Source organism: Streptomyces graminofaciens, from assembly GCF_030294945.1.
Taxonomy (GTDB): Bacteria; Actinomycetota; Actinomycetes; order Streptomycetales; family Streptomycetaceae; genus Streptomyces; species Streptomyces graminofaciens.
This window is the reverse complement of the sequence record NZ_AP018448.1, coordinates 6,034,115-6,485,441: the sequence shown is the minus strand read 5'-3', so window position 1 is coordinate 6,485,441 and position 451,327 is coordinate 6,034,115. Positions and strand designations below refer to the sequence as shown.

Annotated in this window: 402 protein-coding genes, 2 tRNA genes, 2 rRNA genes, 22 pseudogenes and 1 riboswitch (2 of these 429 cut by a window edge); of the genes and pseudogenes, 209 read left to right on the top strand and 219 right to left on the bottom strand. The window is 70.1% G+C overall.

Translation table 11 applies throughout. The features are described 5' to 3' along the window. From SGFS_RS27960 to SGFS_RS27950, 3 genes are all read left to right on the top strand, one after another. Nucleotides 1–366, top strand: a 23S ribosomal RNA gene (locus tag SGFS_RS27960) (it extends 2,757 nt beyond the left edge of the window). Nucleotides 367–455: 89 nt separating this feature from the next. Further along, nucleotides 456–572, top strand: a 5S ribosomal RNA gene (gene rrf / locus SGFS_RS27955). Between the two features lie 70 nt (nt 573–642). Next, nucleotides 643–1,209: a GNAT family N-acetyltransferase gene (locus SGFS_RS27950; RefSeq protein WP_286254364.1), complete on the top strand. Its 567-nt coding sequence runs from the start codon at nt 643–645 to the stop codon at nt 1,207–1,209. Nucleotides 1,210–1,237: 28 nt separating this feature from the next. Here SGFS_RS27950 and SGFS_RS27945 read toward each other — a convergent pair whose 3' ends face one another. From SGFS_RS27945 to SGFS_RS27910, 8 genes are all read right to left on the bottom strand, one after another. Then, a complete protein-coding gene (locus tag SGFS_RS27945) occupies nt 1,238–2,695 on the bottom strand; it encodes a type IV secretory system conjugative DNA transfer family protein (protein WP_286254361.1) in 1,458 nt (485 codons plus the stop codon). A 50-nt stretch (nt 2,696–2,745) separates the two neighbouring features. Continuing rightward, a complete protein-coding gene (locus SGFS_RS27940) occupies nt 2,746–4,188 on the bottom strand; it encodes an ATP-binding protein (RefSeq protein ID WP_286254360.1) in 1,443 nt (480 codons plus the stop codon). Nucleotides 4,189–4,198: 10 nt separating this feature from the next. Beyond that, nucleotides 4,199–5,758: an SCO6880 family protein gene (locus SGFS_RS27935; RefSeq protein WP_286254357.1), complete on the bottom strand. Its 1,560-nt coding sequence runs from the start codon at nt 5,756–5,758 to the stop codon at nt 4,199–4,201. Continuing rightward, on the bottom strand, nt 5,755–7,071 hold the full coding sequence (locus SGFS_RS27930; RefSeq protein ID WP_286254355.1) for a hypothetical protein: 1,317 nt from the start codon (nt 7,069–7,071) through the stop codon (nt 5,755–5,757). The genes SGFS_RS27935 and SGFS_RS27930 overlap by 4 nt, the downstream gene beginning before the upstream one ends. Beyond that, nucleotides 7,061–7,930 carry a hypothetical protein gene (locus SGFS_RS27925; RefSeq protein WP_286254353.1) on the bottom strand — a complete coding sequence of 290 codons (870 nt, stop codon included), beginning with the start codon at nt 7,928–7,930 and terminating at the stop codon, nt 7,061–7,063. The genes SGFS_RS27930 and SGFS_RS27925 overlap by 11 nt, the downstream gene beginning before the upstream one ends. Before the next feature lie 203 nt (nt 7,931–8,133). Beyond that, the gene (locus SGFS_RS27920; RefSeq protein WP_286260093.1) at nt 8,134–8,442 is read right to left on the bottom strand and encodes a hypothetical protein; all 309 of its coding nucleotides are present in this window, start codon (nt 8,440–8,442) and stop codon (nt 8,134–8,136) included. 411 nt (nt 8,443–8,853) lie between these two features. After that, the gene (locus tag SGFS_RS27915; protein ID WP_350284018.1) at nt 8,854–9,978 is read right to left on the bottom strand and encodes a tetratricopeptide repeat protein; all 1,125 of its coding nucleotides are present in this window, start codon (nt 9,976–9,978) and stop codon (nt 8,854–8,856) included. Between the two features lie 4 nt (nt 9,979–9,982). Beyond that, nucleotides 9,983–11,239, bottom strand: coding sequence for an ATP-binding protein (locus SGFS_RS27910; RefSeq protein ID WP_286254351.1), 1,257 nt, complete (start codon nt 11,237–11,239; stop codon nt 9,983–9,985). Nucleotides 11,240–11,351: 112 nt separating this feature from the next. Here SGFS_RS27910 and SGFS_RS27905 point away from each other — a divergent pair, with 112 nt between their 5' ends. Continuing rightward, nucleotides 11,352–11,693 (top strand): hypothetical protein, encoded by a 342-nt coding sequence (locus SGFS_RS27905; protein ID WP_286254349.1) that lies wholly within the window; start codon nt 11,352–11,354, stop codon nt 11,691–11,693. Nucleotides 11,694–11,864: 171 nt separating this feature from the next. Here the strand turns inward: SGFS_RS27905 and SGFS_RS27900 are convergent, their stop codons facing one another. Continuing rightward, on the bottom strand, nt 11,865–13,178 hold the full coding sequence (locus tag SGFS_RS27900; RefSeq protein ID WP_286254347.1) for a S53 family peptidase: 1,314 nt from the start codon (nt 13,176–13,178) through the stop codon (nt 11,865–11,867). Nucleotides 13,179–13,406: 228 nt separating this feature from the next. Here SGFS_RS27900 and SGFS_RS27895 point away from each other — a divergent pair, with 228 nt between their 5' ends. Further along, entirely contained in the window at nt 13,407–14,057 is a 651-nt protein-coding gene (locus SGFS_RS27895; protein ID WP_286254345.1) for an SRPBCC family protein, read from the top strand. A 112-nt stretch (nt 14,058–14,169) separates the two neighbouring features. Then, nucleotides 14,170–14,868 carry a S1 RNA-binding domain-containing protein gene (locus SGFS_RS27890; protein ID WP_286254343.1) on the top strand — a complete coding sequence of 233 codons (699 nt, stop codon included), beginning with the start codon at nt 14,170–14,172 and terminating at the stop codon, nt 14,866–14,868. On the opposite strand, the gene SGFS_RS27885 is transcribed toward SGFS_RS27890, so the two are convergent. Genes SGFS_RS27885 through SGFS_RS27875 form a run of 3 tightly spaced genes read right to left on the bottom strand, consistent with a single transcriptional unit; the run spans nt 14,849 to nt 16,221 of the window. Beyond that, nucleotides 14,849–15,121: a DUF397 domain-containing protein gene (locus SGFS_RS27885; protein ID WP_286254342.1), complete on the bottom strand. Its 273-nt coding sequence runs from the start codon at nt 15,119–15,121 to the stop codon at nt 14,849–14,851. The genes SGFS_RS27890 and SGFS_RS27885 overlap by 20 nt on opposite strands. Then, a complete protein-coding gene (locus SGFS_RS27880; RefSeq protein WP_286254341.1) occupies nt 15,114–15,365 on the bottom strand; it encodes a DUF397 domain-containing protein in 252 nt (83 codons plus the stop codon). The genes SGFS_RS27885 and SGFS_RS27880 overlap by 8 nt, the downstream gene beginning before the upstream one ends. Before the next feature lie 10 nt (nt 15,366–15,375). After that, nucleotides 15,376–16,221 (bottom strand): helix-turn-helix domain-containing protein, encoded by an 846-nt coding sequence (locus SGFS_RS27875; protein WP_286254340.1) that lies wholly within the window; start codon nt 16,219–16,221, stop codon nt 15,376–15,378. A 150-nt stretch (nt 16,222–16,371) separates the two neighbouring features. On the opposite strand from SGFS_RS27875, the gene SGFS_RS27870 reads away from it, so the two are divergent. The 3 genes from SGFS_RS27870 to SGFS_RS27860 all read left to right on the top strand — a co-directional run bounded on the left by SGFS_RS27870 (nt 16,372) and on the right by SGFS_RS27860 (nt 18,822). Beyond that, nucleotides 16,372–16,794: an ATP-binding protein gene (locus tag SGFS_RS27870; protein WP_286254339.1), complete on the top strand. Its 423-nt coding sequence runs from the start codon at nt 16,372–16,374 to the stop codon at nt 16,792–16,794. Between the two features lie 66 nt (nt 16,795–16,860). Then, on the top strand, nt 16,861–17,868 hold the full coding sequence (locus SGFS_RS27865; protein ID WP_286254338.1) for a C40 family peptidase: 1,008 nt from the start codon (nt 16,861–16,863) through the stop codon (nt 17,866–17,868). A 231-nt stretch (nt 17,869–18,099) separates the two neighbouring features. Then, entirely contained in the window at nt 18,100–18,822 is a 723-nt protein-coding gene (locus tag SGFS_RS27860) for a phosphatase PAP2 family protein (RefSeq protein ID WP_286254336.1), read from the top strand. Between the two features lie 235 nt (nt 18,823–19,057). Here SGFS_RS27860 and SGFS_RS27855 read toward each other — a convergent pair whose 3' ends face one another. Next, a complete protein-coding gene (locus SGFS_RS27855) occupies nt 19,058–20,629 on the bottom strand; it encodes an FAD-binding oxidoreductase (RefSeq protein ID WP_286254334.1) in 1,572 nt (523 codons plus the stop codon). 552 nt (nt 20,630–21,181) lie between these two features. Between SGFS_RS27855 and pstS the strand changes: the two genes are divergently transcribed. The 4 genes from pstS (at nt 21,182) to pstB (ending at nt 25,376) form a co-directional block, all read left to right on the top strand. Further along, nucleotides 21,182–22,315: a phosphate ABC transporter substrate-binding protein PstS gene (gene pstS / locus SGFS_RS27850; RefSeq protein ID WP_286254331.1), complete on the top strand. Its 1,134-nt coding sequence runs from the start codon at nt 21,182–21,184 to the stop codon at nt 22,313–22,315. 137 nt (nt 22,316–22,452) lie between these two features. After that, nucleotides 22,453–23,460, top strand: a complete 1,008-nt coding sequence (gene pstC / locus SGFS_RS27845) for a phosphate ABC transporter permease subunit PstC (RefSeq protein WP_286254329.1) — start codon at nt 22,453–22,455, stop codon at nt 23,458–23,460. Then, on the top strand, nt 23,457–24,530 hold the full coding sequence (gene pstA / locus SGFS_RS27840; protein ID WP_286254327.1) for a phosphate ABC transporter permease PstA: 1,074 nt from the start codon (nt 23,457–23,459) through the stop codon (nt 24,528–24,530). Before pstC ends, pstA begins: the two co-directional genes overlap by 4 nt. Nucleotides 24,531–24,599: 69 nt before the next feature. After that, entirely contained in the window at nt 24,600–25,376 is a 777-nt protein-coding gene (gene pstB, locus SGFS_RS27835) for a phosphate ABC transporter ATP-binding protein PstB (protein WP_286254326.1), read from the top strand. Nucleotides 25,377–25,539: 163 nt separating this feature from the next. Here the strand turns inward: pstB and SGFS_RS27830 are convergent, their stop codons facing one another. Beyond that, nucleotides 25,540–26,538 carry an inorganic phosphate transporter gene (locus SGFS_RS27830; protein WP_286254325.1) on the bottom strand — a complete coding sequence of 333 codons (999 nt, stop codon included), beginning with the start codon at nt 26,536–26,538 and terminating at the stop codon, nt 25,540–25,542. Between the two features lie 7 nt (nt 26,539–26,545). After that, the gene (locus tag SGFS_RS27825) at nt 26,546–27,166 is read right to left on the bottom strand and encodes a DUF47 domain-containing protein (protein WP_286254323.1); all 621 of its coding nucleotides are present in this window, start codon (nt 27,164–27,166) and stop codon (nt 26,546–26,548) included. 212 nt (nt 27,167–27,378) lie between these two features. Here SGFS_RS27825 and SGFS_RS27820 point away from each other — a divergent pair, with 212 nt between their 5' ends. Next, entirely contained in the window at nt 27,379–27,729 is a 351-nt protein-coding gene (locus tag SGFS_RS27820) for a metal-sensitive transcriptional regulator (RefSeq protein ID WP_286254321.1), read from the top strand. A gap of 98 nt (nt 27,730–27,827) precedes the next feature. Here the strand turns inward: SGFS_RS27820 and SGFS_RS27815 are convergent, their stop codons facing one another. The 13 genes and pseudogenes from SGFS_RS27815 to mshD form a co-directional block, all read right to left on the bottom strand. After that, nucleotides 27,828–28,007 carry a hypothetical protein gene (locus tag SGFS_RS27815; protein ID WP_286254319.1) on the bottom strand — a complete coding sequence of 60 codons (180 nt, stop codon included), beginning with the start codon at nt 28,005–28,007 and terminating at the stop codon, nt 27,828–27,830. A gap of 156 nt (nt 28,008–28,163) precedes the next feature. After that, a complete protein-coding gene (locus SGFS_RS27810; RefSeq protein WP_286254318.1) occupies nt 28,164–28,997 on the bottom strand; it encodes an SCO4651 family lipoprotein in 834 nt (277 codons plus the stop codon). Between the two features lie 327 nt (nt 28,998–29,324). Next, nucleotides 29,325–30,395, bottom strand: coding sequence for a M14 family metallopeptidase (locus SGFS_RS27805; protein WP_286254317.1), 1,071 nt, complete (start codon nt 30,393–30,395; stop codon nt 29,325–29,327). 61 nt (nt 30,396–30,456) lie between these two features. Then, nucleotides 30,457–30,813: a hypothetical protein gene (locus SGFS_RS27800; RefSeq protein ID WP_286254316.1), complete on the bottom strand. Its 357-nt coding sequence runs from the start codon at nt 30,811–30,813 to the stop codon at nt 30,457–30,459. A gap of 18 nt (nt 30,814–30,831) precedes the next feature. Next, on the bottom strand, nt 30,832–32,370 hold the full coding sequence (locus tag SGFS_RS27795) for a S8 family serine peptidase (protein ID WP_286254315.1): 1,539 nt from the start codon (nt 32,368–32,370) through the stop codon (nt 30,832–30,834). 278 nt (nt 32,371–32,648) lie between these two features. Beyond that, nucleotides 32,649–33,089 carry an NUDIX hydrolase gene (locus SGFS_RS27790; protein WP_286254313.1) on the bottom strand — a complete coding sequence of 147 codons (441 nt, stop codon included), beginning with the start codon at nt 33,087–33,089 and terminating at the stop codon, nt 32,649–32,651. Next, nucleotides 33,086–34,261 carry a CHAD domain-containing protein gene (locus tag SGFS_RS27785; RefSeq protein WP_286254311.1) on the bottom strand — a complete coding sequence of 392 codons (1,176 nt, stop codon included), beginning with the start codon at nt 34,259–34,261 and terminating at the stop codon, nt 33,086–33,088. Before SGFS_RS27785 ends, SGFS_RS27790 begins: the two co-directional genes overlap by 4 nt. After that, nucleotides 34,242–36,476 carry an RNA degradosome polyphosphate kinase gene (locus SGFS_RS27780; protein WP_286260091.1) on the bottom strand — a complete coding sequence of 745 codons (2,235 nt, stop codon included), beginning with the start codon at nt 36,474–36,476 and terminating at the stop codon, nt 34,242–34,244. The genes SGFS_RS27785 and SGFS_RS27780 overlap by 20 nt, the downstream gene beginning before the upstream one ends. A 399-nt stretch (nt 36,477–36,875) precedes the next feature. Next, the gene (locus SGFS_RS27775; protein WP_286254309.1) at nt 36,876–37,667 is read right to left on the bottom strand and encodes an ABC transporter permease; all 792 of its coding nucleotides are present in this window, start codon (nt 37,665–37,667) and stop codon (nt 36,876–36,878) included. Beyond that, complete coding sequence (locus SGFS_RS27770) at nt 37,664–38,650, bottom strand: ABC transporter permease (RefSeq protein WP_286254307.1); 987 nt, start codon at nt 38,648–38,650, stop codon at nt 37,664–37,666. The genes SGFS_RS27775 and SGFS_RS27770 overlap by 4 nt, the downstream gene beginning before the upstream one ends. Next, a complete protein-coding gene (locus SGFS_RS27765; RefSeq protein ID WP_286254304.1) occupies nt 38,647–39,588 on the bottom strand; it encodes an ABC transporter ATP-binding protein in 942 nt (313 codons plus the stop codon). The genes SGFS_RS27770 and SGFS_RS27765 overlap by 4 nt, the downstream gene beginning before the upstream one ends. A gap of 116 nt (nt 39,589–39,704) precedes the next feature. Then, nucleotides 39,705–40,082 (bottom strand): annotated as a pseudogene (locus SGFS_RS27760) (GntR family transcriptional regulator); the annotation flags it as partial. Between the two features lie 111 nt (nt 40,083–40,193). Next, on the bottom strand, nt 40,194–41,162 hold the full coding sequence (mshD, locus tag SGFS_RS27755; RefSeq protein ID WP_286254303.1) for a mycothiol synthase: 969 nt from the start codon (nt 41,160–41,162) through the stop codon (nt 40,194–40,196). 277 nt (nt 41,163–41,439) lie between these two features. Here mshD and SGFS_RS27750 point away from each other — a divergent pair, with 277 nt between their 5' ends. Then, nucleotides 41,440–43,248, top strand: a complete 1,809-nt coding sequence (locus tag SGFS_RS27750) for a bifunctional metallophosphatase/5'-nucleotidase (RefSeq protein ID WP_286254302.1) — start codon at nt 41,440–41,442, stop codon at nt 43,246–43,248. Nucleotides 43,249–43,527: 279 nt separating this feature from the next. Further along, entirely contained in the window at nt 43,528–43,995 is a 468-nt protein-coding gene (locus SGFS_RS27745; RefSeq protein WP_286254300.1) for a hypothetical protein, read from the top strand. A gap of 11 nt (nt 43,996–44,006) precedes the next feature. Here SGFS_RS27745 and SGFS_RS27740 read toward each other — a convergent pair whose 3' ends face one another. Both SGFS_RS27740 and SGFS_RS27735 read right to left on the bottom strand, forming a co-directional pair. Then, nucleotides 44,007–44,315: a hypothetical protein gene (locus SGFS_RS27740; protein ID WP_434028215.1), complete on the bottom strand. Its 309-nt coding sequence runs from the start codon at nt 44,313–44,315 to the stop codon at nt 44,007–44,009. Nucleotides 44,316–44,329: 14 nt separating this feature from the next. After that, the gene (locus SGFS_RS27735) at nt 44,330–44,584 is read right to left on the bottom strand and encodes a hypothetical protein (protein WP_286254297.1); all 255 of its coding nucleotides are present in this window, start codon (nt 44,582–44,584) and stop codon (nt 44,330–44,332) included. A gap of 134 nt (nt 44,585–44,718) precedes the next feature. Here SGFS_RS27735 and SGFS_RS27730 point away from each other — a divergent pair, with 134 nt between their 5' ends. Both SGFS_RS27730 and SGFS_RS27725 read left to right on the top strand, forming a co-directional pair. After that, on the top strand, nt 44,719–45,552 hold the full coding sequence (locus SGFS_RS27730; RefSeq protein ID WP_286254296.1) for a helix-turn-helix domain-containing protein: 834 nt from the start codon (nt 44,719–44,721) through the stop codon (nt 45,550–45,552). Beyond that, nucleotides 45,549–45,746 (top strand): DUF397 domain-containing protein, encoded by a 198-nt coding sequence (locus SGFS_RS27725; protein WP_286254294.1) that lies wholly within the window; start codon nt 45,549–45,551, stop codon nt 45,744–45,746. Before SGFS_RS27730 ends, SGFS_RS27725 begins: the two co-directional genes overlap by 4 nt. A gap of 17 nt (nt 45,747–45,763) precedes the next feature. On the opposite strand, the gene SGFS_RS27720 is transcribed toward SGFS_RS27725, so the two are convergent. The 6 genes from SGFS_RS27720 to SGFS_RS27695 form a co-directional block, all read right to left on the bottom strand. Beyond that, nucleotides 45,764–47,218, bottom strand: coding sequence for a HAMP domain-containing sensor histidine kinase (locus SGFS_RS27720; protein WP_286254292.1), 1,455 nt, complete (start codon nt 47,216–47,218; stop codon nt 45,764–45,766). Beyond that, nucleotides 47,215–47,949, bottom strand: a complete 735-nt coding sequence (locus tag SGFS_RS27715; RefSeq protein ID WP_286254290.1) for a response regulator transcription factor — start codon at nt 47,947–47,949, stop codon at nt 47,215–47,217. The genes SGFS_RS27720 and SGFS_RS27715 overlap by 4 nt, the downstream gene beginning before the upstream one ends. Before the next feature lie 129 nt (nt 47,950–48,078). Then, the gene (locus SGFS_RS27710) at nt 48,079–48,294 is read right to left on the bottom strand and encodes a hypothetical protein (RefSeq protein WP_286254289.1); all 216 of its coding nucleotides are present in this window, start codon (nt 48,292–48,294) and stop codon (nt 48,079–48,081) included. A 67-nt stretch (nt 48,295–48,361) separates the two neighbouring features. Continuing rightward, nucleotides 48,362–49,465 (bottom strand): S1C family serine protease, encoded by a 1,104-nt coding sequence (locus SGFS_RS27705; protein ID WP_286254288.1) that lies wholly within the window; start codon nt 49,463–49,465, stop codon nt 48,362–48,364. A gap of 139 nt (nt 49,466–49,604) precedes the next feature. Then, nucleotides 49,605–50,627: a LacI family DNA-binding transcriptional regulator gene (locus tag SGFS_RS27700; RefSeq protein WP_286254287.1), complete on the bottom strand. Its 1,023-nt coding sequence runs from the start codon at nt 50,625–50,627 to the stop codon at nt 49,605–49,607. 95 nt (nt 50,628–50,722) lie between these two features. Beyond that, nucleotides 50,723–51,502 (bottom strand): response regulator transcription factor, encoded by a 780-nt coding sequence (locus SGFS_RS27695; protein WP_286254286.1) that lies wholly within the window; start codon nt 51,500–51,502, stop codon nt 50,723–50,725. Between the two features lie 176 nt (nt 51,503–51,678). Between SGFS_RS27695 and SGFS_RS27690 the strand changes: the two genes are divergently transcribed. The 7 genes from SGFS_RS27690 to SGFS_RS27660 all read left to right on the top strand — a co-directional run bounded on the left by SGFS_RS27690 (nt 51,679) and on the right by SGFS_RS27660 (nt 56,996). Further along, nucleotides 51,679–52,569: an alpha/beta hydrolase family protein gene (locus tag SGFS_RS27690; RefSeq protein WP_286254285.1), complete on the top strand. Its 891-nt coding sequence runs from the start codon at nt 51,679–51,681 to the stop codon at nt 52,567–52,569. 47 nt (nt 52,570–52,616) lie between these two features. Further along, nucleotides 52,617–52,871, top strand: a complete 255-nt coding sequence (locus SGFS_RS27685; protein WP_286254284.1) for a MoaD/ThiS family protein — start codon at nt 52,617–52,619, stop codon at nt 52,869–52,871. A 10-nt stretch (nt 52,872–52,881) separates the two neighbouring features. Beyond that, nucleotides 52,882–54,012 carry a hypothetical protein gene (locus tag SGFS_RS27680; RefSeq protein ID WP_286254282.1) on the top strand — a complete coding sequence of 377 codons (1,131 nt, stop codon included), beginning with the start codon at nt 52,882–52,884 and terminating at the stop codon, nt 54,010–54,012. 226 nt (nt 54,013–54,238) lie between these two features. Continuing rightward, nucleotides 54,239–54,982, top strand: a complete 744-nt coding sequence (locus SGFS_RS27675; RefSeq protein WP_286254279.1) for an LmeA family phospholipid-binding protein — start codon at nt 54,239–54,241, stop codon at nt 54,980–54,982. Nucleotides 54,983–55,427: 445 nt separating this feature from the next. Continuing rightward, nucleotides 55,428–56,267 (top strand): sulfurtransferase, encoded by an 840-nt coding sequence (locus SGFS_RS27670; protein WP_286254277.1) that lies wholly within the window; start codon nt 55,428–55,430, stop codon nt 56,265–56,267. Nucleotides 56,268–56,368: 101 nt separating this feature from the next. Further along, complete coding sequence (locus tag SGFS_RS27665) at nt 56,369–56,656, top strand: DUF1416 domain-containing protein (RefSeq protein WP_286254276.1); 288 nt, start codon at nt 56,369–56,371, stop codon at nt 56,654–56,656. A 76-nt stretch (nt 56,657–56,732) separates the two neighbouring features. Beyond that, on the top strand, nt 56,733–56,996 hold the full coding sequence (locus tag SGFS_RS27660) for a DUF3099 domain-containing protein (protein WP_286254275.1): 264 nt from the start codon (nt 56,733–56,735) through the stop codon (nt 56,994–56,996). 175 nt (nt 56,997–57,171) lie between these two features. On the opposite strand, the gene SGFS_RS27655 is transcribed toward SGFS_RS27660, so the two are convergent. Continuing rightward, a complete protein-coding gene (locus SGFS_RS27655; RefSeq protein WP_286254274.1) occupies nt 57,172–57,534 on the bottom strand; it encodes a DsrE family protein in 363 nt (120 codons plus the stop codon). A 270-nt stretch (nt 57,535–57,804) separates the two neighbouring features. Between SGFS_RS27655 and SGFS_RS27650 the strand changes: the two genes are divergently transcribed. The 3 genes from SGFS_RS27650 to ygfZ are packed head-to-tail and all read left to right on the top strand — an operon-like array spanning nt 57,805 to nt 59,852. Then, nucleotides 57,805–58,380 carry a heme-binding beta-barrel domain-containing protein gene (locus SGFS_RS27650; protein ID WP_286254273.1) on the top strand — a complete coding sequence of 192 codons (576 nt, stop codon included), beginning with the start codon at nt 57,805–57,807 and terminating at the stop codon, nt 58,378–58,380. A gap of 46 nt (nt 58,381–58,426) precedes the next feature. Then, nucleotides 58,427–58,876, top strand: a complete 450-nt coding sequence (locus SGFS_RS27645; protein ID WP_286254272.1) for a Fur family transcriptional regulator — start codon at nt 58,427–58,429, stop codon at nt 58,874–58,876. Between the two features lie 10 nt (nt 58,877–58,886). Further along, on the top strand, nt 58,887–59,852 hold the full coding sequence (gene ygfZ / locus SGFS_RS27640; protein ID WP_286254271.1) for a CAF17-like 4Fe-4S cluster assembly/insertion protein YgfZ: 966 nt from the start codon (nt 58,887–58,889) through the stop codon (nt 59,850–59,852). Here ygfZ and SGFS_RS27635 read toward each other — a convergent pair. Both SGFS_RS27635 and dtd read right to left on the bottom strand, forming a co-directional pair. Then, the gene (locus SGFS_RS27635; RefSeq protein WP_286254270.1) at nt 59,828–60,631 is read right to left on the bottom strand and encodes a hypothetical protein; all 804 of its coding nucleotides are present in this window, start codon (nt 60,629–60,631) and stop codon (nt 59,828–59,830) included. The genes ygfZ and SGFS_RS27635 overlap by 25 nt on opposite strands. Nucleotides 60,632–60,636: 5 nt before the next feature. Beyond that, nucleotides 60,637–61,062 (bottom strand): D-aminoacyl-tRNA deacylase, encoded by a 426-nt coding sequence (gene dtd / locus SGFS_RS27630; RefSeq protein ID WP_286254269.1) that lies wholly within the window; start codon nt 61,060–61,062, stop codon nt 60,637–60,639. Between the two features lie 215 nt (nt 61,063–61,277). Here dtd and SGFS_RS27625 point away from each other — a divergent pair, with 215 nt between their 5' ends. Then, a complete protein-coding gene (locus tag SGFS_RS27625) occupies nt 61,278–61,958 on the top strand; it encodes an RsiG family protein (RefSeq protein WP_286254268.1) in 681 nt (226 codons plus the stop codon). A 360-nt stretch (nt 61,959–62,318) separates the two neighbouring features. Beyond that, nucleotides 62,319–63,245 carry a FadR/GntR family transcriptional regulator gene (locus SGFS_RS27620; RefSeq protein WP_286254267.1) on the top strand — a complete coding sequence of 309 codons (927 nt, stop codon included), beginning with the start codon at nt 62,319–62,321 and terminating at the stop codon, nt 63,243–63,245. An 18-nt stretch (nt 63,246–63,263) separates the two neighbouring features. Here the strand turns inward: SGFS_RS27620 and SGFS_RS27615 are convergent, their stop codons facing one another. Next, nucleotides 63,264–63,452 (bottom strand): hypothetical protein, encoded by a 189-nt coding sequence (locus tag SGFS_RS27615; protein ID WP_286254265.1) that lies wholly within the window; start codon nt 63,450–63,452, stop codon nt 63,264–63,266. Between the two features lie 202 nt (nt 63,453–63,654). On the opposite strand from SGFS_RS27615, the gene SGFS_RS27610 reads away from it, so the two are divergent. The 5 genes from SGFS_RS27610 (at nt 63,655) to SGFS_RS27590 (ending at nt 70,729) form a co-directional block, all read left to right on the top strand. Beyond that, a complete protein-coding gene (locus SGFS_RS27610) occupies nt 63,655–64,551 on the top strand; it encodes a GntR family transcriptional regulator (protein ID WP_286254263.1) in 897 nt (298 codons plus the stop codon). A gap of 29 nt (nt 64,552–64,580) precedes the next feature. Then, a complete protein-coding gene (locus tag SGFS_RS27605; RefSeq protein ID WP_286254261.1) occupies nt 64,581–65,306 on the top strand; it encodes an HAD family hydrolase in 726 nt (241 codons plus the stop codon). Between the two features lie 142 nt (nt 65,307–65,448). Next, nucleotides 65,449–67,716 carry a phosphotransferase gene (locus SGFS_RS27600; RefSeq protein WP_434028079.1) on the top strand — a complete coding sequence of 756 codons (2,268 nt, stop codon included), beginning with the start codon at nt 65,449–65,451 and terminating at the stop codon, nt 67,714–67,716. 118 nt (nt 67,717–67,834) lie between these two features. Then, on the top strand, nt 67,835–68,473 hold the full coding sequence (locus SGFS_RS27595; RefSeq protein WP_286254259.1) for a TetR/AcrR family transcriptional regulator: 639 nt from the start codon (nt 67,835–67,837) through the stop codon (nt 68,471–68,473). Between the two features lie 51 nt (nt 68,474–68,524). Continuing rightward, nucleotides 68,525–70,729: a HelD family protein gene (locus SGFS_RS27590; RefSeq protein ID WP_286254258.1), complete on the top strand. Its 2,205-nt coding sequence runs from the start codon at nt 68,525–68,527 to the stop codon at nt 70,727–70,729. Between the two features lie 188 nt (nt 70,730–70,917). Here the strand turns inward: SGFS_RS27590 and SGFS_RS27585 are convergent, their stop codons facing one another. Then, entirely contained in the window at nt 70,918–71,511 is a 594-nt protein-coding gene (locus tag SGFS_RS27585) for a DinB family protein (RefSeq protein WP_286254256.1), read from the bottom strand. Nucleotides 71,512–71,937: 426 nt separating this feature from the next. On the opposite strand from SGFS_RS27585, the gene SGFS_RS27580 reads away from it, so the two are divergent. The 3 genes from SGFS_RS27580 to SGFS_RS27570 all read left to right on the top strand — a co-directional run bounded on the left by SGFS_RS27580 (nt 71,938) and on the right by SGFS_RS27570 (nt 73,591). Then, entirely contained in the window at nt 71,938–72,399 is a 462-nt protein-coding gene (locus SGFS_RS27580) for a helix-turn-helix domain-containing protein (protein ID WP_286254254.1), read from the top strand. A gap of 89 nt (nt 72,400–72,488) precedes the next feature. Beyond that, entirely contained in the window at nt 72,489–73,079 is a 591-nt protein-coding gene (locus tag SGFS_RS27575) for a hypothetical protein (RefSeq protein ID WP_286254252.1), read from the top strand. A 167-nt stretch (nt 73,080–73,246) separates the two neighbouring features. Next, complete coding sequence (locus SGFS_RS27570) at nt 73,247–73,591, top strand: DUF2516 family protein (RefSeq protein ID WP_286260087.1); 345 nt, start codon at nt 73,247–73,249, stop codon at nt 73,589–73,591. A 109-nt stretch (nt 73,592–73,700) separates the two neighbouring features. Here SGFS_RS27570 and SGFS_RS27565 read toward each other — a convergent pair whose 3' ends face one another. The 4 genes from SGFS_RS27565 to SGFS_RS27550 all read right to left on the bottom strand — a co-directional run bounded on the left by SGFS_RS27565 (nt 73,701) and on the right by SGFS_RS27550 (nt 79,466). Continuing rightward, complete coding sequence (locus SGFS_RS27565) at nt 73,701–75,224, bottom strand: PP2C family protein-serine/threonine phosphatase (protein WP_286254251.1); 1,524 nt, start codon at nt 75,222–75,224, stop codon at nt 73,701–73,703. Between the two features lie 347 nt (nt 75,225–75,571). After that, entirely contained in the window at nt 75,572–76,693 is a 1,122-nt protein-coding gene (locus SGFS_RS27560; protein WP_286254249.1) for a C40 family peptidase, read from the bottom strand. A 312-nt stretch (nt 76,694–77,005) separates the two neighbouring features. After that, entirely contained in the window at nt 77,006–78,205 is a 1,200-nt protein-coding gene (locus tag SGFS_RS27555) for an IS110 family RNA-guided transposase (protein WP_020133560.1), read from the bottom strand. Between the two features lie 301 nt (nt 78,206–78,506). Next, entirely contained in the window at nt 78,507–79,466 is a 960-nt protein-coding gene (locus tag SGFS_RS27550) for a class I SAM-dependent methyltransferase (protein ID WP_286254246.1), read from the bottom strand. Between the two features lie 260 nt (nt 79,467–79,726). Here SGFS_RS27550 and mshA point away from each other — a divergent pair, with 260 nt between their 5' ends. Further along, on the top strand, nt 79,727–81,067 hold the full coding sequence (gene mshA / locus SGFS_RS27545; RefSeq protein WP_286254243.1) for a D-inositol-3-phosphate glycosyltransferase: 1,341 nt from the start codon (nt 79,727–79,729) through the stop codon (nt 81,065–81,067). A gap of 29 nt (nt 81,068–81,096) precedes the next feature. Next, nucleotides 81,097–81,579, top strand: coding sequence for a type III secretion system chaperone family protein (locus SGFS_RS27540; RefSeq protein WP_286254241.1), 483 nt, complete (start codon nt 81,097–81,099; stop codon nt 81,577–81,579). 123 nt (nt 81,580–81,702) lie between these two features. On the opposite strand, the gene SGFS_RS27535 is transcribed toward SGFS_RS27540, so the two are convergent. Beyond that, nucleotides 81,703–82,374 carry a DUF4232 domain-containing protein gene (locus tag SGFS_RS27535; RefSeq protein ID WP_286254240.1) on the bottom strand — a complete coding sequence of 224 codons (672 nt, stop codon included), beginning with the start codon at nt 82,372–82,374 and terminating at the stop codon, nt 81,703–81,705. A gap of 832 nt (nt 82,375–83,206) precedes the next feature. Between SGFS_RS27535 and SGFS_RS27530 the strand changes: the two genes are divergently transcribed. From SGFS_RS27530 to SGFS_RS27505, 6 genes and pseudogenes are all read left to right on the top strand, one after another. Beyond that, entirely contained in the window at nt 83,207–84,331 is a 1,125-nt protein-coding gene (locus tag SGFS_RS27530; RefSeq protein WP_286254239.1) for a collagen-like triple helix repeat-containing protein, read from the top strand. Between the two features lie 27 nt (nt 84,332–84,358). Continuing rightward, complete coding sequence (locus SGFS_RS27525; protein ID WP_286254237.1) at nt 84,359–84,610, top strand: hypothetical protein; 252 nt, start codon at nt 84,359–84,361, stop codon at nt 84,608–84,610. 262 nt (nt 84,611–84,872) lie between these two features. Then, nucleotides 84,873–85,400, top strand: a complete 528-nt coding sequence (locus SGFS_RS27520) for an SMI1/KNR4 family protein (RefSeq protein WP_286254236.1) — start codon at nt 84,873–84,875, stop codon at nt 85,398–85,400. A gap of 3 nt (nt 85,401–85,403) precedes the next feature. Further along, nucleotides 85,404–85,733, top strand: a pseudogene (locus SGFS_RS27515) (site-specific integrase); the annotation flags it as partial. A 442-nt stretch (nt 85,734–86,175) separates the two neighbouring features. Continuing rightward, entirely contained in the window at nt 86,176–86,592 is a 417-nt protein-coding gene (locus SGFS_RS27510; RefSeq protein WP_286254235.1) for a hypothetical protein, read from the top strand. A gap of 1,307 nt (nt 86,593–87,899) precedes the next feature. Beyond that, nucleotides 87,900–88,322, top strand: coding sequence for a hypothetical protein (locus SGFS_RS27505; RefSeq protein WP_286254234.1), 423 nt, complete (start codon nt 87,900–87,902; stop codon nt 88,320–88,322). A gap of 193 nt (nt 88,323–88,515) precedes the next feature. On the opposite strand, the gene SGFS_RS27500 is transcribed toward SGFS_RS27505, so the two are convergent. From SGFS_RS27500 to SGFS_RS27490, 3 genes and pseudogenes are all read right to left on the bottom strand, one after another. Then, entirely contained in the window at nt 88,516–88,707 is a 192-nt protein-coding gene (locus tag SGFS_RS27500) for a hypothetical protein (RefSeq protein WP_286254232.1), read from the bottom strand. A gap of 28 nt (nt 88,708–88,735) precedes the next feature. Further along, on the bottom strand, nt 88,736–89,086 hold the full coding sequence (locus SGFS_RS27495) for a P-loop nucleotide/nucleoside kinase family protein (RefSeq protein ID WP_286254231.1): 351 nt from the start codon (nt 89,084–89,086) through the stop codon (nt 88,736–88,738). Beyond that, nucleotides 89,083–89,700, bottom strand: a pseudogene (locus SGFS_RS27490) (UTRA domain-containing protein); the annotation flags it as partial. The gene SGFS_RS27495 and the pseudogene SGFS_RS27490, both read right to left, overlap by 4 nt. A gap of 492 nt (nt 89,701–90,192) precedes the next feature. Between SGFS_RS27490 and SGFS_RS27485 the strand changes: the two are divergent. Beyond that, a pseudogene (locus tag SGFS_RS27485) lies at nt 90,193–91,427 on the top strand (tyrosine-type recombinase/integrase). Nucleotides 91,428–91,505: 78 nt separating this feature from the next. Here the strand turns inward: SGFS_RS27485 and SGFS_RS27480 are convergent. Then, the gene (locus tag SGFS_RS27480; RefSeq protein ID WP_286254229.1) at nt 91,506–92,267 is read right to left on the bottom strand and encodes a phosphoglyceromutase; all 762 of its coding nucleotides are present in this window, start codon (nt 92,265–92,267) and stop codon (nt 91,506–91,508) included. A 209-nt stretch (nt 92,268–92,476) separates the two neighbouring features. Here SGFS_RS27480 and SGFS_RS27475 point away from each other — a divergent pair, with 209 nt between their 5' ends. Further along, nucleotides 92,477–93,829, top strand: coding sequence for an MDR family MFS transporter (locus SGFS_RS27475; protein ID WP_286260085.1), 1,353 nt, complete (start codon nt 92,477–92,479; stop codon nt 93,827–93,829). 48 nt (nt 93,830–93,877) lie between these two features. On the opposite strand, the gene SGFS_RS27470 is transcribed toward SGFS_RS27475, so the two are convergent. Next, nucleotides 93,878–94,405 carry a hypothetical protein gene (locus SGFS_RS27470; RefSeq protein ID WP_286254227.1) on the bottom strand — a complete coding sequence of 176 codons (528 nt, stop codon included), beginning with the start codon at nt 94,403–94,405 and terminating at the stop codon, nt 93,878–93,880. Nucleotides 94,406–94,865: 460 nt separating this feature from the next. Between SGFS_RS27470 and SGFS_RS27465 the strand changes: the two genes are divergently transcribed. Next, a complete protein-coding gene (locus SGFS_RS27465; RefSeq protein WP_286254225.1) occupies nt 94,866–95,747 on the top strand; it encodes a hypothetical protein in 882 nt (293 codons plus the stop codon). Nucleotides 95,748–95,813: 66 nt separating this feature from the next. On the opposite strand, the gene SGFS_RS27460 is transcribed toward SGFS_RS27465, so the two are convergent. Next, entirely contained in the window at nt 95,814–96,062 is a 249-nt protein-coding gene (locus SGFS_RS27460) for an SCO4226 family nickel-binding protein (RefSeq protein ID WP_286254223.1), read from the bottom strand. A 181-nt stretch (nt 96,063–96,243) separates the two neighbouring features. Here SGFS_RS27460 and SGFS_RS27455 point away from each other — a divergent pair, with 181 nt between their 5' ends. Continuing rightward, entirely contained in the window at nt 96,244–96,708 is a 465-nt protein-coding gene (locus SGFS_RS27455; protein WP_286254222.1) for a hypothetical protein, read from the top strand. 559 nt (nt 96,709–97,267) lie between these two features. Here SGFS_RS27455 and phoU read toward each other — a convergent pair. Beyond that, nucleotides 97,268–97,957, bottom strand: coding sequence for a phosphate signaling complex protein PhoU (phoU, locus tag SGFS_RS27450; RefSeq protein WP_286254220.1), 690 nt, complete (start codon nt 97,955–97,957; stop codon nt 97,268–97,270). A gap of 183 nt (nt 97,958–98,140) precedes the next feature. On the opposite strand from phoU, the gene SGFS_RS27445 reads away from it, so the two are divergent. Together SGFS_RS27445 and SGFS_RS27440 are read left to right on the top strand one after the other, a co-directional pair. Then, a complete protein-coding gene (locus tag SGFS_RS27445; RefSeq protein WP_286254219.1) occupies nt 98,141–99,415 on the top strand; it encodes a sensor histidine kinase in 1,275 nt (424 codons plus the stop codon). After that, nucleotides 99,412–100,092 (top strand): response regulator transcription factor, encoded by a 681-nt coding sequence (locus SGFS_RS27440; RefSeq protein WP_009340348.1) that lies wholly within the window; start codon nt 99,412–99,414, stop codon nt 100,090–100,092. Before SGFS_RS27445 ends, SGFS_RS27440 begins: the two co-directional genes overlap by 4 nt. Before the next feature lie 184 nt (nt 100,093–100,276). Here the strand turns inward: SGFS_RS27440 and SGFS_RS27435 are convergent, their stop codons facing one another. Then, the gene (locus SGFS_RS27435; protein ID WP_286254216.1) at nt 100,277–100,960 is read right to left on the bottom strand and encodes a copper chaperone PCu(A)C; all 684 of its coding nucleotides are present in this window, start codon (nt 100,958–100,960) and stop codon (nt 100,277–100,279) included. A gap of 683 nt (nt 100,961–101,643) precedes the next feature. Between SGFS_RS27435 and SGFS_RS27430 the strand changes: the two genes are divergently transcribed. The 6 genes from SGFS_RS27430 (at nt 101,644) to SGFS_RS27405 (ending at nt 108,243) form a co-directional block, all read left to right on the top strand. After that, nucleotides 101,644–102,126: a CarD family transcriptional regulator gene (locus tag SGFS_RS27430; RefSeq protein WP_003953493.1), complete on the top strand. Its 483-nt coding sequence runs from the start codon at nt 101,644–101,646 to the stop codon at nt 102,124–102,126. Nucleotides 102,127–102,521: 395 nt separating this feature from the next. Then, nucleotides 102,522–103,298 carry a 2-C-methyl-D-erythritol 4-phosphate cytidylyltransferase gene (ispD, locus tag SGFS_RS27425; RefSeq protein ID WP_286254215.1) on the top strand — a complete coding sequence of 259 codons (777 nt, stop codon included), beginning with the start codon at nt 102,522–102,524 and terminating at the stop codon, nt 103,296–103,298. Then, entirely contained in the window at nt 103,288–103,797 is a 510-nt protein-coding gene (gene ispF, locus SGFS_RS27420; RefSeq protein ID WP_286254214.1) for a 2-C-methyl-D-erythritol 2,4-cyclodiphosphate synthase, read from the top strand. The genes ispD and ispF overlap by 11 nt, the downstream gene beginning before the upstream one ends. Nucleotides 103,798–103,931: 134 nt before the next feature. Next, the gene (cysS, locus tag SGFS_RS27415) at nt 103,932–105,332 is read left to right on the top strand and encodes a cysteine--tRNA ligase (protein WP_286254213.1); all 1,401 of its coding nucleotides are present in this window, start codon (nt 103,932–103,934) and stop codon (nt 105,330–105,332) included. Between the two features lie 134 nt (nt 105,333–105,466). Continuing rightward, a complete protein-coding gene (gene rlmB / locus SGFS_RS27410) occupies nt 105,467–106,408 on the top strand; it encodes a 23S rRNA (guanosine(2251)-2'-O)-methyltransferase RlmB (protein ID WP_286254212.1) in 942 nt (313 codons plus the stop codon). 161 nt (nt 106,409–106,569) lie between these two features. Continuing rightward, nucleotides 106,570–108,243: a DoxX family protein gene (locus SGFS_RS27405; RefSeq protein ID WP_286254211.1), complete on the top strand. Its 1,674-nt coding sequence runs from the start codon at nt 106,570–106,572 to the stop codon at nt 108,241–108,243. A 354-nt stretch (nt 108,244–108,597) separates the two neighbouring features. Here the strand turns inward: SGFS_RS27405 and SGFS_RS27400 are convergent, their stop codons facing one another. The 3 genes from SGFS_RS27400 to SGFS_RS27390 form a co-directional block, all read right to left on the bottom strand. Continuing rightward, entirely contained in the window at nt 108,598–109,329 is a 732-nt protein-coding gene (locus tag SGFS_RS27400; protein ID WP_286254210.1) for a nucleotidyltransferase family protein, read from the bottom strand. 204 nt (nt 109,330–109,533) lie between these two features. Further along, complete coding sequence (locus tag SGFS_RS27395) at nt 109,534–109,998, bottom strand: hypothetical protein (RefSeq protein WP_286254208.1); 465 nt, start codon at nt 109,996–109,998, stop codon at nt 109,534–109,536. Between the two features lie 284 nt (nt 109,999–110,282). After that, nucleotides 110,283–111,419, bottom strand: a complete 1,137-nt coding sequence (locus SGFS_RS27390) for an ABC transporter ATP-binding protein (RefSeq protein ID WP_286254206.1) — start codon at nt 111,417–111,419, stop codon at nt 110,283–110,285. A gap of 218 nt (nt 111,420–111,637) precedes the next feature. Between SGFS_RS27390 and SGFS_RS27385 the strand changes: the two genes are divergently transcribed. Then, nucleotides 111,638–111,711 (top strand) — tRNA-Thr (locus SGFS_RS27385). 46 nt (nt 111,712–111,757) lie between these two features. Here the strand turns inward: SGFS_RS27385 and SGFS_RS27380 are convergent. Beyond that, nucleotides 111,758–112,189 (bottom strand): annotated as a pseudogene (locus SGFS_RS27380) (tyrosine-type recombinase/integrase); the annotation flags it as partial. On the opposite strand from SGFS_RS27380, the pseudogene SGFS_RS27375 reads away from it, so the two are divergent. After that, nucleotides 112,168–112,743: pseudogene (locus SGFS_RS27375) on the top strand (YdcF family protein); the annotation flags it as partial. The pseudogenes SGFS_RS27380 and SGFS_RS27375 overlap by 22 nt on opposite strands. Before the next feature lie 1,006 nt (nt 112,744–113,749). Continuing rightward, the gene (locus SGFS_RS27370; protein WP_286254205.1) at nt 113,750–114,163 is read left to right on the top strand and encodes an RICIN domain-containing protein; all 414 of its coding nucleotides are present in this window, start codon (nt 113,750–113,752) and stop codon (nt 114,161–114,163) included. 466 nt (nt 114,164–114,629) lie between these two features. On the opposite strand, the gene SGFS_RS27365 is transcribed toward SGFS_RS27370, so the two are convergent. Further along, nucleotides 114,630–114,779 carry a hypothetical protein gene (locus tag SGFS_RS27365; RefSeq protein WP_229879345.1) on the bottom strand — a complete coding sequence of 50 codons (150 nt, stop codon included), beginning with the start codon at nt 114,777–114,779 and terminating at the stop codon, nt 114,630–114,632. Nucleotides 114,780–115,067: 288 nt separating this feature from the next. Here SGFS_RS27365 and SGFS_RS27360 point away from each other — a divergent pair. Beyond that, nucleotides 115,068–116,071 (top strand): annotated as a pseudogene (locus SGFS_RS27360) (IS5 family transposase). 234 nt (nt 116,072–116,305) lie between these two features. On the opposite strand, the gene SGFS_RS27355 reads toward SGFS_RS27360, so the two are convergent. Beyond that, a complete protein-coding gene (locus tag SGFS_RS27355; RefSeq protein ID WP_286254200.1) occupies nt 116,306–118,114 on the bottom strand; it encodes a CocE/NonD family hydrolase in 1,809 nt (602 codons plus the stop codon). Between the two features lie 244 nt (nt 118,115–118,358). Here SGFS_RS27355 and SGFS_RS27350 point away from each other — a divergent pair, with 244 nt between their 5' ends. Both SGFS_RS27350 and SGFS_RS51485 read left to right on the top strand, forming a co-directional pair. Then, on the top strand, nt 118,359–119,183 hold the full coding sequence (locus tag SGFS_RS27350; RefSeq protein ID WP_286254199.1) for a PaaX family transcriptional regulator: 825 nt from the start codon (nt 118,359–118,361) through the stop codon (nt 119,181–119,183). Nucleotides 119,184–119,533: 350 nt separating this feature from the next. After that, a pseudogene (locus SGFS_RS51485) lies at nt 119,534–119,590 on the top strand (hypothetical protein); the annotation flags it as partial. A gap of 143 nt (nt 119,591–119,733) precedes the next feature. Here SGFS_RS51485 and SGFS_RS27340 read toward each other — a convergent pair. Together SGFS_RS27340 and SGFS_RS27335 are read right to left on the bottom strand one after the other, a co-directional pair. Then, a pseudogene (locus SGFS_RS27340) lies at nt 119,734–120,080 on the bottom strand (helix-hairpin-helix domain-containing protein); the annotation flags it as partial. Between the two features lie 125 nt (nt 120,081–120,205). After that, entirely contained in the window at nt 120,206–121,090 is an 885-nt protein-coding gene (locus SGFS_RS27335; protein WP_286254195.1) for an alpha/beta hydrolase, read from the bottom strand. A 162-nt stretch (nt 121,091–121,252) separates the two neighbouring features. Here SGFS_RS27335 and SGFS_RS27330 point away from each other — a divergent pair, with 162 nt between their 5' ends. Continuing rightward, the gene (locus tag SGFS_RS27330) at nt 121,253–122,140 is read left to right on the top strand and encodes a LysR family transcriptional regulator (RefSeq protein ID WP_286254194.1); all 888 of its coding nucleotides are present in this window, start codon (nt 121,253–121,255) and stop codon (nt 122,138–122,140) included. A 129-nt stretch (nt 122,141–122,269) separates the two neighbouring features. Here the strand turns inward: SGFS_RS27330 and SGFS_RS27325 are convergent, their stop codons facing one another. After that, nucleotides 122,270–122,449: a hypothetical protein gene (locus SGFS_RS27325; RefSeq protein WP_286254193.1), complete on the bottom strand. Its 180-nt coding sequence runs from the start codon at nt 122,447–122,449 to the stop codon at nt 122,270–122,272. A 521-nt stretch (nt 122,450–122,970) separates the two neighbouring features. Between SGFS_RS27325 and SGFS_RS27320 the strand changes: the two are divergent. After that, nucleotides 122,971–123,920, top strand: a pseudogene (locus tag SGFS_RS27320) (IS5 family transposase). 533 nt (nt 123,921–124,453) lie between these two features. Here the strand turns inward: SGFS_RS27320 and SGFS_RS27315 are convergent. Further along, nucleotides 124,454–125,338 (bottom strand): aminoglycoside phosphotransferase family protein, encoded by an 885-nt coding sequence (locus SGFS_RS27315; RefSeq protein ID WP_286254192.1) that lies wholly within the window; start codon nt 125,336–125,338, stop codon nt 124,454–124,456. Between the two features lie 119 nt (nt 125,339–125,457). Here SGFS_RS27315 and SGFS_RS27310 point away from each other — a divergent pair, with 119 nt between their 5' ends. After that, nucleotides 125,458–126,861: an NAD(P)/FAD-dependent oxidoreductase gene (locus tag SGFS_RS27310; protein WP_286254190.1), complete on the top strand. Its 1,404-nt coding sequence runs from the start codon at nt 125,458–125,460 to the stop codon at nt 126,859–126,861. 243 nt (nt 126,862–127,104) lie between these two features. On the opposite strand, the gene SGFS_RS27305 is transcribed toward SGFS_RS27310, so the two are convergent. Continuing rightward, nucleotides 127,105–128,076: a zinc-binding dehydrogenase gene (locus SGFS_RS27305; protein ID WP_286254188.1), complete on the bottom strand. Its 972-nt coding sequence runs from the start codon at nt 128,074–128,076 to the stop codon at nt 127,105–127,107. 174 nt (nt 128,077–128,250) lie between these two features. Further along, a complete protein-coding gene (locus tag SGFS_RS27300) occupies nt 128,251–129,516 on the bottom strand; it encodes an NAD(P)-binding protein (RefSeq protein ID WP_286254187.1) in 1,266 nt (421 codons plus the stop codon). A 208-nt stretch (nt 129,517–129,724) separates the two neighbouring features. Here SGFS_RS27300 and SGFS_RS27295 point away from each other — a divergent pair, with 208 nt between their 5' ends. After that, complete coding sequence (locus SGFS_RS27295; RefSeq protein WP_286254185.1) at nt 129,725–130,429, top strand: pentapeptide repeat-containing protein; 705 nt, start codon at nt 129,725–129,727, stop codon at nt 130,427–130,429. A gap of 237 nt (nt 130,430–130,666) precedes the next feature. Here SGFS_RS27295 and SGFS_RS27290 read toward each other — a convergent pair whose 3' ends face one another. Continuing rightward, entirely contained in the window at nt 130,667–131,167 is a 501-nt protein-coding gene (locus SGFS_RS27290; protein ID WP_286254184.1) for a hypothetical protein, read from the bottom strand. Between the two features lie 252 nt (nt 131,168–131,419). Between SGFS_RS27290 and SGFS_RS27285 the strand changes: the two genes are divergently transcribed. After that, nucleotides 131,420–132,883 carry a M1 family metallopeptidase gene (locus SGFS_RS27285; protein WP_286254183.1) on the top strand — a complete coding sequence of 488 codons (1,464 nt, stop codon included), beginning with the start codon at nt 131,420–131,422 and terminating at the stop codon, nt 132,881–132,883. Nucleotides 132,884–132,889: 6 nt separating this feature from the next. On the opposite strand, the gene SGFS_RS27280 is transcribed toward SGFS_RS27285, so the two are convergent. Together SGFS_RS27280 and SGFS_RS27275 are read right to left on the bottom strand one after the other, a co-directional pair. Further along, nucleotides 132,890–133,402, bottom strand: a complete 513-nt coding sequence (locus SGFS_RS27280; RefSeq protein ID WP_286254181.1) for a GNAT family N-acetyltransferase — start codon at nt 133,400–133,402, stop codon at nt 132,890–132,892. A 10-nt stretch (nt 133,403–133,412) separates the two neighbouring features. Continuing rightward, nucleotides 133,413–133,601 carry a hypothetical protein gene (locus SGFS_RS27275; protein WP_286254180.1) on the bottom strand — a complete coding sequence of 63 codons (189 nt, stop codon included), beginning with the start codon at nt 133,599–133,601 and terminating at the stop codon, nt 133,413–133,415. Between the two features lie 343 nt (nt 133,602–133,944). Here SGFS_RS27275 and SGFS_RS27270 point away from each other — a divergent pair, with 343 nt between their 5' ends. After that, a complete protein-coding gene (locus SGFS_RS27270) occupies nt 133,945–134,340 on the top strand; it encodes a hypothetical protein (RefSeq protein WP_286254179.1) in 396 nt (131 codons plus the stop codon). 96 nt (nt 134,341–134,436) lie between these two features. On the opposite strand, the pseudogene SGFS_RS51480 reads toward SGFS_RS27270, so the two are convergent. Together SGFS_RS51480 and SGFS_RS51475 are read right to left on the bottom strand one after the other, a co-directional pair. Beyond that, nucleotides 134,437–135,228, bottom strand: a pseudogene (locus SGFS_RS51480) (AAA family ATPase); the annotation flags it as partial. A 103-nt stretch (nt 135,229–135,331) separates the two neighbouring features. Continuing rightward, nucleotides 135,332–135,967: pseudogene (locus SGFS_RS51475) on the bottom strand (AfsR/SARP family transcriptional regulator); the annotation flags it as partial. Between the two features lie 136 nt (nt 135,968–136,103). On the opposite strand from SGFS_RS51475, the gene SGFS_RS27250 reads away from it, so the two are divergent. Then, complete coding sequence (locus SGFS_RS27250) at nt 136,104–136,658, top strand: RICIN domain-containing protein (RefSeq protein WP_286254173.1); 555 nt, start codon at nt 136,104–136,106, stop codon at nt 136,656–136,658. Here SGFS_RS27250 and SGFS_RS27245 read toward each other — a convergent pair. Further along, nucleotides 136,648–136,782 carry a hypothetical protein gene (locus SGFS_RS27245; protein WP_286254172.1) on the bottom strand — a complete coding sequence of 45 codons (135 nt, stop codon included), beginning with the start codon at nt 136,780–136,782 and terminating at the stop codon, nt 136,648–136,650. The genes SGFS_RS27250 and SGFS_RS27245 overlap by 11 nt on opposite strands. An 85-nt stretch (nt 136,783–136,867) precedes the next feature. Next, nucleotides 136,868–137,443 (bottom strand): TerD family protein, encoded by a 576-nt coding sequence (locus tag SGFS_RS27240; RefSeq protein WP_286254171.1) that lies wholly within the window; start codon nt 137,441–137,443, stop codon nt 136,868–136,870. A gap of 168 nt (nt 137,444–137,611) precedes the next feature. On the opposite strand from SGFS_RS27240, the gene arfB reads away from it, so the two are divergent. After that, the gene (arfB, locus tag SGFS_RS27235; RefSeq protein ID WP_286254169.1) at nt 137,612–138,049 is read left to right on the top strand and encodes an alternative ribosome rescue aminoacyl-tRNA hydrolase ArfB; all 438 of its coding nucleotides are present in this window, start codon (nt 137,612–137,614) and stop codon (nt 138,047–138,049) included. A gap of 57 nt (nt 138,050–138,106) precedes the next feature. Here the strand turns inward: arfB and SGFS_RS27230 are convergent, their stop codons facing one another. Continuing rightward, complete coding sequence (locus SGFS_RS27230) at nt 138,107–138,745, bottom strand: flavin reductase family protein (RefSeq protein WP_434028214.1); 639 nt, start codon at nt 138,743–138,745, stop codon at nt 138,107–138,109. Between the two features lie 503 nt (nt 138,746–139,248). Between SGFS_RS27230 and cdgB the strand changes: the two genes are divergently transcribed. Beyond that, nucleotides 139,249–141,039, top strand: a complete 1,791-nt coding sequence (gene cdgB / locus SGFS_RS27225; RefSeq protein WP_286254168.1) for a diguanylate cyclase CdgB — start codon at nt 139,249–139,251, stop codon at nt 141,037–141,039. A 213-nt stretch (nt 141,040–141,252) separates the two neighbouring features. Continuing rightward, complete coding sequence (locus SGFS_RS27220) at nt 141,253–142,221, top strand: carbohydrate-binding protein (protein ID WP_286254167.1); 969 nt, start codon at nt 141,253–141,255, stop codon at nt 142,219–142,221. A gap of 24 nt (nt 142,222–142,245) precedes the next feature. Here SGFS_RS27220 and SGFS_RS27215 read toward each other — a convergent pair whose 3' ends face one another. Continuing rightward, nucleotides 142,246–143,172 (bottom strand): 1-phosphofructokinase, encoded by a 927-nt coding sequence (locus SGFS_RS27215; protein WP_286254166.1) that lies wholly within the window; start codon nt 143,170–143,172, stop codon nt 142,246–142,248. Between the two features lie 146 nt (nt 143,173–143,318). On the opposite strand from SGFS_RS27215, the gene SGFS_RS27210 reads away from it, so the two are divergent. Further along, on the top strand, nt 143,319–145,424 hold the full coding sequence (locus SGFS_RS27210) for a zinc ribbon domain-containing protein (protein WP_286254165.1): 2,106 nt from the start codon (nt 143,319–143,321) through the stop codon (nt 145,422–145,424). A 109-nt stretch (nt 145,425–145,533) separates the two neighbouring features. On the opposite strand, the gene nagA is transcribed toward SGFS_RS27210, so the two are convergent. Further along, nucleotides 145,534–146,793 (bottom strand): N-acetylglucosamine-6-phosphate deacetylase, encoded by a 1,260-nt coding sequence (nagA, locus tag SGFS_RS27205; RefSeq protein ID WP_286254164.1) that lies wholly within the window; start codon nt 146,791–146,793, stop codon nt 145,534–145,536. Continuing rightward, nucleotides 146,793–147,740 carry an ROK family protein gene (locus SGFS_RS27200; RefSeq protein ID WP_286254163.1) on the bottom strand — a complete coding sequence of 316 codons (948 nt, stop codon included), beginning with the start codon at nt 147,738–147,740 and terminating at the stop codon, nt 146,793–146,795. Before SGFS_RS27200 ends, nagA begins: the two co-directional genes overlap by 1 nt. A 184-nt stretch (nt 147,741–147,924) precedes the next feature. Between SGFS_RS27200 and SGFS_RS27195 the strand changes: the two genes are divergently transcribed. The 3 genes from SGFS_RS27195 (at nt 147,925) to otsB (ending at nt 150,502) form a co-directional block, all read left to right on the top strand. Beyond that, nucleotides 147,925–149,166: an extracellular solute-binding protein gene (locus SGFS_RS27195; RefSeq protein WP_286254162.1), complete on the top strand. Its 1,242-nt coding sequence runs from the start codon at nt 147,925–147,927 to the stop codon at nt 149,164–149,166. 84 nt (nt 149,167–149,250) lie between these two features. Next, nucleotides 149,251–149,499 carry a DUF3263 domain-containing protein gene (locus tag SGFS_RS27190; protein ID WP_286254161.1) on the top strand — a complete coding sequence of 83 codons (249 nt, stop codon included), beginning with the start codon at nt 149,251–149,253 and terminating at the stop codon, nt 149,497–149,499. 94 nt (nt 149,500–149,593) lie between these two features. Beyond that, nucleotides 149,594–150,502, top strand: coding sequence for a trehalose-phosphatase (otsB, locus tag SGFS_RS27185; RefSeq protein ID WP_286254159.1), 909 nt, complete (start codon nt 149,594–149,596; stop codon nt 150,500–150,502). A gap of 139 nt (nt 150,503–150,641) precedes the next feature. Here the strand turns inward: otsB and SGFS_RS27180 are convergent, their stop codons facing one another. Together SGFS_RS27180 and SGFS_RS27175 are read right to left on the bottom strand one after the other, a co-directional pair. Continuing rightward, nucleotides 150,642–152,033 (bottom strand): alpha,alpha-trehalose-phosphate synthase (UDP-forming), encoded by a 1,392-nt coding sequence (locus SGFS_RS27180; RefSeq protein ID WP_286254158.1) that lies wholly within the window; start codon nt 152,031–152,033, stop codon nt 150,642–150,644. A gap of 169 nt (nt 152,034–152,202) precedes the next feature. Further along, on the bottom strand, nt 152,203–153,147 hold the full coding sequence (locus SGFS_RS27175; protein WP_286254156.1) for a glucosyl-3-phosphoglycerate synthase: 945 nt from the start codon (nt 153,145–153,147) through the stop codon (nt 152,203–152,205). A 131-nt stretch (nt 153,148–153,278) separates the two neighbouring features. Further along, a riboswitch (SAM riboswitch) is annotated at nt 153,279–153,436 on the top strand. A 17-nt stretch (nt 153,437–153,453) separates the two neighbouring features. Between SGFS_RS27175 and thrC the strand changes: the two genes are divergently transcribed. The 6 genes from thrC to SGFS_RS27145 all read left to right on the top strand — a co-directional run bounded on the left by thrC (nt 153,454) and on the right by SGFS_RS27145 (nt 160,063). Next, complete coding sequence (gene thrC / locus SGFS_RS27170; RefSeq protein WP_286254155.1) at nt 153,454–154,740, top strand: threonine synthase; 1,287 nt, start codon at nt 153,454–153,456, stop codon at nt 154,738–154,740. A gap of 139 nt (nt 154,741–154,879) precedes the next feature. After that, complete coding sequence (locus tag SGFS_RS27165; protein ID WP_286254153.1) at nt 154,880–155,155, top strand: MoaD/ThiS family protein; 276 nt, start codon at nt 154,880–154,882, stop codon at nt 155,153–155,155. Between the two features lie 462 nt (nt 155,156–155,617). Then, a complete protein-coding gene (locus tag SGFS_RS27160; RefSeq protein ID WP_019057200.1) occupies nt 155,618–155,824 on the top strand; it encodes a cold-shock protein in 207 nt (68 codons plus the stop codon). 414 nt (nt 155,825–156,238) lie between these two features. Next, nucleotides 156,239–157,861 carry a chaperonin GroEL gene (gene groL / locus SGFS_RS27155; RefSeq protein WP_286254149.1) on the top strand — a complete coding sequence of 541 codons (1,623 nt, stop codon included), beginning with the start codon at nt 156,239–156,241 and terminating at the stop codon, nt 157,859–157,861. A 231-nt stretch (nt 157,862–158,092) separates the two neighbouring features. After that, entirely contained in the window at nt 158,093–159,226 is a 1,134-nt protein-coding gene (locus SGFS_RS27150; RefSeq protein WP_286254147.1) for an NADH:flavin oxidoreductase, read from the top strand. Between the two features lie 201 nt (nt 159,227–159,427). Continuing rightward, complete coding sequence (locus SGFS_RS27145; RefSeq protein WP_286254145.1) at nt 159,428–160,063, top strand: superoxide dismutase family protein; 636 nt, start codon at nt 159,428–159,430, stop codon at nt 160,061–160,063. A gap of 202 nt (nt 160,064–160,265) precedes the next feature. Here SGFS_RS27145 and SGFS_RS27140 read toward each other — a convergent pair whose 3' ends face one another. Beyond that, nucleotides 160,266–161,198, bottom strand: a complete 933-nt coding sequence (locus SGFS_RS27140) for a hypothetical protein (protein WP_434028078.1) — start codon at nt 161,196–161,198, stop codon at nt 160,266–160,268. Between the two features lie 414 nt (nt 161,199–161,612). On the opposite strand from SGFS_RS27140, the gene SGFS_RS27135 reads away from it, so the two are divergent. Further along, on the top strand, nt 161,613–162,209 hold the full coding sequence (locus SGFS_RS27135; RefSeq protein ID WP_286254144.1) for a hypothetical protein: 597 nt from the start codon (nt 161,613–161,615) through the stop codon (nt 162,207–162,209). Nucleotides 162,210–162,329: 120 nt separating this feature from the next. Beyond that, complete coding sequence (locus SGFS_RS27130; protein WP_286254142.1) at nt 162,330–163,427, top strand: PLL family lectin; 1,098 nt, start codon at nt 162,330–162,332, stop codon at nt 163,425–163,427. Here SGFS_RS27130 and SGFS_RS27125 read toward each other — a convergent pair. Continuing rightward, nucleotides 163,424–163,627 (bottom strand): DUF397 domain-containing protein, encoded by a 204-nt coding sequence (locus tag SGFS_RS27125; protein ID WP_286254141.1) that lies wholly within the window; start codon nt 163,625–163,627, stop codon nt 163,424–163,426. The two genes, SGFS_RS27130 and SGFS_RS27125, sit on opposite strands and share 4 nt — an antisense overlap. After that, entirely contained in the window at nt 163,611–164,450 is an 840-nt protein-coding gene (locus tag SGFS_RS27120; protein WP_286254139.1) for a helix-turn-helix domain-containing protein, read from the bottom strand. Before SGFS_RS27120 ends, SGFS_RS27125 begins: the two co-directional genes overlap by 17 nt. 129 nt (nt 164,451–164,579) lie before the next feature. Here SGFS_RS27120 and SGFS_RS27115 point away from each other — a divergent pair, with 129 nt between their 5' ends. Further along, the gene (locus tag SGFS_RS27115) at nt 164,580–164,843 is read left to right on the top strand and encodes a hypothetical protein (protein ID WP_350284017.1); all 264 of its coding nucleotides are present in this window, start codon (nt 164,580–164,582) and stop codon (nt 164,841–164,843) included. Continuing rightward, nucleotides 164,840–165,043, top strand: a complete 204-nt coding sequence (locus SGFS_RS27110) for a hypothetical protein (protein WP_286260463.1) — start codon at nt 164,840–164,842, stop codon at nt 165,041–165,043. The genes SGFS_RS27115 and SGFS_RS27110 overlap by 4 nt, the downstream gene beginning before the upstream one ends. On the opposite strand, the gene SGFS_RS27105 is transcribed toward SGFS_RS27110, so the two are convergent. Then, nucleotides 165,040–166,260: a glycosyltransferase gene (locus SGFS_RS27105; RefSeq protein WP_286254138.1), complete on the bottom strand. Its 1,221-nt coding sequence runs from the start codon at nt 166,258–166,260 to the stop codon at nt 165,040–165,042. The genes SGFS_RS27110 and SGFS_RS27105 overlap by 4 nt on opposite strands. Before the next feature lie 177 nt (nt 166,261–166,437). Between SGFS_RS27105 and SGFS_RS27100 the strand changes: the two genes are divergently transcribed. Continuing rightward, entirely contained in the window at nt 166,438–167,262 is an 825-nt protein-coding gene (locus SGFS_RS27100; RefSeq protein WP_286254137.1) for a SecDF P1 head subdomain-containing protein, read from the top strand. Nucleotides 167,263–167,339: 77 nt separating this feature from the next. On the opposite strand, the gene SGFS_RS27095 is transcribed toward SGFS_RS27100, so the two are convergent. From SGFS_RS27095 to SGFS_RS27085, 3 genes are all read right to left on the bottom strand, one after another. Beyond that, nucleotides 167,340–167,918, bottom strand: coding sequence for a hypothetical protein (locus SGFS_RS27095; RefSeq protein WP_286254136.1), 579 nt, complete (start codon nt 167,916–167,918; stop codon nt 167,340–167,342). Between the two features lie 119 nt (nt 167,919–168,037). Further along, the gene (gene murQ / locus SGFS_RS27090; protein WP_286254135.1) at nt 168,038–168,994 is read right to left on the bottom strand and encodes an N-acetylmuramic acid 6-phosphate etherase; all 957 of its coding nucleotides are present in this window, start codon (nt 168,992–168,994) and stop codon (nt 168,038–168,040) included. 155 nt (nt 168,995–169,149) lie between these two features. Next, nucleotides 169,150–170,091, bottom strand: coding sequence for a MurR/RpiR family transcriptional regulator (locus SGFS_RS27085; RefSeq protein ID WP_286254133.1), 942 nt, complete (start codon nt 170,089–170,091; stop codon nt 169,150–169,152). 56 nt (nt 170,092–170,147) lie between these two features. On the opposite strand from SGFS_RS27085, the gene SGFS_RS27080 reads away from it, so the two are divergent. Together SGFS_RS27080 and SGFS_RS27075 are read left to right on the top strand one after the other, a co-directional pair. Next, nucleotides 170,148–170,582 carry a hypothetical protein gene (locus tag SGFS_RS27080; RefSeq protein ID WP_286254132.1) on the top strand — a complete coding sequence of 145 codons (435 nt, stop codon included), beginning with the start codon at nt 170,148–170,150 and terminating at the stop codon, nt 170,580–170,582. Continuing rightward, nucleotides 170,579–170,857 (top strand): DUF4031 domain-containing protein, encoded by a 279-nt coding sequence (locus tag SGFS_RS27075; protein WP_286254131.1) that lies wholly within the window; start codon nt 170,579–170,581, stop codon nt 170,855–170,857. Before SGFS_RS27080 ends, SGFS_RS27075 begins: the two co-directional genes overlap by 4 nt. Here the strand turns inward: SGFS_RS27075 and SGFS_RS27070 are convergent. The 7 genes from SGFS_RS27070 to SGFS_RS27040 form a co-directional block, all read right to left on the bottom strand. Next, the gene (locus tag SGFS_RS27070; protein ID WP_286254129.1) at nt 170,847–171,599 is read right to left on the bottom strand and encodes a hypothetical protein; all 753 of its coding nucleotides are present in this window, start codon (nt 171,597–171,599) and stop codon (nt 170,847–170,849) included. The two genes, SGFS_RS27075 and SGFS_RS27070, sit on opposite strands and share 11 nt — an antisense overlap. Before the next feature lie 129 nt (nt 171,600–171,728). Then, nucleotides 171,729–172,838 carry a GNAT family N-acetyltransferase gene (locus tag SGFS_RS27065; RefSeq protein WP_286260080.1) on the bottom strand — a complete coding sequence of 370 codons (1,110 nt, stop codon included), beginning with the start codon at nt 172,836–172,838 and terminating at the stop codon, nt 171,729–171,731. A 29-nt stretch (nt 172,839–172,867) separates the two neighbouring features. After that, nucleotides 172,868–174,079, bottom strand: a complete 1,212-nt coding sequence (locus SGFS_RS27060; RefSeq protein ID WP_286260079.1) for a Cmx/CmrA family chloramphenicol efflux MFS transporter — start codon at nt 174,077–174,079, stop codon at nt 172,868–172,870. A 162-nt stretch (nt 174,080–174,241) separates the two neighbouring features. Beyond that, nucleotides 174,242–174,892 (bottom strand): HD domain-containing protein, encoded by a 651-nt coding sequence (locus SGFS_RS27055; protein ID WP_286254127.1) that lies wholly within the window; start codon nt 174,890–174,892, stop codon nt 174,242–174,244. A gap of 76 nt (nt 174,893–174,968) precedes the next feature. Further along, a complete protein-coding gene (locus tag SGFS_RS27050) occupies nt 174,969–175,853 on the bottom strand; it encodes a transporter substrate-binding domain-containing protein (RefSeq protein WP_286254126.1) in 885 nt (294 codons plus the stop codon). 37 nt (nt 175,854–175,890) lie between these two features. Beyond that, entirely contained in the window at nt 175,891–176,721 is an 831-nt protein-coding gene (locus SGFS_RS27045) for a hypothetical protein (protein WP_286254125.1), read from the bottom strand. A gap of 171 nt (nt 176,722–176,892) precedes the next feature. Further along, nucleotides 176,893–177,699: an SGNH/GDSL hydrolase family protein gene (locus SGFS_RS27040; RefSeq protein WP_286254124.1), complete on the bottom strand. Its 807-nt coding sequence runs from the start codon at nt 177,697–177,699 to the stop codon at nt 176,893–176,895. 259 nt (nt 177,700–177,958) lie between these two features. Between SGFS_RS27040 and SGFS_RS27035 the strand changes: the two genes are divergently transcribed. Beyond that, nucleotides 177,959–178,336: a beta/gamma crystallin domain-containing protein gene (locus SGFS_RS27035; protein ID WP_286254123.1), complete on the top strand. Its 378-nt coding sequence runs from the start codon at nt 177,959–177,961 to the stop codon at nt 178,334–178,336. Between the two features lie 19 nt (nt 178,337–178,355). Here the strand turns inward: SGFS_RS27035 and SGFS_RS27030 are convergent, their stop codons facing one another. Beyond that, nucleotides 178,356–178,556 carry a DUF397 domain-containing protein gene (locus SGFS_RS27030; protein ID WP_286254122.1) on the bottom strand — a complete coding sequence of 67 codons (201 nt, stop codon included), beginning with the start codon at nt 178,554–178,556 and terminating at the stop codon, nt 178,356–178,358. Next, nucleotides 178,516–179,379 carry a helix-turn-helix domain-containing protein gene (locus SGFS_RS27025; RefSeq protein ID WP_286254121.1) on the bottom strand — a complete coding sequence of 288 codons (864 nt, stop codon included), beginning with the start codon at nt 179,377–179,379 and terminating at the stop codon, nt 178,516–178,518. The genes SGFS_RS27030 and SGFS_RS27025 overlap by 41 nt, the downstream gene beginning before the upstream one ends. Before the next feature lie 160 nt (nt 179,380–179,539). Here SGFS_RS27025 and SGFS_RS27020 point away from each other — a divergent pair, with 160 nt between their 5' ends. Continuing rightward, on the top strand, nt 179,540–180,238 hold the full coding sequence (locus SGFS_RS27020) for a copper homeostasis protein CutC (protein ID WP_286254119.1): 699 nt from the start codon (nt 179,540–179,542) through the stop codon (nt 180,236–180,238). Between the two features lie 3 nt (nt 180,239–180,241). Here SGFS_RS27020 and SGFS_RS27015 read toward each other — a convergent pair whose 3' ends face one another. Further along, nucleotides 180,242–181,012 (bottom strand): NPP1 family protein, encoded by a 771-nt coding sequence (locus SGFS_RS27015; RefSeq protein ID WP_286260078.1) that lies wholly within the window; start codon nt 181,010–181,012, stop codon nt 180,242–180,244. 342 nt (nt 181,013–181,354) lie between these two features. Between SGFS_RS27015 and SGFS_RS27010 the strand changes: the two genes are divergently transcribed. After that, nucleotides 181,355–182,650: a trypsin-like serine peptidase gene (locus SGFS_RS27010; protein ID WP_286254117.1), complete on the top strand. Its 1,296-nt coding sequence runs from the start codon at nt 181,355–181,357 to the stop codon at nt 182,648–182,650. A gap of 64 nt (nt 182,651–182,714) precedes the next feature. On the opposite strand, the gene SGFS_RS27005 is transcribed toward SGFS_RS27010, so the two are convergent. Further along, nucleotides 182,715–184,685, bottom strand: a complete 1,971-nt coding sequence (locus SGFS_RS27005; RefSeq protein WP_286260077.1) for a HelD family protein — start codon at nt 184,683–184,685, stop codon at nt 182,715–182,717. Between the two features lie 391 nt (nt 184,686–185,076). Between SGFS_RS27005 and SGFS_RS27000 the strand changes: the two genes are divergently transcribed. After that, complete coding sequence (locus SGFS_RS27000) at nt 185,077–185,274, top strand: hypothetical protein (RefSeq protein WP_286254116.1); 198 nt, start codon at nt 185,077–185,079, stop codon at nt 185,272–185,274. A gap of 42 nt (nt 185,275–185,316) precedes the next feature. Here SGFS_RS27000 and SGFS_RS26995 read toward each other — a convergent pair whose 3' ends face one another. Next, nucleotides 185,317–186,960, bottom strand: a complete 1,644-nt coding sequence (locus tag SGFS_RS26995; protein WP_286254114.1) for a DNA repair helicase XPB — start codon at nt 186,958–186,960, stop codon at nt 185,317–185,319. A gap of 156 nt (nt 186,961–187,116) precedes the next feature. On the opposite strand from SGFS_RS26995, the gene istB reads away from it, so the two are divergent. Then, entirely contained in the window at nt 187,117–188,622 is a 1,506-nt protein-coding gene (gene istB, locus SGFS_RS26990) for an IS21-like element helper ATPase IstB (protein ID WP_434028077.1), read from the top strand. Between the two features lie 4 nt (nt 188,623–188,626). Here istB and SGFS_RS26985 read toward each other — a convergent pair whose 3' ends face one another. Both SGFS_RS26985 and SGFS_RS26980 read right to left on the bottom strand, forming a co-directional pair. After that, a complete protein-coding gene (locus SGFS_RS26985; protein WP_286254110.1) occupies nt 188,627–188,803 on the bottom strand; it encodes a hypothetical protein in 177 nt (58 codons plus the stop codon). 210 nt (nt 188,804–189,013) lie between these two features. Beyond that, entirely contained in the window at nt 189,014–191,572 is a 2,559-nt protein-coding gene (locus SGFS_RS26980; RefSeq protein ID WP_286254109.1) for a helicase C-terminal domain-containing protein, read from the bottom strand. Between the two features lie 151 nt (nt 191,573–191,723). Between SGFS_RS26980 and SGFS_RS26975 the strand changes: the two genes are divergently transcribed. Both SGFS_RS26975 and SGFS_RS26970 read left to right on the top strand, forming a co-directional pair. Continuing rightward, entirely contained in the window at nt 191,724–192,803 is a 1,080-nt protein-coding gene (locus tag SGFS_RS26975; RefSeq protein WP_286254107.1) for a hypothetical protein, read from the top strand. A 121-nt stretch (nt 192,804–192,924) separates the two neighbouring features. Further along, nucleotides 192,925–193,566, top strand: a complete 642-nt coding sequence (locus tag SGFS_RS26970) for an HAD family hydrolase (RefSeq protein ID WP_286254105.1) — start codon at nt 192,925–192,927, stop codon at nt 193,564–193,566. On the opposite strand, the gene SGFS_RS26965 is transcribed toward SGFS_RS26970, so the two are convergent. Beyond that, entirely contained in the window at nt 193,563–193,814 is a 252-nt protein-coding gene (locus SGFS_RS26965; protein WP_286254103.1) for a hypothetical protein, read from the bottom strand. The genes SGFS_RS26970 and SGFS_RS26965 overlap by 4 nt on opposite strands. A 204-nt stretch (nt 193,815–194,018) precedes the next feature. Between SGFS_RS26965 and SGFS_RS26960 the strand changes: the two genes are divergently transcribed. Next, nucleotides 194,019–194,402 (top strand): cold-shock protein, encoded by a 384-nt coding sequence (locus tag SGFS_RS26960; RefSeq protein WP_286254101.1) that lies wholly within the window; start codon nt 194,019–194,021, stop codon nt 194,400–194,402. A gap of 199 nt (nt 194,403–194,601) precedes the next feature. Here the strand turns inward: SGFS_RS26960 and SGFS_RS26955 are convergent, their stop codons facing one another. From SGFS_RS26955 to SGFS_RS26940, 4 genes are all read right to left on the bottom strand, one after another. Then, nucleotides 194,602–195,456, bottom strand: a complete 855-nt coding sequence (locus SGFS_RS26955) for a 1,4-dihydroxy-6-naphthoate synthase (RefSeq protein WP_286254099.1) — start codon at nt 195,454–195,456, stop codon at nt 194,602–194,604. Beyond that, nucleotides 195,446–196,222, bottom strand: a complete 777-nt coding sequence (locus tag SGFS_RS26950; protein ID WP_286254098.1) for a futalosine hydrolase — start codon at nt 196,220–196,222, stop codon at nt 195,446–195,448. Before SGFS_RS26950 ends, SGFS_RS26955 begins: the two co-directional genes overlap by 11 nt. Then, nucleotides 196,186–196,680, bottom strand: coding sequence for a DUF2771 domain-containing protein (locus SGFS_RS26945; protein ID WP_286254096.1), 495 nt, complete (start codon nt 196,678–196,680; stop codon nt 196,186–196,188). Before SGFS_RS26945 ends, SGFS_RS26950 begins: the two co-directional genes overlap by 37 nt. 96 nt (nt 196,681–196,776) lie before the next feature. Further along, nucleotides 196,777–198,177 carry an MFS transporter gene (locus tag SGFS_RS26940; protein ID WP_286254095.1) on the bottom strand — a complete coding sequence of 467 codons (1,401 nt, stop codon included), beginning with the start codon at nt 198,175–198,177 and terminating at the stop codon, nt 196,777–196,779. Nucleotides 198,178–198,566: 389 nt separating this feature from the next. On the opposite strand from SGFS_RS26940, the gene SGFS_RS26935 reads away from it, so the two are divergent. From SGFS_RS26935 to SGFS_RS26920, 4 genes are all read left to right on the top strand, one after another. After that, nucleotides 198,567–199,493, top strand: a complete 927-nt coding sequence (locus tag SGFS_RS26935; protein ID WP_286254094.1) for a DUF3027 domain-containing protein — start codon at nt 198,567–198,569, stop codon at nt 199,491–199,493. A 300-nt stretch (nt 199,494–199,793) separates the two neighbouring features. Continuing rightward, on the top strand, nt 199,794–202,922 hold the full coding sequence (locus SGFS_RS26930) for a sacsin N-terminal ATP-binding-like domain-containing protein (protein ID WP_286254093.1): 3,129 nt from the start codon (nt 199,794–199,796) through the stop codon (nt 202,920–202,922). Between the two features lie 219 nt (nt 202,923–203,141). Further along, nucleotides 203,142–203,912, top strand: a complete 771-nt coding sequence (locus SGFS_RS26925; RefSeq protein WP_434028076.1) for a calcium-binding protein — start codon at nt 203,142–203,144, stop codon at nt 203,910–203,912. Nucleotides 203,913–204,197: 285 nt separating this feature from the next. Beyond that, nucleotides 204,198–205,049, top strand: coding sequence for a hypothetical protein (locus tag SGFS_RS26920; protein ID WP_286254091.1), 852 nt, complete (start codon nt 204,198–204,200; stop codon nt 205,047–205,049). A 30-nt stretch (nt 205,050–205,079) separates the two neighbouring features. Here the strand turns inward: SGFS_RS26920 and SGFS_RS26915 are convergent, their stop codons facing one another. The 3 genes from SGFS_RS26915 to SGFS_RS26905 form a co-directional block, all read right to left on the bottom strand. Continuing rightward, complete coding sequence (locus tag SGFS_RS26915) at nt 205,080–205,628, bottom strand: DinB family protein (RefSeq protein ID WP_286254090.1); 549 nt, start codon at nt 205,626–205,628, stop codon at nt 205,080–205,082. Nucleotides 205,629–205,703: 75 nt separating this feature from the next. Next, on the bottom strand, nt 205,704–208,103 hold the full coding sequence (locus tag SGFS_RS26910; protein WP_286254088.1) for a cation-translocating P-type ATPase: 2,400 nt from the start codon (nt 208,101–208,103) through the stop codon (nt 205,704–205,706). 161 nt (nt 208,104–208,264) lie between these two features. Continuing rightward, nucleotides 208,265–208,549 (bottom strand): DUF2530 domain-containing protein, encoded by a 285-nt coding sequence (locus SGFS_RS26905; RefSeq protein WP_286254087.1) that lies wholly within the window; start codon nt 208,547–208,549, stop codon nt 208,265–208,267. 151 nt (nt 208,550–208,700) lie between these two features. Here SGFS_RS26905 and SGFS_RS26900 point away from each other — a divergent pair, with 151 nt between their 5' ends. Further along, a complete protein-coding gene (locus tag SGFS_RS26900) occupies nt 208,701–210,119 on the top strand; it encodes an NCS2 family permease (protein WP_286254086.1) in 1,419 nt (472 codons plus the stop codon). A 34-nt stretch (nt 210,120–210,153) separates the two neighbouring features. Here SGFS_RS26900 and SGFS_RS26895 read toward each other — a convergent pair whose 3' ends face one another. Further along, nucleotides 210,154–210,336 (bottom strand): ribbon-helix-helix protein, CopG family, encoded by a 183-nt coding sequence (locus SGFS_RS26895; protein WP_286254084.1) that lies wholly within the window; start codon nt 210,334–210,336, stop codon nt 210,154–210,156. Between the two features lie 164 nt (nt 210,337–210,500). Here SGFS_RS26895 and SGFS_RS26890 point away from each other — a divergent pair, with 164 nt between their 5' ends. The 3 genes from SGFS_RS26890 to thpR all read left to right on the top strand — a co-directional run bounded on the left by SGFS_RS26890 (nt 210,501) and on the right by thpR (nt 213,464). Then, complete coding sequence (locus tag SGFS_RS26890; protein WP_286254082.1) at nt 210,501–210,938, top strand: MarR family winged helix-turn-helix transcriptional regulator; 438 nt, start codon at nt 210,501–210,503, stop codon at nt 210,936–210,938. A gap of 171 nt (nt 210,939–211,109) precedes the next feature. Beyond that, nucleotides 211,110–212,543 carry an MFS transporter gene (locus SGFS_RS26885; protein ID WP_286254080.1) on the top strand — a complete coding sequence of 478 codons (1,434 nt, stop codon included), beginning with the start codon at nt 211,110–211,112 and terminating at the stop codon, nt 212,541–212,543. Nucleotides 212,544–212,891: 348 nt separating this feature from the next. Further along, nucleotides 212,892–213,464, top strand: a complete 573-nt coding sequence (gene thpR, locus SGFS_RS26880; RefSeq protein ID WP_286254079.1) for an RNA 2',3'-cyclic phosphodiesterase — start codon at nt 212,892–212,894, stop codon at nt 213,462–213,464. Nucleotides 213,465–213,659: 195 nt separating this feature from the next. Here thpR and SGFS_RS26875 read toward each other — a convergent pair whose 3' ends face one another. After that, nucleotides 213,660–214,652 carry an aldo/keto reductase gene (locus SGFS_RS26875; RefSeq protein ID WP_286254077.1) on the bottom strand — a complete coding sequence of 331 codons (993 nt, stop codon included), beginning with the start codon at nt 214,650–214,652 and terminating at the stop codon, nt 213,660–213,662. A gap of 167 nt (nt 214,653–214,819) precedes the next feature. Between SGFS_RS26875 and SGFS_RS26870 the strand changes: the two genes are divergently transcribed. Beyond that, nucleotides 214,820–215,758, top strand: a complete 939-nt coding sequence (locus tag SGFS_RS26870; RefSeq protein ID WP_286254075.1) for a nuclear transport factor 2 family protein — start codon at nt 214,820–214,822, stop codon at nt 215,756–215,758. Nucleotides 215,759–215,765: 7 nt separating this feature from the next. On the opposite strand, the gene SGFS_RS26865 is transcribed toward SGFS_RS26870, so the two are convergent. From SGFS_RS26865 to SGFS_RS26855, 3 genes are all read right to left on the bottom strand, one after another. Continuing rightward, entirely contained in the window at nt 215,766–217,205 is a 1,440-nt protein-coding gene (locus SGFS_RS26865) for an MFS transporter (protein ID WP_286254074.1), read from the bottom strand. Nucleotides 217,206–217,293: 88 nt separating this feature from the next. After that, on the bottom strand, nt 217,294–217,884 hold the full coding sequence (locus tag SGFS_RS26860) for a Uma2 family endonuclease (RefSeq protein WP_286254073.1): 591 nt from the start codon (nt 217,882–217,884) through the stop codon (nt 217,294–217,296). A gap of 327 nt (nt 217,885–218,211) precedes the next feature. Then, nucleotides 218,212–218,895: a GDSL-type esterase/lipase family protein gene (locus SGFS_RS26855; RefSeq protein WP_286254071.1), complete on the bottom strand. Its 684-nt coding sequence runs from the start codon at nt 218,893–218,895 to the stop codon at nt 218,212–218,214. Between the two features lie 280 nt (nt 218,896–219,175). On the opposite strand from SGFS_RS26855, the gene SGFS_RS26850 reads away from it, so the two are divergent. The 5 genes and pseudogenes from SGFS_RS26850 to SGFS_RS26830 all read left to right on the top strand — a co-directional run. Then, on the top strand, nt 219,176–220,165 hold the full coding sequence (locus tag SGFS_RS26850) for a WD40 repeat domain-containing protein (protein ID WP_286254070.1): 990 nt from the start codon (nt 219,176–219,178) through the stop codon (nt 220,163–220,165). Nucleotides 220,166–220,469: 304 nt separating this feature from the next. Further along, nucleotides 220,470–220,703, top strand: coding sequence for a hypothetical protein (locus tag SGFS_RS26845; RefSeq protein WP_286254069.1), 234 nt, complete (start codon nt 220,470–220,472; stop codon nt 220,701–220,703). Nucleotides 220,704–220,808: 105 nt separating this feature from the next. After that, nucleotides 220,809–222,323, top strand: a complete 1,515-nt coding sequence (locus tag SGFS_RS26840) for a cellulase family glycosylhydrolase (protein WP_286254068.1) — start codon at nt 220,809–220,811, stop codon at nt 222,321–222,323. A gap of 202 nt (nt 222,324–222,525) precedes the next feature. Continuing rightward, on the top strand, nt 222,526–223,407 hold the full coding sequence (locus tag SGFS_RS26835) for an AraC family transcriptional regulator (protein ID WP_286254066.1): 882 nt from the start codon (nt 222,526–222,528) through the stop codon (nt 223,405–223,407). 238 nt (nt 223,408–223,645) lie between these two features. Further along, nucleotides 223,646–225,739, top strand: a pseudogene (locus SGFS_RS26830) (sensor histidine kinase); the annotation flags it as partial. Nucleotides 225,740–225,961: 222 nt separating this feature from the next. Here SGFS_RS26830 and serC read toward each other — a convergent pair. The 7 genes from serC to SGFS_RS26795 form a co-directional block, all read right to left on the bottom strand. Further along, a complete protein-coding gene (gene serC, locus SGFS_RS26825) occupies nt 225,962–227,080 on the bottom strand; it encodes a phosphoserine transaminase (RefSeq protein WP_286254064.1) in 1,119 nt (372 codons plus the stop codon). Nucleotides 227,081–227,358: 278 nt separating this feature from the next. Beyond that, nucleotides 227,359–231,030, bottom strand: coding sequence for an NACHT domain-containing protein (locus SGFS_RS26820; protein WP_286254062.1), 3,672 nt, complete (start codon nt 231,028–231,030; stop codon nt 227,359–227,361). Between the two features lie 46 nt (nt 231,031–231,076). Then, nucleotides 231,077–232,315: a cytochrome P450 gene (locus SGFS_RS26815; protein ID WP_286254060.1), complete on the bottom strand. Its 1,239-nt coding sequence runs from the start codon at nt 232,313–232,315 to the stop codon at nt 231,077–231,079. 70 nt (nt 232,316–232,385) lie between these two features. Beyond that, nucleotides 232,386–232,733 (bottom strand): DUF742 domain-containing protein, encoded by a 348-nt coding sequence (locus SGFS_RS26810; protein ID WP_286254058.1) that lies wholly within the window; start codon nt 232,731–232,733, stop codon nt 232,386–232,388. Beyond that, on the bottom strand, nt 232,730–233,143 hold the full coding sequence (locus SGFS_RS26805) for a roadblock/LC7 domain-containing protein (protein WP_286254056.1): 414 nt from the start codon (nt 233,141–233,143) through the stop codon (nt 232,730–232,732). Before SGFS_RS26805 ends, SGFS_RS26810 begins: the two co-directional genes overlap by 4 nt. Then, nucleotides 233,140–235,302: a sensor histidine kinase gene (locus tag SGFS_RS26800; protein WP_350284016.1), complete on the bottom strand. Its 2,163-nt coding sequence runs from the start codon at nt 235,300–235,302 to the stop codon at nt 233,140–233,142. The genes SGFS_RS26805 and SGFS_RS26800 overlap by 4 nt, the downstream gene beginning before the upstream one ends. A 311-nt stretch (nt 235,303–235,613) precedes the next feature. Then, nucleotides 235,614–239,510, bottom strand: a complete 3,897-nt coding sequence (locus SGFS_RS26795; protein WP_286254054.1) for an NACHT domain-containing protein — start codon at nt 239,508–239,510, stop codon at nt 235,614–235,616. Between the two features lie 376 nt (nt 239,511–239,886). On the opposite strand from SGFS_RS26795, the gene SGFS_RS26790 reads away from it, so the two are divergent. Next, on the top strand, nt 239,887–240,489 hold the full coding sequence (locus tag SGFS_RS26790; RefSeq protein ID WP_286254052.1) for a GntR family transcriptional regulator: 603 nt from the start codon (nt 239,887–239,889) through the stop codon (nt 240,487–240,489). A gap of 151 nt (nt 240,490–240,640) precedes the next feature. Beyond that, a complete protein-coding gene (locus tag SGFS_RS26785) occupies nt 240,641–241,231 on the top strand; it encodes a hypothetical protein (RefSeq protein WP_286254051.1) in 591 nt (196 codons plus the stop codon). Between the two features lie 75 nt (nt 241,232–241,306). On the opposite strand, the gene SGFS_RS26780 is transcribed toward SGFS_RS26785, so the two are convergent. Then, nucleotides 241,307–242,164: an alpha/beta fold hydrolase gene (locus SGFS_RS26780; RefSeq protein ID WP_286254050.1), complete on the bottom strand. Its 858-nt coding sequence runs from the start codon at nt 242,162–242,164 to the stop codon at nt 241,307–241,309. Between the two features lie 109 nt (nt 242,165–242,273). After that, a complete protein-coding gene (locus SGFS_RS26775) occupies nt 242,274–243,272 on the bottom strand; it encodes an EamA family transporter (protein WP_286254049.1) in 999 nt (332 codons plus the stop codon). Between the two features lie 257 nt (nt 243,273–243,529). Here SGFS_RS26775 and SGFS_RS26770 point away from each other — a divergent pair, with 257 nt between their 5' ends. The 7 genes from SGFS_RS26770 to SGFS_RS26740 are packed head-to-tail and all read left to right on the top strand — an operon-like array spanning nt 243,530 to nt 252,041. Further along, complete coding sequence (locus SGFS_RS26770) at nt 243,530–244,324, top strand: TIGR03084 family metal-binding protein (protein WP_286254048.1); 795 nt, start codon at nt 243,530–243,532, stop codon at nt 244,322–244,324. Continuing rightward, entirely contained in the window at nt 244,321–246,018 is a 1,698-nt protein-coding gene (locus SGFS_RS26765) for an acyclic terpene utilization AtuA family protein (protein WP_286254047.1), read from the top strand. The genes SGFS_RS26770 and SGFS_RS26765 overlap by 4 nt, the downstream gene beginning before the upstream one ends. Next, nucleotides 246,015–247,613, top strand: a complete 1,599-nt coding sequence (locus tag SGFS_RS26760) for an acyl-CoA carboxylase subunit beta (protein WP_286254046.1) — start codon at nt 246,015–246,017, stop codon at nt 247,611–247,613. Before SGFS_RS26765 ends, SGFS_RS26760 begins: the two co-directional genes overlap by 4 nt. A gap of 8 nt (nt 247,614–247,621) precedes the next feature. Beyond that, nucleotides 247,622–249,469 (top strand): acetyl/propionyl/methylcrotonyl-CoA carboxylase subunit alpha, encoded by a 1,848-nt coding sequence (locus SGFS_RS26755; protein WP_286254045.1) that lies wholly within the window; start codon nt 247,622–247,624, stop codon nt 249,467–249,469. Between the two features lie 55 nt (nt 249,470–249,524). After that, nucleotides 249,525–250,661, top strand: coding sequence for an acyl-CoA dehydrogenase family protein (locus tag SGFS_RS26750; protein ID WP_286254044.1), 1,137 nt, complete (start codon nt 249,525–249,527; stop codon nt 250,659–250,661). 25 nt (nt 250,662–250,686) lie between these two features. Next, a complete protein-coding gene (locus SGFS_RS26745; protein ID WP_286254043.1) occupies nt 250,687–251,433 on the top strand; it encodes an enoyl-CoA hydratase family protein in 747 nt (248 codons plus the stop codon). After that, the gene (locus tag SGFS_RS26740) at nt 251,421–252,041 is read left to right on the top strand and encodes a TetR/AcrR family transcriptional regulator (protein ID WP_286254042.1); all 621 of its coding nucleotides are present in this window, start codon (nt 251,421–251,423) and stop codon (nt 252,039–252,041) included. The genes SGFS_RS26745 and SGFS_RS26740 overlap by 13 nt, the downstream gene beginning before the upstream one ends. On the opposite strand, the gene pdxH is transcribed toward SGFS_RS26740, so the two are convergent. Next, on the bottom strand, nt 252,031–252,696 hold the full coding sequence (gene pdxH / locus SGFS_RS26735; RefSeq protein WP_286254041.1) for a pyridoxamine 5'-phosphate oxidase: 666 nt from the start codon (nt 252,694–252,696) through the stop codon (nt 252,031–252,033). The genes SGFS_RS26740 and pdxH overlap by 11 nt on opposite strands. Before the next feature lie 209 nt (nt 252,697–252,905). Between pdxH and SGFS_RS26730 the strand changes: the two genes are divergently transcribed. Then, a complete protein-coding gene (locus tag SGFS_RS26730) occupies nt 252,906–254,006 on the top strand; it encodes a citrate synthase 2 (RefSeq protein WP_286254039.1) in 1,101 nt (366 codons plus the stop codon). A gap of 16 nt (nt 254,007–254,022) precedes the next feature. On the opposite strand, the gene SGFS_RS26725 is transcribed toward SGFS_RS26730, so the two are convergent. From SGFS_RS26725 to SGFS_RS26710, 4 genes are all read right to left on the bottom strand, one after another. Beyond that, nucleotides 254,023–255,033: an isopenicillin N synthase family dioxygenase gene (locus SGFS_RS26725; protein ID WP_286254037.1), complete on the bottom strand. Its 1,011-nt coding sequence runs from the start codon at nt 255,031–255,033 to the stop codon at nt 254,023–254,025. A gap of 651 nt (nt 255,034–255,684) precedes the next feature. Further along, a complete protein-coding gene (locus tag SGFS_RS26720) occupies nt 255,685–256,344 on the bottom strand; it encodes a maltokinase N-terminal cap-like domain-containing protein (protein WP_286254036.1) in 660 nt (219 codons plus the stop codon). A gap of 71 nt (nt 256,345–256,415) precedes the next feature. After that, nucleotides 256,416–257,888 carry a PAS domain-containing protein gene (locus SGFS_RS26715; RefSeq protein ID WP_286254034.1) on the bottom strand — a complete coding sequence of 491 codons (1,473 nt, stop codon included), beginning with the start codon at nt 257,886–257,888 and terminating at the stop codon, nt 256,416–256,418. A gap of 182 nt (nt 257,889–258,070) precedes the next feature. Next, nucleotides 258,071–258,829, bottom strand: coding sequence for an SIS domain-containing protein (locus SGFS_RS26710; RefSeq protein WP_286254032.1), 759 nt, complete (start codon nt 258,827–258,829; stop codon nt 258,071–258,073). A 369-nt stretch (nt 258,830–259,198) separates the two neighbouring features. Here SGFS_RS26710 and SGFS_RS26705 point away from each other — a divergent pair, with 369 nt between their 5' ends. Together SGFS_RS26705 and SGFS_RS26700 are read left to right on the top strand one after the other, a co-directional pair. Beyond that, the gene (locus SGFS_RS26705) at nt 259,199–259,891 is read left to right on the top strand and encodes a metal-dependent transcriptional regulator (RefSeq protein ID WP_286254031.1); all 693 of its coding nucleotides are present in this window, start codon (nt 259,199–259,201) and stop codon (nt 259,889–259,891) included. Between the two features lie 793 nt (nt 259,892–260,684). Continuing rightward, on the top strand, nt 260,685–261,590 hold the full coding sequence (locus SGFS_RS26700) for an alpha/beta fold hydrolase (protein ID WP_286260076.1): 906 nt from the start codon (nt 260,685–260,687) through the stop codon (nt 261,588–261,590). Between the two features lie 192 nt (nt 261,591–261,782). Here the strand turns inward: SGFS_RS26700 and SGFS_RS26695 are convergent, their stop codons facing one another. After that, on the bottom strand, nt 261,783–262,466 hold the full coding sequence (locus SGFS_RS26695) for a bifunctional DNA primase/polymerase (protein WP_286254030.1): 684 nt from the start codon (nt 262,464–262,466) through the stop codon (nt 261,783–261,785). A gap of 305 nt (nt 262,467–262,771) precedes the next feature. On the opposite strand from SGFS_RS26695, the gene SGFS_RS26690 reads away from it, so the two are divergent. Both SGFS_RS26690 and SGFS_RS26685 read left to right on the top strand, forming a co-directional pair. Further along, nucleotides 262,772–264,154 (top strand): transcriptional regulator, encoded by a 1,383-nt coding sequence (locus SGFS_RS26690; protein WP_286254028.1) that lies wholly within the window; start codon nt 262,772–262,774, stop codon nt 264,152–264,154. Nucleotides 264,155–264,371: 217 nt separating this feature from the next. Beyond that, the gene (locus tag SGFS_RS26685) at nt 264,372–265,970 is read left to right on the top strand and encodes a hypothetical protein (protein ID WP_286254026.1); all 1,599 of its coding nucleotides are present in this window, start codon (nt 264,372–264,374) and stop codon (nt 265,968–265,970) included. Nucleotides 265,971–265,986: 16 nt separating this feature from the next. Here the strand turns inward: SGFS_RS26685 and SGFS_RS26680 are convergent, their stop codons facing one another. Continuing rightward, complete coding sequence (locus tag SGFS_RS26680) at nt 265,987–267,276, bottom strand: ABC transporter substrate-binding protein (RefSeq protein WP_286254025.1); 1,290 nt, start codon at nt 267,274–267,276, stop codon at nt 265,987–265,989. Between the two features lie 128 nt (nt 267,277–267,404). Between SGFS_RS26680 and SGFS_RS26675 the strand changes: the two genes are divergently transcribed. Together SGFS_RS26675 and purU are read left to right on the top strand one after the other, a co-directional pair. Beyond that, nucleotides 267,405–267,905: an SCO4402 family protein gene (locus tag SGFS_RS26675; RefSeq protein ID WP_286254024.1), complete on the top strand. Its 501-nt coding sequence runs from the start codon at nt 267,405–267,407 to the stop codon at nt 267,903–267,905. Nucleotides 267,906–267,951: 46 nt separating this feature from the next. Beyond that, nucleotides 267,952–268,833 carry a formyltetrahydrofolate deformylase gene (gene purU / locus SGFS_RS26670; RefSeq protein ID WP_286254022.1) on the top strand — a complete coding sequence of 294 codons (882 nt, stop codon included), beginning with the start codon at nt 267,952–267,954 and terminating at the stop codon, nt 268,831–268,833. Nucleotides 268,834–268,980: 147 nt separating this feature from the next. Here purU and SGFS_RS26665 read toward each other — a convergent pair whose 3' ends face one another. Continuing rightward, a complete protein-coding gene (locus SGFS_RS26665) occupies nt 268,981–270,504 on the bottom strand; it encodes a zf-HC2 domain-containing protein (RefSeq protein WP_286254020.1) in 1,524 nt (507 codons plus the stop codon). Beyond that, nucleotides 270,501–271,082 (bottom strand): sigma-70 family RNA polymerase sigma factor, encoded by a 582-nt coding sequence (locus SGFS_RS26660; RefSeq protein WP_286254018.1) that lies wholly within the window; start codon nt 271,080–271,082, stop codon nt 270,501–270,503. Before SGFS_RS26660 ends, SGFS_RS26665 begins: the two co-directional genes overlap by 4 nt. Before the next feature lie 424 nt (nt 271,083–271,506). Here SGFS_RS26660 and SGFS_RS26655 point away from each other — a divergent pair, with 424 nt between their 5' ends. Together SGFS_RS26655 and SGFS_RS26650 are read left to right on the top strand one after the other, a co-directional pair. Further along, nucleotides 271,507–271,899 (top strand): STAS domain-containing protein, encoded by a 393-nt coding sequence (locus tag SGFS_RS26655; protein WP_286260075.1) that lies wholly within the window; start codon nt 271,507–271,509, stop codon nt 271,897–271,899. Between the two features lie 177 nt (nt 271,900–272,076). Beyond that, nucleotides 272,077–272,589 carry an EF-hand domain-containing protein gene (locus SGFS_RS26650; RefSeq protein WP_286254017.1) on the top strand — a complete coding sequence of 171 codons (513 nt, stop codon included), beginning with the start codon at nt 272,077–272,079 and terminating at the stop codon, nt 272,587–272,589. Between the two features lie 16 nt (nt 272,590–272,605). Here SGFS_RS26650 and SGFS_RS26645 read toward each other — a convergent pair whose 3' ends face one another. Continuing rightward, entirely contained in the window at nt 272,606–274,105 is a 1,500-nt protein-coding gene (locus tag SGFS_RS26645; protein ID WP_286254015.1) for a class I adenylate-forming enzyme family protein, read from the bottom strand. Between the two features lie 85 nt (nt 274,106–274,190). On the opposite strand from SGFS_RS26645, the gene SGFS_RS26640 reads away from it, so the two are divergent. The 4 genes from SGFS_RS26640 (at nt 274,191) to SGFS_RS26625 (ending at nt 278,432) form a co-directional block, all read left to right on the top strand. Beyond that, the gene (locus SGFS_RS26640) at nt 274,191–275,387 is read left to right on the top strand and encodes an amidohydrolase family protein (RefSeq protein ID WP_286254014.1); all 1,197 of its coding nucleotides are present in this window, start codon (nt 274,191–274,193) and stop codon (nt 275,385–275,387) included. Beyond that, nucleotides 275,387–276,520: an acyl-CoA dehydrogenase family protein gene (locus SGFS_RS26635; RefSeq protein ID WP_286254013.1), complete on the top strand. Its 1,134-nt coding sequence runs from the start codon at nt 275,387–275,389 to the stop codon at nt 276,518–276,520. Before SGFS_RS26640 ends, SGFS_RS26635 begins: the two co-directional genes overlap by 1 nt. Before the next feature lie 8 nt (nt 276,521–276,528). Continuing rightward, nucleotides 276,529–277,401 carry an acyl-CoA dehydrogenase family protein gene (locus SGFS_RS26630; protein ID WP_286254012.1) on the top strand — a complete coding sequence of 291 codons (873 nt, stop codon included), beginning with the start codon at nt 276,529–276,531 and terminating at the stop codon, nt 277,399–277,401. 503 nt (nt 277,402–277,904) lie between these two features. Next, a complete protein-coding gene (locus tag SGFS_RS26625; protein WP_286254011.1) occupies nt 277,905–278,432 on the top strand; it encodes an ATP-binding protein in 528 nt (175 codons plus the stop codon). Between the two features lie 579 nt (nt 278,433–279,011). Here SGFS_RS26625 and SGFS_RS26620 read toward each other — a convergent pair. Continuing rightward, nucleotides 279,012–279,956 carry a cyclase family protein gene (locus tag SGFS_RS26620; RefSeq protein ID WP_286254009.1) on the bottom strand — a complete coding sequence of 315 codons (945 nt, stop codon included), beginning with the start codon at nt 279,954–279,956 and terminating at the stop codon, nt 279,012–279,014. Between the two features lie 103 nt (nt 279,957–280,059). On the opposite strand from SGFS_RS26620, the gene SGFS_RS26615 reads away from it, so the two are divergent. The 4 genes from SGFS_RS26615 (at nt 280,060) to SGFS_RS26600 (ending at nt 284,844) form a co-directional block, all read left to right on the top strand. After that, the gene (locus tag SGFS_RS26615) at nt 280,060–280,977 is read left to right on the top strand and encodes an SDR family NAD(P)-dependent oxidoreductase (RefSeq protein WP_286254008.1); all 918 of its coding nucleotides are present in this window, start codon (nt 280,060–280,062) and stop codon (nt 280,975–280,977) included. Between the two features lie 155 nt (nt 280,978–281,132). Next, nucleotides 281,133–282,287 carry an acyl-CoA dehydrogenase family protein gene (locus tag SGFS_RS26610; protein WP_286254007.1) on the top strand — a complete coding sequence of 385 codons (1,155 nt, stop codon included), beginning with the start codon at nt 281,133–281,135 and terminating at the stop codon, nt 282,285–282,287. Next, entirely contained in the window at nt 282,287–283,336 is a 1,050-nt protein-coding gene (locus SGFS_RS26605; protein WP_286254005.1) for a Zn-dependent alcohol dehydrogenase, read from the top strand. The genes SGFS_RS26610 and SGFS_RS26605 overlap by 1 nt, the downstream gene beginning before the upstream one ends. A gap of 80 nt (nt 283,337–283,416) precedes the next feature. After that, nucleotides 283,417–284,844 carry an MFS transporter gene (locus SGFS_RS26600; RefSeq protein ID WP_434028075.1) on the top strand — a complete coding sequence of 476 codons (1,428 nt, stop codon included), beginning with the start codon at nt 283,417–283,419 and terminating at the stop codon, nt 284,842–284,844. On the opposite strand, the pseudogene SGFS_RS26595 reads toward SGFS_RS26600, so the two are convergent. Further along, nucleotides 284,785–285,789: pseudogene (locus tag SGFS_RS26595) on the bottom strand (GlxA family transcriptional regulator); the annotation flags it as partial. The gene SGFS_RS26600 and the pseudogene SGFS_RS26595 sit on opposite strands and share 60 nt — an antisense overlap. A 70-nt stretch (nt 285,790–285,859) precedes the next feature. Here SGFS_RS26595 and SGFS_RS26590 point away from each other — a divergent pair. After that, complete coding sequence (locus SGFS_RS26590; protein ID WP_286254004.1) at nt 285,860–287,239, top strand: MFS transporter; 1,380 nt, start codon at nt 285,860–285,862, stop codon at nt 287,237–287,239. A gap of 291 nt (nt 287,240–287,530) precedes the next feature. Here the strand turns inward: SGFS_RS26590 and SGFS_RS26585 are convergent, their stop codons facing one another. From SGFS_RS26585 to SGFS_RS26575, 3 genes are all read right to left on the bottom strand, one after another. Next, nucleotides 287,531–288,151, bottom strand: a complete 621-nt coding sequence (locus tag SGFS_RS26585) for a flavin reductase family protein (protein ID WP_286254002.1) — start codon at nt 288,149–288,151, stop codon at nt 287,531–287,533. A gap of 93 nt (nt 288,152–288,244) precedes the next feature. Beyond that, nucleotides 288,245–289,072 (bottom strand): enoyl-CoA hydratase/isomerase family protein, encoded by an 828-nt coding sequence (locus SGFS_RS26580; protein WP_286254000.1) that lies wholly within the window; start codon nt 289,070–289,072, stop codon nt 288,245–288,247. Between the two features lie 58 nt (nt 289,073–289,130). Next, nucleotides 289,131–291,383, bottom strand: coding sequence for an acetate--CoA ligase family protein (locus tag SGFS_RS26575; RefSeq protein ID WP_286253999.1), 2,253 nt, complete (start codon nt 291,381–291,383; stop codon nt 289,131–289,133). Between the two features lie 290 nt (nt 291,384–291,673). On the opposite strand from SGFS_RS26575, the gene SGFS_RS26570 reads away from it, so the two are divergent. Next, nucleotides 291,674–293,005 (top strand): COG1361 family protein, encoded by a 1,332-nt coding sequence (locus tag SGFS_RS26570; protein ID WP_286253997.1) that lies wholly within the window; start codon nt 291,674–291,676, stop codon nt 293,003–293,005. A gap of 124 nt (nt 293,006–293,129) precedes the next feature. On the opposite strand, the gene SGFS_RS26565 is transcribed toward SGFS_RS26570, so the two are convergent. Next, on the bottom strand, nt 293,130–294,353 hold the full coding sequence (locus tag SGFS_RS26565) for a flavin-containing monooxygenase (protein ID WP_286253995.1): 1,224 nt from the start codon (nt 294,351–294,353) through the stop codon (nt 293,130–293,132). A gap of 325 nt (nt 294,354–294,678) precedes the next feature. Here SGFS_RS26565 and SGFS_RS26560 point away from each other — a divergent pair, with 325 nt between their 5' ends. The 5 genes and pseudogenes from SGFS_RS26560 to SGFS_RS26540 form a co-directional block, all read left to right on the top strand. Continuing rightward, nucleotides 294,679–295,128, top strand: coding sequence for a DoxX family membrane protein (locus tag SGFS_RS26560; protein ID WP_286253993.1), 450 nt, complete (start codon nt 294,679–294,681; stop codon nt 295,126–295,128). Further along, nucleotides 295,125–295,550, top strand: a complete 426-nt coding sequence (locus SGFS_RS26555) for a Zn-ribbon domain-containing OB-fold protein (protein ID WP_286253992.1) — start codon at nt 295,125–295,127, stop codon at nt 295,548–295,550. The genes SGFS_RS26560 and SGFS_RS26555 overlap by 4 nt, the downstream gene beginning before the upstream one ends. 80 nt (nt 295,551–295,630) lie before the next feature. Next, nucleotides 295,631–296,104: a GNAT family N-acetyltransferase gene (locus SGFS_RS26550; RefSeq protein WP_350284015.1), complete on the top strand. Its 474-nt coding sequence runs from the start codon at nt 295,631–295,633 to the stop codon at nt 296,102–296,104. A gap of 156 nt (nt 296,105–296,260) precedes the next feature. Continuing rightward, nucleotides 296,261–297,892, top strand: a complete 1,632-nt coding sequence (locus SGFS_RS26545; RefSeq protein ID WP_286253990.1) for a transposase — start codon at nt 296,261–296,263, stop codon at nt 297,890–297,892. 5 nt (nt 297,893–297,897) lie between these two features. Next, nucleotides 297,898–298,140 (top strand): annotated as a pseudogene (locus tag SGFS_RS26540) (GNAT family N-acetyltransferase); the annotation flags it as partial. Nucleotides 298,141–298,172: 32 nt separating this feature from the next. On the opposite strand, the gene SGFS_RS26535 reads toward SGFS_RS26540, so the two are convergent. The 5 genes from SGFS_RS26535 to SGFS_RS26515 form a co-directional block, all read right to left on the bottom strand. Beyond that, complete coding sequence (locus SGFS_RS26535) at nt 298,173–299,096, bottom strand: IS5 family transposase (RefSeq protein WP_286253989.1); 924 nt, start codon at nt 299,094–299,096, stop codon at nt 298,173–298,175. A gap of 135 nt (nt 299,097–299,231) precedes the next feature. Further along, a complete protein-coding gene (locus SGFS_RS26530; protein ID WP_286253987.1) occupies nt 299,232–299,747 on the bottom strand; it encodes a hypothetical protein in 516 nt (171 codons plus the stop codon). A gap of 299 nt (nt 299,748–300,046) precedes the next feature. Further along, nucleotides 300,047–300,496, bottom strand: a complete 450-nt coding sequence (locus SGFS_RS26525) for a hypothetical protein (protein ID WP_286253986.1) — start codon at nt 300,494–300,496, stop codon at nt 300,047–300,049. Nucleotides 300,497–300,822: 326 nt separating this feature from the next. Beyond that, nucleotides 300,823–301,488, bottom strand: a complete 666-nt coding sequence (locus SGFS_RS26520; protein ID WP_286253985.1) for a hypothetical protein — start codon at nt 301,486–301,488, stop codon at nt 300,823–300,825. A 157-nt stretch (nt 301,489–301,645) separates the two neighbouring features. Next, the gene (locus SGFS_RS26515; RefSeq protein WP_286253984.1) at nt 301,646–301,972 is read right to left on the bottom strand and encodes a cation:dicarboxylate symporter family transporter; all 327 of its coding nucleotides are present in this window, start codon (nt 301,970–301,972) and stop codon (nt 301,646–301,648) included. A 189-nt stretch (nt 301,973–302,161) separates the two neighbouring features. On the opposite strand from SGFS_RS26515, the gene SGFS_RS26510 reads away from it, so the two are divergent. Then, complete coding sequence (locus SGFS_RS26510) at nt 302,162–303,013, top strand: class I SAM-dependent DNA methyltransferase (RefSeq protein ID WP_286253983.1); 852 nt, start codon at nt 302,162–302,164, stop codon at nt 303,011–303,013. A gap of 109 nt (nt 303,014–303,122) precedes the next feature. Next, nucleotides 303,123–304,520 carry a DUF3500 domain-containing protein gene (locus SGFS_RS26505; protein ID WP_286253982.1) on the top strand — a complete coding sequence of 466 codons (1,398 nt, stop codon included), beginning with the start codon at nt 303,123–303,125 and terminating at the stop codon, nt 304,518–304,520. Between the two features lie 18 nt (nt 304,521–304,538). On the opposite strand, the gene SGFS_RS26500 is transcribed toward SGFS_RS26505, so the two are convergent. Continuing rightward, nucleotides 304,539–305,219, bottom strand: a complete 681-nt coding sequence (locus SGFS_RS26500; RefSeq protein WP_286253981.1) for a pyridoxine/pyridoxamine 5'-phosphate oxidase — start codon at nt 305,217–305,219, stop codon at nt 304,539–304,541. Between the two features lie 213 nt (nt 305,220–305,432). Here SGFS_RS26500 and SGFS_RS26495 point away from each other — a divergent pair, with 213 nt between their 5' ends. The 3 genes from SGFS_RS26495 to SGFS_RS26485 all read left to right on the top strand — a co-directional run bounded on the left by SGFS_RS26495 (nt 305,433) and on the right by SGFS_RS26485 (nt 308,033). Next, entirely contained in the window at nt 305,433–306,404 is a 972-nt protein-coding gene (locus SGFS_RS26495; protein ID WP_286260073.1) for a permease, read from the top strand. Beyond that, nucleotides 306,401–307,153, top strand: coding sequence for a TIGR03943 family putative permease subunit (locus SGFS_RS26490; RefSeq protein WP_286253980.1), 753 nt, complete (start codon nt 306,401–306,403; stop codon nt 307,151–307,153). The genes SGFS_RS26495 and SGFS_RS26490 overlap by 4 nt, the downstream gene beginning before the upstream one ends. A 151-nt stretch (nt 307,154–307,304) precedes the next feature. Then, on the top strand, nt 307,305–308,033 hold the full coding sequence (locus SGFS_RS26485; protein WP_286253979.1) for a hypothetical protein: 729 nt from the start codon (nt 307,305–307,307) through the stop codon (nt 308,031–308,033). Between the two features lie 74 nt (nt 308,034–308,107). Here SGFS_RS26485 and SGFS_RS26480 read toward each other — a convergent pair whose 3' ends face one another. Further along, the gene (locus SGFS_RS26480; protein ID WP_286253977.1) at nt 308,108–309,313 is read right to left on the bottom strand and encodes a thiolase C-terminal domain-containing protein; all 1,206 of its coding nucleotides are present in this window, start codon (nt 309,311–309,313) and stop codon (nt 308,108–308,110) included. A gap of 112 nt (nt 309,314–309,425) precedes the next feature. Here SGFS_RS26480 and SGFS_RS26475 point away from each other — a divergent pair, with 112 nt between their 5' ends. Further along, nucleotides 309,426–310,661: an acyl-CoA dehydrogenase family protein gene (locus tag SGFS_RS26475; RefSeq protein WP_286253976.1), complete on the top strand. Its 1,236-nt coding sequence runs from the start codon at nt 309,426–309,428 to the stop codon at nt 310,659–310,661. After that, nucleotides 310,661–311,143: a nitroreductase family deazaflavin-dependent oxidoreductase gene (locus SGFS_RS26470; protein WP_286253975.1), complete on the top strand. Its 483-nt coding sequence runs from the start codon at nt 310,661–310,663 to the stop codon at nt 311,141–311,143. Before SGFS_RS26475 ends, SGFS_RS26470 begins: the two co-directional genes overlap by 1 nt. Nucleotides 311,144–311,244: 101 nt before the next feature. On the opposite strand, the gene SGFS_RS26465 is transcribed toward SGFS_RS26470, so the two are convergent. Next, nucleotides 311,245–311,892 carry a TetR family transcriptional regulator gene (locus SGFS_RS26465; RefSeq protein ID WP_286253973.1) on the bottom strand — a complete coding sequence of 216 codons (648 nt, stop codon included), beginning with the start codon at nt 311,890–311,892 and terminating at the stop codon, nt 311,245–311,247. A 289-nt stretch (nt 311,893–312,181) separates the two neighbouring features. On the opposite strand from SGFS_RS26465, the gene SGFS_RS26460 reads away from it, so the two are divergent. After that, nucleotides 312,182–312,979, top strand: coding sequence for a VOC family protein (locus SGFS_RS26460; protein WP_286253972.1), 798 nt, complete (start codon nt 312,182–312,184; stop codon nt 312,977–312,979). Between the two features lie 301 nt (nt 312,980–313,280). Then, nucleotides 313,281–315,617, top strand: coding sequence for an outer membrane protein assembly factor BamB family protein (locus SGFS_RS26455; RefSeq protein ID WP_286253970.1), 2,337 nt, complete (start codon nt 313,281–313,283; stop codon nt 315,615–315,617). A gap of 113 nt (nt 315,618–315,730) precedes the next feature. Here SGFS_RS26455 and SGFS_RS26450 read toward each other — a convergent pair whose 3' ends face one another. From SGFS_RS26450 to iolC, 11 genes are all read right to left on the bottom strand, one after another. Next, the gene (locus tag SGFS_RS26450; RefSeq protein ID WP_286253969.1) at nt 315,731–316,633 is read right to left on the bottom strand and encodes an ATP-binding cassette domain-containing protein; all 903 of its coding nucleotides are present in this window, start codon (nt 316,631–316,633) and stop codon (nt 315,731–315,733) included. A gap of 8 nt (nt 316,634–316,641) precedes the next feature. Then, nucleotides 316,642–317,718 (bottom strand): ABC transporter permease, encoded by a 1,077-nt coding sequence (locus SGFS_RS26445; protein WP_286253968.1) that lies wholly within the window; start codon nt 317,716–317,718, stop codon nt 316,642–316,644. Nucleotides 317,719–317,725: 7 nt separating this feature from the next. After that, nucleotides 317,726–318,730: a sugar ABC transporter substrate-binding protein gene (locus SGFS_RS26440; protein ID WP_286253966.1), complete on the bottom strand. Its 1,005-nt coding sequence runs from the start codon at nt 318,728–318,730 to the stop codon at nt 317,726–317,728. Between the two features lie 505 nt (nt 318,731–319,235). Continuing rightward, a complete protein-coding gene (locus tag SGFS_RS26435) occupies nt 319,236–320,105 on the bottom strand; it encodes a sugar phosphate isomerase/epimerase family protein (protein WP_286253964.1) in 870 nt (289 codons plus the stop codon). Next, nucleotides 320,102–321,118, bottom strand: coding sequence for a Gfo/Idh/MocA family protein (locus SGFS_RS26430; protein ID WP_286253963.1), 1,017 nt, complete (start codon nt 321,116–321,118; stop codon nt 320,102–320,104). The genes SGFS_RS26435 and SGFS_RS26430 overlap by 4 nt, the downstream gene beginning before the upstream one ends. A 9-nt stretch (nt 321,119–321,127) precedes the next feature. Further along, entirely contained in the window at nt 321,128–322,093 is a 966-nt protein-coding gene (locus SGFS_RS26425; RefSeq protein WP_286253962.1) for a TIM barrel protein, read from the bottom strand. 47 nt (nt 322,094–322,140) lie between these two features. After that, the gene (locus tag SGFS_RS26420) at nt 322,141–323,631 is read right to left on the bottom strand and encodes a CoA-acylating methylmalonate-semialdehyde dehydrogenase (protein WP_286253961.1); all 1,491 of its coding nucleotides are present in this window, start codon (nt 323,629–323,631) and stop codon (nt 322,141–322,143) included. A gap of 12 nt (nt 323,632–323,643) precedes the next feature. Beyond that, nucleotides 323,644–325,527 carry a 3D-(3,5/4)-trihydroxycyclohexane-1,2-dione acylhydrolase (decyclizing) gene (gene iolD, locus SGFS_RS26415; RefSeq protein ID WP_286253960.1) on the bottom strand — a complete coding sequence of 628 codons (1,884 nt, stop codon included), beginning with the start codon at nt 325,525–325,527 and terminating at the stop codon, nt 323,644–323,646. After that, nucleotides 325,524–326,420: a 5-deoxy-glucuronate isomerase gene (gene iolB / locus SGFS_RS26410; RefSeq protein WP_286253959.1), complete on the bottom strand. Its 897-nt coding sequence runs from the start codon at nt 326,418–326,420 to the stop codon at nt 325,524–325,526. The genes iolD and iolB overlap by 4 nt, the downstream gene beginning before the upstream one ends. Next, nucleotides 326,417–327,289 carry a Cgl0159 family (beta/alpha)8-fold protein gene (locus SGFS_RS26405; RefSeq protein ID WP_286253958.1) on the bottom strand — a complete coding sequence of 291 codons (873 nt, stop codon included), beginning with the start codon at nt 327,287–327,289 and terminating at the stop codon, nt 326,417–326,419. Before SGFS_RS26405 ends, iolB begins: the two co-directional genes overlap by 4 nt. Before the next feature lie 4 nt (nt 327,290–327,293). Next, nucleotides 327,294–328,286 (bottom strand): 5-dehydro-2-deoxygluconokinase, encoded by a 993-nt coding sequence (gene iolC / locus SGFS_RS26400; RefSeq protein ID WP_286253957.1) that lies wholly within the window; start codon nt 328,284–328,286, stop codon nt 327,294–327,296. 327 nt (nt 328,287–328,613) lie between these two features. Between iolC and SGFS_RS26395 the strand changes: the two genes are divergently transcribed. Continuing rightward, nucleotides 328,614–329,195: a hypothetical protein gene (locus SGFS_RS26395; protein WP_350284014.1), complete on the top strand. Its 582-nt coding sequence runs from the start codon at nt 328,614–328,616 to the stop codon at nt 329,193–329,195. 159 nt (nt 329,196–329,354) lie between these two features. Beyond that, on the top strand, nt 329,355–329,921 hold the full coding sequence (locus SGFS_RS26390; protein WP_286253956.1) for a hypothetical protein: 567 nt from the start codon (nt 329,355–329,357) through the stop codon (nt 329,919–329,921). A 22-nt stretch (nt 329,922–329,943) separates the two neighbouring features. On the opposite strand, the gene SGFS_RS26385 is transcribed toward SGFS_RS26390, so the two are convergent. Genes SGFS_RS26385 through SGFS_RS26375 form a run of 3 tightly spaced genes read right to left on the bottom strand, consistent with a single transcriptional unit; the run spans nt 329,944 to nt 332,290 of the window. Then, a complete protein-coding gene (locus SGFS_RS26385; RefSeq protein WP_286253955.1) occupies nt 329,944–330,714 on the bottom strand; it encodes an enoyl-CoA hydratase/isomerase family protein in 771 nt (256 codons plus the stop codon). Then, complete coding sequence (locus SGFS_RS26380; RefSeq protein ID WP_286253953.1) at nt 330,711–331,127, bottom strand: Zn-ribbon domain-containing OB-fold protein; 417 nt, start codon at nt 331,125–331,127, stop codon at nt 330,711–330,713. The genes SGFS_RS26385 and SGFS_RS26380 overlap by 4 nt, the downstream gene beginning before the upstream one ends. Nucleotides 331,128–331,141: 14 nt before the next feature. Next, nucleotides 331,142–332,290, bottom strand: coding sequence for a lipid-transfer protein (locus SGFS_RS26375; protein WP_286253952.1), 1,149 nt, complete (start codon nt 332,288–332,290; stop codon nt 331,142–331,144). A gap of 125 nt (nt 332,291–332,415) precedes the next feature. On the opposite strand from SGFS_RS26375, the gene SGFS_RS26370 reads away from it, so the two are divergent. Further along, a complete protein-coding gene (locus SGFS_RS26370) occupies nt 332,416–334,068 on the top strand; it encodes a fatty acid--CoA ligase family protein (RefSeq protein ID WP_286260071.1) in 1,653 nt (550 codons plus the stop codon). Here the strand turns inward: SGFS_RS26370 and SGFS_RS26365 are convergent. The 3 genes from SGFS_RS26365 to SGFS_RS26355 form a co-directional block, all read right to left on the bottom strand. Further along, nucleotides 334,049–334,426 (bottom strand): hypothetical protein, encoded by a 378-nt coding sequence (locus tag SGFS_RS26365; protein ID WP_286253950.1) that lies wholly within the window; start codon nt 334,424–334,426, stop codon nt 334,049–334,051. The two genes, SGFS_RS26370 and SGFS_RS26365, sit on opposite strands and share 20 nt — an antisense overlap. 99 nt (nt 334,427–334,525) lie before the next feature. Next, nucleotides 334,526–334,759, bottom strand: coding sequence for a hypothetical protein (locus tag SGFS_RS26360; protein WP_286253949.1), 234 nt, complete (start codon nt 334,757–334,759; stop codon nt 334,526–334,528). A gap of 191 nt (nt 334,760–334,950) precedes the next feature. Beyond that, nucleotides 334,951–337,959 (bottom strand): AfsR/SARP family transcriptional regulator, encoded by a 3,009-nt coding sequence (locus tag SGFS_RS26355; protein WP_434028074.1) that lies wholly within the window; start codon nt 337,957–337,959, stop codon nt 334,951–334,953. Nucleotides 337,960–338,185: 226 nt separating this feature from the next. Between SGFS_RS26355 and SGFS_RS26350 the strand changes: the two genes are divergently transcribed. Further along, nucleotides 338,186–339,439, top strand: a complete 1,254-nt coding sequence (locus tag SGFS_RS26350; protein WP_286253947.1) for an amidohydrolase family protein — start codon at nt 338,186–338,188, stop codon at nt 339,437–339,439. A gap of 7 nt (nt 339,440–339,446) precedes the next feature. On the opposite strand, the gene SGFS_RS26345 is transcribed toward SGFS_RS26350, so the two are convergent. Beyond that, nucleotides 339,447–341,693 carry a serine/threonine-protein kinase gene (locus SGFS_RS26345; protein ID WP_286253946.1) on the bottom strand — a complete coding sequence of 749 codons (2,247 nt, stop codon included), beginning with the start codon at nt 341,691–341,693 and terminating at the stop codon, nt 339,447–339,449. A 174-nt stretch (nt 341,694–341,867) separates the two neighbouring features. Here SGFS_RS26345 and SGFS_RS26340 point away from each other — a divergent pair, with 174 nt between their 5' ends. Further along, nucleotides 341,868–342,782 (top strand): TIGR03619 family F420-dependent LLM class oxidoreductase, encoded by a 915-nt coding sequence (locus tag SGFS_RS26340; RefSeq protein WP_286253945.1) that lies wholly within the window; start codon nt 341,868–341,870, stop codon nt 342,780–342,782. Nucleotides 342,783–342,808: 26 nt separating this feature from the next. On the opposite strand, the gene SGFS_RS26335 is transcribed toward SGFS_RS26340, so the two are convergent. Further along, nucleotides 342,809–343,699 carry an amidohydrolase family protein gene (locus tag SGFS_RS26335; RefSeq protein ID WP_286253944.1) on the bottom strand — a complete coding sequence of 297 codons (891 nt, stop codon included), beginning with the start codon at nt 343,697–343,699 and terminating at the stop codon, nt 342,809–342,811. Between the two features lie 205 nt (nt 343,700–343,904). On the opposite strand from SGFS_RS26335, the gene SGFS_RS26330 reads away from it, so the two are divergent. Continuing rightward, nucleotides 343,905–344,306 carry a hypothetical protein gene (locus SGFS_RS26330; protein ID WP_286253942.1) on the top strand — a complete coding sequence of 134 codons (402 nt, stop codon included), beginning with the start codon at nt 343,905–343,907 and terminating at the stop codon, nt 344,304–344,306. A gap of 88 nt (nt 344,307–344,394) precedes the next feature. On the opposite strand, the gene SGFS_RS26325 is transcribed toward SGFS_RS26330, so the two are convergent. Beyond that, nucleotides 344,395–345,042, bottom strand: a complete 648-nt coding sequence (locus SGFS_RS26325; protein ID WP_286253941.1) for a hypothetical protein — start codon at nt 345,040–345,042, stop codon at nt 344,395–344,397. Nucleotides 345,043–345,319: 277 nt separating this feature from the next. On the opposite strand from SGFS_RS26325, the gene SGFS_RS26320 reads away from it, so the two are divergent. After that, nucleotides 345,320–346,120 (top strand): response regulator transcription factor, encoded by an 801-nt coding sequence (locus SGFS_RS26320; protein WP_434028073.1) that lies wholly within the window; start codon nt 345,320–345,322, stop codon nt 346,118–346,120. A 115-nt stretch (nt 346,121–346,235) separates the two neighbouring features. Here the strand turns inward: SGFS_RS26320 and SGFS_RS26315 are convergent, their stop codons facing one another. Continuing rightward, nucleotides 346,236–347,027, bottom strand: a complete 792-nt coding sequence (locus SGFS_RS26315) for a hypothetical protein (RefSeq protein ID WP_286253938.1) — start codon at nt 347,025–347,027, stop codon at nt 346,236–346,238. 130 nt (nt 347,028–347,157) lie between these two features. Next, a pseudogene (locus tag SGFS_RS26310) lies at nt 347,158–347,897 on the bottom strand (hypothetical protein). Nucleotides 347,898–348,093: 196 nt separating this feature from the next. On the opposite strand from SGFS_RS26310, the gene SGFS_RS26305 reads away from it, so the two are divergent. From SGFS_RS26305 to SGFS_RS26280, 6 genes are all read left to right on the top strand, one after another. Next, complete coding sequence (locus tag SGFS_RS26305; RefSeq protein WP_286253937.1) at nt 348,094–348,849, top strand: SDR family NAD(P)-dependent oxidoreductase; 756 nt, start codon at nt 348,094–348,096, stop codon at nt 348,847–348,849. A 128-nt stretch (nt 348,850–348,977) separates the two neighbouring features. Next, nucleotides 348,978–350,105 (top strand): LLM class flavin-dependent oxidoreductase, encoded by a 1,128-nt coding sequence (locus SGFS_RS26300; RefSeq protein ID WP_350284013.1) that lies wholly within the window; start codon nt 348,978–348,980, stop codon nt 350,103–350,105. Nucleotides 350,106–350,220: 115 nt separating this feature from the next. After that, on the top strand, nt 350,221–351,954 hold the full coding sequence (locus SGFS_RS26295; RefSeq protein ID WP_286253936.1) for an N-acyl-D-amino-acid deacylase family protein: 1,734 nt from the start codon (nt 350,221–350,223) through the stop codon (nt 351,952–351,954). Then, nucleotides 351,951–353,426 carry an aldehyde dehydrogenase family protein gene (locus SGFS_RS26290; RefSeq protein ID WP_286253934.1) on the top strand — a complete coding sequence of 492 codons (1,476 nt, stop codon included), beginning with the start codon at nt 351,951–351,953 and terminating at the stop codon, nt 353,424–353,426. Before SGFS_RS26295 ends, SGFS_RS26290 begins: the two co-directional genes overlap by 4 nt. A 172-nt stretch (nt 353,427–353,598) precedes the next feature. Continuing rightward, nucleotides 353,599–354,591 carry a phosphotransferase enzyme family protein gene (locus tag SGFS_RS26285; RefSeq protein ID WP_286253933.1) on the top strand — a complete coding sequence of 331 codons (993 nt, stop codon included), beginning with the start codon at nt 353,599–353,601 and terminating at the stop codon, nt 354,589–354,591. Nucleotides 354,592–354,676: 85 nt separating this feature from the next. Further along, on the top strand, nt 354,677–355,234 hold the full coding sequence (locus SGFS_RS26280; RefSeq protein ID WP_286253932.1) for a hypothetical protein: 558 nt from the start codon (nt 354,677–354,679) through the stop codon (nt 355,232–355,234). Between the two features lie 23 nt (nt 355,235–355,257). Here SGFS_RS26280 and SGFS_RS26275 read toward each other — a convergent pair whose 3' ends face one another. Beyond that, nucleotides 355,258–355,815, bottom strand: a complete 558-nt coding sequence (locus tag SGFS_RS26275; RefSeq protein ID WP_286260067.1) for an isochorismatase family protein — start codon at nt 355,813–355,815, stop codon at nt 355,258–355,260. A gap of 103 nt (nt 355,816–355,918) precedes the next feature. Here SGFS_RS26275 and SGFS_RS26270 point away from each other — a divergent pair, with 103 nt between their 5' ends. After that, nucleotides 355,919–356,443: a nucleoside/nucleotide kinase family protein gene (locus SGFS_RS26270; RefSeq protein ID WP_286253931.1), complete on the top strand. Its 525-nt coding sequence runs from the start codon at nt 355,919–355,921 to the stop codon at nt 356,441–356,443. A gap of 131 nt (nt 356,444–356,574) precedes the next feature. On the opposite strand, the gene SGFS_RS26265 is transcribed toward SGFS_RS26270, so the two are convergent. Continuing rightward, nucleotides 356,575–357,339, bottom strand: coding sequence for a calcium-binding protein (locus tag SGFS_RS26265; RefSeq protein WP_286253930.1), 765 nt, complete (start codon nt 357,337–357,339; stop codon nt 356,575–356,577). 177 nt (nt 357,340–357,516) lie between these two features. Here SGFS_RS26265 and SGFS_RS26260 point away from each other — a divergent pair, with 177 nt between their 5' ends. Next, nucleotides 357,517–358,320 (top strand): alpha/beta fold hydrolase, encoded by an 804-nt coding sequence (locus SGFS_RS26260; protein WP_286253929.1) that lies wholly within the window; start codon nt 357,517–357,519, stop codon nt 358,318–358,320. 31 nt (nt 358,321–358,351) lie between these two features. Here SGFS_RS26260 and SGFS_RS26255 read toward each other — a convergent pair whose 3' ends face one another. From SGFS_RS26255 to SGFS_RS26240, 4 genes are all read right to left on the bottom strand, one after another. Then, a complete protein-coding gene (locus SGFS_RS26255; protein ID WP_286253928.1) occupies nt 358,352–358,759 on the bottom strand; it encodes a nitroreductase/quinone reductase family protein in 408 nt (135 codons plus the stop codon). Nucleotides 358,760–358,933: 174 nt separating this feature from the next. Further along, nucleotides 358,934–359,770, bottom strand: coding sequence for an SAM-dependent methyltransferase (locus SGFS_RS26250; protein ID WP_286253926.1), 837 nt, complete (start codon nt 359,768–359,770; stop codon nt 358,934–358,936). 152 nt (nt 359,771–359,922) lie between these two features. Further along, the gene (locus tag SGFS_RS26245) at nt 359,923–361,386 is read right to left on the bottom strand and encodes a CehA/McbA family metallohydrolase (protein WP_286253924.1); all 1,464 of its coding nucleotides are present in this window, start codon (nt 361,384–361,386) and stop codon (nt 359,923–359,925) included. Between the two features lie 53 nt (nt 361,387–361,439). Further along, nucleotides 361,440–361,868, bottom strand: a complete 429-nt coding sequence (locus tag SGFS_RS26240; RefSeq protein WP_286253923.1) for a hypothetical protein — start codon at nt 361,866–361,868, stop codon at nt 361,440–361,442. 196 nt (nt 361,869–362,064) lie between these two features. On the opposite strand from SGFS_RS26240, the gene SGFS_RS26235 reads away from it, so the two are divergent. The 3 genes from SGFS_RS26235 to SGFS_RS26225 all read left to right on the top strand — a co-directional run bounded on the left by SGFS_RS26235 (nt 362,065) and on the right by SGFS_RS26225 (nt 369,165). Continuing rightward, a complete protein-coding gene (locus SGFS_RS26235; RefSeq protein WP_286253922.1) occupies nt 362,065–362,913 on the top strand; it encodes an LLM class F420-dependent oxidoreductase in 849 nt (282 codons plus the stop codon). A 112-nt stretch (nt 362,914–363,025) separates the two neighbouring features. Further along, nucleotides 363,026–365,638, top strand: a complete 2,613-nt coding sequence (locus SGFS_RS26230) for a bifunctional FO biosynthesis protein CofGH (protein WP_286253920.1) — start codon at nt 363,026–363,028, stop codon at nt 365,636–365,638. Between the two features lie 215 nt (nt 365,639–365,853). Further along, nucleotides 365,854–369,165, top strand: a complete 3,312-nt coding sequence (locus SGFS_RS26225; RefSeq protein ID WP_434028072.1) for a S8 family peptidase — start codon at nt 365,854–365,856, stop codon at nt 369,163–369,165. Between the two features lie 55 nt (nt 369,166–369,220). Here SGFS_RS26225 and SGFS_RS26220 read toward each other — a convergent pair whose 3' ends face one another. Next, nucleotides 369,221–369,742, bottom strand: coding sequence for a DUF2165 domain-containing protein (locus SGFS_RS26220; protein WP_286253917.1), 522 nt, complete (start codon nt 369,740–369,742; stop codon nt 369,221–369,223). 134 nt (nt 369,743–369,876) lie between these two features. On the opposite strand from SGFS_RS26220, the gene SGFS_RS26215 reads away from it, so the two are divergent. Continuing rightward, a complete protein-coding gene (locus tag SGFS_RS26215; protein WP_286253915.1) occupies nt 369,877–372,633 on the top strand; it encodes a tetratricopeptide repeat protein in 2,757 nt (918 codons plus the stop codon). 9 nt (nt 372,634–372,642) lie between these two features. Here SGFS_RS26215 and SGFS_RS26210 read toward each other — a convergent pair whose 3' ends face one another. Continuing rightward, nucleotides 372,643–374,043, bottom strand: a complete 1,401-nt coding sequence (locus tag SGFS_RS26210) for an FG-GAP-like repeat-containing protein (RefSeq protein ID WP_286253914.1) — start codon at nt 374,041–374,043, stop codon at nt 372,643–372,645. 232 nt (nt 374,044–374,275) lie between these two features. Between SGFS_RS26210 and SGFS_RS26205 the strand changes: the two genes are divergently transcribed. Continuing rightward, the gene (locus SGFS_RS26205) at nt 374,276–375,391 is read left to right on the top strand and encodes an ADP-ribosylglycohydrolase family protein (protein ID WP_286253913.1); all 1,116 of its coding nucleotides are present in this window, start codon (nt 374,276–374,278) and stop codon (nt 375,389–375,391) included. A gap of 72 nt (nt 375,392–375,463) precedes the next feature. Here the strand turns inward: SGFS_RS26205 and SGFS_RS26200 are convergent, their stop codons facing one another. Further along, nucleotides 375,464–375,814 (bottom strand): hypothetical protein, encoded by a 351-nt coding sequence (locus SGFS_RS26200; protein WP_286253911.1) that lies wholly within the window; start codon nt 375,812–375,814, stop codon nt 375,464–375,466. Nucleotides 375,815–376,010: 196 nt separating this feature from the next. Here SGFS_RS26200 and SGFS_RS26195 point away from each other — a divergent pair. The 4 genes and pseudogenes from SGFS_RS26195 to SGFS_RS26180 form a co-directional block, all read left to right on the top strand. Further along, nucleotides 376,011–376,445: pseudogene (locus SGFS_RS26195) on the top strand (GNAT family N-acetyltransferase); the annotation flags it as partial. Beyond that, nucleotides 376,431–376,958, top strand: coding sequence for a GNAT family N-acetyltransferase (locus SGFS_RS26190; protein ID WP_286260066.1), 528 nt, complete (start codon nt 376,431–376,433; stop codon nt 376,956–376,958). The pseudogene SGFS_RS26195 and the gene SGFS_RS26190, both read left to right, overlap by 15 nt. 43 nt (nt 376,959–377,001) lie before the next feature. Then, complete coding sequence (gene cpt / locus SGFS_RS26185; RefSeq protein WP_286253910.1) at nt 377,002–377,544, top strand: chloramphenicol phosphotransferase CPT; 543 nt, start codon at nt 377,002–377,004, stop codon at nt 377,542–377,544. Between the two features lie 123 nt (nt 377,545–377,667). Further along, nucleotides 377,668–377,979 carry a hypothetical protein gene (locus SGFS_RS26180; protein ID WP_286253909.1) on the top strand — a complete coding sequence of 104 codons (312 nt, stop codon included), beginning with the start codon at nt 377,668–377,670 and terminating at the stop codon, nt 377,977–377,979. A gap of 28 nt (nt 377,980–378,007) precedes the next feature. Here SGFS_RS26180 and SGFS_RS26175 read toward each other — a convergent pair whose 3' ends face one another. From SGFS_RS26175 to SGFS_RS26160, 4 genes are all read right to left on the bottom strand, one after another. Then, nucleotides 378,008–378,208: a hypothetical protein gene (locus tag SGFS_RS26175; RefSeq protein ID WP_286260462.1), complete on the bottom strand. Its 201-nt coding sequence runs from the start codon at nt 378,206–378,208 to the stop codon at nt 378,008–378,010. A gap of 11 nt (nt 378,209–378,219) precedes the next feature. After that, nucleotides 378,220–378,711 carry a GNAT family N-acetyltransferase gene (locus SGFS_RS26170; RefSeq protein ID WP_286253908.1) on the bottom strand — a complete coding sequence of 164 codons (492 nt, stop codon included), beginning with the start codon at nt 378,709–378,711 and terminating at the stop codon, nt 378,220–378,222. A gap of 97 nt (nt 378,712–378,808) precedes the next feature. Continuing rightward, nucleotides 378,809–380,371: a sodium:solute symporter family protein gene (locus SGFS_RS26165; protein WP_286253907.1), complete on the bottom strand. Its 1,563-nt coding sequence runs from the start codon at nt 380,369–380,371 to the stop codon at nt 378,809–378,811. A 197-nt stretch (nt 380,372–380,568) separates the two neighbouring features. Further along, complete coding sequence (locus tag SGFS_RS26160) at nt 380,569–381,357, bottom strand: SDR family oxidoreductase (protein WP_286253906.1); 789 nt, start codon at nt 381,355–381,357, stop codon at nt 380,569–380,571. Nucleotides 381,358–381,434: 77 nt separating this feature from the next. Between SGFS_RS26160 and SGFS_RS26155 the strand changes: the two genes are divergently transcribed. Then, nucleotides 381,435–382,304 (top strand): hypothetical protein, encoded by an 870-nt coding sequence (locus tag SGFS_RS26155; protein ID WP_286253905.1) that lies wholly within the window; start codon nt 381,435–381,437, stop codon nt 382,302–382,304. 171 nt (nt 382,305–382,475) lie between these two features. On the opposite strand, the gene SGFS_RS26150 is transcribed toward SGFS_RS26155, so the two are convergent. From SGFS_RS26150 to SGFS_RS26140, 3 genes are all read right to left on the bottom strand, one after another. Continuing rightward, nucleotides 382,476–382,667, bottom strand: coding sequence for a DUF397 domain-containing protein (locus SGFS_RS26150; RefSeq protein WP_286253902.1), 192 nt, complete (start codon nt 382,665–382,667; stop codon nt 382,476–382,478). A 228-nt stretch (nt 382,668–382,895) separates the two neighbouring features. Further along, complete coding sequence (locus SGFS_RS26145) at nt 382,896–383,753, bottom strand: helix-turn-helix domain-containing protein (RefSeq protein ID WP_286253901.1); 858 nt, start codon at nt 383,751–383,753, stop codon at nt 382,896–382,898. A 403-nt stretch (nt 383,754–384,156) separates the two neighbouring features. Then, nucleotides 384,157–384,915: a GOLPH3/VPS74 family protein gene (locus SGFS_RS26140; protein ID WP_286253899.1), complete on the bottom strand. Its 759-nt coding sequence runs from the start codon at nt 384,913–384,915 to the stop codon at nt 384,157–384,159. Between the two features lie 558 nt (nt 384,916–385,473). Between SGFS_RS26140 and SGFS_RS26135 the strand changes: the two genes are divergently transcribed. Beyond that, entirely contained in the window at nt 385,474–388,158 is a 2,685-nt protein-coding gene (locus SGFS_RS26135; protein ID WP_434028071.1) for a D-alanyl-D-alanine carboxypeptidase, read from the top strand. A 223-nt stretch (nt 388,159–388,381) separates the two neighbouring features. Here the strand turns inward: SGFS_RS26135 and SGFS_RS26130 are convergent, their stop codons facing one another. The 4 genes from SGFS_RS26130 to SGFS_RS26115 all read right to left on the bottom strand — a co-directional run bounded on the left by SGFS_RS26130 (nt 388,382) and on the right by SGFS_RS26115 (nt 392,944). Continuing rightward, nucleotides 388,382–390,145 (bottom strand): hypothetical protein, encoded by a 1,764-nt coding sequence (locus tag SGFS_RS26130; protein ID WP_434028070.1) that lies wholly within the window; start codon nt 390,143–390,145, stop codon nt 388,382–388,384. A gap of 169 nt (nt 390,146–390,314) precedes the next feature. Further along, the gene (locus SGFS_RS26125) at nt 390,315–391,196 is read right to left on the bottom strand and encodes a MerR family transcriptional regulator (protein WP_286253895.1); all 882 of its coding nucleotides are present in this window, start codon (nt 391,194–391,196) and stop codon (nt 390,315–390,317) included. 73 nt (nt 391,197–391,269) lie between these two features. Continuing rightward, on the bottom strand, nt 391,270–391,776 hold the full coding sequence (locus SGFS_RS26120) for a glutathione peroxidase (protein ID WP_286253893.1): 507 nt from the start codon (nt 391,774–391,776) through the stop codon (nt 391,270–391,272). A 112-nt stretch (nt 391,777–391,888) separates the two neighbouring features. After that, entirely contained in the window at nt 391,889–392,944 is a 1,056-nt protein-coding gene (locus SGFS_RS26115) for an ArsR family transcriptional regulator (RefSeq protein ID WP_286253891.1), read from the bottom strand. 76 nt (nt 392,945–393,020) lie between these two features. Between SGFS_RS26115 and SGFS_RS26110 the strand changes: the two genes are divergently transcribed. Beyond that, nucleotides 393,021–394,331 carry an MFS transporter gene (locus SGFS_RS26110; RefSeq protein WP_286253890.1) on the top strand — a complete coding sequence of 437 codons (1,311 nt, stop codon included), beginning with the start codon at nt 393,021–393,023 and terminating at the stop codon, nt 394,329–394,331. A gap of 391 nt (nt 394,332–394,722) precedes the next feature. On the opposite strand, the gene SGFS_RS26105 is transcribed toward SGFS_RS26110, so the two are convergent. Beyond that, nucleotides 394,723–396,012, bottom strand: coding sequence for an RNA-guided endonuclease InsQ/TnpB family protein (locus tag SGFS_RS26105; RefSeq protein WP_286253887.1), 1,290 nt, complete (start codon nt 396,010–396,012; stop codon nt 394,723–394,725). Between the two features lie 28 nt (nt 396,013–396,040). Here SGFS_RS26105 and SGFS_RS26100 point away from each other — a divergent pair, with 28 nt between their 5' ends. The 4 genes from SGFS_RS26100 (at nt 396,041) to SGFS_RS26085 (ending at nt 398,009) form a co-directional block, all read left to right on the top strand. Further along, entirely contained in the window at nt 396,041–396,193 is a 153-nt protein-coding gene (locus SGFS_RS26100) for a toxin-antitoxin system HicB family antitoxin (RefSeq protein ID WP_286253886.1), read from the top strand. Nucleotides 396,194–396,285: 92 nt separating this feature from the next. Further along, the gene (locus SGFS_RS26095) at nt 396,286–396,765 is read left to right on the top strand and encodes a hypothetical protein (protein ID WP_286253884.1); all 480 of its coding nucleotides are present in this window, start codon (nt 396,286–396,288) and stop codon (nt 396,763–396,765) included. A gap of 43 nt (nt 396,766–396,808) precedes the next feature. Then, nucleotides 396,809–397,405, top strand: a complete 597-nt coding sequence (locus tag SGFS_RS26090) for a 3'-5' exonuclease (RefSeq protein ID WP_286253882.1) — start codon at nt 396,809–396,811, stop codon at nt 397,403–397,405. A 10-nt stretch (nt 397,406–397,415) separates the two neighbouring features. Further along, nucleotides 397,416–398,009: a hypothetical protein gene (locus SGFS_RS26085; protein ID WP_286253880.1), complete on the top strand. Its 594-nt coding sequence runs from the start codon at nt 397,416–397,418 to the stop codon at nt 398,007–398,009. A 137-nt stretch (nt 398,010–398,146) separates the two neighbouring features. Here SGFS_RS26085 and SGFS_RS26080 read toward each other — a convergent pair whose 3' ends face one another. Together SGFS_RS26080 and SGFS_RS26075 are read right to left on the bottom strand one after the other, a co-directional pair. Then, nucleotides 398,147–400,291 (bottom strand): ArnT family glycosyltransferase, encoded by a 2,145-nt coding sequence (locus SGFS_RS26080; RefSeq protein WP_286253878.1) that lies wholly within the window; start codon nt 400,289–400,291, stop codon nt 398,147–398,149. Further along, on the bottom strand, nt 400,288–401,157 hold the full coding sequence (locus SGFS_RS26075; protein WP_350284012.1) for a dolichyl-phosphate beta-glucosyltransferase: 870 nt from the start codon (nt 401,155–401,157) through the stop codon (nt 400,288–400,290). Before SGFS_RS26075 ends, SGFS_RS26080 begins: the two co-directional genes overlap by 4 nt. 94 nt (nt 401,158–401,251) lie before the next feature. Here SGFS_RS26075 and SGFS_RS26070 point away from each other — a divergent pair, with 94 nt between their 5' ends. Further along, nucleotides 401,252–402,382: an acyltransferase family protein gene (locus tag SGFS_RS26070; protein ID WP_286253876.1), complete on the top strand. Its 1,131-nt coding sequence runs from the start codon at nt 401,252–401,254 to the stop codon at nt 402,380–402,382. Here SGFS_RS26070 and SGFS_RS26065 read toward each other — a convergent pair. From SGFS_RS26065 to SGFS_RS26050, 4 genes are read right to left on the bottom strand one after another with little or no spacing between them, the layout of a single operon-like run. Beyond that, nucleotides 402,345–403,316, bottom strand: a complete 972-nt coding sequence (locus SGFS_RS26065) for a helix-turn-helix domain-containing protein (protein WP_286253875.1) — start codon at nt 403,314–403,316, stop codon at nt 402,345–402,347. The genes SGFS_RS26070 and SGFS_RS26065 overlap by 38 nt on opposite strands. Nucleotides 403,317–403,366: 50 nt before the next feature. Continuing rightward, nucleotides 403,367–404,251: an SDR family NAD(P)-dependent oxidoreductase gene (locus SGFS_RS26060; protein WP_286253873.1), complete on the bottom strand. Its 885-nt coding sequence runs from the start codon at nt 404,249–404,251 to the stop codon at nt 403,367–403,369. Beyond that, nucleotides 404,248–405,285: a 2,3-butanediol dehydrogenase gene (locus SGFS_RS26055; RefSeq protein WP_286253872.1), complete on the bottom strand. Its 1,038-nt coding sequence runs from the start codon at nt 405,283–405,285 to the stop codon at nt 404,248–404,250. The genes SGFS_RS26060 and SGFS_RS26055 overlap by 4 nt, the downstream gene beginning before the upstream one ends. Nucleotides 405,286–405,337: 52 nt before the next feature. Further along, nucleotides 405,338–405,871, bottom strand: a complete 534-nt coding sequence (locus tag SGFS_RS26050; protein WP_286253870.1) for a 2,4'-dihydroxyacetophenone dioxygenase family protein — start codon at nt 405,869–405,871, stop codon at nt 405,338–405,340. A 244-nt stretch (nt 405,872–406,115) separates the two neighbouring features. On the opposite strand from SGFS_RS26050, the gene SGFS_RS26045 reads away from it, so the two are divergent. Further along, entirely contained in the window at nt 406,116–406,541 is a 426-nt protein-coding gene (locus SGFS_RS26045) for an amphi-Trp domain-containing protein (protein WP_286253869.1), read from the top strand. A 197-nt stretch (nt 406,542–406,738) separates the two neighbouring features. Here the strand turns inward: SGFS_RS26045 and SGFS_RS26040 are convergent, their stop codons facing one another. The 5 genes from SGFS_RS26040 to SGFS_RS26020 all read right to left on the bottom strand — a co-directional run bounded on the left by SGFS_RS26040 (nt 406,739) and on the right by SGFS_RS26020 (nt 410,981). Beyond that, a complete protein-coding gene (locus SGFS_RS26040; RefSeq protein ID WP_286253867.1) occupies nt 406,739–407,575 on the bottom strand; it encodes a class II glutamine amidotransferase in 837 nt (278 codons plus the stop codon). Between the two features lie 105 nt (nt 407,576–407,680). Then, nucleotides 407,681–409,123, bottom strand: coding sequence for a diacylglycerol/lipid kinase family protein (locus tag SGFS_RS26035; protein WP_286253864.1), 1,443 nt, complete (start codon nt 409,121–409,123; stop codon nt 407,681–407,683). A gap of 145 nt (nt 409,124–409,268) precedes the next feature. Further along, nucleotides 409,269–409,718: a DUF7144 family membrane protein gene (locus SGFS_RS26030; protein WP_286253862.1), complete on the bottom strand. Its 450-nt coding sequence runs from the start codon at nt 409,716–409,718 to the stop codon at nt 409,269–409,271. Nucleotides 409,719–409,751: 33 nt separating this feature from the next. Further along, nucleotides 409,752–410,219 (bottom strand): SHOCT domain-containing protein, encoded by a 468-nt coding sequence (locus SGFS_RS26025; protein ID WP_286253861.1) that lies wholly within the window; start codon nt 410,217–410,219, stop codon nt 409,752–409,754. Between the two features lie 126 nt (nt 410,220–410,345). Then, a complete protein-coding gene (locus SGFS_RS26020; protein WP_286253860.1) occupies nt 410,346–410,981 on the bottom strand; it encodes an HdeD family acid-resistance protein in 636 nt (211 codons plus the stop codon). 306 nt (nt 410,982–411,287) lie between these two features. Here SGFS_RS26020 and SGFS_RS26015 point away from each other — a divergent pair, with 306 nt between their 5' ends. Beyond that, complete coding sequence (locus tag SGFS_RS26015; RefSeq protein ID WP_286253858.1) at nt 411,288–411,932, top strand: potassium channel family protein; 645 nt, start codon at nt 411,288–411,290, stop codon at nt 411,930–411,932. A gap of 39 nt (nt 411,933–411,971) precedes the next feature. Further along, nucleotides 411,972–412,172, top strand: a pseudogene (locus SGFS_RS26010) (DUF2252 family protein); the annotation flags it as partial. Between the two features lie 94 nt (nt 412,173–412,266). On the opposite strand, the gene SGFS_RS26005 reads toward SGFS_RS26010, so the two are convergent. The 4 genes from SGFS_RS26005 to SGFS_RS25990 all read right to left on the bottom strand — a co-directional run bounded on the left by SGFS_RS26005 (nt 412,267) and on the right by SGFS_RS25990 (nt 418,201). After that, nucleotides 412,267–412,467: a hypothetical protein gene (locus SGFS_RS26005; RefSeq protein ID WP_286253857.1), complete on the bottom strand. Its 201-nt coding sequence runs from the start codon at nt 412,465–412,467 to the stop codon at nt 412,267–412,269. A gap of 135 nt (nt 412,468–412,602) precedes the next feature. Continuing rightward, nucleotides 412,603–413,121: a hypothetical protein gene (locus SGFS_RS26000; protein WP_286253856.1), complete on the bottom strand. Its 519-nt coding sequence runs from the start codon at nt 413,119–413,121 to the stop codon at nt 412,603–412,605. 17 nt (nt 413,122–413,138) lie between these two features. Continuing rightward, nucleotides 413,139–414,857, bottom strand: a complete 1,719-nt coding sequence (locus SGFS_RS25995) for an MFS transporter (RefSeq protein WP_286253854.1) — start codon at nt 414,855–414,857, stop codon at nt 413,139–413,141. A gap of 443 nt (nt 414,858–415,300) precedes the next feature. After that, on the bottom strand, nt 415,301–418,201 hold the full coding sequence (locus SGFS_RS25990; RefSeq protein ID WP_434028069.1) for a LuxR C-terminal-related transcriptional regulator: 2,901 nt from the start codon (nt 418,199–418,201) through the stop codon (nt 415,301–415,303). A gap of 714 nt (nt 418,202–418,915) precedes the next feature. On the opposite strand from SGFS_RS25990, the gene SGFS_RS25985 reads away from it, so the two are divergent. The 3 genes from SGFS_RS25985 to SGFS_RS25975 all read left to right on the top strand — a co-directional run bounded on the left by SGFS_RS25985 (nt 418,916) and on the right by SGFS_RS25975 (nt 421,992). Further along, complete coding sequence (locus tag SGFS_RS25985; protein WP_286253853.1) at nt 418,916–420,928, top strand: sensor histidine kinase; 2,013 nt, start codon at nt 418,916–418,918, stop codon at nt 420,926–420,928. Beyond that, complete coding sequence (locus tag SGFS_RS25980) at nt 420,925–421,344, top strand: roadblock/LC7 domain-containing protein (RefSeq protein WP_286253852.1); 420 nt, start codon at nt 420,925–420,927, stop codon at nt 421,342–421,344. The genes SGFS_RS25985 and SGFS_RS25980 overlap by 4 nt, the downstream gene beginning before the upstream one ends. A gap of 129 nt (nt 421,345–421,473) precedes the next feature. Continuing rightward, nucleotides 421,474–421,992 (top strand): DUF4234 domain-containing protein, encoded by a 519-nt coding sequence (locus SGFS_RS25975; RefSeq protein WP_286253851.1) that lies wholly within the window; start codon nt 421,474–421,476, stop codon nt 421,990–421,992. Nucleotides 421,993–422,331: 339 nt separating this feature from the next. On the opposite strand, the gene SGFS_RS25970 is transcribed toward SGFS_RS25975, so the two are convergent. Beyond that, on the bottom strand, nt 422,332–422,940 hold the full coding sequence (locus SGFS_RS25970) for a DUF4232 domain-containing protein (RefSeq protein WP_286253850.1): 609 nt from the start codon (nt 422,938–422,940) through the stop codon (nt 422,332–422,334). Nucleotides 422,941–423,586: 646 nt separating this feature from the next. On the opposite strand from SGFS_RS25970, the gene SGFS_RS25965 reads away from it, so the two are divergent. Together SGFS_RS25965 and SGFS_RS51970 are read left to right on the top strand one after the other, a co-directional pair. Continuing rightward, entirely contained in the window at nt 423,587–425,050 is a 1,464-nt protein-coding gene (locus SGFS_RS25965; protein ID WP_286253849.1) for a helix-turn-helix domain-containing protein, read from the top strand. 183 nt (nt 425,051–425,233) lie between these two features. Continuing rightward, nucleotides 425,234–425,367: pseudogene (locus SGFS_RS51970) on the top strand (site-specific integrase); the annotation flags it as partial. Between the two features lie 184 nt (nt 425,368–425,551). On the opposite strand, the pseudogene SGFS_RS25960 reads toward SGFS_RS51970, so the two are convergent. Beyond that, nucleotides 425,552–425,856 (bottom strand): annotated as a pseudogene (locus SGFS_RS25960) (Uma2 family endonuclease); the annotation flags it as partial. Between the two features lie 698 nt (nt 425,857–426,554). Beyond that, a complete protein-coding gene (locus tag SGFS_RS25955) occupies nt 426,555–426,956 on the bottom strand; it encodes a hypothetical protein (protein WP_286253848.1) in 402 nt (133 codons plus the stop codon). 239 nt (nt 426,957–427,195) lie between these two features. Here SGFS_RS25955 and SGFS_RS25950 point away from each other — a divergent pair, with 239 nt between their 5' ends. Next, complete coding sequence (locus SGFS_RS25950) at nt 427,196–427,525, top strand: hypothetical protein (RefSeq protein WP_286253847.1); 330 nt, start codon at nt 427,196–427,198, stop codon at nt 427,523–427,525. 55 nt (nt 427,526–427,580) lie between these two features. After that, on the top strand, nt 427,581–427,958 hold the full coding sequence (locus SGFS_RS25945; protein ID WP_286253846.1) for a DUF5958 family protein: 378 nt from the start codon (nt 427,581–427,583) through the stop codon (nt 427,956–427,958). A gap of 327 nt (nt 427,959–428,285) precedes the next feature. Here the strand turns inward: SGFS_RS25945 and SGFS_RS25940 are convergent, their stop codons facing one another. Next, nucleotides 428,286–428,744: a MarR family winged helix-turn-helix transcriptional regulator gene (locus tag SGFS_RS25940; RefSeq protein WP_286253845.1), complete on the bottom strand. Its 459-nt coding sequence runs from the start codon at nt 428,742–428,744 to the stop codon at nt 428,286–428,288. A 63-nt stretch (nt 428,745–428,807) separates the two neighbouring features. Between SGFS_RS25940 and SGFS_RS25935 the strand changes: the two genes are divergently transcribed. Further along, on the top strand, nt 428,808–429,176 hold the full coding sequence (locus tag SGFS_RS25935; protein ID WP_168512773.1) for a VOC family protein: 369 nt from the start codon (nt 428,808–428,810) through the stop codon (nt 429,174–429,176). 49 nt (nt 429,177–429,225) lie between these two features. Further along, nucleotides 429,226–429,544: pseudogene (locus SGFS_RS25930) on the top strand (ISL3 family transposase); the annotation flags it as partial. A gap of 243 nt (nt 429,545–429,787) precedes the next feature. Here the strand turns inward: SGFS_RS25930 and SGFS_RS25925 are convergent. Next, complete coding sequence (locus SGFS_RS25925; RefSeq protein WP_286253841.1) at nt 429,788–431,608, bottom strand: endo alpha-1,4 polygalactosaminidase; 1,821 nt, start codon at nt 431,606–431,608, stop codon at nt 429,788–429,790. Between the two features lie 144 nt (nt 431,609–431,752). On the opposite strand from SGFS_RS25925, the gene SGFS_RS25920 reads away from it, so the two are divergent. From SGFS_RS25920 to SGFS_RS25905, 4 genes and pseudogenes are all read left to right on the top strand, one after another. Further along, the gene (locus tag SGFS_RS25920; protein ID WP_286253839.1) at nt 431,753–432,028 is read left to right on the top strand and encodes a hypothetical protein; all 276 of its coding nucleotides are present in this window, start codon (nt 431,753–431,755) and stop codon (nt 432,026–432,028) included. A gap of 469 nt (nt 432,029–432,497) precedes the next feature. Further along, nucleotides 432,498–432,938: a VOC family protein gene (locus tag SGFS_RS25915; protein ID WP_286253838.1), complete on the top strand. Its 441-nt coding sequence runs from the start codon at nt 432,498–432,500 to the stop codon at nt 432,936–432,938. 133 nt (nt 432,939–433,071) lie between these two features. Further along, nucleotides 433,072–433,868, top strand: a protein-coding gene (locus SGFS_RS25910; protein ID WP_434025902.1) for an IS5 family transposase whose coding sequence is annotated in 2 segments (ribosomal slippage) — nt 433,072–433,407 and nt 433,410–433,868 — 795 coding nt in all. Because the reading frame shifts where the segments join, the coding sequence is not laid out codon by codon here. A 452-nt stretch (nt 433,869–434,320) separates the two neighbouring features. After that, a pseudogene (locus SGFS_RS25905) lies at nt 434,321–434,460 on the top strand (tyrosine-type recombinase/integrase); the annotation flags it as partial. Between the two features lie 146 nt (nt 434,461–434,606). On the opposite strand, the gene SGFS_RS25900 reads toward SGFS_RS25905, so the two are convergent. Beyond that, nucleotides 434,607–435,650: a fatty acid desaturase family protein gene (locus SGFS_RS25900; protein ID WP_286253837.1), complete on the bottom strand. Its 1,044-nt coding sequence runs from the start codon at nt 435,648–435,650 to the stop codon at nt 434,607–434,609. A 413-nt stretch (nt 435,651–436,063) separates the two neighbouring features. On the opposite strand from SGFS_RS25900, the gene SGFS_RS25895 reads away from it, so the two are divergent. The 4 genes from SGFS_RS25895 to SGFS_RS25880 all read left to right on the top strand — a co-directional run bounded on the left by SGFS_RS25895 (nt 436,064) and on the right by SGFS_RS25880 (nt 439,920). Continuing rightward, a complete protein-coding gene (locus SGFS_RS25895) occupies nt 436,064–436,225 on the top strand; it encodes a hypothetical protein (RefSeq protein ID WP_286253835.1) in 162 nt (53 codons plus the stop codon). A gap of 1,329 nt (nt 436,226–437,554) precedes the next feature. After that, on the top strand, nt 437,555–437,683 hold the full coding sequence (locus tag SGFS_RS25890) for a hypothetical protein (protein WP_286253834.1): 129 nt from the start codon (nt 437,555–437,557) through the stop codon (nt 437,681–437,683). 515 nt (nt 437,684–438,198) lie between these two features. Further along, nucleotides 438,199–438,843, top strand: coding sequence for a hypothetical protein (locus tag SGFS_RS25885; protein ID WP_286253833.1), 645 nt, complete (start codon nt 438,199–438,201; stop codon nt 438,841–438,843). Nucleotides 438,844–438,849: 6 nt separating this feature from the next. After that, nucleotides 438,850–439,920, top strand: a complete 1,071-nt coding sequence (locus tag SGFS_RS25880) for an SRPBCC family protein (protein WP_286253831.1) — start codon at nt 438,850–438,852, stop codon at nt 439,918–439,920. A 59-nt stretch (nt 439,921–439,979) separates the two neighbouring features. Here SGFS_RS25880 and SGFS_RS25875 read toward each other — a convergent pair whose 3' ends face one another. The 4 genes from SGFS_RS25875 to SGFS_RS25860 all read right to left on the bottom strand — a co-directional run bounded on the left by SGFS_RS25875 (nt 439,980) and on the right by SGFS_RS25860 (nt 443,271). Then, entirely contained in the window at nt 439,980–440,675 is a 696-nt protein-coding gene (locus tag SGFS_RS25875; protein WP_286253829.1) for an IS3 family transposase, read from the bottom strand. Between the two features lie 176 nt (nt 440,676–440,851). Next, on the bottom strand, nt 440,852–441,160 hold the full coding sequence (locus tag SGFS_RS25870; protein WP_434028068.1) for a transposase: 309 nt from the start codon (nt 441,158–441,160) through the stop codon (nt 440,852–440,854). Between the two features lie 829 nt (nt 441,161–441,989). Next, complete coding sequence (locus tag SGFS_RS25865; protein ID WP_286253827.1) at nt 441,990–442,556, bottom strand: Uma2 family endonuclease; 567 nt, start codon at nt 442,554–442,556, stop codon at nt 441,990–441,992. A 616-nt stretch (nt 442,557–443,172) separates the two neighbouring features. Beyond that, nucleotides 443,173–443,271 (bottom strand) — tRNA-OTHER (locus SGFS_RS25860). Nucleotides 443,272–443,881: 610 nt separating this feature from the next. Here SGFS_RS25860 and SGFS_RS25855 point away from each other — a divergent pair. Beyond that, a complete protein-coding gene (locus tag SGFS_RS25855) occupies nt 443,882–444,277 on the top strand; it encodes a type II toxin-antitoxin system HicB family antitoxin (protein WP_286253825.1) in 396 nt (131 codons plus the stop codon). Between the two features lie 122 nt (nt 444,278–444,399). On the opposite strand, the gene SGFS_RS51470 is transcribed toward SGFS_RS25855, so the two are convergent. Continuing rightward, nucleotides 444,400–445,053, bottom strand: a complete 654-nt coding sequence (locus SGFS_RS51470; protein ID WP_350284092.1) for a DUF4145 domain-containing protein — start codon at nt 445,051–445,053, stop codon at nt 444,400–444,402. Between the two features lie 407 nt (nt 445,054–445,460). Here SGFS_RS51470 and SGFS_RS25845 point away from each other — a divergent pair, with 407 nt between their 5' ends. Beyond that, entirely contained in the window at nt 445,461–446,414 is a 954-nt protein-coding gene (locus SGFS_RS25845; RefSeq protein ID WP_286253822.1) for an ETEC_3214 domain-containing protein, read from the top strand. A gap of 274 nt (nt 446,415–446,688) precedes the next feature. Here the strand turns inward: SGFS_RS25845 and SGFS_RS25840 are convergent, their stop codons facing one another. The 4 genes from SGFS_RS25840 to SGFS_RS25825 form a co-directional block, all read right to left on the bottom strand. Then, nucleotides 446,689–447,525, bottom strand: coding sequence for a hypothetical protein (locus SGFS_RS25840; protein ID WP_286253821.1), 837 nt, complete (start codon nt 447,523–447,525; stop codon nt 446,689–446,691). Further along, the gene (locus SGFS_RS25835; protein ID WP_286253819.1) at nt 447,522–449,240 is read right to left on the bottom strand and encodes a prenyltransferase/squalene oxidase repeat-containing protein; all 1,719 of its coding nucleotides are present in this window, start codon (nt 449,238–449,240) and stop codon (nt 447,522–447,524) included. The genes SGFS_RS25840 and SGFS_RS25835 overlap by 4 nt, the downstream gene beginning before the upstream one ends. Then, nucleotides 449,237–450,421, bottom strand: coding sequence for an ATP-binding protein (locus tag SGFS_RS25830; RefSeq protein WP_286253818.1), 1,185 nt, complete (start codon nt 450,419–450,421; stop codon nt 449,237–449,239). Before SGFS_RS25830 ends, SGFS_RS25835 begins: the two co-directional genes overlap by 4 nt. Before the next feature lie 349 nt (nt 450,422–450,770). Beyond that, nucleotides 450,771–451,327, bottom strand: the 3' portion of a protein-coding gene (locus SGFS_RS25825) for an IS4 family transposase (protein ID WP_286252351.1). It continues 805 nt past the right edge of the window; 557 of the gene's 1,362 nt are visible here — the last part of the coding sequence; the start codon falls outside the window, past its right edge; its stop codon occupies nt 450,771–450,773.

The window sequence follows — 451,327 nt, the reverse complement described above, 5'->3', positions numbered from 1 at the left end:
GGTCCCAAGGGTTGGGCTGTTCGCCCATTAAAGCGGTACGCGAGCTGGGTTTAGAACGTCGTGAGACAGTTCGGTCCCTATCCGCTGCGCGCGCAGGAATATTGAGAAGGGCTGTCCCTAGTACGAGAGGACCGGGACGGACGAACCTCTGGTGTGCCAGTTGTTCTGCCAAGGGCATGGCTGGTTGGCTACGTTCGGGAGGGATAACCGCTGAAAGCATCTAAGCGGGAAGCCTGCTTCGAGATGAGTATTCCCACCCACTTGATGGGGTAAGGCTCCCAGTAGACGACTGGGTTGATAGGCCAGATATGGAAGCCCAGTAATGGGTGGAGTTGACTGGTACTAATAGGCCGAGGGCTTGTCCTCAGTTGCTCGCGTCCACTGTGTTGGTTCTGAAACCACGAACAACCCCATGCCATGGTCACGGTGTGGTGCGGTTGAGTGTTTCATAGTGTTTCGGTGGTCATAGCGTGAGGGAAACGCCCGGTTACATTCCGAACCCGGAAGCTAAGCCTTACAGCGCCGATGGTACTGCAGGGGGGACCCTGTGGGAGAGTAGGACGCCGCCGAACAAATATTGCGAGAGAACCCCTGCCGGGAAACCGGCGGGGGTTTTCTGCGTTTGGTGTCTACTCTCGCGTCATGAATGACACGACTTCCGATATCTACACAGTCCGGTCCCTACGCGCTGACGAGTGGCCCGCGGTGAAAGAGCTGCGGTTGGCCGCCCTGCAGGATCCCGTGGCTCCCATCGCCTTTCTGGAGACCTACGACAATGCCGTGAGCCAACCCGACTCCTTCTGGGAGGAGAGGGCTGCTCGGGCTGCCGAGGGGGCTACGAGTGGAGTGCAGCAGTTCGTCGCAGAGAGGGCCGACGGGACCTGGGTCGGCTCCGTGACCGTACTGCTGGAGGAAGCCGGGACCTCGGACTGGGCCGGCTTTCCCGTGGAGCGGCGGCAGGGGCATCTCGTCGGGGTGTTCGTGCGGCCCGAGGCGCGGGGGAGCGGGGTGGCGAAGGAGCTGTTCGACGCCTCTGTGGAGTGGGCCTGGGGGCAGGGCGCGGAGCGAATTCGCCTCATCGTGCACCAGGACAACCCGAGGGCGCAGGGCTTCTATCGCAAGGTGGGGTTCGTGCCGAGCGGGGTGGTCGTGCCACTGCCGCAGGCTCCCGGGGAGGCCGAGCTGGAGTTCGTGCTGGAGCGGAGCTGAGACCGGCCGAGGCCCTGCCAGGAGCTCGCTACACCGGGAGTTCGTCGTGCGGCCAGCGGGATCGGGCCTGTTCGCGGGAGCGCAGGAGGGCCAGGGTGGGCAGGCCCTGGTCCACGCCGGTCGTCAGGAGGGCCGGGAGCTGGGGGAGCGGGGCCACGGCTGCCACATCGTCCAGGATCAGGGTGAGTGGTGGGTCGAGGCGGCCGGAGGATGACCGTTCGGCCATGCGCCGGCCACGCTCGACCACGCTTGAGGCGAGGGCCGTCAGAAGCGGCATCGCCGAAGGGTTCGTCTTCGGGTCCTCGATGGGGTCGCCGACCACATAAAGCGTTCCTCCCTCGTGGACAAAGGAATCCAAGGCGAGGGAGTCCGCTCGGTTGGGAGTGCAGGACTCGCGGACGTTGACCGTGGACAGGGCGGACAGGGCCCGTGCTGTCAGTTCCTGGGCGATGTCCCGGCGTTCGGGGTGGGACGTGAGAGCCGATTCCAGTTCGCCGGCGGAGCCCGGGGCCGCCTTGGGGTGAGTGCGGAGCGTGCGTACGGCGTCTTGGACGTGGGTGCCCTGGGCCCAGCGGTGGAGGTGGCGGATGGTGCGGCCGTCTATGGCCGCGGCGTGGAGGTAGCTCCGGAGGAGCGTTTCGGCCGCGTCCGCCACTGCCTGGTCGATCTTCGCCGTGGGGCGGATCGGGGCGAGGAGGGCCGCCGCCCTGGCGACCGCCGTCAGCTTGTCCTCGCAGCCGGTGGTGGGGGCCCAGTGCAGGCGGGCCGGGGTGTCGCAGAGGTGTGAGGGGTCGTAGAGCAGGACCGGGCCCAGTTTCGCGCGGGCGTCCTTCGTCTCCGACCAGAGCGTGGGGTCGGAGGTGACGATCAGGGCCGCGCCCTCGGCGTCGCGTACGGCCTGGGTGGCTGCGAAGCGGCGGGATTCGGCGGGGCCGAGGATCAGCGGGGTGGTCGACCGGCTGGGCGGAGGGGCCGTGGCCGGGAAGTCTGTCGGTTCGGGGCGAGGGGCCGGGACCGGAGAGGTGGCGGGGGCGATGACCTGGGGTGGAGTCGGCTCCTGGGGGATCATCGGCTCGGGCTTTGTCGGGGGAGGGGTGGCGGCCTCCTCGTAGGGTCTCGTCCTGTTTTTCGCGCGTACTGCCTTCCAGCGGGCCAGTGTGCCCACGGTGAAGACCGTCAGGACGATCACGATCATCAGTTGGCTGATGACGAGGCCCCAGAAGAGGCCGTAGCCCGAGAGCTGGCCCGGGGGTGTGTCGGGCCAGGCCGAGCGGAGGTCCTGGGGGTCGGAGATGAGGCTGCCGAGGGCCAGGGGGGTGCGGGTGAAGGTGACGCCGTCGGGCCATGAGCCGTGGGTGAACAGGGCCGCGAGGCCCGTGGCCGTCCAGACCAGCAGGGTGAGGCCCAGCAGGAGGGCGAGCAGGCCGATCAGCAGGCCGTCGGGGATGCCGCCGGCCTGCTGCGGGCGTCGTTCGTCCGGTCTCATGTCGCGAATCCTGCCTCGCCGTTCTCGCGTCCGCTGTCCGCTGTCTGCTCTCAGGCCACTGTTGATTCGGAGGAGCCGTACCCCTCGACCTCGCTGAGGTGCTCTTCGACGAAGGCCGCCGCTCGTTGCTCGGCCTCCAGTTCGGCGGCGTGCAGCGCGTCGTCGGCTGCGAGCTGGTCGGCGTGGTCGATGGAGGACTCCGTCATCGCGCGGTCGGTGAAGACCAGGGGGCGTTCGGTCTCCGTGATCAGGTGTTTGACCACCTGGACGTTGCCGTTGACGTCCCAGACCGCGATGCCGGGGGTGAGGGTCGGGATGATCTCCACGGCCCAGCGGGGGAGGCCCAGGACGCGGCCGGTCGCACGGGCCTCGTCCGCCTTCTGGGCGTAGATCGTTCGCGTGGACGCCATTTTGAGGATGGCGGCCGCCTCCTTCGCGGCTGCCCCGTCGACGACGTCGGAGAGGTGGTGGACGACCGCGACGAAGGACAGGCCGAGGCGGCGGCCGAACTTCAGCAGGCGCTGGAAGAGCTGGGCCACGAACGGGCTGTTGATGATGTGCCAGGCCTCCTCGACCAGGAAGATGCGCTTCTTCCGGTCGGGGCGGATCCAGGTGTGCTCCAGCCAGACGCCGACGATCGCCATGAGGATGGGCATGGCGATGGAGTTGCGGTCGATGTGGGAGAGGTCGAAGACGATGAGGGGGGCGTCCAGGTCGATGCCGACCGTCGTGGGGCCGTCGAACATGCCCCTGAGGTCGCCGTCGACCAGGCGGTCCAGGACCAGGGCCACGTCCAGGCCCCAGGCGCGTACGTCGTCCAGGGCGACGTTCATCGCCTCGGCGGACTCCGGCTCGGGGTGGCGGAGCTGCTCGACGATGTCGGTGAGGACCGGTTGGCGCTCGACGATCGTCTCGTTGACGTACGCGTGTGCGACCTTGAGGGCGAAGCCGGAGCGTTCGTCCAGGCCGTGGCCCATCGCCACCTCGATGATCGTGCGGAGCAGCGCGAGCTGGCCCGTCGTCGTGATCGAGGGGTCGAGGGGGTTCAGCCGGATGCCGTGGTCCAGGGCGGCCGTCGGGTCCAGGCGGATGGGAGTTATTCCCAGCTCCTGCGCGATGAGGTTCCATTCGCCGACGCCGTCCTCGCCCTGGGCGTCGAGGACGACGACCTGGCGGTCGCGGAAGCGCAACTGCCGTAGGACGTACGTCTTCTCCAGCGCCGACTTGCCGTTGCCGGACTCGCCGAGGACGAGCCAGTGCGGGGCCGGGAGCTGTTGGCCGTAGAGCTGGAAGGGGTCGTAGATGTAGCCCTTGCCGGAGTAGACCTCGCGGCCGATGATCACGCCGGAGTCGCCGAGGCCCGGGGCGGCGGTCGGGAGGTAGACCGCCTGGGCCTGGCCCGTCGACGTACGCACCGGGAGGCGCGTCGTCTCGACCTTCCCGAAGAGGAAGGACGTGAAGGCGTCCGTGAGAACGGACAGGGGATCGCGCATGCGGCAGCCCTTACCGTCGAATGCCGGTGGCGAACGGGAGCGTGTTCACGAAGGCGCGGTGGTGTTCGCGGTCGCACCACTCCAGTTTCAGATACGACTTTCCGGCCGAGGCCCTTATCGTCCGCTTGTCGCGCGCCAGTGCCTCCGGGGAGCGGGAGGAGACCGTGATGTAGCCGACCAGGTTGACGCCGGCCGCGCCGCTCGCCAGGTCCTCGCCGCGCTGGTCGAGGCGGGAGTGCGAGGCGACGTCGCGGGGGTCGACGGTGCGGTTCATCTTGGCGGCGCGGCTCGCTTCCGCCTCGTCGTTGGTCTTCTCCGTCAGCATGCGTTCGATGGCGACCTCGGTGGGTTCGAGGTCCATCGTCACGGCGACCGTGCGGATGACGTCCGGGGTGTGGACGAGGAGAGGCGCGAGGAAGTTCACGCCGACCGGGGTCATCGGCCACTCCTTCACCCAGGCCGTGGCGTGGCACCAGGGGGCGCGGGTGGAGGACTCGCGGGTCTTGGCCTGGAGGTAGTCCGGCTCCATCGCGTCCAGCTCGGCGGGCCAGGCGTTGCGCCTGGTCATGGCCTGGATGTGGTCGATGGGGTGGTCCGGGTCGTACATGGAGTGGATGAGGGAGGCGAGACGGCCCTGGCCGAGGGGCTGTCGTACGCGGATGTCGGCCTCCTGGAGGCGCGAGCAGATGTCCGTCAGCTCGCGGGCCATGACGACGGCGAGGCCCGCGTCCTTGTCGAGCTTGCGGCCCTGCTGCGGGCGGGCGGCGCGGGCCATGGCGTGGGCCTCGGCGGCCAGCTCGCGGTTGTAGTGCATGCAGGCGACGAGGTACGCGCGGTGCTGCTCGCTGCTCGTGGACACCATGGACTGCAGCTGGTCGTACGACTGCATGAGCCAGGCCGGCGCCTTCTCGTCGCCGCGCTGGGCGACGTCCTTGGCGTGGGCGTCCGGGTCGGCGGGCAGCGTGCGGGCGAGGATCTGCAGGCGGGTGACGAAGCCGTCGCCGTTGGCCACGTGCTTGAGGAGGGTGCCGAAGCGGTCGACGAGGGCTTCCTGGTCCTCGGAGTCGCGCAGGCCGACGCCCGGGCCCTCGATCTCGATGGCGGCGGTGACGGTTCTGCGGTCGGCGTGCAGGAGGACGGCGATCTCGTCCGGTCCGAAGGGCGCGGCGAGCCAGGTGATACGGCCGATGCCCGGGGGCGGGCCGATCTCGACCTCCCGGCCGTCGAGGCGCGTGCCGGCCTCCATGACGGCCGAGCGGTAGGCCGTGCCGCGCTTGAGGGAGCGCTTGTAGCTGCGGTTGATCTCGAACCACTTGTAGAACGTCCGCCGCTTGTACGGCACGTACACGGCGGCCAGCGCCAGCATCGGGAAGCCCGTGAGCAGGGCGATGCGGGGCACGAGCACCGGGACGAGGAGGCCGCACATCATGCCGAGGAACGCGCCCGCGATGATCAGCGCGATCTCGCCGGACTCGCGGTTCCGGCCGATGATCGCGTTCGGCCGGGCGCGGCCGATGAGATACGTACGGCGGGGCGTGACCGGATGGGACAGGTGGGACTCGGTCGTCAACGCCCTTCACCTCCCGTGCGGTTGTTGCGGGCGTTGCTGGCGTGGGGGGTGTTGACCGGGCTGGAGCGGGGCGGGGGTGCGGCTGCGCTTCCGCCGCCGTTGGGGGTGCGGCTGCTGTGGGCGGCGACGCCGCCGGAGGCGGGGTTCGCGGGGCGGGGTGTGCTGCTCTGGCCGCCGCCTTGGTTGTCGGCCCGGGAGCTGTGGGTCTTGATGCCCTGGGCGACGAGGGTGGCGGGGGAGCTGATGACGGCCGCGGCCTTGCTCTCGGCGCCGCTCATGAGGCGGTTGTTGCGGGAGTTCGCGATCTCGTCGCCGAAGCCCGGGACGAAGCGGTAGATCATCGCTGAGGCGAAGATGGCGAGCAGGATGATGGCGAGGCCGGAGACGACGGCGGAGAAGGCGTTCGGCCCGTCGTCGGCGGAGAGCGCGCCCGCGAGGCCGAGGACTATCACGATCACCGGCTTGATGAGGATGACCGCGATCATGATGCCGGCCCAGCGGCGGACGTGGCCCCAGAGGTTCTTGTCGACGAGGCCGGCGTAGACGACCGTGCCGAGGAGGGCGCCGACGTAGAGCAGGGCGGCGCGGATGACGAGCTCCAGCCAGAGGACGCCGGCGGCGAGGATCGAGACGAGCGAGACGACGATGAGCATGATGGGCCCGCCGCCGATGTCGTCTCCCTTCTTGAGGGCTTCGGAGAAGTTGCCGAAGAAGGTGTCCGTCTGGTCGCCGGTGGCCTTGGCGAGGACTTCGGTGACGCCGTCGGTGGCCGAGACGATCGTGTAGAGGATCAGGGGGGTGAAGGCGGAGGCCAGGACGGTGAGCCAGAGGAAGCCGACGGCTTCGGAGAGGGCCGTGGTGAGGGGGACGCCGCGTACGGCTCGCTTGGCGACGGCCAGGAGCCACAGGACGAGGGTGAGGATGGTCGAGGCGGCGAACACGACGGCGTACTGCTGGAGGAACTTGGGGTTCGTGAAGTCGACGTTCGCGGTTTCCTTGACCGCGGCGGAGAGTTTGTCGACGGTCCAGGAGGCGGCGTCTGCGCAGCCTTGGGCGAGGGAGGAGAGGGGGTCGAGGGTGGTGGTTGCGTCGGGGGTTGTGGTGGAGCCGGATTTTTCGCCGGCGCCGCGTTCGCAGTAGTCCTTGGCGGGGCCCCGGATGAGGTCACACGGGTCATTGCTCGCCGAAGAGGAGGGCGAAGGTGAGGGCGTCGGGGTGGGGGCGGCGAAGGCGCGGGTGGCCAAGAGCACCGTGGTGGCCTGAACGGCTGTGACAGCGGTGGCGATCTTGAGCACGCGATGCTTAACGGGCATACGTGAACCCTCCGTACTCCTCGACTGCCTTGGTCATGTCCTCGGCGGTGGATGCCGTCTGGTCGCGTCCGACGGGGACAGGGCCGTCCTTCTGCGTGAAGTCGGTGACCTTCCAGTCCCCGCCGACCCACTTCAGCTCGTACGTCGTGGTGAACCAGCTTTCGGTCACCGGATTCGTCGAACCTTCGCCTGACAGTCCGAAGAGTGACGTGTACCAGAGCGCTACCTTGGCGCTGTTGTTGCTGGAGGACGTGACCTTGGTGCCCACTGGGATGATGCGGGAGACGAAGGTCTGACCGCTCGGCGCGGCGCCGTTCTTGTCCAGGCCGATGTTGGTCAAAAACTCCTCGCTGGCGTACGCCTTGTCCAGGTCACCCTGCCGGGCGGCCGCGACATCGGGGGCGTAGACGGTGTTGACGATGTCGTGCCGCCGGTCCGTGTTGAACATGTCGGCCGAGCCGAGCGCCATCCCGTAGTTGGCCGCCGCGCTCTCCGCCCCCTGCTCGCTGTGCGCGTACCCCGTGGGGATGCCCGCTGTCTTCGTGTTCACCGGCCGCTCCCCCGAAGCCGCCGTCGGTGCGCTCTCCGCCTTGTCGCCGGCGGTGCCGGACTCACCGTCGGAGTCGTCTCCGCCGCGGTTTGCGAAGGCGATCGCGGCGATGAGGAGGACGACCACGCCGACGATGGTGACGAGGCTTCTGGAGGAGGAGCGGCCTCGGCGGGGGGCGCCGCCGTAGAGGTCGCCTCCGCGGTCGGGGAGGCGGGTGCGGGTCTGTCCGGTGCCCGCGTATCCCCCGTACGAACCGTCGTCACCGGCGCGCGAGGACTCGCCGTAGCCGTGGTCGTCACCGAGACTCATGCCGCGTTCGCCCCTTCAACTTCGATGTCGTACCGAAACGCGTAGCAGTACGACGGTAGCCGCGCTGGTTCCCGCGCGGGCGCGGTGTGGTGACTCGACATCAGGGAGACGCAACCTCAGCCGGTGGGCACGACGGACGGATGGGGTGGAAGGGGAGGGGCGAGGGGAAGGGCGTGCTGGGCCGGGACGGGCCGTCGGCCGGGCTACACGGCCATGCCGTACACGATGGTGAAGAGTGTGCCCAGGGAGCCGATGATGAAGACGCCGGTGAGGCCGGCGATGATCAGGCCCTTGCCCTGTTCGGCGCTGAAGGTGTCGCGCAGGGCCGTCGCGCCGATGCGCTGCTTGGCGGCGCCCCAGATCGCGATGCCCAGGCAGAGGAGGATGGCGACCGCCATCACGACCTCGATCATCACGCGCGCCTCGTTGCCGAGGCTGCCGAAGGGGCCCCAGTCCGGGGCGATCCCGCCGATGATGGTGGTGATGTCGCCCTTATCGGCCGCAAGGAACATGTAAGTCACCGCCCCTAGTGGGTAGTTCGAAAGCTTTGGCTCGTCAGCCGGGCCGCTGGGTGCCGCCGGTCGAGTCGCCTGTGCTGTTTCAGTGTCTCTGACACGGGGTTGTGCAGAGGTCGGGCCCATTCTCGCTGACAATGACGCTGTCGTATGTCGACTTGGCGTCATTGATTGGCGGGTTTCGTACGAATCCCTTGCCGTCGGCCCGATCGGGACCCTATCGGGGGATGTGGAGAGGTACTCGAAGGGGCGTATCGTCACTCTGTGTATCACGGCAGGTCACGCCGGGCAACGAGGTTGTAGCGGAACCTGTGGTGTGGTTCCGTCGTTAGTCCCCTCCGGTCTCGCCCGGCCCCGCTTTTGACGGGGCGTCAATCCCGGATGTCTTCCGGAGAGTACCCGCCGTTCCTAGCTGTTCTTCTTCCGGTCGAAGAGGATCGTCGCCGCCGTCGGTGCCAGTCCCGCCCAGAACAGGATCTGGGGGATCGTGCGTTCGGTCCAGGGGAGTTGGGTGAGCAGGAGGGCGCAGAGCATGGCCCAGGCCGCCTGGGCCAGGACTATGCGGGGCCAGCGGCGGCGGTGGATCAATGAGCGGAGGTTGATCTGGATGCCGGTGCGTAGGCGGCGGTAGCGGAGTAGGGCGCCGACCAGCCAGATCGCGGTCATGGGGATCAGGGTCCACAGGCGTTGGCCCAGGGAGACCGGCAGCTGGCGCTGGGTTTCGCCTTCCACGGCGAAGAGGTCGAGCATGGTGCCGGACAGGGCCAGGCAGAGCAGGGCGAGCCAGCGGATGCCGCGTAGGAGGCGGTAGCTGGCGTCGTCGAGCTGGTTGCGCATGCGGGCGGAGTCCGGGGTGGTCGCCAGTGCGTCCGCGTACAGGGTCGCCGCCTCCGTCGCCTTGACGCCGGGGGCCGTCGCCGCCTTCTCCGTCCGGCGGGCCAGGGCGTACTGGTGCTGGGGATCCAGGCGGAGTATCGCCTCGTCCAGTTGGTCGGCCACCGTTGCGTTGCCCGAGATCGAGGCGATCTTCCAGGCCACCTCGTAGGCGTAGACCTCCTCGGGGCCCAGGCGCAGTGCCTCCATGGCCAGTTTCTCGGCGTCCTTGGCGGCGGCGTCCGCCTGGTGCGCGCGGACTGTTCCGCCGTTGGAGTGGGCGACGCGGATCAGCTCGGCGTGGAAGACCTTCTCGGCGAGCTTCGCGTAGCCGTACCAGTACTCCGGCGCGAGGCGTACCACCTCGCGCAGCGGCTCCGTCGCCTCTGTCCAGCGTCCGCCCGCGGCCCACACGGCTTCCGAGCGCATGATGAGTGCGCCGATGTCCTCGGGGTCGAGTGACAGCGCCTTCTCGCTCGCGTCGAGTGCCGCCTCCCGGTTTCTGGGTTCGACCAGGTGGCACTGGGCGAGTTTGACCCAGGCGCGGATGTCCCCGGGGTCCTCGGCGAGCCGCTGCTTCACCAGGGCTTCGGCCTCGTCGCGGCGGTCGAGGTCGAGGAGCGCGTTGGCCCGCTCGATGGCGGGGTGCAGAGTCGTCACAGCGTCACAGCTTCCGCTTCTTCTTCAGGTAGGCGACCAGGTCGTCGTACATGCCGCCCTCGTTGGCGAACATCGCCACGTTCCGGGCCGACGCGAACCACGGCTCGCTGGATGGGACGACGTCCTTCGCGACGGTCAGCAGGTCCTTCATGCCGATCATGCGTACGGTGCCCGAGCGCGCCGAGTCGAGCAGTGCCCGCTCGGCCGCCGCCTCGCACACATGGGCGAGGTCGGCGCCGGACAGGCCGTCGGTGGCTTTGGCCAGCCTGCCCAGGTCGACGTTCTCGATGGGGCGGTCGCGCAGGTGGTAGCGGAGGATCGCCTCGCGCGCCGGGGCGTCGGGCGGCAGTACCAGCAGGGTGCGGTCCAGGCGGCCGGGGCGGCGCAGGGCGATGTCCACGTCCCAGGGCACGTTGGTGGCGGCCAGCACGAACACGCCTTCGTTGGCCTCGGCGTCGATGCCGTCCAGCTCGGTGAGCAGCTGGTTGACGGTGTTGCGCATGCCGTTGTGCAGGGTGCGGCTGCGCTTCGCGCCGAGTGCGTCCAGCTCGTCGAGGAAGATCACGCAGGGGGCGTTGCGGCGGGCGGTCTCGAAGACCTGGTGCATGTTGCGTTCGGAGTTGCCGATCCACATGTCGAGGACGTCGTTGACCGACACGGACAGAAAGCTCGCGCCGAGTTCGCCCGCGACCGCCCTGGCGATGAACGTCTTGCCGCAGCCGGGCGGACCGTACAGCAGCAGGCCGCCGCGCAGGCTCTTGCCGTACAGGCGACGGAGTTCGGGGTTGCGGAGGGGGGCGAGGAAGGCGGCCTCCAGGCGGTCCTTGACGTCCTGCATACCGCCGACGTCGGCCAGGCGTACGGTGCCATTGCCATTGCCATTGCCATTGCCATTGCCGGTGCCGGTGCCGTCGGCCGCCGCGAGTGGGGTTTCCACGAACCTCGGGGGTACGACGTCCCCGACCTGATCCTCGGCGGCCTGCCAGTCGAAGCCCTTCCGCTTCTCGACGGGCGACTCGGCCGCCGGTTCCGGCGCGCCCGGCGCGGTCTGCTGCGGGACTCCCATCGCGCGGACCATGAGTTCCCGGGCCTGTGCGTCTCCCGGCGCGTGCTGCAGCGCGACGGCCACCTCGGTGACGGCCGCGTCGGGGCGGCCGTCGTTCAGGAGGAGTTCTGCCAGGTGCAGTCGCAGAGGTACGTCGGCCGGCGCGGCGTCAACTGCCGTGCGCAGGCTCTGGATCAGGGGAGAGTCGTCCGGCATGGGCTACACCTTAAGGACCGAGCAGCTCATCGGATGGGATGAGTATCGGGGATGCCGGAGATGAGTAGCCGCGCGCTGCCGTGCCATGCGGGCTCGGCGGTGTGATGAGGGCATGAGCCAGAACCCGTATCCGTATCCGTATGCCGCTTCGCAGCAGGACGCCCTGTGGTGGCTGGTACCCGTGGTCTGTACGCCGCTCGCCCTGGTGTTCGGGTACTTCGACTACGTGGGGTCGCTCATCGGCAGCGCCCCGGATGTGTGGAAGGCGGCCGGGTACGTCGTGGCCTTCGGGATGGTGGCCGGCAGCTGGCTGCTTCCCCGGACGCGGGCGGGGCGGGACTGGCGGATCGGGATGGGGGTGACCGGGTGCGTGCTGGCGGCCGTGTACGGGAAGGTCGCCTCGGCGGTCGTGATCGCCGCGCACGTGGTGATGTGGCTGCAGAACGGCGACTGAGGCGGCCGGGTGTGCATACGGCCGCCGGGAGCCCCATGGATCGGGGCTCCCGGCGGTTCTTCGTGCTGAGTGCCATTCGATGGGTGCCAAGCGATGAGTGCTGGGCGTTGAGCGTTAGGCGCTAGACGTTAGGTGTTGAGCGTTGAGTGCTGAGTGGTGATGTCCGGTCGGTCAGCCGGTGAAGGCGTCCACGCCCTCCGGGGTGCCCAGGCCCGTCGGGCCGTCATAGCCCGAGCGTGCCGTGCAGAAGTAGCTCGTGGAGCAGGTGCCGTTGCTGCCGGACGTCACGTCGTTCAGGGCCGAGGTGGCGGCGTAGGGGAACGAGGACGGGTACTTCGTCGAGGTCGGGGTGCCTGCCAGGGCGTAGACCGCGGCGATGATGGGGGCCGAGGCGCTCGTGCCGCCGTAGGTCGCCCAGCCCTGGCCGTCGTCGCCGTAGGTGTCGTAGACCGAGACGCCCGTGGCGGGGTCGGCCACTGCCGAGACGTCGGCGATCGTGCGCTTCGTGCAGCCCGTGTCGGTCTGCCAGCTGGGCTTCGTGTCGTACGAGGAGCAGCCGGAGCCGGTGCCCTCGGTGCTGTTCGTCGACCAGACCTTCTCCGTCCAGCCGCGGGAGGCGGACGAGGAGGTGGAGAGTGCTGTTCCGCCCACCGCTGTGACGTACTTCGACGCAGCCGGGTACTCCGCGCCGTAGCCGCTGTCGCCCGCGCTCGCCGTGATCGCGACGCCCGGGTGGTTGAAGTACGAGGAGTCGTACGACGTGTCGGAGGAGGACTCCGAGCCGCCGTAGCTGTTCGAGACGAACTTCGCGCCCAGGGCGACCGCCTTGTTGACGGCCGTGCCCAGGTTGGCCATCGAGGCCGACTTGGCCTCCACCAGCAGGATGTTGCAGTTCGGGCAGATCGCGCTCGCCATGTCGAGGTCGAGGGAGATCTCGCCGGCCCAGCCGCTGTCGGCGGACGGGAGTGAGGTCGTCGAGCCCGTCTGGCTGACCTTCTTGAAGCAGCCGTTGGAGGTGGTGCAGGCCGGCAGGCCGTACTGCGAGCGGTACTCGGCGAGGTCGGACGCGGCGTTCGGGTCGTCGTACGCGTCGACGATCGCGATCGTCTCGCCGGAGCCGCCTGAGGCGGCCGCGTCGGTGAGGCCGTAGGCGTCCTGGAGGTCGGAGGGGCCGTAGCCGGTGGGGGTGGTGGCGTCCGCGGCCTTGGGGGTGATGTCCTCGGCCTTCGCCTCCGCCTTCTGGAAGGCCGTGATGCCTCCCGTGACGCGGAGCGCGTTGCAGGCCATCTCGCCCTTCTTGGTGGGCGTGGCGCAGGAGTGGGTCCAAGTGACCTTGGAGGGGGCTGACTTGGCGGTCGCCTGGGTGGTCGTGGTCGCCAGGGCTGCCAGGACCGCGGCCGTCACGGCCAGGGCCGTTCGGGTCGCGCGGCGCCATCTGCCTCGGGTGGAGGGGGAGTTGGCGCTCGTGAGGGGTGCGGTACGCAACGTACTGCCTCCTGTGAGTGGGTGGACACGGGCGGCGGTCCGCGAATGACGATGTCCTGGCGGGTGCACGTCAAGGAAGGGGGTTTCGGAATCCTGACTTCCGCATTACTGGAAGGGGTGCTCGGCATACCGGCAGATGGGGGTGAGCTGGGCTGCCGCTGGGCGTGGCTTGACTGGATTCATGACTTGGTTCACACAGTGAGAGATGGGTGAGAGGAGCACGAGGACGTGATCGATGTGACGCGGCAGATCAATGCCGTAGGGCGGCGGGTGCGTCGCCGGGAGTTCAAGGCGGGTGAGGCCCGGGTGGTGAGCCTCGGTCAGGCGTACGGCGGCTCGACGGTCGAAGATGTTTGGGACGCCTGTACGAATCCCGAGCGCATCCCGCGCTGGTTCCTGCCCGTCTCCGGTGAACTCCGGACCGGCGGCCGCTACCAGCTCGAGGGCCACGCGGGCGGCACGATCGAGCGCTGCGATCCGCCCCACGGGTTCCTCGCGACCTGGGAGTACGGCGATGACGTCAGCTGGATCGAGGTCCGGGTCGGCGCCGGGGCGGAGGGCGGGGCCCGGTTCGAGCTGGAGCACATCAGCCGTGTCGACGACGCGAAGTGGGCCGAGTTCGGGCCCGGTGCCGTCGGGGTCGGCTGGGACATGGGGCTCGTGGGGCTCGCGATCCACCTGTCCACCGGCGCCGCCGTCGATCCCGGCGAGGCCATGGCCTGGTTCGGGTCGGAGGAGGGGCGGCGGTTCGTGGAGCTGAGCAGCGAGGGGTGGTACGAGGCCGCCGTTGCCGCCGGCGAGGAGGCGGGGGTCGCGCGGGCGGCGGCGGACCGGACGACCGCCGCGTACACGGGAGCAGGGGGCGGAGAGGGTGAGTGAGCGGGGGGTTGTGGAGGGTGCCCGGGGATTTGTCGAAGGGGTTCGGGTCGGGGACCTCTGTGGGGGGACCGTCGCCGAGGTGGTCCTCTCGCCCTGGGGCGTGCCTCGGGAAGTGACGGTCGCTCTGGACGGGGCTCCCGTCGGCTGCCCGCTCGGGTGGGTCGGGGCGCTCGACGTGACCTGGGGGCCGCGCCGAACCCGCCTCGACTCGCTGGAGGTCGGGCAGCGGATCACCGCCGAGGTGATCGCCGTCGACCTGGACGAGGAGCGGGTCCAGCTGTCCCTGGCCGCCACCGAGCACGCGGAACTCTGGGGGTTCCTCAAGCGGCTGCGTCCCGGTGAGGTGCTCTCCGGGACGGTCGCGTCCATCGAGTCGTTCGGGGTCTTCGTCGCGCTGGACGACGGACCCGGCCATCCGATCCACCCCGGCGTCGGGTTCATCACCCACCCCGACCTGTCCTGGCGGCACTTCGACGACCCCCGGGACGTCGTACGGGTCGGGGAGCGCGTGACCTGCGAGTACTTGTATTTCGACACGACCAACGGAGAGGCCCGGCTATCGCTGCGGGCGACTTCGCCGGACCCCTTCCAGGCCTTCGCCGACGGCACCGCGCCGGGGGACACCCTGCGCGGATGTGTCACCAAGGTGGTGCCGTTCGGCTACTTCGTGCGGGTCGTCGACGGGGTCGAGGGGCTCGTTCCGCTACAGGACCCCGTCGCGGTGGTGGGTGAGGAACTCGGGGTCGTCGTCACCGAACTCGACCGGGAGCGGCGGCGGCTGCTCCTCCGCGCTACTCCGGCTTCGCCGTAGGTTCGAAGCCCTCGACGCCTTCTACGAAGTGGTCGAACTCGCCCGCCTGTACGCCCAGTACGAACGCGTCCCACTTGCGGCGGTTGGTCGTGACGACGTTCTCCGGGGCGCTGGTCTCGCGGATGTAGACGGGCGCCTCGGGGTCGTCCTCGCCGTTCCCCTCGCCGAAGGCCAGCTCGATCCAGGGGCCGGGTCCGGTCGCGTCCTCGGGCGCGGCGCGGACCCAGTCGAGGTCCGGGGGGATGTCAGACACGGGCGGAGGTCTCCTCTTTGAGCGCGTGGATGAGGGTGCGGAAGGTGGAGGGGGTGGTGGTGAGTATGGAGTGGGTGGGGTCGGCGGATTCGGTGAGGTGGATGGTGGCGGGGCCGGTGGATATGTGTACGCAGGCCTCGCCTTCACTGCAATGGGATGACTTCTGCCAGGTCCGGGCTATGTGAACGCAGGAGTCGCCTGAGCCGCAGAAGGATGACCTCTGCCAGGGGAAGTGCTGGGGCATCTCGTTCCTTTCACAGGTCGTGGATCAGCTTGTAGATGAAGTCGCGGGACTGCTCGGGCTTGAGGGCCAAGGCGTCCAAACGGTCGAGCAAGACCCGGTACATGTCCAGCTGTGCCTCGGCGTCGAGGAACGTCGGTCCGTGGGACTGGTCGAGGTGGACCGCGTCGAGTTGGGATACCGGTCCGCCGGAGTAGAAGATCGACTGCCCTGCGCCGGGGAAGGAGCCGACGCCGAACGGGAGCACCCTCAAGGTGATGTTGTCCCGTTCACTCATGTTCAGCAGATGATGCAGCTGCGTCTTGGCCACGGTCGGCCCGCCGAACTGCATGCGCAGGGCGGCTTCGTGAACGATCGCCGCGTACGGAGTCGGGCGCTCTCTGAAGAGCACGTCCTGGCGTTTGATGCGGAACGACACGCGGTGCTCGATGTCGGGTGGGGACAGTTCGGGCACGACCTGGCGGAACAACTCGCGGGCGTGGTCGATGGTCTGCAACAGCCCGGGGATGTGAACGGTGACTGCGGCGCGCAGGTGCACGGCATGGTGCTCCAGTTCGGCGAGGTTGAGCAGCCCGGCGGGCAGGCGGTCGCGATACTCCTCCCACCAGCCGCGTGTGCGATCCGAGGTCATGGCCGCCAGCGCCTCGATCAAGTCCTTGTCCGGGCACTTGTAGTGGCAGCCGAGCGTGCGCAGCCGCTCGGCGCTTACCCCGACGCGTCCGGCCTCCATGTTGCTGACCTGCGTCTGCTTGATGCCGAGGAGTTGACCGGCCTCCGTAGCGCTCAAGCCCGCGCGTTCGCGGAGTTTGCGCAGCTCGGCGCCGAAGCGGAGTTGTCTGCCCGTCGGATTGGCCCTCACGGGTCTGCCCGCCTCCTTGTTGTGGCTGATCACCCACACGGGTGGTAGTGAACAGGATCTCCATGAATCGGTTAACGCATTCACTGGTCGCCGCTACCTTTTGGAGACAGCTCGCATCCGTCCAACTCCCCTCCGTGATCGGAAACTTCCATGGCCAACGTATCCCCTTCCCTCAACTACACCCTCCGCCTTCCCCGCGACCCCCGCTCCCCCGGCGTCGGCCGCGCCGCCCTCCGTGTCGTGCTCGCCGCGCACGGACTTACCGAACTCTCCCCCACCGCCGAGCTGTTGGCCTCCGAGTTGCTCACCAACGCCCATCTGCACACCAGGTACGAGTACGCCCTGCGCGTCGTCGCCGTCGAGGGGCGGTTGCGGGTCGGGGCCTGGGACCGGGAGTGGAGCGTGCCCGACGCCTGGAAGCGGGGGAAGGCCGCCGCTGTCGACGACGAGTGCGGCCGGGGGCTCGGGCTCGTGCGGGCCTGTTCCGAGGACTGGGGGGTCTCCGCGATGGTCGACTGGGGGGTCTATCACGGCGGAAAGGTGCTGTGGGCCGACTGCGGTGCCGCTGAGTGATCATTCCTAACGAAGCGCCACCCCTCTACACTTGCCGTCGGCGGACTCTCTGGCGGTGAGGGGCGGTTGACGGTGCGTAAGGCGTGGATCGTGGGGATCGCCGCTGCCAGTGCCGGGCTCAGCTTCGTGCTGCTGCTCGTCGTCGGGGTCTATATGGTCGCCGGCAATCTGGCCGCCGGGATCGGCAAGGGATCCGTCGGGCTCGCCAAGGGATCCGTGCCCGCCGCGTACTCCGCACTCGTGCAGAAGTGGGGCAATCTCTGCAAGGCCATCAATCCGGCTTTGCTGGCCGCGCAGTTGTACCAGGAGAGCGGGTTCAACCCGAAGGCTCAGAGTCCCGCCGCCGCCCAGGGGATCGCTCAGTTCATTCCGGGGACCTGGGCCACGCACGGGCTCGACGGCGACGGGGACGGCGACCGTGACGTCTGGGACCCGAATGACGCGATTCCGTCGGCCGCCTCGTACGACTGCAAGCTCGCCTCGTACGTGAAGGACGTACCCGGCGATCCGACGGCGAATATGTTGGCCTCCTACAACGCGGGGGCATATGCCGTCATCAAATACGGGGGCGTTCCGCCGTACAAGGAGACCCAGAACTACGTCAAGACGATCACGACTCTCTCGGAGAGTTTCGCGGCGCCGACGACCCGGGTCGATCCGAGCGAGCAGGCCGCCGCGGCGATCTCCTACGCGCAGAAGAAGCTCGGCACCCCGTATCTGTGGGGCGGGAACGGCACCGCTGACCAGGGCGGACGTTTCGACTGCTCCGGGCTGACCAAGGCGGCGTACGAAAGCGTGGGGATCACGCTGCCGCGCGTCGCCAATGATCAGTACAACGCCGGGCCCCACCCGTCGCGGGACGAACTGCTGCCGGGGGATCTCGTCTTCTTCTCCGACGATCTCACCAATTCGCGTGCCATTCGGCATGTGGGGATCTATGTGGGTGGCGGGTACATGATTGACGCCCCGCGGACGGGTGCTGTCATCCGGTTTGACCCGGTTGACACCCCCGACTACTTCGGGGCCACCCGGGTCACCGAAGATGGCGCGAAAGCATTGCCCAAGACCGCCTGACGGGTCCGTAATCCTCTGTGAACCCCTGCCCTGAGCTGCGGAGATGTGTCTCTCTTCGATAACGTCTGAGTGATCATTCAGTGGAGGGTGGAACGCATTGAAGGGGAGTGTGCGTTCCTATTTGACGTAGCGCGTTCGATGCACGCGGACTACGTCGCACACCACGGGGGTGGCAGCGCGGCGCACGTACGGGTGCGGTCGCGGGAACGATGACGAAAGGGCCGCAGCACGATGGCTGGACTCGCCGCGCATGCCGCACTCGCCGCTGAATCCGGATCCAACCCTGACGTCGAGCTGCTGTACGACATCAATGGCCTGGCCAAGGATGCGCCCGGGTGGTTCGACCGGGTGATGGAGTTCGTGGGGGAGTACGGGTTGCTCCTCGCCATGGTGCTGTTGATCGTGTGGTGCTGGTGGGGGGTGCGGAAGCGGGGCGGTGAGGATGCCGCTTCGTCCGTGGCCGCGTTGGTGTGGGCACCGCTTGCCGCCGGGATCGCCGTTCTGATCAATGTGCCGATACGGGGATTCGTCGAGCGGCCCCGGCCCTTTGTCGATCATGACGGGCTGGAGGTTCTCGTCTCCGGGAAGTCCGACTACTCGTTCGTGAGTGATCACGCGACCCTGATCATGGCGATGGCTGTCGGGCTGTTCGTCGCCAACCGGAAGTTCGGGCTGGCCGGGCTGGTGGTCGGGCTGCTCGGAGGGTTCATCCGGGTCTACATGGGTGTGCACTATCCGACCGATGTGATCGGCGGGTTCGCGCTCGGGACCGCTGTCGCGTTGCTGCTTTCGCCGTTGGCCATGGCTCTGCTCACGCCGGTGATGCGAGCGGTTGAGCGGTCGCCGCGGGTGGGGTGGTTGATCCGGGCGCGCGGGGTTGGTGGGCGGGGGGCCGTGATTCCTGGGGCTCGGGTCGAGGGGGCCTCTGCGGAGGAGCGGGATTTGGCGGCGTAGGGGTTCTGGCGGGTCTTTCGCCCCCGCCGCCCTTACCCGTCCCATCCACAAGCTGGGGGCTGCGCCCCCAGGCCCCCCGGGTTTGTTCTTCGGGTGCGGGTGGGTGGGGGCTTGTCGCGCAGTTCCCCGCGCCCCTGAAGACTCGCGCCGTTCCCCGCGCCCCTGAAGACTCGCGCCGTTCCCCGCGCCCCTAATAAAGACTTGCGCCGTTCCCCGCGCCCCTTGCGGGGCGCCCCTACAGCGCCTGTGGGAACGTGAAGAACCTCGTCGGGTCGTACTGGTTCTTCAGCTTGGTCAGGCGGGGAGCCGCGTCCCCGTAGTACGCCTTCTTCCAGTCCGTCAGGGTGGGGTCCGTGTAGTTCTGGTACGCGGCGCCCGAGGCGTGGCGGGACATGGACTTGTGGGCCGTGTTCAGCCAGGACTGGGCCGTGGCGCCGGACGTACCGGACTTCCAGGAGACGAGGTACTGGGCCAGCATCCGGGAGCGGCGGTGGACGAAGGCCGTGGCCGTGGGGGAGACGCGGTTCACCTGGCCGCCGAGGGCCGTGAGCGCGATGCTGCCCGCGCCGCCCTTCACCGAGGAGATCTGGGCCAGGAGCGTCTGGATGCCCGCCGATGAGATCGAGTGGTCGAAGAAGTCCGAGCGGGCCGTGTACGTCTCCCGGCGCAGCGCGCCCTTGGGGGAGCGGCCCGGGGTCGAGCCGGGCAGGTGGCACTGGGCGTCGTCGGTGAAGGACGAGCAGCCCGCGTAGAGCTCCATCGCGGACTCGTACGAGCGGCGCTTCAGCGTCACGCTGCGGGCCGAGGAGCCCACCTTGTCGGCCAGGCGGTCCACCGCGTTCTGGAGTTCGCCGTATGTGCCGAGGGAGAAGGCCGCGACCGAGATCGACGGGGTGGCGCCGGCCGACGCCGAGATGCTGCACGCGGACCAGATCTCGTCCGGCTGGGTCGGGCCCCACTCCTGCCAGGCCTTGATGACGGCGGCGGCCTTGGACCAGGGCCAGGTGAGGTACGCGGTGACGGCCTGCGGGGCCGGGTGGGTCTTGAAGCGGAGTTCCGTGACCACGCCGAAGTTGCCGTTGCCCGCGCCGCGCAGGGCCCAGAAGAGATCCTTGTTCGTGGACGCGTTGGCGATCAGTTGCTTGCCGTCCGCGGTGATCAGGGTGGCCTGGGTCAGGCTGTCGCAGGTCAGGCCGTAGGCGCGGGACGTGACGCCGTGGCCGCCGCCCAGCGTCAGGCCCGAGACGCCCACCGTCGGGCAGGAGCCCGCCGGGATCGTGACGCCCTTCGCGGCCAGGGCGCGGTAGACGTCGATCAGTTTCGCGCCGGCGCCGACCACGGCCTCGTTCGCGGACGCCCGTACCTTGCTCAGCTTCGAGACGTCGACGACCAGGCGGCCGTTGCCGGAGGACCAGCCCGCGTACGAGTGGCCGCCGTTGCGGATGGAGACCTTGATGTCGTGGGCCTTGGCATAGGCCAGCGTCGTACGGATGTCGTCCGCGTGGGCGACGTATGCGACGGCCGTGGGCTTCAGGCCGTCGAAGCGGGTGTTGTAGAGCAGGCGGGCCGTGGACCAGGCCTTGTCGCCGGGGCGGATCAGTGGGCCGTCGAGGTCGCGGGCGAGGGCGGACCAGTTCGTGGCGGCGCGGGGGAGGGTGCCGGCGCCTGCGGCTGTGCGCAGGGAGGTGTTCGTGACGTCGGCCGTGCTTTGAGCGGTGCCGCTGCCGGTTGTGCAGGCGGTTGTCGTGGCTGCGAGTGCCGTCGTCGCCAGGGCGGTGGTGCCGCCTATGAACGTGCGCCGGTCCATGTGCGCCTCCCCTGGTGGCCCCTTGTCCCTCGGGGCGAACTGTCGTTGGTTACGTGGAACGAGACGGGTGTACGGAGGGCAGGGTTCCATGTGGGGGTGGCGGGCGTAAGGTTTCGCCCCCGCCGCCCCTACCCGTCCTGTCCTCCGGGGGCTGCCGCCCCTTCTGCCCCGCCTTTTTGCGCCTGAGAGCTCGGGGGGTTCCCGTGCTTCGGCGACTTGCGGTTCGTCGTGGTTGATCGCGCAGTTCCCCGCGCCCCTCAAGGGGCGCCCCTCCCCGGCGTCGAATCCTTCACGTGGCCTCCCCGTGAGCATTCCGTGACCTCACCGCACTGTCGGCAGGGGTTCACTCGCCGTTCACTTCCGTCCATCGGCCGCTTCACCTGATCTGCCTAATTTCGGCCTTACACGGTGCGGGATCGGATCCAAATGGGTTGATCCGTCCTGCGGCGACAGCAGTCTGAGGGGTGCCGTTCAGGTCGGCATCGCGATGACTGACACGACGACTTCGCACGCCGCCACGTGGACGGCGGCTACTGGAAGGAACCCCCGAAAGTGAAGCTTCAGCGCAAGAACCGGCTGCGCGCCCTTTCTCTCGGTGCTGTCGCCGTCACCGGCGCCCTGGCCCTGACGGCTTGCGGCTCCGACGACACCGGCGGCACGAGCAGCGGCTCGGGTGACAGCACGGCGTCCGCCGGCAGCAAGGTCGACTGTGGTGACGCCAAGGGCCAGCTGCTGGCCGACGGCTCCTCCGCGCAGAAGAACGCCATCGACGCCTGGGTGAAGCAGTACCAGACCAGCTGCAAGAGCGTCGTGATCAACTACAAGGGCAGCGGCTCCGGCGCCGGTATCACCGCGTTCACGCAGGGCCAGGTCGCCTTCGCCGGCTCCGACTCCCCGCTGAAGCCGGAAGAGGTCACGGCCTCCAAGGAGGTCTGCGACGGCGGCCAGGGCATCGACCTGCCGATGGTCGGCGGCCCGATCGCGGTCGGTTACAACGTCCCGGGTGTCGAGAACCTGGTCCTGGACGCCAAGACCCTCGCCCTGATCTTCGACAGCAAGATCACCAACTGGAACGACAAGGCCATCGCGGCGCTCAACCCCGACGCGAAGCTGCCCGACCTCAAGATCCAGGCCTTCCACCGCTCGGACGAGTCCGGCACCACGGACAACTTCACCAAGTACCTCATCGCCGCGGCCCCCGACAACTGGAAGTACGAGGGCGGCAAGGCCTGGCAGGCCAAGGGCGGCCAGTCCGCGCAGGGCTCCTCCGGTGTCGCGCAGGGCGTGAAGGAGACCAAGGGCGCGATCTCCTACATGGAGCTCTCCTACGCCAAGGACGGCATCAGCACGGTCGACGTCAAGACCGAGGCCGCCGAGCCGGTCAAGGCGACCGTCGAGAACGCGACCAAGGCCATCTCCGAGGCCCAGGTCGTGGGCACCGGCAAGGACCTCTCCCTGAAGCTGAACTACACGCCGAAGGCCGAGGGCGCCTACCCGATCACCCTGGTCACGTACGAGATCGTCTGCGACAAGGGCAACAAGGCGGAGACCCTGCCCGCCACCAAGTCCTTCCTCACCTACATCGCGTCCGAGGACGGCCAGGCGCTGCTCTCCGAGGCCGGCTACGCCCCGATGCCCGAGGAGATCATCACCAAGGTCCGTTCCACCATCTCGGAACTGAGCTGACCTGAGTGCGGCCCACCCCCACCGGGTGGGCCGCACCGTCCGGTGCACCGCCGCCAGGAGTCCCGCCCGCCGATCGCGGGCGACTCCGACCCGAGCCGCCGCCCGCATTGCGTCGGCTCCGCAGACCGGAGAACCTGATGGACATATCTACGAAAAAAGACACCGTCCCTCCCCCCACGCCACCGTCTTCCGATGCCGCGGGGCAGGCAGCCGCGCCCGGCGCCACCCGCATCGGTGACCGGATCTTCCTCGGCCTGAGCCGGGGTTCCGGTATTTTCCTCCTCGCCCTGATGGCGGCCATCGCCGTCTTCCTCAGCTACCGCGCCGCACTCGCGATCAGCAAGGACGAGGCCAACTTCTTCACCACCTTCGAGTGGAACCCCACCGCGAACCCGCCGGTCTTCGGCATCGCGGTCCTCGCCTTCGGCACGATCGTCTCGTCGGTCATCGCCATGGCCATCGCGGTCCCGGTCGCCGTCGGCATCGCCCTGTTCATCACGCACTACGCCCCGCGCAAGCTCGGCGGCCTCATCGCGTACGTGGTCGACCTGCTCGCCGCCGTGCCGTCCATCGTCTACGGCCTCTGGGGCGCCCTGGTCCTCGTACCGCACCTCGGCGGTCTCTACGGCTGGCTGAACGACTACCTCGGCTGGACCGGCGTCTTCGAATGGCAGGGCGGCGCCCCCCGTTCGATGCTCACCGTCGGCATCCTGCTCGCGATCATGATCCTGCCGATCATCACCAACGTGAGCCGTGAGGTCTTCCGTCAGGTCCCGCGCATGCACGAGGAGGCCGCCCTGGCCCTCGGCGCCACGCGCTGGGAGGTCATCCGGATGGCCGTGCTGCCCTTCGGGCGCTCCGGTGTCATCTCGGCCTCGATGCTCGGCCTCGGCCGCGCGCTCGGCGAGACCATGGCCGTGGCGATGGTCCTGTCCTCCAGCTTCGAGATCAACCTCAGCCTGCTCGACCCGGGCGGCGGCACCTTCGCGCAGAACATCGCCAGCAAGTTCAGCGAGGCCACCGAGATCGGCCGGGACGCCCTCATAGCGTCCGGTCTGGTCCTGTTCGTCATCACCCTGCTGGTCAACGGCGCGGCCCGGCTGATCATCGCCCGCCGCAAGGAGTTCTCGGGGGCCAACGCATGAGCAACACAAGCCTCGCCGACAAGTCTGCCAAGCAGCCGAGCAGTCTGCGCGCCGCGCACCTGCCCAAGTGGTTCGCGTGGGCGGTCGCCGTCGGCTCGGTCGCCCTGGGCCTCGGCATCAGCGCGGTGGCCGGCCTCGACAGCTCCATCCAGTGGGCCCTGATCGCCGGCCTCCTCTTCGTCGTCGGCTCGTACGGCATCGCCGCGAAGGTCGAGGGCCGCCGGCAGGCCAAGGACCGGTTGGCGACCAGCCTCGTCTGGGTCGCGTTCCTCCTCGCCGTCGTCCCGCTGGCCTCCCTCGTCTGGGAGACCCTCAGCCGCGGTGTGAAGGTCTTCGACGTCTACTTCCTCACCCACTCGATGGGCGTGGTCGCCGACACCGAGCCCGGCGGCGGCATCTACCACGCCATCCTCGGCACCCTGGAGCAGGTCGGCATCGCCACCGCCATCTCCGTGCCGATCGGTGTGCTGACCTCGATCTACCTCGTCGAGTACGGCCGCGGCAGGCTCGCCAAGGCCGTCACCTTCTTCGTCGACGTCATGACGGGCATCCCGTCGATCGTCGCGGGTCTGTTCATCCTCAGCACCTGGATCCTGCTCCTGGACATGGGCCCCTCCGGTTTCGCCGGCGCGATGGCCCTGACGATCCTGATGCTGCCGGTCGTCGTCCGCTCCACCGAGGAGATGCTCAAGCTCGTCCCGAACGAGCTGCGCGAGGCCTCGTTGGCGCTGGGTGTGCCGAAGTGGCGGACGATCCTGAAGGTTGTACTGCCCACCGCCATCGGGGGTATCACGACAGGTGTGATGCTCGCGGTCGCCCGTATCGCCGGTGAGACCGCTCCGGTCCTGCTGTTGGTGTGGGGTTCGAACTTCATCAACGCGAACCCCTTCTCCGACCCGCAGGCGTCGCTGCCGATGTACATCTATCTGCAGTACGCGAACAGCGGCGGTTCCGGTGCGGCGTACGACCGTGCCTGGGCGGCAGCCCTGACGCTCATCGCCTTCATCATGATCCTGAACCTCGCGGCCCGCGGCATCGCCCGCTGGAAGGCCCCGAAGACCGGTCGCTGACGCGGCCATACAGCGACCAGTTCCCCGCGAATTCCCCGCGAATTCCTCGCGAAAGAAGCAGTGATCCACATGGCCAAGCGAATCGACGTCAGCGGCCTCAACGCCTATTACGGCTCCTTCCGGGCCATCGAGGACATCTCGATGGCCATCGAGCCCCGCACCGTGACCGCCTTCATCGGCCCCTCCGGCTGCGGCAAGTCCACCTTCCTGCGCACCCTGAACCGGATGCACGAGGTCACGCCGGGCGGCCGCGTCGAGGGCAAGGTCATGCTCGACGACGAGAACCTGTACGGCGCCGGGGTCGACCCGGTGTCCGTGCGGCGTGAGGTCGGCATGGTCTTCCAGCGGCCGAACCCGTTCCCGACGATGTCGATCTACGACAACGTGGCGGCGGGGCTGAAGCTGGTCGGCACGAAGAAGAAGTCCGAGCTGGACGTCATCGTCGAGAAGTCGCTCAAGGGCGCGAACCTCTGGAACGAGGTGAAGGACCGGCTGAACAAGCCGGGCTCGGGGTTGTCGGGTGGTCAGCAGCAGCGGCTCTGCATCGCCCGGGCGATCGCGGTCGAGCCGAAGGTGCTGCTGATGGACGAGCCCTGCTCCGCCCTCGACCCCATCTCGACGCTCGCGATCGAGGACCTCATCGGTGAGCTGAAGGAGCGCTTCACGATCGTCATCGTGACGCACAACATGCAGCAGGCGGCGCGCGTGTCGGACCGTACGGCGTTCTTCAACCTCGCCGCGGTCGGTCAGCCGGGCAAGCTCATCGAGATCGACGACACGGAGCGGATCTTCTCCAACCCGTCGGTGCAGGCCACGGAGGACTACATCTCCGGGCGCTTCGGCTAGGCCGTCGCTTCAGGACTCCTCGCGGTGCTGCATGGCGGTGCCACCGCGAGGTAGGTAAAGGGCCCGCCCCCTGGCTCCCGGGGGGCGGGCCCGTTTTCTGTTCCGGTGGATGGGCCCGTTGTCGGATCCGGTGGGTGGACACCCACCCGAGACCTCTCGCGGTCTACAGGAATGCCAGGTTGACGATCCAGAAGCTGGTCGCGGCGACCAGCGCCGCCGCCGGCATCGTGATGAACCAGCCGAGGATGATGTTCTTGGCGACACCCCAGCGGACCGCGTTCACCCGCTTTGTCGCACCCACGCCCATGATCGCCGAGGTGATGATGTGGGTCGTGGAAATGGGCGCCTTGAAGATGAAGGCCGTGATGAACATGATCGACGCACCGGTCGTCTCGGCGGCGAAGCCCTGCGGGGGGTCGAGTTCGATGATCTTCCGGCCGAGCGTGCGCATGATGCGCCAGCCACCCGCGTACGTACCGAGCGACAGCATGACCGCGCAGACGATCTTCACCCAGACCGGGATGGGGTCGCCGTAGTCCTCGACGTCCGCGATGACCAGGGCCATCACCACGATGCCCATCGTCTTCTGGGCGTCCTGCAGACCGTGTCCGAGGGCCATGCCCGCCGCCGACACGGTCTGCGCTATACGGAAACCGCGCTTCGCCTTGTGCGGGTTGGCGCGGCGGAAGAGCCACATGATCGCCGCCATCACCAGATAGCCGACGACCAGGCCGACCATGGGTGACACGAACATCGGGATGACGACCTTGTCGAGGACGCCGGACCAGTAGACCGTCGTACCGCCCGCGAGCGCCGCGCCCACCATGCCGCCGAACAGGGCGTGGGAGGAGGACGACGGGAGGCCGAAGTACCAGGTGACCAGGTTCCAGGTGATCGCGCCGACCAGGGCCGCGAAGAGGATGCCCATCCCCTTCGAGCCCTCGGGGGTCTCGATCAGGCCCTCACTGACCGTTTTCGCGACGCCGCTGCCCAGGAAGGCGCCGACCAGGTTCATCACCGCGGCCATCGCCAGCGCCGCGCGCGGCGTCAGGGCGCGCGTCGAGACGGACGTCGCGATCGCGTTCGCCGAGTCGTGGAAGCCGTTGGTGTACGTGAAGAAGAGCGCGACCCCGATGGTCACGACCAGAGCGAAGGTGTCCATGAAGGGTTCAGGACTCCTTGACCGCGATGGTCTCCACGGTGTTCGCCACGTGCTCGAAGGCGTCCGCGGCCTCCTCCAGCACATCCACGATCTGCTTGAGCTTCAGCACCTCGATGGCGTCGTACTTGCCGTTGAAGAGGTGCGCGAGAAGCTTCCGGTGGATCTGGTCGGCCTGGTTCTCCAGCCGGTTGACCTCGATCCAGTACTCGGTGAGGTTGTCCATCGTGCGGAGGTTCGGCATCGCCTCAGCCGTCAGCTCGGCGGCCCGCGACAGGACCTCGATCTGCTGCTCGACGCCCTTGGGCAGTTCGTCGATGTTGTAGAGGACGACCAGGTCGACGGCCTCCTCCATGAAGTCCATGATGTCGTCGAGGGAGGACGCGAGGGAGTAGATGTCCTCGCGGTCGAACGGCGTGATGAACGAGGAGTTCAACTGGTGGAAGATCGCGTGCGTGGCGTCGTCACCGGCGTGTTCCGCGGCCCGCATACGCTCTGCGATCTCGGCCCGGGCGGAAGTGTCCGCCCCGAGCAGTTCCATGAGGAGCTTCGAGCCTGTGACGATGTTGTCCGCGGATGCGGCGAACATGTCATAGAAGCTCGTCTCCCTGGGGGTCAGACGAAAGCGCACTTGGGGTCCTCGGTATGCATGGGGTTCGGTCAGGCTGATGCTAGGCGCATCATCCGGCCACGGCTAATGGGCCGCCCCCCAGTGTCACCTATGAGCTTTCGCGATCCGCACAGGGGCGTCCGGGGGAGTCGGTCACTAGGCGCTTACCCAGCAAAGTTCGTTACCATATACCTACCTGGGGTATATGGCGGAGACGTCTGTGGGAGGACGGGATGACGACCACTGAGGAGACGGCCGACACGGTGGCGAACGACACGGTGGTGACCGACCACGACCGTGGAATCCACGGGTATCACCACCAGAAGGACGAGCACCTGAAGCGGCTGCGCCGTATCGAGGGTCAGATCCGAGGTCTGCAGCGGATGGTCGACGAGGACGTCTACTGCATCGACATACTCACCCAGGTCTCCGCCTCCACCAAGGCCCTGCAGTCCTTCGCGCTGCAACTCCTGGAGGAGCACCTGCGGCACTGCGTCGCCGACGCGGCCCTCAAGGGCGGTGCCGAGATCGATGCGAAGGTGGAGGAGGCCACGAAGGCGATCGGGCGGTTGCTGCGGACCTGAGTGCCGGGTCGGCGGGGTCGATATTCAGCCAGTCCCCCCGGCGGTTGCCCCGGCGGTTGCCCCCGGTCGCTGCCCCCGGCGGCTGCCTCAGACGGCCCTCACCCCTCGGTGGGGGCCGTCCGCTCTTCCCAGACCCTCAGCACCTCGTCGATGCGGTCCGGGCTGAGGCGGTCCTCGTCGGCGGTCGACGCCGCGATGATCAGGTCGCCGCACAGTTCGATCTCGGCGAGGGCCACGTGGTCCTGAACCGCCGTACCGCCTGCCGGAGCCACGCGCATCACCTCTTCTCCGCCGTCACCGACTTCCTAGGGTAGGCAGGGGCCCACAGGCCGCGCATGGCACCTTCGGACCATTTCCGGCCCCGCACCCGCGGCGCCCGCCCCGTCCGGCGCGCCCCGGCCCCGGGCACCCGCCCCCGGCTTCCCGCACACCCCCTAGTCCGCCGCGATCCGCCCGGCGAAGATGTCCCGCGACCTAGGCAGTCGTACGGTGACGTGGACCCCGAAGTCGTACAGGACCGTCGTCGAGGTGACCGCGATCGTGCCGTCCCGGGTGCCGTTGACGAAGCTGAAGCGGTGGCGGACCTTGCGGAGGCGGCCCTGGTCGTCGAGGTAGGCGTCGAAGGGGACCTCCGAGGTCGCGAAGCCCTTGGCGGCGGCCCGCAGGGGGGCCTGGTTGCCCTCGGTGGCCGTGCGCGCGGCGGCGGTCAGGTCGGCGGTGCCGCGGTAGTGGCGCACGGAGGTGCCGTCGATCTCGGTCTCGCCGATGTACTCCGCCTCACGCGTGCCGAGCAGTACCTCGGCGGCGGTGAACGGGTCGGTGGCGCCGCCGGTGACCAGGTTGCCGTCGGAGAGGGTGGCGGTGTCGACGCGGACCCACTTGTCGGCGGGGACCCCGGCGCCGCGGTTCTTCATGAACAGGGCGCCCGGGGCGAGGAGTTCGGTGATGGGCCGGTGCTCGCTGGTTCCGGCCGGGTCCTGCGGCAGCAGCACCCTCAGCCGGCCGAGTTGGTGGCCGTAGTCGTAGACGCCCTCGCCGCGGATGGTGACGCGGGTGCCGCCGGTGGCCATCTCCATCTCCGTACGGGCCTTGGAGCTGCCCGCGCGGACGAGGGTGGGCGCGGCGCGGCGGAGGAGTTCGACGGGGTCGGTGGGGAGGAAGTCGTCGGTGGTGCCGGTGGCCGAACAGCCGCTGGAGCAGGCCATGAGACCCGCGAGTCCCGCCGCGACGAGCGCCGCGCCCGTCCTGCCGTGCCGCCGCGCCACCATCGCCTGCCGACCCCCTTGACCGGTCCGTCCCGGATCGTCCTCCTGCCGTCCGGCTAACGACGATGCATGGCTGATGGATGCGGTGCTTGCCTTGGGTAACGTTGTGGTGTGGCGCAGCGCGACGAGTCCGTATTCACGCCGGAACACCGCACGACGACCGTCGAGCAGGGCCGGTTCTGTGTGGCCAGGTGCACGTGCGGATGGCGGGGACCGGCGCGCAGAGCGCGCAGCCTGGCGCGGGCGGACGCGGCGGGGCACGCGGAGGGCGCCTGAGCCCCGTACGGCTCGTACGGCTCGTACGGCTCGTACGGCTCCGGCTCGTACGGTTCAGCGGGCGTCGAGGGCGAGGGCCAGGAGGGCCGCCGAGACCTCGCGGATGATGTGTTCGGCCTCCGGGTACGGCGGCTGGAACGTGTTGCCGCACTCGATGGTCCAGCCGAGGGTCTTGGTGGTGGCCGGGCTGGTGAAGTGGCGGCTGTAGGCGTAGTCGTCGCTGGTGCCGGAGGTGGGGTAGAGGCCGTACGCCGCCTCGACCCCGTAGTCGACGCCGCGCACCGCGCGTACCGCGTCGTTCATGCGCTCGGCCAGGTCGACGGCGGTCTTCAGGTCCTCGTGGGGGATGAACTCGCCGGTGTCGTCGTCCTTGCGGCCGCGTACGGCGTCGAGGGCTGGGTTGCGGAAGTTGTCGGCCGGGCTGCTGGACTGGTTCTGGTCGGAGCCCCAGTTGTGCAGGATCACGGGTACGGCGCTGTGCACGTCGACGAGCCGGTGGATGCGCGGGTGGGTGTCGAGCGCCCAGACGACGTTGCGGGTCTCGGGCTCCGAGGCGGCCGACGGGCCCCGGTACGTCTGCCGGTCGCAGGGGTTGTCGGAGGTGTGGACGTCCGCGTCGGGCGCGAACTTGGCGATGTGGTCCCACAGGAAGTCGAAGTTCCGGTTCAGGTCCACGCCCGTGCAGAACGGGCTGCCGTGTCCGGGGCCGGCCGGGGCCGGGCGGCGGTTCTTGCGCCACATCGCGTCCGTCGTCTGGCTGAAGGCGCGGCCGTCGGGGTTCACACACGGGTACAGGAACAGGTTGACGTTCTCGATGACGTGCGTGACCTGGGCGGCCGTGTACGACGTCGATCCGTAGCCGAGGCCGGTGCCCAGGCTGTGGGCCTCCAGCAGGTCCGCGGCGAGTGAGATCAGCGCGTCGGGCGGTACCCACTCGCGGGCGTGGACCCCGCCCAGGACCAGGATGCCGTCCACCTGGTCGGCCGGCCGGGAGCCGATCCGCAGCAGTCGTGCGGTGCGGCCCTCGTGGGTGGGGTGGGGCGGGACGAGGATCTCCGCCGTCGTCGGGTAGGCGGCGTGCAGGTTGGTGATCGCCGATTCGATCTCGGCCACGTTGAGGTACACGGTGGCTCCGTCCGGGCGCGGGTCGCGGGTCGCGGGGAATGGGGGGTTGGGGGGCGTGGGGTCACTCCTTGCGGCCGAGTCCGCGGGGGATGGCGCCCCTGGCCGCGAAGCGGTCGCCCTCGCCGATCTCCCGCTTTCTGGCCTGCCAGTTCTCCGTGATGTTCTCGATCGCGGTGATGTTCACCTGGGGGGCCGACCTGGCCGACCTGGCCGAGTCGAGCTGGTCCTGGCGGAAGTAGAGGTCGAGGCCCAGGCCCGTCGTGGTGGGCCGGGCGACCGGGCGGCAGCCGGTGTCGGGCCGGGTCTCCCCGATGAACCTCCGCAGCGCCTCGGCGTCCTCCGCGACCACGTGGCAGCGGAGGATCGCCGGGGGTTCGGCCGTGTTGTTCACGTCGGCCGTGTCGCTCTGCTCGCTCATGTCTTCGTCACCCGCCCGTCACACCAGGGCGGCGAGCGCGACAGCCTGGGCGGCGTTGACCCGGCCGAAGCCGTAGTCGTCGTTGTGGCCGTCGCTGTCGTAGACGACGCCGGGGCCGCCGATGTGATCGGCCGACTGGTGCATGACCGAGCGGAGTTGATCGCGGGTCAGACCGGGCTTGGCCGCGAGGGCGAGGGCGGCGCAGCCCGCCGCGCAGGGGGCGGCGAAGCTGGTGCCGGTGCTCGCGCCGTAGCCGCCGCCGGAGGTGGTGCTGAAGACGTTGACGCCGGGGGCGATCAGTTCGACCTCGGAGCCGCGGGCCGCGTTGTCCTCGCGGTCCTTGTTGTTGGACCGTACGACCGCGATCACGTCCGGGTGGGAGACCACCTCGTCCTTGAGGATGTCGACGTTCTCGCCGTTGCTCGCCGCCCAGAAGATCGGCAGGCCCTTGCCGCCCCGCCCTTCCGTGGCGGCGAAGCGCAGGGCGAGGTCGAGCGTGTCGGTCAGGTCCCAGTCCGCGCCGTTCGGGCCCAGGCTGCTGACCAGGATGTCCGCGCCCTCCTGCGCGCCGATGCCGTCCTCGGTGGAGGGGACCGCCGCGTACGCCACGGCCCGGGCGAGTGTGGTCTGCGTACCGACCTGGTCGCCGAGGCAGGCCAGCAGCATCAGGTCGCACTCGGGGGCCGCGCCGACGCCGCCCTTGCCGTTGCCGTGCCGGGCGCCGACGAGGCCGGCGCAGAAGGTGCCGTGGTTGCTGTCGGGCATGCCGTCGGTGTTCTGGGTGAAGGTCGTGCCGACCACGCCGTCGCTGTAGAAGCCCGAGCCCGGGTCCAGGCCGGCGGCGAGGTCCTCGTGCCGGACGTCGAAGCCGTTGTCGATGACGGCGACGCGGATGCCGCGGCCGAAGCCCTTGTCCCAGGCGTCCTCGATGTGGACGTCGGCGCCCGCCGTGCCGCCGTCGGAGCCGGTGTTGTTCCACTGCCACTGCCGGGCGTACTTGGGCTCGGCGGGGTGGAAGCGGGTGGGGACGTGCTCGACGAAGGAGGGCTCGGCGAAGACGAACCGGTCGTTGTCGTGCAGTTCCACGGAGGCGGCGAGGGCGTCCGCGGCGGCGGTGGTGCGCACCTCGTAGAGGTTCTTCGCGAAGCCGAGCCTGTTGATGACGCTGAGGCCCGCCGCTGCGAGTTCGCGCTCGGCCTCCTGCTCCGAGAGGGTCGGCTTCAGCTGGACGCTGAGCATGTCGGTGGCGATGCCGATCCTGCCGTTGGGCCGGCGGACGACCTTGCCGGCCGTCTCGGTACCGGAGATGTCGGCGCCGGTGGTGAGCGCCTCCAGGGTGCGCTCGTTCGGCCGTACGAAGACCCAGTTGGCGCGGGTGAAGGCGTCGGCGGTCTCGTCGTCGACGCCCGCCTCACGCATCGTTCCCAGCGCGCTCGTGCCCAAGCGGGCCTCCGCGTCGGCCGCTTCGAGGCCGCCCGCTTCCACCTTCACCGCGACGACGTCGTCGAGTTCTTCCGCCTCGACGAGGTTGCCACGCTGGTAGTACTGACGTGACATCGCACTCGCCTCTTCCCATGGGCGTGGCTGTTCTCACGGGCATGGCCCCGTCCTGGCCGGAGACGTCACGGCGTCAGGGAGCGCTGCCCCGGAGAGAAAACCCCGTTGAGGTATAAATCCTCTTATTCGTCAGTCTGCTCGCATCTCGGGGTGGGGGCAACCGGGCGGGTTCGGGGGATGCGGAGGCGGGGGTTCGGGGCGGGGATGCGATGTGGGGGTTCGAGGCGGGGATTCGAGGCGGGGATTCGAGGCGGGGGATCCTGGCGTACTTCTGACGGTCAGTTCTCCAGGCCGGCCCGGTGGAACGTGTGCAGGAAGGATGTGACCAGGGCGCGGTCGCGTTCGTGGGTGAGGTGTTGGGTGGCGCTCTCGGGGGAGAGCCAACTCAGGCGGGAGACCTCGCGGTTGGGGGTGAAGGCGCCGTCGGTCGCCTCGGCGGACCAGTAGCGGACCTGTTTGGGGCGGCCCTGGGCGTCGATGTAGTGGGTGGTGGGGAGTTCGGGGCCGAGGGAGCAGGTCATGCCCGTCTCTTCGAGGACTTCTCGTACGGCTCCGTGCCGGGGGTCCTCGCCGCGCTTGAGCTTGCCCTTGGGGTGGGACCAGTCCGACCACTTCGGGCGGAAGACCAGGGCGAGTTCGACGCCCTCGCCCGAGGGGGAGCGGCGCCACAGGACGCAGCCCGCCGCGAGTACCAGGGTGGTGTCGGTGTGGTGGGTCACGACGTACTCACCGCCTCCTTCTGCCAGGACTGCTGGAACGCGAAGCGGGCTGCCTCCACTTCGTGGCGCTGGTCGGCGTGCAGGACACCGAGGGCGTAGGCCGTCGCCGGGGCGATGCGCGGGGTGCGGGCCGCCGCCGCTGCCGCCGAGGCCGCCTCGGAGGCGTCACGGTGACGGTTGAGGGCCTCGCCCGCGGCGAGGAGGCGTACGTCCACGGGGACCGCCTCGGGGTGGAGGACCTCCAGGGCGTAGCGGCGCAGCCGGAGCAGGAGCCGGACCTGGTGCCAGGGGGCGTCCTGGGGGTGCGGGGCGGTGTCGGGGGAGAGTCCGTGGATGAGGGCCTCGGCGTTGTAGGGGTGGCCGGCGGTGAGCAGGGGCAGGCCGGTGACCGCGTCGCAGAGGCGTTCGTGGGCGGCGGCGGCCAGGGCGCGGAGGTCCGTCGTGGCGGCGGTGGGAGCGAGCGGGACCTCGCTGGCCAGCACGGCGACGCTGTCCGCGACCGCGTGGAAGCGGGACGAGCCGAGGGCCTGGAGGGCGGCGGAGTGGGCTCGGGTGCGGGCGAGGGTGAGTTGGCGGTCGAGCAGGGCGCCGGCTTTGGCCGCGCCGATGGTCAGGTTTCCGCGGTCCGGGGTCGCTGTGGGACGGGGACCTGGGCCGGCCTTGCCGGGTTCCGCCCCGGCAAGGCGACTGCCCGCAGCGGGTGCGGAGTTGGCACGGGCGCCCGGGCCGGAACCGGCCGCCGCACGGCCGCCCGTGGCGGGCGCGGCGGCGAAACGGCCGCCCATCGTCGCGCCGACCGCCTGGGCCGGGACCGCCGTCGCCCCCGACAGGCGGTTCAGGGCCGTCACCAGGCGGTCCAGGCGGGCCGCGTACGCGTGCTCCCTGCCCAACGTGCCCGACAGCCACGCCAGTTCGGGGCGGATGGACTCCGACCAGTCGGCGTCGAGGAGGGGGCGGTACGTGTGCAGCGTGCCGCTGATGCGGCGGGCCGAGCGGCGCAGGGCGAGCGCCGCGTCGGCCGACTCCTCGGCTCCGCCTGCCGCGCCCCCACCGGTCTCCCGATGGGTGCGCAGCGCGCGGAGGAACTCCGTGGCCTGGGTCCGCAGATACCCGGCGAGGGCGTCCGCGGACACGGTCGCGGTGTTCGTGTGGTCAAGGTGTTGCTGTGCCACGCCGGCGCCTCCGGGCGTCAATGAGCATCTCCTGGACGTTGCGCAGGGGCTGGCCGTCGGCGTCGGTCGAGTGCCGGGTCCACTCGCCGTCCGGGCCCAGGTGCCAGGAGGAGGTCGTGTCGGACATACCGGTCTCCATCAGACGGCTGAGGGCCGCCCGGTGGGCCGGGTCGGTGACCCGTACCAGGGCCTCTATCCGGCGGTCGAGGTTGCGGTGCATCATGTCGGCGCTGCCGAACCACACCTCGGGCTCGCCGCCGTTGCCGAAGGCGAAGATCCGGGAGTGTTCGAGGAAGCGGCCGAGGACGGACCGTACGCGGACGTTCTCCGACATGCCCGTGACGCCGGGGCGTACGGCGCAGATGCCGCGCACCCAGATGTCGACCGGCACCCCGGCCTGCGAGGCCCGGTAGCAGGCGTCGATGAGCGCCTCGTCCACCATCGAGTTGACCTTGATACGGACGTACGCGGGACGTCCGGCACGGTGGTGCTGGACCTCCTTGTTGACGCGCGCGATCAGACCGTCGCGCAGGGACTTGGGGGCGACGAGGAGACGGCGGTACGTCTCGCGGCGCGAGTAGCCCGACAGGCGGTTGAACAGGTCGGAGAGGTCGGCTCCGACCTGCGGGTCCGCCGTCAGCAGGCCCAGGTCCTCGTACAGACGGGCCGTCTTCGGGTGGTAGTTGCCCGTGCCGACGTGGCTGTAGCGGCGGAGCGTGTCACCCTCCTGGCGGACCACCAGGGACAGCTTGCAGTGGGTCTTCAGGCCGACGAGGCCGTAGACGACATGGCAGCCGGCCTCCTCCAGCTTGCGGGCCCACTTGATGTTGGCCTGCTCGTCGAAGCGGGCCTTGATCTCGACGAGGACGAGGACCTGCTTGCCGGACTCGGCCGCGTCGATGAGCGCGTCGACGATCGGGGAGTCGCCGGAGGTGCGGTACAGCGTCTGCTTGATCGCGAGGACGTCCGGGTCGCCCGCCGCCTGCTCCAGGAAGGCCTGCACGGAGGTCGAGAACGAGTCGTACGGGTGGTGGAGCAGGACGTCCCGTTCGCGCAGCGCGGCGAAGATGTCGGGCGGCGACGCCGACTCGACCTCCGCCAGATCGCGGTGGGTGCCCGCGATGAACTTCGGGTACTTCAGCTCGGGCCGGTCGAGACCGGAGATGCCGAAGAGGCCGGTGAGGTCGAGGGGGCCCGGCAGCGGGTACACCTCGGCCTCGGAGATCTTCAGCTCCCGTACCAGCAGGTCGAGGACGTACTGGTCGATGGACTCCTCGACCTCCAGGCGCACCGGCGGCCCGAAGCGGCGCCGCATGAGTTCCTTCTCCAGGGCCTGGAGCAGGTTCTCGGCGTCGTCCTCCTCGACCTCCAGGTCCTCGTTGCGGGTGAGGCGGAAGGTGTGGTGCTCCAGCACCTCCATGCCCGGGAACAGCTCCTCCAGGTGCGCCGCGATCACGTCCTCGATCGGCACGTACCGGTTCGGAGAGGCCTCCAGGAAGCGGGAGAGCAGCGGCGGGACCTTGACGCGGGCGAAGTGGCGGTGGCCGGAGACCGGGTTCCGCACGACCACGGCCAGGTTCAGGGACAGGCCGGAGATGTACGGGAAGGGGTGGGCCGGGTCCACGGCCAGCGGGGTGAGGACCGGGAAGATCTGGTGCTTGAAGAGGGTGAACAGGCGGGCCTGCTCCTTCTCCGTCAGCTCGCTCCAGCGGACCAGGTGCACGCCCTCCTCGGCCAGCGCCGGGGCGATGTCCTCGTGGAAGGTGGCGGCGTGCCGGGCCATGAGCTCGCGCGAGCGGGCCCAGATCATCTCCAGTACCTCGCGGGGCTGGAGCCCGGAGGCGGAGCGGGTGGCCACGCCGGTGGCGATACGGCGCTTCAGACCGGCCACCCGGACCATGAAGAACTCGTCCAGGTTGCTGGCGAAGATCGCCAGGAAGTTGGCCCGCTCGAGGAGCGGGGTGTTCGGGTCCTCGGCCAGCTCCAGGACGCGCTCGTTGAACGCGAGCCAGCTGCGCTCCCGGTCGAGGAAGCGGCCCTGGGGCAGCTCGGCGCCGTCGTACGGGGCCTCCTCGTAGGCGTCGAGGTCGGCGTCGATGTCGGGTTCCAGGTCGGAGACCACCGCGGACACCGTGTGCGGGCGATGCGCGGCTATCGAGCCCACGGAGGGCTGAGCGTGCTGGACCTGGGGCGCCTGGGCGTTGGACTGGCTCATAGGACCATTGTTCCGCGCTGCCAGCATTACAGGCGCGTCGGACAGGGCTGGTGGGAGCGCGGCGACTTTCGAGGTGGCGTTCGCGGTGGCGTTCTGGGCGATGTCCGCGTCGATCCTGGCGACGACATCGGCGGCATGGTCGCCGCTCCCCGCGCTCTTCCCGCTGCGAGGGCCGTTGCGTGGGGGTGGCGAGGGCTCGGGCACGACGGGGTTCATTGCCGAAGCGTCGCAAGGCCGTCTGAATCGCCGGTTACGGCGACCTTACGTGCGGGATATCTGGGGGAGGCTCGCGGGGTTTTCAGGGAGCCACCGGAGGGCCCGGGTACGCCCCGGATACGCCCCGGGTACGCCTTTGGCACGCCCCTCCCCCCGTAGGAGGGGCATGCCGGTCGGGAGGTCTCAGCGGATGCGGCGGCGCAGGGTCCAGAAGGCGGCGGCGGTGGCGAGGGCGGCAACGGTGAGGACGATGCCGGTGACCATGAGGTGCAGCGGCCAATAGCCGGACGCCGAATGCTCCTCGTTCGCCATCGTCCCCGAGGTGTGGCTGGTCAGGTACGCGTGGAACCAGGCCATGAACCCGGCGGCGACGCACAGCGCGGGCAGCGCCCGCCTCAGGGCGAGGCCGGCCAGCGCGCCCACGGCCAGCCCGCACAGGGCGTACGCCACGACCGCGGGGCCCCGGTTCAGGAACGGCTCGGTGACGTGCCAGTCGTCGCCCATCAGGTCGCGGTTCCGTCCCCAGGCCCAGCGGTAGAGCAGGGACAGGGCGGTGGTGCCGACGATCAGCACCACGGCGGGCACCGCGAGCTTGGTGGTGAGCCAGCGGACGGGGGTGACGGACTGGGTCCAGGCCAGCCGGGCCGTGCCCTGCTCCAGCTCGCGGCCGGTCAGTGCGGCCCCCGCCCAGGCGGCCACGCTCCAGGAGGAGTAGGCGATCAGGGTGCCGACCATGTCCATGCCCTGGGAGTAGGCGAACATGGCCTCGAAATCCTTGCACCCCGGCGGCCCGCAGGAGGCCTTCTCCGCGCGCACCGCGGCCTCCGTGCTGAACTGCAGCCAGAGCGTCCACCCGACCATGAGCAGGATGAACGCGGCCCACACCAGCAGGGCGGAGCGGTGCACGCGCAGCACGGTCCAGACCGGACCCCGGAGGCGCGGGCCGCCGCGCGGGGCGGCCGTGGCCGTGGTCATCCGGCGCCTCCCGTCCGGCGGCGCAGCAGCCAGAAGGAGCCCAGGACCAGCGCGGCGGCGAGGGCGAGGACGATGCCCGTCTCCACCAGCTGCATGGGCCAGAAGTGGGAGGAGGGGTGGAACTCGGTGTAGTAGCCGACGACGTCCTTCCTGCCGCAGTCGACCTCCTCGCACGCGAGGTTCCCGTACCGCTCGCCCGAGGCGGTGATGAGGCCGTTTCCGACGAGGTCACCCGTCAACGACAGATCTTTCGGGGTCTTCGAGGTGCTGGTTTCGACCGGCCACATGCGATGCCGGTTCAACCGGAGCGCGGCCATGACGACGCCCGTCCCGAGGGCGCCCAGGCCGAGCGCCGGCAGCGAGCGGCGCAGCAGCAGGCCCGCGAGGACACCGACGGCCAGGCCGAGCAGGGCGTAGGCGGTGGCGAGGGTGCCGTTGGCCGCGAAGGTCGTGGCGGTGAACCAGTCCCGTGTCGCCAGCGCGCTGCGCAGCTCGGTCTCCCGCGCCCACACCAGCCGGTGCAGCAGGGTCAGCAGGACCGTCCCCGAGACGATCACCGCGCCCGGGACGGCGAGCTTGGCGGCCAGCCAGCGGGTCGGGGTGACGGACTGGGTCCAGGCCAGCCGGGCGGTGCCGAGCTCCAGCTCGCGGGCGATCAGCGCACCGCCGGCCCAGGCGCCGACCAGGAGCGGGGCGATGATGAGGACGGCGGTGCCGAGGGAGACGGCCGTGCCGTAGCGGTTGTACGCCGGGCCCGTCTCGCAGTAGTCGATTCTCGCGCAGTCACTCCTCAGATACTCGGCCCAGGCCGCGTCCAGCCCCGGTCCGGCGGCCCACAGGAGCGCGCCGGCGATCAGGACCACCAGCAGCGCCCAGAACCACAGCGCGGCCTGATGCAGACGGAACACGGCCCTGATCAGGCCCCGGGCCGGGCTCACCGGGTGGGCCGGTGCCTCGACACGCGTCGCGGTCAGCGTGCTCATACGGCGGCCTCCCGGGCGTCGGCGTCGGCGTCGGTGTCGGCGTCGGTGTCGGTGTCGGTGTCGGTGTCAGTGTCGACCAGCATCAGCGCAGGCGCCCCCGGCGCCCGCAGATGCGCGAGCACCAGCTCCTCCAGTGTCGGCTCGGCGGTCTGCCAGCCGCCGCCGATCGGGCCCCGCGGCCTTACGAGTGCGGTGACTTGACGACCCGTCGTACGGGACTCGACGACGGTGTGCGAGGTGAGGTCACCGGCGGGGCCGGTCACCAGGGTGTGCGCGGCGAGGAGCTCGTCCAGCGGGCCCGCGAGGCGGACGCGGCCGGCGCCGATCAGGAACAAGTGGTCGCAGGAGCCCTCCAGTTCGGCGACGACATGGGAGGACATCACGACCGTCGTCCCGTGCTCGACGGAGTCCGCGAGGAGGGTGCCCATCAGCTGGTGCCGGGCGAGCGGGTCGAGGTCGGCCATCGGCTCGTCCAGGAGCAGCAGTTCGGGGCGCTTGCCGAGGGCGAGGGCGAGCGCGACCCGGGTGCGCTGGCCGCCGGAGAGGGAGCGGATCTTGGCGTTCGGCGCCAGGTCGCCCTCCGCCACCACGCGCTCGGCGACGGCCGCGTCCCAGCGCCGGGGGTTCAGCTCACGGCCGAGGCGCAGGGTCTCGGCGACGGTCAGCTGTGGATAGAGGGGCTTGTTCTGGGCGACGTAGGCGATGCGCTCGCGGGCCGCCGCCGGGGTCGTGCCGAGCACGCTGATCGTGCCCTCGGTGGGGGCGAGCAGCCCGGCCGCGTGGGCCAGGAGCGTCGACTTGCCCGCGCCGTTGGGCCCGACGACCGCGCAGACGCGCCCTGCGGGCAGTCGCAGCGTGCACTCGCGCAGCGCCCAGCTGTTCCGCCGCCACCCGAATCTCTTGCCGAGCGCGGCCGCCTCGATGGCGATGCCGGTCATGCCTCGTCCCCCTTGATGTCCTGCTTGTGGTCCTGCTTGTGGTCGTCCTGCTCGAAGTTCTGCTTGAACTTCTGCTTGGTGTCCTGCTCGGTGTTCTGCTCGAAGTCCTGCTCGAAGTCCTGCTTGAAGTGCTGGTCCAGCACGGATGTGAAGAGCGCCTCCACGTCGTCCCGCTCCAGCCCGGTCTCCCGGGCCCGCACGGCCCACGCGTCCAGCTCCGTCCGCAGCGGGGAGTCGGCGGGCGTGGTGCCCAGCGACCTCCGTACGAACGTGCCGAGGCCGCGGCGGGCCTCGACCAGGCCCTCGCGCTCCAGCTCGCGGTAGGCCTTCAGCACGGTGTTCGGGTTGATGGCGGTGGCCTCGACGACCTCTCGGGCCGTGGGGAGCTTGTCCCCGGGCTCCAACAGGCCCATCCGCAGGGCCTGTTTGGTCTGTTGGACGATCTGCACATAGGTGGCGACACCGCTGCGCCGGTCGATGCGGTACTCGACCACTCGAACAACCACCCTTTCACTAATTGAGTAGTGAAAGGGTGGTGCAAGAGAGGGGGCGGTGTCAACAACACCGCCCCCTGTCTGTGGGTAACTCCGGCTGTAACCGGTAAGTCAGGTTTCACTGCGGTACATCAGGTCCGTCTCGTACGTGACGAATCCCAGGCGCTCGTACACCGTCACCGCCGCCTTGTTGTCGGCGTCGACGTAGAGCATCGCGGTGGGCAGGCCCTGGGCGGCCAGGTGGCGCAGGCCGATCGTGGTGAGCGCCTTGCCGAGGCCGCCGCCCTGGGCGCCGGGGCGGACGCCCACGACGTAGACCTCGCCGCGCTGTTCGGTGGCGTGCACCTTGGTCCAGTGGAAGCCGATGAGTTCGGCGGTGCCGTTCTCGCCCTCACCGCTGTGCCGCTCGGCGAGGAAGAAGCCGGCCGGGTCGAACCACGGCTCGGCCTTGCGGTCGTCGAGGTCGCGCTGGGTGAGGGAGCCCTGTTCGGGGTGGTGGGCGAAGGCCTCGGCGTTCACCGCGAGCCAGGCCGCGTCGTCCTCGCCGGGGACGAACGTACGAACGGTCACGCCCTCGGGGAGCACCGGCTCCGGCGGGTCGAAGTCGGCGAGCGGGAGCCGCATCTGGCGCAGTTCGCGGAAGAGGGTGAGGCCGAGGACCTGGGCGAGGTGCCGGGCGGCGGAGTGGCCGCCGTGCGCCCACACCCGCAGCCGCTTGCCGGACTCGGCGAGCAGGGCGGCGCCGAGCGCCCGGCCGTGGCCGTGGCCCCGGTGCGAGGGGTGGACGACCAGTTCGGCGGCCGGGGCCTCGACGGGGTCGGTGTCCTCCAGTTGGGCGTATCCGACGAGGTCGGCCCCGGTGAGGTCGTCCCCCACGGTGAGCAGGAGGTGGCGGACGCCTTCTCGGGGGCCGCCGCGGAGTTGGAGGCGGCCCTGCTCGGACACCGCGGGTTGGCCGTCGGTGCGGGCGGCTTCGTCGAGCAGTGTGAGGACGGCGTTCTTCTGGTCCTGGGTGAGTTCCAGTCGCGTTTCGATACTGCGGGCGGCTGCGCCGGGCCGGACGGTGTCGTCGCTGGTCATGGGTACGAGGTTAGCTCTGCGGGAGCGTGCGCCTAAGAGCTCGGACGGGGCCGTGGTCCTGCGGCCGCGGCTTGAATGTGGTTGATCGCACCCCGCGGCGGAGCCGCGGATGGCACAGCCGCGCGCCCCCATAGGTCCCGTTTCGCCATGAGTCCTCCTCGACGGCAATCAGGTCGTAACCACGAACCCCCTGTCGCGCTACGCGCGTTGACCCTACGCTTCGGCCTCGACGGGGCCTGTTCTCACTCTTCTCTTAACTCTCACCTCAGGGGGGCACATGTCAGCCACACCCCACGCGCAGCGCCGCAGACGCCGCAGCCGGATCATCGCCGTCGCCGCCGGCCTCGCGACGGTCGGTGCGCTGGCCGCCGCGACCACGGCCACGGCCGGCGACTCGTCGTACGGCAAGCCGGGCAAGCAGAAGCCGAGCCGCTACCAGGACGTGCAGCTGCTGTCCTTCAACGACCTGCACGGCAACCTGGAGCCCCCGGCCGGTTCGTCCGGCCGCGTGACCGAGGTGCACGAGGACGGCACGACGTCCACGATCACCGCCGGTGGCGTCGAGTACATGGCCACGCATCTGCGCAAGGCGCGTGCGGGCCACCCGTACTCCGTCACGGCGGCCGCCGGTGACATGGTCGGCGCCTCCCCGCTGATCTCCGGCCTCTTCCACGACGAGCCGACCATCGAGGCGCTGAACGAGCTCGACCTGGACGTCACGAGCGTCGGCAACCACGAGTTCGACGAGGGCGCCAAGGAGCTGGGCCGCCTCCAGAAGGGCGGCTGCCACCCGACCGCCGGCTGCTACATCCCCGGCAAGAAGTTCAAGGGCGCGGACTTCCCGTACCTCGCCGCGAACGTCCTCAACAAGAAGACGAACAAGCCGATCCTCAAGCCCTACTGGGTGTGGAAGCAGAACGGCGTCAAGATCGGCTTCATCGGTGTGACGCTGGAGGACACCCCGGGTGTCGTCTCCGCCGAGGGCGTCAAGGGCCTGAAGTTCAAGGACGAGGTCCAGACGATCAACAAGTACGCCAAGGAGCTGGAGCGCCAGGGCGTGAAGTCGGTCGTCGCCCTGATCCACGAGGGCGGCCTGCCCGCCTCCACGAACTACAACTACGACTGCGACTCGCCCGGTGCCGGTGACGGCATATCCGGCCCGATCGTGGACATCGCCAAGAAGATCACCCCGAAGGTCGACGCCCTCGTCACGGGCCACACGCACGCCGCGTACGCCTGCACGATCAACGACCCCTCGGGCAAGCCGCGCATGGTCACCTCGGCCGCGTCCTTCGGCCGCCTCTACACCGACACGACGCTGACGTACGACCGCCGGACGGGTGACATCTCCCGTACGGCCGTGAAGTCCGCGAACCACGTGGTCACCCGTGACGTCGAGAAGGCCGCCGACCTGACGGCCCTGATCGACAGGTGGCGGACGCTGGCCGCGCCGATCGGCAACCGTCCCATCGGCTACATCTCGGCCGACATCTCCAACGCCGGCACCGAGTCCCCGATCGGCGACCTGATCGCCGACGCGCAGCTCGCGTACGGCAAGGAGCTGGACCCCGGGACGGACCTCGCGCTGATGAACCCCGGCGGCGTCCGGGCGCCTCTGACCTACGCGGCCAAGGGCAGCGAGGGTGACGGTGTGGTGACGTACGAGGAGGGCTTCACGGTCCAGCCGTTCGCCAACACGGTGAATCTGCAGGACTTCACGGGCGCCCAGCTGATCTCGGTCCTCAAGGAGCAGGTCACCGGCGTGAACGCGGCCTCCCCGAAGGTCCTCCAGGTCTCGTCCGGCCTCACCTACACGCTGGACCTGACGAAGACCGGCGTGGACCGCGTCGTCGTCGACTCCATCAAGCTGAACGGCGCGGCCATCGACCCGACGGCCACGTACCGCGTCGCGACGAACAGCTTCCTCGCGGGCGGCGGCGACGGCTTCACCACGCTCGGCCAGGGCACCAACGACCTGGTCGGCGCCGACGACCTCACGGCCCTGGAGAAGTACCTGACGGCCAACTCGACGGCGACGAGCCCGATCACGCCTCCGGCGGCGAACCGGATCACGGTCATCAAGTAACCCTTCGGGTTGCGACACCGGTGCCGAGGAAGGGGCCCGGGGCTTCGAGCCCCGGGCCCCTTTTCCTGCTCACACGCCTCGCAACGCGTACCCCGTCCCCCGCACCGTATGCATGGACGCCGACGTGCAGCGACAAGTCTTGCGCGGATCTTCCCGGACCTTCCCTGACCTTCCCTGACCTTCCCGAAAACGGGGCGCGCCCCGCGCTCACCGATGCCACAATCCAGTCCATGACCAGCACGACGACCCACACGATCATCGCCGCACGCCGAAAGGGCGATGCCGCGTAGTCGCCCCGGCGCCCTGCGCCCCGCGCACGACCCGCGCCCCTGTACGCGGTCGCTGCCGCCGCCGGACCGTATCCACGGCCTGTCCAGCCGTACGAGTCTGGCGATCCACCGACTGGAACTGCTCACCCCCGGCCTCCACCTCGGCGCCGTCGACTACGCCCTGCGCCGGTACGAGGAGTTCCTGCGCCCACCGGGCCGCCGCCCCCTCTACCCGCGCATGGCCGACTGCGACTGCCACTGGCACGCCTTCGACGACGTACGCCACGCCCGAGACATCCTCGAAGAGGCGCTGGAACACCTGCCGCCCCGGCCCCGCGCCGAACTGAACCGTCAGGTGCGGCGGCTGGACACGGAGTTCCACGCCCGCACCCTCCCCGACCCGTTCGCGGACCGCCGCACATGGCGCGTGGACCGTTGGTGGCACCGGCGGTTGTGGGAGTGGGGGGAGTGGAGGTGAGGGGGCGCGGCTCAGAGGGTGTCGTCGCCCTCCGCGGCCTCCGCGCCGAGTCGCCGCCCCCTGCTGACCGCGATCCGCAGTACGTTCTCCAGCGCCTCGGTCGCCCGGGTGAGCGCGAACCGTACGGCGTGCTCGCCGGCCGTGGCGTCGACGAGCACGGCCCGGCCGCCGCCCAACACCTCCTCCGCCGAACCCAGTTGTGACACCTCCACGCTGTCGGCGAGCAGGGAGAGAGGGCCGGGGTGCGCGGTGTCCGGGTCGAGATAGCAGGGTTTGCCCTCGGGGGTGGTCCAGGGCAGCAGCCGCAGGCCGGTCGTCACGTCCGTCACGTCCGTCACTTGGGGACCTCCGCCATGATCTCGGTCATGCCGTGGGCGCGGAGTTCCGCCGAGGTGAAGAGGCAGGGCCGCACGATGGCTTTGCTGGATCCGCGGGGCCGTGCGTCGAGATGGTGGAGGACGAGGGTCCGGTAGAAGAGGGGCGCGGGGTCGGGCACGGGAGTGGGCGGCTGGATCGCCGCCGCCGTCGCCCGCCGACGCCTTCGGGCGAGGACCAGTACCTCGCAGAGCCGGGCGATGAATGCGCGCATGCCGGTTCTCCTCTTCGCTACGCAAGGGGTTGACGAGCGGTGATTACCGTTCGTGCCTCGATGGTCACTGGTGCGTCGTACGCTGCGGAAGAGGGCTGGCGTTGTCTTGGCGCCAGACAACGGCGAGGGGTGACATGAGCGAACTCGTTGACGGGGAAGGGCAGTCGGCACGTGCCACGCTCGGGCGGACGCTGCTGTTCCTTCGAGAGAAGGCGGGCAAGACGCTGGCCCAGTTGGCGGCGGACACGTCGTACGACAAGAGCTATCTCAATCGCCTGGAGAAGGGAGAGCGGCTCTCCAAGCGGGCGGTCATGGAGGACCTGGACGTCTACTACGGGTCCGGTGACCTGCTGGTTCGCCTCTGGAGGGATGCGCGCAAGGAGGTCATCAAGGACAAGTACAAGGCGTTCATGGAGCTGGAGGCGACGGCTCGGGTCATGTGGATGTTCCAACTGCGTGTGCCAGGCCTGTTGCAGACCGAGGACTATGCCCGCACGGTGTTGTCAGGGTTGTCTGGAGCCCAGACAACGGCAGGCAACAGTGACGAGGTCGAGGAACAGGTGGCCGCGCGCATGGGACGGCAGGAACTGCTGAACCGCGAACCGGCGCCGAGCATTCGCGCGATCCTGGATGAGGGGGCGCTGCGGCGACGGGTCCCCGACGCCAAGGTGTGGGCGGACCAGTTGTCGCACCTGCTGGAAGCAGCGGAGCAGCCGACGGTCGTACTTCAGGTGCTGCCCTACGCGGCAGGCGTGCATGACCTCATGAGCAGCGACCTCATGCTGTTGTGGCAGCGAGTTGGCGACCCCGTTGCCTACGTGGAAGGCAACGGCTTCGGCGAGCTGACCGAAGATCCGGACAGGGTTCTGTCGTTCCGCTTGTCCTACGATCTCGTCCGGGACGCGGCTCTGACCCCGGTGGAGTCGACGGCGTTCATCAAGCGCCTGCTGGAGGAGTGCAGATCATGAAGCGAACCCCCGACCTGACCGCCGCAGTCTGGCGCAAGTCGTCCTACAGCGACGGCGGAGCCTCGAACTGCGTCGAGGTCGCCGACGGCTACATAGGCACCGTCCCGGTCCGGGACAGCAAGGTCCCGGACGGCCCGGTGGTCGTGTTCGGCTCGGCCTCGTGGGGGTCGTTCCTGGCGGGGATCAAGAGCTAAGGCATCAAACCTTCGGCTCACGCCGTCTCCGGCCCCTCCGGCGGAGCCGTAGCCGCCCCCGGCAGTCGTACCGTCGCCAGCGTGCCGCCTCCGTCCGCCCGGGACAGCGCCACCTCGCCGCCCGCCTGCTCGACCGTGCGGGCCACGATCGACAGGCCCAGGCCCGAGCCGGGCAACGCGCGCGCTGACGGTGAGCGCCAGAAGCGGTCGAAGACGTGAGGGAGTTCGTCGGCGGGGATGCCGGGGCCGTGGTCGCGGACCGTGAGGACGCCGGCGTCCAGCGCCACCTCGATCGATCCTCCCTCGGGGCTGAACTTCACCGCATTGTCGAGGATGTTGACGATCGCCCGCTCCAGGGTCGACGGCTCCGCCCGGACGTACCACGGTTGCAGGGCCGCCGTGATCGTCAGTTCCGGGCCGCGCAGGCGGGCTCTGCGCAGGGCCGACTCCACCGTGTCCTGGAAGTCGACCACCTGGAGCAGCCGGGCGCCCTGCTGGTCGGAGTCCGATCGGGACAGTTCCTGCAAGTCGCCTATCAGGGAGGCCAGTTCGGTCATCTGGGCCTTCACCGAGGCGAGCAGGGCCTTGCGGTCGTCCGCCGGGATCGGGCGGCCCGTCTCCTCGCTTCGGGTGAGGAGTTCGATGTTCGTACGGAGCGAAGTCAGCGGCGTGCGTAGTTCGTGGCCCGCGTCCGCGATCAGCTGCTGTTGCAGTTCTCTGGAGTTCGCCAGCGCGCTCGTCATCGAGTTGAAGGAGCGTGACAGGCGGGCCACCTCGTCCTCCGCCTCCTCCTCCACGGGGATACGGATGCTCAGGTCCTCCGTGCGCGCGACGTGCTCGACCGCCTCCGTGAGCTTGTCGACCGGGCGGAGCCCGGCCCGTGCCACGGCCAGTCCCGCGGCTCCGGCGCCGACCACTCCGATCCCCGAGACGAGGAGGAGGATCAGGGCCAGGTCGTTGAGGGTGGACTGGGTGCCTTTCAAGGGGACCGCGGAGATGAGGGCGACATTGGTCGTCTCCCCCGTGTTCCGGTCGATGAAGGTCTCCGGCACGGTCAGGATCCGTACGTCGTTGCCGTCCGCGTCGGTGCCGTTGCGGCGCAGGCCGGTGAGGCGGTCCGTGCTGCTGACGACCTCCTTGTCGGACTCGGTGACCTTGACCACGCCGGCGGAGAAGGGCATGACACAGGCCGTACCGTCCTCGAGGACCACCTGGAAGTAGTTCCGGGGGCCCCAGCCGACGTTCTCCCGCGGGGTCTGGTCGCAGTCGTTGAGCGCGACAGCGGCCTGGTCCCTGCCCATGCGCATCGACTTGTCGAGCTCGTCGTTCAACTGCCCGTACAGCTTCCCCTGCACGATGAACCAACACGTCACCGACACCGCCGCCACCGCGAACGCCACGGCGGCCGCCACCAGCAGTGCGAGCCGGGACCGGATCGGCAGCGATCGGTAGCGGCGTACGACCTTCTTCACTCCGCGCCGCCTTGTCGCAGTACGTACCCCACGCCCCGCACGGTGTGCACGATGCGCGGCTCGCCGCCCGCCTCCGTCTTGCGACGGAGGTACATCACGTACACGTCCAGGGAGTTCGAGCTGGGCTCGAAGTCGAAGCCCCAGACCGCCTTCAGGATCTGCTCGCGGGTGAGGACCTGGCGCGGGTGCGCCATGAACATCTCCAGGAGCGTGAACTCCGTACGGGTCAGCTCCACGGCACGCTCGCCCCGGGTCACCTCACGCGTCGCCAGATCCATCCGCAGGTCCGCGAACGTCAGCGCCTCGTCCTGCTGGGCCGCGTCCGTCACCGCCGCCGCGTACGAGCTGCGGCGCAGCAGCGCGCGGACGCGGGCGAACAGCTCGTCCAGTTCGAAGGGCTTGACCAGGTAGTCGTCCGCCCCGGCGTCCAGGCCGGTGACGCGGTCGCCGACCGTGTCGCGGGCCGTGAGCATCAGAATGGGCGTCAGATCGCCCGCGCCCCGGATGCGGCGGGCGGCCGTCAGGCCGTCCATGCGCGGCATCTGGATGTCGAGGACCACCAGGTCCGGCCGGTACGCGGTCGCCTTCTCCAGGGCGTCCGCGCCGTCGACCGCGACCTCGGTGTCGTAGCCCTCGAACGCGAGGCTGCGCTTCAAGGCGTCGCGCACCGCCGGCTCGTCGTCGACGATGAGGATGCGCTGGGGTTCACGGTCGCCTTCGGCGGGGCTCATGATGTCGGTGTTCCTCGAGTGCGGTGGGACGTGGAGTGGGGTCTGGCCTGGTCCGGTCTGGTCGTTCTGGCCTTCAGCCTCGCACGTTCCCGGGGCGTGGGATGAGGATGGCTGTGGATAACCCAGCAATCATCCGATAACCGTACGACGGTGCATGCGCGCCACCGTCTTCCGGCGGGCCGTGGCCCGGACCACCGAGACCTCCGGGGCCCGCAGGCCCGTCACCGGCGCGTGCAGCTCTCCCGCCACCGCGAGGGCGAGCCCCAGCCCGGCCGGGTCACCGGCGGTCAGGACGTCGTGCGAAACCTGCGTGATCCGCGGGACCAGCGCGATCTGCGTGTTCATGTCGAACTCCTTGGACTCAACGGGACTGGACTGGAGAGGAGCTGTCTGCCGGTGTGGGCGCCGGACCTCAGTCCGAGCCGCCCGCCCGCAGGGTGCTCAGGTCGGACTTGACGGTGTTGATCGGGATGGCGAAGCCGAGGCCGACGCTGCCCGCGCTCGACGAGGAGGAGGCGTCCGAGGCCGAGTACATCGCCGAGTTGATCCCGATGATGTTGCCGTTCATGTCGATGAGGGCGCCGCCGGAGTTGCCCGGATTCAAGGACGCGTCCGTCTGGAGCGCCTTGTACGTCGTCGTGGACGAACCGGTGTCGCCGTTGAACTGCCGGCCGCCGAACTCGAACGGCCACTGCCCGTTGCCGCCGCCCTGCTGTTGCTGCTGCTGGCCCTGGCTCTCGTCCGTCGAGACCGTCACATCACGGTCGAGGGCGGAGACGATGCCGCTGGTGACGGTGCCGGTCAGGCCCTCGGGGGAGCCGATCGCCACGACCTCGTCGCCGACCTGGACGTTGTCGGAGTCGCCCAGGCTCGCGGCCGTCAGACCGGAGGCGTTCTTCAGCTTGATGAGCGCGAGGTCCTTCTTGCTGTCGGTGCCGACGACCTCGGCGGTGTACGTCTTGCCGTTCTTCGTCGTCACCTTGATCTCGGAGGCGCCGGAGATGACGTGGTTGTTGGTGATGATCTCGCCGTCACTGGTGATGATCACACCGGAACCGGTCGACTCACCCGCGTTCGAGCTGGCGCTGATCTCCACGATGGCCGGGCTGACCGCCTTCGCGACCCCGGCGACCGTGCCCTTGTCGGCGGTCGGCACCACGGTCGTGCTGGTGGAGCTGGAGGCCGTGGTGTCCGGGCCGGTCAGCTCCTGGATGCCGTACGCCGTGCCGCCACCGATGGCCGCCGCCACGATCGCCACGGCGGCGAGCAGGGCCAGCGGACCCCGGGCGCGCTTCTTCGGAGCGTGGGCGGGAGCGGCGGCCGGCGCGGACGACACCGGCTCACTGAGGAGAGCGGTGGCCGCCGGAGCCGCCGGGGCCGGAGCCGGCTCGTACGCCGGCGGGGCCGGCCATTCCGGGTTCACCGGGCCTACCGGGTTCACCGGGGAAGAGGCGTGCTGCTGGTCACCCTGGTAGGGGTTGTCGTACTCGCCGCTGCGGCGGAAGCTCTCGGTCATGAGTCAGAGCTTGGCGGGCGACCATGAGAGGTCCCTGAGTGCTCCCTGAGAAGCCCGGCAGAACCTCGTATGCCCCATATAAGGGCGCCCGGGCAATGCCCCGCCCCGCGCGCCGAAGACGCCCCGAGCCTTTAGGGCGCTACTCGCACCCGCAAGACCGCCGAGTGACCAACCGCGACGGAAACAGCTTCACTCGTTCTCTCCGCGACCCCGCCACCCGAATCCCGTCGTCCAGCACCAGATCCACCGCGGCCCGGGCCATGCCCGTACGGTCGGTCGCGATCGTCGTCAGTGGCGGGTCCGTGAGCGCCGCCTCCTTGACGTCGTCGAACCCGGCCACCGCCAGCTCCCCCGGCACATCGAGCCGCAGCTCACGCGCGGCTCGGAGGACGCCGATGGCCTGGTCGTCCGTGGAGCAGAAGATCGCCGGCGGCCGGTCCGGCCCGGAGAGCAGCTCCAGGGCCACCTTGTACGCGTCGTAGCGGTTGTACGGAGCCTGGAAGAGGCGCCCCTCCGTGGGGATCCCGGCCTCGTCCATCGCGCGCCGCCAGCCCTCGACGTGGTCGGAGACGGGGTCGCCGACCAGCGGGGTCCCGGCCATGCCGCCCATACAGGCCACGTACGCGTTGCCGTGCGCCAGCAGATGCTGGACGGCGAGCCGGGCGCCCCCTATGTCGTCGGTCACGACGGCCACGTCGTCGATCGCCTCGGGCCGCTCGTGCAGCAGCACCACCCGGGCGTCCCACGCGTCTATCTCGGCGGCGGCGTTGTCGTTGAGCGCGTGGCTGACGAGGATCAGCCCGGAGACCCGCATACCGAGGAACGCCCGCAGATAGTGGACCTCGCGCTCGGCGACGTAGTCCGTGTTGCCGACGAGCACCATCTTTCCGCGCTCGGCGGCAGCCTGTTCGACGGCGTGGGTCATCTCGCCGAAGAAGGGCTGGCGGGCGTCCGGCACGATCATGCCTATGAGATCGGTGCGGCGGGACGCCATGGCCTGGGCGACCCGGTCGGGCCGGTACCCCAGCTCCTTGATCGCGGCGAGGACACGCTCGCGCGTGGCCGGTGCGACCGGCCGGGGTCCGTTGTTGATGACATAGCTGACGACGGCGGTGGAAGTTCCCGCCAGTCGCGCCACATCATCCCGAGTCACCTTGGCCACGCGCGGAGTCTACGCGGATGGAACGCCGCTGGGCAGGGCGTACAGGAGCACATCTGTGCGACGGCTGTGCGCGCCCCGACCATTGGTGGCACCTGTCAGGCCTCGGCCGCGATCTCCGCGACGGCCGCCGACGCCGTCTCGTCCGCATCCTCCGGCTTTGCGGGGGCGGCTTTGCCCTTCGCGTCGTCGCCCGCGCGGTCCGCCTTCTCCGGCGTAACGAATCGATAACCGACGTTCCGGACGGTCCCGATCAGCGACTCGTGCTCCGGACCGAGCTTGGCGCGCAGCCGTCGTACGTGGACGTCGACCGTGCGCGTACCGCCGAAGTAGTCGTACCCCCAGACCTCCTGCAGCAGCTGGGCGCGGGTGAAGACGCGGCCCGGGTGCTGGGCGAGGTACTTGAGGAGCTCGAACTCCTTGAAGGTGAGGTCGAGGACCCGGCCCTTGAGCTTGGCCGAGTAGGTCGCCTCGTCGACCGACAGATCGCCGTTGCGGATCTCCATGGGGGAGTCGTCGTTGACGATCTGCTGCCGGCCCATGGCGAGCCGGAGCCGCGCCTCGACCTCCGCCGGGCCGGCGGTGTCGAGGAGCACGTCGTCGATGCCCCAGTCGGCGGTGACGGCCGCGAGACCGCCCTCGGTGACGACGAGGATGAGCGGACAGCCGGGCCCGGTCGAGCGGAGCAACTGGCACAGGCTGCGGACCTGTGGAAGATCACGCCGACCGTCGATCAGGATGACGTCGGCGCCCGGGGTGTCGACGAGGGCGGGGCCCTCCGCCGGAGCCACTCGCACGTTGTGCAGGAGCAGGCCGAGGGCGGGGAGCACCTCCGTCGACGGCTGGAGGGCATTGGTCAGCAGCAGCAGAGAACTCATACGTCTGGTTCCTCCTCGGTCCCTGCGAGGACGTTTGCGGTACTGCTCTGCGATCCCGAAGGCCCCGTATACCGGCGGTCACCTGCTGTTTCCCGCTTCGTATACAACGCGTCCGAAAGCACAAAAGGACCCGGGGGCTACGTTGCCCGAGTCCTCTGTCCAGCAGAATAGCCCACATGAGCGCTGGTCCGGCAGGTCATGTGACGCGATCGACCGACATCCCGAACCCTGAGACGGGGGGTCGAGCCGCCCCGGAGGGCCTTCTGCGCAGGTTTCTGCGCACTGAAGACGGGGTGACGATCGATGCCGTATACGACCGGGGGGCCGTCGTATACAACGACTCGGACGACACCGGAATGCCGCCCGCAGGACACCCGGCGTTCGTCGTCGCCCACGGATTCACGGGCCACGCGGACCGTCCGTACGTACGAAGGGTGGCGGGCGTTCTGCGCCGGTACGGGGCTGTCGTGACCTTCTCCTTCCGGGGCCACGGACGGTCGGGCGGCCTCTCGACGGTCGGCGACCGTGAGGTGCTGGACCTCGCGGCGGCGGTCCGGTGGGCGCGGGAACTCGGGCACGAGCGGGTGTCCACGGTCGGCTTCTCCATGGGCGGCTCGGTCGTGCTGCGGCACGCGGCGGAAGCGGGCGCGGGCGTGGACGCGGTGGTCTCGGTGAGCGCGCCGGCCCGCTGGTACTACCGGGGCACGGCCCCCATGCGCCGCGTCCACTGGCTGATCACCCGCCGCGAGGGCCGTCTGGTCGGCCGTTACGGCCTGCGTACCCGCATCGACCACCGAGAGTGGGACCCGGTTCCGCTGTCCCCCGTGGAGTCCGTCCCGCTGATCGCCCCCACCCCGCTGCTGATCGTGCACGGCGACAGGGACGGCTACTTCCCGGTCGACCATCCGCTGATGCTGGCGGAGGCCACGGGCGGGCACGGGGAGCTGTGGCTGGAGCGGGGGATGGGGCACGCGGAGAACGCGTCGAGCGAGGAATTGCTGCACCGGATCGGGGGGTGGCTGGTGAGCGGCGGCCGCGGTTTCCCCACGACGCCGACTCCCCCGTAGCCTGAGCACGTCACGACCGACTGAGAAGACGACCAGAGGAACGCGAGATGGCAGAGGGAACCCTCCGCTACTGGGCCGCGGCCAAGGCCGCCGCCGGCGTCGCCGAGGAGCCCTACGACGCGGCCACCCTCGCGGACGCGCTGAACGCGGCCCGGGAGCGACACCCCGGCGAACTCACCCGCGTGCTGCTGCGTTGCTCGTTCCTCGTCGACGGTGACCCGGTGGGCACCCGTGAACATGAGACGGTACGTCTGGCCGAGGGCGGCACGGTCGAGGTGCTCCCGCCGTTCGCAGGAGGGTGACCCCCAGATCATGAGCAACCAGCCGTACGGGTACGAGGGCCACCACGGGCAGCAGCAGGGCTACGACCCCTATCAGCAGCCCCAGCAGCCGCAGCAGTACCCGGCCCAGCCTCAGTGGCAGGGGTACGACGAGTCGCAGGCCCATGCCCAGCAGTGGGAGACCCAGCAGTGGCAGGGCCAGACCTGGGAGACCCAGCAGTGGCAGGGCCAGACCTGGGAGACCCAGGTGCAGCCGCAGGCGCCGGTCGCGCCGGAGACGGCGTACCTCCCGCAGCAGACGGACCACCGTCCCCATGAGCCTCAGGTGCAGCCGGAGCCGCTCGCCGAGCCCCGGCCCGGGGCCGAACCCGGTTACGGGCCGCCCACCCTCACCGGCAACGCCCGGGTCACCGACGCCCAGCGCGCCCGCGCCGAGGGCCGTTCGCCGATCATCGAGCCCGGGATGCAGCCCGCGCTGATCACGGCGGTGCTGGGGCTGCTGCTCGCGGGCGCGGCGGCGGTCGGGGAGTTCGCGCTCGCCGTGCCGCTGGTGATCCTTCAGGCGGTGACGGCCGCGGGCTGGTTCCGGCTGAACGGCATGTGGCCGGCCCGGCAGGGCATCGTGCTGGCCTTCGCGGGGGCGCTGGCGGCGGACGCGGCCCTGTTCGCGGCGGGCCGGGAGCACGCGCCCGCGGCGATCCTCGGGACGCTGGGTGTGTGGGTGCTGCTCGCCATCGTGCTCGGGCTGCGGAGCCACGCGGACCCGGACGAGCGGATGTACGGCCTGATGGCGACCGTGGCGTCGGCGGCGCTGTCGATCATCGCGACCGGGTATCTGGCGGCGGTGGCGGACGCGGTGGTCGTGGGCGGGGTCGCGGTGGCCGTGGCGATCGTGGCGCGGGCGCTGCCGTTGCCCACGGCGGCGTCGGTGGTCGTGGCGCTGCTGGCGGCGGCCGGGGCGGGGGTCGCGGTCGGCGAGGTGACGGATCTCGGGTCGTCGGGTGCGCTTCTCGGCCTCGCGGCCGCGTTGTGCGCCCTGATCGGGCACCGGGTGGCCGCCTACGACTACCCGTCCCGCTTCGTCCACTTCACCGCGGGCGTGGCCCTGCCTCTCACGGCGGCGGCCCCGGCGGTGTATCTGCTGGGCAGGGCGCTGGGCTGACGGGGCGGCTGCGGGCCGGGGCGAGCAACTCGATCGAACCCGCACCCGCCGGAGTACCCCACCCACCCGAGCTCTCAGGCGTCACGGGTGGACCTGTCACAGCTGATCAACAAGCCCCCCGAACCCGCCCCGCCCGCCGCCGGCCGGGCTACGCTCACGCAGGGCGGCCGCTTCGGTCGTTCGGAACGCCTTGGACGACCGACGTGGGGACGGGGAACACCGAGACATGCGCGCAGTGCGAATACTTCTCATCGTCGCAGTGATCCTCGGCGGGCTCTTCGTCGTCGCCGACCGCTTCGCCGTCGGCCTCGCCGAGGACGAGGTCGCCGAGCAGCTGAAGACCAGCGAGGGCCTCACCGCCACCCCGGACGTCTCCATCAAGGGCTTCCCGTTCCTCACCCAGGTCGCGAGCGGAGAGCTCGACGACGTCGAGGTCGGCATCAAGAACTACGAGGCCAAGGCGACCGGCTCCGGCGACGCAGCCGACACCATCCGCATCGCGAACCTCACCGCCAGCATGCACGGCGTCGCCTTCTCCAGCGACTACAGCTCCGCCACCGCGGCCACCGCCACCGGTACGGCGACCGTCGCGTACGACGAACTCCTCAAGGCGGCCAAGTCGGAGCCGACCGATGTCGGCTTCGGTACCACCGCCCGGGTCACGGGCCTCTCCGACGGCGGCAACGGCAAGATCAAGGTCCAGGTCGAGGTCGACCCCCCGGCCTTCGGTCCTCAGACCGTCTCCGTTCTCAGCACCGTCAGCGTGAAGAACGACAAGGTCGAGGTGCACGCCGACTCCCTGCCCGCGGTGAGCGGCCTCTCGCTCGCCGAGGACGCGGTCCGCTCGATCACCGACTTCCAGCAGTCCATCGACGACCTCCCCGGCGACATCAAGCTCGACAAGGTCGAGGCGGCGAAGGACGGGGTGCAGATCACGGTGAAGGGTTCGGACATCAGGCTGGCGGGGTAGGACGAGGCTCGACCGACACCCGCGTCCGACACCCGCGTCCGACACGCGCGTCCGCCACCCGCGTCCGACAGGCGAGACGGTGATGTCCGTACCGTAGATGTGATCACCGATACGCCTCTCGGGAATCGGCGCGGGCGCTGTCCGTACCGCTATCGGTCTCACATAACGGACGATCGCGTCTCAATATCCGACACGCCGGTGACACGCCCACCTGTCCGTCCCTACGATCCCTAACTATGAAGCGACAGGCGGATCTCACGAAGCGGCGGGCAGTAGACCTGTGCCGCGTCGCCGCCATGCTCTGTCGCACCTTCTGAGCGGCAGCATCGACTGTCGCGTTCCCACAGCCTTGCCCGCTCAGGGCCCCCACCCGTGCGCGCACTCCGGCTGCACCGCCGGAGACACCCCGCACGCCCCGCCGCAACTGCCCCGGAGGAGAAAGAGCATGAGCCGCAGCGACGTCCTGGTCGACGCCGACTGGGTCGAGGCCAACCTCGACAACCCGAACATCGCCATCGTCGAGGTCGACGAGGACACGACCGCGTACGAGAAGAACCACATCAAGAACGCCATCCGGATCGACTGGACGAAGGACCTCCAGGACCCGGTACGCCGTGACTTCGTCGACCAGGCCGGCTTCGAGAAGCTGCTGTCGGAGAAGGGCATCGGCAACGACACCCTCGTCGTCCTCTACGGCGGCAACAACAACTGGTTCGCCTCGTACGCGTACTGGTACTTCAAGCTCTACGGCCACGAGAACGTCAAGCTTCTCGACGGCGGTCGCAAGAAGTGGGAGCTCGACGCCCGCGAGCTGGTCGACGAGGTGCCGGCGCGCCCCACGACCGAGTACAAGGCCAAGGCGCAGAACACCGCGATCCGTGCCTTCCGTGACGACGTCGTCGCCGCGATCGGCTCGCAGAACCTGGTCGACGTGCGCTCGCCCGACGAGTTCTCCGGCAAGCTGCTCGCCCCCGCCCACCTGCCGCAGGAGCAGTCGCAGCGTCCGGGCCACGTCCCGTCCGCCCGCAACATCCCGTGGTCGAAGAACGCCAACGACGACGGCACCTTCAAGTCGGACGACGAGCTCAAGGAGCTCTACGCCGAGGAGCAGGTCGACCTGGCGAAGGACACCATCGCCTACTGCCGTATCGGTGAGCGCTCCGCGCTGACCTGGTTCGTCCTGCACGAGCTGCTCGGTGTCGAGAACGTCAAGAACTACGACGGTTCCTGGACCGAGTACGGCAGCCTCGTCGGCGTCCCGATCGAGCTCGGCGCCAACAAGTAGGACCAGCCGCAGCAGGCCAGCAGCAGTAGACCAGTAGTAAGCGAACACCCCGTTCATCCCGACCGGCCTTCCCTCCGGTCAGACCCTTTCTGGAGAAAGCCATGTGTGGAGCGAAGGCCGGCGGCCCGGACGCCTCGACGATCAAGCCCGGTGAGACCACGATCCAGGGCCAGGTGACGAAGGACGGCGAGCCCGTCGTCGGCTACGTCCGTCTGCTGGACTCGACCGGCGAGTTCACCGCGGAGGTCCCCACCTCCGCCACGGGGCAGTTCCGCTTCTACGCGGCCGAGGGCACGTGGACCGTGCGCGCCCTCGTCCCCGGCGCCACGGCCGACCGTACGGTCGTCGCCCAGAAGGGTGGCCTGTCCGAGGTCGCCATCGCCGTCTGAGGCGAGCCTGAACACTGCGAGGGCCGCACCTTTCGGGGTGCGGCCCTTCGCGTCGCTCCCGGCCTACTCTGGACGTATGTACGCACGGCGACGTCACGTGTACTTCGCCCTGATGGGGACGTGCCTGGGCCTCTTCGTCCTGGCCTGGGCTGTCGTACGCCTCTGGTCGATCCCGGTCGCGGTCGGCATGTGTGTGGTCGCCATGGTCATCCCGCCGCTGGCCGCCGTGGTGGCCAACCGGCGAGGCCCCGACGACCGCTGGTGGGACGATCCGTCCGGCGACCCCAAGTCCGACGAGTGGTGGGACGAACTGGACGGCAAGAAACGCCCACCGCGGTGAGTTCTCTGGCGCCCCCGGTCATTCAGGGGCGCGGGAACTGCGCGAGAAACCACGACGGACCCGCACCCGCCAACGGACCCCACTCACCCGAGCTCTCCCGCGCGATCGGGGTCGAAGGGGCAGCGCCCCTGGGGGATGGGACGGGGAGGGGCGGCGGGGGCGAAGAACGCCCGGCTCAGTACACCAGCGCCTGAGTGTCGTCCGCCATGGCCTCCTGCACGAAGACCTGCGCCCCGGCGATCCGTACGCCCTTGATGACGTCCTGCTCGGTGATGTCCCGGCGGGCGGCGCACTGCGTGCACAGCGTGAGCCGGCCGGCGGCCAGGACCGAGTCGAGCAGATCGGGCAGCGGCGCCGCGTGCGGCAGTTCGAACTCGGCGGCCCGGCCCGGCAGCGCGAACCACGCGGACTCACCGGTCAGCCAGAGCGAGACCTCGACCCCGCTCGCCACGGCCACCGCGGCCACCGTGAAGGCCTGGGAGCAGCGCTCGGGGGCGTCCGCCCCGGCCGTCACCTTGATCACGAGCTTCTTCGCCATGTCCGAAGCGTAGTCCGCCGTACGGTCGGTCGCCGGGCCCCGGCCGTCCGAAGGGAGCCTGACCGACCGGCCCCCGCCCCGGCCGCGTAAGCTGGGCCCCGGCCTTTGTCTGTGTACGACCCTCCGCTCATCCGAGGAGCACCCCGTGGAGATCTTCTTCGAAGCCCTGCTGGTCCTGGTCTGCGTCGGCGTCCTCGCCTTCGCCGGTCTGACCGTGAAGAAGCTTTACCAGGGCCAGCGCTGACCCACGTCTAGGAAATACTGCCGCTCATGATCGAGATCCCGTCCGACCTTCACAAGGACCTCGTCCCCCTCGCCTTCCTGCTCGGCAGCTGGGCGGGCGCGGGCGTGCACGACTTCCCCGGCTCGGAGAAGTGCAACTTCGGCCAGGAGGTCACCTTCTCCCACGACGGCCGGGACTTCCTGGAGTACCGCTCCCACACCTGGGTGCTGGACAAGGACGGGAACAAGGTCCGGCCGCTGGAGACCGAGTCCGGCTTCTGGCGCGTCGACGCCGACCGCAAGGTCGAGATCACGATGGTCCGCGACGACGGCGTCGTGGAAATCTGGTACGGCGAGCTGGCCAAGCAGAAGCCGCAGATCGACCTGGTCACGGACGCGGTCGCGCGTACGGCGGCCTCGGGGCCCTACAACGGCGGCAAGCGGCTCTACGGCTATGTGCACAGCGACCTGATGTGGGTCGGCGAGAAGCAGACCCCCGAGGTCGAGCTGCGCCCCTACATGTCGGCGCACCTGAAGAAGGTCGTCACCCCGGAGGACGTCGAGCGCTGGGCCAAGGCCCTCCCGGACGACATGCCGGACGACGGCATCGCCTTCTTCAAGTAGGCCTGCACCGAGTGGGCCTACTTCAAGTAGGCCTAGACTCGTCGGTGTGGTGAGCACCGACTGGAAGAGCGACCTCAGGCAGCGCGGCTACCGGCTGACGCCGCAGCGTCAGCTTGTCCTCGAAGCCGTGGACACCCTGGAGCACGCGACCCCCGACGACATCCTCGTGGAAGTGAGGAAGACGGCGTCGGGGGTCAATATCTCGACGGTCTACCGGACCCTGGAGCTTCTGGAGGAGCTCGGGCTGGTCAGCCACGCCCACCTGGGCCACGGCGCGCCGACCTATCACCTCGCCGACCGGCACCACCACATCCACCTGGTCTGCCGGGACTGCGAGAACGTGATCGAGGCGGACGTCCAGGTGGCCGCCGAGTTCACGGCCAAGCTGCGTGGCACCTTCGGCTTCGAGACGGACATGAAGCACTTCGCGATCTTCGGCCGCTGCAAGGACTGCACGGAGAAGAGCTCGCTCAAGCATTCAACTACCGAGTCGTAGGCTTAGGCATATGAAGAGTCCTCTGCTGTCCCTGTCCGGCGCCGTCCCCGCCGAGGGCGTGGACGAAGGCGTCGCCGCCCACTACGGCGACCTGTTCCGCGAACAGCGCGCCCTCGCCGAGGGCACCGGATTCGTCGACCTCTCGCACCGCGGTGTCATCGCGGTCACCGGTGAGGACCGGCTGAGCTGGCTGCATCTGCTCGTCACCCAGCACGTCAGCGAACTCCCCACCGGACAGGCCACCGAGGCCTTGATCCTCTCCGCCAACGGCCACATCGAGCACGCCCTGTACCTCGTGGACGACGGCACCACCGTCTGGGCCCACATCGAGCCCGGCACCCAGGACGCGCTGCTCGCGTACCTGGAGTCGATGAAGTTCTTCTACCGCGTCGAAGTGGCCGACAGGACCGCCGACTTCGCCGTCGTCCACCAGCCCGCCGGTTCCATCGCGGAGGTCCCGCAGGGCGTGGTCGTACGCGAGACGCCGTACGGCAGGGATCTGTTCCTGCCGCGCGCCGACCTGGAGGCGTACGCGGAGAAGACGGGCCCGGCGGCCGGGCTGCTGGCGTACGAGGCGCTGCGGGTCGAGCACCACCGGCCGAGGCTCGGCTTCGAGACCGACCACCGGACCATCCCGCACGAGCTGGGCTGGATCGGTACGGCCGTGCACCTCCAGAAGGGCTGCTACCGGGGGCAGGAGACGGTCGCCCGGGTGCAGAACCTGGGCAAGCCCCCGCGCCGGCTGGTCTTTCTCCACCTGGACGGCAGCGAGGTCCATCTGCCGCCGCGCGGCACGGAGATCCGGCTCGCCGACGAGGACCCCGACGGGCGCAAGATCGGCTTCGTGACGACGTCCGTACGCCATCACGAGCTGGGCCCGGTGGCCCTGGCCCTGGTCAAGCGGAACGTACCGATCGACGCCCGTCTGATGGCTGACACGACGGCGGCGGCTCAGGAGGTCGTGGTCGAGCCCTGATCCAGAGTCCGCTGGACCTTGTCGACCTGGGCGCGGACGAGCTTCTCCTCGAACCCGGGTGTGAGTTCCTTGCGCTTGGCGGCGGACAGGGGCGTGCCGAAGCCGAAGAGGGTGTCGGCCTTCACGTAGACGATGACGTCCCGGACGCGTACGACGGTGAGCCCTTGGTAGGACGTGGGCCCGTTCTCGGTGTAGCGGAGTGCCTCGTCGCCCAGCTCCGGGGCATTCTCCGGCTGGAGGCGGGCCTCCCGGGTGCCCGGCGCGTACGTGTTCTCGTACTGGATCGAGCCGCAGCCTCCGAGCGCCTCGCGCAACGCGGCCATTCTGGTCCTGGCATCGGCCTCGGAGGACCAGCCGGCGACGACGATGGTGTGCCGGTCGAGGCCCTCGGTGGGCCGTTCGAGGATCGCCCTGGCGGTGGAGGCCTCCACCGACGCCTTGAGCTCCGGGTTGCGCAGTACCGCGCACTTCTTCGGCCGCACCACTTCCTGGCCCTCAAGGGGGCGGGCCTTGCGCGCGACCGTGCGGTAGACCTCGAAGCCGCTCGGCGTCTGGGCCGTCGTGAGCACCAAGGCCTTGAGTTCCTTCGCCGAGAGGGGCTCGGGGGCGGGCTCCGAGGAGGTCTCGGCGGGGGTCCTTGCGGGAGTCTCCGCAGGCGGCTTCGCGGGGGGCTTCGCCGTGTCGTCCTTCGTCTCGGTCGAGCATGCCGCCAGCATCGGCGCGAGCAGGGCGGCCACGAGCACGTGCGCGGGTCTCTTCGGGGGTCTCGCCCTCTTCATGATGCTCAGACCTCGACGAGGACGGTGAAGGGCCCGTCGTTCGTCAGTGACACGCGCATCCGCGCGCCGAAGCGGCCCGTCGCCACTGTCGCGCCCAGCGAGCGCAGCTGTGCCACGACCTCGTCGACCAGGGGCTCGGCGACCTCGCCGGGGGCGGCCGCGTTCCAGGTGGGGCGGCGGCCCTTGCGGGCGTCGCCGTACAGCGTGAACTGGCTGATGACGAGGAGGGGCGCGTCGATGTCGCTGCACGACTTCTCGTCGTGGAGCATGCGGATCGACCAGAGTTTGCGGGCCAGTTGGGCCGCCTTCTCCTTGGTGTCCTCGTGCGTGACCCCGACGAGGACGCACAGCCCCTCGCCCTCGATCGCGCCGACCGTCTCGCCGTCCACGACGACGCTCGCGCCGTCCACTCTCTGCACCACCGCACGCATACCGACCATCATGACGCCGCCGTCACCGCCCGTACGGCCGGGGGTCCTCCTTACGGGGGGTTTGTGATCACCAGCGTTTGAAGAGCGCTTTGCCCGGTCTTTCTCATTGATCCATTACCGACCATCTGGGGTGGATCGGGGGTAGTCGGTCACATAGCGGCCACTCGGAGTGGCACCATGCTCACACACGCCGGTCGAGGGGACGGTTGAGGCGCATGAGCACATCGAGCATGGCGGGTACGGCGGAAACAGCGGGAACGGGCATCGGGAGTGGTGCGTGCCGGGCGCCGGTCCAGCGCACGGACAGCGTCCCGCTGCCGCCGCAGGACCGACCCGAGCACGACCTCACACGGCTGCGGCTGCCCGAACTGCGCACACTGCGCCGGGACGCCCAGCGCGACGAGGCGGACCTCAGTTACGTACGACGGCTGCTCCAGGGGCGGATCGACATCCTGCGGGCGGAGCTGGTGAGGAGAGGGGGCGGGGCCGAATCCCCGGGATCGGGTTCGGGTTCGGGTTCGGGAATGGGAATGGGATCGGGATCGGGAGTGGGCTCCGGCTCGGGGGAGGCGTCGGCTTTCGTCGACCGGCTCTCGGCGATCCTCACGGACGCTCCGGCCCGGCAGCGCTCCTCGGCCCGCCATGTCACCGTGGGCACCCCGCACGGCGAGGAGTACCGCCTGCTGGCCGCCGAGATGCTCTCCGAGGTCGAGCTGTCCGACCTCCAGGCCCGTACGGACGAGGAGCTGGGCGCCGGGCTCGCGCGTCTCGTCCGCTACGAACAGCAGGTCTCCGGCCGCCGCCAGCGTCTGCAGCGCACGGCGGACGACTGCAGCGCCGAGATCGCCCGCAGATACCGCGAGGGCGAGGCCCAGGTGGCCGACCTGCTGATGTGAGGTGACCGGCGCACAGCGAAAGGGCGCCGCCTGTCGTGGTCGGCGCCCTGCTGTTGAGTATCCGTAGCTGTGAAGTTGTGTGTGGCTATGAAGTTGTGGCTGCGCATTCGGTTGTGGCTGAACCATTCAGTTGTGGCTGTGCGGTGGTGCGGTGTGCCGATACGGGCCGGTCGAGCTCCCGGCTCCCCTCCGGAAGGGAGATCGAGCGGCCGGTTGTGCCTATGCCAGAGTCACCAACCATGGGTAAGTTTGACCATGTTGTGAAAGTTGGCAACCAAGTCACCTTAGTTATAGCCACTTGGAGTCGTCTCATAACCACCTTTCCTGGAACTGCCCAAAGATGGCGCGAAGTTGTAGTGTTTGTGCGTGGAGCGGGAAAGCACGGCCGTCGACGGGCGGAAGTCGGCACAGCTGCCCCGAAGGCCCCGGACGTCACACCGTGAGGTGGCCGATGTGCTGCGCGGCCGGATCAGGTCCGGCGAGCTGCGGCCGGGTCAGCGCATGCCCACCCAGGCCCGGTTGGCCGACGAGTTCGGGGTGGAGCGGGGCGCCGTACGCCAGGCCCTGCGCATCCTGCAGTCGGAGCACCTGCTGACCAACGTTTCCAAGGGCAGCCCCGCGACCGTCGCCCCACCTCTGAGCGGCGTTCCGGTTTCCGGGCCGGGAGCCGTGCCGCGGCCGACGACGGTGGAGCTGACACCGCGGATCGCGGCGGCCTTCGCGGCCCCGCACGTGGAGATCGACGCGCTGTGCCTGACGGCGGTGTCCCTCACGCTCGCCGTGGGTGAGCCGTTGCGCGAGATTCACGCGGGGCGCATAAAACCGGCCAGGGTCGATGTCCGGGTCCTGCTGCCCAGCCGTGACATCCCGCTCGCCTTCCCGTCCCTGGTGGCCGCGCCGGCCGACGACCGCCTGCGCCGCCGCTGGCTCGCCCAGCGCAACGCGCAGGGCCAGGTGCTGCAGAACCACCTGCTGGCGTTACGGACCACGCACGGCATCGACGTCCATGTGTCGTTCCGCGCCCTGCCGTTCACCCCGCCGGTGAAGCTGTATCTGCTCAACGGCTCGGAGGCGCTGTTCGCGTACTACACCGTGACCCGCAAGGAGACGGAGGTCGACAGCGAACAGCTGGAGTTCTACGACGCCGAGGGCACCCAGTCCATGCTGTTCGCCTTCGCCCAGGGGCAGGGCCAGGGGCCGCGGGACACGACTTTCGTGGAGCAGTCCCAGCTGTGGTTCAACGCCCTGTGGGGGACCATCAGCTCGGACCTGCTGCTCACGAGCTGACGCGCCGAGGCGATGTGGTCAGAGTGCCGGTCCCGCGAACATCAGCGCGAGGACGACCGCGCCGATCGAGCTGCATGTGTGGTTCTTCGCCTTCTGCCCGACCGTGAGGAACAGCAGGCCGACGATTCCCATCGTGCCGAACCGCCACTCGACGAGCTGCTGAAAAGCGACGACTGCGATGGCGGTGAGGAGAGCGAGGGCGGGCATGGTGGTACCTCCTTCGGGCTGTGCTCCTGCCGGGTGTGCCAGGTGCAGGATGGTGTTACTTGCCAACGGTCCGCGAGAGGAGGCAAAACTTCCACCAACTCAATCAAGTTGGTTGCCAACTCTGACTAAGTTGTGCCCACTTGGTCGGTGTTAATAAACAACTTCCGGACAACTCCACAAAGATGGGCCAAAGTTGTAGCGTTTGGTCGTGACCCAGGAGAACGTTGCAGTGAACGGCGACAGAAGGCTCTCGGCCCAGGAGATCGCCGACACCCTGCGGGCCCGCATCCGCAGCGGCGACCTGAGAGCCGGCGAACGCCTGCCCACCCAGGCCGAGCTGGCCCGGGAGTTCGGCGTGGAGCGGGGCACGGTCCGCCAGGCCCTGAGCGTGCTGGCGGACGAGGGCCGGCTGAGCAACGTCACCAAGGGCAGCCCGCCGAGGGTCGCGGAGGCCACGCGCACCCCCTCCCATGAGCCCCAGCCGACCATGGTGGGCCTCGCCCCCCGCCTGGCCGATGCCTTCGCCGCCCCGCATGTGAAGGTGGACGCGGCCTGTCTCACCGCCGAGACCCTGATGCTGGCCCTCGGCGAACCCGTACGCCTCATCCACGAGGGAACGATCCGCCCCGAGTCGATCGACGTCCGTATCCTGCTGCCCTCCCGGAAGATCAACCTGGCCTTCCCGGTACCGGTCGAGGGCCGGGGAGAGGCGCGCGGCGAGGACGAGGACCCCGTCCACAAGAGGTGGCTGGACCAGCGCAACGCCCAGATCCGTGTGCTGCGCCACAACCTCCAGTCCCTGCACACCTCCCACGGCCTGGACGTGCGCGTGACCTTCCGCGCCCTCCCCTTCACCCCGCCGGTGAAGCTGTACCTCCTCAACGGCACCGAGGCCCTGATCGCCTACTACATGCTCATGAAGCGCGAGGAGCAGATGGAGGGGGGTCCGCTGGAGATGTACGACGCCTTCGGCTCCAAGTCGCTGCTGTTCTCCTTCGAGAAGCAGTCCGGTCGCCGCGACGCCGCCTTCGTCGAACAGTCGCAGCAGTGGTTCGACGCCCTCTGGGAAACCATCACGACGGACCTGACACTCTCCTAGTGACTACTGATACGGCGCAGACTGAACGGGTGACAGTAGAGACAGAAACCCTGCGAGAACTGATCACCCCTGTTCGCTTCGTGCTCTGGGACTTGGACGGGCCGATCTGCCGGTTGTTCGCGGGGCTGCCGGCGCGGACGGCGGCGCGAGAACTGGTCGAGCTGATCGAGGCGCGGGGGCTGAACGGCGTACTCACCGACGAGCAGCGGGCCGCTGTCGACCCGCATGTCCAGTTGCTCGCCGTCCATCGGCGGCATCCGGGGAGCGATCTGGCCCTGGAGATGGAGAAACGTCTCACCAGGCATGAGCTGAACGCGGTGCCCACGGCTTATCCGACCGCGTACGCCGATCCGCTCATCAGGACCTGGTCGACCCTGGCCAGGTTCGCCCTCACCACGAACAACTCCCCGCTCGCCGCAGCCCGTTACATAGAGTCGCGCGGCCTCACCGGCTGCTTTCCGTACATCTACGGCCGCACCCAGGACCTCGACCTGATGAAGCCGAACCCGCACACCCTCCGCCAGGCGCTCAACGCGATGGGCGCCGACCCGACGTGCACCCTGATGATCGGTGACGCGCCGACGGACTTCGAGGCGGCGGAGAAGGCCGGTATCTCCTTTTTGGGATATGCGCGCAATGAGAAGAAACGCGAGGAGTTGATGAAGGCGCGGGTGCGGCCCGGGCACATCGTGAACTCCCTGGCGAGGGTGATCGAAGTCCTCCCGCAATACGGCCCGCTCGGGGTTGCCAATTGAATATGCCAGTGACTTGCCGGGGCACGGTAATCCTGTAGCATTCCCGGACCGACTACGGAGTAATCACTTCCGGTTCTTGCGTATGAAGGCGAACCCGCCACAATTCAGGGCGCCGCGCGTTACCGTTTGCCTCTCTTTTCCCATGCCTCGCGCAAGCCCCAGGAGCGACCAGTTGGGTGCACCTCCTGTTCCCCGTCCTCCGCTCGGGGAACGTCTCCGCAGTGCCGGGCCCGACGACCCTCTCAAGGAGTTCGTGCTCAGGGCCACGGAGAGCGGTGTGGCGGGCGCCGGACATCACAACCGGAACTACGTACTGCCCCTGTCGGCCTCGGTGGCGGATCACGTCGGCCGTGCCGCGGGGACTTCCGTGATCGTGCGGATCCGGCGCGCCGAGGCCCTGCCGGTCGTCATCAGGACCTGGAACGACGAGGCGGAGATTCTGAAGGCCCTGCGGGGGACTCTGCCGCATGTGCCGGAATGCCTGGTCTCCCGTCCGGATTTCGCCATCCACAGTTATGCGGAAGGGGTGCCGCTCTCCAGCGTGTGCCCTCCCGGGCAACCCGTGGCCGACTCGGTGATCAAGGCGCTCACCGGGCTGCTGGCCCGGATGTCGCAGGTGCGCAAGGAGGCGCTGCCGCCGTTGCCGGCGAGCTGGCCGCGTGACGACAAGGACAGCCGGGGCTTTCTGCGGACACTGGCCGAGTTGGCCGAACGTCAGATCCGTCAGCCCAACTGGGCCGCCTACGGTGGACTGTTCGCCGCCCTGGGGATCCCCGAGGACGCGCTGGCCCGCCTCGCCGCACGGGTGCCGGCCATGGCCCGTCGGCCGTACGGCCTGCTGCACGCGGACCTCCACCGGGACAACGTGATCGTCAGCTATCTCGGGCAACCCCCCCTGATCTGCGTCGACTGGGAGCTGGCGACCTACGGCGACCCGCTGCACGATCTGGCCACCCATCTGGTCCGGATGCGCTATCCGCAGCGGCAGTGGGACGACGTGATGCACGCCTGGGCGCAGGCCATGCAGACGATCAGGCCCGCGGCGGTCAACGGCCTGGGCAAGGACCTGCGGCACTACGTCGCCTTCGAGCGGGCCCAGTCGGTGTTCCCCGATGTGATGCGTGCCGCGCGGTCCCTGGAGAGCTCGCGCGACCGCAACAGCCTCGACGAGGCGACGGCCGCCGTACGCGCCGCGCTGGAAGCGGCTCGGGAACCGCTCGGGCTGGCGGCCGTCCCGGACACGGCCGAGGTCGAGCGGGTCCTGTACCGCTGGCAGGCGTCCTGGCGCGGGCGTCACTCCGGGGGGCGGCTCGTCGTCGGGTGGCGGCCGGACAAGCGGCTCGTCGAGCACCCGGACTTCCCCCATCCGGCGGTGCTCGCGGCCCTGATCGCGGAGGGCGCCGCCCCCGCCGGCCGGGTCTTCAAGGGCACGGCGCACCTCAACTCCGTCGTACGGGTGCCCGGCATCGACTTTCCCGTCGTGGTGCGCCGCAGGGCGACGTCCGTCTGCCGCCGCGAGCCCAGTTTCCTCAGCGAGCACGCCGTGCTGCGGGCCATCGAGCTGTCCGGCGCGCAGGTGGCCGTACCGAAGGTGCTGGCCTTGGGGGAGAGCTACCACCAGGACCCGTTCGCCGTGCACACCTATGTAGGCGCGGCCGACGACGACCGGCCGCCGAGCCATCCCGTGAACGGCCTGCGGCCACACGAGGCGGACGGGCTGGTGGACCAGCTCTGCGCCCTGACCGAGGTCGACTACGCCGAGCTGGATCCGGCGGTCATGGGCGAGCTGGACTTCTACCCGTGGCTGGTGGAGCAACTGGCCCTGCTGGTCGCGGAGTTGCCCAAGGAGTCCCAGCAGTTGGCGCGGGTGCTGGGCCTGCCCGACGCCGACCGCCTCCGGCAGATCCTGGGCAGACACCGGATGACGAGGAGACGTTCGTCCCTGCTGCACGGCGACCTGAACCCCTGGAACCTCGTACGCCGTGACGACCGGTTCGCCCTCACCGTCATCGACTGGGAGATGGCGATGATCGGCGACCCGCTGTACGACCTCGTTCGGCACATGCACCTCACGCCCACCCGGCCGGAGATCCGCGACCGGATGTTCCGCCGCTGGGTGAGCGGCCTGCCCTCCACGCGCACCAAGGACTGGGAACGCGACTGGCTCGTCTACCGCAGGATCGAGATCGTCCGCTCGGCGTACATCGACCTGGACCGGCTGGTGACCGGGGCGAGTCTCGACGCGCCCAATGTGCGCCGGGCGGTGGACTCGTACGCGATGACGCTGGCGGCCGCCACGGCCTCGCTCGGCCTGCCGGTCCGTTCCACGGAGAACCCGTATCTGGCTCTGGCGCTGCCGCAGGGGGAGCGGGGCGGCGCGGGGGAGGCCGGGGTGCCGGTCGGTCGGTGATGCGCGTCGCGAGAGCGCGTTCTGTATCACCTCCTGTGCCTCGTGCCTCGTGCCTCGTGCCTCGTGCCTCGTGCCTCGTGCCGCGTGCCGCGTGCCGCGTGCTGCGTAGGCTCGGCTCATGAGTGAGAGCGGCCTGCGTGAGCGCAAGAAGCGGCGGACGTACGAGACGGTGTCGGAGATCGCGATCCGACTGTTCCTCGAGAAGGGGTTCGACGCCGTTTCCGTCGCCGAGATCGCCGCCGCCGCCGAGATCTCCAAGCCGACCCTCTTCCGCTACTTCCCGGCGAAGGAGGACCTCGTGCTGCACGGGATCGCCGATCACGAGACGGAGGCGGCGCGGGTCGTCGCGGGGCGGGCGGCGGGGGAGTCGGTCGTGGGGGCGCTGCGTGACCACTTCCTGGACGGGCTGGCGCGCCGGGACCCGATCACCGGGCTGAACGACGACCCTGGCGTACTCGCCTTCCACGGGCTGCTCTACGGGACGCCGTCCTTGGTCGCGCGCCTGTACGGCTTCCTGGAGCGCTCCGAGGCCGCCCTCGCCGAGGTGCTCGGCGGCGACCTGGACGCGCGGATCGCCGCGGGTCAGCTCATCGCCGTACGGCGGGTGCTGGCGGAGGAGAACTGGCGGCGGGTTGAGGCGGGGGAGCGGGTGGAGGACGTGTACGGGGATGCCGTTGCCGCAGCCAGGAGGGTGTTCGGGGGGTTGGAGGGGGTTGTTCCGCCCGGTCGCGGTGAGGGGGCGGCTCGACAAGTGTGAGGCTTGGTAAAAAACTTAACTCGGTTACGTTATTTCGTTACGCTTGGCGGAATGACACCCTCTGACGCCGACCTCGCCGCCGATCTCCGTCTCACCCTCGCCCACGAGCGCGCCCATCACGACAGCTGCCGGGCCGCCCTCGCCGCCATGGTGGAGGGGGCGCAGGAGCAGGTGGTCGTCGGGGAGGACGTCTCCGCGTCCGGTGCCGACGCCGAGGTGCTCGGGTACCAGCTGCGCAGCCGCGCCAAGGAGATGCGCGAGTTGCCGGAGGGGCCGTTGTTCTTCGGCCGCCTCGACTTCGGGGCGGATGCGGGCCGGGACCACGGCGGGCAGAGCTATCACCTCGGCCGGCTGCGGATCACCGAGGAGCCGTCCGCGCCGCCCCTCGTCGTGGACTGGCGGGCCCCGGTGTCCCGTGCCTTCTACCAGGCGAGCGCCCGCGATCCCCAGGGCGTGGCCGTCCGCCGCCGCTTCGGCTGGGCGCCGGGGAGCCGGGGGGACTCCGCCGACCTGACAGGGTTGGAGGACGAGCATCTGGGCGGCCCCCTTGACGGGACCGGACCTCTTGACGGGACCGGGCCTCTTGGCGGGACCGGACCTCTTGGCGGGACCGGACCTCTCGGCGGGACCGGACCTCTCGGCGAGCCCGGACCTCTCGGCGAGCGCGGGCAGCCCGGGCAGCCCGGCTCGATCCTCACCGCCGAGATCGAGCGCCCCCGCCTCGGCCCCATGCGGGACATCGCCGCCACCATCCAGCCCGAGCAGGACGACCTCGTCCGCGCGGAGCTGGCCGCCTCCGTCTGCGTCCAGGGCGCCCCGGGCACCGGCAAGACAGCCGTCGGCCTGCATCGCGCCGCGTACCTGCTCTACACCCACCCGCAGCGCATCCGCCGCGGCGGTCTGCTGATCCTCGGCCCCAACCGCACCTTCCTCTCGTACATCGCCGAGGTCCTCCCCGCGCTCGGCGAGACCGGCGTACGGCAGTCGACGGTCATGGACGAGATCGCCCGGCAGCCGGTCACCGCGGAGGACGACGAGCGGGCCGCCGCCGTCAAGCACGACCCCCGTATGGCGGAGGTGCTCCGCCGGGCCCTGTACGGCAACATCACGGCCGACTTCCCGGACGCCCTCGTCGTGGCGGACGGTTCGTACCGCTGGCGGGTACCGGCCGAGGCACTGCGGCGGATCGTGGAGGGTGTACGGGCCGAGGAGCCGCCGTACGGCATCGGGCGGGAGCGGGTACGGACGCGGGCCGTGGGCCTGGTGCGGCAGCAGGCGGAACGGCGGGCAGGGCCGCGCTCCGCCGCCTGGCTGCGCCGGATCTCCGGGTGCCGACCGGTCGGCGCGTACGTCGACGCCGTATGGCCGCGAGTCCGGCCGGAGGAAGTCGTGGCGCGGCTGCTCGGCGACCCCGAGGCGCTCGCCGAGGCCGCGGACGGCATCCTCGACGCGGACGAACAGAAGGCGGTCGGGTGGGCGAGGCCGCCGCGTTCGTACCGGTCGGCGTGCTGGTCGGCCGCCGACCTCGTCCTCCTCGACGAGGTCGCCGGGCTCATCGAACACCCGCAGGGTTATGGCCATGTCGTCATCGACGAGGCGCAGGACCTCTCCCCGATGGAGTGCCGCGCGATCGCCCGCCGGGCGGCCTTCGGTTCGGTGACGGTCCTCGGGGATCTGGCGCAGGGCACGACCCCGTGGGCGGCCCGCGACTGGCCCGCCCTCCTCGACCACCTGGGCAAACCGGACGCCGCCGTCATTCCCCTGACGATCGGCTTCCGGGTGCCGGCCGCGATCGTGGGGCTCACGAACCGGCTCCTGGAGCAGCTGGGGGTGGACGTACCGGCGGCACGGTCCCTGCGGGCGGACGGCGAGTTGAGGATGCGGCCGGTGGGGGCGGGCGACGACGTCCTCGCGGAGGCGACCGCCGCCGTGCGTGACGCGCTCACGCACGAGGGGTCCATCGGCGTCATCGCGGCCGACGCCGATGTCGTACCGCTGCGGGCGGCGCTCGGCGCGGCCGGCATCCCGACGGCCGGACCGGACGAACTCGGCGCGCGGGTCGCGGTGCTGGGCGCGAGCGTGGCGAAGGGGCTTGAGTACGACCACGTCGTGGCCGTGGAACCGGCGGCGATCGTGGCGGCCGAGCCGCGCGGGTTGCACCGGTTGTATGTGGTGCTCACGCGGGCGGTGTCGCGGCTGGATGTGGTGCATGGGCGGGACGTGCCGTGGGACTTGGCGTGGGACGTGCCGCGGTGAGGGACTTGGGGAGGGGACGCGGGTGGCGCAGGGGGGGCTCGCACGGGTGGGTGGCTTGGCCGCCCGGTCCGCCGCCTTCGCGTGCCCGTACGTCAGCACCAGCCCGACGGCGAGGAACTCCGTGATTCGACCCGAGGCCATGACCTCCCGCGTGACCTCCCGCGTGACCTCCCGCGTGACTCCCGAGGTCATGCCCTGCGGTCGGCCTCCTTGGCCGCGTCCTCCAGCCGGCTTCGATAGTCCGCCCACCACGCCGGGTCGCCCGGCGGCATGCTGTCGTTGCCCTCGTTCATCCCGACGGAGCCGTCCAGGAGTTCGCGGAGGATGTCGGCGTGCCCGGCGTGCCGGTGCGTGTCGGCGATCACCCGGACCACGGCATGATGCAACGTCACCTCGTCCTTGCCGCTCGGCCACCACGGCACCCGGCCGACCGTGTCCAGCGCCAGTGCCTCGATCGTGGCGTCCGAGTGCGCCCACGCCCGGCGGTAGAGGCCCACGATCCGCTCCCGCGACTCGTCGGCGGTGGCCCACATGTCCGCGTTGGGCTCGGCCCCGTCCTCCAGCCAGGGCAACGGCTCCCCGGACGGCCGCCCGAAGGTGTCGCCGAGATACCCCAACTCCACACCGGCCGCGTGCTTCACGAGCCCCAGGAGGTTGGTACCGGTGGGCGTCAGCGGACGGCGCGCGTCGTACTCCGAGAGCCCGTCGAGCTTCCAGAGCAGGGCGTCGCGGGCGGACCGAAGATAGAAGCGGAGGTCGGCCTTGGGATCCGATGAGGTCATGGAGGCCAGTCTGTCGCTTGCCCGAGGCGGGCGGCGAAGCGTTTTGCGGGCTGCGCGCAGACCCTGATGGCGGCGAGACGAGCCGGTGTCGAGCCCTTTAGAGCCGGTGTCGAGCCGGAGTCGAGCCGGAGTCGAGTCGGTGTTGAGTCGGTGGTGTACGACTCGTGGTCAGTGTCTGGCGGCTCGGGCCTTGCGCGTCCCGGGCGATGCCCAGCACCGTTCCCTCGTGTCCTGTCCCGCCCAACCGTAGGCATCCGCCCGCTCGGCCGGGCGTTCCTGGTGGGGTGAGCCTGGCGGGACCCCACTGGGCCTACACATCGCAGAGACAGGACACCTCGGGGCCACGGCCGCGCCCCCAACGTGGCGTAGCGCACTTTTGCAAGCGGGTGCTTGCAAAAGTTAGCGGGGGTGGGGCAAGGTGGAGGCATGGCATCGCTCAACGTCGGCAATCTCGGTGAGTACCTGCGCGAGCAGAGGCGCAGTGCGCAACTGTCGCTCAGGCAGCTCGCCGACGCCGCCGGGGTGTCCAATCCGTATCTGAGCCAGATCGAGCGTGGGCTGCGCAAGCCGAGCGCGGAGGTGTTGCAGCAGGTCGCCAAGGCGCTGCGGATCTCCGCCGAGACGCTGTACGTGCGGGCCGGGATCCTCGACGCCGAGCGGGATCGCGACGAGGTGGAGACGCGCGCCGTCATCCTCGCCGATCCCACGCTCAACGAGCGGCAGAAGCAGGTGCTGCTCCAGATCTACGAGTCCTTCCGTAAGGAGAACGGGTTCGAGGTCGCCGATGTCGACGCCGATGTCGATGTCGATGTCGAGGTGAGCGCCGGTGTCGGTGCCGATGCCGGCGTGCGAACGGACATACGCACCGGCGACGGCAGAGACACCTGACCCTCGGCACCCCCAGCACGCTCAGCACCACCGAACACCCTCAGCGCCACCCAACCCTCAATCGAAAGCAATCCGGGAGGACCAGCACCATGGCCATCACCGACGACCTCCGCAAGGCCGTTTCCGACCCGACCCCCTTCTACTTCGCCGCCGGTACGGCCGACCTCGCCCTCCAGCAGGCCAAGAAGGTGCCCGGTCTCGTCGAGCAGCTGCGCGCGGAGGCCCCGGCCAAGATCGACGCCGTACGCAACACCGACCCCAAGGCCGTCCAGGAGAAGGCGACCGCCCGGGTCAAGGAGACGCAGGAGACCATCCAGACCAAGGTCACCGAGTTCATCGGCACCCTGGACACCGACCTGAAGAAGCTCGGTGAGACCGCCCAGGACTTCGCCCTGCGCGGTGTCGGCGTCGCCGCCGAGTACGCGGTCAAGGCCCGGGAGACGTACGAGAAGGTGGCCGAGCACGGCGAGCAGGCCGTGAAGACCTGGCGTGGCGAGGCCGCCGAGGAGATCGAGGAGCTGGCCGTGGCCGTCGAGCCGAAGGCCGAGCCCGTCGCGGTCAAGGACGAGCCGAAGCCCGCCGAGGCGAAGGCCGAGCCCGACACGAAGACCGCGCCGAAGAAGGCCCCGGCCGCCAAGCGGACGACGGTCGCCAAGAAGACCACGCCGCCGGCCAAGTAGGCGGCGGGTAGTCAGCAGTCGATAGCTGTAGTCAGCAGTTGGCGTACCTGGTGGTACGCAAATGGGCCGGGCACCTTTGGGGTGTCCGGCCCGTTCTACCGGTACGGTGGCCGCGTAGGACATGCGGGACACATGGGAGTCGGAACGGAACGGGTGGTGTGGGCGGCATGCTGATGGCGGGCTTCGATGGCTTTTTGGGACTGCTGAAGATCGTCCTGATGGCCCTCGCCGCGTTCGGGCTGTTCGACGCCGCCTTCCGGCGCGAGGACGCCTTCCGGGCGGCGGACAAGCAGACCAAGGTGTTCTGGCTGATCATCCTCGGCATCGCGCTCGTCGTGAGCTATGTCTTCCCGATCGTGTCGTTCCTGCCGATCCTCGGTGTCATCGCGAGCATCGTGTACATCGTGGATGTGCGGCCCGCGGTCAGGCAGGCATCCGGTGGCGGCGGTCGCGGCGGGCGCCGCGGCTCCAGCAGCGACGGTCCGTACGGGCCGTACAACGGCGGTCGGTGAACGACCGGCAGTACGACGGAGGTCGGTGACGGCCGACTGTACGACGGTGGTCGGTGACCACCGGCAGTACGACGGCGGTCGGTGACGGCCGTGCGCCCCAGCTGCCGCTTCAGCCGTCCCGGTCCAGCAGCAGTACCGCCACGTCGTCGGTCAGTTCGCCGCCGTTGAGGTCGCGGACCTCGTTCACCGCGGCGCGGAGCAGTTCCTCGCCGCGCAGGCCCTCGGAGAGCTGGCGGCGGATCATCTCCACCATCCCGTCCTGGCCCAGGCGCTCCCGGCCCTCGCCGATCCGGCCCTCGATCAGGCCGTCCGTGTAGAGCATCAGGCTCCAGGCCGCGCCCAGCTCTATCTGGGTGCGCGGCCAGCGGGCGCTCGGCAGCAGACCGAGGGCGGGGCCGCTGTTGTCGTACGGCAGCAGTTCGGCGACCGGCGTGGGCAGGCTGATCTCGTCGGCGCTCTGGCCGGCACGGCCGGCATGACCGGGTCGGCCCCGGCGGTCGGGGCGGACTATCAGTGGGGCCGGGTGGCCGGCCAGGCAGAGGCCCGCGCGGCGGCCGTCCGGTGCGATGTCGACCGTGCAGAGCGTCGCGAAGATCTCGTCGTTCTCGCGCTCGTGCTCCAGGACGCGCTGGAGCGTGGAGAGCAGCTCGTCGCCGCACAGGCCCGCGAACGTCAGCGCCCGCCAGGCGATCCGCAGCTCCACCCCGAGCGCCGCCTCGTCGGGGCCGTGCCCGCAGACGTCGCCGATCATGACGTGGACCGTGCCGTCGGGGGTGCGCACGGTGTCGTAGAAGTCGCCGCCGAGCAGTGCGCGGGAACGGCCCGGGCGGTAGCGGGCGGCGAAGCGCAGGGACGAGCCCTCAAGCAGGGGCGTGGGCAGCAGGCCGCGCTCCAGGCGGGCGTTCTCCTGGGCGCGCAGCTTGGACTCGGTGAGCCGGCGCTCGGCGGTGTCGGAACGCTTGCGCTCCACCGCGTAGCGGATCGCACGGCTCAGCAGTCGGCCGTCCAGCTCGTCGCGGAAGAGGTAGTCCTGTGCGCCGACCCGTACCGCCTCCGCGCCGCGCTCGGCGTCGCCGGACGCGGTGAGCGCGAGTACGGCGTGGCGGGGGGCCAGTTCCAGGACGTGCTTCAGCACGGCCAGCTCGGCATCGACGCGTACGGCCGTGCCGGTACTGGTGCCGCTACCGCCGCCGGTGGCCGCGCCTGTGCTGTTGCCCATCGACGAACTGCCGACCGAGCCACCACCGGCGTGTCCGTCGGCGGGGCGGCCGGCTGGCGGCAGGGCCAGGTCGAGGAGGATGCAGTGGACGTCGTCGGTCAGCAGCCGCTGGGCCTCGGTGAGGTTGCGGGCGGTGCGGACGCGGATCGGCTTGCCCGTGGAGTCGACAAGCTCGGGCACGCTGAGGGAACCCGCCGGGTCGTCCTCGATCAGCAGGACGGTCAGGTTGGTGGGACCGGTGGAGCTGTTGTGGCCGGCGGGGCCGTGGGGCCCGGAGCCGCCCTCAGGGGCTGCGGTCGTGGCGTTCAGGGTCGCCGCCCCCTCTCCGGACGGGCCGCTGGGTGCGGACACGGCATGTGCCTGACCACTCTCCACGGCCGGGATCGCTCTCTGCCGCGGTACGGGCACGGGCATCGTCTTGGGTTCCTTCCCTCCCCCCGAGGGCACGGTGGGACAAGGCTCTGGCCCACCGACGGGGACCATAGCGTCAGGCGCCGCCGCAACGGAATGCTTGGCGACCCATCGCGCGGCCAACGGCCATCGGCATATGCCGCATCCTGTACCGCATTTGGACATGACGCGGCCTTCCCCTGGAATGACGAATGTCACGCGGCCCAGGGTTGAGCGCCGTGGGGGAGGTGGCGAGAGTCACGTGGGGTGGGTCACGGCCAAGGTGAGCGTGGGCATCCGACGCGGCTTGCATGCATAAGCGCGCAATTCGGGCGCAGTTGAGTGTGCCGACCCGGGATACCTCCAGGCGCTCACGCGTCCGGCCGCACGACTCCGAGGATCGACATCGACCCCGCCCCCGCGATGGTCACCGTGCGCCCCGGACGCGGGGCGTGGACTATCGCGCCGTCGCCGATGTACATCGCGACGTGGCTGGCGTCGGAGTTGTAGATGATCAGGTCGCCGGGGCGCATGTCCGCGACGTCGATGTGCTTGAGCTGCCTCCACTGTTCCTGGGAGGTGCGCGGGATGGCGACCCCGGCCGCGAGCCAGGCCTGACTGGTCAGGCCGGAGCAGTCGTACGTCTTGGGGCCCTCGGCGCCCCACTCGTACGGCTTTCCTATCTGGTCCGTCGCGAACTTCACGGCCTGCTTGCCCTGCGCGGAGGCCTTGCTGTCGATCTCGTCGAGGACGCCGGAGTCGAGCCAGGTGTTCTGGGCCTGCTGTGCGGCGTCCTCCTCCAGCTGCGCCAGCCGCTCCCGCTCCTCCTGCTCGAGCGTGGACTCCATCTCCTCGGCGGCCGCGATCTGGTCCTTGATCTTCTTCTTGGCCTTCTCCTTGGCCTTGCGGTTGGCTTCCAGCTTCTCCCAGCGCGCGGAGGCGTCCTTGGAGTACTGCTCCAGGTCCTCCTGGGTCTGCTTCATCTCCCTGAGCAGGCCCTTGGTCGCCAACTGGCCCTGGCGCAGCCGGTCCGCGCCCTCCAGGAAGTCCTGGGGGTTCTCGCTCAGCCACAGCCGCACCTCGGACGGGAGGCCGCCGCCGCGGTACTGGGCGCGGGCCGCGGCGCCCATGAGGTCCTGCAACTTGTCCAGTTTCTCCTGGCCCTCGACGATCTCCCGGGCCAGGCCGACGATCTCGGCGGACTGCTTCTCGGCCTTCTCCTCGGCCGCGTTGTACTTGTCCGTGGCGACCGCCGCGTCGTGGTAGAGCTCCTCGAGCTTCTTCCGTACGGTCTCCAACTCCTCGTTCGTCACGGGGGCCTCGTCGTCGGAGGAGGCGTCCGTGGAGGAGGGGTTGGGCGTCGGTGTGGGGGAGGGGGTCGGGTCGGTGGGACTCGTCTGGCTCGCGTACGCCGTGACCGGTGCGCCCAGCACGGTCATCGCGCAGACCACGGCGATGGCTGCCATGGTCAGGCTCCGCTTGCCGGCTCCCATACCCCTTGCCCCCCTCATCCCGGTCGATGTGCCGGTCCAGAACTGATTAATCGTCAGTAACTTGCGGCGCCTGGGTGATCGTGCCATGTCGTCGCGCAATGCGACAGAGGTGGGCAAGAACTCACTTGCCCCCGGCCCTCTTCCGTGCCCTCCCTCGCCTCTTCGCATGACAACATCCCCGCCTGTGTGACGAGTGGCACACGATGATTGTTCCCGTGGGTCACGAGTGCTTGCTGTGAGTCATGTGGGGGTCGCCCGGGCATCACCCGGGGGTCAACGGGGGGCAACGGGGGGGTGCCTCTATGTCTTTGGTCAAGCGAGGCGTGGGGTTCTGGGTTCGTAGAAGGTGCCGTCGCGGAGCATCGCGAAGAGCACGTTGATCCGTTGCCGGGCCAGGCGGAGAAGTGCCTGGGTATGGGTTTTTCCTCGGGCCCGGCATTTGTCGTAGTAGGTGCGGGAGGCGGTGTCGTGCAGGGCGGCGAACGCGGACAGGAACATCGCGCGTTTCAGGACGCGGTTGCCGCCTCGGGGTGCGTGTTCGCCGTGGATCGAGGTCCCGGACGACTTCGTGGTCGGGGCGAGTCCGGCGTAGGAGGCGAGGTGGGCGGCGGTGGGGAAGCCGGTGCCGTCGCCGACGGTGACCAGCAGGGTGGCGGCGGTCCTGACGCCGACGCCGGGCAGCGACGTCAGGACCTTGGAAAGAGGGTGGGCCTCCAGCAGGGCGCTGATCTGGGCTTCTGTGGCCCGGCGTTGTTCGTGGACGGCGCCGAGCGAGCGGGCCAGCGACGGGATGACGATGTCGAGGGTGCCGGTGCCGGGAACGACGACGGTCTGTTCGTCGAGCGCGTCGAAGACGTCGTCGATCAGCCGTGTGGCCATGCGCGGGGCCTTGGGCCGGATCACCTCGACGAGTCTGCGGCGTCCGGCTTTGCGCAGGGCGGCCGGGGATCCGTAGCGTTCGAGGAGCCAGGTGACGGCCTGGTGGTCGAGCCGGGGGCCGAGGACGCGTTCCAGGGACGGGTGGAACTGGGTGAGCAGGCCGCGGATGCGGTTGCTGGTGCGGGTGGCCTCGGCCGCCAGGTCCTGGTCGAAGCCGACGAGGACCGTGAGCTCGGCGGTGATCTCGTCGGTGAGTTCCAGCGAGCGCAGGGTGTGCGGCATGGTGCGGGCCGCGTCGGCGATCACGGCCGCGTCGCGGGCGTCGGTCTTGGCCTCGCCGGGGTAGAGGTCGGCGATCCGCCGCATCGACAGGCCGGGCAGGTAGGCGACCTTGCAGCCGGTGTCGCGGGCCACCGTCAGCGGGAGGGCTCCGATCGAGGCAGGCTGGTCCACGATCACCAGGACGGCGCCGAACTTGGTCTTCAGTTTCTCGAAGACGTCCCGCAGTTTCGGCTCGGTGTTCGGCAGCTGCTTGTCGAAGACCTTCTTGCCGGCCGGGGTGAGTCCGTGGCCGTGGTGGTGGCTCTTGCCGACGTCCAGGCCCAGGAAGACGCCTATCTCGTCGTACTCCATCAAGCCGTCCTCCCGAACGGGGTTGTGCGGTGCCGGCCTCGGCGTTGGCGTCGTGCGCGCATCCACGTTATGCAGACCTGCCGCCCGCGAGCGGCCGGGCGTTGCGCCAGGCCAGGCGGTGGTCGGACCTCTCATCAGCGTCTCCAACGGCGCCTCTCGGACCCGGTGACACCACCCCCCAGGTCATCCGTTCGACAGGGGGGAACAGTCATGCCGGGCCCGGAGGCCAGCGGTCCCCTTGCAGGACCGCGGAAAACATAACGGGGGAGGGGCCTGCGGGTTGCCGAACGCGCGCCGACGCTCACCCCCGAGGAGCCAACGCCTCCCACGCCACCGTCACTTCGCCCTGCCGCCAGCGTGCCGCCCGGTCCCGTACCGGCCAGTCGGCGGTCAGATCGCGGACCGCGCGGATCCAGCGCTGGCGGGCGCCGTAGGAGGCGTAGGGCGCGGCGGCGGCCCAGGCGCGGTCGAAGTCGCGGAGGAACGCGTGTACCGGTTCGCCCGGGATGTTGCGGTGGATGAGCGCCTTCGGGAGGCGTTCGGCGAGGTCGGAGGGGCGGTCGAGGGAGCCGAGCCGGGTGGCGAAGGTGACCGTACGGGGGCCCTCCGGGCCGAGCGCGACCCAGACGTGGCGGCGCCCGATCTCGTCGCAGGTGCCTTCTATCAGGAGGCCGCCGGTGGAGTTGTGGGCGGGGGTTCCGGCGGTTGGGGCACCAGCGGTCGAGGCACCGGCGGTCGGGGCTCCACCGGTCGAGGCGCCGGCGCTCGGAGCGCCGGCGGTCCGGCTGCCGGCCGCCGAGGCCGCCGAGGCCGCCGAGGCCGCCGGGGTCGCTGGGGACGCGGGGGGTGCCGGTGCCAGGCGGGCGCACAGTCGCTCCCAGACGGCGGCGACCTCGTCCTCGTCGTACTGGCGCAGGACGTTCGCCGCCCGGATGAGGGTCGGCCGACCCGGCACTGGCACCTCGAAGCCGCCGTGCCGGAAGGTCAGCCCCTCGCACTCGTACGGTTTCGCGGCCGCGACCCTGGCCGGGTCGATCTCCACGCCGACCACCCGGGTGCGCGGGGCGGCGCCCCGCAGTCGCCTCAGCAGCTCGACCGCGGTCCAGGGGGACGCGCCGTAGCCGAGGTCGACCGCGAGGGGGGCGGTGGCGCGGCGCAGTTCGGCGCCGTGGGTCTCGGCGATCCAGCGGTCCATGCGGCGGAGGCGGTTGGGGTTGGTGGTGCCGCGGGTGACGGTTCCGATGGGGCGACGCGGTGGCATGGCGTCGAGAGTATGTCGAGAGTGTGCGGACCGGGGATTTCCGGGCGCTCGGGTTGGCGTGGGCGTCTTCCGGGGCGCTGCCCCACGCCCCGTCGAGCACCCGGCCGCACGCATCTCGCCCCCGAACAGTTGAGCGAGTTCGGGTAATGATTCCGCAAAGCCGCTCGCGGAGGAAATGGACGTGGGTTTTCCGGTGTTCCTCCTCTGAAGGGTGCCTCGCGCCCTGCAAACGGCATGCCCGGAGCAAGGAGGAACGCCACGTGAGCCACTACGTCAGCAGGCTCGGGCGACGCTCCCCGGCGACCCCGTCGCGGCTGCGGCTGCACCGGAAACCCCGCCGGGTCGCGATGCTCTCCGTACACACCTCTCCGCTCCACCAGCCCGGCACGGGCGATGCCGGCGGCATGAACGTATACATCGTGGAACTGGCGCAGCGCCTCGCCGCCCTCGGTATCGAGGTCGAGATCTTCACCCGGGCCACCACCGGCGCACTCCCCCCGGCCGTCGAACTGGCCCCCGGCGTCCTCGTCCGCCACGTAGACGCGGGCCCGTACGAAGGCCTCGCCAAGGAGGACCTCCCGGCCCAGCTGTGCGCCTTCACGCACGGCGTGATGCAGGCGTGGGCGGGCCACCGCCCCGGCCACTACGACCTGGTCCACTCCCACTACTGGCTCTCCGGCCACGTCGGCTGGCTCGCCGCCGAACGCTGGGGCGTCCCCCTCGTCCACGCCATGCACACCATGGCGAAGGTCAAGAACGCGGCGCTCGCCGACGGCGACACGCCCGAGCCGGCCGCCCGCGTCATCGGCGAGACCCAGATCGTCCGCGCCGCCGACCGCCTCATAGCCAACACGGCGGAGGAGGCCGAAGAACTCGTACGCCACTACGAGGCCGAGCGGGCCAAGGTCGCCGTGGTCCACCCCGGCGTGAACCTGGACCGCTTCCGCCCCGCCGACGGCCGCGCGGCGGCCAGGGCCCGCCTGGGTCTGCCCCAGGACGCCCTGATCCCCCTCTTCGCGGGCCGCATCCAGCCCCTGAAGGCCCCCGATGTCCTCCTGCGGGCCGTGGCCGTCCTCCTGGACGAGCGTCCGGAACTCCGCTCGCGCATCGTGGTCCCGGTCGTCGGCGGCCCCAGCGGCAGCGGCCTCGCCAAGCCGGAGGGTCTGCAGAAGCTGGCCGCCCGCCTGGGCATCGCAGACGTCGTACGCTTCCGCCCGCCGGTCGGCCAGGAACAGCTGGCGGACTGGTTCCGAGCGGCGTCCGTCCTGGTCATGCCCTCATACAGCGAGTCGTTCGGCCTGGTCGCCATCGAGGCGCAGGCGGCCGGTACGCCGGTGCTGGCGGCCTCGGTCGGCGGCCTCCCGGTGGCCGTGCGGGACGGACAGACGGGCTTCCTGGTCCAGGGCCACGAACCGGCCGCCTACGCGCGCGTGCTGCGCGATTTCGCCGACGCCCCCGAGCTGCCCGCCCGCATGGGCGCGGCCGCCGCCCGGCACGCCGAGTCCTTCGGCTGGGACACGGCGGCCGCCGCCACCGCCGACGTCTACACGGCGGCTACCCACGACTTCCGCCGCCGCGGCCTCCGCGCCCGTCACGGCTGACGACCGTACCGGTGGGTACGCTTCCCTCCATGGCTGACGAAGCGTCGATCATCGAGCAGGTCCTCACCGAGGCCGAACTGGAGTGGGAGAGCCCGGCACCCGGCAACTACGTCGTCAAACTGCCCGGCACCCGCAAACTCTCGACGACCGTCTCCCTGATCGTCGGCAGGCACTCCCTCTCCCTCAACGCCTTCGTGATCCGCCACCCCGACGAGAACGAGGCGGGCGTCCACCGCTGGCTCCTGGAACGCAACCTCAAGCTGTACGGCGTGAGTTACGCCGTGGACCAGCTCGGCGATGTCTACGTCACCGCACGCCTCCCCCTCTCCGCCGTCACCCCCGAGGGCATCGACGGTCTCCTCGGCCAGGTCCTGGAAGCGGCGGACGGCGCGTTCAACACCCTCCTGGAACTCGGCTTCGCGACGGCGATCCGCAAGGAGTACGCGTGGCGGGTGGCACGGGGGGAGCCGACGCGGAACCTGGACGCGTTCAGCCACTTGACCCGGGAGTGAGCGGGGTCGACGTACTTCGCTGCTGTGAGCCGGCACCCCTCCTGCCCACCCTTCCTGCCCACCCCTCCTGTTCACGTGTCCTGTTCACGTGTCGGACGGCAGGCCCTGCCCAGGGCGGGGCGATCAGTAGGTGAGCGCGTCCTCGGCGGTGCCGAAGAAGGTGGTGACCTGGCTGTCGTTGACCGTGACCGGGCCGTCGTTGATCGGCACCGTCGTGGGGCTCTCGGAAGCGGTGAGCGCGACTTCCACCTTGTCGGCGCTCTTGCCGCCCGCGGTGTCGGCGCGCGAGAACATGATCCCGGCATAGGCGGTCTCGCCGACCTCCAGAATCCAGTCCTTGCCGTCGGGTCCCATGTGCTCGGCGGCGCCGTCGAGCCCCGGAATGGTGATGACCAGCTCGTTTGCCGACAGCAGACAGGGGTCGCTCCCCTTGTTGGCCGCGGTCAGCAAGGCGTGGTTGACGGGCTTGGAGGCGACGGTGACGTTGTAGCTCAAGTCGGTCGTCTCGCACATGCCCACGCCTCCGTCCTGACCGTCGTCGGCCCCGGGCTCCGTCGACGGCGAGGTGCTGTGGCTGTCGGAGGAGCCCCCGCTGCTGCTGCCCCCGTCACCCGGGTCGGCCGTCGCGGGTCTGTCGGCGCCCTTGTCCTTACCCTTGGCGGACGGGCTCGCCGCCGCGCTAGGAGCGGCCGTGTCCTTCTCGGCGTCGCCGTTGCATGCGGTCAGTGCCATGACGCCGATCGAGAGAGCGGCGAGTACGGCGGTGGTACGGCGTGAACGAGCTGCGTAAGTCATGAGAAGCCCCCCGTGTGTCGGAATGTCCTGGCGATCGTGCCTCATGGGCGCGATGCTTCCGCCGACTCGCACCAAGAGGAAGCCGTCTTCGAACAGGTTTGTGACACTGTGACAGTGCTCATCACGCCCCCGTACCGGCCAAGGGGCGGTGGTACGCCGGCCGCAGAGCATGCAGCACTACATTGCAGGCGGCTCCAACACCTCCAACACCTCCAGCACCTCTGACCCCCAAAGGCGGCCGGGTCCGCCCAATAGGCGCCCGCCCAGGGCCAGCGCGGGCCGGATACCGTTCCCCGGAATGAAGATCGTGATCTGGTCCTTCCTCGCCCTGCTCCTCACCGTCTGCGCCATCGGCGGCTCGTGGAGGGCCTGGAGCAGTTGGAAGAGGGCATCTCGCCCCCGGCCCCCGGGAATCGCCGGCATCGAAGAAGCGCACCAGAGACCTTGGCGGCGACGATGACATCTGGCCCGGGCCTGCGAAAAAGCCCCCGATCCGCGCCGTGGGCGCAGGTCGGGGGTGTGATCACACGTTCCCCGCGCTGCCGATGTGGTGCGCCTGCGCTGCCGGGACTCCGCGTCCTGTCCGGTCAGCTGTCCGGCGAAATCATCACGTCTCGTTCGGAGCGCCCGTTTGCCGCTCCGCGTGCCTGCCAGCCCAGTCCTTTAACCCATCTGACCTGCGCGTCAGCCCAACTCTGCTGAGTCCGACGAACCCATCCAAGCACGCCTGGCGGCCATCGCCCTCGCTTGGGCGGACGGTACCTACCGCGCATCAATGACCACAATGAATGAAAATGGTCGAAATGTATGCCGAAACCGCGGAGGCGTGGCGATGCGCGGCAACGCCGAGAACGACGAGGGCTCCGTCGAGGACTACGACGACGAACACGGTGACGAACACGGTGACGAACTCGACGCCGAGCACAGTGACGAGTACGCCAATCCCGAGGCTTACGACGAGGAGTCGGCATCGTTCGAAGAGGAGCCGGCGTACTACGACGAGGAGGACGCAGCCGGTGCGAGCCCTGATGTCTTCCTCGACGTTCCGATCCTGAAGGTCGACGAGATCGACCTGGACGTCGAGGATCTGCGGGCGCATGTCTCGCTGCAGGCCGAGGTGCTGGATCTGCTCAAACTGAATGTGGGCGCCGACGTCTCGCTCGGCCGCGTGCACCTGGGCATCTCGGGCGTCGAGGCACAGGCCCAGCTCAAGGTGCGTCTCCACCACGTCGCACAGATCATCGACCGAGTGCTCACCACGCTCGACCGCAACCCGGAGATCCTTCACGAGCTGGCGCGTGGAGTCGGGTCCGCCGTGCAGGATGTCGGAGTCGGAGCACGTCACGCCGTGGGGGAGCTGGGTACGGGCGCCGGAAGGGCCGTCCAGGAGGTCGGCCAGGGGGCGGGGACCGCCGTCCAGGACGTGGGCCGGGGCGCTGGGGCTGCCGTACGGGATGTGGGGCAGGGCGCCGGGGCTGCCGTGCAGGATGTGGGGCAGGGTGTCGGCTCCGTGGCGCGGGATCTCGGTCAGGGAGCCGGGAGGGCCGTTCAGGACGTGGGCGGTGGTGCCGGGCACGCGGTGGAGGATGTCGGCCGTGAGGCGAGCCGGACTGTCGGCAGTGCCGGCGAGGCGGTGGGCGGCACCGCCACGAGCGTGGCCGAACCGGTTGCGGGTGTGGCCGAACCGGTTGCGGGTGTGACGGAAGCGGCAGGTGACGCGGTACGGGCCGGCGGCGGCGACTCCGTCGCGCACGCTGCGGAGACCGCCGACGCCACTGCGGATCGGACCGAGCCGGACGAGCCGCGTGCGGCGCGCAAGGGCGCGGAGGGAGAGCGGGGCCGGGCCCGCCGGAGTCAAGCGCGCACCCGCACGCGCCGGGCGCGCGGAGAGGACGGGAAGCTGCCGCCAAGATCCAGTCGCCTACGTACCGCCAGGGAGCCGGAGGAGCCGCCCTGAAGGCGAGGGGCGGGAGCCGGGAGCCCGGTGGAGGACATCTTGTTACGGTCGACGGTCCACGCCGAACGGCTCCGCTTCACGCAGGAACCCCAGACGGTCGTTCGCTTCCCCGGCACCGGGAAGCGAGAGTCGACGAGCCACAGCGACCGGATCCACCTACCCGACCCGGTCATCCCCGGTCAGGAATACCAGGACGTCACCGTCGCCTACCACCTCGCGACCCGGCTCACCAGGGAACCGGAGGCCGGGCGGAGCGGTGACGGCGACACGGACAGGTGATCGCAGTGCCAACGGTCGCGGAGTCGGCAGCATGGTGATTTCCGCTTCGGGCGGGACCGGCGGGTGGCGGGACCAGAACGTCAAGCATCAGCTGGGATCCGACACGGCCTGATGGGGGCTGTCCGGTCTAGGGTGATTCAACACTTCGGTTCCAGTTGATGCTTGACGCCCGGGTCGAGTGGCGAGCAAAGCACGTGACCGGCCAGGGCGATCCCTGTGCAGCAGTCATCCAAAGGCATTTGGTGGTCGCTAGCCTGTCCGCGTGATTCATACAGATGATCGACAGTTCCCTGCTGCCCTCGCCGCCGCGCTGGCGATTCCGTTCGACTACAACGACGGTGAGGGGGTCGACTTCGAACCCTTCCGGGCCTTCCTGTCTGCGGAGGAGACCACCGACTGGTTCCGGGCCTGGACTGGCAACGCGGAGCTGAGCGGCGACGACTTCCGCGTGTTCGGCCAGGACGGCTCGGGTGGATACGCGGCGTTCTGGCTGATCCGCATGAGCTGCCCGCTCGTCGATCAGCCTGTGGTCTTCCTCGGTTCCGAGGGCGAGACCGGTGTCGTGGCGCGTGATCTGGGTGCCTTCTTGTGGCTGCTGGCTGGCGGCTTCGGCCCTTGGGAAGCAGCCATCTCTGACGAACCCGACTGGACGCCGTCCCCCAACCACGAACTGGTGGCCGTCGCGGAACGATTCGCGGCCGACCGGCAGCAGTCGGCAACTGCCGTCATTGAGCAGGCGACCTGTGAGTTCCCGGACTTCGATGACACCATTATGGAGCTCTGCCGTTGACTCGCCCGGACGATCTACTCCAACGTGCGGGCCGCGCTGAGTGCGGCCGTGGACGACGGGCACCTTCCCCGGAATCCGTGCTCTGCTCGCTCGGTCCGGCCGCCGGCGGTGGACGTCAGGCGCATCGCTCCCCGGACGCCGGAACGGGTCTTCGCCGTCCAGGCCGCCATGCCTGAGCGGTACCAAGCCATGGTCGACCTGGGCGGCGGCTGCGGACTCCGGCAAGGTGAAATCCGCGGCGTCGCCGTCGACGCGACCGACTTCGAGTCGGACACGCTTCACGTGGTCCAGCAACTGAAGCTGAGCCGCAGCAAGGCCGCGTTCGCTCCGCCCGACGCGCACCTTATGCCGTCGAGCCAGGAGCGCACTCGTGAAGCGCTACAAAGAGCGCATCCTCACGACCAAGGCAATGCTCTACTTCGAGGAACTTGCCGCACGAGCCAAGGCAAGGCCACAGCAAACAGCCCCCTACCAGCGGACAACCCGCAGGTAGGGGGCTTGTTCGGCTCTGCTTACTTCTTCTTGCCCTGGGTCTGGCGGGCCCGTTTTTTGGCCCTGGTCAGGGGGCTAGTTACCCCAACTGACCTGCGTTCGACCCGTCGTTGGTGGTCGTTGTCTGTCGTCGTTGGTCGTCCTCGGAGGTGCCAGAGAGGTTCCGGGACTAGGCCGCTTCGTTCGGATCACCGAACGCTTGGCATGTGAGGGTGATCGTCGAGTCCGGCGCCTCCGGCGGCCTCTGTAGCCTGGCGGTGCTGTAAGTCGGGGGGAGCTGACCGTGGAGAACATCCTGGCCGTGGCCATCGGGGCCGCTATCGGCCTCATAGGGGCGGTGTTCGGTTCGTGGTTCACCGCGCGCCGACAGGACCGCATGTGGCTCCGCGAGCAGAAGCTCAAAGCGGGGATCGGCTTCAACACGGCCGTAGTTCAGCTGCTGGACTACCTGAAGGAAACACAGCTGAGTGACGACGGTCCCGGAGCCAACGAGTTGGCGAACCAGATGCAGGAAGCACGCTCAGCCCTCTACCTGCTCTGTGCCAGCGACACCGTCGATCTCGCCGATGCTCTCGCGCGTCGGGTCTGGAGCACCCGGCCCACCGACGGCAGGGACGACCGCCGGGCCGAGTTCCGAGAGACGCTAGACCTCCTGCGTCGCTTCACCCACCAGCTCCGGCAAGAAATCGCCAGATCGTAGTCCCTCGCCGTGCCCGGGCTAACCCACGGGCCTGGTCCACTTGTCGCTTGTCTTGTCGCTTGTCGGCTCGCAGGTCAGAGCCTGCTCCGGACTACCCCTGCAGTACGGTCCCGTCTTGTCACGACAAGCGACAAGGGCATGAGCGTGCCGGCGCGCCGGGGGAGGAAGGGCAAGAAGGAGCGGCCTACGGCCGCGCGTCTTCGAGGCGCCCACCCGCATCCGTCGCGTGCGATGTCGGCGAAGTACCGCCAGAGCATCGCATCGAGACGCCTCACCCCGCCCTGACGGTCGTCTGACACCTGACGCCGTTACGGCCCCCTGACACCCAACCCCCTAGGCAAACGCGGGTGTCACCCGTTCTAACACCCGCCTGACACCTGACGCTGACACCCTCTGACACCCCGGCCTGACACCTTGCCCCGTACGCGTCCGAGGACGGCATTCCAAGGGCCAGACGGCAGACCAGCGGGCGCGCCGTCGGGCCTCTACCGCTCCGGGGGCTTCTGGAGGCTTTTCCGCAGGGGGCAGGACGGCCGTGCCCACCGCGCCCCTGCCCCCGCCGGAAAAGCCGTCCCTCCTCCCACTACTAGAGAGTTGAGGGAAAACAGCGTCCGCAGCGTCCGCCGGTCCTCTCTTACCGCCTCTGAACTGCACTGTTCCTGTGGACGCTAAACAAAATGTGTAGCGTCCGCCAGTGTCCGCAGCGTCCGGCCACCGCCTGTTACTAAGAGCAGGTTTTCGCAGGTCACGGCGTGCTCTTAGTAAGGGGCGGGTGCGGACGCTGCGGCAGTCCGAAGGAAAAGAGACCACCCCCGCGCCGCCGGGTGGTCTTCGTCCTCAGCCGCGCCAAGTCGGGCTCGCGCTGCGAGCAAGAGGAGCACCGCGCGCCATGGCGTGCTCTTCTTGCTCGTAACACCGGCCGATGGGGCCTCGGGCCCCTCAGAGGGCCGAAGAACGTGCTCTGACCTGGGATGCGACAAGCGACAACACAAGCGACAAGCGAGACGACAAGCAACACGACAAGCGCCCGAGCACTCGGGAGCTCCCGCCCGACGTCTCGTCACACCGTCACACGTGATGGCCGCGTCACACCCAAACCCCTAGGCAGATCCGCTGCGACGAGGGCGGCACACCCGCCCAGAAGGGCCCCGGTCCTAGCCCGGACACCAGGGAACAAGTATCCCAACGGTAGGTTTTTCTCACGCTGGCCACAGCCTGCGTCGCGGCGGCGGGCATGGACCTCCCGCCCGTCACCGAAAAACGAGGGAGCAACGCTGATGGTCGCCTTTCGCGGAAGACCGTCGCACGTGGCAGGCGCCGCACTGGTTCTCGCGCTGGCCACGGCCTGCGGCCCGGCGGACGACGAGGACCTCCCGCCCGTCACCAGAAACCAGGTCATCGGCCACTGGAAGGGGGACTGCGCGGGGACGGGGGCCACGCTCGACCTCGCCGCGGACGGCACCGTCAGTGCCACGAAGTTCCTTGTCCACACCGACGGCATAGAAAATGAGCCACGGCGGGTCGACGGCACTGGCGAGTGGTACCTCTTCGAGGGCGTCGAGGGTGTCACCCCGCAGACCCTCGACCTGAAGCTGGGCAACCGCATCCAGTCACTGGATTACGTCCCCGACGGGAGCGAGCTACGCCTGCGGCTCATCGTCGACCCTGACGCCGGGCTCGACTGCAACTTCGAGAAGGCGGGCCGGCGCCCGGCTCAGCCGACGTCGTAGAACTCCGGGCAGGCAGACCCGCTGTGACGCCCGCGTCACATCACCTCTCACCTGCCCATCACGCCCGCCTACCGGTCAGCGCCACACTTCGGGTAGACCAGCGGAAGCGCGCGACGGAGCCCAGCGGCTAGGGCGGCCGTCGCGCGCGAGCGCAGCTCGCTGCCAAGAGTCGCGCGGCCATAGGCCGCACCTTCTAGCCTCTGCTCTGACGGGGCGCTGGATCGTCTTCCAGCACCTTCAGTACCGAATCAGGGTCGCCGTCGTAGACCAAGTGCGGCTCTTCTGGCGCGGGAGGTACGAACCGATTCCGGTAGCGGATCAGGTCGCTCTCCGCGAAGTAGATCGAGTTCGGATCGGCTTCGTGCCGCGCGTTGCGCTTGCTCACCCGCGACCAGAGTTCTTCGTGGCTGGCCTCAAAGGTAGACCACCACAGAGTGCGCGCCCGCATCAGTCGCGATTGACCGCCAGTGAGCACGGTCGTCCGGCGTCCAGAAACCATGGTCGACCACCACATCGCGCCCGGCCCGGAGTTGCTGGCGAAGCTCTACGGAGATCTCTTCGAGGACAGGACGCTCAAGGGTCGGAAACGTCCCCCGGGGGAAGTCGACCCCGTACACGCCGTGTCGGCGGTACATCTCTTCGTCTGGGCACAGCCTGACGAAGCCACGGGCTGTCAGCGCACGCGACAGAGTCGTCTTTCCCGAGCCGGGAAGCCCCGCCGTCGGGACGCAGAACGGCCGGCGGGCGTCGTTGGCGGCTGTCACTGCGCGACTTCCGATTCCGTTCGCCACTTGCGGCCGGGGACTCCGAGGTCAACGCCGTACTCAACAACGTTGCCCTCGCTGTCAACGAACTTTGCCGTCATCACGACCACTGGTTCTCTGGGCGGGTCCGCAGGGTCCAACTCCAAGAGCCGTCCCCCGGCGTCAGCAGGCGCGCCGAAGCGGTGTCGATCCGGTGAGTGATCGGGCGGTCGGTGGTCTGGGCAATGAGCTGTAGCGAAGTTCCGCCGGTCAGACGCTCGCTCTTCGCTAGTTGCGGGATCAGCCTGCCGTACCGGTCAGGAATCCATGAGGTCGAGTGCGCGACGATGCCGTGCCGGTCGCGATACACACGGCGCCGCCTGATCACATCCGAGCCAGGCGTGATGTCCAGCGCCTGCGCCCCGTCTGCGGGTGCCGCCCACAACTGCCGCCTGGTGGGAGTCGGACCGTTCTCCGTCTCCCCAACTGGACCCGGTACGGCGTCCTCGGTCCTGCCACTGGGCTCCCGAGGACATCGGGGCGGGACGGTCCAGTACCTCCGTCCCGATTCCGTGAATCCCCCTGACAAGCCCCTCGTTGCGCAGCTTCCCTAACGCCTTTTCGGCCGTCGCGGTGCGCAAAGGACCTGTTGGGGAGGCGGAGAGGCACTGTCGGAACCCTCCCGGAAACCGGCCCTGGAAGCCCTTCGGAGCACCTGTCTCCGCCTCCCCGCCGGGCCCCGCCGGACACCGCGACCGGCAGGGAGGAACGCTCGCCCGGTCAAGGGAGACAGGGAGAACTCCCTGACCACCTCCCTGGCCCGCCTCCCTCTCCCTGACCAGCGCAGACACCCCCTCAGGGAGGCAGGGAGGCACACCCCCGACACCCCCGAAAACCCCCCTCAGGAAGCCGCCCGGCACCCTGTCTCCGCCTCCCTGAACCACCGCCGGACGCTGCTATCGGTAGCAACCCCACCCGCTACCGGTAGCAACCCCGCTAGCAACCCAAACCCCCAGTGATCAGGCCCGTGGCAAGTAGCGGGCCCGGCCCACCACACCCCAAAACCGGCCGGAGAGCTGCCCCTTGGCTCTCCCGCTCCCTGCTACCGACCGAAGGAGACAGCCCTCATGGCTGGCCACATCTTCGACCGCTGGATCAAGACCACCACCGGTACCGACGGCAAGACCGTCCGAGCAAGACCGACCGTTACCGCACGGGGATGCGCTACCAAGCCCGCTACCTCACGCCCGACGGCAAGCGAAAGAACAAGTCCTTCCCCGACGGACAGAAGCGCATCGCCGAGCAGTGGCTGAGCGCCATGCAAGCGGACCTGGCGCGCGGCGACTTCATCGACCCGAACGCGTCCCGTACGACGTTCCAGGAGTTCGCGGAGAAGTGGCTCGCGAGTCAGAGCGGCGATCCCAACACCCGTGCGTCAATGGAGTCTCAGCTCAAGCTGCACGCCTTCCCCCGCATCGGGGCGCGTCAGCTCGGATCGTTCCAGCCGAGCCACATCCGGGAGTTCGTGACGCAGCTCGAAGCGTCCGGCATGTCCGGCGCGTACGCACGTGTCATCTTCTCTAACGTCCGTGCCGTGCTCTCGGCAGCCGTAGAGGACGGATGCCTACACCGGAACCCCTGCCACTCGCACACGGTGACCCCGCCGGCCATCGGTGCGCGCCGCGTCGTCCCCTGGGAGCCTGAGCGCGTCTTCGCCATGCGCGCCGCCATGGTCGACCGCTTCCGACCGATGGTCGACGTGGGCGCCGGATGCGGCCTGCAGCAAGCGGAGATCCTCGGGCTGTCCGTGGATGACATCGACTTCGACAGCGGCACCGTGCACGTGGTGCAGCAACTCAAGCTGAGCCTGAGCAAGGCAGTGTTCGCGCCCCCGAAGGGCGGCAAGCTCCGTGACGTGCCGCTGCCCGATCCCGTGGCAGAGGCGCTACAGGAGCACATCAAGCGGTTCCCGCCTGTGGAGATCAAGCTCCCGTGGATGCGGGCGAACGGCCAACCGGTGACCCGGCGGCTCATCTTCACGGGCCCCAACGGCGGGCACGTCTGGCGTACGTCGCTGAACGAAGACCACTGGAAGCCCGCTCTCGCCAAGGCGGGCGTCATCCCGAAGGCCAAGAGCCGCGAGCACGCCGCCGCCCGCGAGCACGGCATGCACGCGCTACGGCACTTCTACGCGTCCGTGCTCCTGGATGCCGGGGAGAGCATCAAGGCCCTCGCGGAGTACCTCGGTCACTCGGACCCAGGGCTGACGCTGAAGGTGTACGAGCATCTCATGCCGAGCAGCCGGGAGCGGGCTCGGAAGGCTCTCGGGCAGGCTCTCCGGCCGCAAGATCACACGGACTGAGGTTCCAGAGAGGTTCCACAGCATGGAAACGCCCCTGAGTCGCGTCGTATGCGCAGCTCAGGGGCATGATCACAAAACCTACTTCTTCTTGCCCTGGTTCTTGACCGCCTCGATCGCCGCGGCCGCCGCGTCCGGGTCGAGGTAGGTGCCGCCGGGGTTCAGGGGCTTGAAGTCGGCGTCCAGTTCGTAGGACAGAGGGATGCCCGTCGGGATGTTCAGGCCCGCGATGTCCTCGTCCGAGACGCCGTCGAGGTGCTTGACGAGGGCGCGGAGGCTGTTGCCGTGGGCCGCGACCAGGACCGTACGGCCGGCCAGGAGGTCGGGGACGATGCCGTCGTACCAGTACGGGAGCATGCGGACGACGACGTCCTTCAGGCACTCCGTGCGAGGGCGCAGCTCCGGCGGGATCGTCGCGTAGCGCGGGTCGGCGGCCTGCGAGAACTCCGAGTCGTCCGCGAGGGGCGGCGGCGGGGTGTCGTACGAGCGGCGCCACAGCATGAACTGCTCCTCGCCGAACTCGGCCAGGGTCTGCGCCTTGTCCTTGCCCTGGAGGGCGCCGTAGTGGCGCTCGTTCAGACGCCAGCTGCGGTGGACCGGGATCCAGTGGCGGTCGGCGGATTCCAGGGCCAGCTGCGCGGTGCGGATGGCGCGTCGCTGGAGGGAGGTGTGCAGCACGTCCGGGAGCAGGCCGGCGTCCTTGAGCAGCTCACCGCCGCGCGTCGCCTCCTTCTCGCCCTTCGGAGTGAGGTTGACGTCCACCCAGCCGGTGAACAGGTTCTTCTCGTTCCACTCGCTCTCGCCGTGGCGGAGCAGGATCAGCTTGTACGGTGCGTCGGCCATGGCTCCGAGCGTAATCGACGGCCGGGAGCGGTGACGTGCCCGGTCAGTGGGCGGACAAGGCGGTAATCGAGTGGCCTCCGGTGGGCCGTACACGTAAGTTGTGCATGCCGCCTGAGCCGCTTACATGGTCCTTGCGCCACTTGCCTCACTTGCGCCATTTGCGCGCCTTGTGAGCCGCTTCGACCGTCTGATCCGTGGGGGGACCCCTTATGCCGCTAGTCGCCGCGAGACGCGCCCTTCGGGAGACCGTCTCGGGACTGCCCCGTGAGTTCTGGTGGCTGTGGACCAGCACGCTGGTCAACCGGCTCGGCGCGTTCGTGGCGACGTTCATGGCGCTCTATCTGACGCTCGACCGCGGCTATTCCGCCGCGTACGCCGGCCTGGTCGCCTCGCTCCACGGGTTCGGCGGTGTCGTCTCCTCCCTCGGCGGCGGTGTCATGGCCGACCGGCTCGGGCGGCGGCCCACCCTGCTGATCGCCCAGGGCTCGACGGCCGTCTCCGTCGCGCTGCTCGGCTTCGTCACGGACCCCGTCGCGATCGCGGCCGTGGCCTTCCTCGTGGGCGCGACGAGCAACGCCTCCCGCCCGGCCGTGCAGGCGATGATGGCGGACATCGTCCGGCCCGAGGACCGCGTCCGCGCGTTCTCCCTCAACTACTGGGCCATCAACCTCGGTTTCGCCGTCTCCGCCATGGCCGCCGGGTTCATCGCCGAGGTCAGTTACCGCGCCGGGTTTTTGATCGAGGCCGGTATGACCATGGCCTGCGCGATCGTCGTCTTCCTGAAGTTGCCGGAGTCCCGGCCCGATGTGACCGCCGCCAAGACCGCCGCCGGGCTCGGGCCCGAGCCCGAGAGCGGACTCGGCACCGTACTGCGCGACGGCCGTTTCATGAGCGTCGTCGGCCTGTCCTTCCTCATCGCCCTGATCTTCCAGCAGGGCTCGGTCGGCCTGCCGGTCGCGATGGGCGAGGCCGGGTTCACGCCCGCGGAGTACGGCCTCGCCATCGCCGTCAACGGCGTCCTGATCGTCGCCCTCCAGATCCCCGTCACCCGCTTCATCGAACACCGGGACCCCGGACGGCTTCTCGTCGGCTCCGCGCTCCTCGCCGGCTACGGCTTCGGCCTGACCGCCTTCGCTGGCTCGGTCGGCGTCTTCGCCCTCACGGTGTGCGTGTGGACCCTGGCCGAGATCGTCAACGCGCCCACCCAGACCGGCCTGGTCGTCCGCCTCTCCCCGCTCCACGGCCGCGGCCGCTACCAGGGCATGTACACCATGTCCTGGTCCGTCGCCGCCCTCGTCGCTCCGCTCATGTCCGGCCTCGTCATCGACCGGTGGGGGGCGGAATGGCTGTGGGGGATATGCGCGGTGGTGGGGACGGTGGCGGCGGTGGGGTACTGGGGGCTGACGCGGCGGCTGGCGGAGGAGAGCCAGGTCCAGACGGACAACCGAGTTCAGGAGGAGAACCGGGTTCAGGAGGAAAACCAGGTTTGGGAGGGGAGCCAGGTCCAGGGGGAGGGCGAGGTGCGCGAGGAGGCTGGGGGGACTTCGGCGCGGCAGCCCTGAGGTTGGGTACGTTGCTGAACTTGCGTACTCCTGAGGCGGTTTGCCCCGTCACGCGTACGACCACCGCCAAGCGTTCGAGCTGTACGTGCACTTGATCCTCGCGCCGCTCGCTGTAGTGGTCACGGCGCCGTGGTCGACGTTCCGGCAGAACTGGCCGGCCGAGTAGCAGTTGCCCGAGTTGGAGACGATCGAGCACGTTCCGGTGCTGTCCCCGCTGTCCCCGCTGTCCCCGCTGTCCCCGCTGTCGCCGTCGGCATCGGAGCTGTCCGCCGCCTCCGCCGCGGCCGTCTTGGTGACGGTGACCGTGGGGCGGGGCTTCGCCTTGGCCTTGACGGTCTCGGTGACGGTCGGGCCGGGCTCCGGCGTGGCCGTCACCGTGGCCGTCGCCGTGACGGTCGTCGCGGGCTTGACCTTGGTCTCGACCGGCTGTTGGCCGTCGTCCCCCGTGGAGCCGATGAACGCGCCCGCGATGAACAGGGCCGAGCCGCCGACCCACACCAGTACGCGCTTGTGGAGCGGCCGGGTGTCCGGCGTGCGCGGCGTCGGAGGTATGGGCGCGGTGTACGGGTTGGTCATGTGGTCGTCCCCCCAGGGTGTTTCGGGTGGAGTGACCGTAGTGCCCGGGGGAGTGGTGTGTGGAGAGATGTGCGGGAGAGGTGACTATTCCGTGATCATTTAGGGGTCTGTGTGGTCGGGGGGCTCGCGACCGGCGAATGTCCGGCGGTTCCGGACGGCGGCTCCGGACGGCGGCTCCGGAGGGCGGCTCCCGACGGGTGGATTCCGACGGATGGCTCCGGACGAGTGGATCCGGATGGGTGGAACCGGTACCTGGTTGGACCATGCCGCGTGGCGTGGTCGCTTGACGGCGGTCTTGGCTGGTAGGGGCGCTGCGAGGGCTGGTGGCCATCGTCGGTCGGTGTCCTCGTGCGTATTCGCCCACACGCGAATACGTACGAATAGGAACGAATAGGCGCGAATGCGCATGAATAGGAACGAATAAGAACGAGTAAACGTGAATCGAATCGAGGAGCACACGTTGAAGAGCACACACAAGGGCCCGTTGGAGGTAAGGGGCCCGTTGGAGGTCAGGCGGCACCGGGCGACCGCCCTCGGGGCCGCCGCAGTGCTCGGCCTCTGCCTCGCCCTGCTGCCCGTGGCGCCCGCGCATGCCGTGACCGTCGTGCCCTGCGGGAACGTCGCCGCTCTCAGGGCCGCGATCACCGCCTCCAACACGAGCAACGAGGCCATCGCCCTGGCGCCCAGCTGTACCTACACCCTCACGGACACCGTGAGCCCGAGCAACGGGCTGCCGAACGTCACCGGCACGTTCACCATCAGCGGGTACAACACCACCATCAGTCGCTCGTCGGCGGCCGGCACCCCCCACTTCCGTCTCTTCGAAGTCGCGTCGGGCGGCAAGCTGACCCTGAACTCGATCCACGTCGTCAACGGTCAGGTGTCCACCGGTGACTCCGGCGGCGCCATCCGCGTCTCCGACCCCGGCAGCTCCCTCACCGTGCAGAGCGGCAGTGTCCGGGAGAGCCGCGCCGGGTTCGGCGGGGGTATCCGCAGCCGGTCCGGCGCCTCCGTCACGCTCAACTCCACCGCCGTCATCGAGAACGAGGCCGATGAGAGCGGCGGAGGTGTCAGCCACGCCGGCAGCACCCTGACCCTCAACGCCACCACGGTGCAGGCGAACACCGCCGACGCCGAGGGCGGTGGCCTGCGCACCACCTCGCCCGCCCGCGCCACGCTGATGACCAGCCGCGTGATCGGCAACACCGCGAACGGCCCGCTCGGCGGTGGCGGCATCTACGAGGGCAGTGGCAGCCAGGTCAGCCTCTTCTTCGCCACCGTCACCGGCAACACCCCCAACCAGTGCCGCCCGACAGGAGCCGTCCCGGGCTGCACGGGCTGACCTCAGAGCCCTCCGCCACGGGCTCCCTCATCCCGCAGGGGGCCGTCCTCCCGTCCCGTGAACCGCTCAGACCGACAGCGGGACCGCGTGGATCTCGTCCGCCTTGTGACCGGTCCGCTCGTGGATGCGCTGGACCGCTTCCGCCGAGGGGGCCTCCGACAGGCAGTAGACGGTGCCGGAGTTCGGGTCCGCCCAGGCCCGTTCGAAGTGCACGCCCTCCTCCTTCTCAATGGCGAGGTCCGCCTGGTGGGCCGCCTGCAGCTGGTCGCGGGTGATGCCCTTCATCCCATGGTGGACGTCCATGAACTGCGTCATGGCCTCGCACCTCCTTCCTTGTCTCTCCCCCGTCCGTTTCGCTTCCGCGCCCCTCCCCTCCTCCCCTCCTCCCCTCCCCTCCTCTCTCCGCCTCTCCCCTCCATGCTGCGCTCGTACGGGCGTACGAGCGACCTCTCGCGCGGCGGGGGCGTGACACGCGTGTGCGATAGCGTCCCCGGCCATGCGTAGACACAGGGTGGGGATATGGGTGGCCGCGGCGGTGGCTGCCTTCGGCGCGGTAATCGGGGTGGGGGCCACGCTCGTGGTGTCCCCGGCCGGGTACGTCCTGTTCGAGTACGGGTGCGGGGACTCGGAGGAGGACCTCGGAGAGGCGCTGGCGGCCGACGCCGTGCTCGACGTGGCGCCGGACGGGGCCGGGGAGAAGGAGTCGTACGAGTCGTGCGACGACGACGATCTGTTCGTGGTCGCCGGGCACTCGTACACGTACGACGGGACCCATGAGGCCGCCCTTGCCCACTACCGCGAGGCCGCGCAGGCGGGCGGCTGGAGGCAGCGCGAGGGCGACTGCTTCAGCAAGGAGATCGACGGGACCGACGCGTATCTGACCGTGGACGGGCCGGCCGACGGCTCCCTGGCGGTCGAGATCGTCGCCGCCCGGGAGAGCCTCGAAGACTGGGCGTGCTGAGCCCGACCCCAGCATGAAGGAAGGGGGCCCGCCACCGAGGACGGGCCCCCTTCATCCACGTACGAGTCGACCAAGTACGAGTCATCCACGTACGAGTCACCTACATACGAGACCTCACACACTCACGAGAGCAGCCGGACTCAACCGCACTGGCACGGACTGCCGGACTGGCACCCGCACCCGCATCCGGAGCCGCAACCGCACGCGCCGAACAGCGGCAGGCTCTTGATGTCGGCCGGCTGCTGGGTGTCGCGCTGCTGTGTCGGATCGGGCGTACCGGGGCTGGGGCTGGGGGATTCGGCCATGGTCCCTGTCCCTCCTCAAAGGGCATCGAAGGCATCGAAGGCATCGGAGACTTCGAAGGCTGGTGCCTGTGCCCATGTGATGCCCATTGCAGGCCCGCTCAGCCGGGCGCATCAACGGCGCACAGAGGCGTCCGCAAGCCCTCCGACAGCAACCCGAAACCGCAAGCCCTCCCGCGCCATCCCGGCACCGCCGATCCCGATCCCGGCAACGCCGATCCCGCTCCCGGCACCACCAATCCCGGCATCCTTGGGGACTACGCCCCCTCCACCCCCGTCACCGGCTGGATGTCCGGCTGGAGGTCGTCCGCGTGCTCACCCGTCACCAGGTACACCACCCGCTTGGCGACCGACACCGCGTGGTCGGCGAAGCGCTCGTAGTAGCGGCCGAGCAGGGTTACGTCGACGGCGGTCTCGATGCCGTGCTTCCAGCGGTCGTCCATCAGGTGCTGGAAGAGCGTGCGGTGCAGGAGGTCCATGGCGTCGTCGTCCTGCTCCAGCTGGAGCGCCAGGTCGACGTCCTTGGTGATGACGACCTCGGCCGCCTTGGCCATCAGCCGCTGGGCGAGCTGGCCCATCTCCAGGATCGTGGCGTGCAGGTCGCGCGGGACCGCGCGGTCCGGGAAGCGCAGCCGGGCCAGCTTCGCCACATGCTGGGCGAGGTCGCCGGAGCGCTCGAGGTCGGCGGACATGCGCAGCGAGGTCACGACGATACGGAGGTCCGTGGCGACCGGCTGCTGCCGGGCGAGCAGTGCTATCGCGCGGGCCTCCAGATCGTGCTGGAGGTCGTCGACCTTCTGGTCGGCCTCGATGACGCTCTCGGCCAGCTTCAGGTCGGCGTCGAGCATGGCGGTGGTGGCGCGTCCGATCGCCGACCCCACCAGCCGGGCCATCTCGACCAAGCCCTCGCCGATCGAGTCCAGTTCCTCGTGGTACGCGTCCCGCATCAGGGTGTTCCTCTCTTACGTCCGCTCGTGAACCCCACGCTCCCACGATCCGGCCTGTACGCGTCGGTTTCCGGCATCCCAAATGAACCAATACTGGCTCCAAGGTGAACTCTGGGCGACGAGTGTTCGAGGTCGCCCTTCGATGGCTGTGGGGATGTCGGACCTCGTGCCTAACCTGGACGCATGGACGTGAACGCGGCGGTCGCCGCAGCGGCAGCGATCGCCGGAGTACTCACCGGTGTCATCGCCATGCTCGCGTTCCGCTTCAGCGAGCGCGAGCAGAAGCGTCCGACCAGGACCTCGCTGCACACGGACCCGGTGCTTCCGCCCGGTGTGGACACGGTCCTGTCCGTGCTCCGCTCCTCCGCCGTCGTGCTCGACGAGGCCGACGCGGTCGTCAAGGCCAGCTCGGCCGCGTACGCCCTCGGTCTCGTCCGGGGCGGAAAGCTCGCCATCGAGCCGATGCTCCAGATGGCCCGTGACACGCGCCGGGACGGCGAGATACGCCAGGTCGAGCTGGACCTGCCCAGGCGCGGCACGGGACGCGGCGAGGCGCTCGCCGTCTCCGCGCGGGTCGCGCCGCTGGGCTCCCGGCTCGTGCTGCTCCTTGTCGAGGACCTGACCGAGGCCCGCCGCATAGAGGCCGTACGACGGGACTTCGTGGCCAATGTCAGTCACGAGCTGAAGACGCCCGTCGGGGCGCTCTCCCTCCTCTCCGAGGCCGTCATGGGAGCGTCTGACGATCCCGAGGCGGTGGAACGGTTCGCCGGGCGGATGCAGATCGAGGCGACCCGGCTGACCAACCTCGTGCAGGAGCTGATCGACCTCTCCCGGGTGCAGAACGACGACCCGCTGGAGGACGCCGAGCCCGTGCGCGTGGACGAGCTGGTCGCCGAGGCCATCGACCGCTGCCGCCACCAGGCCGGCACCAAGCAGATCACCATGGCCGCCGGAGGCGCCGCCGAACTGCGGGTCTGGGGGAACCGCGGCCAGCTCGCCGCGGCCCTCGGCAACCTCGTCGAGAACGCCGTCAACTACTCACCGGCCCGCACCCGCGTCGGCATAGCCGCCCGCCGCGTGGCGGGCCCGGGCGGAGAGCTGATCGAGCTGTCCGTGACCGACCAGGGCATAGGCATCTCCGACAAGGACAAGGAGCGCATCTTCGAGCGCTTCTACCGCGTGGACCCGGCCCGCTCCCGCCAGACGGGCGGTACGGGCCTCGGTCTCGCGATCGTCAAGCACGTGGCCGCCTCGCACGGCGGGGAGGTCTCGGTGTGGAGCTCCGAGGGTCAGGGCTCCACGTTCACCCTCAAACTGCCGGAGGCGGGCGCGGCCCGCGACCGCGCAGCGCAGCACCCGGACCTCGACGACGAGGACGGACAACCTCACACTCATCACACCGATCACGCTGAGTCATCCCCGTACGAACCGCTTCCCGCCCCGGAGGTCCTTCCGTGACCCGAGTGCTCGTCGTCGAGGACGAGGAGTCCTTCTCCGACGCCCTGTCCTACATGCTCCGCAAAGAGGGCTTCGAGGTCGCCATCGCGACCACCGGACCCGACGGTCTCGACGAGTTCGAGCGCAACGGAGCCGACCTCGTCCTCCTCGACCTGATGCTGCCCGGCCTGCCGGGCACCGAGGTCTGCCGCCAGCTGCGCGGCCGTTCGAACGTCCCGGTCATCATGGTGACCGCCAAGGACAGCGAGATCGACAAGGTCGTGGGCCTGGAAATAGGAGCCGATGACTATGTCACCAAGCCCTTCTCCTCCCGCGAGCTCGTCGCCCGTATCCGGGCCGTACTGCGGCGCCGCGGCGAGCCCGAGGAGGTCACCCCGGCCGCGCTGGAGGCCGGCCCCGTCCGCATGGACGTGGACCGTCACGTGGTCACGGTCTCCGGCTCCAAGGTCGACCTCCCCCTCAAGGAGTTCGACCTGCTCGAAATGCTGCTGCGCAACGCGGGCCGTGTTCTGACCCGCATGCAGCTCATCGACAGAGTCTGGGGCGCGGACTACGTGGGCGACACCAAAACCCTCGACGTCCACGTCAAGCGCCTCCGCGCCAAGATCGAGCCCGACCCGGGCGCGCCGAGATATCTGGTGACGGTGCGTGGGCTGGGTTACAAGTTCGAGCCGTAGGCCGATCCACGGTTCGTAGGCCGATCCACGGTTCGTACGCCGATCCACGGTTCGTACGCCGATCCACGGTTCGTACGCCGATAGGCGATGGGGCCGTGCACAGGATGTACGGCGTACGACGAAGGGCGGCGCCCCCCCCAGCCGGGGGGCGCCGCCCTTTCGTGTGTCTGCGTGGGTGCGGGGCTCAGTGGCCCGCGGCCTCGCTGGACTCCGAGGCCGAGTTGGACGGGGAGGCCTCCGAGCCCGCGGCGGCCTGGTCCTCCTCCTCGGCGGTGCCCGTGGGGGACCCGGAGGGGGAGGCCGAGTCGGTCGGCTCGGCGCTCGCGGCGGGGACCTCGGGGATGTCGGTCGGGCCCCACTTCTCGAAGTAGCTCTCGGCGGGGACGACGAACGCGGCGAGGCCGACGTCACCGGTCTTGCTGAAGCTGAAGGTGATCTTCTGCGCGTTGCCGTCCTTGACGGCGTCACCGACGCTCGTCAGCACCGCGGAGGCGTTGTCCTTGCCGCCGATGATGACCGAACCGCCGGCCGGGACCACGATCTTGGCGCCCTTGGACGCCTGGTCCTTGGCGGGCTTCAGCTCGGCGGTCTTGCCGCCCTCGTCCACGGTGATGGAGTCGAGCGTCTGGTCGGTGCTGCCGTTGTTGAAGACGGTCGCGGAGATCACGGCCGGACCCGTCGACTCCGGGTCGGGCTGGGTCACCACGATCGCGTTCTGGATCTTGATGTCGCCCACGGCCGTGGCCGCGTTGTCGGGCCTGACCTGGAGCGTCTGAGCGTTGTTGCCGGCGCCGCACGCGGCGAGCGAGGCGATCGAGAACGCGATGGCGGCGGCGGCGAGGGCGCCGTGTCGAAGGCTGCTGCTCACGGCGGCGGCAACTCCTTGAACGTGGGCGGAACGGGGCGGGCGATCGGTACGGGTTCGGGCGGCCCCACGGCTGTAAAACCGCCCTAAGCGTCTGTCAGCGGCCTTAGGTTACCGAGCCGTTCCGCCGCCGCCGCACCCGACCCTCCCCAAGACACCGGCTTGGTCCGACCAGGGGGACTCGCATTTAGTGGACGCGGGCGCCCACAGGGGTGGTCCGCCATTCACATAACCGCCGCGGATCTCTTCCGTACCGCCCCCGGATTTCCCGTAAGGAATGCATGGCGGCGCGGAAAATCGATCACCGGCAGATCGTCCGCAGATCGTGGACAGATCACTGATGGATCACCGACGGATCACCCGCAGAACCGAACTCCTTGATCAATTCCGGATTCGTCTCGTACCCGACCGCACTCACCGAACGGAGTAGCGGAAGTCGCACTCTTGGAGTCGGACAAAGTGGGGCGTTCGGGCAGTCGCTGGGCCCTCCGGATGTGTGTGACGTGCGCGTTTCGCCCCGCCCGGAGAGCCGCTCCGACCTGCGAATACCCTCTTCCGTTCGCCCCCCGCAGCACGTTCCTGTTGCTGTTGTCAAGCCCCGAGATATGCCCTGACCTGCGAAAACGCCATTCAGAACCCGCAGTTTCCGTGTTACCCTGGATAGCCACGGAAGGGGTACCTGTCACATGACGTTCAAGGTTGGCGACACCGTGGTCTATCCCCATCACGGGGCCGCGCTGATCGAGGCCATCGAAACTCGCCAGATCAAAGGCGTGGACAAGACCTACTTGGTGCTCAAGGTCGCCCAGGGCGACCTGACAGTGCGTGTGCCAGCGGACAATGCGGAGTTCGTCGGCGTGCGTGATGTGGTCGGTCAGGATGGGCTGGACCGGGTCTTCGAGGTGCTGCGCGCGCCGTATGCCGAGGAGCCCACGAACTGGTCTCGCCGCTACAAGGCAAACCTGGAGAAGCTCGCCTCCGGCGATGTCATCAAGGTCGCGGAAGTCGTCCGTGACCTGTGGCGTCGTGAGCGTGAGCGTGGCCTCTCCGCAGGTGAGAAGCGCATGCTCGCCAAGGCCCGCCAGATCCTGGTGAGCGAGCTCGCCCTCGCGGAGAACACCAACGAGGACAAGGCCGAGGCACTGCTCGACGAGGTCCTCGCGTCCTGATGTCAGGCTCGCGTCCTGATTTCCAGGCGCGGGTTTCAGGCGCGGATCCGCTCGGCGCCATGTGCACATGACCCACGCAATGCCATGCGCACATGGATACGAGCACAGTCAACGCACTGAGCAGTGAAATGCCGCGGTGCCCGATGACGCATCAGCTGTCGCCGGGCGCTGCGGCATGTCCGTTTCCGGGAGACTTCGCTACGCCGTCGGCGCGCCCGATGTCCCGAAGTCGTGCCCCGGTGTCGTACATCTGCGGGGATTCCCCCGATACTGGCGTGCCGGGCCCGGGCAGCCGGCTCGACCAGATGTCACGGAAGGGTCCGGTCAAGCGCGTCGCGCCCGGCACGGTGAGGCCATACCCACCTAGGCCGAGCACACAAACCTGACAGGAACCGATGTCTGACGATTCGCGCCCTACGCCTTCCGGGGCTCGTACGGAGGCCAGTGCCGGGGCCCGTACAGCGGCAGTGATTCCGGCCGCAGGTCGGGGCGTGCGCCTCGGCCCGGGCGCCCCCAAAGCGCTTCGCGCGCTGAACGGCACCCCGATGCTCATCCACGCGGTACGTGCCATGGCCGCCTCCCGCGGCGTCTCCCTCGTGATCGTCGTGGCGCCGCCCGACGGTGCCGCCGAGGTCAAGAGCCTGCTCGACGCGCACGCGCTGCCCGAGCGGACGGACTTCCTCGTCGTACCCGGGGGGGAGTCCCGCCAGGAGTCGGTGAAGCTCGGCCTGGACGCGCTGCCGCCCGGCCACGACATCGTGCTGGTCCACGACGCGGCCCGGCCGCTCGTCCCGGTCGACACGGTCGACGCCGTGATCGAGGCCGTACGGGAGGGAGCCCCGGCCGTGGTGCCGGCGCTGCCCCTCGCGGACACGGTCAAGGAGGTCGAGCCGGCGGCGGTGCCCGGGGAGCCGGAGCCCGTCGTCGCCACACCGGAGCGCGCGCGGCTGCGGGCCGTGCAGACCCCGCAGGGATTCGACCGGGCGACGCTGATCCGGGCGCACGAGACGGTCACCGAGAACGTCACCGACGACGCGAGCATGGTCGAGCAGCTGGGCCTGAGCGTCGTGGTCGTGCCCGGGCACGAGGAGGCGTTCAAGGTGACGCGGCCGCTCGATCTGGTGCTGGCGGAGGCGGTTCTGGCGCGCAGGAGGCTCAACGATGGCTTCTGAGACACCGCCGGTGCCCGCGATGGTGCTGCCGCAGGTCGGGATCGGGACCGACATCCACGCCTTCGAGGAGGGGCGGGAGCTGTGGTGCGCCGGGCTGAAGTGGGAGGGCGAGGGGCCGGGGCTGGCCGGCCACTCCGACGCGGACGTCGTCGCGCATGCCGCGTGCAACGCGCTGTTCTCGGCGGCCGGGCTGGGTGATCTGGGGCAGCACTTCGGTACCGGGCGGCCGGAGTGGTCCGGGGCGTCCGGGGTGACGCTGCTGACGGAGGCCGCGCGTATCGTCCGCGCGGCCGGGTTCACCATCGGCAACGTCGCCGTCCAGGTCGTCGGGCCCCGGCCCAAGATCGGGAAGCGGCGCGCGGAGGCTCAGAAGATCCTCTCGGAGGCAGCGGGCGCGCCGGTGTCGGTGTCCGGGGCGACGACGGATGGGCTGGGTTTTCCGGGGCGGGGGGAAGGACTGATGGCGGTGGCCACGGCGTTGGTCGTGCGGGTGCGCTGAGCGACCCCGCCGCGCCTGAGAGCTCGGGTGGGTGGGGTGCGGGTTCGTCGTGCGACAGGCCCCCCACCGGCCCGCGGCCGACACAACATCCCTCCCTGGGTCTCGTAGTGGCCGGGGGCCACTACCCTGTAGGCGTGACTATTCGGCTGTACGACACCAGCGCCCGGCAGATCCGTGACTTCACCCCCCTCAAGCCGGGTTGTGTCTCGATCTACCTGTGTGGTGCCACCGTGCAGGCCGCCCCGCACATCGGGCACATCCGCTCGGGCCTCAACTTCGACATCATGCGCCGCTGGTTCGAGTACCGCGGCTACGACGTGACGTTCATCCGCAACGTCACGGACATCGACGACAAGATCATCGCCAAGGCCGTCGACCAGGGCCGCCCCTGGTGGTCGATCGGCTACGAGAACGAGCGCGCCTTCAACGACGGCTACCAGTCGCTGGGTTGCCTGCCGCCGACGTACGAGCCCCGCGCCACCGGCCATGTCACCGAGATGATCGAGATGATGCGCGGCCTCATCGAGCGCGGTCACGCGTACGAGGCGGACGGCAGCGTCTACTTCGACGTGCGCTCGTTCCCCGGCTATCTGACGCTGTCCAACCAGGACATCGACGACCTGCGCCAGCCCGCCGAGGAGGGCATCACCGGCAAGCGCGACCCCCGCGACTTCGCCATGTGGAAGGCGACCAAGCCGGGCGAGCCCGACTGGGAGACGCCGTGGGGACGGGGCCGCCCCGGCTGGCACCTGGAGTGCTCGGCCATGGCCCACAAGTACCTGGGCTCCGCCTTCGACATCCACGGCGGCGGCCTCGACCTGATCTTCCCGCACCACGAGAACGAGATCGCCCAGGCCAAGGCCTACGGCGACGACTTCGCCGCCTACTGGGTGCACAACGCCTGGGTCACCATGAGCGGCGAGAAGATGTCCAAGTCGCTGGGCAACAGCGTCCTCGTCTCCGAGATGGTCAAGACCTGGCGGCCCATCGTCCTGCGCTACTACCTCGGCACCCCGCACTACCGCTCGATGATCGAGTACAGCGAGGAGGCCCTGCGCGAGGCCGAGTCGGCGTTCGCCCGGATCGAAGGATTCGTGCAGCGCGTCGTCGAGAAGGCGGGGGGCGCCGTCGAGCCCGCCGCCGAGGTGCCGCCCGCCTTCGCCGAGGCCATGGACGACGACCTCGGGGTGCCGCAGGCGCTCGCCGTCGTGCACACCACCGTCCGGCAGGGCAACTCCGCCCTCGCCGCCGACGACAAGGAAGCCGCCGTGGCCAGGCTGGCCGAGGTGCGGGCCATGCTCGGCGTGCTGGGCCTCGACCCGTTCGACCCGCACTGGGCTGGTGAGACGGACCGCGGCGAGGATCTGCACGGGGTGGTCGACAGCCTCGTACGCCTCGTGCTCGACCAGCGCGAATCCGCCCGCGCCCGAAAGGACTGGGGCACCGCGGACGCCATCCGTGACCAGCTCAACCAGTCCGGGCTCGTCATCGAGGACAGCCCGCAGGGGCCGCGCTGGACGCTCGGCCCGCGCTGAGTCGTCGCGGTCCACAAGGGCGATCCGCATGATCGATTGTGCCGTCCGGGTATCCGGGCGGCACAATTCATTACGCACACTGAATACGCACGCTGAAAACGTACACAGGTACGCATCACACAGACGGGTAGGTCATGGCCGCTAACAACCGCCGCATGTCCGGCAAGAAGGGCGCGCAGGTCGGCAGTGGCGGCCAGCGGCGCAAGGGTCTCGAGGGCAAGGGCCCGACGCCGCCCGCCGAGATGCGCAAGAAGCACAAGGCGAACCGCATCGCGAACGCCAAGGCGAAGCAGGCCGCGCGCCGCCCGGCGCCGCGCGGCCGTGGCGGCAAGGGCACGTCCGAGATGGTCGTCGGCCGTAACCCCGTCGTCGAGGCGTTGCGCGAGGGCGTGCCCGCGTCGACGCTCTACGTCCAGCAGTTCATCGACAACGACGAGCGGGTGCGTGAGGCGCTGCAGCTCGCGGCCGAGCGCGGCGGCATCAACCTCATGGAGGCGCCCCGCCCCGAGCTGGACCGCATGACCAACGGCCTCAACCACCAGGGCCTCGTCCTCCAGGTCCCGCCGTACGAGTACGCGCACCCCGAGGACCTGGTCGCCGCCGCGCACGACGACGGCGAGGACCCGCTGATCGTCGCGCTCGACGGGGTCACCGACCCGCGCAACCTCGGCGCCGTCGTCCGGTCCGTCTCCGCGTTCGGCGGCCACGGAGTCGTCGTACCCGAGCGGCGCGCGGCCGGCATGACCGCCGGCGCCTGGAAGACCTCCGCCGGTACGGCCGCCCGTACGCCCGTCGCCCGCGCCACCAACCTGACGCGCGCGCTGGAGGCGTACAAGAAGGCGGGCGTCGTCGTGGTCGGCCTGGCCGCGGACGGCGAGGTCGAGGTGGGCGAACTGGAGGCCCTCGACGGTCCCGTCGTGATCGTGGTCGGCAGTGAGGGCAAGGGCCTGTCGCGCCTCGTCGGCGAGACCTGTGACTTCCGGGTTCGGATTCCCATGCCGGGTGGGGCGGAGTCGTTGAACGCCGGTGTCGCGGCTGGGGTCGTGCTGTACGAGGCGGCTCGGCGTCGGGCGTAGAAGTCGCGCGTGGAGCGGGCGTGGCACGGGTGTGGGACGGGTGCGGGGGCGGTGTGAAGCGGCCCTCAACTGGGGGTTCCGGGTGTAGTCGATCACCTTGACGCGGTCCGGACAGATCGGGGCGGTCAAAGCAGTGTCCTAACGACACGTCACTCGGTTAGATGAGTGTGGACACCAGAACACCCCGTACACCCACGGGGGGCCGCTCGTCGGGATTCGACTCGGGATTCGACGAAGCTCCCGCTCTGAGCATGGTGAAGGTGCCGAGCGATCCGGCGCAGGTCATCGTCAATCACGCGAGTTTCCGCGTGCAGTTGGGCGGTACCGGCACGCGGGCCCAAACCCCGCTCATCGCACGGCACTTGAGCGCCGCCGACAACACCGCGCGGATGCCCGTCGTGGGCACGGCGGGCCGGTCGTCCGCCGCGCCCGCCGCCGGGCGCCGACGTGCGCCGGTCGTCTGGAGCGGGAAGTCCGCGCCGGACGACACCGGAGCCCACCGCCTGCTGCAGGCCGTGCGCGGCGCGGGCGTCGGCCACCGCGGCCCCGACCCGCTGGGCGACACGGGCTCCACCCAGGTCATCCCGCGCGTCGACGACACGGGCGCCAGGGGGTACGGCGGTGACCTGACCGTCGAGACGGTCGAGACCCCCATCGTCGGCAGTCAGCGCACCCACGAGGACCACGCCGGCGCCGGCACCCGGCTGCTGCCCGCGATGCGCGGCGTCGGCAGCGCGTACGACGAACCGGCCTACACCGCCGGGGAGTTCGAGGAACCGCTGTACGAGGACCGGGAGGGTCGGGAGGACCGGGAGGGCTCCTCTCCCTCGCGGCGGCACGGCGGCGACCCCGTCCGGCACTCCTACTACCCCGGCCGCCGGATGAACCTCGGCGTGGTGCTGCTCCCGCTCCGCGTCTTCCTCGGGTTCATCTCCATCTACGCCGGCATGGGCAAGCTCTGCGACCCCGTCTACTTCGACGGCGGCAAGCGCGGGTCCATGGTGAAGTGGCTGAACACGCTGCACCCGTGGGAAGTCGCCGAGCCGCTGCGGCAGTTCGCGCTGGAGCACCCCGTGGGCGCGGGGCTCGTCATCGCCTTCGCACAGGTCATCGCCGGTGTTGTCACGGTGCTCGGGCTGTGGCAGCGGCTCGCGGCCGTGTTCGGTGCGCTGCTGTCGGCCGCGCTGCTGGTGACGGTGAGCTGGAAGACGGTTCCCGTCTACGACACCCCCGACATCATCTACCTCGCCGCCTGGTCCCCGCTGATCATCGCGGGCGCGCCGGTGTACTCGCTCGACGCGCGGCTCGCGGGCGGCGCCTGGCGGACGCTCGGGCCGCGCGCCGACATCTGGGAGCTGCGGCGGTATGTGCTGCGGCGAGGGGCGCTCGTGACCACGATCGCCGTGGGGCTGACGCTGCTCATCGGGTCGCTGCTCGGTGGAGCCGTGCGGGACGCCGACCGGATCGTCGTCCCCGGGCCCGGGGAGGCCCCGCGCAACGAACTGCCGGGGTCGCCGTTGCCGGGTGAGCCCGGCAAGAAGAAGCGGACGCCTGAAGCCTCCGGCGCGCCCAGCGCGGGGGCGACTTCGGCGAGTCCCACGCAGACGGCCACGCCCGGGGCCACGCAGGACACCGGTGCGGTGAACGGGGGGCAGCCGAGTCAGACCTCGCAGGGTACGGCTGGGCAGGTGCCGCCGCGACAGTCGGCACCGGTGCAGCAAGCACCCAGCACTACTGCCGGGCCGACTTCCAGTGGGGGTACGGCCACGGGGGGTGCCGGGGGCGGTAGTTCGTCGAGTGGGCAGCCGGGGCTGGTGGGTGGGTTGCTCGGGTAGCCGGTAGCCGGTAGCCGGTAGCCGGTAGCCGGTAGTCGGTCGTCGTACGGCCAAGGGCCCCGCACGGTGTGTGGGGCCCTTTGGTGTGGGTGGGAGTTGTGGGTGGGGGATGCGCCTTTGAGTTCGGTGTGGTGTGGTGCGGGTTGGCGTGGGGGTGGGGGGCGTGGGTTGGCGGGTGCGGGTTCGTCGTGGCTTGTCGCGCAGTTCCCCGCGCCCCTGAAGACATGCAGCCGCCCCGTGGCCCTGACAGATGCCCTGGCGCCCCCACCGGCCCCCTGACGTTCCACCGGCGCCGCTCTAGGGCCCCGCCAGTGTTCTAGCTTCCCGCCAGTTTTCTAACTCCCCGCCAGTGTTCTAGCGCCCCAGCGCCGCCAGTTCTCTGGCCGCCTCCGTCAGGTCCTTGGCCGTGTCGATGGCCCGCCAGTACGCGCCCTGGGGGATGGGGAAGCCGGCCAGGCGGCGTTCGCGGGCCAGGCGGGGGAACGTGGTGCGTTCGTGGTCGCCGCGCTCGGGGAGCAGGCCCGCGAACTCGGGGGAGAAGACGTAGACGCCCGCGTTGATCTCGTACGTCGTCGGCGGGGCCTCGATGAAGTCGGTGACGCGGCCGAAGCCGTCCGTCTTCACGGCGCCCCACGGGATGCGCGGGCGGGCGAGGGCGAGCGTGGCGAGGGCGTCGCGCTCGGCGTGGAAGTCCGCCATGTCGCGCAGCGAGAAACGGGTCCAGATGTCGCCGTTCGTCGCGTACCAGGGGCGGTCCGGGTGGGGGAGATGGGAGGCGGCGTACTTGAGGCCGCCGCCGCGGCCCAGGGGTTCCGTCTCGACGACCGTGGTGACGCGGACCGGCAGGTCGGCCGAGTCCAGCCACTTCTCGAGGACGTCGGCGAGATGGCCGCAGGAGACGACCACATCGGTCACGCCCTCCTCGGCGAGCCAGGCGAGCTGATGGCCGATGATCGGCGTGCCGGTGCCGGGGATCTCGACCATGGGCTTGGGCCGGTCATCGGTGTACGGACGCAGCCGGGAGCCCTGGCCACCGGCCAGGACCACGGCTTGAACGGGGCGCGACGCGGCGTTCGGATCGGTCATGACCCGAACTGTACGTGGCGCCCCGTTCGCGGGAGCACGGCCCTGGGGATCGGTGAAACGGGGTGAGAAACGGGGGTGCGAGCCCTGCACGAGCCCTGTGTGCCGTCGGAGTCCTGGGCGTCCTGGGTCAGGCCTGGGCGCTCCTGGGCAGTCCTGGGCACTCTTGCGCTTTCCGGCTGCCCGGTGGGCGGCCCCAGGGGCGGCTCAGGTGTGTTGTGCGGCCACTCCCGTCGCGAAGGAGGTGTCGCAGACCGGGCGGGCGTAGGACTGGGCGCGCGAGGGGCCGTACGCGCGGACCGCGGCGCGGCCGAGGGCGTGGGCGATGGACGTGCAGTGCCGGGCCAGGGAGGGGCGGCCGTTCACTGCCTGCTGGAGGTGGGTGAGGGCGACGCCGGGGTTCTTCTCCTGGAGCTCCACGAGGAGCTTGTCGCGCAGCACCTCGTGCGGGGCGAGGGCCTTGGGCCGGTGGGCGACCTCGGCGGAGGAGACGTCCGAGGCGGCGAGGACCGACGGCGAGGAGCCGCTGCCCGACCAGTTGACCCGGGTGACCGCGAGGGTGCCGGAGAGGACCATGACGACGGGCAGGACGAGGGCGAGGGAGCGGCCGATCCGACGAGCGGGGCCGCGGCCGTGCCGCGTCCGTTGAGTGTGGGTATGGGTGTGCTTCACGCGAGTGAGGGTAGCGCGGGGTAGTGAAATGGCGACATTTGGTCACCGATACGGGGGATGTCGAAGCGCCGTGTTCGAGTTGGTGTGTTGACGCACGCTGGTCGAAATGGGGGTGTTTGCCGGGGTAGTTGTGCACAGCGAAGAGGGCCCCGCAGACGTTTGCGGGGCCCTCTTCGTCAACCTGGGTGAATCATCCCTGGTCGGGGGTTTGCCGACGTGCGGCCCTGGGGCCGTACGGCTCAGTCAGCTCAGTCAGCTCAGTCAGCTCGGTCGGCTTCAGCGGCTCAGTCGGAGAGGCGCTCGCCGGTGGAGGTCGAGAACACGTGGTTCTCGCCCGGGCGCGGCACGACGTGCAGCGTGGCGCCCTTGTCCGGGACCTGGCGGCCGTTGACGCGGACCACGAGGTCCTTGGTCTCGCCGCCGACCTCGGCGGTGCCGTAGACGAAGCCGTCGGCGCCGAGCTCCTCGACGACGTTGACGGTGACGGCGAGGCCGGCCGGGGCGTCCTCGCTGTCCTTGGAGAGGGCGGAGGCGGCGGCGCCGTTGTGCTCGACGATGTCGAAGTGCTCAGGGCGGACACCGACGGTGACCGTGCGGTCGCCCTTGTCGGAGGCGGCCTTCAGGGCGTCACGGTTGACCGGGACGACGCTGTTGCCGAACTTCACACCGCCGTCGGTGATCGGGACCTCGACCAGGTTCATGGCCGGGGAACCGATGAAGCCAGCGACGAAGAGGTTGGCCGGGCGGTCGTACATGTTGCGCGGGGTGTCGACCTGCTGGAGCAGACCGTCCTTGAGGACCGCCACACGGTCGCCCATCGTCATGGCCTCGACCTGGTCGTGGGTGACGTAGACGGTGGTGATGCCGAGGCGGCGCTGGAGCGACGCGATCTGCGTACGGGTCGAGACGCGGAGCTTGGCGTCGAGGTTCGACAGCGGCTCGTCCATGAGGAAGACCTGGGGCTCACGCACGATGGCACGACCCATGGCGACACGCTGGCGCTGACCACCGGAGAGGGCCTTCGGCTTGCGGTCCAGGTACTCGGTGAGGTCGAGGATCTTCGCGGCTTCTTCGACCTTCTGCCGGATCTCCGCCTTGTTGACGCCGGCGATCTTGAGCGCGAAGCCCATGTTGTCGGCGACGGTCATGTGCGGGTAGAGCGCGTAGTTCTGGAACACCATGGCGATGTCCCGGTCCTTCGGCGGCAGGTGCGTGACGTCGCGGTCACCGATGCGGATGGCGCCGCCGTTGACGTCCTCGAGCCCCGCGAGCATGCGGAGCGAGGTGGACTTGCCGCAACCGGACGGGCCGACCAGGACGAGGAACTCGCCGTCCTCGATCGCGATGTCGAGCTTGTCGACGGCGGGCTTGGTGGAACCCGGGTAGATCCGGGTCGCCTGGTCGAAAGTAACAGTGGCCATGGCTCGTAGGCCCCCTTCTACCGGCAGGAACGTGCCGGACGATCCGTTGTAGGAAGGTGGTGGTGTAGTCCACACGAGTGGACTGGCTCTGGACGGTACCTGCCGTTCACGTGTTCTGTCAGCACCTGGACCACTGTGAACTTCGCGGAAATTTTCGACAGGGAGCGGCTGTGACGTGGGTACACTGCACGGGCGCGGATCCGAACGCGACCGCGCGCGCCTCCTTAGCTCAGATGGCCAGAGCAACGCACTTGTAATGCGTAGGTCGTCGGTTCGAATCCGACAGGGGGCTCTCTTGCTGCCCCAGGCCAGATGTTCTCTGGCCTGGGGTTTTGCGTTCAGCGGACGCGACGGTGGCGCCGGGCGCGGGCCGCGCGGCTGTCGGCGGTCTCAGTTGTGGTCTCAGACGCCGGTTTCGGGGCGGACTTCGGGGCGGGCTCTGGTGCAGGTTCCGGGCTGGGCATGAAGGTGTCTCCCATGCGGACCATGGCGGCCTTGGCGAGGTGCGATCTGCCCTTGACATAGCGGCGGGTCTGGCCGATCTGGGAGTGCCGAAGGATCTCCATGATCGTGGGGAGGTCCACGCCCGGTTCGTTGAGGATCGTCCCGGCGGTGTGGCGACTGCCTTCGTGCTGGCGGCGGTCCTCGATTCCGGCTTCTTCGAGCAGTTCTTTGAATTCCTCCCAGTCGTCGCGCGGGTCTATCGGCCGGCCGTCCGGGCGCGTGAAGAGCGCGCCGTGTTCCTGCCACTCATCACCTCGGCGTCGCCGATGTGACAGCGGAGCTGTACCACCAGGGCATGGCGCCGGTCATCGTGTTCACCGGGTCCACCAGCCCCGCGACCCGAGCGCGCATGCCGCGCGGGGAGGCTGTCCACTACCGCGAGCGGGCGTTGCAGCTCGGGGTGCCCGACTCCGCCGTGTTGCTGGAGCCGCGCGCCACAACCACCGCCGAGAACACCGAGTTCACGAAAGCGGTGCTGGTCGAGGCCGGCATCACGGTCTCGTCGGTCCTGCTCGTGAGCAAGCCGTACGAAGAGCGGCGGTCGTACGCCATGATGCGGAAGCTCTGGGCCGAGGTCGAGGTGGCGTGCGCGTCCACGCCGATGGGCTTGGAGTAGTACGCCGACTCCATCGGGGACGCTCGCATGGTGATCGACATGATCGTGGGCGCCCTGCAACGAGTGCTCGTCTTCCCGGTGTGGGGTCTGGCCATCGAGCAGGTTGTGCGGGACACCATCGTTGCCGCTTACGAGCGGCTGTGCGTCGAGGGCTTCACCAGCCGACTCCTGCCGACTGTCGTTGCGGTCCGTCCTGGCGCGTGATGCCAGGACGGACCACGGTCGCCACGTCCCTTTGAGCACCGCTCCGAATTTTCTCTACGCTCATCAAGGCGGCTCGCTCCGCTCCCCGCGCGCGGCCCGGCCCCCGGCCGGGCCTGCGCTCCTGCCCCCGTCCTGCTCCAGCCCGGCCAGCGCCCGTTCCGCCTGCACAGCAATCAGCCCCCTGATCGTAGAGAAGGGGTACGTCGTGGCTGGGCAGGGCGGTTTCAAGTTCCTGGTAGGGGCGGGCTGTCGGTGATGCCCCAGGCCGGTCCTCACCGACGAGGTCCCCACTTCATCCTGCGCTCCGGCGAACCAACGGCCGCGCTCCCCGACCTGGAGCCGTGGTTCGTCACGGCGCTGTCCTACGAGCCGGCCATCAGCACCGGCGGCGCCCATCTCGGCGACGGGTCCTGGGAGCGCGAGGTCACCCGCAGCGTGATGCAGTTCCGCGGCATGCACACCGTGGAGGAGTACATCGACAAGACGGGCGAGATCGTCGCCTCGAACGCCGCCCAGTTTCGCACCGACGGTCGTCGAGGAGGAGGAGCCGGCGGTGGCCGAGCCCGAGCGGTCGCCGTACGTCGACCTCGCCCTCCTGGACGACCTGGAGACGGCGGCCGCGGGCACGAAGTGGAAGTGCACAAGCTCGTCACCCGGAGCCGTCGCTCAGGTCCAGTCGCGGTCAGGTCGGACGGGCGATCGGAACGCCGGGTGCCACATCGGGAATGTGACTTACACCATGCGACCCACTGAAACCGTCTGGTCATTGGGCACCTCATACAGCACGCAAGGAAGAGGAGGGTAGGAGAAAGAAAAGGAAACAGGGGTCTGGCCGATTCATACCGTCATGGCGGACCTCTCAAGGTTACTTGCAGAAAGACTGCCAGTGGAAGGAATTGACATGGGTGGCACATTAGCTCGCACTCGAACCCCGAACCTGGGGAATTTCGCGCGTCGCGGATGGGCGGCGATTCTCGCTCTCGGGCTTTTCATGGGACTGTCCCTCATGAACGCGAGCAGCGCGTCCGCATACGTCGGGCCGAACCTCCTGCGCAACTGGGAGAACGGGCAATGCCTGGACAGTAACTGGGACGGCCAGGTCTACATGGGCGGCTGCTCGACGGGGAACGACTACCAGACCTGGACCCCGCTCTTCGCTCGCCACACGTCCAGTGACGTGGTCCAGCTGCAGAACAAGGCGACCGGACGGTGCCTGAGGTTCGACATCAACTTCCGCCTGCGCACCGACTCGTGCCTCGGCGGCGACGGCCTCCACGCCGGACTCTGGAACGCTGTCGGGTCGAGCTGGAACCAGGTCAAGCTCCAGAGCACCTTCGAACCCGGCCTGTGCGTGAGCAACAACGCCTCCCTGCATTCCTGCGGCAACGGCGGATCCCAGCTCTGGAAGCTGGGCTTCTGAAAACTGGCCGCGTTTGGACCCTTGAATGGGTGGCCTTAAATTGGCGGCCTTGATCAGGCGGCCACGAATTGGTGGGTTCCTCGGCCTCAGAGCCGAGGAGCCCATCCATTTCCCTCAGCCAGAGCAACTTGTTCGAATCCGGTGTCCTGTGATCCCGTTTGCCGGCCGAGTCGTAGTCGTGCGCGACATGGAAAAGATCCTTCCAGGGCGTTCACGAATACCTGCCTGCTCGTTCTGCTCTCCTTCGCAGTGGCCCCGTAGTCAGCAGTGTGCTTGAAGTGATGAGGCATCCTGTTGAAACCGATCCATAGTGATCCACATCCCGGACCTGAGTATCGATGGCAATGGGGAACGGGCGTCCAGGAATCGGGCGAAGAAACCCAGCCGGCACGACAGAACGCCGTATGCGATCAGCGGGGTGGGAGAACGGCAGTGGTCCACGTCCGACGTATGGGTCAGGGCTTGATCAAGTTCCGTGAGTGTCCGGGTTGTTGGTGATGCCCAGGATGGCGAGTGCTCGTTCGGGTTCGTGGCGGATGGCGCGGGTGGTCTTCGCGATGTTGTCGGCTCCGAGGATCTTCAGGGTGCCGATGGCGAGGTTGCGGATGGTGGCCATGGCGCGAGGTGTGGTGCCAGCGCGAATGGTCGAGGTGTCCTCAGCAACGTCACTTGTCAGGCAATCGCCCGACATCGCCTGATCAAGTTCAGTAGCGACGACGCTCGCGACAAGCAGGTCCCGTCGTCTCAGGGCTGACAGGTCCGCGGTGCGCGTGGTGGAAGGGGCGCAGATCAGCACGCAACCCTCGCTTCCGGAAGAGTTTCAGCGGCGCTAGGGCCTGTGTGAAGTCGTGATCAATCTCGGGTTTTGGTCCCTTGCGGGGCAGGACCTGGTAGGACGCTGGGTGTGACACGTAGGCAACTCAGCGACGAGCAATGGGAGTTCATCGAGTCGTATCTGCCGATAGGCGAGTACGGTCCGTACCCCGAACGGCTGCCAGACCAGTTCGAAGGGGTGATCTGGTGGTTCCGGTCCAGCGCCCAGTGGCGCGAGATGCCCTCCGAGTTCGGACCGTGGCCGACGGTCTACGGCCGCTTTCGTGTCTGGCGGGACACCGGGGTCTTCTCTGCTCTTCTGGCAGGCATGATCGCGGAGGCCGCCCGCCGGGGACAGACGGACTTGTCCCTGGTCAGCGTGGACTCCACCACTGCCCGCGCCCACCACGACGCCGCCGGGATGCGCATCGGCAAGGAGGTTATGGACGCCCTTGATGAAGCTGCCGCCGAGCAGGAGCGGGCCCGGCAAAAGGGGGGCGGCCCGCCAGAACAGAACGGACGGGACGGCAGGGACGGCCCCGAGCGGGAAGAGCGGCGGCGTATCAAGCGACGGCGCAAGCTCCGCTTGAACCAAGCTCTGCTCGGCAGATCTCGCGGTGGGCTGACGAGCAAGGTTCATCTCGCCGCGGACCGCAAGTGCCGTCCGTTGTCGCTCGTCCTGACCGCAGGACAGGCCGCCGACAGCCCGCAGTTCGTCCCCGTGTTGCAGAAGGTGCGGGTCCGTCTGCCTCTCGGCCGTTTTCGGACCCGGCCCGACGCTGTCGCCGCGGACAAGGCCTACTCGTCCCGCGCTAACCGCTCTTACCTGCGGAAACGCGGCATCAAGGCAATCATCCCGGAGAAGAAGGACCAGTCCGCCACCGGAAGAAGAAGGGCCGCCGGGGCGGCCGCCCCACACGCCACGGCGGCGATCTTTACAAGGAGCGGAACACCGTCGAGCGGCTCATCAACAAGTTGAAGGCATGGCGCGGTATCGCGACTCGATACGACAAGACGCCCGAGAGCTACCTCGCCGGCCTTTATTTCCGTGCCTCGATGATCTGGATCAACGACCTCCTGAAGGCAACTGGCTAATCACAACGTTCACACAGGCCCTAGTAGGCTCTCGCCACCAGGAGCAGGACGGTCAGGTGGGACGAGCCGGCCACCGTTCCGCCCGTGGTGGCCCGGGCCGTCAACAGGTTCCGGGTGAGGTGTCCTCGTCCTGGAGCAACCGGAACAGAGGTACAGGCGAAGACCGGCGCGCCGCTGCTGGTGCCCGACCGCATGCCATAGGACGCTCTTCGGTCGGGCGAGGTGCGGTGATGTCTAGGGGACCACCGGCAGCAGCAGGTGGGAATCGTAGGCACCGCCCGTGCGGATCAGGTAGGCGCCCTTGTTGCGGGTCGGGATGTCGAGGTCGCCGCCGGGCAGGGGGCCGTCGGCGGCCAGGTCGCCCACCGGGTGCCCGCCGATCTCCACCACCAACGTCTCTCCGGCGTGCAGCACCATCGACGTGGGCCACAGGCCGAGTTCGACCGCCACCGGCTCGCCGAGCGTGAGTAGGTCCTCCCTGGTGTGCAGGAGGTACGGTTCACTCGGCGTGGAACGCTCCAGGTCCAGAGCGCGGTGGGAGGCGCGGATCCGGCCCACCGGGCCGGAGTAGGCCAGCATCGCGGGAAGCAGCACCCCCTGCGCCGCCGCGGCGGCGAGTCCCGCGCGCTGCTCGCCGGTCACCGTGATGTGGTACAGCCGCCGGCCCTGGGCGTCGGTCTTGTAGACCGCGGCGAACAGGTCGGCGTCGTCGGCGTCCTCGGTCTCCACCCACAGGTGCAGGTTGAGGTGGCCGGTGATCTCGGTGTCCTTCTGGGCCGTGTAGGTGAACTTCACGGAGGACTCGAGGTCGTCGCCCTGGTAACGGGCCACCGACTCCTGTGTCGGCGCCTTGTCGGAGAGCGTGTTCGACGAGGCGTCGAGGTGCAGGGTGCGCCACTGCTGGCGAGCCGGCGGCCACTCGTTCTCCGCACGACCGACCTTGTCCTCACCGCCCGGGTCGAGGACCGAGAGGCGGACCCTGGGCGTGGCCTCCCAGCCGTTGTCGAGCCCCTTGAGGAAGCGGTCGAAGAAGCGGCGCAGGTCGGCGACGTTGTCCAGGTCGGCGAGGTCGGTCCACTCCATCACGTTGTGGACGCGCAGCCACTTGTCCTTGGAGGAGATCTCCCGGAACGCCTTCATCGTGCCGCGGGTGTGCAGCGGGTTGGTCCAGCTCGCCACGATGTATGCCGGGACCTCGATCTGCTCCAGGCGGGCCCGCTTGTCCTCCCAGTAGGCGTTCATCAGCGGGTGTGCCGCCATCATCGCGGGGCAGTCCTCGGTACGGGCCTTGCCGTGGATATAGGCCATGATGTCCCGGTCCTGGAACGTGGTGTCCGGGATGCCGCCACGCCCGGTGTCGTCCCGGTACATGTCCGTCAGGCCCTCCCAGGGCGCGATGGCGCCCAGGTGCGGGGGCTGCTCGGCGGCGGCGAACCACTGGAGGATGGCGAGCTGCGAGTTGCCGGCCATGCCGACCTTGCCGTTGGTCCAGTCCTGTGTGCCGAGCCACTCGATGGTGTCGTACACGTCACGTCCGGCGGCCCGGCCCCACCACAGCTGGTCGCCTTCGGAGTGTCCGGTGCCGCGGGTGTCCACGACGGCGATCGCGTAACCGTACTGGACCCAGTAACCAGGGTCGGGCGCCTCGAACGCCTGGAGTCCCGACAGATGGTCACGTGGGGTACCGAACTTGTGTGCCTGCATGTTGTGGTTGGCCCAGCCGCCGTTCTTGGTGTAAGGCGTCCATACCAGGATCACCGGGACCTTCTCGTCGGTGGTGGGCCGGTAGATGTCGCCGAAGAGCGTCGTGCCGTCGGTCAGGGGGATGGCGACGTCGCGGTCGAGCCGGATGTCGACCGGCAGGGGAAGAGCACCCTCGTCGTTCACGGATCCCTTGGGGAACACGGTGGTGCCCGGCTGGAACGGCGTCTGGGCTTCCTCCGGGGGCAGGTTCTCCGGAGAATTCGCCGACCGGTAGAGCACCTCGACTCCGAGATGGTCCTGGTCTCGCGGATCGGAAGGACGTGCGTGGTCTGTGCTCACAGAACTGAATTCCTCTCTCAGCGGGTTTGCCATGCATTCGGAAGAGGGGGCCGGGCCTCCATCTGCCCGATGGGCCTCTCGCGCGATACGACGGTCAGCGGTAGGCCGGAGTCGTGAGTGCGGCCGGTGCGGATGATCCGCCGTCGGTGGCGGGGGCGCCGTTCGACCCACCCTGACTTTAGACAATTCTTCGCATAATTGCCAACGATTGTCTAGGATCGGCTTGTGGGCGTAGCCTGAGGCGGTGGAACAGGTGAAAGAGACGGACGCGCCCTCTTCCAGGCCTCAGGACCTGGTGCTCAGCGTCCTCGGGTTCGCGTCCCAGTACGCGACGGACGGAATGGTCCCGGCGCTTCCCAGCAGGACATTCGTCTCCGTGCTGGGCCGGATAGGCGTCAGCGAGGCTGCCACCCGCGCCACCTTGAACCGGATGGCCCATCGAGGTCTGCTCACCCGTCGCAAGGACGGCCGCGCCACGGTCTTCGCGCCGACCGACGAAGGGGAACGCCTGGTCACACAAGGCAGGGCACGCCTGACCAGCCCCGCGCCCTTCGAACGCGCCGACGACATCTGGACCGTGCTGAGCTGCCCGCTGCCGACGCGGCTGCGAAACGCCCGCTACCACCTCCTGCCGCGTCTGGCATGGGCCGGATTCGGCTCCCTGCAACCCAACCTGTGGATCGCGCCCGGCCGTATTGACGTCCGCCCCCTCCTCGTCGACCTCCTCCCGGCCGAAGACCTCGCCCTGGCCCACGCATTCCAGGGCAGCCCCAGCTTCCCCGTCCCCACCGACCAACTGGTCGCCAGGGCATGGGACCTGGACGTCCTACGGGCCGCCCACGACGACTTCCTCACCCGGTGGGAGAACGCCGAGTCCGATCAGGCGGACGCCCTGCCGCAACTGCTATCGCTGACCAACGACTGGATCGATCTCCTGCGCACGGATCCGGGCCTGCCCGAGAAGTACCTCGGCCCGCAGTGGCCCGCCCGACGGTCGGCCGCTACGTACCAGCGCCTGCACGCCGAGCTACGACCATCGGTCGGGAAGCAATACGCGTCTCTGCTGTGACGCCAGGAGCCCTGGCCGACAAGAGCCGGGAAAGTCGATCCCCTTGTGTGATGCGCCTGAACTCGCGGGCTTTGGATCTGTGGCCTGTTTTCATGTCCCGGGTTCCTCGTGCCGTCGAACTTGTGCGCTCCGATGAGCAGCGCGTCGAGTTGCTGTGCTGGTCCGGCGGGGGTGGTGGTGCCCGGTCTCGTCGAGCGGGCACGCATCGTCCTGGCGTGCGCGGACGGGAAGCCGACACACGTGTGGCGGCGTAAGTCGGAGCTGGCTCCAGCGATGACGAACGGGCTCAGCTGACGCGTTGGGCGAGGCGCGCGAAGACCGCGCAGTTCCTGGCTCCGCGCGCGAGGATCGTGCCGCGGTGCGCGGAGGGCGGAAAGGACGAGCAGTCGGCGGCCGAACTCGGTGGGAGCGAGGCCTCGGCGAACCGCTGGCGGGCCCGCTTCGTCAAGCGGCGGCTGGACGGTCCGGCCGACGAGCCGCGGCCGGTCGGCCGCCCTCCAGAGGACGGCACCGAAGACGGTCAGTGCGCATGTCCTGGCCAACGGCCGCCAGGGGAAGGGGCGTTGATGGCGCCGGGATCGGTCATGTTCACCCCGGCCGCGGCGAGTTTGTCGATGAGCGGGGCGAGGCCGGCGTGTTCGGCGACGATGGCGGGCGCCTTCTCGGTGCCGATGCCCTCGACCTGCTGCATCGCGTCCGTGTCGGCGGCGCGGATACGGCCCATGGTGGCGAAGCGGCGGGCTGTGCGGCGGGACATGGAGCGGCCCGTGCCGCGGACCCCGAGCACGCACAGCCCCCGTGACAGCGGCTGTGAGGAGGCCGTCGGTGCTGGTCTCGCCCATCGGCTCCCGGTTCAAGGAGCTGCTCGCGGGTGAGGGCGAACAGGTCGGGGACTTCGCCCCCGCCGGCGGACCGCGCGGACGAGTCCTTGAGCGCCACGGCCACAGTCTCTGCGACAGGGGGCGCAGGCCGGGCGGCGGGGGTCGCTGATCCGCGCCTGGCGCATCAGCGGGCGAAGGGCATCACACGAGGGTCTTCGCCAGCCAGGACGTGGTGCGCGAGACGATCTCCTCGAAATGGTCGACCAGGATGCCGTAGTGCTGCCCGGGATACTCGACGAGTTCCTTGGGGGCTGTGATCCGCTTGAACATCTCGCGTGCGTCCTCCACCGGGGCAACGGTGTCGCCATCGGCGAGCACCATCAAAACCGGCGCCGTGATGCGCTCCGCGTACGCGGTGACCTCCATCTCGAACACATGGTCCAGCGACGACAGTGTCAGCTCGTTGCGCCAGCTGCTCACGCCGTCGAACCGCTTGAGGAACTCGAGACCCTCCGGGTCCGTGAACATGACGGGAGGGCCGTCCGGCGTACGGTGGCCGCTGGTCTGCAGGACGACCGGGGGCTCGCCGCGACTCTGACCGAGGCGATCAGCGACGATGGCGGCATCCAGGCCGGCGAGCTCGGCTGGCGGGAACAGCTTGCGCGCCGACCATCCGCTGACCGGCGGTACGACGGAGACGACAGCGGCTGGGCGGGTGTCGGTCGCGGCGGCGAACATGCCGACCATGCCGCCCAGGCTGAACCCCCAGACAGCGATCCTCGCCGGATCGACGTCGTCACGGAGGCTGAGATGCGTGATGACATGCCGCATGTCGCGGGCGAACTGCCACGGGTCGATCTGCTGTCGGGGTTCGCCGTCGCTGTGGCCGAGTCCGCGGTGGTCGTAGAAGGCGACGCCGAGACCCGCGTCCGTGAACAGATGCGCGTAGGGGAAGCCTATCTCCGCGACGCTCCCGATGCCTTCATGGGCGATCACGACGGGCACCGGCCCTGTCGCGTCCTCGGGAAGGTAGAGCCTGCCGCGAAGAGTGATCTCCCCCACCGGGATGTCCAGGGAATGGTGCATGCGCGTGTCCTCTCTGACTCGCTCACGATGCTCGATCCGTCTCGGCCGGGCGCCCTCACCAGGGCCGTACAGCCGCTGTTCCAGTGTCATCGCGACCAAAACATCTGTACAGTGGAACTTTTCTATGGGTTTCATTCACGACATGGATGAAGGTGGAGCGGGATGGGTCTCGATCTGAATCTGCTCGTGCCGTTGAACGCGCTGCTCCAGGAGCGGAGCGTGACGGCCGCGGCGCACCGTATCGGCCTCTCCCAACCGGCCTGCAGCGCGGCGCTCAAGCGACTGCGAAGGCACTTCGGCGATGAACTGCTGGTCCGAGTCCCGGGCCAGGGAACCCAGCTCACGCTGCTGGCCGAGCGCCTGCGCGATCGGGTCTCACTGCTGGCCGCGGAACTCGACGGCGTCTTCGCGGCCAACGCCGGCCTGCAACCGGGGTCGCTCGACCGTGAGTTCTCCCTGCTGCTCTCCGACGCCGAATGCAGCGCGCTCGCCACGCCACTGGTGCGCGAAGTCACGGCGCACGACTCCGGTGCACGTATCCGCCTGGATCTGCTCACGAACGACATGCGGGCGGGGATCGTCGAGGAGATCGACAGGCATGATGCCGTGATCGTGCCACGGGTCGCGCTCCCGGACGGGACGCCGTCGCTCGACCTCTACGAGGACCAGTGGGTGCGCATCGTGAGCGCGACGCGGCAGTCCGAGGACGACGATCTCGAGCAGGCACGGTGGGCCGTCTGCTACGACGCGCCGTTGATGCCATGGTCGCCGGGCCAGCTGCTGGAGAGGGAGGGCATCGCCGGGTCGATCGCCGTGCGGGTGGAGAGCTTCGTGGAACTGTTCCCGCTGGTGGCGGGTGCGGATCTCACCGCGCTCGTGCCCCGGCGGCTGGCAGACGCGTGGTGCGGGTCGACGGGAACGCGCCCCGCCCGGGTCCCCGAATCTCTTGCCCCGCCCTTCGTCATCGCGATGGCGTGGTCTCCGCGGTGGGTGTACGACCCGGCCCACCGCTGGTTCCGGGACCGGGTGGCCGCCGCCGCGCGGTGTTGACGACGCGAGCCGGTTTCCCTCGGCCGATGTGATCGACCGTGCTGGAGCGAGCACCCCTCCGAAGGCCGAAGGCCGAGGGCGTGACGAAGGCTTCATCCAGGTCGCCAAGGGCCGCATGCTCGGCGTGCGTCAGCAGCCGTGCCGGGTGCCCGAGTGCCAACGCCCGTGGAAGTCATCGAGGACGGCGCTGTGCGACGCGCACCACCGCCAGCGGTGGATACGTTCAAGCCGCCGCTGGAGGAGTTCGTGCGCCACCCCGCCGTCAAGCCCCGTGAGAACCTCGGCGAGTGCGACGTCGAGGTCTGCCACCGGCAGCGTCAGTACGCGCGGGCCTGCTCTTGCAAGGCCCACCACCTGCGGTGGAAGGCCACTCCTCTACGGTCTGCGGGTCACTGGGGCAGGTTCCAAGACCTGGTAGCACCTCATGCGCCCGCTGTGTGACCGGCTGAGTGCTGACGGTGCACCGAGCCCAAAGGCGTTCGCGGACCCGGCGAAATCGAGTGCACCAGGGGGATGCGCAGCGTGGTGCGGACCCCCAGCCGGTCTGGCTGACCCGCTGGGGGCCACCCGGAGTCGGAGCGCCGCAAGGACGTCTGGGACCCGTACATCTTCACCAGGCGCGGCGGCACCCTGGACTCACCGGCATCTCGCAGCCCCGCCGGGGGCACTTCACAGAAGGTTGCAAGATCGCGATTGGCTTTCATTCCGGTCTTCTCCTTCTTGTAGTGCTTATCGCGATTGGCGGCATCCCGCGCTAGGGCCTGTGTGATGTTGTGATCGTTCTTCGGATTCCGGTCCTGTACGGGGGCTGGATCCGGTAGGACGCTGGTGTGACGCGCAGGCAACTCACCAACAAGCAGTGGAAGTTGATCGAGCCGTTCCTGCCGATAGGCGAGTACGGCCCGCAACCCGAGGGGCTGCGGGAGCAGTTCGAGGGGGGTGATCTGGCGGTTCCGCACCAGCAGTCAGTGGCGGGAGATACCGTGCGAGTTCGGCCCATGGCCGGCGGTCTACGGCCGCTTCCGGGTCTGGAGGGACGCCGGCGTCTTCACTGCATTGCTGGAAGGCGTAATCGCGGAGGCCGCCCGCCAGGGGAAGATGGACTTGTCCCTGGTCAGCAAGGAGGTCATGGACGCCCTTGAGGAAGCCGCCGCCGAACAGGAGCGGGCCAGACAAAAGGGGGCGGCCCGCCAGAACAGAACGGACAGGACGCAAGCGACGGCCCCGAGCGGGAAGAGCGCCGGCACATCAGGCGACGGCGCAAACTCCGCTTGAACCAGGCCCTGCTCGGCAGATCCCGTGGCGGCTGACGAGCAAGGTTCATCTTGCTGCGGACCGCAAGTGCCGTCCGTTGTCCTTCGTCCTGACCGCAGGACAGGCCGCCGACAGCCCGCAGTTCGTCCCCGTGCTGCAGAAGGTGCGGGTCCGTCTGCCTGTCGGCCGTCCCCGGACCCGGCCTGACGCTGTCGCCGCGGACAAGGCCCACTCATTCCGCGCTAACCGCTCTTACCTGCGGAAACGCAACGTCAAGGCAGTCATCCCGGAGAAGAAGGACCAGGCCGCCAACCGAAAGAAGAAAGGCAGCCGGGGCGGCCGGCCCACACGCCACGACGCTGATCTCTACAAGGAGCAGAACACCGTCGAGCGCCTGATCAACAAGCTGAAGGACTGGCGGGGCATCGCGACTCGATGTGACAAGACGCCCGAGAGCTACCTCACCGGCCTTCACCTCCGCGCTTCCATGATCTGGATCAACGACCTGCTGAAGGCAGCCGATTGATCACGACATCACACAGGCCCTAGGAAGCTCGGAGCAGCCGCGATAGCTATAGGTGGTTCTTCCTCTTTGGTACCGCATGCCTCACACTCGGCGCGCTTGGCGTGCTCGGTCCCGGAAGGCAGGCCCCGCGGGAGTCCGCGCCACCCTCAGGTGAGTGTCTAACTGCGTACAACGCCAGCGGACAACGACGGACGGACGCGAACGCCAGTGGACCGTCAGCGCAGGTACGCGGCACACCAGCCCAAGGCCGAACACTCGCCCAAGTTGCTTCGGGACGAAGAGGTCTCGTGCCCGATGAGGGCCGTGTGCCCCCGCTGCTCATCCAGAGACCGGTGGTCTCAGTCGCAGTCTCACTTGCCGCCTGGTCCGGCACCGTCCACTGCCGTCCGCCAAGGTCCGCGAACCCTCTCTCACCAGGCCATGAGCCCGTCTCGCGGACTCCCACAGACACCCCCGGACCAAGATCGGACAACTTGTGCGTAGGTCGTCGGTTCGAATCCGACAGGGGGCTCTCAGTTTTCAGCTTTCCGGTCTCAGCCGGTGCGTAGGCGGTGGGCGATTTCCAGGTCGTCCGGGTGGAGTGTGTGGCCTTCCTCCACGGCCCAGATCGCGTTCTGGAGCACGCGGCCGAGCGTCCAGGCGAGTGCCCGTCGGCGGTCCAGTGCCAGTACCTCCGTCATCGCGTCGAAGCGCCAGAGCACCTCGGTCGGCTCGAAGCGGTTGTCCAGGGCCGGCCACAGGTCGAAGCCCGGGTCGCCGGCCAGTGGCTTGGGGTCGATGGCCAGCCAGGGGGCGCGGTCGGTGGCGAGGACGTTGTCGAAGTGCAGGTCCCAGTGGAGGAGGCGGTCGCCGGGCTCGTCCATGACCTCTCGTACGGCCGCCGCGCAGTCCGCGATCAGGTGGCGCTCGGCGGGGTCCGCGATCCGCTTGAGGACGGGTGGGGTGCGGGCCAGCATGTCCGCCGCGATGTCGCCGAGGCGCCGCATGCCCTCCGGCGCCGGTACGGAGGTGAGGTGGGCCAGTAGCCGCGCGATGACGAGCACGGCCTCGCGGGTGTCCGGCTCGTACGTCAACATGCGTGACTCGTCGAGGCGTTCGAGCAGCATGGTGCCCGTCTCGTCGTCGTACTCCAGGAGCCGTACGGCCCCGTCGCCGCCCCAGATGCGCAGGGCGACCGGCTCGCCCTCGCTCTCCTCGTCGAGGATCTGCAGTTTGAGCACGGCGGGGGTGCCGTCGGCGGTGCGGACCACCGGCAGGACCAGGGCGCACATGCCGTGCATCGGCGGGCCGTCCAGGCGCAGCCCCCATCGGGCCAGGAACGCGGCGGCCATGCGCGGGAGATTCGCGATGAATTCCCGGCCCGCCTTTCCGTTGATCTCTTCCTGAGTCTGGGCCAGTTCCTCCGGCACACGGATCATGCGGTCGACAGTACGGGCACGCGCGCCCGTACTTCTTCGGATTTTCGCCTCCCCGAGACCGTTGAGAACCACGAAATCCGAAGGAGACAGGCCTCGCCGCCGGGGGTACCGTCCGCCCCATGAGCAGCACGGACGCGACCATCAACGGTGGTATCTCCTTCTGGTACGCCCAGGTCGGCCTCCCCGCCCCCAGGGAGCCCCTTTCCGGCGACGCGTCCGCCGACGTGGTGATCGTCGGCGGTGGCTACACGGGCCTGTGGACGGCGTACTACCTGAAGAAGGCGGCCCCCTCCCTCCGGATCACCGTCCTGGAACAGAAGTTCTGTGGCTACGGCGCCTCCGGTCGTAACGGCGGCTGGCTCTACAACGGTGTCGCGGGCCGCGACCGCTATGCGAAGCTGCACGGCCACGAGGCCGCCGTCCGCCTCCAGCAGGCCATGAACGACACGGTCGACGAGGTCGTGCGGGTGGCCGGGGAGGAGGGCGTCGACGCGGACATCCATCGGGGCGGGGTGCTCGAAGTCGCGTACACGCCCGCCCAGTTGGCGCGGCTCAAGGCGTTCCACGAGCACGAGCTGTCGTACGGGGAGGACGAGCGTGAGCTGTACGGCGCCCGGGAGACGGCTGAGCGGATCAGGGTCGCGGACGCCGTGGGCTCGACGTGGACGCCGCACGGGGCCCGGCTGAACCCGGTGAAGCTGGTGACGGGGCTGGCGGCGGTCGTCGAGTCCCTCGGTGTCACCGTGCATGAGTCGACCCCCGTCACGGAGATCCGTCCCAGGGCCGCGGTCACGCCGTACGGTACGGTCCGTGCCCCGTACATCCTGCGCTGCACGGAAGGCTTCACGGCGAACCTCAGTGGCCAGAAGCGCACCTGGCTCCCCATGAACTCCTCGATGATCGCGACGGAACCCCTCACCCCCGCCCAGTGGGAGTCCATCGGCTGGGAGGGCCGCGAGACCCTCGGCGACATGGCCCACGCGTACATGTACGCCCAGCGCACCGCCGACGACCGCATCGCGCTCGGCGGCCGCGGCGTCCCGTACCGCTTCGGTTCGCGGACGGACAACGACGGTCGTACGCAGGCCTCGACGATCGAGGCGCTGCACGAGATCCTCGTCCGCTTCTTTCCCTCCCTCGCGGGTGTGCGGGTGGCGCACGCCTGGTCCGGTGTTCTCGGGGTGCCCCGCGACTGGTGTGCGACGGTGACGCTGGACCGTGCGACCGGGCTCGGCTGGGCGGGCGGTTACGTCGGCTCGGGCGTGGCGACCACGAACCTGGCCGCGCGCACCCTGCGCGACCTGGTCCAGCGGGACTCCGGGCAGGCCGGGGACACGGAACTGACCTCGTTGCCGTGGGTGAACCACCGGGTCCGCAAGTGGGAACCGGAGCCGTTCCGTTGGCTGGGGGTGCACGGGATGTACGCGACGTACCGCACGGCTGACCGACGTGAGCTGGAGCTGCGGAGTGTGGGGTCGTCGCGGTTGGCGAGGGTGGCGGATCGGGTGGCTGGGCGGCACTGACGGGGCCGGGTCATTTCTGCCCGGGATGAGGAGGGCGCGCGGTGGTACGTGGTGCGGCAGGCGGGCCGAGACCTGGGGCCAGCAGAGGGTGATCGCGACCGGGAGGGGGAGGAAGGCGAGGCCGGTGCCGCGCCACCCGGTGCGCAGGCGGCGGCGAAACCGGTTAAACCGGTTACGAACATGCGCTTGCGGCCGACCAGGTCCGCGATCCGGCCCCGAGTCGTGTGGTCGTGGTTCGTGCCGTCACGGTTCCAGTACCACCTTTCCTGTCGTGCCGCGGTTCTCCAGCGCCCGGTGGGCGGTGGCCGCCTCGGCGAGAGGGAAGCGGTGGACGGCCGGGGTGAGGCGGCCGGCGGCGGCTTCGGCGAGGGCGCGGAGTTCGAGGGTGCGGATGGGGTCGGGGCCGCCCGCCCGGCGCCGCATCTCCTCGCCGAGGACGGACTCCGAGACGCCTTCGACGACATACGGTTCGCCGCCCTGGATGCCCGCCGCCGACCAGCCGAAGACGAGGTGCTTGCCGCCGGGGGCGAGGAGGGCGACGGACTCGCGGGCCGCCGTGCCGCCGACGCCGTCGTAGACGACCGTGACCTTGCCCCGGTACGGGGCGAGCTTCTCCGGCCAGGCCGGGTCCGCGTAGTCGACGGCGAGGTCGGCGCCGTTCGCCGCGACCCGTGCCGTCTTCTCGGGGCCGCCGGCGAGGCCGACGACCGTGGCGCCCGCGTTCCTGGCGTACTGCACGAGGAGGGTGCCGATGCCGCCGGCGGCGGCCGGGATCACGACCACGTCGGCCGGGCCCGGCTCGGCGAACTGCAGGATGCCCATCACCGTACGGCCGGTGCCGATCATGGCGACGGCCTCGGCGAAGTCGAGGTTGTCGGGGATCTCGTGGAGGCGGGCGGCGTCCGTGACGGCGAGTTCGGCGTAGCCGCCGGGGGCGAAGCCGAGGTGGGCGACGACCCGCTTGCCGAGCCAGCCGTCCGGGGTGCCCTCGCCGAGGGCGTCGACGACTCCGGCGACCTCGCGGCCGGGGACCGTGGGCAGCCGGGGGGTCGGCCCCGGCCCCTGGTGGCCCTCCCGCAGGGCCGTGTCCAGCAGATGTACGCCCGCCGCGGCGACGGCGACACGGACCTGGCCGGGGCCCGGCCGGGGGTCCTCGACCTGCTCATAGGCGAGGTTCTCGGCCGGGCCGAAGGTGTGCAGGCGGATGGCGTGCATGGAGGGCTCCTCGGTGCGGTTTGGCGGATGGCGTCCGCTGCGGTGATCGCCGGGATCCGCCGCGGTGAATGCGTGAGATCCGACGCGGTGAATGCGTGAGATCCGGCGCGGTCAATCGGTGAGATCCGCCGCGGTGATCGGCGGGATCCGCTGTGGTGAACCCAGCCTCCGGCCTCAACCTTGCTTGAGGTCAAGTGCTCGCCGTGCTCGTCTGCCGGCGGGGCCCAGGGCCAGTGACACCGCCGCCAGGGCGCTGTTGAACGACACCTCCGAGAGCAGGCCGGGCGCCGCGACCTGGTCGCCCGCGAGGTAGACGCCGTCGCCGCGGTCCACGGCCGGCCGGTCTCGCCAGCTGGTGCCGGGCAGATCTACCGCGCCCGTACGACCGTTCGAGGTCGCCTCGCGGCGCCAGGTGACGCGCTCGCGCCAGCCGGGGAAGCCGAGGTCGAGCAGGCGTTCGGCGCGGGTGATGCCGTCCGCCCGGGACTCGTGCGGCGCGATCGGGAACTGCCCCTGGAGCAGTTGCTCGCCGGCCGGGGCGAGGGTGTGGTCCTGGGCCGTGCTGTGTTTTCTGGGGGACACCCCCAGACCCCCGCGTTCGATCCAGCCGGGCGCGTCGAGGTCGGAGACGGCGAACGCGTCGCCCCTGCGGGTGCGTACGGCGAGGTCGATGAGCGCGGTACGGCCGCTCGGCCAGGTCAGGGAGTCGTCACGGAGGAGGCGGCGGGCGGAGTCGAGGGAGGTGGCGACGACGACGGGTCCTCGGTGGCCGTTGGGGATGGCGGCGAGGCTGTCGACGCGGGCGAGGGTCTCCATGCGGACGCCGAGGTTCCAGGCGCGGGCCGCCATCCGGTCGACGACGCTCGCCCAGCCGCCGCGCGGATAGCGCGCCTCCGGGGGCAGCGACGCGGCCCGGCGCAGCCGTTCCCGCACGAAGGCGGCGGAGAGGGAGCCCGGGTCGTGGTGGAACAGCGCCACGGCCGAGAAGTTCGCGGCGGCACGGGCCGCGTCCTCGCCCACGCGTTCGGTGGCCCAGGTGAGGAAGTCGGTGTCCGTGGGGGCGGGTTGGTGGGTGAGAGGGGAGAGGGGGTGGGTGAGCTTGAGTACGGCGAGGGGTGGGGTGCGGCGGAGGGTGCCCTTGTGGTGGAAGCGCAGACGGGTGGCTTCGAGGAGTGGGAGGGGTGCGAGCGGGCCGATCAGATCGCGTTGGCTGAGCCAGGTCCAGTGGGGGCCGCTCCTGTAGAGCGCGTGCGGGCCCTCGTTCGTCCGGTACGGCCCCTCGGCCGTACGGGCCCGGCCGCCGAGGGTGTGGTGCGCCTCGTACAGGGTGACCTTGGCGCCCGCTTCGGCGGCGGTGATGGCGGCGGTGAGGCCGGCGAGGCCGCCGCCGATGACGGTGACGGGCGTGGGGGCGGGGATGGGGGCGAGGGGGCGGTGCATGGGTGGGGTCCCTTCAGATGGGTTGCTCTCGGTCGCGTCGTCTTCGGGTCAGTCGTCTTCGGGTGGGTCGTCTTCGGGTGGGGCGCCTTTCGGTGAGTACGACTGGTGGAGGGGGTCGGAATGTGACATCGGGGCTGGGGAGGCGTGTTTTCGCAGGTCAGGGGTGTGGTTCGGGGTGGTTGTCAGTGGTGGGGTGCAGGATGGGGGCATGGCGAGGACCAGGTCGGGTGCGGCGGGTGTGGTGGGTATGGCTGGTGCGGCGGGGGTGAAGGCGGCGCGGCGGCCCGAGGTGCGGCTGCCTGCCCTGGAGCCGTACGGGGGCGGGGAGTTGGAGCCGGACGGGGACTATGACGGGCTGGAGTTCCGGGAGGAGGACTTCGTCGGGCAGGACGGCGGGGGCGCCCGGTTCATGGACTGCGTGCTGGTGGGGTGCGCGGTGGACGAGACGCGGCTGAGCCGGGTCCGGGTGCTCGACTCGGTCCTCACGGGGATACGAGGGGTCGGCACGAACCTGGCCGAGGCGACCTTGCGCGATGTGGAGCTGGTCGACGCCCGGCTCGGCGGTGTGCAGTTGCACGGGGCCGTGTTGGAGCGGGTCGTGGTGCGGGGCGGCAAGATCGACTACCTCAACCTGCGTGAGGCGAGGCTGAAGGACGTCGTCTTCGAGGACTGCGTGCTGGTGGAGCCGGACTTCGCGGGGGCGCGGCTCGAACGGGTCGAGTTCCCCGGCTGTGTGCTGAAGGGGGCGGACCTCAGCGGGGCGAGCCTGACCGATGTGGACCTGAGAGGGGTTGCTTCCCTGGAGATCGCGAGGGGGGTGGACCGGCTGGCGGGGGCGGTGATCAGTGCGGCTCAGCTGGTGGATCTGGGGCCGGTGTTGGCGGCGGAGATGGGGATTCGGGTGGAGGCGTGAGGTGAGGGTGGTTCTTGGCGGGCTTCGGCGGTAGGGGGCGCGCTTTCCGGGCCTGCGGGCAGGCAGCGTGGTGCCCCCGGGGCCTATGGCGGTTGGCGTGCACCCCGGGGCCTACCGCGGCCGACTTGCCCTCGGGGCCACGGCGGTCGGCGTGCCCCCGGGGCCTATGGCGGTCGGTGTCCACCCCAGCCCTACGACAGCCGACGCGCCCCCAGACCTACAGCCCAGGCACCCGGCCTACGAAACACGAGGAAAGCGGGCCTGGAGTGACCAGATCGCGGGGTTCTCGCCCAGGTCGTCGTGCAGGTCGACGAGGTCGGCGATCAGGTCGTGCAGGAAGTCCCGGGCCTCACGGCGCAGTTCGGAGTGGGAGAAGGTGAGCGGGGGTTCGTCGGTCGGCATCCAGTCCGACTCGATGTCCACCCAGCCGAACCGCCGCTCGAAAAGCATCCGGTCCGTGGACTCGGTGAAGTCCAGCTCCGCCCGCTGGGGCACGGCGGCCCGGCTGCCGCGCGGATCCCGGTCCACTTGCTCCACGATGTCGCACAACGCCCACGCGAAGTCCAGTACCGGCACCCATCCCCAGGCTGTGGACAGTTCCCGGTCCGCCTTGGTGTCGGCGAGGTAGACGTCCCCGCAGAACAGGTCGTGCCGTAGCGCGTAGACGTCCGCGCGGCGGTAGTCGGTCTGGGGCGGGTCCGGGAAGCGGTTGGAGAGGGCGTAGCCGATGTCGAGCACGTAGGGATGGTGTCATGCCCGCGACCCCGCTCCGCTCGAAGGAACCCGCGCCAAGGAACCTGTGCCAAGGAACCCGTGCCAAGGAACCCGTGCCAAGGAACAGTGCCGTCGAGCCGTGCAAGCAACCGTGCCGAGGAACCGTGCCGAGCAACCGTGCCGTGGTGGATCCGCTCCTCTTCTTCAAGGGAGCCAACCCCAGGGCATCACCCGAGGCCCCTGCCGCGCCGAACCCCTCCTCATAGGATCTCCGCCGTGTCCCGACCCGTGCCCTTTGCCCCCGCCGCCTTGCTCGCCTTGACCCTCACCTTCACCCTCACCCTCACCGCCTGCACCGGCGACGGCGGCGACCGCGGCGACACCGGCGGAGCCCACGGCACCTCCGGCGCCGCCGGCCTCAAGGACCCGTACTTCCCGAAGATGGGCAACGGCGGCTACGACGTCACCCACTACGCCCTGACCCTCGACTACGACCCCGACGACAACGACCTGAAGGCCGAGGCGGTGATCACCGCACGGGCGGAGCAGAACCTCAGCGCCTTCAACCTCGACCTGAAGGGCCTGAAGGTCGACGGGGTCAAGGTCGACGGCGCGCCCGCCCGCTGGAACCGGGCGGGCCAGGAGCTGACCGTCCGCCCGGCGGCGGGCCTGACCAAGGACAAGACCTTCCGCACGACCGTTCGCTACTCCGGCTCACCGAAGACGATCACCGACCCGGACGGCTCGGAGGAGGGCTGGCTGCGCACGGGGGACGACGACGAGGGCCACGGCGTCCTCGCGCTCGGCGAACCCACCGGCTCCATGACCTGGTTCCCCGGCAACCACCACCCCTCCGACAAGGCGACGTACGACATCACGGTCACCGTGCCCGAGGGCGTACGGGCGGTCTCCAACGGAGAGCTGAGGAGTGAGGGGAAGTCGAGGAGCGGGGGCGTGACCACGACCTGGCACACGGCCCAGCCCATGGCGAGCTATCTCGCGACGGTCGCGATCGGCCCGTACGTCATCCGCACCTCCACCACGGACGACGGTCTGCCGGTGTACGTGGCCGTGGACCCCTCCCAGGTGCAGGACAGCCGCAAGGTCCTCGACCGGATCCCCGAAGTCATGGAGTGGGCGGAGGACAACTTCGGTGCGTACCCCTTCACCTCCACCGGCGTGATCGTCGACCGCCCCGAGGCGGTGGGCTACGCCCTGGAGACCCAGAACCGCCCGGTCTTCCCCGGTGCCCCCGACATCTCCCTCCTCGTCCACGAACTGGCCCACCAGTGGTACGGCGACTCCGTCACCCCCGAGTCCTGGCGGGACATGTGGCTCAACGAGGGCTTCGCCACGTACGCCGAGTGGCTGTGGCAGGAGGACCACGACGGCGACAGCGCGCAGGACACCTTCGACGCGGTGTACGAGGGCGACTACTTCTCCGACACGGAGTCGAGCGAGGCCGTCTGGGACTTCCCGCCCGCCGACCCGCCGAGCGCGGCGCGCATCTCCGACAGTCCGGTGTACGAGCGGGGTGCCATGGTCCTGCACAAGATCCGCGAAACGGTCGGCGACGACACGTTCTACGACATCATCCGGGGCTGGGCCGCCACCCACCGGCACGGCAACGCGAGCACGGCCGACTTCACGAAGTACGTGGAGGAGAAGGCCCCGGACGAGGACTTCGACGTGATCTGGAAGGAGTGGCTGTACGGGGAGGGCAAGCCGAGCAGCCCCTGAGGCGCCTCATGCGCTCCGCAGCGCCTTCCGCAGCACACTGCACGGCCGCCCCATCCGCAGATCGGCCCGGCGGTCGACGACCTCGTACCCGAGGGTGGTCCAGAAGGCGAGCCCTCGGGGGTTGTTGTCGAGCACGGCGAGCCGTACGCCGTCCCGGCCGCCCAGCCGGAACCGCTCCTCGACGCGTCGCGCCAACTCCCGCCCATACCCTTTGCGTTGCTCCTCGGCATCCACGATCAGCAGCCCGATCCAGGGATCGGGATCGGCGGGATCGGGGTGGTGCGCGAGGGTGATGACCAGCCCGACCACGCGCCCCTCGTCACGCGCGACGAGCACCTCCACGTCCGGATGCGCCAACTCCTCCTCCATCACCGCCGCGACCTGCTCCGGCCGGATGTCGTCGGCGTCCGGGAAGTCACCGCTGAGGGAGTAGAAGTCGCGGTTGGAGGCGTGCAGGGCGGTGAGCTCGGCGAGGAGGGGGGCGTCGTCGGTGGTGCGGAGGGGTTCCAGGAGCAGCATGCGGCGCACGTTATCGCCCACACCCGGTCCAGTTGGCGTCCCGCAGCTCGAACCAGACGCGCTTGTCGGGGGCGGGATGCCCGTGCGGGGAGCCCCGGCCCACGCCCCACTCCCGGGCGAGCCCGTCCAGCAGGAGCAGCCCCCGGCCGTTCTCGGCATGCGGCTGCGGCTGCGGCTGCGGCTGCGGCTGCGGAGGCACGGGCGCGGGTGCGGAGGCGCGGGTGCGGAGGGGCGGGTGCGCCGGTTTCGGTGGGACGGGCTTGGTTGACGTTCGTCACCAGCTCGGACACCAACAGGCGGGCGACGTCGGCGAGTTCGCCTCGCCCGACCGGGCGGAGCCCGAGCTGGGCCGTCCTGTTCGAGGTGACGCCCCCGCCCCCGCGAACTACCCGACAGGATGCTCCTCGCTCAGCGCCTTGAGTGCGAACAAGTGTGCGCCGCAGCCGTCGAGCAGTACGCGTGCTCTGCGGAAAGCCGTGCGGGCGTCGTTGGGGTTGCTCAGGGCGTTGTGGGCGTGGCCGGTGAGGAGGTGGGCCTGGCCGGTGGCGATGGGGTCGGCGGCCGCGGTGAAGTACGTCGTCGATGCCCAGGTCGGCCGTGTGCGCCACCAGTCCGGGTTCGGCGGTGTCCGCCGCCACGGCCGCCGACCGGGCCACCAGCAACTCGGGCTCGGCGAGGGCGTCCAGCTCGGCGGCGAGCGCGGCCCGCACCCGCGCGGGCAGTTCCTCGCCGCCCGTCGCGTCGGGGTCGGCCGTCCCGGTGCCGGCCAGGGCGAGGACGTAGAACGGGTTTCCCCGGCCCGCTTCGTGGACGCCGCATCGCCGGGTTCCGTCCAGCCGGGCGGGCAGCAGCGCGTCGACGGCGTCGGGACTGAGCGGGCCGAGGTCGATCGACTCGACGACGCCGTCCTTCAGGGCCCGCCCGAGGCCCTGCCGTAATCGGCCGGACAGCTGGCGCGGCCGGTACGACACGGCCACCAGCACCCGTCCGCGCGGAGGGTGGCGCAGGAGGTGGTCCAGCAACTCGACAGAGCCCTGGTCGGCCCAGTGCATGTCGTCGAGCACGAGCACCAGGCCCGCAGGGCCGGCCAGCGCCTCCAGCAGGGCGCGTACGGCGCGGTGCAGCCGGTACCGTTCCGCGCCCAGCCCCTCCCGCCGGGCGGCGACCGCCGCGGCCGCTCCCGGCAGTACGGGCAGTACGGGCAGGACGCCGCGGAGCAGGTCCACGTCCTCGTCGGACAGGGCCCTCAGGCTCTCCGGCCCCAGGTCGGCGAGCGCGTCGGTGACGATCCCGAACGGCACCTGCTGCTCGAACTCCGTCGCCTGGCCCCACAGAACCGCCCGGCCCGCCGAGTGCGCCCGGCGCGCCAGCTCGGTGAGCAGCCGCGTCTTGCCGATGCCCGGATCTCCGGTGACCACCAGGAAGGGGGAGGGGACGGAGGGGGAGGGGACGGAGGGGGAGGGGACGGAGGGGGAGGGTGAGGGTGCGATGTCGGCCAGCAGTCCGTCCAGGACGGCCAGTTCCTGGGCCCGGCCCACCGAGGGTGGGTTCTGGCCGCCGGACGCGACTCGCGCGGAGACAGAGACAGAGACAGAGACGGAGACGGGCACAGGCACGGCCCGCGACGTAGAGGTGGCGGCAGGGGAAGAGGAAGTCGGCACGGCTCGCGCGGCAGAGGAAGAGGAAGAGGAAGTCGGCACGGCTCGCGACGTAGAGGTGGCGGCAGGGGGAAGAGGAGGTCGGCACGGCTCGCGCCGGATCGGATACGGCTCGCCCGGAATCGACCACGACTCGCCCGGAACCGGACGCGCCCCCACCCCGCACATCCACCGCCACCCCCGCCGGCCCCACCAGCGAAGGATCCTGACGCAGCACCGCTGCTTCCAACTCCCGGAGCCCGGGCCCCGGATCGATGCCCAGCTCCGTGGCCAGCCGGGCGCGTACGGCGCGCAGGACCGCGAGCGCGTCGGCCTGGCGCCCGGAGCGGTACAGCGCCAACACCAGCTGCCCCTGGACCCGCTCGTCGAACGGGTGCTGGTCGGCGGTGTCCCGTAACTCCGGCAGCACCTGCGTGTGCTCGCCGAGCGCCAGTCGGGCGTCGGCCAGCGCCCGCCGGGCCTCCGACTCGAGCCCAGTGAGCCGGTCGGCCTGCTCGGCGAGCCAGGGCACTTCGGCCACGTCCACCAACGGTCGTCCCCGCCACAGCGCCAGCGCGGACCGCAGCAGCGCGGCGCCCGTGGCCGGGTCGGCGGAGTGCCGCGCTCTCCGCACCAGCCGCTCGGCGGCACCGGCGTCCGTGTCCAGCTCCAGCACATAGCCGGGTGAACGGGCGGTGATCGCCGAACGGCTGCCGGGCACCCGGCGCAGAGCGGACACATGGCTCTGCACGGTGTTGATCCCGGTGGGCCGCCCGCTCCACACCAGCTCGATCAGACGGTCCGTACTGACGATGCCGCCCGCGTGCAGCGCGAGCACCGCGAGGACCGCCTTGCGCCGTAACCCGGACAACGGGCGCGGCTCCCCCTGCACGACGACGTCCAGCGGTCCGAGTAACCGGACCTGCATGAAACCCCCTTGTGACCTGGCGGTTTCAGCGAGAGGTCAGCTCGCTTTCAGGTCGTACCGCCAGCGTTGGCGACACAGTACATGTCAATTCAGAGGGCGGGACGCGGATTCGCGCCGTCCGTGAAAGGGGAGAGCCATGACCAGCCGACGCAGGCGAGCGGGACTGATCTTCGCGGCCACAGCCGCACTGATGGCGGGGGCGTCCGGGGTCACCGGAGCCCAGGCTGCCGAGGCCGATTCCCGACCCGCCGTCGGGAGCCTCGCCGCCGAGAGCTACTTCCACGTGGTCAACAAGAACAGCGACAAGTGCTGGGACGTCAAGAACCAGTCGGTGGACGACGGAGCCGTCGTCCAGCAGTACAAGTGCAAGGACGTGGACGGGCAGAGGTGGACGTCGGTGCCTGTCGGCAGCGGCTACTACAACTTCGTGAACAAGAAGAGCGGCAAGTGTCTGGAGGTCAGCGGCGGCTCGACGGAGAACGGCGCTCAGATCCGGCAGTGGACCTGCGACGGAACCCCCGCCCAGCGCTGGAGAACGGTGTCGACCGGCATCGGCTGGAGCCAGGTGCGGTCGCGGCTCGTCGACAAGTGCGTGGACGTCCTGAACGCCAACGTCGCCGACGGCGCCAAGATCCAGCAGTGGACCTGCAACACCACCGGCGCCCAGGAATGGCAGTTCGTCACGGACTAGCCGACAGGACCACCTCCGGGATCACCGGGACCACCGGGATCACCGGGATCACCGGGACCACCAGGACCACCAGGACCTCCGGGACCACCAGGACCTCCGGGACCACCAGGACCTCCGGGACCACCAGGATCGCCGGGACCTCTGGACGACCGAAGCCCCCGGCCGATGCGCGGCCGAGGGCTTCGTGCTGCGCGTACAGCGCTGACGGCTCAGACGTTGACGCCGAAGTCCTGCGCGATGCCCACCAGGCCCGACGCGTAGCCCTGGCCGACCGCGCGGAACTTCCACTCCGCGCCGTTGCGGTAGAGCTCGCCGAAGACCATCGCCGTCTCCGTGGCCGCGTCCTCCGACAGGTCGTAGCGGGCGATCTCGGCGCCGCCGGCCTGGTTGAGGATGCGGATGTAGGCGTTGCGGACCTGGCCGAAGTTCTGCGAGCGGTTCTCGGCGTCGTAGATGGAGACCGGGAAGACGATCTTGTCGATGTCGGCCGGGAGACCCGCCAGGTTGACGTTGATCGCCTCGTCGTCGCCCGCGCCCTCGCCCGTGCGGTTGTCGCCCGTGTGGACGATCGTCTGGTCCGGGGTCTGCTTGTTGTTGAAGAAGACGAAGTGGGCGTCCGAGTAGACCTTGCCCTGGCCGTTCACCGCGATCGCGGAGGCGTCCAGGTCGAAGTCGGTGCCCGTGGTCGTGCGGACGTCCCAGCCGAGGCCCACGGTGACGGCGGTCAGGCCCGGAGCCTCCTTGGTGAGCGAGACGTTGCCACCCTTGGACAGGCTTACAGCCATGGTTGGGAGTCCTTCCCTCGTTGCGTACGACGAAGCTACACCTCTAAGAACGCCGAGAGGGGTAGCCAGGGTTCCAGGTGGCTTTACTCTCTTTACCCGACCCGCCTTCGTCGCCGACCTGCGCCCGCGGCGATATTCACGTGACGCGGACCGGTCACGACCGGGAAGATGTACGTCATGTCCGGTCCCTACGTCATCCGTGGCTCCGTCTCGCTTCCCGAGGCCGAGCTCATGTGGCGTTTCTCCCGCTCCTCCGGGCCCGGCGGGCAGCACGTCAACACCAGCGACTCGCAGGTCGAGCTGCGGTTCGACCTCGCCGCCACCGAGGCCCTGCCCGAGGTGTGGAAGCAGCGGGCCCTGGAGCGGCTCGCCGCGCGACTCGTCGACGGGGTCGTCAGCGTCCGCTCCTCCGAGCACCGTTCCCAGTGGCGAAACCGGGAGACCGCCGCCGTGCGGCTCGCCGCGCTGCTCGCGGAGGCCACCGCTCCGCCGCCGCGGCCGCGCCGGGCGACCCGTATCCCGAAGGGGATCAACGAGCGGCGGCTGCGGGAGAAGAAGGCGCGCTCCGAGACCAAGCGGGGAAGGTCGGGGCGGGGTTGGGCGTGAGGGGCACGGAGTGACACCGGGAGCATTTGCCGCGCCCGGCAACACCCGTAGCTGTCGCTAACCCAACTGCCGGTACCGACCCCGGAAATACGCCAACGGCCCCCTGTCCGCCGCCCCCGGCGCCGTCGCCCGCAGCACCCGGCCGATGACGAGGGTGTGGTCGCCGGCGGTCACCCGCTGCTCGGTGCGGCACTCCAGTGTGGCGAGGGCGTCGGTGATGAGAGGCGCGCCGGTGGCCTCGCCGCGCCCGTGCGCGAGGTCCTGGAACAGCAGACGGTCGCTGACGCGGCCCTTCATGGCGAAGCGGCCGGCGATGTGCCGCTGATCCTCGCCAAGCAGGGAGACCGCCCACAGCGGCTGTTCGGCGAGGAGGTCGTCCATCCGGGAACCCTCGCGCAGGCTCACCATCACCAGGGGCGGGTCCAGGGAGACGGACATGAAGGACGTGGCCGTCATGCCGACGTCCTCGCCGCGCGGCCCCTCGGGGTCCAGGGGCGGCTCGTGCGCGGTCACCAGGACCACGCCCGCGGCCAGCCGGGACAGGGCGGCGCGGAACTCGTCTTCGCTCACCCCCACAGCATGCCCGTCGGCGGCCGGAGCGGCCGGAGCGGAGGGGGCGGAGGGGATGGAAGGGGCGGACGGGACCGACGGGACGGGCTGGGTGGGCGGGCCGGACTGGGCGGGTGGCGTCTTCAGCACGCCGGAAACGCTAGTCTCCAGCCACCGCGCACCACATCGGTCCCAAGCCTGAATCCGGACCTAGGACCTCCGACGGACAGCCCGTCGGCGACCCGTCCCCGACGCGTCGCCGACCCGTCCCCGGCCTGTTGCCGACCCGTCGCCCACGCGTCGCCGACCTGTCGTCGCCCTCGCCGTGAGCCCCCGGTCATCCCCGCCGCAAATCCCGATCGTTCGCACCGCAAACCTTCGATCGGACCTGCTCACAGTGCCTACACAGAGTTCTGAATTCCGTTCAAGAGGCGCACGAGGGAAACGCATAAACTCCACTCAATTGCTCATCTTCTGTTGTGACTTGAGTCACAGGAGCCATATTTTGTTGACCCTGTGTACCGAGTGGGCTCCGCGCTGTGATTCAGTGGCGGGGACGCTGCAGACTGTAAGTCGTAGCTGTAAGCGCCAGTAAGCCTACGAGTTACGTCGGGTATCGGAGCTGCCACGAGATCTCGGGGGGAGGGCGAATGGAAACCGAGTCGGAACCCTATGTCCGTCTGACGACCCTGCGGCAGCTGCACAAGGTGATGGCTGACACGAACACCGCGCGCAGTCTGGCCGACACACTGCAGACCGTCGCCGACGGTGTGGTCAGCGGCCTTGGCTACGAGCTGGCGTGCGTCAACCTCGTCCGCCCGGACGGCGACCTGGTCGTCGCCGCCCTCTCCGGGAACTCCGCCGCCGAAGCCCTGATCACCGGCCGCGTCGGCTCCCGGGCCTCCTGGGACCGCCGGCTGAACATGGGCGAGGCCTGGGGCGACCTGCGGTTCATACCGCACACCGAGGGCTGGGTCCTCGACGAGGACGACGTACCGCAGTGGTACACCGACGGCCCCGCCCCCCGTTTCGAGGACGAGTGGCACCCCTCCGACCGGCTCTTCGCGCCGATGTACACCCCGGGCGTCTCCGGCTCCGCCTGCGGTGAGCTGCTCGGCGTGATCTCCGTGGACCGGCCGCGCAACGGCCGCCGACCGGGCGCATGGGGCCGCGAGGCGCTCCAGATGTACGCCTTCCAGGCCGCCATCGCGATCAGCAACGCGCGTCTACGTGCGAATATGCAACGCGCACTGGTCAGGCTCGAAAGGGAGCAGCAGGCGCTGCGGGCCAGTGAGGAATCCTTCCGGCAGGCCTTCGAGTACGCCCCCTCCGGCATGGCCATCGCCGAGATGGGCGGCGACCAGCAGGGCCGCATCCTGCGGACCAACGACGCGCTCTGCCGCCTCCTCGGCCGCCCCGCCTCCGCCATGCGCCGGTACGCCTTCTCCGACCTCGTGCACCCCGAGGACATAGGCACCCTGCTCCGTACCTCCGCCGAGGGCGGGCGCGCCGAGCTGCGCCTGGGTCGGCGCGACGGCACATACGTCTGGGTCAGCCTGCGCAACTCCGTCGTGGCGGACGCCGCCGACGGACCCCGCTTCCTGCTCACCCACGTCGAGGACATCGAGGAGCGCAAGCGCCGCGAGCTCCAGCTCGCCCACCGCGCCTCGCACGACGCCCTCACCGGCCTGCCGAACTCCGCGGAGCTCCGCTCCCGCCTCTCCTCCCGCCTCTGCCAGCGCCCCCAGTCCGCCCTCCCGGCCGGTTCGGTGGCCGACTCGATGGACGCGGCCTTCGGACAGTTCCCAGAGCGGATCGAGCGCGGCGAGTACGGGGAGCACGGCGAATTCGGGGGTTACGGCGCCACGGAGCACCCCGCGCACCCCGCACACACCTCGAACGCGGCACAGCAGGGCCAGCAGCATCCCTCGTTCGACGCGGTCGGCGGGCGTTCCTTCGACTTCACGGCCTCCAGCGGCCCGTACGACGCCTTCGACCACCATGTGCACACCGTCGCCCCCGAGAGCGAGCGGGACGACGGGACCAAGGGGCTCGCGGTGCTCTTCTGCGACCTCGACGGGTTCAAGTCGATCAACGACCGGTTCGGGCACAACGCGGGCGACGCCGTCCTCATCGAGGTCGCCCGGCGGCTCAGCCGGGGCGTGCGCGACGGCGACACGGTCGCGCGGCTCGGCGGTGACGAGTTCGTCGTCCTCGCCGACGGCCTCGGCCGCGCCGACGCCCAGGACCTCGCCGTACGCCTGCGCAACGAGATCATCCAGCCGATCCGGGTCGACGGCCGCGCGATGCGCGTCGGCGCCAGTTTCGGCATCGGATGGGCGCACTGCGGCATGACGGCGGACGAAGTCTTGAAATCAGCCGACGAGCGGATGTACGTCGAGAAACGATCTCGTCCCAAACAGCACCGGCGTGCCGGATAAGTGCGGGACGGTAGCCGGGCGAGGGACGCAAAGCCCCTGGTGGGCGGTGCGTGCGCGGGAAGATCGGTGGGATCTCGGTGAGATTATCGGCGGGACGATGAGGTCTGAGTCACCCGTTTGGACCAGCCCGAGCGGGTAGGCTCGCTCTCCTGCACCCGATGCAGTAACCCGCCACCCGTACCCGCCGTACCGCACCGCTGAGGAGACCAAGGGATGTCGACGCCCGGCAACAACGGCGCGAGCACGCCCGAGGACGACGACCCGTTCGGCTACCTGTACGCCGACGGCCAGGCCCGAGGGGCCCAGCCGCCCACGGGGAGCTACGGCTATCCCAACGCGGTCAACAGAGTGCGGCCGGTCGGCGAGCGCCAGTACGGGCAGCAGCAGGCCGCCGCCCAGGCCCCGACGGCCCAGTACGGCCAGGTCCCGCCGCAGCAGCCCGGCTACGGCCAGCAGCAGGGCGCCTACGGTCAGCCGAACGCGCACTACCAGGCCCCCGAGTCCTTCGGCGGCCCGCAGCAGCCGCCCCGCCAGCAGTCGCACGGAGGCGGTGGCCGAGGCCGCGGCCCCAACACCAAGGGCCTGCTGATCGGCGCGATCGCCGTGGTCGCGGCCGTACTGATAGGCATCGGCGTGGCCATGCTCAGCGACGGCTCCGACAACACCGCGAGCAACGGCGACGCGACCCCCACCCAGTCCACCGGCCAGAGCGCCGAGCCCAGCGAGACGGCGAGCAAGCAGACGCAGACCGAGAAGGACGGCGAACTGCCGAAGGCCGAGGCGAAGACACTGGTGCTCGGCGGCAACGCGATCACCGCGTCGGACATCCCGGGAGCGAAGTCGGACGGCGGGTTCTACGTCACCAACTTCAACTCGGTGGGCTCGTCCCTCACTTGGAAGATGAAGGACGTCCCGAAGAAGGGCTCGTACAAGCTGTACGTCGTTTTCGGCGTGCCCGGCAAGGCCGCCACCGCCACGCTCACGGTCAACGGCACGCCTCAGAGCCGCGCGCTCAACCTGGACAACTTCGCGCACGCGCCGGAGGGCGACTACGAGAAGGGCTGGACGTACACCTGGGCGGCCGTCCAGCTCAACAAGGGTCCGAACGAGGTCAAGATCTCCTGCGAGCAGGGCAACTCGTGCGACGTCAACTTCGACCAGCTGTACCTGCAGAAGGGCTGACAGACCCTCAGTCCGGCGTGCGGCTCACGCCGCCGTGACCTCCCCCGTCACCGCCACCTGACCCACCAGCTCCTCGTACGCCGAGCGGTCGAACTCGCCCGCCACCGGAGCCAGTACGGTCGCCGCCGACAGAGCCACGGCTCTGGCCAGGCGGGCCGGCCAGGGGAGGTGGTCGATCAGGCCGGAGAGCAGGCCCGCCACCGCCGAGTCGCCCGCGCCCGTCGGGTTGCCGCGCAGGCGGCGGGGCGGGGTCGCGCGCCAGAGGCCGTCGGCCGTGTGGGCCAGCAGTCCCGCGGCGCCCAGGGAGGCGACCACGGTGTGGGCGCCGCGGCGGCGGGCGTCGTGGGTGGCCTTGGACGGGTCGTGGGAGCCGGTGAGCTCGGCGAGTTCGTCGGCGTTCGGCTTCACCAGGTCGGGGCGGGCGGCCACCCCTCGGCGCAGGGGCTCGCCGCTGGTGTCGAGGAGGACGGGTACGCCCAGCGTGCGCGCCGTGCGGATCAGGCCCGCGTACGCTCCCACCGGCACCCCCGGCGGCAGGCTGCCGCACAGGGCCACCACCGAGGCGGAGCGCAGCAGATGCTCGTACGCCTCCTGGAAGGCGGACCACTCGGCGGGGGATATGACCGGGCCCGGCTCGTTGAGCTGAGTCGTGTCACCGGTGGCGTCGACCACGGCGATCGTGCGGCGCGTCGAGCCCCCGACCGGGAGCAGCGCGTCCACGACGCCCGGAGTGTGCGTCAGCTGCTCCTGGAGGGTCCGCCCGGTCGCGCCCCCGGCGAAGCCCGTCGCCGTCACCTCGTGGCCGAGTGCCGCCAGCACCCGGGCCACGTTCAGCCCCTTGCCGCCGGGCCGTTCGGTCACCTCGGTCACCCGGTGCGAGGTGTGGGCCTCAAGGGTGCGTACGCGATAGGTGATGTCGAGAGCGGTGTTCAGCGTGACCGTGAGGATCACCTGGGGTTCCCCCTTCGCCAGGAAGCAGATACGGAGGTCTTCAACTATTGGCGGTTTTGCTGCGGTTTCCTGCATGAATCGGGCAGTCGCCAAGGATGCGTGTCTTTGTGCGGGGGTCGGTCGTTAGATCGATCGGATGCGGGGATGTGCCCGGTCCGGGGCTGTTCGGGGTGGCGTGGCAGGGGGTGGTGGGTGTGGGCCGGTTGGTGGCGACGGCGACGTGCACCGCCTTCCGTGGTGCGGTCGAGGCCAGTGGTGAACAGGTGGGTCAGCGGCTGCTGTCGGAGCGGGTGTCCTTCCTGGCCTCCTTGTGCCGGGAGCTGACCGGGGCTCTGGTGGCTTCCCGGTGGGACGAGGACTCGCTGGATGTGCTGGCGGCCGGCCTCGACGGGCAGGGCAGGGAGCTGCCGTCCAAGGGCTGGATGGCCATGCGCCGCCTGGAGTGGACCAAGGGTGCCGGGCCTGCCGAGGGCGTGTATGTGTCGGACCGGGTGCGCCGGGCGGCGGAGGAGTACGCGGCGCGGACCCTGCGCTTGGCCGTGCACCGGCGGACCCTGGTGGCGGCCGTCCTGGCGACCTGGCCCGCCGATCCGCATCGGCGCAGCGGGGCGGAGTGGGCGGCGCTGCGGGCGCTGCTGCCCGCCGGGATCAGCGGTGCGGAGATCCGCAACCGCACCCGGCAGGTGCGCGCGTATGTGGCCGAGCACGGGAAGCTGCCTGCCGGGGTGTGCGAGCTGGAGGAGCCGCCCCGGATCGCGGCGCAGGTGCTGCTCGCGGCGATGGACCGCCAACAGGTCACCCTTGAGCGGGTGGACGCGGCCTGGGCCCGGCTGCGGGTGAAGCTCCCGCTGTGCGCGGCCCCCGCCTCGGGACGGGACTGGGCCTGGCACCTGCTCGACCTGCGCCTGCCGGGCACCGTTCACCCGGACGCGGTCCTGCACACCCCCACCCTGCGCCCCACCCCGGCCGGGCGGATCGCGGTGGACCTGCCGCACTCCCGCCCCGTCCCGGCCACCAAGGCGTCCGGGCACCGGGTGGCGGTCGGTTTCGACTGGGGGGTCAACACCCTGCTCACCGGCACGGTCGGCCGCCTGACCGGGCGGGCCGGGATGGCACGGGTAGTCACCGACGGCCGTCCCCTCATCTTCGACGCCACCGCGGTCAGTGCGAAACTGCACCGGCTGCGCACCCACCGCGAACACCTCGCCGCCAAACGCGACCACTACCACGCGCTCGCCGACTCTCTCGGGGCCCCGCACCTCGCCTGGGGCCGACTCCTGGACCGGGCGGCGGTACTTCAGCGCGAGCACGAGCGGGTGTGTGCCCGCATCCGCCACCTGAACGACGCACTGGCGTGGTCGGCCGCCCGCTGGGCCGTCGACCAGACGACCGCGCTCGGCGCCACCGTTATCTACCTCGAAGACCTCGCCACCCTGGAAGCCCGCGGCCGCAGACGCGGCAACGCCCGGCTGTCCGGGCAGGTCCGCGGCACCGTCGCCGAGGCGATGAGGCACCTGGCCGCCAAGGCACACATCGCGGTGGTCACCGTCCCCGCCCGGGGCACCTCCGCGATCTGCCCCCGCTGCCTGAACCCGCTCGGCCACCACCCCGCCCCCGACCGGCTCGGGGAGCGCGGCTGGAAATGGGCCCACTGCGCAGGATGCGGCCTGTCGATGGACCGCGACCACGCAGCCGCCCGCCGCATCGTCTCCCGCGGCCTGCTCGCCCAGTCCCACACCACCACCGACCGCGCCACCGGCACCCGCACCATCCGCACCACCGCCGATGGCGCCGTCACCCGCGTGCGCCGTCCCAGGAAGACCACCCGCCGCCTGCGCCGCGCTCGCCACGCGGCAGCCCTGCCTGCCCGCCCGCGCGGGCCGAAGACCACCCCGGGCAAGGCCCGGCCCACCCCAGCCCGCGGGTCGAAGACTTCCCGCCGTATGCCCGATGTGCGTACGGTCCCCGCCACCACCCCCACCCGGGTGGTACAGCGTCCGGCGGGGCATGACACCCAGACACCAGCCCCCCACGGGCCGGTGCCAGGTCATGGAGTACCCGCTCCCACCCGGCCGGAGCCTCCTCCGGCCGGCCGGGAGCGGCTCTCCCGCGGAACCTGTCGACGGCGCACCCGCGCCGCCGAGCGGACTGGCTTCCACCACGTGCACGCCACCGAAGTCCATCCCCTCACCCCGAGGTTCGGACCACCGGACGGCAACCGCACACGGCCACGCCGCGCCCGAAAAGCCTGAACCCTCAGGCACACACAGAGTTCCCGAGACGCTCGATCATGCCAAAAGAGAGGCGGTCGGCCCAGTCCTTCCCGAGCCAACCGCCGTGCTCTGTACGACATGTCGGGGTTTATCGCGGGTCCACCACCCACTCGCCCTTCCGCATGACCCCCTTCAGCACGAACTCCGCGTCCAGGACGACCAGGTCCGCGTCCTTGCCCGGTTCCAGGGAGCCCACGCGGTCGTAGAGGCCGAGGAGTCGGGCCGGGTTGGCGGAGAGGGCGGTGACCGCGGACTCGATCGGGATGCGGTCGATCGTCACCGCTCGGTGGAGCGCGCGGTCCAGGGTCAGGGTCGAACCCGCGATCGAGCCGCCGTCGACCAGACGGGCCACGCCGTCCGCGACCTCGACCTCCAGCGGGCCGAGCATGTAGCGGCCGTCGCCGAAGCCGGCCGCGTCCATGGCGTCCGTGATGAACGCGACCCGCTCCGCGCCCGCGTGACGGAACGCCAGCTGGAGTGCGGCGGGGTGCAGATGCGTGCCGTCGTTGATCAGTTCGACCGTGATGCGGTCGTCCTCCAGGAGCGCCGCGATCGGGCCGGGGTCCCGGTGGCCGAGGGGCGGCATGGCGTTGAAGAGGTGCGTGGCGACGGTCGCGCCCGCGTCGATCGCCTCCCGCGTCTGCTCGTACGTCGCGTCCGTGTGGCCGATCGCCGCGATGACGCCGTGCTCGGCGAGGAGGCGTACGGAGTCGATGCCGCCCGGGAGTTCGGTGGCGAGCGTGACCATCGCCGCGCGGCCGCGCGCCGCGTCGACCAGCTTGCGTACGTCCGCCGGGTCGGGGTCGCGGAGCAGTTCCTCGGAGTGCGCGCCCTTGCGGCACGGGGAGATGAACGGGCCCTCGAAGTGGATGCCCGCGAGGTCGCCCTGCTCGGCCAGTTCGGAGAGGAGACCGGCGCGCTGGGCGAGGCCGTCCAGGTCGCCGGTGACGGTCGAGGCGACGAGGGTGGTGGTGCCGTGGAGGCGGTGGGTGTGGATGCCCCTGAGTACGTCTTCGACGGTGCCTGAGGTGAAGGAGGCTCCGCCCCCGCCGTGGTTGTGGAGGTCTACGAAGCCGGGGAGTACCCAGTGCCCGGGGAGGTCGATGAACTCGGCGGCTTCGGGGGCGTGCTCGGTGATTTTGGTGCCGTCGATGACTACTTGGGCGTTGTCGGCGGTGCCTGTGGGGAGGACGACCTTGGCTCCCGTGAGGACGAAGGGCGCGTCGCGGGTCGGCCGCGGGCCGGTGGGGGCTGAGTGCGCGGTTCCCCGCGCCCCTGAAGGGGCGCTGCCCGACCCGGCGTCAGTGAGCACGGCCCCTGACGGGGCGCTGGTGTGGGACGGGGCCATCAGCGGGTTACCTCCGGTGTTGTGGGGGTGGTCGTCAGGAGGTCCCAGGCCAGGAGGCCGGCGCCGCGGCAGCCTGCCGTGTCTCCCAGGGCCGCGGGGACGATGGTCGGCAGTTTCTGGAAGGTGACGCGTCGTTCGACGGCCGCCCGCAGCGGGGTGAACAGCGTCTCCCCGGCCTCGGCGAGGCCGCCGCCGATGATCAGGGTGCGCGGGTCCAGCAGGGTGAGCGCGGTGACCAGGCCGTCGGCGAGCGCGTCCACGGCCTTGCGCCACACGGCCCCCGCCAGCGGATCACCGGACTCGACGGCCTTCGCGCAGTCCGCCGCGTCCGCCTCCGGATCGCCCGACACCTCGGCCCAGGACTGGCCGACCGCCGCCGCCGAGGCGAACCGTTCGAGACAACCGCGCTGACCGCAGGGGCACGGAGGCCCACCGGGGCGTACGACGACATGGCCGATCTCGCCCGCGAAACCGTGCGCCCCCGCCTCCACCCGGCCGTCCACGCCGATCGCGCCCGCGATACCGGTGCCGAGGGCGACGAAGAGGAAGCGGTCCGCACCCCGCCCGGCTCCCACGCGTCCCTCCGCGAGCCCGCCGGTGCGTACGTCGTGGCCGAGGGCGACCGGGATTCCGCCCAGGCGTTCGGTGAGCAGCGCGCGCAGGGGGACCTCGCGCCAGCCGAGGTTGGCCGCGTACACGGCGAGGCCGCGCTCGGCGTCGACGATGCCGGGGACGGCGACGCCGAGCGCCGCCGCGGGCCCGCCGAGGTGTTCCTCGCCGTACGCGCGCAGCTCGGCGGCGAAGTCGAGGATCGCCGCGACGACCGCGTCCGGGCCGCGCTCGCGCCCGGTGGCCCGGCGCGCCTGGTGCAGCAGCGCGCCGTCGGGGCCGATCAGCGCGGCCTTCATCCCGGTGCCGCCCACGTCGAGGGCGATGACATGTCTCACGGGGACAGTGTGGCGCCTGGACCCTGAAGAGGTCTAGTCCACTGTTGTGGTGTAGACCTGAGGTTTAGACCTTGTAGGACCAGATGACTGGGGTGGGGAACTAGTGCAGCGGCAGCGGCGGCGCCAACAGTGGACGAGGGGCGAAAGTCGTACGAAGGTCAATGGTCGGACCAACCTGGTGGCGATGGTCTCCGCGTTCGGGCTGATGACGACGGTCGCGGGCTGCGGCCTCATGCCGGGTGACGACGAGCGCGTCACCCTGAAGCTGGTCGCCGCCGACTACGGCGACAGCGAGGCGAACAGCTCCCGGAAGTACTGGGACGCGCTCGTCGAGGCGTACGAGAAGGACCATCCGAATGTGCGGGTGGACGTCAGCGTCCACTCCTGGAACGACGTCGACAAGAAGGTCAAGGACATGGTGGCCGCGGGCGAGGCGCCCGACCTGGCCCAGGTCGGCACGTACGCCGACTACGCCGCCGCCGGCAAGCTCTACGAGATGAGCGAGCTGCTCTCCATCCCCGTCCAGGCCAACTTCCTGTCGTCGCTCGCCGAGGCGGGGGAGGTCGACCGGGTGCAGTACGGCATACCGTTCGCCGCCTCTACGCGCGTCCTCTTCTACAACAAGAAGCTGTTCAAGGAGGCCGGCATCACGCGCGCGCCCCGCACCTGGAGCGAGCTGGCGACTGACGCCGAGGCCCTGAAGGCCGCCGGGGTGAAGACCCCCTACGCGCTGCCGCTCGGGCCGGAGGAGGCCCAGGCCGAGACCATGCAGTGGCTGCTCAGCGGTGGTGCCGGCTACACCGACAACGTGGGCACCTACCAGATCGACTCCGACGAGAACGTCAAGACGTTCACCTGGCTCAAGGACGAACTCGTCGACAAGGGCCTGACCGGGCCCGCCGATCCCGCGAAGCTCAACCGGGCCGACGCGTTCTCCGCCTTCGCCGGCGGCCAGGTCGGCATGCTCAACGGCCACCCGACGCTGATGCGGATCGCCGCCGGCAAGGGCATCGAGTACGGCACGGCCGCCATGCCCGGCGTCGACGGCAGCTCCCACGGCACCATGGGCGTCGCCGACTGGATGATGGCCTTCAAGCAGAACGGCCACCAGGAGGAGATCGGCGACTTCCTCGACTTCGTGTACAGCGACGAGAACGTTCTCGACTTCTCCCGCGAGTACAACCTGCTGCCGGTGACCTCGTCCGCCTCCGACGCCATGGCCGCCGACAAGGACGACGCCGCCCTCCGGCCGTTCCTGGAGGAACTCCCGACCTCCGAGCTGTACCCCGTCGGCAAGACGTCCTGGGCGCAGGTCAGCGCCGCGGTCAAGGAGAGCATCGGTACGGCTGTGGGGCAGGACACGGATCCCAAGACGGTGCTGGGGCGGTTGCAGCGGATGGCGGTGTCGGCGGAGAACAAGGAGTAGGGGCCGCCTTCGGCGTGGGCGTGGGGGTGGGCGTCGGTGTCGGCGGCGCCCGGTGTTGTCAGTGGTGGCCGTTACGGTTTCCGCATGGACGACGAGTCGGGTGTGGTGGGTGCGCTGAACACGCGTGAGCAGGCCATCCTCGCGATGGAGCGCCAGGGCTGGCCGGGCCCCGGCGCCAAGGAGCGTGCGATACGGGAGCGGCTGGGCTTGGCCCCGGTCCGCTACTACCAACTGCTCAACGCCCTCCTCGACGACCAGCGCGCCCTGGCCCACGATCCGGTGACGGTGAACCGGCTGCGGAGAGTGCGGGAGGCGCGGCGCGGGGAGCGATGAGGTCCGGGTCGCGTGCCTGGGGGCGAGGTTCTGGGCTGAGGTTCTGGGCTGAGGTTCGGGGTGCGCGGTGGCGTCTCGTGGATAGGGTCGTCATATGGGCAGCCAAAAGGACTTCAAGGACGCCAAGGAACCCAGCGACAGCGACTTCGAACCCCGCGCCACCCTGCCTACGCCCACCACCGCCGCCGGGCGGGACGGGCTGGAGGCGATCCTGGCCGACCCCGGCCGTACGGTGGTCGCGCTCGACTTCGACGGGACGCTCGCGCCGATCGTGCCCGACCCCGAGCAGGCCCGGGCGCACCCCGGCGCGGTGACCGCGCTGGCCGCGCTCGCCCCGAAGGTGGCCTCCGTGGCCGTGGTCACCGGACGCCCGGCCGGGGTCGCGGTCAGGCACGGCGGTTTCGCGGGTGTTCCCGGTCTGGAGCACCTCGTCGTCCTCGGGCACTACGGCGCCGAGCGGTGGGACGCCGTCACCGGCACGGTCAGCGCGCCCGCGCCGCATCCCGGGGTCGCGGCCGTGCGGGCCGAGCTGCCGGGGGTGCTCGACGGGGTCGGGGCGTGGCGGGGGACGTGGATCGAGGAGAAGGGCGGCCGGGCAGTGGCCGTGCACACTCGGCGGGCGGAGGATCCCGCGGCGGCGTTCGAGGCGCTGCGGGTGCCGCTCGGTGGGTTGGCGGCCCGGCACGGTCTGATCGTGGAGCCGGGGCGGCTGGTGCTCGAACTTCGTCCACCGGGTGTGGACAAGGGTGTGGCGCTGGCCGGGTACGTACGTGAGGTGAACGCCGGCGCCGTTCTCTACGCCGGGGACGACCTGGGTGACCTTCCCGCCTATGCCGCCGTCGAGAAACTCCGTTCCGACGGCGTGCCCGGGTTGCTGGTGTGCAGTGGGAGCGCCGAGGTGGTGGAGCTGGCTGAGCGGGCGGATGTGGTGGTCGACGGGCCGGAGGGCGTCGTGGGACTGCTGGCGGGGGTGGCGCGGGCGATCGACCGCCGTCGGGGCTGAAGGGTTTTCGCCCCGCCGCCCCGGCCTTACCCGCCCCATCCACTTGGGCTGGGGGGCTGCGCCCCCAGCCCAACCTCCCGGGCCTTGTTCGTCGGCCGTGGGCCGGCGGGGGGCTTGTTCGCGCAGTTCCCCGCTTCCCTTACGGGGCGTCCAGCGCCCGTAGCTGGTCCAGGAACCACTGGGTCGGGGGGAGGGCGGTCGCCGCGGCTGTCAGTCTCTTCGTGCGTTCCGCTCGTTCGTGCGGGGGCATCGTCAGGGCCTCGTGGAGCGCGGTCGCCGTGCCGGTGACGTCGTAGGGGTTGACCACCAGCGCGTCCTCGCCCAGTTCCTCGTACGCACCCGCCTCCCGCGACAGCACCAGCACGCACCCCTCGTCGGACACGACCGGTACCTCCTTCGCGACGAGGTTCATGCCGTCGCGGATGGGGTTGACCAGGGCCACGTCCGCCAGGCGGTACGCCGCCAGGGAGCGAGCGAAGTCGTCCTTCACGTGGAGCACCACCGGGGTCCAACCCGGCGTCCCGTACGCGGAGTTGATCTCGTCGGCCACCCGCTGGACCTCAGCGGTGTACTCCCGGTACACGGCCAGGTCCTGGCGCGACGGGTACGCGAAGGCCACGTGCACGACCCGCTCGCGCCACTCGGGGTGGGTGTCCAGCAGCTCCCGGTACGCCAGCAGGCCCCGCACGATGTTCTTCGACAGCTCCGTGCGGTCCACCCGCACGATCGTCCTGCGGCCCTCGCCGACCTCCTGCCGCAGCACCGCCATGCGTTCCTCGACGTCCGCCTCGTGCGCCCGCGCCCGGAGGAAGTCCGCGTCCGCGCCCAGCCCGTGCACCCCGATCCGGGTGCCCGACGGGATACCCGGGCCCAGTACCGCGTGACAGCACTCGGTGAACGCGTCCGCCCAGCGCCGGGTCAGGAACGCCGCCCGGTCCGCGCCGAGGATGCCGCCCAGCAGCTGCGCCGCGATGTCGTCGGGGAGGAGGCGGAAGTACTCCGCCGGGGCCCAGGGGGTGTGGGAGAAGTGGCCGATCCGCAGGTCCGGGCGCAGCTCCCGCAGCATTCTCGGGGCCAGCGCCAGGTGGTAGTCCTGCACCAGGACCGCCGCACCCTCGGCCGCCTCCTCCGCCAGCGCCTCGGCGAACGCGCGGTTGTACGTCTCGTACGCCGCCCACTGCGCGCGGAACTCGGCGCCGAACGCGGGTTCGAGCGGGGTCTGGTACAGCATGTGGTGCAGGAACCACAGCACGGAGTTGGCCACGCCGTTGTACGCGGTGGCGTGCACGTCCGCGTCGATGCCGAGCATGCGGACGCCGGGCTCGGCGACCCCGCGCCGTACGGCCTCGCGGTCGCCGTCGCCCAGCGCGGAGCAGACCCAGAGGGCGCCCGCGTCCGGGCCGATCGCGGAGAGGCCCGAGACCAGGCCGCCGCCGCCGCGCTTCGCTGTGAGTTCGCCGGATTTCTCGTCCAGCGTGTACGTGACGGGGCCGCGGTTCGACGCGACGAGGATCTGTGCGGCTGATGCCATACGGCTCAACCTAGCCCGGGGGTTCGGTGGTCAAACGTGTGGTTGAGCCGTATACAGGAGCGCCCAATGGGGTGGGTGGGTCTGTGGTGGCGCGGGTGAGCGTTCGTTGTCGCTGGTCGCGCCCACGCGGCGGAGCCGCACATCGACACAGCCCCGCGCCCCGAAAGACCTACGCCGCCTTTCGTTGTACGTACTCCTCGATCTCCGCCATCGGCGGCCTCTCCTCCAGGTCCACCGAGTACGTGCGCGGCTCGAAACCGTCCTCCCCGCGCTCGAACTGGGTCAGTACCGGGCGGATCAGATGGCCGCGGGCCAGGCGGAGCTGGGCCGTGCGGTAGATCGCGGCGGACATGCGGCCGAGGGCCTGGCCGTCCTGGTGGCGGTGTTTGCGGACGCCGACGTCGACCTGCGCCAGGGCGTCGAGGCCCACGATGTGCAGCGAGTCGACCAGCATGCCCAGCTCCACGCCGTAGCCCACCGGGAACGGGAGCTGTTCCAGCAGGCCGCGGCGGGCCGCGTACTCGCCGCCGAGCGGCTGGACGAAGCCCGCGAGCTGCGGCCAGTGCATGTTCAGCAGGGGGCGGGCCATCAGTTCCGTCACCCGGCCGCCCTGGCCCGCGGCGGAGCCGAGCGGGCGGTCGTACATGGCCTTGACGAGGTCCACGCCGGGGTCGGTGAGCAGGGGGCCCACGATGCCGGAGACGAAGTCCGACGAGAACTCCCTCAGGTCCGCGTCGACGAAGCAGACGATGTCCCCGCGCGTGACCAGCAGGGAGCGCCACAGGACCTCGCCCTTGCCGGGGACGGCCGGGATGCGGGGGAGGATCTCGTCGCGGTGGACGACCGTCGCGCCGGCCGCCGCGGCGACCTGCGACGTACGGTCGGTCGAGCCGGAGTCGACGACGACGATCTCGTCGACGAGCGGGACCTGCTCCATGAGGTCATGACGGATGATCGCGACGATGTCGCCGACCGTCTCCTCCTCGTTGAGCGCGGGCAGGACGACGCTTACCGTCTGGCCGGTGGCGCGTTTGGCGGCCAGGATCTTGTGGAGCGGGCGATCGGTCACGGACCAGGAGCGGGTGCTCAGCCAGCGCTCGACTTCCTTCAGCACAGTGCGCGGCTCCTCTGCGTTCATCTCGCGGTTCGGACGGCTCTCTCAACTGTCCTGGCCTTCGGTTACAGTCTTGGACAACGCTGATGACCATCGCATGTCGATGTTCGTGTGCGCATACAACCGAATACCGCTCATCCAGAGGGGCAGAGGGATACGGCCCGATGAAGCCCCGGCAACCCTCCAGCCGGTCTCGTGAACGATCATTGACGATCGCACCGCGAGGCTCCCGGCTAGGGAAGGTGCCAAATCCGTCTCACGGCGAGATGCGTCGTGAGGAAGATGAGGAGAAAGGGCCTCGCCTCCATGGCTGCGCAGACTGTTGCAAGCACCACCGATTCCACAGTAGACCTCGGACCCGCCGCCGCCCTGAGCTGTCGCGAATGCGGTCACCGCGTCCCCCTCGGGCCCGTCTTCGCCTGTGAGGAGTGTTTCGGGCCGCTGGAGATCGCGTACGACTTCTCCGGCTACGACACCGAGGAGCTGCGCAAGCGGATCGAGTCCGGCCCCGCGAACATCTGGCGGTACGCGCCCCTCCTGCCGGTCCCGGCCGACGTGGCGACCAAGCCGAACATCAACCCCGGCTGGACCCAGCTCGTCAAGGCGGACAACCTGGCGGGCGCGCTCGGCGTCGACACCGGCAAGCTCTTCATCAAGGACGACTCCGGCAACCCCACCCACTCCTTCAAGGACCGGGTCGTCGCGCAGGCGCTCGAAGCCGCGCGTGCCTTCGGGTTCACCACCCTCTCCTGCTCCTCCACCGGCAACCTCGCCGGTGCCGTCGGCGCCGCCGCCGCGCGCGCCGGCTTCCGCTCGTGCGTGTTCATCCCGCACGACCTGGAGCAGGGCAAGGTCGTCATGGCCGCGATCTACGGCGGCGAGCTCGTCGGCATCGAGGGCAACTACGACGACGTGAACCGCTTCTGCTCCGAGCTGATCGGCGACCCGGCCGGCGAGGGCTGGGGCTTTGTGAACGTCAACCTCCGGCCGTACTACGCGGAGGGCTCCAAGACCCTGGCGTACGAGATCTGCGAGCAGCTCGGCTGGCAGCTGCCGGACCAGCTGGTGGTGCCCATCGCCTCCGGGTCGCAGCTGACGAAGATCGACAAGGGGCTCCAGGAGCTGATCAAGCTCGGGCTCGTCGAGGACAAGCCGTACAAGATCTTCGGCGCCCAGGCCGAGGGCTGCTCGCCGGTGTCCGTCGCGTTCAAGGCGGGCCACGACGTCGTACGGCCGCAGAAGCCGAACACGATCGCCAAATCGCTGGCGATCGGCAACCCGGCGGACGGTCCCTACGTCCTCGACATCGCTCGGCGGACCGGTGGGGCCGTGGAGGACGTGACCGATGAGCAGGTCGTCGACGCGATCAAGCTGCTGGCCCGGACCGAGGGGATCTTCGCGGAGACCGCCGGTGGTGTGACGGTGGGCGTGACGAAGAAGCTCATCGAGAGCGGTCTGCTCGACCCGACGCTGACGACCGTCGTCCTCAACACCGGTGACGGTCTCAAGACGCTGGACGCGGTGGCCGGGACCGGGCTGACCGCGACCATTCGGCCCAACCTCGATTCGTTCCGCGAAGCCGGTCTTGCGTAAGGCCTGCTGGTTGTTCGTCTGCGGGCCCGTGGGGTCACGCTCCACGCGCGGCGCCGGTCGCGCCCACGCGGCGGCAGCCGCACATTGAACTCAGCCCCGCGCCCCTAGCTCTTCTGTACGTATCCGGAGGTCACACGTCATGTCCGTCAACGTTCGCATCCCCACCATCCTTCGTACCTACACCGGCGGGCAGGCCGAGGTGAGTGCCGAGGGTGCGACCCTCGCCGAGGTCATCGCCGATCTGGAGAAGAACCACAACGGCATCGCGGCCCGCGTGCTCGACGACCAGGGCAAGCTGCGTCGGTTCGTGAACGTGTACGTGAACGACGACGACGTCCGGTTCGAGCAGGGGCTGGAGACGGCGACGCCGGACGGTGCGGGTGTGTCGATCATCCCCGCCGTCGCCGGCGGCTGACCCGGGTTCAGTACCCGTGAGTAGTAACCGTCGGTAACTTTGATTACCGAGTGTTCATCGAATTGCCCCCTCCGTGAGAGAAGCGGAGGGGGCAATTCTGTATGGTTGAGCACTGTAGAGTTGGGGAACCCGGTTCGACCGGCCCACAGATTCCATGCCGAGTGCATATGTAATTCTGCCGCGCGCCCTATATGAAGTAGCCAAAGTGCGTAGGGCTTTTGCGCGTTTCATTCCTTTTGTCGGGCCCGACTTGCCCTGAATTCGGGCGAATTCTTCGTACATTCCCGACCGGTCGTGTCCAGATTTCTCGTCCGATTGACCTGTTGCAGAGGGCAGTTGGACAGATACATTCGGCCGCGGTCGACGCGTTCCGGCGCACACCCCCAACCGTTGGGGGGTGAGGTATGACCCGGATCCGCGAAGTGTGGATCTGTGCAAGGGCCAGTAATAGGGGAGTTAGGCATGGCTCAGGGCACCGTCAAGTGGTTCAACGCGGAGAAGGGGTACGGCTTCATCGCGGTCGACGGTGGTGCGGATGTATTCGTCCACTACAGCGCGATCCAGATGGACGGTTACCGCACCCTGGAAGAGGGCCAGCGGGTCGATTTCGAGATCTCGCAGGGTCAGAAGGGGCCGCAGGCGGACATGGTCCGGCTCGCGACCAGCTGAAGCAACGCGCCGGTTTGTCGCAGCGACGTTCTTCGTTCTTTTCGGAGGGGCTCGCATCCCAGTCCAGGGGTGCGGGCCCTTCTGCGTGCCCGGGGGGTTGTGCGTCCAGGGCTGCGTCCAGGAGCTGTGTCCGGGGGCGCCTCCGTGGGGCATGGGGGCGCGGGGGCGCGCGCTGGCGCGTGAGGGCGTTCACCTGCATATCTCTGTCGGATCACCGAGAGCCGCTTGCACTCGCATGGGTCGAGTGCTAATCATTGGCGTTAGCACTCTGAAGGTGAGAGTGACAAAGAAGGACCGGGTCGGTGAGGCCCGCAGGCCAGGTGGGGCAAGGAACCACGAGGTGTGCGAGCCGTCCGTCGCGGGCGCGGGCGCGGTCCGAAGGAATCACCCCCAGTCCTGGAGGGACCACTTCACATGGCCAAGATCATCGCGTTCGACGAGGAGGCGCGGCGCGGCCTCGAGCGCGGCATGAACCAGCTCGCGGACGCCGTCAAGGTGACGCTCGGCCCCAAGGGTCGCAACGTCGTCCTCGAGAAGAAGTGGGGCGCCCCCACGATCACCAACGATGGTGTGTCCATCGCCAAGGAGATCGAGCTCGAGGACCCGTACGAGAAGATCGGCGCCGAGCTGGTCAAGGAAGTCGCCAAGAAGACGGACGACGTCGCCGGTGACGGTACGACCACCGCGACCGTTCTCGCCCAGGCGCTCGTACGCGAGGGCCTGCGCAACGTCGCCGCGGGTGCCAACCCGATGGCCCTGAAGCGCGGTATCGAGAAGGCCGTCGAGGCCGTCTCCGGTGCGCTGCTCGACCAGGCCAAGGAGGTCGAGACCAAGGAGCAGATCGCCTCCACGGCCTCCATCTCCGCCGCCGACACCCAGATCGGCGAGCTGATCGCCGAGGCGATGGACAAGGTCGGCAAGGAAGGCGTCATCACGGTCGAGGAGTCGCAGACCTTCGGTCTGGAGCTCGAGCTCACCGAGGGCATGCGCTTCGACAAGGGCTACATCTCGGCGTACTTCGCGACCGACATGGAGCGCATGGAGGCGGTGCTCGAGGACCCCTACATCCTCATCGCCAACTCCAAGATCACGAACGTCAAGGACCTGCTCCCGCTCCTGGAGAAGGTCATGCAGTCGGGCAAGCCGCTGCTGATCATCGCCGAGGACGTCGAGGGCGAGGCCCTGTCGACCCTGGTCGTCAACAAGATCCGCGGCACCTTCAAGTCCGTCGCGGTCAAGGCCCCGGGCTTCGGTGACCGCCGCAAGGCGATGCTGAACGACATCGCCATCCTCACCGGCGGCGAGGTCATCTCCGAGGAGGTCGGTCTCAAGCTCGAGAACACCTCCATCGACCTCCTGGGCCGTGCCCGCAAGGTCGTCATCACCAAGGACGAGACGACCGTCGTCGACGGCGCCGGCTCCTCCGAGCAGGTCCAGGGCCGGGTCAACCAGATCCGCGCCGAGATCGAGAACAGCGACTCGGACTACGACCGCGAGAAGCTGCAGGAGCGCCTGGCGAAGCTCGCCGGCGGTGTCGCGGTCATCAAGGCCGGTGCCGCCACCGAGGTGGAGCTCAAGGAGCGCAAGCACCGCATCGAGGACGCCGTCCGCAACGCGAAGGCGGCCGTCGAGGAGGGCATCGTCGCCGGTGGTGGCGTGGCCCTCATCCAGGCCTCCTCGGTCTTCGAGAAGCTGGACCTGGAGGGTGACGAGGCGACCGGCGCCAACGCCGTGCGGCTCGCCCTGGAGGCCCCGCTCAAGCAGATCGCCGTCAACGGCGGTCTCGAGGGTGGCGTCGTCGTGGAGAAGGTCCGCAACCTCCAGGTCGGCCACGGCCTGAACGCCGCGACCGGTGAGTACGTCGACATGATCGCCTCCGGCATCATCGACCCGGCGAAGGTCACGCGCTCCGCTCTGCAGAACGCCGCCTCCATCGCCGCGCTGTTCCTCACCACCGAGGCCGTCATCGCCGACAAGCCGGAGAAGGCGTCCGCGCCCGCCGGTGGCGGCATGCCGGGCGGTGACATGGACTTCTGATCGACTCCGGTCGATCACCGTCCTTCAGTACCGAGGGCGGCACTCCCTGCGCAGGCAGGGGGTGCCGCCCTCGGGCGTGTCCGGGGTCACAGCGGGGAAGGGCGTGGCGGTGGAATGACCTGGTGGGCAAGACGGTTGGTGCATACGGCACTACATGCACACGCATGAATCGCCCTGAATTGCCGTTAATCGCCACTCGATGTCTTACGACCTCTCCGAGGAGCCCCCACCGTGACCACCGCTTCCACCGCCTCCGCCACCTCCCGCGCCGCCGAGATACTGTCCCGGCCGGTCTCGATCAACGGTCTGACCGTGCCGAACCGCATCGCCATGGCGCCCATGACGCGGGCCTTCTCGCCGGGTGGTGTGCCCGGGGCGGATGTCGCCTCGTACTACGGGCGGCGGGCGGCCGCCGGAGTGGGGCTGATCGTCACCGAGGGGACGTATGTCGGGCACGAGACGGCCGGTGACCACGAGTCCGTGCCCCGGTTCCACGGGGAGGAGCAGCTCGCGGGGTGGGCGAAGGTCGTCGAGGCGGTGCACGCGGGCGGCGGCACGATCGTCCCGCAGTTGTGGCACATCGGCACGGAGCGCTCGCAGGGCAAGCTGTTCCCCGAGGCCCCGGTCCTCGGCCCGTCCGGTCTGCGGGGTGACGGCAGTACGCCGGAGGGTGGCCGGGCCATGACCTCGGCCGACCTGGACGAGGTCGTCGCGGCCTTCGCCAGGGCCGCCGCCGACGCCGAGCGCATCGGCATGGACGGCGTCGAACTGCACGGCGCCCACGGCTATCTGATCGACCAGTTCCTCTGGGCGCGCACCAACCGCCGTACGGACGCCTACGGCGGTGACCTCGCCTCCCGTGCGAAGTTCGCGGCGGAGGTCGTGGCGGCCGTGCGGGCGGCGGTGTCCGCGTCGTTCCCCGTCATCTTCCGCTTCTCGCAGTGGAAGCTCGGCGCGTACGACGCGAGGCTCGCCGACACCCCCGAGGAGCTGGAGGCGCTGCTGACCCCGCTCGCGGCGGCCGGTGTCGACGCCTTCCACGCCTCCACGCGCCGCTACTGGGAGCCGGAGTTCGACGGCTCCGACCTCAACCTCGCGGGCTGGACGAAGAAGCTCACCGGCAGGCCCACCATCACCGTCGGCTCGGTCGGCCTCGAAGGTGACGTCACCGGGGCGTACCAGGGCCAGGGCTCCGAGGTCCGGGGCATCGACGATCTGCTGGACAGCCTGGAGGCGGAGCGGTTCGACCTCGTCGCCGTGGGCCGGGCGCTGCTCCAGGACCCGGAGTGGGCGGCGAAGGTGCTCGACGGGCGCTTCGGAGAGCTGACGGCGTTCGAGGCGGCGGCGATGGGCTCGCTCAGCTGATCCTCCGGTACCTCCGAGACCTTTCGCCAAGTCTCCCCAGTACCCGGCGGTAGCGAGCCAATTCCGGCGAAAGTGTCGCTGTAGGGTCGTGAGCGCAGCGTCGCCCGGCACCCCAACTGTCGTGATTCCGACGACAGTTGGGGTGCCGTGTTGTGTGCGACCGCTCCCCTTCAACCCCCCACGAACGGGACGAGAACCCTCATGGCACGACACAAGCTCACCCTCAGGAACAAGCGCCTCGTGGCGGCGGGTGCCGCCGTCGCCGCGGTCGCCGGCGGCCTCGGCGTTGCGGCCACCGCGGGCGCCAGCGAGACCACCGAGACGAACCCGGCGACCAAGCGGCCCGTGGAGAAGGTCGTCGTCCGGGCGGTGCTCGCTCCGGCGGCGACCGCGCAGGTCTCGCCGGCGGTCACCTACAACACCGAACTGGCGCCGGTGGCCGCGCGCGTGCAGGTCAAGGAGGAGTTGCGGCGCGACGGCGGGACCCGGATCGAGCTGCGGCTGCGGGACCTCGTCGCCGACCGTACGTACGGCGCCCATGTCCACACCAAGCCGTGCGGGAAGCTGCCCGCGGACGCGGGTCCGCACTACCAGGACGAGGTCGATCCGAAGCAGCCGTCCGTCGACCCGAAGTACGCCAACCCCGAGAACGAGGTGTGGCTCGACGTGAACACCAACAAGGACGGCTCGGCGCGTTCCGTCGCCGTCGTGGACTGGCGGTTCCGGGAGGGCGGGGCGCGTTCCGTGGTCCTGCACGAGATGGCCACGTCCACGCACGAGGGGCATGCCGGGACGGCGGGGGCGCGGCTGGCCTGCGTGAACGTACCGTTCAAGTAGCCCCAGAAGTAAGGCGAGTCGTGCCGGGCTCGTGAACTCTGCGGGCCCGGCACGGGGGATGGATCAGTCGGCGTAGTCCTTGAGCCGCGCTGTCGTGAGGGTGATGCCGACGGGGTCGGGGAGCTCGACGGTGGCGTCCCAGGGGTGGTCGCCTCCTTCCTCCCACGTGCCCCGGCGTGATGGCCTCGGACTGTAGGAGCGGTCATACGGGTGTCCTCTGACTTCGCTGCTCTGTCATCGCGGCACGGATCTCGGCCGCGCGGCTGTGGACTGCGGCGGCGGGGAGGGAGGTGTGGGCGCGGGCGGGGGCGCTTTCGCCCCGGCACGCGCCGCAGATGCCGCCCGGCAGTGCCTCCGGGCGGCCCGGGGTGCGGCACTTCGCGCATTCCAGGATGCGGAGGGGCGGGCGGGTCCGCGTGGGCTCCGGTTTCGGTTCCGGTTCCGCTTCTGGCCCTGGCCCCGGCTCCGGCTCCGGGGGGAGCTTCGTGAGGAGGCGGGTGCGCAGGAGGGCCGCCGGGTTGTGGACCGGGGTGGGGAGGCCGTTCGTCAGGGCCTGGCGGATCGACTCGTCCGTCGCCCCCCGCTCGAACCACGGGGTCAGCAGCGGCGCCAGGTTCGCGCAGTCCGCCTGGGAGAGCGAGAGGGACGGGGTCGCGCGGCCGAGGGCGGCGAGGAGGATGTGGGCGCGGGAGCGGGTGGGCGGGGCCTTCGGCTCCTCCGGTACGTCGCCCCGCGTGTAGCTCGCCCACCATTCGTCGTCCCGCGCCGCCCGCGAGAACCACGATCGGGTGATCCAGACGGAACTGCCCGAGCCGGCGGTCACGCACTCCCGGCCCCGACGCAAATGGCCCGCCCCCTGGAGGTTGTTGAGGGCCGTGCGGAGTGCGCACTGTCCGTACGGGAGGGCCTTGGCCAGCGTCTTCACGGAGATGTCGGCGCCGTCGGGGAGCCGGTCGACGAACGCGGCGATCGCTGCTTCGCGGGGTGCGAGGTGAGCGAAGTCGTGGGCCGTGCGGGGGCGTTGGCCGGGGGCTGTGCGTTTGCCGTAGCCCGGATTGGCCATGGGGTGGGCCTGGGGAGGTGACGGGAGCGCGTGCGCGGGCAGGGAGGCAGCACTAAGGTTGGCGTCAGCCATGGGATCGAACCCTCTTTTCGATCTTGTTGGTCAGGCCCCTGCCGCTGGTGCTGGTAACACCTGGTGGGGGCCGTTTTGTTGTCTGCGCGCACGCTATCAGTACCGTCACGGTGCGTGGCAAGCCGAACGCGGGAAGTCAACTTGCGGGGTGGGAGGGTGGGTTGAGGCCCACCTCCCAATCCTCAGAAAGAGGGCTCGGAGCGCGCGACTTGAGCTTCGGGGCGTTGATTCGGTCGCGGTGGGGGTCGGTGTCGGTGATCGCCGACGCGCGCGCCAACCTGCGTCGCTACTACGCCTTCACCGATCAGGTCGGCCGTCTCGGTGACATGCTGTTCGAACAGTAGGTGTTATCGAGACGCGTGTTCTTGAGACGTGTGTTCTTGAGGCGTGCGTTCTTGAGGAACGGGGGCGCTGGTGAGTAAGAAGCAGGTGCGGAAGATGCTGCGGCAGATGGAGAGCGGGGAGCCCGTCCGGCTCATCGTCAGCATGACGACGATGAACGGGCTCGCCCGACTCGCCTTCATCGCCCAGCAGTTCGGGTACGAGTACGCGGACCTGGCGCAGACCAACGACAACAAGTTCGCGCTGCTCGTCGTGCCCGACGCCGGCCCGCAGGCGCGGGAGCGCGCCGAGCGGAACCGGGCGCGGTACCCCGACGCGGGCGACGGGGTCGCGCTGCCGCCCGTCGAGCCCGATGCGATCCGGCTCCTCAGGGCCCGCATGGCCGTCGACCTCGGCACCCAGTACAGCGACAGGCTGCGGATGGGGCTCGCGGTTTTCTTCTTCACCGCGTCCGCTCTGGCCATCGGCTTCCGGGCCCGTGCGCATACCGAGGTCGTCCTCGTCGCCGGCGTCGTCTGGGCCGTAATCATGGCTCTGCTGCCCGTGCTGATGGCCTACAGCCGACGTTACCGAGGCAATGCCGCCGCCCAGTTGGAGGCCGCCGGGTTCACGGCGGTGACCGACGGGGACGGGAGGGTGCGGTATGTGCCGCCGGGCGGGTTGGGATGAGTGTGCGCTCAGAGAGCAGCAATCGTGCGCGGTGAGGCATTCGCGGCCACGTTGAGCCCGCGATCATCCCACTGAACGAGAGGAACCACCCCCCCCATAGAGAAAAGGGTGAGCGCAGCCATGCTCTCCACACGATCGAGGCGGATGCTCCACCGATGGCGGAGCATCACAACCACCGCCGTCGCCGCGTTATTACTGTTCATCGGCGCTTCCAGCCCGGCCTCGGCAGGCGAGGGAAGCTGGTTCAACCTGGGAGGCGACGCCAGGGCACAGTCCGCGTCGTACTCCGCGGTGATCGGCGGCAACCTGTACGAGGTCGTCCGCGGCAGTGACAACAACATTTGGTTCCGCTACAACAACGGCACCTGGCGGGCACTGGGCGGATTCCAGGATGCACGCACCGCGTCCCCGCCCCGCATCATCGAGTTCCCCCCGGGGCGCGCCCTGGTCGTCGTCCGGGGTTACGACTCGGAGATCTGGTACACGCAGGGGAACAGCGGATCCGCCAACTTCTGGACACCATGGCGCCAGTTCTCCACCGGAGCCTGGGCCATGGGCAGTCCGTGGCTCTCGGTCGACTCGACGGGGGGCAGCCCCGCTCTTCGGATCGACGTACCCCGGTACGACGGGCGTATCAACTATCGGTACGTGTGGCCGTGGAATCTCGAAAGCAATGGCAACATACCCTCCACCGCCGGGCGCGAATGGACCTACAGCCAGGGCTTTCAACTGGCGGGCACGTCCCGTGACATCGAGGGCGAGGGGCAGATCGCCCTGTGGGGTTACGGATATCCGGAATGGCAGAGCTATTTCACCGGGACCAACAACCACGTCTACCGTGCCCGGACCGACCAACGTAACGGTCAGTTGACGCAGGTCAACGAAGTCCCTGGCAACGCGGTCTGCAACAGCGGGGTGTCAGCCGGCCGGCTCGGCAACCAGACCACTGTCGTGGAGCCCGGCCGCGGTGGCTTCAGGGAGCAGCAGAGCATTCTCATCTCCTGTGTCGGGACCGACGGCCTGGTATGGATCAACACCTCCGCCGACGGCGGTGAAGTCTGGGTCGGATGGCGCCACGCCTCCGGCACGCCGGCCCCGACCACGAGCGCACCGGCGGTCAACGCGACCTACTCCGAGTTCACGTTGACGATCCGCTGGAACGGGGCCCGCAGCTCGCTCTACCCGAACAACGCGATCGTCGCGAAGAAGCTCAGCTAGGACCTCTTGAGATCTTCGACGAAGGAGGCCCACGCCTCGGCCCGGAACACGAGCGCCGGGCCGAGGGGGGTTTTTGAGTCGCGGACGGAGATGACGGGGAGGCCGTCGGCGACTTCCAGGCAGTTGCCGCCGCCACCGCCGCTGTAGCTGGACTTGTGCCATACGGCGCTGCTCAGGTCGTGGTCAGGGATGTTCCTCATGGATGTAATCCTGCGCCAACGCCTCGATGAGAGCCAGAGAGTTCTCCGGCGGGAGGGCGGAGGCCGCGAGGAGTTCGAAGGTGAGCTTGAGCTGGGAGACGAGGGCCGGATCGTCCTCCAGCCGCCCGATGCGGGGGCCCTCGAAGTAGACGAGCGGAGGGGCTTCCTCGAAGTCCATCAACTTCAGCGCGCCCTCCATCGCAGTGTGGGCGCCCGCGTTGAAGGGCAGTACCTGCACGATGACCCGGCTCTTGCGGGCCAGGCTCGCAACGTGGGTCAGTGCCTCCGCCATCACGGCTCGGCCGCCGGTCTCCCGGCGCAGCGCCGCTTCGTCAAGCACCACCCACAGCAGCGGTTTCGTTGGATCATCGAGCAGGCGGGCCCGGGCAACCCGGCCGTCCACCCACTCGTCGATGGTCTCCTCTGATGCCGTTGGGGCGAATCCACGGTTCACGGCCCGTGCGTACGCGGGCGTTTGGATCAGGCCAGGGATCAGCGTCGGTGCGTACTCCCTGATCGCAGTGGCCTCTGCTTCAGCCTCCGCTGCCGCTGCGAAGTGCTCGGGATAGCGAGACTTGGCCAGTGCCAGGCAGTTCCGCGAGAAGAAGTCGTCCGTGTTGAGGGCCACGTCGATGAGGCGGGCGATCTCGGGCTGCATACGTCGTACGGCCGCCTCCAACTGCCCCACGAACGACCCGCTCACAAACAACCGCTGGCCCAGATCCTCCTGGCTCAGCCCCGCCTTCTCTCTCGCGTGGCGCAGCTCGGCGCCCAGCAGGGCGCGGGGTGACGACGACGGGTCGAGGTCCTTCGGTCCGGGCATGGCCACCGCTCCTGTCCAGCAGTCCCCCTGTTGGGGCGTCGTATCTGGCCAGGCTAGACGCGCTGCCGCCACGCTGTGTGGTGAAAGCGGAACTCAGCGTGGATGGACCGGTGAACTGGAGTCGTGGGCGTGAAGAACAGAGCTGCGATGGGCCGGGGCCGTGGGCGGAGCCTGGTCGTGCCGCCGACCGAGGAGGCCGTCGAGCAGTTGAAGGCGGCGCTGCGTGACGTCGGCGTCATCCTGCCGTCCCTCGGCGTCGATCCGGTGACGGCGGCGAGCCATATGCCGGACCCGCTCGTCCAGTTGGGCCGCTGCAACGTACGGGTCGCGGCCCAGCTGATCGCCGTACTGCGCCGGGCGGCAGCCGTCGAAACCGTCGAGGAGGAGACGTGACGCCCTCGTACGCCGTCGACGTGCGGGACGGGCGGCTCGGGGAGGTGATGGGCCGCGAGGGCGGACACGTGCAGCTCCGGCCGGTCGGGGGTGGCCGGGAGTGGGACTGTCCCCCGGACGCGTTGCGTGCGGCGGCGCCGGGGGAGGTCCTGCGGGCGAGGGTGCGGCTCGTGAACCGGGAAGGCCGGCTTCCCTGTTAGGCGACCGCGTCGAGCAGCCGCTTCGCCGCGACCGTCGCCCCGTCCGTGAGCATCGCCCCGGCCACCTCGGTCGCCCGTGTACGCGTCTTCGGCGCCAGGGCGATGTCCAGCGCGGCTGACAGGGACTCGTACGTCGGGGTCGGGCCGTCGTGCGCGGCGCCGATGCCCAGGTCGGCGACCCGGCCCGCCCAGTACGGCTGGTCCGCCAACTGCGGTACCACCACCTGCGGAGCGCCCGCCCGCGTGGCCGTCGCCGTGGTGCCCGCGCCGCCGTGGTGCACGACGGCGGCGACCCGGGCGAACAGCGCCTGGTGGTTGGCCTCGCCGACGGCGAAGCAGTCGTCCTGGCCGTCGATCAGGGTCAGGTCGGCCCAGCCACGGGCGACGAGTACGCGGCGGCCCTGCGCGCGGACCGCCTCGACGGCCACCTGGGCGACGTCCGCCGACTCATGCATGGGCATGCTGCCGAAGCCGACGTACACCGGTGCTTCGCCGGCCTCCAGGAACGTCAACAGCTCGGCGGGGAGCGGGCGTTCGTCCGGCAGACTCCACGCGCCGGTCTGTACGACGTCGAGGCCCGGTGTCTCCTGCCACGGGTCCAGGGTCGGGTCCGTGGCCAGCCAGGGCCGGTCGCCGTAGACGTACGAGCGGACGTCGTCCACCGGGGGCAGGCCGATCGACGCCCGGTTGGTGTTGAGCGCCTCGCCGAACAGCGTGTTGATGTGCTGGGCGTCGAGGTCCCACAGCACCCGGTTGTCCGTGACGTCCTCCGGGAGGGGGCGACCCGGGTAGGCCAGCGGCCGACGGCCCGGTGACGGCAGGGTGAGCTGCTGGAAGGTCACGCACACGGAGGGGATGCCCAGCTTCTCGGCCACCGAGCGCGCGCCCGCGACGGCGGGCAGTATGCCGGCCGCCGCCACGAGCACGTCACATCCCTCGGCCGCCGCGGGGAGCACGTCCAACTGGCCGGCGATGATCTCGGCCGCGCGCCGGGGCAGGCCCGACGGCGGCAGCTGCGGCGCCGCCTTCGTCAGCGCGCGCGCCGACGGGCCGAATGGCAGCAGTGGTACGCCGACATCGGCCAGCCGCCGCGCGAAATCCTCGTCCGGCGGCGCGCACAGCCTTACCTCCGCGCCGAGTTCCCGCAGCCGCACCGCGAGTCCCACCAGCGGTTCGACGTCCCCCCGCGACCCGTAGGTCGACAACACCACACGCATTCCGTGACTCCCGTTTCGGCAGCTGACTGGCCTAGGCCGGTGATTCTGCGGTACCACGGGGGTCTTGCCGCAAGACCCCCGGTGCGCTATACGTTGAGCATGGCAAGGAGTCCGTGACTCCTTGCCATCGCCATTTGTCGGGCCGGGGGGCGCCGGTCGAACGCTGGGGGGATGACGATGGCTGTACGTCTTCGGGTCGTCGGGGTGATGTGTCTCGTCGCGCTGGTGGGCGGGTGCGGTGGGTCGAGCGATTCCGCGGGGTCGGGTGGCTCGCCCGGGGTTCACGGCTCGGCTGCCGCGCGGTCGCCCCAGGTCGTCGTGACCTTCGCGCCCGAGAGCGGTGCGCCCTCGACCCCCGCGGCTTTGAAGCGGACCGCCGAGTTGATCCGCGACCGGGCGGAGGCGGCCGGGCTGGGGGAGACCGAGGTCACCGTCGAGGGCGGGCAGATCACGGTGACGGGACCGGTGGCCCGGCAGAAGTCGTTGGAGTCCCTCGGGGAACCGGCCGAGTTGGGGTTCCGTCCGGTGCTGAGCCAGGCCGCGGCGGCCGGGGGTGAGGACGAGTGCCGGGCTGCGGCGGACGCGTCGCCTTCGGAGCCGATCACCGCGTGCGGGGAGTATCAGGGCACCCGCTACACGTACGAACTCGAACCGGTCGCCGTGCCCGGCACGGACGTGGCCGACGCGGAGGCGGCGTTCGACAAGAACAGTGGGACGGGCTGGTTCGTGAAGCTGGAATTCACCTCGGCGGGCGCGCAGAAGTTCACCGACGTCACCGGGCGGCTGGCCACACAGACCTCGCCGAACAACCAGTTCGCCATCGTCCTCGACGGCACCGTGTTGTCCGCCCCGCAGGTGAACACCGCGATCACCGGCGGCAAGGCCGAGATCTCCGGCACCTTCACCAAGCGGGAGGCGCAGGAACTGGCGGCCCACCTGTCCACGGGCGCGCTTCCGGTACGGCTGACGACGGCGAGCGTGTCGCGGATCCTGCCGAACTGACGTGTGCGTGTGAGTGGTTGAACCTGGACTCGCCGCTGCGGCTGCCCCAGCCGGTCCGAGCGCTCCGACCGGATCGCCTACAGGTTCCCCATGGGTTCGATGTCCACCCGTACCGGCTCGCCCCAGATACGCAGCACCTCGTAGTCCGTGAACTCGTGGACCAGGCGGTAGGCGATCGCCGGGCGGGGGCCGCGGCGCTGGGCCGTGAGGTACAGCTCGGCCTCGCGGCGGTCGCGGCGCGGGGTGCCGCAGAGCTGCCAGGTCTGGCCGTTCCACGACTCGGGGAGCCAGCGCTGCTGGGGTTGGGGGCGGTCGTCCCGTACGCCGTAGCGCGAGGGGGTCGGGGTGGCCGGGCCGGTGGGGCGGGCAGGGCCGTAGCTGTCGTTCAGCTCGGCTCGGCGGGCGGCGCGGCGGCGGGTCTCGCAGAGGAGGCAGCGGTCGGGGGCCTCCTCGTCCACCGGCCCGTTCGGATGCTCGGCGCAGCGGGTCGTGGGGGCCGCCGTCGTGACCGTCTCGTCCAGCAGGTCCAGGGCACGTCTGAGGTCCGCCTTGAACTCGTGGAGGCGGGCGTCGGGCGTGTCGGCGGTCAGCGTCTCGCCGTGCTCTCCGAGGACGCGGAGGGCGCGGCCGAGGGCGGTGAGCTGTGCGTGGTTCATGGTTGCCAGCCTGCCATGCCCCACTGACATCACCGCCGCTGTAGCCGCTCTATCCGGTTACAGCCTGTGACCCAGCTCCGCCCGGCATGTGACCTCGCCGCCGTAACCGCTTTAACCGGTTACGGCGTGGTGAGAGCCGATGCCAGGGCCGCTCGCAGACGGCCCTCGTGCTGCGTCAGCAGACGGGTCGCCGTCTGGCCGTCCACGCCGCCGAGAATGATCAGGATCGCGTTCTTCGTCTCGCCGGCCGACTCCGTCAGCGCCTTCTCGATCTCCTCGTCCGTCGCGCCCGTGGCGAGGGCCACGATGCGGCGGGAGCGGGCGCGGAGCTTGTCGTTCGAGACCCGTACGTCGACCATCAGGTTCCCGTACGTCTTGCCCAGGCGGATCATCGTGATCGTCGAGAGCATGTTCAGGACGAGCTTCTGGGCCGTGCCCGCCTTGAGGCGGGTCGAGCCCGTCACCAGCTCCGGGCCCACGACGACCTCGATGCCGTGGTCGGCCGCCGCCGCGAGCGCGCTCGCCGGGTTGCAGGAGAGGCCGACCGTCAGGGCGCCGTGCGCGCGGGCGTGCCGCACCGCGCCGATCGCGTACGGCGTGCGGCCCGAGGCCGAGACGCCGACCACCGTGTCGGCGGGGGTGAGGTGGAGCGCGTCGAGGTCGGTCCTGGCCAGTTCCGCCGAGTCCTCCGCACCCTCGATCGAGGTGACCATGGCGTTCCGGCCGCCCGCGATCAGGCCCACGACCTGCGCGGGGCTCGTGTTGAAGGTGGGCGGGCACTCGGAGGCGTCCAGCACGCCGAGCCTGCCCGCCGTACCGGCGCCCGCGTAGATCAACCGGCCGCCGCGCGACATCCGCTCCGCGATCGCGTCGATCGCCGCCGCGATGAGGGGGAGCTGTGCCGCCACCGCCGCCGGGACCGCCGCGTCCTCGCCGTTCATCAGCTTGGCGATGTCGAGCGTGGGGAGCTGGTCGATGTCGGCGAGCTCCGGACGGAAGGCTTCCGTGGTCAGCGACTCCAACTCGGCCCGCACGGAGAGGTGGTCGGGGGAGACGTCGGGGGGGAGGGAGGGCATGGGGTGACTCTTTTCCGTACGGTGTTGCGAACAGCGACCTGGTTTTTCAGGGGCGCGGGGCTGTGTCGACGGGGCTGCGTCGACATGCGGCTCCGCCGCGTGTGCGCGACAAGCCACAACGGACCCGCAGACGCACAGCGGCATCCAGTGCCCCGCTACCGCGAAAGCCCACCGCTTCGGTGCCGGTGCGCCAACGCCTCGTACGACGCGGACAACGCCGGAGCCGCCGACTCGTACGTCCGCTGCGCCACCCCTATGAACAGGCAGTCCACCACCAGCAGCTGACTCGTCCGGGACGACATCGCCGCAGGCCGCAGCTCGGTCTCCCGGGCCGTCGACGTCGTCAGGACGTGGTCGGCGTACTGGGACACGGGCCCGTCCGGCCGGCCGGTGATCGCTATCGTCGTCGCCCCGTGGTCGAAGGCCACCCGCAGCGGCTCTATGACGTCGCTCGTCGAACCGGAGTGGGTGATCGCGACGGCCACGTCCTTGGCGCGCAGCTGCACCGCGTTGGTGACGGCGAGGTGCGGGTCGCTGTGCGCCTGCGCTATGAGCCCTATGCGCAGCAGTTTCTGGGTCAGGTCCTGGGCGACCAGGCCGGACGCCCCCACCCCGTACACATCGATGCGGCGGGCCTGCGCGAGCGCGCCGACCGCCGCGCCGAGCTGGGCCGTGTCGAGCCCGGCGGCCGTGTCCGCGAGGGTCTGCTGCTCGTCGTAGGCGAGCTTGGCGACCACGTCGGGGAGCGGGTCGTCGACCGTGATGTCGGCCGTGACGGACGGCGCCGCGCCCGACTGCTGGTGGGCGGCGAGCCCGGCGAGGGCGAGGCGCAGATCGCGATATCCGGGGTAGCCGAGGAGGCGGGCGGTGCGCACGACCGTCGCCTCGCTGGTGCCCGTGAGAGCGGCGAGGCCGGTGACGGTGAGCGCTGCGCAGCCCGCGGGGTCCGCCGCGACTGCCTCCGCGACCCGCTGCATGGAACGGGTCATGGAAGGCGCCAGCGTGCGCACCTTCGCCGCGAGTGCGGCGGGGGCGGGCGGAGCGTGTCCCGTGCGTCCCTCCGCCGGTGCGAAACTTTCCTTCACTTCATCGCTCACACTATGAAAGATATTTTCGGTCCGGGGGTGCGGTCAAGGGTGCGCACAATGGAGGCATGAGCCCCAGCAGTGACGCCGATGATCCCGTCGGCCCCGGTGACCCCGTAAGCCCCCTTGAACAGGTACTGCACGCGGCTCGCGCGCTCGTGCTCGCCGATCTCGTCGCGGGCGACGTCGCCGAGGCCGATGTCGTGTCCATGGTCGAGGAATCCGTCGTACAGCGCCGCTGGTGGGTCGAGCAGTGGCCGGACGGGATGCCGTACGTCGCCGGGCTCGTCGCGCAGGACGTCCAGGACGCCCTGCTGGAACGCTACGGCCGCTGGCCGCTCTGCCCGGTCTGCGACGCCGCCGACCCGCACGCCCTCGACGTCGAACCGGAGCTGGGCCCCGACCCGCACTGGGTGTGCCACAAGGCGGGGGTGAGGGTCGCGGCGGTGGGGGCACTGCCGACGGCCGCAGGAGGGCCGGCCGGCGGGATGCTGTCGTCGTGACGATCTATATCGACCCGCCGGACTGGCCGGGGCACGGACGCATGTGGTCGCACCTGGTCAGCGACGTCTCGTACGAGGAACTGCACGCGTTCGCCGAGGAGTTGGGCGCCCCGAGGCGGGCCTTCGAGCGCGACCACTACGACATCCCGTCCCACCGCTACGCCGACGCGGTGCGGGCCGGGGCGGTGGAAGTGGGGTCGAAGGAGCTGCTGCGGCGGCTCACGGGGGCGGGGTTGCGGCGGCCCAAGCGGCGGGGGCCGACGGTCAGTTCTTGAAGACCGGCTCCAGGTTGTGCCACCAGGTGAGGAGCGAGTTGTAGTCGGGGCCCATGATGACGAGCAGAGCGGGGCGCTCGTAGTACGTGCAGGCGATGACGTACTGCATCCTGGTGTTGGTGTAGCAGGCCACGTCGCCGCCCGGCGTGGTGGAGTCGTTCTCGTTCCAGAGCCCGTGGACGCCCACTCCGTCGTCGCAGTTGCCGTCGGGCAGGCCGCCCGTGTAGGTCTTGAACACGCTCCGCATCTCGGCCTGGCTCTTGTAGAGCGCGATGTTGGCTTTGCCGGTGATCGCGCCGTACGTCGGGTCCTGCACGGTCACGGTGCAGAGCAGCCCGGCCCTGGCGCCCGGGATCGTCGTCGTGTCGGGCTCGCAGCTGCCGCGCTGCCACTGGTCCTCGTTGAGCGAGTCGCGCAGGTCGCGCTGGGCGTCCGTCAGGCCGTCGTCGACCACGGTGACCTCGGTACTCGGCGTGCTGGGGTCGGGTTTCGGCGGCTCGGGGTCGTCGCGGCGAGTGGTCGTGGGGCCCGTGGGGCTCGTGTTCGGCTTCGGCTCCGGGCCGGTGTCCGGATCGCGGTCGGCCAGCCAGGTCACGCCGATCCCGATGAGCGAGAGCGCGCTGGTGACTATCAGGCTGATGACGGCTATGCGCTGCCCGTTGCCCGGGCCGGGGTTCGGACCCGGCGGACCCGGCGGACCCGGCCGAGGCGGTGGTGTGGGTGTAGGACCGTACGTACTCATCGTGCTCCCCCGATCCCCCGACCCCGCTCACCTGATCCCCCGACCAGGACATCCCGAATTATCAGGACCGTATGAGCGCCCGGAACAGGGGATAGGGCAAGAAACCGGAATGGTTGGGCCCGGTGTACCTCAGGTGCGCAGACGGAGTTCGTACGCGAATTGATCACCGTCCGCCCAGTCGTCGCTCACCAGTTGGAATCCGGCGCGGGAGACCACACCCTGGGACGGGGTGTTGACCTTGTCGACGACGGCGAAGAGGGAACTGACGTCGCCACGCTCGCGGGCGCGCTCCCGGGCCCAGTCGGCCAGCGCGCGCAACGCCTCGGTCATGTAGCCGTGGCCGCGGGCCGACTCGACCAGGTCGTAGCCGACCTCGACGCGGCCGTCCTCGTCGGGGGCGCCGTGGTGGCCGAGCGCGCCGACGGCCAGCCCGTCCGCCTCCCGCACCAGCACGTACATGCCCCACTCGGGCCGGTGCACCCCCGCCTCGTACGCCTTGAACATCATTCCGGCGCCGACCCGCGTCCCCTCGATCGGCCCGCCCTCGATCCACTCGAAGCCGCCGGTGCCGCCCTCGGCGAGGTCGGCGGCGGCCGCGGGGGTCACGCCCTGGAGGGTGAGGCGTTCGGCGGGGATGTGGAGGGGGTTGCTCCAGTGCCATCGGGTGACCGTCGCGCGATCGGGCAGGTCACCGCGTCCCGTGGCCCACAGAAGCGTGGCCCAGGGGTTGTCGCCGGGTCGGACGTGCGGGAAGAGCCGGGAGAGGACGGACTCGCAGAGGTCGACGGACGGGGCGTACTCAGCCGTGAGCCCCAGCCCCTCCGCGATGTCGTGGGTGTGCAGGAGCACCTCGGCGACGCCCATCGCCGCGAAGCCCTCGCGGTCGGCCGCGCGGAACGGGTACGGGTGGAAGGCGCGCACCTCGCGGGGCGTGGCCTCGACGGCGGCGGAGAGCAGCGCGCCGGTCGTCCGGATGACGTCGAGCACGTCGGCGTCGCCGCTGCCGTCCTCCATGGCGAGCTCGAAGGGCACGTACGCGGAGGTGGCCCGCCCGGCCAACTGCCCCGCGTACGCGATGAGATCCTCGGCGATGTGGACGGCGGTCCTGCGACAACTCCAGTCGAGACGCCCGGCTTTGACACCGGCCCAGTCGCGCTGTCGCCCTCGCTGCAGGTCCAACCCCTTGCCGAGCAGCGCGAGGCTGTGATCGACGGCCTGCTGTACCTGTTCCCCGCCCATTGGTCGCATGGCGGTGAGGATAGGTGGGATCAGACGTCAGTACGTACGGGATTTACGGCCTCTGTACCGGCGCCGGTGACGACGCGGGAGACGCCCTTTCGGCGATGCAGCCGCAGCGAGACGACGGTGAGGACGATGGCCGCCGCCATGAGCGCCGCGCCCGCCCAGGCCGTGGCGGCGAACCCGAACCCCGCGTCGATGACCGCGCCGCCGAGCCAGGGGCCGCCGGTGTTGCCGAGGTTGAAGGCGGCGGTGGTGGTGGCGCCGGCGAGGGTGGGGGCGGCGCCGGCGACGTTGAACATGCGGGCGTTGAGGGCGGGGGCGGTGTAGAAGCAGGAGACGCCGAGAAGGAAGGAGAGGACGATGGCTGCGGCCGCGTACGCGGAGAGGACCGCGAGGACGACGAGGATGACGGTGGACGCGGCGATACCGCTGATCAGCACGCCGAAGAGGTGCGCGTCGGCGATCCGGCCGCCGATCGCCGTACCGATGATCGCCCCGATCCCGAACAGCGCGAGCACGGTCGGCACCCAGCCGTCGTCCAGCCCGGCGACGTCCGTGAGCAGCGGCGCGAGATAGCTGAACGTGCAGAAGACCCCGCCGGCGGCGAGCGCGACGACACCGATGGAGAGCCACACCTGGGGGTCGCGATAGATGCGCACCTCGCGTCCGAGCCGGGGCCGCTCGTCGGGGAGAGGGATGGCGGGGACCAGGACGACGACCCCGACGAGCGCCACGGCGGAGGCCACAGCGACAGCCCAGAACGCCGAACGCCATCCGAGGTGCTCCCCGAGGAAGGCACCCGCAGGCACCCCGAGCACATTCGCGATCGACAACCCGCCGATCATGATGGCCAGCGCCCGGGCCCGCGCGTTGACCGGCACCATGGCCACGGCCACGGCGGCCCCGACCGCCCAGAACCCGGCACACGCGAGTGCGCTGACGACCCGGGAGGCGAAGAGCACCTCGTAGTTGGGCGCGACCGCTCCGGCGATCTGGCCGATTCCGAAGACCGTGATCAGGGTGACGAGCGTCGTGCGGCGAGGGAGGCGGAGAGTGGCCACGGCGAGCAGGGGTGCGCCTACGACCATCCCGATCGCGAACGCCGAGATCAGCAGGCCCGCCCGGGGGATGGACACGTCCATGTCTTCGGCGATGGGCGGAAGCAGCCCGGAGAGCATGAACTCACTGGTGCCGAGCGCGAAGACGGCGACGCCGAGGACGTAGACGGAGAGGGGGATGCGGGGGCGGAGCGCGGCTGATTCCGGGCTGGGGACGGGTGCGGGCATGTTCATGGGCAACCAGCGGGAACGAGGCCCCATTCCCGGCGCCCCATTCCAGGCGCCTCACTCCTGGGGCCTCATTCCCGGGGCCTCATTCCCGGGGCCGCGCCCGAGGCCCGCTCAGCCCTTCGTGAGCGTGGCCAGCTCCGCCCGCAGGTTCTCCCGCGCCCGCTCCTCCCACTCCCGCTCCCCGTACGGCGTCCTGAACAGCCGGGGCAGGTCGAGGAGTTGGCGGAGTACGGCCGCGCGGCCCTCGCGGAAGGCCTGCTCGGGGACGAAGGCGTACTCCTCGCGGACGGCGGCGGCGTACGCGGCGTAGGCCTTCGGCGGTGAGGCGAGGATCGCGAGGTCGGCGTCGCAGAGGACGGCGCCGTTGTGGTCGTCGTCGGCCGGGGCGTGGGTGAGGGTGAGGCGGACCAGGCGGGCGACCTCGCGGGTCCTGCCGTCCGGGACACCGGCCTCGGGGAGGGCGCGTTCGGCGAGCCGGGCCGAGCGTTCCTCGTTCGTGGAGCGTTCCGGGAGGTACACGGCGTCGTGGAACCAGGCGGCCAGGCGGACCGCGGCCGGGTCGTCGGCGTAGTCCGCGAGCGTGTCGATGTGGTCCAGAACCGCCGTGAGGTGGTCGAGGGTGTGGTACCGGCGCTGGGGCTCCGACCAGCGCTTGATCAGGTTGTCGGCGTACGGGGTGGGCTCGGGGTGGCGGGCGCCTTCGCGGGCCGGGACGAGGGCGTCGAGCCAGCGGGAGCGCAGGGCTTCGGGGTCGGCGGGCATGAGGGCATTGTGCGCCTCCGGCTCGACCGGTCGAGGTCCGGTGGGCTCCAGGCGTGGCAGCCGGGCCCTGGCGGGCTCAGTCGACGGACGCGTTCCCCGGCTTGTCCCGGCAGGACAGGGCGTCGATCTCGTCGGCCGTGGGCCTTGCCTCGTCGCGTTCGGCCTTGGGGACCTTGGGCAGGTTGTTCTCGAAGTCGCGTTCCCAGTCGTTGCCGGCGACGTACGTCCGCAGGGTGTCGCGGAGGCGCTCGCAGTCCGCGCGGTGGCCCTTGGCCATGGCGATGCCGTAGTCGTTCGGCTCCCCGAACTTGATGCCCGGTACGACCCTGAGCCCGGGCTCCGCCTCCATGAAGCCGTACAGGATCAACTGGTCGGTGGAGACGGCGTCCACCTCTTTCGCCAGCAGGGCCTTCATGCAGTACTTGGCGTCCTCCTCCTCGCGGAGCCGGATCTTGTCGTACGCCGGTTTCTTCAGCTCCTCGGCGGACGTGGTGCCCTTCCAGACGCAGACGAGCTTGCCGTCGAGGTCGGAGTCGTCCTTGTAGCGCCCGTAGTCCTTCTCCCGTACGAGGATGCCCTGCTGGGTGGACGCGTACGGGCCCACGAAGTCGAGTCCCTCCCCGCCCTCGTCGCGGGGTTTCATCCGCTGGGCGGTGATGGAGTAGGTGGCGGCCACGAGGTCCAGGTCGCCGTTGCGCAGCGCGGGGCCGCGGTTCTTGGACAGCACCCCGCTGAAGTACGGCGAGGTGACCTTCACCGAGGCCAGCAGCTCCTTGGCCACGGTGATGTCGAAGCCCTCGTAAACGCCGTCGTGCGGCGAGGAACTGGTGCCGGGCTGGTCGCTCTTGGCGCCTACGTGCACCTTGCCGTCGTCGAACATCGACTCCTCGGAGGAACAACCCGTGGCGAGCGGCCACAGCAGGGCCACCACGGCCGCCATGGTCACTGTGCGTACCGCCATGTGCTTCTCACTCCTGTCCGTGCTGCTCTTCCTGCCGTCAGTTGTGGAGCGTTCCGGTCGCCTTCGCCAGGCGCATCGTGCAGTTCGCCTCGGTGCGCACGGTGACCTGGAAGCGGAGCGGCCCCTTGTTGCCGCCGAGGTCGAAGTCGACGGTGTCCTCGGCGGTCATCTCCTTTCTGTTCGGAGTGACACCCGGGGTGGCCGCCGTGACGGTGGCCGTCGTCTTGTGGACACAGGTGCCGGTCGAGTCGTCGTAGTCGGCCAGGGTCAGTTCGAGGCGCAGCTTCTCGCGGGGCTCCTCGGGCGCGGGCACCACCAGGGTGAGGGGCGTGGAGCGCGGGCCCTGCAACAGCTGGCTGCCCCGGATTCGGACCTCGGTAGGGATCTCGCCGGTGGCGACCACGTGCTGGAAGGCGAGCAGCCCGGCGACGGCGAAGAGAACGGACGTGACGGGGAGCGCGACGCGGGCGAGGAGCCTGCGCCGCTTCGCCATCCGTTCCCTGGCCAGCCGCTGGGCCGCGTCCATCGGTTCGCCGTCGCCGCCGTCGGCGGAGTCCTGGTCGGCGCGGCCCTCGTCGTTGCCCGACCGGGCGATCACGACGGACCAGCCCGCGGTGGCGAGAGCGGACGCGCACAGGATGCCGAACACGGCGTACTGGCTCAGCGGGCCGCCCGGCCAGAACCAGGCGGCGGCGCCGAGCCCCAGCAACTCCAGCCCCAGGAGCCACGCGCCGGGCGACACCGAGGCCGCTTGCGAGAGGTCGAACCACAGATTCGTGGTCGTGGTCGTGGTGTTGTGGGACTGGGTGTTGGTGTTGGTGATGGTGTGGGCCTGGGTGACGGTGCCGTGCTGCCGTCCGCCGCTCACGGTGTTGTGGTGAGCGCTCGTGTTCTCGGAGTTCTTGGAGTTTTCGGAGTTCCCGGACACCACGCCTCGCCCCCCGCCCGATGCGTCCCCGTCATACATTCCGGCGATGCTGTCAACATACTCATGGTAAGCGGAGGTTGACGGTGCGTGGAGTAGTGGGAGTGGTGGAGGTCAGCCCCAGGTGGCGCTGAACTTCGCCGCGTAGCCCTTCTCGTGGCCCGCCGCGTTGGGGTGGAAGGACTCGGTCTGGTCCGCCAGGTTGACGCTGTGGACCCACGGCGAGGAGCCGCAGGCGCCGTGCCCCTCGAACTGCTTGCGCATGTCGATGAAGTACGCGCTCGCGTTGGTCGCCGCCTGCTTGGTGCCCTCGGCCAGCGCGTCCGCCAGCCCGTTCATCGCCGTGCGCTTGGCGGGGCTGAACTCGATCGGGCTGCACGCGCCACTCATGGAGAGCGTCTGCGGGTAGCCGAAGACGAGTATCAGGGCTTTGGGTGAGCGCGTCTTGATGTCCTTGTAGAGGCTGGTCAGTTCACCCACCAGCTGGTTCCTGGCGTAGTACGACATCCACGACGTGGCCGTCTGGCAGTAGCTGTCGCTCTCGGTGACGCAGCCCTTGACCACCGACGAGAACTGGGCGTCGTTGCCGCCCACCGTGAGCGTGACGAGGTTGGTCGTAGAGCTCAGCGCCGACAACTGGTTGTCGCGGATGTCCGCGATGGTCGCCCCGCTGCAGGTGACGTCCTTCAACGCGTACTTGGGGTGAGCTGCCGCCCACAGGTGCGGATAGTTCTTCGTGCTCCGTTTGCAGTCGCCGCTCGCCGGGTCGTACGAGCCCGCGCCGACGCCGGACGCGTACGAGTCGCCGAGCGCGACGTATTCGGCTTCGGCCGTGGTCGCGGCCTCCGCCGGGGCGTTCGCCGCCGCCAGTCCGGCGAATGTCATCAGGCCGGCTGCGACGGCCGCCGTGATTCTGCGCATGACTTCCCTCTGCATCGATCGTGAAGCTTGGAGCCGGAATTGATCGGGCAGAGCGTACAGCGGGACATCTGGCGCGCAATTCCGGTGGGGAAGCCCGAGTGTGGCCAGGGCAATTGACTGTGCACGCAGGGGCACTTGCCCTTGAACTCAAGGGCATTCACCGATGACTTTGCCTTGTCTTGGCAACCTGATCGGCCTCAGACCAGTCTCACTGGCCGGATCCCACTTCTCTCAACTGTGCGAACCAGAGGAGCCTTTGATGAACCGTTCGATCACTCGTCGCGCCCTGCGCTTCGTCGGTGTCACCGGTGCCGCGATGGCGGCCACCCTCGCGACCGCCCTCCCCGCCCACGCCATCAACAGGGTGGACTGCGCAGGCAGGAACGACTTCTTCTACTTCGAGGTCGACGGGGTCAATCCCTGTTTCGCCAACGCCGGCACCATGGACGTCGCCATTTACGGCGTGGGCTGGACGAGCACCGGCAACAACGAAGTGAGCTTCAAGTACCGCACGGTCCTGGGTGGCCCACTGTGGGACTCGGGCCGACTTCCCAAGTGGTACGCCTTCGACCTCGGCCTCGCGTCCGGTTCCCCCAGCGGCAAGGTCCACAAGATCGAGCAGATCACCATTTACTGAAGGCATTCCCGAAGGTGAGTCACCGTTCGAGGGCCGCCGCCACGAAGCGGGACCAGGCGGCGGCCCCGAAGAGCAGTACGCCGCCGGTCGGGTTCTTGCTGTCGCGGACGGGGACGAGGCCGGGGAGGTCGTCACTCACTTCGACGCACTCGGCGCTGGTTCCGCCGCTGTGGCTGCTCTTACGCCAGGTCACGGTCCTCAGATCGGGAGCGTTGCGCATCCTCGTACTCCTTGGCCGCCTGCTCGATCAGGTCGAGGGACACGCCAGGCGACAGCGCCGTACCCCCAAGCAGATCGTAGGTCAGCGTGGACCGGGTCACCACAGCCGGTTCGTCGAACAGGCGCCCAGTTTCGGACGCTTGGTTGTAGACGAGGGGAGGGGCGTCCTCGAACGTCATCAACTTGAAGATGCCTTCCATTCCCGCATTCGCCCCCTCCGCCAGCGGCAGCACCTGGACGATGATCCGGTGGTGCCTCGCCATCGCCGCGATGTGCCGCAACTGATCCGCCATGACCGCCGGTCCACCCACCGGGCGGCGTACGACCATCTCGTCCAGCACCGCCCAGTACCGCGGCTTCGTCGGGTCCTTGAAGATGTGCGCCCGGGCCCGGCGGGCAGCCACCCGCTCCTCCACGACGTCCTCCGTCAGGACCGGGTCGTACGCCCGGACCACCGCCCGCGTGTACGCCGCCGTCTGGAGCAGGCCGGGGACCAGAATCGGCGCCCAGTCCTTGATCGTCTGGGCCAGGCCCTCGAACTCCACCACGTCGGCGAAATGGTGCTCGTACGGCGAATTCCTCGCCGCCTCCAGGTTCCGCGCGAAGAACCCGTCCGCGTCCAGAACCTCGTCCGCCACCTTTGCGAACTCCGGCCGCATCCGTCGGATGCCCGCCTCCAGCATGCTGACGAACGACGCGCTGATGAACATCGCGGTCCCCAGTTCCTCCTGGGACATCCCGGCCCGTTCGCGCCGGTGACGGAGTTCCGCGCCGTACATGGCGCGCGTGGACTGGGACGGGTCGAGGGTCTTCGGCTTGGGCATCGGGCAACTCCCTCTCGGGCAGCCGGTCTTGTTGAACTGCGCCGATTTGAGAGTAGGTGCGGAGAGTGGCCGTCCGTGCGCGAATGGTGATCGCGGGGTTTGACAAACAGGCTTGTTATAAATTGGACTAGACCTGTTCCCGTCGAGAAAGAAGGCCCCCATGCCCCCGCCCGCACTCCTGGAGGTCATCGCCCTCACCCCCGAGGACGCCATCGCCGCCCAGGCCGGCGGAGCCGATCGGCTGGAGTTGGTCACCGACATGGCGGCAGACGGGCTCACGCCGTCCGTGGGGACGTTCGTCGAGGTCAGGACCGCCGTCGATATCGCCGTACGTGTGATGCTGAGGCTCGGGGACGGGTTCGCCGCCGGGGATACGGGCCCGCTCGTCAGGGCCGCGTGCGAGCTGCGTGCCGCCGGGGCCGAAGAGTTCGTACTCGGCTTCCTCGACGACGACCTCGCGCCCGACCTCCCCGCCGTCGAACGAATCGTCGCCGAACTGGACGGCTGCCCCTGGACCTTCCACCGCGCCATCGACCGCGCCGCCGACCGCGACGCCCTCCGCAAACAGCTCGCCGATCTGCCGGGCCTCGACACCTATCTCTCGGCGGGGTCGACAACGGGGGTCGACGACGGGATGGGCACCCTGATCACCGAGGCCTCCCGGCGCGGCGCCCCCGGCTACGCCCAGGGACTCATGGCCGGTGGCGGCCTGCGGCTCGACCATCTCCCCCGCCTGCGCGCCGCCGGCGTGGACGCCTTTCACATCGGCGGCGCGGCCCGCCCGGGCGGCTGGACCGCACCCGTAGACGCCAGTGCCGTACGGGAATGGCGTACGGCACTGGACGCACCCGTCCGGTAGAGGTCAGGCGTTGGGGTCGAACGAGATCCCCGACGGCATCGCCTTCGACAGGTTGCCGTTGAAGCTGCCGTCCTTCAGGCCGAAGTTGGCGCTGCCGAAGTCGTACGCGGAGAGCTTGTCGCGGAGGGTGGTCGACGGGTAGCCGTTCCAGCCGACGAGCGTCGGGTACTGCCAGGTGCCCTTGTGGTTCTCCGGCGGCTCGTCGCCCGAGCCCGCGAGGCGGAAGCAGTGCGTGCTGGCGCCGTCCTTGTGGTAGACGACCTTCGCGTGGCTGCCGTCCCAGCGGACCGTGGACGCGGCGTGCACGGTGAAGCCGCCGTGGTTGGACGTCGAGACGTACTGGGCCGTGCCGTTCTGGACCCAGACGACGACGTGCTCCCAGTCGTGGCGGTGGCCGCCGATGCTGCTGTTGGCGAGCGCCTGGTCCTTCTCGAAGTAGAGGTCGTACATGATCGCGCACCAGCCGTTGTTGCACTTGTAGCGCGAGTAGCTGTTGGTGTTGTCGAGGTCGGACGCGTCGTGGCAGTCGCCGCTGAGCGAACCGGTCGGCTTCAGGCCGCCGTTGATCGTGCCGTCGGGGCCGATCGCGGGGGTCGGGTAACAGCCGTCCGTGTCGTAGTCGAACGCCGGTTGCCAGGTCTTCTCCAGCGTCTCGGCGTTGCCGGGCAGAGCGCCGGGCGGGGCGGCGAACGCGCTGCCGGCGGCGCCGACGACCAGAGCGAGGGCGCCTGTGACGACCAGGGCCGACCTGCGGATGCGGGAGCTTGTCTTCACTCTCTTCACTGCGTCCTCCTGTTGGACCGCGGCGCGGGGGTGACGGCCGGGAGCCGGGGAATGAAGTGGCATGCGCAGGTCAGGTTGTCTTTACTTGCCAGTAGCCCACAAGGGGCGGGAGGTGTCGGAGTGATGACGATTCAACTAATGGCGTCCATGGGGAGATGACCCCGCGTCACATCACGGATCGATATCCGCCACGTAGTTGTTGTGTGCGGACTGGTCGGCAGAGGCCTCAGGGAGATCGAACTCCCCACTCCCACGTGCATAGTTGTGCTCGCCCCAGTCAAGCGGGGGCATGACAAGAATCAGTCACAGGGGGACGGGCACTCCATGCCATCCATGCCATCCATGTCATCCAAGCCGACCAAGTCGACCAATCCGGCGAAGCCGTTCATACGCCGCCGCGGCATCGCGGCCGCCGCCGCCGTGATCGCCGCGGTCATGGTCACCACCACGGCCTGCAGCAAGACCGAGGACGAGGGAACGAAGGCATCGGCTTCGTCGAACGCCGAGTCGAACGTCGACACGGGTGACGTCGACACGGGTTCGGACGGCGGTGACTCGAAGCTCGGCGACTTCAAGCTGCCCGAGGGAGTGCCCACCGAGCTCTCCGCCGACGCGCTGGCGCAGTGGAAGAACGGCGGCTGGCAGGACTTCGGCACATGGGCGTCCAAGGCGGAGGACTTCGCCAACCCCTACATCGAGGACTTCTGGACGCCCGAGCGGATCGCCGAGGCCAAGGAGAACATGGCGCAGCTGCCGTCGGTCGCCGAGGCCGGCACCGCGGCCAAGGGCGGCGGCAAGACGACCCAGGCGTGGATGCCCGACGGCACGGTCAAGAAGCAGAACGCCGCCAAGGTCAAGGCCACGTACCACAAGTACGCCGCCCCGGTCGGCAAGCTCTTCTTCACCACCCCGCAGGGCTCCAGCGTCTGCTCCGCCGCGGTCGTGAAGGACCCGGCACACCCGGGCAAGTCGAACATGGTGTGGACCGCCGGGCACTGTGTGCACGCCGGCAAGAGCGGCGGCTGGTACCGCAACATCGCCTTCGTGCCGTCCTTCAACAACACCGCCAAGCTGAACATCACCCAGGCGTCGAACAACTACCGCGCGAGCAGCGTCTCCCCGTACGGCATCTACTGGGCCGACTGGGCCACCACCTCCGGCTCCTGGATCAAGGGCGGTGACGCCAGCCAGGGCACCGTGGCCGCCGCGTACGACTACGCCGTCCTGCACGTGAAGCCGGAGAAGGGCGCCAAGTCGCTGGAGGAGCGGGTCGGTACGGCGCTGCCGGTGTGGTTCAACGCCCCGGCCGCCAACAAGGTCAAGAACATGAAGGTCCGCGGCTACCCGGCCGAGGCCCAGTACGACGGCTCGAAGATGTACCACTGCCAGGGCGCCACCAAGCGCTTCGTGCTCGGCTACAGCTACCCGAGCAAGTACCCGGCCCAGTACATGGTCGGCTGCACCATGAACGGCGGCGCCTCCGGCGGCCCCTGGTTCACGAGCTACAAGGGCAAGACCTACCTGGTCTCCAACAACTCGCTGAGCGACCGGGCCACCTTCATCACCGGCCCGCGCCTCGGCAAGAACGCCAAGGAGGTCTACTTGGCGACCAGCAAGAAGTTCAAGTAGGCCGGGTAACACGTACGGCCTGCCGCGGCCCTCGGTGGTTTCGACCACCGGGGGCCGCTTCGTCCTACGGCTGGGCGAGTTGGGGCGGCAGCGGGGCCGCGTGGGTCACGATCAGGCCCGACACCGCGCGCGTGAGCGCCACGTACAGACGGCGCAGGCCCGTCCGCTCGTCCGGCTCGCCGTCCACGACGGCCTGGGGCTCGTCGAGCACCACGTAGTCGTACTCCAGACCCTTCGCGAGCGACGCCGGTACGAGGGTCAGGCGGGTCTCGTACGTCGTCTCCTCGCCCGGTGCGAGAAAGCCGAGGCCGGCCGCCGTGAGCGCCTCCGCGAGGGCGGGGACGCGGGCGTCGGCGGCGATGAGCCCGATCGAGCCCTCGTTGCGCAGCAACTCCTCGCAGGCGCCGATGACCTGGGAGTCCTCCGTGATGTCCCGTACGGCGAAGAAGCCCGGGTTCTCACGGATCGATGCGACCGGGGTCAGGCCGGGGGCGATGTGGGGGAGGAGCCGGGAGGCGTAGGTGATGACGTCGGTGGGGACGCGGAAACCGGCGGTCAGTTCCTCGATGTGCGCCTCCGCCTTGCCCAGATGGGTCAAGGCCTCCTGCCAACTCCTGGTCGCCCAGGGGGTCGTGCCCTGCGCGAGGTCGCCGAGGACGGTCGCGGAACCGGTGGTGCAGCGGCGGCCGACCGCGCGGTACTGCATGGGGGACAGGTCCTGCGCCTCGTCGATCACGACATGCCCGAGGGAGTGCGTGCGCTGCACCAGGTCGGTGGTCTCGTCGATCAGTACGGCGTCGGCGGCGGACCACCTGGCGGCCTTCACGCTGCGGGCCGGCTTGGTCCAGAGGATCGTCTTCCGCTCGTCCTCGGTGAGGACGCCGTCCGCGTGCACGGCCAGGAATTCGGCGTCGGCGAGGAGGCGCAGGACGAGCTTGGCGGGGTCGACCGGCGGCCAGATCTCCTTGACGGCGGCCTTCACGGCGGCGCTCCGGGCCACCGCGTCTTGGACGCGGTCGTCGGGGGCCTCGCCGGATCGTTCCATCTGCACCAGCACGGCGTGCGCGATCCGCTGCGGCAGGGCCTCGCGGGCGGCGCCGTAGCGGATGTCGCGGTCCAGCAACTCCCGCACCATCTCCTCGAGTTCGTACGCCGCCACGCGCCAGCGGCGGGAGCCGCGCACGACCACGACGCCCTCGGTGGGGAGCGTGACGTGCGAGCGGACGGCACGGCGGAGCACCTCGGCCATGCGGGCGTCGCCCTTGATGACGGCGGCGGCCGCCTCGTCCGTCCCCCGCACCTCCACATGGGCCACGAGGTCGTCGACCGTCGCCTGCTTGACCTCCAGCTCGCCGAGGGCCGGGAGGACCTGCTCGATGTAGTGCAGGAAGGACTTGTTCGGGCCGATGACGAGGGTGCCGGTGCGGGCGAGGCGCTCGCGGTGGGCGTAGAGGAGGTAGGCGACCCGGTGCAGGCCGACGGCGGTCTTACCGGTGCCGGGGCCGCCCTGGACGCAGAGGGAACCGGCGAGGTCGGAGCGGACGATCTCGTCCTGCTCGGGCTGGATCGTCGCCACGATGTCGCGCATCGGGCCGACGCGCGGGCGCTCGATCTCCTGCTGGAGCAGCTTGCTGGTGGCCGCCTCCTCGGCGGGGTCGGAGAGGTGCTCGTCCTCGTACGCCGTGAGGTCGCCGCCGGTGTAGCCGAAGCGGCGGCGCAGCCCGATGTCCAGCGGGTCCGTCTTGGAGGCGCGGTAGAAGGGCTGGGAGACGGGGGCGCGCCAGTCGATGACCATGGGGTCGCCGTCGGCGTCGTGGACGTGCCGCCGCCCGATGTAGAACCGCTCGCCCTCGGCGCCTTCGGCCTTGGCGGCGCCGGGAGCGTGCAGATAGTCGAGGCGGCCGAAGAAGAGCGGGGTGTCGCTGAGATCGGCGAGGGCCTTGATCCGCTCGCCGATCTGGTGGGCCAGCACCTCGGCGTTCACCCAGTTCGCGGTGACGTCCCGGATGTCCAGCGCCTCCACGTCCTCCCGCATGGCCCGCAGGGCGGAACGGGAGGCGGCGAGGTGCGAACGTTCGCGGGAGAGAGGGTCTACGGACGTGGACAACGGAGTGCCTCCGGGCGACGACTGAGCGTGGTCTGTGAGAACCGGCCGGTTTCCGTCCGGGCGGCGGCGCTCCACGTGAGGGAGGCGGGCAAGAGCGGAGAGTGTAGGTGAGGGGCGGGGGCGGGGGCCAATGGATTTCGCGGCCCTCCGTACTTCTGGGCGGCCCTCTGTACCCCTGGGGAGTGGCCTCGTCGTACCCCTAGGGGGTGCGTACGGCGCAGGTACTAGGGGACGGGGAGACCTGAGAGTGAGCCGAGGGCTCAGCGGATTCAATCCATAGACCGACGTAATCCAAAGGTGGCCGTTCCACTATGGATACATGAGTGCAGCGACCTTCATCCCAGCCCAGGCCTCCGGTCGCCCCGGCCCCCCGTCCGGCGCCACCGGTATCGACAACACCCACCACCGCCACCGCATGGCCGACGTCCTTCGCGCGATCAAGGTGTTCGCGGGCGCCGCGTTCGGCGTGGTCGTGCTCGGCGAGTACGCGGAGGAGGCGGGCATACACAGCCGGTGAGGCGGCGCCCGCCCGCTCCCTCCCTGATGGCCGACCTGGGGCTCAGCCCTCGGTCAGCAGCTCGTCCGCGTCCATGATCCGGTAGGCGTAGCCCTGTTCCGCCAGGAAGCGCTGGCGGTGGGCCGCGAAGTCCTGGTCGATGGTGTCGCGGGCGACGACCGAGTAGAAGTGGGCCTGGTGGCCGTCCGCCTTGGGGCGCAGGACGCGGCCGAGACGCTGGGCCTCCTCCTGGCGGGAGCCGAAGGTGCCCGAGACCTGGATGGCGACCGTGGCCTCCGGCAGGTCGATCGAGAAGTTCGCGACCTTCGACACGACCAGGACGTTGATCTCGCCCTCGCGGAACGCGTCGAAGAGCTTCTCCCGCTGCGCGTTGGACGTCTCGCCCTTGATGACCGGCGCGTTCAAGTGGGCGCCCAGCTCGTCGAGTTGATCGATGTACTGCCCGATGACCAGGATCTGCTGACCGGCGAAGCGGCGGACGATCGCCTCCGTCACCTTCCGCTTGGTCGCGGTCGTCGAGCAGAAGCGGTACTTCTCCTCCTGCTCGGCGGTGGCGTACGCGAGCCGCTCGGAGTCGGTGAGGTTCACCCGGACCTCGACGCAGTCGGCGGGCGCGATATAGCCCTGCGCCTCGATCTCCTTCCAGGGCGCGTCGAACCTCTTGGGCCCGATGAGGGAGAACACGTCCGACTCACGCCCGTCCTCGCGGACGAGGGTCGCGGTCAGGCCCAGCCGCCGCCGCGCCTGAAGATCGGCGGTGAACTTGAAGACCGGAGCAGGCAGGAGATGCACCTCGTCATAGACGATGAGGCCCCAGTCACGGGAGTCGAACAGCTCCAGGTGCGGATAGACGCCCTTCCGCCGGGTCGTCAGCACCTGGTAGGTGGCGATGGTGACCGGGCGGATCTCCTTCTTCGTACCGCTGTACTCGCCGATCTCGTCCTCGGTCAGCGAGGTCCGCTTCACCAGCTCGTGCTTCCACTGCCGGGCGGAGACGGTGTTCGTGACCAGGATCAGCGTGGTCGACTTCGCCTGGGCCATGGAACCGGCGCCGACGAGGGTCTTGCCCGCACCACAAGGGAGCACGACCACCCCGCTGCCGCCGTGCCAGAAGTTCTCCACCGCCTGCTTCTGATACGGCCGCAGCGCCCAACCGTCCTCGTGCAGCTCGATCGGGTGCGCCTCACCGTCGACGTAACCGGCGAGGTCCTCGGCCGGCCAGCCCAGCTTCAGCAGCGTCTGCTTGATCTGACCGCGCTCGGAGGGGTGCACGGCGACCGTGTCCGGGTCGATCCGGGCCCCGACGAGCGGAGCGACCCTCTTCGAGCGCAGGATCTCCTCCAGCACCGGCCGGTCGGTGGTGGTGAGGACAAGACCGTGCGTCGGGTGCTTGGACAGGGTGAGACGGCCGTAGCGGTCCATCGTCTCGGCGACGTCCACCAGCAGCGCGTGCGGCACCGGATACCGGCTGTACTGCACCAGCGCGTCCACGACCTGCTCGGCGTCATGCCCGGCGGCCCGCGCGTTCCACAGCCCGAGCGGCGTCAGCCGGTAGGTGTGGATGTGCTCGGGAGCCCGCTCCAGCTCGGCGAACGGCGCGATCGCCCGACGACAGTCGTCCGCCTGCTCGTGGTCGACCTCCAGGAGCAGGGTCTTGTCGGACTGGACGATGAGTGGACCATTCACGCGCGACACCCTTTCGCTGCGGTCAAACGTCCAGTGTGCCTGATCGAGGGCCGATGACGGGTGACGCCCGTCACCGCCACCGACGCCTGTCCTACTTAATGTCTATTCATTCCAATGAGTGGCGGGAATTCAGATTTACGGCTCCGGTTCCGAAGAATGCGAACCGTGCGCCCAACCACTCCGACGGACCCGTCCCCGCAGGGCACCACGCTCGGCTACGCCCTGTTCGCCACCCGCTGGCTCCAGGCCCCGCTGTACTTCGGGCTGGTGGCGGCGCAGGGGGTGTACGTCTACAAGTTCTTCAACGAGTTGTGGACGTTAATCCTCAAGTGCGTGACCGGGCATGCCACCGAGACGTACGTGATGCTCGCGGTGCTCAAGCTCGTCGACGTCGTCATGATCGCCAACCTGCTGATCATGGTCATCGTCGGCGGTTACGAGACCTTCGTCTCCCGTATCGGCCTCCAGGGCCACCGTGACCAGCCCGAATGGCTCTCGCACGTCAACTCCAACGTGCTGAAGGTCAAGCTCGCCACCGCCATCGTGGGGATCTCGTCCGTCCATCTGCTCCAGATGTTCGTCGACGTCCACCACACCTCACGCCACGCGCTGCTCTGGGGCACGGTCATCCACATGGCCTTCATCGCCTCGGCGGCGATCCTCGCGTACATGTCGGGGCCGATGGTCGCGTCGCGGGGGAGCAAGGATCACGGCTCATGCCCAGGCTCCGAGCACGGGCACGGGCATGGGCACGGGGGCGGGCATGGGGATAACACGAGGGCCGAGGGGGCCGAGGGGGCCAGGGGGGCGAAGGGCGCCGGTCAGCCGGCCGGTCCCGTCAGCCCTTCCCACTCCTCCGACCCTTCCCACTCCTCCGACCCCTCCGACCCCTCTGGCTCCTCCGCGCCCTCCGGCTCCTCCGACCCGTCCGGCCCCACCTCCACCGTCTACGCGCCCCGCACCACCGTCCCCGCCCTGCCCCCGGGTGCGTTGCCCATCCCGGCCCAGGCGGGGCCGTACGAGACGCGGGTCGTGTCGCGTGGGGCGCGGGCGGTGGCGTACGGGCGGGGTGGTCCGGGCCCTGGGGAGGGGGAGCCGGGGGCCGAGTACCGGCTGCGTACCGCCGGTTTTCCCGCGCGGAAGTCGCTGGAGGGGTTCGACCACGGGCATCTGCGGTCCTTCGACCGGCAGGCACTCGCCCGGCTCGGGACGCTGGACTTCGTCGGGGCCGGGCGGAACGTGGTGTTCGTCGGGGCCCCCGGGACCGGCAAGACGCATCTCGCGATCGGGCTCGGCGTCCGGGCCTGTCAGGCCGGGCACCGGGTGCTGTTCGGGACCGCCGCCGAGTGGGCCGTACGGCTGGCCGGGGCCCGGGACGAGGGACGGCTGGCCGAGGAGTTGTCCGCGCTCGACTCCTGCCCCCTGCTGATCGTCGACGAGGTCGGCTACCTCCCCTTCGACACGGACACCGCCCGGCTCCTCTTCCGTCTGGTCGCGCACCGCTACGAGCGGGCCTCGCTGATCGTGACCAGCGACCGCCCGCTCGCCCGCTGGGACGAGATCCTCGGCGGGGCCGCCCCGGCGCTGGTCGACCGACTCGCCCACCACGCCGAGGTGGTCCGGCTGGAGGGGGACAGCTACCGGCTGCGGCGCACCACGTGAACCGTTACTTGAGCAGGCTGACGTTCTGCACCAGCGGCCCCTCCACGGTCAGGCCCTCGCCGACCAGCGTGCCGAGCTCGGGTACGGGCAGGGGGGCCGCCGCTGAGGCGGGGGAGGCGGGGGAGACGAGTACGGCGACGGCGGCGACGGCGGCCAGAAGGGTGATGGTGACGGTACGCATGGCGGACGTAGGGCCTTTCGGACGCAGGAAGTGATCACGGGATCGCGAACGGCACACAGGGTGGCTGTCCATGGCCCCGCGAGGGGATGCCGACAGCGCCACACGATCGCCCGATCGCGGGAGAACCTGCCCTGGCCTGCATGAACTGCCGCATACGCCCGAAGGGGTGACACCCACGCGGCAGCTTGATCAACTTTCCTGAGTCAGGGCTCAGCCCGCGTCGTCCGCCAGCTCCGCGACCCCTGTGATCCGGTGCAGCGGGTACGTCCGCACCTCGTCCGCCGTGTGGTCGTACGCCGTGACGAAGCCGCCCTCGACGCGGACCGGGGCGATGACGCGCTGGCTGGCGGCGCCCTCGGCGTTGACGTAGCCGATCCAGAGGGCCTCGCCGGTGAGGACGGCGGCCTGCATGGTGGCGAGCGTCTCGGCGGAGCTGGTGCGCGGCAGTCCGCCGGCGGCCGCCGCGGGGGTGGCGGTCTCCTTGCGGGGTGTGGTGGAGGCCAGGTCACCGGCGCGGATGGCGCGGATCGCGGCGCCGAGGAGGGTGTCGTCGGGGGCGGGCGGACCGTCCGGGACGGGCTCGGGCGCGGTGCGCGGCGGGGTGCGGTGGGCGAGCGCCCGGGTGATCAGGACGTCGCCCTCCGCGGACTCGGCGGCCGGGGCGTAGCCCATCGCGCGCAGCCCGTCCAGGAGCGCAGCCGGGTCGGCCTGGGCGGCCAGCACGGTCGGGGCGAGCCGACGCAGCCCGAGGGACTGGGACCGCTTGTCGGCGAGGATCTCGCTGAGCATGGTGTCGTCGTCGCAGCGCACATACGCCGAGGCCGCGCCGATCCGCAGATGGCCGTGACGCCGGGCCACATCGTCGATCAGATAGGCCAGCGGCTGCGGGACCGGCGTGCGGGAGTGCGAGGTCAGGAAGTCATGCAGGTCGGAGGCGGTACGGCCGGCGTCCAGGGCACGGCGTACGGAGCCCGGCGTGAACCGGTACACCGTCGCGCCACCCTTCGACTCCACGTCCGCGAGCACGCCCAGCGTCTCGGCCAGCGGGCGCTTCAGCGGGCCCGGCGCCACGGCCGTCAGGTCCGCCTGGAGCAGGACGTGGTCGAGCGGCTCGGGGAGAAGGGGGGCCAGCAGCCGGGCGGCGCGGGCGGCGGCAGCTGCCAGTTCGAGGGCGGGGTCGGGGGAGGTGGCGTGGTGGGCGGGGAGCCTGTCGCCGGGAGTCTCCGGCAGGCCGCCACCATCGGCCGGGGCCTCGTTCGCCGGCCCGAGCAGGGCGCGCCCGTGCGTCGACAGCGCCCCACGGCCCGTGATCCCGAGCGACTCGGCCTCCGACAGGGTCCACCGGGCGAGCCGGGTGCGCAGGTCCTGCGGGCCCTGGGCGCCCTCGGGCTGATGGCCACGAGTGGGGCGCTCCCAGCGCAGTCGGGCCAGTACGGAGTCGGGGGCGGGCGACGTGCCCTCCGGGAGCCCGGCGAGCAGGGTCAGCACCCGGTGGCGTACCTCCGGGGCGGCCGAACGGTCCAGGCCGGGGCCCAGCACCGACAACGTCCGGTCCTTGGCGTCCCGTTCCCCGACCACCCCGGCCGTACGGGTCGCCGTCAGCCAGGCCGTGGCGAGCCGTGTCCAGCGCTCGGCGGGGGGCAGCTCCAGCCACTCGTCGTACGCGGGCGTGGCGGCGTACCGCTCGTCGGCCTCGCCGTCGGAGGCCAACAGTCCGGCGGCGTAGGCGAGTTCGACCCAGAAGGCGGCGACCGGCTCGGGGACGTCGAGGGCGACGGCGGTCCGCTTCAGGTCGCGGAGGCTCAGCCCTCCGGCCCGCAGCACGCCCGGCCCGCCCTCGTCCCAGTCCTTCAGCAGTTCCTCGACGGTCGCCAGCGCGGTGTACGCCTGGCCGGCCGCCGTCGCGTCCACAACCTGTGGACGGTGGTCGCCGGCGGCCTCGACGGGGGGCGCGACGGGGTCGGTCCGCCGGTGCGCCCGGCCTCCGCGCAGATGCAGGGCGACCTCGCGGGGGATGACGACCGTGCCGGGCGCGGTGGGCAGCAGCAGGCCGCGGTCGAGGAGCCAGCGCAGATGGGCGGCCGGACTGGCGGTGACCTGGCCGTACGGCGGTCCCCAGACCAGCCGCGAGAGGACCTCCACCGCCTCGGCGGGGGCGCCGTCGAGCAGGGCGGACATACGGGCGCGGTCGGTGAAGAGCCCGGTGAGGGCGGCGACGGCCGACACGGAGTCGTGGGTGGTCGCCAGCCCCGCCGTGGTGACGATCTCCTGCACCCGCCCCGGCGACATCCCGGCCGTGGCCTCCGCGACCGTCGGCCCGAGCCCGGTGGGGGAGGGGTGCTGCGGGGACGGCGCGAGCAGCTCACGGGCGGTACGGACGAGACGGAGCCGGTCGTCCGGGCCCCACACGAGGGCCTGTTCGCGAAGCGTGCCGAGGGCACGGGGGAGCGCGGCGGCGACGGCCGGGTCGCCGCTGTGCCCGGCCAGGAGGTCGCTCAGTTCGTCGTACGACGCCGGGTCCGCGGCCACGGCCAGCGCCTGCGCCGTCTGGAGGGCGAACCGGTCCAGCCGTTCGAGCGCCCGCACGACCGAGGCGCGGGTGCCGGCGCGGGTGGCGAGCTGGGTGAGGTCGGTGGGGACCGGCGTGATGAGGTCCGGCCGCGCGCGGAGCAGCACGGCCAGCGAACCGTCGTCCCTTGCGCGCAGGGCTTCGGCCAGCGAGCGGGGGGCTCCGCTCAGGGGCGCGGGGGTGGGCTCCTCGGTGCTCATCCGGTCAACGGTAGCGGGTGTGCCCAGTGGGGTGGGGGTGCGCGGTCGTTGGCGGCTGCGGGTCGCGCTGTGGTTGCTCGCGCCGTTCCCGGCACCCCTTACGGGGCGCGATACGGTCGGTTCACAACCGGATGTACCCCGGAGGGGCCTCGTGGGGATTGAGAGTGACCAGGTCGTCTACGAGTATCTGAGCCGGGTCGGTGATCTGGCTCAGCAACAGCAGTTGCCGTCGGCGACCCGGATGCGGCTGGTGTCGGCGCTGCGGGACGAGATCGACCGGGCCCGGGCGAAGGCGCCGGTGGACAGCCCGGTCGCCGTGCGCCGCATCATCTCCCGGCTCGGCAGCCCCGACGAGGTCGTGGCCGCCGCGGGCGGGTCCGGTGACGTGCCCGAGCCGCGGACGGCCGTGCCTGTGCAGCGGGTGACGGCCGCGGATGTCGACGACGAGGCCACGGGGTGGGCCGGTGGGCTCACCAAGGGGCTGCGGCGTCGAGGGGTGCCCCGGCCGCGGCGGACGGAGCCGGCGGTCGCCCCTGACGACGGGCCCTCCCCGCCGCATCTCGCGCCCGAGCACGAGCTGGGGAACGGGGTGGCGCGGCCGGACTGGTGGCAGGTCGGGGGCGGGGGATCCGGCGGGGGTGGGTTCGGGGGTGGGGAGTTCGGGCTCGGGGACGCGGTACCGGGGTTCGTCGGGGGCGTGGAGATTCCCGAGCTGTTGAAGCCGCCGCCCGTGCGGGACACCGAGGCGGGAGGGAAGGGCCGGTCGGTCGAGAAGACGGTGCCGGGGGCCGCCGCGCCGTCTGGACCCTCCGCGCCCTCCGAGCCGTCAGCGCCGGAGGCGGACGAGACCGGTGCCAGGCGCCGCCGTCTTCCCCGTCTGCGGCCGCTCGGCGGGGGCTGGAGCAATCCGCTTCTGCTGTTGGCGGCGGGGTTGTTGGTGGCAGGGGCGGTCGTCGGCAGTCTGGTGCCGTTGGCGGCGGGGTGGTTGATCGCGTATCTCTCGCGGAGGTTGTCGCAGAACGAGTCGAAGTGGGCCGTGGTGATCATTCCGGGGCTGGCTGCGGCGGGGGGTGTCGTCTGGCTGTGGGGGCGTGCCGATGGGCGGTGGGGTGACCCCATCGTTCAGGGGCAGATGAACGCGGCGGTCGCGGAGACCTGGCCGTGGGTGGTGCGGGTGGCGGCCGTCGGGTCGGCCCTCTACCTCTTGTGGCGCTCGCAGCGGGCGCGTTGACCGGGGATTTTCTGCGGGCCGGTGGGGGCTTGTCGCGCGGTTCCCCGTGCCCCTGAAGGCAGAAGCACGGGGAGCGGGGAACCGCGCGAGCAACCACATGCGCCCCGTCACAATGGGAGGCATGACCTCTTCTGGGCTGACCGTCGGGTTTGATCTCGACATGACGTTGATCGACTCGCGGCCGGGCATCCACGCCTGTTACCGGGAGCTGACGGCACGCACGGGGACGTACGTCGACGCGGATCTCGCGGTCACGCGGCTCGGGCCGCCGCTCGAGGAGGAGTTGGCGTACTGGTTCCCGGCGGACGACATCCCCGCCGTCGCCGATCTCTATCGGGCGATGTACGTCGACATCGCCATCACCGCGACCCCCGCGATGCCCGGCGCCCGCCAGGCGATCGAGGCCGTGCGGGCGGCCGGCGGGCGGGCGATCGTCGTCACCGCCAAGTACGAGCCGAACGCCAAGCTGCATATGAAGCACCTGCGCATCGAGCCCGACGCGGTCGTCGGCAACCTGTGGGCCGAGGCCAAGGCGGACGCCCTGCGCGAGCACGGCGCCGATGTCTACGTCGGCGACCACACCGGCGACGTACGCGGCGCGCGCACGGCACGGGCGTACTCCGTGGCCGTGGCGACCGGTCCCTGCGACGCCCGGGAGCTGCGCGAGGCGGGCGCCGACGTCGTCCTCACGGATCTGACGGCGTTCCCGGAGTGGCTGGCCATATACGCCAACGGTCGCGCCGAAGGCCCGGCCGACCGCTAAGAACGCGCCTCTCGCGCCTTCCTGCGCCCCGCTGAGACCGCTTGCAGCACTCCGGCGCCCGCGATGAGGAAACCGACGCCCATGAGCATGCTCAAAAGGAACATGTACGTCGGGAAAGGCGTCGTTCCGAGGAACAGCGGGGCCACGGTGACGAGAGTGGCCACGGCACCGACGAAGAAGACGATGACACCGGCACGGATCAGCCGGTCACCGGGTTCGGCGGAATTCGGTTGGGTTTTGTCACGCACCCGACCAGGGTAGTTCCCAGCGCGAAGGAACAGTCGGGCGACGCCTTGTCACCGGCCTCCGGACCACTAGCCTTGGGAGCGGCGGGTCCCGACGACCCGCTGTAGTGCTATCAAGGGCCGTTTCCGCACACCCGGAACACGTGTGGAACACATACCGAACACTTTCCGACGCAGTTTCCGACGAGTACGAGGACGAGGACAGACGTGCCTACCGGCAAGGTCAAGTGGTTCAACAGCGAGAAGGGCTTCGGCTTTCTCTCCCGCGACGACGGCGGCGATGTCTTCGTCCACTCCTCCGTACTGCCCGACGGTGTCGACACACTCAAGCCGGGCCAGAAGGTCGAGTTCGGAGTCGTCGCCGGTCAGCGAGGGGACCAGGCCCTCTCCGTGACGATCCTGGAGCCGGCGCCCTCGGTCGCCGCCGCCCAGCGAAAGAAGCCCGACGAGCTGGCCTCGATCGTGCAGGACCTGACGACTCTGCTCGAGAACATCACGCCGATGCTGGAGAGGGGCCGCTACCCCGAGCGCACCTCCGGCAAGAAGATCGCGGGCCTCCTGCGCGCCGTGGCCGACCAGTTGGACGTCTAGGGCGTGTTTCGAAAGTGGCGTCGTCCGCCCGGAGGGCGGGGCCCGCGGCGTCTGGTGCGGTGCGTCGCAAGGCGGAGGGTCGTCCGCGTACTGGGCGTACGTGGACGATTCCGACAACGCGGCGAGGTGCCGTGCCAGGCGTCGCGGGGCAGACGGGACTTTCGAAACACGCCCTAGGGCCGACCGAAACTCCGGCCGGCTACGGGAAAGCGAGTGCGTTCGGGCCGAGGGGCGGCACCAGCCCCTCGGCCGCCGCGCGCGTCAGCAGGCCCCGGACCGCCGCATAGCCGTCCTCGCCCAGCGCGTCGGTGAACTCGTTGACGTACAGACCGATGTGCTGGTCGGCGACGGTCGGGTCCATCTCCTGGGCGTGTTCGAGGACGTACGGGCGGGAGGTCTCGGGGTCGTCCCAGGCGGCGCGCACCGAGGTGCGGATCGAGCCGGCCAGGCCCGTCAGGGTGTTCGCGCCCAGTGATCGCTTCGCGATGATCGCGCCCAGCGGGATCGGCAGGCCCGTCGTCGCCTCCCAGTGCTCGCCCATGTCTGCGAGCTTATGGAGGCCGTAGTTCCGGTACGTGAAGCGTGCCTCGTGGATGACGAGGCCCGCGTCGACCTTCCCGTCCCGGACCGCCGGCATGATCTCGTGGAAGGGCATTACGACGATCTCGCCGACGCCGGACGGGAGGGTGTCCGCCGTCCAGAGGCGGAAGAGCAGATACGCCGTCGAGCGCTCGCTCGGGACCGCGACCGTGCGGCCGGTGAGGTCCGCGTCCGGCTCGCGCGTCAGTACCAGTGGGCCGCAGCCACGGCCCAGCGCGCCGCCGCAGGGCAGCAGGGCGTACTCGTCGAGGACGTACGGCAGGACGGCGTACGACACCTTCAGCACGTCGAACTCGCCGCGCTCGGCCATGCCGTTGGTGATGTCGATGTCCGCGAACGTCACATCGAGGGCCGGCGCGTCCGGGACCCGGCCGTGGGCGAGCGCGTCGAAGACGAACGTGTCGTTCGGGCAGGGGGAGTACGCGATCCGCAGGGGCTGCTCGTCACTGGTCATGGCTGCTCCAACTCTTCAGGACCGGCTCCAGCTTCCCGAAGGCCTCCGTCAGGGCCGTGAGGGCCTCGCCGATGCGCCAGGCCGCGCGGTCACGGGGGCCGACGGGGTTGGAGATCGCTCGTAGTTCGAGGAGGGGGGTGCGGTGGGCCGCCGCAGCCTCGGCCACGCCGAAGCCCTCCATCGCCTCGGCCAGGGCCCGGGGGTGGCGGGTGCGGAGGGCCGCGGCCCGCTCGGCGGTGCCGGTGACCGTGGAGACCGTGAGTACCGTGCCGGTGCGGGCGCCCGTCGCCGTCGCGGCCTCGCGTACGAGCGCCGGGGGCGGGGTGTGGGCGATCGTGCCGAAGCCGAGGTCCGTGACGGGGAGGAAGCCGTCCGGAGTCTCCGCGCCCAGGTCCGCCGCCGTGATCTCGTCGGCGAGGACCAGCGAGCCGACCGGCGCCTCGGGCTGGAAGCCGCCCGCGATGCCGGTGGAGACGACCAGGACGTACGGGGTGCCGGCGAGGGCCGCGGCGGTCAGCGCGGCGGCGGTGGAGGCGGCGGCGAGGGCGGGGCCCACACCGGCGGCCAGGAGGTCGTAGCCGCCACCGAGACGGCGCACGGTCGCGCCCGGGAGCCGTACGTCCTCGCCTTCGGCCGTGACGGGCGTGCACGCCGTGAACGCCCGTGCCACCGCGTCCCGTTCGGCGGGGACCGCGGTGGCCACGAGGATGCGTGCCTGGGCGGGCGGCGTCAGCTGTCGTCTTCCTTCTTGAACTTGAAGGACCACACGCCGGTGGCCTTGTTCTTGCCCTCACGGATGGAGACCACGACGGTGTCGCCCTGGATGCCGTACTGGGCGTTGAAGAAGACGTAGCCGCCGACCGACAGGTAGGTCTTCTTGGTGGGCTCGCCCATGAGCGGCTGGCCGTTGAGGAGGATCGTCCAGCCCTTGTCGGCGATCTCCGGGTCGACGCCGAAGCGGACCTTCTCATCGGTGTCGATCGTGATCGACTTCAGGTCCTTGGCCTTGAGGCACTTCGCGATCTCCTCCTGCGTCACCTCCTTGCCGTCGGTGTAGCAGTCGGTCTCGGTGCTCACCGATTTCCCGCCGACCGTGACGGTGGCGATCGGCGACGGCTTGTCACAGGCGGACAGGACGAGAAGTCCGGCGGAAACGGCGCCGAGAGCGGCTGCGGCGCGACGGCTGCGTCGATCAGCGGCTCCGCCGCGGGGCATGGAGGTCATGGGCGAAGGCTATCGGGCGCCTCCGGGAGACCTCCTACGTGGGGGTGCGGCGTGCCGTGTCCGTGACCCAGGGCCCTTCTGAGACACGGGGAGAGCTCACGCCACCCGGGGGTGGGGCGCTGAGCCGTGTCTCGCCGACGCGAGCAGGCCGCGGACCGTGGTGAGCCAGCCGGCGGCGACGATCGTGGCGCCGACGGCCAGGCCCAGGGTGCCGTTGAGGGGGAGCGCGATGCCGATGCCGCCGCCGAGCACCCAGGCCATCTGGAGCAGGGTCTCGGAGCGGGCGAAGGCCGAGGTGCGGACGACCTCGGGGACGTCGCGCTGGATCAGGGCGTCCAGGGCCAGCTTGGACAGGGCCTGCGAGAAACCGGCGACCGCGGTGAGCACGGCGATGAGGAACGCCCCGAAGAAGAACGCCGCCGTGACGGCCACGCCCAGCTCGACGGCGACGACGGTCACGATGATCAGCTCCGGCGAGCGCTGCTTCACCCACGCCCCCACGGCCGTGCCGAGCGCGTTTCCCGTACCGGCCGCGACGGCGACCATGCCGAGGGAGACGGCGGCGCTCTGCCCGGAGAGCGGATGCTCGCGCAACAGGAACGCCAGGAAGAAGATCAGGAAGCCGGAGAGGCAGCGCAGGGCGGCGTTGACGCCGAGCGCGTGGGTGACGGCCGGGCCGACCGTACGCAGACCCGGGCGCTTGAGGGTGCTGCTGCGGTGCGGGCCGTGCAGATGCTCGGGGTCGGCGGCCAGCAGGGCGGTGTCCTCGCCCTTCGCCGAGTCGACCTTGTGCGGGAGGGAGAACGACAGGACCGTACCCACGATGAAGATCACGCAGGCGCCGTAGAGCGGCCAGCGCGGGCCGATGGCCTGGAGCCCGGCGCCGACGGGCGCGGCGACGCCGGTGGCGAGGAGCCCGCAGAGCGTGACCCGGGAGTTGGCCTTGACCAGGGAGAACCGGGGCGGGAGGAGCCGGGGGACGACCGCGCTTCTGACCACCCCGTACGCCTTCGACGCGACCAGGACGCCCAGGGCGGCCGGGTAGAGCTGGAAGGTGCCGGACTCGACGGCGCCGACCAGGACCAGGGCGAGCAGGGCGCGGGCCAGCATCGCGCCGGCCATCGCGGCGCGGCGGCCGTGCGGGAGGCGGTCGAGGAGGGGGCCCACGACCGGGGCGAGGAGGGCGAAGGGGGCGAGTGTGATGCCGAGGTAGAGCGCGACCCGGCCGCGGGCCTCGTCGGTGGGGACGGAGAAGAAGACGGTGGAGGCGAGGGAGATGGTGATCATCACGTCGCCGGCGCCGTTCACTCCGTGCAGTTCGATCAGTTTGCCGAGGCCGGACTCACCGGCGCCGTGCGCGTGGGTGGCCTTGCGGATGCCCCTGGCGGTGCCGGTGACCGGGAAGTGCAGGGCGCGGGCGACGGAGCGGACGGCACCGCCGAGTCGGCCCGATCCGCCCTCGCTCTTGCCGCTTGTGCTCCGCTTGAGGGCAGCCACGACGTCATAGTGCCCCGGGATGGGGGTCAGTAGTGCGGTTACCGCTCGTATGGGGGTGCTGTCTGATAGCTGGGGGCTTGGGGGCGTGTGGCGGGTGCGGGTTCGTCGCGGTCGCTCGCGCGGTTCGGCGTAGCCCCGTCGGCGAACCCCGCACAGTCCGCGGAGCGGCCGGTGTGGGCGCGGAGGCTCGGAGAAGGTAGCGTGCATAACGCGCCTGCGGCGGTTGTTCTCGGCCGCGCGCCTGAAGTTCATCCCGCAGAATGGATGACATAGGTGCGCCCGAGTGCGATCGGGCGCGGACGTCGACGCGGCCCTCCGGTCCGCTCCGTCCGCGCTCCCCGTCGACGGGAGGCGCACTCGTGAGACGGCGTAGGAGAGAAGCGATACCTGTGAGCGCAGCGACAACGCGAAGCCGCACCCCCGACCGCCTGTGCGCCGAGGCCGTCGACCTCGCCCGCGGCGCCGCCGAGGAGGCGGCCGCACCCGGCGTGGTGGGCGAGCACGCGGGACTCGTCGTCGAAGGGGACCGAGTCGTCACCCACTTCTTCGAGTGCAAGGAACTGGGGTACCGCGGCTGGCGCTGGGCCGTGACCGTCGCCCGGGCCTCACGCGCGAAGATCGTGACGTTGGACGAGGTCGTGCTGCTGCCCGGCCCCGACGCGCTGCTCGCGCCCGAGTGGGTGCCGTGGAGCGAGCGGCTGAGGCCCGGTGACATGGGCCCCGGCGATCTGCTGCCCACCGACGCCGAGGATCTGCGGCTGGAGCCCGGTTTCTCCGGCGAGGAGGAGCCGCCGCCGAACGCCGCGGTCTCGCACGACATGGCCGAGCTGGTGGAGGCGGAGGACGCCGAGGTCACCGCCCGGGTGCCGGCGAACCTGCCGATCGCGCCGTCGCGCGGGTCGATCGCGGCGGTCGCGGAGGAGCTGGGCATGCGCCGGGCGCGTGTGCTGTCGCGCTACGGGCTGCATGTCGCGGCGGACCGGTGGGAGGAAGGGTTCGGGGCGAAGACGCCGATGGCGCAGGCCGCGCCCGCGAGCTGTCTGAGCTGCGGGTTCCTTGTGCCGATGGGTGGGTCGCTCGGGCAGGCGTTCGGGGTGTGCGCGAATGAGTTCGCGCCGGCGGACGGGCGGGTGGTGTCGCTGACGTACGGGTGCGGGGGGCACTCCGAGGCGGCGGTCATGCCGAAGCCGCCGCGGCCCGCGGAGCCGGTGATCGATGAGACGCGGGTGGATCCGTTCCCGCTGCGGCCCGCGCCGGATTCGGGGTCGGTGCCGGTGGAGGAGTCGGCGGACGAGGCGGATTTGGGGCACTCGTAGTCGAGGGACGAGGCGGACTTGGGGCACTCGTAGTCGGCGGGTTCGCGTGGGATTTTCTCGCCCCCGCCGGCCCTACCCGTCCCATCCGCAAGCTGGGGGCTGCGCCCCCGGACCCCCGGGTGAGTTCTTCGGCTGCGGGCAGGTGGGGCTTGTCGCGCAGTGCCCCGCGTCCCTGAAGGCAACGGCCCCCGCGCGAGAAAGCGCGACGAACCCGCACCCGCCGACGTACCCCACCGAACCCGAGCTATCGGACGCCCCCGGACGCGGTACCTTCGTGCCCCGCGACATGGAAGGTGAACCGTGAGCAAGTTCGTGCGGCCGGCGGCCGAGGGTGCGGACCCGTTCGGGACGGCGCGACTGCGGCGCGGGGTGCTGGACGCCTGGGCCACCAGCCCGGCCCGGTTCCGCGAGGACGCCAACGCCGAGGAGGACCTCGTCCTCGGCGGTTACCGGGACAGGCTTGTCGTCGAGCTGGCGCAGAACGCCGCCGATGCCGCGGCACGGGCCAAGGTGCCGGGCCGACTCCGGCTCACCCTCCGCGACGGCGTCCTCGTCGCCGCCAACACCGGCGCTCCCCTCGACGCGGCCGGTGTCGAGTCCCTCTCCACCCTGCGTGCCTCCGCCAAGCGGGACAGCCATGACAACGGCGCGGTGGGGCGGTTCGGTGTGGGGTTCGCCGCCGTGCTCGCCGTGACCGACGAGCCCGCCGTCGTGGGGCGGCACGGCGGTATCCGCTGGTCCCTCGCCGAGGCGCGCGAGCTGGCGGGCGACACCGCCCGGCACAGCCCGGGACTGGGTGACGAGATCCGGCGCCGCGACGGGCACGTGCCCCTGCTCCGGCTGCCGTTCGCGGCAGAGGGGTCCGCCCCGGCGCCGTACGACACCGTCGTGATCCTGCCGCTGCGGGACGCCGCCGCCACCGATCTCGCCGAGCGGCTCCTCGAACGCGTCGACGACGCCCTCCTGCTCGCCCTGCCGGGGCTCGAAGAGGTGGTCATCGAGAACGGCGACCACCCGGTGAGGACCGTCCAGCGGCGCGCCGACGGCCCGTACACCGTCGTCGAGGACTCCCGCGACGGCCTCACCCGCTGGCGTACGGCCGCCGCGCACGGGGCGCTCGACGCCGCGCTGCTCGCCGACCGGCCGGTCGAGGAGCGGCGGCGGCCGCACTGGTCGGTCACCTGGGCCGTGCCCACCGGCGACGACGGCGCCCCGGTCCGGCCGCGCACCAGCCCGGTCGTGCACGCGCCCACGCCCAGCGACGAGGCCCTCGGCGTACCGGCCCTGCTCATCGCCTCGCTGCCGCTCGACCCGACCCGGCGGCACGCCGCGCCCGGCCCGCTCACCGACTTCCTCGTGCAGCGCGCGGCGGACGCGTACGCCGAACTCCTCGCCGACTGGGAGCCGGTGGCCGAGGGCGTCATCGACCTCGTGCCCGGCCCGCTCGGCAAGGGCGAGCTGGACGGCGCCCTGCGCCAGGCGATCCTCGACCGGCTGCCGCGCACGTCGTTCCTGCCGCCGGCCCATGACCCCGGTGACGACGACGACCTCCCCGCCTCCCTCCGGCCGCGTGACGCCGAGGTCGTGGAGGGCGCCGGGGCCGAGACCGTCCAGGTCCTCGCCGACGTACTGCCGAGCCTGCTGCCCGCCGGCCTTGAGCGGCGCGTGGAGCTGCGCACGCTCGGTGTCGCGCGCGTCCCGCTGGGCGACGCGATCGACCGGCTCGCGGGGCTGGAGAAGGCCCCCGACTGGTGGCGGCGGCTCTACGACAGCCTCGCCGGGGTCGACCCGGACCGACTGTCCGGGCTGCCGGTGCCGCTCGCGGACGGGCGGACGACGATCGGCCCCCGGCAGGTGCTCCTTCCGACTTCCGACGGGCCGCGGACCGCGCCCGAGACCCTCGCCCGCCTCGGCCTGAAGGTCGCCCATCCCGACGCCACGCATCCCCTCCTGGAGAAGCTCGGCGCCCTGCCCGCCACCCCGCGCGCGGTGCTCACCACCCCGCAGGTACGGGCCGCCGTGGCCGCGTCGCTGGACGACGACGGCGGTGTGTGGGACGAGGAGGACGGCCGTCCGGACGCCGACGAGCTGGCCGAGCTGGTCCTGACCCTCGTCCGTGACGCCGCCCTCGACCCCGGTGACGAGCCCTGGCTCGGCGCCCTCGCCCTGCCCGACGAGGACGGCGAACTGGCCCCCGCCGGTGAACTGGTCCTCCCCGGCAGCCCCTTCGCCCAGGTCATGCGCGAGGACGAACTCGCCTTCGTGGAAGCCGAACTGGCGGACCGGTGGGGCGAACAGCCGCTGGCCGCCTGCGGAGTGCTGGCCAACTTCGCCCTCGTACGCGCCACCGACGTCGTCCTCGACCCCGACGAACTGGAGCCCCGCGACGGCGACTTCGCCGAGCCTGACGACGCCGGTCTGCTGGACGCGGTGGACGTGTGGAGCGAGGACATCCTGGACCGCTTCCCGGACTCGCCCGTGCCCCCGGTGGCCACCGAGCTGGTCGCGGTCCGCGATCTGGACCTCGTCGACGACGACCGCTGGCCGCAGACGCTCGCGCTGCTCGCACAGCCGCCGCTGCGGGACGCGCTCGTCCAGCCGGTGCGGATCCTGCTGCCGGACGGCACGCACGAGGTCGTACGCCCGTACACGGCTTGGTGGCTTCGGGGACATCCCGTGCTGAACGGCCGTCGGCCCGCCGGCCTGCTCGCCGCCGGCGGCGACCCGCTGCTGCGCGGCCTGTACGACGAGGCCGACGCCACCGGCTTCGACGACGAGCAGGTGCTGCGCGCGCTGGGCGTACGCACGTCGGTGGCGGCCCTGCTGGACGAGCCGGGCGGCGCGGCGGAGCTGCTCGACCGCCTGTCCGACCCGGACCGCGAGGTCACCTCCGCCCAACTCCACGGTCTCTACGGGGCGTTGGCCGACCTGGATCCCGAGCAGGTGACCCTGCCCGAAGAGGTGCGGGCGGTGGTGGACGGCGAGGTCACGGTCGTGGACGCGGCGGACGCCGTGGTCGTCGACTCCCCCGATCTGCTGCCCTTCACGGCCGGAGTCCCGCTCCTGCCCGTACGGCCGTCCCGGGCCGCCGAGTTGGCCGAGCTGTTTCAGGTGCGGCGGCTGAGCGAGTCGGTGACGGGCGAGGTCGACTCCGAGGGCACGGAGCACGACGTACCGGAGTCGGTCCGGGTCCTTCTCGGCCCGGCCACCCCCGCCTCGTACGTCGAGCACGAGGAACTCGTCGTGGACGGGGTGGAGCTGGACTGGCGCCGGACGCGCGACGGTGTGCTGCACGCGGCCACGCTGGAGGGCGTCGCGGCGGGGCTGGCCTGGGCGGCGGGCCAGTGGCCGCGCCGCTTCGAGGTGGCCGCGCTGCTGGAGGACCCGTCCAGGACGGAGGAGTTGGCGCGGGATCGTTGGTTCGACTGAGCGGCGAGAAGTGGCGGTTCTGTGGATGTGCTGTGCGGGTGTGATCCCGGACACATGTGCGAGAGTGGCCCAACTTCCGTACAACCATTCGCCACTCTCGTAGATCTGACCCCGGGAGCCCCTCGGGGCTCAGCAGACCAAACAACTGGACCCGTGTGCCTTGACGTCGCCTCCGGCGGCGCGCCGCGCGGTCCCTTCCACGTGGGGAATACATTGCACATGCGTGCCACTCTGGGCATCGTCACCGGCGCCCTGGCCCTGACCGCCTTCGCCGCTCCGGCCGCGCAGGCCGACGAGCACGTCGGCAACACGAAGATCTCCAACGTCGTCGTCAACGGCGGCAAGCCCATCGTCCTGGGCGCGACGGCCAAGAAGACGGTCAAGGTCAAGTTCACCGTCACGGACAACTCCGGTGTGTGGCGGGCCGCCGCGCAGCTGTTCCACGGCAAGAGCATCGAGACCGCCGACAGCGCCGCCGCCTCCGGCAGCACCTGGATCAAGTGCACCAAGGTCAGCTCCACCAAGGCGACCTGCTCGGCGAACTACACCTTCACGGCCGGCGCCAACGCCAACAACTCGGTCGCCGGCACCTGGAAGACCTGGGCCATCGCCCAGGCCAAGGACAACAACTACGTCCAGAAGGACAACGCCAAGTCCTTCAAGGTCCAGCGCGCCACGAAGCTCGAGACCGCCGACGCCTCTCCCGAGCCGGTGATCAAGGGCGAGTCCGTCACGGTCACCAGCAAGCTGACGCGCGCCAACTGGAACACGGGCACGACCGGCGGCTACGGCAGCCAGTCCGTGAAGCTCCAGTTCAAGAAGGCGGGCACGTCCACCTACAAGGACGTCAAGACGGTCAAGTCCGACTCCACGGGCGCGGTGACGGCCACCGTCAAGGCGACCGTCGACGGCACGTACCGTTACGTCTTCGCCGGCAGCTCCGGCACGGCGGCGGCGACGGCCGTCGGCGACACGATCGACGTGCAGTAAGACGGCTCAGCACGACGCGCGGCGGATTCCGCTGTAGCTGAGCATCACCTCCCGCCGGTCCCGGTTCTTCCGGGGCCGGCGGGCTTGTCGTGCGGCCGACCGTGGCTTGTCGTGCGGCAGGTCGCGCCCTGCGTAACGGCTGAACCAAGGGTTCCGTATAGCTCTCCCAAGACTGCGCATGCCCGGCTCAAATTCGTGTTCCCGGCGGAATGGGACAGGCGAACTCGTGTTCAGATCATCCGGGCCAAGAGGCCCCACGATCACCTTTCTCCACTTGGGGAACACATGCGCACAAGAGCCACTGTGGCCGCCGCCCTCGGCGCCCTGGCCCTCTCCGCCCTCGCCGTGCCGTCCGCGCAGGCCGCGGACTCGGCCGCGACCAGCGGTACGCCGTACACGCTCGCTGTCAGCTTCTCGAACTTCAAGATCGCCAAGTCGATCAAGGTCGGCACGAGCGCCATGGTCAGCGCCCCGGTCAGCTACACGCTGACCCACGACGCCTCCGTCGACATCACCGCGGACGACTTCTTCTCCGAGCCCTTCCTCTACCGGGGCACCTTCGGCGACGACGACACCCCGCAGCTCTTCAGCGACGACTTCGCCACCTGCACGGCCACCTCGTCGACCACGGCGACCTGCAAGGCCACCATCAACATCTACCCGGCCGACGACGACCTGCTCAACTCGCAGGCCGGCACCTGGGAGGCCGGCGCCGACGCCACCGCGTTCAACGGCCAGGACCCCACCGGCGGCAGCGGCTTCGACATCAGCAAGGTCGGCTTCAAGGACCAGGGCGGCCTCGCCTCCACCTCCGTCCTGCGTCTCGCCAAGCTGACGGCCAACGCCGGTCCGGAGCCCGTGGCCAAGGGCAAGACCATCACCACCACCGGCAAGCTGACCCGCGCCGACTGGCAGAGCCACACCTACAAGGCCTTCACCAAGCAGCCGGTCAAGCTGCAGTTCAAGAAGGCGGGCACCAGCACGTATACCACCGTGAAGACCGTCTACTCCGACACGTCCGGCAATGTGAAGGCCACCGCCACCGCCGCCTCCGACGGGTACTGGCGGCTCAGCTTCGCGGGCACGACGACCACCGCGTCGGTCAACGCGACCGGTGACTACGTCGACGTGAAGTAGCCGATGTGACTGTCTCGGCGGCTCGGCGGGTCACATGCCCGTCGAGCCGTCGATGTGTTCGCGCAGCAGGTCCGCGTGGCCGTTGTGCCGGGCGTACTCGGCGATCAGGTCCACCAGGATCCTGCGCAGCGAGACCGGCTCGCCCGTGCTCCTGCGAATCCCCGTCTCGTCCAGCGACACGGCGGCTTCGGTGATCCGCCGGGAGCGTTCGCACTCCGCCCGCCAGAGGGCGAAGGCCTCGTACACGTCACCGTCCAGGCGGTCGAAGTCCTGGTCGGGGTCCTCGTCCGAGTAATGGAGCATCGGCACGTCCTCGTCGGCGAACTGGATACGGAACCACCAGCGCTCGACGCCCGCCAGATGGCGTACGAGGCCGTGGAGGGACAACGTCGAGGGCGGCACCGCCCGCTCGGACAGTCGCTCCGGCGGCAGACCGGCGCACTTGAGCTCGAACGTGGCCCGCTGCCAGTCCAGGACCGCGCACAGCGTCTCTCGCTCGCCGCCGACGGAGGGCGGTGGGGTGCGGGTGTCGTCGGGCCAGCGGGGTGAGTATTGCTCGGGCGCGGGTGTGTCGGGCATCGTCGGCTGCCTTTCTGGCGGGGACGGCCGAGTCTGGCAGCCACCACTGACAATCAGGCCGACAGGCCTACAGGCCTACGCCGGGAACCGCCGGTCCACCCACCGCCACATGAACTCCAGCGCACCCGACGCCACCGCCGCGATGCCCACCGCCAGCCACGGCATCGTCGTACCGACCAGCCTCAGGGCGAAGAAGTCCTGGAGCCACGGCACGACCAGGACCAGCAGGAAGCCCGCGCCCATCGCCGCGACCAGTCCCAGGCGCCACCACGTGTACGGGCGGGCGATGATCGCCAGCACCCACATGGAGATCAGAAAGAGGGTGAGGGTCGCGGCGCTGGTCTCCGCGTCCAGGGCGCCCTCGCCCGTGTAGTGGTTGCGGGCGATCAGGTAGGTGGCGAAGGTGGCCACGGCGGCCAGGACGCCGCCCGGGATCGCGTACCGCATCACCCTCCGTACGAAGTGCGGTCTCGCCCGCTCCCTGTTGGGGGCCAGGGCCAGGAAGAAGGCCGGGACGCCGATCGTGAGGGTGGACAGGAGCGTCAGATGGCGGGGCAGGAACGGGTACTCGACCCGCCAGCACACCACCAGGAGGGCCAGCAGGACCGAGTACACCGTCTTGACCAGGAAGAGCGTCGCCACGCGGGTGATGTTGCCGATCACCCGCCGCCCCTCCGCCACCACCGACGGGAGCGTGGCGAAGCTGTTGTTCAGGAGGACGATCTGGGCGACCGCCCGTGTCGCCTCCGAGCCCGAGCCCATCGACACGCCGATGTCGGCGTCCTTCAGGGCCAGTACGTCGTTCACCCCGTCGCCCGTCATCGCGACCGTGTGGCCGCGGGACTGCAGGGCGCCGACCATGTCCCGCTTCTGCTGCGGGGTGACCCGGCCGAAGACCGTGCCGGAGTCGAGGGCCTGCGCCATCTCGTCGCGCTCGGCGGGCAGCCGGCGGGCGTCCACGACCTCGCCCCGCAGGCCGAGCTTCGCGGCCACCGCGCCCACCGACACCGCGTTGTCGCCGGAGACCACCTTCGCTCGTACGTTCTGCTCGTCGAAGTAGCGCAGGGTGTCGGAGGCGTCGGGGCGCAGCCGCTGGTCCAGGACGACGAGGGCGGCCGGTTTGGCGGCGAGGGCGACCTCCGGGTCGTCGAGGTCGCGGGAGACACGGACCAGGAGCAGGACGCGCAGGCCCTGTTCGTTCAGGTGCTCGGTCTCGGTGAGCGCCGGGTCGTCGGGCGGGAGCAGGACGTCGGGGGCGCCCAGCAGCCAGGTGCTCGACTCGCCGTCGCCCTCGCTGAAGGACGCGCCGCTGTACTTCCTCGCGGAGGAGAAGGGGAGCGACTGCGTGCAGCGCCAGTCCTCGCTGCGCGGATAGGCGTCGATGACGGCCTGGAGGGAGGCGTTCGGGCGGGGGTCCGCTTCGCCGAGGGCGCCGAGGACACGCCGTATGTACGACTCGTCGTTGCCGCCCAGCGGGCGGAGCTCCGTGACGTCCATGCCGCCCTCGGTGAGGGTGCCCGTCTTGTCCAGGCAGACCGTGTCCACCCGGGCCAGGCCCTCGATGGCCGGCAGCTCCTGGACCAGGCACTGCTTGCGGCCGAGACGGATCACGCCGATCGCGAAGGCGACGGAGGTCAGCAGGACCAGGCCCTCGGGGACCATGGGGACGATGCCGCCGACCGTGCGCGCCACTGACTCCTTGAAGTCGTTCTCCTTCACCACCAGCTGGCTGACGACCAGGCCGATCGCCGTCGGGACCATCATCCAGGTCACGTACTTGAGGATCGTGGAGATGCCGGAACGCAGCTCGGAGTGGACGAGGGTGAACCGGGACGCCTCCTCGGCCAGCTGCGCCGCGTACGCCTCCCGGCCCACCTTCGTCGCGGTGAAGGCGCCGCCGCCCGCGACCACGAAACTGCCCGACATGACCTGGTCGCCGGGTTGTTTGACGACCGGGTCGGCCTCGCCGGTCAGCAGTGACTCGTCGATTTCGAGACCGTCGGTCTCGACGCACTCGCCGTCCACGACGATCTTGTCACCGGGCCCGATCTCGATCAGATCGCCCAGCACGATCTCGGAGGTGGCGACCGCCGCCGCCAGCCCGTCCCGCCGGACCATCGGCTTCGCCTCGCCGATCACCGCGAGCGAGTCCAGGGTCTTCTTCGCCCGCCACTCCTGGATGATGCCGATCCCGGTGTTGGCGATGATCACATAGCCGAAGAGGCTGTCCTGGAACGGCGCCACGAACAGCATGACCAGCCAGAGCACGCCGATGATGGCGTTGAAGCGGGTGAAGACGTTCGCGCGGACGATGTCGACCGTGGAGCGGCTGCTGCGCACGGGGATGTCGTTCACCTCGCCGCGGGCCACCCGCTCGGCCACCTCGGCGGCGGTGAGACCGAGCGCCCGCCCGTCTCTCCGGGCAGGGGTGGGGTGCACAGGGTCGAGGTCGGTGCCCGCGTCGATGTGCGTCATGCCTTCGACGGTACGTGCGGATTTGGGGGTTCACCCGCCGAGTGCGCCGAAGATCCGACTCGGGGAGGACGGGCGCTGGGGGCGAGTCGTGCCGTGGTGGTACACCACAAGCCCGCTCGCCGATGGAGGACCCCCGGACGTGGCCTGCGCGAGACGGTGCCCTATTCCACCGGCGTCACATCAGCGGCATCCGCGTCCTCGGCGGGAGCATTCCGCTTGATGGCCGCGTCCCGCTTGCGGACGTAGTAGATGCCGATGATCCCGAGCCCGCCGCCCGCCAGACAGGTCCACACCCACCACGTCAGACCCCGGTCGTCGTACCAGCCGTAGAAGGGGACCTGGACGACGAAGAGGACGAACCACAGGATCGTTCCGCCGGTGATGGTCGGCACGATGGGGCCCTCAAGGGGTTCGGGTGCCTCGTGCTTGGGGGTCCACTTCGCCATGGGGCACAGCTTACGAGGCGGACGGGTCTACGCGCGGAGATGGAGATCCGTGCATCATATGTTCATACTGAAACGGTTTCCGATTGACCACTTCTGTTCGTAGAAAACTCCAACCGTGGCTGGGAGAAGCCTGTTGGGGATGAGGTTTCGCATGTCCTCGCAGGTGTCCGCACAGGGCTCCCTCGACCGCTACTTCAGGATCTCGGAACGCGGCAGCACGCTGTCGCGCGAGATCCGGGGCGGTTTCGCCACCTTCTTCGCGATGGCGTACATCATCGTCCTGAACCCGATCATCCTGAGCAGTGCGAAGGACATGTACGGCCATCAGCTGGACTACGGCCAGCTGGTCACCGCGACCGCGGTCACCGCCGCCTTCACCACGCTTCTCATGGGTGTCATCGGCAATGTGCCGATCGCGCTCGCGGCGGGCCTCGGGGTGAACACGGTCGTCGCGCTCCAGCTCGCGCCGCGTATGTCGTGGCCGGACGCGATGGGCATGGTGGTGCTCGCCGGGTTCGTCGTGATGCTGCTGGTGGCGACGGGGCTGCGGGAGCGCGTGATGAACGCCGTGCCGCTCGGTCTGCGCAAGGGCATCTCGATCGGCATCGGCTTGTTCATCATGCTGATCGGCCTGGTCGACTCCGGTTTCGTCACCCGTATCCCGGACATCGCGAAGACGACAGTGCCGCTGCAGCTGGGCGCGACCGGTCATCTCGACGGCTGGCCGGTTCTCGTCTTCGTCCTCGGCACCCTGCTGACCCTGGCGCTGATCGTGCGCAAGGTGCCGGGCGCGATCCTGATCTCGATCGTCGCGATGACCCTGCTCGCCGTCGCCGTCGAGGCGATCGTCAAGCTGCCCGCCGGCTCCTGGGGGCTGACAGCGCCGAAGTGGCCCGGCAACCCCGTCGCCAGCCCCGACTTCGGGCTCATCGGCGACGTAAGCCTCTTCGGCGGCTTCTCGAAGGTCGGCGTGCTGACCGGCGTTCTCTTCGTCTTCACGGTCCTGCTGTCGTGCTTCTTCGACGCGATGGGCACGATCATGGGCGTCGGCGACGAGGCCAAGCTGACGGACGCGGACGGCCAGATGCCCGGCATCAACAAGGTCCTCTTCGTCGACGGCATCGCGGTCGCCGCGGGCGGTGCCAGCTCCTCGTCCGCCACCACCTGCTTCGTCGAGTCGACGGCCGGTGTCGGCGAGGGCGCGCGCACGGGCTTCGCGAACGTCGTCACCGGCGCGCTCTTCGGGCTCGCGCTGTTCCTGACGCCGGTCGCCACGATGGTCCCGTCCCAGGCGGCCACCCCGGCCCTGCTCGCGGTCGGCTTCCTGATCCTGGCGAACTCGGTCCGCGACATCGACTGGGCCGACTACACGATCGCGATCCCGGCGTTCGTGACCATGGTGATGATGCCGTTCACGTACTCGATCACCAATGGCATCGGCATGGGCTTCATCACCTTCGTCGTGCTGCGCCTGGCCGCCGGGCGTGGGCGCGAGGTTCCGGTCGCGATGTACGTGGTGTCGGCGGTGTTCGGCTTCTACTACCTGATGCCGGCGCTGGGTCTGACCTGACGTCCGACGTGACCCCCGTCCGTCCGGGCGGGGGTCACGTGACCCCGTAGAACTTCTCCGTCTCGTCGACCGCGGTCTGGAACCGCTCGTCGAAGTCGTCCCGAATGAGCGTCCCGATCACGTAGTCCTGGACGCTCATTCCCCTTTTCGCCGCGTGGGTGCGGAGCCGTTCGAGCAGCTCCCCGTCTATCCGCAGGCTGAGCACACTGGTCCCCATGAGTACCAGGTTCGGGGTTGCTCTGGCCCGGTGAGTCACGTTCCGCGTTCAGCTCACCCGTTTGAGTGATAAACAGGTCGGGTTCCGTATGCGTGGCGGGCCTCACGGGCAGAGCTGTGCCATTCGGTGGTCTTTAGCGAGAGTAATGAGTTACGCTAAAGAACATGCCTGACCTGAACCATGGCGACGACGAGGCCGCCGTGAACGCGCTCCGGTCCGCCGTGATGCGCCTGTCCCGCCGGCTCAAGCACCAGCGGGTCGACGAGTCGCTGAGCCCCACCGAGATGTCGGTGCTCGGCACCCTCGCCCGCTGTGGCACCGCCACCCCGGGCGAGCTCGCCCGCAAGGAGCATGTGCAGCCGCCGTCGATGACCCGCATCGTCGCCCTGCTGGAGAGCAAGGGCCTGGTGAAGCTGGAGCCGCACCCCGAGGACCGGCGGCAGAAGGTGGTCACCCAGACCGAGCGGGCCGAGGCGATGCTCGAGGAGAGCCGCCGCAAGCGCAACGCGTTCCTGGCGTCCCTGGTCGAGGGCCTCGACGAGGACGAGTGGGCGAAGCTCAGCGCGGCCGCGCCGGTGCTGGAGAAGCTCGCGCATCTCTGAGAGCGGTACGTACGAGACCGGGGTGATCCCCGGTGCGCCGCAGACAGAAATACAGCGGGACAGGAAAGCAGCGGGACAGAAAGGCAGCAGGACACAGAAGACAGAACCGGAGCAGTGAGGCCGACGCACCCCGCGCCAGGTTCACGCGTTGCCACAAGGAGGCGAGCCCCTTTGAGTTCGGGACCCGGAGCAGATTCCGCCCCCGCACCGTTGACCGCACACGAGCCCCCGTCCGCACCGGACATCCCCGAAGCCCCACCGGATACCGTCGGCTCCGACACCCGCGCCCGCGGCGCCCGTGACGCCCGGAACACCCGCAACGCCTCCATGTTCCGATCCCTCCGGGTCCGGAACTACCGGCTCTTCTTCATCGGGCAGTCGGTCTCCAACACCGGTACGTGGATGCAGCGCATCGCGCAGGACTGGCTGGTGCTCAGTCTCACCGGGTCGTCGACCGCGGTCGGGTTCACGATGGCGTTGCAGTTCCTGCCGATGCTGCTGTTCGGGCTGTACGGCGGGGTGCTCGTCGACCGGTTCCCCAAGCGGCGGCTGCTGTTCCTGACACAGACGTCGATGGCGGTCACCGGGCTCGCGCTCGCCGCGCTGACCCTCTCCGGGCAGGTCCAGGTCTGGCACGTCTACGTCGTCGCCTTCGCCGTGGGCATGGCCACGGTCGTCGACAACCCGGCCCGGCAGTCGTTCGTGTCCGAGATGGTCGGCCCCGAGCAGTTGCAGAACGCGGTCAGCCTCAACTCGGCGAACTTCCAGTCGGCCCGGCTGATCGGCCCCGCCGTCGCCGGTGTGCTGATCACCACCGTGGGCACGGGCTGGGCGTTCCTCTACAACGGCCTCTCCTTCGTCGCTCCCATCGCCGGTCTGCTGCTCATGCGGTCGAAGGAACTCCACCCCGCACGCCGGGCTCCGCGCGGCAAGGGGCAGCTGCGGGAGGGCCTGCGGTATGTGGCGGGCCGGCCCGAGCTGCTCTGGCCCATCGTGCTGGTCGGCTTCATCGGCACCTTCGGCTTCAACTTCCCCGTCTGGCTGTCGGCGTACGCGGACGACGTCTTCCACGCCGGTGCCGGTTCGTACAGCCTCTTCAACACGCTGATGGCGGTCGGCTCGGTCTCGGGCGCGCTGCTCGCGGCCCGGCGCGGCACTGCTCGGCTGCGGGTGCTGATCGCCGGGGCGCTGGCCTTCGGTGTGCTGGAGGTCGTGGCCGCGCTGGCTCCGTCGTACTGGGTGTTCGTGCTGCTCATGGCGCCGATAGGGATGTTCGGTCTGACGGTGAACGTCACCGCCAACACGGCCATTCAGATGGGGACGGATCCCGTCATGCGCGGGCGGGTCATGGCCCTGTACATGATGGTGTTTCTCGGGGGTTCGCCGCTGGGTGCGCCGATCGCGGGATGGGTGACGGACGCGTACGGGCCGAGGGTCGGGTTTGTCGCGGGGGGTGCGGTCTCGGCTGTCGCCGCGGTGTTCGTGGGGCTGGTGTTGGCTCGGGTCGGGGGGCTGCGGGTGTCCGTGGGGTGGCGGCGCGGGTGTCCGCGGGTGCGGTTCGTGCCGAAGGAGACGGTGGTGGCGGCGGCTGCCTCGGCCGGGTGATCTCGCCCCCGCCGCCCCATCCTCGCCCCGTCCTCGCCCCGTCCTCGCCTCATCCTCGGCCCGTCCTCGTCCCGTCATGCAGGGGCTGCCGCCTTTTCGACCCCGCCTTTCGACCCCGCCCCTTCGACCCCGCCCCTTCGACCTCGCCGCTGACGGCTGAGAGCCCGGGTGGTCCGGGTTCGTCGGCGGGTGCGGGTTCGTCGGCGGGTGCGGGTGCGGGTGCGGGTGCGGGTGCTGCGGGTTCTGCGTGTTCTTGCGGTTCGATCGGGTTGCTCGCGCGGTTCCCCGCGCTCATCGAGGGGCGCGGCCGGGGGCGACAAAGTGATCGTTGCCTGGAAGGGTGGCCGTATGAGGTTGTTCGCGGCCGTGTTGCCGCCGTCCGAGGCGATGGACGAACTGGGTTCGGCGGTCGGCGAGTTGAAGGGGATCGCCGGCGCCGACCGGCTGCGGTGGACCGAGGTGGCCGGGTGGCACTTCACGTTGGCCTTCTACGGGGAGGTCGATGCGGAGCTCGTACCGGAGCTGTCGGCGCGGCTGGAGCGTGCCGCACACCGTACGGAACCGTTCGCGCTGGCGGTGACCGGCGGCGGCCAGTTCGGGCACGGCCGGGCGCTGTGGGCGGGCGCGGACGGCGACCTGCGGACCCTGCGGCTGCTGGCCGACCGCGCGGAGGCGGCCGGGCGCAAGGCGGGGGTCGACATGGGGGAGCACCGCCGCTACACGCCGCATCTGACGGTGGCCCGCAGCCGGGAGGCGTTCGAGGCGCGGCCGTACGTAGAGGCGCTGCACGCCTTCGCCGGCCGTACCTGGACGGTGGCCGAGCTGGTGCTCGTGCGCAGCAATCTGCCGACGTCGGGGGTGGCGGGGGAGCAGCCGCGGTACGAGGCGGTCGCCCGTTGGCCGCTCGGTGGGGGCGGTTAGGCTCACATACGTGGACCCGAAAACCCGTAACCGGATCATGGCCGTTGTGCTTGTGCTGATGTTCGTCGTCGTCGGCGTGGCGGCTGCCCTCGGTAAGTGACGACTGGGGAACTGCGCGTTGCCTTGTCGGCTGCGGGCCGGTGGGGGCTGGTCGCGCAGTTCCCCGCGCCTCCTACGGGGCGCCCCTCAGCGGGGCTACCAGGCGAAGGCCTCCGGGGACGGGCCCGGGCCCGGGAAGATCTCGTCCAGTGATGCCAGGAGCTCCTCGCTCAGTTCGAGCTCCGCGGCCCGGAGGGCGGAGTCCAGCTGTTCCGCCGTACGGGGGCCGACGATCGGGCCCGTGACGCCGGGGCGGGTCAGGAGCCAGGCCAGGGCCGCCTCGCCGGGTTCGAGGCCGTGCTTGTCGAGCAGGTCCTCGTACGCCTGGATCTGGGCGCGCGCGGTGGGGTTCGCGAGGGTGTCGGCGGCCCGCCCCGAGGCGCGGCGACCCCCCTCGACCTCCTTCTTGATGACCCCGCCGAGCAGTCCGCCGTGCAGCGGCGACCAGGGGATGACACCGAGGCCGTACTCCTGCGCGGCCGGGATGACCTCCATCTCGGCGCGGCGCTCGGCGAGGTTGTAGAGGCACTGCTCGCTGACGAGGCCGATGGTGTTGCCGCGCCGGGCGGCGGTCTCGTTGGCCTGGGCGATCTTGTAGCCGGGGAAGTTGGAGGAACCGGCGTAGAGGATCTTGCCCTGCTGCACCAGTACGTCGATGGCCTGCCAGATCTCCTCGAAGGGAGTGGCGCGGTCGATGTGGTGGAACTGGTAGACGTCGATGTAGTCGGTCTGCAGCCGCTTGAGCGACGCGTCCACGGCGCGCCGGATGTTCACCGCCGACAGCTTGTCGTGGTTGGGCCAGGCGTCGCCGTCGGCCGCCATGTTGCCGTAGACCTTGGTGGCGAGGACGACCTTGTCGCGCCGCTCGCCGCCCTGCGCGAACCAGTTGCCGATGATCGATTCCGTACGGCCCTTGTTCTCGCCCCAGCCGTACACGTTCGCCGTGTCGAAGAAGTTGATGCCCGCGTCCAGCGCCGCGTCCATGATCGCGTGGCTGTCCGCTTCGTCCGTCTGCGGACCGAAGTTCATGGTCCCGAGGACCAGCCGACTGACCTTGAGTCCCGTGCGTCCGAGCTGTGTGTACTTCATGAGTCTCTAGCCAACGCGGTGGAGTGGGCTCTAGGCAAGGAGGGTTGGGGAGATCCGGGCGCGCTCCTCCTCCGATCTTGACGCTAACCGATCGTTAGTGCTTTCCTGTGGTTAGTGTCCTCTTGAAGCTTCAAGTTATTGCTTCGACCGCCTCAGATGGGAGCATCGTGACCCCCACCACGCACGCCCGCCGCGCCCTCGCCGCCGCCTTCGCGGCCGTCGCGCTCACGTCGACCGTCGTCGTCGTGCCGGCCGTCGCGGCCACGCCGAGCGCCGCACACCAGGTGTCCTACGGGGAGTACGGGGACGCCGCGCGCCTCGGCTACAGGAAGTCCGTCGCCGTGCGCGTCCTCAAGGGGGTGTTCGAGCGGGGGGACACGGAGGTCGTGGACCGTTACGTACGCCCCGACTACATCCAGCACAACCCGCTCGCGCCCGACGGCGCCGAGACGCTGAAGAACCTCGGGGTCGCGGTGCACCAGCAGTTCCCCGACGCCGAGTACGCCGTCAAGCGGGTGATCGCGCAGGGCGACCTGGTGCTCGTGCACTCCAACCTGGTGCTGACACCGGGCACGCGGGGCACCGCCGTGTTCGACATCTTCCGCTTCCAGGGCGGGCGGATCGCCGAGCACTGGGACGTCGGGCAGACGGTTCCGGAGTCCTCCGCGAACGGCAACGACATGTTCTCCACGGTCAGCCGGCCGCGGACCAGCGCGCCGGGCCCGGCGTGGCGGACGGCGCACAACCAGAAGCTCGTCACCAAGGCGTTCGACCGGCTGCTGGTGCGGAAGGACCTGTCGGCGATCGACAAGTACTGGGGCCCCGAGTACCAGCAGCACAACCCGAACATCCCCAACGGGGTGGACGGCGTGAAGGCCGGCCTGGGCGCGTACTTCGACCAGTTCCCGAAGCTGTCCGTGACCCCGAAGCGGGTCATCGCCGAGGGTGACCTCGTCGCCGTCCACAGCCACTACGTCAACGCGCCGGGCGAACGCGGCCAGGCGATCATCGACCTGTTCCGGGTACGGAACGGGAAGATCGTCGAGCACTGGGACGTCATCCAGGACGTGCCGGAGACTTCGGCGAACGACAACACGATGTTCTGAGCCCGCGTCATACCTCAGCGGCCTGCCGGGATTCCTGACCGGCGGGCCGTTCGCGTCGGGGCAGCAGGAACGGGGTCGCGAGGAGGAGGGCGCCCGCGACGGCGAGGGTGGTGCGGGGGGTGGTGGCCGCGGCGAGGAGGCCCCACAGGGCCGTCAGGGTGGCGGTGGTGAGTTTGGCGGTGATCGACCAGGCGGACAGGGTGCGGGCGACGCGGTCGGGCGGGGTGTGGTCGAGGCGGTAGGTGGCGAGCACCGGGTTGAAGACGGCCGCGCAGGTGATCAGGCCCAGTTCCACGGCCATGACGAGTACGAGGCCGCCGGGCCCGGAGTGGACGAAGGCCAGCCCGAGCGACCAGCACGCGCGCAGTGCCCCGGCGGTGAGCATGACCCTGTGCCGGCCGAAGCGGGCGACGAGGCGGCGGGAGAGGCGGGAGCCGATCAGACCGCCGACGCAGGGGACCGCGAAGGCGAGGCCGTACTGCCAGGGGGAGAAGCCCAGGTCACCGACCATCAGCACGACCAGCACCGGTGTGGGCGCCATGATCAGGCCGTTGACCAGGAGTGTGTTGAGGAAGAGGGGGCGTAGAACGGGGTCGGCGAGGATGAACCGCCAGCCGTCGAGCAGGTCGCCTGGGTGGAGGCGGGGCGGGGAGGTTTTTGGGGTGGTACTCCTGCTGGTGTCGGTGTCGGTGTCGGTGTCGGTGTCGGTGTCGGTGTCGGTGTCGGTGTCGGTGTCGGTGTCGGTGTCGGCGCCGGCGCCGGCGCCGACACTGATTCCGGCGGCGGCTTGTGCCTCCGCTTGTGCCTTGGTTCGTGCCTCGGCTCGTGCCTTGGCTCGCGATTCGGTTCGTGTCGGTGTTCGTTTCTCCTCGCCGCCGATCGCTCGGATGCCCGCTGCCGAGAGGAGGTAGCTGAGGGCGTCGGTCGCCAGGGTGGTCATGGGGCCGAGGAGGGCGAGTGCCGCGCCGCCGAGGGGTGGGCCGAGCATGATGGCGGTCCAGGTCGTGGCCTCGAAACGGGCGTTCGCGGTGAGGAGGTGCGGGGGCGGGACCAGGGACTTCAGACAGGCACCGCTCGCCGCGTTGAAGGTGATGTCGGCGGCGGCGACCACGACCGAGACGAGGAGGAGCTGGGCGAAGGTGAGCAGGCCGAGGGTGTACGCCGCCGGGATGGTCAGCAGCGCGGCGCAGCGGATCAGGTCCATCGCGATCATCACCGGCCGCTTGCGGCGGAACTCCACCCATGGGCCGAGCGGTACAGCGACCACCGCTCCCACCGCCAGGCCAGCCGCCGCGAGCACCGACACCTCGGCGGGCCCGACGTGCAGCACGAGGACCGCGATCAGGGGGAACGCGTCGAAGGCGAGCCAGGTACCGGCGGCGCTGACCGTGTACGCAGCCCACAGCCACCGGAACTCCCGGCCCAGGGACTGCCCTGTCAACACCATCCCCGGTCCACCCCTCGTCGCCGCGTCCGGTCGACCTTAGGGCGTGTCCGGTGGGGGGTGAGGGGGGGGGAGGGCCCTTCGAATGGTCCTAGTCGCGCGGGAACTCGTCGGTCTTGAGGACGAGGTCGAGCGGGGTGCTGGTCATGTCGACGTCGGTGCCGTAGGTGAGGGACGTGTCACTCATGTAGTCGCCCTCTTTGGGCTGGGTGAACAGGCGACACTTGCCTGTGTACGGGTCGGCGACCACATATACGGGGACTTCGGCGAGGGCGTACGCGGTCTTTTTGGGGCCGTAGTCGTTCAGGGCCGTGTCCTTGGAGATGACCTCGGCGATGAACTCCACGTCCTGGTAGCGCCAGCGACCCTCGTCGTTCTTCGTGGCGCCATCGCGCAGCTTGGCCACGTCAGGGCAGTAACCGTTCAGACGGCCGGGGAAGTCGATGCGGACGTCCGAGAACACCTTCGCTTTCCGTCCGAAGCGATCCTCCAACGCCCAGATGACCATGCGAATGGTTTCCCAGTGGATGTCCCGCTGCGGTGACATGAAGATGGCCCCCCCGACGATCTCTACCTTGTATCCCTCGGGGACGGGCATCTTCTCGAGCCGTTCGAACATTTCGTCGAGCTGGCGCGTGTTGTCGCTCTCGGCCATCGCGATCCTGTCTTCAAGGACGGTCATCGTGGCGCTCCTCCCCGGCTGTCGCTCGGTCGCACACAGCCGCGCAGTACAACGATACGTTCGGTGACCGGGACACGGGCGGCACCTCGAAACTCCCTTGCGGCCCCGCCCCCGATCCGCTTGCCTCGCCCCTCGTGACCGACGCCCAGGACGCCCTCGCCGCCCTCGTCCGACTCGATCGTCACCCCCGCTCCGCCGCGTACGACCCCGGCTGGCTGCAGGTGGTGAGCGCCCGGGGGGCGTCGAGAGAGCTGCCTGGAGAGCTGCCGAGAGAGCTGCCTGGAGAGCCGGCCCGGAGAGCTGTCGAGACCGTCGTCTCCTGGTCGGTCACGGCAGTTCGTACGGGCCGCCCAAGTCCCACGCCTCGTGCATCGCCCCCGCGAAGGCCGCCGCGATCTTGTGTTCTCCGGAGGCGTTCGGGTGGGTGCCGTCGTAGGTGTCCCAGTTGATGTCCCACGCCTGGGGCGGGGACGCCAGGAGGATCGGGGAGCGGGGTTCGTCCAGGTCGGCGGCCGTTTTGGCGAGGAGTTCGTTGAAGTGGGCGACCTGGGCGGCGAAGGGGGCGTCCGATTCCGCGCGGACGTTGGGGATCACCGGGAGCAGGGCCATGCGGACGCGTGGGTCCGCCTCACGGGCGGCCGCGATGAAGCGGCGGGCGTTCTCGGCGGTCTGGCCGGCGTTCGTGTAGAAGCCGAGGTCGATCAGGCCGAGGGAGACGAGCAGGACGTTCGCGCGGTGTTCACGGATGGCGTCGGCGATCAGGGGGGCCATGTGCAGCCAGCCCTCGCCCCAGCCGGCGAGATGGGCGCGCGGGAAACGGGGGTCGGTGTCGGCGTACTCGTACGACGTGGGTGTCTCCGTCGCCTTGTCGTAGAGCGTCTCGCGCGGGCCGACGATCTCGAAGGGGCCGTGGTGTGTCGCGCGGAGGTGTTGCCAGAGGCGGTGGCGCCATGTGTGTTCGCCCGCGCTGCCGATCGTCATGGAGTCGCCTACGGGCATGAACCTGAGCATGGGCTCATGATGGACGATCGCTACCAGGGGGTAATAGGTGAACCTCGCTCTCGGGGGTTGTGAGGCTGGCCACGTGGTGGGGTGACCGGAGGGTTTTCGCCCCCCGGCCGCCCCTACGGGTCCCGTCCAGGTCCCGTCCACGTCCCGTCCTCCGGTGGCGGCTGTCCCTTCGACCCCGTCGCCTCCTCCGTCGAGGTCGAAGACTCGGGGCTCCGCCCCGGACCCGTTCGCGGGGTTCCCCACGCCCCTTCGGAGGGGCGCGGGATGGCAGGCTGGGGGCATGTGCCGTCGCCTCCTGCGCCCTCTCTTCGCGGGCCTTGCCGCGATCCTGCTCGTCGCCGTGCCCGCGTACGCGGATGACGACGATGGGTTCACGCTCAAGGATCCGAGGATCACCGAGTCCAGCGGGCTCGCCGCCTCACGGCTGCACCCCGGCGTCTACTGGACCCACAACGACAGTGACGACGGGGCGTACCTCTACGCCGTCGACAGCAGGACCGGCAAGACGGTCGCCACCGTCACCCTGACCGGCGTCGGCACCCCGCGTGACGTCGAGGCCATCTCCATCGGCCCCGGCAACAAGATCTACGTCGGCGACATCGGCGACAACCTCGGCGGCACCTGGGACTACGTCTGGATCTACGAGCTGCCCGAGCCGAAGGAGCTGAAGGACCAGACGGTCAAGGCCACGCAGTACGTCGTGAAGTACGAGGACGGGGCGCGGGACGCGGAGGCGCTGATGGTGCATCCGAAGACCGGGCGGGTCTATATCGCCGACAAGAAGGAGGAAGGGGGTTCCCTGTACGAGGGGCCGGCCACTCTCTCCGCCTCCGGGACCAATGTCTTCAAGCGGGTTACCGCCATCGACCTCTGGGTCACCGACGGGGCCTTCTCGCCCGACGGCAAGCGGCTCGCCGTACGCGGGTACTTCGGCGGCATCCTCTACGACTGGAACGACGGCAAGATCAAGAGGGTCCAGCGGCTGAGCGTGCCGTTGCAGGGGCAGGGCGAGTCGATGACGTACACCACCGACGGCTCCAAGATCATGTACGGGAGCGAGGGCGAGGACACGGCGGTCGTGGCGCGTGACGCGCCCGGCGGGGGTTCCGGGGGGTCGGGGTCGTCCTCCGGCAGCGGAGGGTCCGGGTCCGCGCAGGAGGGCGACAAGGAGGGGACCAGTTCCGAGTTCAAGATCGGGGTTGTCGCTCTTGCCGGGGGCGTCGTCGTCGTGTGGGGGTTGAAGCGGCTGCTGCGGCGGCCGACGTCGTGAAACACCGTTCCTAGAGGCTGAGCGTGGTCGGACGGGATCGGATCACGGCCGCCGGGGTGGCGGCTGGTCGCGTCCGGTGCCGGCACGCGGGCGCCGGCAGCAGTGTCAGTGGCTCCGGCACGCTGTGTGACACGGATGTACGGCACCGCGTCGGCGTCCTTCGGCGGCACCCCCGAGGCCGTTGGTCCCTCGGCGGTACCCCCGAGGTCGTTGGTCCCTCAGCGGCCCCCGAGGTCGTTGGTCCCTCAGCGACCCCCGAGGCCGTTGGTCCCTCAGCGTTCCCCGAGGCCGTCGGCGTCCCTCGGTGGCACCCCCGAGGCCGTCGGCCCCTCAGCAGCCCCCCGAAGTCGTCGACGCGCTCGCCCTCAACCCCGGCCGCCGCACCCTCGCCGTGTGCGGCGGCATCGGCACCCTCCAGCTCTGGGACGCCTCGACACGACAGCCCCTCGACGGCCCGCTCACCACATCGTCGGCCCGGCCAGGGGCAGCCCGGGCTGCTCAGCGGAAGTCCCGTACCAAGGCGCGCTCGCAGCCTTGACGTGTTCATGTGACGTGCTTTCCATGGGAGGTGCGGGATGTGGGAGCGCTCCCACTCGTTCCGGCCCGCCAATTCCCTCCCCCCCCACTCGAGAGGAAGCGGCACATGTTCCGCAGCTTGCGAAGAGCACTGTGCGCGGTGGCGGCGGCGCTCCTGTTACCGCTGGCGGCGATCCAGACGCCGGCCCACGCGGCCGAGGCGGCTCCTGGTGCCGGCTACTGGCACACCAGCGGTCGGCAGATCCTGGACGCGGCCGGGCAACCGGTCCGGGTCGCCGGGATCAACTGGTTCGGCTTCGAGACCGGTAACCACGTGGTGCACGGCCTCTGGTCGCGTGACTACAAGAGCATGGTCGACCAGATGAAGTCGCTGGGCTACAACACGATCCGTGTCCCGTACAGCGACGACATCCTCAAGTCGGGCACGATGCCCGACAGCATCAACTTCTCCGACGGCAAGAACGCCGGTCTGCAGGGGCTGACCTCCCTCCAGGTCCTGGACAAGCTCGTCGCGTACGCCGGTCAGACGGGCCTGAAGGTCATCCTCGACCGGCATCGCCCGGACGCGGGCGGCCAGTCGGCGCTCTGGTACACGGCGTCGGTTCCCGAGTCGACCTGGATCACCAACCTGAAGGCGCTGGCGACCCGTTACAAGGGCGATCCGACCGTCATCGGCATCGACCTGCACAACGAACCGCACGATCCGGCCTGTTGGGGCTGCGGCGACACGACGAGGGACTGGCGCCTGGCCGCCCAGCGCGCGGGCAACGCGGTGTTGTCCGTCAACCCCGAGCTGCTGATCTTCGTCGAGGGAGTGCAGACCTTCAACGGCGTCTCCGGCTGGTGGGGCGGCAACCTGATGGGGGTCGCCCAGTACCCGGTCCAGCTGGACGTGGCGAACCGGGTCGTCTACTCGGCGCACGACTACGCGACGAGCGTGGCCCAGCAGAGCTGGTTCAGCGACCCGACGTTCCCCGACAACATGCCGGGCGTGTGGGACAAGTACTGGGGCTACATCTTCAAGCAGAACATCGCACCCGTGTGGGTCGGCGAGTTCGGAACGACACTCCAGTCGACGGTGGACCAGCGGTGGCTGGCCGCGCTGGTGACGTATCTGCGCTCGACGTCGGCGTACGGCTCCGACTCCTTCCACTGGACCTTCTGGTCCTGGAACCCCAACTCCGGTGACACGGGCGGGATCCTGAAGGACGACTGGTCGACCGTGGACACGGTGAAGGACGGGTACCTGGCGGGCATCAAGGCGCCGGGCTTCCCGGGCGGAGGCGGTGGCGGCGGTGGCGGGGGTGGCGGCGGAGGCTCCGCCACCTGTGCGGCCGCGTACACCGTCAGCAGCGACTGGGGCAGCGGCTTCAACGCCGAGGTGAAGGTGACGAACACCGGCACGTCCGCGATCGGTTCCTGGAAGGTGACCTGGACCTGGCCCGGCTCCCAGCAGGTCACGAACATGTGGAACGCGTCGTACACACAGAGCGGTTCGACGGTGACCGCGGTGAACGCCGCCCACAACGGCGCGCTCGCGGCGGGCGGCTCGGCGAGCTTCGGTTTCGGGGGCGCGCCCGGGGGCGGGGGTGTGCCGAGTGTGAGTTGTACGGCGGGGTGAGAGGTGGGGTGTGAGAGGGGGGCGCCCGGTGGTGGTCACCGGGCGCCCCCCAGCCACGTACGGCTGTCGGTCCACCGTTTCCCCCGCGCTCGCCGCACCGCGGAGGCCTCCGTGCGGACCCGATCCGATCGGGCACAGGATGTCGGGTCCGGCGGGGTGGGGGCCGCCTAGCTTGGTGGACGGAAGAGGAAGGGGACCCGACGTGCTGGAGCGGCTCAACCAGGCCATGGGGTACATCGAGGATCACCTCGACGAGGTCGTCGACGTGGCCGAGGTGGCCCGTGTCGCGGCCACGTCCGAGTACCACCTGCGCCGGATGTTCTCCGCGCTCGCGGGCATGGCGCTGTCGGAGTACGTCCGCCGTCGGCGGCTCACCGTCGCGGGCGCCGAGGTGCTCGCCGGGCGCGAGCCGTTGCTGACGATCGCCGTGCGCTACGGCTACGGCTCGGGTGAGGCGTTCGCCCGGGCGTTCCGTGTCATGCACGGTGTCGGGCCGGGTGAAGCCCGGCGCGGCGGCACCGCGCTCGTCTCCCAGCCCAGGTTGACCTTCCGCCTCACCGTCGAGGGGAGCAGCAGTATGCGCTATCGCGTAGTGGACAGGCCGGCCTTCGCCGTCGTCGGCTTCAAGGCCCGGGTGCCGCTGGTGCACACGGGGCCGAACCAGGCGATCATCGATTTCGTCCGGGGGATCGAACCGCAGGCCCGGGAGCGACTGGAGAAGCTGTCGGACCAGGACCCGCAGGGCATCCTCGCGGTCTGCGACGACCTGGATCCGGGCCGGGCCGAGGGCACCGAACTCGACTACTACCACGGAGTGGTCACGTCGGCGGCTCCCGTGGAAGGAGCGGGCTCCGACGGCATGAGCGTCCTGGACGTGCCGGCCGGCACCTGGGCGGTCTTCACCACCTCCGGGCCGGTGCCGGAGGCCATCCAGTACCTGTGGCGGGACGTGTTCACGGAGTGGTTCCCGTCCAACCCGTACCGGAGCCGCCCCGGCCCGGAGATACTGCGCACCCACCTGTCGCCGGACGGCACCGAGGCGGACGCGGAGCTGTGGCTCCCGGTGGAGCGGGAGCGGGGCTGAGAGCGTAGAGGCGTCCGGTGGTGACCATCGGGCGCCTCTTCCCGTTGTCCTCTTCAACCGCACCTCGGCCGGCGTGACATGCCGGAGGCGGGGCAGTGGGCGACATCCCCAGGCCGAGTAGACCTTCCGAGCGGCGTGTTTGTGGCACCCCCGGTTTACGTAAGGGAGGTGTAGCCCGGGCCCGCGCGATCCGTGGGGTGGGCAATTCGCGCCGATGCCGAGAGGTCATGGTCTTCGAATGAGGCGAAGCAAGGAGAGTCCTGAGCCGATGCCGGTGCGGGGGGAGTCCGCACCGGCGCCGGTCGTACCGGTTCACCATCCCGAACCGGCCGGCCGGCACGCGCTCGACGGCGACAGTCGCGTGCATCCACGCAACTGGCACGTGTCGACTCGGCTGAACGCCATCCTTCTCCTTCCGGTTCTCGTCGCCCTGGTGATGGGCGGTCTCCAGGTGAAGAGGTCGGTCGACACCTGGCGGGCGGCCAGGGACGCGCAGCGGGTCGCGGAGATCGTCGCCGCCGCCGACGCCTACAACGAAGCCCTCCTCGACGAGCGCGATTTATCCGCGGCCCCCTTATTGCGGGGCGAGCGCGACAGTCCAGAGGTCGAGAAGGTCCGTGCCCGTACGGATCGGCGGGCCGCCGACTTCCGCCGGGCGGTCACCGACATGCCGGCCGGCCTGGGCCTGGAGGGGCGGCTGGCGAAGGTCGACGACGTCGAACCGCGGCTGGCGGCCGTGCGCGCGCGGGCGTTCGGCGGGGACATGGACCCGGTACAGACCGAGGAGACCTACCTCCTGTTGGGCCAACAGCTCGCGGGGTTCGCGAACGAACTGGGGTTCGGTACGGGAAACACCTCGTCCTACGGCCGTATGGTGTACGCCCTCTCCCTGGCCAAGGGCGCGCAGTCGATGCAGCGCGCGATCGGCGTGCATCTGCTGGTCAAGCCCAGCGGTGACGCGCAGACGCTGGCGGGGCAGGCCGGTTCCTTCATGACGTACGCCAACCTGGAAGGCATCGCCTACCGGGAGTACGTCCGCAGCGCGACCGAGGAGGACACCGCCCGGTTCGCCGCTGTCATGGAGGAGATGACGGCGGAAGGTGAGGAGCTGGCCGCCGAGGAGAAGGACAAGGCGCGGGAGGCGGGCCGCAGCCATGTGGCGCCGCCCGCCCTGGAGCGGATGAAGGAAGCCCTCGGGGGTGGCCAGGAGCCCGCCGTCATGGCGGAGAAGGGCATCACACCGGCGACCTGGATGACGGCCGCCACCCTGCGGTTCAAGGGCTACAGCCAGGTCGAGACCGAGCTGATCGACCGGGCCGTGGACGACGCCGGCGAGGTCGCCTCCGAGGCCCGGCGTGACGCCTTCGTCAACGGCGGGGTCGTCGTCGTGGCCCTGCTCGCCGCGTTCATCATCGCCGGGATCATGGCCCGCCGGATGAGCCGTTCGATGCGCCGTCTGCGCAACGCCGCCTTCGGCATCGCCGACCAGCGGCTGCCGATGCTGGTCGAGCAGCTCTCGCGCACCGACCCCGGCCGGGTCGACACCCGGGTCACCCCCATCCCGATCACCTCGACCGACGAGATCGGCGAGGTCGCCCGCGCCTTCGACCAGGTCCACCGCGAGGCCGTCCGGCTCGCCGCCGAGCAGGCCCTGCTGCGGAGCAACATCAACGCGATCTTCACCAACCTCTCGCGCCGCAACCAGTCCCTGATCGAGGGCCAGCTGACCCTGATCACCGACCTGGAGAACAACGAGGCCGACCCGGACCAGCTGGAGAACCTCTTCAAGCTGGACCACCTGGCGACCCGTATGCGCCGCAACGGCGAGAACCTCCTCGTCCTCTCCGGCGACGAACCCGGCCGCCGCTGGGACCAGCCCGTCCCCCTCATCGACGTACTGCGCGCCGCCACCTCCGAGGTGGAGCAGTACGAGCGCATCGAGATGAGCGATGTCGCCGACTGCGACATCCACGGCCGCGCCGTGACCGACCTCGTGCACCTGCTCGCCGAACTGCTGGAGAACGCCACCACCTTCTCCTCGCCACGGACCAGGGTCCGCGTCACCGCCGCCCGGCTGGCCGACGGCCGCGTGATGATCGAGATCCACGACAAGGGCATCGGTCTGACGCCCGACGACCTCGTGGACATCAACCACAAGCTGGCCGCCCCGCCGACGGTGGACGTCGCCGTCTCGCAGCGCATGGGTCTGTTCGTGGTCGGCCGGCTGGCCGAACGGCACGGCATCCGCGTCCAGCTACATCCCTCGGACGAGCAGGACGGTACGACCTCGCTGGTCATGCTTCCCGACGGCATCGCCCATGGCGCGGCCGGCATCGGCGAGCGGCCGGCTCTTGCGCCCCCCCGGCACGCGCTCCCCGCACCGCCCCTGTTCGGCGAGGACTTCATGGTTCCGCGCGTGGGCACGACATGAGCCGGATGTGACGAGGGGCGCCCGGCCGGTGCCGGGCGCCCCTCATGGTCGTACGACCGTTTCATACGAAACGGTCGTACGCAACGGTCGTGCGGACGCGTGAACGTGTGGACGTGGGAACGACTACAGCTTCTCGATCACGTAGTCGACGCACTTCGTGAGCGCCTCGACGTCCGCCGGGTCGATCGCCGGGAACATGGCGACGCGCAGCTGGTTGCGGCCGAGCTTGCGGTAGGGCTCGGTGTCGACGATGCCGTTGGCGCGCAGGACCTTGGCGATGGCGGCCGCGTCGATCTCGTCGGCGAAGTCGATCGTGCCGATGACCTGCGAGCGCTTGGCGGGGTCGGTGACGAACGGGGTCGCGTGCTTCGACTCCTCCGCCCAGGTGTACAGCCGGGTCGAGGAGTCCTTCGTACGGGCCGTGGACCAGCTCAGACCGCCCTGGCCGTTGATCCACTCCAGCTGCTGGTTGAGCAGGAAGAGGGTCGCGAGGGCCGGCGTGTTGTACGTCTGGTTCTTACGGGAGTTGTCGATCGCCGTGGGGAGGCTGAAGAACTCCGGGATGTGGCGGCCGGAGGCGTGGATCCGCTCGGCGCGCTCGATGGCGGCCGGGGAGAAGACGCCGATCCAGAGGCCGCCCTCGGAGGCGAAGGACTTCTGCGGGGCGAAGTAGTAGACGTCCGTCTCGGCGATGTCGACGGGCAGGCCGCCGGCGCCGGAGGTGGCGTCGACCAGGACGAGGGCGCCCTCGTCGGCGCCCGCGACGCGGTTCAGGGGGGCGGCGACACCGGTCGACGTCTCGTTGTGGGTGAAGGCGTAGACGTCGACGCCCGCTTCGGCCTGCGGCTCCGGGTGCGTGCCGGGGTCGGAGGAGACGACGGTGGGCTCGGCGAGCCACGGGGCGAGCTTGGCGGCCTTGGCGAACTTCGAGCTGAACTCGCCGAAGGTGAGGTGCTGCGACTTGTTCTCGATCAGGCCGTGCGTCGCGACGTCCCAGAACGCGGTGGAGCCGCCGTTGCCGAGGACGACCTCGTAGCCCTCGGGGAGGGAGAACAGCTCGGAGATGCCCTCGCGGACCTGGCCGACCAGGTTCTTGACCGGGGCCTGGCGGTGGGATGTGCCGAGCAGGGAGGTACCGGTGGCGGCCAGCGCGTCCAGCGCCTCCGTCCGCACCTTGGAGGGGCCCGCGCCGAATCGACCGTCGGCGGGCTTGATGTCAGCGGGGATCTGGATATCAGCCACGGAGGGGAGCGTAGTCGCTCCGCGAAATCTGGGCGAAACGTCGTCCGTCGGATGAGACGGCGCGCCTCTTTGGCGGCGGGTGGGTTCGCGGTGGCCGAGGGGGTGGTTCGTCTGCGGGTGGGTGGGGGGTTGTCGGCCATGCGGCCTCGTCCTCAAACGCCGGACGGGCTGGGGATGTGCGGCCTCGGCCGTCAGAAGTGGCAGGCCCGCCGACGTGGGCGTCACTCGCCGACGTTGGCCTCACCCGCCGACCTTGGCCACACCTACAGACGTGGGCCTCACCTGCAGACGTGCGCGTGGCTGGTCTCCGTGTCGTCCGGGTCCATGTCGCGGGCGCGGTCGCTCATCTGGTCCCAGAAGCGGCGCAGGCCGGCGATGGGGACCTTGCGTTGCCAGGGGGCCTCGCGGCGGAAGCGCAGGGACGCCCATGCCCAGGGTTGCCACTTCTTGAGCAGGTCGCGCTGGTGCAGACAGAAGACCTCGCTGAACTCCGCCCGCAGGTTCTCCGCCTTCGCCGGATAGGGGCACATCTTCAGCCGGCAGTCGTCCGTGCAGTTGGAGCCGGGCTGCGACGTGCGTTCCGCGCCTCGGACGGGGGCCAGCCGGGTGCGGTCCTTGCGTACGCAGGAGGGCATCCGGTCCGACTCATGGGAACACAGTTCCAGTAGGCGGAATCCGTCCTTCGGGCGGTACGACCGCTCGCCGAGCACCATCAGCAGCAGTACGTCCGCCAGCAGTTGCTGGGCCGTGGGGTCCAGGGTGCTCCACCCGGTGGACGGCGGTATCCACAGGTTGTGGGCCCGCTGCTCCCCGGGGAGCCCGACCTCGGTGCCGATGCCGGCCGCCTGGGCCGCCTCGTCGATCCACAGGAACCGCTCGGGCCGCCGGGTCTGCAGCGCGCGGACCGCCAGCTTCGCGGCCGCCTCCACCAGCGGATGCTCCTTCCGGTCTCCGTCCCGGCCGCCACCGCCCAGCGACAGCCACTCCCTGACCTGCCCCTTGGGGTTCGCGCCGTGGCCGCGGATCGGCTGGTCCGCGTTGACGTCGTCGGGCAGGCTCCACAAGGTGAGCGCGTGCAGCAGCGTCAGCCGCGTGTACCAGAACGTGCTGTGCTTCAGCAGCTCCTGGGCCTGCTTGACGAGGAACTCGCGGGCCTTGCGGTCGGACCCGGGGCCGGGCCGGCGGTTGGCGGCGTACTTGAACCCTCGGGCCAGCGCGACCCCGAGGCCGATGGCGGCGCCGGGGCCGTCCTCGTGGATGTCGGCGTCGGCGTTCTCGCCGGTCGCCACCTTGACCCAGTTGTCCAGGTCGTCGTGGGGGCTGGCGAGGTGACGGGACATCAGGGAGGAGTCGACGAGCAGGGGGAGGAGCCAGGCGCGCATGGCGTTGCAGTTCCATCTGCCCTTCTCCGCCAGTGCCTCCTCCTCGGCGGACCTGCGGTCGTCCCATCCCGGCGGGGCGGTCCGGTTCCGTGCCGCCGACCCGCAGCCGTCCTCGTGCGCCGTCGGGGACGCCTCTTCGATCGCCGAATCGGGTGTGGGCTTCAACTGCCGCGCGACCTTCCGGTTCGCCTTCCGGCTGCCGCACTGCCGCCCGGTCGCGACCGAGACACAGGCCGCGGAGAGCTTCTCGCACAGTGCCCGGTACGCCGGTTCGCCGCCCGCCCCGATCTCCTTGACGAGTGCCTCGCACACCCGGCGGTCCGACTCCTTGCGGCCGATCCGGAACAGGACGCCGTAGGGCGGGTACGGCGTGTGCGTGGCGCCCGGTTCCACGCTCCGGGCGGCGGCCACGCGGCGTACCGCCGTTCCGCACTGCTTCACCAGGGCGAGCTTCGCCTCGCGGAGCCGCGCGGGGTCCTCGTCCTGGCCGAGCCGGTTCCAGTCCTTCTCGATCTCCGTGATCAGGGCGTGCTGCCTCGGTGCGGCCCCGACGCTGTCGATCTCCACGGCGGCACCGTAGATCTCGATCGCTCTCAGCCGTGGACTGCCCCGGTCGTCGGGCCCGTTGCCGTTGCCGTTGCCGTCGGGGTGCGGGTGCGCCTGCTCGGACACCAGCCGTGCCCGGTACGCCTCGGCCAGCAGCTTCTTGGCCTGCTGCTGCAACTGGGCGCACATCCTGTTGACGGGGCACCACTGCGCGCGCGGCCCCGAGCCGTCTGCCGAGCCGTCGGCACAGGTGCAACTCCCTTTCCGAGTGCGGGAGTACAGCGTGAGGGCGATGAGGAGTTCGCGGCCGCCCCGGCGCAGCGCCCGGGTGAGGTGGGCCTCGTCCGGCAGAGTGGCGATCTCCGAGTGCTCGAACATCTTGTCGAGGAAGCGGGAGCCGAGATACGCCTGCACGATGCTGTGCTGAAAGCGGACCTTGTCACCGTCCTCGTGGACCAGGCCCATCCGCGTACCCCAGGTCGCGGCGATCCGGACGTCGACCCGGGGGCCCACCCACCAGTCGGCGTCACCGTGGGCCTCCTCGCAGTGGCGTCCTCGCCGGGGCGACGCGCTGCCGTGCTGCCGGGCGTACACCTTCGGCCGCCACCGCAGCTCCTCCAGCCGCTGGTCCAGCCGTTGTCCGACGCGTCGGTTCCACTCGCCGAGGGAGGGGTCGAGTTCGCCGAGGCCGACGTCGGCGCTGTCCGAGGCCAGGCCGATACACGCCAGCGCGGAGATGTACTCGACGACCGCCAGCCTCGTGTCGTGGGCGATGGGGAGTTCGGGGTGGACGTCCCCGTCGGCCAGCGCGCGGATCCAGGTTTCCAGCAGTTCCACCCGTAGCTTCCAGCTGTCGTGGAGCCGGAGATCCGGGTTGTCGCCGGTCCACAGGGGTTCCAGCAGGTCCTTGCTGTGCAGATCCTTGGCGATCTTCAGATAGATCGGGGACTCCGGCATGTCGGTGGCCTCCACGATCCGGTCGAGCAGCGTCGGATCGGAGCGCCAGCTGCCGCTGCCGGCGATGTAGCGCAGCGCCGCCTCGTTGCTCAGCGGCTCCAGCTCCGACACGGCCGCCTGCATCGCGCGCAGCGGGTCGTGCGGCCGGGAGGCGATCACGAGCGGCAGTCCTTCCTCACCGGCCCGGCGTATCCCCTCCCGGATCAGGTTGTCGCGCCGGCCCCTCATGTCGTCCTCGCAGAACGCCTCCTCCAGTCCGTCCGCGAGGACCACGATCCGGTCGGCCCGCTGCCGCAGCCATTTCCACAACCTGTCGATCTCGCCCTCGGACTGCACCTTCGACTGCACGATCTCGCGGAAGCGTTCGAGCGCCAGCGCACTGAAGTCCAGCGAGTCCCGGCCCTGGGCGTCGCGCAGCCGCACGGGGATCGGAACGGCCCCCTCCGCCGCGAGTTTCTGAGCCAGCCGGACCAGCAGCGCGGTCTTGCCGACACCCACGCCGCCCACGACGACATGTGGCCGTCGGACGCTCTTGTCACCGAGGTTCGACATGATGGCGTTGCAGAGCTGGTCGCGTCCGACCACCTCGTCCATGAGACTGCCCGCGGTCTGCACCAGACGGCCGGGCTCGTTCCGCGCCCGGCACGTGCAGAAGCGGCGGACCCGCCACAGGCGCCAGGACAGGAACAGGAGGGTGGAGAAGGCGACGACGAGTACGGGGAGCAGGACGCCGGAGATGGCACCGCACGCCTCGCTCTTTCCCTCGCACACCGCGTCCGGGCTGTACTTCGTATTCTTCGCGAAGAGGCCCACCACCCCGGCGACCACCCAGGCGACGAGCGCCAGCGTCAGCAGCGACACAACCGTCACCAACAACGTCGTCCCCGGCGGATTCCACCACCGCCTCGCATGCGTCACGCCCCGCTGGAGCAGCCACCGGGTGCGCAGCCGCCAGAAAACGGCCACGAACGGGCGCCGGGCGTGAGCCCCCAGTTCTCGCAGAGGCCCCGCTGCCGGCGGGCCCGTGACGATCCTGACCTTGCGCCGCTGGAGTTCGTACCCCATGACTTCCAGAACTACCAGCCCTCGCCCGACCCCGCGACTCGGCGGCTCACCCCCGCCCGACAGCCGCCGTAGGCTCGAACCGCACCGGCAACCCCACCAACCCCCGCAGCCACGGCGAAGCGCGGCGCCTCAACTGCTCCGCGGGGACGGCCAGGTCGATGTCCGGCAGGCGGTCCAGTACGACCTCGATGCCGGTCCGGGCGATGACCTCGGCGACCTCCTGGGCCGGGAACGGGCAGCGGTGTTCGCCGTGGCCGAAGGAGAAGTGGGCGTTGTTGCCGCCGGTGAGCGCGGCGCCGGGGGTACGGACCCGGGGGTCGGAGTTGGCGCCCTGGAGGCCGAGCAGGACGAGGTCGCCGGCGCGCAGGCGACGGCCGCCGAGGCCGGTGTCGCGGGTGGTCCAGCGGCCGGCCGCGTTCTGGATGGGCGCGTCCTCCCACAGGACCTCGTTCATGGCCTCCGCCACACTGCTGCGTCCCCCGAACAGCGAGGCCGCGAACCGCTCGTCCGTCAGCATCAGCCGCAGCGAGTTGCCGATCCAGTCGGCCGTCGGCTGGTGCCCGGCCGCCAGCATGACCATCACGTCGTGGGTGACCTCCTCGACCGTGAAGCCGTAGGGGTTGGCGAGGACACGGGACACCACGTCGTCGGCGGGGCGGTGGCGGCGCTCGTCCACCAACCGGGCCATCGAAGACGTCAGATGGGCCTCGCCGGCCATCGCCCGCTCGTGCCCGTCGAGAATGTCGTTCATGGCGGCGACCAGCCCCGGACCCTGCTCCTCCGGGAAACCGAAGAGGAACGCCAGCACGCGCACCGGCAGCAGCGCCGCGTACTGCGTCACCAGGTCCGCCCGGCCCGTCTCGCACACCGCGTCGATCAACTCGTCGGCGAACCGCTCGACATGACCGCGCAACGCCAGCGGATCGACGGCCTCCAGCGCGTCCCCGACCATCGTCGCCCGCTCGCGGTGCCGTTCGCCGACCGTGCCCAGGATCGACGGCTGCTCCCGGCTGATCACCGGCAGCAGCGGCCAGTCGGGCGGGATGTTCGCCCACTGGTTCCACAGCTCCGAGTCCCGGCTGAACAGCACCGGGTCGCTGGTCACCTGATGCAGCTCGCGATAGCCGAGCACCAGCCACGCCGGTACGCCCCCGTCCAGCAGCACGGGTACGACATCGCCGTGCTCGCGCCGCAACTCCCGGTAGAGGGTGGCGGGTTCGCCCTGGAAGCGGGCGCCGATGACGGGGATGGGGGCGGGCATCGGGTCGGGCGTCGGGTCGGGCATGGGACCGGGCATGGGACCGGGTGGCTCGATGACCCAGTCGTCCCCGGCCGTCCACCCGGGCCCGTCGTTCTCAGAGGTTGCGGAGTCCAACTAGTACCTGCTCCAGAATGTCTAGGTCGATCAGCGTGGCCCGGCGCGGATGCCGGGCGCTGACGCGGCCCGCGGCCAGGAGGTCGGAGAGCAGGACCTTCGTGATGCTCACCGGCAGCCGCAGCTCGGCGGCGATCTCCACCACCGCCGTCGGCCGCTTGGCGAGCCGCAGGATCGTCGCGTGCTCCGACTGCATCCCCGGCACCGGACCGACCTCGGCGACGACGAGTGTCACCAGGTCGAACGGGGTCCCGGGCGCGGACCGGATGCGCCCTCCCGTGAGGGTGTACAGCCGGTCGGGCGCGTCGTCCCTGCCGGGGCGGCTCATGACGTCGTACGTGGCCGAGCGCTCAGGTGTTCACCGAGTTGTTCGACCAGCTCGCCCATGTTGTGTCCGACCAGCCCGGCGTCCGCTTCCTCGTCCGTGACGACGGCCAGATGCGCGCCCTCGCCCGCCTCCACGATGAACAGCACCCCGCCGTAGAACTCCGCGATCGCCGAGCGCACCCCGCCGCTGCCGTCGCCGAACTCCACCGACGCCCCGTGGGACAGCGACTGGATGCCGGCGGCGATCGCGGCGAGCTGGTCGGCCCGGTCGATCGACAGCTCCGGCGTACGGCACAGTTTCAGCCCGTCCCGGGAGAGCACGAGCGCGTGCCGGGCACCCGGGGTGCGTTCCAGAAGCCCTTCCATGAGCCAGGTGAGCCTGTCGTCGGCGGTGGTGCCGGTGCCGGTCATGGGGTGGGGCCGCCTTCCGGGTGCGGTTGCGGGTACGTGGAGTAGGAGGTGTACGGGCTGTACGGGTCGTAGGCGGGGGCGGGCTGGGTCTCGTCCGGTTCGGCGTGCGGTTCGGAGTGCGGTTCGGAGTGCGGTTCGAGGCGGGATGCGGGCTGCGGTTCCGCTGAAAGGTACGGATCGGGGTGTGGTTCGGGGTGCGGTTCGGGGTGCGGGGCGGGGTGCGGTTCGGGCTTTGGGTCCCGTACGGCTTCCCGCAGCAGCTCTCGTACGGCCTCGGGCAGGGACTCACGGAGGTCCCGCACGGGTTCGAGTACGACGGCGTCGACGACGGGGATGCCGGAGGCGGCGTCGAGGGAGTAGTACGCGGGCTCCTGAACGGCGGGCGGCTCCGGGGCGGGGAGCGGTACCGGCGGTCGTACGTCGACGACCTCCTCGTCCTCGAACGCGGCGACGGCCTCGACCGTCTCGACCGCCTTGATGCCCTCGGTCTCCTCGACGGTGTCCGCTTCCGTCGCCGTCCCCTGGACGAACGCCTGGTCGAGTCCGCCCGTGCCGCGGACCGCGCGGCGGAAGCTGCTGAAGCGGGCGGCCGCCTGGGCGCCGGTGTCGTCCCGGTCGTCGCCGTCGTCTGCCCTCCTGGCGCCGGACCCGGTGTCGGCGTCGGCCTGGGCACGGGTGCGGGCCTCCGCCTCCGCGAGGGAGCGGCCGCGGCGGCGCCGGGGGAGGCCGGGGTACTCGCCGGACCCGGGGTCCCCGGAGTCGCCGTGGTCCCCGGAGCCCGCAGAGCCCCCGGAGCCCGCGGAGCCCGCAAAGCCCCCGGAGCCCGCGGACTCCCAGGTGGACGACGGGGACTCGTGTGTCGGCGTCGGTTCGGGGCGCGGGTCCTGTGGGCCGGGGCCGGGGCCGGGAAGCGAGCCGGAGAGGGCCGCGTACGACAGGCCGTCGGACGTGGGGGCCGCGGGCGTGGGCGCGGCCGGTGCGGGGGTGGCCGGAGGTGCCGTACTGGCCAGGACGTCCTGGGGGATCAGCATCAACACACCCGTGCCGCCGCGGGCGGACGGGCGGAAGGAGACCGTCAGGCCGTACTTGCGGGCCAGGCGGCCGACGACGGCGAGGCCGAGGCGGGTGCCGGTCAGGCTGGTGAGGTCGGAGGCCTCGCCCGACACCGCGCGCTCGGCGCGGCGCAGCTGGACGTCGCTCATGACCAGGCCCGCGTCCTCGACGGAGACGATGACACCGGCCGGTACCTCCTCCACGTACACGTGCACCTCGGCGGTCGGCGGCGAGAAGTTGGCCGCGTTGTCGAGGAGTTCGGCGAGCGCGTGCATCACGCCCTCTGCGGCGTGCCCGGCGACGGCGGAGTCGCTGGAGGAGTGCAGCCGGACCCGGCGGTAGGCGCCGATGCGGCCCATCGCGCCGCGCAGGATCGACTCCATCGGGATGGGGCGCGCCCAGCGGCGGCCCGAGCGGGCGCCCGCGAGGACGGCGACGGAGTCGGCGAGACGGCCGGCCTGCGCGGTGCGGTGGTCGAGATGGAGCAGGTCGGCGAGGACGTCCTCGTCGGCGTGACGTTCCTCCATCGCGCGTAGATCGGCGAGCGTGCCGGTGGCCAGGGCCTGCATCCGGCCGGCCACGTTGGCGGTCACGGCGAGGGCGGCGGTGCGGTCGGACTCGGCGCGGCGGGCGCGTTCGGCGAGGTGCGAGCGGGCCTCGTCCCAGCGGGTCCGCTCGTCGGCCGTGCGGCCGCGCTCGCGCTCGAACTCTTTGGCGAGTCGCGCCCGTTCACGTGCGTACTCCTCCGCGAGCCGGGCCCGTTCGCGCACGAACTCCTCGGTCAGCCGCCCCCGTTCCTGTCCGAAGTCCTCGGCCAGCCGCGCCCGTTCCTGGAGCAGCAGACCGGTGTCACGGGAGACGGCGTTCAACCGGTGGCGCAGCAGCCCCGCCGAGCGGCGGGCGTGGACGGCGAACGCGACGGCGAGGGTGAGCAGAAAGGCGGCGGCGCCCGCGCCGCAGGCCAGGGGCAGCCGTACCGAGCGCGGTGCCAGGGCGACGGCGGTGCCCACCGCGACCGCGCCGAGCAGGGCGGTGACCAGGGGGAGAGGCAGGATGCTGCGGAGGGTCGGTCGTTCGCCTGGGGGACTGGGCGCGGGCGGGGTCATGGATATTGTCCTCGGTCGGTTCCTGATCGAGAAGCGACACTTGGTGCTCAATTGGCCGTCACTATATGGGAGTTAGCGATTGGCTCGGGCACCTTTCCGAGGGTGTCCTCGCAATCCGCACGGCATTCGATGGGCATGTGGTCGGTATGCGGTCGCGTTCCCAGGAGGCGTCCGGGATGCGGGCAGTGACGCCCCGGGCCGGGCTGTATGTGATCGTGCCGCCGACGTTCCGGATGAGCGGAAGCCGGGTTGGCGGCATGCGGCGGGGGCGGGGGCGGGGGCGGGGCGGGGGCGGCAGCGGGGGCAGGGGCTCAGGCTTCGTCGGTCCGGGGGCTCGGCGAGGTGGCCGAGGGGTCCTGCGTCGCGTCGGTCGGCTCAGGTGTGTCTGGTGTCTCTGGTGTCTCCTGTGGGTCCTGTGGGTCCTGTGGGTCCTGTGGGTCCTGCGCGTCCGGTGTGGCCGGGGAGTCCGTCATGAACGCCACCAGGAGCAGTACCACGGCTTCGGCGCCGAGGAGCCAGCAGCCGACCGTGCCGCCGTACAGGACCGTGTAACCGCCGCCGAGCAGCAGGGCGACGGGCAGGGCCAGACGGTTCCAGAGCAGGCCGGAGCGGGACGGGCCGGGTGGGATGCGGCGGGGGTCGGGGGCCTTGAGGGGGTAGACGGCGCCGCTGCCGACGAAGACGGCAGCGGCGGCCACCAGGTGGGCGAGAGCCGCCACCGCCGTCGTGGAGGAGGCCGCGGCGGGAGGGATGGCCAGGCCGGCGCAGACGAGGGCGATGCCGGTGACCGGCTCCGTCCACCAGGACGCGGAGCCGCCCTCCTCGTCGGCCGCACCGGCCTTTCCGCTCTCCCCGTCGCCCGCGCAGACGAGCACGCCCAGGCAGAGGACAGTGAGCTGGGCGAGGTCGATCCAGCCGAGGGCGCGGGCCGGGACGGTCACGGCGACGACCGTGGCCGTCGACGCCGCCGCGGCGACCAGTCGCAGCACCCTTGCCGGGGCGGGCAGCCTGCCGGTCGCGGGGTCGGTGCCGTAACCGGCGAGGAACAGATGGCCGACGAGCGCGACGACCGGGGCCCAGACGGGCACGACGGAGCCGGTGTCGCCGGATGTCGACAGCCATGCCCGTACGACGACCGGGAGCGTCGCCGCCAACACGGCGGCGCATCCCAGCACGCCGATGAACCAGTGACCGCCGTCGTCCGCCGCCGTCCCGTCGTCCGCCTGCTTGTGCGGGACCGACGGCCCCGACCAGGACCGGGGGTCGTGCATGAGGAGCGGTTGGCGGGGGACGGGCGGGGGAGGGGGCTGCGATGGCACCGGCACAGGCACAGGCACCGGCACCGGCGGGGGTGGGGGTGGGGGTGGGGGCGGCGATGGCACAGGCACCGGCGGGGGTGGAGGCGGCGATGGCACCGGCGTGGGAACCGCACCCGTGCCTCCACCCGCGCCCACCGGAACGGCCGATTGGTGCGGTGGCCGCCACCGCACCCCGGCGTAGTCGCTGAGCGCCGCCTCCAGCCCGGGCGGCAGGACGGGCCGCAGGCCGATGTCGGTGAGGACGTACCAGTTGCCGTCGCTCCTCAGCAGCCGGGAGCCGCGCGGGGCGTCGGGGTGCAGGCGTACGTGGATGCCGTAGAGGCCGGTGTCCATGCCCAGGCGGCGGGTGCGGCGGACGGCGACCTCCTCGACGTGGGGCCAGTCGAAGCGGAACTCGCGGCGCTGCCGGTGGCAGGCGACGGCGTACGGGGACACCCACACCCGCACCGTGTGCCGGGGCAGGAGCCAGGTGAGGCCCGACATGAAGGCTCCGACGCCGAGGAAGAGGACGGCGGGGGCCCAGAGGTAGGGCAGGGACTCGACGCCGTCGCGGGCCGCGACCTGGAGTGTCCACAGGCCCGCCGCCGCGGGTGCCGCCTTCAGCGGGGCGAGGGTGACCTGGCGTACGCGCAGCCGGAAGCTCCACCCCGCGTCCGCCGTGGGCGTGACACCGTCCAGCCGGAGCAGCCAGGGGTTGGGCAGGCGGGGCGGGGCACCACGGCGTACGTCTGCCTGCCGGGTGCCGCCGCGCGCGGTGCCCTCGGCGAGGCGTTCCTGGAGCCGGGCGTTGCGGAACTGATAGCTGCCGCCGACCTGGCGCAGGACGCCCTGGCGGCGGGCGTCCTCCAGGAACCGCAGCAGCGACCACGGGGCCTGACCGGTCACGGCCAGGGTGACCTTGGCGAGGGCCCAGCGGCTCCAGGGGCTGATCACCACCAGCATCGTCGTCGTACCGATCCATGCCGTGAGCCCGGCGGCGACACCTTCAACGGGATCGTACGGCCAGAACCTCGCGCCGGTCCCGACGCCGACCAGCGGGCCGACGATGCCGAACGACCGTGCCAGTGCGATGTGTTCGGCACGCATCAGCGCCCGGGGTGTGGTCGTGTCCCGCTCGGTGTCGGCCGGCGCGGCGAACAGCACGGTGAAGACGAACGCGGCGGTGAGGCACCCGAAGCTCAGGGACAGCGCCGCGTCCATGCCGGTGACGCCGTTGTAGTACAGGGTGGCGTGCACCACGGAGATGCCGGGGAGGACGAGGATCAGCAGGACCGCCATCACGGCGCGGAGCGGGGAGGTGGCGTGCAGCGCGGACCGGGCCGCCGCGCCCGGCCGCAGCAGGCTCGCCCGGCGTCGTGGTTCGCCGAAGCGGTAATGCGCGAACCAGGTGCGGAGCATGACCTGAATACCCGTACCGAACACCAGACCGGTGACCAGCCCGGACGTGGCCGCCGTGCGGGCCGGGCCGAAACCGCCGGGGGGCGCGCCGCCGTAGGCGGGGGAGTCGAGGCGCTCGCCGACCAGCCTGGTCAGTTGCTGGTCCATGTCGCCGGTGGACAGGGGCCCGGTGACCGCTTCGCCGAGCGCCCGTGCCACCTCCGAGACCGCGAGCCCCAGCAGGATGATGGCGGGCAGGATCATCAACCGGGGCAGGGATAAGAGGTGCAGCCGCCACCAGGCCAGCTCGGTGGTGTCCTGCCGCTGGAGGTGCCTGGCGAGGACGCCCAGCCTGCGCCGGGCGCTCCGCGGCGACCAGCGGCGCGGCGGATTCTCCCGGTCGAGCGGGGCTATCTCCCCGGAGAACACCGCGGGTACGAACTCGTCGAGCAGCCGCTCCTCGACCGAACTCCGGTCAGGGAAACGGGCGTTGTCCGCCAGCTCGCCCGGATCGGTCCAGCGCCGGGCGTAGACCGTGCGGGCCAGCGACAGCATCAGCGGTGTCGACAGCGCGGCCGCCACCGGCCCGTACGGGTCCTCCCGAACCCGCCGTAAGAGCCCTGACCAGCGCCCCTGCCCCTCCGCGTCGGGTGCCGTACTCAACTCCAGGTGCGTGGCGGCGTCCTCGGCGGTGACCGGCTGCCCCTCGATGACGGCCGTCGAGCGGAGCACCAGCTCCGCCGGGGCGAGCGCGTCGAACTCCGCAGTCCGTGAGGTGAGGATCAGCGGCCGGTCGTACAGCGCAGAGTTGATCGCGACCACCGCCGCGTGACGCCGATGGGCCGGCATCTCGTCCAGCCCGTCGAGCACGGGCAGCAGCGGGGAACCGCTGTCGCGCCACAACTCCCGCGCCGGGTGCCGCCCGTCGATCCGGGGCAGCCCGGGGTGATCCTCCGCGAGCCGCCGGGTGATCCAGACCCCGAACTCCTCGCGGTCGGGGTCCCAGGAGGAGAGGGAGAACAGCACGGGCACGGGCGGGGCACCCCGGTGCGCACCGGCCCCCCTGCCTGCCGCCCCCGCCGCCAGCCGACGGCTGAGCAGTTCGAGCGTCAGCAGTACGGCGAGGGTGGTCTTGCCCGAGCCGGCCTCGCCCAGGATCGCGAGACGGCTGATCGGCAGACCGAGGAACGAGGCGAGCAGACCGTCCAGTTGATCGCCCTGCCCCGCGACCTGTCCGCCCACGTTCCGGGGATGGTCGGCCCGCCGGGACCGGGGCGCCCAGCGCACCGCCAACGGCACCCGGTCGCCACCCACGCCCCAGACCCTTGCCTCACCACGCCACTGCCGGTACACCGCCTCGGCCAGGGCGTCGGCGGCCCGTTCCAGCGGCGCGGCCGCCGGTGGGCGATCTATGTGGATCTCGCCGTAGTTGTCGCGAAACTGGACGACGATGTCTGCGTTCCCGTGGAAGGAGTTGTACACATCGCCGTCGCGCCGGCCCTCGTAGGCCATTGGCTGCCACCTCGAAGAACACGCGAGCACGTGGAGCGCCCCACGCTAGCGCACACCCACCCCAGGCTCCGCCCCAGAGCCCCCGCCTCCGCCTTCGCCCCTGCCTCCGCCTTCGCCTCCGCCTTCGCCTCCGCCTTCGCCTCCGCCCCTGCCTCTGCCTCCGCCTCTGCCTCCGCCCCTGCCTCCGCCTTCGCCTTCGCCTAGACGAATCCGCCGCGGGCGCTGCTGCCGCGGCTAAGGTCGGTCACGTCATGAGTGCCGAGCTCGACCACTCGACCGCACCCGCCCCGTCCGGCGCCGGGTCGCGGCAGCCGTCGAAGCCCGACCCGAGTTCGGCATCGCGGCATCGACCGCGCGGAAGGTGGCAGGGAGGCTCGTGAGCGCCAACAGATGGGTCAGCACGTCGATGCCGTATCTGACGCCGCGTGAGAACGGGCGGGGCGACGCCTGGGGCGCCGACGCGGCGGCTCGGGGGCGCCGGGGCACGCAACGGATCCTGTACGCCGGAGAGGTGCCGGCGTCCGCCGAGGTGGCGGGGCTGCTGGGGCTCGCCGAGGGCGAGTCGGTCGTCGTACGCCGCCGCCTGATCCTCCTCGACGACCAGCCCAACGAACTCACCGACACCTACTACCCGACCGCCGTCGCCCGCGGCACCCGCCTCGCCGGCACCGCCAAGATCCCCGGCGGCGCGGTCACGTTGCTCGCCGAACTCGGGTACGTCGGCGCCCTCGTCCGCGAGGACGTCACGGCCGACGTACCGGATGACGAGGAGCGGGAGGCCCTGCGTACCGCACCGGGTGAGCCGGTCCTGCGCCTGACCCGGCTCACCCTCGACCGTGACGGCCGGCCGATCCAGGTGGACCGCATGGTGATGCCCGCCCGACGCCAACGACTGCGCTACGAGATCGAGATCGGGAGCGGGAGCGGGAGCGGGAACCAGGGCGCGAGCGGGAGCGGGAGCGCGAGCGACAGCCGGTGATCGCGGTGGGCGCCGCCCCGTTGTAGCGGTCCCGTGTGTGAACCGTGAATGGCCTTGATCGGTATTGCCTACTGATCAGTCATGTTTTAGGCATGCGATCAAGGCGTTCCGTTCACAACGAACGCATAAGCGAAAGGCCCGCCTCCGCACCATGAAGCCCCCCACATTCATGTCCACCCTCGCCGTCACCGCCGCCGCGCTCGCCGCCGTGCTGCCGCTGGCCGGGACCGCCGCCGCCACCCCGCAGTGGCCCGGTCACGCCCACCGCACCGTCACCACCGCCGACGGTGACACCTTCCACCTCCGGTTGAAGGCCGGCCCCGCCGTGCTGCCCGCCGGCGGTGGCACGGTCGACGTCAAGGGCGCCGGATACAACCGCGCCCAGGGCGTCTTCCTGGCCTTCTGCGTGATCCCGGAGGGCGTGCGTGTCGGCGACCCCTCGACGTACACCGCCCTCCCCGGCCCCTGCCTCGGCGGTCGCGCCGCCCAGGACGGCTCGTCGCGCCGGATCACCGACACCGGGACCGGCACACCGGGCGTCACCATCCCGTACGAGGACGGCGGCCGCTTCCGTGCGACGCTCAACCTCAAGCCCGAGATCTCCGACGGAGTCGTCTGCGGCGAGACCGTACGCTGCGCGATCGTGACCCGCGCCGACTTCACGGCCACGAACGAGCGGCTGTACGACCAGTACATCCCGGTGCACTTCGCGTCGGCTGGTCTGGCGGGTCAGTACAAGTAGCGCTGGAGACCCAGGGGTGCGGGTGTCGGTGGCGGCGCCCGCACCCCCACCCCCACCCCTACCCCTACCCACCACTCACTCGGCGCGTCGCACCGCCCCCGCCCCCGTCTCGGTCAGGAAGTCGATGAGCGCCTCCGCCAGTCGCTCCGGCTGGTCCTCGGGGACGAGGGTCGACGAGTCTGCGATCTCTATCAGTCGGCCTTTCGGGTACAGCTCCGCCAGCCGGGGGCCGTGCTCACGTGGCATCAAGCGGTCCTCGGTCGCCCAGACGACCAGTACGGGGCCGTCGAAGTCCCGTAGCCGCTCGCTCCACTCCAGCAGGACCTTCCGTCCGGGCGCCGAGGTCGCGAACTTGGCGAAGTCCCTGCGGATGGCCCTGCTCCGGGTCGCGGGACCGAACCAGTCGTCCATGACCTCGTCCGGGATCCCGCGCAGGCTCATCCCGCCGTAGCCGTTGCGGTTGTTCCGGAAGGCGGGGACGCGCATCAGCCGCGTCAGCAGCCGGACGCCGCCGGGGACCCTGCATACCTGGGCCACCGCTTTGGCCGGCCCCGGGGGGAAGTTGTCGAACGCCTCGCAGGCCACCAGCACCAGCCGCCCGACCCGCCGGCCCTGTTCCTCCGTGACCAGGAACTGGCCGCCGCCCCAGTCATTGAGGACGAGGGTCACGTCGTCCAGCCCCAGCCGTTCGATGAACTCGCCCAGCAGCCGCGCGACACCGCGATGGGACAGGTCGGCGTCCGGGTTCATCGGTCTGCGATGACCGCCGAGCGGGAGCGTGGGCAGGACGCAGCGATACCCGTCCAGCAGCGGTACGACCTTGCGCCACTGCGTCTCGTTCATCGGCAGGCCGTGGCCGAACACCAGCACCGGCCCCCCACCACCGGTGTCCTGATAGTCGATCGGTCCCGCCGACAGCTCGATCCCCGGCATCGCACCCCCCAGTTGATGGCCCGTTCGACTCCAAACCTAGCGAGGCCGACGCACCGCGCAACCCCACTCGCCCCGGACGCCCCCCCGCTCCCCTCGGAACGTGCCTCCCTCACCCCGGAACATCCGCCTTCCCCCGCCCCACCTGCGTCCGCACCGCCCCCATGCTCGCCCCGATCACCAGCGCGATCGCCAAGGTCTCCATCGCGGACAGCGCCTGGTCCAGGATCAGGAAACCGGCCGTCGCGGCGAGCGCGGGCTCCAGGCTCATCAGCACCGCGAAGGTGGAGGCGGGCAGCCGGCGCAGGGCCACCAGTTCCAGGGTGTACGGGAGGACGGAGGACAGCATCGCCACGGCCGCGCCCAGTGCCACCGTCGTCGGGTCGAGCAGCCGCGTCCCGGACTCCACCACCCCCAGCGGCAGGAACAGCACCGCCGCCACCGCCATGGCCAGCGCCAGCCCGTCGGCCTGCGGGAACCGCCGCCCCGTACGCGCGCTGAACACGATGTACGCCGCCCACATCGCCCCGGCGGACAGGGCGAAGGCCACGCCCAGCGGGTCCAGCGCGCCGAAGCCGCCCCCGCCGCCACCCCTGCCCTCGCTCCCGCCGCCGCCCCCGAGCAGCAGTTCACCCCCGCCTCCCAGCAGGAAGACACCGCACAGCGCCAGCCCGGCCCAGACCAGGTTCACCGCCCGGCGCGAGGCCAGGACGGACAGGACGAGCGGGCCAAGCACCTCCAGCGTGACCGCCAGGCCCAGCGGGATACGGGCGACCGACTGGTAGAAGAGGCCGTTCATCGCGGCCATGGTGACGCCGAAGACGACCACGGTGCCCCAGTCGGCGCGCGAGTGCCCGCGCAACCGGGGGCGGCACACCACGAGCAGCACCAGCGCCGCCACCACGAGCCGCAGGGTCACCACCCCCAGCGCTCCCCCCGCCCTCGGCATCACGAGCACCGACAGCGCCCCACCGAACTGCACCGAGATGCCACCGACCAGCACCAGACCCACTGGCCCGAGAGCGCCCCCACGGCCACGGCTCGCAGGGGTGGTCGCGGCCGTCGCCGGTGCCGTCGCGGGTACGGACTGGTCAGTGCCGGGGAGTGTCACGGGGGCCGTCCAGGGAGAGCGGTTCGTTCAGTCGGTTGGACTGCGAAGTTCAGAGTAATGGACTCCTCTCTGCTCCCGCCAGTCTGTTTCCCTGCCCCCTCCCGCGTCCCCCTTCCCGCCCCTCCCGCCCGACCCGGGCCTACGGCCGCCAAGGCGGCGGCGGCAGCGGCGGCAGCGGCGGGCAGTGGTAAATCCAACCCCCAAAAATAATGCAAGCACGCTTGCTTGTTTATCCCCCAGGCTGCCATGCTCCCCCCATGGCCGACCCAACCCCCGTGATCAACGCCCTCTCTGCGGAGAGCGACGAACTCGACCGGCTCGTAGCCGAGTTGAGCGCGGAGCAATGGTCGCTGACCACCCCCGCCCCAGGCTGGACCATCGCCCACCAGATCGCCCACCTCGCCTGGACCGACCGCTCCTCCGTGCTGGCAGTGACCGATCAGAACGCCTTCGCTCGCGAGGTCGAGGCCGCGCTGACCTCGCCCGGCGACTTCGTGGACAACGGAGCCGAGGAGGGTGCCGCAAAGCCGACCGCCCGGCTGCTCGCGGAGTGGCGGACCGGCCGGGCCGCCCTGGCCGAGGCACTGCGCGCCGCACCCCCGGACGCCCGCTTCCCCTGGTACGGCCCACCCATGTCCGCCGCCTCCGTGGCCACCGCCCGCCTCATGGAGACCTGGGCCCACGGCCTGGACATCGCCGACACCCTGGGCGTGACCCGCACCCCCACCGACCGCCTCCGGCACATCGCCCGCCTCGGCGTCCGCACCCGCGACTACGCCTTCGGCCTGCACGGCCTGACCCCGCCGTTCGACGAGTTCCGCATCGAACTCCTCAGCCCATCAGGGGAGTTGTGGACCTACGGCCCGGACGACGCCGCACAGCGTGTCACCGGCCCCGCCCTCGACTTCTGCCTCCTGGCCACCCGGCGCGCCCACCGCGCCGACCTCGCCCTCCGGGCCGACGGCCCCGACGCGAACCGGTGGCTGGACATCGCCCAGGCCTTCGCGGGACCGCCGGGCAAGGGCCGCGCCCGGAAGGGCACCGCCCAGTGACCCCCCTCCGCATAGGCAACGCCTCCGGCTTCTACGGCGACCGCTTCGACGCGATGCGCGAGATGCTCACCGGCGGCGGCCCGGCCGGCACCCTCGACGTCCTCACCGGTGACTACCTCGCCGAGCTGACCATGCTCATCCTGGGCCGGGACCGGCTGAAGGACCCCGACGCCGGATACGCCCGTACTTTCCTGCGCCAGCTGGAGGAGTGCCTGGGCCTCGCCCACGACCGGGGCGTACGGATCGTCACCAACGCCGGCGGCCTCAACCCGGCCGGACTCGCCGACGCCGTAAGGGAGTTGGCGGACCGGCTCGGCATCCCCGTCCGCGTCGCCCACGTCGAGGGCGACGACCTCACCGCCCGACACCCGGGCAGCCTCGCCGCCCACGCCTACCTCGGCGGCTTCGGCATCGCGGCCTGTCTGCGGGAGGGCGCGGACGTCGTCGTCACCGGGCGCGTCACCGACGCGGCCCTCGTCACCGGCCCCGCCGCCGCCCACTTCGGGTGGAGACGAACGGACCACGACCGGCTCGCCGGAGCCGTCGTCGCCGGGCACGTGCTGGAGTGCGGCACCCAGGCCACCGGCGGCAACTACGCCCACTTCGCCGACCACGACCCGCGAACACTCCACCACCCCGGCTTCCCCCTCGCCGAACTCCACGAGGACGGCACCGCCGTCATCACCAAACACCCCGGCACCGGCGGCCTCGTCGACCTCGGCACGGTCACGGCACAGCTGCTGTACGAGACGGCCGGCGCCCGCTACGCCGGACCCGACGTCACCGCCCGCCTCGACACCGCCCGCCTCACGCACGAAGGCCCCGACCGCGTACGTATCGAGGGCGTCCGGGGCGAGGCCCCGCCGCCGACCCTCAAGGTCGGCCTCAACCGCCTCGGCGGCTACCGCAACGAGGTCGCCTTCGTCCTCACCGGCCTCGACATCGAGGCGAAGGCCGCCTTGGTCCGCGCCCAGATGACCGAGGTCCTCGCCAAGTCCATGCCGGCCGACGTCCGTTGGGACCTCGCCCGCAACGACCACCCCGACGCCCCCACCGAGGAGACCGCGAGCGCCCTGCTCCGCCTCGTCGTACGGGACCCGGACCAGCGGACCGTCGGCCGCGCCCTCGGCGCCGCCGCCGTCGAACTGGCCCTCGCGAGCTACCCCGGCTTCCACGTCCTGGCACCACCGGGCAACGGATCGCCCTACGGCGTCTTCGAGGACGTGTACGTCGACCAGGACACCGTCGAGCATGTGGCCGTCCTCCACGACGGACGCCGCATCCCCGTGGCCCCGGCCCGCGACACCCTCGTACTGGCGGACGTGCCGGAACCGGCCCTTCCGGAGCCGCCGCCCCTCGGACCGGTGAAGCGCGCCCCCCTCGGCCTCGTCGCCGGTGCCCGCAGCGGCGACAAGGGCGGCAACGCCAACATCGGCGTCTGGGCCCGCACGGACGACGCCTGGCGGTGGCTCGCGCACACCCTCACCACCGACCGCCTCCGCGCACTCCTCCCCGAGACGGCCGACCTGCCCGTCACCCGGCACACGCTGCCGCACCTGCGCGCCCTCAACTTCGTCGTCGAAGGCCTCCTCGGCGAAGGCGTGGCCGCCCAGCACCGCTTCGACCCCCAGGCCAAAGCCCTCGGCGAATGGCTGCGCTCCCGCCACCTGGACATACCGGAGAGCCTCCTGTGACCGTCCTGCCCACCACCCTCGACCCGACGAGCCCCGAGTACGTCACACACCGCGAAGCCATGCTCGCCAAGCTGGACCAGTTGACCGCCGAGCACGCGAAGGCCCTCGCGGGCGGCGGCGAGAAGTACGTCGAGCGGCACCGGGGGCGCGGAAAACTCCTCGCGCGTGAGCGCATCGAGCTGCTCCTCGACCCCGACACGCCCTTCCTGGAACTGTCCCCGCTCGCCGCCTGGGGCAGCGAGTACACGGTCGGCGCCTCCCTCGTCACCGGCATCGGTGTCGTCGCGGGCGTGGAGTGCCTGATCACCGCGAACGACCCGACCGTACGCGGCGGCGCCAGCAACCCCTGGAGCCTGAAGAAGGCCCTCCGCGCCAACGACATCGCCCTCGCCAACCGTCTGCCCTGCATCAGCCTCGTCGAGTCCGGCGGTGCCGATCTCCCCTCTCAGAAGGAGATCTTCATCCCCGGCGGCGCGATCTTCCGCGACCTCACCCGGCTCTCCGCCGCCGGCATCCCGACGATCGCGGTCGTGTTCGGGAACTCGACGGCCGGGGGCGCGTACATCCCCGGTATGTCCGACCACGTGATCATGGTCAAGGGGCGCGCCAAGGTCTTCCTCGGCGGCCCGCCCCTGGTCAAGATGGCGACCGGCGAGGAGAGCGACGACGAGTCCCTCGGCGGCGCCGAGATGCACGCGCGCGTGTCGGGCCTCGCCGACCACTTCGCCGTCGACGAGCGGGACGCGCTCCGCCAGGCCCGCAGGGTCGTCGCCCGCCTCAACCACCGCAAGGCGTACGACGATCCGGCCCCCGCCGCGCCCCCCGAGTACGACGAGGAGGAGCTGCTGGGGATCGTCCCGGGCGATCTGAAAGTGCCCTTCGACCCCCGCGAGGTCATCGCCCGGATCGTCGACGCCTCCGACTTCGACGAGTTCAAGCCCCTCTACGGCACCAGCCTCACCACCGGCTGGGCGACCCTCCACGGATATCCGGTGGGCGTCCTGGCCAACGCGCAGGGCGTCCTGTTCTCCGAGGAGTCCCAGAAGGCCGCCCAGTTCATCCAGTTGGCGAACCAGCGGAACATCCCCCTCCTCTTCCTGCACAACACCACCGGGTACATGGTCGGCAAGGAGTACGAGCAGGGCGGCATCATCAAGCACGGCGCGATGATGATCAACGCGGTCGCCAACAGCCGCGTGCCCCATCTCTCCGTGCTGATGGGCGCGTCGTACGGGGCGGGTCACTACGGCATGTGCGGGCGGGCGTACGACCCCCGCTTCCTCTTCGCCTGGCCCAGCGCCAAGTCGGCCGTGATGGGCCCGCAGCAACTGGCGGGCGTGCTCTCGATCGTCGCCCGCCAGTCGGCGACGGCGAAGGGCCGGCCGTACGACGAGGACGCCGACGCCGCCCTGCGCGCGATGGTGGAGCAGCAGATCGAGTCCGAGTCGCTCCCCATGTTCCTCTCCGGACGGCTGTACGACGACGGGGTCATCGACCCCCGCGACACCCGCACCGTCCTCGGCCTGTGCCTGTCCGCGATCCACACGGCGCCGTACGAGGGCGCACGCGGTGGCTTCGGCGTCTTCCGGATGTGAGGAACCAGATGATTTCGAGACTCCTCGTGGCCAACCGGGGCGAGATCGCCTGCCGGATCTTCCGCACCTGCCGTGAGCTGGGAATCCAAACGGTCGCCGTGCACTCCGACGCCGACGAAAACGCCCTCCACGCGCGCGTGGCCGACGCGACGGTACGACTCCCGGGCGCGGCCCCCGCCGACACGTACCTGCGCGGCGACCTGATCGTGAAGGCGGCCCTCACCGCCGGCGCCGACGCCGTCCACCCCGGCTACGGCTTCCTCTCCGAGAACGCCGACTTCGCCCGTGCCGTCCTCGACGCGGGCCTGGTCTGGATCGGCCCGCCCCCCGAGGCGATCGAGACGATGGCGTCCAAGCCCCGCGCCAAGCACCTGATGGGCTTGAAACCCCTTAAAGCGGTTACCGAGGCGGACCTACCCGTCCTGGTCAAGGCGGCGGCGGGCGGCGGCGGCCGCGGCATGCGCGTCGTACGCCACCTCGCGGACCTGGACCCCGCCCTGACCGCCGCCCGAGCCGAAGCCACGAGCGCCTTCGGCGACGGCGAGGTCTTCGTCGAGCCCTACATCGAGGGCGGCCGCCATGTAGAGGTCCAGATCCTCGCCGACACCCACGGCACCGTCTGGACCCTCGGCACCCGCGACTGCTCCCTCCAACGCCGCCACCAGAAGGTCATCGAGGAGGCACCCGCACCGGGTCTGAATCCCGAACTGACCCACTCCTTGTACGAGATGGCGGTACGGGCGGCGAGAGCCGTCGACTACGTGGGCGCCGGAACGGTCGAGTTCCTGATCGCCGACGACGACCGCGCCCACTTCCTGGAGATGAACACCCGCCTCCAGGTCGAACACCCGGTGACGGAAGCGATCCACGCCATCGACCTGGTCGCCCTCCAGCTCAGCGTCGCCGAAGGCCACGCCCTGGACCCCGACGGCCCCCCGCGCGCGCGTGGCCACGCCATCGAGGCCCGCCTCTACGCCGAGGACCCCGCACAGGACTGGACCCCCCAGACAGGCACCCTCCACCGCCTGACCGCCCCACCCGGCACCCGCCTGGACACCGGCTACACGGACGGCGACGAGATCGGCGTCCACTACGACCCGATGCTCGCCAAACTCATCGCCCACGCCCCCACCCGAGCCGAGGCGATCCGCCGCCTCGCGGGCGCCCTGGACCACACGACGATCCATGGCCCGACGACCAACAGAGACCTCCTCGTCCGCTCACTCCGACACCAGGAGTTCACGTCGGCGGCCATGGACACGGGCTTCTACGACCGCCACCTCGACGCCCTCACGGCCCCGGCCCCCGACCCGTACGCACCCCTGGCCGCCGCCCTCGCCGACGCCCACGGCCGCTCCCGCTTCGGCGGCTGGCGCAACCTGCCGGCCCACCCCCAGAGCAAGCGCTACGCCACGGGGGGCGAGGAGATCGAGGTCACCTACCACCACACCCGCGAGGGCCTGACGGCGGAAGGAGTCCGGGTCGTACGAGCCGCACCCGGCCTCGTCCTCCTCGAAGTGGACGGCGTCCAGCAAAAGTTCGAGGTGGCACGGTACGGCGACCAGATCTACGTCAACACCACCCCCCTCACCGCCCTGCCCCGCTTCCCGGACCCCACGACCCAACAGCTCCCGGGCTCCCTCCTGGCCCCGATGCCCGGCACGGTCGTACGAGTGGCGGAGGGCCTCACGGAAGGGTCCGAGGTAAAGGCGGGCGACCCCCTCCTCTGGCTGGAGGCAATGAAGATGGAACACCGGATCACGGCCCCGGCAACGGGCACCTTGACGACCCTGAACGCAGTACCCGGCCAGCAGGTGGAGCTGGGCATGTTGCTCGCGGTGGTGCAGCCGGGTTAGGGGCGCGGGGAACTGCGCGAGACACCACGACGAAACCGCAGCCGGAAGGAATCCCATGCCACCCACGATCGAATCCGAAGAACAGAAAGCCCTACGAACCGCCGTCTCCACCCTCGGCAAACGCCACGGCCGAGACTTCACCACCCCCGAACTCTGGACCGAGGCAGGGAAACTCGGCTACCTGGGCGTCAATCTCCCCGAGGCCTACGGAGGCGGCGGCGGAGGCGTGAGCGAACTCTCGATCGTCCTCGAAGAACTCGGCGCCGCGGGCTGCCCCCTCCTCATGCTGGTCGTCTCCCCGGCGATCTGCGGCACGATCATCGCCCGCTTCGGCACGGACGCCCAGAAACAACACTGGCTCCCCGCCCTCGCCGACGGCACCCGCATCATGGCCTTCGGAATCACCGAACCCGACGCCGGCTCCAACAGCCACCGCATCACCACGACCGCCCGCAAGGACGAGACGGGCGACTGGATCCTCAACGGCCGCAAGGTCTTCATCTCCGGCGTGGACATCGCCGACGCCACCCTCATAGTCGGTCGCACGGAGGACGCCCGCACCGGCTCCCTGAAGCCCTGCCTCTTCATCGTCCCCCGCGACACCCCCGGCTTCGAGCGCCGCCAGATCGACATGGAACTCAACGCCGCCGAGAAGCAGTTCGAGCTCACCCTCGACGACGTACGCCTCCCCGCCGACGCCCTGGTCGGAGACGAGAACGCCGGCCTCCTCCAGCTCTTCGCCGGCCTCAACCCCGAGCGGATCATGACGGCGGCGTTCGCGATCGGCATGGGCCGGTACGCGATCTCCAAGGCCGTCGAATACGCCCGCGACCGCACGGTCTGGAACAGCCCCATCGGCGCCCACCAGGCCATCGCCCACCCCCTCGCCCAGTCCCACATCGAACTCGAACTGGCCCGCCTGATGATGCAGAAGGCGGCCCACCTCTACGACACGGGCGACGACGCCGGCGCGGGCGAGGCCGCCAACATGGCGAAGTACGCGGCGGGGGAGGCCTGCGTACGGGCCGTCGACCAGGCCGTGCAGACCCTCGGCGGCAACGGCCTCACCAAGGAGTTCGGCCTCGCCTCACTGATCACGGCCGCCCGAGTGTCACGTATCGCCCCGGTGAGCCGGGAGATGATCCTCAACTACGTCTCCCACCAGACCCTGGGCCTGCCGAAGTCGTACTGACCCGCCGCGAACCACAGGAGCGCACGTGACCGACATCGAACCCCTCGTACGTGCCACGCACCACCGGGGCATCACCACCCTCACCCTCGACTCCCCGGCCAACCGCAACGCGCTGTCGGTCCGGCTGGTACGCGAACTGGCCGAAGCCCTGACCCGGTCCGGCGAGGACGACGACGTACGCGCCGTCCTCCTCACCCACACCGGGAACACGTTCTGCGCGGGCGCCGACCTGCGCCACCCTCCCCACCCGGACGAACTCGTCGCACTGCTCAAACAGATCATCGACCTGCGCAAACCCGTCGTCGCCCGCGTCACCGGCCATGTCCGCGCGGGCGGCCTCGGCCTCCTCGGCGCCTGCGACATCGCCGCGGCCGGCCCTGAGGCCACCTTCGCCTTCACCGAGGTACGCATCGGCGTCGCCCCCGCCGTCATCTCCCTCACCCTGCTGCCCCGCACCGACCCGCGCGCCCTCACCCGCTACTACCTCACCGGCGAACAGTTCGGACCCGCCGAGGCCGCCCGCGCCGGCCTGCTGACAGCGGCCGGCGCCGACGTCGACGACGTACTCGAACCCGTCCTCGACGGACTGCGCCGAGCCTCCCCGAAGGCCCTGGCGGAGACGAAACGGCTGCTCACAGCTAAGGTGCTGGAATCCTTCGCCCTGGACGCGGGCGGGCTGAGCGGACTCTCGGCCAGGCTGTTCGCCTCCGACGAGGCCCGCGAGGGGATGACGTCCTTCCGAGAAAGACGGGATCCGCAATGGGTGGTGTGACCGTGGTAGGCGCCTTCGACCGCGCACCGAAGCAGGACCGCAGCCGGGCCACCCGGCAGCGGCTCCTGGAGGCCGCCGTCGCCTGCCTCGCCGAGCACGGCTGGGCGGGCTCCACGGTCGCCGTCGTCGCCGAACGCGCCGGCGTCTCCCGGGGCGCCGCCCAACACCACTTCCGCACCCGCGAGGACCTGTTCACCGCCGCCGTCGAATACGTCGCCGAAGAGCGCTCCACCGCCCTGCGCGCACTCTTCCCCGAAGGCCCCACCGACCGCCGAGCCGTCGTCGCCGCCCTCGTCGACCTCTACACCGGCCCCCTCTTCCGCGCCGCCCTCCACCTCTGGGTCGCCGCCTCCAACGAGGACCAGCTCCGCCCCCGCGTCACCGAGCTGGAGGCACGCGTCGGCCGCGAGACCCACCGCATCGCCGTCGACCTCCTCGGCGCCGACGAGTCCCTCCCCGGCGTCCGCGAAACCGTCCAGGGCATGCTCGACATGGCCCGCGGCCTCGGCCTCGCCAACCTCCTCACCGACGACACCGGTCGCCGCGACAAGGTGGTGGCCCAGTGGGCGGTCCTCCTCGACGACCTGCTGGACCGGGCTACGGGCTGAGCCGCTCCACCCGCCACGACCCGTCCTGCTCCGCCACATACCGCAGCCGGTCGTGCAGCCGGTCGTGCCGCCCCTGCCAGAACTCCACCGTCTGCGGCGCCACCCGGAAACCACCCCAGTTCGGCGGCACCGGCACCTGCTCGCCCTCCGGATAGCGGGCGTTCAACTCCTCGTACGCCGCGTCCAGCTCGGCCCGCGAGAAGACCACCGAGGACTGCGCGCTGGCCCACGCCCCCAACTGCGAGCCATGCGGCCGCAAACGGAAGTACGCCGCCGTCTCGTCCCGCCCGGTCCGCCGCGCCGTACCGCTGACGACCACCTGCCGGGCGATCGCGTGCCAGGGGAACACCAACGAGACATACGGGTTCTCGGCGAGATCGCGGGCCTTGCGGGAGTCGTAGTTCGTGTAGAAGACGAAGCCCTGCTCGTCGTACGCCTTCATCAGGACCGTACGGGAACTGGGGCGCCCCTCGGCGTCCGCGGTCGACACGACCATGGCGTTCGGCTCGAACACCGCACCCTCGGCCGCGGCCTGCCGGAACCAGCGCGCGAACTGCTCCATCGGCCCCTCGGCCAGGTCGCTCTCGTCGAGCCCCTCGGCCCGGTACTGCTTGCGCATATGGGCGGGATCGGGCACCGGATCGTGATCGTTCACATGGTCATCCTGCCGTACGGGCCCTGCCGCGCACAGGCCGATGAGGCAGACAGAATGTGGCACTCAGTGCCGCGCACTCTCCCCAAACGTGGCACTCAGGCGTATCGTGCTGGAACATTCTGATGGGGCCCGCACGAGCCGTCGGCCCCTCAGCCTTCGCATGCACGCCCAGTACCGCCCCTGTCGCACACATCAAGAGGAGCCGCCTGATGTCCGACTTCGTACCCGGACTCGAAGGAGTCGTCGCGTTCGAGACGGAGATCGCCGAACCGGACAAGGAGGGCGGCGCACTCCGGTACCGAGGCGTCGACATCGAGGATCTGGTCGGCCACGTCTCGTTCGGCAACGTCTGGGGCCTGCTCGTCGACGGCGCCTTCCGCCCCGGCCTGCCCCCCGCCGAGCCGTTCCCGATCCCCGTCCACTCCGGTGACATCCGCGTCGACGTCCAGTCCGCGCTCGCCATGCTCGCCCCCGTCTGGGGCCTGAAACCGCTGCTCGACATCGACGAGGAGCAGGCCCGCGCCGACCTAGCCCGCGCCGCCGTCATGGCCCTGTCCTACGTCGCCCAGTCCGCCCGCGGCCAGGGCCTGCCCATGGTCCCGCAGCGCGAGATCGACAAGGCCCAGTCCGTCGTCGAACGCTTCATGATCCGCTGGCGCGGCGAACCCGACCCCAAGCACGTGGCAGCCGTCGACGCCTACTGGACCAGCGCGGCCGAACACGGCATGAACGCGTCCACCTTCACGGCGCGCGTCATCGCGTCCACGGGCGCGGACGTGGCAGCAGCGCTCTCGGGTGCCGTAGGCGCCATGTCAGGCCCCCTGCACGGCGGCGCCCCCTCCCGAGTCCTCGGCATGATCGAGGAGATCGAACGCACGGGCGACGCGGACGCATACGTCAAGCAAGCCCTCGACAAGGGCGAACGCCTGATGGGCTTCGGCCACCGCGTCTACCGCGCCGAGGACCCCCGCGCCCGGGTCCTCCGCCGCACCGCCCGCGACCTCGGCGCCCCCCGCTTCGAGGTGGCCGAGGCCCTCGAAAAGGCGGCCCTGGCGGAACTCCACGCCCGCCGCCCCGACCGCGTCCTCGCCACGAACGTCGAGTTCTGGGCCGCCATCGTCCTCGACTTCGCCGAGGTCCCGGCACACATGTTCACCTCGATGTTCACCTGCGCCCGCACGGCCGGCTGGTCGGCACACATCCTGGAACAGAAGCGCACCGGCCGCCTGGTCCGCCCCTCCGCCCGCTACATCGGCCCCGGCCCGCGCAACCCCCGCGAGATCGAGGGCTACGGCGACATCGCGCGCTAGCGCCTCCCGGCGGCCGTCACGCGGGGCTGAGCAGCCCCGCGTGATGCCGCTCGGCAACGAGCGGATGCGCCCGCAGCTTGCCCTTCAGCTCATTGAACCCGTACTCCGCGAACAGCGGATTCGCCGGATCGTCGGTGACACCGGGCGCGCCGGACGCATACGGAAACACCAGCGGCTCGACCCGCGCATCGAGCCGGGGGTTGTAGAAGAACGGCACGGAGAACCGCTCGACGGCGTGCGGCGGAGACACCACCCGATGATTGGTGGCAACCAAATACCCATTGGTGGCCACTTCCAGCAGCTCACCAAGATTGACGACGAACGCCCCAGGGATGGGCGGCACGTCATGGAACACCCCGTCCTCCCGCTCGACCTGAAGCCCACCGACCTGGTCCTGCAGCAGGAGAGTCAAGAACCCATAGTCCTTATGGGCCCCCACGCCCTGATCGGCCCCGCTCCCCGCGCTCCCCGGATACCGCACAAGCTTCAGATGCGGATGCGCCCGCTCCCCGAAGATCGGATCGTAGAAGTCGGCCCGCGCCCCGATGGACACAAGCAACTCCCGCAGCAGCCGCTCGGCGACACCGCTGAGCCGATCGACCCACGCAAGGGCAACGCTCCGCAGCTCAGGCAGGGCCTCGGGCCACTGATTGGGCCCTTCGAGCCACCAGTACGAAGGCTCATCGGCCCCCGGCACCCGAGCAGCCCGCTCGGCCCCGATGTCCAACTGGTCCCGCCAGTCCTGCCGCCCCCCGGTCCGCTCGTCCCCGGTGCGTGTGTACCCCCGGAAATGCGGCGAGTTGACGTTGTCGATGGCGAGCCGCTCATGCTCGGGCAGAGCGAAGAACTCCCGCATGACACGGTTGAGCCTCTGGATCTCCCCCTCACTCACCCCATGCCCGACGAGCTGAAAGAACCCCACGTCATGGGCGGCACTGTGAAGCTGCGCCCGCAACAGGGCCCGCGCCTCGGGCCCGCGCTCGGCGGCGGAGAGATCGATGATCGGAAGCTGCGTGCTGATCGTCATGAGATGCGTCCGGAGAAGGTGAAGGAAAGGGAGGGCCGGGGTCAGACGGAGCGCTGACAGCCCATGCTCGTGACGCGCACGTAGTCCACGTGCCGACGTCGGACGAGTATCGGAAGCATGATCACAAGGATACTGCGTTCCCGAGATTCCGAAAGTGCCTCGCATCACAGACTGAGGATTCCTAGGGGAAACCCTGTCACAGGCCCCAGGAAACGCAGACGACCCGCAGGCTCTGGTCCCCTCGTCTGAACGACGAGGGAGCCGGCCGGACGTACCGGCGAGCCCGCGGGTCGGGTGACTGCTTGAGATTGGGCCGGCTGCGCACGCAGATCGCACGCGGGTCCGGCACCGCACTGAGTGTGGTGACGGGCGCTAGCCCGCAGCCACCTCCGACGTCCGGTGTGCATACATGCTCCGAACCACCTCCCTTCCTCGGTGCCACCTACCTTAAGAACCGGTACCAGGGGTGCTCAAGCGATTTTCCGAGGGAATTACTCGGTGATGTCTGTCCATGCGCCCGCACGCTTACCGAAAGGCACGGTGGCCCGCCGTGGGGCGATGCCCGTGAAACATTGCTGGAGCGCGACTACGCCGGGTCGGGCCGGGCCGATTGCCGGCCCGACCGAGGCGCAGGACCTTCAGGGCCCCTGCTCAGGCCTGTGAGTCGGTGCGCACCACGGCGAACAGGGCCCGTTCCCGCCTCCCGTCCGACGCCCCCCACGTGCCGGAGACATGCCCAGCCACGTCCTCCGGGAGGGTGAGGGACCCGTCCGGTACGGGGCGCAGTACTCGGTGCAGCCGCAGTGAGCCGCCGCTCGCGAGGGTCACGTCGGTGGCGTCCATGTCCTCCGTGACCGTCACGCCCGCCGCCGTGAGCCCCTCGCCCGTGTACGAGCGCGTGACCTCCCGGTCGAGTTCGTCGCTGATGCTCTGGGCCTGGGCCTGGGCGCGGCCCTCGAACAGGGCGAGGAACTGGGTGAGCAGTACGGGGTCGTGGACGCCGTCGTAGGCCCAGCGCTTGCCGAGGACGCCGTGTTCCATCGTGCCGACGAGGGCGTGGTCGGCGTCGTCGAGGGGGGCGCCGCGGTAGGTGAGGGGGACCAGGTAGTGGACCGGTTCGGGGGCGGAGGCGTCCGTGGTCACCATGAACTCGATGCCGACCTCGCCCTCGGGGTCGTCGAGGCGGAAGCCGCCGACGCGGGTGAGCCGGGGCGCGCCGGTGCCGGGGCGGTACCAGGGGCGGGTGGGCAGCCAGTCGGTGAGGAGTTCGAGCTTGGTGGGCTTGAGGGTGGTGTTGTGGATGATCGCCATACCGGGATTCTCGTCCGCCCGGTCGAGCGGAGCGAGCCCTTGTCTCTCGCCGGTGGCTCCGGCCCGTCCGACTATTCGCCGTTTCCCGTCGACCTCTCCAGCGCCTCCAGGTCCAGCGCGGCGGCGATCCGTACGGCCACGTCCTCCGCGTACACGGCGTCCGAGCGTTCGAACTGGGTGCGTCCGGCGCCCCGTAGGAAGGTGACGACGCCGAGGGTGCGGCCCCGGCTGCGGAGTACGGCGCACAGGGCGTGGACCGCGTCCGGCGGCCACTGGCGGCCCGTGGCCCACTCGCGGCCGGCCTCCGGGGTGGCGGCGCCGGCGCTGGCGCGCACGGAGCCCGCCCGTTCGACGCACTGGAGCGCGGGGTGCCCGTGGCCGTAGCGGACGGGGAGGCCCGCGTGGCCGGAGAGCTGGCTGGGGCCGGGGGCGCCGGAGGGGGTGGCGGCGGCGCGTACGAGCCGTACCGGTCCCTCGCCGTCGGCCATCGAACCGCCCGCCACCCGGTCGATGAGGGCGTGGTCGGAGAAGCCGGCGAGGGCGAAGTCGAGGTGGACGGTGGCGGCCTCCGCCGGGTCCTCGCACTCGGCGGCGGCACGCGCGGCACGGTGCAGTTGGTTGACCCGGAAGCGCAGCTGGGCGGCCTCCTGCTCGCTCTGCCTGGCCTCGGTGACGTCCTGGAAGAGCCAGCCGACGCCCAGCGGTACGGGTTCCTCGGCGAGCGGCGAGGCGAGCCGCAGGAAGCCGCTGCGCCAGCAGCGCCGCTTCTCGCCGTCGGGGGTGCGCACGCCGACCCAGATCTCGGCGGGTGCGGGCGGGGCGCCTTCGGCGAGTACGTGGGTGAGGGCGCTCTCCAGTTCCTCGACGCCCTGGGTGAGGAGTTCGCCGAGCGGGCGCCCGAGGACGGCTGTACGGCCGATGCCGAGGGAGCGGGCGGCGTGCGCGTTGACGACGGCGGCCCGCAGGTCGGCGTCGACGAGGACGACACCCCACGACGCGTCCTCGAACAGCGCCTCACTGAGGGCGATGGACCGTTCGAGATCGATCTGCGCGTGCACCTCGCTGAAGGCGCAGTACAGCCCGGCGGGCTTGCCCTCGGGTCCCCGTACGGCGGCGGACTGGGTCCGTACGAGCACCCGCCCCCCGTCCTTGGTGACCAGGGCGAATTCGTGGACCTGTCGTCCGGGCGCGTGCATGGCGGCCATCAGCCGCCCCTCGACCTCCTCGGCGTCGGCGGTTCGCACGGCCCAGCCGGCGAAGCCTCTGCGCCCGACGGCCTCCTCGGTGCTCCAGCCGAGGATCCGCTCGGCCTCGCGGTTCCAGTGGGTGACGACGCCGTCCGCGTCGAAGGCGCAGAGCGCCGCGTCCATTCCGTCGAGCAGCGCGGCGAGCAGATCGGAGCCGCCGAACTCCTCCGGAGCCGGGCTCTGCTCCTGGTCCTGGCCCTGGCTCTTGCCCTGAGCTGGGCTGTCCCGCCCGGGCTCGGGTTCGGGCCCGTCCGGTCCCAGCTCGTCTGTGGTCCCACTACGCCGGGAAGCACTCACCTGAACCCCCTGCAGGCTGCGTTGCGTCCGCACGTACGGCGCGCCGGTTCGCTTCGGTTCGCTGGTTCTCGTCGGTTCGTCGTTCGCTCTCTTGTAATCATTCAACTCGAACGTGACCCAGCCCACATCTGGTTCCCGCAAGATTGGACGAAATCGTTGCACCGGGGGTGCCGGGAGGCGGGTCAGCGCAGGTAGAAGATTCGGTCTCCGTACTCGCGCATGATCCGCTCGTTCCAGTCGTGGCCTTCGTCCACGTTCCCCGAGCGCAGCAGCGGAGGCTCGACGCCCCGGTCCGCGAGGGATCCGGCGGCCGTGGCCATGACCGCCTGGAGGATGGCGGAGGTGACGACGGTGGAGGCGGGGGCGAAGGGGGCGGGGATGCCGTCGAGGGTGAGTTCCGCGTCGCCGACGGCGATCTTCGAGTCGAGGACGAGGTCGCAGTGGTCCTTGAGGAAGGTGCCGGAGGAGTGCCGGGACTCGGTCTCGGTGGTGTATGCGACGGAGGTGAGTCCGATGACCTTCACGCCCGTCGCCCGTGCCTTCATGGCCATCTCGACGGGAAGGGGGTTGCGCCCGGAGAGGGAGATGATCACGAGCAGGTCGCCGGAGCGCAGCGGGCTGGTGTCGAGCACCGCGCTCGCGAGGCCGTCGATCCGTTCCAGGGCGGAGCCGAGCGTGGCGGGCGCCTCGACGCCGACGGCGCCCGGTACGGCGAGGAGGTTCATCAGTGCGAGGCCGCCGGCCCGGTAGACGAGGTCCTGTGCGGGTAGGGAGGAGTGCCCGGCCCCGTACGCGAACAGTCGCCCGCCGGCGACGACGGTGTCGGCGACCAGTTCCCCGGCCGCCGCGAGCGCATCACCGTCCTCGTCCCGCACTCGCCGCAGCAGCCCGATCGCCGCGTCGAGAAACCGCCCGCCCAGCGCCGCCTTACCGTCACCCATTCGCGAAACCCCTCTCCATCGCCGACACTCCACAGCGCGGCTCACGTTAGTGGTCTGGACCAGTGGGGTGTCAATACGGCAACGGGCGGGCTGGGCCGAGCCCCGTAAGAGGTGCGGGGAACCGCGCGGGCGACGTACGACGATCCCGCACCCGTCGAACCGACCGCTCCCCCGGGCCTTCAGGCGCGGCGGGGTGCGAAACCCCCTCGGACGGCCCCCTCGGACGGCCCCCTCGGCGGTAGCCGAAACCCTTTGGTTTCACCGCCGCGGCACGGTTGTCAGTGGGATGCGCAAGAATTGGGTTCAGGGCCAGCGCAAGCCGGTGGGCCCAAATCGAAGCCTCCGGCTGAATCTCATCGAGGGGCATGTATGTCCGGACTGATCGACACGACGGAGATGTATCTCCGCACCATCCTCGAGCTGGAGGAGGAAGGCGTGGTCCCCATGCGCGCCCGGATCGCCGAGCGGCTCGACCAGAGCGGCCCGACGGTCAGCCAGACGGTCGCGCGCATGGAGCGCGACGGCCTGGTGTCGGTCGCCCCGGACCGCCACCTGGAGCTCACCGACGAGGGCCGCCGTCTCGCCACGCGGGTGATGCGCAAGCACCGCCTCGCGGAGTGCCTGCTGGTCGACGTGATCGGTCTGGAGTGGGAGCAGGTGCACGCGGAGGCGTGTCGCTGGGAGCACGTGATGAGCGAGGCCGTCGAGCGCCGCGTGCTCGAACTGCTCCGCCACCCCACCGAGTCGCCGTACGGCAACCCGATCCCGGGCCTCGAGGAGCTGGGCGAGAAGGACGGCGCGGACCCGTTCCTGGACGAGGGCATGGTGTCGCTGGCCGACCTGGACCCGGGCACGGACGGCAAGACCGTCGTCGTACGCCGTATCGGCGAGCCCATCCAGACGGACGCGCAGCTGATGTACACGCTTCGGCGGGCGGGCGTGCAGCCCGGCTCCGTGGTGAGCGTGACGGAGGCGGCGGGCGGGGTGCTCGTCGGCAGCGGCGGCGAGGCCGCGGAGCTGGGCACGGACGTGGCCTCCCACGTGTTCGTGGCCAAGCGCTGACGGCGACCGCCCCGGACCTGACCAAGGCCGATCCGGAGCTGCCCGACGCCGCCTCAACTCCTGGGCGGCGTGGGGCAGTTGTGGCGTGTCCGTGATGTCACCGAATCCAAGATTCAGTGTGCCGAATCGCAGCGCTCGGGCCGTTCGCGTGCGAGGCTTGCGCGTGAGGCATATGACCTGAGGGGCTCTTGGCCGCCCGAGACAGCGTTCTCGCGGTGACCGGGGAGGGGGCGGGGCGGATGTGCCGTATACGTGAGGAGGGCCCCGGCGCCGTATGGCGCCGGGGCCTGTCCTCCCCTGTGCTGACCCGGAGCCCCGAGCTCCCAGGGTCATTCCCCTCGGACCGTTTTCCCCGAGCGGTCCGCCTCCCGTTGAAGATCTCCCCTCGGTGGCGGCGGGCAATCCCTGAGGTGGGTCACTCGAACGAGGGGTGTTGTCGCCAACAACGGTATCTTCGAACGTAATTTCGATACCGTGGGCGGCGTGGGCGGGAGAACAGCCCGATGAACTGCCCGCCACGAGCCCACCGGCGCGTGAGCCGCGCACGACCGCGCGGGCCGCGCCTGGACGGCGTACGTTCCGCGTACGTAACGTGCCGGGCGAGACGCACGCTGTAACAACAGGCGCTCACCGTCCCGAGCGGCGCGCGCGACAGCAACAACAGCAGGAGCAAGCGGCAGTAGCCAGTACGACAGCGGTAGAGGACGAGTGGACCGGCCGGCTCGCGGCGGGAGCGAGAGCGACGACGGCGAGACGGCGGTGAGCGGTCCGTGCGGGAGTCTGGGGGGTGCCAATGATGCGGCGCATCGACGTGAGCGGTGCGGGCGGCGTGAGTCTCGCTGCCTGGGAGTTCGGCGACCCGCCCAAGAACGGGAACACGACCGAGGACGCGACGGGGGGCGGGAGCGGGGACGCCACCGGCGAGAGCGCGTCGAGGCCCGGGGTGCTGTTATTGCACGGCCTGATGGGCCGCGCCTCGCACTGGGCCCCCACCGCCCGCTGGCTCGCGGAGCGGCACCGCGCCGTCGCCCTCGACCAGCGTGGCCATGGCCGGAGCGAGAAGCCGCCGCAGGCCGCGTACACCCGTGAGGCCTACGTCGAGGACGCCGAGGCGGCCGTCGAACAGCTCGGTCTCGCCCCCGTCGTCCTCATCGGCCACGCCATGGGCGCGCTGACCGCGTGGCAGCTCGCCGCGAAACGGCCCGACCTGGTGCGCGGCCTGATCATCTGCGACATGCGGGCCTCGGCGCTGGGCGCCGCCTCGCAGCGCGAGTGGGAGAACTGGTTCAAGGCGTGGCCGCTGCCGTTCGACACGCTCGCCGACGTCCGCAAGTGGTTCGGCGAGGACGACCCCTGGGTGGAGCGCCCCAACCCCTCACGCGGTGAGTTCTACGCCGAGGTGATGCACGAGGGCCCGGACGGCTGGCGGCCCGTCTTCGACCCCGAGCAGATGCTGAAGACCCGCGAGACATGGGTGTACGACGCGCACTGGGAGGAGCTGACCCAGGTCCGGTGCCCGGCCCTCGTCGTCCGCGGCCTCGACGGCGAACTGGGCCGCGCCGAGTCCCAGGAGATGGTCCGCGTCCTGCCCCACGGCCAGTACGCCGAGGTCGCCGACGCCGGCCACCTCGTCCACTACGACCAGCCGAACGCGTGGCGCGCCGCGATAGAGCCGTTCCTCGACACCTTCACGGACTGACGGCGCCCGTGCGGTTGCCCGCGCGCCCGAGGGCGACGGCCTGCCGCTGCTCGCCGCCCTGAAGTCAACGGCCCCGCGAACCCGAAAGAGACCGGGGCGCAGCCCGGTCTCTTTCAGGGGCGCGGGGAACTGGCGTGACAAGCCACATCCGACCCGCAGTCGCGCAACGACCGAAGCACTCCACCCGGAGCGTTATCGGCGCCCGTCCCTGCCGCACGCGTAGGCAAGCGGCGAGATCAACTCTTCGGCGTCCGGCAGCCACCGGTTCGCCGGTGTGGGGCGCCGGGCCCACTGCACGGCACCGCGGGACCCGTACCGCGTCGGCGGGGCCGCCACGTACTCGCCCTCGCCCTGCGCCTTGAGGTCCAGCGCCAGCGGGGACCAGCCCAACTTCCGTACCAGATCAGGGACCTTGGCCGAGGCGCCGGGCAGCACGAAGAACTGCATGCGGCGGTCCGGCGTCCAGGTCACCGGCCCGAGTGTCAACTCCATGCGCTCCATCCGGGCCAGGGCCAGGAGGCCGGCGGTCTCGGGAACGTCGATCGCGTCGAACGTGTGCCCGGTCGGGAGCAGGATCGACGCGGTCGGCTGTGCGGCCCAGAGGCGGCGCGCGACGGTCGCGCTACCGGTCGCCTGGGTCGCCCAGTCCTCGCGCGCCGGGTGCGCGCCGGGGACGGCGCACGCCGGGTTGCCGCAGGAGCAGTGCTGTACCCCGTCGACGGCTTCCAGCCAGGTGCCGGGGAACACGTCCCAGTGGCGCTCTTCGGCGTATCGAACGGCAGTGTCCAGCAGCGATTCGCCACGCTGCTTCGGAATTTGGGCAGCTTCAGGGCCCGCGATGGTCTCTTCCACGATGAACACAACTCTAGCGGTCATCAGGGGTTACGGAAGTCACATGCGCGGGGGAGGAGCATCTCTTCGGGACCCGGGGCGCATGGGTGCACGGGCGGGGGCGCTCGAGAGGAACCGAGGAGTGTGCCGGGTAGTCACGTGTGGGGGACAGCATGCGTGTTTACCCCGGCAATCCTGGCATGTCTCGCATCTTCGGTATGTCTGCGGGGCATTGATCTTCGAGGCCGGATCTTTTCGGTACGCCGACCGCGTACCCGACGGGGTCCGGCTGCTCTGAGGACACGTCAACTAGGTGCTCGGGCAGGCACCGCAGGCACAGGGGGTACGCCATGGCCGCCAGGCCTCTCGTCGCGCGGCAACCGAACGAACGGCTGCAGGCGCTCATCCAGGAAGCGGGCTGCTCCAACGCGGGGCTGGCTCGTCGGGTCAACATGTGCGGCGCGGAGCACGGCCTCGATCTGCGCTACGACAAGACGTCCGTGGCGCGTTGGCTGCGCGGACAGCAGCCGCGGGGCCGGGCGCCCGCGATCATCGCCGAGGCCCTGGGGCGCAAGCTGGGCCGTACGGTCACGATCGACGAGATCGGCATGGCCAACGGAAAGAACCTCGCGTCGGGCGTCGGCCTGCAGTTCTCGCCGACCGTCCTCGGTGCCATCGAGCAGGTGTGCGAGCTGTGGCGCAGTGACGTGGGGAGGCGGGACTTCCTCTCCGGGTCGTCCGTCGCCGCCTCCGCGCTCGTCGAGCCCAGCCGCGACTGGCTGATCTCCTCGCCCGACTCCCAGGTGGCGCGCTCGGCGGGACCGCGGGTCGGGCTGTCCGACGTGGCGGCCGTACGCGCGATGACCCAGGCGCTCGTCGACCTCGACCACCAGTACGGCAGCGGGCATGTGCGCCCGGTCGTCGTGCACTACCTGAACAGCGTCGTCTCCGGGCTGCTGGCCGGCTCGTACCGGGAGGCGGTGGGGCGCGAACTGTTCGCGGCTGTCGCCCGGTTGACGGAACTCTCCGGGTACATGGCCGTCGACACCGGTCAACCCGGCCTCGCCCAGCGGTACTACATCCAGGCGCTGCGGCTCGCACAGGCCGCGGGCGACCGTGGTTACGGCGGGTACGTGCTCGCCGCGTCCATGAGTCATCTGGCGGCGCAGCTCGGGAACCCCCGGGAGATCGCGCAGTTGGCGCGCGCGGCGCAGGAAGGGGCGCGGGGGCGGGTGACTCCGCGCGCGGAGTCGATGTTCCACGCGGCCGAGGCGCGCGGGCACGCGCTGATGGGTGACGCGCGGTCGGCGCAGATCGCGTCCGGGCGGGCCGTGGCGGCGTTGGAGGCGGCGGATCCGGCGGCCGGGGACGACCCGACGTGGATCAGGCACTTCGACGAGGCCTATCTGGCCGACGAGTTGGCGCACTGCCACCGGGATCTCGGACAGGCGGAGGCGGCCGCGCGGCGGGCCGAGGAGTCGCTGGCCAGGCATCCGGAGTCGCGGGCGCGGCGGCGGGCGATCGGATATGTGCTGCTCGCCACCGCACAGGTGCAGCAGCGGGAGGTCGAGCAGGCCTGTCATACGGGGCTGAAGGCGGTGGAGTTGCTGGGGACGCTTCGGTCCAACCGGGGGGCCGAGTACTTGGAGGACTTCCAGCAGAGGCTTGAGCCGTTTCGGGAGGAGGCGGTGGTCAGGGAGTTCGGGGCGCGGATGGAGTTGCAGGCGGCGTAGGCGCTCCGCTGCGGGCGCGAGGGAGGCGCCGTTCCACCGGGGTTCATCTGCGGCTGCGGGTTGTTTGTGGCCGGTCGCGCCCGCGCGGCGGAGCCGCATGTCAAGACAGCCCCGCGCCTCTACGGGCGTGGGGCGCCCGTCCTGCTTGGCGCCGCGCAACCGGGACCCGGTAGCGTGAACCGACGATTCCGAAAGTCCCCCATTCGTAGGAGTCCCGGTGACGCAGAGTGGACAGGGCGAGGAGCCCTCGGCGCGGCCCGCGCGCGAAGGCATCGTGCTGCCCTCCGACGGTGGCGCGCCCCTGCTGCCGGGTGATCTGCCGCCGGCTCCGGTTCCGGTCCAGCCGCAGTCGCCGGTCCAGCGCTGGGAGCAGCAGCAGTCGTGGGGGCCCGAGCCGTCCGCGCTCCCGGCCCAGCCGCCCGCGGCACCCGCCGACGCCTGGAACAGCGCGCCCATGCCGGGGTGGGGCGACCAGGGACACCAGGGTCAGCAGAGTCACCAAGGTCAGCAGGGGCACCAGGGGCACCAGGGGCACCAGGGCTACGACGGGTATCAGGGGGCCCCGATGCCGCCCGACGCCGCCTACGGTGGCGTCGGCGGATACGGCCAGGCGTCGGCGCCGCCGCCGCCCGTCGCCGGTGAGGTGACGTTGCCGCCCGCCGCCGTGCCGAGCGCGCCGCTGCCTCCGGTGGCGGACGAGGCGGCCACCCAGTACATACCGCCGGTGCCGTCGATGGACGAGGGGGCGACGCAGTTCATCCCGCCCGTGATGACCGGCGCCCCCATGGCCGAGGCCGCCACGCAGTTCCTGCCGCCGGTGGGGCCGGGGGCGCTGCCGCCCGAGGCGGCCTCGGACGCGACGACGTACCTGGGGCGGGTGCCGGGCGGAAGCGGTCCGCTGCCGCCCACCGCCGGTGCCGTGCATCCCGACGCCCAGGCCACGCAGTACATACCGCCGGTGCCGGCGGGGTCCGCGCAGCCGTCGTTCGGGGCGCCGCAGGCCCGGCAGGAGCCGGACGTGTTCGACAGCCTCTTCCGGAGCGAGCCGGGGGCCGCAGGCCCGGCCGGGGCCACACGGCAGATGCCGCGGGTCCAGCCGGGGCCGACCGTGAACACCGCCCCGCAGGGGCCGCCCTCGGGCGGGCGGGCCGCCGCGCGGCACGAGAGCGGGGGCGGCGGCGGCCGTCGTACGCGGTCGCGGGTGCCGGTCATCGCGGCTGTCGGGATCGGTATCGCCGTGCTCGGCATCGGTGCGGGCGCGCTGATGAGCGGTGGGTCGAAGGACGACCGGAAGAGCGAGGACGCGCCGGTGTCGGCGACCGGGCCCGCGCCCGAGAAGTCGGCGTCGGAGGCCGTCGACCCGGCGAAGGAGCAGGCCGTCGCGCTGGACAAGCTGCTCGCGGACAGTGGCGACAGCCGGGCCGCGGTGGTCAAAGCGGTCGCGAACATCAAGGCGTGCAACGAACTGGGCCAGGCGGCCACCGATCTGCGGGACGCGGCCGGGCAGCGGGGCGAGCTGGTGACCAAGCTGGGCGGGCTGTCCGTCGACAAGCTGCCGGACCACGCGGCCCTGACCACTGCCCTCACCAACGCCTGGAAGGCGTCCGCCTCCGCCGACAACCACTACGCGGCCTGGGCCGACCAGGTCGCCGGCAAGAAGGGCTGCCGCAAGGGCCAGGCCCGCACCACTGGGCAGACCCTCGCCGGCAACAAGGCCAGCACCACCGCGAGCGCCCAGAAGGCGAAGGCCGCCCAGCTGTGGAACGCCATCGCCGCGAAGTACGGCCTCACAGAGCGCCAGGCGGGCCAGCTGTAGGGCGCGTCGGCGCAGGTCAGTAGGCTTCCACGAGGGTCTTCTCCACGTTCACGAAGCCCTTGCGCGCCGCGACCAGCCGGCCCTTGCGGACGACCTGGAAGGTGACCTCCGGGTTGACCAGGCGGGGCAGGTCGGCGGCGGCGAACTGGTCGTCCAGACGCCAGCTCAGCGTGGGGGTCAGCCCGCCGGTGTCGATCTTGAAGCCGTCGTCGAGGACGCGGCGGATCGAGGTGGTCGTCACCTCGCCGTCGCCGATCTTCTCGATCACGGCCGTGAGTACGGAGTACGCGATCCAGGTGGTCTGCACCCCGGGGTCCGCCGGGTCGATCCGGTTGTCGCCGAAGGCGTGATCCTTGATCACCTTTTTCATGGGGTCCCAGCTCTTGTCGTTCGTCACCGGGTACCAGCCGGTGACGTACGCCCCCTCGTACGGGCTCGACCTGCCGCCGGTCTCGTCGATCAGCGACTGGTCGACGCTGCCGAGCACGGACCCCGTGCGCACCGCGCGGTAGCCGGCGCGGTCGCGGCGGAAGGAGTCCATGAAGGTGGAGGTGCGGTCGCCGAGGGCGGGCACCACACAGCCCGTGGCCGCCGGGTCGGAGGTGACCCGCGTCAGGGCCTGCCGGGTCTGGCCGCCGTACTCGGTGGCGTCCTCGGCGGCCAGCTGGTCCGCGGCCGTGGCGTGGCCGCCCGAGCGCAGCCCCGAGTTCAGCAGCAGGGGCAGCTGGTCGCCGGCGATCGAGTCGGGGCGTACGAGGCTGATGGGCCCGCACTGCTTGGAGAGCTGCTCGCCGAGGCCGGCCATGAGCGCGGCCTGGCCGCCGTTGACGGGGTAGGAGGCGGCGCTGGAGAACTCGTCGCTGGTGACGCCGTAGCCGCCGATGTACGGGATGCCCGAGGACTCCAGGGGGCCGAGGAACGAGCGGCTGTGCTGGCTGTAGGAGCCGACGACGGCGACGACGTCGTTCTCGGCCGCGCGCCGGGCGCACTTCGTGGCGGCGACGGTGTCGTTGTGGTCGTTGCAGGTGATGACCTTCAGCTTGCGGCCGTTGATGCCGCCCTGGGAGTTGATCCAGCGCGCGTACGCCTTGGCCATGGCCGGCATGCCGGGCTTGTTGGTCGCGGCGGTCTTCTCCGGGGCCCAGGTCATGACGGTGACGGGGTCATCCCCGGAACCCCCCGTGGTACCAGGGATGACCCCGCACCCGGCGGCGAGCGAGGCGCATGCCGCCAGCGCGGTGGCTCGGGCGAATCCCCGGGCGAGGCCGTGGGAAAGGGCGGTCCGTGGTGCCTGGAAGCCGGTCATGACCCCGCACGATTCCGCCACATCGCCAACCCGCGTGTGACGGATGGGCAACAGGAGGTGACCGGGAGGTGAATTGCGGGGAGCTACGATCGCGTTTTTCGAGAGAAATCGAGAGGAAAGTACGATCGATGACCGTGCAAGGTGCGGAGAACTCTTCCCGTCGCGGGCGTCGCTCATCCACCATGGGCGGCATGCCACTGAACGACATGCCGTGGTGGCGCTGGCGCAGCAATGTGCGCTCCGCGCTGCACATGCTCTCCGACCCGGTGTTCCAGCGAGACGTCTGGCTGGCCGGCGGCGAGGGGTACGGGGACGTCACCGACGCCGTGTACCGCCTCGTCGAGGACACCTGGCTCGACAACTGGTCCGCCGAGAAGTACGTGGGCACGATCTTCCGTGACGCGCAGGAGGCGGCCCTGGTCGACACCGCCGTGCTGCGTGTGCTGCGGATCATGCACCAGGTCGGGCCGGACGCGCCAGTGTCCGCGTACGTGGACCACCCCGCCTGGCCCGAGGCGGTCCGGGCGGCCCGGGAGGCCCATATGCGGCTCTCGGCGGCCGACGGTGAGGAGCCGGACACACCGCCGAGGACGCTCGAGGTGCTGCGGATCATGACGCGGTCCGCGTAGCGGACGCCCTGGGGAGGGTGCCTGTGGACGTGAGACCCTGTCCTGCATGACTGAGCAGTCCACTGGAGCCGCGGTGCCCGCCGAGCAGTACGTCCTGACCCTCGCCTGCCCGGACAAACAGGGCATCGTGCACGCCGTGTCGAGCTACTTGTTCATGACCGGCTGCAACATCGAGGACAGTCAGCAGTTCGGCGACCACGACACGGGCCTGTTCTTCATGCGTGTCCACTTCTCGGCCGAGGCGCCGGTGACGGTGGACAAGCTGCGGGCGAGCTTCGCGGCGATCGGTGACTCCTTCCACATGGAGTGGCAGATCAACCGGGCCGACGAGAAGATGCGCATCGTCCTGCTGGTCAGCAAGTTCGGCCACTGCCTGAACGACCTGCTGTTCCGGGCGCGGATCGGGGCGCTGCCGGTGGAGATCGCGGCGGTGGTGTCCAACCACACGGACTTCGCCGAGCTGGTGGGGTCGTACGACATTCCCTTCCACCACATTCCGGTGACGCGGGACACGAAGGCGGACGCGGAGGCGCGGCTGCTGGAGATCGTGCGCGAGGAGGATGTCGAGCTGGTGGTGCTGGCGCGCTATATGCAGGTCCTCTCCGACGACCTCTGCAAGCAGCTCAGCGGCCGGATCATCAACATCCACCACTCCTTCCTGCCGAGCTTCAAGGGCGCGAAGCCCTACCACCAGGCGCATACGCGGGGTGTGAAGCTGATCGGTGCGACGGCGCACTATGTGACGGCGGATCTCGACGAGGGCCCGATCATCGAGCAGGAGGTCGAGCGGGTGGGCCACGGGGTGACCCCCGAGGAGCTCGTCGCGATCGGCCGCGACGTGGAGTGCCAGGCGCTGGCGCGGGCGGTCAAGTGGCACGCCGAGCGCCGGATCCTGATGAACGGTCGCCGGACGGTCGTCTTCGCTTAGCCGCGGGCAGTCGTGCCGCTGGGGCGGCACGGGTGAGCCCAATGGCTCGGGGGTGCGTGTGGTGTCGCGGCTGCGGGTGCGGCTGCGTTGTGGTTGCTCGCGCGGTTCCCGGCGCCTCTGAAAGATCCGGGGCGCGGGTCGGTTCAGCTACATCCGGCTCAGCGACGCCGCCGCGAACAACACGTCCTTGATCGCCTGGCGGTCGCCTCCCTGGCCTGCGGCCGCCTCCTCCGGGGGGACGTGGCCCGCGGCCAGGCGGCAGAATTCGACGCCGTCCAGGGCCACGTGGGCCACCTCGTGCTCGGCGGAGCCCGCGGCCGCGGGGGAGTCGAGGGGGATGAACCACTCGCCGCCGCCGGAGCCCTCGATCTCCAGCCGCAGGCTGCGCCCGGGTGCCCCGGCCGGCACCAGATGGCGGCCCTCCGCGGGCGGCGGCGCGAACCCGCCCCGGCGGCGCTCGGCCAGCGCGCCGGGCAGCATCCGTGCCGCCAGGTCGATCATGCCGTGCAGATGCCGTGCCGAGGGCGCCTCGTAGGGGTAGTCCACCGCCTCCGCGATGTCCTCCGCATGGATCCAGCATTCGAACGCCCGGTCGAGCATCGCGTCCCGCAGCGGCAGCGTGAAACCGCCGTACGGGACGGCCAGGCGCCCCGAGCCGTCGGAGTCGCCGTCCGTGAACGACGTCGTACGGACGATCGTGTGGCTCTGCTCCCGCCAGGGCACCCGGATCGCCCGGGTCGGCGGATAGTGCGACGCCTTCCAGTACGCCTCCGTGCGCGCTTCGGGCGTCGTCGCCTCGGGCGCCTCGTCGAGCGGGCCGATCGGGTCGTCCAGGCCGAGCGCGACCGCCACGATCCCGTCGACCGTCAGCAGGTGGGCGATGACCCCGGCGACGGTCGTACGCCGGCTCACCGGGCCCTCGCCCTCGAACCACCGCAGCCGCACCGGAGCGTGCCACTCCGCGTCGCCGATGTCCTGGAGCAACGCGTCCAGCCGGGCGGTCTCCGCGTCGTACGGGGCCGCCCAGCGCGGTACGGGGATACGGGCGGGGCGGCGGCCCAAACAGTTCTCCAGGACCTGGGTGCGCAGGGACGGGTCGAGGTCGAGGCTCTCGGGCGGGTGCAGCAGGCCCACGGCCTCGCGCAGCCGCCGGGCCTCGTCGGCGCAGGAGCCGCACGAACCGAGGTGGTCCTCGACGGCCAGTGCCTCCTCCGGCGAGCAGGCCGCCAGGGCCCAGGCGCCGAGCAGAGCCTTGAGCACCCGGTGCTCCAGCACGAGCGGCACGAGTGCCACCGGCGGCGGATCGGGGAGGGGGCCGAGGGGGCCCGGTTCGGGCAACGGCAGCCCGGTGTCCTCGACGGAGGCCCGTGGCAGCGGGATGCGGGGCGGTCCTCCGCCGGCCTCGGAGCCGCCCCCGTCCCCGCCCGTGCCTCCGCCTCCCGCACCTCCTGCGCCGCCTCCCGCCGAACCACGGTCGCCGCCGCCATCGCCGTCGTCGCCATCACCGGCGTCGCCTCGTACGTCGTCGGAGCCCGAAGCCCGGCCCGAGTCGCTCGGGTCCCTGTCCCGCTCGAAGCCGTCCCGGGGCGCCGGTACGCCCGTGCCGTGCCCGTACGGCTCCCGGTCCTCCCCGTCGTCGTACGCCTCGAAGCGGTCCGCGCCCCCGTTCACACGGCACCGCCGTGTTCGGGCGGGGCGCCGGAGGAGCCCGTGTCGTGGGCGGTGGAGAGGAGTTGGAGGCCGAGGCGGAGCCGGCGGCGGGCCTCGTCCGCCGTGACGCCGAGGTCGGTGGCGGTCTGGCGGTAGTCGCGGCGCTCGAAGTACGCCAGTTCCAGGGCGGCGCGCAGGGGCGCCGGCATCGCCTGGACTATGTAGTCGGCGCGGGCGGCGACCGAGGCGCGGTGGACCTTGCGCTCCAGGTCCTCGCTGGTGCCGGTGCCGCCCCGGGCGAGCGCGGCGGTCTCGGTGGCGCGCAGGCGCTGCACGGCCAGGCGGTGGGTCAGCGCGGCGACCCAGGAACGCAGGGGGCCCTGCTTGGGGTCGTACGCCTCGGGGTTCTCCCAGATCCGGAGGAACACCTCGCGGGTGAGGGAGTCGGCGGCGGGTTCGTCACCGAGGACGCGGTGGGCGAGGCCGCGCACGAGCGTCGCGAACCGGTCGTACAGCTCGCCGAGGGCGGCCGCCTCGCCGTGGGCCAGTCGTTGCTGCATCCTGCGGTCCCAGCGAGGCGGTGCGTCCTTCGTCGGCATACGGCTCCCTCACCCCCTGGTCGTACTGCGCCGTTCCTGGTGTCGGCCCGTGTGTGTCGTGTGTGTCCAGCCTGAGTGCACTGCCTTCTCGAATGTAGTCGGCACCGCCGACCGCGCACGCCCCTTTGTGGCATTGTGCGCCCCTCACAAGTCCAAAGGTGGTAGGGCACTTCACCCCTTGGGGCACTCTCTCGTGGTCGCCTGCCCTGCATGAAGGCGACCACACCTGGCCCGTATTCGCTCTCTTGATGATCAGTATGTGAGCACGCGTGACCGTAGTCGATTGAAATCGCACCGAAAAGGCCCGTGAAATGGCTCGCTTGGCACGGTCCCTCGCTCGCCGGCGGGTGTTTCATGGAACGAGGGCGGGGCAGCCGCGCAGCAGGAAGTGGTGCAGTAGCTTCCGGTTCGGCGACTGAGAGGCATCGCGGTGGCGTTCGAAGTGACCGACGACGAGCAGGGTGACTGGGCCGTGCTGCGGGTGTCGGGGGAGATGGATCTGGTCACCTCACCGGTGCTCCGTCAGCGGGTGCACAGAGCGGTGGCCGACGGCCGGCGAAGTCTCGTTCTCGACCTCTCGGCGGTCGTCTTCTGCGACTCCAGCGGAGTGGGGGTGCTCATCGCCACCCGTAGGCTCATGCGCTCCTGCCGGGGCCGGCTGCGGCTGATCCTGCCGCCGGACGTGCGGCCGGGCGGCGGCCCGTCCGACGGCGCGCACGTCAACCGCGTCCTCGCAGCCCTCGGCGTCCGCCGCCTCTTCGACGTCCACCCGGACGTCACCTCGGCGGTGGCGGAGGACGATTCCCTCTCCGCGTGACACCCCGGAAGCCACACTGTTGTTTCAGGATTCCCGCAGTCTTGGTACAAGCGCCGCTTTCCCGCCCGCCGAGGGCCCCCGACGTCGTACGCTCCGACGCAGACGTACCGCCAGGTATGTCAGACGCAACTGACGGACGAGACGCATCTCTCTTCACGTAAGGCGGGCCTGAAAGACATGGTCAGCAGCGAGTACGAGCACAGGATCGCCGCCCGGTTCGCCACCTTCGACCAGGACGGCAACGGCTATATCGACCGCGAGGACTTCAGCGCGGCGACCAAGGCGGTGCTCGCCGAGTTCGGCACCACCGCCCGGTGCGACAAGGGCCAGGCCCTGTACATCGGTGCGGAGGCCTTCTGGCAGGGCATGGCCGGGATAGCGGACCGGGACGGCGACCAGCGCATCACCCGGGACGAGTTCGTGAACGGCGCGGTCAAACGGCTGCGCGACAACCCCGACCGTTTCGCCGAGATCGCCCGCCCCTTCCTGCACGCGGCCCTCGCCGTCGCGGACACCGACGGGGACGGCTCGGCCACCGTGGACGAGGTCGCCCGCGTCATCAAGGCCCTCGGCGCCCCCGAGCACATCGCCTCCTCGGCCGCGGCCGCCCTCGACGCCGACGCCGACGGCAAGGTGAACGAGACGGAGGTCGTGACGGCGTTCGCGCGCTATTTCACGGTTCCCGAGTAGCCGCTCCCGCGGCAGCTCATGAATAGCGTTCCCTCAGCTTGTACTTGAGCACCTTCCGCAGGGTGTCGTTGCGCGGAAGGGCGTCCACCACCTCCAGCCGCTCCGGCAGCTTGTGGACGGACAGCCCTTCAGCGCGCAGATGGTCGGTGACCTGCTTCAGCGTCAGGGGGCCGGCCCCCGGCGGCTGCTCGACCACCGCGCACACCAGCTCCCCGCGCTCGGCGTTCGGCAGCCCGATGACGGCCACGTCGCCCACCGCCGGATGCGCGGCCAGCAGGTCCTCGATCTCCTTCGCCGAGATGTTCTCCCCCTTGCGGATGATCACGTCCTTCAGCCGCCCGGTGAGCACGAGGTGCCCGCTGTCCGTCACCCGCCCCAGGTCACCGGTGCGCAGGAACCCGTCCTCGTCGAAGGCCGCAGCGGTCTGCGCCGGGTCCAGATACCCCTGGCAGACGGCCTCACCGCGCAACCGCACCTCCCCGCCCTCCGCGATCCGTATCTCCATCCCCGACGGCGGCCGCCCCTCGGTCGTCGCCAGTTGCTCCGCCGTGTCGCCCGGCGACCCCATGGTGATCATCGGCACCTCGGTCATGCCGTACCCGTGGGTGAGCTGGACGCCCATCTCGCGTACGACCGCGTGGTAGACCTCCGGCGGCTTCGGTGCCCCGCCGCCCGCGAGGAGCCGTAGCGAGGGCACGACCGGGGACCCCGGCTGTCTGCGCTGCTCGGCGAGGAACATCGAGTAGAACGCCGTCGACCCGCCCGCCACCGTCACCCCGTGCCTGCGGTAGCCGTCCAGCGCGGCCGGCAGCGCGAAGTGCTCGAACAGCACGGCCGGGAAGCCGTACAGCAGGAGCATCACCATGTAGTCGGGGCCGCCTATGTGGGCGTAAGGGAAGGCGATCGAGCCGACGTCGGACGCCGTGAGCCGTAGCGCGTGGGCGAGGCAGGAGCCGCCCGCGATCAGCGAACGGTCCGTGTGGAGGACGCCCTTGGGGTCGGAGGTGGTGCCCGAGGTCCAGTAGATCCAGCGGACGGTCGTGCCGTCGGCGGGTGGTGGGGGCAGTATGCCCGCGTCCCCTTCGGGCAGGCGGTCGTACGCCTCGAAGACGCCCTTGGCGCCGAGCCGACGTGCCATCTCCGTGTGGTCGAAGTCCCGCCAGGTCCCGGGTACGGCGAAGAACTCGGCCTTGGACTCGCGCAGCGCGAAGCCGACCTCGCGGTCGCGGTAGAAGGGGATGACCGGTGACTGCACGGCGCCGAGGCGGGCCAGGGCGAAGGACAGCACGGCCGTCTCGATCCGGGTGGGCAGCTGCCAGGCGACGACCGTGCCGGGGCGGACGCCCAGGTCGTGGAGGCCGGCCGCGACGCGTTCGGCACGCGCGCGCAGTTCCCCGAAGGTCAGGGAGCGGTCGTCCTGGAGGAGGACCGGGCGATCGGGGGTGAGGTCGGCGCGGCGGGCGAGCAGGTCCCACAACGTCGGCGCGGAACTCAGGGAGTTCGGGGTCTCGTTCACGGCCACCCCTCCTTGGCTGACGACTCGTCAGATGCGATGCTATCTGACGGACCATCAGATCGATACCGTCCGGCGGAGGGGACCCATGACGACCGAACTGCCCCGCATCATCAGCGTCGACGACCATGTGATTGAGCCCGCGCATCTCTTCGAGACCTGGCTGCCCGAGAAGTACCGCGAGCGCGGGCCGCAGGCCCTCACCGCCGGGATCGGGGAGCTCGCGTACGTCGCCGGGAAGTACCAGATCACGATGGATCCGGAGGGGCAGCCGACCGACTGGTGGATCTACGAGGACCTGAAGTTCCCGTACAAGCGGAACATCGCCGCCGTCGGTTTCGACCGGGACGAGATGACGCTGGAGGGGATCACCCGGGAGGAGATGCGGCGCGGCTGCTGGGACCCCAAGGCGCGGCTCGCGGACATGGACCTCAACCACGTCGAGGCCTCCCTCTGCTTCCCCTCCTTCCCGCGCTTCTGCGGGCAGACCTTCGCCGAGGCGCACGACAAGGAGGTCGCGCTGGCCTGTGTGCGCGCCTACAACGACTGGATGGTCGAGGAGTGGTGCGGCGACAGCGGCGGCAGGCTCATCCCGCTGTGCCTGATCCCGCTGTGGGACATCGACCTCGCGGTGGCGGAGATCCGCCGGAACGCGGCCCGGGGCGTGCGCGCGGTCACCTTCTCCGAGATCCCGACCCATCTGGGGCTGCCGTCCATCCACTCCGGTTACTGGGACCCCTTCTTCGGGGTGTGCGAGGAGACCGGGACGGTGATCAACATGCACATCGGGTCCAGCTCCCAGATGCCCGCCGCCTCACCGGACGCGCCCCCCGCCGTCCAGGCCTCCCTCTCCTTCAACAACGCGATGGCGTCGATGATGGACTTCCTCTTCAGCGGGGTCCTGGTGCGCCACCCGCGCCTCAAGCTGGCGTACAGCGAGGGCCAGATGGGCTGGATCCCGTACGCCCTCGAACGCGCCGACGACGTCTGGGAGGAGCACCGCGCCTGGGGCGGCGTCCGCGATCTGATCCCCGAGCCGCCGTCCACGTACTACTACCGGCAGATGTACTGCTGCTTCTTCCGGGACAAGCACGGGGTCGCGTCCCTGGACGTGGTCGGCCGGGACAACGCCACCTTCGAGACCGACTATCCGCACGTCGACTCGACCTTCCCGCACACCAAGGAGGTCGCCCTCGACCATGTGAAGGGCCTCGACGACGAGACGGTCTACAAGCTGATGCGCGGCAACGCGATCCGCATGCTCGACCTGGACTTCGACAAGTAATGGACCTCGCCCACACCCCGGAGGAGGACGAGTTCCGGGCGCGGCTGCGGGAGTGGCTGGCGAAGGCGCTGCCCTCGCTGCCGCCGAAGCCGTCGCCCGACGACTGGCCCGGACGGCGCGCGTACGACCTCGGCTGGCAGCGGATGCTGTACGACGCCGGGTACGCCGACGTCCACTGGGACGCCTCGCCGACCACCCGGTTGATCTTCCTGGAGGAGACGGAGAAGGCGGGCGCGCCCTATGTCGGCGCGAACTTCGTGGGCCTGCTGCACGCCGGGCCCACGATCGCCGCCGAGGGCACGGCCGGGCAGCGGGCCCGGTGGCTGCCGCCGATCCTGCGCGGCGACGAGGTCTGGTGTCAGGGGTTCAGCGAGCCGGACGCCGGGTCGGACCTGGCCTCACTTCGCACGCGTGCCCGTAAGGACGGTGACCACTATGTGGTGAGCGGTTCCAAGATCTGGACCTCCCACGCCGAAGTCGCCGACTGGTGCGAGTTGTTGGTCCGCACGGACGGGGACGCCCCCAGGCATCGCGGGATCACCTGGCTGGCCATGCCCATGGACGCGCCCGGCGTGACCGTACGGCCCCTGCGGACCCTCGCCGGTTCCACCGAGTTCGCCGAGGTCTTCCTCGACGAGGTGCGGGTCCCGGTGGCCAACCGGGTCGGGGAGGAGAACGACGGCTGGCGCGTGACCATGGTGACCCTGTCGTTCGAGCGCGGTACGGCGTTCGTGGGGGAAGTGGTGGCCTGTCGGCGCGTGTTGGGCGAGGTCGCGCGGGAGGCGCGGGCGAACGGGCGTTGGGACGACCCGGCCGTACGCCGTCGGCTCGGGCGGCTGAACGCCGAGTTCCGTGCGCTGTGGCGGCTGACGCAGTGGAACGTCAGCGAGGCGGAAGCCAGTGGTGGAATGCCCGGTGTCGGGGGTTCGGTTTTCAAACTGAGGTACTCGCGCGCGCGTCAGGAGCTGTACGACGCCGCCGCCGAGGTCCTGGGCGCGGCCTCGCTCGACCTCGACCGCCGCTGGGTCCTCGACCGGCTGTCCTCCCTCTCGTACACCATCGCGGCCGGGACCTCCGAGATCCAGCGGAACATCGTGGCCGAGCGGATCCTGGGCCTGCCGAAAGGGCGGTGATCTCTTCGATGCGTTTCCAACCGACGGAGGACCAGCTGGCGTTGCGGGCCGGGGTGCGCGGGCTGTTGGAGCGGCGCTTCGGGCGGGACGCGCTGCGGGCGGCAGTGGACTCGGGAGGGCTCGACCGCAGGCTGTGGCGGGAGCTGGGCGAGGCCGGGTTCTTCGCGTTGCGCCTGCCGGAGGCGGAGGGCGGGGTCGGACTCGGGCTGCCGGAGGCCGTGTTGGCGTTCGAGGAGGCGGGCCGTGCCCTGCTGCCGGGACCCCTCGTGGCCACGCATCTCGCGGCCGGCACCGTACCGGGGGCCGCCACCGGGGAGACCGTGGTGACCGCCGTGCACGGCGGGCTGGTGACGTGGCTGGACGGGGCGGACGTCGTACGGGGGGACGCGGCCGGGGCCGTACCGCTCAGGTCGGTGGATCCTCTGACGCCGCTGCACCGGGCGGCGGTCGCGGGTGCGCCGGACCCGTTGTTCATGCTGCTGACGGCGGCCGAGCAGCTGGGGACGGCCGGGCGGGCCGGTGAGCTGGCGGTGCGATACGCGCGGACCCGGGAGCAGTTCGGGCGGCCGATCGGGGCGTTCCAGGCGGTGCAGCGGCTGTGTGCCGAGTCGTTGGTGCGGGTGGAGGTGGCGCGGGCCGCGGTGTACGCGGCGGCCGTGACCGCCGACCCGGTGGACATGGCGGCGGCCCGGCTGCTCGCCGACGAGGCGGCGGTGCGCGGGGCTCGTGACTGCCTCCAGGTGCACGGCGGCATGGGGTTCACGTGGGAGGCCGACGTACACCTGTGTCTGAAGCGTGCGTGGGTACGGGCCCAATGTGGTGGATCGGTGACGGAGAGTGAGGAGCTGTTGGCGGGTGATCTATTGGGGGAGCCGGCCTGAATGCCGCTGAACAGGAGCTTCGATGGGGCGGGCGGGTCGTTGCCGGGTGAATGTCACGGAACGTGGCATACCGGAATTACCGAGCGTTGATACCGGGTTGTGTCCTAGGTGTGACTTGTCACGGCCTGGAGTCGTGAGTGCGCTCCGGTACCTTCTGGGGGATGCGAGCGGATTCGGTGTCGAGCCCGTCCGGTGTCGCCCCCGTGGCGGCCCCCGGTTTGGCGATGCGCGCTGCTCGCACGATGGGTCGGAGTGGTGATCCGGCCTGTTCGACTCCCCGCAATGAGCGTCGCACAGTATGCCGCATGCGTACTCCTTCGCGCTGGAATATGCCCGAAGCGCTTGTTGGGGTGACTGTACGTCAACCATGCTGTCTTGTAAGGGGATCACGTTCCGTGATTCCGGTGCCGACGACGGTGGAGTCGGCCAGGCAGAAGACGACCACGATCGCGGCCCTCGCACGGTGCGAGGCGATGTGTCCGCCGGTTCGGATGGTGTGAGCGGTGCAGGTGCTTCAAGTGCAGCTGGAGATCCGGCCCGACCCCACAGAGGTGGGTGGCGCCCGGAGATGGGCCCGTTCACGGCTCTCCGGGTCGGGGATAGGGCCCGATGAACCCCTCGTCGAGACATTGATCCTGCTCGTCTCCGAGCTGGTCACCAACGCCGTGGTCCACACCGGCCGCCCCGCGGTCCTGCGACTGCTGCTGTCCGGTGGCCGTGACGGCTCCGTCAGCACGGTCCGGCTGGAGGTCGTCGACGCGAGTACGTGTCCGCCGGCCCCGCGCTGCGCCGAGGGCGACGAGACGGGCGGCCGCGGTCTGGCGCTCGTCGAGGGCCTCGCCGACCGCTGGGGCTGGAGCCCCGAGGGCGTCGGTAAGCGCATCTGGTGCGAGCTGGACCGGTGTGCGCCGGGGGCGTCGGGTGCGGGGGCTGTGGCGGCGCCCGGGATGTATCCGGCGAGTGCCGGGGTGCCCACGGGTGTGGGGATCGCGGTGGTGGCGCGCGAGGGGTTCGCGTTCGGGGCGGTGTAGGGCGGCTGGGGTCCCTCGGGCTCGGGGCCCGGGGCTCGGGTTTGCGTTGTCGGCCGTACTGCGCGTCGTGGGCTGGGCTTGCGTCGTGGGCTGGGCTTCGCGTTGACGGCGTGCCGTCTGCCGTCTGCCGTCTGCCGTCTGCCGCGCGCACCGCGCACCGCGCACCGCGTACTGCGTACGGCGTGCGGCGTGCGGGGTCGCTCTGCTTGTGTGCGGTTCGCGACGCGCGCGCCTGCGCGCTGGTGCACGAGCCTGAACATCGCTCTGGGCGGGGCTGATCCGGTGCGCCCGGATGTGCTTCCGTACGCGCCGTCATAAAACCGACCCATGGGGGCAAATCCCCGAAGTGGTGTTGACGGGTCGTGTCCGTTTGATCACGCTTGTGTTCAACGATTCGCTGCGAGGGGACGCCGAGGGCTTCGGTGACGGAAGTCCTCGGCGAGTGTGGGTCGTGTTCCGGCGTCGGCTCCCGACAGGGCCCAGGGAGCCAGGGGTGGGAACGCCGGAGCCGGATGGCGGCGCGCACGCGTGGGGGAGGCGCGCCGCCAGCCGACTCGCACGGGGCGGGGGTCCGGGTCCCTACAGGATGGCCACCGGTGCCACGGGTGTTCCCGTGCCGCCGACGAACGGCTCGGGCATCGCCGACAGCAGGAAGTCGTAGCCGCCGGTTTCTCCACAGGCTGTGGACAACTCTTCGAGATTCCAGTTCTGGCCCTGTGGCATCCCCATCTCGACCAGGTCCAGGGCGTGCACAGGCAGCCACAGGTCCTCGATCTCCGGCGGGAAGATCTCGAACGTCATCGTGTCGTTGGCGACGGCGGCCACATCGCGCGCGTGGAACCACTCCGGCGTACGCAGCGACAGCCCCGGCGACGGGAACGCGTACGCGTGCTTGTCCCCCGCGAGGAGGGCCTGGACCTGCCCCGTGCGGACGAGCACGATGTCGCCCGCGCGAACGCGGGTGCCCGCCAACTCCTCCGCCGCGTCCAGGTCTTCGGGGCTGATCGCATGGCCGCCGGGCAGCCGGTCGCCGGCGCCGAGGCCCAGGGCGCGGGGGATGTCGAGGAGGACGCCGCGCGAGACGATGTGCCGTGCCTTGTCGATCCCGGCGAAGGTGGCACCGCCGTGCGGGGTGATCGTGTCCGCCGGGCGGCCGTTGTAGATGCGGCCCGAGTGCGAGACATGGGTGAGGGCGTCCCAGTGGGTGGCCGCCTGGAGCCCCATGGTCACGGCGTCGTCGCTGCACGCGACCGTGCCCGGGCCGAAGAGCTCCTGGTTGATCTGCACCATGACATGGAGCGGGTTGACCCGGCCCGGAAGCATCCCCGTCTGCACGCCGTCGTGTTGGAGGGGGAGGGCGAGCGGGACGCGCCGGCCGCTTCGGACGGTCGCGGCGGCCTCGCGTACGACCTCGTCGGTGATCAGGTTGAGGGTGCCGATCTCGTCGTCCGCGCCCCAGCGGCCCCAGTTGTTGACGCGCTTGGCTATGTCGCGGAACTCCGGATGAAGGGTGGGTAGTGACATCGGCCCTCCCGGGGCTTGTGGGACTGCGTCTGACGGGTCGTAGAATCCGAGTTGGGAAATCTAACGGTCCGTCAGAAACTGCGGTGAGGGGAAGGGGTCGTCGGTGGCGAACTTCTTGGCAGGCAAGGTCGTGGCCGTCACGGGAGCGGGACGCGGGATCGGCCGGGCGGTGGCTCTCGCGGCGGCGGCGGAGGGGGCGCGGGTCGTCGTCAGCGACTACGGGGTGTCCGTGGACGGCGTTTCGCCCACGAGTGAAGTCGCCGAGGCCGTGGTCAAGGAGATCGAGGCGGCCGGGGGTGAGGCCGTCGCCGTCGCCGACGACGTGTCGACGATGGCGGGCGGGCAGCGGGTCGTGGACGTGGCGCTGGCGTCGTACGGGCGTATCGACGGGGTGGTGTGCGTCGCCGGGATCCTGCGGGAGCGGATGCTGTTCAACATGTCCGAGGAGGAGTGGGACCCGGTGGTCGCCACGCATCTCAAGGGCACGTTCACGGTGTTCCGGGCTGCGTCGGCGGTCATGCGTCGGCAGAGGGCCGGCACCTTGATCGGTTTTACGAGCGGGAACCATCAGGGGTCTGTTTCGCAGGCGAACTACAGCGCGGCGAAGGGTGGGGTCATTTCGCTGGTGCGGAGCGCCGCGCTGGGCCTGCACAAGTACGGGGTGACCGCGAACGCGGTGGCGCCGGTCGCCCGTACGCGGATGTCGGCGGGAGTGCCGATGGAGCTGACGGAGATCGGTGAGCCGGAGGACGTGGCTGCGGTGGTCGTGTATCTGCTGTCGTCTCGGGCCTCCGAGGAGGGGATCACCGGGCAGGTGTACACGATCGCGGGCCAGAAGCTTGCGGTTTGGGCGCAGCCGCGGGAGCTGCGGGCCGCGTATGCCGAGGGCGGTTGGACACCGGAGCGGGTCGCGGAGATCTTGCCGGGGTCGGTGGGGGTGGATCCGATGCCGATGCTTGAGCGGGTGGAGGCGATGGGGAGGGCTGCGGCGGCTGGGGAGCGGCCGAACGCGGGCGCCTGACAGCTCGGGGGTGCGGGGTGCGGGGTGCGGGGTGTGGGGTGTGGGGCGGGTGTGGGTGCGTTGTGGCTGGTCGCGCAGTTCCCCGCGCCCCTGAAAGATCCGGACTGCGCGACTCCGGTTGTTCGGCATCCGTAGCGGTTCACCGTGGAGGTGGCATGGACTTCGGGTTCAGCGAAGAGGACGAGGCGTTTCGGGGCGAGGCCAGGGCTTGGCTGGAGGCGGCCCGTGGCGGCGGTGTCTCGGATCGGCGCGCCTGGGAGCGCAGGCTCGGTGCCGCCGGGTGGATCGGGCTGGGTTGGGATGAAGGCGGGTACGGCAACCGCACCGCCACGCTCATTCAGCAGGTGCTGTGGGCCGAGGAGTACGCCCGGGCCGGTGTACCCGCCCGGTCGGGGCACATCGGGGAGAAGCTGTTGGCGCCGACCCTCATCGCGCACGGCAGCGAGGAGCAGAAGCGGCGCTTCCTGCCCGCTGTCGCGCGGGGCGAGGAGCTGTGGTGCCAGGGGTACAGCGAGCCGGGGGCCGGTTCCGATCTCGCCGGGGTGAGTACCAGGGCCGAGCGCGCGGGCGACGGGACGTACCGCGTCACCGGTCAGAAGATCTGGACCTCCCTCGCCCATGAGGCCGACTGGTGCTTCGTGCTGGCCCGTACGGAGGAGGGCTCGCGGCGGCACCACGGGCTGTCGTTCCTGCTCGTACCGATGGATCAGCCGGGGCGCGTCGAGGTGCGGCCGATCCGGCAGATGACCGGGACGAGCGAGTTCAACGAGGTGTTCTTCGACGGGGCACGCGCGCGCGTGGAGCACGTCGTGGGGGGTGAGGGGAACGGGTGGCGGGTCGCCATGAGCCTGCTCGGGTTCGAGCGGGGGGTGTCCACCCTTGCCCAACAGATCGGTTTCGAGCAGGAGTTGGGGCTCGTCGTACGAGCGGCCGTGGACAGTGGTGCCGTGGCGGACCCCGTCGTACGGGAGCGGCTCGTGCGGCAGTGGGCCGAGCTGCGGGTGATGCGGTGGAACGCGCTGCGGACGCTGGGGGGTTCGGGGGAGCCGGGCGCGCCCAGTGTGGCCAAGCTGCTGTGGGGGCGGTGGCACCGGCGGCTCGGGGAGCTGGCCATGGAGGTGCGGGGCGCGCGGGCGGCCGTGGGGCCGGAGGACTGGTCGGCCGGCGCGCCGTACGTGCTCGATCCGTTGCAGCAGCTGTTCCTGTTCAGCCGGGCCGACACCATCTACGGCGGTTCGGACGAGGTGCAGCGCACGATCATCGCCGAGCGGGTGCTCGGTCTGCCCAGGGAGCCCAAGGGGGTCGTTTGATGCGCGGCGTGGTGTTCGACGGGAAGCGGGTCGAGGTCGTGGGCGACCTGGAGGTGCGGGAGCCAGGGCCCGGTGAGGTGCTGGTCGCGGTGGCTGCGGCCGGGCTCTGTCACAGCGATCTGTCAGTGGTGGACGGGACCATTCCCTTTCCTGTGCCGGTGGTGCTCGGGCATGAGGGCGCGGGGGTCGTCGAGGCGGTGGGTGCGGGGGTCGCCCATGTCCGGGTCGGTGACCATGTGGCCCTGTCCACGCTCGCCAGCTGCGGTGCGTGCGCCGACTGCGGCCGGGGGCGGCCGACCATGTGCCGTCGGGCGATCGGGCGGCCGGGGCAGCCGTTCTCCCAAGAGGGGCGTCCCGTCTTCCAGTTCGCCTGCAACTCCGCGTTCGCGGAACGGACCGTGGTGCGGGCGGTGCAGGCGGTACGTGTCCCGGAGGACATCCCGATGGCGTCCGCCGCGCTCATCGGGTGCGGGGTGCTGACCGGGGTCGGCGCCGTGCTCAACCGGGCGAAGGTGGATCACGGGGACAGTGTGCTCGTGATCGGTACGGGTGGGATCGGGCTCAATGTTCTGCAGGGCGCTCGGATCGCGGGTGCGTCGCGGATCGTCGCCGTCGACGCCAATCCGGCGAAGGAGGCGGTGGCGCGGCAGTTCGGGGCGACCGACTTCCTGACGTCGACCGAGGGGGTGCGGGATCTGCTGCCGACCGGGGTGGACCACGCGTTCGAGTGCGTCGGGCGCGTGGAGCTCGTCCGGCAGGCGATCGACCTGCTGGACCGGCACGGCCAGGCGATCCTGCTCGGGGTGCCACCGGCCGGGGCCGAGGCGTCGTTCGCCGTCGCGTCCATGTACCTGGACAAGTCGATCCTGGGTTGCCGTTACGGCTCGTCACGGCCGCAACGGGACATCGCGCTGTACGCCGAGCTGTACCGGGACGGGCGGCTGCTCCTCGACGAGCTGGTGACGCAGACGTATCCGGTGGAGGAGTTCGAGCGGGCGGCGGCGGACGCGGAGGCGGGGAAGGTGGCTCGGGGGGTGTTGACTTTCTGAGGTCGGGAGCCGATCCGAAGTTGTCCGCAGGGCTGGATATTCGCTGACGCGTTGTCGGTGCCACCGCCTACCGTCATCGCATGACCTACCGAGACGTCGCCTCCAAACAGGTCCTGATCTGGGCCTGCACAGCCGTCGCCTCCCGTATGCCGGTCGCCATGGCGCCATTGGCCCTGGTCTTCCTGGTACGGGAGCGGCCCGGCGGCTACACGCTGGGAGCGGCGCTCGCGGCGGCCTATGTGATCGGCGAGATCATCTGTGCCCCGGTGCTCGGGATGCGGTTGGACCCGGCGCACGGCCGCCGCCATCTGGCCGCCGGGCTCGTGGGCGGGACCGTGGGGTTCGTGGGACTCGGCGTGCTGGCCGACGCGCACCCCGTCGTGCTGGCGGCGTTCGCGTTCCTGGCCGGTGCGGCCCCGGCGGCGGTCGCCGGTGGTCAGCGGGCGATGCTGACCTCGCTCGTCCCGGAGCGGGCCGTGGCGCAGGCGCTGTCCGCCGAGTCGATGCTGATGTCCGGGGTGTGGGCGGTCTCCCCGGTCGCGGTCGCCGGTCTCGCCCTCGGTGTCGCGCCGCGCGTGCCGCTGCTCCTCGCGGCCGTCCTGATGGCGGCGTCGGTCGCGGGCATGTGGCTGCTGCCCGCCGGCTGGGACAAGGGGGAGCAGGACGGGCAGACGGACCGGTCGAAGCTCCGTGTCCTGATACGCGCCTGGCCGGTGTACGTCACGGGCGCGGCCAGCCTCACCCTGCTCGGCCTGACCGAGCTCACCCTGCCCGCCCTTCTCGAACAGCGTGGCATCGCCGTCGGCTGGTCCGGCCCGATGCTGGCGGGCCTGGCGGTCGGGGCGGGGCTGGGGGCGTTCGTGTACGGCCTCAAGCCCTGGCCGGGGCGGCTCCGCGCGCGCAGTGTGGTGCTGATGTGCGGCATGTCGGTCTTCGTGACCCTCGCCGCGCTGATACCCGGCGCGGCCGGAATCGCGGTCGCCCTCGTCCTCGCGGGCACACTGCAGTCGGGCGCGCTGATCACCCGCAACCTGTCCCTGCGCGAGGCCGTGCCGCCGGGCGCGGTCGCCGCCGGGTACTCCGTGATGTACGCGGCGGCGGGCGCGGGTTACGCGGCTACGGGTTCCCTCGCCGGAGGTCTTCTCCAGGTGGTGGCGCCGTCCACGGCCGTTCTGGCCGGCGTGCTGGTGACGCTGCTGCTGACGGGGCTCGGCTGGTGGGGGGAGGTTCGTCGTGACGGCTCAAGGGCGGGTGTGGGGCTGTGCGTTGGTCTCGGCACCGCCGACGATCTGGGTACGGCTGTCGATCCCGGAACGGCTATGGATCCTGGTGCCGCCGGTGGTCTCGGTACTGCTGTCGATCCCGGTGCCGCCGGTGGTCTGGGTACGGCTGGCGACTTCGGTGCCGCCGGTGAGATCGGGGCGGCTGTCGACCTCGGTGCCGGCCGCGGCCCCGGCCCGGAAGGTGCGCCGATAGCTGGTCGGTGTGACTCCGAGCGCTGCCTGTAGGTGCTGTCGCATCGACTGGGCCGTGCCGAAGCCCGCGTCGTGGGCGATCTGGTCCATGGAGAGGTCGGTGGACTCCAGGAGGTGACGGGCACGTTCGACGCGTTGCCGGGTGAGCCACTGGCCGGGGCTGATGCCGGCCTCCTCGCGGAAGCGGCGGGTGAAGGTGCGCACCGACATGGACTCCTGCTCGGCCATGTCGCGGAGCTGGATCGGTTCGTGCAGGCGGCCCAGCGCCCAGGCGCGCGCGGCGGTGGTGGTCGCTGTCTGCGGCTCGGGAAGGGGACGCTGGATGTACTGGGCCTGGCCCCCGTCACGGTGCGGCGGTACGACCGTGCGCCGGGCCACGTCGTTGGCGACCGCCGTGCCGTGGTCGCGCCGTACGAGATGCAGGCACAGGTCGATCCCGGACGCCACGCCGGCGGAGGTCAGGACGTCCCCGTCGTCGACGAAGAGGACGTCCGCGTTGACCTTGATCTTGGGGAAGAGGCGTTGGAAGTGCTCGGCGTGGTACCAGTGCGTGGTCGCCGGGCGGCCGTCCAGATAGCCGGCGGCGGCCAGGAGGTAGCCGCCGGTGCAGATGGAGACGAGGCGGGTGCCGGGGCGGATGTGGGCGAGGGCGGCGGTCAGTTCCGGGGTGAGGACCCCCTCCTCGTACACGGGTCCCAGCTCGTACGAGGCCGGGACGACGACCGTGTCGGCGGTGGCGAGGGCCTCCGGGCCGTTCGGGACGAGGATCGCGAAGTCGGCGTCCGTCTCCACCGGGCCCGGCGGCCGGATCGAGCAGGTGACGATGTCGTACAGCGGCTGTCCCCCCGTGTCCCGGGCCTTGCCGAAGATGCGCTGCGGGATGCCCAGCTCGAAGGGGAGCAGGCCGTCGAGGGCGAGGACGACGACGCGGTGGCGGGCGGAGGGGGCGGCCTGCCGGGCCGCGGCATCCGTGGGCAGGGCCCGATCCTAGCGAAGGCTGTCTTTTCGGCCACTCGCGCGTCGGTGGTGATGGCTTGAAGCTGATGGCATGAAGCAGGCAGCCGCATCGCACACCGGGCCCACGGATCAGGAGTCGACCGCTCAGGAGCCAACCGCTCAGGAGTCGACCGCTCAGGAGCCCACGGACCACCGCGCATCCCGGTCTCTTTCCGGGGTCCACCGGGCCTGGTTCGTCGCCGCTGTCACCTTCGTGACGATCACCGGCGCGGCGGCCTTCCGGTCGTTGCCGGGGCTGCTCATCGACCCGCTGCACCAGGAGTTCGACTGGTCGCGCGGCACGATCTCCGCGGCGGTCTCGATCAACCTCGCGCTGTACGGCCTGACGGCACCCTTCGCCGCCGCGCTCATGGACCGCTTCGGCATCCGGCGCGTGGTCGCGTTCGCCCTGGTGGTGATCGCGCTCGGCTCGGGTACGACGGTGTGGATGACCGCGGCCTGGCAGTTGATGCTCTGCTGGGGCCTGTTGGTGGGCCTCGGCTCCGGTTCGATGGCGCTGGCCTTCGCGGCGACGGTCACCAACCGCTGGTTCACCGAGCGGCGCGGCCTGGTGTCGGGCATCCTGACCGCCGCCTCGGCGTCCGGGCAGCTGATCTTCCTGCCGTTGCTGTCCTGGCTGGTCGACGAGTACCGCTGGCGCCCGGCCGCCGTCACGGTCGCCCTCGCGGCCCTGACCGTCGTCCCCTTCGTCTGGTTGCTGCTGCGCGACCACCCGGCGGATGTGGGCCTGAAGCCGTACGGGGCGAAGGAGTTCGTGCCGAAGCCGGCGCCGGTGACGGGGGCGGCCCGCCGTGCGCTGAAGGTGCTGTTCTCGGCGGTGCGCACGGGCCCCTTCTGGCTGCTGGCCGGCACCTTCGCGATCTGCGGCGCCTCCACGAACGGCCTCGTCCAGACCCACTTCGTGCCCGCCGCCCACGACCACGGCATGCCCATCACGGCCGCCGCCTCGCTCCTCGCGGTCATCGGCGTCTTCGACGTCCTCGGCACGATCGCCTCCGGCTGGGTCACCGACCGTTTCGAGCCACGCCGACTGCTGGCGGTGTACTACGCGTTCAGAGGCATCTCGCTGCTCTTCCTCCCCATCCTGCTCGCCCCCTCGGTGCACCTCCCGATGGTCTTCTTCATCGTCTTCTACGGCCTCGACTGGGTCGCCACGGTCCCGCCGACCATGGCCCTGTGCCGTGCGCACTACGGCGACGACAGCGCCATCGTCTTCGGCTGGGTCCTCGCCTCGCACCAGCTGGGCGCCGCCCTCGTGGCCTTCCTCGCCGGCGCCGCCCGCGACACGTTCGGCTCGTACGACGTCGTCTGGTACGCCTCCGGGGCACTGTGCGCGGTGGCGACACTGATGGCACTGGTGATCCGGCGGCCACGTGTCAGGGGGGTGCGGCCGGCGGCAGCGGGGCACTAGTCGTCGTTTCTCATGGCTCTGGTGGGGGCTCGGTGGCTGTCGGAAAGCAGCTCGTCCAGCAGCGTGTCGAAGAGGTCCTCCGCGAAGGGCTCCCGAGAGCGCAGTAGCTCCTCGATCGCGGGCTGCTGCGCTGCCGCGCTGCTGTCGATTCGGCCGGCCCGTTGTGGAGTCGCCCCAGAGGGTTGCCGCGAGGAGGAGCGGCGGCGTGCTGTTGTGGGGGCTCGGAGGAGGAGCGGCGGCGTGCCGTTGCGGGCGCGTGGTGGAGGAGAGGCGGCGTGCCGTTGCGGGGGCTCAGCCGAGTCGGCCTCTGTGGAACAGCAGGGGCGAGCCGTCGGGGTTCTCGCTGCCCAGCGCGTTCACCCGGCCGACCACGATGAGGTGGTCGCCGCCCGTGTGCACCGCCTGGATCGTGCAGTCGATCCAGGCCAGGGTGCCCGCGAGGCGGGGGGAACCGGAGACGGGTGTCGCGTCGTAGGCGACGCCGCCGAACTTGTCCGCCCCGCTCACCGCGAAGCCCCGGCACAGCTCGGCCTGGTCGGCGCTCAGCACGTTCACGCAGAACACGCCCGCCCGGGCGATGCGCGGCCAGGTCGTCGACGTACGGCCGACCATGAACACGACGAGGGGCGGGTCGAGGGAGAGGGAGGAGAAGGACTGGCAGGCGAAGCCGGCGGGGCCCGTCGCGCCGGTTCCGTTCTCGCCGTCGTCCTCGGCCGCCGGGGCGGTGATCACGGTCACGCCCGTCGCGAAGTCGCCCAGGACGCGGCGGAACTCGGCCGGGGCGACGGGGGCGCGTTCGTCTTCGCGTACACAGCGCAACTCGGGGCGCGGCAAGGCATCCACCGGCGCCGTACCCGTACCGGCCGACCTCAGAAAACGGACGGCCGCCGCTGCCATTCCCGCGTGTCCCATCACATCACCCAGTGAACCTGACGGTGCATCAGAAGTGAAGGGCCGCGCGGGCCCGGTCACCTGGGGATCGTCGTGTTCTGTTCGTGACAGGCCCTAACGGCCCTCGAACCTCGGTGTGCGCCGCTCCGCGAAGCTCGCCACGCCCTCCCGCGCGTCCGCCGTCGTCATGTTGATCTCCTGGGCGGCGGCCTCGGCGGTGAAGGCGGTGGTGCGGTCGGTGTCGAGGGAGGCGTTCACGAGCTGTTTGGTGAGGGCGAGGGTGCGGGTGGGGCCCGCGGCGAGGCGTTCGGCCCATGCGCGGGCGGTCTTCTCCAGGTCCTCGGCGGGGAGCACGCGGTTGACCAGGCCGAGCCGTTCCGCGTCGGGGGCCGTGAGCGCGTCGCCGAAGAACATCAGTTCCTTCGCCCGCTGGGGGCCGATCAGGCGGGGCAGGAGATAGGCGCCGCCGCCGTCGGGGACGAGGCCGCGACGTACGAACACCTCGATGAAGCGGGCCTGTTCGGTCGCGAGGACCAGGTCGCAGGCGAAGGCGAGGTGCGCGCCGATGCCGGCCGCGGTGCCGTTCACCGCCGCGATCACCGGTTTCTCGCAGTCCAGTACGGCCGCGATCAGGCGCTGGGCGCCGAGGCGGATGACGCGCGACACGTCGCCGGGGATCCGTTCGCCGACGGCTGCCGACGCCCCGCGAAGGTCCGCGCCCGCGCAGAAGCCGCGGCCCGTCGCGGTGATCACGACCGCGCGCACGGCGGGGTCTGCGGAGGCTTCGGAAAGCAGGTGAATCAGACGTTCTCGCTGGTCAGTGGTGATGGCGTTCATCGCCTCCGGCCGGTTGAGGGTGATCCACGAGATCGCGTTGTCAGTGGCGTGCAGTATCAATGAGTCACGGGATTTTTCGGGAGGTTCAAGGGGGGAGTCGGACATGTTGGTTGCCCTTTTCTTACGGGGAGTGAGGGAAGTCCTACGGCGCTGGTGGGTGCCCTCAGCGGCATATCGCCAGCGCGTCCAGGGCCACGGCCCCCTGCCCCCTCGGCAGCACCATCAGCGGATTGATGTCCAACTCGGCGATGTCGTCCCCCAGTTCGAGCGCCATGCGCTGCACGCGGAGCACGACCTCCACCAGGGCGTCCACGTCGGCCGGGGGAGCCCCGCGGACCCCGTCCAGCAGGGCCCGCCCGCGCAGTTCGGTGAGCATGGCGCGGGCCTGGTCCTCGCCGAAGGGCGGCACAAGCACGGCGGAGTCGCGCAGGACCTCGACGAGGACCCCGCCGAGGCCGACCGTGACCGTCGGGCCGAAGAGGTCGTCGTGCGTGACGCCCACGACCATCTCCACACCCCGCTCGACCATCTGGCAGACGAGCACGCCGTCGAGGGAGACGTCCTCGTAGCGGGCGATGTCGGTCAGCTCGCGATAGGCGTCGCGGATCTGGCTGGCGGAGGTCAGGCCGACCTTCACCAGGCCGAGCTCCGTCTTGTGGGCGATCCGAGCGCCGGACGCCTTCATCACCACGGGGTAGCCGACGAGGCTCGCCGCGCGTACGGCCGCCGCCGCGCTGGTCACCAACTGCTCGCGCGGCACCCGTATCCCGTAGGCGCGCAGCAGCTGCTTGGCCGCGTGCTCGCTCAGCTGCTGACCGGGCCGCATCAGTGCCTTCGCCTTGCGGAAGGAGGGGGAGGGGGTGCGCGGTGCCTCGTCGAAGGGGGAGCGGTAGGCGGTGGTGAAGCGGGTGTGGTCGAGGTGGGCGCGCACGGCCGTGATGCAGTTGGCGAAGGTGCGGAAGGTCGCCACGCGGGACGAGCCGAGCAGGGTCTCGCGGTACGCGGCCTCGGTGCCCACCGGCGACCCCCACACCACGCACACCAGCTTGTCCGTCCGCTCCGCCGCGTCCACCAGGTCCTGGGCGAGCTTGTCGCTCATCGGCGGGAAGGGCCCGGTGATGGGGCAGATCAGCACCCCGACCTCCGGGTCGTCGAGGATCGCGTCGAGGATGCGGGGACCGCGCCAGTCGCCCACGGGGTGGCCCCCGTTGTCGACGGGGTTGGCCACGCTCAGATAGTCCGGGATCCACTGGTGCAGCTCGGCCTGCTTGGCCTCCGAGAGCGTGGGCAGGGGCAGCCCGGCCTCCGTGGCCAGGTCGGCGAAGTGCGCGCCCGTGCCGCCCGAGATCGAATAGACGACGACGCCTTCGGCCCTCGGTTGAGCCGAAGCCGGAGTGCGGGGGCGGCGTGAGCGCGCCAACAGGGTGGCCGTGTCCTGGAGTTCGTCGAGCCCGTCGACGCGGATCACCCCGTACTGCCGCATCGCCGCGTCGACCACCGCGTCCGCGCCGGTCAGCTTGCCGGTGTGGGAGGCGGCGGTGCGGGCGCCGGTCTCGGTGCGGCCGACCTTGACGGCGACGACGGGGACGCCGCGCCGGGCGGCCCGGTCGGCGGCGAGGAGGAACGCGCGGCCGTCCTTGAGGCCCTCGACATAGGCGGCGATGGCGCCGACCTCGGGGCGTTCGGCGAAGTAGGAGATGAAGTCGGCGGTCTCCAGGTCGGCCTCGTTGCCGGTGGGGGCCCAGTGGGAGAGGCGGATGCCGAGTTCCTGGAGGGAGAAGACGGGGCGGCCCTGGTGGCCGGACTGGGTGATCAGCGCGATCGCCGGTCCGTCGAGATCGTCGCGGAAGCGTTCGAAGGCGTTGAGGTTGGTGTTCGGGCCGAGCAGCCGCAACCCGCCGGAGCCGGCCACGGCGGCGGCGAGCCGCTCCTGCGCGGCCGCGCCCGCCTCCCCCGTCTCCGCGAAACCGGAGGCGAAGGCGACGGCGAACTTCACCTTGGCCTCGGCCAGTTCGCCCACCAGAGGAAGGGGATCGGAGACGAGCAGTACGGCCAGGTCGACCTGTTCGGGCAGGTCGGCGACGGAAGGGGAGCAGGGGATGCCGAAGACGGACTGACGAGTGGGGTGCACCGGATGCAGCCGGGCGCCGACCCGTTCGGCCCAGGCGAGCAACTGGCGGGTGATGCCCGTGTTCGGCCGCCCGTCGGTGTCCGAGGCGCCGATCACGGCCACGGACTCGGGCCGGAAAAACCGGTCGAGGTCGGGGACGGCGGCGTACAGCGGGCGCCCGCTGACGTCCAGGTCGCCGTCCTCAGCGGGCCTGCCGTGCACGACCTGTGCCGGATGCTCGCCGCAGGCGATGGCCCGGGCCCGGCGGGAGTCGGTGGTGAGGGTGCCGTGGGTTGATCCAAGCATCGGTCCGCCCGCTCCTGTGTGACAGCCAATTCACTGACGAGGCACGGCTACGCGATCCGTAGCTGACACAGCGTCAGATTTCAGACTACTGAACTGACGCAATGTCAGGAATGGGTCGTGCGGGCAAAGTTACGGAGCGGTACGGGTCGGTACGAGGTGGCGCTAAGGCGGTACGAGGGGTGTACCCGCGCCGGACGACGGTCAGTCGTTTACGCCCGCCACGGCTACAACTTTCGCACCACCTTGATCGTCGAACTGCTGAACCACAGGACAAGAACCAGGGGGAACACATGAGACGACTCGCAGTCGCCGCCACGGCGGTCGCGGCCGCGGCCGGGCTGTTGGCGGCGGGATTCGCCACGCCCGCGCTCGCCGCCGACGAACCGCAGACCGACCAGCTGTGGATCGGCGTGCCGTACGAGCAGAGCCTGCCGATCGGGGCGGACGGCGAGCAGGGCCAGAGCCGTACGCTCGACATCGGCCTCTACCACGACAACGACAACTTCACCGTGACCGACGGCAAGGTCACCGTGGACGTCTCCGGGCTGGCCGGGATCGCGGACGTGACCTGGCCGGAGAACTGCGCGCCGAGCGGTACGACGGCGGTGTGCGACGTGCCCGAGGTGCCGGTGATCGGGCCCGACTACGACGAGCAGATCCAGCTCACGGTCCGGGCCGCCGAGGGCGCGGAGGCCGGGGCGCAGGGCCGGATCACCTACGGGGCGACGGCGACCGGCGGCCCGGAGGGCACGCTCACCGCGCCCGCGGACAGCTTCGACAGCACGCTCAGGATCGCCGGCGGCCCCGACCTCGCGCTCGCCGACGTCGACCCGATCGAGCACGCGCGGCCCGGCGGCACACAGACGATCCCCTTCGCCCTCACCAACAAGGGCGTCGAGACGGCCCATGGCTTCAAGGTGAGGTTCATGGGGTCGTACGGGCTGGAGTACCTGACCAGGTACGACGCGTGCACGTACACGACGACGGGCGGCACGGAGTACGCGCCGTTCAGGAACGCGACCTGTGTCTTCGACCAGGAGCTGGCACCCGGTGAGTCCTTCGAGCTGCCCGAGCCGCTGCGGGTGGCGCTCGCCGGGTACGCGATGAAGGAGCGGCTGGACATCAGCGTCGAGCCGGGCGGCGGCGTCGCCGACATCGAGGACGGGGACAACTACCTGGCCCTGCAGATAGGCGCCGACAACACCGCCGACTTCTCGGCCCGGGGCGCGGCGGTCACGGGGGCGGCGGGCGAGACGGTCACGGCCCCGGTCACGTTCAAGAACAACGGCCCGGCCTGGCTGGGCAACCTCGGCTCCGGCGACCCGGTGGCCAACGTCCGCTTCGTGGTCCCGTCGGGCACGACGGTCACCACCGCCCCCGAGGACTGCGAGCCGCGCACCCTCTCCGGCGGCTCCTACCCGAACCGCACGGGCGCCCCGCGCTACGACTGCGCCATGCCGTACTGGGTCCTTGAGGACACGGAACGGACGTTCGCCTTCAAGCTCCGGATAGACACGGTGACCGCCGGGGCGACCGGCGAGATCAGCATCCACCCGGAGTTCGGGCAGTTCACGTTCGACCCGGACAAGAGCAACAACACGGCGGTGCTGACCGTGAACTAGCCGTAGGGGCTCGGTGTCCAGCGCGCGGGGAACCAGCCGTAGGGGCTCGGTGTCCAGCGCGCGGGGAACCAGTCGTAGCGGCTCGGCGCTCAGCGCGCGGCGATCAGCCATAGGGGCTCGGGGTTCAGCGCGCGGTGCGGCCCTCCACGGTGACCGCGTCGCGCGTGGCGACCCCGCCCGCGCGGGCGACGGCCTTGGCGATCTTCTCGGCGTCGAGGGCGAGTTCGCGGAACATGCCGGAGATGGGGTTGGTGAAGCCGGTGAAGTAGAGGCCGGGCGCGTTCTTGGGGGAGCGCGGGCCGTGGACGACGGGCTTGCCGCGCCCGTCGAGGACGTCGAGGTGCCCGACGAGCCCCTCCAGGGCGCGCCGGTAGCCGGTGGCGGCGATCACCGCGTCGACCTCGACGCGGCCGCCGTCGGCGAGCGCGACCTTGCCGTCCTCGAAGCCCTCGACCGCGCCGACGATCTCGACCCGCCCCTTCTTCACGGCGTCGATGAGGCCGACGTCCTGCACGGGGACGGCGCCCTCCTTGACGCGGGAGTAGAGCCCGGTGGCGGGCCGGGGCAGGCCGTGCGCCGACAGGTCGGGCACGCTGAGCTTCGCCATCGGCTTGGCGAGCCGGTCCACGAGGGCGACCGGGAGCCGCCGTACGAGGACGCCGGTGTACTGGGCGGCCCACCCGGCGGTGGACCGGCGCACGATGTGCGGAGCGGTCCGCACGGACAGCCGTACGCTCCCCGCGCCCCCCTCCACCAGATCGACGGCGATCTCGGCGCCGGTGTTGCCGACGCCGACGACGAGGACGTCGCGGCCGGTGTAGGGCTCGGGGTTGCGGTAGGCGGAGGCGTGCACGAGTTCGCCCGAGTACGAGTCCCGGCCGGGCCACTCGGGGAGGTGCGGGGTGTGGTTGTACCCGGTGGCGACAACGACCGCGCCGGCGGCCAGTTCGCGACCGCCGGTGGCGTGCAGCAGCCAGCTGTTGCCGTCCTCCGCCCGCTCGACGCGCGACACCTCGACACCGGTGACGATCTCCAGCTCATGGTGCTCGGCGTACTTCTCCAGATACCGGACCACGTTGTCCCGGGACACCCACCGCCCGAAGCGGCGCGGCATGGGCAGGCCGGGCAGGGCCGACAGCCGCCGGGTCGTGTGCAGATGGAGCCGGTCGTAGTGCCCCCGCCACGACGCCCCGACCTTGTCCGACTTCTCCAGCACGACCGCCCGCACACCCTGCGCCCGCAGCGCGTGCGCCGCGGCGAGGCCGCCGGGGCCGCCGCCGATGACGTAGACGGGGCGGTCGGCGGGGGCCGGGGCCGGGGACGCGGTGGGGTCGGTCAAGTCGGTCATATGGCTGAGGGTAATCACCAGCTCACTTGATGGGTCTCGGTCAAGACCGGAATTGGTTGCGGATTGATCACGGCTGTAGGAGGTGTGGGTGGGGCTCGTGGCGTAGGGCGGTCGGAATGTGGCGAGGCTGTGGCGCGCTTCGGGGGGCCGGGGGTCCTGCGGGGATACGCCGGAGTGCTGCGTGGGTGCTGCTGGGCTACGCCGGAGTGCTCCGTGGGTGCTGCGGGCGTGCTTGCTGGAGCTGACGCCACTCTTGCGCCCGCACCCCCCATCCGCTGAACTGACGTACCGTCAGAAACCGCGCGGATGCGGAAGGACGCACCCCATGGACACGATCTGGCTCACCGGTGGCGAATGGCTGGCCGTTCTCCGTATCGGGCTCGGGGTCTGGTGGCTGGAGAGTTGGCGGCACAAGGACAAGAAGGCCTGGTTCGAGGGGAGCGGGATCGCCTGGGCGGCCGATGTGGCGGCAAAGCATCGGTGGGAGGTGGTGCGGAGCGGGTTCGCGGTGGTCGTGAAGCCTCGGCCGAAGGTCATGGCGTACGTCGTGTTGTACGCGGAGCTGGCTCTCGGGCTCGGGCTCATCCTCGGGTTTCTCACCCCCGTCGCCCTCGTCGGGGGGCTGCTGCTCAACCTCGTCTATCTCGTGCTGATGATCCACGACTGGGCCGAGCAGGGGCAGAACTCGATGATGGCGCTCATCTCGGTCGTGGGGTTGTTCGGGATGGCCTGGCAGGACTGGTCGGTCGACAACCTCCTCGGGTTGTTCCGGTGAGCGCGCGGTTCGATCTTCCCGATGTCGATGCCTTCACCCGTACCTACTGGGACGCGGCGGCCGAGGGCGTGCTGTTGCTGCGGCGGTGTGCTGCCTGTGGGCGGCCTCACCACTATCCCCGGGAGTTCTGCCCGTACTGCTGGAGCGAGGACGTGGCCTGGGAGCGGGCCTGCGGGCGCGCCACGCTCTACACCTGGTCCGTCGTCCACCGCAACGACCTGCCGCCCTTCGGGCAGCGCACGCCGTACGTCGCCGCCGTCGTGGATCTCGACGAGGGGCCCCGGATGATGACCGAGGTCGTGGAGTGCGATGTGCCGCCGGGCGCGAAGGCAGGGGTGGGGCTGCGGGTGGGGATGGGGCTCGAGATGGTGTTCGAGGACGTGGAGGGGTTCGTCGTGCCGAAATTCAAGCCCTGTGAGTGACGTGTACGGGTTTCAATGACCCGGTGAATGAGACGGATGAGCGAGCACCCGAAGCGCCTGAAGCACCCGAAGCGACTGAAGTGCCCGGCCCACCTGAAGCACCTGAAGCGCCCGGCCCACCTGAAGCGCCCGGAGTTTCCGGAACCCTCGAAGGCCCCCAGGCGGCCTTCGAAGCCCCCCGCACAGAGAACCCCTCCCGCCCCGAGCCCCACGGCCTCGGCCTGCGTTTCTGCTCCTGGGACGCCGAGTCCGACGCCGATGTCGACGCGTGGTTCCGGGGGCGTACCGATCCGGAGTTCAGGCGGTGGAACACGCCCATCTCCCTGGAGGAGACGGTCGAGGACGCCCGGGAGTCGTTGCGGGAGCGGGCGCGCTGGGACGCGGACGGGAAGTCCTGCGCCTTCCGGATCGTCGACGCGGAGACCGGGGCCACGCTCGGGCAGATCGGGCTGAACGGCATCGATACGTTCATGCGTCGGGCCGTCGTCGGGTACTGGGTGCTGCCCGAAGCCCGTGGTCGGGGGGTTCAAGAGCGTTCTGGTGAGTGGGAGTGAGTGTGGGTGGTCTGTGCCGGGTCGCGTGTCTGGGCCGTGGGGGCGGGTTTCAGCGGGGTACTGACGTTCTTGCATCGAATGGGTGACCTGCACGGGTGGCGCTCGTTGTTCATGGCGACGGGTTCTTCGGGTGGGTTCGGGCAGGGGGTGACAGGGGTGGGTGAGCTGCGGAGTATCGCGGCGTCGTTCGTCACTCCCGGTCCGTCTGGTGTGGCCGTCCGGGCCCGCCTCGGGCCCCTGACGCCCGGGGATGAGAAGGTGCTGCGTCTGGTGGGTGCGCATCTGGGGTCGCTGGCGGCGAAGGACCTCAAGGCGCGCTGCCGGGACGGTCTTTCGCATTCCGGTCAGGCGTGGGCGGTGCGTAAGCGGGAGCTGACGCCGTTGTCGTCGTCGCGGTGGGCGGGGTCGATCACCAAGGCCACGCACGACCAGTGGGCGCTGGCCCGCCGCTGCCAGTCGGCGCACCTGCAGAACCTGGAAGCCGGCATCCGCACCATCGAGCACCGGCTGTCCCTGCCGGTCGGGCACAAAGGGACCAAGCACGACCCGGGCGGTTACCGGTCCCGACGGGAGTGGCATGCGAAGTCGCGGCGGCTGCGGGTACTGGAAGACCAGCTGGCTGCCGTGCGGGCCGACCGCGAGGCCGGCATCGTCCGTGTCGTGCGTGGCGGCAAACGGCTGGCCCGCGCCCGGCACCACCTGGAGGCAGCCGGGCTGACGGAGTCCGGATGGCGTGGGCGGTGGGAGGCGGAGCGCTGGTTCTGCCAGGCGGACGGTGAGTCCGGCAAGCGCTACGGCAACGAGACGATCCGTGTCACCCCCGACGGCGAGGTGAGCCTCAAACTCCCCGCACCGCTCGCTCATCTGGCCAACGCCCCGCACGGCCGCTATGTCCTGGCCTGCCGGGTCGCGTTCGCGCACCGGGGTGAGGAGTGGGCCGACCGCGTCGCGGCCGACCGGGCGATCGCCTACCGTATCCACCTCGATACGAGCCGGGACCGCTGGTATGTGACCGCGTCCTGGCAGCTCCCGCCCACCCCGACCCTGCCCATCGAGGCCGCGCTCGCCCACGGGGTGATCGGCGTCGACATGAACGCCGACCACCTCGCCGCCTGGCACCTCGACCCCCACGGCAACCCCACCGGCAGCCCGCGCCGCTTCTCCTACGACCTCACCGGCACCGCCGAACACCGCGACGCCCAGGTCCGCCACGCCCTCACCCGCCTCCTGCACTGGGCGAACACGCGCGGCGTGCGCGCGATCGCGGTGGAGGACCTGGACTTCGCCGCCGAGAAGACCCGGGAGAAGCACGGCCGCAGGAAACGCTTCCGGCAGCTGATCTCCGGCATGCCCACCGGCAAACTCCGCGCCCGCCTGTCCTCGATGACCGACGCCACGGGGATCGCGGTCATCGCCGTCGACCCCGCCTACACCAGCCGCTGGGGAGCCCACCACTGGCACAAACCCCTCACCAGCACGACACGTAAGACCACTCGCCATGAGGCTGCCGCCGTGGCGATCGGAAGGCGCGCCCAGGGACACCCGATCCGGCGACGGACGACACCGCCCCCACCACACCGGAGTGATGCGGTGGGGCATCGGACCGTCCAGGCCGATCGGCGTGTTCCCGGGCGTGAGGAAACCCGCCCCCGCATCCCCGGACCACGGACACGATCCGTAGGCGCTGGGCGCGGAGTGAACGCGGGCAACCAGAACGCCCAACACCGTCCGGGGCGTTCGACTGAGCATGGGTTCTGGCAACAGGACTCACTCCCGCTCAGTCTCTAGGAACGGTCGCCACCCGGTCCCTCGAGGTTCTCACCCGCTGGGCCTTCACCGAACTCGGCCTCCACCGGCTGGAGCTGGACCACGCCGTCGGGCATGACGCGTCCTGTCGGGTCGCCGAGCGATGTGGGTACGCGTACGAGGGGACCATGCGTGGGGCGATGTTCGAGGCCGAGCGGCATGACGCGTTCCGGGACGCTCATTTCCATGCGCGGCTCGTCACCGACCCCGAGCCGAGTGGGATTTCCTGAGGAGGAGAACTGAGACCCCGTGAACAAACTGATCATTTCCGGTGTTTGGCGTCCTTCGTGCCTGCCAGACGCCGTGACATCAGCATGATCATGGACCACTTGACCATGGCTTCGTGGTGTTCGGGTAACCGTACGCAGTCGCGTACGCAGCGGCGGCGCTGGAAGATCCACGACAGCGTGCGTTCCACCACCCACCTGCGGGGCAGTACCACGAAGCCCTTGACGTCGTCGTTGCGCTTGACGATTTCGATCGTGAGCTGGAGCTTCTTCTTCGCCCAGGTAACGAGCTTCCCGGCGTAACCGCCGTCGGCCCAGACCAGAATGATCGATTCGAAAAGGTCACGCAGGTGTGCCAGTGCGGGGCGGGCTCCGTCGCGGTCCTGCACGCTGGCGCTGGTGACCATGACGATCAGGAGCAGGCCGATCGTGTCCACGATCACGTGGCGCTTGCGGCCCGCCACCTTCTTGCCGGCGTCGTACCCGCGGCTGTCGGCGCCGACGGTCTCGGCGGCGCGTACCGACTGCGAGTCGATGATCGCGGCGGTCGGGTCGGTGTCCCGGCCCTCGGACCGGCGGACCTCGTCGCGCAGGTCATTGTGGATGGCGTCGACGCTTCCGTCCTGCCACCACCGGGTGAAGATGGTGTGCACCGTGCGCCAGTGCGGGAAGTCGCCCGGCAGGCTGCGCCACTTGTTGCCGTTGTCCGCGACGTAGAAGATCGCGTCCACGATCAGCCAGCGGCAGTACGCCTCCGGCCGCCCGCCGTTGCCGTCCAGCCATGCCGGCCACGGCAGTACAGCTGCGATGACCTGCCATTCCCTGTCCGTGGTGTCCGAGGTGTAGCGGCGGGAGCGGGCCGGATGACGGCGGCCGTGGCCGAACCGGCAGGCCAGACACGGGCAGTCGGCTTGCCCATCCGGGGAGACAGCGGGGGCGGCAGGGGCGTACAACGGCATGACAGGACCTCTTGGCGCGACTGGGCTTCGACACCGCAGTTGCTACCAAGAGGTCCTGGCCGTGCACGTCACTTCTTCGATTCCCGCCCGCCCACGACGATCAGTTTGTTCACGGGCTCTCATGAACGATCGAGGCTAGGCACAGCTTGGCGGTTCGTCCTTGGTGGGAATGAATTGCATCGTGGGCATTCCGGCAGCGTCAAAGTTGGCGGTGTCCGGCCCGATGAGGGTCATGTAGCCAGCGAGTTTCTGACTGTCCTGTGAGGGAGGCTCCCCCTTGACCTGCTCAGGGCCGGGGATCACGGAGTCAAGGACCCACCAACGGCCGCCGAACCGCACAGATTTGATCCCGCAGTGCGTATAGATGTCGTATGGGTACGGCTTGTGCTGCTTGGGTTCTGCCGGTCCCTCCTGCCACTTGTCCTTCGCAACGGTGCGGGCGGGCAGGGTGGGACCATCACCGTTGTCCCCCGGGTCGTCGGACGAGGACGAGCAGCCAGCGAGCAACAGTCCGGCGCTCAGGAGCAGGACGGCGGTTTGGTGCGATGGTTTCATATGCCTCAGACGTTGCGGGTACCTTTTCCGTTCGACCCCGGCCTGTCTTAACGGCTGTGGCCCAATGCGGGTGATCCACCCGTTACCTTCGCCCATGGTCATCCTCCTGCAGTTGAGTGCTTGTCTTGTGCGGGTCTTCTGACAGTGCTCCAACCTGGCAGGTCTCGTCGCCCTCAGCCCTCATCGTGTGCACAGCCGGTGGCGCCCGGAACACAAGATCCAGTGCGGGCCACGAGGAGACGATCTGCTCGACAGGCCACACTAGGGCCGTCGCCTGCCCCGCAGCGGCAGGGTTAGCCCGCTCCTGAAAACTGTGCTGAACAGCTACTCGAGGCGGGTCCGGAGGCAGACGGCGAACCCGCCTCAGCGGCCTGACAAGCAGGGCTTGGCCGCGCCTACCGTGCTCGGTCGGCCTCCGAGAGAAGCTCCTTGACTGCGGCCGCGTTCTTGCCGTGGGCCTCTTCCGCGAGTGGCCCTTGCGAGGTGCTCATCTTGGCAATGGCTCCACCGAGCTCACCAGTTCCCACAGTGTCGTTGTCGTACGGCATAGCGTTCAGGGTGGTATTCCAAGCACCGTCCTCCTTCACCAGAAGGGCGATGTACTTGTGCCCTTCCTCGTAGCGGGGCTGGCCCTTCCAGGCGAACTCTCGCTCGCCGTTCTTGTCCCACCACCAGCCCGGGAGCTCTACCTCAAAGCTCTGCGGCGCCGGTTCGGCTTCGGGATTGGACCAGAGGACCTGGGTGACCTTCATCGTCGCCGTGCGAGAGATGTGTCCCTCGCCGTTGTCTTTCTCGCTGTCCGGAATAGCCTCCCGCTGCTCGCTACCGGGCACGACCTCGATCACGGCAGCATGGTGCCCATGGGCCACCCAGTCGGAGGCTGTACGGGTCGGGTACGCCTCGGACATGTGAGCATCTACCACCAGAGGCCTTTTGTCCTCCTCATTCCCCATGGCGATGGTTCCCGTGGCCACTCCAGCCGATACTGCGATGGCCGAAGCAACGAGAGTGACCAGGCGCCCCCGACGGGATGTAGGCAGCCATCGAGTGTTGGTGTCAGACGACTTGCTCTTCCTGCGGATCATGAACGATGGTGTCCCCTCCCCTGAGACCGGAGGCTCAACGATGAGACGGCCTCCAGTAGATATGACTCTCCGCAGTGTGGTGAGAGTCACGGCTTCACGTATATGTCGTTGATTTCGCCAACATTGTGAGAACCAAGGTCCGTCCAGGACGGGGTGTCATATTCGTCCCCCTCGGTACGCATACAGCCCAAGTCTGAATCCTTCTGGCTCTGCCTCGGGTATGCCTCATGGCCATGGGTGAGACCAACGGCATGGCCGGTCTCGTGGCACACCACTGCCTTCCATGGGTCCGAATTGCTGTTGTCAAAGGACACGTAGTGCTGGTCGCACTCGTAATCGCTGGTGGCGTCGTTACACCAAGCGATCCCCAGTATTCCTGCGGGCAGACTCGGGTCGTTGTAGTCGAAGATGATGTCGGTCTCGGACGAACCGTCGTACTCGATCTCGTTGCCGGTGTGTTCGTGGACTTCGAGGTCGGTAGGGCCGTATTCCTCCCGGAGGGAGGCACGCACGTCGGCGTCGCCGGTGTCTGTCATTCCCGGCTCGATAGCGAAGGTCAGGTAGCCGTTGTCAGTACGGCAGTATTCGTCCCAGGCATCTCCATCGGAGCAGTCCCAGTCCGCATTCTCCGTCTTGAACATGTTGTCGAACGAAGCAGCCTGCGCCGTGAACACCGTGCCTGTGAATAGCGACCCCACCATAGCCGCGACTGTGAACATCTTCTTTGCACTTCGTGTGACGCGTACGTACACAGAGCCCCCTCCTCGACGCCAGGTCACGTAACAAGGGTCTGACCTGGGCGGATCGTGACCATATCTATAGGGATGGCCCATTGAGCAGATTCCGCTTGTGAAGATTTTCTGGGCGACGGAACGAGCCATGCCGTGCCCCGCATATGGCCCAGGACCACTACCGGTCGAAGATCTCCAGGCCGCCGAGGAAGGCCACGTCCGGCAGGGAGGTGTCGGTCAGGGAGTAGATGAGTTGGGGTACCAGTGTCTGACCCAACGTGGCTCGCCGAGGTGCAGGTGGTGCATAGAAACTACACCGCCTCGAAGCTGATATCCCAGGTCGGCCCAACACGATGAGCGGGAAGACCAGCGGCAGCACGACAACCTGCACCAGGTTGAGGAAGACGTCACCGAGGATCTTCATCTGCTCGCCCGCGGCCGGGGCGAGGGATCCGATGAGTGCGCCGAGGCCCACGGCGATGATCGACTGCACGCCGATCGGCATCTACAGGCAGCGCCTGAGCAGTCCTGAGCTGCGCTTTGAGGTTGAGCTTGGACCGGTTGTCCGGGCCGGTGAAGCAGTCACGGGGTGCCTCCGACAGCTGGGCATGAGTGAGGGTTACTGACCTTTGTGGCGTGATGTCGTTGAGGGCTGACGATGTGTGATCGTCGCGGTATGCCTGTTGTGTGAGTGATGGACCAGCGGGAGCAGGAGCAGGAGCGGAAGCAGGAGCAGGAGCAGGAGCGGGAGCGGGGCCAGGACCAGAAGGCGCAGGACCCGCAGGACGCGTACCTCACCCCCGACGACCCCGACGGTTACTTCGGTGAAGCCATCGCCGCCCGTTACGACGACTCCTCCGCCGAGATGTTCCAGCCGGACGCCGTCGAACCGGCTGTCGACCTTCTGGCCGAGCTCGCCGGTGAGCACGGCCGCGCCCTCGAACTCGCCATCGGCACCGGCCGCCTCGCCCTCCCCCTCGCCCGCCGGGGCATCCCCGTGCACGGCATCGACATCTCGCAGGCCATGGTGCGGCGGCTGCGCGCCAAGCCGGGCGGCGACGGCATCGGCGTGACCATCGGCGACATCGCCACCACCCGCGTGGACGGCGACTACACCCTCGCGTACCTCGTCTTCAACACGATCAACAACCTCACCACCCAGGACGCCCAGGTCGACTGCTTCCGCAACGCCGCCGCGCACCTCGTACCGGGCGGGCGCTTCGTCATCGAGGTCGGTGTGCCCCAACTGCGCAGGCTGCCTCCGGGGCAGAACGCGGTCCCCTTCCACGTGGGGCCGACGCGGCTGGGGTTCACCACGTACGACGTGGCCACGCAGGGGATGCGGTCGCACCATGTCCGGGTCGTCGACGAGAGCACGGGGCGTACAGAGCTGTGGTCGCTCCCCTTCCGGTACGTCTGGCCGGCCGAGCTGGACCTCATGGCCCGGCTCGCCGGAATGCGACTGCGCCACCGCTGGGCCGACTGGAACCGCGAGCCGTTCACGAACGAGAGCACCAAGCACGTGTCCGTGTGGGAGAAGGAGTAGGGGAAGAGAGCCCAGGTGAACAGGCCTGACAACGGCCTCCCGAGCCCGGCACAGGCACCCCACAGCTCCACTTCAGCATCGCTTCAGCTCCACCCCCGAGCTTGGGCCCATGCATGGACACGGACACGACCACACGCACCCCCACTCCCACGCTCACCCCCACCCTCACGACCACGGCCACGACCACGGCCACCGCCCCCGCACCCCCGAGCACGAGCGCACCCGCCGCTGGTTCATGAACAAGGCCCTGCTGACCGGCGGTGTCGCCGCGATGGCCACCATGACCGCCGCCTGCTCCTCGGGCTCGTCCTCGACCTCGTCCTCCGCGAGCGCGTCCTCCTCCTCCGCCCCGAACGGCATGCCCTCCGGAGGCCCCGGCGCAGGCGGCGGAGGCGGCATGGGCCCGGGCGCCTCCGCGGTCAAGTACGCGGACTTCGTCGGCGTCACCACCGACGGCAAGGTCGCGGGCGACCTCTACTCCATCCACTCCACAGACGTCTCCACCGACAAGGTCGTCCAGAAGGCCCAGGCCTTTCTCGACGGCCTGACCACCAAGGAACGCAAGGCCTCCGTCTTCGACATCGAGGACGACGAGTGGCTGGCCTGGAGCAACGTCGACGGCTACGAACGCCAGGGCGCCCGCATGGGCGACCTCACCGACAAGCAGCGCGACCTCGGCTACGCCCTCCTCGGCGCCGCCCTGTCCGCCGACGGGCTCACCCAGTCCCGCAACATCATGAAGCTCAACGCGTTCCTCGGCGACTACAGCGGCGGCGGCAGGGACACCCTCACCGAGGGCGCCTACTTCTTCACCTTCATGGGCACGCCCTCGACGACCAAGCCGTGGGGCTTCCAGTACGAGGGCCACCACCTGGCCATCAACTACTTCGTCCTCGGCGACCAGGTCGTCATGACCCCCACCTTCATGGGCTCCGAGCCGACCTCCGCCACGTACAACGGCGAGAAGATCACCCTCTTCAAGAAGGAGACGAAGGCCGGGCTCACGGTCCTCCGTTCCCTCACCGATGCCCAGCGCAAGAAGGTGATCTCGTCCGAGTCCAAGGCGGGCGACAACCTCAAGGCCGGTGCCGGCCAGGACAACCTGCAGCTCGCCCACCAGGGCCTCGCCGCCGCCGACTGGACCGACACCCAGCGCGACAAGCTCCTCGACCTCGTCCGCACCTACGTCGGCAACATGGCCGACGGCCACGCCGAGGTGAAGATGAAGGAGGTCGAGGACCACCTCGACGCCACGTACTTCTACTGGATCGGCGAGACGGACGACGACTCCGCGTTCTACTACCGCGTGCACAGCCCGGTCGTCCTCATCGAGTACGACGCCCAGTCCCCCCTCGCCTACGGGAACAAGGACGGCAACAGCGGCGGCGGGGCGGGCGGGCCCGGCGGCACCCCCACCCAGCAGCACATCCACACCATCATCCGCACCCCGAACGGCGGCGACTACGGCATCGACCTCCTCAAGCTCCACCTGGAGACCGACCACTGAGGCACCCGGCGACGAGGGCTACGGCCAGAGCAGCTCGCGAACCCAGTCCCCGCCGCCGCGGCGGTAGCTGACTCGCACATGCCGTCGCCGGGCATCCCCCTGGAAGAACTCCACCTCCTCCGGCTCCAGCACATACGCCGTCCAGGACGGCACGGGCACGTCCGGCTCCCGCTCGGCCCGGGCCCACGCCGCCTCCGACGCCCGCTCCAACTCCTCGTACGAGGACAGGACCTCGCTCTGGTGCCCCACGAGCGCGGCGGCCAGCGCCCCCGTCGACCGGGCGTGCAGATCGGCGTGCGCCACCTCGGCGGGCGCGACCGTGACCCGGCCGCGCACCCGCACCTGGCGGCCGAGCGAGGTCCAGTAGAAGCAGAGGGCGGCGTACGGCTGTGCCGCCAGCTGGCGCCCCTTCCGGCTCCCGGCGTGGGTGGCGAAGTGCCAGCCGCGCGTGTCGGCGTCGTGCAGCATCACGACACGCACGTCCGGCCGCCCCTCCTCGTCCACCGTGGCCAGCGACATCGTGTGCGGCTCGACCTGCCCGGCCGCCACGGCGTCCACGAACCAGCGGGTGAACAGGGACAGCGGCTCGGCGGTGGCGTCGGCCACCGGGTCGAAGGAGGAGAGCGCGGTGACCTCGGGGTCCCAGACCCGGAGGGATCGCAGCGACTTGAGGAACTCGGAGGTGGCGTCGGCACTCATACCCTGATTGTCACGCGGGACCGTGGCCGAATCCGTAACCACCCTCCCCGCCGAATCCGCCAGATCCCGGCGGCACGCACGGGTCGTGGTCGTCGACCCGGAGGCCCCGGATATGGTCGATCCGAACATCTGACCATCGGAGCCGGCGTGCAGAAGACAGACGACCTGGCCGAGCCGCCGGTCGCGGAGGCGGGGAGAGCCGACGACGAGGCCATGTCGGAGGGCGGCGGCTGGCCCCGCCACTGGCCCCTCCTCCTGCTCGGCGCGGCCGTCGTGCCCGGGTTCGTGCTCTTCGCCGCCGGGCGGTGGATGGATGCCCCGGCCGTGCAGGCCTGGCGGACGGTGTGTCTGGCGATCAGCGTGCAGGCGTTGCCGTTTCTGCTGCTCGGGACGGCTCTCTCGGGTGCGATCAACGCTTTCGTGCCCGCCAGTGTGTTCAGCAAGGTCCTGCCGAAGCGGCCCGCGCTCGCCGTGCCCGTCGCCGGGGTCGCGGGCGTCGTGCTGCCGGGGTGCGAGTGCGCGTCCGTGCCGGTGGCGAACAGTCTGATCGGGCGGGGGGTCACCCCGGCCGCCGCGTTCGCGTTCCTGCTGTCGGCGCCCGCCGTGAACCCGGTCGTGCTGACCGCCACCGCCATCGCCTTTCCCGGCAGCCCCGAGATGGTCGTGGCCCGGCTGGTCGCCTCGCTCGTCGTCGCCGCCGTGATGGGCTGGCTGTGGCTCTGGCTGGGGAAGGAGAAGTGGCTCAGGCCGACGGTCAGGCACACGGGACACCAGCCGGGGCGGAGCCGCTGGGAGGAGTTCCGGCTCGGCTTCCAGCACGACTTCCTGCACGCGGGGGGCTTCCTGGTCGTCGGAGCCATGGCCGCCGCGACCTTCAACGTGGCCGTCCCCCGTTCCGTCCTGGAGACCTTCTCCGGCTCGCCCTGGCTGTCCGTACTGTTCCTGGCCGCGCTCGCCGTACTGCTCTCCGTGTGCAGCGAGGCGGACGCGTTCGTGGCCGCCTCGCTCACCGGGTTCTCGCCGACCGCGCGGCTGGCGTTCATGGTGATCGGGCCCATGGTCGACCTGAAGCTGATCGCCCTCCAGACGGGCACGTTCGGCCGGGCCTTCGCGGTCCGTTTCTCCGCCGCCACGGCCGTCGTGGCGATCATCTGCAGCGTGCTCGTGGGAGGGGTCCTTCTGTGAAACGTCCGGTCCAGGCCGTCCTGCTCCTCCTCAGCGGTCTCGGCGTACTCCACGCGTCCCTCTTCACCGACCTGTGCCTGCGGTACGTGAAGGAGGGGATGCGGCCGCTGCTCGTGGTGTCGGGGGTGTTGTTGGTCCTGCTGGGGCTGGCCGAGGCGTGGTCACTGAGGAGGAGGACGGCGACGACCGAAGCCCCCGACGATCACGGGGACGGCCACGCTCACGACCACTCCGCCACCCCCCGCATCTCCTGGCTGCTGCTCCTCCCCGCCCTCAGCCTGCTCTTCTTCGCCCCGCCCGCCCTCGGCGCGTACACCGCCGCCCGGGAGGCCCCCAAGGCGGTCGTGGCGCAGGACGACTTCGAACCGCTGCCCAAAACCACGAAACCGCTGCCCATGACCCTCACCGACTTCACCAGCCGGGTGCAGCAGGACAAGAAGCGGGCCATCAAGGGGCGCAGCGTCCAGCTGAGCGGCTATGTCACGCCCCGCAAGGACGGCGACGGCTGGGAGCTGACCCGGACGATCTTCTCCTGCTGCGCGGCCGACGCCCAGTTCGTCAAGGTACGGATGTACGGGGCGTCGGCCCCGGCCGCCGACACCTGGGTCTCCGTCACCGGCACCTGGCACCCCGGCGGCACCCTCGGCACCGGCTCGGCCCCGGCCGCCCTGGACGCCCGTACCGTCAAGAAGATCGCCAAGCCGGTGAACGCGTACAAGGACGAACTGCCCTGGACCCCGTCCCGCTGAGACGCCGATCAGGCTTTCGTCCCGGATCGTTCCTCCGTTCGGCCCATCCCCGGGTCGCCGAGGTTCTCGCGCGAACCTAGCGTTTTCCGCTGGGGCCGCCCGGCGGCGGCGTACGCCGCTGAAGGCCGGACCTTCGGTCAGGAGGAGCGCGATGAACGGGGTCCCGCAAAGGGGTGGCGACCGAGAACCTGCCCCGACGCACGAAGAGATCCAGGCCAGGATCGGAAAGCGCCTGGACGACGTTGCCAAGATCCTGGCCGGCGCCCTCGTCGCCGTTGCCGGAGTCATGACCCTGCTCGGCCTCAGCAGCGACATCGTGTTCGTTGCCCTCAACAACGAGTCGTGGCCCATCTATGTGGCCTCGCTCTGCGCCATCCTCGCCATCGTGTGCAGCATCGTGGCTCTGCTCGTCCACCCCACACGGCTGGGCAACCTGTGGGAGACCGTGGTGCTCATTCTCGGCGTGATCTTCTACATGGTGGCTCTGAGCGTCGCGGTCATCGGCGCGGCCAAGGCCGCTGGGGGAAACGGGCGGCCGACCATCACCGACATCAAAGTCGACGGCCCTCGGTCCAACATGAGACTGAGTTTCGATGTTCATGCTGACGGCGTCGAGAGGGGGGCCGGCATCGAGGTGTACGTAACCCGGGTAGGGGCCGACCTGTCCGAGCCTGTCGATGACTCGATCGACGACTACTCCAGTGAACTCAGACCCAACGACAAGGGCGTGGTCGAACAGCGGGTGCGTATGCCGATTTCCCTTCCACCACAGGCCGGAGGCATCAGCATCATGGCCCTCAACGCCGGCGACGGAACCCAGGACGAGTGTGGCTCGCACTCACAGCGCGGGCCGACGTGCGCCAGGTTCCGGATTCCCTGAGATTCGGCGCGCTGAGCGCGAGAACTCCGAGGGCGCCGGACGGCGAGCGCCGGGCGGGGGCGCGGTAGTCGCCGTCAGCGGCCCAGCACCACCGTCCCCGACGAGCAGAACCAGCCGCCCGTGCCGGAGGCGACCGCCAGCCGGGGCAGGTCGCCGTCGCGGGCCCGCACCTGGCGGCCGGTGGCCTCGCCGCGCAGCTGTCGTACGGCCTCGACGAGGAGGAACAGGCCGCGCATACCGGGGTGCTGGGCGGACAGCCCGCCCCCGTCGGTGTTCACCGGCAGCTCGCCGGACAGGGTCAGTCGCCCCTTCTCCGCGTTCGTCCCCACGAACGCCCCGCCCTCCCCTTTCCCGCAGAACCCCAGGTCCTCCAGCGTCACCAGGGTCATATACGTGAAGGCGTCGTAGATCTCGGCGAAGTCGATCTCCTCCGGTCGTACCCCGGCCCGCTCGAAGGCGAGGCGGCCGCTCACCGCCGCCGGGGAGACCGTGAAGTCGGGCCACTCGGACATGGAGGTGTGGGAGACGTGCTCGCCGGTGCCGAGGATCCACACCGGGGCCGTACGGCAGTCCCGTACGTACTCCTCGGCCGCCAGCAGTACCGCCGCGCCGCCGTCGGAGCGGATACAGCAGTGCAGCTTGGTGAAGGGGTCGGCGATCGGCGGGGAGGAGAGGACGTCGTCGACGGTGAGCGGCGTCCGGAACATCGCCTCGGGGTTCGCCGCCGCGTTCGCCCGTGCCTGTACGGCGACCGAGGCCAGCTGTTCGAGCGTGGTGCCGTACTCGTGCATGTGGCGGCGCGCGGCCATGGCGTACTTGGCGATCAGCGTGTGGCCGTACGGGACCTCGAACTGGAGGGGGCCGCGCGCGCCGAAGGAGAGGTTGCCGGTGCGGCGGCCGGATTTTATGTCCGAGCGGGCCGTGGAGCCGTAGACGAGGAGTACGGCGTTCGCGTGTCCGGCGGCGATCGCGTCCGCCGCGTGGGCCGCCATCACCTCCCAGGTGGAGCCGCCGACGGAGGTCGAGTCGACCCAGTTCGGGCGTAGACCGAGATATTCGGCCACCTCGGCGGGTGCGAGCGTGCCGAGGCCGGCCGAGGCCAGGCCGTCGATGAGGCTCCGGTCCAGGCCGGCGTCGGCGAGGGCGCGGCGGGCGGCCTGGGCGTGGAGGGCGTAGGGGGTCGCCGGTCCGGTGGAGTCCTCCACGCGTCCGCAGTCGGAGAGGGAGACGCCGACGATCGCGACCTTGCGGCGGTGGTTCGGCGTCGCAGCAGCAGCCATGTATCTGACGGTACATCAGATACCGCGTGTCGGGACTGGTGTCGGGGCTGGGCATGTGTGCGGCGCGGGCCTAATATGACGGACCGTCAGATCTCAGGGAGGGGGTCGGTCCGTGGACGCTCGCCTGTCCGCCGAGCAGGAGGAAATCCGGCGCACTGTACGGGAGTTGCTGATCAAGCGGTGCGGCCCGGAGGAGGTGCGGGCGGCCGTCGCGACGGCGGACGGCTACGACCGTGGGTTGTGGACCGTCCTCGCCGAACAGCTCGGCCTGCCCGGGCTCGCGCTCCCCGAGGCGTACGGCGGTGTCGGCTGCTCGATGACCGAACTGGCGCTGGTGGGAGAGGAACTGGGGCGGGCGCTGGCGCCCGTGCCGCTGCTGTCCACCGCTGTGCTGGTGGCGCCGCTGGTGCTCGCGCTCGGTGACGAGCGGCAGCGGCGGGAGTTGTTGCCCCGTATCGCCTCCGGCGAGGTGACGGCCGCGCTCGCCGTGCCGGGGACGGGCCTGGGGGCCGTGCTCGGGCTCACCGGTGACAACCGGGGGGCGTGGGCGGGTGGCGGGCGCGCCGGGGGCGTACAGGCTCGGCGGGTCGGTGGAGACGGGTGGCGGCTGTACGGGGAGGTCGGGCAGGTACTCGGCGGGCACAGCGCGGAGGTGCTGCTCGTGGCCGCGCACGCCGGGGGGTACGCGCGGTCGCGGACACTGTTGTTCGTCGTACGGGCGTCTTCTGCTTCTGCTTCTATGGCGTCGGCGGCGGGGCTTGTGCGGGTGCGGCAGACCGCGTTGGACGAGACGCGGCCGATGGCTCGGCTGGAACTTCGGGACGTGGAGGCGGAGTTGCTGGGGGAGGACCGTGGCGGCGGTGTTCTCTCCGCTCTCGCCGGCGTCGGGGACGGGGCCGCCGCCGTGCTCGCCGCCGAGGCCGTGGGGGCGGCGGACCGGGTGCTGGAGCGGACCGTGGCGTACGTACGGCAGCGGGAGCAGTTCGGGCGGCCGATCGGGTCGTTCCAGGCGGTGAAGCATCGGCTGGCGGATGTGTATGTGGGGGTGCGGGCGGCCCGGTCGGCGGCGTACTACGCGGCCTGGGCGACCGTACGTGGTGTGCGGGGGGAGCGAGTGGGGGCGCTCGCTCTCGCGCAGGCGCTGGAGGCGTTGCGGCTCGCCGCCGCCGAGGGGATCCAGTTGCACGGCGGGATCGGGTTCACCTGGGAACACGAGGCACAGCTGTACTTCAAGCGGGCGGCGCAGGACGAGTTGCTGTTCGGGCCGGCGCATCGGTTGCGGGGGTGTACGGCGGAGGCGGCGGGGGTCTTCGGGGCGGAGTTCGACGGCGAGGAGGTGCGGCACTGATGGCCGTGAAGGACATGGGTGTGCGGTTGGTGCAGAAGGTGTCCTCGACACCGTTGTTCGCGCGGGTCGCGCCGCATGTGATTCCCGCGCTGGACCGGGCCGTGCACCGGTTGACGCGGGGGCGGGTGCTGCTCAGCGCCCAACTGCTGCCGGGGGTCGTGCTGACGGCGACCGGGGCGAAGAGCGGGGTGCCGCGTCGGACGCCGCTGGCCTGTATGCCCGAGGAGGACGGCGGGAGTTGGCTGCTCATAGGCTCCAACTTCGGCCGGTCCGGCCATCCCGCCTGGAGCGCCAACCTGCTGGCCCATCCCGACGCCGAGGTCAGCTGGAAGGGGGAGGACATCCCGGTCAGGGCCCGGCTGCTGGAGGGGGAGGAACGGAGCGCCGCGTGGCGGGAGTTGCTGGCGTTCTGGCCGCCGTACGCCACCTACCAGGCGCGGGTGGAGCGGGAGATCCGGGTGTTCCGGATCGTACGGCGGTGACGGGTGGTCCCACCGCTCCGGTGAACGCAGCCGGCGGCACCCCGGGGGAAGGGGCGCCGCCTGCGGGACAGGACGTGCGTCGATCGCCTTGCCGGCAGGAGCTACTTCGTCGGCTTCTTGCCCGTGATGCCCAGGTGGACCAACAGGGCCAGGTTGGGCTTGAGTTCGGCCTGTTTCACGCCCCAGGTCTGGAAGCCCTTCTGGTGCGAGGAGACCGAGGCGAGCATGGCGACGAGGGAGCCGGCCAGGGCCGCCGGGGTCACGTCCTTGTCGACCTTGCCCCTGTTCTGGAGTTCGGTGACCGTCTCCGTCAGGGAGTTGGTGACCGAGTTCAGGATCTTCATGCGGATCTTGTAGAAGCGTTTGTCGCCCTCGGCCGCGCCCAGGTCGACGACGCGGAGGATCGCGTCGTTCTTCCGCCAGAACTCCAGGAAGCCGTCGACGAGTTCCTGAGCCGTCTGCCAGCCCGCCTTGCCGACCCAGGAGCGGCCTTCGAGGAGCTGGGTCAACGTGGCGCCCTCGGTGGCCATTTGCTCGGCGATCTCCAGGACGGCGCCTTCCACGTCCGGGAAGTACTGGTAGAAGGTCGCGGGTGAAGTGCCCGCCTTCCGGGCGACATCAATGACTTTGACGTCCCGGTAGGGGGAGGAGCTGAGCATCTCGCTGAGGCAGTCAAGCAGCTTCTGCCGGGTCGCCTGCCCACGTCGGCCGGCCACGCGGCCGTCGACGGTACGCACTTGTCCTGTCATGCCGTCAGCTTACCGAGGGGCGATCGGAGCGCGATTCGGCCGACTGCAAATGGGGAGTACGGGCTTCACCAAGGGGTTCGCCGGGGAGGACACGGCGCCGTGTCCTATTTCTTTCGCTGTGGGTGCGTGGGTGCGTGGGTGCGTGGGTGCGTGGGTGCGTGGGGAACCATGCGAGCGACCCCACACGACCCGCACCCGCCAATGCACCCCACCCGCCGGCGCTCTCCCGCGTGACCGAGCCGGACGCGTCCGGCGCGCGCCCCGCGCTGGGCGCCCGTAGCTTGGGCCTATGGCCCATGAGACGGGAGTCGCGTACGCCGAAGGCACCCCCTGCTGGATCGACGTGCAGTTGCCCGACGTCGAGGCGGGCAAGCGTTTCTACGGTGCGCTCTTCGGGTGGACCTTCGAGGTCGCGCCCGGCGACGGCGCCCGGGAGCTGTGGGCGCTGCACCACGACACCCCCGTCGCCGCCCTCGCCCCCAAGCCCGACGGCCGCCTCCCCACCGTCTGGACGCTGTACTTCGCGACCCCGGACGCCACCACCCTCTCCGCCCGCATCCACGCGGCCGGCGGCCGGATCGTCATCCCTCCCACCCCGCTCGCCGACCTCGGCGTCACCGCCCTCGCCACCGACCCGGAGGGCGCCGTCTTCCGGCTCTGGCAGCCCGGCACCCACCCCGGCTTCGGCCGCCGCCACGAACCCGGCACCTTCGCCTGGGCCGAGCTGTACGCCCGCGACACCCGGGCCGCCAACTCCTTCTACGCGCACCTCTTCCACGAGGCCCTCTTCGGCCCGGACGCCCGCCCCGACTTCGGCCGGGCCGCGCTCACGGAGGTGTTTCCCGCCGAGATGCCGCCGCATTTCCTCGTTCATTTCCAGACCGTCGACTGCGAGGCCGCCCTCGGGACCGTCAGCCGGCTCGGCGGACGCGTCCAGGTGCCGCCGTTCGACACCTCGTACGGGCATGTGGCGGTCGTCACGGACAACCAGGGGGCTTCCTTCGCGCTTCTTCAGCCGCGGGACGTGGCTGAAACCCGGGAGGAGTGGGAGGGTGAAGGTGCCGGGAGTGGTTCCGAGGGGGTCTGACCATCGCTGACCAGGGATGACGCCGGCCGACGCGTGGTCCGTCGGCGGCCGGGAGCAGGGGTCGTGCGCCGGTGGTACACGCGCCGCCGTGGTGTCCCACCATCCGGGCGCCCGCTTCCCACGGGGCGGACGACGTGGTTTTGTCCTGAGACACCCCGATCCGCCCCCGGGTTCGCAACCTGCCCCCGGTACAGGAAGAATCGGGGTGCGTGCCGCCATGGCGGTTCGGTGGTGAGACGCTGCACGGGGTCGCGTACAAAACGTGGACGACGCGGTCCGGTACGGGGAGGTGGCAGGGCAAGTGGTGGATCAGCTGACGCAGCACGATCCGCGGCGGATCGGGCCGTTCGAGGTGCTGGGACGGCTGGGTGCCGGCGGCATGGGGCTGGTCTATCTGGCGCGCTCGGCGTCGGGTCGACGCGTGGCGATCAAGACGGTCAGGACGGAACTGGCGGAGGACCAGCTCTTCCGGGTCCGTTTCACCCGCGAGGTCGAGGCGGCCCGCGCGGTGTCCGGCTTCTACACGGCCGCGGTGGTCGACGCCGACCCGCGCGCCGCCGTGCCGTGGCTGGCGACCGCGTACGTCCCCGCGCCCTCGCTCGAGGAGATAGTGAATGACTGCGGGCCGCTGCCGGTCCAGGCCGTTCGCTGGTTCGCCGCGGGTGTCGCCGAGGCGCTCCAGTCCATTCACGGGGCCGGGCTCGTCCACCGCGACCTGAAGCCGTCGAACGTGCTGGTGGTCGAGGACGGCCCTCGGGTCATCGACTTCGGTATCGCATCCGGTGTGTCGAACACACGTCTGACGATGACGAACGTCGCCGTCGGTACGCCCGCGTACATGTCGCCCGAGCAGGCGAAGGACTCGCGGAGTGTGACGGGCGCGAGTGACGTCTTCTCGCTCGGGTCGATGCTCGTGTTCGCGGCGACCGGGCACGCGCCGTTCCACGGTGCCAATCCCGTGGAGACCGTCTTCATGCTGCTGCGGGAAGGCCCGGATCTCAGCGGGCTCCCGGACGACCTGCGGCCCCTCAGCGAGTCCTGTATGCAGATGGACCCGACGGCCCGGCCGGGTCCCGCCGACCTCCAGGCGCAGCTCGCGCCGCATCTCTTCGGCTCCGGGTCCGACGACAGCGGTACGGCGTCCGCGTGGCTGCCCGAGAAAGCCGTGGGCCTGATCGAGACCCGTCGGGGTGGGCGCCCGGCCCCGAAGCAGCAGACCTCCGGCGGCGGTGGCCGGCCCACCGCCCCGGCTCCCGTTCCGCCGCCCCCGCCCTCGTACGACCCCGCGCCCGTGTCCATCGGCGCGCCCGACACGGGCCCCGTGCGGCTCGCCGGAGCCCAGGTGCCCATCGGCCCCGGGCCGCGTGTCGCCGACGCCCGCGCGGCCGCGGTGAAGGCGCCCCCTCCCGAGGCGGGCCTCGCCGCGTCCTGGTCCCGGCCGCGCGCGGGGGTGAACGGCGCCGACCCCGCGACCGCCCACCCCGTACCCGCCCCCGAGCCGGCCGCGTCCGGCTGGCGGCCCTGGCGTTTCCGCATGTCGAACGATGTGTGGGGCACGCCTTCCGTCGCGGGCGACCTCGTCTACGTCACGTCCTTCGAGGTGCACGCCCTGGACGTGGCGACCGGCCGACGCCGCTTCAAGACCCGGGACGTCGCCTGGTCGATGGCGGTCGCGGACGGCCGTATCCACGCCTCCGACGGCCCGACCCTCTTCGCGCTCGACGCGCGGGAGGGGGCGGACCTCTGGCGGCTGTCGACCGACGCCTGGGTCTACTCGCTGAAGGCCGACCGGGGGACCGTGGTCACCGCGACCCGGGGCGGCGGCGTACAGGGCTGGGAGGCGTCCAACGGGCAGAAGCTCTGGGAGACCACCGGAGCCCAGGCCGACTTCGAGTCCCCCGAGGCCGGGCCGGTCGTCCACGACGGCACGGTGTACATCTGGAAGGACGCCCGGCTGCGCGCGCTGGAGGCCCGGACGGGCGAAGAGCGCTGGTCGTACCCCATCGGCGACGCGGCCTCCTGCGGTGGAGTGCCGGTCCGGCTGACGCCCGCCTCGGACGGGTACGTGTACGTCGCCGCCGGTAGCCGTGTCCTCGCCATCGATGTGGCGAGCGGGCATGTGCGCTGGCACTTCGAGGCGCCGGCGGTGTTCCTGTCGGCGCCGACGTTCGCGCCGGGGCCGGCGGTCACGGGTGGCGGCGTGTATCTCGCCGACTACCTCGGGACGGTGTACGCCCTCGACGCGTCGGACGGCCGTGACCGGTGGCGGATCGCGACGGAGTCGCGGGCCTCCCTGGAGCCGGTGCTGGTGGCGGCCGGGCATGTGCATGTGGGGAGCGGCAAGGGGCTGTACACGCTCGACGCGGTGACCGGGACGCCGAAGTGGCGGTTCCAGGCGGGTGGGGACATCGTGGGGGCGCCTGCGGTGGCCGAGGGGCGGATCCACTTCGGGTCCACGGACCATCTGCTGTACACCCTCAAGGCCGATGACGGCCGGCTGAGGTGGAAGCTCGCCACGGGCGGGGAGATCACCGGCTCCCCCGTCGTCCAGGACGGTGTCGTGTACGCCTGCAGCAAGGACCGCTGCGTGTACGCGCTGGACGCGGAGAAGGGGACGGGGACGGCGCGTACGACGTAGGCGCCGGGCCACGGTGCGGTGCACGCACGAGAAGCACTCGAGCCGTGGTGCTCACCCGCGTCCAGCGGATGAGCACCACGGCTCGAGTGCTTGAGGAGGCGGCCGGAGGGCGGTCAGGAGGCTTCCTGGCCGGAGCCCGACGCGGGTGCGGTGAGGTCCGCCGCGTCCGGGAGTTCCTCGACGTCCACCCCACGGACCTGGGCCAACTCGTGTTTGAGGGCGGCGAGTTCGGTGCCGCCGGCCATGTGGTTGGTGAGTTCTTCGAGGCTGACCTGGTCGCGGGACGCGGAGAGTTCGAGGGTGCCCAGGCGCAGGACGCTGAAGTGGTCGCCGACCATGTAGGCGTGGTGGGGGTTGTGGGTGATGAAGATGACGCCGAGGCCGCGGTCGCGGGCGGCGGCGATGTACTTCAGCACGACACCCGACTGCTTGACGCCGAGGGCGGCCGTCGGCTCGTCGAGGATCAGGACCCTCGCGCCGAAGTAGACGGCGCGGGCGATGGCGACGCACTGGCGCTGGCCGCCGGAGAGGGTGCCGATGGGCTGGTCGAGGTCGTCCAGGACGATGCCCATGTTCCGCAGTTCGGTGTCCGCGGTCTTCTTCATCCTGTCGATGTCGAGGCGGCGGACGGGCCAGGGGCCGCGGGTGAACTCGGAGCCGAGGAAGAAGTTCCGCCAGACCGGCATGAGGGGCACGGTGGCCAGATCCTGGTAGACGGTGGCGATACCGGCGTCCAGGGCCTCGCGAGGGGTGGAGAAGCGCACCGGCTCGCCGTCGACGAGGACTTCGCCCTCGGTGTGCTGGTGCAGGCCGGAGATGATTTTGATGAGGGTGGACTTGCCGGCGCCGTTGTCGCCCAGCACGCAGGTGACGCGGCCGGGGTGGACGCTGAGGTTCACGCCGTGCAGGGCGCGGACGTTGCCGTAGGCCTTGCCCGTGTCCCGCAGTTCGACGACGGCGCCGTCGTCCTTCGGCGGCGGGCCGTCGAGGGTGACGGCTGTGTTCGTGGCTGTCATGGGATGGTTCACCTCCGGGTCGCCTGGCTGCGGACCCACAGATTGACGAGGGCGGCGATCAGGAGCATCACGCCGAGGAAGGCCTTGAACCAGTCGGGGTTCCAGTTCGCGTAGACGATGCCCTGGGAGACCATGCCGAAGATGAAGGCACCGATCACCGGGCCGATCGCCGAGCCGTAGCCGCCGGTCAGCAGGCAGCCGCCGATGACCGCGGCGATGATGTACAGGAACTCGTTGCCGACTCCCTCACCGGACTGCACCGTGTTGAACGAGAACAGCAGGTGCATACCGATGAACCAGGCCCCGGCCCCGACGCCCATGAACAGGGCGATCTTCGTGAAGTTCACGGGCACCCCGACGGCCCGCGCGCTGTCCCTGTTGCCGCCGACCGCGAAGATCCAGTTGCCGAACTTCGTCCGCAGCAGCAGCCACGTGGCGATGCCGGCGAAGGCGAGCCAGTAGAAGACAGTGATCTTGAAGTTGACGTCGCCGATGGAGATCTCGGAGGCGAAGACGGCCTTGGCCTGGTCGAAGCCGTCCATGTCGGCGATCGAGTCGCTCGCCACGTTGCCGGTGAAGATCTTCGTGATGGCGAGATTGGAGCCCTGGAGGATCAGGAAGGAGCCCAGGGTGACCAGGAAGCTCGGCAGGCCGGTCTTGATGAGCAGCCAGCCGTTGAAGGCGCCGACGGCGAGGGACACGATCAGCGCGACGATCACGCCGGTCCACACGTTCACCGACAGCTGGAAACTCAGGATCGCGGCGGTCAGTGCCGAGGTGGTGACCGCGACACCGGCGGACAGGTCGAACTCGCCGCCGATCATCAGCAGGGCCACCGGCAGGGCCATGATGCCCATCACCGAGGCCTGGTAGAGCACGGTCGCCAGCGAGCCGGCCTCCCGGAAGGAAGGCGCGACGGAGAAGAAGAACAGATAGACGCCGATGGCGGCGATCAGTGCGCCGACCTCGGGGCGGGCCAGCAGCCGGTGCCCCAGGGAACGCTGTGTGGTGCGGCCGTCCTTCTGCGCGGCGGCCGGCGGAGCCGGCGGCGAGGAGTTCGCCGCCGGTGCCGTTGCTTGGGTCATGGTCAGATCACCGGGTGCCCTTCGCGGCGAACTCGGCCACGGTGTCGGCGTTGTCCTTGGTGATGAAGGCGGGGCCGGTGAGGACGGGCGCGGTGCCGCCGCCGCTGAAGTTGCCGTTGTTCTTGTAGAGCCACAGGCCGTCGACGGCGAGATAGCCCTGGAGGTAGGGCTGCTGGTCGACGGCGAACTCGATGGTGCCGTCCTGGACGGCCTTCACCAGGTCCTTGTTGAGGTCGAACGTGGCGATCTTGGCCTTGCTGCTCGCGTCGGACACGGACTGCACGGCCGTGAGCGCGAAGGGGGCGCCGAGGGTCACCACCTCGTCGATGGAGGAGTCCTGCTTGAGCTTGGCGGTGATCGTCGACTTCACGGACGGCATGTCGGTGCCGTTGACGTAGAGGATGTCGGTCTTGCCCTTGAAGCCCTTCTTCAGGCCGGCGCAGCGGGCTTCCAGGGCGACGTGTCCCTGTTCCTGGATGACGCAGAGGGCGTGCTTGGCGTCGAGGTCGTTGAGGCGTTCGCCGAAGGCCCGGCCGGCGATGTTCTCGTCCTGGCCGAAGTACTCCAGCATGCCGAGGTCCTTCCAGTCGTCCAGACCGGCGTTGAACCCGACGACGGGGATGCCCGCCGCGGTGGCCTTGGCCACGGCGTCCTTCATGGCGTCGGGCTTGGCGGCGGTGAGGGCGATGCCGTCGACCTTCTGGTCGATCGCGTTCTGCACGAGGTTGGCCTGGTTGCCGGCGCTGGGGTCGCTGGAGTAGACGAGCTTGATGTTGTCCTTGGCGGCGGCGGCTTCGGCGCCCTTGCGGATGAGGTCCCAGAAGGTGTCGCCGGGGGCGGCGTGGGTGATCATCGCGACCGTCATACGGGGGGTGTCGGCCTTGCCGGCGGAGGCGCCGGAGCCGCCCTCCTCGGACTTCTTCCCGCCGGAGCTGCTGGAGCAGCCGGTGGCGAGCAGGGCCCCGGTGATGGCGACGGCGGCCAGAGTGGCGGCTCGGTGGTTTCTGTGCATGTCCCTTGCACCTCGCTGTGCTGATCAGGATGGCTGGTTTCGGGCGGTGTGGAACGGCTTCGGTGGGTGCGGGCCGTGTCCGCGGCCGAATGTGTGGCGGACGCGGGCTGAGGGCGCGGGATGTCCCGCGACGGTAACCGGAACCGACGGGGGCGGCGACCGCGATCAGGGGATGCGCCTCGGGCCGTGAGGCCGGCGGGCGGAACGCGAGTGCCTGTCCGGCGGCGGAGCGTTGTGCGCGGCGGTCTTGGTGCGGACCGTCTGGTTACCTCACTAGAGCGCTTAATTAGCGCGCTCTAGTGGCTCGTAACTATGGATCCGGCCACCAGTGATGTCAATAACCTTGTCAGGATGTATCGACAAATTCGGGAAGGTGGAGTGGGGGGCGTCGGGCATCGTGGGGGACGCCGGGCATGGTGAGGGACGCCGGGCATGCTGGGGGACGCCGGGCAGGGTGAGGGACCCGGCTTCGCCCCTGACCGGGATCGGCCTTCTGGAGCTTCGCTCAGGAAGCGAGTTCCTTGGTGATGCGGTCGAGCATGAAGGCCGAGGACTCGTGGGCCCGTTCCTCCCAGGCGAAGACGCAGGCCGTGGCGACGCCGTCGAAGTTCAGTTCGCGCAGGGTGCCGAAGAAGGCGGTCCAGTCGACCTCGCCCTGGTCGATGTCCAGGTGCTGGTGGATGCGGGCGGCGGTGCCGGGTGGGTTGAGGATGTAGCGCAGGCCGCTGGAGCCCTTGTGGTTGAAGGAGTCGGCGATGTGTACGTGTTTCAGCTTGTCGCCGGCGTAGCGCATCATCGCGGCGATGTCCGCGCCGACCTCCGTGGGGCCGGAGAGGTGGAAGGAGTGCGGGGCGCAGTAGAGGTAGTTCACCCAGGGCTTGTCGATGGCGCGGACCAGGTCGACGGCGGGGGTGTTCTCCTCGCAGAAGTCGTCCGGGTGGGCCTCCAGGTTCAGGGCGATGCCCTCGCGTTCGAAGAGGGGCAGCAGCTCCTCCAGCGAGCGCCAGAACGAGGCCTCGCTCTCGGCGGCGCGTTCGGGGCGGCCGTTGAACTCGGAGTTCATCAGTGTGCATTCGAGGTCGGCGGTGATCTCGATCATGCGTTTCCAGTAGCGGACGGCTGCCTGGCGTTCCGTCTCGTCCGGTGAGGACCACTTGTAGAGAGGGAGCACCGAGGAGAGCTGAACGCCGTGCGTACGCAGGGAGTTCTTCAGCCCGGCGATGCGTTCGTCGTCCGCGCGTGGGTGCAGGAAGAAGGGCATGAAGTCGTCGCGGGGCGACAACTCGATGTACTGGTAGCCCAGTTCGGCGACCGTGCGCACCATGTCGTCGATGGGCAGGTGGCGGAACATGTAGGGGTCGAGGGCGATTTTCACGCGGCACCTCCGTAGAAGGCGGGGCGGGGCTTGAGGTCGGTGGTGACGACACGGCCCGATTCCAGGGCTTCGACGGTGGCGCTGGTGATGACGGTGGCGGCGTAGCCGTCCCAGGCGGAGGGGCCGGTGGGTTCGGCGCCGGCGGCGATGCCCGCGATCCACTCGCGGAACTCGGTGTCGAAGGCGTCCGCGAAGCGGCCCACCCAGTCGGTGAGCACCTCCGTGCTGTGCTGACCGGTGGTGCGCAGACCGACCGAGGCAGGGTCGGGGAGGCGGACGAGGCCTTCCTCGCCGACGGCTTCGCACTGGATGTCGTAGCCGTACTGGCAGTTGACGAAGACCTCCAGGTCGATGCGGACGCCCTTGGCGGTCTCGAAGAGCATGATCTGCGGGTCCTTGAGGTGGGCGAACCGCTTGCTGGTGGCGCGCGGTGTCACCACCTGAGTGGAGACGATCTCGTCGTCGAGCAGCCAGCGCAGGACGTCCACCTCGTGCACCGCCGTGTCCAGGGCGGCCATGGCCGAGGTGTACGACTCGGGGACGGTCGGGTTGCGGTGGGCGCAGTGCACGATCAGTGGCTCGCCGATGCGGCCGGAGTCGATGACCTGCTTCATCTGGCGGTAGCCGGCGTCGTAGCGGCGCATGAAGCCGACCTGGACCAGACGGCGGCCGTGCGCCTGTTCCGCCTCGATGATCCTCAGACAGTCCTCGGCGGTGGTGGCCAGCGGCTTCTCGCAGAACACCGGCTTTCCGGCGGCTATCGCGTTGAGCACGTGCTCGGCGTGGGTGGGGCCCCAGGAGGTCACGAGGACGGCGTCGACGTCTGGAGAGGCGATCAGGGTCGCGCCGTCGGGCAGTACCCGGGCACCGACCGGTGCCGCTGCCTCCTCGGCGCGGGCGGCGTCGATGTCGGTCACTACGGTGACACTGGCGCCGGTGACGGTCTCGGTGAGGCGGCGGATGTGTTCCTTGCCGATCCAGCCGGCGCCGATGACACCTACACGTACGGTCATGGTCGAGTCCTAATCGAGGGAGGAGGGCAGGAGAGGTGTTGCCGGACGCCGGGTACCCGTCAACCCGCTCTCGGCCAGGTGCTCCCGGGTACGTATGGCGATGGGCAGCGGTACCTCGGGCGCGCACGGGTACAGGTCCTGCTCGACGATCACGAACAACTCGGCGTCGAGCTTGCTCAGTTCGGCGACCACGTCGGCGGGGCTGGGCACCCCGGCGGGCGGCGTCACGCACACCCCGCGCTTGACGGCCTCGCCGAAGGAGAGGTTCTCGTCGGCGACCTGGGCGAGGATCTCGGGGTCCATCTGCTTGATGTGGACGTAGCCGACGCGTTCGCCGAAGCGGCGGATCAGGTCGAGGTTGTCGCCGCCGCCGTAGGCCACGTGCCCGGTGTCCAGGCACAGGTTGGTCCAGCGGGAGTCGGACTCGTTGAGCAGCCGCTCGATCTCGGGCTGGGTCTGGATGTGGCTGTCGGCGTGCGGGTGGATGACGAGCCGTACGTCGTACTCGTCGAGCAGCAGCCTGCCGAGCCGGTCGGCGGCCTTGCCGAAGCCCGCCCACTGCTCGGCGGTCAGCTCCGGTGACTCGGTGAAGGCGCCGGTCTTCTCGTCCCGGTACATCGGCGGGATGAGGACCAGGTGGTGGGCGCCTGCGGCCGCTGTCAGTGTGGCGACCTGCCGTACGTGGGCGAGCATCTCGTCCCACGCCTCCGGCCGGTGCAGCGCGCCGAACGCGGTGCCGCCGGAGACCTGGAGCCCACGGGTGTCGAGTTCCTCCTTCAGCTGCCGCGGGTCGGTGGGGAGGTAACCGTACGGGCCAAGCTCCAGCCACTTGTAGCCCGCCGCGGCCAGCTCGTCGAGGAAGCGGGTGGGCGAGACCTGGTGCTCGTCCTCCGGGAACCACACACCCCAGGAGTCGGGCGCGGAGCCGAGGCACAGGTTGCCCACGGCGGTGCGGAGGGATGGCGTCGTTGCCATGGCGTATGTCCTTCGAATGATCGGGCAGTGGGGGAATGCCGCTCGGATCAGTTGGAGGTCGGGAAGTCGAACCCGGCCTTGACCTGCTGTGCGGGCTGCGGCCAGCGTGTGGTGACGACCTTGGGCCGGGTGTAGAAGCGGATGCCTTCGGGGCCGTGGATGGGGGAGTCGCCGATGAGGGAGTCCTTCCAGCCGCCGAAGGAGTAGTACGACATCGGCACGGGCACGGGGACGTTGACGCCGATCATGCCGACCTTGACGCCCCGCTGGAACCGGCGGGCTGCTTCGCCGGAGGCGGTGAACAGGGCGGTGCCGTTGCCGTACGGGTTGGCGTTGATCAGGTCGATCGCTTCGTCGAGGGTGTCTACGCGGACGACGGCGAGGACGGGGCCGAACAGTTCTTCCTTGTAGGTGTCCATGTCGGTGGTGACGTGGTCGAGGAGGGAGGGGCCGGTGAAGAAGCCGTCCTCGTGGCCGTCGATCTTGAGCCCGCGTCCGTCGACGACGACGGTGGCGCCCTGGGTGGCGGCGCCGCCGACCGCGTTCTCGACGCGTTCCTGGGCGGCCTTGGTGACCAGGGGGCCCATTTCGGTGCCGGGTGCGTCGCCGGGGCCGACCTTGACTTCGCGGGCCTTGCGCTCCAGCACCTCGACCAGGGTGTCGGCGGCGTCGCCGACGGCGACGGCGACGGAGACGGCCATGCAGCGTTCGCCGGCGGAGCCGTAGGCGCCGGCGGTGATGTGGTTGGCGGCGAATTCGAGGTCGGCGTCGGGCAGGACGACGGCGTGGTTCTTGGCGCCGCCGAGGGCCTGGACGCGCTTGCCGTGGGTGGTGGCCTGCTGGTGGACGTAGCGGGCGATGGGGGTGGAGCCGACGAAGGAGACGGCCTCGATGCGCGGGTGGGTGAGGATCGCGTCGACGGCGTCCTTGCCGCCGTGGACGACGTTGAAGACGCCGTCGGGCAGGCCGGCCTTCTGGTAGAGGTCGGCGACGAAGTTGGCGGCTGAGGGGTCGCGTTCGCTGGGCTTGAGGATGAAGGTGTTGCCGGTGGCGATGGCGATGGGGTGCATCCACAGGGGCACCATGGCGGGGAAGTTGAAGGGGGTGATGCCGGCGACGACGCCGAGGGGCTGGCGGAAGTTGTGCACGTCCACGCCGCGTGAGACCTGGTCGGAGAAGGAGCCCTTCAGTACGTCGCCGAGGCCGCAGGCGTACTCGACGACCTCCCGGCCGCGGGTGATCTCGCCGCGTGCGTCGTCGACGGTCTTGCCGTGCTCGGCCGAGATGATCCGCCCGAGTTCCTCCTCGTGCTCGACGAGGAGCTGGCGGAAGGCGAACATCACCTGGGTGCGCTGGGAGAGGGACGACTCCGACCAGGTCTCGAAGGCCTTGGCGGCGGCCGCGACCGCCGTGTCCACGGCTTCGGCTCCGCCGAGGACGACTCGGGCCTGTTCCTTGCCGGTCGCGGGGTTGAACACCGGGGCGGTGTCCGGACCGGGCGCCGGTGAACCGTTGATCCAGTGCTGGATGGTTGTCACGTGAGGGTGTCCTTACAGGTAGTGCCGCTGGTCGGTCTTGTGGGCGGCATAGGTCTCGTAGGCGGTGCGGGTGCTGTCGAGGGCGGAGGTCTCGCTGACGGGCACGTCCCACCAGCCGTGGCCGGGCGGGTTCGGGCCGTACAGGTCGGTCTCGACATGCACGACGGTGGTCCAGGCGGCGGCCTTGGCCTTTTCCATCGCGGTGCGGAACTCCTCGACGGTGGTGGCGTGCAGGACGTCGGCGCCGAGCGAGGAGGCGTTGGCGGCGAGGTCGACGGGCAGGATGCCGCCGTCGAGGAGACCGGAATCGTCCTTGCGGAAGCGGTATTTGGTGCCGAAGCGCTGTGAACCCAGGGACTCCGACAGGGCGCCGATGGAGGCGAAGCCGTGGTTCTGGACGAGGACGATGATGACCTTCAGGCCCTCGGAGACCATGGTGACGATCTCCTGGGCCATCATCAGATAGGAGCCGTCGCCGACCAGGACGACGACCTCGCGGGAGGGGTCGGCCATCTTGGCGCCGACGCCGGCGGCGACCTCGTAGCCCATGCAGGAGTAGGCGTACTCGACGTGGTAGGCCTTCGGGTCCCTCGCCCGCCACAGCTGTTGCAGGTCGCCGGGCATGGAGCCTGCCGCGTTGATGACCACGTCACGGTCGCCGAGCACGTCGTTGAGGGCGCCCAGGATCTGGGTCTGGGCGGGGAGGTCGCCGGTGCTGCGGTCGGGCGCGAAGCACTCCTCCTCGATCTCCCGCATGCGGGCGATCAGTTCACGGGTGCGGCGGCGGTAGGCGGGGTCGACCTCCCAGTCCGTCAGCGCCCCGGCGAGGGCCTGGATACCGAGGCGGGCGTCGGCCACCACGGGCTCCGCCGAGTGCTTCACCGCGTCGAGACGGGCCACGTTGAGGTTGACGAAGGTGACGTCGGGGTTGGCGAAGACGGTGTGGCTGGCGGTGGTGAAATCCGAGTACCGGGTGCCGATGCCCAGGACCACATCGGCCTCGCGAGCCAGCTCGTTCGCCGCGTACGACCCGGTCGAGCCGATGCCGCCGACGGCGTAGGGGTGGTCCCAGGGGACGGCGCCCTTGCCGGCGTGGGTGTCGGCTACGGGGATGCCGGTGGCTTCGGCGAAGGCCCGCAGCTGGGTCTCGGCACCGGAGTACACGACTCCGCCACCGGCCACGATGAGGGGCTTGCGGGCGCCGCGCAGCAGCCGTGCGGCCCGTTCGACGGCGGCCTGCTCCGGTACCGGGCGGCCCACATGCCACACCCGGCGCCGGAAGAAGGAGACCGGCCAGTCGTACGCCTCGGCCTGTACGTCCTGGGGGAGGGCGAGGGTGACGGCACCGGTCTCGACCGGGTCGGTCAGCACCCGCATCGCGGCCAGCGCGGCCGGGATGAGCTGCTCGGGACGCTGGATGCGGTCGAAGTACTTCGACACGGCACGGAAAGCGTCGTTGACGGTGACGTCCCCGCCGCGGGTGTCCTCCAGCTGCTGGAGGACGGGGTCGGCGGCACGCGTGGCGAACATGTCGCTGGGCAGCAGGAGCACGGGCAGCCGGTTGGTGGTGGCGAGCGCCGCACCCGTGATCATGTTCGTGGAGCCGGGGCCGGTGGAGGCGGTGCAGGCGAAGGCGGCCAGCCGGTCGCGCATCTTGGCGTAGGCCACCGACGCGTGGACCATGCCCTGCTCGTTGCGGGCCAGGTAGTAAGGCAGGTCGGCCTCGCCCGTCGTGGCGGCCTGCAGCAACGCCTGGCCGATGCCGGCGACGTTGCCGTGGCCGAAGATGCCCCACACACCGGGGATCAGCCGCTGTTCCTGGCCGTCGCGCTCGCTGTACTGGTTGGCCAGGAAGCGCACGAGGGCCTGGGCGGTGGTGAGTCGGATGGTGTTCATTGCTCGGTGGGCCCTTCGAAGGGAAGCCGGTCGTCGACGTCCTGCGCGGCCCAGGTGTCACGGACCCAGCCGTGGGCGGGGTCGTCGCAGATCAGCCAGGCGCGGTCCTGCCCGGGACCGGCCATGACGTTGAGGTAGTACAGGTCGTAGCCGGGCGCGGCGATCGACGGGCCGTGCCAGCCGTGCGGGATGAGGACGGTGTCACCGGTACGGATCTCGGCGAGGACATCGATCGGCCGCTCGGGGGTGCCGTAGACGCGTTGGTAGCCGAAGCCGTTCCCGTCGCCGGAGACCTCGAAGTAGTAGATCTCCTCCAGCTCCGACTCGACCGGGTTGCCCGCCTCGTCCGTGCGTACCTCGTCGTGCTTGTGCGGCGGGTACGAGGACCAGTTGCCACCGGGTGTGAGGACCTCGCACACCAGCAGCTGCTCGGCGTCGAACGTGCCCGGCAGGCAGTAGTTGTTGACCTGACGTGAGCAGGCCCCGGCACCGCGCAGCTCGACGGGCACGCCTGCTTTGGGACCGTACCGGGCGGAGAGTGAGCTCAGCCCGGTACGGGCTGCGGGCAGCGCGAACCGTCCTCCGGTCGCGCTGCTGATCAGGGCCTCCGACTCGCGGGGGAGGTAGGCGAAGTCGGTGGCGGAGGCGAACACGCCTGTCCGGCCGGCGAGTTCGAAGGACTTGCCGTCCGTGGTGACGGTGCAGGAGCCCGTCAGCGGCAGGACCAGGAACTCGGAATCCCCGGTGGACAGGGCGTGCGCCTCACCCGGCCTCAGGGTCAGGATCCTGAGGCCGGAGTATCCCCAGCCCGCCGACTCGGGCGTGACCAGGACGTCGTACGGCCCTTCGGCCGACGTCCCCTTCGGCAGGTGGTACTTGCTCGTGCCGCTCACAGCAGGCTCACCGCCCGGTCCACGGCACCGGCGACATCGCCGCTCGCGGGGTAGAGCAGGGAGCGGCCCACGACCAGACCCTGCGCGGTGGGCTGCTTGAGCGCCTTGCCCCAGGAGGCGAAGGCGGCGTCGGCGTCCTTGACCTCGCCGCCCAGCAGCAGCGCGGGCAGCGTGGAAGAGGCGAGCACGCGCTCCATGTCCGCCACGACCGGCAGCTTCAGCCAGGTGTAGGCGGTACGCCGGCCCAGCCCCGAGGCGATGGTGATCGACTTGACGACGGCGTCCGTCGACAGATCGTTGCGGATCTTCCCGTCCTGCCAGGTGGAAATGAACGGCTCCACCATGGCCATCAGGTGACGGTCGTTCAGTTCATCGACCGCGTGCGCGGTGTTCTCCAGGATGGAGGGGGTGGCGGGGTCGTCGAGGGCGATCCGGGTGAGCATCTTGCCGCCGTCGAAGCCCATCGCGGCGATCGTCTCGGCGTCGTAGCCGGTGAACCGGTCGTCGATCTCGAACACCGAACCCGCGAGCCCGGCCCGGTTCATCGACCCGAACACGGACTTGCCGTCCAGGACCCCGAGCAGCAGCAGGTCCTCCAGGATGTCGGCGGTGGCCAGCACCCCCGTCACACCCGGCCGCTCCAGCGCGACGCACAGCCGGTCCAGCAGCCGGGCGCGGTCGGCCATGGCGGTCGGGTCGCCGCCCACGCCGTTGGCGCCGCGCGCGGGATGGTCGGCGGCGATGATCATCGCCTTGCCGTGCTCACCGGTCAGCGAGGTGGCCTTGATACGGCGTGCGGCGGCCGCCGCGATGGCACCGGGATCGTTGACCCGGGCGTCCACGATCCGGCTCACGTTGTCGGACAGCACGTCCTCACGCCTTTCGTTCGGTGGAGGTGGAGGTGGAGGTGGAAGTGGAGGCGAGGGACGCCTCGCGGAGCTTGGCCTCGACCTCGGCCCCGGTCGGCATGGCGTCGGAGCAGGACAGACGGCCGGCGACGATCGCGCCGGCGGCGTTGGCGAAGGACACCGTGCGACGCGTGTCCCAGCCGGAGAGCAGCCCGTGGCACAGCGCGCCGCCGAAGGCGTCACCCGCGCCGAGACCGTTGACGACGTCCACCGGAACCGGCGGAATCTCGGCCGTCGAACCGTCCCGGTCCATGGCGAGCACGCCCTTGGGGCCCTGCTTCACCACGGCCAGCTCGACCCCGGCGGCGATCAGCGACTTCGCGGCGGCGTACGGCTCCCGCTCACCGGTCGCCACCTCGCACTCGTCGAGGTTCCCGACGGCCACGGTCGTATGACGCAGAGCCTCGGCGTAGTACGCCCGCGCCCCGGACGGGTCCGCCCAGAACATCGGCCGCCAGTCCAGGTCGAAGACCGTCGTGCCCGCCTTGGCCCGGTGCGCCAGGGCGGCCAGCGTCGCCGAGCGGCTCGGCTCCTCACACAGCCCGGTGCCGGTGAACCAGAAGATCCGCGCGTCCCGCACCGCTCCCAGGTCCAGCTCCTCGGGACGGATGTCCAGGTCAGGAGCCTTCGGCAGCCGGTAGAAGTACAGCGGGAAGTCGTCCGGCGGGAAGATCTCGCAGAACGTCACCGGCGTCGGCGCGATACCCGACGTACCGACGAAGCCACTGTCTACCCCGTAGCCCTCCAGGGCCGTGCGGACGAACTCCCCGAACGGGTCCCGGCCCGTCTTGGTGATCACCGAGGCGGAACGGCCGTACCGGGCGGCGGCCACGGCCACGTTGGTCGGGGAGCCACCGAGGTACTTGCCGAACGAAGTGACCTCAGCCAGCCCCACGCCCGTCTGGAGCGGATACACATCCACCCCCACACGGCCCATGGTCAGCACATCGAACGGCATTGGGGGATTCCCTTCGCTCCGGGGACACCGGGCACTTCATCGGAGGATGACTTTTCCTGGCGCGCGCTACTAGCGCGCGCTAGATGAGTACGATGAGCCCTGTCCAAATGTCATGTCAATAGCTTGTGCCGGGAGATTTGTGACAGGCGTGGGGTTCGGCGCGCCGAAGGGTGGGTGCGCTGGTGGATGCGTCGGCCGCGTCCTGCGTGGCGCCGACGAGATCGGCTACCGGCCCGACAACGCCGCCCGGCTCCCGAGGTCGAACGGCTCGGGTACGACGTCCTGCTCTCCGCTGCCACGGATGCCGGTGGTGGCTAAGGTGTGGGCATGCGCATGCAAACACGGGGGCGTGGACTGAAGTTCGCGTCGGTCATAGCGGTGGTCGTGCTCGCCCTGACGGGGTTCTCGTCCGGCAAGGGGCATGGCGGTACGAGCAGTAGCGGCAGCAGTGGTGGTAGCGGTGACGGGAGTGGTGGGGGCGGGTGCAGCTCCTCCTCTCAGGATCATGATTCGTCCTCCTCGTCGTCTGGGGGCACCACCTCCGGGCTGGGCAAGAGCGACGACGATGACGACGACTCGTACGACGGCAACGACTCCTACGACGACAGCGACTCCTACGGCGAACCCACCGCCGACGCCCTACAGGACGCCCACGTCAAGCTGATCAGCTGTGCCACCGTCAAGGCCCCGTACGCGACCGTCGAGGTGCGGAACCCCAACGCCGTCGACGCCTCCTTCGACGTCGCCGTCTTGTTCGAGGAGGCGGGCGGTACGAAGTCCATGGGCAAGGTCGACAGCATCGAGGTGCCCGCGAAGGACAAGGTGACCGCGAAGATCGAGGTCGACGACCTGCGTCGGCTGAAGCTGATCGACCACTGCGAGGTCGAGGAGAACGCCCCGCAGAGCTGAGCTGAGCCGAGCCGAGCCGAGCCGAGCCGAGTCGAGCCGGGTCGATGGAGTTCGTGGCTTGCGCGAACGCTGTTAGGGTGTCGTGCACCTGCCAGTCTCCGCCGCAGTGTTTGCGGTCGTGATGTGAACTCGGCACTCTTCAACGGGGGTTGAACACACGTGAAGTCTCGCCATGTCCGGGCCGTCGCCGTCTTCGGGATCGCCGTCGTCGCCCTCACCGGAGCCCGCGGCTCCCACGGCGGCAGCTGTGGCTCCTCCTCGTCCAGCTCGTCCAGCTCCTCCAGTTCGAGCAGCAGCGGCGGCGGCTCCGACGTCGGCAAGGACGACACCGGCTCCGGCTCCGGGTCGGACGGCGGCACCACCACTACCACCACCACCACCACCGGCACGACCGGCTCCTCCAGCGGCTCGTCCAGCTCCAAGCGCGCCGCCAAGGACCTGAAGATCGAGTCCTGCGAGTACGGGTCGAGCGGCCTCGTCGCCCACGTCCGCGCCACCAACAGCAGCGCGACCACGACGTACAGCTACGTCTTCGAGGTCGACTTCAAGGACGCCGACGGCAAGGAGTTCTACACCGCCGAGAACAGCGGCATCGCGTCCGTCGCCCCCGGTGCCTCCGACACCGTCGACATCGGCGCGCCCGAGAACCCGGCCGGCGACGACGGCTTCACGACGCAGAGCGGCAGCTGCAAGTTGGACAACATCAACCTCATGCCCATGGACTAGGGGCTGATCCGCCGGACAGGCCCTAACGCGTCCGGAACCCCGGCCTCCTGCCCGTGAACAGCTCCGCCTGGCGTTCGTCCGGCAGGTTGCCCAGCGACACCAGGTGCGGCGCGTACGCGAGGGCGTGCGTGCGTGCCGCCTCCTGGGCCGCCCAGCAGGCGCGGACCGTGCCCTGGACGGCCTCCGGCGGGCACGCGGCGATCACCTCGGCGCAGCGTACGGCGGCGGGCACCGCCTCTCCGGGGGCCGTCACCTCCGACACCAGCCCCACCTCGTACGCCCGCCCCGCCGACATCCGCTCGGCGGTGCCCATCAGCGCCATCCGTGTCGCCTCTCCGGACGGCATCCGCTGGGCCATCAGCACCGACTCGAAGGCGCTGACCATCCCGTAGGTGGTGTGCGGGTCGAAGAACGTGGCGGAGGAGTCGGCGACGACGAACTCCGACTCGCCCAGCAGGTAGAAGGCTCCGCCGCACGCCATGCCGTTCACGGCGGCGATCACCGGCTTCCACAGGTCGTTCGACTTCGGGCCGATCCTCAGGAGGGGGTCGTCGATCGCGTACGGGGAGTTCGGCTGGGGGACGTGCGCGTCGCGGTCCAGTCCCGTGCAGAACGCCCGCCCGCCGGCGCCCGTCAGCACGACCGCCCGTACGGTGTCGTCGAACCTCAACTCCCGCCACAGAGAGGACAGTTGCCCCGCCGTCTCCACGTCTATCGCGTTCAGTTTCGACGGGCGGTCCAGCGTGATCACCGCGACGCCCGTGTCCTTGTCCGTCACCGTGCGCAGGCTCATGGGCGCTCCAGCACCCACTGCGGCAGACCCTCGGGCGTGAACACCGCCCGCACCCTCGCCCCGATCCGGATCCGCTCGGGCGGGACCGAGTCCAGGCGGGCGCCCGCCTCGCTCACCAGGTTGCCGACCAGCCGTATGCGCGGTGCCTCGGCCAGTTCGACGAGGATCACGTTGTACGGGGCCTGCTCGGCGTAGTCGGGCAGGAGGGGCGGGTGCGGGACGACGTACGACCACACCCGGCCCCGGCCGCTCAGCTCGCGCCATTCGCTGCCGAAGGACTGGCAGTGCGGGCAGCAGGGGCGGGGCGGGAAGCGGAGTTCGCCGCAGTCGGCGCACGCCTGGACGCGCAGTTCGCCTCGGGCGGCGTACTCCCAGAAGGGGGCGCCGTCGTCGTCCGCGACAGGGGTCAGCATCCTTGCTCAACTCCTCAGTTCCGCAGCAGCAGGGCCGATGTCGGTACGCCTTCGCCTGCCGTGACCAGGCATGTCGCCGCTCCCGGCACCTGCGCCGTACTCGTCCCCCGCAGCTGCCGCACGCCCTCGGTGATCAGGTTGAAGCCGTGCACGTACGCCTCGCTGAGGCCGCCCCCGGAGGTGTTGAGGGGCAGGCGGCCACCGATCTCCAGGGCGCCGCCCTCCGTGAACGAGCCGCCCTCGCCACGGCCGCAGAAGCCGTAGCCCTCCAGGGAGAGCGGGATGAGGGGGGTGAACGCGTCGTAGATCTGGGCGACGTCGATGTCGTCGGGGGTCACGTCCGCGTGCTTCCAGAGGTGGCGGGCGGCGGTCCAGGCGGGGCCCGTCAGCGGGTCGTCGTTCCAGTAGTTGACCATGCCGTGGTGCTGGGCGGGCAGGCCCTGGGCGGCGGAGTGGACGTAGACGGGCGGTCGGCGGCAGTCCCGGGCGCGTTCCGCCGACACCAGGACGCAGGCCAGCGCGCCGTCCGTCTCCAGGCAGTTGTCGAAGAGGCAGAGGGGCTCGCTGATCCAGCGCGACGTCATGTACATCTCGCGGGTCAGCGGGCGGTCGTACATGATCGCCGCCGGGTTCTGGTTGGCGCGGTTGCGGCAGGCGAGGGCGACGTTGAAGAGGTGGTCGCGGGTGGCGCCGTACTCGTGGAGATAGCGGCGGGTGAGCATGGCTATCTCGTCGGCGGGGCGGAGCAGGCCGAAGGGGCGGGTCCACTGCGCGGGGGTGGGGAGTTGTGCCGTGGTGTTCTTCCACGGGCGGGGGCCCGAGCCGCGTTTGCGGGACCGCCAGGCGACGCCGACCGTGGCCTGGCCGGAGGCGATCGCGGCGGCGAGATGCGCGACCGTGGCGCAGGAACCGCCGCCGCCGTAGCCGACCTTGCTGAAGAAGGTGAGGTCGCCGAGGCCGAGCGCCTTGGCGACCTCGACCTCGTCGGTCTCCTCCATCGTGTACGAGGCCAGCGCGTCGACCTCGCCCGGCGCGATCCCGGCGTCGTCCAGCGCGGCGAGGATCGCCCGGCACGCCAACGCCCGCTCCGATTGCGGGAGTCGCTTGGCGAAGGGGGTCTGCCCGATGCCGACGATCGCGGTCGCGTCCTTGAGCACGGCCATGGGGCACACCTCCGCACGGTGGGGGGCTTGCGGGCTGCTGACAGTCCGTCAGGGTACAGCTAATCTGACGGGTAGTCAGCTACTGGTTCTCGGTACGGAGGGCTGCTGTGCGCGGTGACTTCGATGTGCGCGGTGACGTGGCGTGGGGGACCGTCCCCGGGCTGGTCCGCTCGGCGGCCGAGCGGTACGCCGACGTCGAGGCGGTGGTGGACGGCCGTACGCGGGTGTCGTACGCGGAGCTGGGCGCCCGCGTGGAGCGGGCGGCGGCGGCCTGTGTGGCGAACGGCGTCCGGGTGGGCGACCGGGTCGGCGTCTGGGCGCCGAACTCGCTGGAGTGGATCGTCTCGGCGCTGGGCGCGGTGACGGCCGGGGCGGTGCTGGTGCCGCTCAACACCCGCTTCAAGGGCGCCGAGGCGGCGGACGTACTGGCGCGCAGCCGGGCGCGGCTGCTCTTCGTCACCGGCACGTTCCTGGGGACGTCGTACGTGGCGTCGCTGCGGCGGGCGGCGGGGGCGGACGGCGGACGCCTGCGCCATCCGGCGGCGGGCGGCCCGGTCGCGACGGGTCCGCTGCCCGGGCTGCCGCACCTGGAGCAGGTGGTCGTGCTCTCCGACGACGCCCCCGCCGACTTCCGCACCTGGAAGGACTTCCTGGCGAGCGGCGACGGGGTGGCGGCGGGGGAGGTGCGGGCACGCTCGGCCGCGCTGACCGGCGACTCCCCCTCGGACATCATCTTCACCTCGGGGACCACCGGCCGCCCCAAGGGCGCGGTGATCACCCACGCGCAGACACTCCGCGCGTACGAGGTGTGGAGCGACCTGGCGGGCCTCAGGCAGGGCGACCGCTACCTCGTCGTCAACCCCTTCTTCCACACCTTCGGCTACAAGGCGGGCGTGATCGCCTGTCTGATGCGCGGGGCGACGATCATCCCGCAGCCGGTGTTCAACGTGGCGACGGCCCTGGCGAACGTGGCCGCGGAGCGGATCTCGGTACTCCCCGGCCCGCCCACGCTCCACCAGTCGCTCCTGGACCACCCGGCGCGCGACGACTACGACCTCTCCACCCTGCGCCTGGTGGTGACGGGCGCGGCGGTCGTCCCCCTCCAGCTGGTGGAGCGCCTGCGGGCGGAGCTGCGGGTGGCCACCGTCCTGACGGCGTACGGCCTGTCCGAGGCCAGCGGCATCGTCACGATGTGCCGGCGCGGCGACGAACCGTCGGTGATCGCGTCGACGTCCGGACGCGCGATCCCCGGTACGGAGGTCGAGGTGGTGAGCCCCTCGGGCACGCCGCTGCCCGCCGGAGTGCAGGGGGAGGTGTGGGTCCATGGCTTCAACGTCATGCCCGGCTACTTCGAGGACCCCGACGCGACCGCGCGGACGGTGACGGAGGACGGCTGGCTGCGCACGGGCGACGTCGGCGTACTGGACGCCGACGGCAACCTCCGCATCACCGACCGCATCAAGGACCTCTTCATCGTCGGCGGCTTCAACGCCTACCCCGCCGAGATCGAGCAACTCATCGGCCTCCACCCCGAGGTCGCGGACGTCGCGGTCATCGGCGTCCCGGACGCCCGCCTCGGCGAGGTCGGCAAGGCGTACGTCGTACGCCGCCCCGACGCGACCCTGACCGCCGACGACCTGATCGCCTGGGCCCGACGGGAGATGGCGAACTACAAGGTGCCGAGGGCGGTGGAGTTCGTGGGGGAGCTGCCGCGGAACGCGAGCGGGAAGGTGGTGAAGGGGGAACTGCGGCGGGGCGTCAGCCCGGCGGGGCGGTGACCTGAGAAGTGAGCGACTCCCGGGCGGTGGTGTGCAGATCGCGGATCTCGTCCATGGCTCCACGCCAGGCCGGATGGTCGTGGTCGACGGTCCGCGCCGTGTACTCCGCCGCGCGCAGTCGGGCGGCGGAGCAGGGAATCCTCGCGATCTCGATCGCCACAGCCCACGTTTCGAGGAACTGGGTGATGGGGCCGAGGCTGCGGGCGCGTGCCGCGAGCGTGATGGCCTCGTCCTTCTGCCGCTCCATCTCGGCCAGCCGGTGCGGAGCCACCTGAGCCAGAGCCATGCGCAGGGCGGCGGGTGTCCGCTCGGGCCGTGGGGTGAGAGGCTCACCCGGCTCGATGTGCTCTGCGATCATCCTGACCCTTCTGCGGCATTCCCGGGACACACCTCGGCCGCGGTGGCTCCCCCTCCGTGCCACCGCGGCCGACCCCCGTCCGGGATGTGGTCTGTCGACCTACTTGTTGTCCAGGCCCAGGGCGGGCGGGGCGGGCATCGGGCGGTCCGCCATCGTGGTGATCTCGTCCGGGTCCGGCGCCGGCGGGGCGGGCATCGGGCGGTCCGCCATGGTGACCATCTCCGGGTCCGGCGCCGGCGGTGTGGGCATCGGGCGGTCCGCCATGGTGATGGGCTTCTCCGCGGACGTGTCGTGCGCCGGCGGTGCCCCCGTGGTGTTCTTCTGCTCGCTCATCGTTCGACTCTTTCGCTCATGGGGACGAGTGAGGAAACGCCCGTCCAGTGGCTCCCCCGAGGCTGCTGGACGGGCGTCCGGAGCCGCACCCTAACCGGTCGGGCCCCTGGTCACCCCGCCTGCCCCCCGACGCGACGGTGTGACACGTACGAGAGTGCAGGTTCGAGATAAACGAATGCTGAACGTGTCGCTCATGCCGCCTGAGCGGGGCTCAGCAGCGCGCGTACCGCGTCCGCCTCCGGGGCGTCGCTCTGCTCGTAGAGGCTGAGCGCCTCCTGCCAGCAGGCCCTGGCCCGGTCCACCTGCCCCATGGCCAGCAGCGAACGCCCTAGCAGCGTCAGCACGTTGCCCCGCATCCGGTCGCCGCCGATGCAGCCCAGCGCGAGGGCCTGTTCGGCGTGCCGGGCGGCGTACGCGGGGCGGCGGGCCGCCAGGTGCACCTCGGCCATACGGAAGTTGGTCGTGCCCTCCCAGAGCCGTTGCCGGTGCTCGCTGAGGATACCCAGGGCCTCGGTGAACTGTACGAGCGCCTCGTCGTGCCGCCCGGCCCGGGTCAGGGTGATGCCCACGGCGTAGTGGCTGTTGCCGAGCCGCAGTGTCCGGCCGATGTCGATGTGCAGCGCGAGGCCCCGCTGGGCGAACTCGACGGCCTCCTCGACGTTGCCCATGCCCAGGTGCGCCCGGGAGAGGTTGCCCAGGCAGGTCGCCTCGAAGGGCCGGTTGCCGACGGCCCGCAGCCGCTCGATGGCCAGCTCGAAGAAGGGCTTGCTCTCCGTGTACAGGCCCTGGTGCAGACAGATGAGCCCCCGTTCGTTGGCGGCCCAGCTGACGGCGGTGTCGTCCCGTGCGGCGGAGGCGAGTTCCAGGGCGATCCGCGCCTGCTCCTCCGCCTGCTGGATGCGTCCGTTGTCCAGCAGGACGTTGGTGAGAGTCGTTCGGGCCCGGCCCTCCGCGCGGGTGTCCCCGGCCTCCCGTGTCGCGTCGCACATGGCGCGCGCGGTCGTCTCGTACTGGTGGGAGTTGGCGCCCGACTCGGTGAGGTCGTTCGCGGCCCACAGCAGGTCCACCGCGCCCCGGAGGCGCCCCGTGCCCGCGGCCTGCTGGACGCAGGCGAGCAGCGGGGCCGCCTCCGTGTACAGCCAGTCCAGCGCCGCCGCGCCCTCCGTGAACCGGAGCCCTTTGTACTCCGTCGGCTCCAGGTGGTTCACGAGGCGGTCGCCGGGGCGTTCGATCGCGTAGACGCCGGCCGCCGTGGCCAGATAGAAGTCCAGCAGCCGCGACATCGCCGACTCCCGCTCGCTCGGCGGCTGTTCGTCACGTTCGGCGCAGGCACGCGCGTAGAGGCGGACGAGGTCGTGGAAGCGGTAGCGGCCGGGGGCGGCGGATTCGAGGAGCGAGGTGTCGACGAGGGATTCGAGGATGTCCTCGGTGTCGTCGAGGGTGAGGTCCAGTACGGCGGCCGCGGCTGCCAGGGAGATGTCCGGGCCGTCGGCCAGGCCGAGGAGGCGGAACGCGCGGGCCTGCGAGGGCTCCAGCTGGCCGTAGCCCAGTTCGAAGGTCGCCTTCACGGCCAGGTCCCCGGCCTGCAACTCGTCCAGCCGCCGCCGCTCGTCGGCGAGCTTCGCGGCCAGCACCGACACCGTCCAGGTACGACGGGAGGCGAGCCGGGAGGCCGCGATCCGGATCGCCAGCGGCAGGAAACCGCAGGCCGCGACCACGTCGAGGGCGGCCTTGCGCTCGGAGGCGACGCGCTCCCGGCCGACGATCTTCGTGAACAGCTGGATGGCCTCGTCCGGCGACATCACGTCCAGGTCGACCAGATGCGCCCCCGCCAGGTCCACCATCCGCACCCGGGCCGTCACCAGCGCCGCGCAGCCCGCCGTGCCGGGCAGCAGGGGCCGTACCTGGGCCGCGTCCCGCGCGTTGTCCAGCAGCACCAGCACCCGGCGCCCGTCGAGCACCGAGCGGTACAGTGCCGCCCGCTCCTCCAGCGAGTCCGGGATCTTGGAGTCGGGGGTGCCGAGCGCCCGCAGGAACGCGCCGAGGACCGTCTCCGGCTCGGCGGCCCGCGCGCCCGCGCCCTGGAGGTCGACGTACAGCTGCCCGTCGGGGAAGGCCGCCCGCGCCTGATGCGCCACGTGCACGGCGAGGGTCGTCTTGCCGACCCCGCCTATGCCCGCCAGCGCCGATACGGCCATGACCTGGCCCTCGGCCCCGGACGCCGCCGCCAGCACCTCGCTCAGCTCGGCGACGAAGGCGGACCGGCCGGTGAAGTCCGGCACGGTGGCGGGAAGTTGGGCGGGCCGGACCGGTCCGGCGGCCGGTTCGGGGGTGAGGGGCGCGGAGGGCTCGGCGAGGCCCGGGTCGGCCTGGAGGATCCGCTGCTGGAGATCGCTCAGGCCCGGCCTCGGGTCGACCCCCAGCTCGTCGGCGAGGAGGCGGCGGGTGTCGGCGTACACGGCGAGGGCCTCGGCCTGCCGCCCACTGCGGTACAGCGCGAGCATCAGCAGCTCGCGCAGGCGCTCCCGGAGCGGGTGCGCGGCCGTGAGAGCCGTCAGCTCCGACACCGCCTCCGCGTGGCAGCCCTGCTCCAGGTCCATGTCCAGCCGCGTCTCGACGAGTTGCAGCCGCCACTCGTCGAGCCGGGCCCGCTGCGTCTCCGCGTACGGCCCCGGAACGCTCGCCAGCACCTCCCCGTCCCACAGCCCCAGCGCCTTGTTCAGCAGCTGGCGGGCATGGCAAAGATCCCCGGAACTCTTGGCCTTCTCGGCGTCCGCCGCGAGCTCCTGCGCCACGGCGAGATCCAGCGCGCCCCCCGGCAGCGCCCGGATCGCGTAACCGCCGGACTCGCTCACCAGCACATCGGCGGAGAGCACCTTGCGCAGCCGCGAGGCGTACGTCCGTACGGCGGCCAGCGCCTGCGAGGGCGGATCGTCGCCCCACAGCGCGTCGATCAGCTCGCTCGCGGTCGCCGTACGGCCCTCGCGGAGCAACAGCGCGGCCAGCAGGGCGCGTTGCTGCGGCGACCCGGTGGACAGGGGCTCGGCGCCACGCCAGGCGCGCACCGGACCGAGCACGCTGAAGCGGAGCATGGCGGCACCGGCACCGGCCCCGGCGTCCGGAACCCGAGCGTCCGCGGGACTCCGCTGTTCCGGCACGCGCTGCTCACCCTCCTCCGGCACTCGCGGTCCACCCCCCATCGTCGCCCCCAAGCCTCCCCGTCAGCTGAACCAGTTTGCCTTGTTCATGGCAGATACGTCAGCCGTGCGAGACGGCGATCACACGTTGTCGCAGTGACATCACGCGCCATCACGACGTCCACACAGACTCTCTCCGTCGTACTCCTCATCTTCGCAACAGACCCTGTGACCGACGGGTCCGGACTGGTAGCTGACGGGTCGTCAGATGAGCGCTACCGTGACGGACATGGAGACCATGGAGACCCAGGAGAGCCCCGCACCCTTCCCGAAGATCATCTCCGTCGACGACCACACGGTTGAGCCCCCGAACGTCTGGCAGGACCGGCTCCCGAAGAAGTACCGGGACATCGGCCCCCGGATAGTCCGCGCACCGCTGAAGGAGATGACCTTCCTCGGCGGCCGCTTCAAGCCCGTCATGGGCAGCCCCGGCGACGACGGCCCGATCGGCGACTGGTGGGTCTACGAGGACCTGCACCGCCCGCTCACCCGCCTCGACACCGCCGTCGGATACAGCAGGGACGAGATCAAGCTGGAGGTCATCACCTACGAGCAGATGCGCCCCGGCTCCTACGACGTGCCCGCCCGGCTCGCCGACATGGACGTCAACCACGTCCAGTCCGCCCTCTGCTTCCCGACCTTCCCACGCTTCTGCGGCCAGACGTTCACCGAGGCCGACGACCACGAGCTGGGTCTGCTGGGCGTACGGGCGTACAACGACTGGATGGTGGAGGAGTGGTGCGGCCCGGCCGCGCGCGGGCGGCTGATCCCGCTCACCCTCATCCCCCTCTGGGACGCCGAACTCGCCGCCGCCGAGGTCCGCCGCAACGCGGCGCGCGGAGTACGGGCGGTCGCCTTCTCCGAGATCCCCCCGCACCTGGGCCTGCCGTCCGTCCACACGGACGACTGGGACCCGTTCCTCGCGGCCTGCGACGAGACCGGCACGGTCGTCGCGATGCACATCGGCTCGTCGAGCCGCATGCCGTCGACCTCGGCCGACGCGCCGCCCGCCGTCGGCTCGACCATCACCTTCGCCAACTGCTGCTTCTCGATGGTCGACTGGCTGATGAGCGGCAAGTTCGAACGCTTCCCCAACCTCAAGGTGATGTACGCGGAGGGCCAGATCGGCTGGATCCCCTACATCCTGGAACGCGCCGACGTGGTCTGGGAGGAGAACCGCGGCTGGGGCGGCGTCGCGGACAAGGTCCACCGCCCACCGTCGGAACTGTTCGCCGACCACGTCTACGGCTGCTTCTTCGACGACGCGTTCGGGCTCCGCAACCTGGACGCCATAGGGGTGGGGAACGTGTTGTACGAGACCGACTATCCCCACTCCGACTCGACCTGGCCCGAGTCACGGCAGGTGGGGGAGGCGCAGATGGGGCACCTGGACGCGGACGTGGTGGACCGGATCGTACGGCGCAACGCGATCGGGTTGCTGGGGTTGACGGAGGAGGGACTGTGGGAGCCGTCCGCGCGGTGAGCTTCCCTTAGGGGGCCTTCGGCAGTTTCTCGGGGGCGGCCCCGTCGAACGCGGTCACGACGGGGCCGGCCGCGGCGACCAGCACCGTACGGCCGTAGACCCAGACGCGGCGCCCGTACTCCTCCTGGTCGCCGTTGTTCTCGTCGGCCAGGCGCTCCGTGCTCCACAGGAGGGTGCCGGTGCGCCGGTCGACGGCCAGGGTGCGCCCGCTCGACGTGGCGGACAGCAGCAGGTTGCCCTTGACGGTGAAGGCCGAGAGTCCGTCCTGCCCGAGCCGTACGGTCCACAGTCGCTTCCCGTCGGTGAGCCGGTATGCCGCGGCCTCGCCGTTCTCGCGGACCACGTACACGGCGCCCTGGCCGACGGTGACCATGGCCGTGTCCGGTTCGGTCAGCTCAAACCCCTTCAACCTGTGGCCCGAGCCGTCGACGGCGATGTAGCGCATCGTGGTGCCGTCGCTGGAGAAGAGGTCCTGGGAGAGGACGACGGTCGTACCGCTCCCGCCCACAGGAGTGAGGACCGCGCTGCCGTTCGTCTCGTGGGACCACCGCACGCCGCCGTTCGAGGTGAGCGCGTACAGCTTCGGCCGGGCGGTCTCGGCGCCGCACGCGGCGTACAAGTGGCCGCCGACCGCGGCCGGTTCGCAGGTGGCCGCCGCGCTGTCCGCTGCGGCCCGCGGGGGGCGGAACGTCCAGCGTTCGTCGCCGTCGCGGACGTCGAACGCGCGCAGGCCGTCGCGGCCGTCGAGGTCGGCGAGCAGGACGCCGTCGCCGACCGCCGTGGTCCCCGCGTAGCCGGTGACGGACCAGACCACGCGGCCGGTGGCCGCCGCCACACCCCTGATCTTTCCGGGGTCGTTCTCGGCGGAGGGGTTCTGACGCTGTTCCAGCACCATGCCGCCGCCGACACCCAGCAGGCCGTACCAGTCCTCCTCCTCGGCCTGTCCGTGCGCCCAGGCGACGGAGCCGTCCGATATCCGGATGCGCACGAGCCGAGTGTCGTCCGAATCGCAGAACAGGGAGGCCCCCGAGCGCTGGCAGGCAGGCGTGCCCGAGGACGCGTTCCAGGACGCCGGGAGTACGCCGGTGCGCCACGGCCCCTGCCACCCCTCGGGGAGCTTTCCGCCCAGCTCCGCCGCGGCACGGCCGCCGCCGCCCCCGTGCCGGGCCTCGACGACCGCCCACGTCCCGCCACCCGAGAGCAGCGCCAGGACGACGGCGAGCGCGACCCTCGTCCTCGTCCTGTTCGGGTTCCGGGGTCCTGTGAGCAGGGTCCGGAGCGTGGTGTGTGGGCCGTCCGGCTGGGTGGGGGCGTGCTGTGTGGGGGCGTAGGGGCGGCTGGTCTCGTCGGCGGCTGCCGGGTCGATGGGGCCGGAGCCGGGCCCGCCGAGCCTCTCGCCCGGCATTGTGTCGTCGCCCGGCATTGTGTCGTCGTCCGGCACCGCGTCGTCGTCGGGCAGCGCTCGCAGCCCGGCGAGCAGGGTCTCGACCGAAGGCCGTTCCTTCGGCTCCTTGCCCAGGCAACGGCTCACCACCTCGCGCAGCGCCGCGGGTACGCCGGTCAGGTCCGGCATGTCGTGCACCACGCGGTACGCGGTCATGTACGGGCTCTCGGCGGTGAACGGCTCCCGCCCGGTGGCCGCGAACACCAGGACCGACGCCAGCGAGAAGACGTCCGACGCCGGTCCCACGTCCTTCGGAGTGCTGAACTGCTCGGGCGACATGAACGGCGGTGTGCCCATCACCCGGCCGGTCGTGGTGAGTGCCTGGTGGTCGGAGGCCCGGGAGATCCCGAAGTCGATCACCCGGGGCCCGTCGTCCGAGAGCACGATGTTGGCGGGCTTGAGGTCGCGGTGGACCACCCCGGCCCGGTGGATGTCGCGCAGCGCGTCACCGAGACCGATCGCGAGCCGCCGCAGCTCGGCTCCGCGCAGGGGGCCCTGACGCCGCACCCGGTCGCCGAGCGTGTCACCGGCGACGAACGCGGTCGCCATCCACGGCCGGGGCGCGTCCGGATCCGCGTCCACGACGGCCGCCGTGAACACCCCGCTGACCCGGCGCGCGGCCTCGACCTCCCGCCGGAACCGCACCCGGAACTCGGGGTCCGCCGCGAACCGCTCGTGCACGAGCTTCAGGGCGACCCGCCGTCCCGACGACGACCGTGCCGCGTAGACGACACCCATCCCGCCGGAGCCGAGCCGGTCGAGCAGGGTGTAGTCGCCGATGACGGATGGATCCTCGGCGGCCAAGTTCACCGCACACCCCTCCGAATGCCAGTTCGTCGACCGAAGACTGAAGATTAGCCGGAGCGCGGCTCCGGGGGCGTAAGTCTTGTCAGCCGTTCCCATCGAGGCGAACATGTGACGATCCGTCAGATACGACGGGGCCGCCCTGTCGCACCACCCGTCACAGGTGAGGGAGTCGTCGTCGTGGAGTACGGCATCCAGTTGCCCGTCCAGTCCCAGAGCACCCTCTACGTCGAAGCCTGGGAGGCCGACGCCGGACCGGACGACCTCGTCGAGGTGGCCAGGGCCGCCGACCGCTCCGGCTTCGCGTACATCGCGACCTGCGACCACGTGGCCATCCCGCGCCGGCTCGCCGCCGCGATGGGTACCACCTGGTACGACCCGGTCGCCACGCTGGCCTTCCTGGCCGCGGCCACCGAGCGCGTACGGCTGCTCAGCCATGTCGCGGTCGTGGGCCTGCGCCATCCCCTGCTGACCGCCAAGCAGTACGCGACCCTCGACCACCTCTCCGGCGGACGGCTGATCCTCGGCGTGGGCGCCGGGCACGTACCGGAGGAGTTCGAGGCGCTCGGCGTCGACTTCGAGCGGCGCGGGGCCGTGCTGGACGAGTGCGTGGACGCGCTGCGGGCCGCCCTGGGGCCGGACGAATTCCCTTCCCACCACGGGAAGTCGTACGACTTCGAGGGGCTGGGCCAGCGACCGAGGCCCGCCCAGCCGCGGGTGCCCCTGTGGGTCGGCGGCTCCTCCCCGGCCGCCGTACGCCGGGCCGCCGTACGCGGTGACGGCTGGCTGCCACAGGGCGACCCGCGCGACCGGCTGCCGGGCCAGATCGCCCGGGTACGGGGACTGCGAGCGGAGGCGGGCGCCACCGGCCCGTTCACCGTGGGCGCGATCACCGAGCCGCTGTACGTCGGCGAGCCGGGCTGGGACGTCGGCCGCCGGACGCTTACGGGCCCCCCGGAGATCCTCGCCGAGTCGCTGCGGGCGTACCGCGCGATGGGCGTGGACCAGATTCAGGTCCGCTTCCGCAGCCGGAGCCGGACCGAACTCACGGACCAGATGGGGGAGTTCGGGACGGCGGTGGGCCCGTTGCTGTAGGGGGCGGCCGAGCAGGTCGCGTTTGCCTACAGCCCGAAGAGCCGCGCCCCGTTCTCGTAGCAGACCCCGCGCAACCACGCCTCGCCCAGGCCGAGCCGTTCAAGGGCTTCGAGCTGATGGACGTACGGATAGGGGATGTTGGGGAAGTCGGAGCCGAGCAGGATCCGGTCGCCCAGGTCCGCGAGCCGGCCGAGTTCGGACGCCGGGAAGGGGGCGATGCGCTCGCTGAAATCCGTGAACGTCATGGTCGTGTCCAGCCGCACCTCGTCGTACCGCTCGGCCAGATCAAGGAAGTCGGTGTACTCCGGCATCCCCATGTGCGCCACGATCAGGGGCAGGCGCGGATGCCGGGCGAGGATCCGCCGCACCGGCTCCGGCCCGGTGTGTTTGCCGGGCGCGGGACCCGAGCCGCAGTGCATGACCACGGGGACGCCCGCCTCGGCCAGCAGCCCCCACACGGGATCGAGCAGTTCGTCGGTCGGGTCGTACGCCCCCACCTGCACATGGGACTTGAAGACCCGCGCCCCCGCCTCGACCGCCGTGCGCACGTACTCCGCCACGCCCTCCTCGGGGTAGAGGGTGGCCGTGTGCAGACAGTCGGGCGTGCGTGCCGCGAAGCCGGCGGCCCATTCGTTCAGCCAAGGCGCCATCCCGGCCTTGTGGGGATAGAGCATCGAGGTGAAGGCGCGCACCCCGAACTGCCTCAGAATCGCGACCCGTTCGGCTTCCTCGTGCCGATAGGTGATGTCCCACGCGAAGCCGGTCAGGGGGCCGACCGCGTCGAAGTACTCCCAGACCTTGCGCAGGACCCGCTCCGGCATGAAGTGCGTGTGTACGTCGACGAGCCCGGGCACCCCGATCCGCCGCCGGAACCTCTCGACGGCCTCGACCTCGCCCACAGCGCCGACTTCACCCAAGGGACCGCTTCCTCTCGACGCCGACGCGCGCACGACTGCCCTCACTGTCACGCAGACGCGCTGCCGGAAACAAGCGCTTGATCCTCCGGATCCGGCGAGTGTGCAAAATCCCCGTCAAAACTGATCGTCGCATGAGACCCTCTTCCTCGAACAGTTATCCGTTTTATGCGCTCAGGCTGTGCCGGGGCGACGGGGAGGAGACAGCGTGAAGTCTCGGAGAACGTGGATGCGGGCGGCGGCGACGGGCGCGTGCGTGGTCGGTCTGGTCGTCGGTATGCAGGGCCAGGCCTGGGCGGGACAGGTGAAGATCTCCGCTGTGAACGGCGCCGGGACCGGAACCTTCAACTCGGACCCGGACGGCTCGATCCCCGGTGACTCCATCCGCGCCTGCGACACCAAGTCGGACGACTGGGCCATCGAGGTCGCCCTCGACTACAACGGCGACCTGGTCATGGACCGTGTCGTCGACACCCGCGGCCACCTGGCCGGCTACTGCACCCCCTGGAAGGGCGGCAACCTCACCGAGGGCCGGACCGTCCGCATGTACGTCACGCCGGTGTCGGGCTCCAGCTACGGCCCCCCGCGGTACATCGACGTCACCGCCTGACACTCCGTCGCGGCCTGACACTCACACGGCCCTGCTTTCCCGTGCCGGGGGCAGGGCCGTGTTCGTCGTCAACCTCGGCCACCGCCGATCACCTCAGTGACCACGTCGGATTCTCCCCGCGCTGGGCCTGCCGCACTCGCTCGACGACCATCTTCGTGAAGTCCATCAGTTGGCCGGGCACCTCGCCGCCCTCGGCCCAGGTGTACTCGATCTTCGCGATGACGGCCCCTTGCCGGACGTTGATGCCGCTACCGGACCAGCCCCCGGACGACTCCAGTTCGAAGCCGTCGATCTGGTCGCCCGGAGGGTTCTCGCCCACCTCGTCCGGCGTTCCCTCGCCTTTGAACAAGGCGGCCGCGGTGGCCTGTTCGTCGAAGGAGATCAGTTTGACGACCACTTCCTGGTCGTTCATGTTCGTGTAGCCGCCCAAGCCCACCGCGATCGCCTTGGCGCACCAGTCGTCGGGCCACTGGTGGGACTGGCAGACGGACGGGTCGGTCATGTCCCAGGCCTTCACCGTGCGTTGGCTGGTGATGTCCGTCGGCGTGTTGACGCCCCTGGGGAGCGCAGCCTCCAGGAGTTCCGGATACAGGATCGCCGCCTGGGGATCCGGTTTCGTGGCGGTCGGCGTGCGCGAGGATTCTCCGTCCGCGGTGGCCGCCGGTCCGGTCGTGTCCTCCGCGCCGCACCCCGCTGTCAGCCCGCACGCCACGACGATTCCGAGCAGGCCGGCCACGCCCCTCGAACGTATTTCTCGACGGCCCCACACGATCGTTCGCACCCCCGTGTCGTAGTGATCATGAGGGGTCGATGATAGTCACCGAGCCCTGGGGGCAGGGGAGTTGGGCGCCGGCTGCCACCCCTGCCGATCGCCACCGAACGCGTTCACGTCATCACCGCAGGTCAGAGGCAGCCTGTCAGACAGCCAGACACTTCCTCCTTGAAACTTCGAACAACTTACGCCCGAGTCACGTATGTACAGACGTCATGGCTTCGGCGGAAGGACACGCGAAGTGCGCTCCCCACAGCACATCCGCACCTCCCAGTACGTCCGTACCTCCCCACACGTCGGCACCACCCGCTCCCTTCCGGTTGCCCGGGCGGCGCATCACGCCCCCACCCCCGCCCCCGTCCCGCTGCCCGACCGCAAGCTCTCCGTCGCGCTCGCCTGTGCCGAGGACTGCTGGCCGCACGACGACTGGCCGGAGCCTGACGATCCGTACGTCGGGCACGTGCTGCGGGTGTCGCCGCCCTACCGGGCCCTGGTGGACGGAGGGATGGATGTCGTCGTGCTGCGCTGCGAGGACCCGGCCGTCGCCTATCCGGGGCTGCTGAAGGTTATGGGAGGCATGGAGGGCAAGGGGGCCACCAGCACTCCGGTGATCGTGATCAGCCCCCGGCGGGACAGCGACACTGTCGTCGAGGTGTTCCGGGGCGGGGCCGGCTATCTGGTCGACGGCGACTACTGCACCTGCATGCTCTCCTCGGCCGTCGTCGCCGCCACGGTCGGCCACACCTATCTCTCGCCGACCGCCTGCGCCGCCCTGCGCGAGGCCGCCCAGCGGATGCCGGACATGAGCGGGGGCGGCTCGGAGGAGACCGAGCGGCTGCGTTCGCTGCTCTCGCCTCGGGAGCGCCAGATCATGGAGCTGCTCTCGACGGGCCTCGGCGCCCAGGAGATCGGGCTGCGCCTCCGGCTCACCGAGAAGACCGTCCGCAACAACCTCAGCAACATCTACGCCAAGCTGGGCGCCCGCGGCAGTACGGAGGCGGTGCTCAGATGGCTGGGGGCGACCCCCGCCGTCCGCGTATGACTGCTGCCCCATCCATGGCACTTCGCGAGTGAGAACGAGCCCCCGTGTCCAGCACGGGGGCTCGGACTGCCGTCACCCGCTGTCGTTGCCGTGTTTTCCGCGGTTGTTCTCGGAATTACTGCACGGTGATGTCCGAAAGCGAGACCTCGACGTCGGACACATTCTCGCCGCCCTCCTCGAACCCGGGCTCGGCGCGGACGCTGTTCTGGTTATTGAGAATGCCGTTGGCCTGTGGCGTACCGCACTTCACATTGCGCAGCCAGAGACGGCCGTCCGGGGTGCCGTTCTGCAGAAGCTGCGGGTAGAAGACGTGCGATGTGGCGGCCCCCTCACTGGGGGAGAAGAACACCTTCTGGCCGTCCTGCTCTTCCTTGTAGGTGGCCCGCAGGAACCCGCTCACGTCGGTGCGCTTGTGGGACCACATGAAGAAGGCGATGTGGTCGGCCTTCACCGTGTCGCTCCTGGAGAAGGAGAACGACGAGGTGGTGTCGTCGCGCTTGATGTTGAATTCCTGCGTGGCGAACTTGACGCCGATCTCGAAGATCGAGCTCGCCAGCTTCGTGCTGCCGTCCGTGTTGAAGCCCTCCTCCAGCTGAACGACACGTGTCACGGACGCGGTGCCGCTGAAGGACTTTGTCGCCGGGGTGCTGATTCCGCAGTTGTCGGTCACGGTGGTGACCCGCTCGTTGGGGCCGAAGCTGTTGGCCTTGTGCTGAACGGGGACGAACTCGCAGTTCTCCAGCTTGTCGGAGTCCGTACGGCAGTCCGTGGCCACCTCGTTGGGGGTCGCGGCACCCGCGCTGTACATCAGGGGGACGGCCAGCCCGAGGGCGGCGACCGGCGCCAGCGCGAGGGTGATGCGCTTCTTCTTGCTGCGGTGGTTGCCGCTGCGCCCGGTGCGTGTCATCTGTGTCTCCTGCAAGGGGGGTGAAAAGGGGAAAATGCTGGTGGGGGGAGGGCCCCGTGGGGAGGGGAGGATCCCCGGGGGTCCGGTGGGGGGAGAAGCGTGTGGGGTGGGGGTGAGGTTCGGTGGTCGGTCAGCAGTCCTCGAGTACGGCCTTGGAGGTGCCGTCCACGAGGCCGGGCGTGCCCGCGGCTCCCGGGCGGATGACCGGGCCCTCGACGACCTCCGGTGCCACGAAGTTCTTCTCGGGGAGGGGTTCACGGCGAAGCTGCCGGGGTCGGCGTCGAGATGCACCCGCCATTCGCCGGTCATGCGCTGCATCTTCGGCGTGAAGGTCACGTGCAGGACCTTTCCGACGGGGACCTCGCGCTGTTCCGACTCGGTGGCGGTGGCCGTCTTGATGGTCATGTCCAGCGTGCCCTTGTGCTTCACCCAGCCGCCGCTCAGGGCTCCGAAGAGACCGCCGAGGGCGCCCTGCTGGGTCGCGGTGTACTTGCCCTGACCCTGGCCCACCGCCTTCGAGAACTCGGTGGTCACCTTGGAGGGTTCGGTGGCGTTCGGCTCGCAGTTCGGGAAGTCGACGGTGACCTTCTCCGTGGGGCCGTCGAAGACCTCGAAGTTCGTCTCGACGAAATCACAGGTGTCGGACTCGAAACCGTCTCCGAGGCCACCCCCGAAATCCCTCGTCGACTGCTGCTTGCCGTTGAGCTTGGCAGTCCTTTCGCACATCCTCATGATCCGGTCGACCGTCGGCTCATCGGCGGCATTGGCCGACGGCAGCAGGACGGTGACAGTGGCCCCGATTGTCGCGAGTGAAGCACCGATCGCCAAGTATCGGACCTTCTTGTTCTTGAAGCGCCTCTTGGCTGCCATGATCTGTTTCTCCTTGGGGGTGGCTTTACCTTCTGATGGAGGATTATTGGGGCCCGTACGGGCTGTCGACAGAGTCAAATATCCCTACTCGCAGGTCACTTGAGATCACATATGCAAGCAACCGCACCACATCTGACGTTCCGTCAGCTCTGGCGGTACGCTGACCTCGGCCAACGCCACCGCGAAGGGAGTCCACATGGGCAAGCTCGACGGACGTGTCGTCCTCGTCACAGGCGCCGCGCGCGGCCAGGGGGAGCAGGAGGCCCGGCTGTTCAGGGCGGAAGGCGCCGAGGTCGTGGTGGCCGATGTCCTCGACGACCTGGGCGAGGGGCTGGCCAAGGAGATCGGCGCGCTCTATGTCCACCTCGACGTGAGCCGCGAGGCCGACTGGGCGGCCGCGGTGGCCGCCGTCAAGGAAGCCCACGGCCGCCTCGACGGCCTCGTCAACAACGCGGGCATTCTGCGCCTGAACGCCCTTCTCGACACCTCGCTCGACGAGTTCATGCAGGTCGTACAGGTCAACCAGGTCGGCGTATTCCTCGGCATCAGGACCGTCGCCCCCGAGATCGAGGCGGCCGGCGGCGGGACCATCGTCAACACCGCCTCGTACACGGGGATCACGGGCATGGCGTACGTCGGCGCGTACGCCGCGACCAAGCACGCGATAGTCGGCCTCACCCGGGTGGCCGCGCTGGAGTTGGCGGCGAAAGGTATCCGGGTCAACGCGGTCTGCCCCGGCGCGGTCGACACCGCGATGACCGACCCCGGCGAGGGCGCGTCCCCGGAGTCCGTCGCCCGCCTCTACCGCAAGCGCGTCCCGCTCGGCCGGATCGGCAGGCCCGAGGAGGTGGCCCGACTCGCCCTCTTCCTGTCCTGCGAGGACTCGTCGTACATCACCGGGCAGCCGTTCGTGATCGACGGGGGATGGCTGGCGGGGGTCAGTCTGATCTGACGGATCGTCAGCTGAAGAGGGCTCGGCTATTGACGCTCCACGGGGCCGGTGGAACAGTCGGCCGTATCGAGATCTGACGCACAGTCAGAAATGGCCGTGGGGACCTGACCATGGGACGGTGAACCTCCTTGGAATTCGGGCTCTTTGTACAGGGATACGTGGGCAAGCGGGCCGAGACCGATCCGCTCGCGGAGCACAAGGCGCTGATGGAGGAGACCGAGTACGTCATCCAGGCCGACAAGTCCGGCTTCAAGTACGCCTGGGCGTCCGAGCACCACTTCCTGGAGGAGTACTCGCACCTCTCGGCGAACGACGTCTTCCTCGGGTATCTGGCGCACGCGACCGAGCGGATCCATCTGGGGTCGGGGATCTTCAACCCGCTCGCCCAGGTCAACCACCCCGTGAAGGTCGCCGAGAAGGTCGCCATGCTCGACCATCTCACCGGCAACCGCTTCGAGTTCGGCAGCGGGCGCGGCGCCGGCTCGCACGAGATCCTCGGGTTCATCCCTGGTGTGACCGACATGAACTACACCAAGGAGATCTGGGAGGAGACCATCGCCGAGTTCCCCAAGATGTGGCTCCAGGACGAGTACGCCGGCTTCCAGGGCAAGCACTGGTCACTGCCGCCGAGGAAGATCCTGCCGAAGCCGTACGGGAAGTCGCACCCGGCGATGTGGTACGCGGCCGGATCGCCGCCCTCGTACGCCATGGCCGCGCGGAAGGGCCTCGGCGTCCTCGGCTTCAGCGTGCAGAAGGTCTCCGACATGGAGTGGGTGCTGGAGCAGTACAAGACGGCGATCGTCGACGCCGAGCCCATCGGGGCCTTCGTCAACGACAACGTGATGGTGACGACGACCGCGATCTGTGCGCCGACGCACGACGAGGCGATCCGGATCGCGGTCGAGGGCGGGCTGCACTACCTGCCGTCGCTGGTCTTCCGCTACCACGACACCTTCCCGCGGCCCGAGGGATTCCCCGTCTGGCCGGAGACGCTGCCCGAGTACAACGCCGAGTTCATCGAGCTTCTCATCGAGGAGGAGCTGTTGATCTGCGGGGATCCGGACGAGGTGCTCATGCAGTGCAAGCGGTGGGAGCAGGCCGGGGCGGATCAGTTGTCCTTCGGATTGCCGGTGGGGGTGCCGAAGGAGGAGACCCTGCAGACGATTCGGCTGGTCGGGGAGCATGTGATTCCGAAGATCGATACGGATCCCGTGCACAGGACCACGCGGTTCCGCTCCGCGGGGAGCGCCGTTTGAGTCTGCGGGCCGGTGGGGGGCTGGTCGCGCCCACGCGGCGGTAGCCGCAGATCGACACAGCCCCGCGCCCCTGAAAAGAGCCCCCTCTTACCAGGCGCCCCAGGAGGTGCGATTCGTGCTCGACCACGTCATCAAGGGTGCGACCGTCGTCGACGGGACCGGCGCCCCCGCCCGCATCGCCGACGTAGGCCTGCGTGACGGTCGTATCGCCGTCATCGGTGACGACGTCACCGAGGCCGGCCGTACGTCCGAAGACGCGCGCGGTCTCGTCCTCGCCCCCGGCTTCGTCGACCCCCACACCCACTACGACGCCCAGCTCTTCTGGGACCCGTACGCCACGCCGTCCCTGAACCACGGGGTGACGACCGTCGCCGGGGGGAACTGCGGGTTCACCCTCGCCCCGCTCAATCCCGACCGACCCGAGGACGCCGACTACACCCGCCGCATGATGTCCAAGGTCGAGGGGATGTCGCTGGTCGCCTTGGAGGAGGGGGCGCCCTGGAACTGGAACGGTTTCGGGGAGTATCTGGACGCCCTGGAGGGGCGGATCGCCGTCAACGCCGGGTTCATGGTGGGGCATTGCGCGCTCCGGCGGTACGTGATGGGGCCGGACGCGATCGGGGGGCAGCCCAGCGGGGAGCAGATGGCAGCCATGCTGCGGCTGTTCCACGAGGCGATGGACGCCGGGGCCTGGGGGCTGTCCACCACCCAGTCCTCCACCCACTCCGACGGCGACGGCAAGCCCGTCGCGTCCCGGCACGCGCTGCCCGCCGAACTGCTCGCGCTCTCCCGGGCGGTCGGCGAGCACGAGGGCACACAGATCGAGGCGATCGTCGCGGGCTGTCTGGACCAGTTCAGCGACGCGGAGATCGACCTCTTCGCGGAGATGAGCGCGGCGGCCGGACGCCCGCTCAACTGGAACGTCCTGACCGTCGACGCGGCCGTACCCGAACGCGTACCGAGGCAGCTGTACGCCAGCGAGCGGGCGCGCAAGGCGGGCGGCCGGGTCGTGGCGCTCACCATGCCGATCCTCACCCCCATGAACATGTCCCTCGGCACCTTCTGCGCCCTGAACCTCATCCCCGGCTGGGGCCCGGTCCTGGGACTGCCCGTGCCGGAGCGGATCGAGCGGCTGCGGGACCCGTCCGTGCGCGCCGAGATGCTGCGGCGGGCGCACAGCAAGGAGGCGGGCGTCTTCCGGCGGCTGGTCAACTTCGGTCGGTACGTCATCGGCGACACCTACAGCGAGGCGAACGAGGGCCTGACCGGGCGGGTGGTGCGGGAGATCGCGGAGGAGCGGGGGCAGGAGCCGTTCGAGTGCCTGGTCGAGATCTGCGCGGCCGACAACCTCCGTACGGTCCTGTGGCCCATGCCGACCGACAACGACCCGGCGAGCTGGGCCCTGCGCGCCGAGACCTGGCAGCACGAGGACGTGATGCTGGGAGGCTCGGACGCGGGCGCCCATCTGGACCGCATGTGCGGGGCCCCGTACACCACGCGCTTCCTCGGGGACTGTCTGCGCGGCCGGAAGCTGGTGGGCCTGGAGCAGGCGGTACGGATGCTGACCGACGACCCGGCCCGGCTGTTCGGGCTGCGGGAGCGGGGGCGGGTGCGCGAGGGCTGGCACGCCGACCTCGTCCTCTTCGACCCCGAACGCATCGACGCCGGCAAGGCCACCCTCGTCCACGACCTGCCCGGCGACAGCCCCCGCCTCGACTCCAGGGCGATCGGCGTACGGGCGGTGTGGGTGAACGGCGTCGAGGCGATCCGCGACGACGTGGTGACCGGGGCGGTGCCGGGGAAGGTGCTGCGCTCCGGACGGGACACGGAGACGGTGAGTACCCGGTGACCCGTCAAGTGCCCGCGCTTGTGCCCGAGCCCGTACGGCTGTTCATCGGCGGCTCGTGGGTCGAGCCCGACGGTGGGCACTACGAGGTGGTCGACCCGGCGACCGAGGGCGTCGTCGGGTGGGCGCCGGAGGCCTCGCGGGGTCAGGTGTACGCGGCCGCCGCCGCGGCGCGGGAGGCGTTCGGCGGGTGGTCGCGGACGCGGCCGGAGGAGCGGGCGGCGGTGCTGGCGAAGGCCGCCGAGCTGATCCGGCGCGACCTCGTCCCGCACGCCGAACTGGCCCGGGCGGAGTCCGGCGCGACGACGGGAACGGCGCGCGGGATGCAGGTCGGGGTGGCCGCCGCCCGCTTCCAGCGGTACGCCCGCGTGGAGCCGGTGGAGGAGCCCATCGCGCCCCAGATCAACGAGGCGGGCCCGTTCGGAGCCTCCGCCGTCATGGGCGCCCTGGCCGTACGCCAGCCCGTCGGCGTCGTCACCTGCATCACCTCGTACAACAACCCCTGGGCGAACCCGGCCGGCAAGATCGCCCCCGCCCTGGCCATGGGCAACACGGTGGTGGTGAAACCGGCCCCGCAGGACCCCCTGTCGGTGTACCGCATGGCCGAGGCGCTCCAGGCGGCCGGCGTGCCGCCGGGTGTGGTGAACGTGGTGAGCGGCTCGGCCCCCGAGGTGGGCGAGGCGGCGGTGGATTCGCCGGACGTGGACATGGTGAGCTTCACCGGCTCGACGGCGGTCGGGCAGCGTATCGCCGAGGTCTGCGGGCGCTCGATGAAGCGCCAGCTGATGGAACTCGGCGGCAAGGGCGCGGCCGTCGTCTTCGACGACGCGGACGTGGACTCGGCGGTGTCCGGCATCGGCACGACGTTCTCCTTCTACAGCGGCCAGATCTGCACGGCCCCGACCCGGGTGCTCGCGCAGCGGGGCGTGTACGACCGTGTGGTGTACCAACTGGCCGCATACGCCCGCCGGTTGCCGGTCGGCGACCCCCGCGATTCCGGCACGGTGGTCGGCCCGGTGATCTCCGCCGCTCATCGGAACCGCGTGGAGTCGTACGTCGAACTGGGCCGCAAGGAGGGCGCGAGGGTGGTGACGGGCGGCGAACGCCCGCCGTTCGACACCGGCTTCTACGTGGCCCCCGCCCTCCTCGCCGACTGCACCCCCGACATGCGGGTGGTCCGGGAGGAGATCTTCGGCCCGGTGGTCGTGGTCCTCCCCTTCGAGGACGAGGAGGAGGCGGTACGGCTGGCCAACGACAGCGACTACGGCCTCATCGACTACGTCTGGTCCGCCGACGTGGCCCGCGCCTTCCGGGTGGCCCGGCGACTACGGGCCGGCGGGGTCGGCGTGAACACGGTCGGCCGCAACATGGAGGCCCCCTTCGGCGGCTTCAAGAAGAGCGGGGTGGGCAGGGACGTGGGGTCCTACGCGCTGCACGCGTACAGCGAGATGCAGGCGATCGTCTGGCGGGGGTGAGAGGGGCCGCGGTCGTACGGCGTCCGGGCGGTGGATCCGTGGATCCGTGGATCGGTGATCGGTGATCGGTGGATCAAAATCCGTGGTGATCGGCTCGCCGAGCCTGGAGAGTGTCACGCGTCGCCCTTCTCGACGGCGGGCGGCGCCGACACCGCCGGACGAGAGGAACCACATGCGGAACACGGGGGACTTCATCGCGGACGCCCATGCGCTCGGCCCCGGACCGTGGACGATGACGCCCGTCACCCGGGGCGCGCTCGGCCAGATCTGGAAGCTGTCCCAGGAGGGGGCGGCCGGTTCCTCGTGGGCGGTGAAGGAGCTTCTCTTCGGCTGTGACGAGCGTCAGGTCGAGCGGGAGTCCGCGCTGCGTGACGCCGCCGAGAAGCTCGGGATCTCCGCGCCCCGGCTCCTGCCGAACCGCTCCGGCACGCACGTCACGCACCTCCCCGACGCGTTCGGCGGGTCGTACGTGAAGCTGTACGACTGGGTCGACGGGACGGAGGCGGACCCCGCCGACCCGTCGACGGCGAGCTGGTGCGGCCGGACCCTGGCCATCCTGCACCGGGCGGGGGAGGGCGAAGGTGCGACCCCGGACGCCTGGTACGAGAAGTGCCCACAGGAGTCCGACTGGGCGGAGCTGTACGAGCGGGTACGGCGGGCCGGCGTGCCCTGGGCGGACGAACTGGGCCGGTTCGTCGCCGGCCCGGCGGTGGAACTGGCCGCGCACGTGACACCGTCCGCCCCCGGCGACGTGGTGACGTCCCACCTCGACATGCGCCCGCAGAACGTACTCGTCGGCCCCACCGGCACCCCCGTCCTCCTCGACTGGGACAACGCGGGCCCCATCTCGGCGGAGCGCGAACTCGCCCGAGCCGTGTACGTCTGGTCGGGCGGGAACCACTTCGACGCCGACACGGCCCGGCGGCTGGTGCGCGCGTACCGGGACGCCGACGGCCCCGGGGCCGTCAAGAGCCTGGACGCCTTCTCGATGCTCTTCGCGACCGACCTGAACTTCGTCCGCGTACAGGCCGAGTGCGCGATCGACCCGACGGTGACGGCCGCGCAGCGCCGTTTCGCGAGCGACAAGGTCGTCGACACGCTGAGCACCCTGCCGGACCTGACGGCCGTATCCCGGCTGGCGGAAGTGGTCGCGGAGGAGTGGTGACGCCGTGGCGCGGCGACCCCATGCTCTCGACCACCCTGGAGGCGAGCGCCGACGAGAACGGTCGACCTGAACGGAGCGAACCGGTATGAGTCGTCCCCTTCTCTACGTCGACGTGGACGGACCCCTGAACCCGTACGCGGCGAAACCCGAGCGGCGGCCCCCGGGCTACACCACCCACCGCTGGAAGCCGAAGGCATGGCTGGCCCGACAGTCGGACGAGCCATGGCGGCGGGTGAAGCCGCTACGGGTCTGGCTCAACCCGGACCACGGGCGGCGGCTGCGGGAACTGGGCGAGCTCTACGACCTGGTGTGGGCGACGACGTGGGTCGACGAGGCGAACACGTTCATCTCGCCGGTACTGGGGCTGCCGGAGTTGCCGGTGGTGCGCTGGCCGGCCACGCGCGACGCCCGCGAGCCGGGCCCGGACGACACGTTCTGGAAGACAGGCCCGCTCGTCGCGCACGCGGCGGGCCGCCCCTTCGCCTGGGTGGACGACGAACTGGGCGCCCCCGACCGTGTGTTCGTGGCGGCCCGGCACGAGGCACCGGCACTGCTGCACCGGGTGGACCCGCGTCTAGGCCTGCGCGACCCCGACTTCGAGGCGCTGGAGGCGTTCGCCCGTGCCTTGCCGAGGCAGAAGTGAACCACGAGCGATCACAGGCGTGATCAGGACGTGCCGAAGTCGACGTCCTTGGTCTCGACGGTCCCGGCTGTGCGCCCCGGCGCCGTCTGGTAGGTCCAGTACAGGTTCGTGTGGGCGATGACCTGGGCCGGCGGCGGGGCTCCCCACGCGGTCCGGTCACCCGCGGTGTGGGCGTCACTGACCAGGGTCGCGTCGTATCCCCTGACGAGCGCGCCGTGAAGCGTCGAGCGGATGCACGCGTCGCTCTCGGCGCCGGCCACGAGGAGCCGACCGACTTCGAGGCCCGACAGCACGGTTTCGAGGGTGGTGTCCTCGAAGGAGTCGCCGTAGCTCTTGTGGACGAGCGGTTCGGTGTCGCCCGGAGTCAGCTCGGGGACGATCCGCCAGTCGTCGCTCTCCTTCACCAATTCCTCGTCGGAGTGCTGTACCCAGACGACGGGGACCTGTTCCCGCCGCGCCTTTTCGACCAGGGCCGCCACGTTCGCAACGACGGCGTCGCGCTCATGGGCCTCGGCGACGACGCCCTTCTGTACATCGACGACGAGAAGCGCGGTGTTCGGCCGGTTTTCGAGAGTGGTCAGGATCTCCCCCTACGCACACGGAGTTGCTGTCCCCACGCACGGTAGCCCCACCCCCTGACAACAGCCGGAACGAACGTCCCGCACAGCGCTAGCGTTGGGTCCCATGATCGTATGGCTCAACGGCACCCACGGCGCGGGCAAGACGACGACCAGTCCACTCGTGCAGCAGCTGATCCCGGATTCACGGGTGTTCGACGCCGAGAAGGTCGGCGAGACACTCATGGACATCACGCCGGGGCTGCCCGTGACGGACAACTTCCAGCACTGGCCGCCGTGGCGACCGCTCGTCGTCGAGACCGCCCGCCGCGTACTCGACTACACCGGCGGCACCCTGGTGATTCCCATGACCGTGCTGGTCGAGCAGTACTGGCGCGAGATCAGCACGGGCCTCGCCCACCATGCCATTCCGGTACGGCACTTCGTCCTCCACGCCGACCAGGACACCCTCCGCGGGCGCATCGCGGGGGACACCGTTCTTGGTCCCAACTCCCCGTTCCGTCTCAAATACCTTGAGCCCTACGCGGAGGCGGCCCGCACGTGGCTGCACGCCGAGGCCGAGGTCGTCGACACCACGCACCTCACGCCCGCCCAGGCGGCCCTGCGGATCGCAGAGGCCGTCAAGAGCTGACGTGGCTTGAGAGAGGGGTGCCAACTGCCGAGTTCGCCTACCTTCAGTGAGCACAGGAGTTCGTCTTTGTGGCGAGGCGGCCGGGCCCCCGCTGAGCGCCCCCGCTGAGCGCCCCCGCTGAGCGCCGCCGCTCAGCGCACGTCCACGTAGTCGCCCTTCGCGGTCGCCGTCGACGTCGTCGAGTTGCCGGGGAAGTACCAGCGCCAGTAGCCGTCCGACGTCGCCTTCGTCCTTGTCTTCAGGGTGCCGTTCGTACCGGTGGTCACCGTCTTGATCGTCGTGTACGTCGTCGTGCCCGCCTTGCGGAACTGGAGTTGTGCCTTGCGGCCCGCGTACCCCGCGTTCTTGTGGGTCTCCCAGTTGGCGCGGATCAGTTTGCCCGTCACCGTGAGGGTGGTGTTCCTGGTCACCGGCTCGGGGGTGGCGTTCGCCGTCAGCTTGGCCAGGCGTCGGACCGTGAAGGTGTCGGCCGTGCTCGTGGTCATCCAGTTGCCGTCGTTTGCGTCCACCGTGGCCTTGACGTACCAGGGGTCGTCGGCCGGGTCGTTGCCGTAGAAGCCGCTCGTGACCACCGTCCAGGAGCCGGTGCAGGTCGAGGTCGTGGCGCCGGCGGCGGTGCAGGTGAGGCCGCGGTCCGACCTGCTGTGGACGTAGGACGGCAAGCTCACGATGATGTCCATCCCCTTGATGCCGGAGGCATGATGGGCCGTGACGCTCACCTTGAAGGTCTTGGGCGCGGTGGGGCCCAGCGCCAACTCCGCCCCGCCGTTGACCACGACGTCCGTGATCGTCGGCTCGGCCCCGGCGGCCTCCGCGGCCGGTGCCGCCAGGGAGGAAAGGGCCAGGGCGCCGGTCAGTGCGGCGGTCAGCGAATGGATGCGTATACGTGTGCGCATGCGTGTTGCCCCCAATTCGGTTGTCTACGCGCTCACTCTCCCAGGCGTGCGCCCCCGCGATGATCAGTGAAATTACGCAACCTGGCGCGCATTCCGTGCCCGTCGTGCGCCGGCCGTCTGCTGTTCGACCTGTTTGGGTCTTTCGGGTCGGTTCGGTGGGCGGGCACGGTTTTCCGTATGGAACGCGTGGAGCACATGGTCGATGTCGACGGTGGCGAGGTCTGGGCCGAGGAGATCGGGGCGGGTGGGGGAGTGGCCGGGGGAGAGGTGCCGCTCGTGCTGTTGCACGCGGCTGTCGGGGACTCCCGGCTCTGGGATCCCGTGCTGCCGGGGCTCGACGGGCGGTATCGGGTGATCCGGTACGACGCCCGGGGGTACGGGCGGTCGCCGAAGCCCGGTGCGACGTATACGCAGGTGGGGGATCTGCGGGCGGTGCTCGAACACTTCGGGGTACGGCGGGCCGTCGTCGTGGGGACGAGCGCCGGCGGGGCCACGGCGATCAGCTTCGCGCTGGAGGAGCCGGAGCGGGTGGCCGCGCTCGGGCTGCTCGTGCCGGGGGTCAGGGGTGGTGAGGGCCTGGAGTCGCCCGAGTTGCTGGAGGAGATCGGGAGGCTGGCCATGGCGCAGGACATGGACGGGCTCGTCCAGCTGTCCCTGCGGGTGTGGGGGGCGGCCGGTGTGGCGCCGGATGCCTTGGCCGCCGAGGCCCTGCGCTCCGCGATTCCCGCCTGGTTCACGACGTACGGTCACGACATCCCGGACCCGCCGGTCTTCGAGCGGCTCGGTGAGCTGGGTATGCCGTGCACGCTGCTGCTGGGGGAGAAGGATCAGCCGGAGGTCGTGCGCTTCAACGAGGCCGTGGCCGACCGCATCCCCGGCTGCCGGCTCGTACGCCACCCGGGCTGCGACCACTTCCCGACCCTGCGCGCGCCGGACGACATCGCGCGGCTGATCGTGGAGTTGTACGCCGAGGCGGGGTGATCCCCAGGGGCCCCTCCGGCGTCTCAGCTCGTCAGCTCGTCAGGTCCACCCGTACCGTCAGTAGCCCCGCCCGCTCGCCCAGCAGCCGTACCGCCGTGCTGTTCATCCTCGGCAGTGCGCGCAGGCGGGCGATGGGGTCGTCGTCGGGGAGCACCTGTGCCGTTCCCTCGTGCCAGCGGCCCCGGATGCGGACGCGGACCCTCGGGTCGGCCTTGAGGTTCCGTATGTACTGGGACTTCTCGCCGTACTCCGAGACCAGCCAGAAGGTGTCGCCGACGCGGCGGCCGCCCAACGGGGTGCGGCGTGGGAGGCCGGACTTGCGGCCCGTGGTCTCCAGGACGGTCTGGAGCGGGAGGCGGCGCGTGAGCGGGTTGGCGACCCGGCGCTGGAAGGCCGTGATCGCTCGCTGCTTGAGGCTGAGGTCCGTGGGGCGCGGCATCGGCCTGGACTCCTTGGTGGGAGGGGTTGTCTCCGGCGTGGTCCGGCGTACGTACCAGGGATACAGGATCGGAATGCGTCGGCGGGCGCCGGGGTGCTCAGGCCGCCGTAACCGGCTATAGCGGTTACGGCGGCCTGCGCACCCCGCACCCCACGCCCACGGCCGCTACGACCGCTACGCCTTGCGCCCCAGCCCCCCGTGCTGCCCGATCGGCTTCGGCTCGCCCTTCCCCGGGCCCGTCCCGTCCGGTCGCCACAGCGGTACCGACACCACGCCCGGCTCCACCAGCTCCAGGCCGTCGAAGAAGCCGGTGATCTTGTCGACGGGGCGCAGGAAGTACGGGACGGCGCCGGTCTCGTTGTAGCCGTCCTGGGCGCGTTCGTATTCGGGGTCGGTGCCCCGGGAGCCGTCGTTGATGGAGAGGTAGCTGCCGGAGGGGAGGCCCGCGAGGAGGCGGCTGACGATGTCGCGGGCCTCGTCGTAGTCGCCGACGTGGCCCAGGATGCCGCTGAGGATCAGGGCGGTGGGGCGGGTCAGGTCCAGGGTCTGGGCCGCCGCCTCCAGGATGCGCTCGGGCTCGTACAGGCTGGCGTCGACGTACGCGGTCGCGCCCTCCGGCGAGGAGTAGAGCAGCGCGCGGGCGTGGGCGAGGACCAGGGGGTCGTTGTCGACGTAGACGATCCTGGCCTCCGGGGCGCTGCGCTGGGCGACCTGGTGGGTGTTGTCCTCGGTGGGCAGGCCGGTGCCGACGTCCAGGAACTGGCGGACACCGGCCTCCTCGACCAGATGGCGGATGCTGCGGCGCAGGAACGCGCGGCTGCTGCGGGCGATGGTCACGATGCCGGGGAAGGCGGTGGCGTACGCGTCGCCGGCCGCCTCGTCCACGGGGTAGTTGTCCTTGCCGCCCAGCCAGTAGTTCCAGATGCGGGCGGAGGCGGGCACCGAGGTGTCCACCTTCACCCGTCCGGCCCCTGCCGGGGTGCCTTCGGGGGTGGTCGCGTGGTCGGTCATGGGCGCCGTCTCCTCCGCCGAGCGTGTTCTTGGTCGCGCGGCGCCACATTCGCACCCGCGTGCGTGCGCGTGCCGCATCGCACAATTTACGCTTCAACGACCCTGTCTCGTACGGCGGTTCCCCCCGCTGGCGCGCCGGGGGCCCGGACGGCTCATCGCCGCCCGAGGAAAATCGGGTTCGTGAACGCCGCCATCGGGCCCGGGTGGCCGGGGACGACGGGCGGATGGCGGAGCTCGGCCCGTACGTACGCCGCGTACGAGGCCGTCGTACGCCACTGGGCCGAGCCGGTGCCCGACTCCGGGAGCGGGGCCGAGGTGAACAGGACACCCTGGTCGGTGATGATGCGAAGGGTGCAGCCGGGGGCGCCCGTGGCCTCCAGGCGGACCGTGACCTGGGCGTCCGGCGCCACCGTCAGGCGCTCGCCGATGCCCGCGTGCTCGCCGCGCGGCCCGGACGCCGTGAATGACACCGACACGTCTTTCGCTTCGGCGACGTACGACCTGCCCGCCCTCAGCCCGGCCTGGATGGCCTCCCTGGTCAGGTCGTCGGCCAGCACGACCGTCTGTGGGCGGCCGACCGGGTCGGGGTCGCGGTGGGCGTCGCTGTTGCCCATCGCCGGGATCCAGTCACGCCCCTGCCGTACCGAGGCGACGAGCATCCCGTCCCAGCCGGCCAGCGCCATCTCGTCCTCCGGCGAGTACGCGCCGTTCCACACCTCGACGGCGTCGGCCTCGCCGAAGCCGAACTTCCAGTTGCAGCCGACGCAGGTCGCGTGCGGATGGGCCGGGACGACCAGGCCCCCGGCACGGCGGATCTCCCGCGCGAACCTGCCGAAGCGGTTGTCCCGGGCCCGGTAGCGCCAGTCGACGAACGTGCCCGGGTCCGTGCCGAGGGCGACGACATGACCGTTCCTCGTCGTCACCTCCTCGCCCAGCAGGATCAGGAGGTCGTCGCCTGCCTCACCTGCCCAATGGGCGTGTGCGGAGGGGGTGTTGTGATCCGAGCTGTTGATGAAGTCGAGTCCGGCGGCCCGCGCGAGCGCCGCGATCTCGGCGGGGGTGCGGCGGCCGTCCGAGTACCAGGAGTGGAGGTGGCAGTCGCCGCGGTACCAGTCCCGGCCCCGGCCCCCGGCCCGCTCCGGCGGGTACACGGTCCGCACGGGCGTGCCCGGACTGCCGTGGGTGAGGGTGATCGTGATCTCGTACGGCAGCCCGTCCGGCGCCACCGTGTACGGGCCCAGCGCGATGTGCCAGGTGCCGGGGCGGACCGGGCCGGGGAGATAGCCGGGTGTCGCGTCGTCCGCGCGGATGAAGAACTCCGTGCGCGCGCCACCCGACCAGCCCCGGAAGCCCTTGCCGCCGAGCTCGGTGCCGCGCTCGTCGAAGACGCCGATGTCGAGGGCGTTGCCCGTCGTGCCCGCCGGGACGGTCGGTTTCCCGTAGGTGTACGAGACCCGCAACTCCCTTACACCGGGCGGGACTTCGACCGGTACGTACACGAAGTCGGGGGAGCCGGCGGGGAGGGTCCCCCGGATCGTGCGCTTCTGCCGGTCGCCGTCCCTGTCCCCGTCCCCGTCCCCGGCCTCGGCCCCGGCGCCGCTCGTCGCGAAGGTCATGCCTCCCAACGTAGGCGCGGCGGTCGCGGCCGTCACTGACCGAGCGGATGCCGTTACGACGTGCACACGTCCTTCAGCTTGTCGGCCGCCGCGTCGATCCTGCTGGAGTCGGGGCTGGTGTCGCCGTCGAGGATGGACTGGTTGTAGTCCTTGACGGCCTCGGAGAGGTCGTCGACCGCCTTGTCGACGTCGTTGTCGTCCCCGCCCGTCTCGTCGTCGATCTTGTCGAGGTTCTTCTCGATCGTGTCGATGGACTCGTCCGTCTTCGTGGGGTCCTCCACCGCGTCCCAGCCGGCCCTGTGGATGTCCCGGAGGCTGTCGGAGATCTTGTCGGCGTTCGACACGCAGTCGAGGGTGTCGCCGAACTCGCAGCCGGTGAGCAGCCCGACGGAGAGCGCGAGCGCGGCGGCCGACGTGGCGATGGCGGCCGTACGGCGGCGGGGGCGGCGGGGGCGGGGGCGGCGGGGGCGGTCGGTGGCCATGGGGGGTCCCTTCGGGGGCTGGAGAGGGCTCGATCGGTGCTGATCTCTGAGGACCACGATTCCGTCGGCCGCCCGCCGCCACGAGGGACCGTCCTCCCGGATGCGTGGTGTAGCCCGCTACACCAGGCGGAGATGTGACATTGATGCCGACCGGTCGGTATCGACAAGCGTTCCGCACCCCGGTAGAGATGGACACATGCGCATCTCCGTGACGATCTTCCTCACCGACGAGACGATCGCCCCCACCCGGCTCGCCCGTGAGCTGGAGCAGCGGGGCTTCGCCGGGCTCTATCTCCCCGAGCACACGCACATCCCCGTCGAGCGGACCAGCCCGTACCCGGCGGGCGGCGACCTGCCGCCCGAGTACGGTCGCACGCTCGACCCGTTCGTGGCGCTCGGCCAGGCCGCCGCCGTCACCGAGACGCTCGGCCTCGGCACGGGCATCACGCTCGTCGCCCAGCACGACCCGATCGACCTGGCCAAGCAGATCGCGACCGTCGACCACCTCTCCGGCGGCCGCCTCACCCTCGGCCTCGGCTACGGCTGGAACGTCGAGGAGGCCGACGACCACGGCGTCCGCTGGCGTACGCGGCGCGAGCTGGTCCGGGACCGGATGGCGTTGATGCGGGCGCTGTGGGCGGAGGAGCCGACGGCGTACGAGGGCGAGTTCGGGAGCGTACGGGCGTCGTACGCGTATCCGAAGCCCGTGCAGAAGCCGCGTGGGCCGGTCGTCGGGCCGCGCACGCTGATCGGTGGGTCGGCGGGGCCGAAGCTGTTCGCGCACATCAGTGAGTTCGCGGACGGGTGGCTGCCGATCGGGGGGCGGGGGTTGACGGAGGCGCTGCCGGTGTTGCGGGGGGCTTGGGCGGATGCGGGGCGCGATCCCGCGGCGTTGCAGGTCGTGCCGTATGCCGTTCAGCCGAGTGTGGGCAAGTTGGCGCACTACGCGGAGTTGGGGGTCGAGGAGGTCGTGGTGCAGTTGCCTCCGGTGGGTGAGGGGGAGGCGTTGGGGTTGTTGGATCAGTTGGGTGTGTTCGTGTCGTAGGCGCCTTCACCTTCTCGGAGGGGTGGTGCCAGTTCCACCGTGTAACGACCTCTCCTTCGGGGGACACGGGCGTCCCCCTCACCTCTGACCAGGTCGAACGTATGCTCAAGAAATGACGAACTCCGCGACCTCCGGAACCGGACCCACCGAGCGCCCCCAGGGCACCGGCCCGACCGTGAACTCCATGCGTCGCGCCCTCAAACGCGCCCGTGACGGGGTCGCCCTCGACGTCGGTGAGGCGGCCGTGCTGCTTCAGGCGCGCGGCGCCGATCTGGAGGACCTCGCCGCGTCGGCCGCGCGGGTGCGCGACGTCGGTCTCGCGGACGCCGGTCGGCCCGGCGTCATCACCTACTCCAAGAGCGTCTTCATCCCCCTCACCCGGCTCTGCCGCGACAAGTGCCACTACTGCACCTTCGTCACCGTCCCCGGCAAGCTGCGGCGAGCCGGCCACGGGATGTTCATGTCGCCCGACGAGGTGCTCGACGTGGCCCGTCGCGGCGCCGCCCTCGGCTGCAAGGAAGCCCTCATCACCCTCGGCGACAAGCCGGAGGAGCGGTGGCCGGAGGCCCGCGAGTGGCTCGACGCGCACGGGTACGACGACACCATCGCGTACGTCCGTGCCATCTCCATCCGCATCCTGGAGGAGACGGGGCTGCTGCCCCACCTCAACCCCGGCGTCATGTCCTGGACCGACTTCCAGCGGCTCAAGCCCGTCGCGCCGAGCATGGGCATGATGCTGGAGACGACGGCGACGCGGTTGTGGTCCGAGCCCGGGGGACCGCACCACGGCTCGCCGGACAAGGAGCCCGCCGTACGGCTGAGGGTCCTGGAGGACGCCGGGCGTTCGTCCGTCCCCTTCACCTCGGGGATTCTGATCGGCATCGGGGAGACGTTCGAGGAGCGTGCCGAGTCGCTGTTCGCCCTGCGCCGCGTCTCCCGCGCGTACCACGGCATCCAGGAACTGATCATCCAGAACTTCCGCGCCAAGCCGGACACCGCGATGCGCGGCATGCCGGACGCGGAGCTGGACGAACTGGTGGCGACCGTGGCCGTGGCCCGCCATGTGATGGGGCCGTCCGCCTGCCTCCAGGCCCCGCCGAACCTCGTCGACAGCGAGTACGAGCGGCTCATCGGCGCGGGCATCGACGACTGGGGCGGGGTCTCGCCCCTGACGATCGACCATGTGAACCCCGAGCGCCCCTGGCCGCAGATCGAGGAGCTGACCGAGCGGTCGCGGGCCGCCGGGTTCGAGCTGCGCGAACGGCTGTGCGTGTACCCGGAGTTCGTCAACCGGGGCGAGCCCTGGCTCGACCCCCGTCTGCTGCCGCACGTACGGGCGCTGGCCGACCCGGAGACGGGGCTGGCCCGCCCGCAGGCCCTGCCCGAGGGCCTGCCCTGGCAGGAACCGGAGGAGGTCTTCGAGGCCACCGGCCGTACGGATCTGCACCGGACCATCGACACCGACGGCCGTACGTCCGACCGCCGGGACGACTTCGACGTGGTGTACGGCGACTGGGGCGCCCTGCGCGAGGCGGCGGCGCCCGGCATGGCGCCGGAGCGCATCGACACGGACGTACGGGACGCGCTGCGCACGGCGGCCGACGATCCGACCAAGCTGTCCGACTCCGAAGCCCTCGCCCTGCTGCACGCGGACGGCCCGGCGCTGGACGCGCTCACCCGGATCGCGGACGACGTGCGCAAGGCGGCCGTCGGCGACGACGTCACGTACATCGTCACCCGGAACATCAACTTCACCAACGTCTGCTACACCGGCTGCCGTTTCTGCGCCTTCGCGCAGCGCCGCACCGACGCGGACGCCTACACGCTGTCGTTGGAGCAGGTCGCGGACCGGGCGCAGCAGGCGTGGGACGTGGGCGCGGTCGAGGTCTGCATGCAGGGAGGCATCCACCCCGACCTGCCCGGCACGGCGTACTTCGACATCGCGAAGGCGGTGAAGGAGCGCGTCCCCGGTATGCACGTCCACGCCTTCTCCCCGATGGAGATCGTGAACGGCGCGACGCGCACCGGCATGTCCATCCGCGAGTGGCTGACGGCGGCGAAGGAGGCGGGCCTCGACACCATCCCCGGCACGGCCGCCGAGATCCTCGACGACGAGGTCCGCTGGGTCCTGACGAAGGGCAAGCTGCCGACGGCCACCTGGATCGAGGTCGTCACGACGGCGCACGAGGTCGGCATCCGGTCGTCCTCGACGATGATGTACGGGCATGTGGACCAGCCTCGCCACTGGCTGGGGCACCTGCGCACCCTGGCCCGCATCCAGCAGCAGACGGGCGGCTTCACGGAGTTCGTGACGCTCCCCTTCGTCCACACGAACGCGCCGGTCTACCTGGCGGGCATCTCCCGCCCCGGCCCCACCCTGCGCGACAACCGCGCGGTGACGGCGATGGCCCGTCTCCTCCTCCACCCCTGGATCCCCAACATCCAGACCAGCTGGGTGAAGCTCGGCACGGAGGGCGCGGCGGAGATGCTCCGCTCCGGCGCGAACGACCTGGGCGGCACGCTGATGGAGGAGACGATCTCGCGGATGGCGGGTTCCTCGTACGGCTCCTACAAGTCGGTGAAGGACCTGATCGCGGTCGCGGAGGTGGCGGGCCGCCCGGCGCGTCCGCGGACGACGCTGTACGGCGAGGTGACGGAGGAACGGCAGCGGGCGGCGGCGGTGTCGGACGGGCATCTGCCGGAGCTGCTGCCGGTGTTGGACTGAGGTGTTCGGCGCCCGGCGGCGGACGTCGCCGGGCGCAGTCGTCCGCGTAAAGGGTCGGTCAAGTCCTTATCCCGTCCTGACGCCAGCGGAACGTGTTACTCCGCTGTGCCATCCCTCTGTGCGAAGCGGGGACGAGCGTACGGCCGTCCCGCTCGTACCGGGATGGACAGACGGTTCACCCGGCACTCCGGCTTGGGGGAACCTTGCGCAGACGAGTGAGCAAAGCGTGCGCGGCCACAGCCGCGACGACCGCGGCGGTGGTTCTGACCGGCGGACTGAACAGCCCGGCACTGGCGACGCCGGAGGGGCCGGCAGTGGCGCCGGCAGCCGCGAAGAGTGGGGAAGCCACTGGCACGGACCGGGTCACCCTCATCACCGGTGACCGGGTCGTGATGGACGCGAAGGGCCGGGTCACCGGACTGGAGCGGGCCGAGGGGCGTGAGCGGATTCCCGTGCAGATGCGGGAGATCGACGGCCACACCCTGGTCCTGCCGGTGGACGCGGCCCGGATGGTCGCCGGCGGCAGGCTCGACCGGCGGCTGTTCGACGTCACGGAGCTCAACGAGGCGGCCAACCGCAGGAACCAGCGCGACGGCGTCAAGGTCATCGTCGGCTACAAGGGCACGGCACGCACTGCGAAGGCCGATGTCCGGGACGCGGGAGACCTCCGCCGGACCTACAAGAACCTGAACCTCGACTCCGTCCAGGCACCCGCCGAGGACACACCGGAGCTGTGGGACGCCCTCACCAACGGCGAGAAGGTGGCCTCCGGCATCTCCCACGTCTGGCTCGACGGCGTCCGCAAGGCCGCCCTCGACAAGTCCGTGCCGCAGATCGGCGCGCCCGAGGTCTGGGCGAAGGGCTACGACGGCAAGGGCATCAAGGTCGCCGTCCTGGACACGGGCATCGACACCACCCACCCGGACCTCAAGGGCCAGGTGATCGCCTCCAAGAACTTCACCCAGGCCCGCACCACCGGTGACAAGGTCGGCCACGGCACGCACGTCGCCTCCATCGTGGCGGGCACCGGCGCCAAGTACAAGGGCGTCGCGCCCGGGGCGAAGATCCTCAACGGCAAGGTCCTCAACGACGAGGGCGAGGGCGACGACTCCGGCATCATCGCGGGCATGGAGTGGGCCGCCGCGCAGGGCGCCGACATCGTCAACCTCAGCCTGGGCGGCGGCGACAGCCCCGAGATCGACCCGATGGAGGCCCTGGTCAACCAGCTGTCCGAGGAGAAGGGCATCCTCTTCGCGATCGCCGCGGGCAACGAGGGCGAGGGCGGCGTCAAGACCATCGGCTCCCCGGGCAGCGCGGCGGCCGCGCTCACCGTCGGCGCCGTCGACGGCGCCGACAAGCTCGCGAAGTTCTCCAGCCGGGGCCCGACCGTGGACGGCCGGATGAAGCCGGACGTGAGCGCGCCCGGCGTGGCCATCACCGCGGCCTCGGCCAAGGGCAACCTCATCGCCAAGGAGGTCGGCGAGAAGCCGGCCGGGTACATGTCGATCTCGGGTACGTCGATGGCGACCCCGCACGTCGCCGGTGCCGCCGCCCTGCTGAAGCAGGCCCACCCGGACTGGAAGTCCGGTGAGCTGAAGGCCGCGCTCATGGGCTCGGCCACGGCCGGCAAGTACGCCCCGCTGCAGGGCGGCACGGGCCGTATCCAGGTCGACCGGGCGCTCGGCCGGACCGTGGTCGCCGAGCCGACCTCGGTGGGCTTCCCCGTCCAACTGTGGCCGCACACCGACGACACCCCGGTCAGCAGGAAGCTGACGTACCGCAACAACGGTACGAAGGACGTGACGCTGACCCTGTCGGCCGCGGGCTTCGACCCGAAGGGCAAGGCGGCCCCGGCGGGCTTCTTCACCCTCGGCGCGAAGACGGTCACCGTCCCGGCCGGCGGCACGGCGTCCGTCGACGTCACCGTGAACACCAAGCTGGGCACGCTCGACGGCGGTTACTCCGCGAGCGTGACCGCCGCGGGCGACGGCCAGGCCGTACGCAGTGCGGTGGGCGTCGAGCGGGAGAGCGAGGCGTACGACGTCACCATCAAGCACGTCGACCGCCCCGGGCGGGACCTGAAGCACTTCGCCAGCCTGTGGTCGACGGACTGGGACTCCGCCAACTTCATGAACGACGAGCCCACCACCGACGACACCGTCACCTTCCGCGTCCCCAAGGGCACGTACTTCCTGGACTCGCTCAGCGCGAAGGACTTCGACACGACCCCGGGCGGTGTCGACTGGCTGACGCAGCCCCTGCTGAAGATCGACAAGAACACGACGATCACCCTCGACCTGAGCAGGACCCGGCAGGCCGACATCACCGTGCCCGACGCCGACGCCAAGCCGCTGACCGCGATGCTGACGTACCGGTACATGCCGTTGCGGAACAACCTGACCAACACCGTGGTCATGCCCTCCTTCTCCGACATACGCGTCGCGCACGTCGGAGCGGCGATGCCCGACCCGTACCTGGTCCAGACCTGGTCCGGGCAGTGGACCAAGGGCGCCGACGCGGAGTACGACATCGTCGGCAAGCGTGAGGTGAAGCAGGTCTTCGCGCCCGTCCACCACTACAGGGCGAGCGAACTCGCCACCGTGAAGGCCGGCCTGGGCGCCTCGGCTCCCGGCAGGACCGGCGCGCTCGACATGAACGTCGCCGTGGGCTTCGACCACGGCCTGCACACCCCGGTCCAGCAGCAGCTGCCCGCCACCCGCACGCTGTATCTGTCGACCGCGTACGACGCCTCGTGGTTCTTCACCTTCGCCCAGTTCGCGGACAAGCTGGACGACGAAGGTCACCCGATCCCCGAGGTGACCATCGACTCCACCGAATTCCACGAGTTCTCCGCGGGCAAGATCTATCGGCAGACGTTCAATGCGGGCGTGTTCGCACCGCGGGCGACCCGCGGCGGGTTCGGCGTCTTCCGTGACACCCAGGGCATCTACGGCATGATCCCGCTCCTCGTCGACGGCGACGGGCAGCGGGCCGAGTCCGACCTCACCTCGGCGACGACCACGCTGTACCGCAACGGCAAGAAGGTCGGCTCGGTCGCCGAGCCGCCCACCTTCGGCAAGACGTTCAAGGTCCCGGCCGGCAACGCCGAGTACAGGCTCACCACCACGGCCAGGCGGAGCTCCGAGCTCCACGCCGTCTCCACGCGGATCGACGCGAGCTGGACGTTCCACTCCAAGAAGACGACCTCCGGCGTGCCGACCGAGCTGCCCACCTCCACAGTCCGCTTCAAGGCACCGCTCGACCTGGACAGCCGCCTGGCGGCCGGCAGGACCGTCACCTACCCGGTCGCCGTCGAGGGCGCCGCCAAGGGCAAGAACCTCAAGTCGCTGACGGTGTACGTGTCCTACGACCACGGCAAGACCTGGAAGAAGACCACGGTCAAGAAGGGCAAGATCACGGTCAAGAGCCCGGCGAAGGACAAGTCGGTCTCGCTGCGCGCCAAGATCACCGACAAGAAGGGCAACAAGTCGGCGATCTCGGTGTACGACGCGTACGTCGGTAGGTGAGCCCGGAGCTAACCGGTTTAACCGGTTAGCGGCGGATGAGCTGGTGGTCGGGGAACTACCCGGCCGCCGGCTCAGTCGTAGGCAGCTGTGTCACCACCAGCACGACCCCGCTCAGCAGGAACACTCTCAGCGCCGCGTCGAGCCCGTTCCAGTTCTTCGACTGCCACATCACGAACCACTCGCCGCCGATCGCGATGAAACCGGCGCCGAAGAGCAGCATGACCATCAGCAGGCCGAGGGTGCCGCAGCGGCGGGCCGTGCGGAAGACGCGGTGGCGCAGGGACGCGGCCCACAGATAGGTGGCGGCGATCAGGACGAGGGCGGCGACCGTCTCCCAGACGATGACGGCGACGTAGACCGTGTCCTGAAGCCCCTTGGACTCGATGGACCGCCACATCAGGTCCTCGTCCTTGAACGTGGTGTCCATGGCGAGCACATGCTGGACGAACGCGCGGTTGGTGTCGAAGTCGGTGATGTTGCTGAAGGCGACGAGCGCCATGTAGAGGGCGACCGTGCCGACGAGCAGCGTGGCGGCGAGCGGTATGAGGGACGAACGGGGTGACTGGTTTACGGCCATGGATCAACTATCCCCACACGAGCCCCCGCAACCCCAGGTGTTTTTCGGCGAGTTGGCGAGTGGCCGTGGGTCAGACTGGGGAGGCGTCGCAGGGCGGCCAGTCGCACGGCGGGTCGAGGGAGTGGAGGGCGGGGATGGGGCGGGCACAGCCGTCGGGGCGGTCGGTACCGTCGGTGCAGGAGCTGATCCGGCGGCGGAGACGGCAGGGCTTCGTCGGCCGGGACGCCGAACGGGCCGCGTTCCGCGCCAACTTCGACCTTCCGATCGAGGACGAACGGCACCGCTGTGTGTTCCACGTCCACGGCACCGCGGGCGTCGGCAAGACCTTCCTCGTACGGGAGTGGGAGCAGCTCGCCCGGGAACGCGAGGCGCTCACCGCGTACGTCGACGAGGCCGCGGGCAGCGTGCCCGAGGCGCTGGCGGCGATCTGTGCGCAACTCGCCCGGCAGGGACGGCGGTTCAAGGAGCTGGAGCGGCTGCTGGCCACACACCGGGAGCGGGTGCACGAGGCCGAGCTGGCCGCCGTCACGGCCGCGGCGCCGACGGATCCGGGCGCCGCCGGGGAGCCCTCGGCGGGAAGCGTCGCGGTGTCGCGGGCCGCGCTCGCCGTGGCGGGCGGGCTGGTGCCGGGCGCCGGCGCCTTCACCGGAGCCGTCGACCCGACCCAAATCGCCCGGGGCGCCGACCAGTTGCGGGCCGGGCTCACCGCGCGCTTCCGCAACCAGGAGGACGCACAGCTCGTACTGCACCCCGAACGGGTCCTCACCCCCGTACTCCTGGAGGAGCTGGAGCGGGCCGCCGCCGAGGTCCCCTGGCTGGTCCTCTTCTTCGACACCTACGAACGCACCGGGCCCTTCCTCGACGCCTGGCTGCACGAGGTGATGGCCGGCGACCGCCACGGGCCCGTGCCGGGCAACGTCGTGGTCGTCACCGCCGGGCAGCAGCCCCTCGACACCGCACGCTGGAGCGACCTCGCCTGGCTCGTCGCGGACGTACCGCTCGCCCCCTTCACGGAGGCGGAGTCCCGGGGCCTGCTCGCGGGCAAGGGGGTCCTCGCCGAGCCGGTGGTCGCGGAGGTGCTGCGGCTCACCGGCGGCCTGCCGGTGCTCGTCTCGACCCTGGCCGAGGCGCGCCCCGCCGACCCCGACGACGTGGGCGACCCGAGCGCCACCGCCGTCGACCGCTTCCTCAAGTGGGAGCGCGATCCCGTACGCCAGGACGTGGCCCTCGCCTGCGCCCTGCCCCGGCGGCTGGACGCGGAGGTGTTCCGGGCCGCAGTCGCCTGCGCGGAGGACGAGGCCGACGAACTGTTCGCCTGGCTGCGCGGTCTGCCGTTCGTCAGCGACCGCGGCGACCGCGTGCTCTACCACGACGTCGTCCGCACCCCGATGGTCCGCCTCCAGCGACTGCGCTCACCCCGGCGGTGGGCGGAGCGGCAGCGGAGGCTGGCGGAGGCGTTCGGGGCGTGGCGGGGCGAGGCCGAGGGGGAGTCGGCCACGGCGGCCCGGCGGGGCGCGACCGGCGCGGACACCGATGCCCGCACGGCCCCCGACGCAGGCGCCGCTGCCTATGCCGTCACCGGCGCCCGTACAGCCCCTGACGCAGGCACCTCCGCTGACGCCGGCACCCATACCCGGACGGGACCGGAACTCCCGCCGGACCCCCGCGAGTTGTGGGCCGAGGACCGCTGGCGCGAGCTACGGCTCGCCGAGTCGTACCACGCGCTCTGCGCCGACGGCCGAGCCGCGCTGCCCGAGGTGCTGCGGGACTTCGTCGACGCCTGCGACCTGGGTGACGCGACCGCCCTGAGGTGGGCGCGGGCCCTCGCGGACGCCGGGCGGGACGGCGGTGCGGAACCCGTGGCGCGGTGGGGCCACGACCTGCTGGCTGCGCTCGCCGAGGGCGGCGTCGTCCCCGCGCTCGGCCTGCTGCTGAACCGCGCCGGGTTCGACGACACCGCACAGGCCCTCGCCCGGGTGGTACGCGGCAACACGCTGCGCGGCGCGGGCGCGTACGAGGGGGCCCTCGGGGAGTACGACCGTGCCCTCGCCCTGGACACCGCGCCGGGCGAAAGCCCGAGTACGCGCGACAGGACCGGACTCACCCGGCACACCCTGGTCCGCGCCCACCGCGGCCGGGCCCTCACCCGAGCCGACCTCGGCGACTACGAGACCGCCGTCGCCGACCTGGACCGGGCCCTCGAACTGGCCCCCGCGCACGCCCGCAACCTCGCCACCCGAGGTGAGTACCACCGCATCCTGCGCGACCACGACCGGGCGCTCGACGACCTCGACAAGGCGATCCGGCTCGACCCGGCACGGGAGTTCGCCTGGGCCTCCCGGGGCGCCACCCGCCTCGCCCTGGGCGACGCCGTCGGCGCGCTCACCGACCTGGACCACGCGCTGGAGCTGCAACGGGACTACGGCTGGGCGCTGGTGCGCCGGGCCCGTGCGCAGCGGGCCCTCGGGCAGCCCGCCCGGCAGCTGGCCGACCTGCACCACGCGGTCGCCCTGCAACCGGACTCGGCCTGGTTCCGCTGTGAGCGGGGCGACGCGCTGCGGGCCGCCGGCCGGCACGCGGAGGCCCTGGACGACTACGACCGCGCTATCGGACTCGACGAGGCGTACGCGTCGGCGTACGCGAGCCGGGCCGCCTCCCGCAGCGAGCTGGGCCGCCACGACGAGGCCCTCGCGGACCTGGACCGCGCGCTGGCACTCCGCCCCCAGTACGTGTGGGCGCTGCGCCGCCGTGCCCAGGTCCACCTCCAACTCGGCCTGAACGAGCGGGCGTTGGCGGACGTCGAGCAGGCCCGGGAACTGGGGGACGGGGACGTCTGGGCCCAGGAGATCCGCGCCCGGGTCGCGGAGGCGGCCCGGACGCGGCACGAGTAGCGGGCGGGGCTACTTCGCGAAGCCCGACCCGAACATCGCCTCCTTCTCCGGCCCCCACACCGTCTTCGGCCCGAAGGAGGTGATGCTGGTCGTGGTCAGCCCGGCCTTGGAGCCCCGGAAGACCCAGACCGCGCCGGAGTCCTTGTACGTGCCGTCCTCGGTCGGGGCCGAGACGGCGAGGTCGGCGCGGTTGTTGGAGTTCACGTCGAGCAGGGAGACCTCGCGGCCGAACTGGTCGCCGGCCTCGGAGGCACCGGGCACCCCGGCGTCGGACTGGTCGACGGCCTGCGCGCCGGTGCCGGTCAGACCGGCCCTGCCGCCCTTGAGCAGAACGACCGAGCCCGCGTCGCGGACGGAGCCGATGTCCTCGCCGGGCACGCCGACCGCGATGTCGGGGTAGCCGTCGCCGGTCACGTCACCGGCGGCCAGGGAGTAGCCGAACTGGTCGCCGTAGTCGGAGTCGTCGCCGCCCCGCCACCCGGCCTCGCCGACGCCGGGGACGCCCTTGGTGTCCTGCGTGATCGTCGCGGTACGGGTGGTCGGGCCCGACGCGCCGCCGTAGACGACACGGACGGTGCCCGCCTCGTACATCGACATCTCTGAGACGGAGCCGACGTCGGAGGCCACGTAGTCGCCGTAGCCGTCCATGTTCACGTCGGCGATCACACCGCCGTCCGTGTAGTGCCCGGTGGTCTTGTACGTCTTGCTGAGACCGGTCGAGGTCCCCTTCCACCAGCGGGCCTTGTACGCGCGCTCCTCGTGGCCGTGCGTGGTGACGAGGTCGTCCTTGCCGTCGCCGTTCATGTCGCCGGCGACGAGGTCGTAGACGTCGTCCCTGTCCTCGGGCAGGGTGGTGGTCGAGGCGGGCGCCCCGGCGCGGGTGAACGGGCCGAGGAAGACCTTGACGGTCCCGTTGGTCCTGGCGGCGAAGTCGCCCTCGCCGTCGCCGTTGAAGTCGCCGTCGACCAGGCCGCTGAGGTGGCCGGAGAGCGCGGTCGCCTCGTGCAGGCCGCCCGAGGTGCCCCACACGATCGCCGAGTTGTTGTTCCCCGCGGACACCACGAGGTCGGTGTAGCCGTCGCCGTCGAGATCGCGGGCGGCCGTGGAACTGCCGAAGTACGTCTCCGAGGCCTCGCCGGGCACCCAGGTCAGGTCCTGCGAGATGTTCTCCGGGTGCTCCAGGTCCATGCCCGTCGGGGAGCCGTACACGATCGAGACGTAGCCCGCGTGCGCGACGCCCTGGAGGGACCCGAACGGCGCCTGGATCGCGAGGTCGGCGTAACCGTCGCCGTTGAAGTCGACGATCGGCGGCTTGGGGGCGGCCGAGGCCGGGGCGGCCAGGGCCAGGGGCGCGGCCAGCAGCGCGGCGGCGACGGCGGTACAGCCCGCGACCTTGGTACGACGGCTCATGCGAAGGGGCACGGATACTCCAGGAGTCGGACTCGCAGCATGGTTTGTTCACATCCGATCCCTCTGACCACCAAAGCCTCCGAACGGTTGTGTTTAAAGGGCTGACAGTGCTCACCGAGACCCCTGAATGGACCGTTCCTGTTCGATTACAGTGCTGGACTGTCGGGCCGTACGGGCGTACGGATGTACTTACGTACTGACGTACGGGGGTCGGGGCCATGAGGAGGCCGGGGTGGGTGCGACAGCCGGGGCCGTCTGGGGCAGAGTCGAGCAGCAGGACTTCCGCAGCCGGGTGCGCGGGACGCTGCTGGGCGCGGCCGTCGGCGACGCGCTGGGCTCGCCCGTCGACGCGCTCTCGCTGCCCGAGATCGGCGAGGCGTACGGCCCCGACGGCCTGACCGACCTGGCCCCCGCGTACGGCAGACGCGGCGCCGTGACGGACCTCACCCAGCTCACCCTCTTCACGGTCGACGGCCTGATCCGCGCCCAGGTCCGCCGCGACATCGGCGTCTGGCACCCGCCGACGGATCTGCACCGGGCGTATCTGCGCTGGGCGGCCACCCAGCGCGACTGGGGCCCCGACGAGCGCCGCAAGGACGACGGCTGGCTCGCCCGTGAGGAGTGGCTCTACGCGCGGCGCGACCCGTCCAGCGCCTGCCTGCTCGGCTTCGCCGACGACACGATGGGCACACTGGACGCCCCCAAGAACCCCGGCGAGTTCGGCGCGGAGGCGGCGGCCCGCTCGGCCCCCTTCGGCCTGCTGGTCGGCTGGGAACCCCAGTTGGTCTTCCAACTGGCGGTGGAGTGCGCGGCCCAGACCCACGGCCACCCGGTGGCGTACCTGGCGGCGGGCGCGTACGCGGTGATCGTGCACGCCCTGGCCCGGGGCGAGAGCCTGGACGCGGCGGTGCAGAAAACCCTGGTCCTCCTCGCGGCCCGCCCCGGCCACCCCCCGGTGGCCGAGGCGCTCCAGCAGTCCCTCACCGCCGTACGCACGGGCCCCCCGTCCGCGGCCCTGGTCCAGGAGCTGGCCGGGGCGGGCACGGCGGAGGGCCTGCTGGCGGTGGCGGTCTACTGCACCCTGGTCGGCGAGGACGTACGCCAAGGTCTGTGTCTGGCGGTCAACCACAGCGGCCACTCGGGCGCGGCGGGAGCCCTGACGGGCGGTCTGCTGGGCGCCCTCCACGGCGAGACGGCACTCCCCCCGGGCTGGCTGGCGGAGCTGGAGGGCCGTCCCACGCTACTGGTCCTGGCGGACGACTTCGCCCTGGAGATGACCCAGGGCCCGGCGCTGCACGGGCCGGGCGGGGCGGTGCCGGGGTGGCTGACGCGGTATCCGCGGGGCTGAGGGCGGGCCGTGACGTGAGGGAGGCCCGCGCGTCGGGGTGACGCACGGGCCGGACGGTCGGACGGCAGACGGTCAGAGATACACGCGGGACGAACAGGTGTCCGCGCCCAGGTCGTCCTCACATACCCGGAACGAGGCCAGGGTGCCTATGGTCGCGTACCCGCATCCGGCCGACGAGCCGTTCCCGTCCCAGACGGTCCCGTGGACGGAGCCGCTGCCCCAGTACTCGGCGTAGACGCCGTTGCCGTCCTGCTCCCTGTCGCAGGCGTAGAGCGTGGTGCCCGAGTTGTAGGCGTAGTCGGAGCCCTCGTAGACGGTGGCGGCGAAGGCGGGCGTGGCGGCGAGCATCAGTGGCCCCACCGCCATCGCGGTCAGCACACCCAGTCGCTTCGCGTTTCGCTTCACCATGAACAGCATGCTCATGACAAATCTCCCCTGTGTTGGTCCAGTCGACGCGACTGGAAAGCGGCGCCAGTCTGGCTGCTGCGATTTGTGAAGGCTAGGTGGAGATTTGGGCAAGGCGAAGTGTGGCTGGGCCGCAGCGGCCATGTAAGAGCGCGGTAGCGCGCTGCCGTCGCCCACGGCTCACCGGCCGCCGGAGCGCGATAACGTGCCGATCATGGCGGACTGGCACATACGACAGGCATCGGCGACGGACATGGAAGCGGTGGCCGAACTACGCGCCGTGGTCATGCGCCCCGACCTGGAACGCCTGGGCCGCTACGACCCCCACCGTGTCCGCCAACGCCTGCGCGACGGCTTCGACCCCGCCCACACCTGGATCATCGAGACGAACACCACCTTCGCCGGCTGCGTAGCCCTCCGCCCGTCCGCCGAGGCCCACTGGCTGGAGCACTTCTACCTGGCGCAAGACGTACAGGGCACGGGGATCGGCACCGGGGTGCTGCGCGAACTGCTGGAGAGGACCGACGAGGACGGCGTCCTGGTCCGGCTGAACGTATTGCAGGGGAGCCCGGCTCGACGGCTGTACGAGCGCCTTGGGTTCACGGTCGAATCGGAGGACCCGGTGGATGTGTTCATGGTGCGGAAGCCGCCCGGCGGTCTCCACTTCCGCCTCGCCGACGAAACCGACCTCCCCACGCTCGTCCGTCTGCGCGACGACGCCGCCCGCTGGATGCTCGCCCGGGGCGTCACCAACCAGTGGCGGCCCGGCCAGCTGGGCGAGGACCACTTCCGCCGGACCATGGCGAGTGGCGAGGTCTGGCTCGCCGAGTCCGACGGCCGCGTGACCGGGGCCTGGGAACTGTGGTGGGAGGACGAGGACGCCTGGGGACCGCAGCCGCCGGTGGCCGGCTATGTGCACCGCCTGATGGTGGACCGTGGCAACGCCCGGCCGGGGACGGGGCGTTCGCTGCTGCGTGCCGCGGAGCGCCGCGTCGCCGAGGCGGGGCGGACGTTCGTACGCCTGGACTGCCTGGCGGACAACGCGCGCCTGAACGCCTACTACCTGGACGCCGGTTACCGGGTCGTCGGCCACAAGGCGGGCAAGCCGCAGCCCGGCGGTGCGCCGAAGTCGTTCACGCTCCTGGAGAAGGCCTGCGCGTAGTAAAGAGGAAGGGGTGAGAGGGCGAACGCCCTACTGTGGCCCCGTGACGACCCAGATGATCATTCTCAACGGCGGTTCCAGCTCGGGCAAGTCGGGGATCGTGCGGTGTCTGCAGGCCGTACTGCCCGACCCGTGGCTGGTGTTCGGAGTCGACTCACTCATCGACGCGATGCCCGCGAGGATGCAGACGTCGGAGTCGGACGGGGGCATCGAGTTCGCGGCGGACGGCGGGGTGACCGTCGGCGCGGACTTCCGGGCGCTGGAGCAGGCCTGGGCGAAGGGCGTCGTGGCGATGGCCCGAGCCGGCGCGAGAATCATCATCGACGACGTCTTCCTGGGCGGAGCCGCCGCCCAACAGCGCTGGCAGAAGCTCCTGGACCCCGGCCTGAACGTCCTGTGGGCCGGCGTGCGATGCGAGAGCGAGGTAGCGGCGGGCCGGGAGATCGCACGGGGAGACCGGGTCCGGGGGATGGCCGCGTCCCAGGCGGACGCGGTGCACGAAGGGGTCGTGTACGACGTGGAGGTGGACACGACGCACACGGAGTCCTTGGCGTGCGCGCGGGTGATCGCGGCCCACGTGAACTGACGGACCGTGTCAGGCGAGGCCTCTTGCCGGGACGCGTACGCACACCGTGGTTACACACGACCGACCGGCATGCTCGCCGAGATGCGTCATGGGGGGCCATCAACCATCCGGGGAGGGCATGTGGTGGGCACGGCCGCGTACGAGGTCTGGCACGGCGGCTCGCTCGTCGGGCTCCTCCTCGACATCACCACCGACCAGCCCTGGTTCCGCTGCCGCTTCGAGCCCCGCGCCGGATGGGACCGGCTCGGCCCGCTGTTCGCCGCCCAGGAGGAAGCCCGCAGACTGCACTTCCCCGAGGAGCTGATCGGGGCCGTCGCCGCCGTCCGGGACCTCGGCGTGGAGCTACGGCCCGTGGACGGCGCCGAAGGCGACGGTGAAACCATCCTGCCTTGGATGATCTACATCTCCGAGGGACGGGCCAGCTTTCGGTACTGACCACCAGCTTGTCCCCGCCGGGCCCGGCTCACATCTCGTCGCGGTGCGTCAGGTGGCCGTCGGCCAGTTCCCGGTAGCGCTGGTGCGGGGCCAGACGCCAGGTCTCGTCGGCGCTGATCGCCCGCGTGATCCATTCGCGGAGTTGGGGGAGGGCCTGCGCCCGTAGGACGTCACGGGTCGCGGCCCGTTCGGCGTGCGGGCATGAAGAGCAGCATCGCACCCGAGGCACGCCCACCGGTCTCAGCGCCCCGGCGCCCGCCCCGCCAATTCCTTCAGCGGCGCCCCCGACAACCGGCACACCCTCCACTCGTCCAGGAACTCCACCCCGAGCGACTTGTAGAACTCCACCGCCGGCTCGTTCCAGTCCAGGACCCACCACTCGAACCGCTCGTAGCCCTCCCGCTCGCACAGCGCGGCGAGGGTGGCGAGCAGGGCCTTGCCGTGGCCGCCGCCCCGGGCCCCCGGCCGAACGTACAGGTCCTCCAGGTGCATGCCGCGCGTGCCCGTCCAGGTCGAGAAGCGCGGGTACCACAGGGCGTAGCCCACGGTCTCGGCGGTGTCGTCGTCCTCGGCGATCAGGGCGAACGCGGCCGGGTGCGTGTCGTCGAACAGCGCCTGGCGGAGTTGTTCCTCCGTCGCCCTGGCCTGCTCGACCGCCCGCTCGTACTCGGCCAGTTCGCGGATCATCGCGCGGATCTCTGTGACGTCGTTCGCAACCGCAGCCCGGATCATGTGGGAGATCCTGCCAGGTTCCCATGCCTGGGCCGACTCCCGGTGGCCCATGGTCCCCACCGGGAGTCGGCCCTTCGAACCCTCGACCGGAGAACCCTCAGACCCCGGTCGGGCTCGACGCCTGCTCCCCCTGACCCGGCACGGCTGCCGCAGCGCCGTCCCCGTCCCCGTCCGTGTTGATCTTCTCGATGATCGCCAGCCGCTCCGGAGTGTCCTCCGGCTTCAGGAAGCCGATCAGGATGTACAGAACCAGGGAGACCGCCAGCGGTATCGACACCTGGTACTGGAGCGGTACGCCGCCCTCCATGCTCCAGTGGATCGGGTAGTTGACCAGCCAGAAGGCGAACAGTCCGCAGGCCCAGCTGGTGAGCGCCGCCGTCGGGCCGGAGCGGCGGAACGGGCGGAGCAGGCCGAGCATCATCGGGATCGCCATCGGACCCATCAGGCCGGCGACCCACTTGATGACGACCGTGATGATGTCCTTGAACGCGGGGGAGTTGACCTGTGTGGCCGCCGCCATCGACAGGCCGAGGAAGACGACGGTCGCGATCCGGGCGACCCGCAGCCCCTGCCCCTCGTTCCACGTCCGCGCCCTGCGCCAGATCACCGGCGCGCAGTCACGTGTGAAGACGGCCGCGATGGCGTTCGCGTCGGAGGAGCACATGGCCATCGTGTGGGAGAAGAAGCCGACGATCACCAGGCCCAGCAGGCCGTGCGGCAGCAGCTGTTCGGTCATCAGCGCGTACGTGTCGGAGCCGTCGCCCTTCTCCGAGGTCACCAGCAGCGGCGACATCCACATCGGGAAGAACAGCACCAGGGGCCAGACGAGCCACAGCACCGCCGACAGCCGTGCCGAGCGCTCGGCCTCGCGCGGGCTCGCCGTGGCCATATAGCGCTGGGCCTGGTTGAGCATGCCGCCGTTGTACTCGAAGAGCTTGATGAAGAGGAAGGCGAGCAGGAAGACCGTCCCGTAGGGGCCGACCAGCGGTTCGGTGTGGCCCTTCAGCTCCGGGCGGTCCCAGACGCCGAAGAAGCCGCCGTAGTCGCCCAGTTCGCCGACCACCGCCACGAACATCGCGACGCCCGCGAGGAGTTGGATGACGAACTGGCCCAACTCGGTGAGCGCGTCCGCCCAGAGGCCGCCGATCGTGCAGTAGATCGCCGTGATGCCGCCGGTGATGAGGATGCCCTGGTTCAGCGATATGCCCGTGAAGACGGACAGCAGCGTCGCGATCGCCGCCCACTTCGCGCCCACGTCCACGATCTTCAGCAGCATGCCGGACCAGGCCAGCGCCTGCTGGGTCTGCAGGTTGTAGCGGTTCTTCAGGTACTCGAGAGGGGACGCCACATGCAGGCGGGAGCGCAGGCGGTTGATGCGCGGCGCGAAGAGCTTGGAGCCGATGGCGATACCGAGGGCGATGGGGAAGGACCAGGTGACGAAGGAGGTCACACCGTAGGTGTAGGCGATGCCCGCGTACCCGGTGAACATCACCGCGCTGTAGCCCGACATGTGGTGCGAGATGCCGGACAGCCACCACGGCATCTTGCCGCCGGCGGTGAAGAAGTCGCTGACGTTGTCCACCCGCTTGTGCGACCAGACGCCGATCACGACCATCACACCGAAGTAGCCGATCAGTACGGCCCAGTCGAGACTGTTCATGGGCCCCCTTCCAGGGTCCGCCGCCAGAGTCAGGCATGTGAACTCTGAGTTCGGTGGTGCGTGCACGGCAAGCGAGTGGAAGGTCAAGAGGGAGTAAAAAAGTTCCGAGCGGTGACCTAGGTTTATGTATATGAACATCAGAATGGCCGAAAAAGGGGCCCGCCGCATGAGGCGACGGGCCAGGTCGGCGGGCCGGTTCAGCGCATCAGCTCGCCCGCGTTCACCAGCAGCGACTGGCCGGTGATCGCCCTCGCCCGGTCCGAGGCAAGGAACACCACCGCGTCCGCGACATCCCCGTCCGTGGCCAGTTCGGGCAGCGCCATGCGCTCGGTGAGGCGCGCCAGCACCTCGGCCTCCGGTACGCCCTCGGTGAGCGCGGTGAAGCGGACGTACGCCTCCACCGGCGGCCCCCACATCCAGCCCGGCAGCACGGTGTTGACCCGTATCCGGTACGGGCCCAGCTCACGCGCCAGCGAGTACATCGCGCTCGTCAGCGCCCCCTTCGACGCCGCGTACGCCGCCTGCCGCACCTGTGAGGGCGCGGCCACCGCCGACTGTGTGCCGATGGCGACCACCGACCCGCCGCCCCCCTCCTTCAGCGCCGGCAGACACGCGCGGGTCATCCGCAGCGTGCCCAGCAGGTTCACGTCCAGGACCGACTGCCAGGTCGCGAAGTCCGCGTCCTCCAGGCCGCCGAAGTAGCTGTCCCAGGCGGCCACATGCACCACGGCGTCGATCGCCCCGAACCGCTGCCGCGCCAGCGTCGCCAGCGCCTCGCACTGCGCCTCGTCGGTGATGTCGGTCGCCCGGTACGCCGTACGCGTCCCGCCCGGGTCCACATCGGCCGCGGCCTTGGCGAGGTTCGCCTCCGTGCGCGCCCCGAGCACGGCGTTCCCGCCGTCCCGTACGACCGCCTCCGCGACCCGCCCGCCGAGCCCGGCGCCGACCCCCGACACGACGACCGTCTTTCCCGAGAGCAGTGACATCGATGGCCTCCCTGGCTCTGGCGCAATATCTGACGGGGCGTCAGAGTATGGGCGAGCCGCCCAGGAAGGGGAAGGGAATGAGCGAGGAGACCCGCAGCGACAGCGACACGTACGCCGAACTGGCCGCCGTCGGCCCGTACGGCGTACGTCCCGGCCACGCCCTGATCACGATGGTCGAGCCGCATCCCGGCCACGAGTACGCGTACAACCGCTGGTACGAGGACGACCACTACTACGCGGGCGCGATGGCCATGCCCTGGATGTACGCCGGCCGCCGCTGGGTGGCCACGCGCGACCTCCAACTCCTGCGTACGCCCGAGAAGTCGGCCATCGCCCAGCCGGTCACCGCCGGCTGCTACCTCTCCACGTACTGGATCACCGACGGCCGCTACGACGACCACATGAGGTGGACCGTCGCCATCAACAAGCGGCTGAATCGCGACGCACGGGTCTACCAGGACCGTACGCACGTGTTCACGGCCTTCCAGGACCGCGAGGTGACCGTGTACCGCGACGGGGCCGCCGGGCCCCGTGACTTCCACGCCCTCGACCATCCGTACGCGGGCTTGGTGCTGGAGGTCGTGGACACCGAAGGGCCGGAGCAGCGGGAGGAGCTGCTGGAGTGGCTGAGGGGGCGCCATCTGCCCAAGCGGCTCGCCGGTTCACCGGCGGCCATGGTCACGGTGTTCCGGCCGACGCCGCTGCCCCTCGACCGGATGTCGTACGTGAAGCAGGTCGAGGGCGTCGACACCCGGCTCACCCTGCTGTGGTTCCTGGAGACCGACCCGCGCGAGTGCTGGGAGGCATGGTTCGCGGGTCTGGGGGAGGAGCTGGCCGCCGCGTCCCTGGGCGGCTCCGCCGCGGGCGGCCTGGGGAGGCTGGAGTTGCTGGCGCCCTTCATCCCCACGGTGCCGGGGACGGACAGGTATGTGGACCGGCTGCGCTGACCGCGTCGCACCCCGCGCCGCCTGAACAGAGGCCGAGCCCCCTCGGCCGGGACGGCGGGCCAGTCGAGAGGGCTCTGTCGGTGGTGCTTGTGAGGTTGTCGATTGTGGAGCTCTCCGTTGCGGAGCCCTCCGTTGTGGAGCTGTCCGTTGTGGACTTGAGGGTGTCGCGCCTTACGCCTTGATCGATGCCACGAAGACGTTCCACGCGTCGGCGGGGAAGGCCAGGGCCGGTCCCTCGGGGACCTTGGAGTCGCGGACGCCGAGGGTGGCGGGGACGGGTGACTTGACCTCGACGCATTCACCGTTCCCGATGGAGTACGAAGATTTGACCCACCTGTCCGTGGTGCCTTGCTGAATTGCCATTTTTGCTCCGGGCGGTTCGTCGCTGAACTGTCGCCGCGCCGTGAACTCCGTCGGGAACCCACGGTTCGGTTTTCGCCAAGACCGTTACTTCCTGGCGTGATCGACGCTACTCGCCAACCTCGGCTGTCGAAGCGACTGTTCACCCGTGCGGGTGGCATATTCAGGAAGAGTCTTCCCTTGAAGTGTGTGAATGGTGTATCTTCCGCCGCCCCCTTGCTCAGGAGTCACTCAGCGGGCGTATTCCTTGGCGGCGTCCAGGATGAACCGGAGGGTCTGGTCCGCGTTCAGGGCCTGCGCCCGCAAGTGCTCGTACATCACGCTGTAGTTCTGGACGTCGTGGGGCTTCTCCAGGTACAGGTCGCTGGTGACGCCCTCGATGTACACGACGCTCGAGTCCGCCGTGTCGGGGAATTCGAGGATGGAGTACTGGCCGTTGAGGCCGGGGTGCGCCCCCACTCCGAACGGCAGGATCTGCATGGTCACATGGGGCAGTTGTGACATCTCGACGAGGTGTTCCAGTTGCTCGCGCATGAGGGAGCGGCTGCCGACGACGCGGCGCAGGGCGGCTTCGTCCAGCACCGTCCACAGGCGCAGCGGATTCTCCTCGGCGGAGACACGATCCTGCCGCCGCATGCGCACTTGGACCCGTTTCTCGATCTCCGTCGTCGATGTCTCCGGCAGGGCGCCCGTGATGACGGCCTCGGCGTAGGCGCGGGTCTGGAGCAGTCCCGGAATGACCTGCGGCGCGAACACCCGAAGGCTCGCCGCGTCGGTCTCCAGGCCGATGTAGACGCTGTACGGGACGTCGCCGAAGGCGTGCCACCAGCCTTGCTGGCGCGAGTCCTTGGCCATCTGCATCAGTGAGTCGACGATGCGCTGGTCCTCGACCTCGTAGACACCGCACAGGTCGCGCACGTCGCGCTGGCTGATGCTGCGGCGGCCGTTCTCCAGGCGGCTGATCTTCGACTGGGAGACGAGCAGGCGGTCGGCGACCTGTTCGGCCGTCATGCCCTTGTCCTCGCGGAGTTTGCGCAACTCCTGGCCCAACCGGCGGCGCCGGACGGTGGGATTGACATTGGACGCCACGGGACGTGCACCTCCGGCTGCGGGCCTCTGGTTTGCTTATCTGCTGTCGAGCAGATTGCCACCAAGGTGCTTACTACCGCTGGAAAACGGCGGATATGCGCTGGGTACGCGCCTGTTGCGCCGGTGTTTTTCCGCCGTGGAGGGATCTCGGCGGGATCCCTGCCGGATATCTGCCGAATCCCTGCCGTATCTGCCGGATCTCTGCCCGTCTCGGCGAGGTCCCTGCCGGGGTGGGCCGGAAATGCGGTCGCGCGGGGCGGCGAGGGCATAGGCCTCACCGCCCCGCGCGAGCCGGCGGCTCCCGAACCGGTCCTTGTGTCCCTTGGCGTGGCTCGGTACTGACGGTGCGTGTGGAGCAATGGATCAGTGGAGCGACGGCGCGGTGGATCGGCGCCGCGGTGGCTCAGTGCGCCACGACGCGTGCCATGGAGCCGCGGCGTGGCTGCATCGGAACTCCGCGCGAGGGTTCCGGTGCGGGTGGCCTGGCGCCGGGGGCGGCCTGGCGGCCGGCCGGTGCCGGGCTGCGGCGTGGCTGTGCGGCCACGCCGTTCTGCACGTCCATGACGGCGTGGGCCACCAGGCCGCCCATGGGGTCGTGCCGGATCAGGTCCCGCAGCCGGGAGCGGGACGAGCGTCCCTCGTTCCCCGGGTACAGGTGTTTGCCGAGGCCCACGGCGTGGGCCAGGGCGGCGAGCGCGGCCGTCCGCGGGTCCGGCGGTACGCCGGTGCGGATCGCTGAATCCAGCCGGGACCTGATCTCCCGGCTGATGGCCGTGTCCGTCGCCTGATAGCGCGTCGTCGGCAGCACCCCGCACATCTGGCCCGCGACGGCATGCACCATGCCGCAGCGCTCCAGGTGTGACAGGTAGGTCTGGCGCAGCCCCAGTCGGGGCCCGCCGATCCAGTGCACCGCGCGCACCGGAGCGCCGCGTCGGCGCAGCAATTCCAAAGCGTGGTCCAGTGTTGGATCTCCAGTCGGCCGTGGGGCTACCACGGCGATACGATCCCCGTCTGGGGCTATCCGTCCGGCCAGCGCCAGCTCCACTAGCTGTGCTCCGGCCAGACCGAGGTCGAGCGACTGCGGCTGTGCGGTGGTACCCGTGGTCGGGTCCAACGCCAGCAACAGAAGCTCCTCCGGAAGTGTTCTGCGGCTCCTGCCCATCCATGCCTCCCCGCGTGGATGAAAGACAGGGTGACCCCTCTCACATTGGTCTGTCGAGGGTGCGTGACCGGAATGTAGTGGAACCGGTAGCTATGTCGTTCTCGTCTACCGCAGGGGTTAAGCCCGCACACAGGACACTGGTACATGGTTCGGACAGCGGCACGGTTGCGCCGTGGCGGTGTCCGGGCGACGGGGGCATACGGTTTCACGGTTCGGTAGGGCGCGTGCCCGAGGGCGGGCGGCGCGCGGGAGGAGGCATCGGTGGCGGGCACGTCCCCCGACAGGTCGAAGCGGTACGAGTCGTCGACGGGGTCGACGTCGGGGAACCGGGGGGCGGTTCCGGACGCGGCCGAGTCCTCCGGTGCGGCTTCGGCTTCCGGTTCGGCGTCTGTGGATCCTCGGCTGGCGGTGGCGCGGGATTCGGCGCCGAAGGCGGATCAGTCGACGGCGGTGTTCTCCCGGCGGGCCTTGCTGGGGGATGCGGCTGCCGAGGCTGCCGAGGAGGCTCCGCGAGGGGCGAGCTCGGGCGGGAACGGTTCAGGGTCGGACGTCGGCGTCGTGGATGAGGCCGAGACCGGTCTCGAGCCCGGCCTCGAGCCCGGGCTGGGTGCTGACGGCGAGCCTGAGGCCGCTGTGGACACCGACGCGGCCGGTGACGGCGAGACGGAGCCCGGGGGCGAGGCGGCGGAAGGTGTCGCCGGCCGGCGCCTGCCGGGCGCCGCTCACTCTGGGACGGATGCCGCCCCCGCGGCACGAGTCTCCGCAGCTGCGGCAGAGGCTGACGCCGAGTCGGAGGTCGACGAGGGCGTGGGCGCCAAGGGCGAGGTAGGCTCCGGCTCCGCCGACCGCTCGGGTGCCGAGTCCGCTCCGGAGAACGACGAGCCCGGGAGCGGCGACACCGACACCGCCCCGGAGTCGGAGGCGGGCTCCGCCGCGGAACCCGGTGTGTCGCGTGCCGCCGATGACGCGCCGGAAGCCGACGGGGCACGGGCAGCCGAGGCTGTCGCGACCTCGGACGTGGACTCCGCCCCGGCAGCCGATGCCGATGCCGCTCCCGAGCCCGGCGAGACTGCCGAGGCCTCTCGCGGAGCGGTAGCGGCGTCGAGGGGTGGCGGTTCCGGCTCCGAGCCCGGTTCCGGCCCCGAGCCCGGTTCCGCTCGCGAAGCCGGCGAGGTGTCGCGTGTCGCCGACTCCCGCCCGGACGCCGACGAGGCGGATGCCGCCGGTGGGAGCGCCGGCTCCGCCCGGGACGTCGACGAGTCGGGCGGAGCCCGTGACCACGCCGGCTCCGAGGCGGCAGCCGGTGAGCCGACGGGCGTCGACGACGGGGACGCCCCGGCCGGGCCACCCGCAGTCGCCGACGAAAGCCGCCCGGGTGGGAAGGAAGCTGCTGACGACGGCGGAGCCGAGGAGCCTGCCGTGGATCAGCCGACCGCCGTTTTCAAGGCGCCCCGGCCGCCCGCCGTCGACCAGCCCACCACCATGCTCAAGCTGGGCGACGCCAAGCCGCCCGCCCAGAAGGCCGACGACGGGCCGTCCGCCTCGAAGGCCGACGCCGAGCCGTCCGCCCCGAAGGATGACGACGGGCCGTCCGCCTCGAAGGCCGACGCCGAGCCGTCCGACCCGGCGGGCGACGCCAAGCCGCCCGCCGTCGACCAGCCCACCACCATGCTCAAGCTGGGCGACGCCAAGCCGCCCGCCCCGAAGGCCGACGCCAAGCCGTCCACCCCGAAGGCCGACGACGGGCCGTCCGCCCCCAAGGCCGACGCCGAGCGGGCCAGTAAGTTCGTCGCGCTCAAGCCGCTGGATGAGCCCCCGGCCCGCTCCACGCCCTCCTGGGCGGCGGCCGGAGCCCCCGACGCGCCCGCGCCCAAGGGAGGCGTCGGGATCAGCCCGGCCGAAGCCACCCGTGCCATCCCCCAGGTCGGCCCGGAGCGGACCACGCAGCAGCCGCTGCCGCCCAAGCCGCCGCTGGACCTGCTCGCCGAGCTGACGAACACTCCGCCGCCCCGCCAGACCCCGGTCCGCACGATCATCCGCAGGGTCAAGATCTGGACCCCGCTGGTCGCGCTCCTGGTGATCGTCTTTGCAGTCGTACAGGCTGTACGCCCGCTCCCGGCGCCCACGCTCGCGCTGACCGCCGACGAGTCCTACGCCTTCAAGGGCGAGAAGGTGTCCCTGCCGTGGCCGGGCGAGGGGCAGGGTGCGATGGATGTGAACGGCATCGGCACGATGGACACCTTCGGCGAGCAGAAGCCCGTCGCCATCGGCTCGGTCGCCAAGGCCATGACGGCGTACGTCATTCTCAAGGACCACCCGATGAAGTCCGGCGAGAAGGGCGCGACGATCGAGGTCGACGCGAAGGGCGAGACCGAGGGCGGTTACGACAAGGACGGCGAGTCCACGCTCAACACCGTCAAGGAGGGCGACAAGCTCTCCCAGTACGACGCGATCGCGGCCATCATGATTCCGTCCGCGAACAACATCGCACGGCTCCTGGCCCGCTGGGACAGCAACGGCTCCGAGGAGGCGTTCGTCAAGAAGATGAACGCCGCCGCCAAGGAGCTCGGCATGACCAACACGAAGTACACCGACCCGTCCGGGCTGAAGGAGACGACGGTCTCCACGGCCGCGGACCAGGTCAAGCTGGGCAATGAGCTGGTGAAGATCCAGGCACTGGTGGACATCACCAAGCTGCCCGAGTGGAAAGACCCCTCCGGCCAGAAGTGGCGCAACTACAACACGCTCGTCCCGTTCGACGGCGCCATCGGCATCAAGACGGGCTCCACCACGGCCGCCGGCGGCAATCTGCTCTTCGCGGCGAACAAGGAGGTCGGCGGCGAGACGGTCACCGTCGTCGGCGCGGTCCTCGGCCAGCACACGCCGCCGATCATCGACACGGTCAACGCGGTCAGCAAGACGGCCATGCTCGCCGCCCAGGACGCGCTGATCGCCAGCACGATCCTGAAGAAGGGCGATGTCGTCGGATACGTCGACGACGGGCTCGGCGGCCGTACGCCGGTCGTCGTCACCAAGGACGTGTCCGCGATCGGCTGGGCGGGTGAGACCGTCGAGCTGAAGCTGGACGCGGTCAAGACGATCCCGCACGCGGCGAAGGCCGGCACGAAGGTCGGCTCGCTGGCGGTCGGTGACGGGTCGGGCGACGGGGTCGAGGTGCCGGTCGCGCTGAAGAGCGCGCTCACCGAGCCGGGGTTCCCGGCGAAGGTCACCCGGGTGAGCTGAGCGGAGGGGTGCCGGGGGCGGCGGGGGCTTTCTCGCCCCCGCCGCCCCTACCCGTCCCATCCCCCAGGGGCTGCCGCCCCTTCCACCCCGCCTGCTTGCGCCTGTGAGCTCGGGGGGTTTCGTGCGTCGGCGGGTGCGAGTACGTCGTGGTTGTTCGCGCAGTTCCCCGCGCCCCTGAAGAGGCAGCTCCCCGCGCCCCTGACAAGCTCGGGGCGCGGCCCGCTCACTGCTCCCCCTGCTGCTGCTGCTCCTCCTCCTTCTCGCACTCCAGTGCCGTCTTGCTGGACGGGCCGCCGTACGCCGAGCTGATGCGGACGTCGCCCGCCTCGTGGACCGTCAGGCGGGTGAACTCCGTGATCTCGCCGTCGGACTCGCGGTCGGCGGTGAGACAGCCGTTGTCGGCCCACAGCCAGGGGGAGTAGGCGACGCGGACGATGACCTCGCCGGGCTTCGGCATGCGGATCACCAGGTTGGCCCCGTCGGCGCTGACGACGGACGCGGGCTTGTCGACCAGCGGCGTCGCGTTCTTCACCCGGTAGATCTTCCAGTTCGCGTCCTCCCAGACCCGCTGGAGATAGTCCGGCTCGCTGCTCACCAGGGCGTGTTCGAGCTTGGCGGGCCCGTCCGGCTCGCCGTTGACGAGGACGACGAAGCCGACCGCCCACTGGGACAGCCAGGCCTTGTACGCCGTCGCGGAGAAGCCGCCCTCGGGCACCTCGGTCCCGCCGTGGCCCTCGTAGAAGAGGCGGCCGCGCTCGACGTCGGCCTGGCGGTTCCAGCCGCGCGCCATGTTGATGTACGGCGCGAGGATCGCGGCCTCGCGGTGGTCGCGGGCCGGCACCACCTCGACGCGGGTCTTCCAGGCCCCGAGCCGCTGGAGTTCGTTCACCACGCCGTCGGTCTTGACCGCCCACTCGGGCACCTCGGTGTTGGTGACGATGTCGGCGGTCGTCTTGCCGGTCAGCCAGCTCAGGGCGAGGGCCATGGCCACGGCGCAGGCCACCTTGCGCCGCCGGGGCGTGAACCAGGACAGGGGGAGCCGGGCGGAGTCGTCCGCGCGCATCTCGCCGCGGTACATGGCGATCGCCAGGACCGCCGCCGGGGCCGCCAGCTCGGAGAGGCGTTCGACGTTCGTGCCGATGGGGGTGGGGATGAGGTAGCAGAGCACCACGCCGAGCGCGTAGATCGCGGCGCCGAGGCGGAGCACCCGCCAGGCGCTCGGCGCGGTCAGCACCACCACCGCGCACAGCACGACCGGCGGCCATATCCGGCTGAACGGCATGGGCTGCTCGCCCTCGAAGGGGAACAGCAGCGTGGTGACGGCGACCACCGCCACCGGCGGGACGAGCAGCGCCACCGCCCGGCCCCACTCGCGCGACAGCAGATACGCGGCGCCGATCACGAGGAGGAACAGCCCGGAGACGGGGCTGCCCAGCGTGGACAGCGTCGCGCACACCGCCGCCACGGCGAGATGCCGCCCGGTACGCCCGGACAACACCGCCAGCAGGGCCCCCAGGGCGAAGGAGGTGCCCAGCATGAACGTCGAGCGCCCGGACACCACCTGGCACCACAGGGAGAACGTGACGGCCAGCGCGGGCGCCAACGGCCTGCGTACGCCCGTACGGGTGACGACCTCGCCCGCCAGCCAGGAGGCCGAGAGGCCCGAGAGCAGCGTGACCGCTACGACGCCGAGCGCCGCCATCAGGTACGGCGAGAGCACGCTGTAGTTGGCCGCGTGGAGGCCGCCGTACCAGAACAGGTTGACCGCGGAGTCCGGGTACATCTTCGCGAACTCGGCCCACGCCACCTGGGCCGCGAGATCGCCGCCGCCGGTCGCGAAGAGCGCCCACCACAGGAAGTACAGCGGCAGGGCGCAGGCGGCGGTCGTCAGGGCGACTCGGTGGCGCTCACGCCATGGATCGCGCGCCGGCGAGGGTTCGTCGGCGCGCGAGCCATGGCGGCGCGGGGTCAGCTCGGCAAAGGCCACTGCGGCTCTTCCGTTCCGTTCACTCGTGCGGGGCGGGCGGGTGCGGTACTCACCAGACGTTCCTCCGATGTTGGAGTAGACGCTAACCACCCGCCGACAGTTGGCCGACAGGACCCGTCCGATCCGCTACGGCCGTAGGGAATCCCCTACGCCACGCAGAACGCCACGTCTACGCGACGGGAAACGCCACGTCGCACACCGGGTCCTCGGGCCCGGCCGCGCCCCAGTCCGCGAAGTACACCTCGCGGCACGGACCGACGACCGTCAGCCCGCGCTCGGCGATCCACCGCTCGACCGCCTCGAAGGCCGCGACGATCTGCGGATGGGCCACCTGGGCCTTGGTGATCCGGGTGTAGGCGAGCCGTCCCGCAGGCTCCACGCGCACCTTCGTCCCCCGGGCCGTACTGTGCTCGGCCGCCCACGCGCGAGCCGCGTTCTCGTCCGCCACCGGCACACACGACTCGACGGGGCCGTCGCTCTCCATCGACACCTCGGAGTGGTAGACGACGAAGGGTGCCCCCGTCGTTCCGCCGCAGAGGGCCGCGCCCTTCTCCAGCCGTCCGAGCGACGCCTCGATCCACGCCGGCAACTCGTGCGCGAGGGCGTGCCGCGCCTCGGTCAGCACCACCTGCGGGCCCATCTCGACCGTTTCCACCGTGAATGTCCCGTACGTACTGTCCATTCCGGGATCCCTTCCTGAGAGCCGTCCACGGAGGTAGGCGGCGAGGGTCCGCTGGGACGCGAAGCGCGACTCGGCCTCGGCCCAGTACGCGGCGAGCCGCTCGGCGGCCCGCTCACCCTCCAGTTCGACGATCTCCGCAATCCGCGCGAGCGGCATGTCGAGCTGCCGCAGCAGCGCCACAAGCCGAGCGCGTTCGACCTGGTCGGCGCGGTAGTACCGGTAGCCGTTCAGCTCGTCGACGTACGCCGGCGCGAGCAGTCCCAGCCGGTCGTACAGCCGCAGTGCCTTCGCCGACAGCCGTGAGCGTGCGGCGAAGGCACCGATGGTGAGCAGATCCCGGTCGACGTCCACTGGCCCATCCTCCGTCACCGGGCGCCCTCCGCCCGGCGAGAGGGACGGTGCTCCCTGCCCCTGGGGCAAGGTCAACGACGGCCCCGGAGGTTCAGCCGATGGCCTGCTCCACGGCGGCGACCAGCTCCGCCGACTCGGGCTCGGTCTGCGGCGAGAAGCGGGCGACGACGGAGCCGTCCCGGCCTATCAGGAACTTCTCGAAGTTCCAGCGGATGTCCCCGGTGTGCCCCTCGGCGTCGGCGTGCCCGACGAGCCGCTCGTACAGCGCGTGCCGCCCGTCACCGTTGACCTCGACCTTCTCGGTCAGCGGGAAGGTCACGCCGTACGTCGCCGAGCAGAACTCCGCGATCTCCTCGGCGGAGCCGGGCTCCTGCCCGAGGAACTGGTTGCAGGGCACACCGAGCACGGTGAAGCCCTTCTCGGCATAGCGCGCCTGCAGCGCTTCGAGGCCCGTGTACTGCGGGGTGAGCCCGCACTTGGAGGCCACGTTCACCACGAGCACGGCCTTGCCGCTGTACTGCGCGAGGTCCGCGGAACCGCCCTTCAGGGCACCGATCTCGACGGCCAGGGGGGAGGTGGCAGCGTTGTCTGTAGTCATAAACGGATGCTATCTCCGGTCACCGGTGTGGTCCTTGGGGGGCTCTGGCGCCGGCTCTCCCCAGCTGGGTTCAGGCATGTCCGGCCCGTCCGGCGCTCGAGGACGAGGCCGCTCAGGCCGACGGGGGGTCTGGGGGCTCGGCCCCAGGGATGGGACGGGGCAGGGGCGGCGCGGGCGAAGATTCCCCGGCCGGCCGAGCGTCCCGGCCCCGCCCGGCAGCGACCACCACCTCCCCGGCCGCCGTCCGCGCATACAGCACCGACCGCCCCGCCCGGCCCCGCCGCACCAGCCCCGCGTCCAGCAGCACCCTCAGATGGCGGCCCACGGAACCCAGCCCCTGCCCGGTCACCGCGCACAGCTGGGTCGTGCTCATGGGGGAGTCGAGCAGGACGAGCACCCGGGCACGGGCCTCGCCGAGCAGGGGCCCGAGGGCCGCGGACACCGTCCCCTCGCCCCCGTCCGCGAGGACCCCGGCGCACGGGTACACCACCGCGTACCGCTCCCGCTCCTCCCACGCCACCCACCCGACCCGCTGCGGCGTGACCGGCACGAACACCAGCCGGGCCCCGGAGATCTCGCGCGGCGGATACTCGTGCCGGTTGACCTGGAGCCGGTTGCCGCCGAGCCACCGCATCCCCGGCCGCATCGCGTCCAGCACCGCCGCCCAGCCGCCCTGCCCCAGCTGCGCCGTACGGGCGAGGACATCGGCCTCCAGGACACGCCGCCGCCGCGCCCAGTACGGCCGTACGGTCTCCTCCCACACGTACGTCAGGAGGTCGGCCGCGCGGGCCGGCAGGTCGTCGCGGTGCAGGGCGGCGGGCAGCGGGCCGGCCAGGGAGAGGGTGAGGTGGGCGCGGGCGGCGGCCGGGTCGGCGTGCCGGACGCGGGCGATCTCCTCGGCGAAGGGCTCGCCCTCGCGTGGTGTGGGCGTGAGGAAGTCGGCGATCCACTCCTTGCCGAGGCCGGAGCGGACGAGCAGCGCGGTGAGGGGGGCGCGGGCCAACTCGGCGCGATACGCGGGCAGATGGGCGGCCAGCCAGGCGTGCTCCCCGGGGTGCGCCCCCGTGCCCGCGTGCAGCACCTTCAGGCTCGCGAACGTCTCGGCGAGCGGCGAGACCACGAACCGGCTCCCGGCGAGCGTGTCGGCGTTCACCTGCCACCAGCCCACAGCGCCCCTTCCTCCAGGTTTCGCGCAGGTGCGAAACATTAGCCGCAGGCCCGCGGACGGCGTGATCGTCCACGGCATGCCCCCGCACAGAGACACGCCCCAGCACAGAGACACGCCCACGCACAGAGACACGCCCACGTCCTCCGGGCACGCCTACCGGGACCTCTTCCGCACCCCGGAGTTCACCCCGCTCTTCGTGACCTCCGCCCTCCAGACCGCCGCCTCGACGACCGGCGGGCTTGCCCTGGGCACCCGCGTCTACGAGGCGACCTCCTCCCCGTTCCTGTCGGCGCTCAGCATGTTCGGCCCCTCGCTCGCCCAGGTCGTCGGCGCGACGACGCTGCTGTCGGCCGCCGACCGGCTGCCGCCGAGGGCCGCGACGACGGGCCTCGCCCTGGTCTTCGCCGTCGCCACGGCGACCCTCGCGCTGCCCGGCCTGCCGCTGTGGGCGGTGTTCGCGGTGATCGCGGCCCAGGGGCTGGTGGCGTCGCTCGGTGGCGGCGTCCGCTGGGGCCTGCTGAACGAGATCCTCCCGAAGGAGGCGTATCTGCCCGGGCGTTCGCTCTTCAACATGATGAGCGGCTTCATGCAGATCGGCGGCTACGCGACCGGCGGCGCCCTCGTCGCCCTGCTCTCCCCGACGCTCACCCTGCTGGTGTCGGCCGCCCTGTACGCGGCGGCCGCCCTCCTCTCCCGCGCGGGACTGACCAGGCGCCCGCCCCGGGCCGACGGCCGGCCGTCCGTCGCCGCGACCTGGCGGACGAACGCCCACCTGTGGTCGTCCGCCCCGCGCCGCCGCCTCTATCTCGGCCTGTGGATCCCCAACGGCCTGGTCGTCGGCTGCGAGTCCCTGTTCGTCGCGTACGACCCCGAGCGCGCGGGCCTGCTCTTCGCCTGCGCGGCACTCGGCATGCTGGCCGGTGACCTGACCGTCGGCAGACTGCTTCCGCCCCGGCTGCGCACCCGCCTGGCCACACCTCTGCTGCTGCTCCTGGCCGCCCCGTACCTGCTCTTCGCCCTGCGTCCGTCGGCGCCCGTGGCCGCGGTCTGCGCGGCGCTCGCGTCGGTCGGCTTCGGGGCGAGCCTGATCCAGCAGCAGCTCCTGCTGACCCTCGTACCGTCCCGACTCACCGGCCACGCGCTGGGGTTGCACTCGGCGGGCATGCTCACGCTCCAGGGACTGAGCGCGGCGCTGGCGGGCACGATCGCCCAACTGACCTCGCCGGGGGCCGCGATGGCGGTGATGGCGGGGGCGTCGCTGGTGGTGACGGTGGTGTTGTGGGCGGCGGGGCTGCGGGAGCCGGTCCACGAGGAACGGGGCGCCGCGTCCGGCCCCACCGCTCCCGCCCACCACGATCGGGAGCGGGAGCGGCCTGCCCCTTCTTGATCGGCACGAGGGGCACTACCTCCCGGACAGGAAGGTTCGGCGCCGAGGGCGCCTGACCTCTCCATGATGCGCGCCACCGGTACGGGCGCCCGGAAATCGGGGAACTTCACCCCGAAAGCCTTCACTGCCACACGTTTTGCGAATGATGCGCGCAAGGAACCGGTACCTTGCGCGCTGCCAGCGGTGGCCGCATTGTTCCGGGAATCCCCGATGCCGTGGCGGGAGAGCGCGCGGGCCCTCCATGCTGACGTCCGGCTCCTCGATGACGCGTCGGCACCGCCGAGGGGGGCCTCTCGGACGTTGCGTGTGTTCTGGAAGGTTCTGATGTCGAGAAGGCAACTCTTATCCGTCGTCGTCCTGGTGACGGTTCTGGTTTGACATCCTCCCCCTCTTAAAAGAGAGGGATTCCGACCCGGGTGGGTTGAGGTTCACGGACGCTCGAACGGCCGGCGGCCACTGTCGTCCCTCCGGCACCGGCTGAGCGCCGGGGGCGGGGAATCCCGCCCTGTCCTGCCGCGACATTGTTTGCTGCGTTCTCATCGGCGTTGCAGGTGAACCCGCAGGACACACAGTCGAAGTCGGCTTGGCTCTTGCGCGACCTCTTCTCGATCCATCCGCAGGCGGAGCAACGCAGAGACGTAAAGGGTGCGGGAACATCCTCGACCCGGCCCGGAGCCTTGTGCTCCGTGCGCTGCCGGAGCAGGCCCCAGCCCTGGGCGAGGATCGCCCGGTTCAGCCCGGCCTTCTGCCTGACATTGCGGCCGGGTTGTTCGAGCGTCCCCCGGGCAGAGGCGGTCATGTTCTTGATGTTCAGCTTCTCGAACCGCACCAGGTCGTAGGTGCGGGCGAGCGTCGTGCTGGTCTTCTCGCACCAGTCCTTACGCCGGTCGGCCTCGCGTGCCCTGAGCCGCGCGACCTTGGCATGCTCGGCGGTCTTCCGTTCGCTTCCCTTCTTCGCCCGTGCCGCCCGTCGCTGGTGCTTGCGGATCTGCGCCTGCTCCTTGACCGTGAGTCGTGGGCAGTTCATCTTCCGGCCGTCCGACAGCGCGGCCGTGATCTTCACGCCCCGGTCAATACCGATGACCTCGCCCGTTCCCGGCGCCTGAATCGGCTCGGGCACAACCGCGAAGGCGACGTGCCACTGGCCGTTGCGGAAGGTGACACGGAAGCTCTTCGCCTTCGGTAGATCGCCTCGGGTGAGACGGAAGCGGACCCAGCCGCAACCGGGTACCTTGACCCGCGCCCACCGCCGGTTGAGTTTCTGCACCACCACGGACCGGCCCATGACCTGCTTGCCGGTCTTCGCGTTCAGCTTCGGCGAGCCGTCCGGCTCGAACTCCGGCACACGATCGGTCCCGATCACACGGAAGCCCTCATGCTGGAACTTCTTACGCCAACCCGGCTCGCCGAACCCGGAGGCGAACCGGGCGTTCTTGGCCTTGGCGAAGTCCTTCAGCGCCTGCTGCTGCACGTCGGCGTTCCCGGCGGCCAGCCACTCGTTGTCACGCCGGGCCACGGTGAGCTGGCGGCACTGCTCGGCGAAACCGGGTGCGGCCTTGCGGCCCCGTCTCCAGTGCGAGTGCTGCTCGACGGCGAGGTTCCACACGTACCGGGCATGCGCGCAGTGGTCGAGCATGATGCCCGCCTGCTCGCTCGTCGGGTACATACGGAATCTGGACATGGCCCCATTTTAGGGCCAGACTTGACGCATGCTCAAGCTGAATCTCCGACTTCCCGACGACCTGTACGCCAAGGCCAAGGCGCTTGCTGCCGCGGACGATCGCTCCCTCAACTCATGGCTGGTGTCGCTCGTGCGCCGTGCGGTTGAGGAGAGTGAACGCCGTTCCGCCCCGGGGGCGTAGCGGCTGTCCCTGCCCTGCTCCACAGGGGCTCGCATTCACCCCGGCCTGAAGACCGGAGCGCCCTGCGGGGAAACAAGGAGCGCGCGCTCCTGGTGGCGTACGCGGCCGGAGCCGGCGACGACCTCGCCTCGTACTGCCTCTATCTGCACCACCTGATGCTGGGCGACACGGAGGCGGCGGCCTGGTGGCGCGAGCAGACGAAGATAGCGACCCGGCCCGCCCCCGAACCGCTGATGGCCGTCCCCGACCCGGGCATCCCGACCTCGTACGACGCCAGCTTCCCGACGGTGCTCCGCGCGCTCACCCACCTTGACCGCACGGCGACACCCCGCACGGAACTCGTCGACGCGGTCATGCACTACGTCCCCGGCGCGGTCGCCCTCGGCCAGCTGGACCCCGACTTCGAACTCCCGCTCCCCGGCCCCGACTTCGCGGAACACCTGAGCGTCCTGCTGGCCGCCGCGTCGACCGCCGCGACCTGGATGGAACCACCGAGCCCACGCCGTACGGCCCCCCGGCTGCCCCGCCTGCCACGCCGGGAGGCACGTGGAAGCGAGGTCGCGGAGGGGTAGGGATGCCGGCTCCGAACCACGCGCATGTGAGGAGCAAGCACTCGTGTCCACTTTCGTCGTCTTCGACCTCGAGTACACCACCTGGCCGGGCGCCGTCGAAGGGAACTGGTCGGCCCCCGGCCAGCTCCGCGAGATCGTGCAGATCGGTGCGCTGCGGCTGAACGAGGAGTACGAGGTGGTGGCGGCGTACGAGGCGCTGGTCCGCCCGGTGGCCAACCCGGAGCTGTCCCCGTACTTCACCGAACTCACCGGCATCGACCAGGAGTCGGTGGACCGGGACGGACTCCCGCCCGCGCGGGCCCTGGACGCCTTCCTGGGCTTCTGCGCGCGCGAGGCCGTCCTCTCCTACGGCAACGACATGACCGTGCTGGCCGAGAACGCGGCCTGGGCCGGGGTCCGCGGCGAACAGCTCGGGAACAGCCTTCTGACCCCGGCCTTCCTGAACATCCGCCCCTGGCTGAACGCCCACGCCCCGGGCACGACGGGGGTGAACTCGGGGCGGCTGTGGCAGGCCCTCGGTCTGCCCGGGCCGACGGTTCCCGGCGGGGAGCACTCGGCGCTGTTCGACTGCCATTCCCTCGCGGCGGCGATCGGGCATGTGTGCGGGAAGGGGGCGCGGTTGCCGGAGGGTTGTGTGTAGCGTGCGCGGTGTGATCACAGCGACCGCCCCGGTGTTCACCGAGTACCACGGCTTTCAGATCAAGGATCCCGAAGGCCCCGTGGCCGACGACCTCGACGCGTCGCACAACGGGCTCGTGTCCGCGTACCTCGGTGACATCGAGGTGGCGACCGGGATCCACACGGGCGACGTCGAGGTCACCGTCGAGCTGCACGCCGAGCCGCCCGGCCCCGCCGAGGGCTGGGAGGAGATCGCCGAGCTCTCCTGGCGGTCCCCGTCCGGCGAAGCCCTGGTGACCCCGCTCATGCACGATCCCGCGGACCTGCCCTCGCTCGCCTGGCAGGGGCCGGGGTCGTACCGGCTGCGCGTCCACGCACGCGGCCGGGACACGGCCGTCGACCACGCGACGGGGGAGAACGTCGTGGAGTTCTACCTCCTCCAGAGCTGGCCGGCCGCGCCTCAGGAGGCGCTGCTGGTGAAGGCGATGACGGACGGCTATGGGGCCGGGCGCCGGGCCGGACCGCCCCGCGACACCCTCGTCATCGACCACGAGGACTCGCTCGACACCCCGTCCGGCCGCGAACGCGACATCCTGCGCCGGGCCGGGCGCGGCGACCACTCCTGACGACCACTTCTGACGACCACTTCTGACGAGCACTTCTGACGACAACTTCTGAAGAACACGAAGCGGGCCACCGGTCGTGAAGTCCGGTGGCCCGCTGTGCAGGTCGGGTGGCCCGCTGTGGTGCGGTCGGCCGGTGATCAGCTCACGTCGGAGGCGTCCAGGCGGTAGAGGCCGCTGTAGTCGCTCACGGCGGAACCGTTCTCCTTGACCCACTCGGCGATCTCGGTGGCGGCGCTGCCGCTGCCGCCCCGGCCGCTGTCGCCGACGACGATGTAGTGCAGCTTGCCCGCCTTCACCAGGCTCTTCAGCTTGGCGAGGGTCATGGCCTCGTCGCTGCCGGACCAGCCGCCCATGGAGATCACCGGCTGCCCGGACTCCAGGATGATCGAGGAGGCCGTCTGGTCGGTGGCCACCGCCACCAGCCAGGTGGCGCCGTCCTGGTTCTTCTTCAGGTACGTGATCATCTCGGACGAGACCTGCGAGCCGCCGCCCATGCCGCCGCCACCGCCGCCCGCCTGGCTGTTGCCGGAGTCCGTGGAGGAGCTGGACGAGGAGGAGGAACTGGAGGAAGAGGAGGAGGAAGAAGAGCTGGAGGAGGACGAGGTGCTGCCGGACGGGGGCTGCCCCATGGACTGGCCGCTGGAATCACCGGAGTTGCTGGTCCCGCCCGGCGCGTTCCCACTGGGCCGCTGACCGCCACCCGTGCCTCCGCCACCGCCCATGCCGCCGCCGGTGTTGGGACCGGCAGTCGGGTTGGTGCCGTTGCTGCTCGCGGTGGTGGCCGCGGAGAGGGAGTACGCGGCGGGCCCGGCCAGCAGCGCGACGACCGCGGCGAGGGACGCGAGGCCGATCAGCTTGCGTCGGCGCATGAACCGCCCGGCGAGCAGCCCGGCCACCGCGACCGCGCCGGCCACCGCGACCACGATCTCGGCGACGGTGTAGAGGGTCCCGGAGCCGGACACCCGCTGGAGCAGGACGACCGCCCAGACCGCGCTCACCGCGACCGCCAGCGGCAGCACCCACCCCCACTTCGCGACCGAGCCCTCCTTGAAGGCGCCGTGGAGCATGACCCCGCCCGCACCGGTGAGGGCCGCGATCCCGGGGGCCATGGCGGTGACGTAGTACGGGTGGAAGGTGCCCTCGGCGAGGGAGAAGGTCAGGTAGTGCAGGACGAACCAGCCGCCCCAGAGCATCAACGCGGCCCGCTTGGTGTCCGTACGAGGCGCCCGTCCCCGCAGCACCAGCCCGGCCACCAGGGCGATGACCGCGAACGGGATCAGCCAGGAGATCTGGCCGCCCATGATCTCGTTGAACATCCGGTAGACGCTCGACTCGCCGCCGAAGCTCGCCCCGTTGCCCTGCGAGCCCACCGACGAACTCGCCCCGAAGATCCGGCCGAAGCCGTTGTAGCCGATGACCAGGTCCCAGACCGTGTTGTCGGTCGAGCCGCCGACGTAGGGGCGGGAGGAGGCGGGGATGAGATCGACGACCACCATCCACCAGGCGCTGGACGCGATCAGCGCGACCGTGCCGACGGCGAGGTTGCGGATCCGGCGGCCCAGGCTTCCCCGGGCGGCCCACAGGTAGACGAGGAAGAAGGCGGGCAGCACGACGTACGCCTGCATCATCTTCGTGTTGAACGCGAACCCGATCGCGACGCCCGACCACACCAGCGGCATCAGCTTGCCGGTGCGTACGGCCTTCATCAGCGCGGCGGCGCCGAGCAGCATCAGGAAGACGAGGACCGGGTCGGGGTTGGTGTCCCGGGTGATGGCGACGGTGATGGGCGTGAGGGTGAGGGCGAGCGCGGCGATCGTGCCCGCGGCGACCCCGAAGTCCCGCTTGACCATGCGGTACAGCAGGGCCACCGAGCCCACGCCGACCGCGACCATCGGCAGCATCATCTGCCAGGTGCCGTAACCGAACAGGCGGGCCGACAACCCCATGACCCACAGGGCGAACGGCGGCTTGTCGACGGTGATGAAGCTGCCGGCGTCCAACGCGCCGAAGAAGAACGCCTTCCAGCTCTTGGTGCCGCTGTAGACGGCCGCGTTGTAGAAGGTGTTGCCGGTGATGGAGGACAGGTTCCAGGCGTACAGGGCCGTGGCGAGGACGAGGATCGCCCACAGGGCCGGGCGGGCCCAGCGCGGTTCGTCCGGGGCGCCGGTGAACAGCCGTCGGGCGCGGGCCGCGAGACCACCGTCGGTGGGAGCGGCGTCGGCCCGATGCCGGGGTCCGCCGTCCCGCCCGGTGGTGGTGGGCGGCGGGGCGAGGGTCGTCATGACGCGTACTCCATGTCCTTGAGGCCCTGCGGGAGGGAAGCGGTGGTGGGAGAGGAAGGAGCGGCCGTACGGTCGTCCGGCACCCAGGAGCGGTGCGCGCGGCGCGGTACGCCGCTGACCCGGACCCGGCGGGCGAGTGTCGCCCGGAGCATCCGTCCCATGCCCTTCAGGTCGTCGCCGGCGGTACGGACGATGTCGACGCGGCTGTCGGGGTCGTCGACCCAGTCGACGGGGACCTCGTGGATGCGCAGCCCGTTGCGCTGGGCCAGCACGAGCAGTTCGGTGTCGAAGAACCAGGCGTTGTCCTCGATGCGCGGCGCGAGCGCCCTGAACACCTCGGTGCGCACCGCCTTGAAGCCGCACTGCGCGTCCGAGAACCGGGCCGCGAGGCCGAGCTTGAGCAGCAGGTTGTAGGAGCGGGAGACGAACTCACGTTTGGCGCCGCGCACGACGTCCGCCTGCCGGTGCAGCCGGCTGCCGATGGCGAGGTCACTGTGCCCGGACAGCAGCGGAGCGACCAGTGGCAGAAAGCCCTCCAACCCGGTCGACAGGTCGACGTCCATGTACGCGACGACATCCGAAGTGGACCGGCTCCACACGTACTTGAGCGCGCGCCCTCGCCCCTTGCGGTCCAGATGGACGGCGTGGACGTGCGGCAGCCGCTCGGCCAGTTCGAGCGCGACCTGCCAGGTCGTGTCGGTGCTCGCGTTGTCCGCGACGGTGATCCGGAACGGGAACGGGAAGGCCTCTTCGAGATATGCGTGGAGCCGCCCGACACTGCCGGCGAGGACATGCGCCTCGTTGTACACCGGCACCACGACCTCGACCGAGCGCTGCCGGACGCCTCCCGCGTTCTTTTCGTTCATGTCGGTGACTGTCGAGCCCGTGCCTGTGGGACCGCTGAGCGATCCCTGAGGGGAGGATGAAAAGAGCCGAACTCACAGCCTGCCCACAGAGTGCGTGGAAACCGGGCGGGTGACCCCGGGCGCCTCCCGGCCGCCGCGTGGACCATGGACACGGGGGCGGCTGCTGCATGACACAGGCGTCGGCGGGCGGTACTTCTTCTGGACCGGCGCGGGCGTCGATGTCCTGCTGGTGCTCTCGGGTTTCCTCACCACCCTGCCCTCGCTCCGCAGGGCGACGGCAACCGGCAGGACCGGTGTCGTCGGGTTCCTGGTCCGCAGGGCCAAGCGGCTGATCCCGGCGCTGCTGGTGTCGGTCGCCGTGACTCTCACGGTCTGTTGGGCGCTCGGCTCCGCGCATATCGTCCGTCAGCCGGCTCGGGAGGTCCCGTCGGTTCTCCTCGGTCGTGGGGGCTGGGCCGAGTGGGTGCACGGGTGGCCACTGGGGGCCGTCCCCACGATGGACTCGCCGCTCGCTCCACTGTGGCTGTGGGACTCCACCGCGCGGTCCGTGCCGGCGTGGTCACTCCTGCTGGCGTGCCTCTGTCTGCTCGCCCGACGCCGACTCGCCGCGGTGACCTTGGTCGCCGCCCTGCTCGCCGGGGCGGTGATCGTCGCCGCGGCCCGCGAGGCGCTGCCGGGCATCGGCGTCGTCACCGGCATGCAGGCACTCGCGCTGCCGGCCGGTGCCGGGGCCGCCTGCCTTGTGCACCTGGCCGAACGCGGCAGCCGCGCGGTGTCCCGCCGGACCGCCGTACTGCTGGCCGCGACCGGCCTCGCCGCGGCGGCGGCCTTGGGCGTGTCGGCCGTCCTCCGGGGCGGCGGGCAGGGCGACAACCGGTACGTGGTCGCGGTCGTGCTGGGCGCGGCCCTGCTGACGGCGGTGCTCTGCGGCGACCGAGGCCCCCTGGCACGGCTGCTGTCGGGCGACCTGCTCACCGAGATCGGCCGCATGTCCTACAGCCTCTTTCTGCTGCACCTTCCCCTGAACTGGCTGCTGCGGAACGGCCAGCCCGGCCTCAGCCATCTCGCCCTGTTCCTGGTCGGGGGGCGCGGTGACCTGGTTCCTTTCCCTGCTCCTTCACTACCTGCTCATCGAACGCCTCGCCGCCCGTCCTCGGCGGCCGGGGCGGGCGTCCCGATAACGTCCTCTACTTCCCCGCCTCCGCGCGGGCCTCGCTCGGGGTGAGGCCGAACCTGGAGCGGAAGAGACGGGCGAAGTGGGCCTGGCTGGAGAACCCCCACCGGTGCGCGACGTCGGCGATCCTGGTCTCCCGCGCCCCGGGGCCGGTGAGTTGCTGATGCGCCCTGACCAGACGCCGTTCCACGATGTGGCGTGCCGGAGACCTGCCGGTCGATTCGAATATCCGCCCGAGGTGCCGTACCGAGATGCCCATGACGCCGGCCACCTGCGCGGCTCCGAGACAGGGGTCGTGCAGGTGCCGGTCGATGTAGTCCTCGGCCACGATGAGCTGCGAACGGTAGGCGTCGGGCCCCGGCCGCCCTCCCGTACGCTCCTCGGCGAGTTGCCTGAGCAGGTCGAGCACGGCCACCTCGGCGTCGGCGGGATCGTACGGCCCGCCGCGCGACGCGGCGGCCAACCCGCCGAGCCGGGAACTCAGCGCGGCCACGAGCGCGCCCTCCCGTGCGGTGCCCCGCCCGAACAGCATCGGCCCGGGCAGCCCGCCTCCCACGCACGCCTGCGTGAACAGGTCACGCGGCACGTCCACCAGGATCTGCCGCATCGAGGAGGAGAACCCGAACAGATACGGCCTGCGCGTGTCGTAGACGCACAGCTCGCCCGCCGTGGCAGCGAGGCAGCCGTCCTCGTGCAGGAATACCGCCTCCCCCTTGAGCAGCAGGGTCGCGAACACCGAGTCCTTGGGCGCCGACCTGACCGTCTGCGGGCTGCGCTCGATGGCGTGGGCGTTGCCGGCGATCTCGGCGAGGCGCAGCCCGCCCAGCTCGATGTTGGTCTGACTGGCCAGCAGCCCCTGCTCGGAATAGGAGGTGCAGGACAGGCCCACCAGCGCCTTGCGGTTGTAGTCCTCCCAGTAATGGATGCGCTCGGCGGGTTCGATGTGCTCGGTGGTGGCCCGGGAGATCACGGAGAGGGCGGACATGTGACCTCCTCGTGCTGCATACATGGCAAGAGGCTCAGCGTAGGTGACCGTCACACGGCCAGGTAGCCCCCGTCGACGGGGACGACCGCGCCGGTGACGTACGAGGCAGCCGCCGAACACAGGAACGCCACCACCGAGGCGACCTCGCGCGGCTGCCCGAGGCGCCCGGCCGGGACGCGGGCCAGCACCTGTGCCGTGGCCTCGGGATCGTCGAGCACCCCGCGGGCCAGCGGGGTGACCACGAAGCCGGGCGCGACGGCGTTGACCCGGATGCCGTCGGCGGCGTACTCGGCGGCCAGCGACTTCGTGAGCTGGGAGACGCCGCCCTTGCTGGCGCTGTAGGCGGGCCGGTCCCTGCTGCCGAAGAAGGCGAACATGGACGAGACGTTGACGATGGCGCCGCCGTTCTCGGCCAGGGCCGGTCGGGCGGCCTGGCAGGCGACCATGGTGGCGGTGAGGTTGATCTCGATGACCCGCTGCCAGCGGACGAGGTCGTACTCCCCGCGGTCGTGGCTGACACCCGCGCAGTTCACCAGGACGTCCAGCGGCTGGTCCGTGGAGAGCAGGCCGGTCAGCCCGGCGCGGTCCAGCACGTCGTGCTCCACGACGTGGACGCGGGGGTGGTCGGGCAGGTCGGCGGAGTCGGCGGGCGCAAGGCCGAGCGCGGTCACGTCGGCGCCCAGCTCGGCGAGGAGGACGGCCGTGGCCGCGCCGATCCCCGAGGTGCCACCCGTCACAAACGCCCGCCGCCCCGCGAACTCGCTGCTCACGGGCGCCTGCCGCTCCCCGGACTCGCTGCTCACGGGTGCCTGCTGCCCCGCGAACTCGCTGCTCACGGGTGCCTGCTGCCCCGCGAACTCGTCGCTCACGGGCGCCTGCCGCTCCCCGACCTCGCTGCTCACGGACGCCCGCCGCTCCCCGGACTCGTCGCTCATGGACGCCGCCCTCCTGGTCGTACCAGCACTTTGACCTGCTCCTGGCCGCCCAGCAGCGCCTCGAAGCCGTCCCGTACGACACGCTCCAGGGGAATGGTCGACGTGACGATCCCCGCCAGGTCCACGCCCTCCTCGGCCACCATGTGGATCAGCTCGGGATAGGCATCGCGGTATCCCACGCTCGTCATGATCGTCTGTTCGTTGTTCACCAGCGCGAAGGCGTCCAGGGAGACCGTGCCGGTCAGGCCGAGGAACATCACCCGCCCGCCACGCCGGGTGGCGGCCAGACAGGCCCGCAGGGTGCCCTCCGAGCCGACCGCCTCGAACACGACGTCCGCCCCCTCGCCGCCGACCACGTCCGCGAGGTCCGCGCCGGCCTCGGCGGCTCCCAGGCGCAGGGCCAGCTCGCGGCGGGCCGGAGACCGGTCGGCGGCGACGATGCGCCCGGCGCCGTACCGGGCCGCCAGCTGGGTCACCAGCAGCCCGATCGGGCCCAGGCCGAGGACGGCGACGGTCTCGCCGGGGCGGATCCCGGCCCGCCGCACCGCGTGCAGCGCGACGGCGGCCGGCTCGAACACCGCCGCCTGCTCCAGTGAGACCGACTCGGGCAGCCTGTGCAGCATGTACGCGGGCACGGTGGCGCGCTCGGCCAGCCCACCGTGCCCCATGAGCCCGGCGAACCCGAAGTTCCGGCAGATGTTGTACTCGCCCGCGAGGCACCGCGGGCACCTGCCGCACCGGTAGTGCGGCTCCACGGCCACCCGGTCCCCCAGGACGACGCCGTTGACACCGTCGCCCACCTCGGTGACGGTGCCGCAGAACTCGTGCCCCAGGACGAGCGGAGCGGCCACACCGGACTCCGGGTGCGGGTCGCCCACGGGAACGGCGTGCGGCCCGTCGGCGTACTCGTGCAGGTCACTGCCGCAGATCCCGCAGTAGGCGACCTCGATCGTCACCTCGCCGGGCCCGGGCGGTGTCACCGGCACGTCCTCCACGCGGACGTCCTTGGCTCCGTACCAGATCGCCGCCCTCATGCGGTCCCCTCACGACCGGTGTCCGGCGGGACGATGGTCACGGTCATGGCGCTCACCGGAACAGGGAGTTGACGTGGTCGGCGCCGAGACCGACCTTCTCGTAGTGCTCGCGGCACATCTTGATGTAGTCGTGCACGTCGAAGAAGCCGTCGGGCTCGCCGTTCTCGTCCAGCCAGATGAGCGGGCCCTTGACGATGAAGAACGCCTTCATCGGCTCGTCGCTGTCGTAGGCGACCAGCGTGTGCCCCTCTCCCGGGGCCTCGTAGACGAAGTCGCCCGCGGTCGCCGTCCAGGGCCGCTCCAGATAGCCCCACTTGCCGGAGATCGTGTACGCGAACACCTCGTGCGGGTGGTAGTGCCGATTGACCAGCCCCGCCTCCTTGGCCCGCAGGATGTCGGCCCAGCTGTTGTCCTTGACATTGATCCACAGCGGTCGGGAACTGACGGTCTCGGTGAACGGCACGTAGTAGCGGTCGTCGTCCGTGGCCACCTTGGACAGGTAGACCTCGGGGAGGGCGTCTGGGCGGAAGGAGTTCTCGATCGGCCTGAGGTCCTTCCAGAACTCTCCGGTGGGCGTGTCGGGCATGTGAAGGCCTCCTTCGTCGCGGACTTCCCGGAGTGAACCCCGCAGGGACCGGTGCCGTCTTTCCCACGGCGGACGTGGCCGCTTGCGGATTCCGGACATCCGCCGATGGCAGGCTCGACCGGGCTCGTACCGCGGCCGGGGCTTCCGATTTCACCCGCTGTGGGTGAGGCGGTCGTCGCGGCACCGTCGAACGCTTGCTGGACAGGTCGCTGGACGCGCGCCTGTTCCGAGCCGGGAGACCCCCATGAAGGACCTCAAGTTCGAGCAGAAGCGCTCGCTGTCACGCCTTGAAGCGGCTGACCAGCTCACGGCACTCGCAGCCGCGCTGAGGGAAGGCGGGGAGGCCGAACTGGACCTCAGCCCCGGGACCCTGAGCCTGCGGATCCCCGACGACCTTCGCAGCGAGATGGAGGTCGAGATCGGTGACGGGGAGATCGAGCTGGAGATCGAGTTCAAGTGGCCGACCGCATCGACCCGGACAGCGTCGCCCGAGACAGCGCCGCCCCAGACAGCGCCGACGCGGACGGGCGCGGGGAGGGAGAAGGCCACGGGGGCCACGGGCGCCACGGGGCGGAAGAACGCGCCCGCCAAGCCCGCGCGGAGCGGCACGGGCACCGGCGACAGGAGCAGCAAGAGCGCGAAGCGGGCCGCCGCCACGAAAACGCCCTGAGCCGTCGAGTCGTCGGGGCCCTTGGCATTAGTCGTCGAGTCGTCGGGGCCCCTGGCATTGACGCCGTATGACGCCCGACGGCATTGACGCCGTATGACATTGACGCCCCTGGCATCGACGTCGGGGCGTCAATGCCAGGGGCGTCAATGCCGTCGGGGCGTCAATGCCGGGGGCCTCGGTCTGAAACGCCCGCCGCGTCAGGCCGGTTCGGGGACGAAGGGGTACATCTCGTCGGCTCCGGCCTGTACGACGCCGTAGCTGCTCTCGGGGACCTCGTTCCAGGCGCCGGGCAGGTCGCCGAGGGGTTCGGACACGATGAGGCGGCTGTCGTCGGACACTTCCCGCAGGAACGCCAGGTCGGGGTGCAGCTCGCGCAGGGTGTCCACGCGGGTGCTGTAGAACAGCGAGCGGGAAGTGCCCTGGCTCGAGTAGCGGAAGGACCATACGCGTTCGCCGTCGGTCACGGCGATCGTCATCTGGAGCGGGAACTCCACACCGTGGTCATGGCCGATGCGCTCCACCGCTCCCACCATCCTGGCCACGGCGCCCGGCGGGTCCTGGTCCAGGCCGAAGGTGATCGCCAGGTAGAACATCACCTCCGAGTCCGTCGTTCCCTCGATGTCGGAGTACAGCTCGGGGTCGACGAGCAGGGCCAGCTCGCGGCGTATCAGGTGGAAATCCGTGATGGCACCGTTGTGCATCCACATCCAACGGCCGTGCCGGAACGGGTGACAGTTCGTCTGCTGCACCGGTGAGCCGGTCGACGCCCGTATGTGGGCGAAGAACAACGGGGAGCGGACATGATCCGCGATCTCCCTCAGGTTGCGGTTGTTCCAGGCGGGGCCGACGTCCCTGAGCAACGCCGGGGTGCCGACGCCTTCCTGTGGGTACCAGCCGACGCCGAAACCGTCGCCGTTCGTCGTCTCGACACCCAGTTTGGAGTGGAGGCTCTGGTCGATCAGTGAGTGAGCCGGTTTGTAGAGGATGGTGTCGAGCAGCAAGGGTGTTCCCGAGTAGGCGAGCCATCGGCACATCAGCGATCACCTGCGTTCCTGCTTGCACTTGCGGGGACCTTGAGATCTCATTTTCGCCTCGCTCGCCGCGCGTCGCCATGCGGGCGAGGGGCGAGGACCGGACGCTCATCGCTCCGAGCCCGAGCCCGAGCCCGAGCCCGAGCCCGAGTCCGAGCCCGAGGCACCGGCCCGTGCCTGGTGGCGCTGTCGCAGTAGCGGGCCCAGCGCCAGCCGTGTCACGCGCGGCCAGTCGGCCGCCGCGCCGCTCGCCCGAGACGTGCCGGGGCGACGGCGGGTGCCGGGGCGACGGCGTGGCACGCGGACCCGGAGTGCCGCGGGAGCGCTGCGGCATACGACGGGTGTCGGCAGCGCGGCGTGTTCGCCGTCGATGCCGACCGGGAGTGTGGCCGTGTCCGCTTCGACGACGACTTCCTCGGCACTCAGCCGGATGAGCCCAGGGGAGCGCGGACCGCGCACCAGACGCGCCGCCTGAGCGGCGTTGTCGACCCGCACGCACACCACGCCCAGCTGCCCCGAGTCCAGCCGCTCCCTGCGTCCCGGATGGCCGGCGTCCACAGCACGCCCGTACGGGTTGTTGCTGACGAGCAGTGCCTGAAGACCCTCGGCGGATGTCCGGGCGGCCCGCAGGCGCAGCCTGGGCGCGTCCTCGTCGGTCAGGAGGCCGGGGAGGGCCTTGAGGACGGTCTGGGCCTTCGCGTCCCGGTACGCCGGGTCGGCGACCACGGACGCGTACGCGCCGAAGGAGGCGTTGTTGACGAAGACCCGGTCCGCCGCGTACCCGAGGTCGACGCGGAGTTCGACGGCGTCGGACAGGGCCTGAAGGGCCGCCGTCGGGTCGTCGCGGTCGAGCCCGAGGTCGAGGGCGAAGTGGTTGCGGGTGCCGACGGGTATCACCACGAAGGGCAGGTCGTGGTGGGCCGCGACTTCGGCCACCAGGGCCTGGGTGCCGTCGCCGCCCGCCACCGCCAGGAGGTCGGCCCCCTCGGCGACGGCCCGCCGGGCCAGCTCGGTCACGTCCTGGCTCCCGTCGAGCAGGACCACCCGGCAGCCCGCCGCCCTGGCCTTCTCCACGAGGTGGAAACGGCCCACCTTGCCGCCGCCGGAGCGCGGGTTCATGAGCACCCAGGGGGCGTGGGGTGCTTCGGCCACGGCCTGTCCGGAAGCGGTGCGACCGCGTGTCGAGGCCGTACGTGCCGCCGTGAGGGCCAGCACCCACAGGGCCAGGGACAGCAGGGCCGGCCACAGCATGCCGAACGTGGCGTACAACGCGAGGACAGCGACCGGCGCGGTCACCGTCAGAGCCACCCCGAAGGCACGCACCACTCCGGTGTGCGCCAGGGTCCACCACACCCCGACGGCGGCGAGCGCCAGTCCGGCGATGCCGACCAGCGCCCACAGCACGCTCCGCAGGCCGGCGGCGACGAGCGGCACGAGGATGCTTCCCAACAGGGCGAGCAGGGCGAGGCGAGCCCAACCGGGACTGCCCTCGCGCACGGTTGTGACCCCTGCCTGTCCCTGACCTCTCGTGTACCCGCCGTGTCGTTCCATCCGCCGGCCCTTTCTCACCACCTCCGGCGCTGTCCGTTCCGCGCCGTGGCCGCGCTCACCTGCTGTCCGTTCCGTGCCGCGGCCGCCTCACCTGCAGTCCGTTCCGCGGCGCGGCCGCCTCACCTGCCGTGCTCACTTGCCGCGCTCACCTGCTGCGCGACGAACCCTCCTCGGACAGGTCGAAGAGGTTGTCGCGCCGCACCACGCACAGGGCCCAGATGACGAAGCCCGAGATCGCGATCATCACCACGGACCACACCGGGTAGTACGGCAGGGAGAGGAAGTTGGCGATGATGACGAGTCCGGCGATGGCCACGCCGGTGACGCGCGCCCACGTCGAGGTCTTGAGCAGCCCCATGCTGACGATCACGGCGACCGCGCCCAGAGCGAGGTGGATCCAGCCCCAGCCGGTCAGGTCGAACTCGAACACGTAGTTGCGCGTCGTGACGAAGATTTCGTCCTCGGCGACGGCCATGATGCCCCGGAAGATGCCGAGCAGGCCGACGAGGAAGAGCATCACGGCCGCGAAGGCCGTCAGGCCCGTTGCCCATTCCTGCTTGGCCGTGTGTGCCGGCCGGGTGTGTGTCGTGGTCATCTCGCGCCTCGTTTCGTGGTGTTGTCCGGATACTCAGCGGCCGGAGGCGGGCCTGGTGATGGAGCTTGTGCGCTCCGCCGGACCGTGGCCGCTCAGGACCAGTTCCTTCGCTCTGCTGAACTCCTCGTCCGTGATGTCTCCGCGCGAGCGGATCTCGGACAGCCTGGCGAGCTCGTCCGTGCTGCTCGGAGTGCCGCCGGCCGCGGTCTGCTTGATGTAGGCGTTGAACTCCTCCTGCTGCGCACGCGCCTGCGCGATCTCCCGGCGGCCCATGTTCTTGCCCCGCGCTATCACGTAGACGAACACGCCCAGGAAGGGCAGGACGATGCAGAACACCAGCCATCCGGCCTTCGCCCAGCCGCTCAGCCGGTCGTCCCGGAAGATGTCGACGACGACCCGGAAGAGCAGGACGAACCACATGACCCACAGGAAGAACCAAAGCATGGTCCAGAAGGCGCCCAGCAGCGGAAAGTCGTACGCCAGGTAGGTTTGCTCGCTCATGTCCGTCCTCCGTCCCGGGCGTTCGCCCGACAGCGGTTCCGTGCCTTTTTCAGCGTGCCCACGGCAAGAACGGGGCGGCCTCACCCGACGCGGGTGAATGTGCGGGGAGATCCGGCGCGGCCGGTGTCATCGCCTCGACGGCTTGCGCAGCGCGGCCCGCCACGCGAGGGCGACCGCCGCTTCGGCCAGGCCGAGCAGGACGAGCCACAGGCCGAGCAGCCGGGTCAGGGCGCGGGCCGACTCGGTGGGCAGGGCGAGCACCACGATCCCCGCGACGATGCCGAGCACCGCGACGCACAGCACGACGCCGCGGTGCGGCAGGTCCTTGGTGGCGAGTCCCGTGTAGAGGGTGAGGACGCCGGACACGAGCCAGACGATGCCGACGATCAGCGAGAGCGCTGCGACGGTCTGCAGCGGGTGCCGCAGGCACAGCACCCCGGCCAGGACGTACAGCACGGCCGAGAACAGGCCGGGGAGCCGTTCGCCGTGCTCCTCCCGGGCGAAGACGGCCACGAACCGGAACCCGCCGGTCACCAGCAGGTACAGACCGAAGAGGACGGCCAGGACGTGCAGGGTCGCATCCGGCCAGACCAGCGACAGGATGCCCGGCACCAGCGTCGCGACCGCCGATCCCATGATCCAGGTCCACGAACGACCGACGTGCCCCATCAGGTCCGCAGGGTCGCCCGCCGGACTGGGGGCCGCACTGTCGGCCATGGGCTGCGGTCCGGTACGCGGTGCTGGGCCAGGTGACGCGGACATGGCTCCTCCTCGCGCGGTCGAGCGGGTCGCTCCCGGACCGCCGACGGGGCGGTGCGGGTACCCGACCGGTCCAGCGTCCAGCGCGTCGGCGGCCGACGGCTCACCCCTGACGGGTGATCCGGTGGCTCCGCCGGGACGGTGGAGTGAGAACCGGAGGCGTCCGTCGGCCTCACGCCGGTCTCTTGTTCCGTCACGCCGGCCTCGCGGCGGAACGGAACAAGAGACCGGCGTGACGGAACCAACCGAAGAGACCGGCGTGACGGAACCAAACCAAGAGAGCGACGCAACGGAACCAAGAGACACGACATGAGCGATCCCCTGGCTGCCCGGACGGACCACAACCGGTCCGGACCGGACGAGCACCGGCCCGAGCGACAGCCCAACCCCCGCCTGCGGGTGGTGGTCGCGGGCATCGCCCGCGCCGTGCTGCTCTCCGTCGGCCTCGTCACCGCCTACTACCTGTTGCCCCTGGACGAGCAGACCACGGTGAGTGCCTCGGTGCTGCTCGCCTGCGGCCTGCTGGCGGTGGCGCTGCTGTTCTTGTGGGAGACGCGGGTCATCCTGCGCTCGCCGCACCCGCGGCTGCGCGCCGTCGAGGCCCTGGCCGTCACGCTCGTGCTGTTTCTGGTGCTCTTCTCCGGGGTCTACTACCTGCTGGAACGCTCCACTCCGGGTTCCTTCAGCGAGCCGCTGACCAGGACGGACGCCCTGTACTTCGCGCTGACCACGTTCAGCACCGTCGGCTTCGGGGACATCACCGCACGCTCCCAGGCGGGGCGTGTGGTGACGATGGTGCAGATGACGGGAGGGCTGCTGCTCGTGGGAGTCGCCGCGCGGGTGCTGGTGGCCGCGGTCCAGGAGGGTCTGAGCCGTCGGCACCGTGAGCCGTCGGCGGAGCCGGGGGCCGGAACAGATGCCCGGGAGGCATCGGACAGGGAGGCCGGGTCATGACCGAGCCGGATCAGGCGCGGCCCGACCCGATCGACGTGAGTGCTCGCCCTCTTCGGCCGGCTGTGCGGGGCGTCCCTGGCGCGGGCCCACGCCCGCTCGGGCGATCCCATCGCCATCGCCGCCCACCTGGGCGGCAGTGACCGTTTCGAACGCTCCCTCACGGAGTTCGCCCCCCAGTCAGCGGAGAACGACAGCGGAGAACCTTTGAGCCGGGCCCGCCTTGAGCCGGGCCCGCCTTGAGCCGGGCCCGCCTTGAGCCGGGCCCGCCTTGAGCCGGGCCCGGCTTTGAGTCAGGCCGGAGAACCCCTCTCAACGGTCCGGCAACTGTCGGCTCTCAACGGTCCGGCAGCTGCCGCATCTCCACGACGCGCAGTCCCAGCGACTGGAACCGCGCCAGCAGCCCGTAGAGGTGTGCCTCGTCGACGACGGGGCCGAACAGGACCGTCTGGCCGGACATCACCACATGGCCCAGCTCGGGGAACGCCTTGGTCAGCGTCTCCGACATGTGTCCCTCGATGCGGATCTCATAGCGCATGAGCTGTTCTCCCACGGGTGGCCGGGGGGAGAGGGAAGAGGCAGACGGCGCCCCTTCCACGATCGTCGGCCCCGGCTTCCTTTCCGGCCTCACCCAGTACAGGTGACCCGTCGGCCCGCACACGCGAGACCTGGGTCAGTGCGTCAAAGCGATCTTGAAGGAGATGATCAGCAGACCTAGCAGCAGATTGACCGAGGCGGTGACGGTCAGCAGACGCCATGAGGCGCCGGCGTGGCGTGCCGCGGCCACGGACCACCCGACCTGCCCGGCCACGGCGACGGAGACCGCCAGCCATCCGGCGCCTTCCACGTCGAGGCCCAGGAGCGGGCTGACCGCCACCGCGACGGCCGGCGGGACGGCGGCCTTGACGATCGGCCACTCGTCGCGGCACACACGCAGCACGGTGAGACGGTCCAGGACCTGCTGTGCCAGGCGCGCCCCGAACAGTTGGGCATGCACGTGCGCGATCCAGAAGACGACGCCGGTGAGCAACAGCAGCAGCACCAGCTCGACGCGAGGGAAGGAACCCAGAGTGCCGGCGCCGATCACCACGGAGGCCGCGAGCATGGAACCGTAGACGCCGCCCGTGTAGTCGGCATGTGCTCGGCGTTCGGCGTGGCCCGCGGCGGCCGTGGTGGGACTGGTTCTGGACACTGGTACCTCCTCCGAGCTCAGCGCGTCGATCCCGTCGATCCCGTCGATCCCGTCGATCCCGTCGATCCCGTCGATCCCGTCGATCCCGTTGATCCCGTTGATCCCGCTGATCCCCTCGAACTCGTCGTCCCGGCCGGAGCCTCCGCGTCCGGCTGTCGAGGACGCCCTGTCCGGCCCGTCGGCAGATGGCGGGTGACCAGGAAACTGCCGAGAGTGATGCCGCCGGTGGCGAGGATCGCCGCCTTGAGACCGTCGAGCTGCGCCGAGGCGTAGGAGTCCACGACGGCGTCGACCTCGGACGGCGGCAGCCCGGCCTGCTCGGCCGCCGAGCGCACCTGATCGGTGGGGACGAACGTGATCCCGGCTTCGAGAGCGACACCGGTCTGCCGCCGGGTCTCCTCGGACAGGCGCGGGTCGTCCGCCACCTGGCTGGTGAAGGCGTGGGCCAGCGCACCGATGAGGATCGACCCGATGAGCGCGGTTCCCAGAGCGGAACCGAGGTTCTGGGCCGTGAACTGAAGCCCCCCGACCTCACTGCGTTCGTCCTCGTCGGCGCTGGACTGCACGACGTTGCCCAACTGCGAGGCGAGCAGGCCCATGCCCACGCCCAACAGCGCCATGGCGCAGGCGAACTGCGCGTCGTCGATGACCGGGTCGATGGTGGCCAGCAGCCACACGATGGCCGCCGTCAGGGTCGCCAGGGCCAGCCTGACCACCCGGCGCGGCCCCATCACCCGCCCCAGCGCGGACCCGGACAGGGACACGGCGAGCATGGCGACCGACACCGGGAGCAGCCGCAACCCCGTCTGGAAGGCGTCGAACCCCTGCACCACCTGCAAGTACAGCGGGATGGTGAAGAAGAGCCCGAGCAGGATGAGGTTCTGACTCAACAGCGTCATCAGTCCGGAACGCAGCGAGGGCCTCCCCAGCAGGGACATGTGCACCAGAGGATCGACGCCTTTGCCCTCCCGCCGCCGCTCCCAGTGCCGGAAGAGGACCAGGACGGCGATCCCCGCGCCGACGACGAACAGCGTCGGCGCGAAGCCCAGAATCGTGAAGGGCGGGTTGCGGGGCTGCACCCACCCCCATGTGCTGCTCTGCAGCACGCCGAGCACACCGAGCCCCAGTCCGGCCGCCGAGAGCGCGGCACCGACGCCGTCCAGCCGGGGGCGCGGGTCGGTCCGGGCGGACTTCGGGATCACCCGGTGGGCACACAGCACGGCCAGGACGACCACGACCTCACCGGCGAAGACCAGCCGCCAGGTGAGGTACGTCGTCACCCAGCCGCCCAGCAGCGGGCCCACCGCGATCCCCGCGCCGGCGAGACCGCCGACGACCGCGTAGGCGACGGCCCGGTCCCGTCCGCGGTAGGACTCGGCGACGAGGGCGGCCATGGCCGGCAGCACCATGGCGGCGCCGAGCCCTTCGATGACGGACCAGCCCAGCGCGAGGACCCACAGGGTCGGCGCCACGGCGGTCAGGGCCGATCCCGTGGCGTAGACGACCAGCCCGAGGAGGAACATGCGGCGACGCCCCTGGATGTCCCCCAACCTGCCGCCGATGATCATGAAGGCGGCCATGACCAGCGCGTACAGCGTGATGACGGCCTGGATGGCGGTGACCTCGGTGTCGAAGTCCTCCACGAGTTGACTGATGGAGACGTTCATGACGGCGGTGTCCAGGACCATCAGGAACTGGGCCGTACCGAGGACGATCAGAGCGCGCCAGCGTTTCACGGTGTCCACCTCACCGAGTGGGGTCCCGGGTGGCGGCGAAGTCGGCCGGGCAGCGATCGGTGCATGTCCTGCCGCCGGTCCCATCACAGGTGAAGGACTCGCCCGGCGCCTCACCCGTCATGGGGGAAGGAGCGGCTCCGGGCGAAGGGGCGGCTCCGGGGGAAGGGGCGGCTCCGGGCGTGGGGGATCGACGCGTGCAGGCCGATGGGCGCGGGCCGGCCCGTCAACCTCGGTCTGCCGCGTGTGCCGCGGTCTCCAGTGTGTGCCTCGGCCTGCCGCGTGTGTCTCGGCCCGCGCAGGGCGAAGCCCGGCCGGTGTCCATGGCGACGGTCGCGGGCTCGGGCGCCATGTCGGCGCTTGGCCGGCACACGCGGCAGGCCGAGGCACCGGCACACGCTCACCCAGGCGCGTTCGCGTGGGCGCGCTCGCGTGGGCGCGCTCGCTCACAGCAGCCGGAGGTCGCGCGCGCGGCGCACCGCGTCATTGCGCCGGTTCACGGCCAGCTTCCGGTAGACGCCCTTGAGGTGGGTCTTCACCGTGTTCACCGAGACGTAGAGATCGGCGGCGATCTCCTCCGTCGTCATCATCCGGGCCAGCCGCTGCAGAACCTCGCGCTCGCGCCCGCTCAGCTCCCCCACGACCAGCGGCGAGGGCTGCGCCTCGCTCGCGGGCGGTTCACCCGGACGCGACGGACCTGGCGTGAGCCAGCCCGCGGCCAGCGCATCGAGCGGTGGCGTGGCCAGGAGAGGCCGTATCCACGGTCGGGCATCCAGGAACGGACGCCGCAGCCGCTCGCGCCGGGCGTCGAGGAGCGCCTGCCCGACGAGCCTGCGCGCGGTGCCGGCGTCCCCCGCTTCTTCCGCGGCCCGAGCCCTGACCAGCGCGGCCCGGACGGTCACCGCCGGACCGGTGGTGCCGTTGGCGCGGACACCGTCGACCAGGTCGACCGCCTCCCCGGGACGCCCCGCGGCGAGCAGGATCCGTGCGGCCTCGACCGCACAGGCCGGGTGGTCGTGGGACACGACACCGAGCGCCTCGGTGGCCTTCTCCGGCTGTCCTTCGGCCAAATGGGCGGCGGAGGTGACCAGCGCCGCGTGGCTCGCCGCCCAGGGCGACGCGACGGCCGTGGAGACGGTCCAGTCCGCCGCCGCGGCCGCGGCACGTGGGCTGCCCCGGGCCAGCAGGAGGCGAGCCCTGACGATGGCTCGCCCCGCCGCCAGCACCGGATCGTGCGCCGCGAAGCGGAGCTGCGCCGTCTCGTCGACGAGCGCCTGAGCCAGGTCCAGCTCATCGCGGTCGACGGCCAAGGCGGCCAGGACCACCCGCCCGACCCCGAGGCCGCCCGGTTGGGCCAGACTGAACCGCTCCGCTTCGGACACCCCCGCCAGAACCTTGCGCTCGGCCCGGCCCGGCCAGCCGTTCAGGTAGTCGATCAGCGCCAGGTGCCCCATCGACTCCTCCCGTGGGAGCACGGTGGACGCTCCGCCGGAAGTTCCGGCCACCGTTTTGAGGACGGCGCGCGCGTCCTCGAAGCGCCCCGCCCACAGTCGCGTGGAGCCGAGGTGGGTCAGCAGGAGCGCGGTGAGTTCGGGATGCTTGTCCAGGAGGTGCGCGGGGACCTCCCGCCGCAGCTCGTCGGCGGTCTCGGCGGCCTTCTCGGCCCGCGGGGGAGAACCGGTCAGCCGCGCGGCCAGCGCCTGAAGCAGCGCACAGCTGAGCTGCGCGGCCGCCGCACCGGACGGCGAGTCCGGGCCCGAACCCGAACCCGGGCCCGAGCCCGAACCCGGGCCCGAACCCGAACCCGAGCCCGAGCCCGAACCCGCGTCCGAACTCGTGTCCGACGCGTCGGCGGCCAGCCGCTGCTCGGCGCTACGCAGGTGCGACAGACCGTGGCGGAGGTCGCACCGGGACAGATCGCGGGCCGCCCGGACGAGATCCGTCGCGGCGCTCGTGGAATCGGGCCCCATCCCGGAGAACAGTTCGGCCATGTCGGCCGGGTCGGCCGGGTGCGGGCCCGTGAAGAGCTGCCCGATCGCCAGGTCGCCGACGAGCGCATCGGCCGTGAAATCCCAGTCGCCCGCGGCGGCACCATGGGCGAGTGTCTCCGGGAGGGACCCCGAACGGCGGAGCCACCGCGCGGCCCGCCGGTGGAGCTCCGGCTCCAGCCCGGGCAGGCGTACTCGCAGATGAGCCCGGAGTATCTCCTTGAACAGCGGGTGGAGCCGGTACCACGAGTGCCCGAGATGCTCGACGAACGCGTTCTCGCGGTGCAGCCCGACGAGAAGTGGCTCGGCATCGGTCCGCCCGGTGAGCGCGTTCCCCAGCTCGGGACAGAAGCGCTCCAGGATGCTGACGCGCAGCAGGAGGTCCTGTGCCTCCTCCGTCTGCCGCTTGAGAACCTCGGCCAGCAGGAAGTCCGCGACCGTGCTCTGGTCCGCCTCGAACTCCTTCAGGTAGGCCTCCGGGTCGGGGCTCTCCGACGCGGCCAGGGCGCACAGGCGCAGGCCGGCGGCCCAGCCACGGGTGCGTTCCACCAGGGCGCGGGCGGCGTCGACCGGAAGGCTCAGACCATGCAGCTCCAGCAGCGTGACCGCTTCCGCGGGGGTGAAGGCCAGCTCCGCGGCGCGGATCTCCGTGAGCTCGCCCGCCACCCGGTAACGGTGCAGTGGCAGCAGGGGTTCGGTGCGGGTGACGAGGACCAGGCGCATGCCCCGCCCGGCGTGGTGAAGAACGAATTCCAGCTGCTCGGCGACCTCCGGAGCGGTCACGCGGTCGAACTCGTCGATCACTACGACCACGGGCTCGTCCCGCCCGCTCAGCTCCGCGGCGAGCTCCGCCAGCAGCTTGTCGTCCACCCGGCTGTCCACCTGGTCCATCTGGCTGTCCACCTGGGTCGCGTCCACCTGGGTCGCGTCCACCTGGGTCGCGTCCATCTGGCTGTCCACCTGCGTCGCGTCCACCTGGGCCTCGACCGTGCCGGACATCCGCGTCCGCGTACGGCAGCCGCGCAGAGCCTGGATGACGTATGCCCAGAACACCCCGGGCCGCCGGTCCCCCGCCTCGGCGGTGAGCCAGGCGACCGGCTGGCCCAGACCGGAGGCCCAGTCGGCGGCCAGCAGGGTCTTGCCCGCTCCGGCCGGCCCATTGACCAAGGTCAACGGCGTGTGCAGGGCCTGGTCGAGGTGGCGGACGAGCCGATGCCGCCGAAGGTACGTGGTGGGTCTCGCCGGCAGCGCGATCCGCGTGCTCAGAAAGGGATCACTCAGGGGATCGGCGCACGGAATCCGCGGAACGGCCGGCCCCGGAACGTTCCCGTCGCTCTCTTCCACAGCGCTCACCACCACCGTCCGTCAGGGGCAGGCCCCGGGCAGTGCTCCCACACCAGAATCCCAGCTCCACCGCTTCCGCGCGCGGCTTGCGGTGCCTTCCCGCGAAGAGCGGGCCACCGACGAGCTGGGCGGTGGTCTTCCGTACCAGCCCTGGGACTCGGGCTGTGCCGCAAGCGCAGGAGCTCTCCCGCGGTTGGTGTCAGACGTCGACGGTCGACCTGATCGCCCGCCATTGCATACGGTCGACCGCGGCAGGAACGCCTCCGGGGCGGGCCGGGGGAGGTGGATCGGTACAGCCTGGCTGCGCCCTCGACGAGGAACAGGATCGACTGAGCGCCTCCGCCGGAGTCCGGCCCCATCAGCATGAACCGATTCTTGCGGCAGGCCGACCACGGCTTCGATGTGCCGGGCTGAGGCAGGCGGTGTCCGCCACCGCCCGTCTCAGCCGCCGACCTGTCATGTCCTGCGCGGTCACAGTCTCCCGGCCTGAGGTGTGAGGGCGGCGCAACTGAAGTACCCACGGGGTCTAACAGGTCGGAAACCGGCCGGTACCACGATCGGGCTAGCTTCGTGACTATGAGGGTGTGGACGCCAATTCGGCCGCTGCTCGGCAGGCTCGGCACAATCGGCAAGGGCGGTCCCGGCAGGGGCGGTTCAGGGCGCCGCAACGGTGGCCGAACGACTCCCGGCCGTCGGCCGCTGCCCGGCTGGCGCAGCATCAGAGGCCGTGTGGCGGTGGTCATCACGGTCCCGATCTGCTTGCTGCTGACGGTCGCAGGTCTGGCCGTGTACGGCCGCGCCGAGGCCCTCGGTGACGCCCGCACGACCCGTGCCGAGGTCGGCCTCAGCCTGCGGGTCCAGGCGCTGGTACATCAGCTGCAACGCGAACGCGGCCTGACGAACGGCCTGTTGGGCGGTGAGGAGAGCTACCGCGCACCGCTCGCGGCTACGCGCAAGCGCGTTGACACCGCGCTGCGCGCAATGCGCCCCGAACGCGCCGTGGAGGATGTCATCCAGCGGCACTTGCGGCGCCTGGCCGCCGTCCGCACCGCTGCCGACAGGGGCCCCGCCGGCACGTCCACCAGCGGCACCGGCACCGGCACCGCCGACCGGACCGCCACCCTCGCCTTCTACACCACCGCCGTCGATGCCCTCAACGCCGTCGACCCGGTCGCGGAGACCGCGACGCGCGCCGACGGTCAACTGGGCGACGGCCTGGCGGCGTTGCGGGAACTGGCCGCGGCCAAGGAGTCCGTCGCGCTCGAACGCGGCCTCCTCAACGGCGTGTTCGCCGACGGTGCCTTCCACGGCCGCGAGTACCTCGCCTTCACCGAGGTGCGCGCCACGCGTGTCGCCGCCCTCGCCCGCTTCCGCCAGGTCGCCACCGCGCCCCAGCGCGCCGCCCTGAAGAAGGCCTTCGGCACCGAGGACGCCGAACGCGCCACCACCTACGAGAAGCAGGCGGAAGGCGCCGCCGACGGCTCGGCTCTGCGCGCCGAGGCCGGCGCCTGGTGGGACGCGATGACCGTACTCGTCGACGATCTGTACGCCGTTCAGCAGTCGGTCGGTGACGACGTACGGCACCGGGCCGACCGGCTCAGCCACGACGCCGAGCTGGGCCTAGCCGCCTATCTCGTCGCGGGAACGCTCATGGCCGCCCTCGTCGCGGGCCTCGCCGCCTTCGCCTCGCGTTCCCTCACGCGGCCGCTCGGCGCACTCGCCGAGGCCGCCGACGACGTGGCGCGGCACCGGCTGCCCGCAACCGTCGCCCGTATCCAGCAGTCCCCGACCCCGCAGGACCATGCGGAGTTCCTCCCGCCAGATGCCCCGGGCCACCCCGAGGCACAGTTGTTGGGCGGCGCGGCGGAGATCGCCGAGGTCGCGGCGTCCCTGCACCAGGTGGAACACACCGCCCTCCACCTGGCCGCCCAGCAGGCCGGCCTGCGCCGCAACACCACCGAATCGCTCGCCAACCTCGGCCGCCGCAACCAGAGCCTCGTACGCCGTCAGCTCAGCCTCATCACCCGCCTGGAACGGCAGGAACTCGACCCGGACGCCCTCGCCGAGCTCTTCGAACTGGATCACCTCGCCACCCGTATGCGGCGCAACGCCGAAAGCCTGCTGGTCCTGGCCGGACAGAATCCGCCGCGTCCCACGGCGGCACCCGCCGACGGCCTGGAAGTCGTCCAGTCCGCCGTCGCCGAGGTGGAGCAGTACCGGCGGGTCATGATCGCGACCGTGGAGCCGGTGCGGGTACGCGGCCACGCCGTCGCCGATGTCGCCCACCTCCTCGCCGAACTCATCGAGAACGGGCTGAACTTCTCGCCACCGACCGAACCGGTCGAGGTGCACGGCTGGTACGACCCCCAGGACGAGACGTACAGCTTCGCCGTCGTCGACCACGGCATCGGTATGCCCGAAGCCGACAAGGAACGTGCCAACGCCCGCTTCTCCGACTCCGGCGAGGAAGCCCTTCTCGCCGCGCCCACCCGGTTCCTCGGCCACCTCGTCGTCGGCCGACTCACCCACCGCCTGGGTGAAGGCGCGCAGGTCCAGCTCTTCGACACCCCTGGCGGCGGCTTGTCCGCACTTCTCGTCCTTCCCGGGCGTCTGCTTGCCCCCGCGCAGGACAGCTCCACCACACCCCCACCCGCCAGGCCGGCTGTCTCCTCCCTGCTCAACGGCTTCCGAGCAGGTGTTGCCCGTGCCGAGGCCAGAAGCACACAAGGAGTGTCATCGTGACCACCGCCGTCCAGAGTTTCGGCTGGCTCATCTCGGAGTTCGTACGCACCACCGACGGTGTCACCGACGCCGTCGCCGTCTCCAGCGACGGCCTGCTCATGGCGGCCTCGGACAGCCTCGGCCGAGATCACGCCGACCACCTGGCCGCAGTCGTCTCCGGCATCACCAGCCTCGCCCAGAACGCGGCGACGGCACACGGCTTCCGCGGCATGAAGCTCGTCATGATCGAAATGTTCGGAGGCTTCCTCATGGTCGGTCGCATCCGCGACGGCAGCTGCCTCGGTGTCCTGGCCGCCGAGGGATGCGACGTCGGCCTGGTCGGCTATGAAATGGCCGTCCTCGCCGACCGCGCCGGCGAACTGCTCACCCCACAGTTGATACGCGAACTGAACTCCACACCCCTGGCCGCGAGATAGTCACGGCACGCTCCGGCCACCGGCCACCTGTCCCAAGAGCCCAGTCGGGCCGGCTGGTCGTGGAGCCCAGTCGGGCCGGCTGGTGGTGGAGCGTGTCGTAGCGATGCCGGCTGAGGCCCGCCTCAGAGCGTGCAACAACAGCAATGCCTCCTGCTGCCCCACCTGCCCAACCGGCCCAGCCTGCCCAACCGCACCCCGCGCGCGGCGCGGCTGGTCGTGATGGACTGGGTTCATGGGAGGTGCGTCATGTCAGGTCGCGCTGGCAGGACCCGCAACATTTTTCTCGTCTGGCTGATCTGGCCCTTGATCACGTTGGGTATCTACCACCTGGTCTGGTACTACAAAGTGAATCGCGAAGCTCGGGACTTTGATCAGCGGATCGAGGTCAATCCGGTGGTGGCCCTTCTGGCCATCACTGTCGGCTGGCTGGTGATCGTTCCCCCCTTCGTATCGGTCTACAACACCGGTCTGCGCATTGCCCGCATGCAGCAGTCGGCCGGGATGGAGCGGAACTGCAATCCCTGGATCGGACTCATCCTTTTCATCGTGGCCGCTCTGTACCCGCTCTACTACCAGCACGAGCTGAACCAGATCTGGGCTCACTACCAGACCCCGGAAGAGGGCGAGCAGGTCCCTCTCGCAGCCTGACCTGCGCCGTGGCACGGTTGCGGAGGTTGTTGGCGGTCGGCTGCGGTCGTGGTCGCTGCTGTACAGCGGTCACGGGATCAGGAAAGCCGCCCGGCCGCGTGAAGCGCGTCGAAAGCCATCTCGCCGACCACGTACGCGTGTGCCTCGTTGTACCCCCACCCGCCTCACCTCGCGTCCTGGGCGCTTGAGGACATGGGCGTCCCAGGGGCGGGGCGGGGCGGGTGCATGGTGGGTGGGGGTGTCGTGTGCTGCCGCGCCATCGGCCGACTTCAGCCGGTGTTCAGTAGGCCATGTCAGCGCTCTGGTCAGCCGCTGGGAAGCGGTTCCGATCGAGGTCCGTCACTTCGACATGATGAAATCCAGGGCGTAACCGGGAGCAGTCGTCCAGTAGGTGACGCGCTGAAAGTCGTTGGCGTACAACGTCTTGACTGGCATGGGGACATTGATCGGCTTGCCCGCGCGGCTGCCGGGCTTACGGCCCTGGAGGCTGAGGGTGATGCTTTTCGCCTTGTACTCGTCCATGGGGCCGTTGACGAGCAGAGCGGCATACGCCTCCTCACCCGGGGCGAGGGTGATGGGCACTCCCGGGTTCGGGGCGCTCTCCTTGATCACGGGGGCCGTGCTCCGACCGTTGCCGAGCCGCACGAGAGGGTAGCGGTAGAGCTTGCACTTCTTGTCGCCGGCGTTCTGGACGGTGAGGAGGAGGTGCCTGGCGTCCTTGCTGTCCGCGGGCTCCGTCACGGCGGACACCCCGAGGACCTTCTGGGAGCAGGCGGCGACGGTGGCCTTGGCGGCACTGCCGCCCGAGCGGTGCGTCACCGCGTCGGCCTTCCCGCTGATCGTCCGCGGCCCGGTGGCGGAGGCCTGTGCCGCCACACCACACCCAAGAGCCAGGACGAGACCCACGGCCACGGCCACACGGTGGGCCGTAAGGGACTTCACGTTCATATGCGTGTTCCTTTTCTGATCGGTATGAGGTCGCGTGCTGGGCTGTCGCCGCCACACCACCCGCCTTCGCCTCCGCCTCCGCCTCCTCCTCGGACCGCGGTGGCGGGGGCGAAGGCGGTCGGGCGCTCCCTTGAGCGTCCGCGCCCTGCACCCGGGTGCCCAAAGAGATGGCTGTCCCAGTGGACGGGTGAGTCGGGGTGTCGTGGCGCTGCCGGGCGGTCGGCCGCTTCAGCCGGTGCGACAGCCATAGCCTCGGATGCCTCGTGGGCCTGGGACAACGGCTGCCCCCCAACCTGCAACGGTGGGACGATCTCAACCCCGACGACCTGCGGAGACAAGGAAGCCTGGGATGCCGGTCTGGGATGCCGGTCTGGGATGGAAGCCGCCTGAGGCCGACGTCCGGACACCCGGTGGACTCGAACCCGCGCCCGCCGCCTCGACCCGCGCCCGCCGCCTCGGCCGCGGCGACGGTGCAGAAGGCGGCGCCCCAGGGCCGCGGGTGAGGGTGGTCTCAAGGAGAGGGATGTCGCGAAACCCTGCAACCATCCCCGCCGTATACACGTGCAGGTATGGGGAGTGCCTGGACTGCCGTCCCGGATGAGGACATGACGGCACAGGCCGACGGATGGATGCGAGTACGGACAAGATGGATGCAATCCACGATGACGTGGCGGAGTTCGCGTTACTGCTGACGCGTCTGAAGGAGCGCACAGACCGCAGCTACGCGGCGCTGGCCCGCCGTCTGGGCATGCATGCCTCCACGCTGCACCGCTACTGCGCCGGTGAGGCGGTTCCCATGGACTTCACCGGGATCGAGCGGTTCGCCGCACTCTGCGGAGCCTCCCCCGAGGAACGCGTGGAGTTGCACCGCCGGTGGATCCTGGCAGTCGCGGCACGGCAACGACCACGCCCATCCGATGCCCGGCGGGCACCGACGCCCCACGACACCACGAGCACCGCGGCATCGGCCGCATCCGCGAGCCACAGCAGCCCGGCGGACGAGGCACCCGAGCCGACCGCACCGGCCGACCGGCGCCCCGAGCCGACCGCACCGGCCGACCCACGCGCCGAGCCGACCTCACCGGCCGACCCACGCGCCGAGCCGACCTCACCGGCCGACCCACGCCTGGGGCCGACCGCACCGGCCGACCGGCGGCCCCGTGCCGGGCGTCCCCGACGACGGCCCGTGCGATCGATCGCGCTGGCGGCCTCGCTCGCCATCGCGCTCGCCGGCCTCACCACATCCGCTGCCGGGCGCCCCTCCGGTGGCGGTGGGTCGTCGGCCTCCGCCCGCACCACACCGGAACCCTCAGCGTCGGCCACGCACAGCGCCGACGGCCCGCAATCCGCGGCTGGGCCCCCCTCCGGTGGCGGTGGGTCGTCGGCCTCCGCCCGCACCACACCGGAACCCTCGACGCCGGCCACGCCCAGCGACGGCAGCCCGGGGAAGAACCGGTCGAGCACCGACACGGTCCCGCCACCGGCCCCGCTCACCTGGACGGTCGACTCCCAGCTCTGGCAGCTCGACTGCGCCCACGAGTACGTCATCGCCAAGCCACCGCAGGAGGTCCCACCGCCGCCGAGCCCGGCGGACGCCGCGGTGTGGGCCGAGTCCCAGGGGGCGGTGCACGGGCGCACCACCAATCTGCGGATCTCGGTGCAGGGACGCGACTCCGCCGCCGTCGTCCTGGAAGCAGTGCATGTGCGCGTGGTCAACCGCACCACCCCCGCCGCCGCCCGCCCGGACATCGCCTACTCCATGTACGAAGGCTGCGGCGCCATCCTCATCCCCCGCCACTTCGCCGTGAACCTGGACGCGAACCGCCCCCTGGCCCGTTCGATACCCGGCAACGACCCGGACAGACCGGCCCCCGCGATCGACTTCCCCTACCAGGTGTCCCTGCGGGAGCCGGAGGTCCTGATGCTCGCCGCGAGCACCGAGGCCTGCACCTGCGACTGGTACGTCGACCTCGACTGGTCCTCACAGGGCCGAACCGGCACGGTGCGCATCGACGATCACGGCCGCCCGTTCCGCACCACCAGCATGAAGGGGCTACCGCACTACTGGTACCGCAACCCCCGTGGCTGGGTCCCCATGACCTCCTCCTAGGACAAGGCGGAAACCGGCGACTGACAAAGCAACAGGCCACACAGCCCGTCCGATAACAGGACCGGCGGGGGCGAGGGCCCGGCCGCCCCCGCCGTCGGTGGGATCCGGGCGGGCCCGGGGCAGGGAGGTGGTGCCGCGCACCTCGTGAGTCTGTTCGGCTTCAGGTCCCACAGCAGCAAGCCACCGTGTGGCGTCAAGGCATACCAACTCCTGCGGGCCCTGACGAACACGGCCGTGGACGACGAGCTGATCCGGCGCAACCCGTGCCGCGTCAAGGAGCGGACCGCTACGACGTGCCCGAGCGGCCGATCCTCACGGCGCGCTTAGGAGTGGGATCGAATCCTTGCCGGGGTGTGCAAGGCGTTGCTGTGTGGTGCCGCTCTTCCTGGTCGGTTTCGCGCGGCAGACCGGTCGCTCCTCCTCGTGGCGCTCCGATCCGGACCGTCCGCTCACGCATCGCTCACGCGCGGAGGCTTGCCCTGATGACGCTTGAGCGCGAGGTCAGAGCTGGCCGAGGTCGACTCCACGGTGAAGGCAGCGGAACCCCTGACGACACCGGTGAACATGTCGCCGGTTCGGTAACTGTTGGTCGCCGGGTCGAGGACGTAGGTGTAGATCAGTGGAACGCCGGTGGCGGCCTGCTCGATCCGCCAGTAGAACTCGATACCAGCCTTGGCGTAGATCACGACGTCTGGCGGCGGTTGGTGAGCGGCACGTCCTGGAGGCGACATCGAAGTCCGTGTCGGCGTTCCAGTCCGGTCCCCCCCGGCGGCGTCCAGCGCGTTCGCCAGGATCCGGGCGAGGCGGATCGGGGATCGCCAACGACGACGTATGGGCGGTGCGAACACTCAGGCGATGATGGCGGTTCTCCAGGGTCACTCCGGTAGAACTCTGAGTTCTGGAGGACTCGTCGCCAATGAGGTCGTCTGCCTCTACCAGCGCTGCGAACCTCAGGCTTGGGAAGCTGCGATCATTTAGGGCCGGTTTAGATGCTGACCTGGGCGAATGGCTGGGCTGGCGCCTCGTCGGGCGGGCCCGCTTTCACCGTGATTCCCCGCTGTTCCCCCGCTCGATCTGGTGCGCTTGTGGTGCGGCCTGCCGAAGGCATGGTGTCAGGAGACGCCCTGACTTCCTCTTTCGCCGACGTCGGCGCCACCGCTCCGACAACTCCCCGGTCGCGATCGAAGCGACGGCCATTCCGGCGCACATGGGCCAGCTCTTGAGGTCGTTGATGAGCAGCCCAACGAGGCGAAACCCCACTGTTGCCAGGCCCCACCAGACAACAAACCAGGCTGCCGCCTCGACCCATCTGCTTCTGCCGCTCACGGGCCAAAGGTAGCTGCCCCACAGGGACCGACGGCGTGCGTCTGCACGGCCCTCTATCCGTAGCTCTGGAGAGATCGGGCATCGGAGGTCATACAGGCCGCGGGGAGGGTCACGAGAGCCGCTGTCGGGCGATGCCGGTTGCTGGGGTTGCCGTACTTCGTCGCTGTACAGGAACGGGCTACCAGTCCCGCCAGTCATCCGTGATCTCGGTGCGACTGATGCCTCGCCTCGCTGCCAGAGCAGGGACGTCGGTACCGTGCTCCATCAAGGTCTGATCGATGTAGAGGCACAGTTCTTCACGCTCCTCGGTCTCGTAGCCGGCACCGTCGTGATCCTCATTGATCTCGTTCAGCACAAGAACGACACGCTTGATCGCTTCGAAGACCTGCTCGTCGTCCTGGTCCCGGAGCGCCTCCACATCCAACTCGAACGCGCGCAGAGCCTTGTCCGTCGCCGCCAGCAGTGACTCAGGGAAGAGCTCCGACAGCAAGACATCGCTCGGAGCCCGTGTCCCCTCCGCGAGCTCTGTTGCCTCTTCGTCCACTCGCGCCCGCCAACGTGCTGATGGTCTGATCGCCATGTCCTGGACCGTAAGCCCAGGCTCTGACAGTGCCGCTGCCATGCACGCTTTCCAACTGTGGTGGTGGGGTCTGGGGCTTCGAGCGGGGCCGGTCACCTGCGTTGATGGGCGTTCGGCCGTGGGAGCGGCCACCGGCTTCGGTCTCGTCTGAACGACCGTGAACGGTGCTGAATGAGACGGAAACCGGGACGGGCGGCGGGGCCGGGGGCGCTGGCGTCGTCGCTGTTGCAGGGGGAGTCATGGCGCTGGTCCGCAGGGGATCACGACGGGTCGTTGTCGACGGCACGGCTTACCGCTGGCGGCTGCGGGGCAGGCCGACGTATTTCCAGGGGCTGGCCTGGTCGCCGTGCACGTTCGCGGTCGAGCACGCGGACACCCCGGGGACGACGCTCGTGGTCACCACCGAGCAGCCGCATCCGAGCAACTGGATCGGCCGCGAGGCTGAGCCGGTACTGCCCTCCGCTGTTGCCGCGGCTGTTCGGCTTGCCCTGTGTGAGGGTTGGACCCCGACGGCTCCTGGCTCCGCGTTCCACCTCGACCAGTCCGCCGGCTTCACGCCTTCGCACTGAACGTACCGGCGGTCTGAAACCACGAGGGAGGAAGCCGGTGTTGTACGCACACGAGGTGATCCTGAACGAACTCGCACAGGGGCTCAGACCGACTGCCGAGGGTGTGGAGTGGTTCGAGGGCTTGTCGGAGGATGACCGACGGAAGGTCTTGCATGCACTGGTGCTGTTTTGTGGGCAGGCCCGTGCCTGTGAGGGCGATGTGGCAGAGAGCATTGCGCGTTCCGGCATCCGCCCCACGCACACGCCGGCGGTGATGCTCACGAAGTGGCGCTTCGGGATGGAAGGGCTTCCGGCCTATGAACTCACCAAGTCTTTCCGCCTGCTCGTCGCCCTCTTCAGCATCGCGGATACCCGCAGGAGAACGCTGCATTGCGCCGGGGGGTGTGGTCACGAGTGGCACAATCTGTCGGATCCGCCACGGGATGCGACCTAAGGTGTCTTCTTGCCCTGGGTCTTGCCGGGGATCGTGGTGACCTGCTTTTTCCCTGCTCAGGGACGGTGGGCTCGTGCGCCTGGTGGTCGTCGTTGGTCGTCCTTGGCCACTGTTGAGCGGCCTCGGACGGCCCAGCCATGTGCCCGCTGCTGGGCACTCGCGACACCTCGAAGATACGGCGGTCACTCGTAGAGTGTGGCGGCCATAAGTGGCTCATCGCAGTAGGGGGTGTAGTCGGGGTCTACTGGTTTTCGAGGTCGCCGACACGGATCTCAGGCTCGGCTGCACTCCTGTCCGAGCGCGACGAGACGTGCGCCGCGGAACGGGCTATGCACCCTCGTTGTCACCGCGCAGGGAGTGGATCATGCTCTGCAGGGTCCGGAACGCGTCTGACTGCTCGGTCTCGGTCAGGCCGGCCAGCATTCTGGCCTCGACGGACCGGACGGCTGCGCTCGCCTTCTCGAGGCTTCGTCGGCCACGAGGCGTGAGCCGCGTGGGAAGCGTCTTCCCGACGGGTGCCGCCGCAGGCCTGGTCACGTAGCCGTCTCGTTCCAGGGCCTGGAGTAGCACGTTCATCGTCTGCCGTGTCACGAACGCGCCCCGTGCGAGATCGGAGTTCGACAAGCCCGGTCGTTGCGCCAGCAGCTCGAGGCAGGAGTAGTGCGTCACGCTCATCCCGAGCGGCCGCAGCACTTCCTCCATGGCCGAGCGGAGGGCGCTCGACGCTTCTTTGAGCAGGTAGCCCAGTGACGTTTCCAGGTCGATGCCGACACCTTCTTGACTCATGTCAGTATTCTGACATAGGTTGATGCGTGTCAGAAAACTGACACGAAAGGAAAGAGCGTCATCATGCCCGCCACCGGCCCCGACTTCATCTCGCTCCAAGTGCGCGACCTCGACGCTTCGCAGGCGTTCTACGAGCAGTACCTGGGCCTCGTCCGCTCGCCGGCCGGACCTCCGCACGCCGTCGTCTTCGAGACGAAGCCGATCGCGTTCGCACTCCGCGACGTCATTCCCGGCACCGACCTCGCATCCGTCGCTCAGCCCGGCATCGGTGCCGCGATCTGGCTCCACGCCACCGACGTCCAGGCCATCCACGACGCGCTCGTCGCCGACGGTCACACCATCGTCTCAGCGCCGATCGACGGTCCCTTCGGGCGGACCTTCACCTTCGCCGACCCCGACGGCTACCAGGTCACACTCCACGACCGCGCTTGATCGACCAAACGCCACCGGACGATCATCAGCGGTGGCCCGCCCTAGGCTCGTGCGTGACGCTACCTTCTGCCCTGCTGACCTGACGACGTTCTGCCGGCTGGATGACCTCGGCTTGGAAGTGGTCGGCCAACAGTTGCATCCCGACCACGCCGTGCTGCTCTGTCGAGTGGTCGACCCTGATGACCGGTGCCATGCCTACGGCTGTCTGGGGGTGCCGCGCGACAGCGTGCTGCGCCGACCGGCGCACGCCCCGCTCGGCTGGCGGGCAACGATCCTGCACGTCCACATCCGCCGCTACCGCTGTTCGGGGCTGCGGGCAGGTCTGGCGCCAAGACACGACCGCGGCCGCCGCGCCGAGGGCGAAACTGTTTTCTCTGGGCAGGGCTGTGACCTGTGGAAACGTCGACTGTGTGGTGTCTGGCCCGGGAAAATACCCCTCCGTAGTTCTCACGTGTTCGCAGGGTTTCCCGGCCGCATGTGTGCTGAATCCGTTCCGCGGAGGCGCCTGCCTCGTCAACTGGGCTGGAGCTCGTGGCCTGCGAAGGCGAGGAGCCGTTGGTGGGCGGGGCTGCCGTCGCGCAAATCTGTCCCGCCGTTCAGCAGGCTTGGAGTCAGCAGGTTTCGCGGAGGTAGCCGCTCGTGCCCTCGGGCACGACGTACTGGTCGCGGCGGACGACGCTCAGTGTGCTGCTCCAGCCGGAGCACGCGTTCGACAGGCCCTTCGCCGTGTATTCGACGACGAGTACGTTGTTATCGAACGCTCTGGCGAACTCGCCGCACTCGTTCCACTCGCCGCACTCCTCCACCACGGCGAAGTCCAGGCCCACGGAAGCACGTTGGGACACGAGCTCCAGGGTGTTCTTCTGGGCGACGGCCAGGCCCTTCGCGTGGGCGTGCGCCGCCAGCAGCTTCATGAACGCCATGGTCTGATCGGCCGTGAGGTAGTCCGGGAAGCGGGTGAACGCGTCGTAGTTATCGGGCTCGACGGCTTTGTACCCCTTGGCCGCGCACTCGTCGATCCAGGTGTCCATCTCGGAAGCGATGCGCTGCCGCTTGGCGTCCGTACGGATGTCCAGGACCGCCTCGCCCCAGTCCTTGTCGTAGACGACACCCCCGTGGGCATCGCGCAGCAGCAGGTCGGAGTCCCAGTCCTTCTCCGCGTTCTCCTGGGCCTGGAAGGCGTTGAAATTGCAGATGTTGTACGCACCCGGCGCGGGCGGGTCTTCGTGGCTGCGACTGACCACCTGCACACCGGTCGGCAGGGCATACGCACCGCCGATCTGGTAGTCCCACCGCACGTGCTTCGGTGGTGGCGTCACTGTTGCGGCGGATGCGGATGCGGATGCGGATGCGGATGCGGAGGCGGAGGCCGGCGCGGTCGGCGACTGGGGACTTTCGTTCTGATGTGACCTTGTTTTCACTGCCGTGATGCTCAGCCCGGTGACGACCAGGGCTGCGGCGAGACTGATGAGGATGCGCCGTCCTCGATGTCCGTGACCGGCCCTGGTCCTGTCCGTTCCCTCCTCACCCCCGGTGGTGGCCGGGCCTTGTGCAACAGGGTGTGTATCGGAAACCTGGTGGCTGGGTTCCGCTGAGTCGGCCACTCCCGGCGCGGCCGGGGCGGTGGAATCCGGGAGCGTCAGGAGCATGCGGTGCAGCTCGGTGAGTTCGGGGCGGGCGGCCGGATCCTTGGCCAGGCAGAGTCCGGCGATGCTCCGGAGCGGTTCGGTGACTCCGTCCAGGACCGGAGCCTCGTACATCACCTGATAGCCCGTCAGATACGGGCTGCTCCCGTCGAACGGACGGGTACCAGTGGCCGCATACACCAGCAACGACCCCAGTGAGAACACGTCCGAAGCGGCGGTGACGTCCCGTGGCGCGGCGAACTGCTCCGGCGACATGAAGGGCGGCGTGCCGATCAACCGCCCGGTCACGGTCAGGGCTTCGTTGTCGACGGCGTGCGAGACACCGAAGTCGATGACGCGGGGTCCGTCCTCGGCCATCAGCACGTTGCTCGGCTTCAGATCGCGGTGCACCACACCAGCCTGGTGGATGTCCCGCAGTGCCTCGACAAGGCCCAGCGCAAGCGTGCGCAACCCACGTCCGCTCAGCGGGCCGTCCTTGGCCACGACGTCCGACAGGGTGCGGCCCGGCACATACTGCGTAGCCATCCACGGCTGTACGGCGTCCGGATCGGCGTCCACCACCGGGGCCGTGAACGCCCCGCTCACCCGGCGGACCGCCACAATCTCCTGCCTGAAGCGCGTCCGGAACTCCTCGTCCTGCGCGTACGGCGCGTGCACCACCTTGACCGCGACCTGCCGTCCCGAGGCCGAGCGGCCCAGATAGACGACGCCCATGCCGCCACTACCGAGCCGGTCGATCAGCGTGTAGCCGCCTATGGACTCCACGTCGCCGGGTCTCAGCGGCATCACCCGTCACCTTTTCCATGTGCCGTGCTCTCGAAAGACTGTTCAGGAGGATCAGACTAGTCCGAGGTTTTCTCAGTGAGACAGCCCTCGCGAGTCGTTCTGATCTTCCCTTTACCAGAGGCGAGCACAAGGCGCGGCAAGGCGGTGTTCCGCGATCACCTACGGCACGCCAGGCTGCCCGAGTCCGTGGCGTCCTCGGCCGAGCCGGAGAACTTCCTCGCGGTCATGGAGTCGGCCCTGCGCACATACGGACTTCCGCTCCTGGACGACATGCTGCGCGAGTCGCTGCTGGCGGACCTCGGCTACGTTGATTTCGACGCCCTGGCCCAGGCCCGCGACCATGCCGAGCGTGCCCCCGTGGTGCCCGACCTGCTGTGCGACACACTCGCCCTGGAAGGCGGACCGCAGAGCCTTGCATGAGCAGACTGGACATCGTTGAACCAGAAAGGAATGGACCTACCCCGACGATTAGCACCGAGAAGTCCGGACCTGCGGCCCAGTGTTTGGAAGGTTCCTGGTGTGATCGTCGGCGCATCCCTCCTGACCTGGTGCTGCACGGACGCCGAGCGCGATGGATCGGCGCCTTCGACACGTATTCCACAGGGGGTGCCACCGTCCACTGGCTACGGCCGCTCCTGCCGGGTATCTGGCTGAGCATGCTTGCTCCGATCTTTACCTCGCACAGCGCAGCAACTACGGCGTGGGCCTTCGTGGGAGCCATTCGCATCGTGTCGGCGGTGGGTTGGTACATCCGGATGAATCTCACCTGAGGCGCGATCCAGATTTTTCGGAGTTCGGCGGTCTGCGGATGTCGAGAACGTGCCACCGGCTCCGTCCCAGGGACATCAGCGGCCACCACCGGCCGCACGAGGAAGAAGGAGAAACCGGCATGGCGATTCAGCGGATGGACAACGTAGGCATCGTCGTCGAGGACATGGATGCCGCCATCGCGTTCTTCGTGGAACTCGGTATGGAGCTGGAGGGCAGGGCGGAGGTCGAGGGCCTCTTCGCCGACCAGTGCACCGGACTCGACGGCGTCCGCTGTGACATCGCGATGGTCCGGACCCCAGACGGTCACAGCCGGCTCGAGCTGGCGAAGTACCGCAGCCCCGCGGTGATCAGCGCCGGACCGCGCAACCGGCCGCACAACATTCTGGGCACGCACCGCGTCATGTTCGCCGTCGACAACATCGAGGACACCGTTGCCCGCCTGCGCCCTCACGGCGCCGAACTCGTCGGCGAGATCGCCCGGTTCGAGGACAGCTATCTGCTCTGCTACCTCCGCGGCCCGGAGGGCATCATCGTCGGACTGGCCGAGCAACTGCGCTGAGAAGGAGGAACCGAACCATGCAGCCGAACGGAAGCCATGAGATGGACCTCGGAGAGCGGTGGCTCGCCACCTCTGAAGTCGTTTCTTAGACGTCGTCTCATTTGGAGTGCTGGGTAGTCTGCACGATGTGGTGATGGTCGAGCGCATGGTGCCGGACGAGTTGTGGGAACTGTTCCAGTGGGTGGTCCCGCCTGCTCCATCGCGGCCGCAGGGCGGCGGTCGGCGGCGGTACGGGGATCGTGAGGTGCTGGCCGCGATCATCTTCGTGGCCACGACGGGTTGCACCTGGCGGCAGTTGCCGCCGGTCTTCGGCCCCTCGGGGCCGACCGCGCACCGGCGCTTCACCGAGTGGACCGCCGCCCGGGTCTGGGCGAAGCTGCACCGCGTCATCCTCGACGAACTGGGCTCGCGCGGAGAGTTGGACTGGTCACGTTGCGCGATCGACTCGGTGAACATGCGGGCCCTGAAAGGGGGGACCTGACAGGTCCGAATCCTGTAGACCGGGGCAAGAAGGGCTCGAAGGTCCACTTGATCACCGAGCGGACCGGTTTACCCCTCTCGGTCGGGATCTCCGGCGCGAACCTGCATGACAGCCAGGCACTCGAGCCGCTGGTGCGCGGCATCCCGCCGATCCGCTCCCGCCGCGGCCCGCGCAGACGCCGGCCGGCCAAGCTGCACGCGGACAAAGGCTACGACTACGACCACCTGCGCCGATGGCTACGCAAGCGAGGTATCCGGCACCGCATCGCCCGCAAGGGCATCGAGTCCTCCACGCGACTCGGCCGACACCGTTGGACTATCGAGCGCACGATGTCATGGCTGGGCGGCTGCCGCCGTCTGCACCGCCGCTACGAACGCAAGGCCGAACACTTCCTGGCCTTCACCGCCATTGCCTGCAGCCTCATCTGCTACCGCAGACTCGCCAAATGAGACGACGTCTTAGCGTCGCAGTATTTTCGCAATTCCGGCTATATTGGGGCGTATTGATCGCAAAGGTATTGGCCCACAATCGCCTATGACCCTCAGCTGTAATCGCGGTTGGCTCCGGGGCTTGGGCGGGAGCTGCCATGGGGCGAGTGATCATGGCCCATCAAGCTGATGGCCAGTCGGGCAGTCTGTGGACCTGCCCGCCAAAGCACGACGTTGTCCCATGATCTTCGAGGCTCGCCCCATGGTGGCTGCCTAATCCGTTGCTAAGGGCGTTCCGAGGAAGCGGTTGGTTCCCGGGATGTTCGAGTGCCGGGCCGTGACACCTCGTGGCTGCCGGGCGGGCAACGCCTCGCTTCAGACAGCGCGCACGGTCCTGATGCTCATGGTGGTGGCTGTCACGTGAGCGCCGTACGGATGCCCCAAGAGGCCCTGGCGTGTGATGCCTCAAGGGGCTCCACGATGCTCGCCACGGCACGGCCACCCTCCTTACGGCACCGGAGTCGCGCCCCGCGTGGTGGTGGAGATCCTGGGGCACTCGCAGATCAGCATCACCATGGACGTGTACACGCACGTCGTGCAGGACGGGGCTTGACCTGCGGAAATATCGACCACAGCGTGTCTGGCCCGGGGAAACACTCCTCCGCAGTTCTCACGTCTTCGTGGTGCTTCCATTCCTGTGTGTGCTGCATGTGTGCCGTCGGCTATCACATCACTGCCGCCGATGGCTGCCGCACGTCCCTAGGCGGGGACGCGGACGTGCCGGAGCGGTGCTCCGGCCTGATGGAGGCTGGTGAGGGCCTGCTGGTAGGAGGTGATCAGCCCGGTCTCGACGTAGTCCACGCCCAGTTCCTCGCAGTAGCGGCGGACGATGGTCCGGGCCTTGCGCAGGTTGGGGCTGGGCATGCTGGGGAACAGATGGTGCTCGATCTGATGGTTCAGTCCGCCCAGTGCGATGTCGGTGAACCGGCCGCCGCGCACGTTGCGTGAGGTGAGCACTTGGCGGCGGAGGAAGTCCGGGCGGTCTTCGCCCTTCAGGATCGGCATGCCCTTGTGGTTGGGCGCGAAGAGCGAGCCGAGGTAGACGCCGAACAGGCACTGGTGGACGGCGAGGAAGGCGATCGCCATGCCGTGTGGCAGCAGCCAGAGCAGGACGGTCAGGTAGACCGCGAAGTGCGCGAAGAGCAGGGTGCCGTCGAGCGTTCGGTGCTTGAGTGAGCGATTGGCCAGCGCCTTCACGCTGGACACGTGCAGGTTGAAGCCCTCCAGTGTGAGGAGGGGGAAGAACAGGAACGCCTGCCAGCGGCCGATCAGGCGGGGGAGCCCTTTGGCGGCCCGGGCCTGGTCCTGGGACCAGACCAGCAGGTTGGGGTCGAGGTCGGGGTCGAGTTCCTCATGGTTGGGGTTGGCGTGGTGGCGGGTGTGTTTGTCCTGCCACCACCCGTAGCCCATCCCGATACCGGCACCGGCGATCCGTCCGGACACCTCGCTGGCCCGGCGTCGGCGGAACACCTGACGGTGGGCCGCGTCATGGGCGAGCAGGGCGACCTGACCGAAGACGACGGCCAGGAAGCCGGCGACGGTCAGTGTCCACCAACTGTCGCCGATGAGTGCGACGGCGGCCCACCCACTGACGTAGAGGCCGGCCACCACTGTGATCCGCAGTGCGTAATAGCCGGGACGGCGTCCCAGCAGGCCGGCATCAGCGATCTTTCTCGACAATCGGGCGAAGTCACTGCCGGACGTCTCCGAGGGCGGGGGGTGGACCATGATGTTTCTGCTCATGATGGTGAAACTCTCTCCCAAGGATTCTCTCCCAAGGATGTAGATGGCTCGGCGCCGCCCCGGGAGCCGCTGAGACCGGGCCGCAGGTAGGGATGCGCTGCCCCTGAGGGAAGCGCGTCGCGCGACCTTGGAGCAAGGACGACGTCTGCTTCGAGTGCAGGCCCTCTATCTGAGTGCTGTCTGAGTGCTGTCTGAGTGCGAGTTCCCTGCCAGGCATGTCTCACACCGTGACAGGACAGGCAGGGCTTCTGGAGCGGTCCGCGCGCTCTCATGGCAGAACCGAGGCCGGCCCGTGAGTGGGCCGGACCCAGCGAGGTGGGCACCGGCGAGGGCGGTAATCTGGTTGATTTATCCAGAAATGTTGCGATAGATGGCCGGAAGGAGTCAGAGTCGGAGGGGGACAGGAGGCGACCGTGACCGTCCTCGCGATGTTTCTTCTCATCATCGGGACCATCTTGATTCTGCTTGGGACGCTCCTGGGCATCGTCGGGGCAATCGTGATCCTCATGGGGGTCGCTCTGATTGCCATTGCGGCCTTCCTGCTGATCCGGAGAGTGCTGAAGCCTCGACAGTAGAAATGGCAAGGCCGAGGCGGGTGTCTGTGTGATCGGGCCAAGCGGTGGCCGCGTGTTCGGGCAAAGCGGTGGCCGCGGTGTGGTCTGCGCCGAGGGTGAGGCCGGAGATGGCACCGGCATCAGGCCCAGCGCGTCGAGCCTGCCGTTGACGGCTGGCTGGGCTGCGGTTTCTGCGATGAGGACGGCGGTGGTCACCGGGCCCGGGGTATCACTGGTCGCTTCGCTGGCTACCGCTGCCCGGACTGCGCGGGCGACTTCCAGTGGATGGTGTCCGGAGGCGACCGCGAGGTGGACCTCGATGGGTCGGCCGGGTGGCCGGGTGGGTCGTCATGGTTCTCCACCTTGACCGGGCGGCTTGCCAGCACGGTGGTGAGGCGGGCGACGCCCGGAACGGCCGCTGCGACGTCGGCCAGCTCACCGATGGGCCCCGCGTGGATCCTGTTCCGGTCGCCGGGGCCGAGCTTCGCGCGGCTGCGGCTTCCGGGGGGGCCTCATGGCCTTCTCTGCGGTCCGCGATTTCACGCCTGCCTCCGGGCCCTCATGGAGATCGGTGACGCGCAGGTCAGCTGCCACGGTGGCCAGGCCGAGCCGTTCGGTGGCCGCGTTGAGCAGTGTGCTCCTCAACTGGTCCGTGGTCTCAGGCAGTGGCTGCCCGAGGGATGCTGTGAAGGCGGCTTCGATCCTGGGCGGGCCGGGTGGTAGCGCGCTGGCCGGCGGACGGAGTGCGGGTCACGCAGGCCGGGGGCTTTTATCTTGAGCACGGCCATCACCCGGATCACCCTGACCACGCCGATGGTGACACGGGGGCGCTTCCGGTCGGGGAAGGCCAGGTGCCGCCTCAGTGGCTGGCGACAGCCCCCGCCTCCGCGGCAACAGGCAGAGCCCAATGCCGTACAGCGAGAGGCCCGTCGCCCGGGTCGGCGTGTCAAGGCGAGGGACCTCGTCGAAGCGGCTTGTCGCCGAAGGGCGCGTCACGATTTCCGAGCCCGACGAGGACGAGCTGACGGACTGGCGACTCGTCATCGACTACGCGAGGCGGCACGGCCCGCCCCGCAGGGCAAGCGCATCGCCCGCCATCGGTCCGAGTGCCCGCGCAGCTTGTTCCCCACACCCGGTTGCGGTGGCTCTGCGGGATGATGAGGGGCGGCTGGCGATGCCGTCCGCGCTCGGGCGGGCGCTACTGCTGTTCCAGGGTTTGTCGCGGAAGCCGTACAGCGGGGACACGGGATCAAGGATCACCCGGTCGCCGATCACCATCGCAGCCGTACGTACACCTACAACGGGCAGCATTTCCCCTCGCGCTACTCGCGGCACGAAGGCGATCTGGGTGTGATCGTCGGCGGCTTCACCTACGCCGTCACGGTCCAGCAGGAGTATCCGCAATTCCCTGATCCGGAGCGCTCCGGGAAGCTCGTGATCGAGCTCGGCTACAGCACGTCCGGTCGGCAGTGCACTTGAGCTGATCGCAAAAGCTCGGTTGCCGGAGGACATCCTCGGCGGGTGCTCCGGGAGATCGAGATCCAGGCTGTGGAGGATGCTCAGCGCAAGGTCGACAGGAGCGGGCCAAGGTCCGCCGCTGAGAGCCGTGTCGTTGTCTCTGCTGGTACTGGTGTCGCATTGTCGGGGAGCTTGCGACCGAACGGCCCGCCGGACGTTTTCCAGCAGGGGCTCGCCGACCAGGTGGAGCCATGCCGGGTGCGGTGGCAGGCCCGACTTGCCGTGGAGGAGCCCGTCCGTCGGCCCGGCGATCCACGCGACGCGAGGCCCCTGTAGACCTGTGCGTGGACAAACGTGCTGAATACTGAATAATCGGATATAGGTGTGAATTCTGTGGGGTCGGGAGGTGACAGAACGAGATTCGGGACGCCTCGGGAAGACCTCGCAGACAACACGTGGCCAGAGCCTGAAACGATCCGACGCGAGTGCGGGGTCTCCGGCAGTGCATCGATCCGATGCAGGAGGAGACAGACACCATGAAGAACGGTCAGGTATCAGTAGCCCTCGCCAGCGCCTACCTCCTCGGACGCTCGCACAAGATGCGGTGGGCGCTGCCGCTTGCCGGCATAGCGGCGGGCAGTCGCCTCCGTCCTGGCGGCGGCGGGATAGGGGCGAATCTCCTGAAGTCCCCCGAGATCAACAAGCTCACGCAGACCTTGCGTGACGAGTTGCTGTCGGCTGGCAAGACGGCCGCCGTGGCTGCGGTCGGCAGTCGCATCGACTCATTGAGCGACCGGATGCAACGACGAGCCTCGTCGCTTCGCGCCGGACCGGAGGCGGAGGAGCCCCCCGACGAGGAAGAAGAGCCGCGCGGCGAGGAAGAGGAGGAGCCGGGCGAGGAAGAGGAGGAGCCGGGCGAGGAAGAAGAGCCGCGCGGCGAGGAAGAAGAGAAGGAAGAGCCGGCCGAGAAGGCCAAGCAGCGGGAGAAGGGGCGCTCTGCGCAGACCCGGGCCCCCAGCGGCGGCCGTACGAGGACGCGGGCCACTCGTCCCGCTGCGGACAAGAAGAAGACCCGCGGGAGCAACAGTAAGAGCACGAGCCGCAAGACCGCCAGTAGCCGCAGGACCGTGAGTTCCGGGTCGTCCGGTAGTGGCGGGTCCGCACAGCGAGGCCGAGGGTGATGACGTATGGCTGAACGAACCGACGGCCAGACTTCGGGCGGCCTGGGCACGTTGACCAAAGAACTACCTACCGACCGGTTGCTGGAAGAAACGCAGAACCTCCTCGCCGCCCTCGGAGAGCGAGCAGTCGCCAAAATGACGGACAAGGTCCAGGATCTGGCTCACGGCGGGGGACTGGGTGGCGGTCTCAAATCCAAGTTGGCGCTCGCGGGGGGCAAGCACTTCCTGAAGTCCGCCGTTGGCGGCGCCATTTCCCAGGCGAAGGACAAGGTCAAGGAGACGCTGTCCGGCGCCCTGGGCGGCGGTGACAAGACGAACAAGAAGCTCAAGGTCGTCAACATCGTTGAACAGATCGACGTGGGCCTTCCCGTCTCCGACGCCTACAACCAGTGGACGCAGTTCGAGGACTTCCCCAACTTCATGAAGAAGGTGGAGGACGTCGAGCAGGAATCCGAGACGGTGACGAACTGGAAGGCGCAGATCTTCCTCTCTCACCGCAAGTGGAAGGCGACCGTCATCGAGCAGGTGCCGGACGAGATGATCGTCTGGGAGTCGAAGGGTGACAAGGGCCATGTCGACGGGGCGGTGACCTTCCATGAGGCCGGGCCGCACCTCACCAGGATCCTGCTGGTTCTGCAGTACCACCCGCAGGGCATGTTCGAGCATACCGGGAACCTCTGGCGTGCCCAGGGCCGCAGGGCACGGCTCGAACTGAAGCACTTCCGCCGGCACGCCATGAGCCAGGTACTTCTGCACCCCGAGGAGGTCGAGGGGTGGCGGGGCGAGGTGCGCGACGGCGAGGTGGTGCGCAGCGATGAGGAAGTGCGCGACGAGGAGGCCGCGGACGAGGAGGAGCAGGGCGAAGAGCAGCCCGAGGACGAATTCGAAGAGGCGGAGGCGGAGGAAGAGGAGCCGCGTGACGAGGAGGAGGAAGAAGAGCCCGAGGCGGAGGAAGAGGAGCCCGAGGCGGAGGAAGAGGAGGAGGAAGAGCCCGAGGCGGAGGAAGAGGAGCCCGAGGCGGAGGAAGAAGAACCGGCTGGCCATCGGCGCCGGCAGCCCTCAGCGAAGGCCAGGTGAGCGTGATGACCGTAGCCAGTGAGCTTGTTCCGCTTTGACGGACACCATTGGTGTGGTGGTCAGGCTGCGGGTGCGGTCTCGTATTCGGCGGGGCTGCGGTAGCCGAGGCTGCTGTGCAGTCGGTGCAAGTTGTACCAGCCCTCGATGAAGTCGAAGATCGCGGTGCGGGCTGCGGCTCGGCTGGGCCAGGCGGTGGTGTCGAGCAACTCCCGTTTGATGGTGGCGAAGAACGACTCGGCGAGCGCGTTGTCCCAGCATTGCCCGGTGCGGCCCACCGAAAGACGGACTCCCAACTCCCGTGACAGGGAGGCGACTTGCTGACTGGTGCACTGACAGCCGCGATCCGAGTCAAAGATCACCGGCCGGGTGGGACGACGCTGCCGGCAGGCTGCTGTCAGAGCATCGGCGACCAGCTCGGTCCGCAGGTGATCGGCCGTCGCCCAGCCCACCACCCGGCGCGAAGCGATGTCGATGACCGTGGCCAGATACAGCCGGCCCTCCTCGGTCCAGACATAGGTGATGTCGCCGCACCACCGGGCGTCGAGGGCCGTGGCGTCGGGCCGGAAGTCCCGGACAACGAGGTCCGGCCGTGTAGCAGCCCGTGGATCAGGGATCGTGGTCAGCTGCCGCCGTCTGCGGTGCCGGCCCTGCAGACCGGGGGCCCGCATCAGCCGGGCGACGCGGCGTCGACCGCGTCCGTGCCCTCGCGCTTGGGTACGGCGTGGATGCGTGGGGCGCCATAGGTGCGGTGCCACGCGACGTGGCGTGGACCTCGGTGATCTGCCCGGTCAGCTCGGCGTCGCGGACGGCACGCGGGCCGGGAACGCCGGTGCGGCGGGCATAGAAGGCGGGTCCGGAGACCCTCAGCAGTTCCACGCGCGCTTGACGCTGTGGCCGCTCTGCTCCTCCGCCTCGATGAACGGGTGGACCGTCACCGGGTCTCCTTCGCGAAGAAAGCCGTCGCCCGCTTGAGGACCTCCACGTCCTCGCGCAGTCGGCGGTTCTCCCTCCGCAGCGCGGCCGGCTCCTCGCGTTCACTGCTGGTCAGGCCGTCACGTTCGCCCGCGTCGACCTCGGCCTGGCTGACCCACAGCCGCACCGCGGTCTCGGCCAGATCGAAGTCCTTGGCGGTCTGACCGACCGAGCGGTCACCGCGCCGGCACAGCTCGACGATCTCGGCCTTGAACTCCGGCGTGAACGAACGGCGAGGCCGAGGCTTCTTCTTCCCCATGCTCTCCATGATGGACATCCTCCCGGGGCAGAACCCCTGATCTCGAATGTCCGTCAAAGCGGATCAAGCCCACTATGTGGCCTCGCGGAAACGTGTGCGTGCCAAGCCTGGTGGCACGGCACGGGCGGCGACGGGCATCGCGGTTCGTATTGCCGGTCGCCGCCGGAGCCATCTCCGCGCGGAGTGGGCCGCCATACTTTCTGGCGCACCCGAAGAAGGCGTCACCTTCTCGTCAAGGCGGCAACTTGTGGTTGTATTCGGCTTCCTGCTCGCGGCTTCGCGGATGCGCCTCCGGTACGTCGTCAGTCCCGCCTGGACGCCAGTGCACTGGCTACTCCGCGTGCCCTCCCGGACCAACGCATTCATTCCTGCGGTCGTGGGCGCACAGGCGATCTACATCGTCGGCGACCAGGGCTTGCCTGCGTTGTGACTGCGGTATGGGAGCCGTGCGGCATTGCGGGCGCCTCGCTGTTCGTCCTGACGCGCTGGCTTCGCCGCGTGCGTGGCATTGAACTGGCTACACCAGAGGCTGAACGGTCAGACGAGTAGCCGCGCAGGAGGGGCGAGTCCGCGCGACTGCCGTCAAATGGTGCCGGCAAAACGGCCCGGACCATGATCGGTCCGGGCCATTTTGCCTGGTGCCCCGGCAGGATTCGAACCTGCGACACCCGCTTTAGGAGTGGGATTGGATCCTTGCCGGGGGGTGACTGGCGCTGCCGGGCGGTGCTGATTCCCCTGATGAGAGCCGCACGGCGAGCCACTTGATCCGGCTCATGCCGCCCCGTATCGGGCAGTCCGCTCACGCATCGCTCACGCGCTGCTGGCTGCTGAGCGTGGGTCAGACCTGGCCTAGGTCGATCTCCACCGGGAAGGGGGCCGCTACCTTGAGGACGCCGGTGAACACGTCTCCGTCCCGGTAGGTCTTCGTGGCGGGGTCGAGGACGTAGGTGTACACGAGCGGAACGCCGGTCGCGGCCTGCTCGATCCGCCAGTAGAAGGCGATGCCTGCCTTGGCGTACTGGTCGACCTTCACGATCCGGTCGGTGGTTTCCGAGCCTGGCGACACCACCTCCGCGACCAGCAGCACGTGCTCAGGGCGGGTCGGGGTGATGTCGATCGTGTCTGCGCGGTACACGACGACGTCCGGGCGGCGATTCGTGAGCGGGACGTCCTGAAGCCGGACGTCGAAGTCCGTGTCGGCGTTCCACTCCGTGCCCGCGGCGGCATCCAGGGCGTTCGCCAGAATCCGGGCCAGCCGGTTGTGCCGCTTGGACGCACTCGGACTGACGACGACCATCCCGTCCACGATCTCAATACCGGCGCACTGCTCCTCGGACCAGGACTCGTACTCCTCCGCCGTGATCTGCTCATGCATCCACGCCGGGGCCATCATCTCGGCCGTCATGGAGCACCTCCCGGACACTGTGCTGCGGGCCCGATCCCGCTGGATTCAGCGTACTGTCTGCCGTCCGTCCGGCATGCTGATCTCGATCACACCCCTCCCCGTCGGCCAGCATCCGACCAGCGAGCCCACGATAAGTGAGGAACCAGCGTCGGCCTGCGGAACGTTCCGGTCCGCAGCCGCGCCTTCGTCGAGGGACCGTACGGGGCGTTCACCTCGCCGCGCCGGACCCGGCCCGGCACCCTGCTGATCGCCAGGGGCGTGGGGATCACGCCCTTGAGTGTCATGTTGGAGGAGGAGGCGCCCGGCGACGTCGTCGTGCTGTACCGGGTGCGCAGCGAGGCCGATGTCGTGTTGCTGAACGAGGTGCGCCACGTGGTCGCGTTACGGGGCGGACGGCTGCACCTGCTCACCGGCAGAACCGGCGAGGGCGGCACTGCGCCGTTCGGCCCGGGCAGCCTGCACCGGCTGGTTCCCGACGTTCAGACCTGCGCATACAGACCCGCTACCGGCCGAGCAGTCCCCGTCGCTCACGCAAAACGGCCCCGGACGCGGAGTCCGGGGCCGAAGAGAACACCTCTCTGGGGGAGAAACCCCAGGTCAGTGGCTTAATGCGCTGTGCCCCCGGCAGGATTCGAACCTGCGACACCCGCTTTAGGAGTTCGATCCTCCATCGGGCGGGTCGGGGCGCGCGTCGTGAACCAACGCCGTACGTGGCTGCTGGGAGCCGCCGCCGTTCGGGGGCGTTGATGTCAACGTTGGATGTCAGCGGAACAGCTCGAACATGGGGCAGGCCTCCAATGGCTCCTCCGGCCGGTTCCCAGAGCTGTGTTCCCCTGGCGCCTTGCAGAATCACGCCCACCCGAGACTGGGCCCGGCCAGCGCCTCAGCCCCAGCGTCGTGGCGTGCCTGTTCCCCATGCGATCTGTACGCGCCTGGCAGGGGCGTGTCCGTCTGGTCGGTGGGACCGCCGCGGCAGGACAGGCTTGTCGCCTCGATTAGACAGGGGGCGTCGCCTATGGTAGACAAGATGGGTGCACAAGCGCACCTTGATACAGGAACTGCGGCAGATCGCCGCAAACAAGGATGCTGATCTCGTACTAGCGCGACAGGGGGCAAACCATGAGATTTACACCCTCAGGGGCGTATCTCTTCCTGTCCCGCGACACAGGGAGATCGCTGAGGGAACCGCCAAGGCTTTGATCAAGGCGGCGGAGGGAGCGTGATCGACTGGGGGCCGAGTGCAGGTCGGCCCCCTCCGATCAGGGTCTCACGCCTTCGGTTGTGCACACAGAACAAGGAAGAAGGAATGGAAGGAGAAAGGAGACGTGGCCGACACTAGGACTTACCACGCAGTTGCCACCCAAGACGGGGCACACTGGGTAGTTACCGTTGACGATCTCCCTGAGGGGCTCGTTGGTGTTACCCAGGGTCGCACGTGGAGCGAGGCGCGGAAGATGGCTGCGGACGTAGTAGCCATGCTGCTGGAGGTGCCTGAGGAGGCATTTGAGGTTGTGATGCGGCCGGCCGATCCAGACATGGCCAACGCCATCATCACGGCCGAGAAGGCCCGGGAAGAAGCCGAGCTGGCCAATAAGGCTGCCGCTGAAGCATTGGCGGCAGCTGCGCGAACCCTAACCGCGAAGGCCACGGTCAGGGATGCGGGCTCGATGCTCGGCGTCTCACATCAGTACATCGCCAAGCTCGCTCCAAAGAAGGGTTGAGTCAACTCTGCGCCTTGCGCAGTCTGGGCCCCTGTCAGCCTGCAAGCTGACAGGGGCCCTCCTGATGTGACGGATACGGGCGATGGCCCGTGGAGCCTTGCCGTGAGTGCTGCGTCAGGAGTTCAGGTGCTGGGCTGTCCTTCTGACGCGCTGGTGTGCACCGACGCGGGGCCTGCTTGGGATCGTTCCAGGCGTCGCTGACGGGCACGGGCCACGCGAGCCGGGGACTGAAAGAGGTCGTTAAGCACCTCATCCATGAGTGTCAGAATTTCTTCGGCTGCCTCGTGATCAACGGGGGTGAGATCGCCATGGGCTACCTCATTGCCGCCGAAGCGCACCTCGTGTGCGGCTTCTTTGATGTGCCCGCGGAGCAACCCGAGTTGGTGCAGCTCATCGATCTTCGCGATCAGGCTCCCTCTGGCGACACCTTTTTCCTTCGCGGATGCCTCGACTACTGCACGGGCAAGTGCCACGGCAGCTCGGTCAGCCTTGATACTCAGACAATCGTGCGCCTCAACCGCTAGCGACTCGATCGCTGCGGGGACATCTGGGAACGTCCTGTTGGACTTCGCCGGGGGAAGCCATCGTGGCTGCTGGGCCTGAGGGTGGTCCCAGAGATCGGAAGGTGCGTCGTCCCAATCATTCGTAGGCTTGAAGTCGGTCCACCCGTGGGCGAGGACCAGCCGGCGGCAGTTGGCACATCGATAGGCTTCGAATCCCACGTTGAGACGGCTGTCCTGATCGGGGACCACTTCGGCACCGCCGACCGGTCTCATGTGAGCCAGCCGTCCGCACCATCCGCATGTCGTGCTTGCCATAGTTGGAGGTTAGTGCGCAACGCTCCGATAGGCATGAGCTTTGCGACCGTTGTGGTCGCGGACCAAAGCAAGCTGCAGGGCAGGCCCGTGCCGACAGTTGCGGAGCCCTCAGCTTGGGAAGCTGCGGGCATTTGGGGGTGGTACGGGCGCTGAACTGGGTGAACGGTGGATGAGTGTCCCTGTCAAGCTCGGCAACCTTCCCGTGAAGCCCCGCTGTTCCCCGCTCGTTCTGGTGCGCTAGTGGTGCGCCGGACGCATCCCCGTTCCCGTCTGCCCGGAACACGTGCAGGTGGTCAGGCATAGGACTGCACGGATCTAGTGGGATGTGGGTATGCGCCACGTCACTGGGGTGCAAGATGCCTCCCGTGAACGAGCTGAGCACTCTTGCCGACATCGGCAAGATCATGGGCGGGGTGGTGGCGGCGCTGACCCTCATCGGAACGGTGACCGAGTGGTGGAAGAAGGGTCCGGGCAGGCGACGAACCTGGACCAAGAACTTCAAGCAGCTCGCCCCAGGCGTGCGGCCGGCCTACGTTGAAGCGCTGTTCGGGGAGCCTGCCTTTGAGCTGACGGTGCCGGTGTTGAGTCTCACGCCTGGCGAGGGAAGTCGCCTGAGTGTGACGGAGCGGGTCTGGCCCCTGGCGACAGAGGGCTACCTGACGACCTGGGGCAGCGAGTCAGACGTCGTGGCCTACTCGCTCACTACCACAAGTAAGCGGTTCAAGCCCAAGATCCGTATGGGTTCCTCCTGGTACTCAAACGGGCCCGCCCTGAATGTGCGCCTGGGTCGCACGCGGCTCGCTCAAGTCAGTAACGCTCTGGACCTGCCGCACCCGGAAGAAATCGCCTCATGGAAGGGTGCTCGGCGGCACGAGTACTACGAGGTGTACTACTTCGGGAACCCAGGGCATTACATGACGTGGATGTGCGGTGTCTCCGGTACCGGTTATCGGGCTGGTGAAGCAGGAGCCATGGAGCGGCTCGGTCCTGAGAACTCGGCGTTCCTCCGGGGTGACCTGATCGAAAGACTTCCAGTGGATCAACAGCAGGAATTGGACACGTACCGCACCCGTGCGGTCGTGAACAGCCTGATGGTTCAAGGCATGGAACGGCTGAACATTTGCCCGGAGGTACCGCGCAGCGGTCCTGACTACGACGTAGTACGGACACTTGAGAAGACCCCGGGGGTCTTCGGCAAGATCAGGATTCGACGAGAGTTGCGAAGAGTGGAGGGACGCCCGGGGGTCTGGGAGGCAGTCCGGCGTCGTCTTCCTAGACGGTTGCTGCGAGGGGCAAGAGGCCCACGGCCACCCCTTTAGGAGTTCGAACCATGAACCATGCGGGCTGCTCGGACATCTGCTTGCTGGCCGCTTCGGAATCCAGTCCAGGGCGCCGGATCTGTGGCCGTCTGCCGCCGACGTTGATGTCAGACCGTTGGGTGTTCGCCCGGCAAAGGCTCGTACGAACGCGGTACATTGCTCGTCATAGGCTCCCAAAGCCGGGAAGCTCTGACGTGCCTCTGTGAGGTTCAGCCGGCCGTTTGGACCACCGCTGACCTTGTCAGCAGCGTGGTCATCCTGCCCGTCGTCCCTCTCACCGACTCGACATCATCTTCCGCCATCGCTTCCTGCGGGTAGCTATTGGATCCGACAGTATGTTACTTACTTGCGCGTAAAGCCGGTCTGCCGCCTTCTGCTTTTCCTCCTGTGAAACCGAGGAATCGTCGAGTTTAGATTGCACTTCCCTGTAGAGCGCCAAGATATTGACAGGGATGGCACCTTGTGACTTAAGACGTTCGAAATTATCCCTCAGGATCTTTGAATTAGGACTACCTTCCCAGTTTCCTAGAAATCTGATATAAGCTTCATGGTGACGCTCGTAGAGCATTTTAGACCATTCGAAGTATCCTCTCGCGGATTCTCTACGCGACGCGAAGGCGTGCCCCAATACGGCACCTATGAATACACCAATTAAGGCAAGGGTGGCTGGCCCCATCGTCGTAAGCAAGCTAGGAGGAGAGACCTTAGCGGGCTCTTGTTTTTCTGACGTTTGTACGGGTATAGCTTTTGAGTCTCGGGCGCCACGACGAGCAATAACGTACATGTCGCCCTGTCCAGATGGAACGGAAAGCCGCAGCACTAGATCTTGCATCGGATCCATCTTGTTCACTTGACACTTGTTTAGCTGTTTTTCCGACCAAACTTCTACTACGACTGCAGGAAATTCCTTGTCAGTCTTGTTTGAGAGCGACACTATGACGAAATCATGAGTGGCACCGGGAGATCTGGAAGCGAATGTGCGGATATCTAGGGAGCGGAATTCTTCAGAAGGGGCCTCTTGAGCGCTTCCCATCACCAAGGTCAGGCTAGCCGCGGTTACAACTGCTGCTTTGGCGGCAAGAACAAGAAGTCGTAGCACGGCCCTGATCAAAGGATCGCCCTCCTTAGCTGGCTGAAAAGTATTCTCCTATTGTCTGGATCAAGTGACATGACACGTTCCAGCCACGCCTCTAGGCCTTGCGAGCGACGTGGAGGTATGTGCAGATCGAGCATTAGTTCGCGTATGTATCGGCTGCCGATGTCCTGCGGAATGTCGACTCCGTCGCGGAGAAGCCGATAGACGAGTTCCTCCCGAATACTTGGAGGAAAATCCTCGGTTGCGTAGCGGAAGCTATCCAGCAGAATATCAAGCTGTACTCGACGGTGAGGTTTAAGAGACGGTTCGAACAGTAGCTGCTCCGCCATGAGTCGATCGACCAAGAAACTATTTCTCCGATAAGTAACGCGCCTAAACCAGTAGAGAAAAAGTAGCACTAGAGCAAGTATTGAGACGGAGGATACTATTGCTGCAATCTCTGTACTCTTCAACACGTATGGTGCGGCAACAGTTACACCGAGGAGGATGAAAATAGGTATGCAGAGTAGGCGCTCCGATCGAGAGATGCCTCGCCTATTCATGAGTTGAGCAGGTCGTATAGTGCTCATGAGACTCAGGCGCTCATGGTCTCGTTCTGCGATTCCACGCTGCAATTGTGCAACCGCTTCCTCTAGCTCGGAAGCCCTCGCCTCGGCCTGTCGTACTCTCTTTCTAAAATCGTCTCGCTCCCTCTTTACCCTTCCACAGTGTTCCAAGATTCTGCCTTCGAAGTCCTCAGTGAGGGAATCTCGCTCGGACGCTATTTCCGCTACTTGAGACTGCAGAGCGTTGACCGTTTCTCGGGTTATCCTAACGGGTACAAATTTATTCTCTCCGCTTTCGGCTAGGGCTACGACCGCAGCAGCGGTGTGCTCAACGCTGCTGACTTCGCCGGTGCCGCCGCCCCAGCCCCCATCAGGGTTTATCTGACTCCGCAAGTACTCGACGCCAGAGTCGACGAGGTCCAAGTCATCACGTAGATCGACCGCAGAAACCGCGCGGAGAACCACGGCTGTTGTCAATAGTCCGCCTCCGGCACACGCTCCCTCCCAGCCTCGGTCCACGAGCTGAGATTTAATATATTGAAGACCATTCGAGGTTGCCCCATTGGATTCTTTGGTGCTTATTTTTGAAATAGCTCGAACGGCCCACGCAGTTGCAGAAATCGAGTCCTCATCAGATCCCTCTATCTGAGACCACGCACCCGTCTGTGCTCGCTGACGTTTCAAGACCAAAGAAAGCAACGAAAGGGACAATTGATCCTCGTTGGACCATTGCGTCGAAATGTACAGTGCTCTACTTAGTATTTGAGTTGACAGAGTGCGATTTCCCGAGTTTGCCGCATGAAATGCCGCTTGGAACTGTTGATGAAGGGCCGATGCATACTCAGAGTTCTTATCTTCTTCCGATATTGAAACAGTCATCAAGTCAAGGAGTTCCTCAATTGAACCCCCACTTGCTTTCCCGCCGTATTCGTCCCTAATAAAGGAAGCGGCTTCTGCGATGGGGACTTCGTAGGTGTCATCATCATCGCTAATGGCTCTCAGTGCTTCTATCGCGACACATGAGCAGTGCAAGTCGCTAGGCAGCCCTGGATAAGGAGGCCACCCTCTGTGGGAATCTCTGGCGTTAGTCAGGTAACGGACAGAGTTTCGCAAAATTCTGGGTATGAAACTCTCCTCGCGCCCTGAAAGAACCTCTTCCCAGAGTCCGGAATCTTCTGTAATCATTCCAGCTCCAGTGCGATCTCAAGTGCGTACCGACGCACGGGATGATCTATCTCGTAACGACCGTCAATCTCAGAACAAAATGCCGAATTGCACATTCGGTCAAGCTCTCCCTTTATGCCGGCGGCGACGGTTCTTTGTGCGTCTTTTGGTATGTCGGGATACATCCGTGCAGCTAGAGCATCTACTTCAGTCGACCTGCCCATTTCCAAGAGCGTAAGGATTGCACGACGAGCAGTCTCCGAAAGTTGCGACCGAATTTCTAGGGCCTTGCCGTAATCATGGCTGAACCGATTCTTGAAGGATGCAAGGAATATCTCTTTGGTTGCTCTTTGGTGCCCCTCACGGGAAGTGCGGTCATAGACATCGGATCCAATAGCGATAATTTCGTGTGGCACTCGCCCAGATACACTAGCTATGAGTGCGATCACGGTGTCCGTGAAGCCAATTGGGTTTCCTTGGAGACGGCGTCGGATACACCGCTCTGCTTCAGTCTGCGTCTCAAATGGCCCCAAAGGGATCCCCTTTGCAAAAAATCTTGAGGCCCCGTAATCGCCCTGAGCTTCACCGGCTTTTCTGTCTAGCATCGCACGGCCATCCTCAACCGCTCCCCCCTTTTCGTGAATTAGGAGAAGCGATAGAATGACAAGGTAATCATTCAAATGCTGCATCGCATTCTTCAAAGCGGAGAGCGCGGAGCCCTCGATTCGGTGGCCCTCGTCAATGCAAATGACAGTCTTTGACAGTCCGGATGAAGCAGCGATCTCTTTAAGTGTCTTTAGGTCGTGTCGGAGATCATCGCTGAGTAGGCGATCCCTGCGAGGCAAATAAAAATGTGTCGAGCCCTCCGGACTCTCCCAGTCCTCAATGAGTCTTGTGCTAGCTTTGTGATCTATTTCAGCCGCGACAGATTTGACCAAAGTGGAGGCCTGATCATATGCCGTAGCTTGGTCCAAGGTGGCCAGCACGCCGAGAACGCTCCCCGTGCTTGACGTATCTATAAGCTTCTGCAGGTAGGAAGTTTTTCCGGTTCCGTGTAGTCCAGCAATGTATAGATGGCGCGGCTGCCCTGCCTCCAGCCCCGCCAGGGAACTTTTGAATTCCTGGACTTGCCATTCGCGCCCAACGAAATAGTCACCTGCCACCTGTTCGACGAACGGATTGTGAGGTGGGTTGTGAATCATGGCGCTCGACCCTCTGCCTTGAGTCATTGGTTCAAGCACGCGGCAGGATCATGCCTGTTTCCAGTGTTTGTCTGATCTCTTCTGGTGCGCAACCTGACCGGTGGAACGGCAACCGAGAGGAGGATGATGGGCCACGTTCAACTAATTCAACGGCAGACAGTCGTATCAGGTCTCAGTAGAGGTCGGTGGAGCGGCTTTGGGGTGGTGCTGCTTTGGCGCGAGTGATCATGGCCCCGTAAGCTTCCGGCGCGTCGGGCAGTCTGTGGACCTGCCCGGTAAAGCACGACGTTGGGGCCATGATCTTCGAGGCTCGCGCCAAAGTGGCTCCGTAAAGCCCAAGACCGGGAAGTTAAGGTCTGTCGGCGCTGGTCAGGGTGATGGTGGTGGTCACGGTCGTCTTGTGTCCGACGCTGCCTTTGGTCTTGTTGTAGGCGTAGGGCGACAGGGTGCGTTTGACGCACCGCGGGCTGGTGCGTGAACGGCGCCGTGTGGGCGCGAGGTTGCGTGCTTTCAGCAGGACTTCCGCAAGGAGGGTCGGTCCTGTGGTGTTGGCGGTGATCAGCGTGAGCCGGATGGTGTGCAGGGCCGTGGTCAAGGACAGCCGGTCGGGGTCGACCCCGGCGGTGGTGGCCGCCTGGGTCATGGCGATGCGGGCGGCCTGGTAGACGGTCAGCAGCGCGAGGAGTTCCTGTTCAACTCCCGCGACGGTGCGTGAGCGCAGGACGCGGTCGGCTCCGCGCAGGGTGACCTTGAGCCCGTAGTAGGCGGTCTCGATCTCCCAGCGCTGCTGGTAGAGGACGGCCAGCTCGGCGGCCGGGTGCTCGTGCGGGTCGAGCAGCGTGGTGACCAGGCGGACCGTGCTGGTGCGAAAGGTGCCGTCCGCGGCGGTCCGGGTGACCCGGTAGC

What these genes read in the sequence shown, in the direction of transcription:
- ygfZ (WP_286254271.1), top strand. Translation starts at nt 58,887, where the DNA reads ATGAAGAGTCCTCTGCTGTCCCTGTCCGGCGCCGTCCCCGCCGAGGGC.
- SGFS_RS26170 (WP_286253908.1), bottom strand. Translation starts at nt 378,711, where the DNA reads ATGATCCGGGCTGCGGTTGCGAACGACGTCACAGAGATCCGCGCGATG.
- SGFS_RS26890 (WP_286254082.1), top strand. Translation starts at nt 210,501, where the DNA reads ATGCCTGACCTGAACCATGGCGACGACGAGGCCGCCGTGAACGCGCTC.
- SGFS_RS26260 (WP_286253929.1), top strand. Translation starts at nt 357,517, where the DNA reads ATGGAACGCGTGGAGCACATGGTCGATGTCGACGGTGGCGAGGTCTGG.
- SGFS_RS26485 (WP_286253979.1), top strand. Translation starts at nt 307,305, where the DNA reads ATGAACGGGGTCCCGCAAAGGGGTGGCGACCGAGAACCTGCCCCGACG.
- SGFS_RS27770 (WP_286254307.1), bottom strand. Translation starts at nt 38,650, where the DNA reads ATGAGCACGCTGACCGCGACGCGTGTCGAGGCACCGGCCCACCCGGTG.
- SGFS_RS27095 (WP_286254136.1), bottom strand. Translation starts at nt 167,918, where the DNA reads ATGAACCACGCACAGCTCACCGCCCTCGGCCGCGCCCTCCGCGTCCTC.
- SGFS_RS27595 (WP_286254259.1), top strand. Translation starts at nt 67,835, where the DNA reads ATGAGTGAGAGCGGCCTGCGTGAGCGCAAGAAGCGGCGGACGTACGAG.
- SGFS_RS26140 (WP_286253899.1), bottom strand. Translation starts at nt 384,915, where the DNA reads ATGGGCAGGAGCCGCAGAACACTTCCGGAGGAGCTTCTGTTGCTGGCG.
- SGFS_RS27555 (WP_020133560.1), bottom strand. Translation starts at nt 78,205, where the DNA reads ATGGAGTACGACGAGATAGGCGTCTTCCTGGGCCTGGACGTCGGCAAG.
- SGFS_RS26215 (WP_286253915.1), top strand. Translation starts at nt 369,877, where the DNA reads ATGGGGCGGGCACAGCCGTCGGGGCGGTCGGTACCGTCGGTGCAGGAG.
- SGFS_RS25915 (WP_286253838.1), top strand. Translation starts at nt 432,498, where the DNA reads ATGGCGATTCAGCGGATGGACAACGTAGGCATCGTCGTCGAGGACATG.
- SGFS_RS26600 (WP_434028075.1), top strand. Translation starts at nt 283,417, where the DNA reads ATGACCTACCGAGACGTCGCCTCCAAACAGGTCCTGATCTGGGCCTGC.
- SGFS_RS26360 (WP_286253949.1), bottom strand. Translation starts at nt 334,759, where the DNA reads ATGAGCGAGCAGAAGAACACCACGGGGGCACCGCCGGCGCACGACACG.
- SGFS_RS26470 (WP_286253975.1), top strand. Translation starts at nt 310,661, where the DNA reads ATGGCCGTGAAGGACATGGGTGTGCGGTTGGTGCAGAAGGTGTCCTCG.
- SGFS_RS27750 (WP_286254302.1), top strand. Translation starts at nt 41,440, where the DNA reads ATGTCAGCCACACCCCACGCGCAGCGCCGCAGACGCCGCAGCCGGATC.
- iolD (WP_286253960.1), bottom strand. Translation starts at nt 325,527, where the DNA reads ATGAACACCATCCGACTCACCACCGCCCAGGCCCTCGTGCGCTTCCTG.
- SGFS_RS26740 (WP_286254042.1), top strand. Translation starts at nt 251,421, where the DNA reads ATGGGTGGTGTGACCGTGGTAGGCGCCTTCGACCGCGCACCGAAGCAG.
- SGFS_RS26025 (WP_286253861.1), bottom strand. Translation starts at nt 410,219, where the DNA reads ATGAGCGAGCAAACCTACCTGGCGTACGACTTTCCGCTGCTGGGCGCC.
- SGFS_RS26015 (WP_286253858.1), top strand. Translation starts at nt 411,288, where the DNA reads ATGAGCGATCCCCTGGCTGCCCGGACGGACCACAACCGGTCCGGACCG.
- arfB (WP_286254169.1), top strand. Translation starts at nt 137,612, where the DNA reads ATGTACGTCATGTCCGGTCCCTACGTCATCCGTGGCTCCGTCTCGCTT.
- SGFS_RS27570 (WP_286260087.1), top strand. Translation starts at nt 73,247, where the DNA reads ATGCTGATGGCGGGCTTCGATGGCTTTTTGGGACTGCTGAAGATCGTC.
- SGFS_RS26445 (WP_286253968.1), bottom strand. Translation starts at nt 317,718, where the DNA reads ATGACCCAAGCAACGGCACCGGCGGCGAACTCCTCGCCGCCGGCTCCG.
- SGFS_RS27540 (WP_286254241.1), top strand. Translation starts at nt 81,097, where the DNA reads ATGGCTGACGAAGCGTCGATCATCGAGCAGGTCCTCACCGAGGCCGAA.
- groL (WP_286254149.1), top strand. Translation starts at nt 156,239, where the DNA reads ATGGCCAAGATCATCGCGTTCGACGAGGAGGCGCGGCGCGGCCTCGAG.
- SGFS_RS26430 (WP_286253963.1), bottom strand. Translation starts at nt 321,118, where the DNA reads ATGACCGTACGTGTAGGTGTCATCGGCGCCGGCTGGATCGGCAAGGAA.
- SGFS_RS27120 (WP_286254139.1), bottom strand. Translation starts at nt 164,450, where the DNA reads ATGCCCGGACCGAAGGACCTCGACCCGTCGTCGTCACCCCGCGCCCTG.
- SGFS_RS27530 (WP_286254239.1), top strand. Translation starts at nt 83,207, where the DNA reads ATGCGCGGCAACGCCGAGAACGACGAGGGCTCCGTCGAGGACTACGAC.
- SGFS_RS27800 (WP_286254316.1), bottom strand. Translation starts at nt 30,813, where the DNA reads ATGAGCGAGCAGAGCGACACGGCCGACGTGAACAACACGGCCGAACCC.
- SGFS_RS26810 (WP_286254058.1), bottom strand. Translation starts at nt 232,733, where the DNA reads ATGAGCCGCCCCGGCAGGGACGACGCGCCCGACCGGCTGTACACCCTC.
- SGFS_RS26720 (WP_286254036.1), bottom strand. Translation starts at nt 256,344, where the DNA reads ATGGCGATCATCCACAACACCACCCTCAAGCCCACCAAGCTCGAACTC.
- SGFS_RS26955 (WP_286254099.1), bottom strand. Translation starts at nt 195,456, where the DNA reads ATGACCAGTGACGAGCAGCCCCTGCGGATCGCGTACTCCCCCTGCCCG.
- SGFS_RS26905 (WP_286254087.1), bottom strand. Translation starts at nt 208,549, where the DNA reads ATGGCGAAGTGGACCCCCAAGCACGAGGCACCCGAACCCCTTGAGGGC.
- SGFS_RS27680 (WP_286254282.1), top strand. Translation starts at nt 52,882, where the DNA reads ATGAGCAACCAGCCGTACGGGTACGAGGGCCACCACGGGCAGCAGCAG.
- SGFS_RS26590 (WP_286254004.1), top strand. Translation starts at nt 285,860, where the DNA reads ATGAAGCAGGCAGCCGCATCGCACACCGGGCCCACGGATCAGGAGTCG.
- SGFS_RS26530 (WP_286253987.1), bottom strand. Translation starts at nt 299,747, where the DNA reads ATGGGCGAAGGTAACGGGTGGATCACCCGCATTGGGCCACAGCCGTTA.
- SGFS_RS26575 (WP_286253999.1), bottom strand. Translation starts at nt 291,383, where the DNA reads ATGCTTGGATCAACCCACGGCACCCTCACCACCGACTCCCGCCGGGCC.
- SGFS_RS27810 (WP_286254318.1), bottom strand. Translation starts at nt 28,997, where the DNA reads ATGGTGGCGCGGCGGCACGGCAGGACGGGCGCGGCGCTCGTCGCGGCG.
- SGFS_RS27330 (WP_286254194.1), top strand. Translation starts at nt 121,253, where the DNA reads ATGGGTCTCGATCTGAATCTGCTCGTGCCGTTGAACGCGCTGCTCCAG.
- mshD (WP_286254303.1), bottom strand. Translation starts at nt 41,162, where the DNA reads ATGACCAGCGACGACACCGTCCGGCCCGGCGCAGCCGCCCGCAGTATC.
- SGFS_RS27775 (WP_286254309.1), bottom strand. Translation starts at nt 37,667, where the DNA reads ATGACCACGGCCACGGCCGCCCCGCGCGGCGGCCCGCGCCTCCGGGGT.
- SGFS_RS27710 (WP_286254289.1), bottom strand. Translation starts at nt 48,294, where the DNA reads ATGAACACGCAGATCGCGCTGGTCCCGCGGATCACGCAGGTTTCGCAC.
- SGFS_RS27745 (WP_286254300.1), top strand. Translation starts at nt 43,528, where the DNA reads ATGCCGCGTAGTCGCCCCGGCGCCCTGCGCCCCGCGCACGACCCGCGC.
- SGFS_RS26535 (WP_286253989.1), bottom strand. Translation starts at nt 299,096, where the DNA reads ATGCCGTTGTACGCCCCTGCCGCCCCCGCTGTCTCCCCGGATGGGCAA.
- SGFS_RS27445 (WP_286254219.1), top strand. Translation starts at nt 98,141, where the DNA reads ATGGACGTGAACGCGGCGGTCGCCGCAGCGGCAGCGATCGCCGGAGTA.
- SGFS_RS27295 (WP_286254185.1), top strand. Translation starts at nt 129,725, where the DNA reads ATGGCGAGGACCAGGTCGGGTGCGGCGGGTGTGGTGGGTATGGCTGGT.
- SGFS_RS26785 (WP_286254051.1), top strand. Translation starts at nt 240,641, where the DNA reads ATGAAGCCCCCCACATTCATGTCCACCCTCGCCGTCACCGCCGCCGCG.
- SGFS_RS26680 (WP_286254025.1), bottom strand. Translation starts at nt 267,276, where the DNA reads ATGACCGGCTTCCAGGCACCACGGACCGCCCTTTCCCACGGCCTCGCC.
- SGFS_RS27025 (WP_286254121.1), bottom strand. Translation starts at nt 179,379, where the DNA reads ATGCCCAAGCCGAAGACCCTCGACCCGTCCCAGTCCACGCGCGCCATG.
- murQ (WP_286254135.1), bottom strand. Translation starts at nt 168,994, where the DNA reads ATGCCCTCCCTCCCCCCCGACGTCTCCCCCGACCACCTCTCCGTGCGG.
- SGFS_RS26385 (WP_286253955.1), bottom strand. Translation starts at nt 330,714, where the DNA reads ATGAGCCTGCGCACGGTGACGGACAAGGACACGGGCGTCGCGGTGATC.
- SGFS_RS26610 (WP_286254007.1), top strand. Translation starts at nt 281,133, where the DNA reads ATGGACTTCGGGTTCAGCGAAGAGGACGAGGCGTTTCGGGGCGAGGCC.
- SGFS_RS26155 (WP_286253905.1), top strand. Translation starts at nt 381,435, where the DNA reads ATGAGCGAGGAGACCCGCAGCGACAGCGACACGTACGCCGAACTGGCC.
- SGFS_RS26620 (WP_286254009.1), bottom strand. Translation starts at nt 279,956, where the DNA reads ATGTCACTACCCACCCTTCATCCGGAGTTCCGCGACATAGCCAAGCGC.
- SGFS_RS25935 (WP_168512773.1), top strand. Translation starts at nt 428,808, where the DNA reads ATGCCCGCCACCGGCCCCGACTTCATCTCGCTCCAAGTGCGCGACCTC.
- SGFS_RS26105 (WP_286253887.1), bottom strand. Translation starts at nt 396,012, where the DNA reads ATGTCCAGATTCCGTATGTACCCGACGAGCGAGCAGGCGGGCATCATG.
- SGFS_RS25940 (WP_286253845.1), bottom strand. Translation starts at nt 428,744, where the DNA reads ATGAGTCAAGAAGGTGTCGGCATCGACCTGGAAACGTCACTGGGCTAC.
- SGFS_RS26660 (WP_286254018.1), bottom strand. Translation starts at nt 271,082, where the DNA reads ATGCCGACGAAGGACGCACCGCCTCGCTGGGACCGCAGGATGCAGCAA.
- SGFS_RS27300 (WP_286254187.1), bottom strand. Translation starts at nt 129,516, where the DNA reads ATGCACCGCCCCCTCGCCCCCATCCCCGCCCCCACGCCCGTCACCGTC.
- rlmB (WP_286254212.1), top strand. Translation starts at nt 105,467, where the DNA reads ATGGCCGCTAACAACCGCCGCATGTCCGGCAAGAAGGGCGCGCAGGTC.
- SGFS_RS26160 (WP_286253906.1), bottom strand. Translation starts at nt 381,357, where the DNA reads ATGTCACTGCTCTCGGGAAAGACGGTCGTCGTGTCGGGGGTCGGCGCC.
- SGFS_RS25900 (WP_286253837.1), bottom strand. Translation starts at nt 435,650, where the DNA reads ATGAGCAGAAACATCATGGTCCACCCCCCGCCCTCGGAGACGTCCGGC.
- SGFS_RS25950 (WP_286253847.1), top strand. Translation starts at nt 427,196, where the DNA reads ATGGCGCTGGTCCGCAGGGGATCACGACGGGTCGTTGTCGACGGCACG.
- SGFS_RS27000 (WP_286254116.1), top strand. Translation starts at nt 185,077, where the DNA reads ATGAGTGCAGCGACCTTCATCCCAGCCCAGGCCTCCGGTCGCCCCGGC.
- SGFS_RS26560 (WP_286253993.1), top strand. Translation starts at nt 294,679, where the DNA reads ATGGACACGATCTGGCTCACCGGTGGCGAATGGCTGGCCGTTCTCCGT.
- SGFS_RS27735 (WP_286254297.1), bottom strand. Translation starts at nt 44,584, where the DNA reads ATGCGCGCATTCATCGCCCGGCTCTGCGAGGTACTGGTCCTCGCCCGA.
- SGFS_RS26910 (WP_286254088.1), bottom strand. Translation starts at nt 208,103, where the DNA reads ATGACGCACATCGACGCGGGCACCGACCTCGACCCTGTGCACCCCACC.
- SGFS_RS26640 (WP_286254014.1), top strand. Translation starts at nt 274,191, where the DNA reads ATGACGACCGAACTGCCCCGCATCATCAGCGTCGACGACCATGTGATT.
- dtd (WP_286254269.1), bottom strand. Translation starts at nt 61,062, where the DNA reads ATGCGTGCGGTGGTGCAGAGAGTGGACGGCGCGAGCGTCGTCGTGGAC.
- SGFS_RS25880 (WP_286253831.1), top strand. Translation starts at nt 438,850, where the DNA reads ATGGCTGAACGAACCGACGGCCAGACTTCGGGCGGCCTGGGCACGTTG.
- SGFS_RS27125 (WP_286254141.1), bottom strand. Translation starts at nt 163,627, where the DNA reads ATGAGGAACATCCCTGACCACGACCTGAGCAGCGCCGTATGGCACAAG.
- SGFS_RS27730 (WP_286254296.1), top strand. Translation starts at nt 44,719, where the DNA reads ATGAGCGAACTCGTTGACGGGGAAGGGCAGTCGGCACGTGCCACGCTC.
- SGFS_RS26700 (WP_286260076.1), top strand. Translation starts at nt 260,685, where the DNA reads ATGATGCGGCGCATCGACGTGAGCGGTGCGGGCGGCGTGAGTCTCGCT.
- SGFS_RS26580 (WP_286254000.1), bottom strand. Translation starts at nt 289,072, where the DNA reads ATGTCCGACTCCCCCCTTGAACCTCCCGAAAAATCCCGTGACTCATTG.
- SGFS_RS25970 (WP_286253850.1), bottom strand. Translation starts at nt 422,940, where the DNA reads ATGAACGTGAAGTCCCTTACGGCCCACCGTGTGGCCGTGGCCGTGGGT.
- SGFS_RS26570 (WP_286253997.1), top strand. Translation starts at nt 291,674, where the DNA reads ATGAGACGACTCGCAGTCGCCGCCACGGCGGTCGCGGCCGCGGCCGGG.
- SGFS_RS26875 (WP_286254077.1), bottom strand. Translation starts at nt 214,652, where the DNA reads ATGAAGTACACACAGCTCGGACGCACGGGACTCAAGGTCAGTCGGCTG.
- SGFS_RS26705 (WP_286254031.1), top strand. Translation starts at nt 259,199, where the DNA reads ATGTCCGGACTGATCGACACGACGGAGATGTATCTCCGCACCATCCTC.
- SGFS_RS27030 (WP_286254122.1), bottom strand. Translation starts at nt 178,556, where the DNA reads ATGCGCAACGCTCCCGATCTGAGGACCGTGACCTGGCGTAAGAGCAGC.
- SGFS_RS26305 (WP_286253937.1), top strand. Translation starts at nt 348,094, where the DNA reads ATGGGCAAGCTCGACGGACGTGTCGTCCTCGTCACAGGCGCCGCGCGC.
- SGFS_RS27920 (WP_286260093.1), bottom strand. Translation starts at nt 8,442, where the DNA reads ATGTTCCTTGCGGCCGATAAGGGCGACATCACCACCATCATCGGCGGG.
- SGFS_RS27240 (WP_286254171.1), bottom strand. Translation starts at nt 137,443, where the DNA reads ATGGCTGTAAGCCTGTCCAAGGGTGGCAACGTCTCGCTCACCAAGGAG.
- SGFS_RS27670 (WP_286254277.1), top strand. Translation starts at nt 55,428, where the DNA reads ATGAGCCGCAGCGACGTCCTGGTCGACGCCGACTGGGTCGAGGCCAAC.
- SGFS_RS26280 (WP_286253932.1), top strand. Translation starts at nt 354,677, where the DNA reads ATGAGTCGTCCCCTTCTCTACGTCGACGTGGACGGACCCCTGAACCCG.
- istB (WP_434028077.1), top strand. Translation starts at nt 187,117, where the DNA reads ATGCGAACCGTGCGCCCAACCACTCCGACGGACCCGTCCCCGCAGGGC.
- purU (WP_286254022.1), top strand. Translation starts at nt 267,952, where the DNA reads ATGACTGAGCAGTCCACTGGAGCCGCGGTGCCCGCCGAGCAGTACGTC.
- SGFS_RS27005 (WP_286260077.1), bottom strand. Translation starts at nt 184,685, where the DNA reads ATGCGGGAGGACGTGGAGGCGCTGGACATCCGGGACGTCACCGCGAAC.
- thrC (WP_286254155.1), top strand. Translation starts at nt 153,454, where the DNA reads ATGGCTGCGCAGACTGTTGCAAGCACCACCGATTCCACAGTAGACCTC.
- SGFS_RS26365 (WP_286253950.1), bottom strand. Translation starts at nt 334,426, where the DNA reads ATGATCGCAGAGCACATCGAGCCGGGTGAGCCTCTCACCCCACGGCCC.
- SGFS_RS25965 (WP_286253849.1), top strand. Translation starts at nt 423,587, where the DNA reads ATGGATGCAATCCACGATGACGTGGCGGAGTTCGCGTTACTGCTGACG.
- SGFS_RS26250 (WP_286253926.1), bottom strand. Translation starts at nt 359,770, where the DNA reads ATGACCGACCACGCGACCACCCCCGAAGGCACCCCGGCAGGGGCCGGA.
- SGFS_RS27065 (WP_286260080.1), bottom strand. Translation starts at nt 172,838, where the DNA reads ATGGGCGGGGAACAGGTACAGCAGGCCGTCGATCACAGCCTCGCGCTG.
- SGFS_RS26925 (WP_434028076.1), top strand. Translation starts at nt 203,142, where the DNA reads ATGCGTGCCACTCTGGGCATCGTCACCGGCGCCCTGGCCCTGACCGCC.
- SGFS_RS27100 (WP_286254137.1), top strand. Translation starts at nt 166,438, where the DNA reads ATGGCTGTACGTCTTCGGGTCGTCGGGGTGATGTGTCTCGTCGCGCTG.
- SGFS_RS27695 (WP_286254286.1), bottom strand. Translation starts at nt 51,502, where the DNA reads ATGAGTTCTCTGCTGCTGCTGACCAATGCCCTCCAGCCGTCGACGGAG.
- SGFS_RS26985 (WP_286254110.1), bottom strand. Translation starts at nt 188,803, where the DNA reads ATGCGTACCGTCACCATCACCCTTCTGGCCGCCGTCGCCGCCGTCGCC.
- SGFS_RS26200 (WP_286253911.1), bottom strand. Translation starts at nt 375,814, where the DNA reads ATGAGCATGCTGTTCATGGTGAAGCGAAACGCGAAGCGACTGGGTGTG.
- SGFS_RS27470 (WP_286254227.1), bottom strand. Translation starts at nt 94,405, where the DNA reads ATGACCAACCCGTACACCGCGCCCATACCTCCGACGCCGCGCACGCCG.
- SGFS_RS26865 (WP_286254074.1), bottom strand. Translation starts at nt 217,205, where the DNA reads ATGGTGTTGACAGGGCAGTCCCTGGGCCGGGAGTTCCGGTGGCTGTGG.
- SGFS_RS27220 (WP_286254167.1), top strand. Translation starts at nt 141,253, where the DNA reads ATGTCGACGCCCGGCAACAACGGCGCGAGCACGCCCGAGGACGACGAC.
- SGFS_RS27725 (WP_286254294.1), top strand. Translation starts at nt 45,549, where the DNA reads ATGAAGCGAACCCCCGACCTGACCGCCGCAGTCTGGCGCAAGTCGTCC.
- SGFS_RS26795 (WP_286254054.1), bottom strand. Translation starts at nt 239,510, where the DNA reads ATGGCCTACGAGGGCCGGCGCGACGGCGATGTGTACAACTCCTTCCAC.
- SGFS_RS26050 (WP_286253870.1), bottom strand. Translation starts at nt 405,871, where the DNA reads ATGCCCGACACGCCCACCGGAGAGTTCTGGAAGGACCTCAGGCCGATC.
- SGFS_RS26235 (WP_286253922.1), top strand. Translation starts at nt 362,065, where the DNA reads ATGCGCATCTCCGTGACGATCTTCCTCACCGACGAGACGATCGCCCCC.
- SGFS_RS27765 (WP_286254304.1), bottom strand. Translation starts at nt 39,588, where the DNA reads ATGACCGGCATCGCCATCGAGGCGGCCGCGCTCGGCAAGAGATTCGGG.
- SGFS_RS26815 (WP_286254060.1), bottom strand. Translation starts at nt 232,315, where the DNA reads ATGCCCGACCCGACGCCCGACCCGATGCCCGCCCCCATCCCCGTCATC.
- SGFS_RS25925 (WP_286253841.1), bottom strand. Translation starts at nt 431,608, where the DNA reads ATGCCGCTGAGACCCGGCGACGTGGAGTCCATAGGCGGCTACACGCTG.
- pstA (WP_286254327.1), top strand. Translation starts at nt 23,457, where the DNA reads ATGAGCAACACAAGCCTCGCCGACAAGTCTGCCAAGCAGCCGAGCAGT.
- SGFS_RS27795 (WP_286254315.1), bottom strand. Translation starts at nt 32,370, where the DNA reads ATGTCACGTCAGTACTACCAGCGTGGCAACCTCGTCGAGGCGGAAGAA.
- SGFS_RS26165 (WP_286253907.1), bottom strand. Translation starts at nt 380,371, where the DNA reads ATGAACAGTCTCGACTGGGCCGTACTGATCGGCTACTTCGGTGTGATG.
- SGFS_RS27585 (WP_286254256.1), bottom strand. Translation starts at nt 71,511, where the DNA reads ATGACCTCATCGGATCCCAAGGCCGACCTCCGCTTCTATCTTCGGTCC.
- SGFS_RS26850 (WP_286254070.1), top strand. Translation starts at nt 219,176, where the DNA reads ATGTGCCGTCGCCTCCTGCGCCCTCTCTTCGCGGGCCTTGCCGCGATC.
- SGFS_RS27905 (WP_286254349.1), top strand. Translation starts at nt 11,352, where the DNA reads ATGAGCCAGAACCCGTATCCGTATCCGTATGCCGCTTCGCAGCAGGAC.
- SGFS_RS27535 (WP_286254240.1), bottom strand. Translation starts at nt 82,374, where the DNA reads ATGACTTACGCAGCTCGTTCACGCCGTACCACCGCCGTACTCGCCGCT.
- SGFS_RS27070 (WP_286254129.1), bottom strand. Translation starts at nt 171,599, where the DNA reads ATGAGTACGTACGGTCCTACACCCACACCACCGCCTCGGCCGGGTCCG.
- SGFS_RS26040 (WP_286253867.1), bottom strand. Translation starts at nt 407,575, where the DNA reads ATGTGCCGATGGCTCGCCTACTCGGGAACACCCTTGCTGCTCGACACC.
- SGFS_RS27715 (WP_286254290.1), bottom strand. Translation starts at nt 47,949, where the DNA reads ATGAGCCCCGCCGAAGGCGACCGTGAACCCCAGCGCATCCTCATCGTC.
- SGFS_RS26895 (WP_286254084.1), bottom strand. Translation starts at nt 210,336, where the DNA reads ATGGGGACCAGTGTGCTCAGCCTGCGGATAGACGGGGAGCTGCTCGAA.
- SGFS_RS26425 (WP_286253962.1), bottom strand. Translation starts at nt 322,093, where the DNA reads ATGGCAACGACGCCATCCCTCCGCACCGCCGTGGGCAACCTGTGCCTC.
- SGFS_RS26920 (WP_286254091.1), top strand. Translation starts at nt 204,198, where the DNA reads ATGCGCACAAGAGCCACTGTGGCCGCCGCCCTCGGCGCCCTGGCCCTC.
- SGFS_RS26915 (WP_286254090.1), bottom strand. Translation starts at nt 205,628, where the DNA reads ATGCCCGACACACCCGCGCCCGAGCAATACTCACCCCGCTGGCCCGAC.
- SGFS_RS26055 (WP_286253872.1), bottom strand. Translation starts at nt 405,285, where the DNA reads ATGAGGGCGGCGATCTGGTACGGAGCCAAGGACGTCCGCGTGGAGGAC.
- SGFS_RS26480 (WP_286253977.1), bottom strand. Translation starts at nt 309,313, where the DNA reads ATGGCTGCTGCTGCGACGCCGAACCACCGCCGCAAGGTCGCGATCGTC.
- SGFS_RS27565 (WP_286254251.1), bottom strand. Translation starts at nt 75,224, where the DNA reads ATGCCCGTGCCCGTACCGCGGCAGAGAGCGATCCCGGCCGTGGAGAGT.
- SGFS_RS27830 (WP_286254325.1), bottom strand. Translation starts at nt 26,538, where the DNA reads ATGGACACCTTCGCTCTGGTCGTGACCATCGGGGTCGCGCTCTTCTTC.
- SGFS_RS26110 (WP_286253890.1), top strand. Translation starts at nt 393,021, where the DNA reads ATGCCCCCGCACAGAGACACGCCCCAGCACAGAGACACGCCCACGCAC.
- SGFS_RS26100 (WP_286253886.1), top strand. Translation starts at nt 396,041, where the DNA reads ATGCTCAAGCTGAATCTCCGACTTCCCGACGACCTGTACGCCAAGGCC.
- SGFS_RS26755 (WP_286254045.1), top strand. Translation starts at nt 247,622, where the DNA reads ATGATTTCGAGACTCCTCGTGGCCAACCGGGGCGAGATCGCCTGCCGG.
- SGFS_RS27055 (WP_286254127.1), bottom strand. Translation starts at nt 174,892, where the DNA reads ATGCCCGCCGACCCCGAAGCCCTGCGCTCCCGCTGGCTCGACGCCCTC.
- SGFS_RS27050 (WP_286254126.1), bottom strand. Translation starts at nt 175,853, where the DNA reads ATGGCGGTACGCACAGTGACCATGGCGGCCGTGGTGGCCCTGCTGTGG.
- SGFS_RS27550 (WP_286254246.1), bottom strand. Translation starts at nt 79,466, where the DNA reads ATGCCACCGCGTCGCCCCATCGGAACCGTCACCCGCGGCACCACCAAC.
- SGFS_RS27165 (WP_286254153.1), top strand. Translation starts at nt 154,880, where the DNA reads ATGTCCGTCAACGTTCGCATCCCCACCATCCTTCGTACCTACACCGGC.
- ispF (WP_286254214.1), top strand. Translation starts at nt 103,288, where the DNA reads ATGGCTTCTGAGACACCGCCGGTGCCCGCGATGGTGCTGCCGCAGGTC.
- SGFS_RS26980 (WP_286254109.1), bottom strand. Translation starts at nt 191,572, where the DNA reads ATGAGCACCGAGGAGCCCACCCCCGCGCCCCTGAGCGGAGCCCCCCGC.
- SGFS_RS27870 (WP_286254339.1), top strand. Translation starts at nt 16,372, where the DNA reads ATGGCCAACGTATCCCCTTCCCTCAACTACACCCTCCGCCTTCCCCGC.
- SGFS_RS26510 (WP_286253983.1), top strand. Translation starts at nt 302,162, where the DNA reads ATGGACCAGCGGGAGCAGGAGCAGGAGCGGAAGCAGGAGCAGGAGCAG.
- SGFS_RS26440 (WP_286253966.1), bottom strand. Translation starts at nt 318,730, where the DNA reads ATGCACAGAAACCACCGAGCCGCCACTCTGGCCGCCGTCGCCATCACC.
- SGFS_RS26315 (WP_286253938.1), bottom strand. Translation starts at nt 347,027, where the DNA reads ATGACACGCACCGGGCGCAGCGGCAACCACCGCAGCAAGAAGAAGCGC.
- SGFS_RS27195 (WP_286254162.1), top strand. Translation starts at nt 147,925, where the DNA reads ATGGTCTCCGCGTTCGGGCTGATGACGACGGTCGCGGGCTGCGGCCTC.
- SGFS_RS27655 (WP_286254274.1), bottom strand. Translation starts at nt 57,534, where the DNA reads ATGGCGAAGAAGCTCGTGATCAAGGTGACGGCCGGGGCGGACGCCCCC.
- SGFS_RS27925 (WP_286254353.1), bottom strand. Translation starts at nt 7,930, where the DNA reads ATGAGTCTCGGTGACGACCACGGCTACGGCGAGTCCTCGCGCGCCGGT.
- SGFS_RS26030 (WP_286253862.1), bottom strand. Translation starts at nt 409,718, where the DNA reads ATGACCACGACACACACCCGGCCGGCACACACGGCCAAGCAGGAATGG.
- SGFS_RS27405 (WP_286254211.1), top strand. Translation starts at nt 106,570, where the DNA reads ATGAGTGTGGACACCAGAACACCCCGTACACCCACGGGGGGCCGCTCG.
- SGFS_RS26695 (WP_286254030.1), bottom strand. Translation starts at nt 262,466, where the DNA reads ATGACCGCTAGAGTTGTGTTCATCGTGGAAGAGACCATCGCGGGCCCT.
- iolC (WP_286253957.1), bottom strand. Translation starts at nt 328,286, where the DNA reads ATGCCGTTCGATGTGCTGACCATGGGCCGTGTGGGGGTGGATGTGTAT.
- SGFS_RS27690 (WP_286254285.1), top strand. Translation starts at nt 51,679, where the DNA reads ATGAGCGCTGGTCCGGCAGGTCATGTGACGCGATCGACCGACATCCCG.
- SGFS_RS51470 (WP_350284092.1), bottom strand. Translation starts at nt 445,053, where the DNA reads ATGAGACCGGTCGGCGGTGCCGAAGTGGTCCCCGATCAGGACAGCCGT.
- SGFS_RS26805 (WP_286254056.1), bottom strand. Translation starts at nt 233,143, where the DNA reads ATGACCGGCACCGGCACCACCGCCGACGACAGGCTCACCTGGCTCATG.
- SGFS_RS26120 (WP_286253893.1), bottom strand. Translation starts at nt 391,776, where the DNA reads ATGACTACAGACAACGCTGCCACCTCCCCCCTGGCCGTCGAGATCGGT.
- SGFS_RS27460 (WP_286254223.1), bottom strand. Translation starts at nt 96,062, where the DNA reads ATGACGCAGTTCATGGACGTCCACCATGGGATGAAGGGCATCACCCGC.
- SGFS_RS27650 (WP_286254273.1), top strand. Translation starts at nt 57,805, where the DNA reads ATGATCGAGATCCCGTCCGACCTTCACAAGGACCTCGTCCCCCTCGCC.
- SGFS_RS26245 (WP_286253924.1), bottom strand. Translation starts at nt 361,386, where the DNA reads ATGACCTTCGCGACGAGCGGCGCCGGGGCCGAGGCCGGGGACGGGGAC.
- SGFS_RS27635 (WP_286254270.1), bottom strand. Translation starts at nt 60,631, where the DNA reads ATGAAGAGGGCGAGACCCCCGAAGAGACCCGCGCACGTGCTCGTGGCC.
- SGFS_RS27475 (WP_286260085.1), top strand. Translation starts at nt 92,477, where the DNA reads ATGCCGCTAGTCGCCGCGAGACGCGCCCTTCGGGAGACCGTCTCGGGA.
- SGFS_RS26460 (WP_286253972.1), top strand. Translation starts at nt 312,182, where the DNA reads ATGGCCCATGAGACGGGAGTCGCGTACGCCGAAGGCACCCCCTGCTGG.
- SGFS_RS27880 (WP_286254341.1), bottom strand. Translation starts at nt 15,365, where the DNA reads ATGCCCCAGCACTTCCCCTGGCAGAGGTCATCCTTCTGCGGCTCAGGC.
- SGFS_RS26710 (WP_286254032.1), bottom strand. Translation starts at nt 258,829, where the DNA reads ATGGGTGACGGTAAGGCGGCGCTGGGCGGGCGGTTTCTCGACGCGGCG.
- SGFS_RS26800 (WP_350284016.1), bottom strand. Translation starts at nt 235,302, where the DNA reads ATGACCCCGCCCGCGCCCAGTCCCCCAGGCGAACGACCGACCCTCCGC.
- SGFS_RS27140 (WP_434028078.1), bottom strand. Translation starts at nt 161,198, where the DNA reads ATGGCTGACGCCAACCTTAGTGCTGCCTCCCTGCCCGCGCACGCGCTC.
- SGFS_RS27400 (WP_286254210.1), bottom strand. Translation starts at nt 109,329, where the DNA reads ATGACCGATCCGAACGCCGCGTCGCGCCCCGTTCAAGCCGTGGTCCTG.
- SGFS_RS26970 (WP_286254105.1), top strand. Translation starts at nt 192,925, where the DNA reads ATGACCTCTTCTGGGCTGACCGTCGGGTTTGATCTCGACATGACGTTG.
- SGFS_RS26505 (WP_286253982.1), top strand. Translation starts at nt 303,123, where the DNA reads ATGCATGGACACGGACACGACCACACGCACCCCCACTCCCACGCTCAC.
- SGFS_RS26080 (WP_286253878.1), bottom strand. Translation starts at nt 400,291, where the DNA reads ATGACGACCCTCGCCCCGCCGCCCACCACCACCGGGCGGGACGGCGGA.
- SGFS_RS26060 (WP_286253873.1), bottom strand. Translation starts at nt 404,251, where the DNA reads ATGAGCGACGAGTCCGGGGAGCGGCGGGCGTCCGTGAGCAGCGAGGTC.
- SGFS_RS26005 (WP_286253857.1), bottom strand. Translation starts at nt 412,467, where the DNA reads ATGCGCTATGAGATCCGCATCGAGGGACACATGTCGGAGACGCTGACC.
- SGFS_RS27575 (WP_286254252.1), top strand. Translation starts at nt 72,489, where the DNA reads ATGGCCATCACCGACGACCTCCGCAAGGCCGTTTCCGACCCGACCCCC.
- SGFS_RS26190 (WP_286260066.1), top strand. Translation starts at nt 376,431, where the DNA reads ATGGTGCGGAAGCCGCCCGGCGGTCTCCACTTCCGCCTCGCCGACGAA.
- SGFS_RS26725 (WP_286254037.1), bottom strand. Translation starts at nt 255,033, where the DNA reads ATGACGATCAGCACGCAGCTTCCGATCATCGATCTCTCCGCCGCCGAG.
- SGFS_RS26860 (WP_286254073.1), bottom strand. Translation starts at nt 217,884, where the DNA reads ATGACCGTCCTTGAAGACAGGATCGCGATGGCCGAGAGCGACAACACG.
- SGFS_RS26270 (WP_286253931.1), top strand. Translation starts at nt 355,919, where the DNA reads ATGATCGTATGGCTCAACGGCACCCACGGCGCGGGCAAGACGACGACC.
- SGFS_RS27315 (WP_286254192.1), bottom strand. Translation starts at nt 125,338, where the DNA reads ATGATCCGTGTGCCGGAGGAACTGGCCCAGACTCAGGAAGAGATCAAC.
- SGFS_RS27780 (WP_286260091.1), bottom strand. Translation starts at nt 36,476, where the DNA reads ATGAGCCAGTCCAACGCCCAGGCGCCCCAGGTCCAGCACGCTCAGCCC.
- SGFS_RS26855 (WP_286254071.1), bottom strand. Translation starts at nt 218,895, where the DNA reads ATGCTCAGGTTCATGCCCGTAGGCGACTCCATGACGATCGGCAGCGCG.
- SGFS_RS26065 (WP_286253875.1), bottom strand. Translation starts at nt 403,316, where the DNA reads ATGTCCGCCCTCTCCGTGATCTCCCGGGCCACCACCGAGCACATCGAA.
- SGFS_RS26285 (WP_286253933.1), top strand. Translation starts at nt 353,599, where the DNA reads ATGCGGAACACGGGGGACTTCATCGCGGACGCCCATGCGCTCGGCCCC.
- SGFS_RS26780 (WP_286254050.1), bottom strand. Translation starts at nt 242,164, where the DNA reads ATGCCGGGGATCGAGCTGTCGGCGGGACCGATCGACTATCAGGACACC.
- SGFS_RS27365 (WP_229879345.1), bottom strand. Translation starts at nt 114,779, where the DNA reads ATGGCCACCATCCGCAACCTCGCCATCGGCACCCTGAAGATCCTCGGA.
- SGFS_RS27250 (WP_286254173.1), top strand. Translation starts at nt 136,104, where the DNA reads ATGACCAGCCGACGCAGGCGAGCGGGACTGATCTTCGCGGCCACAGCC.
- cdgB (WP_286254168.1), top strand. Translation starts at nt 139,249, where the DNA reads ATGGAAACCGAGTCGGAACCCTATGTCCGTCTGACGACCCTGCGGCAG.
- SGFS_RS27820 (WP_286254321.1), top strand. Translation starts at nt 27,379, where the DNA reads ATGACGACCACTGAGGAGACGGCCGACACGGTGGCGAACGACACGGTG.
- SGFS_RS27580 (WP_286254254.1), top strand. Translation starts at nt 71,938, where the DNA reads ATGGCATCGCTCAACGTCGGCAATCTCGGTGAGTACCTGCGCGAGCAG.
- SGFS_RS26375 (WP_286253952.1), bottom strand. Translation starts at nt 332,290, where the DNA reads ATGGCCGTGCTCAAGGACGCGACCGCGATCGTCGGCATCGGGCAGACC.
- SGFS_RS27855 (WP_286254334.1), bottom strand. Translation starts at nt 20,629, where the DNA reads ATGGACCGGCGCACGTTCATAGGCGGCACCACCGCCCTGGCGACGACG.
- SGFS_RS26635 (WP_286254013.1), top strand. Translation starts at nt 275,387, where the DNA reads ATGGACCTCGCCCACACCCCGGAGGAGGACGAGTTCCGGGCGCGGCTG.
- SGFS_RS25830 (WP_286253818.1), bottom strand. Translation starts at nt 450,421, where the DNA reads ATGATTCACAACCCACCTCACAATCCGTTCGTCGAACAGGTGGCAGGT.
- ispD (WP_286254215.1), top strand. Translation starts at nt 102,522, where the DNA reads ATGTCTGACGATTCGCGCCCTACGCCTTCCGGGGCTCGTACGGAGGCC.
- SGFS_RS26450 (WP_286253969.1), bottom strand. Translation starts at nt 316,633, where the DNA reads ATGACAGCCACGAACACAGCCGTCACCCTCGACGGCCCGCCGCCGAAG.
- SGFS_RS26675 (WP_286254024.1), top strand. Translation starts at nt 267,405, where the DNA reads ATGACCGTGCAAGGTGCGGAGAACTCTTCCCGTCGCGGGCGTCGCTCA.
- SGFS_RS27280 (WP_286254181.1), bottom strand. Translation starts at nt 133,402, where the DNA reads ATGCTGCTCCTGGAACCCCTCCGCACCACCGACGACGCCCCCCTCCTC.
- SGFS_RS27080 (WP_286254132.1), top strand. Translation starts at nt 170,148, where the DNA reads ATGAGCCCCAGCAGTGACGCCGATGATCCCGTCGGCCCCGGTGACCCC.
- SGFS_RS26220 (WP_286253917.1), bottom strand. Translation starts at nt 369,742, where the DNA reads ATGGCCGTAAACCAGTCACCCCGTTCGTCCCTCATACCGCTCGCCGCC.
- SGFS_RS27685 (WP_286254284.1), top strand. Translation starts at nt 52,617, where the DNA reads ATGGCAGAGGGAACCCTCCGCTACTGGGCCGCGGCCAAGGCCGCCGCC.
- SGFS_RS26395 (WP_350284014.1), top strand. Translation starts at nt 328,614, where the DNA reads ATGCGCATGCAAACACGGGGGCGTGGACTGAAGTTCGCGTCGGTCATA.
- SGFS_RS26630 (WP_286254012.1), top strand. Translation starts at nt 276,529, where the DNA reads ATGCGTTTCCAACCGACGGAGGACCAGCTGGCGTTGCGGGCCGGGGTG.
- thpR (WP_286254079.1), top strand. Translation starts at nt 212,892, where the DNA reads ATGAGGTTGTTCGCGGCCGTGTTGCCGCCGTCCGAGGCGATGGACGAA.
- SGFS_RS27860 (WP_286254336.1), top strand. Translation starts at nt 18,100, where the DNA reads ATGGCTGGACTCGCCGCGCATGCCGCACTCGCCGCTGAATCCGGATCC.
- SGFS_RS25865 (WP_286253827.1), bottom strand. Translation starts at nt 442,556, where the DNA reads ATGACGGCCGAGATGATGGCCCCGGCGTGGATGCATGAGCAGATCACG.
- SGFS_RS25835 (WP_286253819.1), bottom strand. Translation starts at nt 449,240, where the DNA reads ATGATTACAGAAGATTCCGGACTCTGGGAAGAGGTTCTTTCAGGGCGC.
- SGFS_RS27940 (WP_286254360.1), bottom strand. Translation starts at nt 4,188, where the DNA reads ATGCGCGATCCCCTGTCCGTTCTCACGGACGCCTTCACGTCCTTCCTC.
- SGFS_RS27105 (WP_286254138.1), bottom strand. Translation starts at nt 166,260, where the DNA reads ATGCGTGTGGTGTTGTCGACCTACGGGTCGCGGGGGGACGTCGAACCG.
- SGFS_RS27590 (WP_286254258.1), top strand. Translation starts at nt 68,525, where the DNA reads ATGACACCCTCTGACGCCGACCTCGCCGCCGATCTCCGTCTCACCCTC.
- SGFS_RS27130 (WP_286254142.1), top strand. Translation starts at nt 162,330, where the DNA reads ATGCTCTCCACACGATCGAGGCGGATGCTCCACCGATGGCGGAGCATC.
- SGFS_RS26495 (WP_286260073.1), top strand. Translation starts at nt 305,433, where the DNA reads ATGTCGGAGGGCGGCGGCTGGCCCCGCCACTGGCCCCTCCTCCTGCTC.
- SGFS_RS27665 (WP_286254276.1), top strand. Translation starts at nt 56,369, where the DNA reads ATGTGTGGAGCGAAGGCCGGCGGCCCGGACGCCTCGACGATCAAGCCC.
- pstB (WP_286254326.1), top strand. Translation starts at nt 24,600, where the DNA reads ATGGCCAAGCGAATCGACGTCAGCGGCCTCAACGCCTATTACGGCTCC.
- SGFS_RS27480 (WP_286254229.1), bottom strand. Translation starts at nt 92,267, where the DNA reads ATGGCCGACGCACCGTACAAGCTGATCCTGCTCCGCCACGGCGAGAGC.
- SGFS_RS27930 (WP_286254355.1), bottom strand. Translation starts at nt 7,071, where the DNA reads ATGCCCGTTAAGCATCGCGTGCTCAAGATCGCCACCGCTGTCACAGCC.
- SGFS_RS26690 (WP_286254028.1), top strand. Translation starts at nt 262,772, where the DNA reads ATGGCCGCCAGGCCTCTCGTCGCGCGGCAACCGAACGAACGGCTGCAG.
- SGFS_RS27180 (WP_286254158.1), bottom strand. Translation starts at nt 152,033, where the DNA reads ATGGCATCAGCCGCACAGATCCTCGTCGCGTCGAACCGCGGCCCCGTC.
- SGFS_RS26350 (WP_286253947.1), top strand. Translation starts at nt 338,186, where the DNA reads ATGGAGACCATGGAGACCCAGGAGAGCCCCGCACCCTTCCCGAAGATC.
- SGFS_RS26075 (WP_350284012.1), bottom strand. Translation starts at nt 401,157, where the DNA reads ATGAACGAAAAGAACGCGGGAGGCGTCCGGCAGCGCTCGGTCGAGGTC.
- SGFS_RS27815 (WP_286254319.1), bottom strand. Translation starts at nt 28,007, where the DNA reads ATGCGCGTGGCTCCGGCAGGCGGTACGGCGGTTCAGGACCACGTGGCC.
- SGFS_RS26355 (WP_434028074.1), bottom strand. Translation starts at nt 337,959, where the DNA reads ATGGGGGGTGGACCGCGAGTGCCGGAGGAGGGTGAGCAGCGCGTGCCG.
- SGFS_RS27390 (WP_286254206.1), bottom strand. Translation starts at nt 111,419, where the DNA reads ATGGCCACTGTTACTTTCGACCAGGCGACCCGGATCTACCCGGGTTCC.
- SGFS_RS27040 (WP_286254124.1), bottom strand. Translation starts at nt 177,699, where the DNA reads ATGCGCAGAATCACGGCGGCCGTCGCAGCCGGCCTGATGACATTCGCC.
- SGFS_RS26465 (WP_286253973.1), bottom strand. Translation starts at nt 311,892, where the DNA reads ATGACAGGACAAGTGCGTACCGTCGACGGCCGCGTGGCCGGCCGACGT.
- SGFS_RS26565 (WP_286253995.1), bottom strand. Translation starts at nt 294,353, where the DNA reads ATGACCGACTTGACCGACCCCACCGCGTCCCCGGCCCCGGCCCCCGCC.
- SGFS_RS27660 (WP_286254275.1), top strand. Translation starts at nt 56,733, where the DNA reads ATGTACGCACGGCGACGTCACGTGTACTTCGCCCTGATGGGGACGTGC.
- SGFS_RS27615 (WP_286254265.1), bottom strand. Translation starts at nt 63,452, where the DNA reads ATGCCCGCCCTCGCTCTCCTCACCGCCATCGCAGTCGTCGCTTTTCAG.
- SGFS_RS27310 (WP_286254190.1), top strand. Translation starts at nt 125,458, where the DNA reads ATGAGCAGCACGGACGCGACCATCAACGGTGGTATCTCCTTCTGGTAC.
- SGFS_RS27370 (WP_286254205.1), top strand. Translation starts at nt 113,750, where the DNA reads ATGAACGCGAGCAGCGCGTCCGCATACGTCGGGCCGAACCTCCTGCGC.
- SGFS_RS27675 (WP_286254279.1), top strand. Translation starts at nt 54,239, where the DNA reads ATGCGCGCAGTGCGAATACTTCTCATCGTCGCAGTGATCCTCGGCGGG.
- SGFS_RS26255 (WP_286253928.1), bottom strand. Translation starts at nt 358,759, where the DNA reads ATGCCGCGCCCCACGGACCTCAGCCTCAAGCAGCGAGCGATCACGGCC.
- pstC (WP_286254329.1), top strand. Translation starts at nt 22,453, where the DNA reads ATGGACATATCTACGAAAAAAGACACCGTCCCTCCCCCCACGCCACCG.
- SGFS_RS26840 (WP_286254068.1), top strand. Translation starts at nt 220,809, where the DNA reads ATGTTCCGCAGCTTGCGAAGAGCACTGTGCGCGGTGGCGGCGGCGCTC.
- SGFS_RS27950 (WP_286254364.1), top strand. Translation starts at nt 643, where the DNA reads ATGAATGACACGACTTCCGATATCTACACAGTCCGGTCCCTACGCGCT.
- SGFS_RS26265 (WP_286253930.1), bottom strand. Translation starts at nt 357,339, where the DNA reads ATGCGCACACGTATACGCATCCATTCGCTGACCGCCGCACTGACCGGC.
- SGFS_RS27020 (WP_286254119.1), top strand. Translation starts at nt 179,540, where the DNA reads ATGCCCCCGCCCGCACTCCTGGAGGTCATCGCCCTCACCCCCGAGGAC.
- SGFS_RS26900 (WP_286254086.1), top strand. Translation starts at nt 208,701, where the DNA reads ATGTCCTCGCAGGTGTCCGCACAGGGCTCCCTCGACCGCTACTTCAGG.
- SGFS_RS26240 (WP_286253923.1), bottom strand. Translation starts at nt 361,868, where the DNA reads ATGGCCACCGACCGCCCCCGCCGCCCCCGCCCCCGCCGCCCCCGCCGC.
- SGFS_RS27010 (WP_286254117.1), top strand. Translation starts at nt 181,355, where the DNA reads ATGCCATCCATGTCATCCAAGCCGACCAAGTCGACCAATCCGGCGAAG.
- SGFS_RS26730 (WP_286254039.1), top strand. Translation starts at nt 252,906, where the DNA reads ATGTCCGACTTCGTACCCGGACTCGAAGGAGTCGTCGCGTTCGAGACG.
- SGFS_RS26770 (WP_286254048.1), top strand. Translation starts at nt 243,530, where the DNA reads ATGGCCGACCCAACCCCCGTGATCAACGCCCTCTCTGCGGAGAGCGAC.
- SGFS_RS27945 (WP_286254361.1), bottom strand. Translation starts at nt 2,695, where the DNA reads ATGAGACCGGACGAACGACGCCCGCAGCAGGCCGGCGGCATCCCCGAC.
- SGFS_RS26750 (WP_286254044.1), top strand. Translation starts at nt 249,525, where the DNA reads ATGCCACCCACGATCGAATCCGAAGAACAGAAAGCCCTACGAACCGCC.
- SGFS_RS27560 (WP_286254249.1), bottom strand. Translation starts at nt 76,693, where the DNA reads ATGGGAGCCGGCAAGCGGAGCCTGACCATGGCAGCCATCGCCGTGGTC.
- SGFS_RS27335 (WP_286254195.1), bottom strand. Translation starts at nt 121,090, where the DNA reads ATGCACCATTCCCTGGACATCCCGGTGGGGGAGATCACTCTTCGCGGC.
- SGFS_RS26945 (WP_286254096.1), bottom strand. Translation starts at nt 196,680, where the DNA reads ATGACCTCCATGCCCCGCGGCGGAGCCGCTGATCGACGCAGCCGTCGC.
- SGFS_RS26020 (WP_286253860.1), bottom strand. Translation starts at nt 410,981, where the DNA reads ATGTCCGCGTCACCTGGCCCAGCACCGCGTACCGGACCGCAGCCCATG.
- SGFS_RS27035 (WP_286254123.1), top strand. Translation starts at nt 177,959, where the DNA reads ATGAACCGTTCGATCACTCGTCGCGCCCTGCGCTTCGTCGGTGTCACC.
- SGFS_RS27145 (WP_286254145.1), top strand. Translation starts at nt 159,428, where the DNA reads ATGGCACGACACAAGCTCACCCTCAGGAACAAGCGCCTCGTGGCGGCG.
- SGFS_RS27705 (WP_286254288.1), bottom strand. Translation starts at nt 49,465, where the DNA reads ATGACCGAGAGCTTCCGCCGCAGCGGCGAGTACGACAACCCCTACCAG.
- SGFS_RS27190 (WP_286254161.1), top strand. Translation starts at nt 149,251, where the DNA reads ATGGACGACGAGTCGGGTGTGGTGGGTGCGCTGAACACGCGTGAGCAG.
- SGFS_RS26820 (WP_286254062.1), bottom strand. Translation starts at nt 231,030, where the DNA reads ATGGGGTACGAACTCCAGCGGCGCAAGGTCAGGATCGTCACGGGCCCG.
- SGFS_RS25885 (WP_286253833.1), top strand. Translation starts at nt 438,199, where the DNA reads ATGAAGAACGGTCAGGTATCAGTAGCCCTCGCCAGCGCCTACCTCCTC.
- SGFS_RS26150 (WP_286253902.1), bottom strand. Translation starts at nt 382,667, where the DNA reads ATGGCAATTCAGCAAGGCACCACGGACAGGTGGGTCAAATCTTCGTAC.
- SGFS_RS26500 (WP_286253981.1), bottom strand. Translation starts at nt 305,219, where the DNA reads ATGAGTGCCGACGCCACCTCCGAGTTCCTCAAGTCGCTGCGATCCCTC.
- SGFS_RS26585 (WP_286254002.1), bottom strand. Translation starts at nt 288,151, where the DNA reads ATGGGACACGCGGGAATGGCAGCGGCGGCCGTCCGTTTTCTGAGGTCG.
- otsB (WP_286254159.1), top strand. Translation starts at nt 149,594, where the DNA reads ATGGGCAGCCAAAAGGACTTCAAGGACGCCAAGGAACCCAGCGACAGC.
- SGFS_RS26605 (WP_286254005.1), top strand. Translation starts at nt 282,287, where the DNA reads ATGCGCGGCGTGGTGTTCGACGGGAAGCGGGTCGAGGTCGTGGGCGAC.
- SGFS_RS26210 (WP_286253914.1), bottom strand. Translation starts at nt 374,043, where the DNA reads ATGAGCCGTCGTACCAAGGTCGCGGGCTGTACCGCCGTCGCCGCCGCG.
- SGFS_RS27160 (WP_019057200.1), top strand. Translation starts at nt 155,618, where the DNA reads ATGGCTCAGGGCACCGTCAAGTGGTTCAACGCGGAGAAGGGGTACGGC.
- SGFS_RS26230 (WP_286253920.1), top strand. Translation starts at nt 363,026, where the DNA reads ATGACGAACTCCGCGACCTCCGGAACCGGACCCACCGAGCGCCCCCAG.
- SGFS_RS26650 (WP_286254017.1), top strand. Translation starts at nt 272,077, where the DNA reads ATGGTCAGCAGCGAGTACGAGCACAGGATCGCCGCCCGGTTCGCCACC.
- SGFS_RS27455 (WP_286254222.1), top strand. Translation starts at nt 96,244, where the DNA reads ATGCGTAGACACAGGGTGGGGATATGGGTGGCCGCGGCGGTGGCTGCC.
- SGFS_RS25955 (WP_286253848.1), bottom strand. Translation starts at nt 426,956, where the DNA reads ATGGCGATCAGACCATCAGCACGTTGGCGGGCGCGAGTGGACGAAGAG.
- phoU (WP_286254220.1), bottom strand. Translation starts at nt 97,957, where the DNA reads ATGCGGGACGCGTACCACGAGGAACTGGACTCGATCGGCGAGGGCTTG.
- nagA (WP_286254164.1), bottom strand. Translation starts at nt 146,793, where the DNA reads ATGGCCCCGTCCCACACCAGCGCCCCGTCAGGGGCCGTGCTCACTGAC.
- SGFS_RS26035 (WP_286253864.1), bottom strand. Translation starts at nt 409,123, where the DNA reads ATGGAACGACACGGCGGGTACACGAGAGGTCAGGGACAGGCAGGGGTC.
- SGFS_RS27430 (WP_003953493.1), top strand. Translation starts at nt 101,644, where the DNA reads ATGACGTTCAAGGTTGGCGACACCGTGGTCTATCCCCATCACGGGGCC.
- SGFS_RS25870 (WP_434028068.1), bottom strand. Translation starts at nt 441,160, where the DNA reads ATGGAGAGCATGGGGAAGAAGAAGCCTCGGCCTCGCCGTTCGTTCACG.
- SGFS_RS27600 (WP_434028079.1), top strand. Translation starts at nt 65,449, where the DNA reads ATGCCTCGCGCAAGCCCCAGGAGCGACCAGTTGGGTGCACCTCCTGTT.
- SGFS_RS27625 (WP_286254268.1), top strand. Translation starts at nt 61,278, where the DNA reads ATGAGCACATCGAGCATGGCGGGTACGGCGGAAACAGCGGGAACGGGC.
- SGFS_RS26515 (WP_286253984.1), bottom strand. Translation starts at nt 301,972, where the DNA reads ATGCCGATCGGCGTGCAGTCGATCATCGCCGTGGGCCTCGGCGCACTC.
- SGFS_RS26045 (WP_286253869.1), top strand. Translation starts at nt 406,116, where the DNA reads ATGAAGGACCTCAAGTTCGAGCAGAAGCGCTCGCTGTCACGCCTTGAA.
- SGFS_RS27910 (WP_286254351.1), bottom strand. Translation starts at nt 11,239, where the DNA reads ATGCCGGACGACTCTCCCCTGATCCAGAGCCTGCGCACGGCAGTTGAC.
- SGFS_RS26380 (WP_286253953.1), bottom strand. Translation starts at nt 331,127, where the DNA reads ATGCTGACCCCTGTCGCGGACGACGACGGCGCCCCCTTCTGGGAGTAC.
- SGFS_RS27305 (WP_286254188.1), bottom strand. Translation starts at nt 128,076, where the DNA reads ATGCACGCCATCCGCCTGCACACCTTCGGCCCGGCCGAGAACCTCGCC.